Raw genomic sequence first — 450,801 nt, 5'->3', positions numbered from 1 at the left:
GGCAACGCAAACGCGCCTTTGCCGGAACCCGCCTTTTTCTTGCTCAGAGCGACGATATCCTGCGCGTCGCCGCGCTTGATGGCGTCGATTTCCGCCATATGCGGGTATTCGGCATAAAGCCGCCCGCGCAACTGGCTGAGCGAATCAAAGGCCAGCTTGTGGCCGAGCACGTCTGACAGCGCGCGGAGAATCGCCCAATCCTCCTTCGCCTCGCCCGGCGCGAAGCCGGCGCGATTGGTCATTTGCACACGGCCTTCCGTGTTGAGATAGGTCGCCGACTTCTCGGTATAGGCTGCGCCCGGGAGGATGACATCCGCCGCATGCGCGCCGGCATCGCCATGGGTGCCGATATAGACGATGAAGGTGTCGCCCTTTTTCGAAAGGTCGAGCTCGTCCGCGCCGAGCAGGAACAGGATGTCGAGACCGCCGACCATCTCGGCCGCGATCTTGCCCCCCTCCCCCGGCACGAAGCCGATGTCGAGCCCGCCGACGCGTGCTGCGGCGGTGTGCAGCACGGCAAAGCCGTTCCACTCGTCGGTGACCGCACCGACATTGGCAGCGAGCTTGGCGGCGAGCGCCAGCGCGTCCTTGCCGTTGCCGCCCTGCAGCGCGCCCTGGCCGATGAGGATCAGCGGACGCTTGGCGTTTTCGAGCACCGAATAGAACTCACCCTTGCCATCGGCCAGATCGCGCAGCGTGTCGAGGCCGGAGCCGAGATAGGCATAATCATAGCGCAGATCGACCTGCGTGCCGATGAGGCCGATGGGGAAATGGCCCTGACGCTGGCGCTTGCGGATGCGGGCGTTGAGCACCGCCGCTTCATGGCGCGGGTCAGAGCCGATGATGACAAGCGCGTCGGCGTCTTCGATGCCCTCGATGGTCGGATTGAAGATGTAGGACGCGCGCCCTAGAGACGGGTCTAGCACCACGCCGTCCTGGCGGCAGTCGATATTCTTCGACCCCAGCGAGGACAGCAGGCTCTTCAGCGCATACATCTCCTCGACGCTGGCGAGGTCGCCGGCAATCGCGCCGATCCGGTCGCCCGACGTCGCGGAGACCTTGGCGGCGATGGCGGCGAAGGCTTCCGGCCAGGTGGCGGCAACGAGCCGGCCATTGCGGCGGATATAGGGGCGGTCGAGGCGCTGGGTCCTGAGGCCGTCCCAGATGAAGCGGGTCTTGTCGGAGATCCACTCCTCGTTCACCGCTTCGTTGGTGCGCGGCAGGATGCGCATCACCTCGCGGCCACGGGTATCGACGCGGATGTTGGAGCCGACGGCATCCATCACGTCGATGGACTCGGTCTTGGAGAGCTCCCACGGACGGGCCTGGAAAGCATAGGGCTTCGAGGTCAGCGCACCGACCGGGCAGAGGTCGATCACATTGCCCTGCAATTCGGACGACATGGCGCGTTCGAGATAGGTGGTGATCTCCGCATCCTCGCCGCGACCGATGAGGCCGAGCTCGGAAATGCCGGCGACTTCCGTGGTGAAGCGGACGCAACGCGTGCAGTGGATGCAGCGTGTCATGATCGTCTTCACCAGCGGACCGATATATTTGTTCTCCACGGCGCGCTTGTTCTCGCGATAGCGCGAGTGTTCGGCACCATAGGCCATGGCCTGGTCCTGCAAATCGCACTCACCGCCCTGATCGCAGATCGGGCAGTCGAGCGGATGGTTGATGAGCAGGAACTCCATCACGCCTTCGCGGGCCTTCTTGACCATCGGCGTGTTGGTAAAAATCTCCGGCGCTTCGCCATTGGGGCCTGGACGCAGGTCGCGCACGCCCATGGCGCAGGACGCCGCAGGCTTGGGGGGACCGCCCTTCACCTCGACCAGACACATGCGGCAATTGCCGGCAATGGAAAGACGCTCATGGAAGCAGAAGCGCGGCACTTCCGCGCCCGCCTCTTCGGCTGCCTGAAGGAGCGTGTAGTGATCGGGAACCTCGATCTCTTTGCCGTCAACCTTTATCTTCGCCATCTTTTCGCCCCTTATTCTGCCGCTTCCAGCGCGATAAATTTGCTGTTCACGGCATTGCGGCTGTATTCGTCGATCCGCTTTTCGATTTCCGGGCGGAAATTGCGGATGAGGCCCTGGATCGGCCATGCCGCAGCGTCGCCCAGCGCGCAGATCGTGTGGCCTTCCACCTGCTTGGTGATGTCGAGTAGCATGTCGATCTCGCGGCGCTGCGCATTGCCTGTCACCATGCGCTCCATGACGCGCCACATCCAGCCGGTGCCTTCGCGGCAGGGCGTGCACTGGCCGCAGCTTTCATGCTTGAAGAACTGCGACAGGCGCGCAATCGCCTTAATGATGTCGGTGGACTTGTCCATCACGATGACAGCGGCGGTGCCGAAGGAAGACTTCACCTCGCGCAGACCGTCGAAATCCATCGGGCAGTCGATAATGTCCTCGGCCTTGACCACCGGGCAGGACGCGCCGCCGGGAATGACCGCGAGCAGATTGTCCCAGCCACCGCGAATGCCGCCCGCATGCTCTTCGATCAGCTGGCGGAAGGTGATGCCCATCGCCTCTTCGACCGTGCAGGGCGTGTTGACATGACCGGAGATCATGAACAGCTTGGTGCCGACATTGTTCGGACGACCGATGGACGAGAACCAGGCAGCGCCACGCCGAAGGATCGTCGGGGCAACGGCGATGGATTCAACGTTGTTGACAGTCGTCGGGCAGCCATAGAGGCCCATATTGGCCGGGAATGGCGGCTTCAGGCGCGGCTGGCCCTTCTTGCCCTCGAGGCTTTCCAGAAGCGCGGTTTCCTCGCCGCAAATATAGGCGCCGGCGCCGTGGTGGACATAGATATCCATGTCCCAGCCGGTCTTGTTGTCCTTGCCGAGCAGGCCATATTCATAGGCTTCATCGACCGCGCGCTGCAGCGCCTCGCGCTCACGGATATATTCGCCGCGGATATAGATATAGGCCGTATGCGCGCCCATGGCGCAGCCCGCGATGACGCAGCCTTCCAGCAGCGTGTGCGGGTCGTTGCGCATGATGTCGCGGTCCTTGCAGGTGCCGGGCTCCGACTCGTCCGCGTTCACGACAAGGTAATGGGGGCGTCCGTCGCTCTCCTTCGGCATGAAGGACCATTTCAGACCGGTCGGGAAGCCCGCGCCGCCACGGCCGCGCAGGCCCGACGCCTTCATCTCATTGATGATCCAGTCGCGGCCCTTCTCGATCAGGGCTTTGGTATTGTCCCAACGGCCCAGCGCCATCGCCGCCTTCAGCGAATGACCATGCTGGCCGTAGATGTTGGTGAATATGCGATCCTTGTCAGCCAGCATGTCTCACCTCTTATCCCGATCAATCCGTTTCATCATCGCATTCCGCCTGGTCATGCCGGGTTCTTGGGGCCGGGCCTAGACTTCTTCGTCTTCGGGGCAGGCTCTGTCGAAGCATTGTTTTCCGCGGCCTCGCTCACCTTTTCCGGCGACGGGCTTTTCAGCGCGGCATTGGTCTCTTCCGCATGGGTCTTGGGCCGCCCCGCCTGCGAGGGCGGAACCTCGGTCTCCGCCGCAGCGCCCTGAGGCGCCGCCTGCTGCGTGGCGGTAACCTCTTCCTTCAGCGAGGTGAAGCCACCCACCGGGGCCGACAACATGCGGTCGATCTGCGGGCCGGGCTTGATCTCATCGCCCCTGCCCGCTTCGAACGCATCGATGATCTCTTCCAACCGCTCCGGCGTCAGGTCCTCATAAGTGTCCTTGAAGATCAAGACCATGGGCGCGTTGACGCAAGCCCCCAGGCATTCGACCTCTTCCCAGGACAGCGTGCCGGATTCGTTGGTCACGAACGGCTCGGGATTGATCTTGTGCTGGCAGACCTTTTTCAGCTCTTCCGCGCCGCGCAGCATGCAGGGCGTCGTACCGCAGACCTGAATGTGGGCGCGGGTGCCGACGGGAGCGAGCTGGAACTGCGTATAGAAGGTCGCCACTTCCAGCACGCGGATCAGCGGCATATCGAGCATCTTGGCGATGTACTCGATGGCCGCGCGCGTGACCCAGCCATCCTGTTCCTGCGCGCGCATCAAGAGCGGGATAACCGCCGATTGCTGACGGCCTTCCGGATATTTCTGGATCTGCTGTTCAGCCCAGACCTGGTTCGCACGATTGAACGAGAAGGCGAGCGGCTGAACGGAATCATCTGCGAGACGGCGTACGGACATCAGCGGTCAACCTCACCAAACACGATATCGAGCGAGCCGAGGATTGCGGAGACGTCGGCAAGCATGTGGCCACGGCACAGGAAGTCCATGGCCTGGAGATGGGCAAAGCCCGGTGCGCGCAGCTTCACGCGATAGGGCTTGTTGGTGCCATCGGAGACGAGATAGACGCCGAACTCGCCCTTGGGCGCTTCCACGGCAGCGTAAACCTCACCCGTCGGCACGTGGTAGCCCTCGGTATAGAGCTTGAAGTGCTGAATCAGCGCTTCCATCGAGCGCTTCATCTCGCCGCGCTTCGGCGGGACGATCTTGCGGTCGGAACTGGAGACCGGGCCGGAGGAATCCTTGCCGAGCAGGAGATCGACGCACTGGCGCATGATGCGCACGGACTGGCGCATTTCTTCCATGCGGATCAGATAGCGGTCGTAGCAGTCGCCATTCTTGCCGACGGGAATATCGAAATCCAGCTCGGGATAAATCTCATAGGGCTGGCTTTTACGCAGATCCCACGCCGCGCCGGAACCGCGCACCATGACGCCGGAAAAGCCCCAGGCCCAGGCATCTTCCAGCGAAACGACGCCAATATCGACATTGCGCTGCTTGAAGATGCGGTTCGGGGTGATGAGATCGTCAAGATTCTGCAAGGTCTTGAGGAACGGATCGATCCACTTGCCGATATCCTCAACCAGCTTCTGCGGGATGTCCTGATGGACGCCGCCCGGACGGAAATAAGCGGCGTGCATGCGCGCGCCCGAAGCGCGCTCGTAGAAGACCATCAGCTTCTCGCGTTCCTCGAAGCCCCAGAGCGGCGGGGTGAGCGCGCCGACGTCCATGGCCTGCGTGGTGACGTTGAGGAGATGGTTCAGGATGCGGCCGATCTCGGAGAACAGCACACGGATGACCTGCCCGCGACGGGGCACCTCGATGCCCAGCAGCCGCTCGACGGCAAGCGCATAGGCATGCTCCTGATTCATCGGCGCGACATAGTCGAGGCGGTCGAGATAAGGCACCGCCTGCAGATAGGTCTTCGCCTCCATCAGCTTCTCGGTGCCGCGATGGAGCAGACCAATATGCGGATCGACGCGCTCGACGACTTCGCCGTCCAGCTCCAGCACAAGGCGAAGAACGCCGTGCGCCGCCGGATGCTGCGGGCCGAAGTTGATATTGAAATTGCGAACCTGTGTTTCAGCCATTCTTTATCGCCTCAGTTCGCCTTGGCCTTTTCGTCGCCGGGCAGGACGTAATCCGTACCTTCCCATGGCGAGAGGAAATCGAAGTTGCGGAATTCCTGACGAAGCTCGACCGGCTGATAGATCACGCGCTTCAGCTCGTCGTCGTAACGCACTTCGACATAGCCGGTGAGGGGGAAGTCCTTGCGCAGCGGGTATCCGTCGAAGCCGTAGTCGGTAAGGATGCGGCGCAGGTCCGGGTGGCCGGAGAAGAGGATGCCGTACATGTCGTAGGCTTCGCGCTCGTACCACTCCGCGCCCGGATAGACCGCAGTTGCGGACGGAACGAGCGTCGTCTCGTCGGCCTGTACCTTGACGCGGATGCGAAGGTTCCGGCGCGGCGACAGGAGCTGATAGACCACATCGAACCGCTTGGCGCGCTCGGGATAATCGACGCCGCTGAGATCGGTGAACGACACGAACTGGCAGAGATCGTCGTCACGCAGGAAAGTCAGTGTCGGGACGATCTTTTCCGCGGGAACGACGAGATTGAGCTCGCCATATTCGATGGCGATATCGTCGATCACATCGCCGAGGCGCTCTGATAGATAGAGTTTGAAATCTTCAAGAGTGCTCATGCCGCCCCTCTCCTATCGCTCGATGGTGCCGGTGCGGCGGATCTTCTTCTGCAGAAGAAGAATGCCGTAGAGCAGCGCTTCCGCGGTGGGCGGACAGCCCGGCACATAGATATCGACGGGCACGACGCGGTCGCAGCCGCGCACCACCGAATAGGAATAATGGTAATAGCCGCCGCCATTGGCACAGGAGCCCATGGAGATGACGTAGCGCGGCTCCGGCATCTGGTCATAGACCTTGCGCAGCGCGGGAGCCATCTTGTTGGTCAGCGTGCCCGCCACGATCATCACGTCGGACTGGCGCGGAGACGCGCGGGGGGCAATGCCGAAGCGCTCGGCGTCATAGCGCGGCATGGAGATGTGCATCATCTCCACCGCGCAGCAGGCGAGGCCGAAGGTCATCCACATCAGCGAGCCGGTGCGCGCCCAGGTGATGAGCGCGTCGGTGGAGGTGACGAGAAAGCCCTTATCGGACAGTTCCGCATTGATCTCGTTGAAGAACGCATCGTCCGCACCCACGGGCTTACCCGTGTTCGGATCGATGATTCCCTTGGGCTGGGGCGCGACGAGCGTGGTGTTGCTATCGGTCAATCCCATTCCAGCGCTCCCTTTTTCCATTCATAGATGAAGCCGATGGTCAGCACGGCGAGGAAAACCATCATCGACCAGAAGCCGAACCAGCCGATGGACCCGAAGGAAACCGCCCACGGAAACAGGAAGGCGACCTCCAGGTCGAAGATGATGAAGAGAATCGACACCAGATAGAACCGGATGTCGAATTTCATGCGCGCATCGTCGAAGGCGTTGAAGCCGCATTCATACGCGGACAACTTCTCAGGGTCCGGCTGCCGGTAAGCGACAAGGAACGGCGCGACGAGAAGCGCCAGACCGATCACCAGCGCCACGCCAATGAAGATGACGATGGGCAGGTAGGAACTCAAAAGCTCGTTCATGATCCTGTTTCCGCCTTTTGACACGAGGCTGTTCTCGCACCGGGGTCTATAGCCCTTTTACCGGCTACGGCCATGCGACACATTGCATCTCGCTGGCATGTCTTCACCCAAAACCGGTGTCCACTTTTGGGAGACATGCATTCGCCAGCATGTCTTTATCCCAAAACCGGTTCCCACTTTTGGGAGACATGCCTTGTGCAAAGAGACCCCTCGCCCAAGCAGCTTCAAAAGGCATACCGTGCGATTTCGCGGCGAGGGTTAGCGCAGAGAGGCTAAAGGTGCAAGGCAAAAGACCGCCAAACAGCCGCCCACCTTTTGCCATATGCTTAATAATGTGCCGCTCATGGCCGCATATAAGGCGGAAGACCCCATAAAACCAGACGCGGACGGTTATTGGCGGTGCAGCGTGAAGCCGGAAAAAGCGAGGGAAGCCAGCAATTTAGGCGGAAGTGGGCCGGGGGCGCGTGCCGGGATCCAGGGCGGCGTCTCAAATGTTTGTGAAACGGGATTCGGAGCAAAAGGACCGAAGCAGCAGGCTTGGTTGATTTGCGAGAATCAGCGCCAGACGATTTCGTCGTTGTTCATGAAGGGATCGTCACGCAGCGCACCCTCAAACGTCAACCGCACACCTGAAGAAAAATGAGGAGCGACTGACTGGGCGGCTAAGCACCGAGCTCGATGAAGAAACAGCAGCTCGGAATAAAGCACGAGCATTAGCCGCAATCGCATTTGACCAGGCAATGGAGAATGGAATGAGAGAGGAAAGTTAAACCGCATGGCGGGGCGCCACTCTTCATCAAACCAATCAAAGCCTTGATTTTGCTTGAAGAAAAGTGGCGCGAGTGACGGGGCTCGAACCCGCGACCTCCGGCGTGACAGGCCGGCACTCTAACCAACTGAGCTACACCCGCGTACTTTCTTCTTCGTTCCGCCGGGGCGTTTCCGTCCGGCGATGAGCGGGCTTCTAAGGGGTTCGCCGTCCCCTGTCAACGACCTCATTCGAAAATTTTTGAGAATATTTTCTGTTGCGAAAATGCTCCCCGGAGAACCTCACCGCAGCACGTCCTCCGCCGCATTGCCTCTTGCGCTTACAAGCCGAATTGCCTAAAGGCTTGACCACAGCCGCTTCACGCGAGCGGGCGATTAGCTCAGTTGGTAGAGCGCTTCGTTTACACCGAAGATGTCGGGAGTTCGAGTCTCTCATCGCCCACCATATTTCCGGCAAATCTGCCTGAAACGCTTTTTATTCCCCCACCGAATGACCGCCTCGGCGGTGCGGCAGAACGCCTGCAAGATTTAGAATCACTACAAACTAGCGACAAACCGTCGCTGGAGGGCGCCTGCTGATCTGACGCAAAACATCGCCCTCCCCGCCTTTCTATCGTGGCTTGCGTGGCATAACCACAATGGAGAGGATGATGAAATCCAAGCTAGCATTGGCGTTTGCAGCCGCGGTCCTGCTCGGCGGACCGGCTGGGGCGCAGGGTGATCCCCAATCTATTGACGACGAGGCGCTGCGTACGGACGCAACGGCCCTCTTCAAGCCGATCCCGACCGTCCAGCCCGCGCCTCCCAACAACGCCATCACGCGGGAAAAGGTGGAACTGGGCAAGATGCTGTTCTTCGAGCCGCGCCTGTCGTCCAGCCATCTGCTCAGCTGCAACACCTGCCATAATCTTGGGCTGGGCGGCGTCGACGGCTTGCCGACCTCGGTCGGCCATGGCTGGCAGAGCGGCCCGCGCAACGCGCCGACGGTGCTGAACGCCTTCTTCAACGTCGCGCAGTTCTGGGACGGACGCGCGCAGGATCTACGCGAACAGGCCAAGGGGCCGATCCAGGCCGCGGTGGAGATGAACGCCACGCCGGACCGTGTGCTGGCCGTGCTCGAAAGCATGCCCGAGTACCGCAAGCGATTCGATCTTGCCTTCCCGGGCGAGACGCAGGCGCTCACCTTCGACAATGTCGCGAAGGCCATCGAGGCGTTCGAGACGACGCTGATCACGCCGGGCGCGCGATTCGACCAATATCTGGAAGGTAATGTCGCGGCGCTCAACGACAAGGAGAAGAAGGGCCTGCGCCTCTTCATCGATCGCGGCTGCGCCTCATGCCATAACGGCATCAATGTTGGCGGCGGGGATTATTATGCCTTCGGCGTGGTGGAAAAGCCGGGCTCGGAAATCTTGCCGCCCGACGACAAAGGCCGCTTCGCCGTTACCGAAACGGCGAGCGACGAATATGTCTTCCGCGCGCCCTCCTTGCGCAACGTGGCGCTCACCGCGCCCTATTTCCACAGCGGACGGGTGTGGGATCTGAAGCAGGCGGTGGAGATCATGTCGTCCTCACAGCTCGGCACGGAGCTCAAGGGCGATGAAGTGGAAGCCATCGTCGCCTTCCTCGACACGCTGACCGGCGAACAGCCCGACGTGACCTACCCCCTCTTGCCCGTCAGCAGCCCCGACACACCACAGCCGGTGCTGATGAAGCCGGACGCGGCGAAATAGGGGACGGGAGTATGTGAAGATGAAGGCGGGGGCTTGGGCCTCCGCCTTTTTCGCTTCGTCGATGTATCATAATATGATACGATCACGTGATGGCCGGAAAGGATAAAGCCATGAGCCACGGCCTGTCGTCTGTCGTATCAATTGGGCTGACGGTCGCCACCGTCGCCGTGTGGTTCAAACCCTGATCACATATTCCTTCCGGGTCGTCTCGATCACCTCCCACGTCCCCTTGAAACCGGGGCGGAGGATGAAGCTGTCGCCGGGGCGCAGCGTGATTGGGTCGCCGCCCTCCTCGGTGATGACGGAGACGCCGGAGAGGATGTGGCAGAATTCCCATTCGTCATATTCGACGCGCCATTTGCCTGGTGTCGCCTCCCATATGCCGACGTAGAGGCCGCCTTCGGCTTCCTCGATATTCCAGGTGCGGAATTTCGGGGCGCCGGAGAGGATGCGATGGGCGGGCGGCGCGCCCTCCTCCACTGTTGTCTGATCGATATCCATGGGGAGGAAGAGCGCGCGCAACGTCACAGGAATCAGCCCGCCTTTGCCAAGGCCTGGTCAAGATCGGCGATGATGTCCTCCGCATTTTCGATGCCGATGGAGAGGCGCACCACATCCGGCCCCGCCCCGGCGGCGATCTTCTGCTCGTCGGAGAGCTGGCGGTGCGTTGTCGAGGCGGGGTGGATGACGAGGGAGCGCGTGTCGCCGATATTGGCGAGATGGGAGAAGAGCTCGAGGCTGTCGACCAGCTTGACGCCCGCCTCGTAGCCGCCCTTCAGCCCAAAAGTCAGCACCGCGCCGCCGCCCTTGGGCGAATATTTCTGCTGCAGCGCGTGATATTTGTCCGAGGGGAGTGCCGAATAGGAGACCCAGGCGATCTTGTCGTGCTTTTGCAGCCATTCGGCGACCTTCAGCGCGTTGTCTGAGTGCCGCTGCATGCGCAGCGGCAGTGTCTCCACGCCGGTCAAGAGCTGGAAGGCGTTGAAGGGCGAAATGGCGGGGCCGAGGTCGCGCATGCCCAGCACGCGGGCAGCGATGGCGAAGGCAATGTTGCCGAAGGTCTGGTGCAGGACCATACCGGCATATTCCGGGCGCGGCTCCGACAGCAGCGGATAGTTGCCGGATTTCGACCAGTCGAACGTGCCGCCATCGACAATGATGCCGCCCATGGAATTACCGTGACCGCCGATGAATTTCGTCAGCGAGTGGAGGACGATATCCGCGCCATGCTCGATGGGGCGGATGAGATAGGGCGAGGCGAGCGTGTTGTCGACGATGAGCGGCAGGCCGTGCTTTTGCGCAACCTCCGCCAGTTTCTCCAGATCGACGATGATGCCGCCGGGATTGGCGATGCTTTCGACAAAGATAGCGCGGGTGCGCCCGTCGATGAGGCTTTCGAAGGAGGCGGGATCATCCGTATTGGCCCAGCGCACCTCCCAGCCAAAGGATTTGAAGGCATGGCCGAACTGGTTCATCGAGCCGCCATAGAGCTTGTTGGCGGCGATGAAATTATCGCCCGGCTGCAGCAGTGTATGGAAGGTGAGAAGCTGCGCCGCATGGCCGGACGCCGTCGCCAGTGCGGCCGTGCCGCCTTCAAGCGCGGCGATGCGCTCCTCCAGCACCGCCTGGGTCGGGTTGGTGATGCGGGTATAGATATTGCCGAAAGCCTGCAGTCCGAAAAGCGCGGCGGCATGGTCCGCGTCCTCGAAGACGAAGGATGTCGTCTGGTAGATCGGCGTTGCGCGCGCGCCCGTCGCCGGGTCGGGCTTCGCGCCGGCATGAACAGCAAGAGTTTCGATACCGGGGGTGCGGTGAGCCATGATTCCTCCACTCGATGGTCTCTGTTTCGTTATCGCTATCTATGACCAGCCGCGCGGCGGAATCAAAGCAAATTCATTCGGAAAAGATGCGGGTGTTAGGTTATTCGACCGCCCTCTCCTCCTCTCCGCCGCATTCTCGGGCTTGTCCCGAGAATCTGCCATAAGACAGCGGAATAGCGATTACCGTCCAGACAGATTCGACCTCTGTAGATTCTCGGGACAAGCCCGAGAATGACGACCGGAAGGGCGCGGAGGGTTCATTTTTAATGCGGTATTATAATACCAATATTATAAACCATTGTTTTAATTGCTATTTTCCGAACACTCTTCGAAATCACCGCTTGACGCGCCGCCAATTCCCCTGTATTGGGCCGCGCAAGGTGTGAAATACCAGATATGAGATACTGGATATCTTGCATCTATTGTTGTCCGGATGGCTACGCCTTCCGAAACAACGCAAGCAACAAAAAATGCCTTGCCATGCCAAGGATTTTTCAAGGAACCTGACCATGACAACCTTCTCCCAGAAGCCGGCAGAAGTGGTGAAGAAGTGGGTGCTGATCGACGCCGAGGGTCTCGTCGTCGGTCGTCTCGCCACCATCGTCGCCAACCGCCTGCGCGGCAAGCACAAAGCCACCTTCACCCCGCATGTGGACGATGGCGACAATGTCATCATCATCAATGCCGACAAGGTGGTCCTGACCGGCAAAAAGGTCCAGGACAAGAAATATTACTGGCACACCGGCTATCCCGGCGGCATCAAGGAGCGCACCGCGCGCCAAATCCTCGAGGGCCGTTTCCCCGAGCGCATCGTCGAGAAGGCCGTGGAACGCATGATTCCGCGCGGGCCTCTCGGCCGCCGCCAGATGAAGAATCTGCGCGTCTATGCCGGTGCCAGCCATCCGCATGAAGCCCAGCAGCCCGAGGTGCTCGATGTCGGCGCGCTGAACCGCAAGAACAAGAGGACTGCATAATCATGGCTGAGCAGATCAACTCGCTCCAGGAACTCGGCACTGTCGCAGCCGCGGCACAGGCGGAAGCCGCGCCGGTTCACGTCCAGAAGCTCGACGCCCATGGCCGCGCCTATGCGACCGGCAAGCGCAAGGACGCGGTTGCCCGCGTCTGGGTCAAGCCGGGCTCCGGCAAGATCGTCGTGAACGACAAGGAATTCGACAAATATTTCGCGCGCCCCGTGCTGCAGATGATCCTGCAGCAGCCGATCGTCGCGACCAACCGCGCCGGCCAGTTCGACATCATCGCCACCGTCACCGGCGGCGGTCTCTCCGGCCAGGCGGGTGCGGTGCGTCACGGCATCTCCAAGGCGCTGACCTATTATGAGCCGGGCCTGCGTGCGGTTCTGAAAAAGGGCGGCTTCCTCACCCGCGACAGCCGCGTGGTCGAGCGAAAGAAGTACGGCAAGGCCAAGGCCCGCCGTTCGTTCCAGTTCTCCAAGCGTTAAGTTTTGGCGTTCGGGCGGAACCCACGGAAAAGCGGGCCTTCGGGTCCGCTTTTTTGTTATTGATGACGAGAATCGATCTTTAGGGGTTAATGCAATGTCCTCCAACCGCTTCGCTCTCACGCCGGAGCCGCCTTATTTCGTCGTTGCGTTTTCGTCGCAGCGCGTGCCGGGCGATGAAGGCTATGGTGACATGGCCGTTCGCATGGCGGAACTTGCCGCGAAACAGCCCGGTTATCTGGGTGTCGAGAGCGCGAGGGACGCCGAAGGTTTCGGCATCACCAACTCGTTCTGGGCGGATGAAGAGAGCATTCGCGCATGGAAGCGCGACGTCGACCATCTCATGGCGCAGAAGATGGGCCGCCAGCAATGGTATCAAGCCTATCGCGTCCGCATCGCCCGCGTGGAACGCGCTTATGGGTTCGATGCAAGAACGGTGGAAGCTTAACCTAGCATAACGGGCTTCGGGAACATGCGCTACACGATCAGGCAATTGGAGCTGGACGATATGGACGTGGCGGCTGGGGTGCACCGTATCGCCTTCGACCAAGCTTTGCCCTGGCTCACGGGCCTGCATACGCCTGAAGAAGATAGAGCCTTTTTCCGAGACCATCTGTTTTCTAAATGCACCCTATGGGGGGCCTGGACGGACACGCTGGCCGGTTTCATCGCTTTCAGGCCGGGCTGGATCGATCAGCTCTATGTGCTGCCGGACTTTCAAGCGGCCGGCATCGGGAGCGCTCTTCTAGAGAAAGCGCAAGAGAGTTTCGACCTGCTCCAGCTCTGGACGTTCCAGCGCAACGATGCCGCGCGGCGCTTTTATGAAAAGCGCGGCTTCGTCGCGGTCGACGTTACCGATGGCCGCGAAAATGAGGAAAAAGAACCGGACGTGCTTTACCGATGGCAGCGATGATTCCACCCCTCGCCGAAGCAGCAAATTTGCGGATATCGAAACACCATGCCTTCTAAAACCATCGATCATGCTTTTACCGCACGCAGTCTGACCGGCGCGGCAACGGACCCGACCTATGCGGGCGCGCTGTCTTTCATGCGGCGGCGCTATAGCAAGAACCTGAATGGTGCGGATGCGGTGGTGTGGGGCATTCCGTTCGATGCGGCGGTTTCCAACCGGCCCGGCGCACGGTTCGGGCCGCAGGCGATCCGGCGCGCTTCGGTGATTTTCGACAACGACCCGCAATATCCCTTCAGCCGCGATCTTTTCGAAGCGCTGGCGGTGATCGATTATGGCGATTGCCTGCTCGACTATGGCAACCACCAGAAGACGCCTGCCACGATCGAGCGGGAAGCGGCAAAGATTCTGAAATCCGGTGCGTTCCTGCTCTCGCTCGGCGGCGATCATTTCGTCACCTGGCCACTCTTGAGGGCGCATGCGGCGAAATATGGCCCGCTGGCGCTGGTGCAGTTCGACGCGCATCAGGACACATGGTTCGACGATGGCAGGCGCATCGATCACGGTTCTTTCGTCGGGCGCGCTGTGCGGGACGGCGTCATCGATCCAGATCATTCGATCCAGATCGGCATTCGCACCCATGCGCCGGAGGATTGCGGCATCAAGCTCATCCATGGATATGAGGTAGAAGAAATGTCCGCGGCGGCCATTGCCGGGGCCATCGTCGAGCGGACCGCAGGCCGAAAGGTCTATCTGACCTTCGACATCGACTGCCTCGATCCGGCCCATGCGCCCGGCACGGGAACCCCGGTGGCGGGAGGCCCGTCCTCGGCGAAAATGCTCTCAGTTCTACGCCAGCTTGGCGGGCTCGATATCGTTGGGGCCGATGTGGTGGAAATTGCGCCCGCCTATGACCATGCCGATATAACCGCCATCGCCGGAGCGACGATTGCCATGTATTATCTGGGCTTGCTGGCGGAGAAGAAGACGCGACGATGAACTTCGGACTTTGATTCAACTCCCTCTAAAACAGATTCTGCAAATATCCGTATCGCTTTGAAACTATGGGCAAAAGCCAATGAAACCGAAAATCTTCATCGATGGCGAGCATGGCACCACCGGGCTGCAGATCAGGACGCGGCTTGCCGGTCGCGACGATCTGGACGTGATCTCTATCCCTGAGGTCGAGCGGCGCAACAAGGATCTGCGCGCGGATTATCTGCGCGCCGCCGATATCGCCATCCTCTGCCTGCCCGACGATGCCTCGCGCGAGGCGGTGGCGCTTCTCGACGGGCATAATTCGACGCGCGTCATCGACACCTCGACGGCGCACCGCGTTCATCCGGACTGGGCCTATGGCTTTGCGGAACTCGCCAAGGGCCAGCGCGAGCGGATCGCCGAGGCGCGGCTCGTCGCCAATCCCGGCTGCTACCCGACCGGCGCCATCGCCCTCATCCGCCCGTTGCGCGATGCCGGGCTGCTGCCTGCCGATTACCCGGTCACGGTCAATGCCGTCTCGGGCTATACGGGTGGCGGCAAGCAGTTGATCGCTCAGATGGAAGATGAGAATCACCCTGAGCATCTGACCGCGAACAGTTTCCTCTACGGTCTGCCGCTGCGGCACAAGCATGTCGCGGAGCTGCAATTGCATGGAAGGCTCGACCGGCGGCCCATCTTCAGCCCCAGCGTCGGGCGTTTCCCGCAGGGCATGATCGTGCAGGTGCCGCTGTACACGAGCGATCTGGCCGGTACGCCCTCGCTGGAAAATATCCATGCGGTGCTAGTGGAGCACTATGCCGGGCAGGATGTCGTAGAGGTGGTGCCGCTGGAGACGAGCGCCAAGCTGCCCCGCGTCGATGCCGAGGAACTGGCCGGCACCGACCGCATGAAGCTCTTCGTCTTTGGCACAGAAGGCGACGGGCAGGTCAATCTCGTCGCGCTGCTCGACAATCTCGGCAAGGGCGCGTCCGGGGCGGCGGTGCAGAACATGGATCTGATGCTCGGTAAAGCGTGATGGATGCAAAACCGGTCTTTCCGCCCGAGTGGAATATCCTCTCGTCCGAGCCGCTGGCCGACACGCATTCGAGCCATGTGTGGAAGGTGGAGAGCCGGGACCATCCGGGCGAGCCCTTGGTGGTCAAGAAACTGAAGCCTGCAGGAATGGAGGAGTTGCGCGGCGCGCATTATCTTCGCTGGCGGGACGGCCATGGCGCGGCCCGGCTTCATGATCTGAGGGGCACGTCGATGCTGCTCGAATATGCGGGCAACTATCATCTCGAAGAGCATCTGAAGGCGGGCAAGGATGCGGAGTGCATCGAAATTTTCGGCCAAGTCCTCGCCGCGCTGCACACGCCCTCCCCTTCGTCTATCCCCGCCGATCTGCAACCGCTGGAAAAACATTTTGCCGGGCTGTTCGCCGTGACGGGTAAAAGGCCGATCTATGCGGAAGCTGCCGAGCTCGCCAAGCGCCTGCTGGCAGTGCCGCATAAGGCCATCCCGCTGCATGGCGACATTCACCACGAGAATATCATCGAAAGCCCGCGCGGCTGGCTGGCGATCGATCCGCACGGGCTCGTTGGGGACGCGGCATTCGATGCGGCTAATATCTTCTACAATCCACTCGACCGGGACGATCTCTGCCTCGATCTTGAGCGCGCCCGGCATATGGCAGAACATTTCGCGCCGATCATCGACCGGCACCCGGCCTTTATTCTCGACTACGCCTTCGCCTATGGCTGCCTTTCCGCCGCATGGCACCGGGAGGATGGCAATGAGAAGGATGAGGCGCGGGAGCTGAAAATCGCTGCCGCGCTGCGCGATTTGCGGCTGTCTGCCTACTAGCCGCTTGGGCAATAGGGTGTTTTGTGGTAACGGTAGCAACATTGAACCAGCAGCAAAGCGGAGGTTCCTTATGGCCATTACCACATTATCCAGCCGCGAGCTTAATATGGATATTGGCCGCGCCAAGCGTGCGGCCAATGATGGCCCGGTCATTATCACGGATCGCGGTAAGCCCGCTCACGTCCTGTTGTCCTTTGAAGAATACCAGCGCATCCTGGGCAAGCAGCGAAGCATCGTCGATGAACTCGGCCTGCCGCCGGGCATCGAGGACATTGAGATTGAATTCCCTCGCTCGCGCGAAACGCCGGGCCAGGTGGATTTGTCCTGATGTATCTCCTCGACACCAATGTCATCTCTGAGTTCCGCAAAGTCCGTACTGGAAAAGCGGACCTGAACGTTGCTCGATGGAGCCGCGAGGTGCCCGGTGCGAGCCTCTATCTTTCGGCCGTTGTCGTACAAGAACTCGCAATCGGCACGCTTCAGATGGAGCGCAAAGACCCTGTTCAGGGCGCGGTTCTACGGAACTGGCTGGACGAACACGTCATACCTATGTTCCACAACCGGATTCTTCCGGTCGATACGGCGGTCGCAAGAAGGAGCGCGATGCTGCATGTCCCGAATCCGCGGCCCTATGCGGACAGCTTCATCGCAGCCACCGCCCTCGTCTTTGGTATGACGCTCGTTACGCGCAATGTCACCGATTTCGAGAAAACCGGTGTAACCCTGCTCAATCCATGGGAAGGCTGAGCTGCGAACTCAGTCCCCGTAAGCCCCCTTGCACGCCCGCCAGTGGGCTACGGCGAAGGCAAGCACCACCAGCGCGAAGGCCTGATGCGTCAGGCCCCAGTGGATGGGAACACTGGTGAGAAGCGTTACGATGCCGATTGCCGCCTGTATCATGATCAGCCCGACCAGCATCAAAGTGCGGCGCGCATGGGTCGTGCCAGGCGCGATCCGCCAAGCCTGAACAGCATTGAGGACGGCCAGGACCAGCACCGTATAGGCGAACATGCGGTGGGCGAACTGCACCGTTTTCGGGTTCTCGAAAAGGTTGCGCCACCAGGGAACCTGCGTGAAAAGATCGGACGGGATGATCGAGCCGTCCATCAGCGGCCATGTGTTGTAGGTAAGGCCGGCATGGAGACCGGCGACGAGGCCGCCGAGATAGATCTGCACCAAGACGGCCACCACCATCCAGCCGGCGAAGCGCTGGATGGAGCGGGCGGCGGGGCGCTCGGTATAAGTGGCTAGGCCGCGCGCGACATAAAAGACGGCGACGATGATGATGCAGGCGAGCGTCAGATGCGTCGCGAGCCGGTACTGGCTGACGCTCGTGCGCTCGACAAGGCCGGAGGAGACCATCCACCAGCCGATCGCGCCCTGAAGGCCGCCCAGCGCCAATATTCCAAGCAGGCGCGGTTTCAACCCCCGCTGCAGCCTGCCGGTGATCCAGAAGAAGGCGAGCGGGATCGCGACAAGAAAGCCGACGCCCCGCGCCAGCAGGCGGTGCGCCCATTCCCACCAGAAGATGTCCTTGAACTGATCGAGCGTCATTCCTTTGTTGATTTGCTCATACTGGGGAATCTGCTGGTATTTCTCGAATTCTTCCTGCCATTCGGCGTGATTGAGGGGCGGAATTACACCATGGATCGGCTTCCATTCAGTGATGGAAAGGCCGGAGCCGGTCATCCGCGTCGCGCCGCCGACCATGACGATGGCGATGAGCACGGCGAAAACCACATAGAGCCAGATGCGCACGGCGCGGCGGTTGCGCTTCTCCTGCTCTCCCAGCGAAACAAGTTTGCCGCCCATCGCTGTTACCGACATGCCATTCACTCCGCGTTAAAATCCGCACAAGTACCTGCCGCATCCCTGCCCGCAAGACAAGCAAAACCCGCGCGACACGCCGTCGCCCTTCTTTCCCCTTTTCCTAGCGCGCCAGAAACAGTAGTTAAACCGGCAGGACAAGTGGGGTGCGGCCGATGCGGGTGAGGCTCAAGAAACTGATCGGAACCTTTTTGCTGGTGGCGCTGGTGATGATCTATGCGGTGCTAGCGACGATCATCGCGGTCGGCCATCTGGCGGAGTCGAGCGGCTGGGTGCATCTGGCCTATTTCTTCTTCACGGGTATCCTCTGGGTGCTTCCGGCGATGTGGATCATTTCCTGGATGGAAAAGCCGCCGCGCCGGAAAGACGGCTAAGTCTCCGATGAGCATCCGCTTTTCGCCCCGTATCATCGACGATGTGGACGCCGCGTTTCGTCTTTTGCCTTCGAGCCTTGATGGATATGCCGCCGGACTCCCGCAATCGGCTTCCTTTGTGCGCAACTGGCAGGAACACGCCAATCAAGATTGCTTCATCGCGGCGCTCCACGATGGCGATACGCCGGTGCTGATGCTGCCGCTTGAGGTGGTGACATCCCGCTCCGTCCGGCTGGCGCGGTTTCCCGGGGGCAGCCATGCCAACGGCAATTTTCCCATCTTGAGGCGTGGGGTTGCGAAGCTGATCGGCAAGGATGATATCCGCTCGCTTCTACGCACCATTCGCGCGGCGCGACCCGATATCGACGTACTCCTGCTTTCGCGGCAGCTCGGTTCTCTTGCACAGACGGGCAATCCCCTCCTCTGCCTGCGTCATGCGCGCAATCCCAATCCGGTTTTGTCCGCCTCGCTCGGCTGCGGATTTGACAGTGTGCTCGAGCGCAGCAATTCCAAGCGTAAGCGCAAGAAGCATCGCCAGCATACCCGCCGCTATGAAGAAGCGGGCGGTTACCGCATCGTCACGGCGGCGACCGCCGACGAGGCACGCGCGCTGCTTGACCGGTTCTTCTCCATCAAGGCGGAGCGCTTTGCGAAAAGCGGCATCGAGAATGTGTTCGGCGAGCCCGGCGTGCAGCAGTTCTTTCATGCGCTCTTTAGAGAAGGCGTGGGGAAGACGCCTAGAACCTTCGAGATCAAGGGATTGGAAGTCGGCGGCGTCATCCGTGCGGTGATGGGCAAATCCTTTTGGACGGATGGGCTGACGGTCGATTTCGCCGGCATCGCCGATGACGATATGGTCTCGGCAAGCCCCGGCGAGTACCTGTTCTTCGAAGACATCGCGCAGAGCTGCGCGGAAGGCATCGCCGTGTACAGCTTCGGCATTGGCGATGAGCCCTACAAACGCGATTGGTGCGATATCGAAGAAGCGCTTTACGACGGCGTGTTGGGCTTTACGGTGAAAGGCCACGCCTATGCTTCCGCCTGGCGGGCACGCAATGCCGTCACGGCGGTAGTGAAGGGGAACCCCAAACTCTGGGAATTGGCGAAGAAGCTGCGGGCGCGGATGTCTTGAAACAGGCGAACGGAGGCAGTATATTTCCAAAGTGCCCCTCGCAGCGGCTAACTGCGAGAGGCGTTTCGACTAGGGTAATATCTGAACCCGCACGATGACTGTCCAGCCCGTGCGGGTTTTTCTTACCTCAATCGTGATGATTACAGGCGGATAAAAATAGCCCATAATTTCACTTCGGGTTCGAGAGCGAGGCACTCGCCAATGCCGATGTAGCCCATCTTCATCGGCACGCCGGCTGGACAGGGCGTATACTGCGATTTCCCCCTCGACCCGTTATTCATAACAAACGCATAGGTCGTGTCCAGCGCCACATGCCGGCTTATCTTACAACGCCAGCCGCGAGCCTTTTTTCCCTTTGCCCGAGGGTGGAATGGGTGCTTCCGGTTCCGTACCCATCAGGATGAGCACGTCCTCGAAGCCGTTATCCTCCAGATCGAGGGCAGTGAGCGCCACGGCGTTATCCTCGATATCGACGATGCTGAGAACGATCTGCGTCGCCGCGCCATAAAGTCGCTTGATGGCCTCGGCGTTGGATGGCCCGCATTCGACCACGACGATGTCATAGGCCGCTTCCAGAGCGTCGAGAATGATCGGTAGCCGGTCGATGGCGCGCATGGCGCGTTCGGGGTCGGCGAGCCCCAAGGGCATCACATGCGCATCCGAATAATGGTCGCTATGGATGACGTCTGTGAACTGCTTTTCCGAGGCGAGCAGGTCGGTGATACCAGAGACTGTTCTTCCGTCGAGCATCGCCCGGCTGATCGCGCCCGTGCCGGTCATATCGATGAGGATGACGCGCAAATGCCGGTCGGCCATTTCGCGCGTGAGGCGCACCGAGGCGGCGGAGCCGTCATCGCCTTCCGGCGAGACGATCAGGGCGCGTGTGGCGCCAAGCTCGACGAGGCGCTTGGCGATGGTCGGCACGCTGTGCGGATTTTCCGGCAGGTCGTCGCCGATGGCGGTGTAGCTGTCGTAAATCTCCTGCACGGTTTCAGCCGCTGGCAGCGGACGGTCTGGCCGGGCGCGGCGGGGCGTCTTTTCCTCGTTATCATCCGGCACGGCTGCGGCAGCAACAGGCGCTGCGGCAGCGGCGGCTACAGGCATACGGATTTCATCGGCAGGCGGCTGCGCAGCGCCATCGACAGGACGCATGGCGCGGCCGCTGAAAAGCTCACGCAAGAGAACGAAGATCGAAAGCAAGAGAAGCCCCGCAAAGAATGTCGCGCCCACGATGGGGAGCGTTTTGGGAAAATAGGGTTGCGCCGGGATGTCCGCCGGAGAAAAAACGCGCGCATCCACCGGTAGATAGTTGCGGTCGGTTCGGGAAGCAGCCTCGCGATACCGGGTGAGATAGGTCTGGAGCAACTCACGCTGCGCCGCCGCCTCGCGCTCCAGCGCCCGCAGCTCCACCGCCTGGCCACCGGCCTGCGCAGCCTGCGCCTTCACCCGGTTCAACTCCCGATTGAGCTCCGTCTCACGCAGCTTCGCGGTTGACGCCTCATTCTCAAAGCTTTCGAGGATCTTGCGTCCTTCCGCACGGATCTGCTGGTTCAGGTCGGCAAGCTGCGAGCGCAAGGCGCGAATGCGCGGGTGGCCAGGAAGAAGCGAGGTGGAGAGGTCGGCGATCTGCGAGTTCAACTGGATCTGCCGCTCGCGCAGGCGCTGCATCAGCCCCGAGGCGACGATATCCGGCAGCGTATCGAGCGGAGCGCCGGTCGCCAGCGCGTTGCGGATGCTCTCCGCCTTCGCCTCGCTCGCGGCCCGGCTGGCGCGAACCCGCGAAAGCTCGGATGACACTTCCGACAATTGCTGCGAGGCAATCGGCTCCTCCCCCTGTCCCTGCAGAAGATCGGTGGACGCGCGGTAGTTAGCGACTTTGGCCTCGGATTCCTTGAGACGCTTGCTGAGATCGGCGATTTCCGGCTGAAGCCAGGCGGTTGCGTCGTCAGTGGATTGCAGCTTGGCTTCGCGCTGAAGGGCGATATATTCATCCGCAATCGCATTCGAGACGCTGGCCGCGAGCGCCGGGTCCTTTGACGAGAACTGCACGACGATCACGCGCGACTCCGGAATGCTGTAAACCTGCAGATGCTCGCGCATCTCCTGCAGCATATAATCCTGCGGCGAAACCTGCGTTGGATCCTGCTTCAGGCCCAGGGAAATCAGCAGTCGCGACAGCGGCGACGGCCTCCCGAATTCGTCGGTCTCTGCAAGCTTCAGCTTGTCGCCCACCTTCTTCAGAAGATTGGAGGAAGAGATCACCTCCACCTGGCTCTTGACGGTCTCCTGGTCGATGGCCGGACGGTCGGCCGCAGTTTCGGCATTGGGACGGGTGAAGACGGATTCGCGCGTTTCGATCAATATCCGGCTTTCGGCCCGGTATTGCGGCGTCGCAAGCATGCAGAAGAGGAGAGCGAGGGCGGCAAGCGTCAGCGCGCCTAAGAAAATAAAGAGCGCGTGGCGCCGGAGGCTGCTGAACAGAGCGCCCAAATCAATATCGACATCATTACCCGCCGAAGCCGCACTGGACATGAACTCATACTCCACACCGCCCCCACGCTTGGGGCTGGCAAGTATGGTAAATACGTATGGTAACCATCAGGTTAAACAGCGGGTTCCCAAAAATGTCGGTATTGCAGGGTTAGCTTTTACCAGCCATTAACCCTAACCGTTCGATAACAGCATGACGATTGTGGGATACCTGCCGGCGGCGGAAGACGTGACGGCGGAAACTGAGGTTGCAAGCGGTGCGAGAAACAAGGCGTATTTCTGGGCGCATCTTCATGGCGGCATTCGGCTCGGCCATCATGGCCGTCAGCGGATGCGCGAGCTATGTTCCTGCCCCTCCCGCCTTCCACGAGGCGCTGAACCGGCCCTATATACTGGACGCCGGGGATCGCCTGCGCATCACGGTGTTCGAGCAGCCCGATCTCACCAATACCTACAATGTCGACCCGTCCGGCTATATCTCCTTCCCGCTCATCGGCAAGGTGCCGGCGCGGGGCCGCACCCTGCAGCAGCTGGAAAGCGACATCGCCACGAAGCTGCGCGGCGGCTATCTGCGCGACCCGGACGTCTCGGTCGAGATGGACCGTTACCGGCCCGTTTTCATCATGGGCGAAGTGGGCGCTGCCGGGCAATATTCCTACGTGCCGGGGATGACCGCACAGAAGGCGATTGCCGCCGCCGGTGGCTTCACGCCCCGCGCGGAACAGGCCAATGTGGACATTACCCGGCAACTGAACGGCAAGATCATCACCGGGCGGGTTCTCATCACCGACCCGCTTCTGCCGGGCGACACCATCTATGTCCGCGAGCGTTTGTTCTAATTTCCAAATGTGATCGATGATCCATGTCGCGAGTGCCCGGCCATTGCGTATCGTCCATTGCTTCCGTTCGCCGGTCGGCGGCATTTTCCGGCATGTGCGCGACCTTTCCCGCGCGCAATCGGCGGCGGGACACGATGTCGGCATCATCTGCGACTCGTCGACGGGCGGCGCCTATGAGGACCATCTGTTCGACGGCATTCGCGATCATCTCGCATTGGGTGTGCATCGCATCGCGATGCAGCGCCATGTCGGGCCGGGCGATTTCCTCGCCGGCGCCAGGGCATATGGCATTATCAAGAAATTGCAGCCGGATGTTCTGCACGGGCACGGCGCCAAGGGCGGCGTCCACTCGCGCATATTCGGCTCAGCCTTACGGGTTTTCAGGTCTCGCGTAGCCCGTTTCTATTCACCGCATGGCGGCAGCCTGCATTTCATGCGTGACGAGTGGCCCGGAAAGCTCGTCTTCGCCGCCGAAAGGATGATGGAGCCGTTGACCGACGCCATCATCTTCGTCTCGCAATATGAGCAGGATTCCTACATCAGGAAAATCGGACAGCCGAAATGCCCCGGCACTATCATCCATAATGGATTGAGCGACACGGATTTCGAAAGGATCGAGGCGGCCCCGCAAGCCGCCGATTTCCTTTATGTCGGCATGATGCGCGATCTGAAAGGGCCGGACATGCTGATCCGTGCCCTCGCGGAAGCGGAGCGATTGGCCGGGCGCAAGCTTTCGGCGGCGATGGTTGGCGACGGAGCCGAAAAGCCGCGCTACATCCGGATGGTAGAGGAATTGGGGCTAGCAGGCCGGGTGATTTTTCGCGATCCCATGCCGATCCGCGAGGCGTTCACTCTAGGACGAACGGTGGTGGTTCCCTCCCGTGCTGAAGCGCTGCCCTATATCGTGCTGGAGGCCCTCGCGGCCGGACGGCCGGTCCTCGCTACCCATGTCGGCGGCATACCGGAGATTCTCGGCTCCGAGCCTTCTACCATGGTAACGCCTGATATCGAGGCGCTGGCAGTAAAAATGGCGGAAATTGCTGCCGATCCTTCTAGATATCACGAAAAAATGCCCGCTCATGAGCAGATTCGTCAAAGATTTGGCGTTACTGCCATGGCAAAAGCTATAGAAGACCTTTATCGGGCGGCGCTTCAGGCGGATTGAGCCTTCCTTCCGGGAGCGACCGATAATATATAGGCGACCGGCTTAGTATTCTGAGCGACCTGTTTTTGCGATCCTCGGGGCGAGACGCGACCATGAACCACATAGAACCGAACGGGCCTTTCAGCAGAGAGGCAGTCACCCGCATGGAGGGGGCAGGCAGCGGCGGGGGCGTGACGGCGGAGCCGGTCACGCTCAACCCGACGGCCAGCCAGGTTGCCCATCAATATCGCCGCGACACCATTTCACCCGTCATGGTCAGCGGGCTGATGCGCATTGCCGAGTTCGGGATCGTGTTCCTTTCCGGCCTCGCCATCTTTCTGGGTTATGTCGGCCTCCAGCATAATCTGGCCTATATCTATCCCCTCGTTATCCTGTGCGGTGCGATTCTCTACGTGCTTCTGATCGAGATGGCCGATGGCTATCAGATCATGGCCTTGCGCAATCCCATCAATTATCTGGGGCGGCTGGTTCTTTCTTGGATCGGTGTCTTCGCCTTACTGGCGCTGACAGGATTTTTCCTGAAAATCTCGGAAGAGTTTTCACGGCTCTGGCTGATCACGTGGTTCTTCACGGGTCTTGTGCTGCTCGTCGGACTTCGCCTCGTCATCGCCCGCAAAATCCGCGGCTGGGCGCGCAACGGTACGATGGAGCGGCGGGCGGTCATCGTCGGCGGCGGCAAGAATGCGGAAGATCTCATCCGCTCGCTGGAACAACAGCCCGACAACGATATCCGCATCTGCGGCATATTCGACGACCGCGACAATCGCCGCTCGCCGCCCATCGTGGCAGGCTATCCGAAGCTCGGCAATGTGTCGGAACTGATCGAGTTCGCCCGCATCGCCCATATCGACATGCTGATCGTCTCCCTGCCCCTGACGGCTGAGGCGCGGGTGCTGTCGATGCTGAAAAAGCTCTGGGTGCTTCCAGTCGATATCCGCCTGTCGGCGCACACCAATCATCTGCGTTTCCGCCCCCGCGCCTATTCCTATATCGGCTCCGTGCCGATGCTCGATGTCTTCGATAAGCCGATCAACGATTGGGATTATGTCGCCAAGCGCGCCTTCGATATCGTCTTCAGCCTCATCGGCATCGCCCTCTTCTCGCCCTTCATGCTTTTGACGGCACTCGCCATCAAGTTGGAGAGCAAGGGGCCTGTCATCTTCAAGCAAAAGCGCCACGGCTTCAATAACGAGGTCATCGAGGTGTGGAAGTTCCGCTCCATGTATATCGAGCAGTGCGACCCGACCGCGCGCCAGGCCGTGACCAAGAACGACCCGCGCGTGACGAAGGTCGGTCGCTTCATCCGCAAGACCTCGATCGACGAGCTGCCGCAATTCTTCAACGCACTGATGGGCACGCTGTCGCTCGTCGGGCCTCGTCCCCACGCCATCGCGGCGCACTCGCACAATGTCCTTTATAACGAGGTGGTGGACGGCTATTTCGCACGGCACAAGGTGAAGCCTGGTGTCACCGGCTGGGCGCAAATCAATGGCTGGCGCGGCGAGATCGACAATGAGGAGAAGATCAAGATGCGGACGGAGTTCGACCTCCACTACATTGAGAACTGGTCGCTCTGGTTCGATCTGAAAATCCTGCTCCTCACCCCGATCCGCCTCCTCAATACGGAGAACGCCTATTGAGCGCGGTCGCTGAAAGCGCCTCTCCGACCAGGGCGGCGGTCAACCGGGCGCTTGTCCGGCTGATTTCGAAGGGCGCAGTCGGCTTCGGCGTTTTTCTCTCCGGCTTCGTCATCGATGAGCCCGCGCCTTATGAGCTCTACATGGTGGGGCTCATTGCGGTTTGGGCGCTGTTCGGCCTTAGGATTTCGCGTGTGACGGCGGTGCTTCTGGGCCTGCTGGTGCTCTTCAATTTCGGCGGGGTGATTTCGGCCAGCCAGATGCCGGACCTGAAAAGCGCGCCGCTCTATATCGGCGTATCGCTTTTCCTGGCCCTCACCGCCGTCTTCTTCGCGGCGATCATCGAGGCGGATTATCGGCGGTTGGCGACGATCTTCCATGGCTATTACCTGGCCGCTCTCATGACCGCGGCCTTGGGCATTTTAGGCTATTTCAACGCCTTTCCCGGCGCAGATGTCTTCACGCTTTACGGCCGCGCGAAGGGCGCGTTCCAGGACCCGAACGTCTTCGGGCCATTCCTGATCCTGCCCGCGGCATGGAGCATTCACCAGATCCTGACGGGCAAGCCGCGCGCGCTGCTTATGCATATCCCTCCCCTGCTCGTTCTGGTTCTGGGGCTTTTCCTTTCGTTTTCCCGCGCCGCCTGGGGGATGATGCTGGTGGCGATGGTGCTCGTTCCGTTCATCCTTGCTCTCAAGAATCCCAGCAACAGATTCCGGGTGAAGCTCATCGTGCTGGCGGGGCTGGCGCTTCTCATCATCGGGCTCGCCATCATCGCCGCCCTGCAAATCCCGCAGGTGGCGGAGCTTTTCTCGCAGCGCGCGCAACTGGTGCAATCCTACGACACCGATCGCATCGGGCGCTTCGCACGGCATTGGTATGGGCTCGTGCTTTCGGCGCAGCATCCGCTCGGCATCGGCCCGCTGGAGTTCGGCCCGATTTACGGTGAAGACACCCACAATATGTGGCTGAAAGCCCTGCTCGACTATGGCTGGCTCGGCTTCGCGGCCTTCCTGACGATGACCATGCTGACCCTCGGCATGGGGCTGCGCCTCCTACTGCGCAACCGGCCTTGGCAACCCTATCTCATCTGCGCCTATGTAACCTACCTGACCCATGTGATGGTCGGCAATGTCATCGACACCGACCATTGGCGGCATTTCTATCTTCTGATCGGGATCATCTGGGGATGCGTTGCGCTGGAGGTACGGCACAAGGCAAAAATGCCCCAACCTGCTTTCGAAAAATAGCCCGTTAAATTTTTCGAATCGGCCGCCCCAGCCGGGCTTCAAATTTCTTTGAAAGTATAATTATGATCTGACCGCTGAGTTTTTATCGATCCAGCGAAACTGAAAGGAGGTGAGACGTTTGAAACACCGGCTTACTCTGATAGTCAGGTTCAGGACTTGGCGGTTCACCCTGACGATCAGTAAAGAGTAAGAAATGGGAATCGGGCTTCGGCCCGGTCCTCAACCGGTAAAAGATCCGTCTCACCTCCTTCTGCAAAATATATTACCACGACGCCCCATCATTTCAAGACAGCCAATCCCTCTGCCAGGCTCAACCGAGCGGAGGAAACTGAATTTGGCCGTTTCCATTCATGGATCGAAGCTCCAGCTGCAGCGTTTGAAGAGGAACGCCGAAATCAGAGGAAGCTAGCCATGAATGTCGCCAACCTGCAAATCGAGGGATTGTGCCTTGCCATCGCGGCCCTCAACCAGAAACTCGTCGAGAAGGGTATTCTTTCCCGGTCCGAAATCGACGAGGCCTTGCGGGAGGCGGAAGCGACCGCCCGCGGGGACGATCGTTTTGTCGAGGATCTCAACCCGTCCAATCGGGATGCGATCTGCTTTCCGATCCGCGTCCTTCAGATCGCAAACAGCACTGAGCCCGAGCGACCCTGGACATTCTCCGATCTCGCACGTCTGGTAGGAAGCACCAAAGAGCCCTACAATGATATGCTCTGACCGTCATGGCCATCCCATATGGGCTCGGCCACGGCCTGCCCCGTTGAGCCGCGAAGCTCATGGGGGTGGGCTTTTAGGCGCGGTGTGCTGTACCCCGATGTGCATTTTCTGCCGGTTTCTGATTTTTAGGGCTTGCGGAAAAACCCTCATCATTCTAAGGCTTTCACCGGTTCGGAGCGTAGCGCAGCCTGGTAGCGCACTTGACTGGGGGTCAAGGGGTCGCTGGTTCGAGTCCAGTCGCTCCGACCATTAAATCAAACAATTCGCCGCCACTCACATTCCGTCTTTTGAAGACGAGCAACAGTCCGCCCCATTGGAACGGACCGTGATTCCCATTCTGTAGTTAGGGGAACATCTTTCTCGCTTTTGCCGTCGCCAGCACCTTGCCTTTGGCATCAAGCGCCTTGACAGTCCATGAATAGGTGTGACTTCCGGATGGCGGGCATGGTCCTTGATAACGGAATGCCCCGTAAGGAACTGCCGCTTGCCCATTGTATGGAAGCTTCCCGCCTCCATGGTTGTAGGCGAGTGCGTTCATATCTACCATCCGGAATTCAAGCGTCTTTGTTTCTGCCGGAACGCTGGCGAGCTTGAATGGCGGCGATTTAGGATCGAAGCATTTCTTCGTCGGCCCCCATTCGAATGAAACGCTCATATCAGCAGCATGAGCGCTGCCGCCCAGAAGTACAAAAGATATCCCCAAAGCCAATATGGCTCGCATTTTCAACCCTCTTCCTTAGGCTCGGCAACCTCACCGAGCCGATAGCGCCGGGAACCTATCATAGAGTTTAACTTGCGCAACTCTCCTGAGAAACTTACGCTGACCCATGTGCAGAGACCCAGTCGCCCCTGGCCATTTCCTCAATAGGATAGAGAGATCCCACGGACGGTTGGAGGGAGGTACAAGAAAAGAGAGCTCAATTGCGCAAGAGAGGTTTGCCTCTCACCGCACCTGATCCAGCAGTCTTTTGCACTCCAGTAGATCGAACAGCGCTTCCTGCAATAGCGTGCGATTGTCCTTGGAGAGGCGTTTATCGTCGGCACCAACCGGGCCATCGTCCTCGCCCTTCAGGAGGCCAAAGAGCTTGCGGCTGGGCTGCGGGCGAGCGATGCCGGCGGGCAGGACGGCGTCCGCCTCGTCTTCCTCGGCATCCTTCGCCGCTGCCTGCTTCTGCCGCGCGATCGCTTCCACCGCCGCCAGATCGCCATTGCCCAGCGCTATGACGAATTGCGGGCCGTTCTCGCGCAGCAGGCGCTGGACGCCCTTGATCGTATAGCCCTGATCGTAGAGAAGATGGCGGATGCCTTTCAGGAGCTCGACATCGACCGGGCGGTAATAGCGCCGCCCGCCGCCACGCTTCATCGGCTTGATCTGGGTAAACCGCGTTTCCCAGAAGCGCAGCACATGCTGAGGCAGGTTCAGCTCTTCGGCAACCTCGCTGATGGTCCTGAAGGCATCCGGGCTCTTGTCCATGGGCTTCCTTATTGCGGCGCCTGCTCAGCCGGTCTTACCTTGGCCTTGCGTGCCTGGTGTGCTTCCAGAATGCGCTGCTTCAGCACATTGGAGGCCTTGAAGGTCATGACGCGGCGCGGCAGGATCGGCACTTCCTCGCCCGTTTTCGGATTGCGGCCGATACGCTCGTTCTTGTCGCGGACGTGAAAGGTGGCGAAGGAGGAAAGCTTGACCGTCTCGCCATTGACGATTGCGTCGCAAACCTCGTCAAGGATCATCTCGACCAGCGCAGCGGACTCGGTTCGCGAGAGGCCGACCCGGCGGTAAACCGCCTCGGCCAGATCAGCGCGGGTGACAGTCTTTCCCCCCATGACGGAACCTGCTTGGTTAGCTTTTCACAATAAGATAACAGGGTCAGGACGTTACACAATCATTTCCGGCTGGGTCAAGCCGCCTTATGTAGGCCGAAAGGTGGAAAAGGCCCGCTTTACCAGCGAACCAGCACCGCGCCCCAGGTAAATCCGCCGCCCATCGCCTCTAGAAGCACGAGATCGCCCTCCTTGATGCGGCCATCGGCAACCGCCGTGGCAAGGGCCAGCGGAACCGACGCGGCGGAAGTATTGCCGTGACGATCGACGGTGATGACCACCTTCTCCTCGGCGAGGTTGAGCTTTTTGGCGGAGGCGTCGATGATGCGCTTATTGGCCTGATGCGGCACGAACCAGTCGATATCTTCAGCCGTAACGCCAGTTTCAGCGAAGGAAGCCTCGATCACATCCGTTATCATGCCGACAGCATGTTTGAACACCTCGCGGCCCTCCATGCGCAGGTGGCCGACCGTCTGGGTGGTCGAAGGGCCGCCGTCGACATAGAGCTTTTCGGTGTGCGAGCCGTCGGAGCGCAGATTGGCCGCCAGCACGCCCCGGTCGGACGTAAGACCCTTACCCTCCCCGGCTTCCAGCACCAGCGCCCCCGCGCCGTCCCCGAAAAGCACACAGGTCGTGCGGTCGTTCCAGTCGAGAATGCGCGAGAAGGTTTCGGAGCCGATCACCAGCACCCGCCTTGCCAGCCCGCCCTTGATGTAAAGATCGGCAGTGGTGAGCGCATAGATGAAGCCGCTGCACACAGCCTGCACGTCGAAGGCGAAGCCATGGGTTATACCGAGCTCACGCTGGATCTCCACGGCGCTCGCCGGGAAGGTATGATTGGGCGTGGAGGTCGCAAGGACGATCACGTCGATATCGGCGGGCTCAAGACCGGCATTGGCCAGGGCAGCCCGCGCCGCGGCGGCGCCGAGCGAAACGGTCGTCTCCCCCTCGCCCGCGATATGGCGCTGGCGGATGCCGGTGCGCTGGACGATCCACTCGTCCGATGTTTCGACGATTCCCTCGAAATCGGCGTTCTTCATGATGCGGGCCGGAGTTGCCGAGCCGACGCCCCTGACGATGGATCTGATCATGCTTTGTTGTCCCTGTCCTGCGGAGCCTTAAGCTCGCCGCGGCAATTATTGCTATTCCCTAGCTTCGGCCTCGCCTGCAACCGTGGCGGCAAGAGGGCGGCTGTCATGAAACTGGCTGAGATCGGCGGAAATCTTTTTCAAAAGCTCATTGCGCACCATGTCGTAGCCGACTTCCAGCGCGGCGGCGAAGCCTTCCGAGTCCGTCCCGCCATGGCTCTTTATGACCACGCCGTTGAGCCCTAGGAAGACGCCGCCATTCACCTTGCGCGGGTCCATCTTCTCGCGCACCATCTCGAATGCGCCCTTGGCGAAGAGATAGCCGATCTTGGCCATCAGCGTCCGGCTCATCGCGGCGCGTAAGTATTGCGCCATCTGCCTGGCCGTGCCTTCGGCTGCCTTCAACGCGATATTGCCGGAGAAGCCTTCGGTCACCACGACATCGACCGTGCCCTTGCCGATATCGTCGCCTTCGACGAAGCCGGCATATTCGAGGCCGTCCAGTTGCGTCTCGCGCAGCATCTGCCCCGCCTCGCGGATTTCATCGAGGCCCTTTACTTCCTCGACGCCAACATTGAGGAGACCGATGGTCGGGCGCTTGATCTCGAACAGCGCGCGCGCCATGCCGGCACCCATCACGGCGTAGTCGACAAGCTGCACTGCATCGGCGCCGATGCTGGCGCCGATATCGAGGACGATGCTTTCGCCGCGCAAGGTTGGCCAGATGCCCGCGATGGCCGGGCGCTCGACATTGGCCATCATGCGCAGGCAGAATTTCGACATGGCCATCAGCGCGCCGGTATTGCCCGCGGAGACGCAGACATCCGCCTCGCCTTCCTTCACCGCCTCGATTGCCTGCCACATAGAGGATTTGCCGCGCCCGTTGCGCAGCGCCTGGCTCGGCTTCTCATCCATGCGGATGGCCATTTCGCTGGCGTGAAAGGTGGATGCAGCCTGCAGCTTGGGGTAACGCGCCAAAACGGGCTCGACCCGATCCGCCAAGCCATAGATGACAAACCGGATGTCCGGATGGCGCTCAAGCGCAATGGCCGCGCCGGGGATGACAACTTCTGGGCCGAAATCGCCTCCCATCGCGTCGATCGAGATTCTGATCACACTTTTGTCCTGTCCCGGTCCCGCGGCTTTCCGGCCGCTTGATTATGCTTATTGAATGCCGGAGTGTTCCCGGCCCTTTTGCTTTAACGTAAGTCCGGCGCCAGCCGCTCCGCCTGCACCGATCCCCGCAATCGCGGGGAAAATAGCGTTTTTGCAATCGCAGACAACAGGAATTTCGTTTCAGCCGATTGAAGCGGAACCGGATGTCACTACTTTTTCTTCCAATCCGCCAGCTTTGCAAAAGGCGAAACCGGCTTTTCCGGCTCGGCATTGCCCACTTCTATGATCGTTTCCTCCGGCAGGCCGGGCTTGCGAGGGTAAGGATCGAGAGCAAGCTCGAAGAATTCCTCGGCAATGGCGCCAGCGTCAATATGGTCGCCGGAAAAGGTTTCGGGCATGTCGGGGCCTTCGGCATCGATCAGCATTTCGCCGCTCTCATCAAGCCGAATGCGGGCGAGGCTCGAATCCTCGGGGACGAGAATCGTCTCGACCTTTTCGGCAATCCTGGCTTCGATGGGTTCCAGCGTAACGACGCAGGACTGGACGACGTCGGCATCGATCCGGCCATGCACCTTAAGGCCCCGCTTCTTCCAGGGCATGATCTGGAACTCCGCCTCGAAGGATTTCACCTCCTCCAGGCCGTGGTCCCTGGCGAGGGCGACGCGTTCCCGGTCGTCGGCCTTGATCGTGACGGTCAGGCCTTTTTGCGGCACATGCTGCACGGACACAGGAAATTTCAGTGCGGGCGTTTCGTTCATCTTCGTCTTCTTTCTTTTTACTCAGGCCGGTATGGCGGGCCGCTCCGCATCGGGAAACAGGATATGCCCCCGCACCAGTTCCTCGTCCGGCTGCCTGTGCAATTGATCCTTCGCTTCGAAGGCGTAGGCCGCCAGCGGCGCAGCGCCCGGCCAGAATTCCAGATCGGGCCGGACATTGCGCGTCAGGGCCGCGGCGAAGGCCTCCCGGTCTCCAATTGCAAAGGCCGACTCATAGGATTCGATGCGGCCATAGAACATGCGCGCCAGCTTCTTCATCCGTTTCGGCACGCCCTGGTCGCCGATTCCGAGCTCGCGTAGCGAATGGTCTACATCCCTAAAGAACTCATCGGCAATCTCCTGGGCGATGGCGCGGAGCGCTTCATTTTCGCCTTTCAGCCGGTGCAGGGCAAGAAACATGTGGAGCGAGAGCATTTCATAGCGCCCGATGGGGGTATCGGGCACAGAAAGCAGTGCATAAAAATGCGGCTGCCGCGCCGCTGCCACGATCGCTTCATAAACGGCAAGAGTAATTGCCTCGTTTACCTTTGCCTTGCGGCTGAATAATTTAAGAATCATCCGGGTGGGACCCGCGCTTGTTGCATCCAGAAGCAAGGTGGTTTACCGAAGTTCACCCGATGGCGGAAGTGCCGGATTACAGATGAAGATGGAGATGTCGTTGTCGCAGCGGATTTTCAAGAGTGTCCAGACGAGAGAGGCATTCCTCATCGCGAGCACCATCCTGCTTTCGGCCGGCCTAGCGGGGTGCAACACAGCCGCCTCGCTCAACCCCGCCGAAACGCTGACGCAGGGCTATGTGCTTGATCAGCAGGCGCTCGATACGGTGCCGGTGGGCTCGAGCCGCGAACAGGTTCTGCTCGCACTGGGCTCGCCCTCGACCACGGCGACCTTTGACAATGAGGTGTTCTATTACATCTCCGAGAAACGCTATCGCCCGGCCCAGTTCCTGACGCCCCGGACCATCGACCGGCGCATCCTCGCCGTCTATTTCAACAAGGACGGCAAGGTCGAGCGGATCGCCCATTACGGCCTGCAGGACGGCAAGGTGTTCGACTTCATCTCGCGGACAACGCCGACCGGCGGCAAGGACCAGACCTTCCTCGGCCAGATCCTCGCCGGCGCCGGCAAGATGCCGATGGGTGTACCCACGACGGGGCGGTGATCGGCCCCGCAGGCTTTGCCGGTTCGTGTAAAAATACGAGGTTTGGCCTATATAAGAAGTGACCTGCAGCGCAGGAACGCTGCAGGTCGGACGCTTAGATTTCGATATAGACCCGCACGGTGATTATCCAGGCCGTGCGGGTTTTCTTTATCTCAAGCGTGATAATCAGCGGTATACACCACATCATATCGTCTCCTTCGCAGACAAGGCTGTGTCCTGCCTCAGCCCGGACGCCAATTCGCCGGATGCGTGCGCCTGGTTCAATCACCGCACAGCTGCTTCTGCCTACGATTTTTTGAGCAGGATGCCCGGTAAGTTTAGCGCGACACCCTGCTCAAGCTCGCTGTTTCAATGCGCCAACACTGCCAGCAGCAGCAGCGCGACAATGTTGGTGATCTTGATCGCAGGGTTGACCGCCGGGCCGGCGGTATCCTTGTAGGGATCGCCAACCGTATCGCCGGTGACGGAAGCCTTGTGCGCCTCGGAGCCCTTGAGATGCTTGATCCCCTGGCTATCGACAAAACCGTCCTCGAAGCTTTTCTTGGCATTGTCCCATGCGCCGCCGCCTGAGGTCATCGAAATCGCCACGAACAGGCCGTTGACGATGACGCCGAGGAGCGATGCGCCGAGCGCGGCGAAGGCGGAGGCTTTCGAGCCCGAGATCAGCAAAACACCGAAATAGACGACGATGGGCGCCAGCACCGGCAGCAATGACGGGATGATCATCTCCCGGATCGCCGCCTTGGTCAGAAGATCGACGGCGCGGGCATAGTCTGGTCGGTCGGTTCCGGTCATGATGCCCGGCTTCTCCCGGAACTGCCGGCGCACCTCCTGCACCACCGCGCCCCCTGCCCTGCCCACGGCGGTCATGGCGATGCCGCCGAAGAGATAGGGGATGAGGCCGCCAAAGATCAGCCCCGCCACCACATAGGGGTTGGAGAGGTCGAAGGAGACGTGGCCTATGTCCGCAAAATAGGGAAAGGTCGCCCCGTTGGACGCGAAATAAGCAAGGTCATTCGAATAGGCTGCGAAGAGCACCAGCGCGCCCAGGCCCGCAGAGCCGATGGCATAGCCCTTGGTGACGGCCTTGGTGGTGTTGCCGACCGCGTCGAGCGCGTCGGTGGATTTGCGCACATCGGGATCGAGCCCCGCCATTTCGGCGATTCCGCCTGCATTGTCCGTCACCGGGCCGAAGGCGTCGAGCGCGACGATCATCCCGGCGATACCGAGCATGGCGGTGACGGCGATGGCCGTGCCGAACAGGCCTGCGATCTGGTAGGTGGAGATGATGCCGCCGATGATGACGAGCGCGGGCAGCGCCGTCGATTCGAGCGAAACCGCCAGCCCCTGGATGACATTGGTGCCGTGGCCGGTCACCGAGGCCTGCGCGATGGAATTGACCGGGCGCTTGCCGGTTCCGGTGTAGTACTCGGTGATGAGGACGATCAGCCCCGTCACGGCAAGGCCGATCAGCCCGCAGATGAAGAGGTTGCTTCCCGTTATCGCCTTGCCCGCGACAGAGCCGATCTCGCCCCAGCCTATGGTCATCGACGTCGCGACGGCGAGGCCGACGATGGAGAGAAGGCCCGTGGCGATGAGGCCCTTATAGAGCGCGCCCATGATGGAATTGTTGGCGCCGAGCTTGACGAAGAAGGTGCCCGCGATGGAGGTCAGGATGCAGGCCGCAGCGATGGCGAGCGGATAGACCATGATCATCTCGAACATGGGGACCGCGCCGAAGAAGATCGCGGCGAGCACCATGGTGGCGACGACCGTCACCGCATAGGTCTCGAACAGATCCGCCGCCATGCCCGCGCAATCCCCGACATTGTCGCCGACATTGTCGGCGATGGTGGCTGGATTGCGCGGATCGTCCTCGGGAATGCCCGCCTCGACCTTGCCGACAAGATCGCCGCCCACATCCGCGCCCTTGGTGAAGATGCCGCCGCCGAGGCGTGCGAAGATGGAAATGAGCGACGCGCCGAAGCCGAGCGAGACGAGCGGATCGATCACCTCGCGCCCCGATGACGGATAGCCCAGCCATTGGGTGAGCACGAGATAATAGACGGCGACGCCTAGCAGCGCGAGGCCTGCCACCAGAAGTCCGGTGATGGCCCCTGCCCTGAACGCGATTTCCAGCCCGCCGGCAAGGCTGCGCGAGGCGGCCTGCGCGGTGCGCACATTGGCGCGGACCGAGACATGCATGCCGATGAAACCGGCAAGGCCCGACAGCACCGCGCCGATGAGGAAGCCGACCGCCGACGAGGCAGACAGAAGATACCAGACGAGGGCGAAAACGATGATGCCGACGATGGCGATGGTCGTATATTGCCGGGCGAGATAGGCCTGCGCACCCTCACGGATGGCCGCCGCGATTTCCTGCATCCGCGCGTTGCCCTGATCGGCCGATAGCACCGATCTGGTGGCCCATACGGCATAAATGACTGCCGCCGCGCCGCAGGCGATGACGAAAAGAAGAACTGTCATGCCAACTCCCATTATTTTTCAATTATTTACCGACCCAAAGCTCCTCCCGGGCCTGTATTTAAGCGGCATAAAATATTCATTCCGCCGCCTTCAATAAACATGAGGAACGGCGGGACAATCGTCAAGAAATAAAGCGATGTATATTGGACATGGGCGCACGCACACCTTCCCCATGCGGGGAAGGTGTTCGCGTTAGCGGGCGGATGGGGGTGGGGACGTTTGCGTTTTCCCAGCCATAGGCCGTCAGCGTCGTGCCGGACATGAGCGAGGCGATGGCGAGGTGCCGAACAAAAGGAAATCATGCAGGCCCTCGATCTTGCCTTTTTCCGAGCGGCGATAGGTTTCCGTCACCATGGTCGTGGCGCCGCTCACATCCTTTTCAGGCGAAAGGGAAACCGGCCATTTGGCCGGTTTCCTAGAGATCAGAGACCCAGCCAATCCGACGGGAAGGTTACCGTAGCTCCGTCTCCGGTAGTTATTGTTTTTCCGTTTACCACTAGCGTACCGCCGTTTTTGACTGTGGTCGTGCCGGCTGAAGCGATCCCATTCAGGCCGAGGGTGAGAACACCTGCTAAGAGTGTAGCCAAAAGTTTGTGATTCATGATGACATTCTCCTTCTGAGGTCCCGCCCTAATATTCGCCCCCTGACTGTCGCCTGTATTTATGTAACGTCAGGTGCGATATCTAGATTTTTAATAAAAATGTGATTTAATTATGCTTAAATATAGGCATATTCGTCATTATTTTATATGTATTATTCTAATATCTTTTAACTTCAAAACTTACTTGATCTATCGCACATGAAGAACGGACGAGATTGTTGACGAGGCTGAGTCTTTCTATCGTTCTTTATGTTTTATTCTTCCGCCTTCCATAAACACGCGAAACGGCGGGACAATCACCAAGAAATAAAGCTATGTATATTGGGATGGAAAGGCTGGCAGAAGCGCAACCGCGGCCTGCTCGCACTTTTCACTCCGCCGGGGCCCGCACACGCCGCCGCTCAAGCATCACCAGCCCGGCGAGCGCGAAGAGGCAAGCGATGCTAACCGGAACGACGATCCAGTTCAGCACATCCCAGCCATAGACCGTCAGCGTCGTGCCGGACATGAGCGAGGCGATGGCGACGGTGCCGAACAGGAGGAAATCGTGCAAGCCCTCGATCTTGCCCTTTTCCGAGCGGCGGTAGGTTTCCGTTACCATGGTCGTGGCGCCGATGAAGCCGAAATTCCAGCCGATGCCGAGCAGGATCAGGGCGAGCCAGAAGTTCCAGAGCGCGATGCCGGCGAGCGCAACGCCCGCGCAGGCGAGCAGCAAGACAAGCCCGGCAGCGACCACCGTCTCCTTGCCGAAGCGGCCGATCAGGCGTCCGGTGAAGAAGCTGGGCCCGAACATGGCCAGCACGTGCCACTGGATGCCGAGCGTGGCCTCGTCGGTCGAAAGGCCGCAGCCGACCATGGCGAGCGGCGCGCCGGTCATGACGAAGCTCATCAGCGCATAGGTGACGATGGCGCAGAGAAGCGCCACGAAAAAGCGCGGCTGGGAAATGATGGTCTTGAGCGGACGGGCCGGTAGAGTATCCTCCTCCATTACCGCCGCGACATGGCTTTTCAAGCGCAGCAGCGACAGAATGCCGATGCCCGCCACGCCGATGACGCCGACCGTCAGGAAGGCACCGGCGAACATGATCGGCTCGAAGAGGTCCCGTGTGTAGATCACGGCCATGGGACCAAGGACGGCGGCGAAGACGCCACCCGTCATCACCCAGGACACAGCCTTGGGCTTGAAGGCCGAGGGTGCATCGTCGGTGGCCGCGAAGCGATATTGCTGGACGAAGGCGGTGCCGAGGCCGATGCCAAGCAGCCCCGCGACGAACAGCCAGAAATCCCCCCGGAACAGGGCAAGCGCCGCAAGGATGCCGCCCAGCGACGTCACCGCCGCCCCGGCCATGAAGCCATAGCGCCGCCCGACCCGCCGCATCAGCGCGGCGGCGGGGAGCATTCCCAATGCGGTGCCGAGGCTGAAGCCGGTCACGGGCGCGGTGGCGAGGGATTTGTCCAGTTCCAGCAGGTAATAACCCGCCAGCCCGCCCATGGAGATGGCGATGGGCGAGGCGCTGCCGACAACCGCCTGCGCCACTGCCAGAATGAAGGCGGTTCGTTTTGCTTCGGTTTCGGCGGCGGTCACTTGCGGTAAAGACAATGCGGCCCCCTGAAATATTTTGCTTATTGTGGCTTTAGAAAATTGCACGGCAGCCTTTCAGGCTCGCGACCTTAGAAGATCGGCATATGCGCCATCTATCAAGTCCGCTTCCCTGATGCCGAGCTTGTTCATGATGGCATAAGCTTCCTCGATACCAGCGGCGATCTGGTCCTCGCCCTTAAGCACGACTTCCAGTTCAAGGAAGTCTCCCAGATTATCCACCCTATCGAGATGAACGCGCGTTCGCCCTAGCATGAAGAGCGTTCTCACCTTCCGTACGACAATGTCCTCGCCATATGCCGCGGACAGGACGGCGCGTAAAGTGAAAGGCTCATTTGTCGCACTGATTGAATATGTGCTCGTCTTTGGCCCGGTTTGGTCAGGACGTTGATAAAAAATAAGCTCGCCGCGAGCGAGCGAAAGGATCCTGAGTTTCAATCGCCCTTCCCGCGTTGGAAAGAACACATCCGTTTGTTCGATCGTCTGAGGCAAATCAGCGGACAGAGCTTTGACCGCAGCGGCAATTGCGGTCAGGTCGGAGACGCGAGCCTTAATTTCAACATTTCTCGCCATGAACGCCTCATGGTCCCGGCTGCCCGGCGGATCTTAATTAACTCGGACCGCACCGTGGCGGCCATCCGTCAATTCCAGAGGGCTCACGCGCCCTTCACGCCACGGCTCTCTCCCCGTATCCGGAAGGCCAGCCTATCGAGAACCGCGTTGACCAGCTTGGGCTCGTCATCGGTGAAGAACGCCTTGGCGATATCGACATATTCCGAGACGATGACGGCGGTGGGCACGTCCTTGCGGTCCTTCAGCTCCCAGCAGCCGGCGCGCAGGATGGCGCGCAGGGTCGAATCGAGGCGCGAGAGCGGCCAATCCTCGGTCAGCGCATCGCGGATCATCGGATCGAGCTTCAACTGGTCGGTAACGACGCCCGAAACGATGGCGCGGAACCATTGCGGATCGGCTTCCAGATATTGCGCGCCATCCACTTCCTTGCCGAGCCGGTGGGCCTCATATTCCGCGACGACCTCAAGCACGCCGGTACCGGCGACATCCATCTGATAGAGCGCCTGCACGGCGGCGAGCCGGGCGGCGCCGCGCTTGTTGGCCGGTCGATGAGCGGGCCGGCCTTCGGGGGCAGAAGCCATTTCGTCAGGCTCCCAGTTTTTCGCGCAGTTTGATCATGGTCAGCGCGGCGCGGGCGGCGAAGCCACCCTTGTCCCCCTCCTCGCGGCGGGCGCGAACCCAGGCCTGCTCCTCATTCTCCACCGTCAGGATGCCGTTGCCGAGGGCAATGCCTTCCTCGACGGAGAGATCCATCAGAGCGCGGGCCGATTCGTTGGCGACAATGTCGAAATGATAGGTCTCGCCCCTGATAACGCAGCCGAGCGCGACGAAACCGTCATAATCGGTTTCGCCATCGAGGGCGAAGGAAATGACCGCCGGGACTTCCAGCGCGCCCGGAACGGTCACCACATCATAGGTCGCACCCGCTTCATCGAGGGCCGCCTTCGCGCCGATCAGCAGGGCGTCGGCCAGATCATCGTAAAACCGGGCTTCGACAATAAGCAAATGCGGCGCGCGCGCCTTGTTCTCGGACATGAGTGGCTCCATGACGGGTTTCGCGCGGCCAGCGACAGGGCCGCAAAATTGGGGGCGGAAATCAGGTCCGCATATTGGCAACCGCTCTAGAGCAGGATGCGATGAATTTCAATGAGGCATGTTGTTTGGGGCGCGATTCCTGTAGGGACGGATACGCACAGCCCTCGCCCGCCTTCAGCATTCTGCGTCAGCGGCGAGGCCTATTGCGCCTCTTTCGAATATTGCGCGAGCCGCGCAGCGTAGCGCGCGAGCTGGTCGATCTCGATGTTGACCTTGTCGCCCAGCTTACGCTCGCCCCAGGTAGTGACTTCAAGCGAGTGGCGGATCAGGAGCACGTCGAACACATTGCCGTCGACACCGTTGACCGTCAAGGAGGTGCCGTCGAGCGCCACCGAGCCTTTCTGCGCAATAAAGGGCGCCAACGCCTCCGGCGCGCGGATGCGGAAGCGGACGGCGTCGCCCTCCTCTTTCCGCTCGATGATTTCGGCCTGCCCGTCGACATGGCCGGAAACCAGATGCCCGCCCATCTCGTCGCCCAGCTTCAGCGAGCGCTCGAGATTGATGCGCGTTCCGGATTTCCATGTCCCAAGCGTCGTCAGGCGCAGCGCCTCCTCCCACGCCTCTACCTCGAACCAGCGGGCATTCGAGCCTTTTTCCGGTAGGGCGACGACGGTCAGGCATACGCCAGCGCAGGCGATGGATGCGCCGAGCGCGATCGTCTCGGGGTCATAATTCATCTCGATACGCAGCTGGACGCCCTCGTTCAGCCGCTTGATGCGATCAACCTTGCCGATATCAGTCACGATACCTGTAAACATCAGGGCTTCCTCTTGAACTCGGTGAAGCAATCGGCGCCGAAACGCGCCTCACGGCTTATCACAAAACTACTGTCGATATGGGAACGCAGGCCAGGCACCGCCACCCCGCTTTCGCCGTCAATGGCTTCAGGCCCTTCCAGAAGCGCGATGCGGTCGACCAGCCCTTCGCTCAGGAACTGGCCCGCGATCTCGGCACCGCCCTCCACCATAACGGTGGAGATGCCTTGCGCGGCCAGATCCTCCAGCAGTTCCGGCAGGGCGATACGGCCATCGGCGCTCTCCGTCGCCAGAATGCGGCAGCCGGCATCGACCAGCGCCTGCTTCCTGCGGGGATCGGCATTGGCGTCGCATGCGATCCAGACGGGGACGGCGGAAGCGGAGACCACCAGCGCGGACGACAGCGGCAGACGCAGATCGCTGTCAAGCACGATACGGACCGGCGAGCGTCTTTCCAGGCCCGGCAGGCGGCAGGTCAGCATGGGATCGTCGGCAAGCGCCGTGCCGATGCCGATGAGGATTGCATCGCTTTCAGCGCGCATCATATGGGTCTGCCCCCATGAGACAGGTCCGGTAATTCTCACCTGCCCCTCGCCTCGGCGCCCGATCATGTCATCGGCGGAAATGGCGAGCTTCAGCGTCACCTCGGGGCGTTTTTTGCGCGAGCGTATGAGATATCCGCCCATGACATCAGCGGCATCGTCCGCAAGAACGCCTCCAACCACTTCGAGGCCGCCGGCGCGCAAGATAGCATATCCCTTGCCGGAAACGCGGTCATCAGGGTCGGTCGCGGCGGCGACTACGCGTGTCACGCCCGCGGCAACGAGAGCCTCGGCGCAGGGCGGCGTACGGCCATGATGGGCGCAGGGCTCGAGGGTCACATAGGCCGTGGCTCCCCTCGCCTTCTCGCCGGCCTCGGCGATGGCCTCCGTCTCGGCGTGGGGTCTCCCGCCTATCGCCGTGACGCCGCGCCCGACAATGACCGGCCCGTTGCCATCATCACGGACAATGAGGGTGGCGACCGAGGGATTGGTCCCGGTCAGTCCCAGATGACGGCGGGAATAGCGGATGGCAGCAGCCATGAACCGCAGATCGTCTTTGCTGATGTGTGTATCGGCCCCCGCCATATGGTTTACTCCTCGACGAAATCGCCGTCCGGCAGCTTATCCTGGGCGGTCAGTTCATCGATGACGCTATGGAAATCGCGCGCCTGGCGGAAATTGCGGTAGACGGACGCGAAGCGGATATAAGCGATGTCGTCGATGCCCTTGAGTGCGTCCATGACAAGACGGCCGATCTCCTCGGATTCCACCTCCGCCTCGCCGGAACTCTCCAACTGACGGACAATGCCTGATATGGCGCGCTCGACGCGGTCGGGATCCACCTGCCGCTTGCGCAGCGCCACCTCGACCGAGCGCATCAGCTTGTCGCGGTCGAAAGGAACGCGTCGCCCGCTCTTCTTGATAACCAGAAGCTCGCGCAGCTGCACGCGCTCGAATGTGGTGAAGCGCCCGCCGCAGACCGAGCATACCCTACGCCTGCGGATCACCGACCCATCTTCAGCGGGGCGGGAATCTTTCACCTGTGTGTCTTCCGACTGGCAATAGGGACAACGCATGGAGTTCTTTCACCGTGATCGATTCTCTGAGACGTGATTTCACCCGAAAACCGCTTCACACTTTTCGGAATCACGCCCAGCCAGACTATGGCATAAGAACTTCATAATGAAACACACAGTTGTCCTATACACCGATGCGTGATCAGCCGAGATACGGATAGAGTGGGAAGCGGTCGGTGAGCGCGATGACCTTCTGCTTCACGGCCTCTTCCACTGCGGCGTTGCCCTCATCGGAATTGGCGGCTTTGAGACCGTCGAGCACTTCCGAGATCAGATTGCCTATCTCGCGGAACTCGGCCACGCCGAAGCCGCGCGTCGTGCCGGCGGGAGTGCCGAGACGGACGCCCGAGGTGACGAAGGGCTTTTCCGGGTCGAAGGGGATGCCGTTCTTGTTGCAGGTGATGTTGGCGCGGCCAAGAGCGGCTTCCGCACGCTTGCCAGTGGCGTTCTTCGGGCGAAGATCGACCAGCATCAGGTGATTGTCGGTGCCACCGGAGACGATGTTAAGCCCGTTTTCCTTCAGAACATCCGCCAGCGCGCGGGCATTGTCCACGACATTGCGGGCGTAGGTCTTGAACTCGGGCTTGAGTGCCTCGCCGAAGGCCACGGCCTTGGCGGCAATAACATGCATCAGCGGACCGCCCTGCAGACCAGGGAACACAGCCGAATTGATCTTCTTGGCGATTTCCGCGTCGTTGGTGAGAATCATGCCGCCGCGCGGACCGCGGAGCGACTTGTGAGTCGTGGTGGTGATGACATGAGCGTGCGGAACCGGCGACGGATGCACGCCGCCTGCGACGAGGCCGGCGATATGGGCCATATCGACCATGAGATAGGCGCCGATGGAATCGGCAATGGCGCGGAAGCGCTGCCAGTCCCAGAAGCGCGAATAGGCGGTGCCGCCGGCGATGATGAGCTTCGGCTTATGCTCCTGCGCCAGACGCTCGATCTCGTCCATGTCGAGGAGGTTATCGTCCTGTCGCACGCCGTAGGAGACGACGTTGAACCATTTGCCCGACATATTGACCGGGGAGCCATGCGTCAGATGACCGCCAGAATTGAGGTCGAGGCCCATGAAAGTGTCGCCGGGGTTGAGCAGCGCCAGGAACACGGCCTGATTCATCTGGCTGCCGGAATTGGGCTGCACATTGACGAACTCGGCGCCGAACAGTTTCTTGGCGCGCTCGATAGCCAGTTCCTCGGCCACATCCACGAACTGGCAGCCGCCATAATAGCGCTTGCCCGGATAGCCCTCGGCATATTTGTTCGTCATGATCGAGCCCTGCGCCTCAAGGACGGCGCGGGAGACGATGTTTTCCGAGGCGATCAGCTCGATCTCATGGCGCTGGCGGCCAAGCTCGTTGCGGATCGCACCGAAAAGCTCGGGATCTGTCTCCTCAAGGGGAGCGTTGAAAAAGACTTCCGAGGCAGCGTTGGCCTGCGACATGATAGCTATCCCTCCGGGTTGCCGGGCATTCATCAATGGATGACGGCGCATTATCATATTCACACGCCCAAGGCCAATGGCGCAGCCGCGAAAAGCAGTGGCTGGAAAGCGGCATGGGGGGCAGGACTGTGTCTAATGTCTTGGGCTTATTGCGGAGGAGGAACAGGTTGTTCCTTTTTCAGAGCCTGGAGCGTGGTCAGAATCTCGCCCACCTGCTTTTCGAGATTGCCAAGTCTGGTTTCCATATTGTCCAGTCTTGGCTGGACCTGCTGCACGGCATTTTTGCCGGCCTGCTCGGCGATGGTCTGGGCATCCAGACCGACACCGAACATGGATGTCCCCCAACTCAATATCGCGATGACCAGACCGACGGTGGTGGCGGAAGCGAGCCAGATGTTCAGCCGCAGGCTGGAAAAGACGAGTTCATGATGATCCAGCCGCTGTTCGACCTTTCCCAAGCGCTGGTCGAAATGGTCGAAGCGTTGGTTGAGAAGCCGGAACTCGCCCATCACCTGGGCGAACTTGGTATCCGTCCGGGCTTCAGAAGCAGCGATTTTGGCGTCAACCTCACTCATGGTTGAAGATATGACATCTGTGCCATCGTCCGGCAAGGTGCCCGGCTTCACCGATTGCGTAAAATGCTCCCGCTTGACCACCATTCCCCGCGCCCCCACGCTTGCCCATAGACAATTTCTATAATCGCGGGGCGCGATGCAATTAAAAATAGCGAACAGGGATGACCCTGTTCGCTATCAATTTCAGCTATCCGTTTTGGCTCAGATATCCGTGCCGAGCGCCAATTCCATCGCACCGTCGCGCTGATAAATGTCGTCACGGAACTGGACGACGCCGTCGCCGGTGGACCAGGCGGTGACATAGATGAAATGCACCGGCACCGGATCGGCAAGCTGGATCGGCGTGTTGACGCCCGACTTGATCGTCGCCTCGATGGTCTGACGGTCCCAACCGGGCGTGTTCTTCAGCAGCCAGACGTCGAGGTCGCGCACATTTTGCACGCGCACGCAGCCCGACGAATCGAAGCGCATCAGATTGTTGAACAGGCTCTTCTGCGGCGTATCATGCATATAAACCGCATGGGCGTTGTGGAAATTGATCTTCGTGGACGCCATCGCGTTGATCTTGCCCGGGTCCTGCCGGAACATCAGCTTGACCGCGTCATTGGTGTTCCAGTCCACGCTTTCCGGCGGCACTTCCTGCCCCTGGGCATCAAAGAGCCGGATGCTGTTGCGCGTCAGATAGGTCGGGTCCTTCCGCATCAGCGGAATGATGTCCTTCTCGATGATCGACTTCGGCGCGGTCCAGTAGGGATTGAGGATGACCTCATGGATCTTGGACACGAGCAGCGGGGTCTGGCGGTCGATCTTGCCGACGATGGCGGTATGACGCTGGGCGACGCGGCCATTTTCCACCGCCTCGATCTGCGCGGCCGGGATGTTGACCATGACGAAGCGCGGATCGGTGATGTTGGCGATCTCGCTCAAGCGCTGGAGATTGGTGTTGAGCTGTCCCAGCCGGACATCGGCGCTCACATTCATGGCGGCATAGGTGAACTGCCCCATCACGCCATCGGCAGGCAGGCCATGGCGGGCTTGGAAGCGCTTGACCGCCGCGTCGACATAGGTGTCGTAGGCGTTGGAAAGGCCCGAGCTTTCCGGCAAATCGCCGGCGATCATCAAGCGGCGGCGGAGGATGGATACTGCGGGATCGACCGCGCCGAGGCGCAGCTTGGCATTGCCCGGCACCTGCGGCCAGCCGCCCTGGGCAACGATGTTGCTGTACTGGCCGATTGCCGTCTGCACATAGGACAGGGTCGCCGGGCTCATGATGGGCTGGTTCGTCGCCACCTTCTGCGCGCCGGAAACGCGGGCATCGAACTGGTCGTTCCAGTTGCCGCGGCGCGGGGCGGCGAGAACTTCATTGATGACGGGCTGGGCAAACGCCCCCGTCGCGAATGCCGAGAGTCCGGCGGTCGCCGCGCCGCGCAGGAACAGGCGGCGATCCATCATGGAAGCTGCGAGATTCTTCCGAGGATTGTTCATCGGTGCATTCCCTGAATTGCTCATCTTTAGCTCAAGTTCTCCGGCCGTTTATCGACGCAAACTGATTCAAACTTTATCCAGAACAGCGTTAACAAACGGCAACTTTCTCCTACCGCGCATCCCCTAGGACACGCGGGGAGACTGGCACCCAAACCCCTTGTTTAAAGCTGATCGCGGAGTTTCCCTGCCCATGCATCAGGCCCGCGTTTATGGCTTAATCATGTCGCATCGGGCTGCAGCAAGCGCGCCAACGGCAAAAAGCCCGGCTGGTCAGCCGGACTTTTTGTCGATGTGACGTTTGTGCAACAATTATATGCCAGGAGTATTACATGCGGTAGGCGATCGTGTCGTTCCAGAAGCGGTCGAGGCGCTGCAGCGACTTGTTCATATTCTGGAACTCTTCGGCGCGGATACCGCCGACCTGCTCGATCGAAGCGACGTGGCGCTCATAGAGCTTGGCCACCAGATCGGCCACTTCCTGGCCCTTCGGGGTCAGGCTGATGCGCACCGAGCGGCGGTCGACGCGGGAGCGCTGGTGATGAATGAAGCCCATCTCGACGAGCTTCTTCAGATTGTAGGACACGTTGGAGCCGAGGTAATAGCCGCGGCTGCGCAGCTCGCCCGCCGTCAGCTCGGCATTGCCGATGTTGAAGAGCAGCAGTGCCTGAACCGCATTGATATCGCTGCGGCCGTTACGCTCGAACTCGTCCTTGACGACATCGAGCAGGCGGCGATGCAGGCGCTCTACAAGCTGCAACGCTTCCAGATAGAGCGTCCGCAAAGCCGTCTGTTCATTCTGCGAACGCGTATCCGCGCCCGACTTGCGCTGGGTATTGATCATCGTCTTATGCCTCTCTGTTGCGTCGGTGTATTTTTTCTCACCGTTGAGACAGACAATAATCGACACGCATAAAATTCGAATTAAAACACAGACTTAACAGGAGCTTACCGAAGAAGAAGCAAATTCAGGCTTAATGAATTGCTTATGTAGCCTGTACTCATGGCTTACGGCGCTCGCGCTCCTGAAGAACCAGCATTACACGAAACGCGATATAGACGGCCAGGATCAGGCCATTGGTGACGCCGACCATGGGCTTGGCGGCGTAGACGCGCTCGAAGACGGTGTACATCGCCGTTTCCAAAATTGCCGCCGCGAACCAGACGACCGGGCCCCAGGGCGCGCGCATCCAGAGGCCGCTTGCCGCCACCGGGAACAACACCGCCAGCGAGACGGACGCGGCCTGCCATTGCCAGGGCATCAGGTCGAAGCGCCAGAGCAGTCCCGGATGGAGGCCGATGAGCCTAATCCAGTAAGCGACCCCCAGCGCCAGCGAATAGATCGACAAAAGCCGCATGAACCAGACGAAGCCGGTTTCGGCGAGCGTGGGCTCGGCGCGCTGGCGCAGTTGCTCCTCCATCATGGCAGCGTCAGTTCCCTCGTTCCAAGCGGCGCAAAATAGGCATCGATATCACCGGGCAAGACATCCGCCAGCCGTGAAGGCTGCCAGCGGGGCTTGCCGTCCTTTTCGATCAGCGCCGCGCGCACGCCTTCATAGAAATCATGCCCTGCGAGCATCCGGGTGACGATGCGATATTCCATCCGCATGCAATCGTCCATGGAAAGCGCCCTGCCCTCCGCCATTTGCCTTGATGTGACGCAAAGGCTCGTCGGCGAGCGGCTTTCCATGGTTTTCAGGATGGCGGCAGTTGCATCGCTGCCTGCGTCAGCACTGCCTTGCAATGCCGCGATGCAGTCCTCCAGCGTCGCTTCGGCGAAACATTCGGCGATCAGTTGCCGGGTTTCGCCGCCTGTTTCGAAATCGGGGCTTGCCGTATCGGCCAGAGCCGCCGCGACATCACCTGTCTCGATGAGCATATTCCGCACGCGCCCTGTGGCCTCCGAAGCGATTGCATGGGTAGCGATGCCGGTTCCAAGGCAATCGCCCCAGCGAATCCGGTTGCCGGTGAGCGCCAGATAGAGCCCGAAATGACCGGGCAGATGCGGCAGGAAGGCGCTGGCGCCCACATCCGGGAAGAAGCCGATTCCGACCTCCGGCATGGCAAAAAGCGTATTCTCCGTCACGATACGATGGGAGCCATGCACGGAAATGCCTGCGCCGCCGCCCATGACGATGCCGTCGAGAAAGGAGATATATGGCTTGGTGTAGCGCTTGATCTTTGCGTTGAGGCGGTATTCGTCGGCGAAGAAATCATGGGCGGGAGTGCCTGCGAGGCGGGCCCTGTAGGCCGCGGCCACATCGCCGCCGGCGCAGAAGGCACGCCCCTCGCCCTCCACGATGATCAACGCGACATCCAGATCAGCCTCCCAGGCGGTGAGCGCGCGCCGCATCGCCTTGACCATGCCGTGGGTCAGCGCATTCAACGCGGCGGGCCGCATCAGGCGGATGAGGCCCGCGCAACCGCGGCGCTCGAAAACGACATCATTTTCACCGCCAAAATCGACTTCCACCATCCGGCTCCATTCCCTGCCCGCAACAGGGGTAGAAAGGGAAAGCCGCCGCGTCAATGGCGCGCGGGTCAATGAACTTGGTTTCGCCATCCTTACCGTGATAAACCTTGCCCATTATCTTCGCGGGGAGACCCAAATGAACAAGCCATTTTCCGAAACCATCCGTGCACGCAGCGTCGATGAGATCACGCAAGGCCGCCGGCTGCGCCGCATGCGCAAGGCCGACTGGTCGCGCAGGCTCGTGCAGGAGAACCGCCTGACGGTGGACGATCTGATTCTGCCGATTTTCCTCTGCGAGGGCGAGAATTACAGCGAGTCGATCGACGCTATGCCTGATGTGCGGCGCTTCTCGGTGGATATGGCGGTGCGGCAGGCGGAAAAGGCGGCGAAGCTTGGCATTCCCGCCATCGCGCCCTTCCCGCGCGAGAGCATGGAGATCAAGGACGAGACCGGCTCGCACATCGCCAGCCCCAACAATCTCATCAACCGCTTCGTGCGCGCGGTCAAAAAGGAAGTGCCCGAGATCGGCATCATCACCGATGCGGCGCTCGACCCCTTCACCACCCACGGGCATGACGGCATCTTGCGCGACGGCATCATCGTCAATGACGAATCGGTGGATATGGTGGTGCGCGGCGCCCTGGCGCAGGCGGCAGCGGGCGCTGATATCATCGCTCCCTCCGACATGATGGATGGGCGCATCGGCGCGATCCGCGAGGCGCTCGACCGCAACGGCTTCAGCGATGTAGCGATCATGTCCTACGCGACGAAATTCGCCTCCGCCTTTTACGGCCCCTATCGCGAAGCCATCGGCACGTCGGGCCTGCTCAAGGGCGACAAGAAGACCTATTACATCGACCCCGCCAATAGCGACGAGGCGCTGCGCGAGACGGAGCAGGATCTGGCTGAGGGCGCGGACATGATTATGGTCAAGCCGGGCCTGCCCTATCTCGATATCGCCCGGCGGCTCAAGGACGCCTTTGCCATGCCCACCTATGTGTATCAAGTGTCGGGCGAATATTCGATGATCAAGGCGGCAGCGGCCAATGGCTGGATCGACGGGGACAAGGTAATGATGGAAAGCCTGCTCGCCTTCAAGCGCGCCGGCTGCGACGGAATCCTGACCTATTTCGCAATTGAGGTCGCCGAAAAGCTGCGGGCTTGATAAGGTTATTCTTGAAAAAGCTGGCTCGCTATCCCATTTCCTCCAACAATGGAGTGTTTTTTTGGGCGCAAGCCCTGACGGAAAACCGGGGTCCACTTTTCCCGGGCTTGCCTGGACGGGAATACCGAGATGACCGATAATATCCTTCACGGCGATATCATCCCCACGCAACGGGATGACTGGCGTCTTTACCAGGGAGTGAGGACGCGCCGCGTCTTTGCCTTCCTGATCGACTACATCTTTGTCCTTCTGCTCTGCATCCCCGTGGCGTTCATCATCGCCATCCTCGGGATCGTCACGCTGGGGCTTGGCTGGCTGCTTTACAGCATCATGATACCGCTCATTGCCCTGCCTTATGTGGCTTTGACGCTCGGCGGCCCCCGCCAGGCGACGCTGGGTATGCGGGTGATGGATATCAAGCTGGAGCGGCTCGACGGCAAGCCGGTCGACGGCATGCTCGCCATCGTGCATACGGTGCTGTTCTGGGCTGGCAATGTGATCTTGACGCCGCTCATCCTCCTCGCAACCCTGTTCCTCGACCGCAAGCGCACCGTGCATGATATGCTGCTGGGCACGGTTGTGGTGCGGACGGACAGATAATGCGCGGCGGCTATTAAGCCGTCTCCTTAAATCCCTGCCATGCCTGGTAAATCTCCCCTTTACTTTACCACTCAAAAAGCATGGCAGGTTGATTTCAATTCCTGAGGGCCTGATTTCTATTGACGTTTCCCCTGCCTCAAGTTCATCTTCGAGATCGACAGGCATGGACCAGATGTGAATGAAGCATCAACCGCAACAATCGCCGCAGTTCTTCCTGACCGCTCCCTCGGCCTGCCCCTATCTCGACGGCCAATATGAGCGCAAGGTTTTCACGCATCTGGTCGGCGAGAAGGCCAATGAGCTCAACGATCTTCTGACGCAAGGCGGCTTCCGCCGGTCGCAGAACATTGCCTACCGCCCCGCCTGCGAGACCTGCCGCGCCTGCGTCTCCGTGCGCATCCTCGCCAATGGATTCGAAATGAACCGCTCGATGAAGCGGGTGTGGAAGCGCAATGCCGATCTCGTAGGCCAAAGCCACAAGGCCGAGCCTTCGACCGAACAATATTCGCTCTTTCGCACCTATCTCGACGCCCGCCACCGCAAGGGCGGCATGTCCGATATGAGCGTCCTCGACTATGCGATGATGGTGGAGGATACCCATGTCGATACGCGCATCATCGAATATCGTCGCCGCTTGCCGGCGGACGGACCGGAGGGTTCGGCGGGTAAGGCTGAAGGTGAGCTTATCGCAGTCGCTTTGACTGACGTGATGTCGGATGGTCTGTCGATGGTCTATTCCTTCTACGATCCGACCATGCCCGACCGCTCGCTCGGCACCTTTATGATTCTCGACCATATCCAGCGCGCGGTGAAACAGGGCCTACCGCATGTGTATCTCGGTTATTGGGTCGAGGGATCACGTAAGATGCAGTACAAAATCCGCTTCACGCCGCAGGAGCATCTGGGGCCGAAGGGATGGGAACGTTTTAAAGATTAAGCTCTTTCCGCATCGGGTAGCTGAACTTTCCGCCTCGCCAGGGCTGCGGCTCGCTGGCTACATACCCCAGCGATTTATAGAACTCCCTTGCGGTCTCGGTGCTGGCAAGGCTTGCTGCGGTAACGCCGTGCTCAATAAGATAGGCTTCCAAATAGCGCATCATGCCTTTGCTTACGCCACGAAACCGGAAATCCGGCGAGACATAGTTGAGCTGAATCTCGCCTTTTGCCGTAACCAACCCGACACCCGCCAGTTTGCCGCCGATCAAGGCCACCGCGAGCAATTGGCCAGGCGCTTCAATCCATTTGCGCACATTTTCAGGCGTCTTATTGGCGAGCCACGGCAGCAGAAGCTCGTCATTATTTTCGTGGTCCAACCCGCATAACGCTGAGATCGAGCGCCTCAGAACATCGCAGATATTTTCTGCTTCATCTGATCTCGCGGGCCGGAATTCCAATATTGTCCTCCTCAGAACTTCCCTGACCGCGGAAACCCCTTCGGTACCATCCGTCCGGCTCCGGCCCGATCGGCCAGCCACTCGGCGAGTTCTTCTTTCTTGCGTGTAAATGTCCGGTCCGCCGCGTCCTGCCAGGTCAGCCCTTGTTCGAGAGTGAAGGTGCGCACGTCCGAGACACCGCCGTCCTTATATCTCTGTAGCCGCACGCCCTTGCCGCGAGTCATCTCCGGAATCTGGGCGAGCGGGAAGACGAGCAGCTTGCGGTTTTCGCCGACGATGGCGACGTGGTCCCCCGCGACGCGGATGCAGAGCTTGGCCTCGTCGGGCGCCTTCACATTCATCACCTGCTTGCCCTTGCGGGTGTTGGCGACCGTCTCGGTTTCCGGGACGATGAAGCCGTTGCCCTCATGCGAGACGAGCAGCAGCTTGGCGGCGGGGTCATGTGCCAAGGCCGTCACGATGTCCTGGTCGTTTTCCATATCGACCATGATGCGGACGGGCTCGCCATGGCCGCGGCCGCCCGGCAGGGTGTTGGCGCCGATGGTGTAGAACTTGCCGCCTGTCGTGAAGATCAGGATCTTGTCGGTGGTCTCGGCGTGGAAGGCGAGCTTCAGCTTGTCGCCTTCCTTGAAGGAGAGCGTCGAGAAATCGGCCAGATGGCCCTTCAAGGCGCGCAGCCAGCCCTTTTCCGAGACGACGACCGTCACCGGCTCCTTCTCGATCATCGCCTGCTGGATGTCTTCGTGGTCGTGATTGGGCGCTTCGGCGAAGGTCGTGCGGCGCTTGCCCAGCGGCGTGTCGGGGCCGTATTTCTTGCGGACATTGGCGACTTCCCAGCCGATGGTCTGCCATTGCTTGGCGTCGGAGGCGAGAAGCTCCTCGATCTGCGTCTTTTCCTCATTAAGCGCGTCGAACTCCTTGCGGATTTCGAATTCCTCGAGCTTGCGCAGAGAGCGCAGGCGCATGTTGAGGATCGCTTCGGCCTGATTGTCGGTGAGGTCGAAGGCCGCCATCAAGGCCGGCTTCGGGTGCTCCTCCTCGCGGATGATACGGATCACCTCATCGAGGTTCAGATAGGCGATGAGATAGCCGCCCAGCACCTCCAGCCGCTTCTCGATCTCGGCATGCCGGTAGCGCGAGCGGCGGATCAGCACTTCCTTGCGGTGCTCGAGCCATTCCCTCAGCACGTCGCGCAGGGAGAGCACATTCGGCACCTTGCCCTGCGACAAAACGTTCATGTTGAGCGGGAAGCGCGTCTCCAGATCCGTCAGCTTGAACAGCGATTCCATCAGCAGTTCCGGATCGACGGAGCGGTTCTTCGGCTCCAGCACGATGCGGATGTCTTCCGCCGATTCGTCGCGCACATCGTCGAGCAGCGGCAGCTTCTTGGCCACCAGCAGTTCGGCGATCTTCTCGACGAGGCGGGATTTCTGCACCTGATAGGGGATTTCGGTGACAACCAGCACCCAGGTGCCGCGTCCGCCATCCTCCTTGTGCCAGCGCGCGCGCAGGCGGAATGCGCCCCTGCCCGTGCGATAGGCTTCCAATATCTGCGCCGCCGGCTCGACCAGAATGCCGCCGGTGGGGAAATCGGGTCCCGGGACATGGGCCACCAGATCGTCGACGGTGGCGTTTGGATGCTTGATGAGATGCAGCGCCGCATCGCAGAGTTCGGCGACATTGTGCGGCGGGATGGAGGTGGCCATGCCCACGGCGATGCCGGAGGAGCCGTTCGCCAAGAGGTTCGGGAACGCGCCGGGCAGCACGACCGGCTCCTCGTCCTCCTCATTATAGGTCGGGCGGAAGTCGATGGCGTCCTCGGTGATACCATCGAGGAGCAGCGTTGCCACATCGGTCATCCGCGCTTCGGTGTAGCGCATGGCGGCGGCGTTATCGCCGTCGATATTGCCGAAATTGCCCTGCCCGTCGACCAGCGGATAACGCACCGCGAAATCCTGCGCGAGGCGCACCAAGGCGTCATAGATCGCCTGGTCGCCATGCGGGTGGAACTTACCCATGACATCGCCAACGATGCGGGCGCATTTGGCATAGGCCTGGTTAGGGTCGAGCCGCAGCAGCCGCATGGCATGCATGATGCGGCGATGCACCGGCTTCAGCCCGTCACGCACATCAGGCAGCGCCCGGTGCATGATGGTGGAGAGCGCATAGGCCAGATAGCGCTCTTCCAGCGCCGATTTCAGATCGATCGGCTCAATGTGATTGTCTTTGCCGCCCCCAGGCGGAATCAGGCTTTTTCCCATGGGCCATGGGTTAGCAAGCGGGTGATTCCACGGCAAGTCAACATTGGCGGAAAGGCGGAATGCTCCCTATATTTTCCAGTTGAAGCGAAGCTTTATGAACGCGATTTAGACGCAATCCGCCGGTTTATCTCTTGGCTAAAGAGAATCACGTCGAAAAACGAGGAAACAACATGCCCGTCACTTTGAAATCCACGGCACGCAGCCTGATGGTTGCATCGGCCCTGTCGCTCCTGATGGCGAGTTCCGCTTTCGCCTTCGAAGGCAATGCCGTGGCGGAACGCATGAAGGAGCTTTATGCCGAGCAGGGGGGCCAGCTCAGCTACGGGCAGGTCACCACCAGCGGCGCGACTGTCGTACTCAAGGACGCTACGCTGAAGATGCCGGGCTCTCCGGCGGAACAGAAGCCCTTCGACCTCGGCGACATCACGCTTGACGGCGTCGCGGATGCGCCCGATGGCGGCTACGATATCGCCAAGGCGACCATGCCTGACGTGATCTTCCCCGTGGGTGAGTTGACCATCGCCGCCAAGGGCATCGAGATGGACAAGATGCATCTGGCGCCCAAGGGCTCGTCGGACCCGCTCGCCAGCTATGTCTATTACCAGACGGCGAAAATCGCAGAGGCCACCCTCACCCAGGACGGAAAGGAATTCGCCCTGCTGAAGGATATTACAACCACCGTCTCGCCCTATAAGGAGGGCAGCCCCATCGACACCGGTTGGGACATCAAGAATGTGACCGTGGATGTCGCCAAGACCAAGCCTTCGGAGCTGACCAAGGCGCTGGAGGCGATGGGCTACAAGAAGATTACCGGCAATATCGTCTCCAAGGCGAGCTGGACGCCATCGGACGGGCATTTCAAGCTGGACCAGTTCAACTTTACCATGAATGAGGGCGGCAAGCTCAGCGCGACCTTCGACATGGGCGGCTATACGCTCGACTTCGTCAAGGAAATGCAGCAGGCGCAGACCGAACTCGCCGCCACCAAGGACAAGAACACGGCGGGAATGGCGACGCTCGGCCTCATGCAGCAATTGACGGTCAACGGCGCGTCGATCCGGTTCGAAGATGCCTCGCTGACCGGCAAAATCCTCGATTATTACGCCAAGAAGCAGAACACGGACCGCTCGACGATCGTCAACCTGACGAAAGCGGCGCTGCCGCTCTTCGCCGGACAACTGAAGAACGCCGCCTTCGCTGCCCAGGTGACGCAGGCCGTCGGTGCCTATCTCGACAACCCGAAATCGATCGAAATCCGCGCCGCCCCGCCCTCACCCGTCCCGGTCGCCGTGCTGACCGCCACAGGCTCGGCCCAGCCGGAGAGGCTGCCGGATGTGCTGGGGGTGACGGTGACGGCGGATAAGTAAGCATTGGTGGGTAGAGGGAGGCCCTACGGGGCATCCCTCTATAATATTCAGAGCGACCAATCTTCCAGGCGAAGGTTTTCGACGCGACTAAATTCTCGAGTATTATTGGTAACCAGCGACAAGCCCCGCGCTTTCGCTTGCCCAGCAATCAGCAAATCATAAGGGCCGATGGGCCTACCCTTGGCGGCAAGGGCAGCGCGAATTTCTCCCGCGACAAAGGCATCGTTTTGATCGAAGTCGAGAACCGGAAAATCCGCCATTATCAATCGCACGGTTTCGAGATTGTATTCAATCCGCGCGCTTTTCAGAGGTCCAAAATACAACTCAAACGCCACGACCGATGAAAGGCCAATACTGCCTTTAGGTTTACTGACGACCCGCCGGATCATGGCATCGGATTTACGCCCTGTCAGTGAGATGACCGCGTTGGTGTCGAGGAGATGCGAGATCACCGGAAGAGCTCGTCGAGCTCTGGCCGCTCCTGCTGTTCCGGCTGCTCACGCCCGTTCGCCATGAAATCTTCGCTAAAGCCACGGGCCATTGCCGCTTTCAGGTTCGCCCAAGGCTCGGCTGGCTTCACATGGGGACGCAGAACAAGCGCGTCGCCTTCACGCGTGATCTCCACGCAATCAACATCAAAGCGAAGTTCCTTTGGCAGGCGGACGGCCTGCGAATTGCCGGATTGGAATACGCGCGCGAGATGGGACATATACGCCTCCGTTCGTATCTACGAAGGCGTATATACTATTTTTCGCCACTCGGTTCAAGCATCCGGCAATCCGGATGGCTGGGCTATGCGTCCTTCTTCCCCGGATTCAGCCGGATGTGCAGATCCCGTAACTGCGCCGGGGTTACCTCGGAGGGTGCGCCCATCAGCAGATCGAGCGCCTGCTGGTTCATCGGGAAGAGCGAAATCTCGCGCAAATTCTTCGCGCCGACGAGCAGCATGATGATGCGGTCGATGCCGAAGGCACAGCCGCCATGGGGCGGGGCGCCATATTGGAATGCGCGGTAGAGGCCGCCGAAGCGCTCTTCGACGTCCGCTTGTGTCAAACCGACCTTCTCGAATGCCTTTATCATCAGTTCCGGCGATTGATTGCGGATCGAGCCGGATGCGATTTCGAAGCCATTGCACACCGCGTCATACTGATACGCTTTGAGTTCCAGCGGATCCTTGCTGTCGAAGGCTTCGGCTCCACCATGCGGCATGGAAAAAGGATTATGGCTAAACTCGAGCTTCTTGTTGTCCTCATCCCATTCGTAGAACGGGAAGTCGATGATCCAGGCCAGCTCGAAGCGGTCGCGGTCAACTAGGTTGAGTTCCTCGCCGGCACGGGTCCGGGCCTCGCCCGCGAATTTATAGAACTTCGATGGCTGGCCGGCGACGAAGAAGCAGGCGTCGCCATCGTCGAGGCCGAGCTGCGTGCGGATCGCCTCGGTGCGCTCCTCGCCGATGTTCTTGGCGATAGGTCCCGCGCCTTCGAGCTTGTCGCCTTCCTTGCGCCAGAAGATATAGCCGAGGCCCGGCTGGCCTTGGCTTTGCGCCCAGGAATTCATGCGGTCGCAGAAGGCACGGGAGCCGCCCGTCTTAGCCGGGATAGCCCAGACCTCGACCTTTGGGTCGCCCGCGATCATGTTGGCGAAGACCTTGAAGCCGGAACCGGCGAAATGCTCGGTCACCGCTTCCATGACGATGGGGTTGCGGAGGTCCGGTTTGTCGGAGCCGTATTTGCGGATTGCCACGTCATACGGAATGCGCGGCCAGTTCTTCGTCACCGGCTTGCCTTCGGCGAACTCTTCGAAAATCGCCGTCATTACCGGTTCCATCGTCTCCCAGACTTCCTCCTGGGTGACGAAGCTCATCTCGACATCGAGTTGATAGAACTCGCCCGGCAGACGGTCGGCGCGCGGGTCTTCGTCGCGGAAACAGGGCGCGATCTGGAAATAGCGGTCGAAGCCGGCAACCATCAGCAATTGCTTATATTGCTGCGGTGCCTGCGGCAGGGCATAGAACTTGCCCGGATGGATGCGGCTCGGCACGAGGAAATCGCGCGCGCCTTCCGGCGACGAGGCGGTAAGAATCGGCGTCGTATATTCGGCGAAACCGGCCTCACCCATGCGCTGACGCATGGCGGAGATGATCTGCGTGCGCTTGACGATGTTCCTGTGCAGCGTCTCGCGGCGCAGGTCGAGGAAGCGGTATTTGAGGCGGATGTCCTCGGGATAGTCCGGCTCGCCGAAGACCGGCAGCGGCAGTTCCTTGGCGGCGGACAGCACTTCGATCTCGGTCGCGAAAATCTCCACCTCGCCCGTCGGCAGGTTGGGATTGACCGTTTCGCTGGTGCGGGCCTTCACCTCGCCATCGACGCGGATCACCCATTCGCCACGCACCGTTTCGGCCACCTTGAAGGCGGGCGAATCGGGGTCAGCGACGATCTGGGTCAGGCCGTAATGGTCGCGCAGGTCGATGAAAAGAATGCCGCCATGGTCGCGAACGCGATGGACCCAGCCGGACAGGCGGACAGTCGAGCCGACGTCCGATTTACGAAGGGCCGCGCAGGTGTGGCTGCGGTAACGGTGCATGATGTCTGCCTCTGAAATCTAATGGAAAAAACGATGGTCGTTTTCTCATGAAATTTGGGCGGACAAGCGCATTTTGACCGGGATTTGTCAAGGCGTAAGGGTGACTGGTGAATAGTGAATGGTAAGAGCGGTGGGGAGCCTTCTATTCACTATTCACTATCCATCAATCACTGCTATACAAATCCCATGAAGCTGATTACGACCACACAGGCCCTCGAAGAGGCCGTTTCCGCCCTCTCGAAATCCGATTTTATCACCATCGATACCGAGTTCATTCGGGAGACGACGTTCTGGCCGGAACTGTGCCTGATTCAGATGGCGTCGCCCGACGAGACGGCGCTGGTGGATGCGCTTTCGCCGGATATCGACCTTGCCCCCTTCTTCAAGCTGATGGGCGACGAGCGGGTGATGAAGGTGTTCCATGCCGCGCGGCAGGATATCGAAATCATCTTCCATCGCGGCAATCTCATTCCCCATCCGGTCTTCGATACGCAGGTGGCGGCGATGGTCTGCGGGTTCGGCGATGCCATTTCCTATGACCAGCTCGTCAACCGCGTAACCGGCGCGCATCTCGACAAATCCTCCCGCTTCACCGATTGGCGGCAGCGGCCCTTGTCACAGAAGCAGCTCGAATATGCCCTGGCCGACGTGACGCATTTGCGCGATGTCTATCTGCACCTGAAGGCGCTGCTTGAAAAGGAGGGCCGCGCCGACTGGGTCAACGAGGAAATGGGCATTCTCACCGCGCGGGAAACTTATGACCTCCACCCCGACGATGCCTGGAAGCGTCTGAAGGCTCGCCTTAAGAAGCCGCAGGAGCTGGCGGTGCTGCGCTCCGTTGCCGCCTGGCGGGAACGCGAGGCGCGCGAGCGCAACGTGCCGCGCGGACGCATCATCAAGGACGACACCATCTATGAAATCGCCCAGCAACAGCCGGTGGACGCCGAGGCACTGGGCAAGCTTCGCTCCATCCCGAAGGGCTGGGAGCGTTCGAGCCAGGCGGCCGGCCTCATCGCCGCCGTGAATGCGGCGCTGGCTATCCCAAGGGATCAGATGCCGCGCCTGCCCAAGCAAGCGCACTCGCCCGAAGGTGCGGGCGCCGCGGCGGATCTGCTCAAGGTGCTGCTGAAGCTCGTGACCGAGGAATATGGCGTCGCCGCCAAGATCGTCGCGACATCGGATGATATCGACAAAATCGCCATCGATGGCGAGAAAGCCGATGTCCCCGCGCTTCACGGCTGGCGCCGCGATGTTTTTGGCGAGAAGGCGCTCAAGCTCATTGACGGCAAGATCGGGATCAAGTTCGAAAAACGGAAGATCGTGGCGGTGGAGCTCGATTGAGCGAGAAAGCTATGGGCGAGAAGATCGCAGGCGTTCCCTTCACCCGCTATATTCGGCTTCTGATCGAGCAGGATGTGTCGAGATAACAAGCGGGGACCACTCCCTCACTGGCGCGAATTGTCCCCTAGAGGTCCGGAACCGGCATTTTTCCGGCTATAGTACTTGTTTATTCTCCATTTCGGATCAACCATCTGGAGATGACAAGAATGTCCGCTGATACCGCCTTGATCGTGATCGATGCTCAGGAATCCTTTCGCCATCGGCCTTATTTCCGCGAGGAAAGCGTCGCGGCCTATATCGAGCGCCAGCAGGCGTTGATCGATGGGGCGAAGGCTGCCGGGATTCCGGTGGTGCAGGTCTTCCATGTCGAGGAAAGCGGCCCGTTTTCCGAGGCATCAGGTTTTGTGACAACGCTCAAGGGCCTTCGTATCGTCCCGGATGCGGTGTTCAGGAAAACGCGGCACAGCGCGCTCGTCGGCTCCGGCCTCGATGTCTGGCTGACGAAGAACGGCATAAGCCGCGTGATCATCTCCGGCATTCGCACCGAGCAATGCTGCGAGACCACAACGCGCCATGCTTCCGATCTCGGCTACAAGGTCGATTATGCCGGCGAGGCGACGCTGACTTTTCCCATGACCGATGCGACGGGCCGGATCTGGAGCGCCGATGAAATCCGTGCACGCACGGAACTGGTGCTCGCGGACCGTTTCGCACGCATCGTCACGGTGGACGAGGCGCTGGCTGGTCCGCCACAGGCGGCGGCATGATGATGAGTGGGCGGAGGATCATCCCGGTTTTCGTGGTGGTGCCTCCGCGCGCGCTGCTGCTCGATATCGCCGGGCCGATGGAGGTGCTGCGCAAGGCCAATCTCGATCAGCATGCCGTCGCCTTCGACGCTGCCTATATCGGCCCCTCCCCCGTCATCGGCAGTTCGATCGGGCTGCAACTAGCGGGCATCTCGCCATTGCCCGAAGCGCTGCCTGACGGTGCGCTGGTTCTCATTTCCGGGTCCGCCGACGAGCCGATGGGTCGTATTGAACGCGACGCGGAGGAGGAACGGCGGCAGGAAGCGGAAATCGTCGCGTGGTTGAAGCGCACCATCCGGCCCGGCATCAGGCTGGTAACCATATGTTCCGGCGCGCTGCTTGCCGCCCACGCTGGTCTTCTGGACGGCTATGAATGCACCACGCATCACGCATCGATGTTGGATCTGAAGCGGATTACCCCCTTGGCGACGGTGCGCGAAAACCGGCTCTATGTGGAGGATCGCGAGCGGCTGACCAGCGCTGGAATCACCGCAGGCATCGATTTGATGCTTCATCTCGTGGCGCGAGAGGCGGGCCATGCCACAGCGCTCGCCGTTGCCCGCTATCTGGTCGTCTATCTCAGGCGCAGCGGCAGCGACCCGCAGCTCTCGCCCTGGCTCGAAGGCCGCAACCACATCCATCCGGCCATCCACCGCGCGCAGGACGCCATCGCCGCCGACCCGGCGCGGGATTGGTCCGTTGAACGATTGGCCGACATCGCGGCCACCAGCCCGCGCAACTTATCGCGCCTGTTCAACGAGCATACCGGCATGAGCGTTACCGACTATGTGAACCGGCTGCGGATCGCCCTCGCCCGCGAGCTGGTCGCCGGCTCACGGCTCGATATGGAAAGCGTCGCCGAAAAGGCCGGCTTCGCCTCCACCCGGCAATTCCGCCGTGCCTGGAACCGGATCCATGGGGCACCGCCGTCGCGGAGTCGGGGTATGACCTAGGCCGCCTGCGCAGTAACTTTTCTATTTGAAATGCCGGCGAACAGCGCCCTCCTGTCCCGTCGGCGTTAAAATCGCATTTGGTAACAAAGCCCGATTGCAGCCTTTACCCCTATTCTTCCCCCACCACCAGATGCAGTTCCTTCCCCACCAGCTTCGCCAGATGCTGCAAGCGCCCTTCGGGCCGCTCGGCCACCAGATCGGCGTGCTCCTTTGGCACGACGAGTTCAAGGCCGCCATTCTCCAGCTTGCGCCATTCGAGGCGGGGAATGATGGCGGGCATGGAGGCGGAGAGGAGATAGACGACGCGCAGGAGGGCACCCAGAAGCTTGGCGCGTTCGCGCAGGCGCGGGGTGGCGAGCTTGACGATCTCAGGGGCGACGGCGTCGTCCACCACGCCCTCATGGCGGAAATAATTGGCGAGCGCCATATAGGAGCGGCCTGCATGATCGATGCCGCCGAAGGAGCCGTGGGCGATGAGGTTCAATGCCTGCGAGCCTCGATAGTCCGGATGCGCGCGCCAGCTGATGTCCGCGAGCAGGCAGGCGGCACGGCGATAGCGGGCCTCGTCCTCCGTCTCGTCATAGCCCAGCGCGGCGAAGGCTTTTTCCGTCCAGTCCGCCAGTTCATGCGCATGGCGCGGCGAACGGGCGCGCAGGATGGCCGTTTCCTCCGCCGCCGCCAGCAGCGGATCGGAACGTTGTTCCTTTTTCGACAGGAGCGAATAAAGATAACCCTCGCGCACGCCCAGCGCCGAGAAGACGATCTTCGAAGGCTTCATGCGGCGGATGGTTTCGAGCAGAACGATCGCGCCATAGGAGAGCAATTGGCGGCGGTTCTTCGACACCGCGTCGATGCCGCGCATATGATCGACATCGCCCTTGGCGACGCGAATCAGGAAGCTCTGCGCCTCCTTCGGGTCTATCTCATAAGCATGCATGATGTGGAGGGGGTAGTGCTTTACATTCATGTGCAGCTTGGCGAGGTTTCGCCAAGTGCCGCCCACCGCATAGAAGATGCGACCCTCCCCTTCCTTCAATAGGGTCGCCCGGTCAAGCTCCGTTCGGGCGATCTGTACCGCATCCGTGAGCTTGCCGTTTGAGAGATCCTGAAGGCGCAGGCCGCCCAGCGGCAGCGTGATGCCGTCGCCGATGGCATGGCCGCGCACGTCAACCAGCTCGAGGCTGCCGCCGCCGAGATCACCGGCGATGCCATCGGGATCGTGGAAGCCGGAGATGACGCCGAGCGCCGAATAATAGGCTTCTTCCTTGCCCGAGAGCACCTGGATGGGCGCGCGCAGCACGGCTTCTGCCTCCGCGATGAAGGCGGAACCGTTTTCCGCCTCGCGCGCGGCGGCGGTGGCGAGGGCGTGAATAGACGTCGCGCCGGCCTGCTCGGCCAATGCGCGGAAGCGGCGCAGGGCGCTCAAGGCGCTCTCCACGGATTTTTCATTGAGGCGACCGGTCTTTGCCAGCCCCTTGCCAAGCCCGCACAGAATTTTCTCGTTGAAAAGCACCGTCGGGGAGCGGACGATGCCTTCATAAACGACGAGGCGGACCGAGTTCGATCCGATATCGATGACCGCGACCGGCTGGCGCCCTTTCAGGCGCCCCTGCGCCACCGTCCCCTGACCCTGGGGCAAACTCATGCGCTGCGGTTTCTCTCGGCGCGGGCGCGCTTGCGATGGGCAATAAGGCGCGGCGCCGAGGATTTCAGCGATTTGCCACGCCCTGACAGGCTGGGATTGGTCATGAAGTATTCCTGCGCGTTGAAGGCTTCTTCTCCCTCGGCGGGTTTTATCCGGCGAGAGGTACCATCGGCAAGTAGTTCGTAGCTCTGCTGATTGTCAATGATGTTGGCAAGCATGATCTGCGAAAGCACCTGCTGATGCACTGTGGCGTTGGTGATCGGCACCAGCGTTTCCACGCGGCGGTCGAGATTGCGCGGCATCATGTCAGCGGAACCGATATAGACCAGCGCCTTTTCCGAGGGCAGGCCATGGCCGTTGCCGAAGCAGAAGATACGGCTGTGCTCCAGGAACCGCCCGACGATGGACTTGGCACGGATATTCTCGGAAAGGCCCGGCACGTTGGGCCGCAGGCAGCATATACCGCGCACCACCAGGTCGATCTCCACCCCGCCCATGCTGGCACGGTAGAGCGCGTCGATGATCTGCGGATCGACCAGCGAATTCATCTTCATCCAGATGGCGGCGGGACGCCCGGCCTTGGCATGAGCGATTTCGTCGTCGATATGCTTCAGGATGCGGTCGCGCAGCGTCAGCGGCGAAACGGCAAGGCTCATCTCCTCTGCCGGCTGGGCATAGCCGGTGATGAAATTGAAGATATGCGATACATCGCGAGCGATGACCGGGTCCGACGTGAAGAAGGACAGGTCGGTATAGATGCGCGCGGTGATGGGATGATAATTGCCGGTGCCGAGATGGACATAGGTTCGCAGGCGCGCATCCTCGCGGCGGACCACCAGCGACATCTTGGCGTGGGTCTTCAGCTCGATGAAGCCGAAGACGACCTGCACGCCGGCGCGCTCCAGGTCGCGTGCCCAGCGGATATTGGCTTCCTCGTCGAAGCGGGCCTTCAATTCCACCAGCGCCGTCACGGATTTCCCCGCTTCCGCCGCGTCCACCAACGCCCGGACGATGGGGCTGTCGTTGGAGGTTCGGTAGAGCGTCTGCTTGATCGCCAGCACATCCGGGTCCTGAGCTGCCTGACGCAGGAACTGAACCACGACGTCGAACGATTCGTAGGGGTGGTGGACGACGATGTCCTTTTCCCGGATAGCCGCGAAGCAATCGCCGCCATGCTCGCGAATACGTTCGGGAAATCGCGGGTTATAGGGCACGAATTTCAGATCCGCGCGTGGGATGGCAACGATCTCGGAGATCATGTTGAGCGCCAGAAGGCCGTTGAGCACGCTGATGCGGTTATCAGGCACGCCAAGCTCGGTGGCGACGAAGAGGCGCAGTCCCTCCGGCATCTCCTTATCGAACTCGATGCGGATGACCTGGCCGCGGCGGCGGCGCTTCAGGGCGCTCTCGAACAGGCGCACAAGGTCTTCCGCCTCTTCCTCCACTTCGATATCGCTGTCCCTGATGATGCGGAAGGTACCGGCGCCCTTCACCTCATAGCCGGGGAAAAGCTTGCCGATGAACAGGCTGACCGCATTTTCGAGTGAGATGAAGCGGAAATTGCCGTTGTCAGCGGGAAGCTGGATGAAGCGCTTGAGCGCCGTGGGCAGACGCAGGAGCGCGGTCATGGGATGATTATCGGCGCGGCGCGCAAGCTGCAGCGCGATGGAGAAGCCGAGATTCGGGATGAACGGGAACGGGTGCGCCGGGTCGATGGAAAGCGGCGTCAGCACGGGGAAGATGGTTTCGAGGAAATGGCCCTCCAGCCAGCTCTTCTCGCTGTCAGTCAGCGCGTCCGGCTTGACAATCTCGATCTTTTCCTTGGCAAGCTCGCCGAGGAGCACATGGAGGTCCTCCTGCTGGGCCGCCTGCAGCTTGCCCACTTCCTCGAGGACGAAATCAAGCTGCTCCTGCGGCGTGCGGCCATCGGCGCTGCGCGTGGCGATGCCAGCGCGCACCTGCCCGGCAAGGCCGGCAATGCGCACCATGAAGAACTCGTCGAGATTGGTCGCGGAAATGGAGAGAAAGCGCACGCGCTCCAGGAGCGGCTGCTTCTCATTGCGGGCTTCCTCCAGCACACGGCGATTGAACTGCAGCCAGGAGAATTCGCGATTGACGAAGCGGTCCGGGCTTTCCAGGAGCGACAATTCGCCCGGCGCAGCTGCCGCCTCCGCTTCGATCCGCGTCGCGGCTTCTTCAACGATGGTCGTGTTCACTTCGTTCATCTCACCCACTCTCCGTTGCCGTCCGGAACAGCCCGCACAAGCACGAAACCTATGAAACTATTATGACAGTATGATAGCATGGGAGGGCGAATGCCCGGTAAACGCGCGCCTGTCTCTTCGGCGGCATCCTCATCGTCGGCATCACCCAGCCGCTGCGCACGCCGCCCCTCCGCCATGTGCTCGACTGGAATTCGGCTTGAAATATCCGCCGATTTGATCCAAACCGCTTTCGAAAACAGATCGTCCACGGTAACAGGTGGCGCGATTGTCCCGTGATCCCGAAAGCTCAGGGCTTGGCGGGATCGTCCTCGGTTAATGCCGGAGCCTGCCCATGTCCGATCATGCCATTCCTCATTTCCAAAACGATGCCGGCCATCGCGCCATCGAAATCGGTGTGCACGAGTTCATGTGCGTCGGCGCCAATCCGCCCTTCGACCACCCTCATGTCTATCTCGACATGGGCGATAGCGACGAAACCGTGTGCCCCTATTGCTCGACGCATTATAAATATAACGCGGCCCTCCACGCCACGGAGACGAGGCCTGAGGGCTGTCTCTACGTTCTGACGAACGTTTGAGCCATTTCCCGTTGAGATGGAGACGCTAGCGCCAGCCACCGCCGCTCCATGAGCATGACACCCGCCGCCAAACACATCATTATTTCCGGTGCAGGCATTGCGGGGCTGACCGCGGCGCTGGCGCTGGCGGCGAGGGGGTTCAGCGTCAGCATTTTCGACAGGACGCCCAAGCTCTCCGAGGTCGGCGCGGGATTGCAGCTTGCCCCTAACGCCACGCGGCTGCTCGACCGGCTCGGGGTCATGGACCGGCTCTTACCGCAGGCGGTGGCGCCGGATGCGCTTTATCTCAAGAATGGTGCGAACGGCAAAACCCTGACCCGCATGGGGCTGGGGCCGGTAGCGGAAGCGCGCTGGAACGCGCCCTATATCGTCTGCCACCGCGCCGATCTGCAGGCGGCGCTGGTCCGGGCGGCGGAAAAGCACCCCGCCATCACCCTCAAGCTGGGCGCCAATGTCATTTCCCATAGCGTGAACGAAAGCGGCGTGACGGCACAGATCGATGCCGGAGACCGAATCGAGGAGCACCAAGGCGCGCTGCTCATAGGCTGCGACGGGGTGTGGTCGATGCGCCGCGCCGTCTCCGCTCAAGATGGCGCGCAGTTCACCGGACACATCGCCTGGCGTGCGAGCCTCGCCGCCGGGTCTGTACCCGACATCTTCATGACAACGCTTGGCGAGCGGAACAGCGTGTCGGCATGGCTCGGCCGGGGCGTGCATTTCATCGCCTATCCGGTCAAGGCCGGGAAAGCGTTCAATTTCGTCGCCATCACCAGGGGACGCGATCCTGGGCGGGAATGGTCGTCGAAGGGCGACAGCATCGCGCTGCAAGCGGCCTTTTCCGGCTGGCATCCGGCGATCCACGCTGTCATCCGCGCGGCGGCGGAGCAATGGACCTTCTGGCCGCTGTTCCAGATGCCCTCCCCCCGCTTCATCCTGAGCGCACGCACGGTCCTTCTCGGCGACGCCGCCCATGCGATGACGCCCTTTGCAGCGCAAGGCGCGGCGATGGCGATCGAAGATGCCTGCGCGCTCGCGGCGGCCTTGTCCGGTGAGGAAGCCGAATGGCCCGCGGCGCTCGCCCGGTTCAACGAAGAGCGCACGGCCCGCATCGCAAAGGTGGCGCGGCGCGGGTCACTGAACCGTTTCGCCTATCACGCGGCCGGGCCCTTGGCGCTGGGGCGGAATATGCTGTTTCGCGCACGGCCGCCGGAGCGGTTTCTGGACGATCTGGACTGGCTTTATGGGTATGACGGGACGGGGTTTGGGCTATAGAGCAGCGCTGCCGATTTAAGATGAAAACGCCGGCGGGACACCTCCACTGTCCCGCCGGCATTTTCTATTTGTACGCAATCCTCAATGCAAAATCTGGCTCAGGAACAGCTTCGTCCGCTCGTGCTGCGGGTTGTCGAAGAATTCCTTCGGTGAGTTCTGCTCGACGATCTGGCCCTGATCCATGAAGATGACGCGGTTGGCGACCTGGCGGGCGAAGCCCATTTCGTGGGTGACGCAGACCATGGTCATGCCTTCCTCAGCGAGCGAGACCATGGTGTCGAGCACTTCCTTGATCATTTCAGGGTCGAGCGCCGAGGTCGGCTCGTCGAATAGCATGATGCGAGGGTTCATGCAGAGCGAGCGGGCGATGGCCACGCGCTGCTGCTGGCCGCCGGAGAGCTGGCCGGGATATTTGTTCGCCTGCTCGGGGATTTTCACCCGCTCCAGATAGTGCATGGCGATCTCTTCCGCCTTCTTTTTCGGCATCTTGCGCACCCAGATCGGCGCGAGCGTGCAATTCTCCAGGATCGTCAGATGCGGGAAGAGGTTGAAGTGCTGGAAGACCATGCCGACCTCGCGGCGCACCTCGTCGATCTTCTTCAAATCGTTGGTCAGCTCCTTGCCGTCGACGATGATCTTGCCCTTCTGGTGCTCTTCCAGCCGGTTGATGCAGCGGATCATGGTGGACTTGCCCGATCCGGACGGCCCGGCGACCACGATACGCTCGCCGCGCATGACCTTCAAATTGATGTCGCGCAGCACATGGAAATCGCCATACCATTTGTGCATGTTGACGATCTCGACGGCCACGTCGGTGGAAGAAACCGTCATCTTGGAGCGATCCGCCTGGATCTCGGCCGGATCGACGATGCTGTGTTGTGTGCTCATGGGTGAGTTCCCTTATCTCATTTTGTTAGCTGCATGATCTTGCCCGAGTCTGAGATCATGCTCTGTGACCTGTGTTCAGCCGACGCTCCATAAAGATGGAATAGCGCGACATCGCGAAACAGAAAATCCAGAAGACGAAGGCGGCGAAGATCAGCCCCGTTGCCGGCGTCTGCGGCGATGACCAGTTCGTATCGGCGAAGTTCTGCCGGACGATGCCGAGCAGGTCGAACATGCCGATGATATAGACGAGGCTGGTATCCTTGAAGAGGCTGATGAAGGTGTTGACGATGCCGGGGATGACCAGCTTCAGCGCCTGCGGCAGGATGATCAGCCGCATCTTCTGCCAGTAACTCAAGCCCAGCGAATCCGCACCTTCGAACTGCCCTTTCGGGATGGCCTGCAGGCCGCCGCGCACCACCTCCGCCAGATAGGCGGCCTCGAACAGCGCGACGCCGATGAGCGCGCGCAGCAACTTGTCGAAGGTGACGCCGGGCGGCAGGAAGAGCGGCAGCATGACGCTGGCCATGAACAGCACGGTCACCAGCGGTACGCCGCGCACCGTCTCGATGAAGATGATGGAAAGCAGCCGGATGACGGGCAGTTTCGACCGCCGGCCCAATGCCAGGATGACGCCGAGCGGCAGCGAAACGATGATGCCGACAAAGGCCAGCACCAGCGTCACCAGGAGGCCGCCCCAAAGCGGGGTTTCGACATGGCTCAAGCCGAACGAGCCGCCGACCAGGAGGAAAAAGGCGACAATCGGGAAGGCGATGAAGAACAGCAGCGCGTTCGCCTTCTTATAGGGCGCGCGCGGGATGATGAGCGGCACCAGCAGCGCCACGAAGAGCGCCGCCACGATATCGACCCGCCAGCGCTGGTCGATCGGATAGCGCCCGTAGATGAACTGCTCGAATTTGGCGTTGACGAAGGCCCAGCAGGCGCCGGACCAGCCTTCCGGATGCGCGCCGCCCTGCGCCACGGTCAAGCAGGCGGTGCGGTCCGTGCCGGTCCAGACGGCGCTGAAGAACAGCCAGTTGAAGACGGGCGGCAGGAACCAGACGAGCGCCAGGATCGCGAGGACGGACATGGCGGCATCGACAGGCGTGGCGAACAGATTGACGCGCAGCCAATGGACGAGGCCGCGCTCGCCCCGTGGAGGCGGCTCAACCGCCGCCATTTCCTTGCGCACGAAGCCGAGATCGGAATTTGTCATCTTATCTCTCCACCAGCGCCATCTTGCCGTTGAACCAGTTCATGAAGGCCGATGTCGCAAGGCTCAGGCCCAGATAGATCACCATCCAGATCGCCACCACTTCAACGGCCTGGCCGGTCTGGTTCAGGATCGTTCCGCCCACCGCGACCAGGTCGGGATAAGCGATGGCGATGGCGAGCGACGAGTTCTTGAGCAGGTTCAAATATTGGTTGGTCAGCGGCGGGATGATGATGCGCAGTGCCTGCGGAACCACCACCTGACGCATCGTCGGACCGGGACGCAAGCCGAGCGCATAGGCTGCCTCGGTCTGCCCTTTGCTGACGCCGAGAATGCCGGCACGAACGACCTCCGCGATGAAGGAAGCCGTGTAGAAGGACAGCGCCAGCAGCAGCGCCAGAAACTCCGGGTTCATGTGCGAACCGCCGGACAGGTTGAAATTGCCGAGCTTCGGATATTCGAAAGTGAGCGGAAAGCCCGTTAACACGAAGGCCAGCAGCGGCAGGCCGATAATGAGGGCCGCGGCTGTGCGGTAGACAGGAAAGATCTGCCCGGTCGCCATCTGCCGCGCGCGCGCCCAGCGGGCGACGAAGAAGGACAGCACCAGCGCAAGAAGGAATGCGACGCCGACGAGCCATGCGCCGTCGCCCCATATGGCGGAGGGATAGAACAGGCCGCGATTGTTGACATAGGCCCCCAGCGGCAGAGAATAGCTCTCGCGCACCACGGGCATGACCATCAGGACGCCGAAATACCAGAAGAAGATGACCAACAGCGTCGGGATGTTGCGGAAGATTTCCACATAGACGAGGCAGATCTTGGCGATCAGCCAGTTGCGCGAAAGCCGTCCGATACCGACGAGAAAGCCGACGATCGTGGCCAGGATGATGCCGAAAACCGCGACATAGAGCGTATTCAGCAAGCCCACCAGCAGCGCGCGGGCATAGGTCGCATCATTGGTATAGGCAATGAGCGACTGGCTGATATCGAACCCGGCACGGCCTTTCAAGAAGCCGAACCCCGAGGCGATATGGGCGCGCTGCAGATTGGTGACCGTATTGTTGGCGATCCAATAGATCAGCGCGATGATGCCGATGAAAACGACGGCCTGATAGATCAGTCCGCGGATTTTCGGGTCGTATAAAAAAGATACGCCCGGGCTTTCACGGCCGGATTGTGCAATATCCTGCGTAGCCATGCACCCCTCACTTCAAGTTTCTCTGTTGTTCCCAATTTATTATTTTTTTGGGTCGTTTATTCGGGAAGACGGCGTTTCGCCGCCTCGTTGCCTTAGCTTATGCCTTTATCGCATTTGGCGCAAATTTTGCTTTGTGGGTTAGCGGGGCGGTTCCGGGGCTCTCGATTGAGACGGCGGCGGGATAGGCCTCTAGCGCTTCGCTTTCCACTGTCAACCACGGGTCAAGCTAAAGGAGGGCAACAGAAAAGAGATTTGCGCCCCTTCAACTTTAGCAGGCCACGCTCAAATCCGCGTTTCCGCCTAGCCCCTGCACCTACACGCAATAGCCATCAGGTCAGGACCGGCGGACCGGTCCCGACCCGGGCAAGGCTATTCGACTTGCGACTACACCGAGATCAGCGGATCGGCATGCCGTATTGCAGGCCGCCCTTCGTCCACTGGGCGTTGAGGCCGCGGGAGATCTTCAGCGGGCTGGTGGCGCCGAGATTGCGCTCGAAGATTTCGCCGTAATTGCCGACGCCCTTGACGATCTTCACCACCCAGTCATTGGTCAGGCCAAGATCGGTGCCGATCTTGGTGTCGGCCTCGGTGCCGAGCAGACGCTTGATCTCCGGGTTGGCCGAGTTCTTCATCTCGTCGACATTCGCCTTGGTGATGCCGAATTCCTCGGCGTTCAGCAGCGCGTAATGGGTCCAGCGCACCACGTCGGCCCACTGCGAATCGCCCTGGCGGACGCCGAGACCGAACGGTTCCTTGGAGATAATTTCCGGCAGGACCACATGATCGTCCGGGCTGCCGAGGTTGAGGCGCACGGAATAGAGCTGCGACTGGTCGGAGGTGTAGGCATCGCAACGGCCGGCGTCATAGGCGGCGTTGACCTCTTCCAGCTTCTCGAACACGACGGGGTTGTATTCCATCTTGTTGGCGCGGAAATAGTCGGCGAGGTTCAGCTCGGTCGTGGTGCCGGCCTGCACGCAGATCGACGCGCCTGACAGTTGCAGGGCGGAGTTGATGCCCGATAGCTTCTTCGCATTGATCATGAAGCCCTGGCCGTCATAGTAATTGATGCCCGCGAAATCGAGGCCAAGCGCGGTGTCGCGGCTGATGGTCTCGGTCGTGTTGCGGACCAGCACGTCGATCTCGCCCGACTGCAGCGCGGTGAAGCGCTCCTTGGCGTTGAGCGGCGTGAACTTGACCTTGGTGGGGTCGCCAAAAATAGCGGAAGCGATGGCGCGGCAGTAATCAACGTCGAAGCCGGACCACTCTCCCTTGTCGTTCGGCGCCGAGAAGCCGGCGAGCGAGGTATTGACGCCGCACTGAAGGAAACCCTTGGCTTTTACGTCGTCCAGCGTGCCGGCGCTCGCCGACGCGGCGGTCCAGGCAAGCGCGGCGATGCCAAAGGCACCTTTGAGAACTGACTTTTTCATATTGGCTACTACCCCTTTTTGTGTTGCCTTCGTGTTCCCGTTTGAAGGGCTTCCAAGCAGAATGCCCCGGCGTCACGCGCCAGGCGCGAACCGGGTCGATGGACACGTCTGCCGTGCTCCCATTCACGATTTCTATCGAATGCGATAATTCGCCTCTGGTCAAGGCTTTTAACGCTTATTCAACCAAAGCAGCAACGCGCCGGGCAAGAGCGCAGTCGTGCGCTCATGCCAGAGGGAAGCGACGGCGTTCCGGCAAAAGCCTTCCCGGAACGATGGTAAAACCCAACTTCCTGTTGGCGAGGAAGCGCGCCAGAAAAAGCGTGACGAGGAAGCCTATCGAAAAGCCGGCCACCACATCGGTCGGATAATGGGCGGCGACGGCAACGCGGCTGAAGGCGAGCACGATGGCGGCAATGAGACCGGCCAGACGCCAGCGCGGAAACCAAAGCGCCAGAATGACGGCGATTGCACCGACCGTCGCCGAATGCCCCGAGGGGAAGCTCGCATGGAGATAGCCGCCGTGGAAGGGCTGGATGATATCAGGGCCGAGCGTATCGATCAGCGCCGGGCGCGGGCGTCCGACGAGATATTTGAGGATTTCCACGACGAGCCCGCTCAGCCCAATCGCGGCGAAGGCGAACGCCGCCTGGCTCTCAAGCGTCTGGATACGCGCATGCTGCCGGGCTTCCAGCCCTTGCCGATTCCGGCCCGTGGTCCAGATGAGGACGCAAAAGAGGATGGCCAGATAAAGCAGCGTCCGGCCCAGATCGGTCAATTGCCGCAGGAGCGAAAGGCCGGGCATATCGCTGGCGGAAACGGCGCGCAGGATCACGCCGTCAAAGGGCTGCAGAAACCATAGGACCAGCATCGCCACGACGGCGCCCGCCGTCATGGACCGCGTCCAGGAAGACGGCGCATCGGCGGGCGCCTGCAGGCGAAGGCCGGCTGCGAGCGCGCGAAAGGCAAGACGGAGATTGGCTTTGACGGTGTCGAACATCCGCTCTAAGCGTTGCATCGAATTTTGTCACGAATAGGCTGGCCTGATCATAGCGGGAGAAATAGCGATGGGAAAATCCACGGACAAGCAGACGTCGCTCGGGGTCAACACGCGCCTCGTCAAGGGCGGCAACGACCCGCATGATTTTTACGGTTTCCTGAACCCACCGGTCGTCCATGCTTCCACGGTGCTTTTTCCCGACGCGCAAACCCAGGTGACGCACAAGCAGAAATATACCTATGGCACACGCGGCACGCCGACAAGCGATGCGCTGGCGAAGGCCATCGACGAGCTGGAAGGTTCCGCCGGGACGGTTCTGGTACCATCAGGGCTTGCGGCGGTGACCGTCCCTCTGCTCGCCTTCCTCTCCGCCGGGGATCACGCGCTTCTTGTCGACACGATCTACAACCCCACCCGGCATTTTGCCGATACCATGCTGACGCGACTGGGCGTGACGGTCGAATATTACGACCCGGCCATCGGCGCCGGCATTTCCGCGCTGATGCGCCCGAACACGAAGGTCGTGTTCACGGAATCGCCGGGCTCGAACACGTTCGAGATGCAGGATATCCCAGCCATCGCCGCCAAGGCGCATGAGGCGGGTGCGGTCGTGATGATCGACAACACCTGGGCGACGCCGCTCTATTTCCGCCCGCTCGACCATGGGGTGGACATTTCGATTCATGCGGCGACGAAATATCCGGCAGGCCATTCCGACGTGCTGCTCGGCACCGTCTCCGCCAATGAGCGCTGCTGGCCGCAGCTTCTGGAAGGCCATGGCACGCTCGGCATGTGCGCCGCGCCCGACGATGTTTATCAGGTGCTGCGGGGACTCAGGACCATGGGCGTGCGGCTCGAAGCGCATCAGAAGAGCGCGCTTGAGATTGCCCGCTGGCTGGAGACGCGGCCGGAGGTAGCGGAGGTGCTGCATCCCGCTCTTGAAAGCCATCCGGGCCACGCGATCTGGAAACGCGACTTTTCCGGCGCGTCCGGCGTCTTCTCCTTCGTGCTCAAGGGTGGCAGCAGGAAGACGGCGCATGCCTTCCTCGACGCGCTCGAGCTCTTCGGCATCGGCTATTCCTGGGGCGGATATAGCAGCCTCGCCTTGCAGGTGAGCCTCTCCGACCGCACGGTCAGCCGAAGGGACTATCCGGGCCCGGTCATCCGGCTCCAGATCGGCCTTGAGGACACGGCGGATCTGATCGCGGATATCGAAAAGGGCTTCGCGGCGGCAAGGAATGCAGAATAGATGTTTTTCCCTCTTGCGCGGGAAGGACGAAATCTCTACGGAAATCAGTATTGGCGGAGCGTAGCGCAGCCTGGTAGCGCACCTGATTTGGGATCAGGGGGTCGCGTGTTCGAATCACGCCGCTCCGACCAGCTTTTTAGAGGCATCTGGTACTGAGCTGCCGGATGCTGCGGAAGCGGACTTAAAGGTGTAGAATGGTTGCGCGCATATATCGTCCCGCCAAGACCGCGATGCAGTCGGGCAAGGCCAAAATGACCTCCTGGCTGCTGGAATTCGAACCGGAAAGCCCACGCAAGGTCGAGCCGCTGATGGGCTATACATCGTCCGGTGATATGAAGAGCCAGATCAAGCTCTTCTTCGACACCAAGGAAGAAGCCATCGCTTATGCCGAGAAGCACGGCATCCCCTACCGCCTCTTCGAGCCGAAAGAGGCGAAGCGGCGCAAGGTTTCCTATTCCGACAATTTCCGCTTCGACCGCCAGCAGCCCTGGACGCATTGAGCGGTTTTTCGTCCCGCTCAGGCTGATAAGCCACGCCTTTTTGCTTGGCTGGGCGAAACTCTGCGTATAATGCTTGTCCCCGTCGGTCCCGTAGCTCAGCTGGATAGAGCACCGGCCTTCTAAGCCGATGGTCGCAGGTTCGAATCCTGCCGGGATCGCCATTATTTTTGTCCGGACACCGAAGCTTGGGGGCTTGAGGGATGCAGGACGGGGACACAAGCGCGAGTGATGTTGCTGTTCGCAATGCACAGACGAAATTAACTGCGACGTGGCTCAATGGCATTTCCATTGCCTTGTTTGCGATTGGCGCACTGACGCCGTTCTTTTCCAGCATCTATAGCTCCGGAACCCTCGGACTCCTTGTTTCGATGGGGATCGCCGTTTGTTTTTCAGCGGCAACTGGACTACATTTACTGGCAAGGCAAACCTTGAGAGGGCTGAAGCCGTGACCATAGAGCAATTCGCACTTTTCATGATGGTGCCAATTGGTGCTCTCATTATGGGCTTCGGGGTGTATTATTTCACCCGGGATCCCGATGAGAAACATCGCTCGCGTTGATTTGCAGGGCGGCAGGCCTTGAGTTCGGCCCCGTTTTCTTCTGATCGTCCTGCCCTCCTCCTTGCTCCAGCGGGACGGGAATTGCGTTGCTGAAGGACTGGAACGAGCGTCGTCATGATCGCTCATATTCGGAAGAATAACTTATGACTTTCGGAACAATTCGCGCTTTTTGGTCAGGCCGATTGGCAGCCTTATTATGACTTTGGCGGTTTATCATTTCGTCCATCACCGCAATTAGAAGCACCACACTTCCGCTGAAAGGCCATTGTGCATACATCTCACACTGGTAACCAAATCCGAACACACCGCTGATAGCTTCCCGCCGCATGGGCCTTCGTGCGGGAATCAGCGGGTAGAGTTTCATGGCCAGGAAGAGACGTTCATCCAAGAGCTCGTCCGGAATCGGCTCGGGCGGCGCGCTTCTTGTTATCGTGGCGCTGGGCGCGGCGGGGTGGTGGACGGCCTATGACGGAAAACATCCGGAGTTATCCCGTCTTCTGAGCCAGTTTCCGAGTTTAAAGAAGACGGAAGAAGCGAAGGCGAGACTTAAGGCGCCCGTCGCTCCGGCCAAGCCGCAGGAAAACGGTGCGAAGACAAGCGTAGCGCTCGCGGCCAAGGCCGATGCGCCGCGACCGCCGCTTCCCATTCGTCCGGTTGCGATTCCCTCACGCGATGCCGACCCGCAGATAATGCCGCCGAGGCCCCCTGCCCCGATCAATGCAACCGAGACGAAATCGGTGGTGAATATTCCTGTCGGGAAGCCCGATCCGGCGACGACGCCCTCCGCCTTCTATGCGAGGGAGCGTGTCGTCATTCGCGAACATGCCTGGGACAAATCCGCCGCCATCGGTACGGTCGAGCGCGGACGCGAGATGCGCTCCTATGGCAAGACCGGCAAATGGCACCGCGTCGTCGTGCCTTCCACCAGCATGATCGGCTGGGTGCATGAGAACCAGCTCGCATCCTCGCCGCCGTTCTTCACGGGATCGATATTTAAGAAGTGAGGTAGTGAATAGTGCCAATTCCTACCCACTATTCGCTATTCCTTTTCTCCATCTCCGCCAAAACACTCGCCGCCAGCGTCCGCGTGATGCGGCATTTCTGTTCCAGCGCCGCATGGTCGAGCCGGTCGACGACGCGGTTGGCGGTGGAGAGCGAGCGCTCGATGCGGCTGACCAGATAAGCGACGAGCGGCGGCTCGACCGCCACCTGCCGGTCGGCGAAAAGCTTGTAGATGACAGCCGAGAGAAGCTCGTCGTCCGGCTCGGATATTTCCACCACCGTCACCGCCTTCATGCGCGAGGCGAGGTCCGGCAGCGTCAGCGGCCAGTTTGCTGGGCGGCTGCGGGACGTCATCAGCAGCGAGGTCCCCGCCTGCCGCACCGCGTTGATCAGGTGGAAAAGCCCGGTCTCGTTGAAGGGGGCCGTGCCGATATCGTCGATCAGCACGGGGCCGGCGTTGGCTTTTTCGATGGCGTCGGGTCCGAGATCTGCGATGTCGAGGATCGCGGCATCTGAGGCGGCCTTCCAGATTGCGGCGAGATGGGTCTTGCCCGAGCCTGCCGGGCCGGCGAGCACCACCACGGGCGAAAGCCAGTTGGGCCAGCGGTCGATGATATCCACCGCCGCGCGGTTCGACGCCGCAACGATCAGATCCTCGCGGCCATAGCCCGGCTCATGTCCGAGCGCCAGCGGTAATTGGCGGGGCATCGCGATCGTCATAGAGCGTCGTCTCCGCTGCGATCCTTAAGCCGCGCGGGCTCCTTCTCGCGGCTGCGGTAGAGCGGCGATTGCAGATAGCGGCCAAGGGCGAAGCGCACGAGAACGCCGACCGCCGCCGCGGCGGGCACCGCGATCAGCATGCCGGTGAAGCCGAGCAGCGAGCCGAAGGCAAAAAGCGCGAACATCAGCCAGACCGGATGGAGCCCCACCGACGAGCCGACGAGCTTCGGCTGCAATATATTGCCCTCGATGAACTGGCCGACGAAAAAGACCGCGGCGACGGCCAGCACCATCCAGCTGAGGCCGAACTGAACCAGCGCAACGCCCAAGGCCAGCACCAGCCCCACCAGCGAGCCGATATAGGGAATGAAGCTGATAAGCCCGGCGAAGAGGCCGATCAGCAAGCCGAAATTAAGCCCGACGATGGTGAGGCCCACCGCATAGATGGTGCCGAGGATGATGCAGAGCGTGCCCTGCCCGCGGATGAAGCCCGCGATGGCCGCATCCATGGCGCGCGCCAAGGCGCGCACGGTCTGAAGATGCTCACGCGGTATCCAGGAATCGATCTGGTTGATCATGCGGTCCCAGTCGAGCAGCATATAGAAGGCGACGACAGGCGTGACGATGACGAGCGCCGCAATGTCGATGATCGCCTTGCCCGAATTCCACAGCGACTGGATCAGGGTCGTCAGGAAGCTGGTCCCCTGCTGCAGGAGCGTGCTCAGATTGTCCTGAATGACGGAATTGGAGTTGTCGCCGCCGATGAGCTTTCTGAGCCAGGGCGAGTCGCGCTCGGCAATAAAGGCCTGGAGCTGCCGCACATAATCAGGCAACCGTGCGCCCAGATCGGTCGCCTGCGTCACCAGCATCGGCACTATAATCATGATCGCGAGTATTAGGACGATCAGAAAGGTGAGCAAGATGAAGACGGTCGCAGCCAGACGCGACAAGCCGAGCCGCTCCAGCCGGTCGGCGACAGGATCGAGAAAATAGGCCAGCGCCATGCCGGCGACGAAAGGCAGGAGGATCGGGCTGAAAATCCAGAGGAACAGCCCGAACAGCGCCACCGCGCCCAGCCAGAATAGAGCCTGGCGGCGCACATTGGCGGCAAGGGTATTGACCTGCACATCGACGTGAACGTCCGCTTCAGGCTTTGTCTTCACCATTGTCTTGGCCATAAATGTGATACCGTCGGTTCGAGCCCTGTGATTGAGATAGGCTGCTGTTTCAGTCACGGTCAAGTGAAGTGTCTGCAGGTCCCGCCATTGACTGTGCAAACCCGTGGATTCCCGGCTTTTCTGGCTATACCGAGCCTTTCGGCCTTGCGGGGCAGGCGAACTCGTGCCATTTCCCGCGCCTGAGTATATGACAGTGTAACAGGCGCGTCGGGAGCAAACGATGACTGGCCAGAGCCATGAAGGCAAGAACGGATTGACCTATGCTGAGGCAGGCGTGGACATCGACGCCGGGAATCTCATGGTCGAGAAGATCAAGCCGCTCGTCCGTTCAACGCGGCGTCCGGGCGCGGATGGCGAAATCGGCGGCTTTGGCGGCCTGTTCGACCTGAAGGCGGCGGGCTTCAGCGATCCGGTGCTGGTGGCTGCCAATGACGGCGTCGGCACCAAGCTGAAAATCGCCATCGACGCGGGGAAGCACGACACGGTCGGCATCGACCTCGTCGCCATGTGCGTCAACGATCTCGTGGTGCAGGGCGCGGAGCCGCTGTTCTTCCTCGATTATTTCGCCACCGGCAAGCTCGACCCGGACCAGGGCGCGGCCATTGTCGCCGGCATTGCCGAGGGCTGCCGTCAGGCGGGCGCAGCGCTCATCGGCGGCGAGACGGCGGAAATGCCGGGCATGTATCGCGATGGCGACTATGACCTCGCCGGTTTCGCAGTCGGCGCGGCCGAGCGCAATCGTCTGCTGCCGAAGGGGGACATCGCGTCCGGCGATATCATCCTCGGCCTTGCCTCCTCGGGCGTCCATTCCAACGGCTTTTCGCTGGTGCGCCGCATCGTCGAGCTCTCCGGTCTCGGCTGGGACGCGGATGCGCCTTTCGCCCCTGGAAAGACGCTGGGCGAGGCGCTGCTGACGCCGACACGCATCTATGTGAAGCCGCTGCTTGCCGCTATTCGCGCTAGCGACGGCATCAAGGCGCTGGCGCACATTACCGGCGGCGGCTTCCCGGACAATATCCCGCGTGTGCTGCCATCCGGCCTTGCCGCCGAAATCGACCTTTCGGCCATCGCCGTGCCGCCCGTCTTCTCCTGGCTTGCCAGGACCGGCGGCGTCGAGCGTGACGAGATGCTGCGTACCTTCAATTGCGGCATCGGCATGATTGCGGTGGTTGCACCAGAGCAGGCGGCGGAAGTGGCGGCGCTGCTGGCAGCCGAAGGCGAGAAGGCGGTGATGCTGGGACAGATGATACCGCGCTCCGGCGCGGGCGTTGTCTATCGCGGCACGCTGGCGCTGTGATGCAGAAGAAACGCGTCGCAGTGCTGATTTCCGGGCGCGGATCGAACATGTCCGCGCTGATCGAGGCCTGCAAGGACCCCGCCTACCCCGCCGAAATCGTCGCCGTACTCTCGAACAAGCCCGACGCGGCAGGGCTGGATGTGGCGCGCAGCCATGGCATCGAGGCCATCGCCGTGCCGCAGAAGGAGTATGCCTCGCGCGCCGCACATGAGGAAGCGATCTATGCCGAGCTTGCGCGCGTTGCGCCCGATATCATCTGCCTCGCCGGCTATATGCGGCTGATGTCGGCGGATTTCGTTGCCCGCTGGGAGGGCCGGATGATCAATATCCACCCTTCCTTGCTCCCGCTCTTCAAAGGTCTCGACAGCCACGCCCGCGCGCTCGAATCCGGCATGCGCGTCCATGGCTGCACGGTGCATTTCGTCACCGCCGAAATGGATGGCGGCCCCATCATCGCGCAAGCCGTGGTGCCGGTGGAAGCCGGCGATACGGAAGACACCCTCTCCGCGCGCGTGCTGACGGTGGAGCACAAGCTCTATCCGCTGGCGCTGAAGTTGGTGGCGGAGGGGAAGGTGGCGATGGTCGATGGCGGCATTGTGTATACGGAGCTTACCAAGGCCGACAGGCTGGCTATCGGCGCGTTCTGAACGCAATGCACCAATAATTTTCTATTCGCTATTTTTATCCTTCTATTTTATTAGCTGTTTGCTATTATGCTTTTCCATGAAGCAGGTCACGTATCACAAGGAAGCGCTAAAAACGCTTCGCAGAATACCGATGAACGAGGCTAGGCGTATCCGCGCCAAGATTGAACAATATGCAGCTGACCCGGCATCGCAGGTTCAAAATATAATCAAGCTGCAAGGCCGGGAGGGTTTCCGGCTCCGAGTGGGCGACTGGCGCGTTATCTTCGATGAAAACGGATCTGTCATTGATGTGCTGGCAATCGGTCCTCGGGGCAGAATTTACGAATAGGAGCATGGCATGAGCGTCACCTTCACCACCCCCAGCGGCGACGAAATGGTCATCCTGCCCCGTGCCGAATATGAGCAACTCCTCGCCGATGCCGAAATGGCGCAGGATATCGCTGCCTATGACCGGGCGAAGGCCCGCATCGCGAGTGGCGAGGAAGAGCGCATCCCGGCAGAAATCGTCAACCGGATTCTGGATGGCGAAAATCCCGTTCGGGTCTGGCGTGATCACAGGGGAATGTCCGCCAAGGTGCTTGCAGGCGCGGCCGATATCGCGCCCGCCTATCTCTCCCAGATCGAGACGGGCAAGCGAGAGGGCACACTCGACACGATGCGGAAGATCGCGCAGGCGCTGAATATTACGCTGGACGATCTGGTGGTATAGAGCTACCCCGCCTTCCGCACCCACACCTTCGTGTCATGGAACGCCGCCCCGCCATAAGGTGCCGCAGCGTCGGCACCGGTGAGGGTGTTGATGCCCTCGCCGCGCTCGAAGGCGGAATTGGGGAATATGCCTTCCGAAATCACCACGCCCGGGCGCTGGCCATCGCGCAGCTTCGCGTGCAGGACCAATTCACCGCGCTGGTTGCCGATCTCGACGCGGTCGCCGTCTAGGATGCCCAGCGCCGCCGCATCATCCGGATGGATCAGCAATTGCGGGCGGATTTCCTTGGCGAGCGAGGTCGCAGTCATGGAGAAGCTGGAATTCAGGAAATTATGCGCCGGCGACGTGGCAAGGCGGAAGGGGTGCTCAGCGTCCGCCACCTCAATTGCCTGCCAGTGATCGGGGAATTCCGGCAGATCCTGATAGGGTCCCTGCGGTCCCATCGAGCGCGGCGGCTTGTCGGGCGACGGGCTGCCGGTCCAGTCCGGCTTGAAGCGGAATTTGCGGTCCGGCCAGTTGAAACCCCTCAAATAATGGGCGCGCTCGAAATCCGGCTGCATGTCGAGCCAGCGCAGTTCTTTCAGCTCGTTGAAGCCGGGCAGTCCGGCCTTGCGCAGCATGTTGTCGATGAGCGTGCGTTCATCGACATTGAAGCCGGGCATATGGCCGACGCCGAGACGGTTCGCCAGTTCGTTGAGAACATAGAGATTGGGCTTGGCCTCGCCGGGTGCGTCGACCAGCTTCGGCCCCAGCACGATATGCTGCTGGCCGCCGCCGCGATAGATGTCGTCATGCTCCAGGAACATGGTCGCGGGCAGCACGACATCGGCGAGCTTCGCCGTATCGGTCATGAACTGCTCGTGGACGACCATGAACAGGTCCTTGCGCAGCATGCCCTGCCGGATGAGGCGCTGTTCCGGCGCGACATTGGCGGGGTTGGTGTTCTGGATCAGCAGCCCCATGACGGGCGGGCCGCCATTGAGGGACTCCCTGTCGCCGGTCAGGATGCGGCCGATTTTCGACTGGTCGAGATAGCGGATATCGGGATCCTTGAAGGCTTTGCCCTCGATTTCCGACTTGTCCAGCCGGAAAATGCCGGAATTGGAGTGAAACGCCCCGCCGCCCTCATGCAGCCATGCGCCTGTCACGGCGGGGATGCAGGATGCGGCATGCATATTGACCGCGCCATTGCGCTGGCGGGTGAAACCATAGCCGAGGCGGAAGAAGGTGCGCTTGGTGGTGCCGACGAGGCGGGCGAAGGCTTCGATCTCTTCCACCGGCAGGCCCGTAATGGCGGAGGCCCATTCCGGGGTGCGGGTCTGGAGATGGCGCTCAAGGCCCTTGGGATCGTCGGTATAAGCGTTGAGATAGTCCCAGTCTGTCAGTCCATCGCGGAAGAGAACGTGCATGACGGCGCAGGCGAAGGCGCCATCGGTGCCGGGCTTCAGCACGATGCCCATATCCGCCTGACGAACCGTAGCGTTGGCATAGACATCGATGGCGATGATCTTCGCGCCGCGCTCCTTGCGCGCCTTCACCGCATGGGTCATGACATTGACCTGTGTCGCGGCGGCATTGGTGCCCCAGATGACGATGCAATCGGCCTTTGCCATCTCGCGCGGGTCGACACCCGTGAGGCTGCCCGTGCCGGCGTAGAAGCCGGTCCAGGCCAGATTGGTGCAGAAACTGTCGAACTGGTTGGAATATTTCTTGGCGTGGCGCAGGCGATGGATCGAATCGCGTTGCACCAGACCCATCGTTCCGGCGTAAAAATTGGGCCAGATGCTTTCGGAACCATGTTCCGCTTCCGCCTTCAGGAAGCGCTCGGCGACGAGATCGAGCGCCGCTTCCCACGAAGCCTCCTTCCAAACACCCTCCCCCTTGCCGCCGGCGCGGATCAAAGGCTTCAGTAGGCGGTCGGGATGGTGGATGCGCTCGGCATAGCGGGCCACCTTGGCGCAGATGACGCCATCGGTATAGCTGTTTTCCTTCGCGCCGCGCACACGCCCGATGGTGTGGGCGTCCAGCACCTCTACATCAAGGGCGCAGGTGGAGGGGCAATCGTGCGGGCAGGCGGAATGCCCGATATGGAGAACATGCTTGTTCATGGCTTGATCCAAATCAGCGGGGCGTCGCCGATGCATATCAGCTTAGGCGGATGATGACGACTCCGATGACGATCAACACCGCCGCGACGATGCGCTGCCAGCCGATGCGCTCGTTCAAGAAAAGCGCCGAGAGGAGAATGGCGAACAGGATGGAGGTTTCGCGCAAGGCCGAAACGACGGCGATGGGCGCCATGGTCATTGCCCAGAGCGCGAGGCCATAGGAGCCGAGTGTCCCCACCCCGCCGACGATTGCCAGCGACCAGCGCCCTTGCAGATGCGGCCAGATGCGCTCCCGGTGCCGCAAAAGCGTCCAAAGAACGAGCGGTGCCGCGTTCAGCACGAAGACCCACATGGTATAGGCGACGGGCGCGCCGGATTTGCGCACGCCCATGCCATCGACCAGCGTGTAACCGGCGATAAAGACGGCGTTGACGAGCGCAATCGCGGTGGTGCACCCATTGCCATGGGTTGCTCGGCGCCGCGCCTCGAAAGCCAGCGCCAGCACGCCGCCCGAGATGAAGCCGATGCCGACCCAGCGGGCGAAAGGCAGCACCTCGCCAATGAGCGGCCCGCTGACGAGTGCCACCAGAAGCGGCGGCGTGCCGCGCATGATCGGGTAAGCCTGGCTCATGTCCCCGCTCTCATAGGCAGCGGCGACGAGGCAGAGATAGATCACCTGCAACACCATCGACATACCGAGAAACGGCCAGCTCGCCCGGTCCGGCCCAGGCAGGAAAGGCAAAAGGAGCGCCGCAATCAATCCCGCCGCTCCCACCACGATGACAGCGTTCAGGAACTTGTCGCCACTCGATTTGACGACCGCATTCCAGCTGGCATGAAGAAAAGCGCCGAACAGAACGACGAGAACAACCGTGCCGGACATGGCGGGATCACCGGAATCAGAGGCTAAATGGGGATGTCATTTTATCAGTAGCGGCGGGGTGGAGGAATGGGCGTTCGCTCGCTTGCAAAAATAGGAACGTTACTACATATTTGGAGCCAGGAGATATCGCCATGTCAATCACGACCATATCGAGCCGCGAACTGAACCAGGATGTGACCCGCGCAAAAAAGGCTGCGAAGCAAGGCCCCGTCTTCATCACGGACCGGGGCAAGCCTTCGCATGTCCTTCTCAGCATCGAGGAATATCAGGAATTGACCAAGCAACGCCGCAGCATCGTCGATGCTCTGGCAATGCCTGGACTTGCGGACATCGAGCTTGACATTCCTCGCTTTGGAGACCTGCCACGCCCGGCGGATTTTGATTGATGTATCTGCTCGATACAAATGTTCTTTCCGAACTTCGCAAGGCAGGTATGGGAAAAGCGAATCCCAATGTTGTTGCCTGGCTGTCGAGCAAGGATATCGGAAGTTTTTATATTTCCGCGGTCACGCTGATGGAACTGGACGTAGGAATTTTACGGAAGGAAAGACGCGATCCCACACAAGGCGCTTTGCTACGCATTTGGATGAACGATCATGTCATTCCCGAGTTCTCGAAGCGCACCCTGCCGGTCGATATGGCCGTCGCGTTTCGTTGCGCGCGGCTCCATGTGCCTGATCCCCGACCGGAACGAGATGCTTACATCGCGGCAACGGCGCTCGTGCATGGCATGACGATTGTTACCCGCAACGTCGCCGACTTTAAGCCTACTGGCGTGGCCCTGGTCAATCCTTGGAATGAGCAACCGCACTGAATCCCCTTGCAGTTCCCGTTGAGGCGTGGAATTGGCAAGGCCATGAACTATCGCCATGCCTATCATGCCGGGAATTTCGCCGATGTCTTTAAGCACGTCGTGCTTACCCGGATCATCGAATATCTAAAGCGCAAGGAGCAGGCGTTCCGGGTGGTCGACACTCATGCCGGCATCGGGCGTTATGATCTGACCGGAACGGAAGCGGGCAAGACCGCCGAGTGGCGGGATGGCATCCTTCGCCTTCTCGACGGCGCGTCTTCCGGATCGATCCCGCCCGCCGTAGCGGAGCTTCTCGCGCCTTATCTCGATATCATCCGGGCGGAGAATGCGGGCGATAGCCTCACCACCTATCCCGGCTCGCCGCTTCTGGCGCGGCGGCTGATGCGCAAGCAGGACCGGCTTTCGGCGCTGGAACTTCATCCGGAAGATGTCAAGACGCTCGCTACTCTCTTCGCCGGGGATCATCAGGCACGCATCATCCATCTCGACGGCTGGCTGGCGCTGGGCGCACATCTGCCGCCGAAGGAAAAGCGAGGCCTCGTGCTAGTCGATCCGCCTTTCGAGATTGCGGGGGAGTTCGACCGGCTGGTGGATGGGCTCATCAAGGCGCATAAGCGCTTTCCAGGCGGGACCTATGCGCTCTGGTATCCGGTGAAGGACCGGCAGGAGGTGAAGCGCTTCGCCGCAAGGCTGCGTGAAACGGGCATTGCGAAAATATTGCGGCTGGAGCTGGCGATCCGTCCGCCCTCGCCCGAGCCACGGCTCGACGGCACCGGCATGATCGTTGTCAATCCGCCCTATACGCTGGAAAGCGAGATGAAACTGTTGCTTCCCTGCCTCACCGGCCTGCTTGGCGAAGCAAAAGGCGGATCGTTTGCAATAGAGTGGATACGAGGCGAGCAGGTTACCGCTTGACCGAAGCCCGGCGGTAGCCGAAGGTAAATCATATGCTCCACTACCGATACAGGAATTGGTCAATGAAGCGCTTCGGACAATTCAGCCATATGCTTGCCTCTGCGGCACTCGCCCTTGCCACCGTCCTTTCCGCAGGCGGCCTTTCCTCTAATCCCGTCGCAGCAGCCGATCTTCTGGCGGCGCGCGCAGACTATACCGATACCGGCGGTGTCTGCAGCGACCAGCGGGTGCTGAAATCCATCGTCTCGCGCTTTAGCTATCAGGTGACGCATGTGCCCAATCTGCCGCAGGTCGGCATTTCGGCTTTCAGCAACATCTCCCAGAACCGTTTCGAGCCCGGCGGGACGCCTCCGCTGATCACCCGCCATTATTGCCGCGGCACTGCCGTCCTTTCCGACGGCGATCAACGCGCGGTCTGGTACATGGTTGAGGAAGGCCAAGGCTTCGCCTCCATCGGCGACAATGTCGAGTTCTGCGTCGCCGGCTTCGACCGCTGGAATGCGTATGACGGCGCCTGCCGCGTTCTTCGCTGAGCGGTAGACAGAGAATGCAGGAAAGAAGCTTCCTGATCCTGGCGGTTCTGGCCGCCATCGCCTGGTTTCTTTTCTCGCTTCTCAATGACGAGGCGCCCAATCCGCTCTCGCGGGTTGCGCGGGATAGCGGTTCGCCGACGTCCGTTTTCAATGGAAACAAGCCGTATCCCCAATCGCCGGAGGGCAGCGGCGATCCTGCCTCCTCCGGCCAGAGCGGCGACGCTTCACTGGGCGGCCACGGGTTCGATTTTTATGTGCTGTCGCTTTCCTGGTCGCCCAGCTACTGCGCCACGGAAGGCCGGCGCGCGGATCGGCAGCAATGTTCGTCGAGCCGGCCTTATGCCTTCGTCGCGCATGGGCTGTGGCCGCAAAATGAGAGCGGCTATCCGCAGGACTGCCCGACCGACAATCCCTATGTGCCGCGCGGCCTCGTCTCGCAGATGCGCGACATCATGCCCTCGGCCGGCTTGATGGGTCACGAATGGCGCAAGCATGGAAGCTGCAGCGGGCTCTCACAAACAGACTATTTCTCTGCCGTGCGCCGCGCCTATGAGGCGATAACCATCCCGGCGAGCTTCCGCAACGCCACTGCCAACCGCGATGTCGACCCGATGCTGGTGGAGAAAGCCTTCATCGCCGCCAATCCCGGCATTCCCGCAGGCGGCATAGCAGTCACCTGCAAGGACGGGCATCTGGAGGACGTGCGCATATGCATGACCAAGGACCTCGAATTCCGCAGTTGCGGAGAGGTCGATGCCAATGCCTGCCGCCGTCGCTCCGTCGCCATGCCGCCGGTGCGTTAAACGAGTAAAAAATCACTGGGAGTCTTCAACGGAAATGACAAAACTTCTTTATGCCGCCGCCTCGCCCTACAGCGTCAAGGTGCGGATGGCTGCGCATTATGCGGGCATTCCAGTCGAGGTGGTGACGGTCAACGCCAATGACGAGCCGGAAGAGTTGGTTTCCGTGAACCCCCTTGGCAAGATACCGACCCTTCTCATCGATGACGGCAAGACCATCTTCGACAGCCGCGTTATCACGCAATATCTGAACCGCGTTTCCGGCAACAAGCTCTTCCCGCGCAATGCTGACAAGCGGCTCGAGGCTGAAAAACTCGAGGCGTTGGCGGACGGCCTATGCGACGCGCTTCTCGCCCATGTCTATGAGCGCCGCTTTCATCCGGCGGAAAAAATCCATGAGCCCTGGCTGGAACGGCAATGGCGCAAGGCCACGCGGGCGCTCGATCTCCTTGAAGCCGCCCCGCCGCGCCTGACTGCCAAGCTCAATGCTGGGCATCTCGCGCTTGCGGCGACGCTCGGTTATCTCAGCCTTCGTTTCGAAGGACAATGGGAAAAGGGCCGTCCGAAGCTGAAGCGCTGGCTCAAGCGGTTCGGGGAATTGCATCCGGAACTGGCGGGGATGCTGCCGAAGTAAACATTCTGCCAGCAGATCTATCCAACAAAAAAGCCGGGCTTTCGCCCGGCTTTTCCGTGTTCAAATCTTGGAAGGATTAGAACTTGTAGCCGACGCCGAGACGGACGTCGTGGGTCTTCAGGTCGGACTCGACCGAAGCGGCGCCCAGATCGTAGTCCTTCTTGCCGAAGTCGCTGTAGCGATATTCGACGCGGCCGACGATGTTCTGGGTGATGAAGGCTTCGGCGCCAGCACCGACGGTCCAGCCGGCGCGGAACTTCTTCTCATTGTCGAGGCCGTTATCCAGCTCGACATTCGAGCCGGCGACACCGCCCGTCACGTAGAGAAGAGCCGGATCCATGGCGTAACCGAGGCGGCCACGCAGCGAGCCTTCAAAGCCCTGCTTGGCTTCGAGGCCGGCCTTTTCTTCCTTCAGCCAGGAGTAACCGGCATCGCCTTCAACACCGTAGACGATATTGCCGTTCTGCCAGTTCCAACCGGCATAGGCGCCAGCCTTGCCGTTGTTGTCCTTGATGTCGCCAACGGAATCGGTACCGAACTTGCCCCAGCCGTAGCCGCCATAGAGACCGGTGTAACCGCCGGCCCAGGTGTACTGCGGAGCAGCTTCGACGGGAGCTGCGGGTTCCGGCGGCTGGTCAACGATCGCGTCAGCGGCCATGGCGGAGATGGTAAGCGGCAGCAGCGCAGCCGTAGCGAGGGCGAGGGTCTTAAGAGTGCGCATGCGCATTCTCCTTACTTACATATTTTTACAATCGGACGCGTTTCAAGCTTGGGAGAGAGGTGGGGGCCTCGCAGAAACCGCGTTGTGACAGGACAATAGATCGTGCTGAAATGCGGCGCGACCAGTGCCGATCCGTGAAAAAAAACTGTCCGCAATATGGCTAAAATATGATGTTGCAATATGGCCACATGGCCGAAGGTGGTCCATATTATGGCGCAGCGGGCTGCGACTGCAGGCCGATACCCCGGAGCATTTGCGCCAAATTGTCAGCATTCCCGGGGGTCGATGCGTATCTTCAGAGGAATTCCGCCTCCCATTCTGCTATCGCTGACGGCACCAAATCGGACGGCATAGACAGATAAGGATTCGTTTACCGTGAACTCCAAATTTCCAGCCGCATTTTCCGCCCCCATCGGGGTGCTGGTCACCGGCGGGGCAAAACGAATCGGAAAAGCGATCGTCGAGGACCTCGCGGCGCATGGATTCGCCATAGCGATTCATTGCAACGGTTCGATGACGCAGGGCGAGGCGCTGGCGGAAAAAATCAGGGCTGGCGGCGGCCGTGCGGTGACGGTTCAGGCCGACCTCCGCGACATGGATGCCGCGCGCGCGCTTTTCGGCAGGGCGCAATCCGCGCTGGCGCTTCCCATCCGGCTTCTCGTCAACAATGCTTCGGTCTTCGTGGAGGACCATGTCGGCGCGCTTGGCGACGATATATGGGACAGGCACTTCGCCCTGCACCTGAAGGCGCCGGTGCTCTTGGCCGAGAACATGGCGGCGGCGCTTGCGGAGGGAGAGGACGGGCTCGTCGTCAATATGATCGACCAGCGGGTCTGGAAGCCCAATCCGCTGTTCTTCTCCTATACGCTGTCGAAGGCGGGGCTCTGGACTGCCACGCGCACGCTGGCGCAGGCGCTTGCGCCTCGCATTCGGGTCAACGCCATCGGCCCGGGCCCGACGCTGCCGAGCGAGCGGCAGGAAGAAGGAGATTTTCAGCGGCAGGTGGAGGCGATTCCGTTGAGGAAAGGCCCTGCCCTGTCTGATTTCGGCCTCACGATTCGCTATCTATGGGAGATGAAATCAGTGACCGGCCAGATGATCGCGCTCGACGGCGGGCAGCATCTGGCATGGGAGACACCGGATATCCTGGGAATTTCGGAATGAGCGGCGGAATGAAACCGGGCGGCGGGCAGGATGATATTGCCGGCTTCCTCATCGACGAGGCGGAGACGCAGGAGGATGCGCTCGACACGGAGGAGTCGGGCGAGCCCGCGCGGGCTGGCCTCGCCGACTCCATCGAATGGGCGTCGGCGCTGGAGGAAAACAGCGAGGCGATGGCCGGACTCTCCGGCGCGGAGGTGATCGACGCCTTCGTCAAGCGCCTGCCCAACAAGCCCGGCGTATACCGCATGTTCAATGCGGCAGGCGACGTGCTCTATGTCGGTAAGGCGCGCAGCCTCAAGAAGCGTGTCTCCAATTATGCGCGTGGCCACGGCCACACCAACCGCATCGCGCGGATGGTGCGCGAGACGGCAACGATGGAATTCGTCGTTACACGTACCGAGACTGAGGCGCTGCTGCTGGAAGCAAACCTCATTAAGCGCCTGCGCCCGCGCTTCAATGTGCTGATGCGCGACGACAAGTCGTTCCCCTATATCCTGATGACGGGGGACCAACGCGCGCCCGGCATTTTCAAGCATCGCGGCGCGCGCTCGCGCAAGGGCGATTATTTCGGCCCCTTCGCCTCTGCCGGGGCGGTGGACCGCACCATCAACGCGCTGCAACGCGCCTTCCTATTGCGCACCTGCACGGATTCGGTGTTCGAGATCCGCACCCGCCCCTGCCTGCTCTATCAGATCAAGCGCTGCTCCGGCCCCTGCACCGGCGAAATCAGCGATGCGGATTATGCGGGGCTCGTCAGCGAGGCGAAGGCTTTCCTCTCCGGCAAGAGCCAGAGCGTGAAGGAGCATCTTTCCCAGGCGATGCGCGAGGCGTCGGCTGAGCTCGATTTCGAGCGCGCCGCCATCTATCGCGACCGCCTTTCCGCCCTGTCGCATGTGCAGAGCCATCAGGGCATCAACCCGCAGACGGTGGAGGAGGCCGACGTTTTCGCCATTCATCAGGAAGGCGGGATGACCTGCATTCAGGTGTTCTTCTTCCGCACCGGGCAGAACTGGGGCAATCGCGCCTATTTCCCCAAGGCCGACGCCTCGCTCGGCAATGCGGAGGTGCTGGGCGCTTTCCTGTCGCAATTCTATGACGACAAGCCATGCCCGCGACTGGTGCTGCTTTCCGAAACGGTGGAGGATCAGGAACTGCTCGCCGAGGCGCTTTCGACACGGGCGGGACATCGCGTGCAGGTCACCGTGCCGCAGCGGGGCGAGAAGAAGAGCCTCGTCGAGCACGCGCATACCAACGCACGCGAGGCGCTGGGGCGGCGGCTCGCCGAAACCTCATCGCAGGCGCGGCTCCTGAAGGGGCTCGCGGAGACCTTCGGCCTGCCGCGCGTGCCGCGGCGCATCGAGGTTTACGACAACTCGCACATCATGGGCACCAATGCGGTCGGCGGCATGATCGTCGCCGGGCCGGAGGGCTTCGTCAAGAACCAGTACCGCAAGTTTAACATCCGCTCGCAAGACATCACCCCCGGCGACGATTTCGGCATGATGCGCGAGGTGATCCAGCGCCGCTTCGCACGGCTGGTGAAAGAGCACGGTTTACCGACACAGGTGAATCCAACCGAACCGGAGGGTACGGAAGACATCGATCTGGCGGGGGAAGGCTTCCCCGCCTGGCCGGACCTGATCCTCATAGACGGCGGACAGGGACAGGTCGGCGCGGTTCGCAGCATTCTGGCGGAGCTTGGCATCGGCCATCTCGTCACCTCCATCGGCATCGCCAAGGGCGTCGACCGCGATGCGGGGCGCGAGCGCTTCTTCGTCGAAGGCAAGCCCGCCTTCACCCTGCCGCCGCGCGACCCGGTGCTCTATTTCATCCAGCGCCTGCGCGACGAAGCCCACCGCTTCGCCATCGGCACCCACCGCGCACGGCGCAAGAAGGAGATGGTCAAGAACCCGCTCGACGAAATCGCCGGGATCGGCCCGGCGCGCAAAAGGGCGCTGCTGCATGAATTCGGCACGGCCAAAGCGGTTTCACGCGCGGCAGTGGAGGATCTGATGCGGGTCGAGGGGATTTCAGAAGCGATGGCGCGGGCGATACGGGATCATTTTCATGAAGGGGGATGAGGAAAGTCATGCTAGTTTTGTTCTTGACAGTTTTTCGTTTATAAACGAAAAACCACTATGTTCGAGATACGCCATTACCTCACTGCGGACGATAAGGATTTGGTAGCCGAATGGCTGGGCCGGCTTCGCGACATGCAGGCCAAAATCGCCATCATCCGGCGGCTGAACCGGTTGGAATTGGGCAATTTCGGCGACTTCAAGCCGCTGCGTGAAGGCGTCTATGAGCTGCGCATCGACATCGGACCGGGCTATCGCATTTACTACGCGCGATCAGGCAAAACGGTAGTGCCACTGCTGTGCGGCGGCACCAAGAGGACGCAGGCATCCGACATTGAGCGGGCAATTGCATATGGGCGAGATTGGCAAAACCGCAAGGAGCAATGACGATGAAAGACCGGCACCACGACGACGCAATGGCGGAACTATACCGGGATGATCCGAAGCTTGCAGCCGCCACCCTTGACGCAATCCTCGCCGATGGCGATCAGGATGAACTGCTGGTGACGTTGCGTCAGATGGCCAAGGCATTCGGCGGCGTCCCGAAGGTCGCCAAGGAAGCGCATCTCAACGCGACACAGCTCTACCGTACGCTATCAGAAAAAGGAAACCCGGAAGTGCGCAGCCTGAGCGCCATCCTGCGTGTCATGGGTCTGCGACTGGCTGTCCAGCCAATCAAACCGGACCATACGCATTAAAGCGCGGCAGGGAGCGTGGCCGGGCAAATTACGACTCGCCGCGTCGGAGCTAAGTGTTGATTTTTTACCCACATCGCTGTTGATGTGTCGATACATTCATAAATTGCCGCGTGACGCTCCTCCAACGGCCTCATGCGGCGGGAGACCTGCCGAATATGCGGAAAAACGCCCTGTCCCTGCCCAATATTCTCACCTATGGGCGCATTCTCGCTGTGCCATTGGTGGTTTTGTGCTTTTTCGTCGAAGGCAGCCTCAAATCGAGCGACACCGCGCGCTGGTCGGCGCTCGCCATATTCGCCGCCGCCAGCATAACGGATTTCTTCGACGGCTATCTTGCGCGCATCTGGAAGCAGACCTCGACCATCGGGCGAATGCTGGACCCGATCGCCGACAAGCTGCTCGTTTCCGCCTGCCTGCTGCTGCTCGCCGCCGACCGCACCATCGCGGGATGGACGCTGTGGGCGGCGATCATCATCCTGTGCCGCGAGATCCTCGTCTCGGGCCTGCGCGAATATCTGGCCGAGCTGAAAGTGAGCGTACCCGTCAGTACGCTTGCCAAATGGAAGACGACCATCCAGATGGTGGCCATCGGCTTCCTACTCGCCGGCCATGCGGGTGACCAGTTCTTCCCCTACACGACCGCGACCGGCATCGGGCTTCTGTGGATTTCGGCGCTCGTCACTCTCTATACCGGCTGGGATTATTTTCGCGCCGGGCTCAAGCATGTGATGGACTAAAGCATGTGCGCCAAGCTGCCTGCTCTGGAGAAGACCGTGCGATTGGAGGTAGGATGACGAAGCTCGTCTATTTCGCCTGGGTGCGCGAGCGCATCGGCAAAGAGGAAGAGGACATCACTCTGCCTGCCGAGGTGGGGACGGTGGCGGAGCTTCTGGAATATCTGAGGACGCGCGGCGAGGAATATGAAGCCGCGCTGCAAAACCCCAAAGTGATCCGCGTCGCCATTAACCAGGAGCACGCAGCGCATCACGAGCCGATTACCGGCGCGCGGGAGATCGCGCTCTTCCCGCCGATGACCGGGGGTTGAGATGGGTACCGCTCCCCTCCCCTATATCAGCGTCCAGCGCGAGGATTTCGACCTTGCGCATGAGGTTTCGGCACTGACTGCAGGGCGCAGCGATATCGGCGCGGTGGTGAGCTTCACCGGCCTTTGCCGCGACGAGGGCGGAACGCTGGCGGCGCTGGAGCTCGAACATTATCCCGGCATGGCGGAAGCGGAAATCGGGCGGATCGCGGAAGAAGCGATAAAACGCTGGCCGCTGACGGGGCTGCGGATCATTCATCGCCACGGCAAAATCCAGCCCGGCGAGAACATCGTCCTCGTCGTCACTGCCTCAGCGCACCGGCAGGCGGCATTCGAGGCGGCCTCGTTCCTTATGGATTTTCTCAAAACCCGCGCGCCTTTCTGGAAGAAGGAACATCGCCGCGACGGCCCTTCGACAGGATCGGGAGGCTGGGTGGAAGCGAAGGTGCAGGACGACGAGGCGGAATCACGCTGGACGGCACGCAGCACCGAAGCGCGATGAAAAAACCCTAGGGGATCATTACCAAAAACTTGCAATGTCACAATTTCCACACGAAGATTTTCCATCCATGGGAGCGGAGAATCAACCTCGACATCACGGGGTCGAGGGATTTTCTAAAACAAAATAATCCGGGTAACGAATATGCGGCGCTCTCGCGCGGGTAGGATTTCGATAATGGGCGTTGTGGCGGCGGGGGTAGCCGTCCTTGGCGGTTTCATCCTTTTCGTCACCGCCTCGCTTCCGACATCGGGCGTGGCAGCGGAGAAAACCATTCGCGGCGCGGTCGCCTATAAGGAAAAGGTCGATCTGCCGCCCGAAGCCGATCTCCATGTGCAGCTTGCCGATGTTTCGCCTGCCGACGCAGGGACAAAAATCCTCGCGGAGACACGGGTTTCCCCTGTCGAGAGCGGCGTGACACCCTTTTCGCTGGATTTCGACAGCGATGACATGGAGCCCGGCCATACCTATGTGCTGCAGGCGCGCATCGCGGCGGGCGACACGCTATGGTTCGTCAACGACCAGCAATACCGCGTCGACCTGCAGACATTGCAGGAGCCGGTGAAAATCAAGCTGGTCGGGGTGCGGAAGGATGCCGACACCGCTGTTGACAGTCCGATCGAGGGCTCGACCTGGCTTGTCGAGGACATCTACGGCACGGGCGTCGTGGACGATGCCCGCACCACGCTGACCATCGGCGATGACGGCCAGGTAAACGGGTCGAGCGGTTGCAACCGCTATTTCACCAAGGCCTCATTCTCCGCCGACACGCTTTCCTTCGCCGAAGTCGGCTCCACCTATCTGCAATGCCCGCCCGCACTGATGAACCAGGAAAGCAAGTTCTTCGACGCGCTCGGCAAGACAAGGGCTTTCAGGGTCGATATGGGCAAGCTGCTGCTGCTCGACGACAAAGGGCAGGAGATTTTACGGCTGACGCAGAATGGGTAGCGCCTCTGGCGTTAAGCTGAAATCGCGCGCAGATGCTGGATCAGCGGCGGGAGTTCTTCCTGAACCGTCGCCCAGACGATATGAAAATCAATATTGAAATAGTCGGACGATCTGGTTTCGCATGCCGCGGATGCTGCGCCATGGTATCTCTGCATGGACTTGAGCGAAGTCTGGGTATTCGGCAACAATCCGACTGGCCGCTTCGCCAACGATTATGAGGCTCATGGCCACTGCGCGCCGCGTTCGAATATCCGCAAAGAACTCGTCTTCATTCATCCTCCCGATAAACTCAACGGCATCGGCAGAAACATCGATCATGCGCCGGATATAGAGTGGAAGCCGGTTCCCGGCTGTCACACTGGCACCGCCTTGCGGAGCACATCAGCCCGGATATCGGCAGGAAGTCCGAGCGGCGTCCTCACATTGACACGAACTCCAAGAGCCTCTTCCAAATCTTCCTGCAACCCACCGAGGTCAAAGAGGGTCCGTTTCAGGCAGCGGCTCGACAAGAAGATTAAGATCGCTCTTGTCCGTGTCCCAGCCGGTGAGAACCATGTCGAACACACGCGGATTCTTCGTGCGGTGCTGCTTGGCCAAGGCACGGATGAGTGCTCGGCCATGCTCCAATGCCTGCGAAGGTGTCTGATGCTGCATGACGGCCTCCTTGGCCTATGGGAGCGAATGGGCCTGCTGAACAACAACCATAGGGGGATTATAGCCGATATCCCGGGCTCATCCAGGCCCGCTCATCGCTTCAATGCCCACGAAAAAGCCCGCCGTTTCCGGCGGGCTTGGCATTTACGGCGGGTTTAAAAAATCAGCCGACGATTTCGGTGCCGGAGAACCAGTAGGCGATTTCCTCGGCGGCAGTTTCCGGAGCGTCCGAGCCGTGGACCGAGTTTTCGCCGATGGAGAGGGCGAAGGTCTTGCGGATGGTGCCTTCGTCAGCATTGGCCGGGTTGGTAGCGCCCATCACTTCGCGGTTCTTGGCGATGGCATTCTCGCCTTCCAGCACCTGCACGACCGTCGGGCCGGAAGACATAAACTCGACCAGCTCACCAAAGAAGGGGCGGTCCTTGTGGACGGCGTAGAAGCCCTCGGCCTCGCGGCGGCTCATCCAGACGCGCTTGGACGCGACGACGCGCAGGCCGGCATCCTCGAGCATCTTGGTAATCGCGCCGGTCAGGTTACGCCGCGTCGCGTCGGGCTTGATCATTGAGAAAGTGCGTTCAATCGCCATATCGGAAACCTTTGTACTGGCAGTTGGAAGAAGGTGCGGCTCCTATAGCGGCGCAATGCGGCGTTGCCAAGGGCGGAAAGGCGCGATGGGCTATTGACATGTTAGGACAGTTGACCTAATCCTGTTTAGGACATTTGACCTAGACACATTGGAGCAATGCCATGCCACACCGCGCGACGCGTGAGGAGATCATCAGCGTTGCGGACGATCTCTTTTATCGCCGGGGGTACGAGCACACTTCGTTTGCGGATATTGCCGATGTCGTGAAGATTTCGCGCGGCAATTTTTATCATCACTTCAAGACCAAGGACGACATTCTGGATGCGGTGATCGAGAAGCGCTTGACTGATCGGCGGGAAATGCTCGACCGGTGGGAGATAGAGGGCAAGACACCGGAAGAGCGGATCAGCCGGTTCATCGACATCCTCATCGTCAATAGAGAGAAGATCAAGCACTATGGCTGCCCGGTTGGCACGCTCACAAGCGAGCTGGCGAAGCTGAACCATGTGGCGCAGGCGGATGCCAACGGGCTCTTCACAATTTTTCGCACGTGGCTTCGTGCGCAGTTCATCGCCCTTGGGCGGGAAGCTGATGCGGATGCGCTTGCCATGCATCTGCTCGTGCGAAGCCAGGGCGTCGCGACGCTGTTCAATGCCTTCCACGATCAGGATTTCGTCGAGCGCGAGGTTGCCCAGATGAAGGACTGGCTGCGCGAGCTTGCGGCTAGACGTTCCGGCGGAACCGCGCGAATCCGGACGGTCTGAAATCCCAATCCTCACAGTTCAAAACGGAGCGCAAATGTTCATTATATTCCTGAGATTTTCGAACAACCGCGCACAGGCCGCCCAGTTCATGGAGGGCCACAATGCGTGGCTCAAGAGCGGCTTCGAGAGCGGGATTTTTCTTCTTGCCGGCAGCCTGCAGCCGAATGCGGGCGGAGCGATCCTCGTGCATAATATCGATCGGGAGAGCCTTGATGTTTTCGTGCAGAAAGACCCGTTCGTGGCCGAGGGCGTGGTGAACGCCGAGATTCATGAGGTGACGCCGGGACGCGTCGACGAGCGCCTTGTCTTCCTGAAAAGATGATTGCCAGGGCCACTTTGCGCGAAGTGGCGTTGCCTCTCTTGCGAAACGGGCGCTTCCCGTGCAAAAGCCCTTGTCATGCTTATCCTGAACGATATTTCCGTGCGCGTCGCCGGACGCCTGCTTATCGACCACGCCAGCGTGACGCTGCCCGCCGGGTCCAAGACCGGTTTTGTCGGGCGCAACGGCACCGGCAAATCGACGCTGTTCCGCGTCATCACTGGCGAACTTGCGCCGGAGACCGGCGATTTCTCGATGCCGAAGAACACGCGCATCGGCCAGGTCGCGCAGGAGGCGCCGGGCACGGAAGAACCGCTGATCGAAATCGTGCTCAAGGCCGACAAGGAGCGGCTGGCGCTGCTGGAAGAAGCGGAGACGGCCACCGACCCCAACCATATCGCCGAAATCCATACACGGCTTGCCGATATCGACGCGCATTCGGCGGAGGCCCGAGCGGGCGCGATCCTCTCGGGCCTCGGCTTCGACGCGGAGGCGCAGCGCCGTCCGGCCTCGTCCTTCTCGGGCGGCTGGCGCATGCGCGTGGCGCTCGCGGCGGTGTTGTTCGCGCAGCCGGACCTCTTGCTTCTCGACGAGCCGACCAATTATCTCGACCTCGAAGGCACGCTCTGGCTTGAAGATTATGTGCGGCGTTATCCGTACACCGTCATCCTCATCAGCCACGATCGCGACCTGCTCAACTCCGCCGTCAACTCGATCATGCATCTCGACCAGAAGAAATTGACCTTCTGGCGCGGCGGCTATGACCAGTTCGAGCGCCAGCGCGCCGAGAAGATCGAATTGCAGCAGAAGCAGCGCGTGAAGCAGGAAGCGCAGCGCAAGCATATGGAAGCCTTCGTCGAGCGCTTCCGCGCCAAGGCCTCCAAGGCACGGCAGGCGCAATCGCGGCTGAAGGCCTTGCAGAAGCTGAAGCCCATCGCCGTGCATTATGATGAGCATGTCCAGCCCTTCACCTTCCCCGACGCGGAGAAGAAGGCCGCTTCGCCGATCATCGCGCTCGAAAATGCCGATGTCGGCTATACCCCCGGCAAGCCGGTGCTGCGCGGGTTGAATCTGCGTATCGACAATGACGACCGCATCGCGCTGCTCGGCTCGAACGGCAACGGCAAATCGACGCTTGCGAAGCTGCTTGGCGGCAGGCTCGCGCCGGAGAACGGGCGGGTGACAGTATCGCCCAATCTGAAAGTCGCCTTCTTCGCGCAGCATCAGTTGGACGATCTGGTGCCCGACGACAACGCCATCGAGCATGTGCGCAAGCTGATGCCAACAGAGCCAGAGGCGAAGGTGCGCTCGCGCGTGGCGCAGATGGGGCTTTCGACCGAGAAGATGATGACGCCTGCGCGCGACCTCTCGGGCGGCGAAAAGGCGCGGCTCCTGATGGGCCTCGCCACCTTCCATGGGCCGAACCTGCTCATCCTCGACGAGCCGACCAACCATCTCGACATCGACAGCCGCGAGGAACTCGTCCACGCGCTCAACGGTTTCAACGGCGCGGTCATTCTCATCGCCCACGATCGCCATCTGATCGAGGCGACGATGGACCGGCTGTGGCTGGTGCGCGGCGGCGAAGTAAAGCCCTATGACGGCGACCTGGAAGAATACCGTTCGCTGGTGCTGGCTGACAGCCGCGCCGGCAATGGCGGCGATAAGCCCGCTGATCAGGGGCCGAAAGTCTCCAAGGCCGATCAGCGCCGCCTCGCCGCCCAGAAGCGCGAGGCGCTCAAGCCTTTGCAGAAAAAGATCAATGAAGCCGAAGCGCTGGTGGAGAAGCTGACGAAAAAGATCGAAGGCTTGCAGGCGCAGCTCGACGATCCGGAACTTTATACGCAGGAAGCCTCGAAGGTGACTTCCGTCACCCGTGACCTCGCCAAGGCAAAGGCCGAACTGGCGGAAGCGGAGGAAAAATGGATGGTGCTTTCGACGGAGTATGAAGAGGCGATGGCGGAGTGAAGTGGAAGCAAAACTTCAGTGAGTACGGAGCTGTGTTCCGTGCTTTTTGGGCTTTCCCGCGCATTATTCAAATTTCCTTTTAAACAATCTTCAATTTAAAAAGTTGATTCCTTAGCGGAACGGTGCTTAATCTTCTGCCTTGAGGGGAATGACAATCATCGCAAGAGGCTTGGATGTCATATCTTCTGGAGCACCCCCTCGCCGGCGCCACATATTTCCTGCTGGCGCTTGCAGCCATCACCCTCGTGGCACGGCAGCGACACCTCTCGATCGGCTGCGCATGCTTTTCGCTCGTTGCCGCTTTTGCCAGCGGCGTCGTGTCGATTGAAGGCGTCATCGCCCTTGCGGTATTTCTCTGTCTGTGTCTTTGGCACTTCAGCCTGCGCCGGGGCGGAACAATTCTCGCTTTTCCCGGCGCGACCGTATTGTCCGGGCTTCTGGTCGTGGCGGCAGCACTCGTCATTGCAGCGCACACCATCATTCCCGGCTTTCACAATGTGAAAATCATCGACAAGATGGTGATGTCGGAGGGCGGCATACCGTTCTCGATGTATTTCAACTTCGACAAGGTAGCGTCGGCCTGGATATTGGCCGTATGCGGCGGCTTTTTCCCTACCGCTGCCAGCGTGCGCGGCACGGCGAAGGAGCAGGCCGGTGCGGGGCGGAGCCTTACCATCGGCGCTGCGTGCCTTGCCGGCTGCATTATCGTCATGATTCCGGTTTCGATGGCGCTCGGCTATATCGCCTTCGATCCAAAGATCATGCCCTTCTTCTGGATCTGGGCGCTGAACAACCTCGTCTTTGTCGCGTTCTCGGAAGAGATTTTGTTTCGCGGGATGATACAGGAAAGCCTCAGCGCCGGATTTACCCGCCTCGGCTGGTCTTGGGCCCCCTATGCGGCGTTGGTGATAAGCGCCCTCTTGTTCGGGCTGCCCCATGTTTATGGCGGTTGGACCTATGTGTGGCTCGCCACCATCGCAGGGCTGTTCTACGGCACGGCCTTTATGAAAACGCGGCGGGTGGAAGCGTCCATTGCGGTGCATTTTCTGCTGAACTTCGTTCACGCGCTTTTCTTCACCTACCCTGCCCTTTTTAAATAAGCAGGGTCAGGCTTTGCGCTCCCAGCGGCGGTCCGGCGTCTGCTGCCAATAGGTCAGCTGATGCCCCTCCTCCTTCAGCGCCTTCCACTGCGCGCGGGCGCGTTCAAGCTGGTCCTGGTCATGGCCGTCGAACATGACGACGAGGCGTTCATAATTGCCCGCACCGGAGATTTCCGCCCCTTCGACGATGAAACGCACCGTCGCGCCGTTGGGATTGGCATCTGTCGTCGTCAGAATGACGGGTTGCTCCGCTGGATGCGGCTCGCGGTCCGTTCCATGCGCCAGAAAGGACTCCTCGGACCACACCCACAGATGGTTATCCAGCGCATCGCGGCGCTCCTCCGTGGCGGTCTGGATCGCTACCCGCCACCCGCGCGACAGCGAACGCTCCACGAGACCGGGGAGTGCGTCTTCGAGAGTCGATTCGGTCAGATGGTAGAAGAGGATTTCAGCCATGGAACCCGGTTAGAGCCTTTTATTGGAGATTACGGCGGGACAGCGCGTCCCGCCGACTTGCCCGATTATTTCCCCTTATCCTCAAAATTATCCCGCACCAGCCTATCCAGCAGCCTCACCCCGAAGCCCGAGGCCCAGGACTGGCTGTATTCGTTGGTGGGCGCGCCGATGGCCGTGCCGGCCACGTCGAGATGGGCCCAGGGCGTTTCTCCGACGAAGCGCTTCAGGAACTGCGCGGCGGTGATCGCGCCGCCATTGCGGCCGCCGATGTTCTTCATGTCGGCGACCTTGGAATCGATCAGCTTGTCATATTCGCTGCCGAGCGGCATCCGCCAGACCTTCTCGCCCGTCGCCTGGCCCGCCTCATAAAGCTGGTCCGCAAGCGCGTCATCATTGGAGAAGAGGCCGGCATGGTGCAGGCCGAGCGCCACCATGATCGCGCCGGTCAGGGTCGCGAGGTCGATCATGAGACGAGGCTTGAAGCGCTCATTGGCATACCAGAGCGCATCGGCGAGAACCAGCCGCCCCTCAGCGTCGGTGTTCAGCACCTCGATGGTCTGGCCCGACATGGAGGTGACGATATCGCCCGGGCGCTGCGCATTGCCGTCAGGCATGTTTTCCACAAGGCCGATGATGCCGACGGCATTCACCTTCGCCTTGCGGGCGGCGAGCGCGTGGAGAAGGCCGGTGACGGCAGCGGCGCCGCCCATGTCGCCCTTCATCTCCTCCATGCCCGAGGCCTGCTTGATGGAGATGCCGCCGGTATCGAAGACCACGCCCTTGCCGATGAAGGCGACGGGGGCCTCGCCTTTCTTGCCGCCGTTCCATTCCATGATGGCGAGGCGGGGCGGGCGAACCGAGCCTTGCGCAACGCCGAGCAGCGCGCCCATGCCAAGCTTTTTCAATTCCTTCTCGGTCAGAATCTCGACCTTGACGCCAAGCTTCCCCAGCTTTTGCGCTTCCTCGGCGAATTCCACCGGACCCAGCACATTGGCAGGCTCGTTGACGAGGTCGCGGGCGAGCCGGACGCCTTCGGCCACCGCCTCGGCATCAGCAAAGGCCTTGCCCGCGCCCTCAGGGTCCGCGGTCTGCACAGTGACGTTCACGCTGTGCTTGGGCTCGTCGCCATTATCGTCGCCCTTCTTCGTCTTGTATTTATCGAAGCGGTAGGCGCGCAGGAGCATGCCGAGTGCAAAATCGGCGGCATTCTGCGGCGAAACGACGGTATCAGGCAGCACAAGCACGGCGGAAGCCGCCTTCGCCTTGCCGATTTTGGAAAATGCCGCGCCGCCGATCTTCACCCAGTCGTCAGCCTTCAGCTTCGCCGGGTCGCCTGCGCCGACCAGAACCAGCCGGTCAGCGCCCTTCTCGCCTGATAGCATCGTCTCAACGGTTGCGCCGAGCTTGCCCTTGAAGCCGGTTATCTCTACGAGACGGGAAATGAGCTGACCGCCACCGGTGGTTTCGGCCTCCGGGGCAAATTTGCCATCCTGCGTGACGAGGACGATGACAGCCCCCTTTTCCGGGGTCGCGAACGCGGAAAAGCCGATTGCGGGGTATTTGGACATGAGAGCTCCGGAATTTGGCATTGATGGCATGGAATAAAGAGTCGCGGATGTTTACTTCATGTGAAAGAAGCCAGGCAAAACGGCAAGGATTTTCGTCGCATGATCTCATCCGAAAAGTCTGCAACTTTTCGGGATCCTGCTGGTGGTGACAGCGATCACGCTTTAGTAATCCGTTTACCGCGTTTCTTCGTCCATTTTTAGCCAAAGGCCGGGTAGGTATGATAACAGGGACTGGACTGTATCCGCTGAAAAACGCGGCGGATACGCAAACAGGGACAGGATGTAACTCTTAAAAACACATGCGATTGATCGAGTTATACATCCTGCGCCGCGTCGCGCTCATGTTTTTTGCCGTCCTGGGGGCGGCGGTGGGCATCACCTGGACCGTCCAGGTGCTGCAACGCATCAACTTTCTCACGACCAGCGGCCAGACCCTCAATACGATCCTGCAGTTCAGCTCGCTGCTGCTGCCCTCGGCCATCCCGCTGGTGATGCCGTTCGCGCTGGTCATCGCCATCGCGCAGACGCTCTCGACCATGAACCAGGATTCGGAGCTGGTGGTAATCAACGCGGCCGGCAGCCCGCGCTCGGCCGTGATGCGACCGATCCTGCTCTTTGCCGTCGCCATATCCATCACCTCGTTCATGATCGCCAATTTCGTCGACCCCTACGCACGCATGAACATGCGCGAGATGATTGCGAACGCAGGCGCGGACGTGATCAATGTGGTGCTGCAGGACGGCGCGTTCCGGCAGATCGGCGACAAACTTTATGTGCAGATCGCCGAGCGCAAGGAGAATGGCGATATTGGCGGCCTGTTCATCGCCGATTCGCGCGAGCCCACGGTCGATCTCATCTATTATGCGGCGGATGGCCGGGTGGCCGAGACCAAAAGCGGCGATGTGCTGCTGATGGAAAATGGCGAGGTGCAGCGGCGCGACGTGAAGAGCGGAAATGTCTCGATCATCAAGTTCAACTCCTATGCCTTCGATCTGAGCCAGTTCGCCTCGAAAGCAGATGAGAAGACCATCTACGCCAAGGACCGCCCGCTCGACTATCTGCTTCATCCGGACCCGAACGATCCGCAATTTCAGCGCAAGCCGCTGCGTTTCACGGCGGAGTTGCATCGCCGGCTGACCGAATGGCTCTATCCGATGGTATTTGCGCTCATCGCGCTGGCGGTGGCGGGCGATTCGCGCTCGCATCGCGAGGCGCGGGTTTCGGCATCCTTCACCGCCATCACCACGTCGCTTCTGGTCTATTGGGCGGGGTACTTCGCCTCGGAGCGCGCGGATAAGAGCTTCGACTATGTATATCTCATGTACGCGGTGCCGTTCGGGGTCAGCGCGGTGGCCATCTATCTGCTCGCGACGGGACGGCGTCTCGGCCTTCCGACCCGGTGGTCGGACCGGCTCCAGGACCGTTTCGACGCCTGGGGCGCTGCGGTGACCGGGCTGTTCGGGCCGCGGCATAAGCGGGCTGGAGGCGGCCAATGATCGGCTGGACGCTCGGGCGTTATTTTTTCATGCGCTATGTGAAGATGACGCTCTATTTTCTGCTGGGCATCTTCGCGCTGTCGCTGCTGCTCGACTTCACCGAGAATGCCGGCCAGCTTTCGGCCCTGCCCGACTACTCCACACTGGGCGCGCTCGCCATCTCGGCCATGCGCATCCCCTTCATCATGCAGCAGATGATTCCCTTCGTGGCGCTGTTCTCCGCGATGGCGACACTGATCTCGCTCAACCGCAAATATGAGCTGGTGGTGGCGCGCTCGGTCGGCGTATCGGCCTGGCAATTCCTGCTGCCGGCCTGCCTTGGCGCATTCCTCTTTGGCATTGCATCAATCGCGGTGCTCAATCCGCTGGCGGCCTACGGTTTCACCAAGGCAGAGGAAATACAGGCTTCCTGGACAGGATCCCGGACCGCCGATTCCTCCGCATCGCGCGTCCCCTGGCTGCGGCAGAAGACCGACGAAGGCGAAACGATCATCGGCGCCAAGAACATTCTCAACCGGGGGACAAGGCTGGGCAATGCCACCTTCATCGTGCTCAACAAGGATGAGACGATCAAGGAGCGCTTCGACGCCAAATCCGCGCAGTTGGAGAATGGATACTGGCAGCTCACCGGCGTGACGCGATTCGCTGTGGCGCAGGAGCCACAGAAGATCGCGCAGATGCGCATCCCCACCGATCTGCGCCCGGAATTCGTGGAAGAGCGGCTCGCGGCGCCGGAAGCGATACCCTTTTTCGAGTTGCCCGCGAAGATCCGGGCGGCCCGCTCGTTCGGGTATTCGGCGAACGCGTTTGACATGCAATTTCAATCGCTTCTGGCCTTACCCGCACTTCTTATGGCGATGACGCTGATTGCCGCTACCGTGTCTTTAAAATTTGTGCGATTTGGGCAATCTGGAACAATGATTCTGGGTGGCGTGATTGCTGGCTTCGTGCTTTATGTTGTGACTGTTCTGGTCAAAGCATTCGGGACCGCTGGCTTCGTTCCACCTTTCGTGGCAGCTTGGGTTCCCGTCGTGATCGCAATGTTCTTCGGGGTCTCCTTTTTACTGCACAAGGAGGATGGTTAGTTGGGATTGAGTAAAGCCCGCACGGTGTTGCCGGCGCGGCTCGCGTGGTTGTTACGCGGGACGGCCTTGGCATGCGCCCTCACGGCCCCTGCCCTATCCGACTCGTATGCGCAGTCGCAGAGCGAGCTCGGCAGCTCGTTTCAAACCGACCCCAACGCCAAGATGGTGTTGCAGGCGAACGAACTCGTCTATGACAACGACAACCAGACCGTCACGGCCCAGGGCGCGGTAAGGATTGAATATGACGGCAACCGCCTCGTTGCCGATCGGGTGACCTATAACCAGCGCACCAACCGGATGATGGCGGAAGGGAATGTGGAGATCGTCGAGAAGGACGGCAACCGCATCTATTCCGACAAGATCGACGTAACCGACGATTTCCGCGACGGCTTCGTCAATAGCCTGCGCGTCGAGACGACTGATAACACGCGGTTCATCGCCGAAAGCGCCGAGCGCAGCAATGGCGAAATCACCACCTTCAACAACGGCATCTACACCGCCTGCGAGGCCTGCAAGAAAGACCCCACCAGGCCGATGCTTTGGCAGATCAAGGCGCGCAAGATCATCTGGAACGGCACGACGAAGACCGTGCGCTTCGAGCGCGGGCGCTTCGAAATGTTCGGCATGCCGCTCGCCTATTTTCCAGCCTTCGAGATGGCGGACCCGACAGTGAAGCGCAAAAGCGGCTTCCTGTTCCCCGGCTTCAGTTACAATGAGGATTTGGGTTTCGGCGTGCGCGGCTCCTATTTCTGGAATCTCGCGCCCAATTACGATCTGACCTTCTCCACCACCGCCTATACGCAGCAGGGCTTCCTGGGCGAGGTCGAGTGGCGTCATCGGCTGGAGAATGGCAGCTATAATCTGCGCATAGCCGGCATTCACCAGAACAAGCAGGATGAGTTCGATCTAAATACAGTCGACCGGGATAGGACCGACCGGGGCATGATTGCCTCCGAAGGCGAATTCCAGATCAACTCGCGCTGGACCTTCGGCTGGGACGTTATCGCCCAGTCGGACAAGAATTTCGCCCGCACCTACGGTCTGGCCGGCTATTCCGACCAGGTCATCAAGAACGAGGTTTACCTAGAGGGCCTCGACGGCAGAAATTATTTCGACCTGCATTTCTACAAGTTCAATGTGCAGGAAAGCGTGCTGCCGGATAACCCTTACGAGATCAACTCCAAGCAGCCTTGGGTGCTGCCGAGCATAGACTATTCCTATACCGCGCCAGAGCCGGTCTATGGCGGTGAACTGAACTTCGACATGAACGTCCAGGGAATCTATCGCAAAAGCGCCGATTACAACGATCCTCTGGACTCTGATAATCCTTACAGCAGCCCTTATGAACGTATAGCCGGTGTCAATGGCTCAAGCGGCAGAATCACCGGTGAGGCGGAGTGGAAACGCACCTTCATCACGCAGGGCGGTCTCGTCATCACGCCGCTTCTGGCGCTGCGTGGCGATGGCATCGGTGTCGACAGCAGCTTCGATCCTGTAGGCACGGATGTCGTCATGCGTTCCGAGGCGTTCCGCGCCATGGCGACGGCGGGCCTCGAAATGCGCTGGCCGATCCTGTTCTCGACAACGAGCGCCACGCATATCATCGAGCCGGTTGCGCAGGTTTTCTTGCGTAATAATGAGCGTTATGCCGGGCACTTGCCGAATGAGGACGCGCAGAGCTTCGTCTTCGACGCGACGACATTGTTCCAGCGCGACAAGTTTTCGGGTTATGACCGTGTCGAAGGCGGCCATCGCGCCAATCTCGGCATCCGCTATTCCGGAAATATCGGCAATGATTGGGCGCTCTATGCGCTTGCCGGACAGTCATTCCAACTGGGCGGCGTCAATTCCTTTGCCGAAAGCGACTTTGTCAATGTGGGAGCCGAATCCGGTTTGGAGACGGCCCGCTCGGATTATGTCGGCATGATCGGAGCTTCGAACGCGCACGGCTTGACGCTTGCGGCGCGCGGGCGGTTCGACGAAGAAACGTTCGAATTGCGGCGCGGAGAATTGGAGGCAGCGCAGAACTGGTCGCGGTTGTCCGTTTCAACGCGCTATGCCTATATTGATGCTCAGCCCCAATATGGCTATACGCAGATCCGTCAGGAAGTCGGCGGCACCGCGTCGCTGAGAGTGGCCGAGCATTGGAGGGTTTTCGGCGGCACCACCTATGACCTCGTTTCGGAAACGCTGACCAATGCGTCCGCGGGTTTTGCCTATGACGACGAATGCTTCACCTATTCGATGACTGTCACCCAGACCCGCAATCCTCGCACCAACAATTCCGTAGATGAGGATCCCAAAACCACCATCGGCTTCAACATCTCGTTCCGGACGCTGGGCGATTTCGGCTCGAGCACGGCGATGCTCCCGCAGGATGATAAATGACGGCGGGGTCCGGACGGGCGGAAGCCATCGTTTCGCCGCACTACGCGACTTATAAATGGTTGGAAAATGCGTATCTTGCGGCCATAATCCGGGGATCGAGAGTTAAGATGATGAAACGAAGCAAGCGACTTTTCGCCGCCCTGCTGGCAACCGGCATGGGTGTTGCGGTTATCGATGATGCTTTCGTGCAGCCGGCCGAAGCGAACGAAATCCGTGTGACGGTCGATGCCAATCCGATCACCAGCTATGACATCCAACGTCGCGCCGCCTTCCTGAAGCTGCAGCGCAAGACGGGCAATCTCAACGAGATGGCCAAGGAAGAGCTGATCAACGACATGCTGAAGCGCATGGAGATGAAGCGTCGCGGCATCGACATTTCCCAGAAAGAAATCGACGAGGCCTTTGCCGGATTTGCGTCGCGCAACAAGATGACCCCGGCGCAGCTTTCGCAGGTGCTGAACCAGGCCGGCGTCACGCCCGAGCATTTCAAAACCTTCATCATGGTGCAGATGGGCTGGGGCCGTGTGCTCTCCGCGAAGGCGCGCTCCAACGGCATGATCAGCGAGCAGGACGCCGTCCAGCGCATGCTGCAGCAGGGCGGAGCCAAGCCAAGCGCGACCGAATATCTGCTGCAGCAGGTGATCTTCGTGATCCCCGCCGACAAGCGCAAGGAAATGACGCCGCGGCGCCGGCAGGAAGCCAACGCCTTCCGCGCCCGCTTCCAGAGCTGCGATACCACGCGGCAGTTGACCAAGGGCCTGCTTGACGTGACGGTGCGCGATCTCGGGCGTGTTCTGGAGCCGCGCCTGCCCGGAGATTGGGCCGAGGACGTCAAGAAGACTGCGGCCGGACACACCACCCCCGTTCACGACACCGACAAGGGCGTCGAATTCCTCGCCGTCTGCTCGACGCGCCAGGTTTCGGACGACCGCGTCGCGCAGCTCGTATTCTCCATTGAGGATGCGCAGAAGAAAGTCGGTGGTGGCGACAATGCGGGCGAGAAGCTCAGCGAGGATTATTTGAAGGAACTGCGGGCGAAGGCTCGCATTGTTAACCGCTAAATGCTGCCCCTAGCCGTCAGCGGCGGCGACCCGTCCGGCGTCGGGCCGGAGATTGCCATCGCCGCATGGAAACGGCGTGAGGCTGAGGCAATTCCGCCGTTTTTCCTCATCGCCGACCCAGACCTTGTCGCGGCACGGGCACAAAGCCTCGGCGAATCCGTTCCGATTAAAATCTGCGAGCCGGAAGAAGCGGCGGCGCTGTTTGCCGATGCGCTGCCTATCGTGCCGCTGAAAAACCGTCAGATCGACAGCCCCGGCAAGCCACTAGCCCAAAACGCGGCAGGTACGATCGAGGCGATTGAGTGGGCGGTGACATATACCTTAGAAGGGCGCGCGGCGGCGGTCGTCACCTGCCCTATTGCCAAGAAGCCGCTCTATGAGGCAGGCTTTGTGCATCCCGGCCATACGGAATTCCTCGCCGCGCTTGCCGGGGAGCGGACCGGTACCCCATGCAAGCCGGTGATGATGCTGGCGGGGCCGCAATTGCGCGCGGTGCCGGTGACGATCCATATTCCGCTGGCCGATGTGCCGAAGCAATTGACCACCCAGGACATCATCGCCGTATCGCGCATCACCGCGCGGGACTTGCGCGAGAAGTTCGGGATCGCCCATCCGCGCCTCGCAATATCGGGGCTCAACCCGCATGCAGGCGAAGGCGGGGCGATGGGCGCAGAGGACGAAGCCATCATCCGCCCGGCCATCGAGGCGCTGGCGGCTGAGGGCATCGCCGTGCGCGGTCCCCTCCCCGCCGATACGATGTTCCATCCTGCCGCCCGCGCCACCTATGACGCGGCGGTGTGCATGTATCATGATCAGGCGCTCATCCCCGCCAAAGCGCTCGCCTTTGACGAGACGGTCAATGTCACGCTCGGGCTGCCCTTCATCCGGACATCTCCCGATCACGGCACGGCTTTCGACATCGCCGGAAAAGGCATCGCCAAGCCCGATAGCCTGATTGCGGCGCTGCGGCTTGCCCGTACCCTCGCGGACAATACGCGTAACGCCGGATGAGCATCGACAGCCTGCCCCCCTTGCGTGATGTGATCGAGCGCCATGGCCTGATGGCGAAGAAATCGCTCGGCCAGAACTTCCTGCTCGACCTCAATCTCACGGCCAAGATCGCCCGCACTGCAGGGGATCTCACGGACCAGCCGGTGATCGAAGTCGGTCCTGGTCCCGGGGGGCTGACGCGCGCACTGCTGGCCCAGGGCGCGCTGGTGACGGCAATCGAGCGCGACGAGCGCTGCCTGCCAGCGCTGGAGGAGATCGCGGCGCATTATCCGGGACGGCTCAATGTCATCTCGGGCGATGCGCTGGAGCAGGATTTCGCCAACTTGACAGCCCACGGCAAAAAGCCACGCATCATCGCCAACCTGCCCTATAATGTCGGCACGCAATTGCTGCTGAACTGGCTGCTCACCGAGCCATGGCCGCCCTTCTATGCCTCGATGACGCTGATGTTCCAGCGCGAGGTGGCGGAACGCATCGTCGCCAAGCCTGGCAGCGATGCCTATGGCAGGCTGGGCGTGCTGGCGGGATGGCGAACCGAGGCAAAGATCGCCTTCGACGTGCCGCCGCAAGCCTTCACTCCGCCGCCAAAGGTGACGTCTTCGGTCGCGCATCTCATCCCGCGCGAGACGCCGCTTGCCTGCGACGCCACAAGGCTGGGCCGGGTAACGCAGGCGGCATTCGGCCAGCGGCGCAAGATGCTGCGGCAGAGCCTCAAATCGCTGGGCGGCGAGGCGCTGCTGGAAAAGACCGGGATCGACGGCACGCGGCGAGCGGAAACGCTGAGCGTGGAAGAATTTGTGGCGCTCGCCAACGTTTGAGAGTGCTTCTCCTTCCCGCTGTTTCCAGATGAGCTCTTCCGTAAAAAGCGGAAGACATCGCGCTATAAAAGGCATATTGCGCTATAGTCTTCTACGGCTTCCTTCGGAATCATCCCATCGTGGCGCTTTCTCCAAATATTCGCAGCTCGGTTTACATGATGCTGGCCATGGCCACGTTCACGGTCAACGATTCCATCACCAAATATCTCTCCGAGAGCATGAACACCGGGCAGATTATGTTCCTGCGCGGCATTCTCGCCACCACGGTCGTGCTGCTCCTCGCCAAGCAGCAAAAGGCGCTGGCCGCGCCGCGCAATATCGTGCATCCGATGGTGCTGCTGCGCGCGCTGGGAGAGCTCGGCGCCACCATCACCTATCTTGTCGCGCTGGCGCATCTGTCGCTGGGCTTCACTTCGGCAGTGTTCCAGTCCGTTCCGCTTGCCGTCACGCTGCTTGCCGCGCTTTTCCTGAAAGAGCAGGTCGGCTGGCGGCGCTGGCTTGCCATCACCATCGGTTTTGCCGGTGTGCTCATCATCATCCGCCCCGGCACCGAGGGGATCAATCCTTACGCGGGGGTGCTGCTGGTCGGCGTGCTCTTCACCGCCTGCCGTGACCTCGCCACACGGCGAGTGCCTCAGACGATGCCGACGCTGATGATCTCGGCGCTGACCTCGTTCATCGTCACGCTGACCGGCGCCTGCCTCATCCACCCCATGGGCGGCTGGGTCGAGCCCAGCTGGGAGGAAATTGGCTTCCTCATGGTCGCCTCGATCCTACTTCTCATCGGCTACCACTTCGTCATCCTGGCGATGCGTGCGGGGGAGATCTCTTTTGTCGCGCCCTTCCGCTATACGAGCCTGCTCTGGGCGATTCTGCTCGGCTTCGTCATTTTCGGCGACGTCCCGGACCTGCCGATGGTGATCGGCTCCGTCATCGTCGTCCTGAGCGGCATCTATATGCTCTATCGTGAAAGCGTCGCCAGCAGGCGGCCGCGACTTGCCGATAAAGGGCCGGAAGCGGCGGCGGTCAAGGAAGCGGCGTAAGATGGCGGCGCCGTCAAGGCTCATCGGCGTGACCCTCGCGGGGGGGCGCTCGACGCGCATGGGCGGCGGCGACAAGGGGCTCCTGCCTCTGGGTGACAAGCCTGTCATCGCCCATGTCATTGAGCGGCTTGGCTCGCAACTGCCTGATCTCATCATCAACGCCAATGGCGATCCCGCCCGCTTCCAGTCATTCGGGCTGCCGGTGGTGGAAGATCGGATTTCCGGCTTCAAAGGCCCTCTCGCCGGGCTTCACGCGGCGATGCGATATGCCGCTGAAACCGGCGCGAGCCATGTGGTGACAGCCCCCGCCGATACGCCGTTTCTTCCTCTTGATCTTGTGAATCGCCTCATGGTGGCGCGGGAGGAAACCGGAGCGGACATCGCGCTGGCGGCGGCAGGCGGCAACGTCTACCCCGTCATCGGCCTCTGGCCCGTTGCGCTGGAGCCTGACCTTGCCGCTTTTCTCACCTGCGGCGAGAAAGCGGCAGTGCGTGTTTGGGCGAGCCGATACCGTGTGACGGAAGCCGTTTTTCCTGATGACTCCGCCTTCTTCAACATCAACACGCCCGAGGATCTTGCGCAGGCGGAAGAATTGCTGGCAAAACGCGAGGCCATGAGCGAACAACGCATTTTCGGCATCACCGGCTGGAAGAATTCGGGCAAGACCACCCTCACCGTCCGCCTCGTCGAGGAATTGACGCGGCGCGGCTGGCGCATCGCGACGGTCAAGCACGCGCATCATGATTTCGACATCGACCATGAAGGCACCGACTCCTTTCGCCACCGCAAGGCCGGCGCGGGTGAAGTGGCCATCGTGTCCGCCCGCCGCTGGGCGCTGGTGCATGAGCTTGATCACGAGGACGAGCCGCCGCTCGACGCCATCGTGGCGCGGATGAGCCCGTGCGATCTCATCCTTGTGGAGGGCTACAAGCGTGATTCGCACAAGAAGATCGAAGTCCGCCGCCTTGAAGGCCGCAAGGGAGAGCCGCTCTCGGCGAGCGATCCCAATATCGTCGCCGTCGCCGCCGATCACCCAGTGTCTAGCGAGACCGTGCCGGTGTTTGACCTCAACGACATTAACCGGATCGCCGATTTCGTCGAGGTTCAAAGCGGACTGCGCTGAAATTGCGGCGATAGACACGCGGACACCGCCTCCCACGGTCGGGGAAAAGCCGACGAATAGCTGTTGCTTTTGATCTTAAAATAATGGGATTATTGCACGCTAGGCGCGGCAACCGCGCCAGCCGCCCGAAGGCTGAACCAAAAAGAAGACGGGGAACAGCCGGGCATGAACAAAAGGGGTCTAGACAAAATGCGTATCATGAAGCGCTTCGCTCTTGCAGCGACCGCGGCTGCCGTTGCCTTGACGATGGGCGCGATTGCAATGAATACCGCCCAGGCGGAAGACAAGCTGAAGCTCACCATCGCCTCCGAAGGCGCCTACCCGCCCTTCAACACGCTGACGCCCGATGGCAAGCTGGAAGGCTTCGACATCGACATCGCCAAGGCACTCTGCGATCAGATGAAGGCGGAATGCACCTTCGTTACCCAGGATTGGGACGGCGCTATCCCCGCCCTGCAGGCCGGCAAGTTCGATGCCTTCATCGCATCCATGTCGATCACCGACGAGCGGAAGAAGCAGGTCGACTTCTCCAACAAATATTACAACACACCGCCGGCCGTCATCGCGCCGAAGGATTCCGACATTACGGGCGCGACCAAGGAAGCCCTCGCCGGCAAGACCATCGGCGCTCAGGGTTCCACTACCCACCTGACCTATGCGGAAAAGACCTTCACCGACAGCACGGTCAAGTCCTATCCGACCGCCGAGGAATATTTCCTCGACCTGACCAATGGCCGTATCGACGCGGCAACCGACGATATCGTCGTGCTCAAGAAGTTCCTGAACACGCCGGAAGGCGAATGCTGCAAGGTTGTCGGCACCATCAAGCCGGTTGACGAAATCCACGGCCCCGGCGCCGGCGTCGCCATCAAGAAGGGCCGTCCAGAACTGGTCGCCAAGTTCAACGAAGCCATCGCCGCCATCCGCGCCAATGGCGAGTACAAGAAGATCAACGACAAGTACTTCGATTTCGACGCCTATGGCGAGTGAGAATAATCGAAGAGCTTAAGTTCAAGGCAAAAGCGGCGGAGAAATCCGCCGCTTTTTTCGCATCGATACCTTCAAGCGATTTTCACAATACTGCGATTTTGCCGCTTATTGCCTGATAAAATTTCTCGAAAGGCTTGAAAACGAAGCGTTTTTGCCCGCTTGGGTTCGCCTGCTGAAATCTATTGCTTTTGCGTCGAAAATAATGGGACCCTTCGCTTTCACGCGCGGATTGCCGCGTTTTATGCCCTAAAGGCTGAATGAGGAGGAACAGCCTGGGCTCGCAACAGGAGATGCAGACAATGCATATCATGAAGCGTTTTGCTCTGGCAGCATCGGCAGCCGCCCTCGCCCTGACGATGGAGGCGGCCGCAATGAACACCGCCAATGCGCAGGAAAAGCTGAAGCTCGTCATCGGCTCCGAAGGCGCTTATCCGCCCTTCAACACGCTTTCGCCCGATGGCAAGCTGGAAGGCTTCGACATCGACATCGCCAAGGCCCTCTGCGACCAGATGAAGGCGGAGTGCACCTTCGTCACACAGGATTGGGACGGCGCGATTCCAGCTTTGCAAGCGGGTAAATTCGATGCCTTCATCTCATCCATGCAGATCACGCCCGCCCGCGAAAAGCAGGTGGACTTCACGAACAAATATGCAGACACGCCGCCGGCGATGATCGCGCCGAAGGATACCACCATCAAGGGCGTGACCAAGGAAGACCTCGCCGGCAAGACGATCGGCGTGCAGGGTTCCACCTCTCACGAGATTTATTCGGAGACGACCTATACCGACAGCACGGTCAAGTCGTATCCGACGGAAGAGGATTACGAGCTCGATCTCGTTGATGGTCGTCTCGATGCGGCTGTTGACGATATCGTCGCGCTTCAGCAATTCCTGAAGACGCCGGAAGGCGAATGCTGCAAGCTTGTCGGCACCATCACGCCGGTCGAAGCAATTCACGGCCCAGGCGAAGGCATCGCCATCAAGAAAGGCCGGCCGGAATTGGTCGCAAAGTTCAACGATGCGATCAAGGCCATCCGCGCAAACGGCGAGTACAAGAAAATCAACGACAAGTATTTCGATTTCGATGCCTATGGTGCAGGGAATTAATCAGAGAGCTTGAGGAGATGCGGCGGAGAAATTCCGCCGCTTATTGCCTCGGATATCCCCGAGCGATTTTCACAATACTGCGATGTACAGACTTTTAACGCAATAAAATTTCTCGACAGGCTTGAAAACAAACCGCTTTTGCCCGCTTGGGTTCGCCTGCTGAAATCTATTGCTTTTCCCTTGAAAATAATGGGATTATTCGCCTTCACACGCGGATTGCCGCGTTTTGTGCCCCAAGGCTGAATGAAAAAGACGGGGAACAGCCTGGGCTCGCAACAGGAGGTGCAGACAATGCATATCATGAAGCGTTTTGCTCTGGCAGCATCCGCAGCCGTCCTTGCCCTGACGATGGGTGCGGTTGCCATGAACCCTGCCCAGGCAGCGGACAAGCTGAAGCTGACAATCGCCTCGGAGGGCGCCTATCCCCCCTTCAACACCCTTTCACCCGACGGCAAGCTGGAAGGCTTCGATATCGATATCGCCAAGGCGCTCTGTCACGAGATGAAGGCGGAATGCACATTCGTGGCGCAGGACTGGGAGGGCGCTATTCCCGCGCTTCAGGCCGGAAAGTTCGACGCCTATATCGCGGTCATGTCGATTACGCCCGAGCGGGAGAAGCAGGTCGATTTCACCCATAAATATATGAGCACGCCGCCGGCCGTGGTCGCGCCCAAGGATACCGATATCAAAGGCATCACCAAGGAAGACCTAGCCGGCAAGACGATCGGCGTGCAGGGATCGACCACCTTTTCCGTTTTTTCGGAAAAGACCTATACGGACTCGACGATCAAATCCTACCCGACCGCCGAGGAATATCAGCTCGATCTCGCCAATGGCCGTCTCGATGCGGCTGTCGACGATCGCGTCGTCATCGATAACTGGCTGAAGACGCCCGACGGCGCCTGCTGCAAGATTATCGGCTCCGCCAAGGCGGACCCGGCGATTTTCGGCCCCGGCATGGGCATCGCCATCAAGAAGGGACGGCCCGAACTCGTCAAGAAGTTCAACGAGGCCCTCGCCGCCATCCGCGCCAACGGCACGTACAAGAAGATCAACGACAAATATTTCGACTTCGATGTGTATGGCGATTGAACTGAAACCGACGTTTTGATGGAAGCGCTGGCCACTCCGCTTTGTCCTGCCGGACGTCTCTCCCTCAAGGGACGAGATTGGCTGGTAGGGTTTGAACTGCGGGAAGGCGTCTGAATGGACGAAAAGCGGCGGAAGCGATTCCGCCGCTTTTTTCGGAAAAATCGGTTCATTTCGGTGGCGCCTTCGGGTAAACGCCAAACCGGCTAAAATTATAGCCCGCATGATCCCAAAGCCTTCCGCGTTTTGGGATCATGCTCCAGGGGGCCTGAAAGGGAACAGGTGGATGGAATATTATGCGTCGCTCTTAAGCTTCGGCGACGGGGGCTGGGGAAGAAGCATAGCCAGCGGCGTGCTCGTCACGGTGGCGCTGGCGCTGGCGACCTTGCCCCTAGGCCTGCTCATCGGCTTCTTCATCGCCATGGGCAAGCAGTCCAAGGAGCCCTCCATAAGGCTCGCCGCCAATATCTACACCACCATCTTTCGCGGCTTGCCGGAACTCTTGACGATGTTCCTCGTCTATTTCGGCGCGCAGATCGGGCTGCAGAAGCTCATCACATTGCTCGGCATAGACGCCACCATCGAGATCAATTCCTTCGTTGCCGGCATGGTGGCGCTCGGCGTCGTCTTTTCCTCCTATGCGAGCGAAGTGTTCCTGTCGGCCTTTCGCGCCATTCCTGCCGGGCAATATGAGGCGGGCTATGCCATCGGCCTTTCGAACGGGCTGACGATGCGCAAGATCATCTTGCCGCAGCTGGTCCGTATCGCGCTGCCGGGTCTCGCCAATCTTTGGATGGTGCTGTTCAAGGATACCTCGCTCATTTCCGTCATCGGCCTTGCCGACATCATGCGCCAGACCGGCGTTGCCGCCCGCGTCACCAAGGAAGCCTTCCTGTTCTACGGTGTCGCCTGCATGCTTTATCTGGTCCTCGCCCTCATCTCGTCCTATTTCATCAACCGGATCGAGAACTGGGCCTATCAGAGCCAGAACGTGAAGGGGCGCGCGTGATGTCGACCGATACCGTCATGTCCTCGACCGCAACGGCGCTGCGCCCGCCCGCCCTGCCTCGTCCTTGGACGGGCAAACGCGTCGCGGGCTACATCCTTGTCGGCATCTGGCTTGCCTTCTTCGCGGGCCTCGCTCTTTATCTCTACGATGTCTGGAGCATTGATCTCGTAAACCGGTATGCGCCCAAATACTGGTCCGGTCTTCAGATCACGCTTGCGCTTGTCGGCCTTTCCTTTCTGCTCGGCATGATCGTTTCGGTTCCTATTGCGATGGGCGGCCTGTCGAAGAACCGCTGGCTGCGCCGGCTTTCGAGCGGATATGTCTATTTCTTCCGCGGCACACCGCTGCTCGCACAAACCTTCCTCATCTATTACGGCTTCGGCCAGTTCCGCCCGGTTCTGCAAGATCTGGGACTTTGGGTGTTCTTCCGCGATGCCTGGAATTGCGGCGTGCTGGCCTTCACGCTCAACACCGCCGCCTATCAGGCGGAAATCCTGCGCGGCGCGATCAAGAGCGTACCGACCGGCCAGTGGGAAGGCGCGGCGTCACTCGGCATCTCCAAACGGGTGACTTTCTGGAAAGTGATCCTGCCCCAGGCGCTCATCGTCGCGCTGCGCCCCTATGGCAACGAGCTGATTCTGCTGCTCAAGGGCTCGGCCATCGTCGCCATCATTACCGTCTATGATTTGATGGGCGAGACGCGCCGCGCCTATGCGCAGACGTTCGATTTCCAGACCTATCTCTGGGCTGCGCTCATCTATTTCGCCATCGTCGAACTAATCCGCAACATCTGGGATTTTTTCGAGGGGCGCCTGACGCGGCATCTCGTCCGCTAACCTCCTAAGGATAATGCCATGCTGAAAATCTGGGGCAGACCCAATTCGACCAATGTGAAGAAGGCGCTCTGGACGGCGTCGGAGCTCGGCCTCGACTATGAGAATGTCCCCGCCGGCGGCCCTTATGGCATTGTCGATACGCCCGAATACCGCGCGCTCAACCCCAACGGCCTGGTGCCCGTCATCGAGGATGACGGCTTCATCCTGTGGGAATCGAACACGATCGTCCGCTATCTCGCCGCGAAATACGGGGCGGGAACGCTCTGGATCGACGATGTTGCCCGCCGGGCCGATGCAGAAAAATGGATGGATTGGGCGAGCACGACCCTCAGCAGCTCCTTCCGCGATCTGATCTGGCACACCATCCGCCTGCCCGAAGATCAGCGCGATCCGGCCATTGTCTCCGCCGCCGTCGCCTCCTTCGCCAAGGCGCTAGAAGTGCCCGAGAAGACGCTTGCCAGCCAGCCCTGGCTTTCCGGCGACGAATTCGGCATTGGGGATATTCCGCTCGGCGTTTACATCTACCCGTGGGCGGAATTGCCACTGCCGGGGCGGCCGGATTTTCCGAATCTGATGGCATGGTATGAGAGGCTGAAGGCGCGGCCGGCGTTTGCCAAGATAGTGATGGTGCCGCTGACTTAAGGATAATTGTTTAGCGCCGGCGGGACAGCGCCCCCGCTGTCTCGTCGACATCTCCTCAATTATCCTCTCTGATCGCTCACCTCGGCTCCAGCCGCCATGTGCCCAGCGCGCCGTCCTGGTATGCATCCTCCGCAACGGGAATGGTGATCGCCTCGATATTGCCCCAGCGCGCGGCGAAATCCCGATAGTGCGGCGATAGCGCATTGCCCGACTGGCCGGTGGTCTGGATATAGGTGGAATGATCGAGGTCGGCCAGGTCGAAAATGCCACGATAGCTGGTGCCGTGGGTCGCGCGGTAGGGATTGGCGTCGTCGTTCCAGTTCGAAGTGCCGCGGTCAAGCGTATAGGAGCCGCCAGACATCGGCTCGTTCACATCAAAAATCCGGTTGAGCGGGCTCACCCGCGCGAAGGGCCGGTGCGCGCCATAGGCATAATGCAGGGCGCCCCAATTCCATTTGCTGCGGTCGGCGCCGAGGCGCGTTTCGAGATCGCTCAGCGCGTCCTTGAGGGCGAGCACCAGTTCGTCGGCGCAGCTTTCCTTTTCCGGGGTTCGGCGGTCGTCGCACCAGTCGCGCGCCGGGTCGGGACCAAGCCAGCGCGGCATGGCAGTTGCCCGTGCCTTCCAGTAATCGGGGAAGGCCTCGCCCAAATCATCGGCGACAATGCGCCTTGTGGCGGCGCGAAGCCATGCCTCGAAGATGAGCGGCTCGCTGCGTGTCCTGTCCTGCCGGTAATCCCAGCGCTGGAGCGCCGTGACGGCTTCCAGGTCCACATCGCTGCGCCCCTCGATCAGCCCGAGCATGACTGGCCCGAGCGCCGCATAGGCGGGGGAATAATCGTCGCCCTGCGCTTCGCGGCTGGTTTCGAGCGTCTGCCTGGCATTGCTGTCGAGCAGCAGCGTGTCGATGCGCTCCTTCCGCCATGGCTCGTCCCAGTCGAACGTGAGGAAGGGCTTGTAATTGGAATCCACAATCTTGGTGTTGGCCGTGCTGATGCCGCCGCGCGGGGGATTATACTGGCGCGGCAATTCATTGTAGGGGATATAGCCCTTCCAGTCATAGGTGGCGTCCCAGCCGGGCACCGGCGCACGGCCCATGACCAGGTTCGCGGGATCGCGCACCGGCACACGGCCCGGCGCGATAAGCCCGATATTGCCGTCGACATCCGCCACGACCATCGACTGCATCGGCGTCACGAAATTCTGCACGACATCGAAATATTCCGTCACCGATCCGGCATGCCACAGGTCGAATCCCGTCGACATCGTCGTGTCGTCGGTGGCGAAGGCCGTCCATTGCAGCGCGGCCACGGTTCCCTCGGGGAGGTAGCGTTGAAGGCCGCGATAGCTGCCGGGAAGCACCGGCCCATGCCGCGTAGCGCGGCGTTCGAACCTCCTGTCGGCGCCGCCCTTGACCTTGATCGTTTCCGTCCGTTTGTCGAAGGGCCGGTATCCGTCCGGCGTCAAATACTCATCCGGATTTTGCGGATTGATCCGCTCTATGAAGAGGTCCTGCACATCAGGGTCCGTATTGGTGAAACCCCAGGCCACGCGGTCGTTGCGCCCGAGAAAGACCAGCGGCGCGCCGGGCAAGGTGACGCCAACGACATTGCGCGTCTCGCCGCCAGGCGTCTTCACCTGCAGATGCGCCAGATACCAAAGCGACGGGGCGGAGAATTCCAGATGCGGATCGTTGGCGAGTATCGGTTTGCCCGTCTCGGTCTTTTCGCCCGACAGCACCCAATTATTCGATGCGCCCTTGCCCATCATGGCGTCGATGGAGGCAAAACGCTGCTCTTCGGCCGCAGATGCGGCATTGATCGGCCCGCTGCCGAGGCCGAGCAGATTCCTGAGATCCGGCAAGGGCGGCGGATTGTCTGCCTTGAGCGGCGGCAAGAGGTCATCTATTTCGGCATCCGTCATCCCGAGGCGGGCGAATTTGAGCCGCTCGATCTCATGCGCCATGTTGCCGCCGAGCGAGAGCGACATCATCTTGACTGCGGCGACCACGTCTGCGGGCTGCCATGGCTCCGGCTTATGATCGAGGATGACGAATTCCGGCGGGTATTTCGAAGCGAACGGCCTGCCTGGTCCATCGATGAAGGCGTTGATGCCGTCAGCGTAAGCCTGGATCACCTCACGGTCGCTCTGCCTCAGTGCGTTCAGCGACTGGGCGGCTGCGCCATGGAGATCGAGCGTGCGCAGGAAGATATCGGTGCCAACAGTCGTTTCGCCGAATAGCTCGGAGAGCCGTCCTTGCGCCGCCATGCGCGCGACCTCCATCTGCCACAGACGCTCCTGCGCATGGACGAAGCCCAGCGCCATCGCCACATCCGGGAGCGACGCGCCCGATATATGCGGCACATCGTTGCGGTCCCGCACGATGGTCACAGGCGCGGTAAGGCCGGCCAGTTGCGCCTCGCCATCCGGCGGCGTGACGGACCTGTCGATCCAGAGAAAGAACGCTGCCGCTGCCAGTAATGCGAGGGGAAGAAGGGAGAACAGAAGCCACAAAAGAACTTTGATGATGCGACGCATTCGCCTAGTTTCCCCTTTGAGATCGTAGACTCAGGAACGATGCGAAGCATCCCACACTATTGGTTGAAGAGGAATATGGACCGTGACGACAGTTGCATTCATCGGTTTGGGAGTGATGGGATACCCGATGGCCGGCCATTTGAAGACCCGCGGCGGACATGACGTTACGGTCTATAACCGCACGGCGGCCAGGGCCGAAAAATGGGCGCAGGAATTTGGCGGCACATATGCCCCTACCCCGGCGGAAGCGGCAAAGGACAAGGATTTCGTCTTCTCATGCGTCGGCAATGATGACGATCTGCGGCAGGTGACGACAGGCGAAAACGGCGCCTTTTCCACCATGAAGCCGGGCGCTATCTTCATCGACAACACCACCGCATCGGCGGAAGTGGCTCGCGAGCTTGCGGCGAAGGCTGAGGAGCGCGGTTTCCATTTCCTCGATGCGCCCGTATCCGGCGGACAGGCGGGCGCGGAAAACGGCGCGCTGACGGTGATGGCGGGCGGCGATGAGGCGGTCTTCGAGCGCGCAAAGCCTGTTATCGGCGCTTTCTCGCGCTCCGTCGGGCTGATGGGACCGTCAGGCGCGGGGCAATTGACCAAGATGGTCAACCAGATCTGCATTGCCGGAATCGTCCAGGGACTGGCCGAAGGCATCCATTTCGGAAAGCAGGCGGGCCTCGACATCGAAAAAGTGGTGGAAATCATTTCCAAGGGGGCGGCTGGCTCCTGGCAGATGGAGAACCGGTCCCGGACGATGAATGAAGGGAAATATGATTTCGGCTTCGCCGTGGACTGGATGCGCAAGGATCTCGGCATCTGCCTCGCCGAAGCCGACCGCAACGGCGCGGCGCTCCCCCTCACCGCGCTCGTCGACCAGTTCTACAAGGACGTCCAGAAAATGGGCGGCGGTCGCTGGGACACGTCTTCCCTGCTGGCACGGCTTGAAAGATAAGCCAAGCACATCAGAAATAAGTGGACTGATATCCATGAATAAGACAAGTTTTCCACAGACTGTTACTTATGGGGAAAACTGTCTTGCTTAGATTACTATGCATCATCGCCATCTTCATGGCCCCTTCCATGGCTTTTGCGGCGAAAGACCAGAAACTCTTCAGTCTCATAGACGAGCGGCTGGCCTATATGAAGGATGTGGCTTCCTATAAGGCCGCGAGCCACCAACCGGTCGAGGATATCGCGCAGGAACAAAAGGTCATCGCGGCCTCCAAAGCCGAGGCGGACAGGATCGGCCTTGCGCCGGACTCCCTCGTTCCGCTTCTGCGCGCGCAAATCGACGCCGCCAAGGCTATCCAGTACCGCTATCGCGCCGATTGGCTATCCGTTCCGCAAGAGAATACGAAACCCATTCCGCTTCCCGCGCTGCGCGCCAGCATCGCTGAAACGGGAGACGCGATATTGACGCAGTTGCGCGCGGTGCTGATTTCACAAGGTCAAATCAAGCCGGCCCAACGTGCGCTTTTCGACAAGATAGTCAACGAGCCAATGCTTTCGGCTGCGGACAAAAAGAAGCTGTTTGAAGCGCTGCGGAAGGTTTCACTGAAAGGGCGTTGAAGCAGCCGCACCGCCGGAACGTACCGTTTCCATTTAAAAGGATACTCTAAGCAGCAGCCCGAGACCCCTTCGCCGCCCTCTTGGCCGGTCGTGTCTTCGGCTTGATCGCGGGCATCGCTTCCATGACGCGGGCGGCGGGGAAGATGGCTATGCCTTCCGTCCCCTCGCGCAGTTTCGAGTAAAGCCGGAACTCGCCGCCATGCATGGCCATGAGCGCCTGTACGATCGGCAGGCCCAGGCCCGTTCCCTGCTCCGCGCTCTTGATGGCAATGCTGCCCTGCCCGAAGGCCGACAGCACGATGGGGATTTCCTCCTTTGGGATGCCGGGGCCGTTGTCGCGGACCGAAATATATTGGCCCCCGCCCGCCGTCCATCCGACCTTGATCTGGATTTCCCCGTTCGCCGGGGTGAACTTCACAGCATTCGACAGAAGGTTGAGGACAATCTGGCGGACGGAACGAATGTCGGCCCAGAGCAGCGGCAACTCCTGCTCGAAATGCTCCGTCAGCCTGATGTTCTTCTTCTGCAGCTTGATCTGCATCAAGTGAATGCTTTCGTTCACCGCATCCACCAGACGCACGGGTTCCTCATTGAGCGTGTAGCGTCCTGCCTCGACGCGGCTCAGGTCGAGAATCTCGTTGATCAGGTTGAGCAGGTGCTGGCCGGAGGTGTGAATGTCGCGGGCATAGTCGCGATAGGTCTCGTTGCCCATCTTGCCGAGGATTTCCTTGGACATGACCTCGGAGAAGCCCAGGATGGCGTTCAGCGGCGTGCGCAGCTCATGGCTCATCGAAGCGAGAAAGCGCGACTTGGCGAGATTGGCTTCCTCCGCGCGGCGACGAGCCTCGTCGGACATGGCGTTGGCGGTCTCCAACTCCGCGATGAGCGCATCCTTTTCGCTCTGGAAGGCGAGCGTCATTCGCGCCGAGCGATTGAAATGAGTGGCGATGTAGGTGAAGAAGATCAGCGCCATGACCAGCATCACCACCATGGTGGCATGGAAAGTGGGCGGCAGGTCCCGGCCGGTGGCCAGGCTGTAGGTCACGATGGGCAAGGCGAAGGCGGCAACGGTCGCGCCGCGCAGCGCCGAGCAGATGATCGCGGTCGCGGCCATCGCAACCAGCAAAACCAGCGCCTGCGCGAAAGGGAAAAAATCGATGCCGCATGTGTTGCAGCGGATCGAGGCGAAATAGGCCCAGCCGATGCCCGTCAGCGCATGGCCGGCGAAGAAGATGTTCTTCCAATGCTCGATATTGAGCGCTTCCTGCGACGCATGGATGAATTTATACGTTGCGAGAACAAGGAAAGCGGAACAGCCGATGGTGAGAGCCAGCCAGATCACCATCTGTCTTTCCAGGCCAACCAGAAAGCCCGCAGCGGCCACCATGGCCACGAGCAGGCCGATGGGCACGGCGCTTGCCGCTACCGCCCGGGCGTATATCCGCAGGATTTCATATTCGTAATTGGCCTGTCCGGCCTTTTGGAGCAGGCGGTCGCGGGTTTTCCGCATGGCCTTCGCAAGCTCGGGGTTGCGCGGGACGCGACGGCGGTCGACGACATTCTTGTCGATAAGCGGGGATGACAGTGTCATTTCCGCAGTTTCCGCCTCATGTTCCACAGCCCAGAATCGATCACAGGCGGACAGAATATGGAGAAATGATTAAAAGAACCTCAAGCTTTACGTTAGATAAATATTCAAATACCGCAATCCAGCAGTGTAGGAACCATGTATCGGCGCATTTACCGGCGCGGCAGATGGTATTACGACCGCGAGCCTCCCAGGCGGCGGCCGTTGCGGCGTCTGCTGGACTGGTTCCTGGCAATCGCCTTCTTCGCCCTCGGCGCGCTGGTGGTGGCGCGTCTCGAAACCTCACCGCCCACGGGCGAGCCGGTTACGGGACCGGCGCGGATCATTGATGGCGATACGCTCATCATCAATGGCCAGCATATCCGCCTTGCTGGAATCGATGCGCCCGAAATGGGCCAGAGTTGCCGCCGCGGCGCCCAGGATTATGCCTGCGGCATGGAAGCACGCAACGCGCTGAAAAGCCTGATCGACGGGCGAAGCGTGCGCTGCACCGGGCGCGGCATCGACAAATATCAGCGGCTGCTCAGCGATTGCCGGATAGGGCCAGCGGACCTCAATCGCCAGATGGTCGAGGAAGGATGGGCCGTCGCTTATGGGCGCTATGCCGGAGAAGAGGAGATGGCCCGGACCATGCGGCGGGGCCTATGGGCCGGAACTTTCGAGCGTCCCCAGGACTGGCGAAAGGCGCGGCAAACGCCGGAAGCGCTTGCCGATGCGCCTTCCCCCCTCGAAACCTTCCTGCGGAAGCTCTATCTTTGGGTTAAAGGCCTTATCAAAACCACTCTGGAGCCAATGTGACCTATCAAAGCCGCTTGCGGGACGAAATCTCGCAGTGCCGCGTGTGCTTCGACGCGCCGCGCCATGGCAAGCCGCTGCCGCATGAGCCGCGCCCGGTATGCGTGATGTCGCGGACGGCGCGCATTGCGATATGCGGACAGGCGCCGGGCATCCGCGTTCACAACACCGGCGTGCCCTTCAACGATCCCTCCGGCGACCGCCTCCGGCAATGGCTGGGCGTGACGCGGGAGGAATTCTATGATCCGGCCCGCTTCGCCGTCATCCCCATGGGCTTCTGCTTTCCCGGCTATGACGCCAATGGCGGCGACCTGCCGCCACGCAGGGAATGCCGCGAGATCTGGCATGACCGCGTCTTCGCCGGCATGCCGCAGCTGAAGCTGATCATCGCCATCGGCCAATATGCGCAGGCTTATCACATGCCCGACCGGCTCCAAAAGAGCCTGACGCAAACGGTCGAGAACTGGCGCGCCTTTATCGAGACGCCCGATGAGGCCGGACGGATCGTGCTGCCCCTGCCCCATCCCTCATGGCGCAATAGCGGCTGGCTGAAACGCAATCCCTGGTTTGACCGCGAGCTCGTGCCCGAATTGCAGCGGCTTATTCGGGAATTGCCCGATAACGGAAAATAAATTCGCCTAAGCACGATATAAGTAGAAAGCCTTTCTTGGATACTCTAGCATTCATGCTGCATAAGGTATTCCATTCTTAAGCGCACGGGCTTTCGGGATCGTGCATTATGGAGAGGCGACGCCATGGACAGACTGGACCGGAAAATTCTGCGGCTTCTGCAGGAAGATGCAACACTGGCAGTTGCCGACGTCGCCAAGAAGGTCGGGCTTTCGACCACGCCCTGCTGGCGGCGCATCCAGAAGCTGGAGGAGGACGGCGTCATTAAGCGGCGCGTGGCGATCCTCGATCCGGTGCGGGTCAATGCGCGCGTGACGGTTTTCGTGGCCATCCGCACGAGCTCACATAATCATGAATGGCTGAAGCGCTTTTCGGAAGTGGTGCAGGAATTTCCTGAGGTCGTGGAATTCTATCGCATGAGCGGGGATATCGACTATCTCCTGCGCGTGGTCGTTCCCGACATCGCCGCCTACGATTCCTTTTACAAGCGCCTCATCGCCAAGATCGACATTCGCGACGTGTCGTCTTCCTTCGCGATGGAGCAGATCAAATACACGACCGAGCTGCCGCTCGACTATATGACGCTGGACAAGGAGCCCGCCTGAGGAGTTAATCGCCGCCCCGGCTTGCCGCTTCCGCCGCCATACGCTTGCGCCAGGCGGCGACGCTGAAAGGCAGGAAGGCGAGATAGGCGAGCGCCGTCAGCGCCAGCGTTTGCCATGTATAGCTCATCAGGAAGGCGACATAGAGCACGACGCCGAGAATGAGCGGCATGACAGCGTCGCGGCGGACAAGGCCCGCTGCCTTGCCATTATAAACCGGCAGGCGGCTGACCAGCAGGAAGGCGATGGCGACGGTGTAGATCGAGGCGAAATAGGCGATGGTCCGCGAGGGATCGAGCCCGAGAAAGCCGAGATAGACCGGCAGCAGCACCAGCATGGCTCCCGCCGGAGCGGGCACGCCGATGAAATAATTGCCGAGCCAGGGCGGCTGGCGCGGGTTCTCGATCATGACGTTGAACCGCGCGAGCCTGAGGCAGCAGGCGATGCAATAAAGCAGCGCCGCGATCCAGCCGAAGGCGCGCGCCTGGTCGAGCATGAAGAAATAGAGCACCAGCGCCGGGGCAACGCCGAAATTGACGATGTCGGCGAGCGAATCCATCTGGGCGCCGAATTTCGACGAGCCCTTCATCATGCGCGCAACGCGCCCGTCTATGCCGTCGAGGAAGGCTGCGACGAGCACCATAGACACCGCCATTTCGAACCGATTCTCGAAGGCGAGGCGCACGCCCGTCAGTCCCGCGCAAATGGCGAGGACGGTGATGACATTGGGGATCACCATCCGCATCGGTATCTGCGAAAGGCGCGGTCCCCTGCCCTCTTCGGCGGGACCGTTCGGCTCGAAAGGCGGAAACGGCGTTTCCATGGGCGTCAGATCGTCCGCACAAGTGCAACTGGCCGGTCGCTACCGAATTCGGCGAGAACGGTCTCGCCCGCAACCGCCGTCTGGCCGACCGCGACGCGCGGGCTCGCACCCTCAGGCAGATAGACATCGACGCGTGAGCCGAAGCGGATGAGTCCGAAACGCTCGCCTGTCGCCAGCGGCTCGTCCTCCTTGACCCAGCAGACAATGCGCCGCGCGACGAGGCCCGCAATCTGCACCGCGCCGACCTTGCCGTGTACGCTGTCAATGACTACGCCGTTGCGCTCGTTCTCCGCGCTTGCCTTGTCGAGCTCGGCATTGAGAAACTTGCCCGGGCGATAGGTGATCCGCTCGATGCGGCCTGTCACCGGCGCGCGGTTTACATGGCAGGAGAACACATTCATGAACACCGAAATGCGCAGCATCGGCTCGCTGCCAAGATCCAGTTCGCGCGGCGGAATGGCCGGGCCGACGGACGACACCTTGCCATCGGCGGGGCTGATCACCAGCCGGTCGTCCTGCGGCGTGACGCGCTCGGGGTCGCGATAGAAATAAATGCACCAGATGGTCAGCACCAGGCCGACCCAGAACAGCGGGTCCCAGAACCAGCCAAGCACGAGCGACGCCAGGAAAAACGCCGCAATGAAGGGATAGCCCTCGCGGTGAATGGGCACGAACGTGTTGCGGATGGTATCGAATAGGCTCATGGTCAATCCTCTATTTGCCCACTCCATAGTGGAGAATAGAGCGATGAGCAAACGTGATTGTGCGGGCTTGGCGCATTGGGGGGCCGAGCTATTATATGTGTTTTGCCATAAGGCGCAGATAATAACAGCTAAACGAGATGCCAGGCGATATCATTCCAGTGAGGATTTGTTCGCTCGATCAGATTGATTTTCCACTGCCGCGGCCAGCCCTTGACCGTCTTTTCACGAGAGATGGCATCGACTATCAGTTCGAACTCATCGAACCATACCAGCCGCATAACACCATAACGAGCGACAAATTTGGACCCCTGCCCTGAGCGATGCTGCAACAGACGGCCCGGCAGGTCGCTTGTCACGCCGACGTAAAGCGTCCCGTTTTTCTTCGCCAAAATATAGACATATCCCCGCCGTGCCATAAAGCGGATGTTACGCGCATATATATTCTGCGCAAGTATTTCGTACCGTAGTCGAGGCGGAGGCGCCGAGGAATGGATCCCAGTGACAAGCACTGGGATGACGGGTTGCTTGGCTGTTGGGGGGGGGCAAACTCCATCCTCGCCGCTTGGCAGAAACATACCCGATACGGGCAAAACATCTCCACCCCGTCATCCCAGTGCTTGTCACTGGGATCCATCCCTCAACGCCTCCATGACAACAACTGGCCCAAACATGGAGGACGGGACGGAGGTGTTTGCCCTCACTCCCCCGCCGGCACGCCCCTATCCAGCACTCCCAGTTCATCCTCCTGCCGCATCTGGCGCAGACGTTCTTCCGCTTCGGTGGCTTCGCGCTGGCGGTCCCACATGGAGGCGTAGAGGCCTTTTTTGTTGAGCAGCGTGCGGTGGGTGCCGCGTTCGGCGATGAGGCCGTCTTTCAGCACGATGATCTCGTCCGCGCCGATGACCGTGGAGAGGCGGTGGGCGATGACGAGCGTGGTGCGGCCCCGGCTGACGATATCGAGCGCCGACTGGATTTCCTGCTCGGTTGCCGTGTCGAGCGCCGAGGTCGCCTCGTCGAGGATCAGGATCGGCGGGGCTTTCAGGATGGTGCGGGCGATGGCGACGCGCTGTTTTTCGCCGCCGGAAAGTTTCAGCCCGCGCTCGCCGACCATGGACTGGTAACCGTCGGGCAGAAGCTTGATGAAATTGGAGATCTGCGCCAGCTCCGCAGCCCGCTCGACCTCTTCCTCGCTCGCCGTCATGCGGCCATAGCGGATATTGTAGGCGATGGTATCGTTGAAAAGCACCGTATCCTGCGGCACCATGCCGATCACTTTACGCAAGCTCTCCTGCGTTACGTCGCGGACATCCTGCCCGTCGATGGTGATCGCGCCCTCCTGAATGTCGTAGAACCGGAACAGCAGGCGCGAGATGGTGGACTTGCCTGCGCCGGAGGGGCCGACAATCGCTACTGTCTTACCCGCCGGCACTTCGAAGCTGATGCCTTTCAGGATTGGGCGGGCCGGATCGTAGGCAAAATGCACGTCGTCGAAGCGGATATTGCCCTCGGTGACTATGAGAGACTTCGCATCGGGCTTGTCCTTCACCTCCTGCTCCACATCCAGAAGGTCGAACATCTGCTCGATATCGGTCAGGCCCTGCCGCACCTCGCGATAGATGAAGCCGATGAAGTTGAGCGGCACGGACAATTGCATCAGCAGCGCGTTGATGAAAACGAAATCGCCCAGCGACTGCGTGCCGGCCATCACTTCCCGCGCCGACATAATCATGAGGATGGCCATGCCTGCGCCGAAGATCACCGCCTGGCCGAAATTGAGCCAGCCGAGCGAGGTCCATGTCCTGGTCGCGGCCTTCTCGTAGCGCGCCATGGAAGCGTCGAAGCGCTTGGCTTCCATCGCCTCATTGCCGAAATATTTGACGGTCTCGAAATTGAGAAGCGAGTCGATGGCCTTGGTGTTGGCGTCGGTGTCGGAATCGTTCATCTCGCGGCGGATGTCGATGCGCCAGTCGCTCGCCTTGATGGTGAACCAGGTGTAGAGCCAGACCGTGACGGCGACGACGAGAAGGTACCAGAAGCCATAGGCGAAGGCGAAGATGAGTGCCGTCAGCGCGAATTCCAGCACCGTGGGCAGCGTATTGAGGATCGTGAAGCGGACGATGGCCTCAATGCCCTTGGTGCCGCGCTCGATCACCCGCGACAGGCCGCCGGTGCGCCGCTCCAGATGGAAGCGCAGCGACAGTTCATGCATGTGGACGAAGGTGCGGAAGGCAAGCTGGCGGACCGCATATTGGCCGACGCTGGCAAAGAGCGCGTCACGCAGCTGGTTCAGACCCGCCTGCACGATGCGGGCGACATTATAGGCCACGACCAGCATGGTCGCGCCGATGAACAGCGTTGGGATATAGTCCGGAGCCTGGAACTTGCCGTTCAGCGCATTCGTCGCCCATTTGAAGAAATAGGGCACGAGGATCAGGATGATCTTGGCGATAACAAGATAGAATGTCGCCCAGACCACGCGCATTTTCAGGTCCGGGCGGCTATCCGGCCACATATAGGGCCAGAGATTGCGGATCGTCTGCAGCGTGTGGCCGGAATCGGCGGAAACGGTTTTCTGATTTTTCTTATTAGACATGATTTTGTGGTTTTTTCCGCTGATCAAGCATTGTTTTGACGCAAGTCCGCTGGGAAAACAGTCCCTGTTTTTCCCGGGAAAACCGCGTCACACTTTTCCTGGACTTGCTTGTAATCTGCCAGTTCGCGCAAATGAGATCGGATGGCGGCCAAGGCTTGAGGGTTCACGCTATAGCGAGATGACTGGCGCTCGGGCCGGTAATCGACAAGCCCCGCTTCGACCAGCACCTTCAGATGCTGCGACACGGTGGATTGGGCAAGATCGACGGTGGAGACGATGTCCTTGCAGCAGCAGGCATCGCGAGTAATGAGCTGGCGCAGAATGCGCAGGCGCACCCCATGGGCCAGCGCATTATAAATACGCACAGCCCGCGCATCCTCGCATTCACCGGCGGGGGATGGTTCCAGATCGTGGCGAGAGCATTCTTTCATCGTTCATCGGCGATATACGATAAAATATGCTACGGCAAGGGGTGGGAAGTAGCAAAATGTTGAATGTCGGCGGGATAGTACCTCCTACCGGGCTGGCGCGCGCGCCCTCCCTCCCCCTTGCGGGGAGGGTGGCCCGAAGGGTCGGGTGGGGGTGGTGACGTTACACCATGTTCTCCAGCAAAAGCGCAAACGTCACCACCCCCATCCGCCCGCTAACGCGGGCACCTTCCCCGCAAGGGGGAAGGAGGGTGCGAGCCCTCATCGCTTCGCCTTCAACAACCGCTCCGCCTCGTCATCCGGCAGCGGTTCGTTCGGCATGGAGAACACCTGCCCCGGCCATATCAGGTTGGGGTTTTTGATCTGGTCGGCATTGGCGAGGTAAATGGTCGTGTAGCGGATGCCGCGGCCGTAGGTGCGCTTGGAAATGGTCCAGAGGTTGTCGCCCTTGCGGATGATGACCGAACCGGCGACGCTTTCAAGCGGCTGGGCGGCTTGCGCCTGCGTTGCGGCAGCGGGCTGGTTGTCGGCGGCAGGCTGCGCGGTGCCCATCTGCGGCGCGACGGCGGAAACTTTCTCGCCCGCCTCGCGGCGGAAGGGCACGCGGGCGCTGGCGATCACGGTACCGTCCTTTTCCAGAAGGTCGGCGCGGATGATGTAATCACCCACGGCGAGCGGGTGATGCCGTTCCACCAGATAGCGCCCTGTCGGCTCGACCGGCGTCTTGCCCAGCAGCGCCTCATTTGCATAGACCGCCACCTGCTTGCCCGGCACGCCCTTGCCCGCGACGAAGACCGTGTCGCCCTCGATTTCCACCGCCTCGACGGTGATCGGGGCGGGCTTGGGCTGCTCCTGCGGCATTGCGGGAGCGGCAATGGCAGCACCCGGAGCGGGCACGGCTTCAGGCGCCTTCGCCTGCGGCGTGGTGATCATGCGGCTTGCCTGACCCGGCTCCTCGACCAGCGCCAGCACCTCGCCGTCGCTCTTTTCCGGCACGGAGACAATCGCCGTCTGCGCCGAGGTCGCGGCCTTGTTGTCGGCGCCGGTGGCACGCAGCACCAGCTGGTGGTCGCCCGGCTTCAGCGGCTTGTCGATCGCGACGGCAAAATCGCCGTTCCCGGCGGCCTTTGCCGTTCCCACCACCGTCGATCCCGCGACGATATCGACATTCGACTCCGGCGCGGCCTTGCCGGCGACGACGACCGAACCATCCGGCTCGACGCGCAGAACATCGAAGGAGGGAACCGTGACCTCCGTCTTGTTCTCTGCGGGCGGGGTGGCTTGCGGATTGGAAGCCGGCGTTTCAGGCGCGGCGGCGGGCGGGACGGATGCGGCCACCGGCTCCTGCGGCGCGGTGCCCGGCAGCATACCCCGATAACCGGCTATCCCCGCTGCAATAATTACCGCGAGGAAGCCTAACAGCGCATAAGTGGTTCTTTTCTGCATGTCCCCTGTCCCTTTTTCACTTATGATTTATCGCTTTTTCATCGGGCCGACAAGAAAATGCAGGGAATTGCACTGGTTAAATCGTAGTTGCCTTAATTTATGGGAGTAGGGGAATAAGGGAATAGGGGAGTAGGGAAAGACGCCTTACTCCCTTACTCCCCTATTCCCGTACTCCCTTAATCCCGCTTGACGCCTCCCGCTTGACCTGCCCTATTCCGCCTCATGAGCAAGATTCGATCCATATGCGTTTATTGCGGCTCGTCCACGGGCCTGAACCCACTCTATAAACAGTCCGGCCTCGCGCTGGGACGGGCGATTGCCGAGCATGGACTTTCGCTGGTCTATGGCGGGGGCACGCGCGGCATCATGGGCGCTGTCGCCGAGGGCGTCATGGCGGCGGGCGGCAAGGTGACGGGCATCATCCCGAAATTCCTGATGCGCAAGGAAGCCACGGAAGAGGCGCTCGAGCACCTCTCCGAACTCATCGTCACCGAGGATATGCACCAGCGCAAGCAGCTGATGTTCCAGCGCGCGGATGCGTTCGTCACCCTGCCCGGCGGCATCGGCACTGTAGAGGAAATCGTGGAGATGATGACCTGGGCGCAGCTTGGTCATCACAGGAAGCCGATGGTGCTCGCCAATATCGGCGGCTTCTGGCAGCCGATGATCGCCATGCTCGACCATATGCGCGCCGAGGGCTTCATCCATACCGGCCATCTCGTCAGGCCGCTGATCGTGGACAACGCGGAAGACATCATCCCCGCCATTCTCGATGCCGCGTCGCGAGGCGAGGCGGACGGTGACAAGAGCGTCATCGAAAGGATGTAAACGGTGAATAGGGAATGGTGAAATAGCGAATAGAACGCCCTATTCACCATTCACTATTTCACCATTCACCAAGGAGGCGGCATGGCGGATCAATCTCCCATTCATCAACCCGCCGCCTTCTTCCGCGAGGCCGGCATTATCTCCTTCTATGCCTTCGATGCTTCCGGCGAGCGCGTGGCTCCTAACGATGCGCGCTGGACATGGTTTCATTACGCGCTGGCCGACACGCGCGGACGCAAGGCCATCGAGGCGGAAACGGTGCCTGCGCTCGTCAAGGAGAGCCTGCTTTCGGGCTCGGACCGCTATTACATTGAATATGAGGATGGCTGGCTCTTCGGCGAAATCCCTGACATGCAGCACGAGCATTATGGTGATGGGCGTGAGCCCGGCTATTTCCGCTTCTCGTTCAGCGAGGACCGCTTCATCAGCGGGCGCAAGCATCCGCTGCAATCGGTTGACGATATCAGGCAGGCGCTCGATCAGGGTCTTCTGAAACCGCCCTCCCCGGCCCGCCTGTTCGAGCGCATTATGCGCCGCTTTCTGGAGCGGCTGCGGCTGCAGCTTTCGGAACTCGGCCAGAAGCTCGATTCCATCGAGGACCATATCGTCGACGATTCCTGGCAGGACGAAAGCGAGCGGCTGGTGCCGGTGCGCCGCCAGATCGTCGCCTCGCACCGCTATCTCTCCATTACCGCCAATCTGCTCAGGCATCTGGAACAGGCCCACCGCAAGGAATTTCCCGAGGCGCTGGCGGATATCGTGGAAAACCTCTCGCAGCGTGCGGGTGCGCTCCATCAGGAGAGCGAGCAATTGCAATTGCGGGCGCGGCTGTTGCAGGAAGAGTTGATGGCCAAGCTCGCCCACCGCTCCAACCGGCTGCTTTATGTGCTCTCGGTGATGACGGCGGTGCTGCTGCCCTCCACCGTCATTTCCGGCTTCTTCGGCATGAACACCGCCGGCGCGCCCTTCGCCGACCAGCCGCACGGTTTCTGGACGGTGGTGATCGTCGCGCTGGCGATCTCCGCGGGGGTGTTTTTAATTGTCAGGAGGATTGGGGGCGCGGGGCGGTAGCGCTCACGCCTTCCTTCCCCCTTGCGGGGAAGGTGTCTGCGGAGCAGACGGATGGGGGCGGTGACGTCCGCGCTTTTGCTGGAGAAAGTGGCGCAAGCGTCACCACCCCCATCCGCCCGCTAACGCGGGCACCTTCCCCGCAAGGGGGAAGGAGGCGCTAATCCTTCTTCCTCGCCTCCGCCAGGCTCGACCAGGTATAAATCCCCAGCCCCGCCCAGATCAGCAGGAAGGCGATGAACTGGACGGTCGAGAACGGCTCCCTGAACCAAAACACGGCGATCAGGAAAATGATCGTCGGGCCGATATATTGCATGATGCCGATGGTGGTGTAGCGCAGGAGCTTGGCTCCGAAGGCATAGCAGATGAGGGGCGCGGCGGTGACCGGGCCTGCCATCATTAGCAGGAACACGTTCCACGACGGCCCGGCGACGAAATGATCCTGGCCATGGGCGAGCAGCCAGATGAGATAGCCGAGCGCCGGGATGGAGAGGATCAGCACCTCCAGCATGAAGCCTTGCGACGGGCCGATGGGCAGCGTCTTGCGGAAGAAGCCGTAGAAGCCGAAGCTCAGCGCCAGCGCGAGCGAGACCCATGGCAGGCCGCCCGCCTTGACGGTGAGCAGCACCACGGCGGCAACCGCCAGCCCGACCGCCACCATCTGGGCGCGGTTGAGCTTCTCATGCAGGAGCACCGCGCCGAGGAGCACGTTGAGAATAGGGTTGATGTAATAGCCGAGGGCCGTCTCCAGCGTCCGCCCATCGGCGATCGCCCAGACATAAATGCCCCAGTTGATCGTGATGAGCCCGGCGGTCAGGCATGCCATCATGAGCGTGCGCGGATTGCGCAGCGCAGTCATGATGTCCCTGAGGTTGCCCATCAGGAAAAGCACGATGGCAGCGGCGGGAATCGACCAGAGAACGCGGTGCGCCACCACTTCGGCCGGAGGAATATGCGAGACCTGCTTCATATAGAGAGGCAGGAAGCCCCACATCAGAAAGGCGGAAAATGCAAAGCCGAAACCGCGAACGCCGTCCGACATCCGGCCCCGGTCAAGGGTTGTGTCTGTCATGATTTATCTCCCTGACCTCGATATTTGGCACTGTTGCGCGTGCCTGGATATCCGGCTCTTGCTCTCAAGCTGGCATGAAATCCATTGAATTATTGTGATGAATGATGAATTTTGGTGATTGGTTGGCCGGCACCTCACTCAGCCGCCACCAACCCCGCCATTTCGCGGTTCTTCATCAGCTTGTATACCACCGAATCCATCAGCGCCTGGAACGACGCATCGATCACATTGTCGGAGACGCCGACGGTTCTCCACCGCGCGCCGGTGCCGTCCTGCGATTCTATAAGCACGCGGGTGACGGCGTCGGTGCCGCCGTTGAGGATGCGCACCTTGAAGTCGGCCAGTTCCATGTCCTCTATCTCGACCTGATAGCGGCCCAGATCCTTGCGCAGGGCGATATCGAGCGCATTTATGGGGCCGCGGCCTTCGGCGACGGACATGCGCACCTCGCCGTCGATCTCGACCTTCACCACCGCCTCCGAGACGGTCTTCAGATTGCCGATGGCGTCGAAACGGCGTTCCACGATGCAGCGGAAGGAATCGACTGTGAAGAAATGCGGAATCGCGCCGAGAACGCCCCGCGCCAGGAGCTCGAAGCTGGCATCGGCGCTTTCATAGGCGTAGCCCGCCGCCTCGCGTTCCTTGACCAGAGCGATCAGCGTATCGAGGCGCGGATCGTCCTTGGCTACCTTGATGCCGCGCCGCTCGAGCTCTGCAATGAAATTGGACTTGCCGCCCTGGTCCGAAACCATGACCCGGCGGCGGTTGCCGACCGCTTCCGGTGGGACATGCTCATAGGTCGCGGGGTCCTTGAGCAACGCCGAGGCATGGATGCCGGCCTTGGTGGCGAAGGCCGAAGTGCCGGCATAGGCGGCCTGCTCGTCCGGCGCGCGGTTCAATATATCGTCGAAAGTGTGGGAGAGGCGGGTGATGTTCGCCAGCGCCTCCGGCGTGATGCCCGTCTCGAACCGATCCGCCCAATAGGGCTTCAGCATCAGGGTCGGGATCAGTGCCACCAGATTGGCGTTGCCGCAGCGCTCGCCGATACCGTTGAGCGTTCCCTGCACCTGACGGACGCCCGCATCGATGGCGGCGAGGGAGACGGCCACCGCCTGCTCCGTATCGTTATGCGCGTGGATGCCGAGCCGCTCGCCGGGCACGACCTTTCTCACCGCATGGACGATTTCCGCCACCTCGCCCGGCTGCGTGCCGCCATTGGTGTCGCACAGCACCACCCAGCGCGCGCCCGCCTCATAGGCGGCGGCGGCGCAGGCGAGCGCGTAATCGGGGTTCGCCTTGTAGCCGTCGAAGAAATGCTCGCAATCGACCATCGCCTCCTTGCCGGCCATGCGGGCGGCGGTGACTGACGTGGTGATCCCCTCCAGGTTTTCCTCATTCGTACAGCCGAGCGCCACCTTCACATGATAATCCCAACTTTTGGCGACGAAGCAGACCGCGTCGCAGACCGTTTGCAGCAGCGCCGACAGGCCGGGATCGTTGGATACGGATATTCCGGCCCGCTTGGTCATGCCGAAGGCGACGAATTTCGCCCGCGCGGTCTGCCTGCGCTTGAAGAAGGCCGTGTCGGTGGGGTTTGCACCGGGATAACCACCCTCGACATAATCGATGCCGAACTCGTCCAGCATGGCGGCAATCGCCTTCTTGGCCTCGAGCGAAAAATCGATGCCCGGTGTCTGCTGGCCATCCCGCAGGGTCGTGTCGTAGAGATAGATGCGCTCTTTTTTCACTGATTTTGATCCTTTTCGACCCTGTGGGCTGGCGCTCGGCTGCGGCCCCCGATCATGCGGGCCATTGGTCGGTATCATGGTCGGGATGCTGATAGGAGACGAGCCCTTTCAGGAAGTTGATGGCGTGCGGGTCTTCCATCGTCGTATGTCCCGGCAGCTGCGAAAGCGTATCGGTTTGCGGCAGCTTGCCCTCCAGGCCCCATTGCACCGCCATTTCGATCTTTTCCGGATGATCGAAGGCGCCGATGGCGAGCGCGATACCGTCAGGCGCTTCATAGGTCAGCGGCGTGCCGCAATTCTCGCAGAAGCCTCGCCTGACATGGTTCGACGACTGAAAACGCTTCGGTGTGCTGCGCGTCCAGGTCAACCCTTCCTCGGGGACGGAAACGAGCGACGCAAAGACGTTTCCAAATGCTTTCTGGCACATGCGGCAATGACAGATCGAGCCGTCTGTCAGTTTGCCCTCCACGCGGAAGCGAACAGCGCCGCACTGGCAACCGCCGGTGTAGAGTTCGTTCTGGGTCATTGCAGTATCTCCTCCGTTGGCGAACCGGCGATGGCAACGATATGCCGGCATACGCCATCAATGTCGCGCAGGATGTCATCGTTCCAGAAACGGAGGATGCGCCAGCCAAGCGCTTCAAGCTTGCGGGTGCGTGCGTGGTCCGCCCTGATGTTTTCCTCTTCGCCGTGCTGCGAGCCATCAATCTCGATAATCAGCTTTTTTGCAGGGCAGGCGAAATCGACGATATAGCCAGCAATAGGAAGCTGCCGGCGGAAGCTTAGCCCCATTAGACGATGAGCGCGCAGTTCATTCCAGAGCTTCAGCTCGGCATCGGTCATCGCCTTGCGCATCTTGCGCGCATTCTGGCGGTTGATGGCGGGAACAGCACGATGAGAGGGCATCGCTAGACACCCCCCTCTGCCCCGCCGGGCATCTCCCCCTCAAGGGGGGAGATTGGCTGACACGGCCATTCCCGCTTAACCTTCAACGCCCACGATTGATGCCGACTTCGATGAAGGCCCAATCTCCCCCCTTGAGGGGGAGATGCCCGGCAGGGCAGAGGGGGGTGAATCGCACGCACCGCGTTGCCGAGTGTCACCTCTTCACCTCCCACGTCGTCACGCGCTCACCCGTCGCCGGGTCCTTGCCGTCCTTCAACTGCACGCCCTTTTCCAGCAGCGCATTGCGGATGCGGTCAGCCTCGGGGAAGTTCTTCTCCTTTAAAAACACCAGCCGCTCCGCGATGCTCGCCTCAATGGCTGCTTCGTCGATGGCGATGTTTCGCGCCTTGCTCGCCAGCCATTCGCTTTCCGTAACAGTGAGCAATCCCAGAAGGCTGGCGCTCTTCTTCAGGCTGCGTTTCGCCTCGTCCGACCCCTTGAACGCCTCACCGCGAAGTTCGTGCAACACGGCAATGGCCTTCGAAGTGTTCAAATCATCGGCCAGCGCGTCAAAAAGATCGGCGCTGACATCATCGTCCGCATCGATGTCGCCCACGGCGCGGTACCAGGCGTCGAGCGTCTTCTCCGCCTCGGCAAGCGCGTTGGCCGTGAAATCGATCGGCTGCCGGTAATGCGTCATCAGCATCGCCAGCCGCAGCACTTCGCCCGGCCATTGGCGCCCGCCCAGCTTCTCGGTCGCAAGCAACTCATGGATCGTCACGAAATTGCCCAGGCTCTTCGACATTTTCTGGCCTTCGACCTGCAGGAAGCCGTTGTGCATCCAGACATTGGCCATGCGCTCCGTCCCGAAGGCGCAGCAGGATTGGGCGATTTCGTTTTCGTGGTGCGGGAAGACCAGATCGATGCCGCCGGCGTGGATGTCGAAGACGTTCTTCTGGGGATCGTCGCATTCGAGCCCGCCGCCGAAGGGCGTCAGCAGCTTGGCCATGGACATGGCCGAGCACTCTATATGCCAGCCGGGACGACCCGGAACCGGGATGCCCGCGGGCGACGGCCAGCCCGGCTCGCCTTCTTTCGACGGCTTCCACAGCACGAAATCCATCTCGTCGCGCTTGTAGGAGGCGACATCGACGCGGGCGCCGGCGATCATCTCGTCGAGCGAGCGGCGGGCAAGCGCGCCATAGCGCGGCAGGCCCTTCGCCCCGTCCATCGAGGCGACGGAAAAGAGCACGTGGTCGTCGGCGACATAGGCGAAGCCGCGCTGAACCAGCCGGTCGATGAGCGCGCGCATTTCCTCCAAATATTCGGTCGCGCGCGGCTGCGTGGTGGGAGGCAGGCAGCCCAGGGTCGCCACATCCGCCTGGAACTGGGCATTGGTCGCCTCCGTCACCTTGCGGATCGCCTCATTCAGCGGCAGGTCGGGATAATCCCTGGCGGCGCGGGCGTTAATTTTGTCGTCCACATCGGTGATATTGCGGGCATAGGTGACGTGGCTCTCGCCATAGACATGCCGCAAAAGCCGGAACAGCACGTCAAAGACGATCACAGGCCTTGCATTGCCGATATGGGCATAATCATAGACCGTGGGACCGCAGACATACATGCGCACATTCTCCGGATCGATCGGCGCGAAGTCCTCCTTCCGGTGCGTCAGCGTGTTATAGAGGCGCAGTTGCGCGGCCTTCGTCATATATGTCTCCCTGCCCGGTCATCGGGCGAAATTGACCCATTCCGGCTGGCCGGGGCGTTGTCATCTTTTCAAGGGATAAGGAGACGAAAACGGCCGGGCCAGCAGATTGCTAGCCGATAATGATCACACAAATGCAAATCGGTGCGGATGGCGTTTTCATGAGGCGCACTATTCCCGCCGGAGCGGACGGCGTCAAGCCACAACTCACCCACTGAATACGTGGCCTTCCGGCAACACATTTCATGGTTAATCCAAATTAACCTGAATTCCCCAAATCCGGCGGCAAGCAGCCTTTTTTCAGTCCGAATCCACCGAAGAATATGTGGCTCCAGAACACGAGAAGGAGCCCTGCCATGACCAAGAAAGCCCTGACGCCGCGACGGGATAGGTTGACCGAGCATTATCGCGAGATCGGGCCGGCCGCGCTGGTCGCCGCCCTGCTTGCCGCGCCGCGCGGCCGCTCGGATGCGCGCAACGACAATCGCCGCTCGATCCTGACCCGCAAAAAGCCGGCTTAGAGCGTGATGCGCCCGTGCGGGCATCACGCTCTCTTTGTTTTGCCGCATGATCTACCCGAAAAGTCTGCAACTTTTCGGATCATGCTCTAACCGAACCCGCCCGCAAATTGCCGGAGGAGGCTGATGCCGATTCCGGCCATGACGAAGCCGATCACGCAATCGAGGATGCGCCAGGCGGCAGGCCTGGCGAAGACCGGCTGGAGCAGGCGCGCGCCATAGCCGAGGCCGAAGAACCAGACGAAGGATGCGACAGCCGCTCCGGCGCCATAGGCGATGCGGTCCGCCCCTTCGAAGCGGGCCGAAAGGCTGCCCAGGAGCAGCACCGTATCGAGATAGACATGCGGGTTCAGGAAGGTGAGCGCCAGGCATGTCGCCACCGCCGCCTTGAGACTGGCCGCGCCCTTGCCGCGGGCTTCCATCGCCTCGGGCTTGAAGGAGCGGCGGAAAGCCACGAACGCATAGGAAAACAGGAAAGCCGCGCCGCCCAGCGTCACCGCCGCGATGAGCATGGGCGAATGCGCGAGCAGCGTTCCCAGCCCCGCCACCCCGGCGGTGATCAATAGCGCATCGGAAAGCGCGCAGATCAGGCAAAGCACGAAGACATGCTGGCGCAGCAGGCCCTGGCGCAGGATATAGGCATTCTGCGCGCCGATGGCGATGATGAGCGAGGCGCCCAGAAGGAAGCCGGAAAGAGCGGCGGAGAACATGAAGGAAATTCCTGACGGTCAGAACATCGAGAGCTGGATATTTTCCGGCTCTTCTTTTGGCGGTCCAGCCTCCCCCGTCAAGCCCTCTTGCGCGGGGTCCTGAATATCGGGCGAGACATTGCTCACGCGGTTGACCTTGTCGGATACGGGGATCGCTTCGAAGAAATCCGGCTCGGCGGGGCGCAGCAGGCGGGCGACATCGGGGGGAGGATTATGCCGGCAATCGAGCCAGGGCTCGAAATCGATGGGGTCGATCACAACAGGCATCCGCTCATGGATGGGCTTGAGCGTTGCATTGGCTGATGTCGTCAGGATGGCGCCGGTGTCGATCTGCGAGCCGTCGGCGCCGAGCCAGCTTTCCATGAGCCCGGCGAAGGCGATGAGGCCGCCATGGCGGGGCCGCACCCAATAGGCCTGCGCCCGTTTCTTCCCCTCGCGCCGCCATTCGTAAAAGCCGGAGGCCGGCACCAGCGCGCGGCGATAGGTGAGCGCGGCGCGGAAGGAGTTCTTCTCCATCGCCGTCTCGCTGCGGATGTTGAAGATGAGGGAGACGTCGCGCGGGTTCTTCACCCAGGCCGGTATGAAGCCCCAGCGCACCAGATGCCCCATGCGGGACGGTAGACTGCCGCCCGGAGCCAGCGCATCGCCGGAGAGAATTGTCAGGATGGGCTGGGTGGGCGCAATGTTGTAGCGCGGCGGAAAATCATCCACCATCGCTTCGAAAAGCGCCTCCACCTCCTGCCGCGTCGCCGTCAATGAAAACCGTCCACACATGGGGAGCGATGTTCCGCTTTTTGCCGTGTCCGTCAAGGTCTTGCGAATCTGCCGGACGCGGCATACCCATTATCCATGGTTACCTCTCCTCCCATCATTCATGGTGTTTCGGTCATCTGCCGGGAGCATGGCCGCTTCCTGCTGGTGGAGCGCGGGCGGGAGCCGTGGAAGGGATGGCTCGCCTTTCCGGGGGGCGGGCGCGATGCGGGCGAGACGCCGCAGCAGGCGGCGCGCCGGGAGCTGATGGAGGAGACCGGCCTTACCGCCGAAACCCTGAAGCATTTCGCCACCGTCGACCTCTCCAAGGATAATGGCGGCACGTATGACACGAGCTATTATCTCGCGGTTTTCCGCGCCCATGGCGTCACCGGCGAGGCGCGGGCCGCCGACGATGCCGCCGCCATCGTATGGCTCGATCTCGATGAAATGGCCGCTTTACAGGTCACGCACAGCACGCTCATCGTCGCCCGCGAAGTCGCACGCTTCGAGGATGGCGGAGCGCGTTAAGCTTGTTCCATAATCGTGTCTTGAAGCCGGAATTGTTTCGCGTCACAAGAGCGAGAGAGAATTGAGGGTCTCATTGAAACAGACATGGATAGCGATGCTGGCAGCCGCTTTGATGGCTTTACCGGCGGCGGCCAAGGCGGCGGACGAGGCCCCTTACGAGGCGAAGCTGACCCGGCTGGCGGAGATTCTCGGCTCGCTTCATTATCTGCGCAATCTCTGCGGCGAGGAAGGAAGCGAATGGCGAGACCGCATGAATGCCATAATTGCCGCGGAAAAGCCCGAGGAGGCGCGGCGGGCGCAGTTGACGGCGAGCTTCAATCGCGGCTACCGGGCGTTCAGCGAGACCTATACGAGCTGTACCGATTCAGCGGTTGCGGCGATTGACCGCTACATGAAAGAAGGGGAAAGCTTGTCTAACGAGATCGCCTCGCGCTATGGCAATTGAGCGCATGACAAAAAGTGACAGACTTTTCGGATAGTTTCATGCGATTAAGATTGCGTTAACTGCTGGAATCATCTGCGCTGCCGGATGATTAAAATTGGTGGTAACCTGTTAACGGGACTTTAAATCAGTCCGGACTGTCCCGTAAGTACGAACGAAATGGCGTAAAGCCCAGGGTGATAAGATGGCACAAGCTCCAACCGATCTCGATGAACTCATCGCACGCGAGAAAAAGCTTGCCGCGATCGAATATCAGAACGAAGCCTGGGCTGACGGGATTTCCGAAGGCATCGAGCCCGAAATCCTCGCCGAGGCAGCCTTCGCGACCGCGCTGACCGAACTCATCCGTGAGGCGGGAGACGATTCTGCGCTGGCGCTGATCGAGAAGATGCGCGAGCAAATCATTGCCGGCGAGTTCGTCACGGATCGGGTGCTGCAGTAATTTATGGGAGTAAGGGAATAGGGGAGTAAGGGAGTATGTTTTCGTATATTCCCGGGCTTTGATTTCCTTATTCCCTTATTCCCCTACTGCCTTATTCCCCTACTCCCTTTTCTGTGCCACCATGGCTTCCGTCATCTGCCTCCCTTTTTCAGATTCGTTGCCATGTCCCCCAGAAATCTCCGCTCGATCCTCACCATCCTCCTCGTCAGCGCGGCGGCGCAGGCTTATGCGCGCGCGCCCGGCGAAACGGAGCGGCTGGCCTTGAGCGACATCCAGACGCAGGCTCAGACGACGCAGCAGGCGGCGCCTGCGGATGCCAACCCGGCGGCGCAGGTGCCCGCGCCGGAGCCCGTCCAGCAGACTCCGGCCGAAGAGAGCCAGCCCGCGCCATCGCAGGCCGAGCCGTCGCAAGCGGAACCCGAGCAGGCCGAGCCGGAGGAAAACCTGCATGATCCCGCCCGTCCGCAGGTAAAGGAAAACGGCACGCCGCCGGTGGTGGAATATGATTACAGCAAATTGCCCGCACCGGTCCGGGAAATGCGCGAGCGCATCCTGACTGCCGCCAAGTCGGGCGATATCGAGGCGCTGCGCCCGCTTATCGGCACCGGCGACAACATGACCACGCTCTCGCTCAGCGGCTATGAGGGCGACCCGATCGAATATCTGAAGAGCCTCTCCGGCGACAGCGACGGCCGCGAGGTGCTCGCCATTCTCGTCGATCTCCTCGACACCGGCTATGTGCATCTCGACGCGGGCGGGCAGAACGAGCTCTATGTCTGGCCCTATTTCTTCGCCTATCCGATCGACAAGCTGACGCCGCAGCAGATGGTGGAGCTCTACCAGATCCTCACCGCCGGAGATTTCGAGGAGATGAAGACTTTCGGCGCCTATGTCTTCTACCGCATCGGCATCAGACCGGATGGGAAGTGGGATTTCTTCGTGGCGGGGGATTGATCGTCCCACCGGTATGACTCCGCGGCTGCCTGTTGCCCCGGACCGGACCTCTCCGGCGGGGCTTGCCCACTATATCAGCGGCCGGACGCTCCAGAGCGCCGATGGCCCTGCCTGGCAGGACGTCTTTATCCAGATCTTCTCCCGCAACGCCATGCAGCAGCCGTTTCTCGTGCCTGCGGTGGCCGAGCCGCTCGTGGTATGGATCATGTCCGGGCGCGCCACCGTCGAGGAGCGCGACCTTGGCGGCGGATGGACCGCCAACCGGGTGAGCGTCGGCGACTTCTTCCTGACCCGCTCACCGGTTCCCTATGAATTGCGCTGGCGGGCCGAGGGAGACGAACCATTCCAGGTGATGCATCTTTATCTCTCGGTCCCGCTTTTTGAAAAGGTGGCGCGGGAGACGGCCGGCCAGGCGAACGTCACGCTGCGGGATGTCTCGGGCGAACGCGACGCGATGCTGTCGCACATGCTGGCGCTGCTGCATGAAGAACTGAAAACCGGCACCGAAGCCAGCCCGCTCTTCGTCCAAGGGCTGGCCCAGAGCCTCGCCGCGCATCTGGTGCGCCGGTATGCGGCGAGCGATGCGAAGACGTCCCCACGCAGCGCCCTGCCCGGCGCGAAGCTGCGGCGGGCGGTCGCGCATATGGAAGCGCATCTCGATCAGCCATTCGACCTCAAACAATTGGCCCAGGCGGCGGGATTGAGCGCCTTCCACTTCACCCGGCTTTTCAGGCAGGCGACCGGCCTCTCGCCCTCGCGCTACTTCATTCAGCAGCGTATCCTGAAAGCCCAGCAACTCCTGCAGGAGACCGACGCCAGCATCATCGAAATCGGCATGGCGGTCGGCTATTCTAGCCCGAGCCACTTCGCCCAGATCTTCCGGCGGGAAACCGGCATTTCGCCCAGCGCCTATCGCCGCGATTGACGATTGTAGCAAGATCGCGACAGCTTCCGCAAAAGCACGAGAGATTGGAACCTCTCTTCTCCTTAAGTCCTCTGCGAATGCCTGATTTCACGGGCATCCCAGCATCGACAAGGAGAGTCAATCATGACAGATATCAATGGAAAAGTTGCCCTCATCACCGGCGCGTCGAGCGGCATTGGCGCGGCCACGGCGCGCAAGCTCGCCGAAGCCGGCGTCAAGGTCGGCCTCGCCGCGCGGCGCACGGACCGTCTGCAAGCGTTGAAGGACGAGATCGCGGCGAAAGGCGGCGAAGCCCTGCCGATCGAAATGGATGTGACGGACGCGGCATCGGTCGAAGCCGGCGTCGCCAAGCTGATCGACGCCTATGGCTCCATCGACATCCTCTTCAACAATGCGGGTCTCATGCCCGCATCCGACATCGACCAGTTCAAAACCGATGAGTGGCATCGGATGGTCGACGTCAATATCAAGGGGCTGCTCAATACCACCGCCGCCGTCCTGCCGCAGATGATCAAGCAGCATTCGGGGCATATTTTCAGCACGTCATCCATTGCCGGGCGCAAGGTGTTCAAGGGCCTCTCGGTCTATTGCGCGACCAAGCACGCTGTCGCGGCCTTCTCCGACGGCCTGCGCATGGAAGTGGGCCAGAAGCACAATATCCGCGTCACCTGCATTCAGCCGGGCGCGGTCTCAACCGAGCTGTTCGAGCATATCAGCGACGGCAATTACCGGGAGCAGATGGAAGGCCTGCGCGATCAGCTGAGCTTCCTCAGCGGCGCGGATATTGCCGATACCATCCTCTTCGCCGCGCAAGCGCCCGCGCATGTCAATGTCGCGGAGCTGTTCGTGCTGCCGGTCGATCAGGCCTGGTAATCCACGCCAAGCAATCTCCTTCCCGCGACAGCGGGGAGGAACCCTATCCCAGCGTCTCCACCAGTTCCACCACGCCCGATATCCGCTCCAGCCGCCGGAAGCGCGGAGCGTCCGCCGGTTCTTCGGCATGTTCGAAAGCCCAGGTGAGGTCGTGCGGAATGTAGACGCCCCAGCTTCCCGCCGCGATGGCGGGAATGATGTCGGATTTCAATGAATTGCCGACCATCATGGCATGGGCGGGACCATCGCCATGGCGGCTGAAGGCGCGGGCGTAGGTTTGCGCATCCTTGTTGCTGACGATCTCCACCGCGTCGAACAATTCCCCCAGCCCCGATTGCGCCAGCTTGCGCTCCTGGTCGAACAGATCGCCCTTGGTGATCATGACGAGCCGGTAGTTGCCCGCCAGCCGCTCCAGCGTCTCGCGCACGTCAGGCAGCGTCTCGACCGGATGCGCCAGCATCTCACGCCCGGCATCGAGTATCGCCTGGATGACATGGGCCGGCGCCCTGCCCTCCGTCACCTCCAGCGCCGTCTCGATCATGGACAGCGTGAAGCCCTTGATGCCGAAGCCGTAAATCTGCAAATTGCGGCGCTCCGCCTCCAGCAGCCGCTCCGTCAGATGGTCTTTTTCAGCATAGTCCGCGAGGAATGAAGCGAAGCGCTCCTCCGTCAGCCGGAAGAACTGCTCGTTCTGCCAGAGCGTGTCATCGGCATCGAAGCCGATGGTGGTGATGGTCGACATTAATGATCGCCCTTTTGTTGGAAATGTTGGTGAGACAGCCCTGCGGAGCCGGCTCGCGCCCTCCGCCTTGCTTGGCTCCCCCCTTCCCCCTTGCGGGGAAGGTGCCCGCGTTAGCGGGCGGATGGGGGTGGTGACGTCGTACTTTTGCTGGAAGCCGTGGCGCACACGTCACCACCCCCCAGACCCCTACGGGGCCACCCTCCCCGCAAGGGGGAGGGAGGGCGCGAACCCGCGCGCCAGGGCAGCGAGGCGCTATACCGCCCACTCTCCCCAAAAATCACCGCCTCGGCAGCGCCTCGACGAATTCCACCGGCTCGCCCTGCGCGGGCGTGACCATCTCGCCTTCCCACATTACCTTCAGCCCGCGGACAAAGGTGCCGATGGGCCAGCCTGTGACGGTCCGGCCGTGATAGGGCGTCCAGCCGGCGCGGGAGCCTGCTTGCGCATTCGTGATCGTCTCGCGCCGCTTCAGATCGACAATGGTGAGGTCGGCATCGTAGCCCACCGCGACGCGGCCCTTGCGCGCCATGCCGAAGATGCGGTTGGGGCCGTGGGAAGTCAAATCCACGAAGCGCTCGATGGAGAGCCGCCCGGCATTGACGTGATCGAGCATGATCGGCACCAGCGTCTGCACGCCGGTCATGCCCGAGGGCGAAGCCGGATAAGGCTTCTCTTTTTCCTCCAGCGTGTGCGGCGCGTGGTCGGAGCCAAGCACATCGACGACGCCCTGATCGATGCCATGCCAGATACCGTCGCGATGATGCGCGGCGCGTACCGGCGGGTTCATCTGGATGAGGGTTCCGAGCGTCTTGTAAGCTTCCGCATCCAGCGTCAGATGATGCGGCGTCGCCTCGCAGGTGGCGACATCCTTGTGGCCCTTGAGAAACTCGATCTCCTCCGCGGTCGAGATGTGCAGCACATGGATGCGCGCGCCGGTTTCGCGGGCGATGCGCACGAGGCGCTCGGTGCAGGAAAGCGCGGCGATCTCATCGCGCCAGACCGGATGGCTCGAAGGGTCGCCGGGAACGCGCAGACGCTCCCGCTCGCGCAGGCGGAACTCGTCCTCCGAATGGAAAGCCGCACGGCGGCGCGTGTTGCGCAGGATCGAGCGCACGCCCTCATCGTCCTCCACCAGCAGATCGCCTGTTGAGGAGCCCATGAACACCTTGATGCCCGCCGCGCCCGGCAGGCGCTCCAGCTCGGCCACGTCATCAGCATTGTCGCGCGTGCCGCCGACCCAGAAGGCGAAGTCGCAATGCATGCGGTGGCGGGCGCGCTTTATCTTGTCGGCGAGCGTCTCGGCGGAGGTGGTCAGCGGCTTGGTGTTCGGCATTTCAAAGACGGCGGTGACGCCGCCCAGCACGGCGGCGCGGGAGCCAGTCTCCAGATCTTCCTTATGCTCCAGCCCCGGCTCGCGGAAATGGACCTGGCTGTCGACAACGCCGGGCAGGATATGAAGGCCGGTGCAGTCGATGATTTCGCCGGCGTCATGGCCGGAGAGATCGCCGATGGCGGCGATGCGGCCATCGCGAATGCCGACATCCCGCAAGCCTTTCCCATCCTGATTGACCAGCGTTCCGCCCTTCAGGATCGTGTCGAAAGTCTCTGCCATCTCAGTTTCTCCGTCTTGCCGGCTTTCACGTTCCGGCTTACCTATCACGGGACCAAAAGGGGTAAAAGGCATGATTGAACCTATCCGTTTGAGCGACCGCGCGCTCGTCCTTGTCACCGGCGAGGAGGCGGAGAAATTTTTGCAAGCGATCATCACCACCGATTTGAGCGACCTGAGCGAGGGCGAGTTGAAGCCCGGCGCGCTGCTGACGCCGCAAGGCAAGATCCTGTTCGATTTCCTCGTCTCGCGCGTCGAGGGCGGCTTGCGCTTCGACTTGCCTGCTAGCAAGGCGGCAGATTTCGCCAAGCGGCTAACGCTCTACAGGCTCAGGTCCAAGGCGGAAATTTCCCTGCAAAATGAAGCGTATATTAGCGTTTCCTGGAAGAACGATTCCGATTCCTCATATAATGATTCAATCCTATACGACCGGCGTTTTCAGAGCGAATTGAAGGTGCTGCGGCATTACGGCGTACCCGGCAGTACGGTTGATGAGACGCAATGGATGGCCTTGCGCATCGCCCACGGCGTGGCTGAATCCGGCGATGATTTCGCGCTCGGCGATGCCTTTCCGCATGACGTCAATCTCGACCAGACCGGCGGCGTCTCGTTCCGCAAGGGCTGCTTCATCGGGCAGGAGGTGGTGTCACGCATGCAGCATCGCGGCACGGCGCGCCGCCGGGTGCTTGTCGCCACGGGCGAAGCCGCCCTGCCCGCCCCCGGCACGCCCTTGAGCGCAGGCGGGCGCGAGATCGGCACGCTCGGCAGCGTCGCTAATGACAAGGCGCTGGCGCTTGTGCGCATCGACCGGGTGAAGGAGGCGATGGATGCAGGCATGCCCATCTTCGCAGGTGAAGTGGCGGTGACGCTCGCCATTCCGCCCGCCGCCAGGTTCGGCTTCCCAGAGACGCAAGAGACCGCCTGATGGCCGCAGGCGAAAAAACGCGGGCGTGGCAGCGTATGCTGTCGGGACGCAGGCTCGATCTCCTCGACCCATCGCCGCTCGATGTGGAAATCACCGATATCGCGCACGGCCTCGCGCGCGTGGCGCGGTGGAACGGCCAGACATCAGGGGACCATGCCTTTTCGGTGGCGCAACATTCGCTGCTGGTCGAGCAGATTTTTACGCGAATAGCGCCCGAGGCCTCGGTGCGGGACCGGCTCACCGCCCTTCTTCATGACGCGCCGGAATATGTCATCGGCGACATGATCTCGCCGTTCAAGACCGCCGTGGGCGGCGATTACAAGGCGGTGGAAACGCGGCTGCAAACCGCCATCCATCTGCGTTTCTCGCTGCCACCAGCGACATCAGGCCCGCTCAAGACGCTGATCAAGCGGGCCGACACCATTGCCGCCTTCTTCGAGGCGACGCGACTGGCGGGCTTTTCGGAGGCGGAGGCGGTCAAATATTTCGGGCGTCCGCGCGGGATCGACCCGCAAGGGCTGGACTTGACGCCGAGGGCGACGCAAAACGTGCAGGAGGATTTTCTCGCGCGTTTCCATGCGCTCGAAGCGGCGCGGAAGAATGAGGCTCCCTGATGCCGCATATTGTCGTCTCACCGCTCTCGCGCCTCACTGAGACCGCCCTTGCGCATGGCCCGCGCGACATGGTGACCCTGCTCAACACCGGCACGCCAGTCGCGCGGCCGGACTGCATCGTGGCGGAGCGGCATCTGGTGCTCGGCTTTAACGATATCGTCGAGGAACTGCCCGGCATGACCGCCCCGGCGGCGGAGCATGTAGAGAGCCTTATCGGTTTCGCCCGGGGCTGGGACCGGCAAACGCCCCTGCTCATCCATTGCTTCGCCGGCATTTCCCGCTCCACGGCTGCAGCCTATATCGTGGCCTGTGCGCTCAATCCTGATGTTGATGCAGTCAAGCTCGCCACGCTGCTGCGCGAGCGCGCGCCATCAGCCACGCCCAATATCCGCCTGGTGCGGCTGGCGGACGATTTTCTGGGACGCGGCGGGCGCATGGTCGATGCGGTGACCGCCATCGGACGCGGCGCGGAGGCGTTCGAAGGCGTGCCGTTCGTGTTGCCGCTGGAAGTGTGATGGAGAGTCATCCCACCGCCGTCGAAATCGGCCTCTCCGCCGCCATCGTCGCGGTGGCGGAAAACGAGCCGCTCATTCTCTGCACACCGGCCAGCGCTGTACCCGAATCTTCCAGCCGCATGATCTTATCCGAAAAGTCTGCAACTTTGCGGGATCATGCTTTAGACGAACTCCCCTTCGGTCCGTTCGATCCCCTCGCCCATCGCACGTTCGAAACGGGCCTGCGCGGCTGGGTGAGCGCGCAGACGCGGCTGAAGCTCGGCTATGTGGAACAGCTCTATACATTCGGCGACCGGGGCCGCCATAAAACCGCAGCCGAGGACGGCGCGCATGTCGTGTCGGTGGGCTATCTGGCACTCACCCGCGCGGCGGTGAATGCCGAGGAAAGACCGACCGCCGAAACCGGGCGCTGGCGGGAATGGTATGCCTTTCTGCCGTGGGAGGATTGGCGCGGCGGCAAGCCCGCGCTCATCGAGGAGACTATCCTCCCTGCCCTCGAGCGCTGGGCTCAGGAGAAGCCGAAACCGCAAGCGTCGCGCCTTCCCCGCCCCACCCGGCTGCGGCTGGCATTCGGCCTCGATGGCGTACCATGGGATGAGGAACGGGTGCTCGAACGCTATGAGCTTCTCTACGAAGCGGGGCTAGTCGAGGAAGCCTTCAATGACGGGAATGCGCCGCACCCGCCGCCCGTCTCCCTCGGACGGCCCATGGCCTTCGACCATCGGCGTATCCTCGCGACAGCCATTGCCCGCCTTCGTGGTAAGCTGAAATATCGCCCGGTTGTCTTCGAACTGATGCCGCCGGATTTCACGCTGACCGCTTTGCAGGAGATGGTCGAAGCCATATCGGGTCGTCACGTCCACAAGCAGAATTTCCGCCGGCTGGTGGAAAGCGCCAATCTGGTGGAGCCCACCGGCACAACCATCACCCAAACCCGCGGCCGCCCCGCCGCCCTCTACCGCTTCCGCCATGAGGTGCTGGAGGAGCGGCCTGCGCCGGGGTTGAGGGTGAGGTAGGAGAGATCACCCCCGTTCGCTCACAACCCCACCTTCCCGAACAATTCCGCCGCCCAGTCCACAAACGCGCGGACCTTGCTGCTCAAATGCCGGTTGGGCGGGAAGACGACGAAGACGGGCAGCGGCTCGCGGTTCCATTCGGTGAGGATCGGTTGCAGCGTGCCGTCGCGGAAGGGTGTTTCGGTCATCAGGCGGGGGATCTGGACGATGCCCATGCCGGCCTCGGCGGCGGCGAGGTAGGTGATGGCTTCGTTGGTGGCGATGAGGTAGCGACCGAAGACCTCCATGTCCTCCTCGCCCTCGCGTGTGAATTCGAGCGGAAGCTGCTGGCCGGTCTGGGCGCGGAAATAGCCGACGACGTAGTGATCCGGCTCGATCTCGCGCGGGTGCTGCGGCTCGCCAAATTTCTTGAGATAGGACGGGGCGACGCAGGTGATAAAGTGGAGCTGCGCGATGCGCCTTGCGATGAGCGACTGGTCGGTGATCTCGCCGATGCGGATGGCGCAATCGACATTTTCCGCCAGAATATCCACCGGACGGTCGGAGACGCCGAGATCGAGGCGGATGCCGGGATGGCGGGTCTTGAAATCCCAGAGGTTCGGGATGAGAACGAGATTGGCCAGCGCGCCCGACATCTCCACCCGCACCCGCCCTTGCGGCGTCCCTTGCGCGTCGGCCATGCTCGAATCGAGCTCTTCCAGATCGGCGAGGAGCCTGAGCGCGCGGTCGTAATAGAGCGCGCCGTCATGCGTCACCAGCACCCGGCGGGTCGTGCGGTTCAACAGCTTGGTGCGTAAGTGCGATTCCAGGCTCTGGATGAGCTTCGTCACGGTCGCCTTCGGCATCCCCAGCGATTCCGACGCGCGCGAGAAATTGCCCGCCTCCACCACCCGGATAAAGGCGCGCATGGCTGCTAGCTGGTCCATCCCCTCATCCCCATCATGCGATTATTGTTCACCCACAGAAACAGTGTTGTGGCGTAGTTGGGATTTTTTACGGCCCAAAACAATACCATCTTAGGGCCACATTGTGCTTTGCAGCAATCCTGCTGACAAAAGGGTGTCAGGAGGGCTGTGCAATAGGATAAACCAAAGCCTTTGCAACCCGACAGATGAATGGCGCGCGGAGGCGGAGTTTAGGAATCATGGGAGCGGTCTGGACAGAGGAGACACTCAACAGCAATGCGGGCCCGGTGAGGGTGCGCCTTTATCGGGGAGACTCCGGCGCGAAGTCGCCGCCGCTGGTGCTGCATTTGCATGGCGGCGCGTTTCTGGAGGGCTCGGCGAAATGCGGGCATCTGGTTTCGACGCTGCTCGCCGATGCGGGCGCGGTGGTGGTGTCGCCGGATTATTGCGATGCCGCCAAGGAGCCTTTCCCCTCGGCGCTCAAATTCACCTACGAGCTGCTGGGGTGCCTGTGCAAAGGCCGCGGGGCGCTCGCGAGCAAGAAATCCGCGCTCTACGTCGCGGGCGAGGAAGCGGGCGGCAATCTCGCCGCCGGGCTGGCGCTGAAGGCGCGGGACGTGGCGCTGGGCGGCCTGCAGGGGCAGATCCTGCTTTCGCCGATGCTGGACCCCAGCGTGGCGACGGGCTCGTTTCGCGAGACGCAGGGCGGCGCGACGGAATGCAAATGGGCGGAAGGCTGGAAGCACTATCTCGGCTTCGGCGCCTGCCATCCATACGCCGCGCCCGGCTATTCGCTGCGGCTCGGCGGGGTCGCGCCTGCGCTGGTGGTGACGGCGGAGGACGACCCGATGCGCGACGAAAGCCTGAACTATGCAAGGCGCCTGCGGGAGGCGGGCGTTCTGGTTCAGGACCATGTTCTGGCCGGAAAGACGGGATGGCCCACCGCTTATTGCGAGTGCCCGAGCGTCCGTCCGCCATGGGGGGAGACGATCTGCGACTATTTCAAGGCGTTTTTCCAGGAGACGGGAGCCCCTCCCCACTAATCACTTCTAACCTGTACCGGCCCTAGCGCCGATCACGGAGATCACACATGACTGAGACTGCCCCTCGCCGGCTCCTATGGAGCGCCGGCCTGATCCTTCTTGCGTCCGTTTCCGGCGTGGCGCTCTATACCAACCTCCCCGGCGGCGGTGCGCAGGCCGAAACCAGCGCGGCTGCCCCCGAAGCCACCCCGGCCATTCCCGTATCGGTCGCCGCCGTCGAGGCGCGCGACGTCACCCTCTGGCAGGAATTCTCCGGCCGGCTCGAAGCCGTCGACCGCGTGCAGCTTCGCTCGCGCGTCGCCGGGGCGATCCAGGCGGTGCATTTCCGCGAGGGCGCGCTGGTGAAAGAGGGCGACCTGCTCGTCAGCATCGACCCTGCTCCGTTCCAGGCCGCGGTGGCGCAGGCCGAAGCCCAGGTCGAGGCGGCCAAGGCGCGGGTGGAGCTGGCGCGGCTCGAACTGGAACGCGGGCGCAAGCTCGTCGCCTCGCGCACCGTCTCGCAGAGCGACCTCGACCAGCGCATGACCACGGCGCATGAGGCGGAAGCCTCGCTGCGGTCGGCGGAAGCCGCGCTGCAATCGGCGAAGCTGGACCTCGGCTACACCGAAATCCGCGCTCCCATTTCGGGTCGCGCCGGCAAGTTCGAGATCACACCCGGCAATCTGGTGGCGGCAGGCTCCGCTTCGCCTGTCCTGACCACGCTCGTCTCGGTCGACCCGATCTATGCCAGCTTCGACGTCAGCGAGGAACTGGTGGCGAAGGCGCTGGCCGAATTGCCCGCCAGCAAAAACGGCGCGCCGGCCGTCGAGCAGATCCCGGTGCGGATCGCGACGTCAGGCAAGACCGGCACGGCGACCGAAGGCCGTCTGCAGCTCATCAACAATGAGGTGGACACGGCCAGCGGCACGGTGCGCGTCCGCGCGGTGCTCGACAACAAGGATGGCAGGCTGATCCCCGGCCAGTTCGTCCGCATCGAGATGGGCGAGCCGAAGCCGGAGCGCCAACTGCTCATCAGCGAGCGGGCCATCGGCACCGACCAGGACAAGAAATTCGTCCTTGTCGTCGGTGCGGACAATAAGATTGCCTATCGCGAGGTGAAGCTGGGCGAGGCGGCCGAGGGCCTGCGGATCGTCGAGAGTGGCCTCGAGCCGGGCGAGCGCGTCGTCGTCAACGGCCTGCAGCGGGTGCGCCCCGGCGCGCTGATCGAGCCGCAGATGGTGGCGATGAAGGCGAGCGAGGAGCCGGTGGCGACGGCGGCGAGGTAGCAGGAGGCTTCCCTCCCCCTTGCAGGGAGGGTGGCCCAAGGGCCGGGTGGGGGTGGTGACGGTTGTCCTAAACAGGCAATCGAAGCGCGCTGCCTTTACCACCCCCATCCGCCCGCTAACGCGGGTTTCGTCGCTGGAAAAGCCAAATCGTTGGCTTTTCCTCGGCCTTCGGCCGAACGCTCCTTCAATCCCCGCAAGGGGGAAGGACGGGTGCGAAATTTCAAAAAAATCACACTCCCAGAGGGAAGTGACATGAACCTATCCAAATTCTTTGTGGACCGTCCCGTCTTCGCGGGCGTGCTATCGGTCCTGATCGTGGTGGCGGGGCTGCTTGGCCTGCGCGCACTGCCGATCTCCGAATATCCGGAAGTGGTGCCGCCATCCGTGGTGGTGCGCGCGCAATATCCGGGTGCGAGCCCGCGCGTCATCGCCGAGACGGTGGCGACGCCGATCGAGGAAGCCATCAACGGCGTCGAAGACATGCTCTATATGTCGAGCCAGGGCACGGCGGACGGCGTGATGACGCTGACCGTGACCTTCAAGCTCGGCACCGACCCGGACAAGGCGCAGCAGCTGGTGCAGAACCGCGTCAGCCAGGCAGAGCCGCGGCTTCCGGCGGAAGTGCGCAGCCTTGGCGTGACCACGGTGAAAAGCTCGCCGAACCTGACCATGGTCGTGCATCTGCTTTCGCCGAACGACCGCTATGACATCACCTATTTGCGCAACTACGCCGTCCTGAACGTCAAGGACCGGCTGGCCCGCATCAACGGTGTCGGCCAGGTGCAGATCTTCGGCGGCGGCGATTATTCCATGCGCATCTGGCTCGACCCGCAGAAGGTGGCGGAGCGCGGCCTTTCGGCCAGCGACGTCGTTCAGGCGGTGCGCGAGCAGAACGTCCAGGCGGCGGCAGGCACCGTGGGTGCCTCGCCCGGCCTTCCGGGCGTCGATCTCCAGCTCTCCGTCAACGCGCAAGGGCGTCTTCGCACCGTCGAGGATTTCGGCGATATCATCATCAAGACCGGGGCGAATGGCGAGATCACGCGGCTGAAGGATGTCGCGCGCATCGAGCTCGGCGCGTCCGAATATGCGCTGCGCTCGCTGCTCGACAATAAGGCGGCGGTGGGCATGGGTATCTTCCAGGCGCCGAACTCCAACGCCATCCAGATATCGGACGATATCCGCAAGGTGATGGAGGAAGTGCAGAAGACCATGCCGGAAGGCGTGAAATACGAGATCGCGTATGACACGACGCAGTTCGTCCGCGCCTCTATCGACGCAGTGATTCATACGCTGCTCGAGGCCGTCGCGCTGGTGGTGCTGGTGGTGATCCTGTTCCTGCAGACATGGCGCGCCTCGATCATCCCGCTGGTCGCCGTGCCCGTGTCGATCATCGGCACCTTCGCGGTGATGTATGTCTTCGGCTTCTCCATCAATGCGCTCAGCCTTTTCGGCCTCGTGCTCGCCATCGGTATCGTCGTCGACGACGCCATCGTGGTGGTGGAGAATGTGGAACGCAACATCGAGGAAGGCCTATCCCCGCGCGAGGCGACCTATCGCGCCATGCGCGAGGTTTCCGGCCCGATCATCGCGATTGCGCTGGTGCTGGTCGCGGTGTTCGTGCCGCTCGCCTTCACATCGGGCCTGACCGGCCAGTTCTACCGCCAGTTCGCGCTCACCATCGCGATCTCGACGGTCATTTCGGCCTTCAACTCGCTGACGCTTTCCCCGGCGCTGGCGGCGATGCTGCTGCGCGGCCACGACGCGCCGAAGGATTGGCTCACCCGCGTCATGGACGGGGTGTTCGGCTGGTTCTTCCGCGGCTTCAACCGCGCCTTCGGAGCCGGCTCCAACGGCTATAGCCGTGGCGTGCGGGGCATCCTGTCACGCAAGACCATCATCATGGGGCTCTATCTCGTGCTGGTCGGCCTTACCTTCGTGATGTTCAACAAGGTGCCGGGCGGTTTCGTGCCGGGGCAGGACAAGCAGTATCTCGTCGGCTTCGCGCAATTGCCCGACGGGGCGACGCTGGACCGTACCGATGCCGTCATCCGGAAGATGAGCGACATTGCCGCCAAGCAGCCGGGCGTGGAGACGACCCTCGGCTTCCCGGGCCTGTCGATCAACGGCTTCACCAACTCCTCGAATGCGGGCATCGTATTCGTGATGCTGAAGCCTTTCGAGGAGCGGAAAGGCGCGGAGCTTTCGGGCAACGCCATCGCGATGCAGTTGAACCAGCAGTTCGCCGGCATCCAGGACGCATTCATCGCCATGTTCCCGCCCCCGCCCGTGATGGGTCTCGGCACGATCGGCGGCTTCAAGCTGCAGATCGAGGACCGCAACGGTCTTGGCTATGAAGCGCTCGACCAGGCGACCAAGGCGTTCCTCGGCAAGGCCTATCAGACGCCTGAGCTGGCCGGGCTGTTCTCCAGCTATCAGATCAACGTGCCGCAGCTCTATGCCGATATCGACCGCGCCAAGGCGCATCAGCTCGGCGTGGCGGTGACGGATGTGTTCGAAACGCTGCAGATTTATCTGGGCTCGCTCTATGTTAACGACTTCAACCAGTTCGGCCGGACCTATTCCGTCCGGATGCAGGCCGACGCGCCTTATCGCGCCCGGGCCGAGGATATCGGCAAGCTGAAGGTTCGCTCCAGCTCGGGCGAGATGATCCCGCTCGCGGTGCTGCTCGATGTCGAGCAAAGCGCCGGGTCCGAACGCACGATCCGCTATAACGGCTTCCTCTCCGCCGATATCAATGGCGGGCCCGCGCCGGGCTATTCGTCCGGACAGGCGCAGGATGCGATCGAGAGGATCGCGCAGGAGACGCTGCCGCCGGGCATCGGCTTCGAGTGGACGGACCTGACCTATCAGCAGATCCTTGCCGGCAACTCGAACCTGATCATCTTCCCGCTGGCGATCCTGCTCGTGTTCCTGGTGCTGGCGGCGCAATATGAAAGCCTCGCCCTGCCCTTCGCCATCATCATGATCGTGCCGATGGGGCTTCTGGCGGCGATGACCGGGGTTTGGCTCAGCCATGGCGACAACAACATCTTCACCCAGATCGGGTTGATCGTGCTGGTGGGCCTATCGGCGAAGAACGCCATCCTGATCGTCGAGTTCGCCCGAGAGCTCGAATTCGCCGGGATGACACCGAGGGAAGCCGCGGTGGAAGCAAGCCGCCTGCGTCTGCGTCCGATCCTGATGACCTCGATGGCCTTCATCATGGGCGTGGTGCCGCTGGTTCTCTCAACCGGTGCGGGCGCGGAAATGCGCCAGGCCATGGGCATCGCCGTCTTCGCCGGCATGATCGGCGTGACGGCCTTCGGCATCTTCCTGACGCCGGTGTTCTACGTGCTGCTGCGCGCACTCAGCGGAAACAAGCCGCTGAAGCATACGGGGGAAGGGACGATCCCCGTTCCACCGGAAGGCGCAGGCCATGCGCCGGCGGCGCAGAGCCACTGAAAACGAAACCCCGCGGATGGGAACATCCGCGGGGTTTTTTGTTTTGCCTATCGGAGGCTTTCCGTGTATCTTACTGACTATCTGACTAGGTGAAGCGATGAGCAAGCGAATAGAAGTAACAAAAACGAAGCGAGCGGTGACAGGCCGATGGAAGCTTGAAGACGCGAAAGCGCGCTTCAGCGAGGTGGTGCGAACCGCCCGCGAAGAGGGGCCGCAGCGCGTAAGCGTACGTGGCCGCGATGCAGTCGTGGTGATGAGCGTTGAGGAGTTCGAACGCCTCGTGCCGGAGGTACCCCGTGTGCCATTTGTTCAGTTCATGGAAAGCCTTCACCTTGATGGCCTTGACCTCGAACGTGAAATAGATCGCGGAAGGGACGTCGAGCTGTGAGGGGTTGGCTGCTTGACACCAATGTCGTAGCCGCTCTGATCAATCCGAATGGCGCTCCATCGGTGAAGCGCTGGGCCGAGGCTCAGGATGAAGAAAGCCTCTTCATCAGTGTGCTTACGCTAGGCGAATACGACAAAGGTATTCACAATCTACCCGCCAATCATCCAGACCGCCCACGCTATATGGCGACACGCGATGCGCTGGCGGATCGCTTCGGCGACCGTGTTCTCTCCCTTAGCGATGCAATCGTTTGGCGCTGGGGACGGATATCAGGCGAGATCAAACGTGGGAGCGGACATGCGCCGCCTGTAATCGATACGATGCTCGCCGCGACCGCGCTTGAATATAAGCTCTATCTGGTTACACGAGACGTGAAGGATACGAGATCGTCCGGTGCGGTCGTATTCGATCCATGGAATGACGACATGCAAATGTTCCACTAGCAAGTTGAGATAGCCCATCCCCTACTTCATCTTATAAACCTGCTCATCCCCCGGAAACGCCCGCGCCTTCACATCCTCCGCATAGGCCTTCACAGCCTCCTCTATGGCCGCCCCCACGGCACCATATTGCTTGACGAATTTCGGCGGGCGGGGGTTGAGGCCCAGCATATCCTCCAGCACCAGGATCTGCCCGTCGCACTCCTTCGAGGCACCGATGCCGATGGTGGGGATGGCGGTTTCACGGGTGATCTCGGCGGCGAGCGGCTCGACGATGCCTTCCAGCACGACGGCGAAGGCGCCGGCTTCCGCGACTGCCTGGGCATCCGCCTTGATCGCCGGCCAATGGGCGGGGTCGCGGCCTTGCGTCTTGAAGCCGCCGAGGATGTTGACCGACTGGGGCGTCAGGCCGATATGCGCCATGACGGGAATGCCGCGCTCGGTGAGAAAACGGATCGTCTCGGCCATGCGCGCGCCACCCTCCAGCTTCACCGCGCCGCAAGCGGTTTCCTTCATGATGCGGGCGGCGTTGCGGAAGGCTTCCGAGGGACTTTCCTCATAGGTGCCGAAGGGCATGTCCACGACGATGAGGGCCTTATTCGAGCCACGGACCACGGCGCGGCCATGCACGATCATCATGTCGAGCGTGACGCCGATAGTAGAATCCATCCCGTGCATGACCATGCCGAGGCTGTCGCCCACCAGCATGAAATCCGCGTAGCGGTCGACAATCGCCGCAGTATGGGCGTGATAGGCGGTGAGCGACACAATGGGCCGTCCGCCCTTCATCGCGCGGATTTCCGGGGCGGTAACGCGGCGGGTGGTGATTTCTCGGCTCATGGGCACCTCTTGGCGAATAGTGAATGGTGAAAGCGGCTATTCACCCTATCACTCTTTGATCGATCAACCGCACCTTACCGAAGCGGACGGTTAAGAGCACCACGACGGGTTTCTCGAATTTCCCGGTAAGCTTCGATAAATCCGCCGCATCGCGTATATCCACCGCCTCGATGGATCCACGCGGTTCGGCTTCAAGGACGTTCATCACCGCCTTGCGGATGGCTGTCACGGAGCGCTCGCCTTGTGCGGCCAGGCTTTGCGCTGCGTTCAGCGCCTTCGACAGCACCACGGCGGCCCTGCGGTCTTCGGCCGTCAGCAGCGCGTTGCGCGAGGAGCAGGCGAGGCCGTCCTCTTCGCGCACGGTCGGCACGCCGATGATTTCCACCGGCATATCCAGATCCGTCACCATGCGGCGGATAATGGCGAGTTGCTGGTAGTCCTTCTCGCCGAAGAAGGCGCGATCCGGCTGGACGATGTTGAAAAGCTTGGTGACAACGGTCGTCACGCCGCGAAAGTGGCCGGGGCGGAGTTTTCCCATCAGAACGCGGGAGAGGTTCGTCACTTCCACGATGGTTTCAGCGCCGGGGCGATAAATCTCAGCCACCTCAGGGGTGAAGACATAATCGACACCCTCCGCTTCCAGCAATTCCAGATCGCGCTTCAGGTCGCGGGGATAGGTGGAAAGGTCCTCGTTCGGACCGAATTGCGTCGGGTTGAGGAAGATCGACACGACGGTGATATCGCAAGCCTTGCGGGCCTCCCGCGCCAGCGTCAGATGGCCGATATGGAGATAGCCCATGGTCGGCACGAGGCCGATGGTATTACCGGAACGGCGTTCCGTTTTTAAGGCCGCGCGGAGGTCCGCGATGGTCGAAATGACGTTCATGGGTTGACCCCTATATCCAGCCCCACATCCAGCGTCGGCGCGGCCATGGTGATCTTCGAGGTCGAGATATAATCGACACCCGTTTCCGCAATAACCCGGATCGTATCGAAGGAAATGTTGCCGGAAGCCTCCAATTTGGCGCGATTTGCGGTCATTTTTACGGCTTTTTCAAGGACCGGCGGGGACATGTTGTCGAGGAGGATCACGTCCGCGCCTGCCCCCAGCGCCTGTTCCAATTGCTCGAGCGTATCCACCTCGATCTCGATCTTCACCAGATGCCCGGCATAGGCGCGCGCCCCTTCGATGGCTTCCGTGACGCCGCCAGCAACGGCGATGTGGTTGTCCTTGATGAGGATGGCGTCATCAAGGCCGAAGCGGTGGTTGGCGCCGCCGCCGCAGCGCACCGCATATTTGGCGAAGGCGCGCATGCCGGGCACGGTCTTGCGCGTGTCGCAGACCTTGGCGTTCGTATGGGCGATGAGATCCGCGAATTTCGCGGTGTAGGTGGCGATGCCGCTCAAATACATCAGGAAATTCAATGCCACCCGCTCGGCGGAAAGAATGGCGCGGGCATGTCCGGCGACCCGGGCGAGCGGCTGGCCGGGCGTGACTTTATCGCCATCCCTAGCCAATGCGATGAAGGAAAGGGTGGGGTCGAGCAGGGTGAATGCGGCTTCGGCCAGCGGCAGGCCGGCGATGATCCCCGCCTCGCGGGTGGTGAGCACCGCCTCCGCCTGCGCGCCTTCGGCGATGGTGGCTTGCGTGGTGATGTCGCCCGCGCGGCCCAGATCCTCGGCCAGCGCGGCGCGCACCGCATCCTCTATGAGTAATCGCGGCAGGACGGGCGGGTTGGGTCTGGGGGTCATCAGGCAAATTCCCTGTGGTTCTGGATAAAGCCGTCGGCTTCGGCAAGGGTAAGGCGGGAGCGGTGTTGCCATTCAGGCTTGGCGTCGGGGAAATCGGTGCGGAAATGCGCGCCGCGGCTTTCCTGGCGTTTTAAGGCGCTGACGGCGACGAGTTTGGCGGCAGTGAGCGCGTTGGTGAAGGCGGGGTTACGGTTGGTGCGTTCGAGGGCGAGGATGGTGTGGAGGCCCTCCTCCATGCCCGTGCGGTCGCGGATAACGCCGAAATGGGTGCTCATGGTTTTGCGGAGGAGGGTGATGGCTACGGCATTATCATGATCGACTGTCGAGCTAAAATGGACGCCCCCCTCTGTCCTGCCGGACATCTCCCCCTCAAGGGGGGAGATTGACTGGGAGGCCCGATTTCGCCAATCGTCAATGTTGCCGAAGGAAGAACCGTCACCGATGAAGGCCAATCTCCCCCCTTGAGGGGGAGATGTCCGGCAGGACAGAGGGGGGTGATCCTTGCGCGATGTTTTAACCGAAAAACACGCCTCAACATCCCCCGCCACCCGCGCGGCGAACACCACCGCCTCAAGAAGCGAATTCGACGCCAGCCGGTTGGCGCCATGCACTCCCGTCGAGGCCACTTCGCCGCAGGCCCATAACCCTTCGAGCGAGGTTCGGCCCTGGGTATCGGTCAAAACACCGCCCATGAAATAATGCGCTGCCGGGACGATGGGGATCGGCTGCGTCACCGGATCGATGCCGACTTCCCGGGCATAGCCATAAACGGTAGGGAATTCCTCAGGGAAGCTTGCGCCGACGGCCTTTGTGCAGTCGAGCCATGCGCCCCTCCCCGCCATGACTTCCGCGAAAATGCCGCGCGCCACCACGTCGCGCGGGGCCATCTCGGCCGCCGGATGGAGCGCCTGCATGAAGCGTTCGCCGCGGTCGTTGACGAGCATCGCGCCATGGCCGCGCAAGGCTTCCGTCGCGAGCGGTGCGGGGTCCTTGCCAACGTCGAGCGCGGTGGGGTGAAACTGCACGAACTCCATGTCCGCCACGATTGCCCCGGCCCGCGCGGCCATCCCGACGCCTATGCCCAGGGCTTCGGGCGGATTGGTGGTCACCGCATAGAGATGGCCGATGCCGCCGGAGGCGAGCACCACGGCACGGGCGGGGAGATGGAAGCGCTCACCTTCGCCACGGGCGAGAATGCCGGTCACCCGGCCCCCCTCCTTAAGAATGTCTTCGGCGATACAGTTTTCCAGCACCTCGATGGAGGGCGTGCGGCGCACCGCCTCCACCAGCGCCTGCATGATGGCGCGGCCCGCCATGTCGCCGCGCACCCGGACCACCCGGCTTTGCGAATGCGCCGCCTCGCGGGAGACCTGCAAACGCCCCTGAAGATCACGGTCGAACGGGACGCCGTAGGAAAGGAGATCATGGACACGCGCGGCGGCCTCAGTGACCATGCCTTTCGCGATTTCCTCGTCCACGATGCCGTCGCCTGCGGCGAGCGTATCGGCCAGATGCTGCTCGATGGTATCGCCGTCCGCCACGGCGGCCGCAATGCCAGCTTGCGCCCACGCCGACGACGCGCCATGGCCGATGGGCGCGGCGGCGAGAACAGTGACCGGACGCGGCGCGAGTTTGAGCGCGCAGAAGAGGCCTGCGAGACCACCGCCGACGATGATGATGTCGTTAGTGGGCATGGGGGGCCTCGTTGGAAAAGCGTTGCGCTTGACGAACACCCCCCTCTGTCCTGCCGGACATCTCCCCCTCAAGGGGGGAGATTACACTGTCATGGCCGGTCGGCACCAATCGTAAACGTTGCAGAAGGAAAGCGGAGCGTCGTGCCAGCCAATCTCCCCCCTTGAGGGGGAGATGCCCGGCAGGGCAGAGGGGGGTAAACAGCATCGACGTTCCCTCAATTCCGCAAATTTACCATGCGTTCCACCGCGCGGCGGGCGCGCTCGGCTATTGTGGGATCGACGTGGATTTCCTCGCGCATGAAGAGGAGGCTGTCCAGAATCTTCGGCAAGGTGATGCGCTTCATGTGGGGGCAGAGGTTGCAGGGCTTGACGAATTCGACGCCGGGCAAGTCCGCCTCGATGTTCGACGCCATGGAGCATTCGGTGACGAGCAGCACCTTGGCGGGACGGTTCTTCCGGACGTAATCGATCATGCCGCTGGTCGAGCCGGCGAAGTCCGAGACGGCCACCACTTCCGGCGGGCATTCGGGATGGGCGATGATCTGGATGGAAGGGTCGGTTTCCTTGTAGGCGAGCAATTCCTCAGGCGTGAAGCGCTCATGCACCTCGCAATGGCCCTTCCACGTCAGCACCTTGACCTTTGTCTGCGCGGCGACATTCTGCGCCAGGAACTCGTCGGGGATGCAGAGGACGCGGTCGGTGCCGAAGCTTTCCACCACCTCCACCGCATTGGCTGACGTGCAGCAGATGTCGCTCTCGGCCTTCACCTCGGCCGATGTGTTGACATAGGTGACGATGGGTACGCCCGGATAGGTCTCGCGCAGCAGCCGCACATCGGCGCCGGTGATGGATTCCGCCAGCGAGCAGCCGGCGGCCATGTCGGGCATCAGCACGGTCTTTTCCGGGTTCAACAGCTTCGACGTTTCGGCCATGAAATGCACGCCGCACTGGACGATGATTTCGGCATCCACCCTTGTCGCCTCGCGGGCGAGCTGCAGCGAGTCGCCTACGATATCGGCCACGCAGTGGAAGATTTCCGGCGTCTGGTAATTATGGGCGAGGATGACGGCCCCGCGCTCCTTCTTCAGCCGGTTGATCGCGGCGATATAGGGCGCATGGACCGGCCATTCGATGCGCGGGATATGGTGCGCCACGCGCTCGTAAAGATGCTCGGTCTCCCGCGCCACCTCGGGCGTGAATTCCAGCGCGGGCATTTCCTTTATCCCGAACCGCTCCGCCGCGGTCGCCTTCGCCGTGATTGCTGCTGCCGCATTCGCCGTCATGCCATGCCCTCCCGCTATTTATGCTCACTTTGAGCATAATCATGCGCAAAAGAAAAACGGCCAATGCCGTCGCGCAGGACAGTATGACCATAATGGCCGCGCTGCAAGCGGGGTTGTCATAAAAAGTTCGCACCCTCCTTCCCCTTGCGGGGATTGAGGAGCGGTCGGCCAAAGGCCGAGGAAAAGCCAACGATTTGGCTTTTCCAGCGACGAACGCCGCGTTAGCGGGCGGATGGGGGTGGTGACGTTTGCGCGTTTGCCGACGAACGTAGCGCAAACGTCACCACCCCCACCCGACCCTTCGGGCCACCCTCCCCGCAAGGGGAGGAGGGAGGGAAAGGCGGAAGATCAAATTCCCTGATCAAAGGTTCAAACCAATTCGTTTGAATGATCGATGTCCGTGGTTACATTCACATCTTCCGATTGACGCAGGAATCATCCCATGACCTCCTCCGCGAAGCAAAACCATTTGCCCTGGCTCATCATCGCCTCGGGCTGCCTGATTGCGCTGATGACCTTCGGGCCGCGTTCGGCCATGGGCATATTCCAACTGCCGATGCTGAGCGAGAAGGGCTGGGACCGCACGACATTCGGCCTCGCCATGGCGCTGCAGAATTTGTTCTGGGGCGCGGGGCAACCCTTTTTCGGCGCGATTGCGGATAAATATGGCACATGGCGGGTGCTGGTCATGTCGGCGCTGCTCTATGCGAGCGGGCTTCTGATGATGGCCCATGCGAGCGCGCCGCTGTGGCTGCATATGGGTGGCGGCATTCTCATCGGTCTCGGCGTTGCAGCGGGCTCGTTCGGCATCGTGCTCTCCGCCTTCGCGCGCAATGTGCCGGCGGAGAAGCGCACCTTCGTCTTCGGGCTCGGCACGGCGGCGGGGTCGGCGGGCATGTTCGTCTTCGCGCCGATCAGCCTGGGCCTTATCGAGCGCTTCGGCTGGTCGGACGCGCTGGTCTATATGGGTATCGCCATGCTAGTCATCCCCGTGCTGGCGGTGCCGCTCAGGGGCAATTCGTCGAGCGGGCGAATTGCGCAGGATGCCTACAAGCAATCCATCGGCGCGGCATTGCGCGAGGCGCTGGGGCATAAGAGCTATCTGTTGCTGACTGCCGGGTTCTTCGTCTGCGGTTTCCAGGTGGCCTTCATCACCGCGCATTTCCCGGCCTATATCGCGGATATCGGCATCGAGCCGCATTATGCCGTGTGGGGGCTGGCGCTGATCGGCTTCTTCAATATCATCGGCTCGCTGGCGTCGGGCGTCATCAGCCAGAGGACGTCGAAGCCGATTTTCCTGTCGCTGCTTTATCTGGCGCGCTCGGTGCTCGTCGCCGCCTTCCTGCTGCTGCCGCAGTCGGGCATGTCGGTGCTGATCTTCTCGGGGCTGATGGGGCTTCTTTGGCTGTCCACCGTGCCGCCGACGAATGCCCTCGTCGCCATCATGTTCGGCACGCGCTATCTAGGAATGCTGGGCGGCCTCGTCTTCTTCTCGCACCAGATCGGCTCGTTCCTCGGCGTCTGGCTCGGCGGTTATCTCTATGACCGCTTCGGCTCCTACGATCCGGTGTGGTGGTTCGGCGTGGTGCTGGGTCTCTTCGCGGCGCTGGTGCATTGGCCGATCCGCGAGAGCCCGGTGGAGAGGCCAGCGCTGCAGGCGGCGGAGTGAGGGCTACTCGCCGAAAAAGGCGTAGAGTTCGAAGAGAGTCATGACGAGAGCCTCCTTAGCTCAAGCCATGCCTACTGCTGCAGCTTAATTCGATTGCCGCGGTTTGCTATCATTTTTGGCCCGGTCCTTGCGGGTTATGAAAAGCATAAGTGCTGCGATCAGTAATGCGCACCTCGCCACCATCAAATTATCTGCATGGCGCGGAAGAAGAATCAATCGGGAAAAGGCGCGTTTACCACCTTCCCCAACGCCGCCATGAACCCCGCCCGCGCTTCCGGCGGGGTCAAGGCTCGTGGTTCCCAGACGTGGCGCATCAGGAAATAGCCGGTCATGCGGAAGGCGGCGTCGATTTCGGCGAGGGAATCGGCGCGGACGCGGGTGTCGGAGACGAATTCCGGCAGGGGCAGCAGCTTGTCGGCGTAGGGCGCTCCTGCGTCACGCGAAACGGCGCGGCCTGATTTCGGCGAGACATAGGCGAGGTGCTCGCGGCTGCCCGTCGCCGCGCAGGCGGTCAGGTCCAGGCCGAAGCCCAGTTCCTCCAGCATCATCACCTCGAAGCGCAAGAGCAATTCGCCTGCCGCCATCGGATCGCCGAAATGCTCGATCATCAGGCCGAGCGTTTCGTACAAAGCCGGATGCGGGTCGCGCTCGGGCAGGAGACGCAAGTGCGCAGCGGCGAGCTGGATGCCGTAGAGCGCCACCGGCATTTCAATGAGGCGCGCGGCGGCGAAGCTCAGGGGCTCGATCTGGAATGTGCCCATATGCTCGTCGAGCCGGGCATACCACAGCGCATCGACGCGGTTGCCGGGCTGCAGCAGAGGCTGCTGCTTGCGCGAACGCCCCCCCCGCACCAGCCCCAGATGCCGCCCATGGGCGCGGGTCATCAATTCGACAATGACGCTCGTCTCGCCATGCCGCCTCGTGCCGAGGATGATGCCTTCATCGCGCCATTCCATGGGATAGGTTCCATTCAAACGTTGGCGTGGAAGCCCCCTACCCCGGAAACTCCAGCCCCATCTCGCGATACCGCTCGGGGTCGTTGCCCCAATTGTCGCGCACCTTGACGAAAAGGAACAGATGCACCGGCTGTTCCAGCATTTCTGCGATTTCCTTGCGCGCGGCCTGGCCGATGGCCTTGACCGTTTCGCCCTTGTGGCCGAGGACGATCTTCTTCTGGCTCTCGCGCTCGACATAGATCACCTGCTCGATGCGCACCGAGCCGTCCTTGCGCTCTTCCCAGCGCTCCGTCTCAACCGTCGAGGCGTAGGGCAGTTCCTCGTGGAGGCGAAGGTACAGCTTCTCGCGCGTGACTTCCGCGGCGAGCTGGCGCATCGGCATGTCGGAGATCTGGTCTTCCGGATAATACCAGGGGCCGACCGGCAACGCCTTGGCGAGATAGTCGCGCAGATCCTTGCAGCCGGAGCCGGTCAGCGCGGAGATCATGAAAGTGCGCTCGAAGTGGATTTTTTCGTTCGCCTTTGCGGCAAGATCGAGGAGAGAGGGCGGATCGACGCGGTCAACTTTGTTTAAAACAAGGATTTTCGGCTGGCGCACATCCTTGAGACTGTCAAGAATGGCTTCCGCCTCCTCGTTGAGCCGGCCCTGCGCGTCGATGATGACGAGCACCAGATCGGCATCGCGCGCGCCGCCCCAGGCGGTCGTCACCATGGCGCGGTCGAGCCGGCGCTTGGGGCGGAAGATGCCCGGCGTGTCGATGAGCACGATCTGGGTGCGGTCGTGGATCAGGATGCCGCGCACCAGCGCGCGGGTCGTCTGGACCTTGTGCGTGACGATGGAAACCTTGGTGCCGACGAGCTGGTTCACCAGCGTGGATTTGCCCGCATTCGGCGCGCCGATGAGCGCGACGAAGCCGGAGCGCGTCGGGCCATCGTTCTCGCCTTGCGGGATGGATGGTTCGGTCATTGCACTCCTTCTTCCGCTTCCGGACGCTGCCACACGCCCTCACGGTATAATATCTCGGCGGCGGCGTTCTGCTCGGCGATTCTCTTGGACCGGCCGATTCCGACAGCCGCATCGAAGCCCGCCACTGTCACCTCCACGGTGAATTGGGGGTCGTGATCCGGCCCGACGCGGCTCTTGATGACATAGCGGGGCTGTGCGCCCTTCTGCTGGTGCGCCCATTCCTGCAATTCGGTCTTCGCATCGCGGCGGCCCGCTTCGGTTTCGCGCGAACGCGGCTCCCAGTAGCGGCGGATGAAGGGGCGGACCGCATCGAGCCCCCCTTCCAGATAGATGCTGGCGATCAGCGCCTCGATGACATCGGCGCGCACATTCATCAGCCGCTTTTCGGTCATCAGCGCCTTGATGTCGGCCCCGGTGCGAATGAGCGCATGAAGGCCGATCTCGTCGGCGATGGCGGCGCAGGTCTCGGCATTGACGAGCGCGTTGAGCCGCACCGACAATTCGCCCTCGGCGGCCTTCGGAAAGGCGGCGAACAGCATTTCCGCAACGACCAGGCCCAGAACGCGGTCGCCCAGGAATTCCAGCCGCTCATAATTCGCGCCGGCCTGCTGCCGCGCGCTCGCATGGGTCAATGCCCGTTCGAGCCGCGCGGGGTCGCTGAATGTGTGCCCCGTCTTTTCCTCAAGAAATCGCGCAATATCGATCTTGCCCGTCATGCCTACTCGGTTTCCAGCTTCTTGAGCGGCGGCTCGGAATTGACCGAAGTGAACAGACGGCTCAGGCGCAGATCCGCCGGCCAGCGCCAGATCTCCAGCGGGCTTGCGCCCCTGGCGATGGAGAAGAAGATGACATTGGCGCGCCCGACCAGATTTTCGAACGGCACGTAGCCGACCGTGAAACGGCTATCGAGCGAATTGTCTCTGTTATCGCCCATCATGAAATAATGGCCGGCAGGCACTTCGAAGACGCGCGTGTCGTCGCCGATGGAGTTGGGCGCGAGCTCGAGCGTGTCGTAGCTGACGCCGTTGGGCAGCGTCTCGCGATAGACCTCGACCGGGCGATTCTGCTCGGTGATGTCAGGGTTGTTGATCTCGCCGATCTTCTCGCGCTTGACCGGCACGTCGTTGATGTAAAGCACGCCCTGGCGCATCTGGATACGGTCGCCCGGAAGGCCGACGACGCGCTTGATATAATCGACGGAGGGGTCGCTCGGCAGCTTGAAGACGACAATGTCGCCGCGCTTCGGCTCGCTCGCCCAGATGCGCCCGGAGAACAGATCCGGCGAGAAAGGCAGCGAGAAATGCGAATAGCCATAGGAGAATTTGGAGACGAAGAGATAATCACCCTCCAGCAGCGTCGGCCGCATCGAGCCCGAGGGGATGCTGAAAGGCTGGAACAGAAATGTCCTTATGATCAGCGCGAGGATCAGGGCCTGCACGACGACGCTCAAGGTTTCCCCGAAGCCGCCGGATTTTTTCGCTTCGCTCTTGTCGGACACGCTCATCAGTTCTCCGATTACACTCTCGGCGTTTTATTAGCCGTTACAATTGCGTGAAGCAATCCAGCCCATGCGAATGCCTGAGGATTGGTAAATGTCAGGACGAAGGCAGCGCCTCAATGATTACAAATGCCTGCGCCAGAGGGAAATCATCGGTAATGGTCAAATGTATGGCAGCGGTGTGACCGGGCGGCACAATTCGGGCAAGCCGCGCCGCCGCGCCATTCGTCAGCTTCATGGTCGGCTTGCCCGACGGCAGATTGACCACACCCATGTCGCGCCAGAACACGCCGTCCGACATGCCGGTGCCGAGCGCCTTGGCGCAGGCCTCCTTGGCGGCGAAGCGCTTGGCATAGGAGGCGGCGCGCTGGGCGCGGGCATCGGACTTTGCCCGCTCGATGTCGGTGAAAACCCGGTGGGTGAAGCGCTCGCCATGGCGCTCCAGCGTCTTTTCGACCCGGCGGATATCGATGAGATCGCTGCCGATGCCGATGATCATGCCGCGCAGGCCCTCGCTCTCAGCCGTTCCAGCCGCTTGCGACGGAAGGCGGCGGTGGCCCAGCGCGCGGCCACATAGACGGCCAGCGCGAAGACAAGCCCGAGCACCGTCGAGCCGAACAGCATCGGCTTCAGCACGGGCCCCCATATATCGGCGAGGTTGAAATGCTGAAGGAACCGGCCGAGATGGTCCGGCATGTCCGCCGACGAGAGATTCCCGGTCAGCAGGAACCGGCCGAACTCGAAGGTCGCGCCCCAGATGACGGGGATGGTCAGTGGATTGGCGACCGTCGTGCCCAGCGCCGCCGCCGCCACATTGCCCGCGCATAGCCAGGCAAGAATAATGGCGATGATAATGTGGAAGCCGAAAAACGGCGTGAAAGCCGAAAACACACCGACCGCCAGCCCCGCCGCGACCGCATGGGGCGAAGCGGTGATCCGCATCAGGCGCTTCCCCATATAGCGGAACGAACGGGAAAATGACCGCCGCGGCCAAAGCCAGGTGCGCAGCCGTTCTCTGAAACCTGCTGGTTTGCGGCGTTGAAAAAGCATGAGAGTTTCATAGCGGGAATAAGGGACTAAGGGAATAGGCGAAGCATAGTAAGCAGGCACGTCTCAGCCCGGCACCCATTTGCTGCCTATGGCTGCGGGTTCATCAATGCCTTCCGGAAGGTCGGTGAAGGCGCGCGAGTCGGAAGGGCGCCGGCCCGGCTTGGTCGGATGCGTCATTTCATGAATGATCTCATCCGCCGATGCGACCACGCCGACGCGTTCCAGCCCGCGCAGCATTCCAACGGTCGAGAGAAGATGCAGATGCGGCGGCTTGTTGAAAACACGGATGGCTGCATCCTCGAACAGGATCGCCACCGGGTCGCCGGGGCGCAGAAATTTGCGCAAGCCCTCGTCCGAGGACATGAAATCGACAATGGCCAATTCTCCGGCATTCTTCTTCAACCGCTCGCCGCGCTGCCGTTTCCGGCGCTGCTCCTGTCCGATATCGGTGGCCTCGATCATAAAGGGCGGCCGGTTGCCGTCGATGAATGTCTTGACTTCCCTATCCTTGAGATAGGCGGGGTCGCTTGTCAGTTCGTCATAGACCGCATCGACAACCACGAGCGGCATTTCAAGCGCCAGCAGGAGGTGCAATTGATCCGCCACCCACAGGCTGTTGAACGGCCCGGAATCCGGAATAATGAGCGTGCAGCGCTTCATGATTGTTTCCAAAGCCGGGCCAAGGTGACGGCCTGATTTTCGATTTCGTGAGCGGGGGGAAGCGGCATCGGCAGGTCGGCATCGCCAAGCGCGACCAGCAGTTCCTCGTAATCACGTAAGCCGAGCCGTCGGATCGCTTCGTCGCGGGCGATTTGCCCCTTCGAATAGGCCAGCAAAGGGTCATCCTCCCCAATATTGGAGATATCCGAAGTAATCGCCTCCAGATGCTCACGGACAATCGCGGTCATCGTCGTCCCATGGCTGGCGGCATAAGCCTTGGCCCGGGCTACGAGCTTGTCAGGCAGATTGAATGTGGTGTTTTTCAGCATCAGTGAAATCTCCAATCACATATATATGTGATGACCGATGGAAAAACAATAAATGGTCGGAAATCGGGGCAGTAGGGCATTCGTTTCTACTACTCCCTTACTTCCCTCCCCCATAATACCTTGGCGGCACACCCAGCATCCGCTTGAACATGGTCGTAAAAGCGGGGACGCTGTCGTATCCCAGATCGAGCGCCACGCTCGTCACCGGCTCGCCATCGGCGAGGCGCGGCAGGGCGGCGAAGAGGCAGGCTTGCTGGCGCCAGAGCGAGAAGCTGAGGCCCGTTTCGCGCTGGAAGGTTCGGGTGAAGGAGCGGCGGCTCATGGCGAGTTTTTCGGCCCATTCATCGATCGTGGCGCGGGGAGACGGCTTTTCGATGAAACGACGGCAGAGCGCGGCGAGCCTGGCATCGGTGGGGAAAGGCAAGCCCAGCGGCTTTTCCGGCAGGGTATGCAGATCGCGCAGGATCAATTCGATCACCAGCGCGTCGCGGCTGCCGGGTTCGGGTATGCTGTCGGAGGAGGTGGCGTCGTCGATGAGGCTGCGCATCAGGTCGGTCAGCCCCACCACATGGAGATGGTCGGGCACACCGGCGACCGCATCGACGGCGACATAGATGGAGCGCATCAGGACCTCGCCTAATATTTCCACCGAATGCTCCACGCCCGCCGGTATCCAGATCGCGTGGTCGCCCGGCACCATCCAGCGTCCGGCATCCGTCGTCACCAAAACCACCCCTTGCGAAGCGCATAGAAGCTGGGCGCGGCTATGGCTGTGACGCGGCACGAAATAGCCGTCGGGATATCTCGTCGGAAGCGCAATCAGCGGTCCCTGCATATTTTCGAGCATGAAAAGACGCTGCTGATGCAGTTTTTGCAGTTCTTCCCTCTCCATCGAGAGAAATTCGGGGAATAGCTGCCGTCTCATCAGTTTGGCCCAATCGCGAAAGAAATGGACCAAACCACGAAAGCAGGTTGCTTGCAACTTCTGTAGAACCGGCCCCTGCAACGATCCCGTGGCCGGGGCTTACGGCCACGCAAGCAATTTTCCGGAGTCTATCGTGACCGATACCACCGCCGCGGCCGACCGGCCCATCAGCTCAGCCGTCGAGACGACGACGATGAGCATCATCCTCGCGGTCAGTTTCAGCCATCTGCTCAATGACATGATGCAGTCGCTGCTGCCCGCGATGTATCCGATGCTGAAGGACAATTATCAGCTCGATTACTGGCAGATCGGGCTTTTGACCTTTACCTTCCAGGTCACGGCCTCGATTCTGCAGCCGATCATCGGGCTTTATACGGACAAGCGGCCGATGCCCTATTCCCTGTCGGTTGGCATGGGCTTCACCCTCATCGGGCTGGTCATGCTTGCCTTCGCGCGGCATTATCCGCTGCTTCTGGCGGGCGCGGCCTCCGTCGGCATCGGCTCGTCGATCTTCCATCCGGAATCCTCGCGCGTGGCGCGGCTTGCCTCGGGCGGAAAGCACGGGCTGGCGCAATCGCTGTTCCAGGTCGGCGGCAATTTCGGCACGGCAATCGGCCCGCTGCTGGCGGCCTTCATCGTGATGCCGCGCGGCCAGGGCAGCGTGGCGTGGTTCTCCGTCGCCGCGCTGCTGGGCATGTTCATCCTGTGGCGGGTGGGCAACTGGTATGCGCACTACCGTTCGACCAATGCCAACCGCCCGACGCCGAACCGGACGCTGCCCCTGCCCCGCCAGAAGGTGATCGTCGCGCTCGTGGTGCTGGCGATCCTGACCTTCACCAAGAACATCTACCTCGCAAGCATATCGAGCTATTACACCTTCTACACCATGCAGACCTTCGGCGTTTCGGTACAGGCCTCGCAGCTGCTGCTGTTCCTGTTCCTCGGCGCGGTCGCGCTCGGCACGATCCTTGGCGGCCCCATCGGCGACAAGATCGGTTCGCGCGCCGTCATCTGGTTCTCGATCCTCGGCGTTCTGCCCTTCACGCTGGCGCTGCCTTACGCCAGCCTGCCGGTGACGGCGGTGCTGACCGTGATCATCGGCTTCATCCTCGCCTCGGCCTTCCCCGCCATCGTCGTCTTCGCACAGGAGCTGGTGCCGGGCCGGGTCGGCATGATCGCCGGGCTGTTCTTCGGCTTCGCCTTCGGCATGGCCGGCATCGCCGCCGCCGTGCTCGGTCTTGTCGCGGACGCCAAGGGCATATCGTATGTTTATACGATCTGCTCCTATCTGCCGCTGCTCGGGCTGCTGACGGTGTTCCTGCCGAATATGCGGAAGGGTTAAGGGAGTAGGGGAATAGGGGAGTAAGGGAATATGTTAGCAGCGTATTTCCTACTCCCTTACTCCCTTATTCCCTTATTCACCTACTCCCTTAAACCGCCGCACTGAACGCATGTGCATGATCCTCCCGGAAGGCGTCGAACACCGCCGCCGCGAGGCGAACGAAGGGTCTTCCGCGCTCGGTCATGGTGACCCTGTTTCCCTCCAGGCGAAGGATTCCCTCGACGGCCAGGCGCTGCAAGGCCATTTTCTCCCCGGAGAGGTCGAGAGAGGGCGCGGCGCCTGCGAGATCGACGGCGAAATCGCACATCAGGCACTCGATGATGCCGGAGCGGATATGGTCTTCTTCGGTGAAGACATGACCGCGCGTCGTGGCGAGCCTGCCCTCCGCAATCGCTCTGCCATATTGCCCGATATCGGCCCTCGTTTGAGCGAATCCCTCGCCGAAGCGCGAGATGGAGGATGGGCCGAAGCCGATCAGCGTCTCGCAATTATCGTCCGTATAGCCCTGGAAATTGCGGTGGAGACGCCCCTCGCCCGCCGCAATTGCCAGCGCGTCGCCGGGCCTGGCAAAATGGTCGATGCCGATGGGGGCATAGCCATGGGCCGCGAAGCTTGCCGCCACCGCCCTCGCCTGCTCGAAACGCTCGACGCTGCCCGGCAGCGCCCGCTCGTCGATCAGGCGCTGGTTGGCGCGGCGCCGCGGCAGATGCGCATAGCCGTAACAGGCGACACGGTCGGGCGACAGGCCCGCCACCGCCTCGCAGGTGGCGCGCAATGAAGCAACGGTCTGGTATGGGAGGCCGTAGATAAGATCGAAGTTGAGGTTTTCGATGCCTGCATCGCGCAGGCTGGTCACCGCCCTGGCGATGGTCTCAAAAGGCTGGATGCGGCCGATGGCACGCTGCACCGTGGGGTCCACGTCCTGCACGCCGAGGCTCGCGCGGTTGACGCCGAGCGCGGCCAACTCTCTTGCCATGTCAGGCGTCACATAGCGCGGGTCAAGCTCGATGGCATGCTCCATCGATGGCGAGAAATGGAAATAGCGCTCCAGCGTCTCGACGATATGGCGAAGACCATCGGCGCCCAGAATGGTAGGCGTGCCGCCGCCCCAATGCAGTCGCGTCACGCCCGGCCGTGTGCGCATCAGGCCGCCGACGAGGTTTATCTCGTCGATGATGGTCTCTTCCGAGGTGCGGATGACATCGTTGCGGATCGCGGATTTGGTGAAGCAGCCGCAGTAGTAGCAGATCTGGCGGCAATAGGGGACGTGGATATAGAGCGATACCGCATCCTCCGCCCGCACATTGGCAAGCCAGCTTGCATGCTGCTCCGGCGTGACCGGCGAAAAATCGGCGGCGGTGGGATAAGAGGTATAACGCGGCACGGCCAGTGCCGCATAGCGTTTGATGTAGGTATGATCGATCGCGGTAACTGACATTCGCCCCGTCCGCTTCCATTTCCGATTACCCGTTGTATGGCATTCGGCGATAGCGGCCTTGATGGGGATCAAATGTGGAAATGCGGGCGCTCTACGTCGCCCCTCTGTCCTGCCGGGCGGGCTCGCGCCCTTCCCTCCCCCTTGCGGGGAGGGTGGCCCGAAGGGTCGGGTGGGGGTGGTGACGCGCGCGCCACGTTCTTCAGCAAAAGCACAAACGTCACCACCCCCATCCGCCCGCTCCGCGGGCACCTTCCCCGCAAGGGGGAAGGAGGGCGCCAGTCCTTCAAATATTCCTGCTCCCCGGCTTCACCGCCGGTATCGCCGCCAGTTCCGGCGGCAGATTGTCGGGCGCATAAGCAGGCACTTCATATTCCGCCAGCGCGATCAGCCGTGTGCCGACATCGGCCTTGCCCGCCGAGCGGTCGACGATACAGGCGGCGGCGAGTACCTCTGCGCCGATTCCCTTGAGGCAGTCGATGGTTTCGCGGATTGAGAGGCCTGTCGTGACGATGTCCTCGACGATCACCACGCGCGCACCTTCGGGAATCTCGAAGCGGCGCAGCCGGAAGACGCCGTTCTCACGCTCCACCCAGATCGAGGGAACGCCGAGATGGCGGGAGGTCTCATAAGATGGAATGAGCCCGCCGATGGCCGGACCCACGACATAATCGATCCGGCCCAGCCCGGCTCCCTCGATCTTCTCGGCCAGTGCCTTGCAGAGTTTCTCGGTCTTGTCCGCATGCATGAAGACACGCGCCTTCTGAAGAAAGACGGGGCTGCGCAAGCCTGATGTCAGAATGAAATGGCCTTCCAGGATGGCTCCCGCCTCGCGGAAGACGGCAAGGACGTCGTCGGTGTTCATGGGTATTCCTAGTTTTATCCGTTAACCCGCCGCACGTCGCTGACGCAGGCGCTTTCCTTCAGTTGGGAGATGATGCGGTTCAGATGCTTCAGGTCCCACACCTCGATATCCATGATCATTTCGGTGAAGTCAGGGGCCGTGCGGACCATCGAGAGATTGTGGATATTGGCGTCGTTGCTGGAAGTGACCTGCGCGATTTCAGCAAGCGAGCCCGGCGAATTGATCGCGGTGACGCTGATGCGGGCGGGGAAGCGCTCCTTCATCTGCTCGTCTATATCCCAGCGCACGTCGATCCATCGCTCCGGCTGGTCGTCATAGGCGGTCAGGGCCGGCGACTGGATGGGATAGATGGTGATGCCTGCCCCCGGCTGTAAAATGCCGACGATGCGGTCGCCCGGCACCGCGCCCTCCGGCGAGAAGCGCACCGGCAGATCAGCATTGGCGCCGCGGATCGGCAAAGCGCGCTTGCCGCCGGCCTCGGGGGTCCTGGCGACAGCCGCCGCTTTCGCCTCCGCCTCGCCGCCCTCCGGCACCTTGAAGATCATGCCGGCGGCATTCTGAATGTTGAACCAGCCCTTTTCGCCGCCCTTGGCGGGGCTGTGCAGCGTGGCGCGCGTATCTTGGTAATCCGGATGGACCGCCCGCACCACATCCGTGGATGGCAGTTCGCCGCGCCCGACAGCGGCCAGCACGTCCTCCACATCCTTGCGCGCCAGACGCGGCAGGCCCTGCTTCAGGCTGTCCTTGGAAAAGGTCTTGCCCGCGCGCTCGAAGGCGCGTTCCAGAATGCGCATGCCGAGGCCCGAATATTGCTTGCGCACCGCCACGCGAGTGGCGCGGCGGATGGCGGCGCGGGCCTTGCCTGTCACGACGACCGATTCCCAGGCGGCGGGCGGCACCTGCGCCTTGGAGCGAATGATCTCCACCTCGTCGCCATTCTGGAGTTCCGTCATCAGCGGCATGATGCGGCCATTGACCTTGGCGCCGACGCAGCTATCGCCCACATCGGTATGGACAGCATAGGCGAAGTCGATAGGCGTCGCGCCGCGCGGCAGGGCGATGAGCCGGCCCTTGGGCGTGAAGCAGAAGACCTGATCCTGAAAGAGTTCGAGCTTGGTGTGCTCCAGAAACTCTTCCGGGTTGTCGCCCTCGGCCAGCGCCTCGATGGTCTGGCGCAGCCAGGCATAGGCATTGGTCTCGGTGGAGATGGTGTGCGGATTTTCAGCGCTGCCGCGATCCTTGTAAATAGAATGGGCGGCGACGCCATATTCGGCGATCTCGTCCATCTCGCGGGTGCGTATCTGCAATTCCACGCGCTGGCGCGACGGGCCGATGATGGTGGTGTGGATGGAGCGGTAATCGTTCTGTTTGGGCGTCGAGATATAATCCTTGAAGCGGCCCGGCACCATCGACCAGCTGGTGTGGATGATGCCCAGCGCCCGATAGCATTCCTCCACCGTATCGACGATGACGCGGAAGCCGAAAATGTCGGACAATTGCTCGAAGGAGAGCGCCTTGGTCTCCATTTTGCGGAAGACCGACCAGGGCTGCTTCTGGCGGCTCTTGACGGTGGCCTTGATGCCGTTCTTCTTGAAAAGCTCGGAGAGGTCGCGCTCAATCTTCTGCAGGAGGCCGCGGTTCTTTTCCAGGAGCTCGGCGAGCCGGTCAGTGATCGCCTTCCACGCTTCGGGGTTGATATAGCGGAAGGCCAGTTCCTCCAGCTCCTCGCGCATATCCTGCATGCCCATGCGCCCGGCAAGCGGCGCATAGATATCCATCGTCTCCTCGGCGATGCGCAGGCGTTTGTCCTCGCGCATGACGCCAAGGGTGCGCATGTTGTGGAGACGGTCGGCAAGCTTGACGAGCAGGACGCGCACGTCCTCGGAGATGGCGAGCAAGAGCTTGCGCAGGTTTTCCGCCTGCACCGCCTTCTTGGAGACGAGGTCGAGCTTCTTGAGCTTGGTCAGCCCCTCCACCAGCTTGCCGATATCCGGGCCGAAGAGCTGGTCGATCTCCTGCCTTGTGGCGGTCGTATCCTCGATCGTGTCATGCAGGAGCGCGATGGCGATGGTCGCCTCATCCAGATGCATGTCGGTGAGGATGGCGGCGACTTCGAGCGGGTGGGAGAAATAAGGATCGCCGGAAGCCCGCTTCTGGCTGCCATGCTTCTGCATGGCGTAGACATAGGCCTTGTTGAGAAGCGCCTCGTTGACGTCCGGCTTGTAACGCTGGACGCGTTCGACAAGCTCGTACTGGCGCATCATCGGCCTTGTTCTCCTTGTAAATACCCGTACACATTACACAAACATGCGCCGCGGCTTGAGAGCAACGGCGCATGTCGAAAATGGTGCAAGAAAGTAAACAGGCCCTGAGGATATCGCCAGGGCCTGTTTCGCTTTATCAATAGTCGTCGTTCTTTTCCGGAGCGACGAGACCTTCGATACCGGCAAGCAGCTCCTCTTCCGACATGCGGTCAAAGGAAACGATATCGTCTTCCGCCGCATCGGCGATTTCGGCGGCGACTTCCTCGGCATTGCCGGTCAGCTGCGGCTGGGCGACGGCCTCCGGCTCGTCCACTTCCACATGCTTCTGCAGCGAGTGGATCAAGTCTTCCTTCAGGTCGCCGGGCGACAGCGTCTCATCCGCGATTTCGCGAAGAGCCACGACGGGGTTCTTGTCATTGTCGCGATCGACGGTGATGCCGGCTCCTTGCGAAATCTGGCGCGCGCGATGGCTTGCCAGCAGTACCAGCTCGAACCGGTTTTCAACCTTATCGACGCAATCCTCTACGGTGACGCGGGCCATTGCTGCCCCTTTCATTCTTCTGGTCGTTCAACGGGATTTCTTGCCACATAGCGCTTGTGGGGGGAAAAGACAAGCGGAACGGAAATAAGGGAGTGGGGGAATAAGGGAAACGACCCCATGGTTTATTTTCCGCCTATAAACATGTGCCCCTCTTCCTTTACGCTCACACTCCCTTTATGGTTGCATATTCTGCCAACTTATAATTGCTTGGATTTTGCGTTGGAGCGGCGTACAAGGGCGGGAAGGCATGGCGAAGAGCCATTTGCCTGCCACCACCCATATTTTCAAACCAGGCCCGCCATTTCCCATGCAGGCCAAGATGGATATTTGAGGCATGTTCGACTCCCGCGAGAAGCTCGCGCTCTTTATTGACGGTGCCAACCTCTACGCCGCTTCCAAAACCCTGGGCTTCGATATCGATTATCGCAAGCTGCTCAAGGCCTTCCAGAAGCGTGGCTATCTGCTTCGCGCCTATTACTATACGGCGCTGGTGGAAGATCAGGAATATTCCTCGATCCGCCCGCTGATCGACTGGCTCGATTATAATGGCTATCGCGTGGTGACGAAGGCAGCCAAGGAATTCACCGACTCGACCGGACGCCGCAAGGTCAAGGGCAATATGGATATCGAGTTGACCGTCGATGCCATGCAGCTGACGGATACGATCGACCATTTCGTCATTTTCTCCGGCGATGGCGACTTCCGTTCACTGGTGGAAGCGCTCCAGCGCCGGGGACGCAAGGTCAGCGTCGTCTCGACCCTTTCCACGCAGCCGCCGATGATCTCGGACGATCTGCGCCGTCAGGCCGACCATTTCATCGATTTAGCCTCGCTGAAAGCCGAGATCGGGCGCGATCCTTCCGAGCGGCCTGAACGGGTCGTGCGGCGCCAGGAAGAAATCGAGGATGAAGATTATTGATGATGGGAGCATCCTGTCATCGATAAAATGTCCTGCGAGCCTTCGCCCGATTGCGCGATCTGCCCCCGTCTGCATGCTTTCCTCGCCGAATGGCGTGAGAAGGAGCCGGGCTGGCATAACGCGCCCGTTCCGCCCTTTCTGCCCGCAGGCGGGGACGATCACGTTCGTCTGCTGATCGTCGGACTGGCGCCGGGCCTTCGCGGGGCGAACCGGACCGGGCGCCCCTTCACCGGCGATTATGCGGGCGAGTTGCTCTATCGCACCCTCGGCGACTTCGGCTTTGCGCGCGGCACATTCGAGGCACGGCCGGACGACAGCCTCGAACTCACGGATGCGGCCATCGTCAATGCGGTGCGCTGCGTGCCGCCCGAGAACAAGCCGACTGCCGCCGAAATCAACCATTGCCGGCAGTTCCTGACACCCGTCATCCGCCGCTTCCCCAAGCTCAGCGCTATAGTCACACTCGGCAAGATCGCGCATGATTCCACCATCCGCGCCCTGGGGCAGCCCGTCGCGAAGCATCCCTTCGGCCATGGGCGGGTGAGCACTATTTCAAATCTTGAGGTTTTCTCGAGCTATCATTGCTCGCGCTACAACACCAACACTGGTGTACTGACGGAAGATATGTTCCGCAGTGTATTTGAGAATGTGCGAAAATACTTGGATAGCCTGCGCTGACGCTCCGCTTAAACCTGCTTTTCTTGATTAAAATCTCTGCTACAAAGTACAGGTTCGAGACGGAACGCAGAAAGCGTTGGGACCAGCCAACGCACCGGCGCTGGCTGCGCCGGCACAGGCGAGTGCCTCGCTCTCGAACTACGGAGGTGAGAAATGATGTGGTATCCTATACCACCTATCAGGATCACGCTGCAGATACGAAAAACCCGGACGGGCTGGATAATTACCGTCCGGGTTGAGTTCTAAACAGTAAATCGGCTCTGGGAGTTTCAGGCTCCTAGAGCCACTCCGGAAATATATGTGAAACACCCCAAGAATTCAAGTTCCGACGAATTTATCCCCGATCCCGCAGCAGGCGAGACTTCTCGCGGTTCCAATCGCGCTGCTTTTCCGTTTCGCGCTTGTCGTGCAGCTTCTTGCCGCGCGCCAATGCCAGTTCCAGCTTGGCGCGGCCGCGCTCGTTGAAATAGAGCTTGAGCGGCACGACAGTCATGCCTTCTCGGTCGACCGAGTTGGCCAGCCGCGCCATCTCGCGGCGACTCAGGAGCAGTTTGCGCAGGCGGCGCGGGTCGTGGTTGAAGCGGTTCCCTTGCGTGTATTCCGGGATATAGGAATTGATCAGCCAGAACTCGCCATTCTCGAAACTCGCATAGCTCTCGGCGATGTTGGCCTGATTGGAGCGCAGCGATTTCACCTCCGTGCCCTGCAGCACGAGGCCAGCCTCGAGCGTATCGAGGATTTCGTAATTGAAGCGCGCCTTGCGGTTATCCGCGACGATCTTGCGCGCCGGAGCGTTGTTGGGCTTGTTCATGACGGTTTTGTATAAGGGAATAGGGCAGTAAGGGAATAAGGGAGTAGGCAGAAAGTGCAGAATCGGGAAGAATTCGGCTTATTCCCTTACTCACCTGCCCCCTTAATTGATCAGCCCCGCATATTTCATCGCCTGATCGATGCGCTCTGCCGTGGCGGCTTCAACCGGCACCATGGGCGAACGCAGGCTATTCTCCAGCCGCCCGACGACGCTCAGGGCATATTTGATGCCAGACGGGTTTGGCTCGATGAACAGCGCCTTGTGCAGCGGCATCAAACGGTCCTGGATGCCGAGCGCCTTGGCAAAATCACCGGCGAGGCAGGCCTCCTGGAACTCGGAACAGAGGCGCGGAGCGACATTGGCCGTCACCGAGATGCACCCTACCCCGCCATGGGCGTTGAAGCCCAGCGCCGTGGCATCCTCGCCCGAGAGCTGGATAAACTCATGCCCGCAGGCGAGACGCTGCTCGGAAACGCGCTCGATCTTGCCGGTCGCATCTTTCACGCCGACGATGTTCTTGTGGTCGCGAGAGAGCTGCCCCATCGTTTCTGGCGTCATGTCGATGACCGAACGGCCGGGAATGTTGTAGATGACGATCGGCAGCGAGACGGCCTTCGCCACCTGGGAATAATGCGCATAGAGCCCGCGCTGGTTCGGCTTGTTGTAATAGGGCGTAACAACGAGTACGGCATCTGCGCCCGCCTTTTCTGCATGCTGGGCAAGCTCGATTGCCTCGCGCGTATTGTTGGAGCCGGCGCCGGCGATGACAGGCACGCGGCCCCTCGCCTCCTCGATGCAGACTTCCACGACGCGCTTGTGCTCCGCATGGGTGAGCGTGGGGGTCTCGCCCGTGGTGCCGACGGGCACCAGGCCATGCGAGCCTTCCTCGATCTGCCAGTTCACCAGGGCGCGGAAGGATTTCTCGTCAAAGGCGCCATCGGGTGTAAATGGCGTGACAAGTGCCGTAATGGACCCCTTCAGCATCGGTGAATTCTCCAGAATCATGCTTGAATAATGAGTGGCGGGCGCCCCCAGGCCAGGCGGACAGCCATGGCCTAAAGCGCTGCACCATAGTCTTGCCACAGGGCTGGGGCAAGAGCATTCGACCGAAGTCAACTGGGATAAATCGAGCGAATACGCTAACCTTTCGTTAATCATCTCTTCACCGGGCGGGAATACCATCCGTGCAGTGACGAAACCGTGGAAAGAAGGGCGCAGTCATCCATGCGTTCAGCAGCTTTGGTGAAAAATCTCTGGCGCAAGGCCCTCTTCGCCGGCTCTGTAATGGCGGGGATAGGCCCGGCGGGCGCGGACCCCGTGCTGCCGGAGAGCGTGCCCACCCCTTACGCGCGCCCCTTCGCGGCCACCGCGGCGCGGTCCTTCCCCGCCGCAATCAAGCCCGACCCACTCACGACAGCAGGCATCGCCCAGCCGGACAAGCCTATCCTCAACGATAATCTCAAGCTGGGGCTGGACGCGCTCTATGGCAAGGATGCCGCGAAAGCTCTTGCCGTCCGCAACGCCATGCCGCCCAAATCGCTCGACCGCCACATATTGACATGGGCGATCGGCCTTTCAGGCGCGAACGGGCTGTCGAGCGCCGATATCGCCGCTGCGGCCCGGGAACTGCCGGGCTGGCCGGGCGTCGCGGCGCTGCGCCGCAATTTCGAATATGCGCTCGCCAAGGAAAATCCATCGCCGGATGCGGTGATCGCGGCCTTCGGAACAGCCCGTCCGAAGACAACTGATGGAATGATCCTTCTCGCTCGTGCGCATATGGCCAAGGGCGACAGCGCCAAGGCGCGGCAGATCCTGGCGCATAGCTGGCGCGAGGAAAAACTCGATTTTAGGGATGAGCAGATCATCCTGCGCGAATTCGGCAATGTGCTGACGCGGGAGGACCATCAGCGCCGCATGGTGCGGATGCTCTATGACAACCGCATCCAATCGGCGAGCCGCGTGGCGAAGCTGGCGAACGCGCAATCGCTCTACGAGGCCTTCGCCGCCGTCTCGCGCAAGGCGCCCGACGCTGCGAAGAAGCTCGCCGCCGTCGATGCCGCCTGGCACACGAACCCGGTCTACACCTTCGCACAGATAAAGCACCTGCGCAGCCGGGAGCGCTATAGCGAAGCGGCGGAGCTGATGCTGCGCGCGCCGCGCGAGGCGAGCAAGCTGGTAGACCCCGATGCATGGTGGGTGGAGCGGCGCATTCTTTCGCGCGAGCTGCTTGATCTCGGCAAGCCGCAGATCGCCTATCGCCTCGCCGCGGTGCATGCTGCTGAAACCCCGGCCATGGCTGCCGAGGCGGAGTTCCATGCCGGGTGGTATGCGCTGCGCGCGCTGAACGAGCCGAAGACGGCGATGAAGCATTTCACGCGGATCGCGGAAATCTCTTCCAAGCCGATTTCGGCCTCCCGCGCCCATTACTGGATGGGGCGCGCAGCGGAAGCGGGCGCGGGCGGCGATGCCAAGGCGCACTACGCCAAGGCCGCGCATTACGGCACAACCTTCTACGGCCAGCTCGCGGCCGCAAAGCTCGGCGAGGCGCGGTTGCAACTGCCCTACCCCAAGCCGACCGCCGCCGACCGCACGCGATTCGACGAGCGCCAGGCGGTGCAGGCGATCCGGCGGCTCGAGGCCATCGGCTATGGCGCGCGGGCGGAAATGCTCTACCGCGACCTGGCGGAGGAACTGAACAGCCCGGGCGAACTGGCGCTGCTGGCGGCGATGGCTGAGCGCAACGACAAGCATTATATGGCGCTGCGGGTCGGCAAGATAGCCGCGGGGCGCGGGCTCGATATCGGCGCGCTGTCGCATCCCATCGGCGCGATCCCGGAAAACGCCGATATCAATGGATCGGGCAAGGCGCTCGCCTATGCGATTGCCCGGCAGGAAAGCGAGTTCAACGTTTCCGCCGTGTCGGGCGCAGGGGCACGCGGCTTGCTGCAATTGCTGCCCGCGACCGCCAAGGAAGTGGCCGAGCGCGCCGGGATGCCCTATTCCAAGCCGCGCCTGACCACCGACGCCGCCTATAACGCCACGCTCGGCGCGCATTTCCTCGGCGAGCAGATCGACCGTTTCGACGGCTCCTATATTCTCACCTTCGCGGGCTATAATGCGGGCCCCCGCCGCGCCCAGGAATGGGTTGCCAAATATGGCGACCCGCGCGGCAAGCCGATCGACGAAGTGGTCGACTGGATCGAGCGCATCCCCTACACCGAAACGCGCAATTATGTGCAGCGGGTGATGGAAAATTACGAGGTCTACAAGACCCGGCTCTACGGCAAGATGGATATCGAGGAGGATCTGGTCCAGGGGAGGAAGTAGGGGCGTTTTTTCTTTGATGCAATCGCCAAGTACCCCCCTCACCGTCCGCTTCGCGTCCACCTCTCCCCCGTAAAGCGGGGCGAGGAGCGCCAAGCTATCCAGCCTTGCGCTCCTCTCCCCTACGTAAGTGGGGGAGAGGTGGCCGCGGAGCGGACGGTGAGGAGGGTACTTGGCGCAGCGCGCAATCTATTTCTTTCCCGACGGCTTGCGCGTCGTGGATCTGGCCGCCGATTTCACCGCCGTTTCAGCCTTCTTCACCGCCGTCTCGGCTTTCACGACCGCTGCCGTCACCGTGGAGGCGGCGGCTTTTATGGCGGGTGCGGCTGTATTGACCGCTGCCGGGGCGGAGGCGCCGGTGACCAATTTGGCGGCGGTGGTGGAGGCTTTGGCCGCGCCCGCCTTGACGGCCGAGGCAGGGGTGGTGGCAGCGGATTTGGCGGCGGAGGCAACGGTCTTCGCTGCGCCAACTACGCTCTTTTCGGCTGACGCCGCAGCGGCGGAGACCGCCTGGCCTGCCGAGGTTGCGGCGCGGCTCACATCCGACGCGACGGCGCGCGTGACGCTGGAGGGCGATGCCGGGCGCGAGGACGAGGAAGGGCTCGCGGATGTCGAGGGCGTATTGGACGACAGGGCCCGAGCAGCGGTCTTCGCGGCGCCGCCTCGGCTGCGATGGCTGGTCTTGACCTTGCCCGCCTCCACGCGCTTGGAGAAAGTGGTGCGCACGCCCGATGCCAGGAGCGCCGCCTTCCCGGCCCAGTTTTCCCGTTCGACGCGGCCAGGAAAGCCGATCTTGCGATTGACCCAGGCAATTTCCGCCGGTGTCCAGGCAGCGACCTGGGAGAAATGGAAGATGCCGAGGCTGTTCAGATCCTTCTCGAGCTTGTCGCCCACACCGTCGATCAGCGTCAGATTATCGGCCTTGCCGCCGCGCGGCGCTTTAAGCAGCGGAGGTGATACCGGCGTGACCGCGCCAGATGGCAAGGCCTGCCTGGCCGCGGACGACGCAGCCTGCTTTGCCTTTGCACCCGGGGCGGGCGCAGCCGATGGGGCGGGTGCCGCGGGCTTGGCAGCGGTTTTCGCCAAGGGGATCACCGATGCGCTGACGGAGGCCACGGCCGAGGCGGCGGCTTTGGCGGCGTCGGCCACCGTCCTTCCAGCCGGGGCGCGCAATGGCGCAACCTTTGCCGCCGGTGCGGGCCTTGTTGGCGCCTTTGCGCTCGCGGTTCGGGACCTGCCGGGTTTTTGGGAGGCGGTCGGGGCAGCGGATTTGACAGCCCGCGCGGCGCCGGCTGTCCTTGGAGAATATGGAAGGGCCAGGGCGGGCGACGCCGCGGTGCGGCCGCTCTGCGTGGCCTTGTAGCGCCTATACAATGATCCGATGATGCAACCCACTACAAATGCAACAGCAATCAGTATGGCCAATTGAACGATGAGCAACAACATGCGGACATCTCCTTCAGGCGGAAGGCCTTATTCGGCACCGACAACTTTTTGACTGACGATTTCTTTCCTCATCATGACCCTGTCGGTAAGCCTGCTTTGCCGCATCAGCCTCCGGTCATAGATCATGCCCGGCACATATCCGCGCAGCCAACCGACGCGCAGGAAACGCACCTCACGAACGCAATGATTCACTGGGCCCCTTACACAAGATCTCCGTCCGGCGTCTTCAATCCGACGTAAAGGCCTATACAAAACGCAACAAGCAGAACGAGCCAGAATGTATTTATAAGATACTCCATCTCAATCCCTCGCGATTCGTCAAAAGTAAAATAACACAGAAACTCCGTTTCGAAATATTTTTACTTATTCATCCACGTTTCTTAACTATAGAAATTAAGTATTATGGATGAATTAATTCGAAGGCGGTGCGATGCGGGCGGAAGCGAGCCGACCCTGTCCCGGCAGCACGCCGGCGACGGCTGCGGTCAGCCGTTCATAGGCATCGCGCCCGGCGGCGCTGCCCCTGACCGAGTAATCGACTCCGCTGACCGCCACCTCGCCCTCCTTCAGATCGGCAAGCTGAGCGAGCGCGAAGCCTACGAGGGCTGGGAAGCCCTCCGGAGCGCCCCGCGCGACCGACATATCATCGACGACTCGGATGCCCGGCACGGCGCGCTCGGTGAGAGCCACGATCTCCATGCGCGCAGGCCCGGGCGGCACATCGCCGGTCAGGGTAACGCCGTCGCCGGTCTTGATGGCGCGGAAGGTGAAAGGCTGCGATAGCGGGGGAAGAACGGTTTGATTGTCCACGGCGCGAACGCCGGGCACCGCCGAAACGACCTGGGCGGCGGCGGCCTGCGCCGGTTCGTCCGGCGCGGTGCCCCGCAAGGTCAGGTCCCGGCCATCGGCATCGACCGTCGCCCAGGGCTGATTGTTTCCGACAAGCGCCGCCGAGGCGCGGGATACGAGATCGTGTTGGACCGGCCCCGCGCCGAACCATGTGGCAAGCGCCGTCAATACGGTCGTCGTCGCAACGCCGGGCCAAAGCCAGCTTTTCATGAGCCCTCTCCTGTCTCTCGTCAAATAACGCCCGTGAATACGCATACCGATACAAGCACGAGAACGCCTCCCGCAGATTCCGAAGTGGATTCGAAATGTATTGCGAAGCAGGAGAGCCGAACCTTTGCCGAAAAACCTGAGGATATCAAGATTAGATAGAGAGGTTTTTACTTATTAAAGCTGTGGAAAGCCACCATGTGTTGCGTTTTATACAATAATTATAAACTTAAATAACGAGACAAAAAGATATTCCTGACTAAAACTCAAATAAAAACCCGGCAACTTTCGTTGCCGGGCTTCTTTGAACCAATCCGGACTGGATTAGAACGAGCGCTGGAAGCGGACCATGCCACCCCAGTAATCGTCGTCGTTGCCGGCGAAGTCTTCGGAGTTCTTCGTGTAGAGAAGTTCCGGAGTGATCGTGAAGCCGGGAACGAGCTGGTAAGCAACGTTGGCGGCAACAGCGAGTTCCTCGGCTTCGTCATACGAAACCTGCAGGTTGGCGGTCGCCTTGTCGTTGAACTTGTAGCTCGCGCCGACCCAGCCGATCCAGTCGCCGCCCCAAGAAGCGTAGAAGTTGTTGCCGCGGTTTTCGACTTCGCCGTCCGAACGCCACGCACCCATCACGAAGAAGGAGAAGGCATCGTTGACATTGATGTCAGCGCGAGCCTTGACCGCCCACTCTTCGTAGTTGGCGTCATAGCCACCGACGATACCGACCGAGCCCCAGCCCTGAGCGTACTTCAGACCGGCGACGACATGCGGGGTGTAGCTGTCGATGGTGTAGTCATCACCACCCTGTTCGAGCGAGACAACAGCCGAGAAGCCATTGCCAGCCGTGAAGGTATAGCTGATGAGGTTGGTGTCGTAGCCTTCCGACTCCAGCGTATCGTCGTTGATGACGTTACCGGCATAGCCGAGGAAGGTACGGAACGCGGTTTCGTCCTTACCGAGGCGCAGGCCGCCCAGTTCGATGTAAGCGAAGTTGATCGTCGGCGACTCGAACTCAGCCTGAGTACCGTCAAAAACGTCAACCGTGTCTATGCTGCCATCAGGAAGCAGAACATATTCAGTACGGGTCTTGGCGTTGGTGTCGTACTGGAAACGGGTCTCGGTGAAGGTACGCAGCGTGCCGAGTTCGGTCTCGGAAGCCGTATGCGTACGCAGCGTAAAGCGCGTGCGGATGTTCCAGGTGTCGTTCAGATCACCGTCCTGACGATCAATGTTGACCGCGCCGAGGTTGTCGCCGCCACCAACGTCAAAACGGACATAGCCCGAGATGCGCAGGCAGGTTTCGGTGCCCGGAATGTAGAAGTAACCAGCGCCGTAAGCGTCGCAAACGCGAACGTATTCAACGGGTTCCGGCTCGGCGGCGACGACGGCGTCGGCGGCCTGAGCGCCGGAGACTGCGGTGAGCGCCGCAGCGGAGCCGAGAAGAAGGCTCTTGATGTTCATTTTCTGACCTCCAGTCAAAGTTAAAAATGGGTCTGGGCATTCTGATTTGGCTGAAGGACAACCTGTCCCCATCCCCTCGAAAAAGTCGCCCCGAAGCGCTCCTTCTTCTTGGGTGACCATACTCGCCGGGTTTCGCGTTTCAACACCCAATAGCGTTCGCTTAAGTTATACCCCGCTCTATGCCCACCCATTGTTGCAGAAAAGACACGAAATTGCCGTGGGGAAGGCGAGATGTTTAGAGGTTATTAATATGCGAGGGCCGGAATCGGGGCGTTTTCCAGGCGACTCATCCCTTAAAAGAGGGGAATCGAGGGGGAACGGAGTCCCTGTACCGTTGTGATGGCGGGGAGGCTGAGGCATGGATTCCCGTGACGAGCACGGGAATGACGGAAGTGGACCGATGATTCCGCCTTTCCATTAGAGCTGCAGCGGCGGAGAGTCCGCAGACGCCCATGGGACATTAGACCTGCCATCATCCCTCGGGCTTGTTCTAATCCTACGCTCTCGCTTGCCCGTATCGGCACCCCAGCTCCTCGCTTCACCCTTGGCAGGTTCTCGGGACGAGCCCGAGAATGACGCCATCGCGTGACGCTTCACTGTATATGTAGAAGAAGATGATGATTTGGTGGCCTGCCACCCGAAGCCCGAAGGGCGTAGGGTGGCGGAGAGGATGGGATTCGAACCCACGAGACCCTTTTGAGGTCTACTCCCTTAGCAGGGGAGCGCCTTCGACCACTCGGCCACCTCTCCGGTAAGGGCGAGATAGCCGGTAAAGCACGGCAGTTCAAGCGATTTGCGGCTGATAGGACGGAATTTCATCCACAGGGCGCAGCGGCGCGTGACCGGAACCGGCGGGGCGGAAAGATGGCCGCATTAGGGCATAAATTGTTAATTGATTGATTTGTCTTATGTTTTTCGCCTGCCTCCGATTCTAGACTGGAGGTCAGAAAATGAACATCAAGAGCCTTCTTCTCGGCTCCGCTGCGGCTCTTGCCGCGGTCTCCGGCGCTCAGGCCGCCGACGCTGTCGTCGCCGCCGAGGCTGAGCCCGTCGAATTTGTCCGGGTCTGCGACGCCTATGGCGCCGGCTATTTCTATATTCCGGGCACCCAGACCTGCTTTCGTATCTCCGGCTATCTGCGTTACGACATCGGCGTCGGCGATGCGCTGGGAGTGACCGCAATCGACCGCAGGGACAACCGTCCGCTTGATCCCAGCAATCCGGGCCCCCTCCCTGAAGACGCGGTGCGTGACTATCACGACACCTGGAACAAGCGCCTGCGTTTCGCGCTACGCACGCACACCGCCTCCGAGACCGAGCTGGGCACGCTGCGCACTTATACCGAGACCCGCTTCCAGTGGGACACAAACTACAACGACTCGGATTTCATGGAGGAAGTCTATCAGCGCGACAGAGGCTGGGGCGCCTGGGCGGAGAACGATCCGGTGACGCTTAACTTCGCCTATATCGAGCTGGGCGGCCTGCGCATCGGTAAGGACGAAACCGCGTTCCGCACCTTCCTCGGCTATGCCGGCGCCGTCATCAACGACGATACGCTGGAGAATCAGGGCTACGACACCACCCTCATCAGCTACACCTTTACCGCCGGCAACGGCATCTCGGCCATCGTCTCGCTCGAACAGGGCGAAGGCTGGTACACGATCGATAGCTATACGCCGCATGTCGTGGTCGGCGCCAAATGGGCGCAGGGCTGGGGTTCGTTCGGCGTCGCCGGCGCCTACGACGCCAATATGGAAGAGTACGCGATCAAGGCCCGCGCGGACATCAACGTCACCGACGCCATCTCGCTGTGGCTCATGGGCGGCTGGCAGTCCGAAGGCAGCCTCGCGCACTATCGTGAGAATTTCTACGCCTCCTGGGGCGGGGATTGGATCGTCTGGGTCGGCGGCAGCTACCAGTTCAACCAGCAGACCTCCTTCAACGCCCAGTTCTCCTATGACGATTTCGAGGAGATGGCCGTGGCGGCCAACGTGGCCTACGAGCTCGTGCCCGGCCTGACCATCACGCCTGAGGTCCTCTACGTCAAGGAATCCAAGGAGCTTACCGGCGGCAAGGATGATTATTGGGGCGGTATCCTCCGCTTCCAGCGCTCGTTCTAAGAATCATGCAAGGGAACGCCGGAGAATCTCCCCGGCGTTTCTTTCCTGATCATGCGTTCACGAAAGTGAAAGCGAATGTCGAAGCCAAGATGTGAGGTGATGAATAGACAACTGAAGCTTTGAAAGAATTTGGGGGAAGTACCAACGAGAGGTGGGTTATTTCGTTGGATGCGGGAAAATGGATGATGCCAATACAAAGCATAAGTAAACTCGACTTGTTTTTCGTTAATACATCCGTTAACCATTCCTCCAATACTTTGTATTTTGGGAGGCAATGATGGTTGTTATGAAAAGCAATTCCATCGGGAACGGTGAGATATACAATCCTATATTAGGATATAATCTCAACTATACGTCTTCCCAAGGTTCCACCCACAGACTGGTCAATCAGCATTCGCTCGCCGAGCTGACACGAAGGTATATCAACATTCTCTGGGACGACGGTTCCCACAAATATAATGTGAAATCCTTCCTCGGCGAGATCGATGAGATTCTAAAAGGCGAGCGGTTCAGCGGCTTCAGCCAGGAAATGCTCGACCGGGTCATCGGTACGCTTCGCGAACGCGGCAATAGCAATGCCACCATCAACAGAAAGATGGCGGCGCTGAGCAAGCTGCTGCGAAAGGCGTATAAGATGGGCGAAATCTTCAGCCTGCCGGAGTTCATCCGCCAGAAAGAGCGGGCGGGACGCATCCGCTTTCTCGAATATGAGGAAGAGCAGCGCCTGTTTGCGGCCATCCGAAGCCGGTGCGAGGACAGCTACCGCCTCTCCATCTTCCTGGTCGATACGGGCTGCCGCCTGGGCGAGGCTATCGGCCTCACCTGGAACGACATTCAGGATCATCGCGTCACCTTCTGGTTCACCAAGTCCAACCGCAGCCGCACCGTGCCTTTGACCCGGCGGGTGCGCAAGGTGCTCGACATCCCCCACGAAAAGCTGAAAGGCCCGTTCTCGATGCTCAACCAGATCCGCTACCGGGCGATCTGGAACGAGGCGAAGCTGGAGGTGGGCCTCGGCCGGGACGACCAGGTGGTGCCGCACATCCTGCGCCACACCTGCGCCTCGCGGCTGGTGCGCGGCGGGATCGACATCCGCCGCGTGCAGATGTGGCTCGGCCACCAGACCCTGCAGATGACCATGCGCTACGCCCATCTGGCGACCAACGATCTCGACTCGTGCGTGAAGGTGCTGGAGGTGCGGTAGAGGCGCGCGCTCCGCGACGCTTTCTGGCGGCGCCATTGATACCCCCCTCTGCCCTGCCGGGCATCTCCCCCACAAGGGGGGAGATTACGCCTTCATCGATGGGCGGCACCAATCGCAAACATCGCAGAATGGGCAGCGGAGGGTAATGTCAGCCAATCTCCCCCTTGAGGGGGAGATGCCCGGCGGGGCAGAGGGGGGTCTCGCGATTCCGTCAAACGCAATTGGGAAGCCGGCTCAGGACGCACGCGCCTGCGCGTCAACCCCGCCATCCAATCGTCATCGATCATCGCTAAGCACCCTGTCGGAATTCCGCCATCATCCGCGTCGCAAACTCTTGCGTGGCAGGGCGATTTTTCCTTTATTCTCCGTGCCTTGTCTTGATCGAGGTCTTCCATGGCTGGCCAACTCCTGCCGATTGCCGCGCTGCTCTTCAGCACGTTCCTTATGCTGACGGGCGGTGGGCTTGCGGGCATTCTTCTGCCGCTACGCGCGGGGCTCGATGGCTGGTCGCCGACAGCCATCGGCTGGATGGGAACATCCTATGCGCTCGCCTTCACGCTCGGCTGCCTCATCGTTCCCCGGCTGGTGCGCCGCGTCGGCCATGTGCGGGTGTTCTCCGTGCTCCTGACGCTGCTCAGCATGTCGCTGCTGCTTCATGCGCTGATCATCGATCCCATCGCCTGGATGGTGTTTCGCGGCATCGCCGGGTTCTCGCTGGCGGGCGGCTATATGATTGTCGAAAGCTGGCTCAACGAGCGCGTCGTCAACGAAACGCGCGGCATGGTCTTTTCCGTTTATATGATCGTCTCGATGGTGGGGCTGCTCGCCGGGCAATATATCCTGCCCTTCGGCGACCCGGCAACGCAGACGCTCTTCATCGTCTGCGCGCTGATCTATGCGAGCGCGCTCATCCCGACGGCGCTTTCCAACGCGCAGTCACCGAGGCCGCTGACACGAGTTTCGCTCGATCTTCCGGGCCTTTACCGCCGCTCGCCCGCTGCCGTGGTGGGCTCGCTCCTCGCCGGAATCATCGCGGGGGCGTGGGGGTTTCTCGCGCCGGTCTATGGCAAACAGATCGGGCTTTCCACCTTCGGCATCGCTACCATGCTCGCCACCGCGATGATCGGCAGCGCGATCTTTCAATATCCGCTCGGGCGCGCCTCGGATTTCGTGGACAGGCGCTACGTCATGGTGGTGGCCGGCATTATCGGCCTCGTGCTTTCCGCCGCGATGGTGTTGCTTCACCCCGGGCCGGGATGGCTCATCTATGCGATGATGTTTCTGTTCGGCTCGGTGCTCTATTCGATCTACAGCCTCAACACGGCGCATGCGAACGATTCCGCCGATGCCAGCGAGTTTGTGAAGATATCGAGCGGCTTACTGATCGTTTACGGCGCGGGCAGCATGATGGGGCCGCAAATCGCGGGCCGGCTGATGGATGCCACCGGCCCTCAGGGCCTTTTCATCACCATGGCGCTCGCCTACACATTCTATGGCGGTCACGCCTTATGGCGGATCATGCGGCGCAGCGCCACGACACCCGCCGATCAGAAGACGGATTTCAAGTTCCAGGCAGCGGAAATACAGCCGACTCCCGAGACGTCGCAGCTCGATCCGCGCAGCGAGACTTAAGTCAGGATATCCTCCCCGCCGCCTGCGCTCTCTTGTTGCGCTCCGCCACCACGAGCCGGTGCTCGCGATAGATGATGAAGATGCCCGCGCCGATGACGATGGTACTGCCTACGATCATCTGCATGGTCGGGACCTCGCCGAAGATCAGATAGCCGATGGCGAGGCCGAGCAGCATCGAGGTGTATTCGAAGGGCGCGATGGTGGACATTTCCGCATAGCGATAGCATTGGGTGAGGAAGATCTGCGCCACGCCGCCGGCGAACCCCGCCCCCACCAGCATCGCCGCCTGGGCGGGCGTCGGCATCACCCAGCCGAAAGGCAGGCTGAACAGCGCCATGATGGTCGAGGTCAGCGAGAAATAGATGACGATGGTGGGCGTGCGCTCCGTCTGGACGAGGCGGCGCACCAGCAGCATAGCAATGGCGCTGAGGCCCGCGCCGGTCAGGGCCGCGAGCGCGCCCAGCGTCTCGTCGACGCCGATCTCCCCGCTCGTCAGCACGGTCATGCGGGGCCACAGGATGACCAGCACGCCCAGAAGGCCGATCACCACCGCGCTCCAGCGGTAGATGCGCACCGCCTCGTGCAGGAGAATCGCGCTGAACACGACGACGAAGAGCGGCGCGGCGTAATTGAGCGCGATGGCCTCGGGCAAAGGTAGCTTGGTCAGCGCAAAGAAGCTGAAGCTCATGGAGGAAACACCGACCAGCCCGCGCCAGACATGGCTGAAACGCTCATTGGTGCGGAACACGCCCTTCAGCTGATGGGTGAAGGCCAGATAGGCGACGATGGGGAAGATGGCGAAGAAGGACCGGAAGAAGACAAGCTGCCCGACCGGAATGCCATCCGCCCCCTTCAGCAGGCTCGACATGGCGACGAAAATACAGACGGAGGCGACCTTGAAGCCGATGCCCACCATGACGTTCGGTTCGGCACGGGTTTCGACAGGCTCCGGGCGCGAGGAAGCGTTCAAGGCATTAGTCCTCAAGGAGCATATGACGCGGGCGGGTTTGATTCTCCATAGGCCGCATTCATTAGGAATGCCAGTGGGAATTCGCACCTTCCCTCCCCTTGCGGGGAGGGAGGACCCGAGCGGCCGCGCCAGCGTTTCCATTTCTACACAAATGCTTTAGGAACACCGCAGGGAACATGACATAAGGAAATGACGATGCGCACGGATACCGGCCAGACCTTCCGTCTCGAGGATTACCGTCCGACGGATTATCTGATTCCCGAGACAGCGCTCGTCTTCGAACTCGATCCGGAGCGAACCATCGTCCGCGCAACCCTCACGATCGAAAGGCGCGAGGGCGTAGCTGTGGGTGCGCCGTTGGTGCTCGACGGCGACGAATTGACGCTGGTCAGCCTCACCGTCAACGGTGCGCCTGGCGAGAACGGCTATCAAGCGACGCCGGAGCGGCTGGAAATCACCGCGCTGCCTGAGGAAAAGCGCTTTACCGTCGAAATCGTCACTGAAATCAACCCGACCACCAACCGCCAGCTCATGGGCCTTTACCGGTCTAGCGGCGTCTATTGCACACAATGCGAGGCGGAAGGGTTTCGGCGCATCACCTATTATCTCGACCGGCCGGATGTGCTCTCCGTCTATACGGTGCGTGTCGAAGCCCGGAAGACGGAAGCGCCCGTGCTGCTTTCGAACGGCAATCCGGTGGACAGCGGCGACCTCGACGGCGGCAGGCATTTCGCCGTGTGGCACGACCCGCATCCGAAGCCGTCCTACCTCTTCGCGCTGGTTGCAGGCGATCTTGACTTCATAACCGACCGCTTCACCACCCGCTCGGGCCGCGCGGTCGATCTTGCGATCTATGTCGAGCACGGCAAGGAATCGCGCGCGCTCTATGCCATGGACGCGCTCAAGCGCTCAATGAAATGGGACGAGGAGGTGTTTGGGCGCGAATATGATCTCGATGTCTTCAATGTCGTTGCCGTGTCGGACTTCAACATGGGCGCGATGGAGAACAAGGGCCTCAACGTTTTCAACGACAAATATGTGCTGGCCGACGCCGAGACCGCGACCGATACGGACTATGCCGGCATCGAGGCCGTCATCGCGCATGAATATTTCCACAACTGGACCGGCAACCGCATCACCTGCCGCGACTGGTTTCAGCTTTGCCTCAAGGAAGGGCTGACCGTCTTCCGCGACCATGAGTTCTCCGCCGACATGCGTTCGCGCGCGGTCAAGCGCATCGCCGAGGTGAAGACGCTGAAGGCACATCAATTCCCTGAAGATGCAGGCCCCCTCGCCCATCCGGTGCGCCCGCGGCAATATCGCGAGATCAACAATTTCTACACAGCGACGGTCTACGAAAAGGGCTCGGAGGTGGTGCGCATGATCCGCACCATCCTGGGGCCTGACCTCTTCCGCAAGGGGATGGACCTTTATTTCGAGCGCCATGATGGCGAGGCGGCGACGATCGAGGATTTCCTCAAGGCGTTCGCCGACGCCTCGGGCCGGGATTTGAGCCAGTTCGCGCTCTGGTACGAGCAGGCGGGCACGCCGAACCTCTCGGTGAGCTATGATTTCGATCCGGCGGCGAAAACGTTCACCATCGAATTCGAGCAGTCGCTGAAGGCCACGCCCGGCCAGAGCCGCAAGAAGCCGATGCACATCCCCATCGAATTCGGCCTCATCGGGCCTGACGGGAGAGAGATCACGCCGGCTTCCGCTGAAGGCATGGAGGTGACCGGGAATGTCATCCATCTGCGCCAGCGGAAGGAGATGGTGCGCTTCACCGGCATTTCCGAGCGGCCCGTTCCGTCGCTCCTGCGCGGCTTTTCCGCTCCTGTGACGCTCACAAGCGAATTGCCGCATGAGGACCTCACCTTCCTGGCGCTCCATGACGGCGACCCGGTCGGGCGCTGGCAGGCGCTGACCGAGCTCCTGACCGGCGCGCTGATGGTCGGGGTCAAGCAGGCGCGGGGCGGCAAAGCGCCTTCGGTCAACGGCGAAATCGTCGCGCTCATGGGCAGTATCGCGGCGGACGAGACGCTCGACCCTGCCTTCCGCGCCCTTTGCCTGACGCTTCCCGGCGAGAGCGACATTGCCCGCGAGATCGGCAGCGACATCGATCCGGACGCGATATTGGCAAGCCGAGAGACGCTCGTTAAGGCGATTGCGCAAGCACATGCCGCGCCGTTCGCCGCGCTTTATGAAAAGCTAGCGGGTACAGGTCCCTTCTCGCCCGATGCGGAAAGCGCGGGACGCCGGGCCCTACGCAACACGCTGCTCAATTATTTGAGCGTCGCGGAAGACGATCCGGCGCGGGCGGCGGCTCAGTTCCATGCGGCGGACAACATGACCGACCGGGCGATGGCCTTGGGCATCGTCGTTCATCATTTCGGCGAGAGCGACGGTGCCCGGCAGGCGCTTGCCGCTTTCGAGGCGCGATTCGGCTGCGACCCGCTGGTGATGGACAAATGGTTCGGCATTCAGGCGACGCGGCCCGGAGCGGCTACGCTCGATACGGTGCAGGCGCTGATGAACCATCCACTCTTTTCGCTCGACAACCCCAACCGCACCCGCGCACTCATCGGCGCCTTCGCCAGCGCCAACCAGACCGGCTTCAACCGGGCCGATGGCGCGGCCTATCGCTTCTTCGCCGAAACGATCCTTAAGATCGACCCGCAGAACCCGCAGCTCGCCGCGCGGTTGCTGACCGCCTTGCGCTCCTGGCGCTCGCTGGAGCCCGTAAGGCGCGAACACGCCCGCGCCGCGCTGGCGGAAATCGCGGGGACGCAGAAGCTGTCTACCGACGTGCGGGATATTGTGGAGCGGACGCTGGGGTGAAAGGTGGGACGCGGTTCCTGTTTAGACGGAAGCGCCAGACACCCCCTCTGCCCTGCCGGGCATCTCCCCCTCAAGGGGGGAGATTGGCTGTGAGATCCGCTTTCGTCAATCGCAAACGTTGCAGAATGAGGCGTTGTCATAAATGAAGGCCAATCTCCCCTCTTGAGGGGGAGATGTCCGGCAGGACAGAGGGGGGTGTTGCAGCGCGCCGACCGTTCCGTTTAGAAATGTCGGCTGTAACGAAACGGCACAAACACGCCCGACACCCAATTCCCTTTTTACGAGAATTACATTAAAAGCACAACCATCCTGCCCGAATCACCCTCGGCTCTGATTAAAATTTTATTAAAAGACTGGACAGGCCGAATCGGTTTTGATTCATTGGCCTTGGTTCGGATGTGCGGCGTCCCGAATCGCTTTCAAGGGAAAGTTCCAGCTTAGAGGGGCCAGGGGATGGCAAATGCGGACGCGTATGACGCGCCGACAGGGAGGTATTACGCCTCCGGCAAGAGACGATCGCGCGCCGGGCTTTCCGGCCATGCGGGTCTGCTCGCCGGCCCTGCCTATCAAAAAATCGTAAGGCTCGAGCCGTGGCTGCGGCGGTCGATCCCGACGCTGATCATCCTGTTCCTGATCGTGCTGGCCGTGGCTCGCGTGCTGTCGCTCATGGCCTGGCGCGAGGATATCGAGCGCAATGCGCGCTCCGCGCTGGCGCTCGCCACCACGCATGTTTCCGCCGCCATCGACCGCCTGGCCGCCGCGCGCGCCAAGGCGGGCAGCACCGAGGGACTTTCGGCGGCTGATATCGAGAACATTATCGCCGATTTCCGCTCGCGCGGTCTTATTTCGCAATCGGTGCGGATCGCCGTGGCAGACGGCGCTTCGGCCATCCTCGCCACATCGGGCATGGACAGCGTGAAGGCGCGCAACATCGAGAACGTGGTCATGGACGCACAGCCGCTGTTCCTTTTCGGCGAGCGGGCCGGCGTGATGCGGATCAAATTTGCGGGCGAGGAAGCACTCGCCGCGCTCAACCGCACCGCCAACGGCAATCTCGCCGTGCTGGCGGCGGAGCCGAACAGCTCGATCTATGCCGAATGGCGGCGGATTGTCTCGCTCAACATCACGCTTTTCGCGGGAACGGCGGGGGTGATGATGGCCATCCTCTACGCCTATTTCAGCCAGGCGGCGCGGGCGCGCGACGCGGACCATATTTCCGAGCAGATTCAGTGGCGCATTAATCTGGCGCTGGCGCGCGGGCGCTGCGGCCTGTGGGATTGGGACATGGCGCGCGGGCGCATGTACTGGTCGCGCTCCATGTATGAGATGCTGGGTTATGAGGCCCATGACGCCATTCTCTCCTTCGGCGACGTGGCGGCGATCATCAATCCGGAAGACGGCGACCTCTATGAGATTGCCACGCAGGCGGCGGCGGGCGACATCCGCCAGCTCGACAAGGTGTTCCGCATGCGCCATGCGGACGGCTATTGGGTGTGGATGCGCGTGCGCGCCGAAATCGCGGAGGATACCGACATGCATCTGGTCGGCATTGCCTTCGACGTCAGCGAGCAGCACCGCTTCGCGCAGGCGACCGCGGAGGCCGATATGCGCATCCGCGAGGCGATTGAGAACATCTCGGAAGCCTTCGTGCTGTGGGATGCCAACAACCGTCTGGTCATGTCCAATAGCAAGTTCAACGAATATGCAGGGCTTCCCGCCAAAGCGCTGAAGCCGGGCGTGACGCGCAACGAAATCCAGGCGATGATGCGGCCCTTCTCGTTCGAGCGGCGGATGGCCAATGAGAACGACCGCAGCGGCGCGCAGACCTATGAGCGGCAGTTGGCCGACGGGCGCTGGCTGCAGGTCAACGAGCGGCGCACGCAGGATGGCGGTCTCGTTTCCATCGGCACCGACATCACCCAGTTGAAGCTGCATCAGGAGCGGCTGGTGGACAGCGAGCGGCGCCTGATGGCAACCATCCACGATCTGAGCCTCGCCCGCAAAGGCGAGAAGGACCGGGTGCGCGAACTCTCCGAACTCGCCAGCAAATATGCCGTCGAAAAGGAACGCGCCGAAAGCGCCAACCGCGCCAAGTCAGAATTCCTCGCCAACATGTCGCACGAGCTGCGCACGCCGCTCAACGCCATCATCGGCTTTTCGGAAATCATGAGCCAGGCCACCTTCGGCCCGCTCGGTTCCGACCGCTATGAGGAATATGTGCGCGACATCCACACCAGCGGCACCTATCTCCTCAACGTCATCAACGACATTCTCGACATGTCGAAGATCGAGGCGGGGCATTTCTCGCTCGACCGCAGCGAAATCGACCTATGCCCGCTGATCCGCGAGACCGTGCGGGTGATTTCCCTGCAGGCGCAGGAAAAGAAAATCGCGGTGCAGACCAATATCGCCGAGACGATGACGCTGAAGGCCGACCGCCGCGCAATCAAGCAGGTGCTGATCAATCTCTTGTCCAATGCGGTGAAGTTCACCACCGAAGGCGGACGCATCTCCGTGCGCGCCCGCAAGACCGCCACCGCCCTGGTGCTCGCCATCGAGGATACGGGCTGCGGCATTCCCAAGGCGGCGCTGAAGAAGCTCGGTCAGCCCTTCGAGCAGGTGGAAAACCAGTTCACCAAATCCCATGCCGGCTCGGGGCTCGGCCTTGCGATTTCCCGCTCCCTGGTGCGATTGCACGGCGGCACGCTGAAAATCCGCTCGACCGAGGGGGTCGGGACCATCGTGTCGATACGGATTCCTGTGGAGGATGTACAGCAGCCCGAAAGCGTGGCAGCATAGAGCGCCCGGCATTCATAAACAGCGCCAAACGATCCCTTCACCCTCGTGGTTCGAGGCTCCGCTTTGCTCCGCACCTCACCATGAGGATGAAGGGCGCAGCGGGAACTGCCTCGAACCACGAAGGCGCTTGGCACTGACAGCATCAAAATATGACGAACCTTAATCGTCCCAGGAAGGAACGTCTTCGCTATCCTGTGGAGCGACCAGACCGATCTCCTCTTTTTCTTCAATGTCCGTGACGGTTTTCATCGACGCCCCCAATGGAATACCCGCATCATGAACGCGACGCGGGCGGCTGTGGAGCGATTATGCAACCTTTCCCACCGTCCTCTCAAAACACCCCCGCACCCCCCGTCCCACCTCATCTAGATGCGCCTCGACGCTTTTGATATCCGGCAGATTGGCGGCGCGGCAGAGGAGATCAGCTAACCCCGGCGGGAGGTCATCGCGCTCGACTTCGCCGGTCAGACAAAGGCGGATCGTCTGGCTCAGATTGGTGTAAAACCGATGCGCGTCGGTGAGATTGTCCACCATTGAGGGCCCGGCGAGCGACGGCGCGAGGTGGCGCAGAACGTTTTCGGTGGCGGTAGAGTGTTCCGCGCCGGTCATATTCCCCGTCAGCACGGCGAACTGCGCGATGAATTCCAGATCTATGATGCCGCCGGGCTTCAGCTTCAAATCCCAGATATCACGCGGCGGCTTTTCCTCCTCGATCAGCGCGCGCATTTCGGCGACATCCTTGGCGATTTTCGCCGGGTCGCGCGGTAGGGCGAGGATGGCGTCGATTTCCCCTGCGATGCAATTGAGAAACGCCTTGTCACCGGCGATGGCGCGGGCGCGGGTCAGAGCCATGTGCTCCCAGGTCCATGCTTCAGTGCGCTGGTATTTGCTGAAAGAGGCGATGTGGGTGGCGACGGGGCCCTTATTGCCTGACGGACGCAGGCGCATGTCCACTTCGTAGAGCACGCCTTCGCTCGTTGGCGCGGAAAGGGCCGCGATCAGCCGCTGCGTCATGCGGATATAATATTGCGAGGGCGCAAGCGGCTTTTCGCCGTCGGATTCCTCGGCATCTTCGTCATGGTCGTAGAGCAGGATCAGGTCGATGTCCGAGCCTGCGGTCAGCTCGCGGCTGCCGAGCTTGCCCATGCCGAGAATGCCGACCTTTCCGCCCGCAATTTTGCCGTGGCGGCGGCTGAACTCTTCCAGCACGGCGTCGAGCGTCTTGCCGATCATCAGATCGGCAAGATCGGAGAACGCCCGCCCCGCACGCGGACCGTCGATGGCGCCGGTCAGCAGGCGTATGCCGATGAGGAAACGGTGCTCGGCGGCGAAGATGCGCAGGCGGTCGAGCGTTTCCTCATAGGTTCTGCCCTGCCCCAAAAAGCTCTCCAGCCGCTCCTCCAGATAGGCGCGGGTCGGCATTTCGGCAAAGATTGCCGGGTCGAGCAGCCCGTCGAACACATGCGGCTTGCGGGTGATGATGTCGGCGAGGCGCGGTGCAGCGCTCATGATGAGCACGAGCAGGCCGAGCAAGGGCGGGTTCGATTGCAGCAGGCTGAACAGCTGGATGCCGGCGGGCAGGCCCTTCAGCAATTCATCGAAGCGCAGGAGCGCCTCATCCGCCCGCTTGGTCTCGCCGAAGGCTTTGAGGAGCGCCGGGGTCAGCTCGGTCAGGCGCTCGCGCGCTTCCGCCGAGCGCGTTGCGCGGTAGCGTCCGAAATGCCAGGTGCGGATGACACGGCAGATATCGCTGGGGCGCTGGAAGCCCATTCTGGAAAGCGTTTCGAGTGTGCCGGGGTCGTCGACATCACCGGTGAAAACCAGATTGCCGCCCTCCCCGCCCAGTTCCTGCGCCTGCTCGAACAAGGCGGCGTAATGGCTTTCCACGACGCCGAGCGCGGCGAGGAAATCCTTCGCAAAATCCTCCGGCCTCGCATAGCCCATCATGCGGGCGACGCGGGAGAAGCCTTCCTCGTCCTCCGGCAACACATGGGTCTGCTCGTCGGCGATCATCTGGATGCGGTGCTCGACATCGCGCAGGAAGGTGTATTTTGCCGCAAGCGCGTCACGCGCCTCCGGCGTGATCCAGCCGCGCTCGGCAAGCTTCTCCAGCATGGGCAATGTCTGGCTCCCGCGCAATTCGGGAAACCGGCCGCCCGCGATCAATTGCTGGGTCTGGACGAAGAACTCGATCTCGCGAATGCCGCCCCGGCCCAGCTTAACGTTGTGGCCGCGCACGGCGATGTCGCCCAGCCCCTTATGGGCGTGGATCTGGCGCTTGATGGAGTGGATGTCGGCAATCGCCGCATAATCGAGATATTTGCGCCAGACATAGGGAGCGAGTTCCGCCAGAACCCTGCGTCCCGCCGCGATATCGCCCGCCACCGGACGGGCCTTGATCATCGCCGCCCGTTCCCAGTTCTGGCCGCGCCCTTCGTAATAATGCAGCGCCGATTCCACCGGCAGCGCCAGCGGGGTCGACCCCGGATCGGGCCGCAGCCGCAGATCGACGCGGAAGACATAGCCATCCGCCGTGCGGTCCTGCAGGATGCGGACGAGCCGCCGTGTCAGCCTCGAGAAGGTCTCGACGCATTCGAGCGGGTCGCCGATGGCGTCAGAGGTTTCGTCGATGAAGACGATGAGGTCGACATCGGAGGAATAGTTAAGCTCATGCGCGCCGAGCTTGCCCATGCCAAGCACGATCCAGCCGCAGCCTTGTTCGGGATTGTCGCGGTCGGGCAGATTGATCTTGCCCGCGCTATCGGCCTCGCGCAGCAGGAAGGAGACACCGGCGCGGATGGAGCTTTCGGCCAGCCGCGTCAGCCAGAGGGTGGTTTCGGCGGTGGTGAACAGTCCGGCAAGGTCGGCCAGTGCGATCAGCACATGGGCTTCCTGCTTCAACTGGCGGAGGGACGCCATGAGCGTGGTTTCGGTGATGCCGTCCTCTTTCCATGCGGCGGAGACCTCGGCGAGAAGCTGTTCCAGCCGAGCTTCGGGCGGCGTTGTGGTGAGCGCTTCCAAAAGGGCTGGACGGCGCAGGAGAATTTCGCGGATGAAGGGGGAGAGGTCGAGGACAGCCGAGAGGAAGGCTGCGGATGCGGGATTGCCGAGTTGCTTCAAGAGTCCCCGGCAATCGGCCTCGATCGCTTTTTCGCGCATATCGGCAAGCAGCGCCGCAGCCTTTTCGGCGTCCGTGGCGATGAGCGGTTTTGAATTTTGTTTGAAAAATGGTTGTCCCCGTTCGGCCAAGATGTTCTTTCCCCTTTTTTATATCATTGAAATATCGGCGCTTTACGTTGCCTCTATCCTGGCGGGCCGAGCTCGCACCCTCCTTCCCCCTTGCGGGGAAGGTGCCCGCGTTAGCGGGCGGATGGGGGTGGTGACGTGTACGCTTGCTTCGAAGACCGTCGCGCAAACGTCACCACCCCCACCCGACCCTTTGGGCCACCCTCCCCGCAAGGGGGAGGGAGAGCGCGAGCCGGCATCATGCGACGCTTCCATTTACCTCACCCACCATTCTCCGGCACCGGAAACACCAGCACCGCCCTCAAGCCCGGTTTGTTGTCCTCCAGCCTCAGACTCCCACCGTGCAATTTCATCACTGCCTTGGCAAGGCTGAGACCTAATCCCAGGCCCGGCTGGGTGCGGCTTTCCTCGAGGCGGACGAAGCGCTCGGTTACGCGGTCGTGCTGTTCCTCGGGGATGCCGGGGCCATTATCCGCGACGACGATCAGCAGATTCTTATCCTGCTGCTCCATGGAGAGCGTGACCGCTGCACCCTCTCCGGCGGCGTATTTGATGGCGTTGTCGACGAGGTTCGAGACGGTCTGGCCGACGAGTTCTCTATTGATGCGCAAGGGCGTTTCATCGAGATCGCCCAAGGACAGCGCCACGCCCGCATCTTCCGCCACCGGCTCGTAGAGATCGGCCACGTCGCGCAGAATGGGCGCGGCGGGCATGATCTGCATGTTCTCGCTGGAATAGCCCGCTTCCAGCCGCGAAATCATCAGGATGGCATTGAAGGTGCGGATCATCTGGTCCGACTCGGCGATGATATCCTCCAGCGCGGCGCGATAATCCTTCGTGTCGCTGCCGCCTGCCAGCGTCGCCTCGGCACGGTTGCGCAGGCGCGTCAGCGGCGTTTTCAGATCGTGGGCGATGTTGTCGGAAACCTGCCGCAGCCCGTCATTCAGTTCCTGGATGCGGCCCAGCATGGCGTTAAGACTGCCCGACAGGCGGTCGAACTCGTCGCCCGATCCGGAAACCGGCAGACGCCCCGTCAAGTCGCCCTCCATGATGCGATGCGAGGCAGATGACAGCTGGTCGATGCGGATGAGCGCGCGGCGGCCTACGAAATACCAGATCAGGAACGCGCCGACGCCCATCAGCCCCAGCGCCAGCATGAGCGCACGGCGCACAATGCCAAGAAAGTGCTCCGGCTCGCTCAGATCGCGCCCGACCAGCACCCGCATGCCGTTGGGCAGAGCAATGACGATGGCGATGGCCTTGTGGACGCTGGTGGCATTGCGCTCGCCATAGCGTTGATAGGTAAAGGCGCGCTCGACCATGCCGTTCGTATCGAGCACGCCGGGTTCTAGGCTCTCGACATTGCCGGCGAGGATCTGCCCCACGGAATCGGTGACGAGATAGAGATAGGCGCCCGGCTGGCGGGCACGGCGGTCGATGGTGCGCACCAGCGCCGAAATGCCGCCCCTGTTATAGGCCGCGCCGATGCTGGCAACCTCCTCGCTCAGCGCCTGCTCGGTCTGGCCGGTCAGGAGCGAGACCGAGAGCTTGCTCATATAGATGACGAGCGCGATGGCCCCCAGCATGAAAAGCAGGAGATAGAGCGCGGACAATCGCGCCGCCGTCGTGCGCATCAGGGCGGCGACGCGGCCCATCAGGCGTCCTCGACGGTGGAGCCGGACGCGGCTTTCAGCACATAGCCCGCGCCGCGCACGGTATGGAGCAGCGGCGTCTTGAAGCCCTTCTCGATCTTGCCGCGCAGGCGGGAGATATGGACGTCGATGACGTTGGTCTGGGGGTCGAAATGATAGTCCCAGACATTTTCGAGAAGCATAGTGCGGGTCACCACCTGCCCCGCATGGCGCATCAGATATTCGAGCAAGCGAAACTCGCGCGGCTGGAGGACGATATCGGTCCCGCCCCGTCGCGCCGTATGGGCCAGACGGTCGAGCTCGAGATCGCCGACGCGGTAGATCGTGTCCGCCTCCCGCGGGCTGGAGCGGCGCTGCAGCACCTCGACGCGCGCCAGAAGCTCGGAGAAGGCATAAGGCTTTGTCAGATAATCATCGCCACCGGCGCGCAGGCCCGTCACGCGGTCATCCACCTGGCCGAGCGCGGAAAGGATCAGCGCCGGCGTCTCGTCGCCCCTGGCACGCAGGCCGGCAATGACGGCAAGCCCGTCGCGGCGCGGGAGCATCCGATCGATGATCAGTACATCATATTTGCCGCTCTCGGCCAGCGCATAGCCCGTCTCGCCATCGCCAGCGATATCGGCGGCATGGCCCGCCTCGGCGAAAGCCTTTTCCAGATACCGGGCCGCTTCACGGTCGTCTTCGATGATGAGGATCTTCATGGAGGCCGATCATAATTGGAATGTCATGTCCGGACAGGCGTAGAATAAGGGAGTATGTCGGTGAAGCACTTACTCCCCTATTCCCTTACTCACCTACTCCCTTATCAAGCGGGCAGCGGGCAGCGGGCCGCTTGTAGCCCGCTGCCCTGCGCTTATCCGATACGCCTGCCCAACCGTGGGGGATGCCAGGGACGGAAGACTGGAAACAAGTCCCCGGCACCTCGCCTAGCCCTCGGCGATCGGAAGCGCTACGAAGCGGCTCTGGTCGTTGGTCACGATCTGGAGCAGGATGGCCTTGCGCCCAGCCTTTTTTGCCTCCTTGATCGCAGCATTGATATCGCTAACGTCCTTCACCGGTTTGTTGTTGACGCTGACGATGACATCGCCGGAGCTGATGCCCTTGTCCGCCGCGTCGCTGTCCGGATCGACATCCGTGACCACAACGCCCTTGCCGTCTTCCGAGGGAACGACGGTGAGCCCATAAGAATTCAGCGATTCGGAATCCTGAGGCAGGGTCGGCCGCCCGGCGGGGGTCTCCGCCAGTTCCTTCGGCATGGTGCCGACGGTGACGCTGATGGTCTTGGCTGCGTTCTTGCGCCAGATGGTCAGTTCCGCCTTGCTGCCGGGGGCGATGGCCGCAACCTTGCGGGCGAGATCGCGCGAATCCTCAATGGGCTCGCCATTGACGGCGGTGACGACGTCGCCCGCCTCGATGCCCGCCTTGGCGGCCGGGCCGTTAGCCTGCGGCTCGGCGATGAGAGCGCCCTTCGGCTCGGCAAGGCCCAGCGACTCGGCAATCTCCTTGCTGACCGGCTGGATGCTCACGCCGATCCAGCCGCGCTGGACATGGCCGGTCTTGATGATCTGGTCAACCACGGTCTTGGCCGTCGAGGCGGGAATGGCGAAGGCGATGCCGACGCTGCCGCCCGATGGCGAGAAGATGGCGGTGTTGATGCCGATCACCTGGCCCTGCTGGTTGAAGGTCGGGCCGCCGGAATTGCCGCGGTTCACCGACGCATCGATCTGGATGAAATCGTCATAGGGACCGGCGTTGATATCGCGGCCAAGCGCCGACACGATGCCCGCCGTCACGGTGCCGCCAAGGCCGAACGGATTGCCCACGGCGACGACCCAATCGCCGACGCGGACATTCTTGTCATCGCCGAGCGCCACATAGGTGAATTTCCGCTTGGCGTCGTCGACCTTCAGGACCGCGAGGTCGGTGCGCGGATCGGTGCCGATCAGCTTGGCGGGCAGCTCGGTTCCGTCCTGCAGGACCACCGAATAGGCGTTGCCATCGGACACGACATGGTTGTTGGTGACGATATAGCCGTCCTCGGAGATGAAAAAGCCGGAGCCCTGAGCGACCGGACGCTCGCGACGCGGACGCGGCTTGCCGGGACGCTTCGTCTCGCCATCCTGGCCGAACTCGCGGAAGAAGCGCTTCAGGGGATGATTATCGGGAAGCTGATCGAAGCCCGGCGCGGAGAAGAAGCCCGGTATGCTATCACTGGTGTCCGGCTGCTTGTCGCTATCGACGCGAACGCTGACCACGGCGGGACGAACCTTTTCCACCAGATCGGCAAAGCCGGGCTGGGCGGGCGCCGTCACGGTGACGGGCTCGGCATAGGCGCGCATCACGGTGCTGAGCGGCCCATTCGCCAGGACGGCACCGGCAAGCGCCGAGGTCAGCGCGACCGCATACAAGCTTTTGCGGTACACAGACGGAGACTTTTCTTTCGACATCAGAAACTCCTTGGGCAAAAGGATAGGCTGGCACGGAAGGGCATTGCGCCGCATCACGCTCTAGATGGGCATTGTGCGCCATAGATACTAACGGCAACCTTACCGGCAAATTTCCGCAAGATGAAAGTTTCGTAAGGTTGGAGCCGACGTTTCTATTTAAACCTATCGGGGATCCTTATCATCCAGGATCGCGGCCAGTTTGCGGCGCTCCTCATCCGAGAGTGGAACGGCCTCAACAGCGGGCCTTCGCCGCGACGCGGCAAGAAGAAATCCGCCGCCGATGAGCAAAACCACCACCGGGAAGCTCCAGAGCAGAATGGTCCTGGTTTCAAGCCGGGGTTTCAGCAGCACGAACTCGCCATACCGCGCCACGATGAAATCGAGGACCTGCTCGTCACTATCCCCCGCCTTCAGCCGGTCACGCACGAGAACGCGCAGATCCTTGGCGAGCTCGGCATTGGAATCGTCGATGGACTGGTTCTGGCACACCATGCAGCGCAGCTCCGCCGAAATGGCACGCGCGCGGCTCTCCAATGTGGGGTCTGGGAGGATCTCGTCGGGGGTGACAGCGTGAGCGGCGGTGGCTGCGAGGAGGGTTAGGGCAAGGGCGGCGCTGAGGGATTTGGGGGTGAAGCGAAAACGTCGGCGGGACAGCGCCCCTCGCGCCAAGCTTTCCATTCTGCCCTCCTTCATGACACCGCCACCTCCGCATTCCCCGCCCGCGCAGCCTTGCGCCGTGCCGGAGCGCCTACCCGCAGGCGGCGGTCGAGGAGGGAGACGAAGCCGCCGAGCATCATCGCCAGCGCGCCGAGCCAGATCAGCGTCACCAGCGGCTTCCACCAGATGCGGACGACGGTGCCGCCATCGGCGAGGCCATCGCCCAGCGAGAGATAATACTGGTTGAACCCGTGGGTGACGATGCCCGCCTCCGTGGTCGGCATGCGCCGGGCCGGATAGAAGCGCTTGGCGGATATGATCGTGTCGACCGGGCGCGCGGCGCTGTCCATAAGGGTGAAGCGGCCCTGCTCTTCCATGTAATTCGGGCCACTAGCGGCGGCGAGCCCCTCATAGCGCAGCTGATAGCCTGCCACGGGGACGATATCGCCCGGCTTCATCGCCACCACCTGCTCCGTCCCAAAGGTGGTGACGCCGACAATGCCGAGCAGGGTGACGCCGAGGCCGAAATGAGCGAGCGCCGTGCCGAAGACCGAGCGCGGCAGGCCGACCAGCCTCGCGAAGGCGGTGCGGACAGGTACCTTGCCGAGGCCCGCTTTCAGGGCAATATCCGTCAGGCTTCCAAGCATCACCCAGACGGCGAGCCCGATGCCGAAGGCGGCGAGCACTTCTCCCGCCGAGGTGCGATAGAGCACGAACCCGACAGCGAGGAGCGCCAGGGCAAAGGCCGTCATCAGCCGCTGCGCCACTCCCAAGAGATCGCCGCGCTTCCACGCCAGCAGCGGGCCGAACGGCACAGCGGCGAGGAGCGGGATCATCAGCGGGCCGAAGGTCATGTTGAAGAAGGGCGCGCCGACGGAAATCTTATCGCCGGTCAGCGCCTCCAGCAGTAACGGGTAAAGCGTACCGATGAGCACAGTTGCCGCCGCTGTTGTCAGGAACAGATTGTTGAGGACCAGCGAACCCTCACGCGAGACAGGCTGGAACAGGCCGCCGCTTGCGAGACTTTGCGCCCGCAGCGCAAAGAGCGCCAGCGAGCCGCCGATGAAGAGCGTGAGGATGGCGAGGATGAAGAGGCCGCGCCCCGGATCGGTGGCGAAGGAGTGGACCGAGGTCAACACGCCCGAGCGCACCAGGAAGGTGCCAAGCAGCGACAGCGAAAATGTGAGAAGCGCCAGCAGCACCGTCCAGATTTTCAGGGCCGATCGCTTTTCCATCACCAGCGCCGAATGCAGCAGCGCCGTACCGGCGAGCCATGGCATGAAGGAGGCATTCTCCACCGGGTCCCAGAACCACCAGCCGCCCCAGCCGAGCTCGTAATACGCCCAGTAGGAGCCAACCGCGATGCCGCCGGTCAGGAACATCCATGCGGCGAGCGTCCAAGGCCTTACCCAGCGCGCCCAGGCCGCGTCGAGACGGCCCTCGATCAACGCCGCGACGGCAAAGGAGAAGCACACCGAAAAGCCGACATAGCCGAGATAAAGCAGCGGCGGATGCACGGCGAGGCCGATATCCTGCAGGATCGGGTTCAGATCCTGCCCCTCCAGCGGCGCGGGGCTGATGCGGGCGAAGGGATTGGAGGTGGCGACGATGAAGAGAAGAAAGGCCGTCGCGACCCAGCCCTGCACGGCCAGCACGTTGGCCTTGAGCGACGGGGGCAGATTGTTGCCGAAGGCGGCGACCAGCGCGCTGAAAAAGGCAAGGATCATCACCCAGAGCAGCATGGAGCCTTCGTGATTGCCCCAGACGCCGGTGATCTTATAAAGGAGCGGCTTCTGCGAATGTGAGTTCTCGACCACGTTGAGCACGGAGAAATCCGAGACGACATAGGCGTGGACCAGCACGGCGAAAGCCAGCGCGATGAAGGCGAAGACGGCAATGGCGGTCGGCGCGGCGACCCCCATCATCCTGACATCGCGCCGCCGCGCGCCGATGACAGGCAGCACCGACTGCACCAGCGAAAGCGCCAGCGCCAGGGCAAGCGCGAATTGTCCGATTTCGGCGGTCATGCGTGGCGCCCTTTACATTTCGTTGAAGCCGCCCAGTCGCTCCTACCCCCCTCTGTCCTGCCGGACATCTCCCCCACAAGGGGGGAGATTAGATGGGAGTCCCGCTTCCGCCAATCGTCAAGGTCGCACGATAGGGCGCCGTCATCGATGAAAGCCGATCTCCCCCCTTGGGGGGGAGATGCCCGGCAGGGCAGAGGGGGGTGTCCAGACGCCGACATCTCCATCTCACCGTGCCTCTTCCGTATGCTGCCAGAGGCCCTTCTCCTTCAAGCCATCGGCGACTTCCTTGGGCATATACCGCTCGTCATGCTTGGCGAGGACGCTATCGGCGACGAAGACGCCGTCCGGATTGAAACGGCCTTCGGTCACCACGCCCTGCTCCTCGCGGAAAAGATCGGGCAGGATACCGTCATAGACGACTTTCACGCTTCTAATCGTGTCGGTGACGGAAAATTCCACCCGTGTACCGGCACCACGCACAACCGTCCCCTTTTCCACGAGCCCGCCCAGGCGGAACCGCGCGCCGGAGGCCATATCCTCCGCGGTCAAATCGTCGGGCATGCGAAAATAGCGTATATCCTGGCTGAACGCGACGAGCACCAGCGCCACCGCCAGACCCAGAACGGCCAGCGCGCCTGATATCACGGCAAGGCGCTTCTGTTTGCGGCTCATGGTTTTGCCTCCGTCAACTCCAATCCGAGCCTCCTGGCGAAAGCGATGAGGTCGTTGCGCTTTTCCGGCGCCAGCGCCTCGCTGCCCCGCTTCAGGGCGGAGGCAGCGTCGTCGCGGCGATTCAGCACCAGATAGGAGCGGACGAGACGCTTCCAGCCGTCGAGATCGTCAGGGTTCTGCGCCAGCCGTGCGTCAAGCCCAGCGACCATCGCATTTATCTGCGCCGCGGCGCTATCCAATTGTTCCTGCGCTTCTTCCGTGGCCGTGCCGCCGGCGGCGGCCGTCAATGCCTGCCCGAGGCCGAGCGCGCGCTCCGCCGATTCGCCCTGCAGCCTGATAGCGGCGCGGTAGGCGTTGACCGCGTCCTCGAACCGGCCGAGGCGCAGATAGATCGGAGCGAGCACATCCCACCCGCGCCCATCGTCGGGATTCTGCTTCAAATGCGCCTCCGCCCGCGCGATCAGATCGCCGACCGAGCTTTCCACCGGCCTTTGCGCAGCCCGGCTCGCCAGCGGCTCGGACGGAAGATCAGGCGAGCCGGTGAGACCATAGAGGCCCCACGCGACCAGCGGCACGGAGAGAACAGCGGCGAGCACGGTCCAGCGCTCGCCTTGCCCCGCCGCGGGTGCCTGCTCCGCCTCCTGCCCGGCGCGCAACAGGCGGCGGCCGATCTCGGCGCGCGCTTCCTCCGCGCTCTGCGGATCGATCAGGCCACGGGCGGCGTCAGCCTCCACTTCACGCATCTGGTCGCGGTAGACTTCGATGTCATATGGCCCGGCAGCAGAACCCGGCGCCCTCTTGCGCGTCAGCGGCAGGAGAACGGCAAGCGTAGCGGCAAGCGTCAGAAATAGAGCGATCAGCCAAAATCCCATGATGGCGAGACATAGCCGCCCCGCGGGCCGAATCCAATCAGGGATGCTACGAATAGGGCAATTCGCCGCAAATTGCGGTGGGTCAAGGCGAAGCGCCTATCCCTCCCCCTTGCGGGGAGGGTGGCCCGAAGGGCCGGGTGGAGGTGGTGACGCGCGCACCACGTTCTTCAGCAAAAGCGCAAACGTCACCACCCCGTCCGCCCGCTAACGCGGGGTCGTCGCTGGAAAAGCCAAATCGCTGGCTTTTCCTCGGCCTCCGGCCGAACGCTCCTCAATCCCCCAAGGGGAAAGGAGGGCGTTTCCTACGTCAACGGCGTCCAGCTTCCATCCGGGTTCCGGCATGCCGTGCCGCGTGCGGTCTGGGGCGCGCCGTTGACGGTGAAGGTGTGGGTATATTGACGGCAGTTCTGCGAGCCGACCTGATAGGGCTGCGCGGCGACCACCTCACCGGAGGCATCGGAGCCCTTCCAGCTCGTGGCGTCACCGGCCTTCGCATATTCCAGCGCCTTGTACTCGGCTTCCAGCGCGTTCCGGCGGTCGCCGGAGGAAAGCCTGTTCGCGGCGGTGCCGATCAGGCCATTGCCCAGCGCGGCCAGAACGTCGGATCTTGCCGGCTTGGATGACGGTCCGATCGAGATCAGGGACGGTCGCGGGCCGGAGGCCGTGCTGCAGGCGGAAAGGCCGAACAGGGCAAGGACAAGGGCGGCGGAGAGGGCTGTTGGCTTCATCGGGCTCTCAGTTCACGAACATGAATAATCGAATGTTCATAGCGATTTATGTCAAGCGGTCCATTATAGCCGCGCATTCGATTGCGATCAATTTTCAACAAGAGGCAGAACGATTCGTGCAGCGAGGCCGCCCAGCGGCGACTTCTCCAATTTGAGCGTTCCGCCATATTCGCGCACCGTATCCTTGACGATGGAAAGGCCGAGGCCGGTGCCGGGCTTGGTTTCGTCGAGGCGATGGCCACGCATCAGCGCCTCCTTGATCTTTTCCGGGGCCAGTCCCTGCCCGTTGTCCTCGATCGCCACTTCGAAGCCGGCATGAGGCGTCATGTCGCCCTTCCCCTCGAAATGGACCGGGGAAAGGCTCACCTTGATGACCGAACGGCCCCATTTTGCGGCGTTTTCCATCAGGTTTCCGACGATTTCCTCGAAATCCTCGCGCTCGCCCGCGAAGACGGCATTCGGCAGGCGGTTGTCGAAATCGATGCGGTAATTGGGGCTGAGCTTGGCGGTCACGCGGATCATCCGCTCCAGGACCGGCGCGACGGGCGTGCGGAAGACGACGCTGTCGCGCTGGGCCGCAATGCGCGCGCGCTGCAGATAATGCTGCACCTGCACCTGCATCGCCTCGCTCTGCTCTACCACCACCCTGCCCTTCTCGCCCCCGATGCTGCGGCCCTCATTGACGAGCACCGATAGCGGCGTCTTCAGCGAATGGGCGAGATTGCCGACCTGCGTGCGCGAGCGCTCGACGATGCGCCGGTTGTTCTCAATGAGCGCATTCATCTCCTGCGCCAGCGGCGCGATCTCCAGCGGCAGATTGCCGTCAAGCCGGGAGGAGCGGCCTTCGCGGATATCGGCCAGCGAGGCGCGCACCTTGTCGAGAGGACGCAGGCCGAAAAGGATGATGGCGGCGTTGATGAGGATACTGCCAAGGCCGAAGACGCCGAGATAGGTATAGAGCGTGTTGCGGAAATCGCGGATTTCCTTCTTCACCTCGCTCAAATTGCCCATGATGCGAAAGCGCGCCACGCGATTGGCGGCGTCGAGCACCACTTCCGTCTCGACCACGGAAAGTTCTTCGCCTTTCAGGCCCTTTTCCGTATAGCGCCGCGTGTAGGATTGGTCGAAGGGGACTTGGTAAACCGGTACCGGCGGGATGGTGCGCTTGGCGAGCGAGTCGGATTCGAGATTGCCCTTGAGATTGTCGGTGACCGGATCCACCGCCCAGTACCAGCCGGAAAGCGGGCTGGAATAGCGGATGTCGCCCAATTCCGGCTTTCCCTGCAACACGCCATCGGGCGAAACGCTGACCGAGCCGATGAGGCTATAGAGATGCGCCGAAAGCAACCGCTGAAAGCTCTGCTCGCTCGCCTCGCGGTAAAGCGCCGAAATGACCGTCGCGACCACCATCAGCCCGATGATGACCCACACCGTCGACAGCGTGACGACACGCAGCGCCAATGAGCGCGTGGCGGGGATGAAGCGGAGGGCGGTCAGTTTACGGCCTTTCATTTTCAGATTGGGAGAGCGGCGGGACAATACCCCCCTCTGCCCTGCCGGGCATCTCCCCCTCAAGGGGGGAGATTGGCTGACATGACTTTCGCCGTACATACGGCAAGGTTTGCGATTGGTGCCGTCCGTCTATGAAGGCGTAATCTCCCCCCTTGAGGGGGAGATGTCCGGCAGGACAGAGGGGGGTGACCGGCGTTTCCATCGGAACGTGGTCCCTCTATCCATCCCGCCGGATGCGGTAGCCCATGCCGCGCACGGTTTCGATGAGATCTATGCCCATCTTCTTGCGCAAGCGCCCGACGAAGACCTCGATCGTGTTGGAATCGCGGTCGAAATCCTGGTCGTAGAGATGCTCCACCAGCTCGCTGCGGGAGACCACCTCGTCCATGTGATGCATGAGATAGGAAAGCAGGCGGAATTCGTGCGAGGTCAGCTTTAGTGGAACGCCGTCGACGCTGGCCTTGGAGGATTTGGTATCGAGGCGCAGCGGGCCGCAGGTGAGTTCCGAGGAGGCATGCCCGGCGGCCCGGCGGATCAAGGCCCGCAAGCGCGCCAGCACTTCCTCTATGTGAAAGGGTTTGGCGACATAATCGTCCGCGCCCGCGTCGATACCCGCGACCTTGTCGCTCCAGCGGTCGCGCGCGGTCAGCATCAGCACGGGCATGGTGCGCCCGTCGCGCCGCCAGCGCTCCAGAATGCTGATGCCGTCCATCTGCGGCAGGCCGATATCCAGCACCACGGCGTCATAGGGCTCGCTGTCGCCGAGATAATGGCCTTCGATGCCGTCATAGGCGCGGTCGACCACATAGCCGGCCTCGACCAGCGCCTCGGAGACCTGACGGTTCAGATCCTTGTCGTCCTCGACGATGAGGATGCGCATGTGCATGCTTCCATTGTTTCAGCCGCATTCTGCAACGCCAGGCCTCGCCCGGCTGCAAATGCCCTGGCCGCTGGCTTAATTAGCGGGAACCGCGACCTCGACACGGCGCGGGCGCTCGCCATCGCGGCCGGGCACCAGCACCACGACGACGCACATCGCGCGTCCGTTCTGCGTGGAGGGGGTCGCCTTGGTCAGCGTTCCGCCCTGCTCGGCGGCAACCTTCTGCCCGACGGCGACGCAATCGCCCGCCACCTTGGCGACCAGTGTCGCCTTCGCGGGGAACGTCACCGGCAAGCTGCCGGCCTCAGCGGCGGTGACACCGGCCAGAACGGTCAGGGCAGCGATCAGTTTCGGAGCGAACAAGTGTTTCATCATGGCGCCTTCCATAGCGCTTTTTAGCTGAACAATGAATGAACGGTAAAGGCCCCGACTCCCTTTGCCGAGGCCTTCCCTCACATATTGTTACATATCGTTAATCCGCAATGTTAAGGAATCATTACGGAAGATTACGAAAGGCGGGAATTTGCATGGAAGCGGCCGACAATGGCGATAAGGCCCGCCACGGCGGTGATGAGCTGCATGATCGTCTCGACCAGCGTCGATTGATCCACCGTGTCGGTGGCAAAGCCGAACAACCCGGCCGCGGAAACGCCGAGCGTGACGGCGGAGGCCCAGATGGTCTTGGAGAGATACCAGGGTTTGATGGTGTTCATGTGGGGTTCCTTTGTTTGGGGTTCGATAGGGAGCGTCGGCGGCGTTTCTCATTTCACTTCAACCCGCCCGAACCGCCCCGCTCCCATCCTCGCGCTGACCATCGCCACGGCCAGTTCGAAGGGCTGCGCCAAGCCGCCGAGGTCAGCGGCACGATCCGCCGCGCCATAGGTCCAGCGCGGCTCGCGGACTTCCACCGTGCGGACCACCGCTCCACCCCGTCGCACCTCGACGCGGTAGAGTTCCTGCTCCTCGCCGAGCGGGATATCCGTGCCTAGCCAGCTATCGGCGTCGATGCGCCCGCGCCGGACCCAGTTTGCGGCAATGTCGCCATTCGCCATTACGTGAGCTTTGAGGTGGACCGGGCTCAGGGGCTCAAGCGCGCGGACGCCGCCGGCCATCGACATCGTGTCGAAATAGGCGTCCGAAAAATCGCGGCCTGCCGTGCCGATGCGCCAGTTGAGTGCCAGACCGATTTCCGAAGCCTGCAGACCGGCGGGCGCGACGGCTTCACTGAGCAGGATGAAGGGCGTTCCGGCGGGCTTGGTGACGGAGGCTTCTTCTTCCGTGCCCAGTTGCCCGCGCAGGAGCGCCGTCAGCCGCCATTGGCTGTCAGCTATTTCCTCGGCATCGCGGAACTGGAACATTTCCCAGCCGCCTTCAGGCGTCTGCAAGAGGCCGGTGTTCGCGCCGTTGCAAAGCTGCTCCATGGGCTGGGAACTCAATTCACCGGCATAGATGAGCACATCCATGGCATGGGCGCGGACCAGCCGTCCGCTCCCCGGCAAAGGCGGCAGCGGCGAGACGAGTTCCCCTACGATCGCCCGCTTGCCAAGGAGCGTCCGGGCGGCATAGCCTTCCGCATGGGGCGAGGCATAGGCGCTGACGCCACGCCATGGCTTGGCATAAGCGGCAAGGCGCAATTGCGCCGCCGCGTCCTCCGCGCCCGGCCAGGCGGGCAGGTCGAGGAGGAAGCTCAGCGGCTTGCCTTCGCTGACGGGGCTTGCGGGCGGCTGCGGCGGCAAGGCGCCCGTGTCGGGCGTGCGCACATGCGACGCGACCGCGACGGCCTGCAATTGCCGCGCGGCACCATCCTCCAGCGAGGTGATGACGAATTCCCCCTCCTCACCGGCGAGGCGCACCCGGTCGCCCACCGTCAGGCCCGCATGGTCCCAGGGCACGCCGAGGCTTTTGGTCCGCCGCGAGGCCCAGCGGCGCTTCAGCCAGCTCTCCGCCAGCGCCTTGGCTTGGCCCCCCTCCATCGCGCCCGCCAGCGTCAGCGTTTCGGTGCCCTGCCCGCGCGCCTCGTGTCGCAGGGCGGTGGCGCTGGCGGTCTGGTAATCGCGCAGGGGATCGCCGAAGAAGACCTCCACGCTGCCGGGAAGATCGTTGCGGTCCTCCAACACCGAGGTTTCCGCCGCACCTTCATCGCTGAGCACCATGTCCTCGATCAGGCTTGGCTGCGACAGGCGCGCGTCGCTGCGGAAGACAAAACGGCCTTCCGCCTCGAACGCCTCGACGCCGAATAGGTCCAACAAGGGCTCCAGCACCGAGCGGGCCGATGACGGCTCACCGATGGCGAAGCCGGAGAGAGCACCATCGGCGGCTGATGTGTCCGGCGCGTCCAGCCCAAAATCCGCGAAGATCGCCGCGATGAGGTCGCCAAGCGCCACCCCGCTGAGGCGACCGTTCAGCCAATGGCCGAGACGCCAATTGTCGGCGTCGCCCCAGACATCGCGCTTCAGCGGAAATTCCGGGAAGGGCCGCGTGTCCCACGCCCAGAGATAGATACGTGCCGCATCCAGCATCCGCCCGCCATAGACCGGGGAGACCGGATTGCCTGTGTTGGCCGTCCGGTTCCAGTAGTCGAGATGAGCGGAGAGGAAGCGGCTTTGCGCGAGATCGGAGCGCGAACCGTCCGAAAAATATGGAATGGCATTTTCCGAGGATTTCGGGTCGGGAAAGACATTGGGCTGGTTCGGCCCCTTGTCCGCCGCGGGACAGCCAAGCTCGGTGAACCAGAACGGCTTGGACCTTGGCTGCCAGGCGGTCGGCACCGTGCTCTCCTTGCCGCCGGTGCGGTTATAATGCAGGTTCTCCCACCAGCCTTTCAAATCCTTGTAGCGGAACACCCAGGGCTTGCCCGCCATGCCATCCGATATGGGCGAGCGCACGCGGTTGCGGCGGTCGGCCTCGCTGGCGTAATACCAGTCGTAGCCCTCGCCGCCCGCGATATTGGCGGTGAGGCCATCCTTGTCGTAGGCGGCGGGAATGCCGTCCGGCCCGAAATGCCGGTCGTCCTCGTCGCGCCAGTCGGAAAGCGGCATGTAATTGTCGATGCCGATGGCGTCGACGGCGGGATGGGCCCAGAGCGGGTCGAGGTGAAAGAACACGTCGCCGCTGCCGTCCTGCGGATGATGGCCGAAATATTCCGACCAGTCCGCCGCATAGGTCAGCTTGCAGCCGCTCCCAAGGCGCGAGCGCAGCTCAGCGGCGAGGTCGCAAAGGCCCGACACGAAGGGGAAGCCGTTGGCCCCGTCGCGAAGGGTCGTCAGCCCGCGCAGTTCCGACCCGAGCAGGAAAGCATCGACGCCGCCTGCCGAAACCGCCAGATCGGCGCAATGGCGGATGAAGCGGTTATAGCCCCATGTTCCCGTCAGAAAAGCTGAAATCTGCGCCGTCACCGCCGCCGTGCGGTCGGCGCCGAGCGGATAACAGGTGATGCGCCCGCGCCAGGGATAGGCCGGCTGGGTACCGCCATAGGGCGATGGCAGGCTGTTGCCGGGCGCGATGTCCATCATGATGAAGGGATAGAGCGTCACGTTCAGCCCGCGCCCCCTCGCATCGCGGATTGCGGCGATGACGCTGTCGTCGGAGGGCGTGCCGCCATAGGCCGCCTGCCCCAGCGTATTACGGCTGATCCGATACGCCGCGGCGCGGGTGACGCCGTCCACTTTCCATGTCCGGCTCGGCTTCCTCGCCGTCTGCTCTACAACGCCCGGGCGGATGGTGCAGGACCCGGCGCGCAGATCGTCGCCGAACCAGGGCACCACCAGCGCCACATGCTTCAGATTTGGGCAGAGCGCCTGCAGCTCGTCCATCGCGGCGGTCCAGTCGCTGACGGCGCGCAGCGTGTTGCGGTTGAGCGCCCGCGTCTCGCCCGGCCTCGGCTCATCCGTCACCGCCACGGGCGACAGGCCGAACTCGGTCGAGCCCGGAATGAGCGCGACGGCGGTGATGCTATTGGCGAGCGCGCCCACGGGCCGCATCACCTCGAACTGAATCTGCGGCAGGCGACGACCGTAATCGTCGATGGGCATGCGCTCGAAGACCACATAGGCCGTGCCGCGATAGGCGGGCGCGTTGCCGTCCCCCTGCTTCGCCTCGATCAGCGGGTCGGGAAGCTGGTCCTCGGTGCCGCGATAGATCCGCATCTCCACCTTGGTCTGGTCCAGCTCCTTGCCGTCAACCCATATGCGGCGGATGCCGGCAATCGGCCCTTCCGCCACCGCATAGGCGGCATTGGCGTAATAGCTATATTCCGTGGTCTTCGCCCCGCCGCCCTTGCCGCCCTGGCGGGTGGTCTTCGACTGTTCCTCGAAACGGGTGGCCCAGATGAGCGAGCCGGAAAGGCGCACCGTGCCATAGACGAAGGGGAGCGAGGCCCCCTCCTCCGCCGTTGTCGGCTTCGCCCCGGCCAATCGCGGGCCTTCCGCATGGCGGGTGGAATTGATGAGCGCGGTGTCGATGAGATATCCGCCCAGCGCGCCCGCCGCCGCACCGATCGTGCCGCCAATCGCGCCGAACAGACTGCCGCCCAGCGCAGCGCCTGCGGCCTGGAGGAGGAGTGTGGCCATGGGAGGGAGCCTTTGGTTGGAGAGCGTCTTCCCTCCCCCTTGCGGGGAGGGTGGCCCGAAGGGTCGGGTGGGGGTGGTGACGCGTGCGCCACTGTTTCCAGCAAAAGCGCACCCGTCACCACCCCCATCCGCCCGCTGACGCGGGCACCTTCCCCGCAAGGGGGAAGGAGGGCGTTGGAAAAACAAACACCCCCGCAATCTTCCGCCGCCATTGCGGCACCAGCGCCGAGGCCATCACACGATGTCCTTCATAAGCGTGGATGAAGCGATCACCCGGCGCGAGGATGCCCAGATGCTTGGCGGCGACGCGGGGGCGCCAGCGGAACACCAGCAAATCGCCCGGCTCCATCGCCTCGACGGGCCTCTCCAGCATATGCCGCCGCGCGGCGTCGAGCATCGGGTCGGTATCGCCCGCCGCCTCGGCCCAATCAGGCGCGTAGGTGGCGGGGGTTTCCGGCTCCGTGCCATAGAGCGCGCGCCAGACGCCCCTGATAAGCCCCAGACAATCGCAGCCGACGCCTTTCATTGAGCCGCCATGGCGATAGGGCGTGCCGATCCAGCTTTCGGCTTCGTGCAAGACTTTCAAGGCGATCATGGCACCAGCGGGCCTCCGTCAAACTCGTCGTCGCCGCTGACATAGGCGTAGGCGGCATCATTGCCGGGCAGATGCGGGAAGCCGCGATAGTTGACGGCGTTTGCGAATTTCGCCCTGCATGTCGCGAAGCTCTTGTCGCAGCCGGCGATGACGCGGAACGTATCGCCGGCTTTTATCGCGGCGCCCGGAATGTCGCGCAGCGCGAGCCGGACCGCGCCGCCGGACGAGACATGGCTCACCACCACCGCCTCGCGCCCGGTATTCGCGCCGCTCGACCAGCGCAGAATGCCATTGGCGAACCAGCCGGGCTGGAAGCCGCCAAGGCCCGATGCGGTGAAGGCGGCGTCACCGGCCTCCGTCACCGTGCCCGTCCCACTAAAGCGGCCATCGCTGGCGTTGACGCGGCAGCGCCCGTCGCCCACCTCCGCATCGCAGGCGCGCATGATGCGGCGGCCGCGGATCATGTCGAGGGCGGCGGCGCTGCTTTTGACTTCCGCGACGAACCTGCCATCCGCTTGCGTGATCTTGCCGATGCTCGAGCGGCGCAGCAGAACGCGCTCATCCGGCGCAGACCAGTTGACGAGCCAGGTCTCCACCGCCGCGCCGTCATAAAGCCCGCGCTCGATGTCAGCCTTGTCGATGGCAGCCGAGGACAGCGCGCCCTCGATTTCCGCGCTATCAACCGACAGGCCCAGCGCCGCACTCGCCTCGCTGCCGCTCATTCCCGTTTGCGGCTCGCAGGCTACGCCGGAGACTTCAAGCGTCCTGTCATGGTCGGTGAAACCAAGCGCCACGCCATCCTCACGCCGGATAATCCAGACGAAACAATGGGTTGTGACGTTTCCTCGCAAATGGGATTCAAGGGGTTGAGGGATGGGGATCATGGCCAGATCTTTCGTTCAAACGCAGGGAGCAACGGGCTCGCGCCCTCCCTCCCCCTTGCGGGGAGGGTGGCCCGAAGGGTCGGGTGGGGGTGGTGACGTTTGCGCGAATTCGTCAGCAAAAGCGCCAAGCGTCACCACCCCCATCCGTCCGCTAACGCGGCCACCTTCCCCGCAAGGGGGAAGGAGGGCGCGAGCCTGTCAGGCGCTTCGGCTCAGCTTTTCACTTCAACAATCGGAATCGACGGAATCTCCCCCGCCTTGAACGTCGCGATGCTGGCGGTGAGGCGGTCGGTGTCGAAGCGCGCGGCGACGTCGAAGGTGAAATCCGCCGTGATCGGCGCGCCGGCAAGCGGAATGGCATCGGGCGCGAAGGTGACAATCCCGGTGAAGCTGTCGATGGTGAAGGCCTCGCCCTCGATCATCTCCACGCCATGCACCTGCACCTTTACCGACCCGGCCACCGGCTTGCCGATGGGGCGCAGATAGGCATACGCGCCCTCGCCATAGCGCTTGACGAGCTGGAACCTCGCGGTCACGCCATCGCCCGTGCCGATCAGTTCCCCCTTCGCCATATGGTCGAACGGGTCGCGGAAGCGGAAGGCGTGGAGCGAGCCGCGCCTAGCCTCGAAGAAGGCGAGCACCTCGGTCAGATCCTCCAGGGAGCGCAAGCCCGTTCCCGCGTCGAAATGGCGGCGCGACTGCGCCCAGCGCGCATTGCGCTTTTCATGGCCTGATGTCAGCGTGACGATCTCGTTGCGCCATTCCGGCCCGCCCGTCGCGCCGAAGGAGACGCCGAGCGGAAAGCGGACATCGTGGAAGGAGGCGATCTGGGGCATGGTTTATAAGCTCCTCGATCCGCGCCGGGCCGCCCGCGCCAGCATGCTCGATACCTGCGCTTCCGATTTGCGGAAGGAGGCGGCGTCTGGGGTCGAGACGTTGAAGACGACCTGCATAGGCTTGCGCCCCCCGCCCCCAGCCGCCACGCCCAGACGCCCATCCGCGCCGCGCGCCAGCGGCAGGATGGCTTCCGCCCCCGCCTCGCCGGTCAGGCCCAGCCCGCCATTGCCCATCCCGAAATAGGTGGGGCTCGAGACGACGCCGCCCTTGGCGAAGGGCGTCACGCCGCCGAGACCGCCGAGCAAGCCGGAGAAGAGCGAGGACATCAGGCCCTGCAACGGCTTCATCCCCGCATCCAGCGCGAGCCCGGCGAGATTGGTGGCAAGCCCGCGCAGCACATCGTCGAGCCCACGCCCGCTCACCGCCGCGCTTTTCAGCGCCGCCGTCAGGCTTGAGCCGAAGCGGTCGGATTTCTTTTGCAGATCATCGAGCGCGCGGTCGAAGGCGCTGGTGTCGGCGTCAACGGCGACGGTGACGTTTTCGTTGTCGGGCATGGAGTGCTTCCTGTTCTGTCGGAATTCCCCCTCACCGTCCGCTTCGCGGCCACCTCTCCCCCGCAAGCGGGGGCGAGGAGCGCCAAGACTTGAAGCGCTCGCGCTCCTCTCCCCTACGTAAGTGGGGGAGAGGGGACCGCGAAGCGGACGGTGAGGGGGATTGCGCTGTCATATGCGATTGTCGGCCAACGGCGCTCTGTCTCACCCATCGGGGAAATTCCGCATCAAGGCTTCCAGCGCCTCGCGCGAGGGTGCATTCGCCTCGCGCTCGCCAAGGCCCAGCGCGGCCGCCAGCTCGCGCGGCGTCATGGACCAGAAGTGTTTGGGAGAAAGCCGCAGATGTCCCAGTCCCGCCCGCATGGCTGCCGCCCACGGAAATGCAGGCGCTGAATCAACTGCGGCCCTCAAGGGTTTGGCGGAGAATCGCTTTCCGGTTTCGGGGCGGTGCCGAAGGTCGCCGTCAGCAGCTCGCTGACGATGCGGGCGTAACCCGCCGCGCCGCCCTCGGCCCGCATCTCGGCCACGTCTTCCTCGGTGAGGGTGTGGCCGCCGCCGCGCAAGCCCGCCGTGATGATACGGATCATGTCGCGGGCCGACAGCCGGGCGGAGGAAAAGCGGGCGATCAAGGCCGTCAGGTCCTCGGCCTCGAAGGCGGCTTCGAGTTCCGCCAGCGCGCCCAGGGTCAGGCATAGCACCCATTCGCGCCCGTCGAGGTGAGCGGCCACCTCGCCGCGATGCCGGTTCACCATCATGCGATTTCTCCGAAGGTAATGACGCCTGCCGATTCCAGCGCGATCTCGAAGGTCACTTCGGCATCGTGATTGCCGCCATATTCGAGGGCGGTGATCTGGAACAGGCCGCTCAACGTGCCGAAATCCGGAAGGATGATCTGCCAGTTCAGGATATCACCGTTGAAGAAGGCGGCGCGGATGAGCGCGTCGGAGGCGGCGTCCTTGAAGATGCCGGAGCCGGTGACCGACGCGCGCTGCACGCCGCTGCCGCCCAGCAACTGCCGCCACCGCCCGGCGGCGTCGGCATCGGTGACGTCAACCGTCTCGGCATTGAAGGCGATGCGCTTGGCGCGAAGCCCCGCGCAGGTCTCATATCCCCCGCCCGATCGGGCGAGCTTCAGCAATATGTCCTTGCCACGCTGGGCGGCCATGGGGGTGTTCTCCTGATTTTGTGGAAGGGTTAAAGGCTCGCGCCTTCCCTCCCCCTTGCGGAGAGGGTGGCCCGAAGGGTCGGGTGGGGGTGGTGACGTTTGCGCCACGGTCGTCAGCAAAGCGCCAAGCGTCACCACCCCCATCCGCCCGCTCACGCGGGCACCTTCCCCGCAAGGGGGAAGGAAGGGCGCTAAACCACCTCCGTCACCGCCCGGTAGCGCAGCAGCCCATGATAGCCGTCCTGCTCGTCCTCATTGCGCGCCTGCTGGTATTGCAGGGCGAGGCTGACGAGCCGGTGGCCGTTCAGCGTCGGGGCGGAATCGCGCAGGCGCGCGGCGATCATCTCCATGATCTCAAGCACCTGCTTGCGCCCGCCGGCGCGGGACCAGACATGAATGGTGAAGAGATGCTCGTCGCCGCGCTCCGTATCCGTGCTCCAGTCATAGACGGCGGTCTGGCCGAAGGTGACATAGGGAAAGGAAGCGGACGCGGCGATGTGGTCATAAATCTTCGGGCCGCCGAGCTTCGCCCGCAGCGCAAAATCGTCCAGAAGGGCGAGGTAGATCGCCTTCTGCAGTTCCAGGCTGGCGCTCGTCATGGCGTTTCTCCTTCTCAACGGTGGTTATCCCGCGCCAGCGCAAGGCCCGGATCAGGCCATCCGTTGTGAGGCGCATGGAGAGTTTCATCGCCCCTCCTCCCGGACCCGGCAGAGGCAATAGCGCCCGCTCTCGTTTGGATCGTGGACGGTGAGGATGGTGAACACCCGCTGCCCCTTGCGCAGCCGCATGCCGCTGGCGATATCGTCGCGGAAGCGCAGCGTGATGCGGTGGGTGATTTCCTCCAGCGGCTGCTGGCCGAAAGTGCGGGCGGTGTCCGAGACGGGCTCGATGCGGCCCCAGAGGGTGGCGATTTCCTGCCAGTCCTCGGTATAGCCGCCAATGCCATCGGGGACGGGCGCCAGCCGTTCCAGCGCCAGCTCGCTCGAGAAGCGCCCTGCATCGATGAAGATCGTGTTCATAGCGACACCCTGCGCCAGACCTGTACCAGCCGGTCGAAGGCGGGCGGGAAGGAGACCGGCTGCGCCTCGCCGTCAAACGCGCCGCGGAACTCGTAGAGATGCGCGGTCAGCGTCAGGATCGCATGCTTCAGGCCGTCAGGCACATCCGCGCCCGTATCGCCGAAGCCGGCGGTGAAGTCGATCTCCAGCCCGCCCAGGGAGGAGGAATCGGTGCGCTGGCTTAAGTAAAGCCGCTGCGGCCGCGAGCCCTGATGGAGATGCCGCTCGCCGGGGACGATGATGACAGGCGTGCCATCGGGCCTGTAGGCGCGGACCTCCGTCACCTCGCGTATGGGATAGCGATAGAGCGCGATGCGCCCCGAGCGCGGCCAGCGGTCGAGGTGGAGCCGCCAGGTCTGGGTGATGAGCGCCAGCCCGGCCTGCGTTTCCACGGTCTCCCGCGCGGTGCGCAGAAGCTGGGTGATAACAGCGTCCTCGCTGGCGGCGGAGGTTTTCAGGAATGCGCGCGCCTCGGCGAGCGTCACCGGCTCCACCGCCGGCGGCGTGATGATGTGCATGGTCATGGGGAGGTCCTTGAGGGAATGAAAACCGCAGATGGCAGCGCTCTACGTCGCCCCCCTCTGCCCTGCCGGGCATCTCCCCCGCATGGGGGGAGATTGGCCTTCATCAACGATGGCGCTTAATTCTGCGACGGTTACGATTGGCGAAGGCGGAACTGACAGCCGATCTCCCCCTTGCGGGGGAGATGTCCGGCAGGACAGAAGGGGCGCTGTCCCGCCGACGTCTCTTTATTATTCACCCGCCTCAAGCCCCACCTTCAACAGCTTGATCGCGTCGAAATCCTGGACGCCGCCGCCGACGCGCTTGGTGGTGTAGAACAGCACATAGGGCTTGTGGGAATAGGGATCGCGCAGCACACGCACGCCGGTGCGGTCGACGACCAGATAGCCGCGGGCGAAGTCGCCGAAGGCGATGGGGGTCGCATTCGCCGCGATGTCGGGCATGTCCTCCGCCTCGACCAGGCGGAAGCCCATCAGCGAGGCGTTGGCGCCAACCGCCGCCGGGGGCTGCCAGAGATAATTGCCGTCGCGGTCCTTGAGTTTCCTGAGCGCGCTCTGCGTCTTGCGGTTCATCACCCAGCTGGCGTTCTGACGGTAGCCGGATTTCAGCGCATAGACGAGATCGATCAGCACGTCCGAAGCGTCGTCAGCCGGCAGTCCGCCGGCAACGCCGGTGATGATATGGCCGAGCCTGCCCCATTGCCACTGCGCTTCGGCAATGGTCGGATAATCAAGAAGCCCGCGCGGCTTGCTGTTACCGTTGCCCGAGATGAAGGCCGCCCCCTCCTGCTCGGCGAAGGCGGTTTCCACCTCCGACGAAATCCATTGCTCCACATCAACAGCCGCGTCGTCGAGCAGCGAGGCGGTGGCGGCGGGCATGGCGTAGAGCTCCATGGTCGGGAATTGCAGCTCGGCGAGCATGGCCGTGGTCGTTTCCGGACGGGGATCGGTTTCACCGACCCAGCCGACCGCGGGGCCGCTGACCGAGAACGGCTTTTTCAGCACCGCGCCCGAGACCTGCCGGACGCTGGCGATGGAGCGGATCGGCGAGAGTTTGGCCAGCCGCCTGCCGATTTCGGCCTCCAGCTCCGCCGGCACCAGATAGCCACCATCGGCGTCGGAGTGGTAGGAGTGGGCCTTGGCTTCGATCCCGCGCAGGGCCTGCTCGTCGCCGCGGCGGACATAGCTGTCGAAGGCGTTCTTGTGCTCCAGCGAAGCGGCCGGGCTGACGCCGCCGCCCAGCGCCGGGCGGCTCTGTTTCAGCAGCATCTGGTCGAGCGCCTGCTTCTGCTCCTCCAGGCTGCGGTTGATGCGCTCGACCTTCTCGACCGTCAGCACATCGGGGCTCATGCGCTTTTCGATCGCGCCGAGCCGCTCGTCATTGGCTTTTTTGAACTCGTCGAAGGCCGACATGAATTCGTCGAAGGCGTCGGCCACGTCATGGCCGCTGCCCAGCGCCTTGACCTCGACACTCTTCGTCTCGGGGGCGGTGCTCATTTCTTCCTGCATCGGTGTTTCCTTCTGGTTAGAACTTCTTCGCGGCGGCGCGGATGCGCCGGGCTAGGCTTGGGAGGTCGGGGAGCCTCCACCGCTTGACGCTGGCGATGCGCGCGGCGGGGAGCATGGGGAAGGTGACGACGGAGATTTCCCAGAGGTCGGCCTCATGAATACGGCGGATACCGCTGCGGGCGTCCTTGCGGGCCCTGACGGCGCGGAAGCCGATGGATAGCCCGTCGATGGCGCCGGAGCGCATCAGCTCCAGCGCGTCACGCGCTTTTGGCACGCCCTTGGCGAGACGCCCCTCGACATAGAGGCCGCGCGCGTCCTCGCGAATGACGGTCCACACGCCGATGGGCTCGCCCGCATCGTGCTGCCACAGCATGCGGATGCCGGACACGCCGCGCGCGTTGAGCGATTTGGCGAATGCGCCACGCTCGATGATATCCTGTCCCAGATCCACCTCGCCGAACAGGCTGGCATATCCCGAGAAGCTGCCGTCGGTGTCGATCTGCTCCAACGCTATTCCGGCCCGTTTGGTCTCAGTCACGTTCATTGAGTTTCCTTTCGGCAAACCGGGTGAAGATGCCGAGCGCCGACCATGCGGCGAGGCTGGCGGCGGCGGAGCCCATCAGCATCAGCTCGGTGTTGCCGAGCATGCCTGATATTGCGAGCTGTTCGGCAAGCTTCACGCCTGCCGCGCCGCCGAAGACGAGACCGCAGATAATGCCGACCGCAAAGCGGATCGCCGCCTCGCGCTTGCCCTTGGGCAACACATAGGCCAGCGACACGGCGGACCCGGCGACAGCGCCCGCCGCCTTGGCCAGCCATAGCCATGCGGTGTCGCCCATTTCCTGGAAGGCGGTCATGGGTGTCTCCATTGATGCGTTGGATGGGCGAGCGCTGGCCGGCTCGCGCCCTCCCTCCCCCTTGCGGGGAGGGTGGCCCGTTAGGGTCGGGTGGGGGTGGCGACGTTTGCGCTACAGTCTCCAGCATAGGTACAACGTCACCACCCCCATCCGCCCGCTAACGCGGGCACCTTCCCCGCAAGGGGGAAGGAGGGCGCTCAATACCCCACCGCCTGCCGCTTCTCCTCGTCCGTCAGAAACGCCGCGCCGGATATGCGGGCCCACAGGGCGTCGCGTTCTGCCGACAGGCCCTCGATCCGGTCGAGGTCATGCTCTAGCCTGAGGTCGCCGCCATAGAGCGGGCCGAGCCAATTGCCGAGGGCTTTCGCGGTGCGGGCAATCAACGGCAGCACCGTCAGGCGGTAGAAGGCGCGGTTGGCTTCGGCGTAGTTGGCGTAGGTGTTGTCGCCAGGGATGCCCAGGAGCATCGGCGGAATGCCGAAGGCGAGCGCGATGTCGCGGCTGGCGGCGTTCTTGGCCTCGATGAAATCCATGTCGCGCGGGGAAAGGCCCATCGCCTTCCAGTCGAGCCCGCCTTCCAGCAGCAGGGGCCGCCCTGCCCCGGCCGCTCCGGTATAGCCTTCCTCCAGTTCCGCCTTCAGCCGGGCATACTGGTCATCGCTGAGATTGCCGCCGTCCTTGGGCGCATAGACCAGCGCGCCTGACGGACGGGCGGAATTGTCGAGCAGCGCCTTGTTCCACGCGCCCGCCGCATTGTGAATATCGAGCGCCATCAACGCCGCTTCCAGTGGCGCGAAGCCGTAGTGATCGTCGAGCGGGTGGAACAGCCGCAGATGCAGTGCCCGCCCTCCATCAGGCCCATCGAGCGGCACGGTGCGTTTGACCGCGCCGCAGCGATAGGTGAGCGCCTGCGGCCAGCCATCGGCGTCGGTCTCGACGGTAACGCGCTCGGGCCGCAGCAGATGCAGCTCCCGCGCGCCGCCCGGCGTTTCGACGCGCTCCACATAGGCGTCGCCGGAGAGGAGCAGATGGCCGTAGAGCATCTCGAAGAAATCCGCGCCGCCGCTGCTCCTGTTAGGTCTGGCCAGGAGGTCGAGCAGCGGATGCGCCTCGTGCTCGCGGGCATTCTCGTAGAGGAGCCACGGCACCGCGCTCGCCGCCTCCGCAATCATGCGCACCGCGCGATGGGCGACGGGGTTGCGCATGAAGCCCTCGCGGGCGAGCGTGGTGTAATCACGGGCAATCCACGAGGCACGGCTTTCCATGTGCAGGGCGACGAAGCCGGTGGCGGATTTGGTTTCGGTGCGCGTGAAGGCGTTCGCAGCGCGGCGGCGCCACGGCCAAGGGATGGGCATGGGGGTGGTTTCCTTTGTTTGGGACGTTGGCGGGCTTGCGCCCTCCTTCCCCCCTGCGGGGAAGGTGCCCGCGTTAGCGGGCGGATGGGGGTGGTGACGTTTGCGCCAAGGTTTTCAGCAGAAGTGCAAGCGTCACCACCCCCATCCGTCTGCTCCGCAGCCAGCGCTTCGCTATGGCTTCGCGCGTTCGTCGCTGGGAAAGCCAAATCGTTGGCTTTCCCCCGGCCTTCGGCCGATCGCTCTTCACTCCCCGCAAGGGGGAAGGAGGGCGTCGCGCATTTCACTCCACCCGCCTGATCCGCGGCACCTTCTCCCGCCCCAGCATCAGCTCGTTCAGCGCCCAGACCAGCGCGTCGAGCCGATCCGGCGAGCGGCCATTCGACAGGCCGCCCGGCGCGAAGTCGCACATCTCATCTTCCAGCGCGGGAAACCTTGCCGCATGGCGAATGCGGCCCTGTTCGTAGAGCGCGGCAACGGGTTCGGCGCGCAGCCATTTGCCGCGCATGGCGCGCACGGCGCGGACCGGGACCGTGTGGTCTTCGGCTGATATCACCGCCTTCACCATGTCGCCGCCCTGGTTGACCTCTGCGATGATCACATCCGCCTCCAGCCGGTGGTATAGCGCTATGGCGGCGCGGGCCCATTGATAGGGCTTGGCTTGGGCAAGGCTGCCGTCCGCCAGCACCCAGCCGAAGCCGTCATGGTCGATCCCTGCCGCAACGATGCCGCAGGCGTCGGAGCTCTTGCCGGAGCTCGCCGGCGGGTCGATGGCGACGACGATGCGTTTCAGCGGCGGGACCTGGCTCATAACGGTTCCCTCGATCAGCCCGCGCGACCAGAGCGCGTCGGCGCGATCCTCGATCATCTCGCCGTCCAGCTCCTGCCGCCCGAGCCGCGAGCCGCCATAACGGCCCTCGATCATCGCCATGAAGCCGGGCGCGAGATGCGCGGCGTTCTCCGCCGTGCGCATGCGGGTCACCGGCACGGATTTGTCATCGATGAGCGCGCGCAAGAGGGCGACGGGGCGCGGCGTGGTGGTGACGACGGCGCGGGGCGCCTGCCCCAGCCTGAGGCCGAATTGCAGCATGTCCCAGGTTTCCTGCGGGTGCTTCCACTTGGCCAGCTCGTCGCACCAGGCGGCGTCGAATTGCGGCCCGCGCAGGCTGTCCGGGTCCTCGGAGGAAAAGAACGAGGCCACCGCGCCCGAGTCCCAAACGAGCCGCCGCCGCGTGGCCTCCAGCCGGGGGCGCTCGGCGCGCGAGACGGCGAGGATGCCCGAAGGCCCCTCCACCATCACCTCGCGCACATCCGCCAGCGTTTCGCCCACCAGCGCGATATGGCCGCTTTTCCTATGCGAGAAAGGCGCAAGGCCCATCGCCATGCCGGCGGCCCATTCGGCTCCGGCGCGGGTCTTGCCCGAGCCGCGCCCGCCCATGATCAGCCATGTGCGCCATGGCTGGCGCGGCGGCTGCTGGGCGTCACGGCCTTGGATGAGCCATTCCCTCGCCAGCGCGATCCGCGTCCCCTTGGTCAATCCCGCGGTGAATAATCTCAGCTGCGCGGAGCGTGGCAAGTTCGTCGATCCTCCTGTCGATGAGCGCGAGCGCCTCGCGCAGTTCCGCCGGCTTGATCTCCGCCGGAGCGGCTTCCGCAGGCCGCATGTCGCTCTCGCGCTCGAGATCGACGATGGTTTTCAGCGCCTTGGCGAGCGAAACCAGCGCATCCACCGCCCCCTTGTCCGGCACCTTGCCGCCCTCGGTCAGGCGCATGAGCTCCGTGCGGATGCGAGCGAGGATTTCCTCCATGTCGGGAAGGCGGTCGGCGCGTTCGCCCGGATCGTGATCCAGTCCCAACCGCCGCAGGCCGCGCAGATAGGTGGATTCCTTGATGTTGAGCAGCGCGGCGATCTCGACATGCGGCACGCCGTATTTTAGCACAACGCGATGACCCGCATGGATGCGGGCAATGGGAGTGAGGGGCATGGAGATGTCCGGTTGGCCGCCCTCCTTCCCTCTTGCGGGGGATGAGGCGCGTTCGGTCGCAGGCCGAGGAAAAGCCAACGATTTGGCTTTTCCAGCAACGAACGACCGCGTTAGCGGGCGGATGGGGGTGGTGACGAATGCGCTTGCTTTGAAGATCGTAGTGCAAGCGTAGCCACCCCCATCCGTCTGCTCCGCAGACACCTTCCCCGCAAGGGGGAAGGAGGGGCGTTGGCGCTATCAGCTACACTTTTCCGACGATAGCAAAAACCTACCAAACCACCGTCACGCTGTCAAGGACTTTTTTCCTACCTCGAATATTTTTTCATATGTCACACGTAAGGAATTTAGTTACCCTGTGTCCGTCCCGCTGCTTGCCTTTTTATTCAAATGCGACACACTCCATGGCGGCGGCGCGATGATTGAAGAATCTGCGCTCGGTCCAAGGCGGAGATCATGCGCAATTCCCCTAGAAAACCGCGTAAAGCGGCGCAAAGACCGTTCCGCAGCCCGCGGCTGATCGGGCTCGACGCATGGGTCGACAGCGCGCTCTACAACACGCGCTTTGCGCTGGCCGAGTTCTGGGAGAACACCACCATCTTCTTCCGCCGCTTCCGCGTGCGCGGCTTCAGGCGTTTTGTGGTGGAAGTGCTTGACGAAGGCTTCACGCTGGGCGTCGGCGGGGCGGTGCTGATGCTGGCGCTGGCACTGCCGGCATTCGAGGAGACCAGGAAGGACTGGCGCGCACAGGACGATTTCGCCATCACCTTCCTCGACCGCTATGGCAATGAGATCGGGCGGCGCGGCATCCTGCACCGCGATTCGGTGCCGATCGACGAATTGCCCGACCATGTGGTGAAGGCGGTGCTGGCGACCGAGGACCGGCGTTTCTTCGACCATTTCGGCATCGATTTCGTCGGCCTTGCCCGCGCCATGTCGCAGAATGCGCGCGCCAATGGCGTGGTGCAGGGCGGCTCGACCATCACCCAGCAGCTTGCAAAGAATCTGTTCCTCTCCAATGAGCGCACGCTGGAGCGCAAGATCAAGGAAGCGTTCCTGGCGGTCTGGCTCGAAATGAACATGAGCAAGAAGGAAATTCTCCGGCTCTATCTCGACCGCGCCTATATGGGCGGCGGCACGTTCGGCATCGCGGCGGCGTCGGAGTTTTATTTCGGCAAGAATATCAAGGACGTGTCGCTGGCGGAGGCCGCGATGCTGGCGGGGCTGTTCAAGTCGCCCACCAAATATGCGCCGCATGTCAACCTGCCGGCGGCGCGCGCGCGCGCCAATGTGGTGCTCACCAACATGGTGCAGGGCGGCTTCATGACCGAGGGCCAGGTGGTCGCCGCGCGGCGCAATCCGGCCAGCGTCGTCGACCGCGGCGAGAATGAAAGCCCCGATTATTTCCTCGACTGGGCGTTCGAGGAGGTGAAGAAGATCGCCGGCGACCTGCCGACGCAATCGCTGATCGCGCGCACCACGCTCGACCGCAACGTCCAGCGCGCCGCCGAGGAGGCGATCGAATTCCATCTGCGCCAGTACGGCAAGGAATATCACGTGACGCAGGCAGCGACGGTGGTGCTGGCCAATGATGGCGGGGTGCGCGCCATGGTGGGCGGGCGCGACTATGGCGAAAGCCAGTTCAACCGCGCCACCAAGGCGTTGCGGCAGGCGGGCTCCTCCTTCAAGCCCTATGTCTATGCCGCCGCCATGGAAGCCGGCATGACGCCGATGACCATGATATCGGACGCGCCGATCAGCTGGGGCGCGTGGTCGCCGCGCAATTACGGGCGCTCCTATGCGGGCCGGGTGAACCTGACGACGGCGCTGGTCAAATCGCTCAACACCGTGCCGGTGCGGCTCGCCAAGGATCATTTGACGACCGCTCCCATCGTCGCGCTGACCAAGGCGATGGGGATCGAATCGCCGATCTCCTCGCACAAGACCATGGTGCTCGGTACCTCAGGCATGACCGTGATGGACCAGGCAACGGGCTTCAACGTCTTCGCCAGCGGCGGCATCGCCGGGACGCGCCATGCCTTCACGCAGATCCTGAATCACAAGGGCGACGTCCTCTGGGACTGGAGCCGCGACGGGCCGGAGCCGAAACGTGTGCTCTCGGAAAAGGCGGCGTCCGAGATGAATTCCATGCTGGTGCAGGTGCCCGAATGGGGCACGGGACGGCGCGCGGCGCTGCCGATGACGCGGGTGGCGGGCAAGACCGGCACGACGCAAAGCTATCGGGACGCCTGGTTCGTCGGCTTCACCGGCAATTACACGGCGGCGGTGTGGTACGGAAACGACAATTTCACCCCGACCAAGGAGATGACCGGCGGCATCCTGCCCGCCATGACATGGCAGCGCATGATGAACTACGCGCATCAGAACATCGAGCTGAAACCGATCCCCGGCATCGACAAGCCCTTCCCCGATCCGAAGCTCGTCGCCAAGGCGGAGGGCGAGGAGGGCGATGGCGCGCAGCACGACAGTCTCGCGGAACGCCCCCGCGTGCTCTCCAGCGCCACCACCCGCGCCCTGCGCGAGCTGAACCAGCATTTCCGAAACGCGCCGCTGCTGACAGCGCCTGCCGGGCGGACGAGGGTTTCGGCGTTGTGAGATGATAGCATTGCAGACACCCCCCTCTGCCCTGCCGGGCATCTCCCCCTCAAGGGGGGAGATTACGCTCCCATCGACGCCCGGTATCAATCCCCAACGTCGCAAGGCAGGTGATGAAGCCTATGTCAGCCAATCTCCCCCCTTGAGGGGGAGATGCCCGGCAGGGCAGAGGGGGGTTCTTCGCGCCATCGTCATGGATCCTCGGGTCAAGCCCGAGGATGACGAGTGAGGGGGAGCATGCTCCGCACCCTCCTCCCCACGGCCCTGACTCTCCTCGTCGCCATCGGCGGCGGGGTGGGGAGCGTTTATTATGCGCTGAACCGCGAGCAGGGTTTCGGCGCGCTTCATGCGGGTCAATGGACCGCCTATCCGGAAGCGGGCACGCGGGAGGCCGATCCCTATACCAAGGCGCGGGAAGCGCGCAGCGGCGCGCTGGAGCTGGGCGCGGCGGAGGGCGTGACCTTCCATGCCGTCCGCGACGCGCAGGGGCACCCCTTGCGGGCCAATTGCACCTACAGCATCACCGGCGATACGCCGCCCGCCCGTTTCTGGACGCTCTATGCCGCCGACCGCTCGCTCTCGCCCCTCCCCCCGCCGCCGGGCATGCAGCCGGCGCTCCATTCGCGCGAGCTGCTGCGCCATCAGGACGGCAGCTTCATCATCACCGTCTCGCCGCAGGCCCAGCCCGGCAACTGGCTGCCCGTATCCGGCTCGGGGCCGTTCGTGCTGGTCATGACGTTCTACGACACGCCCATCGCCAGCTCCACCGGGCTTTCCGATCTCACCCTGCCCTCCGCAAGCCTCGTGGCGGGCGAAGGAGGCTGCCATGGGTAGGCTCGCCTACGCCCTCGGCCTCGGCCTCATCGGAGCGGGGATCGTCCATATCGCCGTGCTGCTGCTCGTGCCCGTCTATTCCGACCGCAATGCCTGGAGCCGGATTACGGCTGAGGGCGAAGCCTACCGGTTCCATGTGCTCGATGCGGGCAAGGATGGCGGCTTCCACGACCCGCTCTTCCAGCTCGCCGCGTGCCGCTTCGATCTCGCCGATGGGCCCGTGCAGGTCACCGCCACCGGCAATGTGCCGTTCTGGTCGGTCTCGGTGCATGGCCGCAATGGCGAGACGCTCTACAGCGTCAACGACCGCGCCTCGACCGACGGCAAGCTCGACCTCGTCGTCGCCAACCGGCTGCAGATGGTGAATTTGAAGAAAGACCTGCCGGAAGAAGCCGCCGATTCCATCCTCGCCGAGGAGGACATGCGCGAAGGCTTCGTGCTGATCCGCGCCTTCTCGCCGGACCCGACCTGGATTCCATCGGTGCGGGGGTTCCTGAACGAGGCAGGGTGCGAGACGCTGCCGGTGTGATGCCGCGCCCTCCTTCCCCCTTGCGGGGAAGGGAGGGGCGGCACCATGGTTAACAACTTTCTAAGTCTTCCGCGCTAATTTGAGGGAAAGGAGCGCATTGCGCTCCATTAAGATTGCCGTGTTGTTCGGAGTATCTGCGTGACAAACGATGAGTTCCGCGCCCTGGAAACCCTTCAGGCAAGCGGCTGGGTGGATGGCGGAAAGGCCGACGATCTTCTTTCCGCAGCCGTCACCGCGTTCACCGCCATCACGCGCCCGGCCAGAAGCGATATACAGCAGCTCGAAGATTTGGCCCTGCCGCTTCTCGAAAACGCCACCGCGCGGGGCAAACGCCATGCGGCGGCGGTGCTGGCGCAACTGGACAGCGCGCCGCGAAAGCTGGTGCTGGCGCTTTGCGCCGAGGCCGTGGAAATCGCCGCGCCGCTCTTGCTGCGCTCAAGCGTGCTGACGTCAAACGATCTGGTTGACATCATCGGAAAACACGGCCTCGCCCACGCCCGCGCCATCGCGCGGCGACCGGAGGTGGACGGCATCGTCGGGAGCGTGCTGGAGAGCTTTGCCGACCCGGCGATTGACAGGTCGCTGGCGGTGCGGCGGGAGCTCGCAGACTCGGAGCCGGATAGCACCCCCCTCTGGCCTGCCGGCCATCTCCCCCACAAGGGGGGAGATTACGCCCTCGTAGACACCCGACGCCAATCATCGCCGCCGCAGAATATGCACCTAGAGCAGTCCCAGCTAATCTCCCCCCTTGTGGGGGAGATGTCCGGCAGGACAGAGGGGGGTACTGTCCCGCCAACCTATCCAATGGAAATCGACAAGCGCGAAGAGCAAGCCCCCTCGCCCGCCGATTCCATGATCGACACCGCGCTTCTCATCGACCCCCTATTCTTCCGCAACATGCTGGCGGACAGGCTGGGTGTCAGCTTCGAGCAGGCGCAGGCGATCATCGGGAAATGGCCGGATTCGCGGCTGCCCATCGCGCTGAAGGCGCTGGGGCTTTCGGCGCAGGATTGCTATCTTGTCATGACTGCTGTGCTCGGCCCGATCAGCAGCGATCGGCACAGCCTGCGGGATTTCGTTTATTTCTACCGCTCCATCGACCGGGAAACGGCGCTGCAGCTCGTGCGGCGCGGCAAGGCTGGCGAGATGACCGCCCTCTTGCGGCAGAAGCTGCGCGAGATGGCGGCAGAGGACGACGAGCCCGTGCTCGACGCCGCCAACAGCGACGGAATCACACCGTTGAAGGCGGCGCGGTAGTTTATTGTGGCGGCGCTTCGGCCAGCTTGGCGCGCTGCGCCGGGAAAAGGCCGAGCACCAGCATGCAGCCGAGAATGATCACCCCTGCGCCGACGAATTGCAGCGGCGACAGCGGCTCTTTCAAAAGCAGCGCCCCGACCAGCACGGCGACGATAGTGACGGCGAATTCGACGCTGATCGCCTTGGTCGCGCCGATGGAGCCGACGAGGCGGAAATAGAGCACATAGGTGGTGGCGCTCATCACGCAGGCCGAGATGAGCAGGTACAGAATATCGAGCGGAGCCGGAATGCCCGGTACCGGCACGAGGGCGAGAAAGGGTGCGGCGATGAGCCCGCCGAACAGGAACGAGCCGATGGTAACCTCCCACGGCCCCGCATGTCTCAGCTTATGGCTGGCATAGTTGCTGCCGAAGGCCGCCGAGAAGCAGGCGGCGAGCGTGGCGGCGCAACCGAAGATGAACTCGCCCGTCATCGGCACCGCCGGAAAGCCGACGAGCAGCACGATGCCCGCCACGCCAAGAATGAGGCCAACCAGGCCGCTCAGCCGCATCCGCTCCAGCCCCCAGATCTGGCTGATGACCATGGAAAAGAGCGGGATGGAGGCAACGAGAATGGCCGCCATGGCCGTTCCGATCAGCGGCGTGGCATAGGAAAGCCCGAGCAGCTGGCCTGCGACCGTGGTGGCGCCGACGACGAAGAACGGCACCCAGCCCGCGGAGAAATCCAGCCGCCGCCCCATGGCCCGCGCGATCACGAACAGCGTCGCGCTGGCAATGAGCGCGCGGATCGCCACCGCGGCGACGAAGCCGAAGGCGGCGACGACCTTGAGCACCACGAGAAAAGACATGCCCCAGGCAAGGGACAGAAAGACGTAAATTGCGAGATCGCGGGGCTTCATGGCGGGAATCACATGGCTTCGGTACAGCCGCTTTCCATACAGGATCGGCAGCGCCCCGGCATGCGGGAAAACGACGCTGGCCCCACGTGCTGTTATTCCGGTTTGTCCAACGGAATCAAGCCTAGAATTGTTTCAGACGGAATCACTCGAAACCGTCCTAAACCGTTGTCGCCATGGACATGTTGAGGCATGGATTCCTGTGACAAGCACAGGAATGACGGAAGTGGGGATGGCTGTTCCTCAACGAGAAGCGTTGTGCATGCTGCGGGGTTGAGGATTACCAGCGAAATCAAAACAATCCGTCATTCCTGTGCTTGTCACAGGAATCCATGCCTCAACGTTGCCACCGACACGAGGGTGAAGACATGCGTATTGCTTCCGTCTCAAAACGGACTGTTCTAGAGAACCACGACCGGAAACAGCTGTTTCACCGCAACGACGCCCTCGATCTCGACCAGCCATAAATCCGGGTCGAAGCGTGTTTCGCTCCGCAATTTCTCGTCCGCTTCCCATTCGGGCAGCCCCTCTGCGATGCGTGTGAACACGCGCTCATCGGGCTTCGCCGCGTCATAGGCGATTTGCGGCGCTGGACCGTAAAGATCATATGCGCCATCCGGCCTGCGCAGCTTGATGAAGATCGCCCCCGCCTCCGCCGAACCGCGCCGCGCCAGATGCGCAAAGCCACCCTCGCCGTTCACGCGGCGGATGAGGGCGGAAACCCAGAAGTCGGAGGTCAGGCGCAAGAACAGTCCTTTCAGTAGGCCGGCCACGATTGCCCCCTTACCCTTACCCTCTCCCCGCAGGCGGGGCGAGGGGGGACATCAGCGTTGCCATCTCTTTTTCTTCCCCTGCACCTGGCAACAAGAACAAGATGAAACGGTCGTGTCCCCCTCTCCCCGTTCTTTACGGGGAGAGGGTAAGGGTGAGGGCAGCCTCGCAATTATTCAAGAATGGAATTATTGGTCGAATGGCCGATGACCTCTACGATCAGCATCTGGCCGAATTGGAAAAGGAGAAACACAATGGCCGGTAGACATTCTTTCGCGGAGCTTCGCGCTCGCATGTCTCCCCAGATGCAAGCCGAAGCAGCAGCCGAGGCCGAGAGACTTGGCGACGAGATGAACCTCGCCGAACTGCGCCGCGCATTGAAGCTATCTCAGGCAGAGATCGCGCAGATGCTACAGCTTACACAGGGCTCGGTCGCGAAGATCGAGAAGCGCGCGGATATGTATGTCGGAACCCTGCGCCGTTTTATCGAAGCGATGGGTGGCGAGTTGGAGATTGTCGCGCGCTTCGCGGACCATACGGTGAAGATGAGGAATTTCTCGGATTTGTCGGAGAATTCCTGAATTTCTGAGGCACCCTATCGGACAGCCTCGACCGGCCCAGCAGGGCCACGCGCCGAAATTTCCGACAGGACGAGCGAGACAACACCTGCCAGACAGAAACCGGAAGCCAGATTGAGAGGGGTGCCATTATAGAAGTGGCCCATGCCGACCGCAAATAGGGCAGCGACGAGGCTCGAACCGGAGGCGATCAGCGATGCCCCCAGTCCGGCGACTTGGCCAAGCGACCGCATTGCCATGGCGTTGAGGTTTCCGAACAGCACGCCGGTTGCGAAGAAGGCGGCAAATCCCGATACCATGAGGACAGCAAGCGGCAGGCGCCTGTCCCAGGATAATACCGCGAGCAGCATCACCAATCCCGCCATGCTTAATCCGATGAAGGCCGCGCGGGCCATGGCGTCCATGCCGAACCGCTGCACGAGCCTGGCATTGAGGAAGGAGGCTAGCCCTATGCTTGCGGCGAGGACGGCGAAATAGAACGGGAAGGTCTCTTCGATACCGTAGGCGTCGAGGAACAGATCGGCAGCCGTGCTCAGGTAAAGCAGCTGCGCGCCGAAAACGAAGCCCGTCGCCGCAATCAACAGTACCACGCGCCGATTGCCGAGGATGCGAAGTCCATTCAGGATCAGGAGCCTCGGGCGGAACGGAATGCGGCGCTCTGGTGGCAATGTTTCGGCTTGGCGCAGCACCAGCCACAGGCCGGCCAGGCATGCCGTTGCAAGGTAGAGGCAGAAAATGCTGCGCCATCCGCCGATGGCGATCATGGCTTGCCCCAAGACCGGCGCGAGCATCGGCACCAGAATGAACAATGTGAACATGAACGACATCACGCGCGCCATGGCATCGCCTTCAAACTGGTCGCGAATCATGGCGCGGGTTGCGATTTTCGGACCGGAAACCCCGACACCCTGAAGGAAGCGCCCGAGGATCACCATTTCCAGCGATCCTGCCAGCATCGCAATCATCGTTCCGGCGCAGTAGACCGCGAGGCCGAGGAGGAGAGCCCGCTTTCTTCCCATGGCATCGGAGAGCGGACCGAGCAGCAATTCCCCGAACACCATGCCAAAGATAAAGAGGGAAATGACGTGCTGGGTGGAAAGCGGCGAAGAGATGCCGACCTCCGCGCCGATTACACGCAGTCCCGGCAGCAAAGCGTCGATGCTGATAGAAGTAAGAGAGGTCAGCAGGGCATAGAGAACGATACGTTCGCGGAAGCTGGTCGAGATGGTCATGGTGTCCCCCCGATCATTATTCTCGTCCTCGGGTTAAACCCGGAGGATGTCCCGAGAATCTACCGTGGGCCTGGAGTGCTGCTGTTTTGATGAATCGCCAAGCGTCCTCATTCTGGCGGTTCCATTGAAAAAGAAGCACCCTAACTTATCAACCCGATCTCCCGCATCTTCGCAATCAGCTCCGCATCCACCTGCCCCGTCACCTTCAGCCGGAACAGCTTCTGGAACTCGCGGATGGCGTCTTCGGTGGCTTTGCCGGGGACGCCGTCTACGGTGATGAGGTCGTTGCCGAAGGCTTTCAGCCCGGCCTGGACCTTGATGATATCCTCCGAGGACACCGAGAACGAAGCCGGCATTGCCGGCTGCGGCTGGGGTTTCAACGGGGCCTGCGGGCGCTGCGTGGCGGTGGCGGTGGTGGTGGTGCGGTCGATCTCCTGCTCGGCGCGCTTCGGCCTCGTGCCGGGGATGACGATGGGCGATTCCGCCTGTCCTTCCACCGGGGAAGGCGCGGGCGCGATGCCTGCCCTCGCCTGCACGTCGCGCCAGGTCTCCAGCGCCTTGCGGGTCTGCGGTCCGGGCACGCCATCGACCGGGCCTTCATAGAAACCGAGCGCGGCGAGCTTCTGCTGCAGCTTTGCCACTTCCGGGTCGCCGCCCGGGCCGAGCGTGATTGCGGGGGCGGGCATTTCCGCCGGGACCGGCGTGGGCGCGGGGGCAGCGGCCTGGTTTTGCTCAACGGCGGGAGCAGCCGGGGCGGCGGACGCAGGCGCTGCCGCCGCTCTCTCGCCGATCAGCGTATGGACACGCGGCGAAGGCTTGTAGACCAGATCGGGCCGGGTCTTGAAGAACACGCCCTGATGCGCCTCCGGCTGGTACCAGAGCGCATTGGCGGAAACGAAGCCGAGGGTGACGAGAAAGGCAATCGCGCCGCCGGTGGCCACCGGATTGCGCGCAATGAAGTCGCCCGCCACGATGGCCATGGCGGAGACGGTCGCGAACAGCGCATCGACGATGCGGCGGCCGAGGCTACGCCGTTTTGCGGGTTTGCGCATAGACCTCCCCCTGGCTGTCGTTTTCGCTTGCTTCATGACGCCTTTCCGCCTGGATGCGGTGGATGTCGATCACCGTTCCGGCTTGTTCCTTCTGGTTTTGGGTTCGATGCGCCAGCGGTCCGTCGAGCGGCAGCCGGACCGTGACGATGGTGCCCTCGCCCTGGCGGCTGGCGATTTCCAGCGCGCCTTCGTGGAGGTCGACCAGCCCCTTGACCAGCGACAGGCCAAGGCCGGTGCCCTCATGGGCGCGGGTATAGGCATTGTCGAGCTGGGTGAACGGGCGGCAGAGGCGGGCAAGATCGTCAGCCGCCATGCCGATGCCGGTATCGGAGACCGAGAAGACCAGCATGCGCTGGCCGCGCATATCCTGCACCCCGGCGTCTATAGTGACGCAGCCCCCCTTGTCCGTGAACTTCACGGCATTGGAGACGAGGTTGAACAGGATCTGCTGCACCGCGCGCCGGTCGGCGACGAGATCGCCGATATTGGCGTTGATGCGCTCGCCGAGAATCACGCCCTTCTGCGCCGCCTGACGGCCCATCACGCCGCAGCACAGATCGACCGCCTCGCGGAACGGGAAGGCCTCGGGGAAAATGCGATAGGCGCCGGATTCCAGCTTCGACATTTCCAGTATGGCATTGACCACGTCGAGCAGATGCGTGCCCGCCTGATGAATGAGGCCGACATATTCGCGCTGCGTCTCGTTCTGGAAGCGGCACGGCATTTCATGCAGCAGCGCGTCGGAGAAGCCGATGATGGAGTTCAGCGGCGTGCGCAGCTCATGGCTCGTCGCGGCAAGGAAGCGGTTACGCGCGAGTTCCAGGGCTTCGGCCTCTTCCCTGGCCCGGGCGAGTTCTTCGCGGGCAGCCTCTTCCTGCGAAATATCGCGGGCGACAAGGGTGAAGCCGGCAATCGCCCCCTCCTCCCGCGCGGCGACGGCGTTGATCAGGAAAGGACGGAACGCGACCGAGCGGACGCCGGTTTCCGGATCGACATCGACACGGCGCAGCCGCACCGGGACATGGGCGGCGCGCCCCTCTTCGCGCAGGTCGGCGAGAAGGCCCATATAGTGCACGCGGTCGGAAACATGGACGCGGTCGAGAAGCTGGGTGCCCTGCATGACCTGCCGCGGCACGCCGAAGAATTCCGGCGCCTGCGGCGAAAGCGATTGCACCACGCCATCGGGTGAAAGGCGGATCACCACGCCATCGATGGCGTTCTCGATATCGCTGCCGGAGGCGGGCGTAGCCTTCTCAGCCTTCGCGCCGAGGATGGCCGTCGCGCGAATGAGGAGCGAAGCGGCGTAGGCGAAGATGAGACCCGCGGCCATCGCCATGGATGCAGGTGCGGAATTGGGAGCGTGAGCGAGAAACAAGGCCAACACCAATGCGCTGGCCGCGAAGCCGGCATTCATGCCGCGCGCGGTGCGGGCGATGAACCAGCATTCGAACGGGATCGCCGATGCCATGACCCAGAGCGCGGGGTTGGCGCCGGTATTGAAACCGGCAAGGCCGAGTCCCCCGCCATAGACGGCAAGCCCCGCGACGGCGACGAGCCAGGAACGGGACGAAAGCGCGGCGAGTGCGCAGAGGATCATCGCAACGCCGGCGAAGATGGCGAAGGCCAGCCCCGCTTCCAGCGGTCCCTTGACCGCGCCGCTGACGACAAAGGCGGCCAGCAGCGCGAAAGGCATGGCCCAGAACGCGGCGATCAGGCGCCGCAGCGCGGCATCGCCCGCGGGCGCCCAGCGGCGGCAAAGACTATCGGACATGCGTGCACAGCCACGCGCGAAAGCGCCTGCGAATTCATGGGATTTCAGAAGGATGGCGTGCACTCTGCCGTACTCACTACAATGCGTTTTGTGCTCGCCGGTCTCCCCGCCAGCACCCTGAACAGATGCTTGAGACGATTCCGGCTCTATGCCGGAGATTGGCGCGGAGGCTTTAAGGAAAGGATAAAGTACGAGGCGGTGCCTGGCCTTAAGGGCGAATTCGACCGGCGGGACGAGCGCTTTTTAGCCTATGGTAAACAGAGGGTTGTCCAGAAGGGGCCGAATGCGGCGAGATCACGGCGCCCCGCCTTCCGCCGACCATAATTTCATTCAAATTTGAATCAAAATTATGCGGCATTTTCAATCCGATCTTCTTATCCCTCTGGCATTGTACCGGCGTCATGAGCACAAAGGCAGGCATATGCGCTTTCTTATAAAGACGGTCTTCTGGCTGACGCTGGCATTCGTGGTGCTGCCGCACACGCCGCTCGCCGATCTCAAGGCCGAGATGGATCATTGGGCGAATGCCCAGCCGGCAGGCAATCCGGCCACCGAGCCCGACAAGACCGCCGAGAAGGCGCTCCAGACCTTGTCCAATGCCAAGGAAAAGCTCACAGGCCTCACTACGTTCTGTGAGAAGAACCCCCTGCTTTGCGAAACCGGCAAGTCCGCGATTTCGAATGCGGTGCAGAACCTGGGGAACGAGGTACAGAAGACTGATGGCGGCATTCCGGTGCCTGCGCTGCGGCAGGCGGCGGAGAAGACCGATCCTCGCCCGTGATTTTTATTTTTACTGCATGATCTTGTCCGAAAAGCCTGCAACTTTTCCGACGATGCTCTATATGAAGCCCATGACTCAGACCATTGACGACATCATTGCCGATTTCGACGTTCTCGATGATTGGGAAGACCGCTACCGCTATGTGATCGACCTCGGGCGCGGGCTGAAACCTTATCCCGACGACGCCCGCGATCAAGCGCATAAGGTGCAGGGCTGCGTCAGCCAAGTCTGGCTCAAGACCGAGATCGGCGAGGGAGCCGATCCTGTCATCAGCTTCCTCGGCGATTCCGACGCCCATATCGTGCGCGGGCTCGTCGCCATCGTGCTGGCGCTTTATTCGGGGCGCAAGGCTTCGGAAATCCTCGCCGTCGATCCCGACGGCATTCTTAGGACGCTCGGGCTCGACGAACATCTGACGCCGCAGCGCTCCAACGGCCTGCGCGCCATGATCGCCCGCATCCGCACCGAAGCGCAGGGGGCGCTGGCGGTATCTACCTGATCGCCGGCCTATAATCCACCGTGCCCCATTGCAGAATGCGCGGACGGCCGCGTTTTGGGGCGGCAAGCGGGTGGTAATGCCGGTCGAGCGCGCCGAGCGCGGCTTTCAGCAGCAGCTTTGCCGAACGTGCCGGCCAGTGGCGCTCGCGCTCCACGGTCTCCAGGCCCTTCAGGAAACAGCAGACATCGACGAGCACGCCCGACAGCTCCGGCCCGACGCTTTCCAGCGCCTTCTCGACGCGCAATCGTGCGGCAAGCGCGGCGTCGGTCAGGTCCGCCGTGCCGTTGGCGCTGGTGCGGGTCCGCCCGGCCACGCTCGTTTCCCAATTTGCGCTGACGCGCGGCATCAGATGGCCGCGGGTGAAATCGGCGCGCAGGCGCTCACCGGCGACGAACTCCCCCGCCGTCAGGAATGGTTTTCCGTCCATACCCTTGCGCCGGTAGAGCTGGCTCAGCGGCGACTCCGCGAGATTGACCGCGACCGATTGCTTCTCCCCGTCGATCTCGATGGTGAAGACGCTCACATCCTGCTTCATCAGCCGTTCCTCCCCTCATTGAGGAAGGTGGCGGCGGCCAGGCGCTCGAAGGCCGCCAGGACCAGTTCGAATTCCTTGTCCTCCCGTGCGTCCTCGATCAGATGGCAGGCGTGCATGACGGTCGAGCGGTCGCGCCCGAAGCCGTGCGCCACCTCAGTCATCGACATGCCGAATTGCGTATGGGCGACATACATGCCGATCTGCCGCACCCGCGCCACCTCGCGGCGGCAGCGCTCGCCGGAGCGCAGCTCATGGCCGGGAACGCCGAAAAAGGCGGCCAGTATGTCGATGAACGCGTCGCAAACCTCCATCATCCGGCCCCGGGGAACGCGCCGGCGGCGCCTCTCCCCCATCATTTGAGGCCGCTCGATGGCCAGCGAGCGCCCATGCCTGACAGCCAGTGTCACGAGCGCGTCGATCGCCTCGGATTGCGTATGGATCACACCGGAAACCCCCAAAGACATTCTCATTTCCCCCTGCTGAAACTAGGAATATCTTCTTATACAACCGATAGGCATTGCGGGGATAAATTTTTTATTAACTCTCGCGCGAATTCTAATTAAGCTTTTGTGCGGCAAAGGTTATTTCTTTGGGATAAGAAACAGAAGCAGGTATTAATCCTCCACATTGCCTGACGGCGCGAAACTGTTTGTCCAACACTTCTCTTTCGCAAGTCCAAACGGAAAGCTGCTTCGCCTTTTTCCCGGACTTGCTCAAATGGACGGACGCAATGACCACCCATAATCTTGTCAGGCAAGCGAAGGAATTTCTCGCGGGAAAGGAAAAGCTGCGGGGGGAAGCCATGCAGCGCGCGGCGCTGCAAATCCTCTGCGGCATCGATCTGGACCGCATTCTCGCCGCATCGCATGAGGAAAAGCGCAAAGCTATCCGCCGGCTGGAACGGCTCATCGAGCGCGAACGGCTCAAGGGCACGTCAGGCCATTGGAGCTATGACCTGAACCGGCATATTGCGCTGAAGCAGGCGAGGGAGAGGATCGAGGGGAGTAAGGGAGTAAGGGAGTAAGGGAGTAAGGGAGTAAGGGAAATTCCAAAATTCATCGAGGGTGTCCACTCTATTCCTCTATTCCCCTATTCCCTTACTCCCCTACAAAAAAACGGCGTCGAAGCGCCGTTTTTTCAAATCATAGCCATGGGGCTGTTCGTCTCAGGCGCGCTTGCGCTTGCGGCCGAGGCCCATGTTCTTGGCAAGCTGCGAACGGGCGGCTGCGTAGTTCGGGGCCACCATCGGATAGTTCGGATCCAGGTCCCACTTCTCGCGGTACTGTTCCGGCGTCATGCCGTAATGCGTCATCAGGTGGCGCTTCAGCGACTTGAACTTCTTACCGTCCTCAAGGCAGATGATATAGTCATCGAAAATGGACCGCTTCGGGTTGACGGCCGGTTTCGGCTTTTCAACCACCGCCATCGCTTCTTCGCGGGTACCGACACGACCAAACGCGGCATGAACTTCCGCGATCAGTCCAGGCAATTCTCCGGCTCTCACCGAGTTGTTGCTGACATAGGCTGCAACAACTTCTGCGGTTAGCCCGAGCAGTACGTCCTCAGCAGCTTCATTAATTTCAAGATGTTCCATCTATCTTCCCTCATTATACACCCGTTGGAAATATCCGAAGACATTTCCGCCGAGGGCATCCACTCTTTGAATGCTGGCAGCAGATCAATTCGTTTGGCTGTGCCTAGCCCATCCCGCGCGAGGCGACCATATCGCCAAGGAAAACCCGTCTGTCAATTATTTTGTACTACAACTTTGCGTTTCTTTCCAATATTTAATAAAGTAAAATTATATATCCTTAATTTCATAACTATTCATGTATCCATGAGAGATCGCTGGAATAAAACATAGAAGTTTTCCCAATATTTGATCCGAAATCTATTTAATATATTTTCAAGTGAATCGGTGGAATCGGTTAAGCGCAGCCTCCAACATTCGATGTAGCTTCCATGAAAAAGCGGATCATTACGTCAAATTTCTGGCGGCGCGAAAATAATTCGCCTTAAGGCGCAGCCCGAAAGATTGTGGGCGGGCGTAGAGCGGATAGATGCGACAATAAGAAACAGCTCTCCGCATGCTTGCCGTTGCCGAAGCTGCCTCCGGCACATAAATATGGGAGCGCTCCCATCTTGGAAAGGAACAGCCATGAGCGCGACCGAGACCCGGCGAAAGCCGCTGAAAATCGTCAGGACCGATGAGGAATGGCGCGAGCAGCTGACCCCGATCCAGTACCAGATCACCCGGCAGCATGGCACCGAGCGCGCCTTTTCCAGCCCCAATTTCGACAGCAGCCTGAAGGGCACCTATAAATGCGTCTGCTGCGGACGTCCGCTTTATCGCTCCGAGGCGAAGTATGAATCGGGCACCGGCTGGCCCAGCTTCTACCAGCCGATCGAGCCGGAGGCGGTGGAGGCCTTCGAGGACCTCTCCTACGGCATGGTGCGCACCGAAATCCGCTGCGCCGATTGCGACGCGCATCTGGGCCATGTGTTTCCCGATGGGCCGCCGCCGACGGGGCTGCGCTATTGCATGAATGGGCACGCGCTGGTGTTCGATGAGGATTGAGGTTTAGCACCCGCCCTCCCCCTTGCGGGGAGGGTGGCCCGATAGGGTCGGGTGGGGGGGGTGACGCTCACGCCACTTTCTCCAGCAAAAGCGCAAACGTAGCCACCCCCATCCGCCCGCTAACGCGGGCACCTTCCCCGCAAGGGGGAAGGAGGGCGCGAACCCATGCCCCTTCACTATAGATAACTCCATCCCCAGAGACCCCCATGACCAAACCCTCCTTCCCCACCCTCCCCGCCCCCATCGCCGCCAAGCACCCCGTCAGCGACGTCAGACACGGGATCACCCGCACCGACGACTACGCCTGGCTCAGGGCGAACAACTGGCAGGAGGTGTTCAAGGACCCGTCCGCGCTCGCCCCCGATATCCGCGCGCATCTCGACGCCGAGAACAGCTATTATGCCGGCATGATGGGCGATATGCAGGGACTGCGCGAGGCGCTGTTCGCGGAGATGAAAGGACGGATCAAGGAGGACGATTCCTCGGTTCCCTACAAGGACGGCCCCTATGCCTATGGCTCGTCCTACCGGACCGGCGGCGAGCAGCCGCGCCTTTTCCGCCGGCCGCGCGAGGGCGGCGAGGAGACGGTGCTGCTCGACGGCGACAAGGAAGCGGAGGGCAAGGCCTATTTTCGCCTCTCTTCCGCCGACCATTCCCCCGACCATCGGCGGCTTGCCTGGGGCTTCGACGACAAGGGGTCGGAGTTCTACACGCTGAAAGTCCGCGACCTCGATACGCTCGAGGATCTCGACGACGCTATCCGCGACACCAGCGGCGGCAGCGTCTGGGATGCGGCGAGCGAGGGCTTCTTCTATACGAAGGTGGATGAGAACCATCGCCCTTCAAAACTTTATTACCACAAGGTCGGCACGCCGCAGGCGGATGACCGGCTGGTGTTCGAGGAGCCGGACCCCGGCTTCTTTATGAGCGTCAGCGGCTCCAGCCTCGATGATTTCATCTTCATTTCCATCGCCGACCATGAGACGTCGGAAGAGTGGATCATTCCGGCGAAGGCGCCGCTGACCGAGCCGCGCCTGGTGGCGAAGCGCGAAACCGGGGTGGAATACAGCCTGACCGAAGGCGGCGATGTCTTCTACATCCTGACGAATGCGGACGGCGCCAAGGATTTCAAGATCATGAGCGCGCCCGTCACCGCGCCGGAGCGTGAAAACTGGAGCGAGGTGGTGCCGGAAAAGCCGGGCACGATCATCCTCTCCCACTCGGCCTATCGCGATTTCCTCGTCTGGCTGGAGCGCGCCGAAGGCCTGCCGCGCATTGTCATCCGCGACAGGAAAACCGGCGAGGAGCATGCCATCGCCTTCGAGGAAGAGGCCTATTCGCTGGGCCTCGTCGGCAGCGCGGAATATGATACCGACGTCATCCGCTTCACCTATTCCTCGATGACGACCCCGGCGCAGGAATTCGACTATGACATGCGCACGCGCTCGCGCTCGCTCCTGAAGACGCAGGAGGTGCCGTCAGGGCATAACCCTGCCGATTACGTGACGCGGCGGCTGCTCGCGCCCGCGCCCGATGGCGAGCTGGTGCCCGTCTCGATCCTCTACCGCAAGGATACGCCGCTCGACGGCTCGGCCCCCTGCCTCCTCTATGGCTACGGCTCCTATGGCCTGACCATTCCGGCGAGCTTCAACACCAATTGCCTGTCGCTGGTCGACCGCGGCTTCGTCTATGCCATCGCGCATATCCGCGGCGGCAAGGACAAGGGCTTCGCCTGGTATGAGAACGGCAAGCGCGATAAAAAGAAGAACACCTTCACCGATTTCATCGCCGCGGCGAAGCATCTGGTGGCGGAAGGCTTCACCAGGCATGACCGCATCGTTGCGCAGGGCGGCTCGGCGGGCGGACTCCTGATGGGCGCGGTCGCCAACATGGCCCCCGGCGCCTTCGGCGGCATCATCGCCGAAGTGCCGTTCGTGGATGTGCTCAACACCATCCTCGACGAGACCCTGCCGCTGACGCCGCTCGAATGGCCGGAATGGGGCAACCCGGTCGCCTCGGAAGCGGATTACCGCACCATCGCCTCCTATTGCCCCTATTCCAACGTCTCCTCCCAGGCCTATCCGCCCATCCTCGCCGTCGCCGGCCTCACCGACCCGCGCGTCACCTATTGGGAGCCGGCGAAATGGGTGGCCAAGCTTCGCGAGCTAAAAACGGACGACAACCCGGTCCTCTTCCGCATCAACATGGACGCAGGCCATGCGGGCGCGTCGGGGCGTTTCTCACGGCTGGAGGAAATCGCGCATAATTACGCGTTCGCGCTGAAGGTGACGGGGATGGTGGGGGTCAAGGCCGCGGAGGTGGCTTAAGCGCCCTCCCTCCCCCTTGCGGGGAGGGTGGCCCGAAGGGTCGGGTGGGGGTGGTGGAGTTTGTGCCATTGTCTCCAGCAAAAGCGCAAACGTCACCACCCCCATCCGTCTGCTCCGCAGACACCTTCCCCGCAAGGGGGAAGGAGGGGCGGGAACCGCCTCGCACATTGCAAAGAAACCATCCTCAAACCATATTCAGAGGAACCACCATCCCAGAAGGCGTAAAGACATGAAACAGATCGTTCTTGCCTTTCTTCTCGGCGCGGCGGCGGTGCTGTTCGCGGCTTCGGTTGCGGCGGAGGCTGCCGTTCTCAAGAATGTGCCCGAGAATGCCGGGCAGCGCTGCAACACGCCCCCTGCCGGCAGCGGCGTGATCGTCGGCATTTTCAGCGGCGAGAAGGAATCGCCCTTCATCAGCGACGACGACGCCCGCGTGCCCGTGGATCGCTACCGCTGCTTCAGCTCGATGGACGAATGCCGGGGCTGGCTCTACACGATGCAGAGCAAATATGGAGATTTCGGCGCGCCGCGGGCGGCGTTTTGCAGGGTGCGGTAAGTTCTTTTGAATTGGAACGCGGCGCGGGACGGCTCGCACCCTCCTTCCCCCTTGCGGGGAAGGTGCTCGCGTTAGCAGGCGGATGGGGGTGGCTACGCTTGCACTACGGTCTTCGAGGCAAGCGCAAACATCACCACCCCCACCCGACCCTTCGGGCCACCCTCCCCGCAAGGGGGAGGGAGGGTTCTACTGATACCCATCCCCATGCCCCGGAATCGCCTTCAAATACGCCGCGATGGCCTCGCGGTCGCTGGCGGGGAGCTGGCTCATATTCGCCACCACATCGGCCATGGAGCCGCCGAGCGAATCGAAATCGGGCGTGAAGCCGCTTTCCAGCGAATAGGCGATATCGCCCTCGCTCCAGCTTGAAATGCCGCCCTCCCCGCTCGTGATGTTGGGGACGATGCCCTGCTTGCCGTCCTCGCCAATTTCGGGCGAAACGGCTCCGGCAAGCCAGCGCGATTTTTCCAGGCCGCCGAACATGTCGCGCGGCGTATGACATTCTCCACAATGGCCGGGTCCCTCTACCAGATATTGGCCGCGCTTGACGGCATCGGAGGGGTCATCGAGCACGACCACCGGATCGGGCGAGAGATAGCGAAGCTTCCACAGACCGATGCCGCGCCTGATATTATAGGGGAAAGCCAGCCGGTGCGGGGCGGCGACATTATCGGATTGCGGCAAGGTCTTGAGATAGGCGAAGAGGTCGGCCACGTCCTGCGGTTTCATGCGGATATAGGACGTATAGGGAAAGGACGGGTAGAGATGGCGTCCATCTGGCCCGACGCCGCGCAGCATGGCGTTGGCGAAGTCCTCGAATTCCCAAGCGCCGATGCCCTGCGGCGAGGGCGAGATGTTGGGAGCGACGAAGGTGCCGAAAGGCGAGACGATTTCGCCGCCTCCCGTGAGCACGCGCCTGGCATCTCCCTCCGCCCCGGGAGCGGCATGGCAGGAAGCGCAGCCGCCCGCCCAGAACATCCGCTCGCCATTGGCGGTATCGCCGGGCGCGAGATCGGCCAGCAGTTGACTGTCGACCCGGTTTGGGGCGGTGAGGAACCAGAAGCCCGCGGCGGCGAGGAGGATCAGGAAAAGTGCAAGGGCGAGCAGCCTTCGGAGCATGACGGTTTAGCGCCTTCCGTTTTCAGCGCTCTCCTTCCCCCTTGCGGGGAAGGTGCCGGCGTCAGCGGGCGGATGGGGGTGGAGACGTTTGCGCCAAGGTTTTCAGCAGAAGTGCAAGCGTCACCACCCCCATCCGTCTGCTCCGCAGACACCTTCCCCGCAAGGGGGAAGGAGGGCGCAAGCATCAATTCTTCTTCACCCGGAATTGCTGGTGGCAGCTGCCGCAATTGGCTGAGATCGTCTGGAACTGCGTCTTGAGGCTATCCAGATCCTGCGGCTTGGCCGCGACGGCGGCGGCGACATCGGCCTTGAATTTCTCGTTCCGGGCTTTGAAATCCTCGATATTTTCCCAGATCTTCGGCGAAGCTTCCGTCTCGCCGGTATCGGAACCCTTCGGGAAGAGCGCATCGACGTCGAGCTTCTGGGCGTAGTCGTTGAGCTGGGTGAGCGCGTCGGACGCGGCGGCGGCGTCGAAGGGTTTCGCGCCCTTCACCATCGGCGCGAGCTGGCCCACGGACTTGGCCAGTCCCTTCATGATGGCTTCGCGGTCGGCGACGACATCGGCATGGGCAAGACCAGCGGAGGCGATGAAAAGAGCGGCGGCAGCGACCAGTTTACGCATGATTTCCCCTGTGAAGATTGGCACATTGGGTAGAATATGACCCAAGGCCGCGGGGAGGCATAGCGCGAAGGCCCGGCGGAAACCTGACCTCACATAGTTGTGATAAAACTGAATTAAAGTCTCATATTAAAGGAAAAGCCCCGGAAAGGGGCTTTTCGCAAGTATCGTGCTCAAGAAGCGATCAGCCGGCGGCCTTCTCGTAGAGCTCCTCGACATATTCCCAGTTGACGAGATTATCGACGAAGGCTTCGAGATATTTCGGGCGGGCGTTGCGGTAGTCGATGTAGTAGGAGTGCTCCCACACATCGACGCCGAGCAGCGGCGTGCCGCCATGGACGAGCGGATTTTCGCCGTTCGGGGTCTTGGTGATCTCGAGCTTGCCGTCCTTGAAGGCCAGCCAGGCCCAGCCGGAGCCGAACTGCGCCACGCCGGCGGCGATGAAATCGGCGCGGAACTTGTCGTAGCCGCCGAGGTCGGAATCGATGGCCGCCTGCAGCTTGCCCGGCAGCTTATTGCCGCCGCCGCCTTTCTTCATCCAGTTCCAGAAAAGGTTGTGGTTGTAGTTCTGGCCGGCATTGTTGAAGACGCCGGGGTTCTTGCCATAGCTTTCCTTGACGATCTCCTCCAGGCTCTTGCCTTCGAGGGGGGTGCCCTCGATCAGCTTGTTCAGGTTGGTCACATAGGCCTGATGGTGCTTGTCGTGGTGGTATTCCAGCGTCTCGGCCGACATATAGGGCGCAAGCGCGTCATAGGCGTATGGCAGCGGAGCCAATTCGAAAGCCATGGGAACTCTCCTCTGATGAGGCTGGATAGGCCAGCCCGAAAACGATCACGGTGGTTTACATAGGCTGACCGGCGTCGGCGGGCAATGCTTAAGCGAGGAATAGGAACCTAATTTAATCCCGGTGCGTTTCACCGGTTTGTGAACAGCCGGTTTTGCTGGTTGTACTTTATACTGTTGCAGGGGGATCACAGCGCCGTGAAGCCATGTTTACGCCCGATTGTTAACCAGTCGCAGCCACATTCCTCATGCGTTAAGAGCCCCGTTCGCAGCTCATTGGAGTTCCTTAACCAAAAGAAGCTTATAAAAGCCTCCCCCCAAGAAAAGTCTGGTTCAAGAATGGATAACAAGCTTTCCCGCCGTTCGTTTCTGGCCTTGGGCGCCGTGGCCGCCGTCGGCCTTTCCGGCTGCACCACCGTCGCCAGAAATGTCCCGATCATCGATGTCGGCCCCGACGGGTTACCGATCGCGCCAAGGCCACCGGCTGCCCCGGTACAGCCCTCGCCCGAGACCGCTTCAGCACTCGGCTCCTATGCGGCGATGTACGGGCCGATGCAGGATGGCGGCTTCGATCTTCCGGCCATTCCGATCCAGAAGATGGACCCGAAATATCTGCGCCAGATCGTGCCCGATCCCACGGGCGAGCAGCCCGGCACCATTGTGGTCGATACGGCCAACCGTTTCCTCTATCTCGTGCGCGAAGGCGGCCAGGCCATCCGCTACGGCGTCGGCATCGGGCGGCAGGGCTTTGCCTGGTCGGGCCGCGCCGTCATCCAGTACAAGCGCAAATGGCCGCGCTGGACGCCGCCGGACGACATGATCGCCCGCCAGCCGGAACTGGTCCAATACAGCGCCGCCAATGGCGGCATGGCCCCCGGCCTCAAAAACCCGCTCGGCGCGCGCGCGCTCTACCTCTTCCAGAACGGCGAGGACACGCTCTATCGCCTCCACGGCAATCCGGAATGGTGGTCCATCGGCAAGGCCATGTCCTCCGGCTGCGTGCGCCTGATCAACCAGGACATCATCGATCTCTACGACCGGGTTCCGGCGAAGACGCCGGTGCTGGTTATTTAAGGGAATAGGGCAGTAAGGGAGTAGGGGAGTAGGTTTACAAAAACATACTCCCCTATTCCCCTACTCCCTACCGTCTCAAACTCCCCAGCACGCCCCGCACCAATGCCCGCCCAAGCGACGAGGCGGCGGAGCGGACGGCTGATTTCATCGCGGCTTCCACGACCGACTGGCGTCCCGAGCGGCGGTTGCCGCCGCCGGTGCCGAGCACGTCGCCCAGCATCCCGCCCCAGCCATTGCCACCTTCTGCCTCCTCGGTCTCCTCAACCTTGGCGCTCTCTTCAGCCTTGCGCTGCAGGATTTCATAGGCGGATTCGGGATCGACCGCCTCGTCATAGACCCCGGCGACGGGGCTCGAAGCCATGATGTCAGCCCGTTCCTGCGGCTCCAGCGGGCCGATGCGCGAGGCGGGCGGGCGGATGAGCGTGCGCTGGACCATGGAGGGCACGCCCTTTTCCTGCAGAGTGGAAACCAAGGCCTCACCGGTGCCGAGGCTGGTGATCGCCTGGAAGGTGTCGAAATCCGGGTTGGGGCGGAAGGTCTCCGCCGCCGTCCGCACCGCATTGGTCTCGCGCGGCGTATAGGCGCGCAGGGCGTGCTGCACGCGGTTGCCGAGCTGGGCAAGCACCGTCTCGGGCACGTCGAGCGGGTTCTGCGAAACGAAATAGATGCCGACGCCCTTCGAGCGGATGAGCCGCACCACCTGCTCCACGCGCTCGAGCAGCGCCTTCGGGGCTTCGTTGAAGAGCAGATGCGCTTCGTCGAAGAAGAAGACGAGGCGCGGCTTTTCCGGGTCGCCCACCTCAGGCAGTTCCTCGAAAAGCTCGGACAGGAGCCAGAGCAGGAAGGTCGAATAAAGCCGCGGATTCATCATCAGCTTGTCGGCGGCGAGCACATTGACGACGCCCCGCCCGTCGGTCGTCGTGCGCATCAGGTCCGAGACCTTCAGCGCCGGCTCGCCGAAGAATTTGTCACCGCCCTGCTGCTCCAGCACCAGAAGCGAGCGCTGGATAGCGCCGACCGAGGCCTTGGTCACATTGCCATATTGCCCTGAGAGTTCGGAGGAGCGCTCCGCCATATGGGCGAGCAGCGCCTGCAGATCCTTCATGTCGAGGAGGAGAAGCCCCTCCTCGTCGGCAAGGCGGAAGGCGATGTTGAGCACGCCCTCCTGCGCCTCCGTCAGGTTCATGAGACGCGAGAGGAGCAGCGGCCCCATTTCGGTGACGGTGGCGCGGATCGGATGACCCTTCTCGCCGAAAATATCCCAGAAAATGACGGGCATCGGCAGGAGATCATATTCGGTGAGCCGGACATCGTCCGCCCGCTGCATGAGCCCTTCCTTGACCTCGCCTTCCGCCGCGATGCCGGAGAGATCGCCCTTGATGTCGGCACAGAAGACGGGAACGCCGGCAGCGGAAAAGCCTTCCGCCAGCACCTGCAGGGTCACCGTCTTGCCGGTGCCCGTTGCGCCGGTCACGAGGCCATGGCGGTTGCCATATTTCAGCAGCAGATGCTCCGGCTGCTGGTAGCTGTCGTCAGGCTTGCGGCTTGCGCCAAGAAAAATGCTATCGGCGGGCATGGGCGTCCTCATTTCGTCATCGCAGGGGCATGCCGAACGTATAGTGGGCGGCGGGGATGCGGACAATGAGGAATATGGCTCTATTGGGCTGTTGCCCTCCTACCCGTTGCTTCCGTGGCCGTTTGTAGCTACATTAGACTGAGACTTTATTCAGGAGCCGGACCATGAAAACCGATTCCGTCGTGCGCGCACGTATCGACGCCGAAACGAAGGACAGCGCCGCCAAGGCGCTCGCGGAGATGGGGCTTTCCGTCTCCGATTATATTCGCATGGCGCTGGTCCGCGTCGCCCGCGACAAGGCCATTCCTTTTCCGGTTAAAGTGCCGAATGCGGCAACCGTGGAGACCATGGAGAAAACCGCGCGTGGAGAGGAGGTCCACAAGGCCAAGGATGCGAACGATTTGTTCAAGCAATTGCGCATCTAGATGTTTGTTTCGCCGCACGATCTTATCCGGAAAGTCTGCAACTTTTCGGGATCATGCTTAAAGTGCGCGAGCCGTCCTATTCCAGCCATTTCCGCCGCGATGTCAAAAGGATGGAGAAGCGCGGGCATGACATGACGAAGCTGCGCCAAGTTCTGCAATTGTTGATCGAGGTCGCGCCCTTGCCCGCGCGGTTGCGTGACCATTCGCTCAAATCAAACTGGGCGGGCTATCGCGATCTGCACATAGAGCCGGACTGGCTTCTGATTTATAAGCTGGATGGCGAGAACGTCCATTTCGAACGCACCGGCACGCATTCCGATTTGTTCCGTTGAGAGATACCAGCCGAGTTAAATGTCGCCGGAACTGTCGGTCGCGGCACAGGCTCCTGGCATCAGCCACCTTGAAGAACCTATCGTGATAGGTTATCTAAATTCATGGTCACCATTCATCGTGCGCAGGGGCTGCGCTCATCATCTTTACAGACGATCATGAACCTGCCCATGTCCACGTGTTCGGTGACGGGCAAGCCAAGATCAATCTGATCGGGCCTGATGATGCTCCAGTTCTCGTGTCGGCGGAGGGCATGAAGCGAAGCGATGTGCGCCGTGCCTTGCAGATCGCAGGTGACCAGCAGGAGCAATTCCTGGCCAGATGGAGGGAAATCCATGGTTGAACTGACCGATGCCGAATATGAGGCCGCGGTGGAGCGGGGCCGGATAGCGCAGCAAACCGAGCCGCGCGCGTCATCCGCCCGCTATGACAAGCGCAACGGGCGTATGGTTGTCGAGCTCACGAATGGCTGCACCTTCGCCTTTCCCCCGCATATGGCGCGAGGGCTGGAAGCCGCTACGGATGAAGAGCTCGCCACAGTCGAGATTCTCGGAGCCGGATACGGCCTGCATTGGGAAAGCCTCGATGTGGACCTGTCCGTGCCCGGCCTGCTGGCGGGAATATTCGGCACCAAGGCTTATATGGCCCGCCGCGCCGGACGGGCCACGTCCCCGGCTAAAGCCGCAGCCTCCCGGCAAAATGGCCGCAAGGGAGGCAGACCGCGCAAGGTCGCGAATAACTGAAAAGCTCCGCCTTAGAGTTGTTCATGCTTTAATGGAGTCACCTGGATACCATTGGGCACCGTTGCAGTAACGGAGCTGCTGAGGCATGGATTCCTGTGACAAGCACAGGAATGACGGGGTAGTGATTTTTCCACGTCACCGAAAACCATTCTTGCCAAACGGGAGGTTGGAAACTGGGCGTCAATAGCAAAGCAGCCGTCATTCCTGTGCTTGTCACAGGAATCCATGCCTCAACAGTTACGCTGCCTCAACGAGCAAGAATACGCAATCATTTCCATCAAAAAGTGAAACGCTCACACCCGCTTGCATTCCCTCGCCTCAAATGCATATTACGTAAACGTCAAACTTCCGGAGGATTCCCCCATGGACGAACTCATCGCGCGCATCAGCTCGAATGTCGGCATCGACCCGGCCACGGCCACGAAGGCGGTCGGGCTTATTCTTGCTTTCCTTGAGAAGGAAGGCCCGGCGGACAAGGTTTCCGCGCTCATCGACGCCATTCCGGGCGCGCGCGAGGCGGTTGCCGCCGCGCAGGCTGAAGGCGGCGGCGGGTTCCTCTCAAGCATGATGGGCGGCGTCATGGGCCTCGGCTCGCAGCTGATGGGCATGGGCCTCGGCATGGGCGAAATCTCCGGCGTCTCCAAGCAGACCATCGCCTATGCCCGCGAAAAGGCCGGCGCAGGCCCGGTCGACGATGTCGTCAATTCGATCCCGGGCCTCGGTCAGTTCGTCTGACCGTCCCGAAAAATATCGTGAGATTTGGAAGGCAGCTCTCGGGCTGCCTTTTTCATTGCCCGCGCCTCTGATATTCGAAGCTTTCAAAATGCGCTTGCCTCGCGCGGCGGAAACCATGTCGCGGCCCGAGGCGACCTCAATACCCTCGAACAGGAAAAGTCCCACAGGAGGACGGCGTTGAAAATTCTAGTGACTGGTGCCGCCGGCTTCATCGGCTTTCATACCGCCCGCCTGTTGCTGGAGCGCGGCGACGAGGTCATGGGCATCGACAATCTCAGCGACTATTATGATGTCACCCTGAAGCAAGCGCGTCTTGAACGCCTGACGCCTTATGAGAAATTCCGCTTCGAGAAGATCGACATTGCCGACCGGAATGCGGTCGAGGCGGTTTTTCAGAATTTCCGCCCGGAGCGGGTCGTCCATCTGGCGGCGCAGGCCGGGGTGCGCTATGCCATCGAAAACCCGCACAGCTATGCCAGCTCTAATCTGGTCGGCTTCCTCAATATTCTGGAAGGCTGCAGGCACAACGCGGTCGAGCATCTGGTCTACGCCTCATCGAGCTCGGTTTACGGCGCCAATACCAGAATGCCCTTCAGCGTCCACGACAATGTCGATCATCCGCTCAGCCTGTATGCGGCAAGCAAGAAGGCGAATGAACTGATGGCGCATTCCTATTCGCATTTATACAACATCCCGGTGACCGGGCTTCGCTTTTTCACGGTCTATGGGCCGTGGGGGCGGCCCGATATGTCGCTGTTCCTTTTTACCAAGAAGATCATGGCCGGCGAGCCCATCGACGTCTTCAATTACGGCCGGCACGCCCGGGATTTCACCTATATTGACGATATCGCGGAAGGGGTCGTGCGGACGCTCGACCGCATCGCTGAGCCGAACAGCCAATGGGACGGGATGGACCCCGATCCCGGCACGTCCAGGGCGCCCTACCGGCTTTACAATATCGGCAATAACAAGCCTGTCGAACTCGATTATTTCATAGCCTGCATCGAGGATGCGGTCGGTAAAAAGGCCGTCAGGAACCTCCTGCCCCTGCAGCCGGGCGACGTGCCCGCGACCTATGCCGACATCGACGCGCTGGCGGCCGATATCGGCTTCCGGCCTCGCACCTCCATCGAAGAGGGCATCCGCCGCTTTGTCGACTGGTACAAGGAATTCTACGGGAGGGCGTAAGGTGGTCCGCCGCACGATGACAAACGAGTGTACGCTATTCCTTTCTGAAAATAATGCTCTAAAGTCTCCATGCAAGCATCGCATGGTCGGGAGAAGGCATGGACGCGAGCATATTGAAGGAAGGTCTCTTTCCTCCTGAGGATTACGACCGCTGGGTCAGGCTCGCTGAAAAAGCGCTGAAGGGCGAGAGTTTCGAGGAGGCGCTGACCTCGCAAACCGATGACGGCATCGTCATCGAGCCGCTTTATGAGCGGGACAGGCACGCGAAGCCAGTGTTCCGCGCGACGCCGGACCGGCCATGGCGTATCGTTCAGCGCGCGGACGACCCCGATCCAGCCCGCGCCAACCGCCAGCTCAGGGACGATATCGAAAACGGCGCCAATGGCGTGGCGCTGGTGTTCGAGGGCGCGCAGAATGCGTTCGGCTTCGGTCTTCCCATCGGAGCCGACACGATCGAACGGCTCTTCGAGGATATCGATCTCGACGGCCTCACTCTGCGGATGGACGCGCATCCCAACAGCCGCGCCTGCGCCGAATGGCTGGCGGATTATCTGCGCTTCCGGCGCATCGATCCGGCCCGTACGTGTTTTTCCCTGGGGATCGACCCGACCGCGACACTCGCCTCATGCGGGTGGCTGCGCATGAGCGTCGAGGCGCTGAAAGCGTCGCTGCCGCAGGCGCTCGGCAATTTCTTCGCCACCGGCCTGCCCGGCATCGTGCTGGAGGCCGATGGGCGCCCCTATCACAATGCGGGTGCGACCGAGGCGCAGGAATTGGGCGCGATGCTGTCAGTCGCGCTCGGTTATCTCCGCATGTTCGAGGACGCACGTCAGCCTGTCGTCTACGCCACGCCGCATATCGGCTTTGCCGTCTCGGCCGACCAGAACCAGTTCGTCACCATCGCCAAGCTGCGCGCCTTGCGCCAGCTCTGGGCGCGGCTGCAGGAAGCATGCGGCATCACGCCCTCGCCCGCCGCGATCCATGCAGAAACCTCGATGCGGATGATGACCGCGCGCGACGTGGAGACCAACATCCTGCGCACCACCATCGCCGGCTTTGCCGCGGCGGCGGGCGGGGCGGACGGCATTTCCATCCTGCCGCACACCATCACCCATGGCCTGCCCGACGCGGCCGCGCGGCGGCTCGCCCGCAACACGCAGCTGATCCTTGCCAGGGAGGCTCATCTCGGTTTCGTCAGCGATCCCGCCGCCGGGTCCGGCGGGATCGAAATGCTGACCGAATGCCTTTGCGAGGCGGCATGGAATGCGTTCCAGGCGCTCGAACGCGAGGGCGGCATTTTGCAAAGCCTCGTCGACGGGCATTTTCAGGCTAGGATCGCCGAATGCCGGGAAAAGCGGGCAGAAAGCTATCGCAGCGGCGAGCGGGGGATTGTCGGGACAACGATTCATCCGGCTGCAGAGGACGGCCCCGTCGCGGTGCTCGATAGGGAGCGCAGGACTTTGCCCCATGACGGGGCGGTGCATTGCGAGCCGCTGGTGTTTACGCGGCTGGATGAGATGGTGGGAGACGTTTGATGAAGGCGCTCTTCGATTTCACCCCCCTCTGCCCTGCCGGGCATCTCCCCCTCAAGGGGGGAGATTGGCTGTCACAACGCTCCTCTCTCATCCTCCAACGTTGGCGATTGGTGCCGGGCATCGATGAAAGCGTAATCTCCCCCCTTGAGGGGGAGATGTCCGGCAGGACAGAGGGGGGTGTCGCGGCGCCGGCCTTTCCACATGGAGCCTCCCCGCGATGATCCCCGACTTCACCCAAATCCCCTGGAGCGAACCGAAAACCAAAACGCCGAAGCCCGGAGCGGACAGGTGGAAAACGCCTGAGGGGATCAGGGTCAAGCGCGCCTATACGCAAGCCGATCTCAAATCCCTGCCCCATCTCGATACCTATCCGGGCATGCCGCCTTTCATCCGGGGGCCCTACCCCACCATGTATGTGCGGCAGCCCTGGACGATCCGGCAATATGCCGGCTTCTCGACCGCCGAGGAATCGAATGCCTTCTACCGGCGCAATCTTGCGAGCGGTCAGAAAGGCCTGTCCGTCGCCTTCGACCTTGCCACCCATCGCGGCTATGACAGCGACCATCCGCGCGTGGCGGGCGATGTCGGCATGGCGGGGGTGGCGATCGATTCCATTCTCGACATGCGCCAGCTTTTCGACGGCATTCCGCTCAGTGAGATGACCGTATCCATGACCATGAACGGCGCGGTGCTGCCGGTCATGGCGCTTTTCATCGTGGCGGCGGAGGAACAGGGCGTCGCGCAGAAGGATCTCGCCGGGACCATCCAGAACGACATTCTCAAGGAGTTCATGGTCCGCAACACCTATATTTATCCGCCCGCGCCCTCGATGCGGATCGTCTCCGATATTTTCGCCTATACGGCGAAGCATATGCCGAAATTCAATTCGATCTCGATTTCCGGCTATCACATGCAGGAGGCGGGGGCGACCGCCGATCTGGAGCTCGCCTACACCATTGCCGACGGCATCGAATATGCGCGGGCGGGGCTGGCGGCGGGGCTCGATATCGACACATTCGCGCCGCGCCTGTCCTTCTTCTGGGCGACAGGCATGAATTTCTTCATGGAGGTGGCGAAGCTTCGGGCGGCGCGGCTCATCTGGGCCTTGCTGATGAAGAAAAACTTCGAGCCCAAGGACGAGCGCTCGCTGGCGCTACGCGCCCATTGCCAGACCTCGGGCTGGTCGCTCACCGCGCAGGACCCGCACAACAACATCATCCGCACCATGGTGGAGGCCATGGCGGCAACGGGCGGCGGCACGCAGTCGCTGCACACCAACGCCTTCGACGAAGCACTGGCGCTGCCATCGGAGCATTCGGCGCGGATCGCCCGTAACACGCAGGTTCTTCTGCAGAAAGAATCCGGCACGACCGAGATCATCGATCCCTGGGGCGGCTCGGCCTATGTGGAGCGGCTGACGCATGAGCTGGCCGTCCGTGCGCTCCAGCATATCGAGGAGGTGGAGGCGCTCGGCGGCATGGCCAAGGCCATCGAGCGCGGCATTCCGAAAATGCGCATCGAGGAGGCGGCGGCGCGCACCCAAGCGCGGATCGATAGCGGCGAGCAGCCCGTCATCGGCGTCAATATGTTCCGCCCGGCTGAAGACGTCGCGGTGGAGGTGCTCAAGATCGACAATGCCGAGGTGCGCGCCCGGCAGCTTGCCAAATTGCAGGCGCTGAAGGGCACGCGCGACGTGGGTGCGGTGGAGGCGGCGCTCGACCGGCTGACGGCGGCGGCGCAATCGGGCGAAGGCAATCTCCTCGAATTCGCTATTGAGGCCGCGCGCGCCAAGGCGACGGTGGGCGAAATCAGCCTCGCGCTCGAGAAGGTGTTTGGCCGCCATGTGGCGGAGGTGCGCACCATCTCCGGCGTCTACCGGAGGGCGTTGGGGCCGAACAGGATAGCGGAGCGGGTGGCCGAGAAGGTGGCGGCGTTCGAGAAGCGCACCGGCGAGCGCCCTCGCCTCCTCATCGCCAAGATGGGGCAGGATGGACACGACCGCGGGCAGAAGGCGATCGCCACGGCGTTCGGCGATCTGGGTTTCGAGGTGATTGTGGGCGCGATGTTCCAGACGCCGGAGGAAGTTGCCGATCTCGCCGTCAAGTCCCGCGCGCATATTCTCGGCGTCTCCTCCCTCGCGGCGGGCCATCTGACACTGGTGCCGGAGCTGAAGGCGGCGCTTCGACTGCGGGGCGGCGATGATATTCTTCTCGTCGTCGGCGGCGTTATCCCGCCGCAGGATCATGAGGCTGTGAGGCAAGCCGGCGCGACGGCAATCTTCCCGCCCGGCACCGTCATCTGCGAGGCGGCGGAAAGGCTGATCGATGCGCTGCTGGAGGCGGCTGAGAGACGGTCTGAATGAGCGGCGAGACCATCGACCGGGAACGGCTTTTGGCCATTCTCGACTATTGGCACAGGATAGAGTTCTTCATTCCTTCGATTTATCCGCCTGCGCCGAGCCGCGCGAGGGCTATGCGCCTTTCTGGATGCATGCCGAGACGCTTGAAGAGGATAGCGCCTCCCTGCGCCGGCCTGTCATCCCCGAGGGCAAGGAAATTGCCAAGATAAGGCTCTTCTTCGGCGTGTTCGACAAGTCGGAGATGGCGGATGCCATCCTGCGCTTTTGTGCGCCGGCCAATGAACTCGGCGCGTTCGAGGACATGGAGCGCGGCGACCTCGAAGGCGATACGTGCTTTGCCAGCCTGGAACTCGACGCCAACGGCGTTCCGCTTTTTGACCGGTTTGCGATTTCGACCCTGCCATGGGCGCTGGGGCGCATCGCCAAGGACGGGCTGACGGCGCTTTCCCTCAGCGCCTTTGCCGAAAGCATGAAGAAGCTGAAGGAGCTCCTGGAAAATTTCAGAGCGCAGCGGCATCTTGGCCGATCCGCGGAGGCGGACGGCGCAGAGCCGCTCACCCCGGCTGAAATCCTCGCCCTCAATCGCCTTCTGCAGGACTGGGCGGGTTTCAGCCCGAAGCCCGGCCGTCCGGTTGCGCTCGCCGAAATCCGGTTTCGCGAGAAGCGGGAGACATCCGTCAAGCAATTGGAGCCGCCGCAGATTATCGACATGGTCCCAGCCGGCGGCGATGAGGACGAGGAGGATGACGCGCCGGAGGTTGAGCAGGAGATCGGCCAGGGCAAGGAGGAAGACATCGTCTTCATGGTGCTGGGAACCGATGCCGAGCACCGCGACGCCGCCATCTGGGCCGCATCCAGGCCGAACCTGCTGAATGTTGCGGCGACACGGGGGCGCTACCGGCTGTTCATCGTGGGCGACCGCGATCTCTGGAGCGGCCTGCCCTATTGCAGCGACGCCGCCGACATGCTGCCGGTTGTGCGAGAGGGGGATTTTTTGGGGCGGTTCATGGTTTGATGGAATCGCCCGAATCCCGTTTTGGGCCGTTGTAGCAATGGATATGGAGAGGAATGGATCCCCAGTGACAAGCACTGGGATGACGGATGGGTTGACTGTTCTCGATAATCTCCAACCGTTCCGCATGCCACAATAGTTGCCGAGGTGGGCGAATACCTTTCCGCCCCGTCATCCCAGTGCTTGTCACTGGGATCCATTCCTCTACAGTGAATTTTCACCAACGACGAAGATCAAGCTTCGTTGCCAGGTTCCCTTGGCGCGGCGCGCAACTCGATGAAAGAGTTGCTTGGCGGCTCCATCAAAACAAGCACCACTCAGATCTCAACCGTGAAATCGCGGAAAAACGCTGCCGCGCCGTCCTCGTCGATTTCACCGGCGGCGACCATGGTGACGAGGTGGATCACATCCTCATTGGTCGCTTCCAGGCTCAGCCCGTTGAAATGGAGAAAAAGATCGGCGGCAGCGAAGCCGGTTCGCTTGTTGCCATCGACGAAGGAATGGTTCTTGACGATCCCGTAAAGATAAGCCGCGGCGAGTTCATAAAGGTCCGGCGCGCCGTAACCATGCTTCTTGCACGGCCTGCCGAGCACGGATTCCAGCGCACCTTCGTCCCGCAAGCCAGCCGCGCCTCCATGAAGGCGCAGCTGCTCGTTATGCATGGCCTCGATGAATTCCCGCGAATGGAACTCGATCATTTGGCGAGAACGCGATAGGCGGTCTCGTATTTTTTCATGCGCTCGCGCGCTATCTGCATCTTCTTTTCGAACTCTTCCGGATTTTCCGTGAGCGGGCGCAGCTTCAGCCCGTCACTCTCCTCGATCAGAAGAACGGTGTCGCCCGCATGGATATTATGCCGGTCAAGCACTTCCTTCGGCAGGATAACGCCTTCCGAATTGCCGATTTTCCGAACAGTCAGGTTCATTTGCGATGTCCTATGTTATAACTTATGGTATAACATAGGAAGCGACGGCTTTCAATCATCCATGTCTTTCCCCGGCAGCCCCTCAAACGCCTCCGCCGCCCACGGCGTCGCCGAGTGGCACCAGATCTGCCGCTTCGGCGACAGCTCCCGGCGCTGGTCGATGCTGCCCCAGCGGATGCCCCAGGGCGCGTTCTGGGTATCCTCGCCGCTGGTGAAGAGGGGCGAGCCGCATTCGGGACAGAAATATTGCAAGCGCTTGCGCCCGCTCGTTCCCGTCTTCACATAAACCTTGGGCGCGTTGCCGGTGAGCGTGAGAGCGCCGGGAGCGGCCCTCACCGTCACGCGGTAAGGCGAGCCGGTCAGCCGCTGGCAATCAGTGCAGTGGCAGATCGTGACCCGCTCCGGGTCAATCTCCGCCTCATAGGTGACATGTCCGCAATGGCACTGGCCGCTGATTTGCATGATCGTTTCCTCCGAACGAGGCAAAACCTGCCATGGCTCGAATGGTTCCGGTTTCAGCTTAGAGCGGTTTAGCTTTTTTGACGGAAGCGTTGGTCAATTGCGGCTATAGCCACCCCTTCCGGCGGAAGTAGATCAGCGGCAGGATGGCGGACACCACCATCAGGATCAGGGCCAGCGGATAGCCCCATGGCTCCTTCAACTCCGGCATGAAGTGGAAGTTCATCCCGTAGATCGAGGCGATCAGCGTCGGCGGCATGAAGCCGACCGCGGCGACCGAGAAGATCTTGATGATGGCGTTCTGCTCGACCGAGATGAGGCCCACCACCGTGTCGAGCAGGAAATTGATCTTGTTCGAGAGGAAATCGACATAGTTTTCCAGCGATTGCGCGTCCCGCTCCAGCGATTTGATCCAGGCTCGCTTGTCCTTGTCTGCGCCGCTCGCCTGCAAATTGGTGGTGACGTAGACGAGCAGGCGGCTGATGCCTGCCAGGCTCTCGCGCACCTTGGAGAGAAACGCGCCCTGGCCGCCAATATGCGTCAGCAGCAGGCGGAAATCCCTGTTCGTCATCGGGCGGTCATGAGCCCGCAAGTGGAAGATCGACTGGGATTCCTCCTCGATCTTCTCCGAGACGGCTTCCAATATATCGGCCAGCCGGTCCGTCGCCGCTTCCAGAAGGCCGAGAAGGATGGCGAGGCCGGAACATTTGGCATCGATAAGGCCATTGCCCGGCTTCATGGCCCGCTCGATATAGAGCGCGAAGGCCCTGGGCTCGGTATAGCGGGCCGTGACCAGCAGCCTGCCTGAAAGCACGAAGGAAATCGGCGCGGTCTTACGATGATCCTTGCCGACGGTATAAAGAATGGGCGCGGTCAGATATTGCGCGCCGTTTTCCATGTAGAACCGGCTCGATTCCGCGATATCGACCATATCCGCATGGGTCGGGATATCGGCGCCGATCCATGTTTCGACGGTCTTTTCCTCGTCCGGCGTCGGGTTGAGGAGGTCGATCCATACCGCATTTGCGGGCAGCGTGCTTCCCGCTTCCTCCTCGACCAGTATCAGATGGTCGCTATCGAGACAGTAAATGCGGATCATGCGAACGCCCTACTTGCGAAAAACGAGGCCCGCCAGCCTAGCGATGAGGCTTTAAAATAGACATAATGCGGCCATTCGGGGGCTAAAGGTCGTGAACTTGCCTATCCGATCCTCGCGGCTGTCAGTTCCTCGGCGGGAGCGACGGCACCAAGCGGAATGCCGTTCCAGTTCTTCAACTCGCGGGTGGCATAGCGGTCGAACTTTGCGCTCAACTCCGGCTCGGCGGCGAAGATGCGGGAGAGGACGCTGGCGACCATGGCTTCGGAAGCCCGTGTCGCGCCGTCGTCGCATTTGAGTGCGAAGGCGAGGCCGAGCTCGGGCACGGCGCCGGTGAAGACGCCTTCCGCGCCCGTTTTCACGAAGACGCGGCCGGGGGCCATGGTCATCAGGGCCGTGCAGGCGCGCTTCGAGCCGGCGACATAGAAAGGCTCGGCCATGCAGGCTTCCACCAGCCGCCGTGCCGCCTTCGCCCGCTCCGGGGCAAGGCCGTTTCCGGTCGCCATACGAGCAAAGCCCCGCGCCTGCGCGATGAGCGGGATGGCATAGGTCGGGATTGAGCAGCCATCGGTGCCGCAGAGATCGACGGAATGGGGCGCGCCGGTGACGGACTCCATGGTCTCGCGCACCAGTTCCTGAATCTCAGAGCCCAGCGCGACATAGCCCTTCGTCTCGAAACCGCAATGCATGCAGGTGGCGAGGAAGCCCGAATGCTTGCCGGAGCAATTGTTGTGCAGCGGCGTCGGCTCCTGTCCGCTCTTGGCGAGCTTCAAGGTCACCGGCAGCTCGAATGGCCAATGGACGCCGCATTCGAGCGCTGTGCTATCCAAGCCCGCGCGCTCCAGCATGGAGGCCGCGCGCGCGACATGCTCCGGCTCGCCCGAATGCGAGGCGCAGGCCATGGCGAGGTCCTTGTTATCGAAGCCGAAGGCATCCGCCGCGCCGCTCTCGACCAGCGGCAGCGCCTGGATCGCCTTGATCGCCGAACGCGGAAAGACCGGCCGCTCGACATCGCCAAGCGAAAACACCAAGCGCCCGTCGCCATCGACCACCGCGACCGCCCCGCGATGGCGGCTCTCCACGAGGGGGCCACGATAAACCTCGACGAGAACAGGATTGCTCATGATGCGCGCTTTCGTTTTTTCGGAGTTTGTTCGGGGAACTGTATAGCGGCGATGAGGGTGGAGGGGAATAAGGGATGAGGAGCATCACATGGAAGCGCTTCCTTCGTCACTCCGCGCGCGCGCTCCACCCCCCTCTGCCCTGCCGGGCATCTCCCCCTCAAGGGGGGAGATTGGCCTTCATCAATGCCGGCGCTTCATTTTGCAAGGTCGGTGATTAGCGGAACCGGTAGGAACAGCCAATCTCCCCCTTGAGGGGGAGATGCCCGGCAGGGCAGAGGGGGGGGTGAATGGCACGCACCGCGTTTCAGGCTATCACCTCTTCACCTCCCACGTCGTCAGGTGCGCCCGTCCGTTTTTTATTGATTGATCAGTCAATCAAACATACACTACCCCAACCACCACAACCGGAACCCACCCCATGCCCAAGATCGGAATGGAGCCCATGCGGCGGCGGGAGCTGATCGATGCGGCGATACGCACGATCGGGGAGCGCGGCTCGCTGGATGTCACGGTGGCGCAGATTGCGCATGAGGCGGGCGTTTCGCCGGCGCTGGCGCATCATTATTTCGGCGGCAAGGAGCAATTGCTGCTCGCCACCATGCGCCATCTCCTTGCCGAACTCGGGCAGGATTTGCGCGCGGCGCTGCGGGAGGCTTCCGGCCCACGCGAGCGGGTCTCGGCGATCATAGCGGTCAATTTCTCGCCCAAGCAATTCGCGCCGCGCACCGTGGCGGCCTGGCTCACCTTCTATGTCCATGCGCAGCAATCGGCCGAGACACGGCGGTTGCTGCGGGTCTATGCCCGGCGGCTCCATTCCAACCTCGCCGGCGCGCTGGGCCCCCTTTGCGGGCGGGAGAAGGCCACACGGATTGCCGAAGGCGCGGGCGCGATGATCGACGGGCTCTATATCCGCCACGCGCTGGGGGATGGCGCGCCGGATGCGGCGTCGGCGGTGGCGCTCGTCGAAGATTACATTAGCGTTCAGCTGAAGGCATGAGCCGGATGGAAGCGGATTTCGTCATCATCGGTTCGGGATCGGCGGGCTCGGCGCTGGCCTATCGCCTGTCGGAGAATGGCAGGCACTCCGTTATCGTCATAGAATATGGCGGCACAGATATGGGGCCGCTCATCCAGATGCCCGCCGCCCTCTCCTATCCCATGAACATGGCGGCCTATGATTGGGGCTTCGCCTCGGAGCCGGAGCCGCACCTTGGCGGGCGCAGCCTCGTCACGCCGCGCGGCAAGGTGATCGGCGGCTCCTCCTCGATCAACGGCATGGTCTATGTGCGCGGCCATGCCCGGGATTTCGACCATTGGGCGGAAAGCGGGGCGCGCGGCTGGGCTTATGCGGATGTGCTGCCCTATTTCAGGCGGATGGAAAATTCGCATGGCGGCGAAGAAGGCTGGCGCGGCACGGGCGGCCCCCTGCATGTCCAGCGCGGCAGCCGCCGCAACCCGCTGTTCCATGCCTTTGTCGAGGCGGGGCGGCAGGCGGGCTTCGAGGTGACGGAGGATTATAATGGCGCGAAGCAGGAAGGCTTCGGGGCCATGGAGCAGACGATCTACAAGGGACGCCGCTGGTCCGCCGCCAATGCATATTTGAAGCCCGCGCTGAAGCGTCAGAATGTCAGCCTCGTCCGGGGGCTGGCGCGGAAGATCGTGATCGAGAACGGGCGCGCCACCGGCGTCGAGGCCGAGGGCGGCGGGAAAATTCACACCATCAAGGCGCGGCGGGAGGTGATCGTCTCGGCCTCGTCGATCAACTCGCCCAAGCTGCTGATGCTCTCAGGCATCGGCCCCGCCGCGCATTTGCGGCAGCATGGCATCGAGGTGGTGGCCGACCGTCCGGGCGTCGGGCAGAATTTGCAGGACCATCTGGAGGTCTATATCCAGCAGGAATGTCTGGAGCCGATCACGCTCTATTCCCGGCTCAACCTGTTCTCCAAGGCGCTGATCGGGGCGCAGTGGCTGTTTTTCAAGAACGGCCACGGCGCGACCAACCATTTCGAATCCGCCGCCTTTGTGCGGTCGAAGCCGGGTGTCGAATATCCTGATATCCAGTATCATTTCCTGCCCGTCGCGATCCGCTATGACGGCAAGGCGGCGGCGGACGGGCATGGCTTCCAGGCGCATGTCGGGCCGATGCGGTCGAAATCGCGCGGCTCCGTCACCCTGCGCTCCGCCGACCCAAGGGAAAAGCCCGTCATCCGCTTCAATTATATGTCGCATCCGGACGACTGGAGCGATTTCCGCCATTGCGTACGGCTGACGCGGGAGATTTTCGGGCAGGCGGCGTTCGATCCCTATCGCGGGCGGGAGATCCAGCCGGGGGCGCATGTGCAAAGCGACGAGGAGATCGATGATTTCATCCGCGCGCATGTGGAAAGCGCGTTTCATCCATGCGGCACGTGCAAGATGGGGGCGGCGGATGATCCGATGAGCGTGGTCGATCCGGAATGCCGGGTGATCGGCGTGGAGGGCTTGCGCGTCGCGGACTCTTCGATCTTCCCGCGCATCACCAATGGCAATCTGAACGCGCCTTCGATTATGACCGGGGAAAAGGCGGCGGATCATATTCTGGGGGTTGGTCCATTGCCGCGGTCTAATCAGGAGCCATGGGTTAATCCGCGGTGGCGGGTGTCGGATCGGTGAGATGACGATTTATGGAAATGCCGGCGCCAGGACACCCCCTCTGCCCTGCCGGGCATCTCCCCCACAAGGGGGGAGATTGGCCTGCATAGGTGATGGCACTTTATTCTGCAGCGTTCGTGATTAGCGAAGGCAGACCTCACAGCCAATCTCCCCCCTTGTGGGGGAGATGTCCGGCAGGACAGAGGGGGGTGTCGCAGCCGCTATATTTTCAATTTCAGGAGCCCTTTAATGCGCGCACAACCGAAAGCCTCGCATTTCATCAACGGCCAGTTCGTAGAGGACAAATCCGGCAAGGAACTGCCCGTCCTCTACCCCGCGACCGGAGAAACCGTCGCGCGGCTCCACTCCGCCACGCCAGATATCATCGAGCAGGCGGTCAGTGCCGCGGCTAAGGCCCAGCCCGCATGGGCGGCGCTGAAGCCCGCCGAGCGCGGGCGCATCCTGCGGCGCACGGCGGAAATCCTGCGCGCGAAGAACCGGCAGCTTTCCGAGCTCGAGACGCTCGACACCGGCAAGGCCCTGCAGGAGACGCTGGTGGCGGATGCGGCTTCGGCGGCGGATGCGCTGGAGTTCCTGGGCGGCATCGTCGCCGGGTTCAATGGCGAATATGTCGATCTCGGCGGCTCCTTCGCCTATACGCGGCGCGAGGCGCTGGGCGTGTGCGTGGGCATCGGCGCGTGGAATTATCCGATCCAGATCGCGGCGTGGAAATCCGCCCCGGCGCTCGCCATGGGCAATGCCTTCATCTTCAAGCCGTCCGAGAACACGCCGCTCTCGGCGCTGGCGCTGGCGGAAGCCTATAAGGAAGCCGGGCTACCGGACGGGCTATTCAATGTGGCGCAGGGTTTCGGCGATGTCGGCGCGGAGCTTGTCGTCCACCCGCTCGTCGCCAAGGTGTCGCTCACCGGCTCGGTGCCGACGGGCAGGCGCATCATGGCGCAGGCGGGGGCGCATTTGAAGCATGTGACGATGGAGCTCGGCGGCAAGTCGCCGCTCATCGTCTTCGAGGATGCCGACATTGAAAGCGCCATCGGCGGGGCGATGCTGGGCAATTTCTACTCCACCGGGCAGGTGTGCTCGAACGGCACACGCGTCTTCGTGCACAAGAGCATCCGCGAGCGGTTTGTCGAACGGCTTATCGAGCGCACCCGCGCCATCCGCATCGGCGACCCCATGGACGAGGCGACACAGATGGGCCCGCTCATCAGCGCCGCCCAGCGCGAGAAGGTGCTGGGCTATATCGAAAAGGGCAAGGCGCAAGGTGCAACGCTTGCCTGCGGCGGCGGCGTGCCTCATTTGCAGGGGTTCGAGAAGGGCTTCTTCATCGAGCCGACCGTGTTCACCGATGTCACCGACGACATGACCATCGCACGGGAGGAAATCTTCGGGCCCGTGATGAGCATCCTCGATTTTTCCGACGAGGACGAGGTGATCGCGCGGGCCAACGACACGGAATTCGGCCTCGCGGCGGGCGTCTTCACATCAGATCTCGCCCGCGGCCACCGCGTTATCAGCCAGATCAAGGCCGGCACCTGCTGGATCAACGCCTATAACCTCACCCCCGTCGAAGTGCCCTTCGGCGGCTACAAGCAATCCGGCATCGGGCGCGAGAACGGTCTCGCGGCGCTGGAGCATTATAGCCAGATCAAGACGGTGTATGTGGAGATGGGGCGGGTGGAGAGTCCGTATTGATAGGGGAGTAGGGGAATAAGGGAATAAGGGAGTAGGGCCAACATATTCCCCTACTCCCCTACTCCCCTACTCCCTTCTACGAAAACCTTCACACTCGCCGCCCTCCCCGCCGCATCGATGACAGTCAGCGTGGAATAGCCGGCGCCGTCGGGGGTCCAGGCGGTGGTGCGGCGGCGGGAGGGCTCGGGGAGCGGGCGGCCATTGGCGAGCCAGCGGAACGGGGCGCGGCCGCCTTGAAGTTTCAGCATCAGAGGCGCGGGGTCGCCGGATTGACCGGAGAGAAGCTCCACCCGCGCGCCCTCGGGCGGGTAGACGATCTGCGGCGCAGCCTCGCGGGCCCCAGCGGTGACGAGCCCGCCGGGGGAGAAACGGCGCAGGCTGACGGGCAGCTCGTCCCGCGCCATGCGCACAGCCCCCGCGGGCGGGCGGGGGAAGGACACGGGGGCGAGGCCGGATTTGGCGAAGCCCTCGAACAGGATCGGCGCGGCGGTGGCGTAGCCGGTGATATCAGGCGTCGCGGCATTGTCGGCGCGGCCGACCCAAACGCCCAGCACATACCGCCCGTCATAACCCACCGACCACGCATCGCGATAACCATAGCTCGTGCCGGTCTTATAGGCGATGCCGCGCTTCGGACTGCCCTTGGGCGGGAGGACGTGGGAGAGGATGTCGGCGACGGTCCATGCGGCGGCGGGGGGGAGGAGGGGCGGCATATCGTTAATTGGAACTGTCGGCGCGACGATACCCCCCTCTGTCCTGCCGGACATCTCCCCCTCAAGGGGGGAGATTGGCTTGCACGGCCCTTCGCTCTCGTTCTGCAACGATGACGATTGGTGCCGCGCGTCTATGAAGGCGTAATCTCCCCCCTTGAGGGGGAGATGTCCGGCAGGACAGAGGGGGGTATCGTCGCGCCCTTCCTTTTCCGGAAAATACTCCCGCAATCGCACCACCCTCCCCCCATTCGCCAGCCCGGCATATAATTGCACCAGATCCCGCAGCGTCACTCCTACCCCGCCGAGCCCAATCGCCAGTCCCGGCGCTTCGCCCTTCGGCAATTGCGGCTCCACGCCTGCCCGCCTGAAGCGGACCACCAACCGCGTCGGGCCGACGGCGTCGAGTAGGCGGATGGCGGGGACGTTGAGGGATAGTTGCAACGCCTCGCGGATCGTCACGTCACCCTGATAACTCATGTCGAAATTGTGCGGGCGGTAGCCGGAGAAGCTGGCGGGGCGGTCTTCGATGATCGTCTCCTGCCGCACGAGGCCGTCCTCGAAGGCGAGGCCGTAGATGAAGGGTTTCAGCGTCGAGCCGGGGGAGCGCGGGATTTTGGTCATGTCGATCCAGCCCCACCTCTTATCATCGAAATAATCCGCCGAGCCGACATGACCCAGGATTTCGCCCGTGGACGCATCGGCAAGCAGCATAGCGATGGAGAGTTTCGGGCCGAGGCTGGCGGCGGCGTTCTTTGCCACGCTTTCGAGGCCCTCCTGCACCCGGCGGTCGAGCGTGATCTTGTGCACGCGGGCCTTGGGGTCGGCGCGCACCGCGTCGTTTGCCAGGTGGGCGGCGAATGCCGGCAAAGCGTGGCGGGTGGAGGGGACCGCTTCGGCTGACGCGCGCTCGATTTCGCGCGGGTCGATGACGCCGGTTGTTCCCATGCGCTGCAAGACGCGCTCGCGGGCGGCGCGGGCGCCGGGGAGATTGCGGTCGGGACGGCGCTTTTCGGGCAATTGCGGCAGAGCGACCAGCAGCGCCGCCTCGGCGATGGTGAGACGGCGCGGCTCCTTGCCGAACCAGGCGAGGCTCGCCGCCCGCACCCCCTCGAGATTGCCGCCATAGGGCGCGAGGGTAAGGTAGAGTTCGAGGATTTCGCGCTTGGTGAGCCGCCGCTCGATCTGCACCGCCCGCGCCATCTGGCGCAGCTTGGCGGTGAGGCTGCGCTCTGAACGCGGCTCGATGAGGCGGGCGAGCTGCATGGAAAGCGTCGAGCCGCCGGAGACGATGCGGCCATGGGTGACGAGCTGCCCCGCCGCGCGAAGGAGCGCCAGCGGGTCAATGCCGTGATGCGACCAGAAGCGGCGGTCCTCGTAGGCGACGAGCATTTCGACGAGGCGGGGGTCGACATCGTCAAGGGTGGTTTTAAGACGCCAACGGCCGTCCTTGGTGGCAAAGGCGCGCAGGAGATGGCCATTGCGGTCGAGGACTTCGGTGGAGAGGGCAGGCGTGAGAGGGGGCGGATAGAGGCTGTCGAGGGTGTGGGCTGCGAGGAGGAGCGCGGCGAGGGTTAGGAATGTCGCGGCGGTGAGGATGAAGGGTTTGGAGCGGGTCATTTTAAACGTCGGCGGGAGGTTCGCACCTTCCCTCCCCCTTGCGGGGAGGGTGGCCTGAAGGGTCGGGTGGGGGTGGTAACGTTTGCGCCACGGTCTTCAGCAAAAGCGCAAACGTCACCACCCCCATCCGCCCGCTGACGCGGGCACCTTCCCCGCAAGGGGGAAGGAGGGCGCGAGCGTTGGCCCGCCAGCCTATCCAACCCGATGTGAATTGCCCACACCACGTTCTCCTTTATTCACCCCCCCTCACCTCCATCAACCCCGCCGCCGTCCGTGCCGACAACTCCGGCCTATACATATCCTCCACGCTCGCCGCCGGCAGCGCGTAGGTGCCGGGTGTCACCGCCCGCACCACATAGGCCACCGTGAACTCGCGCGGGCTGTAGCTTGTGCGGTCGAAGGCGGCGACGAAGCGGTCGGTGCGGAATTCGCTGTGGGCGGTGTCGGTTTGGCCCAACCATTCGAAATTCTGCAGATCGGCGCTCGACACGAGGCTCGGATTGTCGATCTCGAAGCCGGCCGGAAGGAGGTCGGTGACGAGCACGCGCGAGGTCCAGGCATTGTTCTCCGTCACCTTCAGCACCACGACGAAGCGCTCGTTCTGCTTGGCATCCATCACATCCGCTTCCTTGCCGTCGAGCGTATAATAGCTGCGCGTGATGGAGAAGCCGTTGCCGCCGGCGGGGAGCGGGTCTTTGGGGGCGGCAAGGGTCGTCACCACCGCCTGCACGGGTTTTGTGCCTCTGTTGACGATGGTTTGCGGCGCGTCGAGCACATCCTGTCCGGACAACGTTTCGGCGAAATTACCGGTCTGCTTCTGGCCGTTTATTGCCAGGGAGATCGTTTTGTCGTTGCCTTTCAGCGCGCGGGCGGCAAGCAGCATCCATGCATCGTCCTGCGTGCTCAGCGCCGTTGTCTGGTTGCGCAGCGACTGGACGAGATTGATCATCTGCGGCACCTGATTGGGCACGGGCCGGCTCTCCGCCGCCAGCGCCAGCATCCCGGCGCTGTCACGCAAGGCGGAGCCGTAATCGGCGCGGGCCGGGTCGGAAGGCGTGGAAAGCGCCAGCTGATAGGCTGACGTGAAGGTGCTCTGCGCAAGCGGCGCATCGCCATAAAGCGACAGGGCGGCGGCCAGTTGCGCGCGGGCGAGCGGCGAGCGGAAATTGTCGAGCTGCGTGTCGGCGTAATATCTGAGGTCGCCGACATTGGCGCGGCGGTTGCGCGCCAGCACATAGAGCGCATAGGCAATGCCGCTGCCCTGATCCTTGACATTGGTATCATAGGCGAGCGCGTTCTGGAGGTTGTCGAGCGCCTGCCCCATCGCTTCGTCAGGCACCGTATAGCCCTCCTCCCGCGCGCGGGTGAGGAAATCGGTGATATAGGCGTCGAGCCAGAGATCGCCGGAGCCGGGGCTCCACAGACCGAAGCTGCCGGTGGAGGATTGGTAGGAGAGTACGCTCGCTATCGCGTCATCGATGCGCTTTTTCACGTCAGGCGTCTGGTCCATGCCTGCCAGGGCGGACAATTGGTTGAGGTACAGCAGCGGCATGGCGCGGCTCGTCACCTGCTCGGCGCAGCCATAGGGGTAGCGGTCGAGCGCGGCGAGGAGCGCCGGGATGTTGAAGCCGGGATAGCGCGAGACGCTGACATCAACCGAAGCGCCATCCATGAGGCTCGACGCCAGGAGCTCGCGGTTGATGGTGAGGCTGCCGCCATTGGGCTTCAAGGTCACCTCGCGCCGGGCCGCCACGGGCATGGCGGCGGGACGGACGGGGACGTTCAGCGTTTGCCCGACATGGATGCCATCGGGATGGGTCAAACGCAGGGCGAGGCTGCCCGCGCCCACCGCGCTCGCGGTCAGGGGAATGGTGAGGCTCGCCTTGCCGCCTTGCGCCAATTGCACGCTCTTCGGCGCGTTCGCCATATCCACCGAGACCGGTCCCTCAGCATCCACGCCAAGCGCATAATCGCCCGCCGGGCCGTCCGTGTTGGCTATGTCGAGGCGCAGCTGCGATTTGTCGCCGGGGGCGAGGAATTCGGGCAGGCTGGCGGTGACGACCACGGGGTCGCGGACGATGACATCCTTCACCGCATGGCCGACGCCGCTTTTGGTCCAGGCGGTGGTCATGACGCGGACCGTGCCGTTAAACTCAGGCATGTCGAAGCTGACATTGGCCTTGCCTTGCGCATCGAGCTTGACCGGGCCGGAGAAGAAGGCGATGAGCTTCTGTGTCGGTGGGCTGCCCTCGGCCAGCATGCCGCCGCCATCGCCGCCGGTGCGGATCTTGCCCATGGTGCCGAGCGAGCCGTCGATCAGGCGGCCATAGAGGTCGCGGATTTCCAGCCCCAGCTGGCGCTGGCCGAAATACCATCCGTCAGGGTCGGGGGCCTGATATTTCGTCAGGTTCAGGATGCCGACATCGACGGCGGCGACGGTGACATAGGCGGTGTCGCCTGCTTTCAGGCCGGGCACTTCGATGGGGATTTGCAATGGCTGGCGCGGCTGCGTCTTCTCCGGCGTAGCCAGATTTACCGCGAGCTTGCGCGCGCCCGGATCGATTTTCAGCCATTTGATGCCGATGGCGCGCATCGGCATGCGGGTCGCCTGCGCGTCGCCGGGGCGGAACAGCGTCGCCGTCACATAGGCTCCCGCGCCCCAATCATTGCCGACGGGGATATCGACGGTCGCGCCGGCCTGCGGCACGCTGACGGTCTTCACCATCCGGAGCCGGTCCGCGCCGATTGTTATCAGCGCCTCCCCGGCGAAGCGGGGGGAGATTTGGAGCTTGGCGACGTCGCCGGGGGCATAGCTTTCCTTGTCGAGCGCGATTTCAAGGCCGTCGGGCGTCTCGGTGGAGCGCGCGGCGACATACCAGCCTGCATCGAACTCGACGCTGCTTGCGGGGCCCGCCGCGTCATCGGTGTTGACCTCAAGCCGGTAGCGGCCCCAGGTGACGGGGAAAGAAATGGGCGCGCCATCGCCTTCCGGGTCAAGCGCCAGCGTGCCGTTGGCGACCTGTTTGGTATAGGTCACCGGCTCATATTTCCACTGGTCGCCATTGCGATACCATTGGTAATTCGTCTCCAGCCGGACGAGCGACCATTTCACCCCGGCGAGGCCTTCGCGCTTGCCCGTGGGGTCGATGGCGATGACCTTGAAGGCGGCGGTGGAGTTCTCCGGCACCTGCTGCCCGGCAAATTCCGGGCGGATGCCGATCTGTGGGCCTTCCGGCACGACGGGCAGTTCAAGCGTCCGCTCGACGGCACGGCCGCCCATCTCGCGCATACGCACCACCACATCGGCAATGAGCGGGCGGGTGGTGGAAGGCGCGTCGTCGATGTTGACATCGAAGCCGGCCTTGCCATTGGCGTCCAGCACCGGCAGGCCGGGCAGATCGATGCGGCTTGCCTCCTCCGACTCGTCATCGGCGAGGCCGAAGAGATAGTTCGGGTAGCCCGCGCGCTCGCGGGAGGTTTTCAGCCGCACCTCCCCTTCCAGCGCCAGACCGGCGGCGGGCGCGCCGTAGAGATAGCGGCCATCGACATTGACCTTGGTGGGTTTTCCGATGGCGATTTCCGGCTCGGCGCTCGACAGGTCGAATTCGATGCGATCAGGCACGAAATCCTGCACCAGAAAGGCAATATCGGCGATGGGCGCAGCCTTGGGGTCGGTGTGGATGCGCATGTGCCAGGTGCCGCGCATGGCATTTTTGGTTAGCGGCAAATCCACAACATGGCCGCCCAGCGCCGCGCCGGGGCTCACCATGCGCCGGTCCTCGACGCCATCGGGCCGGGAGAAGATGAAGGTGAGCGGCAAATTCTCCACCGCCATCGCCGCATGGTCGCGGGCGAGCGCCGTGGCATGGACGGTTTCGCCGGGGCGGTAGATGCCGCGCTCGGTCCAGGCCATCACGTCGATCGGCCCCGGCACGGGCCTTCCCGCCACACCACGGTCGGAAAGGTCGAAGCCCGCGCGGGTGAGATCGAGGAACACATAATCGCTCTCGCCGTCCTTGGCGGTGAGCACGGCGGGAGCAAGCCCGGCGCTCCCGCGCGTCAAGCCGGGGGCGAAGGTGACGCGTCCGTCAGCATCTGTTGTGCCTGACCCGAGCACCTCATTGTTGCGGGCAAGCAGGGTCAGCGCCAGCCCCTGCAGCGGCTTGGCGCTCGCCAGCGAGCGGGCGAAGACGGTGAGGCCGTCCTCCCCGGCATAGGTCGCAAGGCCGATATTGGAGACCACGAACCATTGCGTGGCGCGGGCGCCGCCATCGTCGCGCGCACCGTCAGGCAGGGCGGTCAGCACATAGACGCCGGGCTTTCTCTGCGGCAACGCCGTATCGATAGGGATGCTCGTCACCACATCCTTGTTGCGGTCCTGGGTGATGTCGAGCTTGCCCTGCCAGACCGGCTCGCCGAGCTGGTCCTCGATATTCTGAATCTGGTAGCTGCTCAACTGCTTCAAGAATTGCGAGCCGGTCATCAGTTCCGCAAGCGAGCGGTCATTGACGCGGTAGAGCTTCAGATCAGCCGCCGATGTGTTGACCGAGACGAGCGGGATGCCGCGCCGCATGGAGGACGGCAGCACGAAATTCTCGCCGGTGAAATGGACGGAGGGGGCGCGGTCGCGGATGTAGAGATTGAGCGTGACCGGCTTTTCCAGCTTGTCGCCCGCCGCATCCGGCAGGCCGGGGCGGAAGGTGACAGCGTAGCGCTGGCCGTGCTCAAGCCCCTCGATACAGATCTGCCGGTCGCCCGCGTCCACCGCCTTTGGCGCGGCGTTGTCGAGCGTGACGAACTGGGAATAGTCGACGCCGGTTTTCGCCAGCGGCTCGGAAAACTGGACACAGGCGCGGGGTGTGGCACTATCGGAGTCGACGGTGTTGTCGAGCACGCGGAAACCCTGGCGGGCTTTCAGATCGTTATAGGCAGCCTCGACCTGCGGTGCGGGCGACAATGCGAGGCTCGCCTTATAGGCTTCGAGCGCGGGGCGGTAGAGCTCCCGCTTTTGCAGCCCATCGGCCAGAAAGGCGAGCGCCCTCGCCCGGGCCAGCGCTGTGCGGGAGAGCAAATAGGCATTATAGGCGGCGGAGGTGGCGAGCCGCTGGTAGAAGACGGGCGGAGTCCCCGCCGGGGGCTGCGCCGTCAGCGCCTCGCTGGCCAGTTCCAGCCACAGGGCAACGTTGTCCGGAGCTTTCGAGACGGAGTGGATGTAGCCGTCGAGCGGACCGCCCAGGGGAAGACCGGGCAGGCGAGACGCCAGCGGCCCCGGATGCCCTTCGCCCGGCTGGGGCAGAATGCGCGGCTGCGGCAGCACGCGGGGCTGGGTTTCCGGCGGAACAGGGCTTGCGGCGCCCGGACTGTCCAACGCCACTATGCGCTGCCGATCCTGCCGCGCTTCGTCCATCACCATGGCGGGCAGGAAGCTCAAAGCCGGCGGCGCGCCGATGTCAGGCGCCGCCCCTGCCCCCGCTTCGACCACCTTACCGGCAATCGCACCGGGAAAAGGGCTCGGCTTGGAGAAATCGGACTTGAGGAAACACCACCGGACCTTGGTGTTATAGGTGAAGGCGCGGCAGGCCTTTTCGCCAAGGCAAGCCGCCTCGCATTGCTCCAGCGTGACATTCTCGACCGTCCGCAGATCCGCCCCGATATAATCGGAATCCTTTGACGTGATGACCTGCCGCTCCGCCGCAAGCGAGCCGGTGGCGATCATGAACGCAGCCGCGATACTCAGGGCCATCTGACAAGCGACGCGAACCGGCATGCCATTCCTCCTGGGCAATCAGTCTTGAGCTTCCCCACCCGGCGATCCTTGCCGCTCCGATAGGAAACCAGCGGGACATGGATGTCAATCGCGCGTTGTTGTTATAATTGTTTGGAGTATAGCCGGAAAGTGGAGATGATATCGTGAAGAAAAACGAGGAAAAGGACTGGCGCGAGGCCACACGCGCGGCTTCCGGCCTATGGCGGGGCCGGGAGGACGTGGAAGTTCTCTCCAAAGAATTGCGCGAGCGAGCCAAAGCACGCTTCGCCGAGCGTTGTGATCAGGATAAACGACCAGATTGGCTGTCTTTCAAAGACGAACCACTGGCGGACGAAGATTTCCTGCGAGAGCGCCCACCTTTGATTCAAGATAGAAAAGTGCGCATCGAAGACTAGTCGGCTGGTTAGAGACTCATGTCGATTGTATCGCTTGGATATCATTTGGCATCGTTTTTATAGCGGAAATGGAGAGGCATGGATTCCTGTGACAAGCACAGGAATGACGGCTGCTTTGCTATCGGCAGCTGTTTCCCGGCCTCTCCGCTTGGCGACGACGGTCTTCGCAACGCTGGAAATTTCCACTCCGTCATTCCTGTGCTTGTCACAGGAATCCATGCCTCAACAGCCGTGCTGGCTCAACGAGGAAGAATATGTGTTTTTCTATCTAAAGCGCAAATAGTTTAATGTAGCGACCCGCCTCCAGTATTTCACTCCCCTCACCCTCCCCTTCTTTATAGAATTTTTATTTCTTTCCTCCCCGCCCGCTCTCGAACCTTTATGCGAAACGGAGTCAGAATCCTTCGCGAATGGAGGTTTCGAACGATGTTTCCTGATTATTTGCTGGGCGGCGCGGTGGCTGTCTTTGTCGCGCTTTATCTGACCTATGCCCTCATCCATCCCGAGCGCTTTTGAGCGGAAGGCTTTGCGCGCTTCCGGCCTCATCCTCGGCGGAGCGCTCGCGGTCCTCCTCCTCGCATGTCTCAACTGGAGCTTTCCATGAGCCAGTCCAAATCCGCATCCGTCATGGATGCCAATATCCTTCTTCCTGCCATCGGCGGGGCGTTCCGGAAACTCGGCCCGCGCAGCCTGGCGAAGAATCCGGTGATGTTCGTCGTGGCGGTCGTGTCGTTGCTCACCACCGTCCTTTTCGTGCGGGATCTGGCGACGGGCGCTGATGATCTCGGCTTCTCCTTCCAGATCATCCTCTGGCTGTGGTTCACCGTGCTTTTCGCCAATTTCGCCGAAGCCGTGGCGGAAGGGCGCGGCAAGGCGCAGGCGGATTCTTTGCGCCGTTCGCGCAGCGAGACCGAGGCGAAGCTCCTCACCGGAGACGGCAAGTCCGGCTATACGCTGGTGCCCGGCACGAGCCTTAGGGCAGGCGATGTGGTGCTGGTGGAGGCGGGCGACATCATCCCCTCCGACGGCGAGATCATCGATGGCATCGCTTCGGTCAACGAGGCGGCGATAACGGGCGAATCCGCGCCCGTCATCCGCGAATCCGGCGGCGACCGCTCGGCTGTGACAGGCGGCACGCAGGTGCTTTCCGACTGGATCCGCGTGCGCATCACCGCTAGCGCCGGCAATACCTTTCTCGACCGGATGATCGCCCTCGTCGAAGGCGCGGAGCGGCAGAAGACGCCGAACGAAATCGCGCTCAACATCCTCTTGGCGGCGATGACGCTGATCTTCGTCATGGCGGTGGCAACCATCCCCAGCTTCGCCGCCTATGCGGGCGGGGCCATTCCGGTCATCGTCCTCGTGGCACTGTTCGTCACCCTCATTCCCACCACCATCGGCGCGCTGCTCTCGGCCATCGGCATTGCCGGCATGGACCGGCTGGTCCGCTTCAACGTGCTTGCCATGTCGGGCCGCGCGGTGGAGGCGGCGGGCGATGTGGACACGCTGCTGCTGGACAAGACCGGCACGATCACGCTCGGCAACCGCCAGGCGACCGGGTTCCGCCCCGTCAGCGGCGTCACCGAGCATGAACTGGCGGATGCGGCGCAGCTTGCCTCGCTCGCCGACGAGACGCCCGAGGGACGCTCCATCGTCGTGCTCGCCAAGGAAAAATACGGCATAAGGGGCCGCGACATGGCGAACCTGCACGCCACTTTCGTGCCCTTCACGGCGCAGAGCCGGATGAGCGGCGTCGATTTCGAGGGCTCATCCATCCGCAAGGGCGCGGTGGATGCGGTGCTGAAATATCTAGACCAGAGCGAGCCCAAGGCGGGTCACAGCCGCACGGCGCGGGAATTGCAGGCCATTGCCGACGACATCGCGAGGGCGGGCGGCACGCCGCTCGCCGTCATCCGCGACGGGCGGCTGCTCGGCGTCATCCAGTTGAAAGACATCGTCAAGGGCGGCATTCGCGAGCGCTTCGCGGAACTGCGCCGCATGGGCATCCGCACCGTGATGATTACCGGCGACAATCCGATGACGGCCGCGGCGATTGCGGCGGAGGCGGGTGTGGATGACTTCCTCGCCCAGGCGACGCCGGAGGACAAGCTGCGGCTCATCCGCGAGGAGCAGGCGCGCGGCAAGCTCGTCGCCATGTGCGGCGACGGCACCAATGACGCTCCTGCCCTCGCCCAGTCCGATGTCGGCGTGGCGATGAACACCGGCACGGTCGCCGCCCGCGAGGCGGGCAATATGATCGACCTCGATTCCGACCCGACCAAGCTCATCGAGATCGTGGAGATCGGCAAGCAATTGCTGATGACGCGCGGCGCGCTGACCACCTTCTCCATCGCCAACGACGTCGCGAAATATTTCGCCATCATCCCCGCGATGTTCGTCACGCTCTATCCGCAGCTTGGCGCGCTCAACATCATGGGGCTGGCAACGCCGCAAAGCGCCATTCTCTCGGCCATCATCTTCAACGCGCTCATCATCATCGCGCTCATTCCGCTGGCGCTGAAGGGCGTTGCCTACCGCCCCATCGGCGCGGGACCGCTCTTGCGGCGCAACTTGCTGATCTACGGCCTCGGCGGGCTGATCGTGCCGTTCGCGGGCATCAAGCTCATCGACATGATCGTCGTCGCGCTGCACCTCGCGTGAGCGGCGCATGATCCCGAAAAGTTGCAGACTTTTCGGACAAGATCATGCGGGCAAAAAGACAAGGACAGAACCAATGACCATTCTCTATCTCGCTCTCGGACTGGCAGCATTCGGGCTTCTCTTTGCCCTGCTCGCTGCCGTCGACAGGGCATGACCGGAGTACTTTCGATGCTACACGCCATTCCCTTTGTCGCGCTCATTCTCGGCGGCACGGCGCTTCTCTCCTGGCCGCTCGGCCGCTACATGGCCTGGGCCATGGACCCGCAGGACATCCGCCCGAACGGCTTCACGCGGGCATTCCGGTCCGTCGGCGGCGCGGCGACGCGCAATTCACAGAACTGGAAGCAATATCTGGCTGCGCTCCTCGCCTTCAATATCGTCATGTTCATCGCCTGCTTCGGCATATTGGCGCTGCAGCAATATCTGCCGCTCAATCCGGATGGGAAAGGCGCGCTGGAAGGCAGCCTCATCTTCAACACCGCCATCTCATTCACCACCAACACCAATCTCCAGCACTATTCCGGCGAAGTCTCGATGAGCTATCTCTCGCAGCTCGCTGCGCTGATGTGGCTGCAATTCGTCTCGGCGGCGGTGGGCATTGCCGCGCTTGCCGCGCTGGCGCGAGGGCTGGCTGGGCGGGAGCTCGGCAATTTCTTCGTGGATGTGCAGCGGGCGACGTTCCTCGTGCTCCTGCCCGTTGCGCTCATTGTCGCCTGCCTCCTGGTGCTGGGCGGCACGCCGATGACCTTCAAGGGCGCGGCCATCGCCACCACGCTCGAGGGCGTGCAGCAGACCATCGCGCGCGGGCCGGTGGCGGCCTTCGTGGCCATCAAGCAGCTCGGCACCAATGGCGGCGGCTTCTTCGGGCCGAACTCGACGCATCCTTTTGAAAATCCGGGCTTCTGGACGAATGTCGTCTCCACTATCAGCATCGTCATCATCCCGATGGGCTGCGTATGGATGTTCGGGCGCATTGTCGGGCGGATGAAGCACGCCGCCGTGCTCTTCTGCGTCATGCTGGCGCTGGTGCTGACCCGCACCGCCTTCGCCGTCACTTTCGAAGCGGCCCCGACCGCCGCCTTCGCCGGCCTGCCCATCGAGCAGACTTCGGGCAATCTCGAAGGCAAGGAATTGCGCTTCGGCGCTTCGGCAAGCCCGCTCTGGGCGGTGGTGACCACCTCCACCAGCAATGGCTCGGTCAACTCCATGCATGACAGCCTCAACCCGCTCACCGGCCTGATGCCGATGATCGGCATGTGGCTCAACGAGGATTTCGGCGGTGTCGGGGTCGGCATGATCAACATGTTTCTCTATATCGTCGTCGGCGTGTTCATCGCGGGCATGATGATCGGCCGCACGCCGGAATATCTCGGCTGGCGCGTCGAGGCGCGCGAGGTGAAGCTCGCCATGCTGGCGCTCTTGAGCCATGGCTTCTTCATCCTCGTCGGCACGGCGATTTTCGCCTCGACTTCGTGGGGGGGCGATACGCTCAATAATGCCGGCCCGCACGGCTTCAGCGAAATGCTCTATGAGTTCACCTCCTCGGCGGCCAATAATGGCTCGGGCTTCGAAGGCCTTGGTGACAACACCGTGCCGTGGAACTTGGCTACGGGGCTCGTCATGTTCTTCGCCCGCTTCATCCCGATCATCCTGCCGCTGGCGATCATCGGCTCTCTTGCCGCCAAGCGGCGCAGCGCGGAATCGAGCGGCACTTTAAGCGTCGAAGACGGCACCTTTGCCGGAATGCTGCTTGCCACGATCATCATCATGGGCGCGCTCACCTTCTTCCCGGCGGCGACGCTCGGCCCCATCGCCGAACATCTCATCTATATGAAATAAAGGAGACCAACTATGGAATCCATTCTTGCCAGCATCCGCATCAGCCTCGCCACCATGGCGATCTGCGTTGCCGGATATTCCACCGCTGTCTGGGGTTTCGCCCAAACTGTAACGCCCGGTACGGCAAACGGATCACTCATCACGGCACCCGATGGCACTGTTATCGGCAGCAGCCAGATCGCCCAGGCGTTTACCAAGCCGCAATATTTCTGGCCGCGACCTTCGGCGGTGGACTACAATGGCGGCGGCGCGGGCGGCAGCAACAAATCGCCGACGAGCAGCGACCTGACCGCGCGGGCGGCGGAAACCGTGGCCCGCTATGGCGCAACGAAGGAGAACCCGCTTCCCGCGGAACTCGCGGCGGCATCGGGCTCAGGCCTCGATCCCAATATCTCGGAACGGGCCGCGCTTTATCAGGCGCCCCGGGTGGCGACCGCACGCGGGGTGCCGGTGGCGGAAGTGGAGGCGCTGGTGAGGAAGCAGGCCTTCCAGCCGGGAGGTTTTCTCGCCGGCGACCGGCTGGTCAATGTGCTGGCGCTTAATCTGGCGCTGGATGGGAAGTGAAATTGCTATGCGTTGGCGCTAACCCCCTCTGGGCTGCTGGATCGGCTAGCGCCCTCCTTCCCCCTTGCGGGGAAGGTGCCCGCGTTAGCGGGCGGATGGGGGTGGTGACGCTCGCGCTTTTGCTGAAGAAAATAGCGCAAACGTCACCACCCCCACCCGACCCTTCGGGCCGTTCGTCGCTGGAAAAGCCAAATCGTTGGCTTTTCCTCGGCTGCGGCCGACCGCTCCTCACCCCCGCAAGGGGGAGGGAGGGTGCGAACCTGCCGCCCGCAGTCCGCTTATGGTGAAATACTTCGATGCCCAACGACCGACACCACCCCGACAAACGTCCCTCCCCCGACGCGCTGCTGAAAGCGGCGGCGCGGGAGGAGGCGCGGGCGGGCAGGCTTAAGGTTTTCGTCGGCGCCGCGCCGGGCGTCGGCAAGACCTATGCGATGCTGGAAACCGCCCGCGCGCGGCTGAAGGATGGATACGACGTCGTCGCCGGCGTCGTCGAAACCCATGGGCGCAGGGAAACCGAGGCGCTTCTCGAAGGGCTGGAGGCAATTCCGCGCAAGCACAGCACCTATAAGGGCCGCAAGCTCGAGGAGATGGATCTCGACGCCATCCTCGCGCGGCGGCCGCAGATCGTGCTGGTGGATGAGCTGGCCCATACCAATGCGCCGGGAAGCCGCCATCCCAAGCGCTACATGGATGTGGTGGAACTGCTCGACCAGGGCATCGATGTCTACACCACCGTCAACATCCAGCATATCGAGAGCCTCAACGACGTGATTGCGCAGATCACGCGCGTGCGGGTGCGTGAGACGGTGCCGGACGCGATTCTGAGCCGCGCCGATGCGGTGGAGCTCATCGATATCACGCCGGAAGACCTGATCGCGCGGCTGAAGGAGGGCAAGGTCTATACGCCGAAGCAGGCGGCGCGGGCGCTCAAGCATTTCTTCTCCCCGGCGAACCTGACCGCCCTGCGCGAACTGGCGCTGCGCCGCACCGCCGAGCAGGTGGACGCACAATTGCTGACCCAGATGCAGGCCGGAGCCATCGAGGGGCCGTGGCCAGCGGGCGAGCGCGTCCTCGTCTGCGTCAGCGCCGATCCGCGCTCCGCCGGGCTCGTCCGCTATGCCAAGCGCATCGCCGACCGGCTGCGCGCGCCTTTCACCGCGCTCCATGTCGAAAGCCGGCGCGGGCCGCCGCTGACCGAGGAACAGCGCGACCGCATCGCCGAAGCGCTGCGGCTCGCCCAGAGCCTTGGCGGCGAAACCGCGACGATCCCCGGCAGCGAACGGCGCATCGCCGAGGACATCGTCGCCTATGCGCAAGGCAGCAACATCACCCATATCGTCATCGGCAAGACCAGCCGGCCGCGCTGGTTCGAGATCGTCAACGGCTCGGTGGTGCATGAGCTGGTGCGCCGGGCCGGCAATATCAGCGTGCATGTCATCGCGGGCGAGGCGGAAAGCGCGGCGCAAGGCGCGGTCAAGACCGCCCCCTCCCCTGTTTTCAGCTATCGCCCCTATATCGCGGCGACGCTTGGCGTGGCGGCGAGCGTCGGCGTCGGCATGGCGTTGTGGCCCTGGTCGCGGATCGAGAATATCGACCTCGTCTTCCTCGCGGCCATCGTGGGCATCGCCGTGCGCTTCGGCCTGTGGCCGTCGCTCTATGCCAGTGTGCTGGCCACGCTCGCCTATAATTTCTTCTTCACCGACCCTTATTATACCTTTAGCGTCGCGCGGCCCGCCGATGTCATCGCCGTCATCTTCTTCGCCATCGTGGCGCTCATCGTCTCCAACATCGCCGCGCGGGCGCGGGTGCAGGCCGTGGCGGCCATGGCGCGGGCGCGCACGACGGAACGGCTCTATGCCTTCAGCCGCAAGCTGGCGGGAGCCGGCACGCTGGACGATGTGCTCTGGGCCACCGCGTACCAGACCGCGCTGATGCTGAAAGTGCGCGTCGTGCTGCTCCTGCCGGAGGCGGACGGCACCATCGCCGTCAAGGCCGGTTACCCGCCTGAGGATATGCTGGGCGAAGCGGACCTTGCCGCCGCCAACTGGGCCTGGGAGAATGATTGCCCGGCGGGGCGCGGCGCGGATACGCTGCCCGGGGCCAAGCGCCTGTTCCTACCGATGCGCACGGGACGCGGCGCGGTGGGCATTGTCGGCATCGACGCCGACCGTGCGGGGCCGCTGCTGACGCCCGACGAGCACCGCCTGCTCGACGCGCTCATCGACCAGGCGGCGCTCGCCATCGAACGGGTGCATCTGGTCGAGGACATGGACCGGGTGGAGCGCGCCGCCGAGACAGACCATCTGCGCTCCGCCCTCCTCACCTCCATCTCGCATGATTTGAAGACGCCGCTTGCCGGGATCATCGGCGCGGCGGGTACGCTCAAGGACTATTCCGGCGCGCTCGACGACGAGGCGAAGGGAGAGATGCTCTCCACCATCATCGATGAATCTGAGCGGCTCAACCGCTTCATCGCCAATCTCCTCGATATGACGCGGATCGAATCCGGCGCGGTGCCGGCGCAGCCGCAGCTCGGGCTCCACTATCTCGGTGACATCGCGGGCAGTGCGCTGAAACGGGCGCAGAAGATCACCGCCGGCCACAAGGTGGAAGTGGATATCCCGCCCGGCCTGCCGATGCTGCGGCTCGATCCGGTGCTGTTCGAGCAGGTGCTGTTCAACCTCCTCGACAATGCCGCCAAATATGCCCCGCCCGGCTCAACCATCCGCATCGACGCCTGGGAGGGCGACGGGGCGGCTGTCATCGAAGTGATGGACGAAGGCCCGGGCATTCCGGTAGAAGATCTGGAGCGGGTGTTCGACACCTTCTACCGTGTCGGCAAGGGCGACCAGACGCGCGCCGGAACCGGCCTCGGCCTCTCCATCTGCCGGGGCTTCGTCGCGGCGATGGGCGGGACGATCACGGCGGGCAACCGGGCGGACAGTCACGGCGCGGTGTTCACGATTCTCATGCCGCTGCCGCGTGAAGAGGATTAGAGCAGGATGCAATCAAATTGAATCGGGCATCCTGCTCTAATCCTCTGTTTTCGCCGCATGATCTTACCCGAAAAGTCTGCAACTTTTCGGGATCATGCTCTATCCGGAAGAGCTGCCATGAACGCCGTCAAAATCCTCGCCGTCGATGACGAGCCGCCCATTCGCAAGCTTCTGCGCGTCGGCCTCTCGACGCAGGGCTACACCGTTCTCGAAGCGCCGAACGCGAAAACGGCTATGGAACTCATGGAGACCGCGCGCCCCGATCTCATCCTACTCGATCTCGGCCTCCCCGATATGCCGGGCCACGATCTGCTCCTCCAATGGCGCATGGCAGGGCTGACCGTTCCCGTGGTGATCCTCTCGAGCCGCACCGACGAGGCGGGCATCGTCCGCGCGCTTGAAATGGGCGCCGACGATTATGTGACGAAGCCCTTCGGCATGAACGAGCTCATCGCGCGCATCCGCGTCGCGCTGCGCCACCGGCTGCAGCAACAGGGCGAGAAGCCGGTCTTCCAGACGGGGGATATGACCGTCGATCTCGTCAAACGGATCGTCCGGGTGAACGGGCGGGAGGTGAAGCTTTCGCCCAAGGAATACGACATCCTGCGCACTCTCGTCCAGCACGCCGGCAAGGTGCTGACGCACCGCTTCCTTCTCGAACAGGTCTGGGGCGGCGGCGCAGATGTGCAATATCTGCGCGTCTATGTGCGGCAATTGCGCCAGAAGATCGAAGAGATACCCGACCAGCCCCGCTACATCCTGACCGAAACCGGCGTCGGCTACCGGCTGACAGCGCCGGAGTGAACATGGCTGGGGCGCCTGGATTCGAACCAGGGAATGGCGGTACCAAAAACCGCTGCCTTACCGCTTGGCTACGCCCCAACGGGCCGCTGCCTCATGTCGCATGGCGGCAGCGGTGGGCGGCTTATAGCCGCTCTCGGAGATTCGTGCAATGGAGGTGTTGTGCTGTTTTGCGCGGTCCCGTCAATTTGCTTTTCTGTTCGAAGACTGAAAGAACCCTGCTCGAACTCTTTGTTTCACCGCATGATCTTGGCCTGGAAGTCTGCAATTATTCGGGATCAGCTCTACCGGGATCCGCTTGTCCCACCTCCCCCGCTCAAGACCAGCTGTTAGCGCCGGCAATGACGCCGCTGTCGTCGGGAACCCGGGTCAAGCCGCCCATCAAGGCGGGGCATGCAATCTGCCAGCGGTCACCGGACTTCTGCGCATAAAGGCCAAAAATCATCGGGAGATATCCATATGCGGAGCGCAGTTCCAGACTGTCCTGGATGGTAATCGAAACCCAGCCCTCCGATGGCGCTATGATCACCTGGTTTGGCGTTCGATGTTCAACACCATTCTTGAACACGGTAGCGCTGGGGTTCACCATGACGAGCACGGCGCTATCCACGGCCCGCACATAGGCGTGGAAGGTGTGAGCGGGTGCTCTTATCTGTTGCCTGGTAAAGGCGCTATAATAGTAGGTCGTGCCGTTATAGGATGTCGCGGCGGCGGTGCTGCTGCCCATGGTGATTTCGGCTATCCAGAATTCCACTCCATTACGGCGGTATCCGGGATCGCGTATCTTATCGACCAAATCCTTGGCCGTCGGCACCAGTGCTCCGGCTGCTCCCCCATAATCATTGTTATCGTTGATGAACTTGCCCGCGCCTTTGACCGTGGATCCGTTGTAAAGCGTCATATAGTTCGGAAAGGCGAACGCCCCGACCGTAACCCCCACCGCTCCATTGCCGGCGAAACGTCCGCTATCGGGATAAAGATTGATGGCAAAGCTGGTCAGCATGCTGCTGGAAGGCAAATCCGCCTTGCCGGTGGCGGCATCGATGCGCAATGCCTCGTTCCAGCGCGAACCATCCGGCGAGACCTTGATGACGAAATTATCATCTCCATAAAGGCCGAGCAGTGCCCGGGCCGAATAACCCGTCTGAAAACAGAAGCCGGCATCGCTGGCGGACGCCGCCTTGTTGAGATTGATGCGCATATGGTCGGTACGGCGGTCGAACAGAACATTTGTGCCTTTTACGCCGAGATCATTGTTGGCGTCGGCCGTGTAGCCGGCGAGCCCGACATGGCCATCCTCGGGCCGCAGATTGAGGCCGGTGGTGAAGCTGCTGCCATTCGATGAGACCTTGATGGTGAAGCTGTTATCGCCGGCGAGGCCGAGTTGCGCCCGCGTCGACCAGGCGGTCTGAAACACGAACCCCGCATCGTTGGCGGCCGCCTTCTTGTTGAGCGTGGCGCGTATATCGCCCGTTCCGGGCGTGACGTCGTCATGGCTGAACAGGACGGCATTGCCTTTCACCGCCAGACGATTGGCATTGTCGGACAGCGTATTGACGCCAAGGTTCTTCACCGTACCGTCAGCCAGCCTGGCCTGCGTAACATCGCCCCCGCTCGATACCGCGCTCCATGCGGATCCGTTCCATGCCAGAAGCACATCCTCATCGGCGACCCAGGCGAGCCAGCCTTCCATCGGCGCATAAAAATTCCAGGCTGCATCCACGTAACTGGCGATCTTGCCTGCCTGCCCCGCCCAAGCACCGCTCGCGCCTGAAGCGACGATAAAGCGGGCTCCCTCCAAGGGAGCCGCCGGAGGGGCGGTCAGATGACGATCCAGCACCGAAAGCTGAACGACAGCGTCGAGAAGCTGCAGCGCCTCGTTGTGCGTGACGTGTTTCTGGGCCTGGCTCGGAAGTATATACGGCATTGCCAGATTGGGCGTTTTTTCCAAAGGATGGTTCCTTCCTTCGTTGTGCGCCATGCCGCGCGGGTTCATTCCTTCGTCCTGCCGGAGTCTAGGCCCTCCTCCGGATTGCGAGGATAAATTGGCATAAAAAAAACCGGGCGCGAGGCCCGGTTTTCCGTGGATTTCGATGTGGCTCAGCGACGCTTGAAGAGCGCGCCCAGCGCCGGAATGAGGCAGGCGGCGAGCGCCAGCTTGACGAGGTCGCCGACGATGAACATGCCGAAGCCGTAGGTCAGGCCCTTTTCGAGGCCGAAGAGATAGACCATCCACAGGCTGCCCAAGGCCAGGATCACCGCCTCGCCCGCCAGCATGAAGCCCGAGAGCGCAAAGGGGTTGCGCGAGAAGCCGAGATCAGCGGCGCGGCCGACGATCCAGGCGGCGGCGAGATAGCCGAGGAGGTAACCGCCCGTGGGGCCAACTATATAGGCAAGGCCGATGCCCTTTTCCGGCGTTCCGGTGAAGACCGGCAGGCCGAGCGCACCTTCCAGGAGATAGAGCGCCACGGTGGCGACCGCGAGGCGCGAGCCATAGGCGGCGGCGATGGCGAAGACGGCGAAGGTCTGCATCGTCACGTTGACATAGACGAGATCCACCTTGATCTTGGCCGAAATCGTCAGGAGCGCGGTGCCGATAAGCGCCAGCGAGACGAGCGAGAAGGCGCGGGCAAGCTGGCCCTCGGGAAGAAAGCGTTGCGCCAGGGCGGCGGTTGCGGCAGGGGTGCGGACAGGATTCATGGGCTCGTTCTCCAGAGCGCGGTTAGCAAGAGCATGAAGCCAAAAATGCAGACTTCGGACGAAATCATGCGGCTTCATTTCGGTAAAGGTATATGAGGGAAATGGCCCCGCGGTAAAGAGCACCCATTCCATGACGCTGGTTTTCGACAATTCGTTTATCCCTCAATACGGCCATGCGGTGGAGGTCGCGCCCGGCGTGGCGCGGCTGACGGTCAACAATCCGGGGCCGTTCACCTTCCACGGCACCAACAGCTATATCGTGGGGCGGGACACGCTGGCGGTGATCGATCCGGGGCCGGAAGACGAGGCGCATCTGGCGGCGCTGCTCAAGGCCATCGCCGGACGGCCGGTCAGCCACATCTTCGTCAGCCACACGCATCGCGACCATTCCCCCCTCGCCGCGCGGCTGAAGGAGGCGACCGGCGCTGTGATCGTAGCGGAAGGCCCGCACCGCCCTGCCCGCCCGCTGCATGTCGGCGAGGTCAACGCATTAGACGCCAGCGCGGACACGGATTTTTCGCCTGACATTTGTCTTGCCGATGGCGCGGCCGTCGAGGGCGACGGCTGGACGCTCCGCGCCATCCACACGCCGGGGCATACGACCAACCACATGGCCTTTGCGCTCGAGGGCACCGGCATCGTCTTTTCCGCCGACCATGTGATGGCCTGGGCGACCACCATCGTCGCGCCGCCAGATGGGGCGATGGCGGACTACATGGCCTCGCTCGACCGGCTGCTGACACGCGAGGACGCCATCTATTTCCCTGGCCATGGCGGCCCGGTGACCAACCCGCAAGCCTTCCTGCGCGGCTTGCGCACCCATCGCCGCATGCGCGAGCGCGCCATATTGGAGCGTGTGCGCGCGGGCGACCGGACGATCCCCGACATGGTGAAGGCCATCTACCGCGACACCGACCCGCGCCTGCACGGCGCCGCCGCGCTCTCCGTCCTGGCGCATCTGGAGGATCTGGCGGCGCGCGGGCTGGTGTTGACGGAGGGGGCGGCGGCGATGGATGGGGTGTTCTGGGTGGGGTGATGGAGGGTTGGCACCCCCCTTCCCCCTTGCGGGGAAGGAGGGCGCCCAGCTCGTCCCCTACCCCTCCGCCGGCGCGCCTTGCACCTTCTCATCGAGCGCGTTCATGAAATCCGTCACATAGCGGGCGTTCGCGCCGAGGTCACGTCTTCCGTAACGCGAGACGGAGCGCATATCGACATAGGTCGTATCGCCCTCATCCGTCAGGCGGATGACAACGTCGCTGGTGAGGCCGGGGATGAGGCCGTGCGCCACTGCCTCGACGGTGGTTTCCAGCTGCTCGCCCGGCATACCGAAGCGGCCGGTAACGGTCCAGCCCTTGTCTTTGAGCACCGCCATCACCGCCTCCAGCACACGGTCGGGCGAGCCCTCATAGCGCCGGCCGGTTACCTGCGGATAGGCCGCGGCCTGCAGCGGCGCGCGGGCAGCGGCGTTGTCGTCGATCGGGTTCATGCCGCTTTCGCGCGGATACGCGGCGTGGAACATGGGCGGCGCGTCGAGATCGGTGGAGATGTCGTAGAGCGGCGGGGTGGCATAAGCCTGATAGGCGACCGCGCCGAACGGGGCGAGCACGCAGATCGCAATCAGCGAACCCCAGAGGGAGCGCATGCCGCCCTTGTCGCCATTTCTCCAGAGATTGACGAAGCCCTTCAACGCCAGCGCCAGCGCCAGCAGCGCCAGCGCCGCGACCAGCCCGGCGAGGATGATGAAATCCGGCGTGCGAATGGCCTCGAAATGATGACCCACCGTGGAAAAGGCAAAGAGCACGGCGGAAAACATCGCCAGCCGCAGCGCCCATATGGCGGAGCGCGATTTCCGACGCTCATAGCGTAGTTTTTTCAACCTTAGTCCCCTTCGCTCTCGCCCCTCTGTCCTGCCAGGCTCGCGCCCTTCCCTCCCCCTTGCGGGGAGGGTGGCCCGAAGGGTCGGGTGGGGGTGGTGACGTTTGCACCACGGTCTTCGAAGCAAGCGCAAACGTCACCACCCCCATCCGTCCGCTAACGCGGCCACCTTCTCCGCAAGGGGGAAGGAAGGCGCGAGCCCGGCACGGCAGAAGGGAGGTGGTGCCGGCACCCCGCGACCTTACCCGTCCGCGCTTTCCCGGTCAAAGCCGTCCCCGCCGCTCTCCCCATCGAAACAAACATTCGTGGCTAATTGAAAAGACACATTGCGATGCCATATTTCAACGAGCATATGAAAGGCGGGGGCCTTGTTCGGAGTCGACATCAGAAAAGAGTGGGACATGAACCAACCCCCGATATCAAGCCTCCTGCGGGAGACACCAAAAGACGAAAACCAAACCACGCTGGAAGCGGTCGAGGTCGAGTTTGCGCTGGGCGCACAGGATGTGCTGTCCGATGGATTTGACGGCGCGCTTGCCAAGGCGGCGAAGCTGGTGAATGGCGAGGTGCTGTTCAACATGCCGGCGCTCGACACCAGCGAGGCGCAGCGGATCGGGGCAATCGCCATTCCCGGCACGCCGCACGACCAGATCATCTTCGTCACGCTGCTCAATGACGGTATGACGCTCTCGCTTTCGCCGCTCAAGGGCGGCAACGCGCTGTTCGAAAGCCTCGGGCGGAATTATGCTGACGTGATGAAGAAGGTCGGCGAGATAGGGAATGGCGAAAACAGTGAGGTAGGGAATAGTGAGTCGTGAGATAGTGGGACTACTCCTACTCACTGTTCACTATCTCACGACTTCACCGGATTCATCGTTTCCGACGTCTCGACATCCTCCAGCCGCACGAAGCGGAAGCCTTTGGCTTTCAGCGCCAGAACGCCCTTGACCACGCCCGCGCCCGCCGAATGGGTGGGCTGATTGATGTGGGCAATGATGACATCGCCATCCTTGGCGGCGGCGATGCGTTTTTCCACCGTTGGGGCGAGGAGCGATGCGCCCTGGTCGCCGTTCAATGAATAGCCGGCGATCTTGAAGCCCATGTCCTTGATGAGTTTAACGGCATCGAGCGAATAGCGCGCCGTCGCGCCGCGATACCATTTGGGGCTGATCCCCGTCGCCGTCTTAACTGCATCCGCGCCGCCCTGCACTTCCGCTCGCACCGCCTCGAGACTGCCCGCCGTCTTGATACCGTACATGGTCGGCACGCTGTCGATGGGCGGCACATGGTTGAGGCCGTGGTTCTCCAGCTCGAACAGCTCCGGATGCGCTTTCATGATGCCGAGCGCCTCGGGATTGGTTTTAATCCAGCGCCCGGTAAGGAAGATCGTCGCCGGGATCTTGTTTTCCACAAGCATGTCGAGAATGCGCCGGTCCGTCTGCCCCATGCAGGCATCCAGCGTCAACGCCACCTGCGGACCGTTCGCGCCTCCCTTGGTGATGTGGAGCTGGGGTTCCACGATGTCGGAAGCGCGGGCGGGGGAGAGGGACAGCACGAGGAGGATGAAGGCGGTCGCGAAAATATTAAATCGCATTTTATTCACTTGCCTGCGATGTTACTTCTTGGCACGAGCATACACTTGCGAAATACTTCTAGCAATCACTTTGAATTGATGATGGATATTCTGCTTGATTGCGCGCTTCATCACCCCCCTCTGCCCTGCCGGGGTCAGTTGAGCGCCCTTCCCCTTGCGGGGAAGGAGGGCGCGAGCCCGTCAGACGAGGTAAAGGGGGTTGTGCTAAGTCAACCGTTTTTCCTCGCCGTCACCGCCGCCTGCGCCGCTGCCAGCCTGGCGATCGGCACCCGGAAAGGCGAGCAGGACACGTAATCCAGCCCCGCCTCCTCACAAAAACTGATCGAGGCCGGGTCGCCGCCGTGCTCGCCGCAAATGCCGAGTTTCAAGCCGGACCGCGCAGCGCGGCCGCGTTCGGCGGCCAGCCTGATCAACTCCCCTACCCCGTCGAAATCGAGCGAGACGAAGGGGTCGCGTTCGATGACGCCCTTGCGCTGGTAGGTGGCGATAAAGGAGGCCGCGTCGTCGCGGGAGATGCCGAAGGTGGTTTGCGTCAGATCGTTGGTGCCGAAGGAGAAGAACTCCGCCGTCTCCGCGATGTCTCCGGCGCGCAGGGCGGCGCGGGGCAATTCGATCATGGTGCCGACCATATAATTTATCCGCGCGCCGGTCTCGCTGGCGACTTCCGCCGCCACCGCGCCGATGCGCACCTTGACGAAATCGAGTTCGGCCTTAAGGCCCACCAGCGGCACCATGATTTCGGGCACCACGGGCGCGCCGGTCTTGCGGCCTGCCTCCACGGCGGCTTCAAAAATGGCGCGGGCCTGCATTTCGGCGATCTCGGGATAGGAGATCGCCAGCCGGCAGCCGCGATGGCCGAGCATGGGGTTGAACTCGTGCAGGGCTTCGGTCCGCTCGCGCAGTCTTCCGGCATCCACGCCCATGGCGTCAGCCACTTCCGCAATCTCGGCCTCCGTCTTCGGCAGGAATTCGTGCAGCGGCGGGTCGAGCAGGCGGATGGTGACGGGGAGGCCGTGCATGATCTCGAAAAGTTCGACGAAATCGGAACGCTGCATCGGTAAGAGCTTGCCGAGCGCCGCGCGCCTGCCCTCTTCATTATCGGCCAGGATCATCTCGCGCATGGCGAGGATGCGGGTTCCCTCGAAGAACATGTGCTCGGTACGGCAGAGGCCGATACCTTCCGCGCCGAAGGAGCGGGCGGTGCGGGCATCCGCCGGGGTCTCGGCATTGGCGCGCACCTTCATGCGCCGCGCCGTATCGGCCCATTCCATGATGCGGCTGAAATCGCCCGATAGCTCCGGCTGGAGCATCGGCACCCGGCCTCTCAACACCTGCCCGGTGCCGCCATCGATGGTGACGACATCGCCTTTTTTCAGCGTCACGCCCATCGCCATCATTGTGCCGTTGCGGTGATCGACGCGCAAATTGCCCGCACCCGAGACGCAGGGCTTGCCCATGCCACGGGCGACCACCGCCGCGTGGCTGGTCATGCCGCCGCGCGTGGTGAGAATGCCTTCGGCGGCGTGCATGCCGTGAATATCCTCCGGGCTCGTCTCCACCCGCACGAGGATCACCTTGCGCCCCTCTGCCTTTGCGGCCTCCGCATCCTCGGACGAGAACACGATCTCGCCCGTCGCCGCGCCCGGCGAGGCGGGCAGGCCGCTGCCGATGATCTTCCGCTCCGCCTTGGGATCGATGGTCGGATGCAGAAGCTGGTCGAGCGAGGCGGGGTCGATGCGCAGCACCGCTTCTTCCTTAGAGATCAGCCCTTCCTCAGCCATTTCCACCGCGATCTTCAGCGCCGCCTTGGCGGTGCGCTTGCCGGAGCGGGTCTGGAGCATCCACAATTTGCCGCGCTCGATGGTGAATTCGAGGTCCTGCATGTCGCGGTAATGCTTCTCCAGCGTTTCGGCGACGCGGACGAATTCGGCAAAGGCGTCGGGCATCACTTTTTCGAGCGAGGGCTTGTCGGAGCCGGCCTGGATGCGCGCCGCCTCGGTGATGTTCTGCGGCGTGCGAATGCCCGCCACCACATCCTCGCCCTGCGCATTGACGAGAAACTCGCCATAGAGCTTCTTCTCGCCCGTGGAGGGGTTGCGGGTGAAAGCGACGCCGGTGGCCGATGTCTCCCCCATATTGCCGAACACCATGGCCTGCACATTGACCGCCGTGCCCCAATCGGCGGGAATGTTGTGGAGGCGGCGATAGGTGATGGCGCGGGCGTTCATCCAGCTGGAAAAGACCGCGCCGATCGCCCCCCAAAGCTGCTTCTGGGGCGATTGCGGGAACGGCTCACCCAGCTCTTCCTCGACCTTTTCCTTATAGCGCGCGATTACATTCTTCCAATCATCGGCGGTGAGGTCCGTATCGACATCCGCGCCGAGATTGGCTTTGGCGTCCTCCAGTATTTCCTCGAAATAGGAGTGATCGACGCCGAGGACGACATCGGAATACATCTGGATGAAGCGGCGGTAGCTGTCATAGGCGAAGCGCTCGTCGCCCGACTCGCGCGCGATGGCCTCGACCGTCTCGTCATTGAGGCCGAGATTGAGCACCGTGTCCATCATGCCCGGCATGGAGGCGCGGGCGCCCGAACGCACCGAGACGAGCAGCGGCTTGTCAGCATCGCCAAAGGCGCGGCCGGTCAGAGCGGCGATATGGGCGAGTGCGGTTTCGACCTGTGCTTCCAGTTCGCCGGGATAGGTGCGGTCGTTGTCGTAATAATAGCGGCAGACCTTCGTGGTGATGGTGAAGCCGGGCGGAACCGGCAGGCCAAGGCTCGCCATCTCGGCCAGATTGGCGCCCTTGCCGCCGAGGAGATCACGGTCGCGCGCCGCGCCCTCCGCCTTGCCGTCACCAAATGTGTACACCCACTTCGCCATCGCGCTTTCCTCCAAACCCTCGTCCGCTCAAGCTAAGCGAAGGACGCGACGGGCCACAACCGGAAAAATGCTGCACTGCATAATCAAATCGATTAGCGCGGGCACCAAACCCTACATTTTCATCTGTTGCATTTTTCGCAAACCTTGTCTAGAACATAAAGGGAACAAAATCTGGAGATGATCATGCGCAAAACGGGAAAGCTCGATTATCTGGAATTGCCGGCCGGCGGCGGGACGCTGGATAAGGTCAAGAATTTCTACAGCGCGGCCTTTGCCTGGACCTTCACCGATTACGGCCCCACCTATTCGGCCTTCGACGAAGGGCTGGAAGGCGGCTTTGATGCCACGCCGCTGGAGCCGGCGACCAAGCCGCTGCCGGTGCTCTACTCCGAAAATCTGGAGGAAACGCTCGATGCGGTGGAGAAGGCGGGCGGCAAGATCGTGAAGCCCATTTTCTCTTTCCCGGGCGGACGGCGGTTTCACTTCACAGACCCGGCGGGGAACGAGCTGGCGGTGTGGGGAACCTAGACCACCCGCTCGCCGCCGCGCTTCATCATTCGCCGTCATCATCCACGGAAAGATAATGCGCGGCCCATTGCTCCCTGGGGATGGGATCGCCCACTTGGAACTCGAATGAAGCGACGGTTTTCAAATCGGCGGTCAGGCCGCAGCGGAATTTGATCTGGTACCATCGCCCCTTGCTGCGAAAGGCCGCGCCGTCGGCGATGACAAGCGCGCCGTCGAGTCTCGTGTCGTCCATGGCATAGGCGATGAGACGGTCGGGCTGGAATTCCCGCCTCCAGCGCGCGATCTGCTCCATCGCCTCGGCATCGCATAATTGCTCCATGCGGTCAGGACCGGCGAGCTGCGCCAGCGCCTCCCGCGCCTGCCGGCTGCGCGGGTCGGCCAGCATCCGCGCGGAGTAGAGGTTCGTGGCGCGGATTATGGGGGGTGGTTCGGGTGCTGTTTGTGCTGCGGGCGCGGGCAGTTCGGGGCTTTTGGGAGGTGCGGCCAGTTCCTGTACAGGAGTTGCCGGTTCAGGCGGGACCGGCTGCGGTGGCATGACGATTTCAACCGGGACGGCTTCCTCCGAGGGAAGTTTCGGCAGCAGGGGTTTGGGAATCAGGAGCAGGAGGGCAATGAGGAGAGCGTGGAAGACGAGCGAGGCGGCAAAGCTTGCACCCTCCTTCCCCCTTACGGGGTTGAGGAGCGTTCGGCCATAGGCCGAGGAAAAACCAACGATTTGGCTTTTCCCGCGACGAACGCCCGCGAAGCGGGCGGATGGGGGTGGTAAAGGCAGCGCGCTTCGATTGCCCGTTAGAGCACAACCGTCACCACCCCCACCCGGCCCTTCGGGCCACCCTCCCCGCAAGGGGGAGGGAGGGCGTTCGCGCCGCATCAACTCGCCTCCAGCAACCTCTCCGCCATCTGCAAATCCACCGACACCAGCTGCGAGACGCCCTGCTCGGCCATCGTCACCCCGAAGAGGCGGTTCATGCGGGCCATGGTGATGGGGTTGTGGGTGATGACGACGAAGCGGGTTTCAGTAGAGGCGGCCATCTCGTCCATCAGGTTGCAGAAGCGCTCGACATTGTGGTCGTCGAGCGGCGCGTCGACCTCGTCGAGAACGCAGATCGGCGCCGGGTTGGTCAGGAACACCGCGAAGATCAGCGCCATTGCCGTCAAGGCCTGCTCGCCGCCCGACAGCAGCGTCATGGTCTGCGGCTTCTTGCCCGGCGGGCGGGCGAGGATTTCGAGGCCGGCATCGAGCGGGTCGTCGGATTCGATCAGCTGCAATTCCGCCGTGCCGCCGCCGAAAAGATGGGTGAACAGCCGCTGGAACTGCGCGTTGACCACATCGAAGGCAGCAAGCAGGCGCTCGCGGCCCTCGCGGTTCAGGTTCTGGATCGCCTGGCGCAGCTTCTTGATCGCCTCGATCACATCCTCGCGCTCGCCGACGATGGCTTCGAGCCGCTCGGCCAGTTCCTGGCTCTCCTCGTCGGCGCGCAAATTCACCGCACCAAGCCGTTCGCGCTCGAGCTTGAGCCGTTCGAGCCGCCGGTCCACATCCTCGACATCGGGCAAGGGGTCGCCGGGGTTCAGCCCGGTCAGACGGAAGGCCTCATGGGGGGCGCAGTTGAGCGCCTCGGCGATGCGGCGCTCGGCATCCTTGCGGCGCTCCTCGGCGGCGGTGACGCGCTCCTCGGCGCGGGCGCGGGCCTCGCGCGAGACGGCGAGGTTCTGGATCGCCTCGGTGGCGAGCCTGTCGAGCTCGGCCTGCTTCGATTCGGCCAGCGCCAGCCGGTCGGCGGCCTCGCGGCGGCGCGCTTCCGCCTCGGTCAGCTCGGTCATGAGCGCGCGGCGGCGCGCCTCGATCTCGTCGGGCGCGTCGGCCAGCTCCTCCGCCTCGGCGGCGGTTTCGGCGCGGCGCTCCGAGAGCGCCTCGATCTGCCTGTCGGCATTGGCGGCGCGGGCAATCCAGCTCTTGCGCTCGCGGTCAATGGCCTCAAGCCGCTTCATGCGCGTCTCGGCCTGGCGCCGCAGCCCCTCGTAAGCCGCCCGCGCCTCGGCCAGCGCGGCGCGCCCGGCCATGACCTCGGCGGTCTGCGCGTCAAGCCGCGCATTCACATCCGCGATGTCGGGCATCGCTGCAAGACGATCCTCGGCTTCCGCAAACTGCGCCTCGGCCTCCTCCAGCGTCTCGACAAGGCGCGCCTTTGCCTCGTCCAGCGCGGCGCGGCGGCTCGATAGCTGGCCCGCCGCGCGTTCGGCGGCAGCTAGCGCCTCGCGGGCCTCGTCGAGCGCGCGCTGTGTCGCCCGCCAATGGTCGCGCGCCATGCGCTCGCGCTCCACCGCCTCGCGAACGGCCGCTTCACCGCGCGCGACGGCGTTCTCGATCTCAGCCAAACGCTGCCGTGCCTCGACCGCTTCCAGCTCCAGTTCGGCCAGCCGGTTCTTCTGGGCAAGGCGCTGGGCAGCAGGGGTCGGCGCTTCGGCGCTGGCGGTGTAGCCATCCCAGCGCCAGAGCGCCCCTGCCCGGCTCACCAGCCGCTGGCCGGGTTTCAGCAATTTCTGCAAGATCGGGCCATCGGCCTCGTCCACCACGCCGATCTGCTTGAGCCTGCGCGAGAGCTCGCGCGGCGCGCTCACATGGAAAACGAGGGCATCCACCCCTTCCGGCAAGACCGGGTCGTCTTCCTCGACGCCGGCTCCGGCCCAGAACACCGGGGCGTTCGCATCCGCGGGGGCGTCGAGGTCTTCGCCAAGCGCCGCCCCCAGCGCAGTCTCAAAGCCTTTTTCCACCCGCACCGCCTCGACGATAGCAGGATATTCGCCTGCTGTGTCGGCATTGATGATGCGGGCGAGCGTCTTCGCCTCGGTCTCGATCCGGCTTACCTCACCGCGCGCCTCGTTCAGCGGCTGGCGAAGCGCGGCTTCCTCGGCGCGGCTCTCTTCGACCTGTTCTTCCGCCATGATGGCGGCTTCCTCGGCGGCGGCAACCGCCTCTTCCGCGCGGTCTACGGCAAGGCGCTTTTGCGCGGGGTCGGCAAGGGCGGCAATTTGTGCGGCGAGCGTCGCGATTTCGCGCTCCACATCGCCGATCTGCTTCGCCTGCCGGTCGCGGCGCTCGGCGGCTTCGCGCAAAGATCGCTCGACCTGACCGCGCTCAGCGGCGGCTTCGGCGCGCTCCGCCGTCAGCCGCGCGAGCGCCGCTTCGCTTTCCTTCAGCTTCGCGTCCGCTTCCTCGAAGGCCTCGCGGGTCTCGATCTCGCGGTCCTCGGCATGGTCATTGTCGAGATTGAGCGCGCGCTCCTCCTCGTCGAGGCGCGCCAGAATATCAGCGTTCTCGCGCACCATCTGCTCTTCGCGGACGATATCGCTCGCCAGCTGCTCCAGCCGCTTCATCAACTCCGAGCGCCGGGCGCGGATGCGCTCCGCCTCCTCGTCGAGCTGGCTGCGGGCGATGGTGAGGCGCTGCAATGCGGCGGCGGCTTTGGCTTCCGCCTCGCGCAAATCAGGCAGACGGTGGGCGGCGACGGCCTGCTCCTTCGCCGCCGCCATCTGCGCCTGCGCGCGCTCAGCGACGAGCACGGTGGCCGCCGACAGCGCGCTCTGCGCTTCCGCCTCCTGCGTCTTCGCCAGCGTCCATTTCAGATGCAGCAGGATGGCTTCGGCGCTGCGAATATCGGCGGAGAGCGCCTTGAAGCGATTGGCCTGCCGCGCCTGGCGCTTGAGACTCTCCAGCTGGGCTCCGAGCTCGCCGACGACGTCCTCCAGCCGTTCCAGATTGCCCTCGGCGGCGCGCAGGCGAAGCTCCGCTTCGTGACGACGGGTGTGGAGACCGGAAATGCCCGCCGCCTCTTCCAGAAGGGCGCGGCGCGCCTGGGGCTTGGCCTGGATCAGCTCGCCGATGCGCCCCTGCCCCACCATGGAAGGCGAGCGGGCGCCGGTGGACTGGTCAGCGAACAGAAGCTGCACATCCTTAGCGCGCGCCTCCTTGCCGTTGATGCGGTAGACGGAGCCCGCCTCACGCTCGATGCGGCGGGAGACCTGCAATTCGTCAGCGTCGTTATAGGGCGCGGGGGCGGTACGGTCGTGGTTCTGAAGGAACAGCGTCACCTCGGCGGTGTTGCGCGCGGGGCGCGTACCGGAGCCGGAGAAGATGACATCGTCCATGCCGGACGCGCGCATGTTCTTATAGGAGTTCTCGCCCATCACCCAGCGCAGCGCTTCCACCAGATTGGACTTGCCGCAACCATTAGGGCCGACAATGCCGGTCAGCCCGCTCTCGATGACAAACTCCATCGGCTCGACGAAGGATTTGAAGCCGACGAGGCGGAGCTTGGAGAAGCGCATTAGCGTGCTCCTCCGTGGAGAGGTTGGCGCGAGAGCACCCCCCTCTGCCCTGCCGGGCATCTCCCCCTCAAGGGGGGAGATTGGCTGGCACGAGCCGCCGTTTCTCTATTCTGAATCGTCTGTGATTGGCGCCGAACACCGATGAAGGCCAATCTCCCCCCTTGAGGGGGAGATGTCCGGCAGGACAGAGGGGGGTGAACGGTCAAGCGCCCACGCCTTCTCCAGAAAGGTAACTTAGAGAAGGCCGTCGATGATTGCCGACATCTGCTGAACCGACAGCGCTCCAACGTATTTCTTCCCATTAATGAAAAAGGTCGGGGTCGCGGTGACGCCGAAGTCCTTTTCGCCGCGCTCGCGCGTTGCGTTCAGATCATCGAGAAGCTGCTGGTTCGTCAAGCAAGCCTTGAAGGACTCCTGTGTAAAACCGGCGAGCTTGGCGATTTGCAGCAGCGGCGCCTCGGCGTCCTGCGCAGCGGCCCATTGCATCTGCTGCTTGAACAACACCTCGACCATCGGGTAATAGCGGCCATCAGGCGCGCAGCGGGCCAGCATGAAGGCGGCGGCGGCGCGCGGGTCGAACGGGAACTCGCGCAGGATCAGCCGCACCTTGCCGGTGTCGATATATTTCTTCTGGATTTCCGGCAGCGTGTTGACCGCGAATTCGGCGCAGTGCGGGCAGGTCATCGAGGCATATTCGACGATTGTGACCGGAGCATCGGCCTTGCCCAGCACCTCGTCCTTGAGCTTGCCCGGCTGGTAAAGCTTTGCGGTGTCCACCGTGCCCTGAGGCTCAGGCGCGTCAGCGGTCGTGGCGCCCGTGGTCTCCTTCGACGGCGTCGAAGCCGCGTCAGAGGAGTCGCTGCAGGCGGCGAGCGTCAGGCCGGCGGCAGAAATGGCCGCAAGGGAAAGAATGTCTCTACGGTTCAACTTGGCAGCCATTCGAATCACCCATATGGTTCGTCCAATCTGGCTCTTTTCTATGCGAGCGCGGACGCGAAGTCTTTGGATTTTCGTCAGATTACCGTTTTTTAATCTTCTCGGCAACCACGCTGCGGCCAAGCCGGGCAAGCGCAGCGCGCAGGCCTTCGTCCTCGATATCCTTCGTCACCGCCTCGATGCGCTTTTCGGCGGCGGCGTCGATGACGGGCGGGCGGCGGCGAACCGGCTTGCCAGACGTCACGGGCTTCTGCTCGATCTTGATGCGCCCGATGGCGGCGAAGCCCAGGAAAGCATTGACGCGGCTGATGATTTCGCCCGTCTCATGCTGGATGCGGATGGCGGCGAAACCTTCGCAGGCAATCACCAGCGTGGCGGGCTGAAACGGGTCGTCCTCATGGGCGCGGCGCGGCCAGAGGATCTTGAGCGGGCGGGATTGGGGCCCGAGCGCGGGGCCGATGATGTCCTCCCAGGACTGCACCAGCGCGAGGTTGATGCCTGCGCGCTTCTGCAGCACCGGGTCGATGACGCCCGACGCCATGTCCGCCAGCGGCCTGAAGCCGGTATAGCCCTCGCCCTTGGTCAATCCCTACCTTTCGATTGCGGCTGAAGCAGGCGCCAAACGGCGCCGCTCCGCCAAGATCCGGCGCGAGGCGGCGGCATTGAGCGCGCCGAAAAAGAAGAAGATCGACGCAATCGTCACCTCATGCAGAAGAGGATTGTGCAGCATGCCGTAACTCGTGCACACAAGTATGAAGTAGATAAGGCAGCGCGTCATTGCCGGACTATCCGAATGGCGAAAAAGGTGCGACAGGCCGAACCAGGCGCAGGCAGAAAGCAGGATCAGGCCGATCACGCCGTCATTGAGCAACTCGTCGAGTACCGTGTTGTGGACGTGGCGGAATTTCGTCAGCACGGGCACGTTCTCTCCCGCCCTGGCGCGAACTTCCGCCATTTTCGCGGTCGGCCCCACACCAATAAACGGATGCTCGCTTATAACCTGTTTCGCTCCGTGCCACAGGGCCAAGCGGGTCGCAGCCGACGTCTCAATACGGATTTTGGCGGGCGGCTTGGCGCCCTGCTCGCCTGCATCAACCGGATTTTTGGCTTCACCGCGGCCTGCATCGTCCGGCTTATGGTATTCGACCATTCGAGTGAAGCGGCTCTCTATCTTGTTTATGTGATCGATCGATGCGACGCCATACATCGCCAAGCCTACAAGGACATAGGAAATCACTTTGGTTTTCAGTGGGGCTTTATGAAGATGGATCACCATCTCGATCAACGCGAACACCGGTATGACGACCAGCACCGCCCGCGTCTGGGAAGTAAGCACGGCGCCTGTCCCCAGAATGATCCATAAAGGGCCGTTCGGCAGAAAACGCGGCGGATTAGCCACCGGGATCGTTGCGCCGATTGCGGCAACGGCGGCGACAAAAGCGAAGACCGCAGCGTTGCCGCCGACTCCGATCCGGTCGTTCTCGAAAAGGCTGAGCGTCAGGGCCGCGACGAAGGCTAGAAACGTCCCGATACGCGATCCCAGGACGAAGGCTTTCAATGGATCCCGGACGAGCACCATGCCCGGCGCGGCAAAGGCAAATACCGCGAAAAGCAGGGTATAACCGACCTGCCGGTTCTCCATGATCGGTTCGCCGCGGGCCAGGATCAATCCCAGCGACCACATGGCATAGAGGATCACGCAAATATAAAATCTACCCGCGAAAAGACGCGCAGCCCGGTGTCTCCCGCAGGCCAAGTATATCCCGATACAGGAGAAGATGAAAAGGATGACAGGCCCGAGGCCGATGCGCACCGGCATCGCCGCCGCGCCGGCGCCCAGCACCCAGGAATCGATGCGCCGCCGGACCAGGAAGGTTTTTCGCAGGCGGCTCATTCGTGACCGTCCGTCAATGGATTGGGAGCATAGGCAAAACACAAACGGCGCAGATAGTCGCTTGTCCTGAACATCAATGTTCCGATCCGCTTCCAGGGAGGCAGCTTCGCTTTGGCATAGGCCGAGCGGCCGGCAATGGTGGAAGCCGCCTGACTGGAGAATGCCACCAGCGGCCGGTTCGTGGTGAAAATCGCATAATTACCGCTCCATCCTCGTTCCAGCGCCACATCATAGGGAAGGCGCATAGGCTTCAACGCAGTAAGAATCTTTTTCGCACCCCGACGGGTTACCACATAAGCGGCAGAGCTTCCAAGCGGACCGTGACCGCAACGGCCGATCGAATAATGCGAATCCACCCGCCAAAAACGGCGGAAGAGCGACGTGCGGTGATTGACGAGCTTGACGGCATCCCAACCGGACAGACGCGTGAGCGCTTCCAGGAAAGGCAGAAAATCCGCTGTGAATTCAATATCGTCCTCGATGATGACCGCGTAGGGAGCCTCGCCCCGCGCAATCTCCTCGAGCACATTGAGATGGCTGAAATAGCAGCCGATCTCCGCGGGCATCACGTGCTTGCCGTGACGGCGCCGGAACCCCGCTGCATCCAGATCGCCAAGGGCGGATTGCGGCAAGGCGCTGCCATCCACGGCAGGAACCCGGCGGATCAATATTCCAAACCGCGCCGCGCTGTCCTGGACCGCCTGCAGCCGTTCAGTCGAACGGTCGAGATTGATAACGTAGACAGGTATGGGCAAGGAGTCGCCTTATGACTGGGTTCGTTCCTTCCAGCGGTGGAACGCGCGGGCGCGAAAGTCAACAGGATGCCCGCATTCGGCTGTTGGAATTGCTCTAATATTATGACATTGCCGATCCATCCAAATCAAAAGGCAACAGATGAACCGCAACGCCCGGCAGATACTCCGATGGTATGATCGACATCATCGCCTGTTGCCGTGGCGCGTGACGCCGAGGGAGCGCTTGGAGGGCGAGGTCCCCTCTCCCTATCGCGTGTGGCTTTCCGAAATCATGCTGCAACAGACGACGGTCGAGGCGGTGAAGCGGTACTTCCAGGCCTTTGTGACGCGCTGGCCGACGGTCGAAGCGCTGGCGGCGGCGAGCGACGACGATGTGATGCGGGCCTGGGCGGGCCTCGGCTATTATTCACGGGCGCGCAACCTCAAGAAATGCGCAGAAATCGTTGCAAATCGGATGGACGGCGAATTTCCTTCGTCCGTCGAGGAATTGAAGGCCCTGCCGGGCATTGGCGATTATACGGCGGCGGCCATCGCAGCGATTGCCTTCAACCGCCCCGCGGCTGTTGTGGACGGCAATGTCGAGCGCGTCGTCACCCGCCTTTTTGCCATATCGACGCCTCTGCCCGCCGCGAAGCCTGAAATCCGCGCGGCTATGCAGTCCATGACGCCGGAGGATCGTCCCGGCGATTTCGCACAAGCCATGATGGATCTGGGCGCCACGACCTGCACGCCCAAACGCCCGGCCTGCGCGCTCTGCCCCGTTAACGGCGATTGCAAGGCGCTTCGCACGAGCGACCCGGAACTCTTTCCGGTCAAGGCGTCGAAGAAGGAGAGACCGGTGCGCCTGGGCGCGGCCTTTGTTGCGGTCTCGCCCGGCGGAGCTGTGTATCTGCGTAAACGCGCCGCTTCTGGCCTACTAGGCGGCATGGCGGAAATCCCCTGCTCCGATTGGACGGCGCGGGTCGATGGCGACACCTCCGCCAACGCCGCGCCCTTCGCCGCACGCTGGCTTGCAGCGGGCAATATTACCCACGTTTTTACGCATTTCGAATTGCGGCTGGCGGTTTACCGCGCGGACAATGTCCCCGAAACCGCTCCGGAGGGCGGCTGGTGGTCGCCCCGCCATGAATTGCCGGGCGAAGCCCTTCCCACCGTCATGAAGAAGGCCATAGCAGCAGCCTTGCCGCAAGCATTTGTTAAATCTTGACATTATCCCCTTAAGATTGCAATAATTAGTGTGATACAATTCATGATCGAATGTTTGACGGAAAACATATTATTTTTGAGGAATTTATCATGCAACCGAAATGGAAAATCATGCTGTTGAGCAGCTTGATCGCGACGGCAAGCGTTCAAGCTCATGCCACGGAGCAAAGGCCTGTTCCCAAACCCCAGGCATTAAGCGGGCCAGCCGTCAGCGCAAACAAGGCATCGGACCCTGTTTTCGATGACTGGGCGTGGCAAATGTCACTGAACAGCCCGACTACGCAGGGCTGTTTTACAGCCGATTACCCCTCCCTTAACTGGACCAGTATCTCCTGCGATTCCGGCAGCAAGACCGCTGCGCAAGAGAAAAAGGCAGAGCAAAAAGTTTCGGCGTCGGGGGGGTTTCCACGTGGATGGATGTTGCAGACGCCCACCCCGATCACGCAAGCCATCGGCTATTTTCCGTTTTATCCAGGCATAAGTGAGGGCTTCGCAAGCGGTGACGACGATGAAGATTTCAGCAACCGGTTGACAACCAATTACATGGATTACACATGCAATGGGACTCCCTGTCAAATCTCGTTACAATTCGTCCTGGAAACTGTGGATGATTTTGAAGACGGAACGATTCCCCAATTATATATCAAATACCGCGTAAAGAATTATTGTCCGGCCGGCTGGACCCAAAACGGCGACGAATGTTCCTTTGACAGCCCTAGAATATCCCTGCAAACGATTGTGGAGTGGCCACAGGTCGCCAGTCTCTTCGAAACGAAAATGTATGCCTTTGGCGGCCGGTCCGGCCTCGATGGCGTTGTATTACAAGTAGAAGACAGTACGCTTTACGCTGTGACGTCGAACGTGCCGTGGTTCGACGTTTCGAAGGGATGGACATCCTTCGGATACAACGCCGTGGGCGTCGACGGTTCGTCAAACCTTACCTTTTTAAATGACTGGGTCGGCTTACAAGTTCTTCTCGGAGCGGCGTATGACAATTTTCAGACCGCCAAGGCACGGTGCCTTAATACTGTTCCGCCGGTAGAAGGCACAAATGAATTACAGCTGGGCGCCTGCAGAAACTCGCGCAAGCAACCCCTGACGAACTACCGCTATATACAATATATAGAAAGGAAGGGGACGCCCACTGCTCCTGTCATCACGCAACCCGCGGATTTGTCGACGCTCTCGCCCGGGGATACTATTTCGGGTACCGGGGAACCAGGCGCCCTGATCGTCGTCTATGTGGATGGAGACTATATCGGCGGGAAGGTCGCCCGGGCTTGCGATAATGTCAAGGTTGGCATGTGGGGAGACGAGGAGGGGCAATGGTCCTGTACCGTGGGAGCGCTTCCCGAAGGGAAACATACCCTGAACGCGGTGCAGGGCGTGTTAAGATGGCCGGGAAAGCCTTCAAATACCGTCAATATTACTGTTGCAGGATCAGACACGACGCTGGACGACTGGGCGTGGCAAATGGCACTTAATTCCCCGACTGAACCGGGGTGTTTTTCCGCACAGTATCCTGACACGGTCTGGAGGGATTACGGCTGTTTCCCAGCAGTGAAGTCCGCGCCGAAGACGGACAATTTAAACAAAGCAGGTTCCAAGCAGGTGGGCGGCCAAAGCGACTGGACGCTGGAGGCTCCGGCGTCCATCAAGCAAGCGGTCGGCCATTTTCCATATTCTCCGGGAGTGCCTATAGGCTTTTACAGCCTTTCCAGCGACGGTCAGACGAAAGTGGACGGTGCATTCTCCTATCAACTTACTACCAATACGATAAATACCACATGCAACAGCGCTCCATGCTCGATCTCGCTCCAATTCCTCCTCGAGGGGCCAGCTTATGGTACGCAGATGTATATGCAATATTGGGCGGCGGGCTTCTGCCCCGCCGGTTGGAGCGATACCGGCAACGGCACCTGCTTTTATAACACCCCGACCATCAGATTACTGACAAACGACACCGGCGCATACGATCTCTTGAAGATAAAATTATATGGGTTTGGCGGCCGATCCGCAAACGGACAGCCGCTCGACGGCATCGTCGTGCAACAAACAGATACGTTATGGGCGATTACGTCCAGTGTGCCGGGATTCGATATATCCAATGGATGGACTTCAGCCGAATTCAACATGCTCGGCGGCGGGAAAGAGGGCGACGCACTTGGTGGTGAGGGGTCAGAACTTTACTTTGTGGCGGATTGGGCTGGGCTGGATGTCATTCTTGGCGCGACATATGACAACAATGCTGCACCGAGCTGTGCCCAGAATGGAACATCCTCAGAGAAGAGTGAATTGACTGCCGGGCCTTGCGCAATTGGTTACAGTAAAACCAAGGCACAATATCCCTATATTCAGTTTATTGAGACAAAGGGTCAACCGACCTATGTTCAACCTCCTTATCTCGCCACAATCCTCCAACCGGCAACCCAATCGGTGATACCTTACGGTGATCTCCTTTATGTCGCAGGCACAGGATATACGGGGTCTGAAGTGCGGGTGATGCTCGACGGTAAACCGCTTTGCACCGCTCGGGCTGCGACCACAGCGGAAGGGGATGCTCGACCTGCCCCCTGGTCCTGTGCTTCTTCGGAACCGCCCTCGCAAGGCATGCACATCTTGACCGCGACGCAAGGCGTTGGGGACATGCAAGGCCCGCCTTCAAATTCAGTGCAAATTACGGTTCAATGAACACGGCCAATTGACGGGCCAACGAGGCCGTGGAAACAGCTAAAAAGCGGCTCCGGCGAAACCCGCCGGAGCCGCTTTTTTACACCATTTTTCGGATAAGATAATGCTTCACCGATTCCATCGACGCCAAATACCCCATCCGAGAAGAGCCATACCGCATGAACCAGCCCGTCAAACACATCGTCTTCGACATCGGCAAGGTGTTGATCCATTACGACCCGCATCTGGGCTTTGCCGAGATCATCCCCGACGAAGCCGAACGGCTCTGGTTTCTGGAAAATGTCTGCACCCACGAATGGAACCTGGAACAGGACCGGGGCCGAACATGGGCGGAGGCCGAGGCGCTGCTGATCAGGATGCATCCCGATCGGGCCGAGCATATCCGCGCCTTCCGCAAGAACTGGCACAAGATGGTGCCGCATGCCTATGAAGACAGCGTCGCGATCCTCGAAAAGCTCGTTGCCGATGGCCGCGATGTGACGATGCTGACCAATTTCGCCTCGGATACGCTGCGCGAGGCGCAGGCCCGCTTTCCTTTCCTGACGATCAGCCGTGGCGTGACTGTGTCCGGCGACATCGGCCTCATCAAACCCGATGTGGCGATCTACGAGCATCATGCCAAGGCGTTCGATCTCGAGCCGGCGGCGACGCTGTTCATCGACGACACCCTCGCCAATGTGGAAGGCGCCCGCGCCGCCGGATGGCAGGCAGTGCAGTTCGTTGGATCCGGGCAATTGAAGACGGACCTGCAGCAACTCGGCATCGAGATCTAGCCTTGTTTTGCCGCATGATCTTGACCGAAAAGTCTGCAACTTTTCGGGACCATGCTTAAACACGAAGCGCCCGAGGCGTGAACCCCGAGCGCTTCCTGATCAGACTTTGACTGGAGGTCGTCCGATTGATGAGAGAGTGTGACTCCGAATAGTGTCCAGACTTTGTTTTTAGCGGCCCGGTCTCATGCGAAAGTCCTTCAACTTTTCGCGAGCCGCCAGCTTTTTATGCGCCCGCAGATGCCATGCGCTGGCGGATTTGTCCGCGTAGTTGGTCGATGGGCATGAGCGTGCCGCCATTCTCGAAATGCCAGAAGGTCCAGCCATTGCAGGCGTCGAGCCCCTGCACCTTCGCACCCATGCGGTGGATCGAGCCGGCCTCGCCATTGGCGGCGAGCGTACCATCGGCGCGGACGATGGCGGCGTGGCGGCGGCGGGCGTCGGTCAGCACCGTGCCGGGGCGCAGGAGCCCCGCCTCCACCACACTGACGAAGGCGACGCGCGGCTCGGCGCGCTTGCCGGTCATCACCGTCAGCTCGGCCTTTCCCAGCGGCTCGACCGCCTCGATGCGCGCCAGGGCGGCATCGATATAGGCCTGCTCGCGCTCGACGCCGACGAAATGGCGGCCGAGGCGCTTGGCCACCGCGCCGGTCGTGCCGGAGCCGAAGAACGGGTCGAGCACCACATCGCCCGGCTTTGACGACGCCATCAGCACACGGGCCAGCAGCGCTTCCGGCTTCTGGGTCGGGTGGATCTTGTCGCCATTCTCGTCCTTCAGCCGTTCATTGCCGGTGCAGATCGGGAACAGCCAGTCGGAGCGCATCTGGAGATCATCATTGGCCGCCTTCAGCGCTTCATAATTGAAGGTGTAGCCCTTGGTCTTCTGGTCGCGGGAGGCCCAGATCAGCGTCTCATGCGCATTCTGGAAGCGGCGTCCGCGGAAATTCGGCATTGGATTGGTCTTGCGCCAGACGATGTCGTTCAAAACCCAGAAGCCCAGATCCTGCAGCGAGGTGCCGACGCGGAAGATGTTGTGATAGGAGCCGATGACCCAGATGGTGCCGTTCGGCTTCAGCACACGGCGGCAGGCGAGCAGCCAGGCGCGGGTGAAGGCATCATAGGCCTGAAAGCTCTCGAACTGGTCCCAATGATCGTCAACGGCATCGACCTTGGACTGGTCGGGGCGATGCAGATCGCCATCGAGTTGGAGGTTGTAGGGGGGATCGGCGAAGATCACATCGACGGAATGGTCGGGAAGCCGCTCCAGCGCCGCGACGCAATCGCCCTTGAGGATCGTGTCAAGCCAGGAAGACTGCGGTGCTGCATGAGGCAGCTCATTCACTTTACGGACTAAGGACATCAAGATACTCGGCTACTGGGGTACGATTTTCACCGCACCGGACGCGTTACTGAATTGCCCTTATGGTTACCGGACAGGGTAAATATGGCGTTAAGCGCCGCCCTCCCCTGCCATAAAACTTTGACGCCCGGCCAATTAAGGTGTAGCCCGAGGCCCGTCTTAAAACCCTCCCCGCCATTGAACAGGATACCCGCAACATGGCCGCACCAGAGCTCATCATTTTCGACTGCGACGGCGTTCTGGTCGATTCGGAGATCATTGCGGCACGGGTCGAATCCGAGCTTCTGACCGATGCGGGCTATGCCATCGAGCCGGACGAGATCGCCGAGCGGTTTTCGGGCTTGACCTGGCCGAGCATATTGATGCTGGTGGAGCGGGAAGCCGGAATTCCCATTTCCGCCTCGCTCATCGAGAAATCCGACCGGATCCTGGATGAGCGGCTGGCGAACGAGGTGGAAGCGATCGAGGGCATCGCCAAGGCGGCATCGGCGCTGAAGCTGCCCAAATGCATATGCTCGAACTCGTCGACCAGACGGCTGGAGCTGATGCTGAAGCGGGTCGGGCTATACGACCTCTTCGCGCCCGACATCTTCGCCGCCGGCGAGGTGGGCACCAAGAAGGGCAAGCCGGCACCGGACGTGTTTCTTTACGCGGCGGAGAAATTCGGCGCCGACCCGAAGAATGTCATCGTGATCGAAGATTCGGTGCATGGCATCCATGGCGCACGGGCGGCAGGCATGCGCGTCATCGGCTTCACCGGCGGCGCACACACCTATCCCGGACATGCCGATCGCCTGACGGAAGCCGGCGCGGAGACTGTCATCAACCGGCACCGGGATTTACCGGCGGTGATCGCCGCTATGGCGGAGTGGTCGGAGGCGATTTAGGGCAATTTATTTAGACAGAAGCAACGGCGGCAGGGCAGAGGGGGTTGCCTCGCGATTCCGTTAAAACACGACTTGCTCTAAGGGCGCGCCTGACTCCCATTTAAAGCAGTTCATGTTTTGATAGATTCAGTGGGCATACCCCTTCTTGACGCTTCCGTTTAAAACGAAACTCAGGCTATGCCGCCGACTTTTTCCGGCTCTTCGGCGGCTCGTTGAGCATGGCGAGCGTCTCCTCCGCCTCTTCAAGAGAAAGGCCGATCATCAGCTTGGTGCCTATAATGACGGGAACACCGGTGACCGTGTCGAAAATGGCCCAGGTGTCGGTCGGTTCGAGAATGCATTCATATCGTGGTTTCATGGGCAGCATCCTATATTCGAACCGGTTGATATTCTCCTCACACCCGCGCTCATTTTTTAATCAAATTTCGTTTAAATACTAAGCACAAAACTGATCAGCCGACTTTTACCCCCGGTTTATTTTTCTTGCGCCGTCTTCTCAGCGCGATGATTCCGTCCTGCTGTTCCAGCCGCCGGATCAGCTTAAAGGCCGGAACGGGCCGGCCGAAATACCAGCCCTGCCCCATCACCTGGACGGGCAGATTGCGGAAATAATCGGCCTGCGCTTCAGTCTCGACGCCTTCGGCGACGATATCGAGCTTGTGCTTGACCGCCATGTCGATGATCTGCGGCACGATCGAGACCGTCACCGCGTCTGTGCCGACGGTGCGGGTGAAGGCGCGGTCCATCTTCAGCGCGTCGACATTGAGCTCACCCAGATAGGAAAGGCTCGAATAGCCAGTACCGAAATCGTCGATATAGACCGAATGACCGCGTGCGCGCAGGCGGGCGATGCCCTCGATGGCTGCATGGGAATCGGCGGCGGAGCGCTCGGTCAACTCAATGCCGATCTGCTGCGGCTCGATATCGGCATAATGCAGCCCCTCTTCGATCGCCACCAGGAATTTCGGATCGTTCAGGTCCGAGGCTGTCACATTGATGGTGATGCGGAAATCGCGGTGCAGGCGCAGCGTCTCGCCCATTTCCTTGATGACATGGTCAACCACGTAGCGGGTGATGCGCCCGCCCACGCCTTTTTGCTCGGCGATGGCGACGAAGACATCGGGCGGCACGAAATCGCCATTGCTCTGCCACCGGATCAGCGCCTCGGCGGCGACAATCCTGCCATCGGTGACGTCGACCACCGGCTGGTAGACGAGGGTCAGTTCCTCCCGCGAGAGAGCCCGGTTGAGCCGGGCCATCAGCGATTGGTCGCGGCGGCGGAAATCGACCCAGCCAAGCCCGGCAAGCGCGCCCAGCGCGGCGCCGAGCATGGTGATGGCGTTGACATAGCTGGTGCTGTCGAGCGCACTGATTTCGGCCCAGACGGCGATGCACAGGCCCGATGGGTCACAGCTGTCGCGGCGAAGGACATCGCCCTTCGCTATCCAGGTCGCAGGCCCCGTCGATTGCGGGCCGGTTCCATCCTCGTCGCCGAACATCTGGCCGAAGCTGCGCGTCTCGAGATTGCCGTAAAAAACCGCGAAATGGTAAGGTGGCTGCTTGAAAGTATCGAAGGCCCTGGGGTCGATGACGACATCGGTACCGCCCTTGGCGAGAATAGGCGCCCGGCCGCTCGAGACGGTCAAGGGTGCGTCGGCATAAAAATGCGACCCGTCAGGCAGCACAACGGGCGCTTGGCGGGGCATCCCGACCCTTCTGTTGGGCGTGCCCAATATGGTGGAGCAGACGACGGCGCCATCCCTGACGCGCCCGATATCCTTGGCATTGCGCGTCTCGAAAAGCATGTTGCGCAGCAGCTGAAGCTCGGTTTGCGAGCAAAAGGGATAGGGAGACGTATTGGCGACGTTGATTGCGCCATTGGCCTCGTTGATGACGGCCATGGCGTGGGTCAGCAACTGGTTCGAATAGCTCGTAAGCTCCGCCTGATCATGGGATAAGCGCAGGCGAGTGCCCAGCACATGGCCGAAGACCCCTCCCAGCAATGCCGCCAGCAGCACCACGAGGAAAATGGGCGAAGTCCGGAAAATGGGGCGCAAACGATCAGTCACTGAATTTACTGCCTACCATGGAAAGAAAACTTTGCAGCCCAACATTCATGGGCGATAAAATCTGATAATCATTAGAATTTTAATAAAATCTCTTCGGATATATTTGAAATATACTTTGGTATGAAAGTATTCTTATACCATAAGAATTAAAGAATGTGGCCATAGAGAGGCAACCACGCTTAAAATCATGGATTTTCGTGATTAAATTCGATATTCAAAGGTGAATGGTGCTGTTTAGATGGGGAATGCCGTTCTTTTATTGCTGCGGCTGCTCTCCATGGTGAGGATGGATTCCTGTGACAAGCACAGGAATCCATCCTCTTCCTATCCATGACAACAACGGCAAAATGCTGTGCAGGTGATTACGTCAACCGATTAGTTCGCCTTGGCAGGCCCCTCATCGTAACCGATGAAAACCTGCACATCCCTTTGCGCGGGGGCCGGGAAGGTGATGCCCTTATCGTTGAAGATGAACTGGGTTGCGGTCGAGGGATCGGTGACGCTGACCTGATATTTATGCAGCTTCGAATAAAGCACCGCGTCTCCCTGCATCACGGCGACGCGGATGGGCATGGTGATGGTGCCGGCCTTGAAGCGCGGGCCGGGGACGATCTTGCCGGCGGCGGCCACGTCCATGGTGATCGTGCCGGGTCCGTACTGGCAGGCGCGTGTCACATCGGCGATGGAGGCCTGATAGACGATGCGGGACTTGTCCTGCTCGCCGCCCTTTTCGTAAGTATTGAAGAAGGCGGTGCCTTCGCGCAGCACCACGCCGGGGCACCAGGCGCGCAGTTCGGCCTCTGATATCTTCGGCTCGCTGGGCGTTTCCGATCCACCCTTGGTCGTGCATCCGGCCGCCGCCAGAACCAGCGCCATCGCGAAAACTTGATGAAACGCGGAACGATTGTATGATGCTTTATTCATGACCGGACTTCCCTGCACTGATGAACCTGTTCTATACCACGCCATGGACCACCGCCAAATGGGGCCGCGCGACGGTGTTTTCCTGCTTTTTGCCGGAGAGGGCAAGCCGTCTTCAACTCTGCGCGACCGATCTGCAGGATTTTTTAACAGCATGATCATATTCAAATGTCCCCAACATTTCGGGATGATGCTGTAAGGGCCAGGATGACATGAAATATGTGAGTACCCGCGGCGAAGCGCCGGTTTTGGGATTTTCCGATGCGCTGCTGGCGGGGCTCGCGCGTGATGGCGGGCTCTATTTGCCCGAAGCCTTCCCTACCCTCTCGCCTGACGAAATCCGTTCGCTGCGCGGCAAATCTTACGCCGACATCGCCATCGCCGTGCTTTCGCCCTTCACAGGGGGCGAGATTCCGCAAGCCGATTTCGAGCGGATGATCCGCGAGGCTTACGCCACCTTCCGCCATCACGCGGTGTGCCCGCTTGTGCAGACCGGCGCGAATGAGTTCGTGCTTGAACTGTTCCACGGGCCGACGCTCGCCTTCAAGGATGTGGCGATGCAATTGCTGGCGCGGCTGATGGATCATGCGCTTGCCGAGCGGGGCGAGCGGGCGACCATCGTCGGCGCCACCTCGGGCGATACGGGCGGCGCGGCCATCGAAGCCTTCGCGGGCCGCGACCGCACGGATATCTTCATTCTCTTCCCCCATGGCCGCGTCTCGCCGGTGCAGCAGCGGCAGATGACGAGTTCCACCGCCGCGAATGTCCATGCGCTCTCCATCGAAGGCAATTTCGACGATTGCCAGGCGCTGGTGAAGGGTATGTTCAACGACCTCAAATTCCGCGATGCGCTGTCGTTGTCGGGGGTCAACTCGATCAACTGGGCGCGCATCATGCCGCAGGTGGTGTATTATTTCACCGCCGCGCTGTCGCTTGGCGCGCCGGACCGCCCGGTTTCCTTCACCGTGCCGACGGGCAATTTCGGCGACATCTTCGCCGGTTACGTCGCCAAGCGTATGGGCCTGCCCATCGCCCGTCTGATCGCGGCGACCAATGACAACGACATTCTCTACCGCACGCTTGCCACGGGCGCCTATGAGACGCGCGGCGTCATCCAGACCACCTCGCCCTCGATGGATATCCAGGTTTCCTCCAATTTCGAGCGGCTGCTCTACGAGGCGCATGGGCGCGACGCGGCGGCAGTGCGCCGGCTGATGGACGGGCTCAAGCAGTCCGGCGGCTTCACCATTGGCGAGCCGGCGCTCGACCGCATTCGCGCGGAGTTCGGCGCGGGCCGCTCGACCATGACCGATACCGCCGCGACGATCCGCTCCGTGCTGAAGGCCTCCTCCTACCTGCTCGATCCGCATTCGGCGATCGGCGTCAAGGTCGGGCGAGACCATGCCGGTGACGCGCCGATGGTGGTGCTGGCGACCGCGCATCCGGCCAAATTTCCGCAGGCCGTGGCGGAGGCCAGCGGCGTGACGCCGCAACTTCCGGCCTGGCTCGGGGATCTCATGACGAGAAAAGAGAATTATACAGTGCTTCCCAACGATCTAAAAATCGTGGAAGATCATGTCAGCCGCAATTCCAGGGTTCTGGCGCGGGAGGGAGTCTAGCGAGCATGGGTGTTGAAGTAAGCCGTCTTCCAAACGGACTGACCATCGCCACCGAGGCGATGCCGAACGTCGAGAGTGTGGCGCTCGGAATCTGGGTCAAGGCCGGTTCCCGCAACGAGGCGAACGACCAGCACGGCATCGCCCATCTCCTCGAGCACATGGCCTTCAAGGGCACCGAAAACCGCACCGCCTGGCAGATCGCGACCGACATCGAGAATGTCGGCGGCGAGATCAACGCCGCCACCAGCGTCGAGACTACCTCCTACTATGCCCGCGTATTGCGCAACGACGTGCCGCTGGCGATCGACATCCTCTCCGATATACTGACCTCCTCCAAATTCGACGCGGACGAGCTCGAACGCGAGAAGCATGTCATCATGCAGGAGATCGGCGCGGCGCATGATACGCCCGACGATATCGTCTTCGACCGCTTCACCGAAACCGCCTTCCGCCACCAGCCGGTGGGCCGCGCCATCCTGGGCGAGCCGGAAACGGTGGAGGCCTTCACCTCCGCCGACCTACGCACCTATATGGAACAGCAATACAGCGCCGACCGCATGGTGGTGACGGCGGCTGGCGCGATCAATCACGACGATTTCGTTCGCGAGGTGGAAACGCGCCTCGGCGGCTTCCGCCCGCATTCCACCGGGCCTCTGCCCGATCTGGCGCATTATGTCGGCGGCGATTTCCGCGAGCATCGCGATCTCATGGATGCGCAGGTGCTCATCGGCTTCGAGGGCCGGGCCTATCATGTGCGCGATTTCTACGCCTCGCAGATCCTTGCCATGGCGCTGGGCGGCGGCATGTCCTCGCGGCTGTTCCAGGAAGTGCGGGAGAAGCGCGGCCTGTGCTATTCCGTCTATGCCTTTCACTGGGGCTTTTCCGATACCGGCCTCTTCGGTATCCACGCGGCCACGGGGCGCGACGATCTCACAGAACTAGTGCCCGTCATCCTCAACGAGCTGCATGAGGCTTCGCAGAACATCAGCGAGGAAGAGGTGAACCGCGCCCGGGCCCAGTACCGCGCGAGCCTCCTGATGTCGCAGGAGAGCGTGGCCAGCCGCGCCGGGCAGATCGCCCGGCAGATCCTGCTCTATGGCCGCCCGGTCACCAATGACGAATTGCTGGACCGGCTCTCGCACATCACCGCCGAGCGCCTGACCGACCTTGCCGGCCGACTGTTCCTCGACACCAGGCCCACCGTCGCCGCCGTGGGCCCGGTGGGCAAGCTCATGCATTTCGACGGCGTGCGCGACACGCTGTCGACCCGGGCGCAGACGCGGAAGATGGCGGTGTGAGAGTGGACAGCAATATTGGGGAAAGCTATATTATCGAAAGGTATTACCAAGCAATAAAGGCTCGATATGGCAACCTCCCTCAAGATTGGCGATGACCTGAAGAGCCGCGTCCAGCAGCTTGCCAGCCAGCGCCGGCGTTCCGCGCATTGGATCATGCTGGAAGCAATCCAGCAATATGTGGACCGCGAAGAAGCGCGAGAGAGCTTCAAGCAGGAAGCCTTGGCCTCCTGGGCGGCCTATCAGGAAACCGGGCGGCATTTGACCGGTGAGGAAGTCCGCACATGGCTGAACGGCTGGGGCACCGATGACGAGCAGCAGAGGCCTGAGTGCCACAAATAATCGTCACGGAAGGCGCTGTCGAAGGCTTGGAGCGCTGCCGCCGGTTCCTGGCTGCGAAGTCCCCCGAAGCAGCCAGACGGGCTGGACAAGCTATCGAGCGGCAGTTTCTGCTTTTGGAAAAGACACCGGACATAGGCCGGCCGTTTCCCGATCTGCCGGAGTTGCGCGAACTGGTGATAGCATTCGGCGATTCCGGCTATGTCGCGCTCTATCGCCACGAACCGGCCGACGATGCGGTGTATGTGCTTGCATTCCGACACCAGAAAGAAGCAGGGTATTGAAAAAGGCAATGCGAATACCGTTCACTATGCTCGCCGCGAGCCGATTGGCGTAGAACCATGATCGCCCTGCCCTTCGCCAGGAGCAGCAATCATTTCTCCTTACGCGGGGCGCGTATCTATCTCCGCGCCCCGGCACTGGGCGATTACAAGGCTTGGGCGGCGCTGCGAGCCGAAAGCCGGGAATTCCTCACGCCTTGGGAGCCGCGCTGGAGCGAAGACGATCTGGAGCGCGGCGCTTTCCGCCTGCGCATCCGGCGCTATCAGGAGGAAGCGCAGGCGGGAACGGGCTATCCGTTCTTTCTCTTGCGCAATTCCGATAACCGGCTCATCGGCGGCATCACGCTCGGCAATATCAGACGCGGCGTCGCGCAATGCGGGCAGATCGGCTATTGGTGCGGCGCGCCATTTGCGGGCCAAGGCTATATGAGCGAAGCGCTGGAACTGGTTATCCCCTTCGCATTCGACGAGTTGAGATTGCACCGCCTCGAAGCTGCCTGTATTCCCAATAATATGCGATCCACAAGGCTTCTCGAGAAAGCCGGATTTCAGAGAGAGGGACTTCTACGCTCCTATCTCAAGATCAATGGCTTGTGGCAGGACCATGTCCTCTACTCGCTCATCGAAACCGACAGACGTATGGTTAGAGGCGCCCGATAGTGTCACGTTTCTCTTACAGCCCGCTGAAAATGCTCTCCTGCATTTTTCTGTTCGTGCTGTTTGCCGTCAGCGGCGCTGCACCGTCCTTTGCGTTCGAACCTATCAAAATTTCCAAGGAAGACACCGCGCTCGACCTTTCCCGCGCGGTCGAAATCTTCCGGAATCAGGGCGAGAGCTTTCAGGTTTCGACCGCGCCCGGCCCAGACGGAATCGTGCGGCGCATCGAGGTGCAGGCCAATGACAAGCGCGGCCAGGGCGACTGGGCGGTCTTCGCCATCGCCAACCCGACCGACGAGCAGATCGATCGGCTGATCGTCGCGCCGCATTTCCGCCTCGTCGGCTCGGGCTTCATCTGGCCGGACCTGGGCTCGACCCGCATCAATTCCATTACCCCCAGCGAAGGCTTCGCGCTAGACCGGCAGGCGAGCCCGGACGCTGACGTCTTCCGCATCACGCTCAATCCGAATTCGGTGGTGACACTGGTCGCCGAGCTCGGCTCGCCCAACCTGCCGCAGGTCTATTTATGGGAACCGGAGGCCTATAAGGACACGATCAACGCCTATACGCTCTATCGTGGCATCATCCTCGGCATTTCCGGCCTGCTGGCCCTGTTCCTGACCATCCTCTTCGTCGTCAAGGGCACGTCGCTTTTCCCGGCGACGGCGGCGCTCGCCTGGGCGGTGCTCGCCTATATCTGCGTCGACTTCGGCTTCTGGAACAAGCTCATCGCCATCACGCCTGGCAATGAGCAGATCTGGCGCGCGGGCACGGAGGTAGGGCTCGCGGCGACGCTGGTGATCTTCCTCTTCACCTATCTCAATTTGAACCGCTGGCACGACCATTTCAGCTATGGCGCGCTGACATGGGTGCTGAGCCTGATGGCGCTGATCGGCGTCGCCTTCATCGATCCGCCGATCGCCTCGGGCATTGCGCGCATCTCCTTCGCGCTCACAGGCGTCGCCGGCGTCGCCATCATCGGCTATCTCGCCGTCAAGGGCTATGACCGGGCGATCATGCTGATCCCGACCTGGATTCTGATTCTCGTCTGGATCGGCGGGGCGTGGCTTACCATTTCCGGCCGCCTCGACAATGACATCGTGCAGCCGGCGCTGGGCGGCGGGCTGGTGCTGATCGTGCTTCTCATCGGCTTCACCGTCATGCAGCATGCCTTTGCCGGCGGGGCGCTGCATCACGGCCTCTTCTCCGACATGGAGCGGCAGGCGCTCGCCATCATCGGCTCGGGCGACATTGTCTGGGATTGGGACGTGCCGCGTGACCGCGTGGTGACGACGCCCGACATCGACAATCTGCTCGGCGCAAGCGCGAGCCAGCTGCAGGGACCCGTGCGCAACTGGCTGCCCGCCATGCACACCGACGACCGCGACCGTTTCCGCTCCACCCTCGATGCCATTCTCGAAAACCGGCGCGGGCGCATCGCCCAAACCTTCCGCCTGCGCGCCAGCGACGGGCATTACCATTGGTTCGCGCTGCGGGCGCGGCCCGTGATCGGCTCGGATGGCGAAATCGTCCGCTGCGTCGGCACGCTCATCAACGTGACCGAGCAGAAAAAGGCAGAGGAGCGGCTGCTGCACGACGCTGTGCATGACAATCTGACCGGGCTGCCGAACCGCGAATTGTTCCTCGACCGGCTGAACAATGTCATCCACATGGCCCGCAATGAGAGCAAGTTGCGGCCGACCGTCTTCGTCATCGATATCGACCGCTTCAAGCAGGTCAATGACAGCCTCGGCATGTCGGCGGGCGACACGATCCTGCTGACGATTTCGCGCCGCCTTCACCGGCTGATGAAACCGCAGGACACGCTGTCGCGTCTTGCCTCCGATCAGTTCGGCCTGTTGCTCACCTCCGAAAGCGACCCGGCGCGCATCGCCGCCTTCGCCGAAGCGCTGAAGCAGGCCGTGCGCGCGCCCATCGCCTATGCCAAGCGCGAGATCGTGCTGACCGCGTCCATCGGCCTCATCACCTGGACGAGCGCAGCATCGAACGCGGAAGATCTGGTCAAGGACGCGGAGCTGGCGATGTATCAGGCCAAGCGCTATGGCGGCGACCGGATCGAGCCGTTCCGCCCCGCCTTCCGCGCCATCGGCAGCGACAAGTTGCAGATGGAATCGGATCTGCGCCGCGCCATCGAGCGGCAAGAGATCGCCCTCGTCTACCAGCCCATCGTGCGGCTGGACGATGGCAGCATCGCCGGCTTCGAGGCGCTGTTGCGCTGGGAGCATCCACGGCGCGGCGCGGTGCCGCCTTCGGAGTTCATCCCGGTTGCCGAAAGCTCGGGCCTTATCGTGCAGCTCGGCCTTTTCGCCATGAGCCAGGCGGCGCAGGACGTGTTCAGCTGGCGCGAAAGCTTCCCCGGCATGGATATCTTCGTCTCCGTCAACCTGTCGAGCACACAATTGATCCGGCAGGATCTGATCAGCGATGTGCGCTCCGTGCTCTCGCGCACCCATATCGCGCCGGGAAGCCTCAAGCTGGAACTGACGGAATCCGTCATCATGGAAAACCCGGAACAGTCCGCGCATGTGCTTTCGGCGATCAAGGACATGGGCGTGGGCTTGTCCCTCGACGATTTCGGCACGGGCTATTCCTCGCTCTCCTATCTGACCCGCTTCCCCTTCGACATGATCAAGATCGACCGCTCCTTCGTGCGCAGCGACCAGGCGCAGAAGGCGACGCTGCTGCGCTCCATCGTCTCCATGGCGCACGATCTCGGCCTTACGGCAGTCGCGGAAGGCGTGGACAACGAGAACGACGCCCTCCATCTGCGCCAGCTCGGCTGTGAATATGTGCAGAGCTTCATGTTCGGCCAGCCGATGTCAGCGGATGCGGCAAGCCGGCTGCTGAAGGAGCAGCTGGAGCCGGCGGCGGCGTGATGTAGAGCATGGCCGCGGCACATCAAGGCGCCGAATTTATATGCTCCTTGTCGAACATTAAGAAATTCTGTATATTCTTGATATTCTGACAATTGGAGGCAGTATGCGAAAGTTTGCAGCCGGAGACCTTACGCGTAACACAGGCGATCTGTTCGAAGCTGCGTCCGTCGCTCCCGTCGCTATCACAAAGCACCGGAAGCCCCGTTATGTGGTCATGTCCATGGAACGCTACGAAGCGCTTATGAAAAGCGCAAATTCGCAAATAGCTATCGATGTGGCAGACATGCCGGAAGAGCTGGGCAAGCTCTGGGATAAGGGGGTCGAGGACCATTTCCGTGGCCGCTGATTTTCCCAAGGCCGGACAGATTATCGAATATCATTATCTCTGGAAATGGCAGGCGGATCGGGGCGAAACCGAAGGTCGTAAAAAGAGGCCGAGTTGCGTTGTTCTGGTGGTGAAAGACCATGCCGGAAATCATTTGCTGTTCATTGCGCCGATCACAAGCAAGGAACCTGCAACGGGCCGCGAGGCTGTCCTGATCCCGGAGACAGAAGCGCTCAGGGCCAATCTCGACCGTGATTTGCGCCTCTGGGTCATGGTCGACGAGTTGAATGCCGATATTTTGGAAAAGTCCTATACTTTAGAGGATCGTACGCCTCGCGGACAATTCAGCCAGGCATTCACCGACAAGCTCATCCGTGCAGTGAATGACGTACGAGCGGCGGGAATGTTGAGGCTTTCGAAACGGACGTAGCTAAGCGCCGTCACGCATGCCCCACATCATTGACCAGCCGCGACAAATCAATGCCGAGATGGGCGAGCAAACGCTCATATTTGGTGGAGATGTCGCCGTCGAAAAGCAGATCGCGCGAGGCGGGGCAGGTCAGCCAGCCATTGCCGGCAATTTCGGCTTCCAGTTGTCCCGGCGCCCAGCCGGAATAGCCCAGCGCCATCAGCGCCTGCGACGGGCCGCCATTGCCGGCGATGGCGCGCAGGATATCGACTGTCGCGGTTAGGCAGATATCGTCTGCGACGGGCATGGTGGAATCCACCATGTAATCGTCCGAATGGAGGACGAAGCCGCGGCTCTGGTCCACCGGCCCGCCATTGCGGACATGGATATGGCGCATGGCTTCGGGCAGGCTGATGGCCTCCTCCTCGCCTATCACACCAAGCTGCACCAGCAGGTCGGAGAAGCGCAGCGACTGGACCTGATTGATGATGAAGCCCATGGCGCCTTCGCTGGAATGGGCGCAGATATAGACAACCGTACGCGCGAACCGGTCATCGCCCATGCTGGGCATGGCGATGAGGAACTGTCCGTTTAGAAACCCTCTGTTTCTTGGTGTCGTGTTGAGAATATCCATGGGGACAAAGGTAGCAACGGATCGGAAAATGGCAAAGAGATTTCCGCAAACGCGGTTTATTCTTGTTAGCAAACGGCTTGATAAAGCCATCGTTCCACGGCAATTTTCACCGATGAAAAATAGCTTTATCCTCCTCGCTCTCCTGCTCGCAGTCTTCTTCGCGCCAAGCGCCGGCTTTGCCGCAAGTTCCCCCTTCGCGGAGGCGGCGGGCGGCAAGGTGCGGCTGCTTATCGATGTGCCGGAAAAGCCGGAGAAGCGCTTGCGCGGAGCGATCCAGATCGACCTTGCCGATGGCTGGAAGACCTATTGGCGCGACCCGGGCGATGCAGGCGTGCCGCCGCAGCTCGACCTTTCGGCAAGCAGTAATGTAGCAGGCAGCGAAATCGCCTTTCCCGCGCCGCAGCGTTTGCCCGACGGGACGACGGGTTACAAACATTCCGTGCTGCTGCCCGTGACCTTCGAACTCGACAAGGCGGATGCGCCGACGCGCGTCAAGGGCCATGTGTTTCTCGGTCTGTGCGAGACGATCTGCATTCCCATGCAGGCGGAATTCGATCTGCCGGTGACGCCGGGCGAGAAGGATGCGCTGGCGCATACTTTGGTCAGTGCCGCCTTCGACCGCTTGCCCGAGCCTGCATCCCCGGAATTCGGCATCCTGCAGGCAGCCCGCAAAGATGGGAAGGCGATCTTCGACGTCCGACTGCCCGACCAGAACGGCCCCGCCGAACTATACATCACCAGCGAAACGCTGGGATTCGCGGCGCCAAAGCTTCATGGCGAGCGCTTCTCCAGCAAAATTCTCAGCGCTTCCGACAAATGGGCCAAGCCGGCGAAAGTCGAATATACGCTCGTGCAGGGCGACAAGGCCGTTTCGGGGAAAGTGGAATTGCCTTGACGGAAGCCGGACAGGCTATATCTCTAGCCCATCCGATAGTTTCAAAGGAGGGTTTCATGACGATTACGGTTGGCGACCAAATTCCCGAGGCGACGTTCAAGGTCAAGACCGCCGATGGCATCAAGGATATGACCGGCGAGGAGCTGTTCAAAGGCAAGAAGGTGGTGCTGTTTGCCGTTCCCGGCGCATTCACGCCGACCTGCAGCCTGAACCATCTGCCGGGCTACCTGGAAAATTACGACGCCATCATTGCCAAGGGTGTGGATACGGTCGCCGTGGTGGCTGTCAACGACCCGTTCGTCATGGGCGCATGGGCGGCGAGCACCGGCGGCGAAGGCAAGATCGTCTATCTCTCCGATGGCAATGCCGCTTTCACCAAGGCCATGGGCCTCGATGCCGACATGTCCGGCGCGGGCTTCGGCACGCGGTCCAAGCGCTATTCGGCGCTGGTTGAGGATGGCGTGGTGAAGGCGCTCAATGTCGAGGAAAAGCCGGGCCAGGCGGTGACGTCAGGGGCGGCGGAGATGTTGAAGCTGCTGTAGGTTTGCACATTGGAGACGTCGGCGGGACAGTACCCCCCTCTCTCCTGCCGGACATCTCCCCGTCAAGGGGGGATGACGGCTCTTTATTCTGCGATGTTGACGATTAATTCTGCAACATTGGTGACTGGCGAAAGTGGACCTCCCAGCCAATCTCCCCCCTTGAGGGGGAGATGTCCGGCAGGACAGAGGGGGTGCTTCAAGCGCCATCGCTCGCCCAATAACTGCTTACCCCACCACCGTCGTAGAAACCCGCGCCCCTCCCCGCTTGAACGGCTCCATGCCCGCCCGCGCCAGCGCGTCGGCTCGCTCGTTCTCGGGATGGCCGGCGTGGCCCTTTACCCAATGCCACGTCACCTTATGCCGCCGGTTGGCCTCATCCAGGGCCTGCCATAGCTCGCCATTTTTCACCGGCTTCTTGTCCGCTGTTTTCCAGCCGTTCTTCTTCCAGCCGTGAATCCATTTGGAAATGCCGTCCATGACATATTTCGAGTCGGTGTAAAGCTGCACCTCGCAGGGCTCCTTCAGCGAGGAGAGCGCCGAGATCGCCGCCATCAGCTCCATGCGGTTGTTGGTGGTGTTGGGCTCGCCGCCGGAAAGCTCCTTCTCCTGCCCGTTCCAGCGCAAGACCACGCCCCAGCCGCCCGGCCCCGGATTGCCCGAACACGCGCCATCGGTGAAAGCTTCGATCATTTTCATACATGTTCTCCGGCCAGCCCGTATTCGGCCGGCGAATTGATCTGGCGGTGGAACCGCATGCGACGGACATATTCCATCGGGTCCTTCTTGACGACGAAGCTGCCATCGGGAACCGTCAGCCAGTCGTAAAGCCGCGTCAGCATGAAGCGCAGCGCCGCGCCGCGCGCTAGGATCGGCAGAGCTGCGGCCTCTTGCGGAGAGAGCGGGCGGACGGAATTATAGCCATGAAGCAGCGCCGTGCCCTTGGTCAGGTTGAAGGAGAAATCCTTCTCGAAGCACCAGGCATTGAGGCAGACGGCCACGTCATAGGCGAGCAGATCGGTCGAGGCGAAATAGAAATCGATGAGCCCGGAAAGCCGGTCGCCCAGGAAGAAGACATTATCAGGGAAGAGATCGGCGTGGATGACGCCTGACGGCAGCGTCGAGGGCCAGTTCGCTTCCAGAAAGGCGAGATCGCTTTCTGCTTCCGCCACCAGCCCCGGCTCCACCTCGTCGGCGCGGTCCCTCGCCTTCTCCCAGAGCGGACGCCAGCCGGCAACGGAGAGCGCATTCTCGCGCCGCATGGGAAAATCCTGCCCGGCCAGATGCAGCCGCGCCAGCGCCTCGCCGACCGCGTGGCAATGGGCGACGGTCGGGCGGCGCATCCACATGCCCTCGAGGAACGTGACGATGGCGGCGGGCCGGCCGGCGAGCTCGCCGATCGTCCCGCCATCCTTCCGGCGAACCGGCAAAGGGCAGTCAATACCCTTTGTCGCCAGATGCTGCATCAGCCCGATGAAAAACGGAAGATCGTTCCGGTTCACCCGCTTTTCATACAGCGTCAGGATGAAGGAGCCCTTGTCGGTGTGGAGCAGATAGTTGGAATTCTCCACGCCCTCGGCGATGCCCTTGTAGGACGTGAGGCAGCCGATGTCATAAAGGTCCAGAAAGGCGGCGAGTTCGATCTCGTTGATGTCGGTGTAGACTGCCATGGGAATCCGGTGAGATAGGGAATAGTGAGTAGTGAAATAGTAAAATAGCCCTACCTCACTATCTCACTGTTCACTACTCACTACCTCTCCCCGTTCACAAACGCCATATCCCGCGGCGTCAGTTCCACATCGCGCAGCTCGCGATTGACGAGAAAGTTCTCCGTCTCGATGGCGGTTTCGGCGAGGTCGATGGTGACGTCGTAACGGTCGGAGAAGGCTTCGATGATCTCGTCCACGATGATCTCCGGGGCGGAAGCGCCCGCCGACAGACCCACGGTCGAGATGTCGCCGATGCGGTCCCATTCGATGTCTGCGGCGCGCTGCACCAGCATGGATTGGCGCGCGCCGGCGCGTTCGGCCACTTCGACGAGGCGCTTGGAATTGGAGGAATTGGGTGCGCCGACGATGAGGAACAGGTCGCAGCCGGGCGCCGCCGCCTTCACCGCCTCCTGCCGGTTGGTGGTGGCGTAGCAGATCGATTCGGCTGCGGGGGCCGTCAGTTCCGGGAAGCGGCGCTGCAGCACGGCGACGATGCCTGCCGTATCGTCCACCGAAAGCGTGGTCTGGGTGACGAAGCCGAGCTTCGACGGGTCCTCCGGCTGGTAGGCTTCCGCGTCTTCCATGGTCTCGATGAGGGTCACCGAGCCCTCCGGCAATTGCCCCATGGTGCCGATGACTTCCGGATGGCCGGAATGGCCGATGAGGATGACATGGCGGCCCAGGCGCTGATGGCGCATGGCCTGCTTGTGCACCTTGGAGACGAGCGGGCATGTGGCGTCGAGATAGAAGAGGTTCTTCGCCATCGCGTCTTCGGGCACGGATTTCGGCACGCCATGGGCGGAGAAGACGACCGGCTGGCCGCGATGCGCCTCGGGGATTTCGTCCAGTTCCTCGACAAAGACAGCGCCCCGCGCCTGCAGCCCCTGCACGACATAGCGATTATGCACGATCTCATGGCGCACATAGATCGGCGCGCCATATTTCTTGAGCGCCAGCACCACGATCTGAATCGCCCGGTCCACGCCGGCGCAAAAGCCGCGCGGTCCGCACAGGCGGATTGTGAGGGGGTGTTTTTGGGTCATTCTTGAACCTTCTTCGATGTCTGCCGCGGCGACAGGTTCGCGCCCTTCCCTCCCCCTTGCGGGGAGGGTGGCCCGATAGGGTCGGGTGGGGGTGGTGACGTTTGCGCCACGGTTCTTCGAAGCAAGCGCAAACGTCACCACCCCCATCCGCCCGCTGACGCGGGCACCTTCCCCGCAAGGGGGGAAGGAGGGGCGCGGTGCTTGGCACCACTCTTAACCTCTTACCCGCGCCGCCGCCAGACCCATACGCCAACCACCCCCGCCAAAGCCGCCGCCAGTCCATACCACGTCACCGCATATTGCAGATGGTTGTTGGGCAGGTCGATGATGGTGACGCCGCCGACCGGCAATCCGCCGGGGTTGGGCGCGGTGCCGGCGTCGATGAAGAAGGGCACGGTCCTTGCGGGGTCGAGACCCGCCGTCTTCACCATCGCCGCCCAGTCCTTCCAGTAGAACATGTTCTTGACCGGATCATTGTCCGGCACGAGCGAAGACGGCTTCTCCACCAGGGGATTGCGCGTGAGGCCTGATATCGTCACCTCTCCGGCGATCTGGCCTTCGGCCCGCGTGGCGGCGTCCTTGCGATCATAGGGGACGAAACCGCGATTGACGAGGACGGCCCGGGCATTGGCGATTTCCAGCGGCGTATAGACGTAGAAGCCCGACCGGCCCTGATGGGTGGCGAGGAAATGCCGCTCGCCCTGATGCAGAAACCGGCCCGTCACGGTCACCGGCCAATATTCGACGTCGCCGGTCTTGGCATAGAGCGCTTCGATTTCGGCCAGCGGGCGCGACGCGGATGCGACACGCTCGCGGATCGTCTCAAGCAGCCCTTCCTTCCATTTGAGCCGCTCCACCTGCCATGTGCCGAGCGCGATGAGCACGCAGAAGGCGGCAAGGCTCAACGCGGCCACGACCCAGGGGAAACCGCCGCGCTTCGCAACAGTCCCGGTCATTGGTCGAGACGGCCTTCCGCCGCCTTGTTGCGGTATTGCAGGGTGATGAGGATGCCCTTGATCCAGCGCAGAAGAACGAGGCTGAGGATGATCGCCAGCGGCACCCAGAGGATAAAATGCACCCAGAGCGGGGGTCCAAACGATACCTCCATCCACAGCGCCAGTCCGACCACGATGAAGCCAATGATGAGGATGACGAAGGCGGCAGGGCCATCGCCGGAGTCAGCGAAGGCGTAGTCGAGGCCGCAATGGTTGCATTGTCTGGCGGTCGTCAGATAGCCCTCGAACAGCCGTCCCTCCCCGCAGCGCGGGCAGCGGCCGAGGATGCCGGCGCGGATGGGCTCTACGGATGTGGGTAGTGGTGGGGTGTGGGGCATGGTTTGACCTCATAGGGCAGCTTCGCCGAACGGGCGTGCACCCTCCCTCCCCCTTGCGGGGGTCCGAAGGACGGGCGAGACCCGTGGCTCGCCCCAGCAAGTGGCCCGAAGGGTCGGGTGGGGGTGGTGACGTTTGTGCCAAGGTCTCCAGCAAAAGCGCAAACGTCACCACCCCCATCCGCCCGCTAGCGCGGGCACCTTCCCTGCAAGGGGGAAGGAGGGGTGCTAGTTCTTACCCCTCGAACATCGGAGCGCCCCAGCCGCCCCAGACATAGATGGCGAAGAAAAGGAAGAGCCAGACGACGTCGACGAAGTGCCAATACCAGGCCGCCGCCTCAAAGCCGAAATGGTTCTTCGGGGTGAAGTCGCCGCGGATGGCGCGGATGAGGCAGACGAGGAGGAAAATCGTGCCGACGATGACGTGGAAGCCGTGGAAGCCGGTGGCCATGAAGAAGGTCGCGCCGTAGATCGAGTTCTTGAACTCGAACGGGGCGTGCATGTACTCATAGGCCTGCACGAAGGAGAAGAGCACGCCCAGCGCGACCGTCAGGGCCAGGCCCCAGACGAGGCCCTTGCGGTCGTTCTGCAAGAGCGAATGGTGCGCCCAGGTGACTGTCGTGCCCGACAGCAGCAGGATGACGGTGTTATAGAGCGGCAGGTGCAGCGGGTCGAGCACCTCAACGCCCTTCGGAGGCCAGACGCCGCCGGTGAAAGCAGCACGGGCGACCTGATGCACCTCGTTCGGGAAGAGGCTCGCGTCGAAGAAGGCCCAGAACCAGGCGGCGAAGAACATCACCTCGGAGGCGATGAACATGATCATGCCATAGCGCAGGTGAATCTGGACGACGCGGGTATGGTAGCCCTCGTTGCCTTCCTTGATGACCGCCGCCCACCAGCCATACATGGTGTAGAGCACCAGCACGAGACCGATGACGAACAGCCACGGGCCGACAAAATTGATGCCGAACAGGTGCAGATCGCTCTGGTTCAGCCAGCGCATATAGGCAATGCCGCCCAGCGCCAGCACGAAGGCGCCGACGGAGCTCAAGAATGGCCACGGACTCGGATCAATGATGTGGTAATCGTGATTTTTCTGGTGAACGTCAGCCATTTCAATCCCCAAGGTTCGTCTTCATCCCCGCTTCGCCATGTGGCGAGGCTCTCTTTTACCAATGCAGGCCCGGATGGATAACACCGGACCCCTCTACAAGTTTCCGTTCCCCTCCCCGGCCTTCTGCCCGGCGCTCTGGGCGACGGGCTGCGGCTTGTCGATGGAGAAGAACGTATAGGAAAGCGTGATCGTCCTTATATCCTTCAAGTCCGGATCGTTGACGATGTCGGGGTCGACGAAGAACACCACCGGCATGTCCATGTCCTCGCCGGGCTGCAACGTCGTATCGGTAAAGCAGAAGCACTGCACCTTGTTGAAATAGGCCCCGGCGCGCTCCGGCGTCACGTTGAAGGTGGCGCGGCCGGATGTCGGCTGCCCGGCGACATTGCGGCCCTCATAGCTGATCTGCTTCGTCTCGCCGATCCTGAGCGACACCTGCCGCTGTTTCGGCTTGAAATCCCAGGGCAGCGAGCCGGATGTGTTGGCGTCGAAGCGGACGTTGATGGTACGGTCGAGGATGACGTCGGACATCTGCTCGACCCGCTGCGTCGTGCCGCCATAGCCGGTCACTTGGCAGAAGAGCCGGTAGAGCGGCACGGAGGCGTAAGCAAGCCCGACCATCGACGAAAAGAGCGCGACGCAGGCGATGGCTACCTTGCGGTTGGAGCGGTGGGTGTTTGCTACCGGCTTCGTCACTTCCGTCATGATATTCTACCCCGGAATGGAAACGCCGGCGGGACAGCGCCCCCCTCTGCCCTGCCGGGCATCTCCCCCGCAAGGGGGGAGATTGGCTGGCACGCCTGTCGGCCCTCATCCTTCAGCGCCCGCGATTGGTGACGAACCTCAATGAAGGCGTAATCTCCCTCCTTGCGGGGGAGATGTCCGGCAGGACAGAGGGGGGCGCCTAGCGATGACATCGAAACAGGAATCCCCCTCACATCGGCCTTACGAACACATTCGCGCCAAGCTTGGCAAATGTCCCCACATAGACCAGCACCACGAACAGCGCGAGCGCGATGGCGATGGCGAGCGAGCGGCTGCGCTGGGCTTTTCTCTGCTTGTCGGTGAGGCTGACAGTTTCGAGCTGGTTGGGCATTTGCGTCATCCTCATGCACCCATCCAATGCGCGGCGTTCATTACGATGATCTCTCCGAGGAGAACCGCGAACAGGCCGAAGAGATAAAGAAGCGAAAAGCCGAAAAGTTTCTTGGCCGATTTCAGCGCCAGTTCGGGCAGTGGTGCGCGCCAGAGGCGGAAGGCGTAGGCGACGAAGGTGACGCCCAGCAGCGCCGACACCACGCCATAGACCGGCCCGGCGAAGCCCATGACCCAGGGCAGCACGCCGACCGGGGCGACGAGCAGCGTATAGAGCAGAATCTGCAGCTTGGTGGAGGCCTCGCCGCGTACATTCGGCATCATGGGGATGCGGGCGGCGGCGTAGTCATTGGTGGTGAAGAGCGACAGCGCCCAGAAATGCGGGGGCGTCCACAGGAAGATGATCATGAAGAGCGACAGGCTTTCCCAGCTCACCTGCCCGGTGGCGGCGGCCCAGCCGATCATGGGCGGGAACGCGCCCGCCGCGCCGCCGATGACGATATTCTGCGGCGTGGAGCGCTTCAGCCACATCGTATAGACGACGGCATAGAAGAAGATGGTGAAGGCGAGAAGCGCGGCGGAGAGCCAGTTGACGAAGAGGCCCAGCGTCACCACCGAGAAAGCCGAGAGGACGAGCCCGAAGACCAGCACTTCCTCACGCGAGATGATGCCCGCCGGAATCGGGCGGTTGCGGGTGCGCTTCATGACAGCGTCGATATCGGCGTCATACCACATGTTGAGCGCGCCCGACGCGCCGGCGCCGACCGCGATGCAGAGAATCGCGATGGTGCCCAGCACCGGGTTCACATGCGCAGGCGCAAGCATGAGCCCCACCAGCCCGGTGAAGACGACAAGCGACATGACCCGCGGCTTCAACAGGGCGAGGTAATCCCCCGCCCGCGCCTCGGAAAGGCGGACGCCGTTTTCGTTGTTCTGATCGACCAGGGCCATAATGCTTGCCTTCGTAATGAAGGGAGTAAGTGCGTAGAGGAGTAAGGGAATATGTTTTTCCCTACTCCCTCATTCCCTTACTCCCCTATTCCCTTACCTGATGCGCGGCAGCTGTTCCCACTGGTGGAACGGCGGCGGAGAGGAGAGCTGCCATTCCAGCGTGGTCGCGCCTTCGCCCCACGGATTGGCCCCGGCCTCGCGCTTCTTCGCGAAAGCCTCGAACACACCGTAGAGGAAGATCAGCACCGCGAAGCCGGAAATATAGGAGCCATATGACGAAACCATGTTCCAGCCGGCGAATGCATCGGGATAGTCGATATAGCGGCGCGGCATGCCCGCCAGACCCAGGAAATGCTGCGGGAAGAAGATCAGGTTCACGCCGACGAAGGTGACCCAGAAGTGCAGCTTGCCGATGAACTCATTGTACATGTAGCCGGTCATCTTCGGGAACCAGTAGTACCAGGCTGCGAAGATGGCGAAGACGGCGCCGAGCGACAGCACGTAATGAAAATGCGCGACCACGTAGTAAGTATCGTGCAGGGCGCGGTCGAGACCGGCATTGGCGAGCTGGACGCCAGTCACGCCGCCGATGGTGAAGAGGAAGATGAAGCCGATCGCCCAGACCATCGGGGTGCGGAAGGTGATCGAGCCGCCCCACATCGTGGCGATCCAAGAGAATATCTTGATGCCGGTGGGCACCGCGATCACCATGGTCGCGAAGACGAAATAGCGCTGCGTGTCGAGCGACAAACCGACCGTATACATATGGTGGGCCCAGACGATGAAGCCGACGACGCCGATGGCGACCATGGCATAGGCCATGCCGAGATAGCCGAAGACGGGCTTCTTCGAGAAGGTCGAGACGATGTGACTGACGATGCCGAAGCCCGGCAGGATCAGGATATACACTTCCGGATGGCCGAAGAACCAGAACAGATGCTGGAACAGGATCGGGTCGCCGCCGCCATCGGGCGCGAAGAAGGTCGTGCCGAAATTGCGGTCGGTCAGAAGCATGGTGATGCCGCCCGCCAGAACCGGCAGCGAGAGCAGCAGAAGGAAGGCGGTGATCAGCACGGCCCAGGCGAAGAGCGGCATCTTGTGCAGCGTCATGCCGGGGGCGCGCATGTTGAGGATCGTCGTGATGAAGTTGATCGCGCCCAATATCGACGACGCACCGGCGATATGGAGGCCGAGGATGACGAAGTCCATCGCGGGGCCCGGCTGGCCGGAGGTCGAGAAGGGCGGATAGATCGTCCAGCCGCCGCCGGAGCCCCAGGCGCCGGCGGGGCCGGGAACGAACATGGAGATGATGACGAGCAGCAAGGCCGGCGGGAGCAGCCAGAACGACACATTGTTCATGCGCGGGAACGCCATGTCGGGTGCGCCGATCATCAGCGGGATCATCCAGTTGGCGAAGCCGCCGATGAGCGCGGGCATGACCATGAAGAAGATCATGACCAGCGCGTGCGCCGTGGTGAACACATTGAACATGTGCTTGCCGGCATCCAGCGCCGCGTCGCCCTCGACGCCGTAGACCATGGAGGCGAGGCCGTGGAAGATCTGGATGCCCGGCTCCTGCAATTCGGCGCGCATGGCGATGGACAGCGCGGCGCCGATGATGCCCGAGATGATCGCGAAGATCAGATAGAGCGTGCCGATATCCTTGTGGTTGGTCGAATAGACCCAGCGGACCCAGCCATGCGGCTTGTGGTCGTCATGGGCCGCGTGAGCAGCAGTGCCTGCCATGAAATCGCTCCCGTTTCATTATGTAAGGGAGTAAGTGAGTAGGGAGTAAGGGAGTATGTTTCCTCCCACTTATTCCCCTACTCCCTTATTCCCCTATTCCCTTTCGAAGCTCGGCTCAGTTGCCGACCACCTTAACATTCTTTTCCGCGTCGATGGAGGCCATCAGCGCCTTGTTCGCGCCCTGCAGATCGTTGCGGGCGGCGGCGAGCCAGGTGTCGTATTGCTCCTGGCTGACGACGCGCACGGCGATGGGCATGAAGGCGTGATCCTTGCCGCACAGCTCCGAGCACTGGCCATAGTAAAGGCCCGGCTTGTCGGCCTTGAACCAAGTCTCGTTGATGCGTCCGGGAATGGCGTCCATCTTCACGCCGAAGGCCGGCATGGCCCAGGAGTGGATCACGTCGGCGCCCGTCACCAGAAGACGGACGGTGGTGCTGACCGGGACGACCACTTCATTATCCACCGCCAGAAGGCGCGGATAGACGGCGCGGTCTTCCTTGCCAGCGGCAGCACGGTCGGCGTCCTGCAGCAGCAGCGAATCGAAGCTGACGGGATTGTCGACCTGGTATTCATAGCCCCAGTACCACTGATAGCCCGTGGCCTTGACGGTCAGCTTCGCCTCGTCGGGGGAATATTGCGCCGTGAGCAACTGGAAGGACGGAATGGCGAGAAACAAGAGCACGACGACCGGGGCGACGGTCCAGATGACCTCGATCAGCGTGTTGTGGCTGGTCTTGGACGGCTCGGGATTGGCGCTGGCGCGGAAGCGCAGCATGACCCAGATGAGCAGCACCAGGACGAGAATCGTGATCGGGACGATGAACCAGAGCGTATAAGCCTCGAACCAGTGAATCTGCTCGGCGATGCCGGTGGCCGCGTCCTGAAAGCGCCACTCCCATGGCCGGGGCTGATCCGCATGCGCGGCCGGGCTGGACAAGAGCACCGCGAGAGCGCCCCCCAAAGCACCCATCGTCGTGACAATGTTCTTATTCACGTAAGATTCTCCCGATTGCAGGCCTGCTTCCATATTCTTTGCCCGGGCGTCACAATGCTGCCCGGTTCTCGCCGCTGTTCAAACCACACAATATCCCACACCGCAAGGAAGGCGAAGATGATCCCATGCGGCATTTTTGCGCGTTTGCTTTATATCAAGGCGATGGGGTTGGCGTGCGACTGCGAAGACTGCCTTATCGGTAATGAAAACGGCACTGGATAATTTCCAGCTGCTGGCTGCTCCCAGACCCTGAAACGCAATAAAAGAGGCGATGCTCGCCGGAAATCCGGCGGGACCAGAAGCCTGCGAGGTCGCCCTTCAACGGTTCGGGCTTTCCCAGACCCGCAAAAGGGGTTCGTTTCGCATTTCTGATCAGATCATTGATTTTAACGACCATCTGCTGGTCGTGCTGCTGCCAGTATTCGTATTCTTCCCACGCATGCGGGGTCCAGACCAGCCTCATTAAAGTGTTGGGTCTTTTTCGATTACCGACCCGCTACGCAGTTGCCGGATGCTGTCCCGCAAGCGCTCCGCATTTGCCGGGGTGGAGAGCAGGTGTAACGTTTCCTGCATGCTTTCAAATTCGCCTTCGGCGATCACGACGACAGCTTCCGACCCCTGCCTCGTTACGAGCAAAGGAGCGCGAGAGGTGATGACATCGTCAAAATGAGATGCGATGTTTTGCCGAAATTCGGTCAGGCGGACATGAGCCATGCCGGATACTCCCAAAAATGTACGTAATTATGTACAGACTTGAGGCGGACGAATCAAGAGCCCCAGCTTTTGGCTCCCCATAATCCAGCCATGTTTTCCCGGCACGGAGCAATTAAGCGATCTCTTTTCTTCCCCGGCATAGCGCGTTAACGTTCTGCGTGATTCGACCTGGAGTTTTCATGACCCTTCGTAGCCTTGTCTCGCGTCTTGCTGTTGCCGCCACGCTGGTTTCGGCGCTTGTTCCGGCATCGGCATTCGCCCAGCAGAATCAGCCGGCCCAGGCGGCCTCCCCGCAGCAGAAGGGCACCATGCGCTCGCAGCACGGGGCGTGGTCGATCCTGTGCGACACGCCGGCGGGCGCGAAAACGGAGCAATGCGCGCTGATCCAGAACGTGGTCGCCGCCGACCGTCCGGAAGTGGGCCTCTCGGTGGTGGTGCTGAAGACGGCGGACAACAAGGCGCGCATCCTGCGCGTGCTCGCGCCGCTCGGCGTGCTCTTGCCCAACGGCCTCGGCCTTAACGTGGACGGCAAGGATATCGGCCGGGCCTATTTCGTGCGCTGTTTCGAGGATGGCTGCTACGCGGAAGTGATCCTCGAGGATTCGCTGATCCAGACGCTCCGCACCGGCAAAAACGCCACCTTCATCGTCTTCCAGACGCCGGAGGAAGGCATCGGCATTCCGGTGGAACTGAACGGGTTCGGCGAGGGGTTCGATAAGCTGCCATAGCGCCGACGTCTTCCCGCCCCGTTACGGGGAGGGAAATGGTGGGTTGCCCCCACCGCCTCGACACCTTACATCCGTTGATAACGACAAGAACGGATGTTCCCCATGAAAAGCCTGATCGACAGTTTCGACGTCTCACAGGACGAAATTCGCAAGACGGTGGCCGACGCCCTCAAGCGCAGCGACGATGGCGAGCTGTTCGTCGAATATCGCGAGGCCGAATCGCTCGTCTTCGATAATGGGCGGCTGAAGACCGGCTCCTTCAATCAGGAACGGGGGTTTGGCCTCAGGGCCGTCGCCGGCGAGGCGGTCGGCTATGCGCATTCCGGCGAGCTTTCCCATGCGGCGCTGAAGCGCGCGGCGGATGCGGCCTCGGCGGTGGCGACCGGCTATTCGGGCGTCTATGCCGCCCCTCCCCCCGGTACAAATTTGCACCTCTATGGCGATGAGAATCCGCTCGGCAGCCCCAGCTTCGAGGCGAAGGTGAAGCTTCTGCAGGAGATCGACGCTTATTTGCGCGCAAAGGAGCCGAAAGTCCGGCAGGTGACCGTCTCGGTTGCGGGCTCGTGGCAGCATGTTGAGATATTGCGCGCAGACGGCCATTTCGTCCGCGACATCCGCCCGCTGGTGCGGCTCTCGGTTTCCGTGGTGGCGGGCGCGGGTGACCGGCAGGAATCCGGCTCCTACAGCATGGGCGGGCGCAAGGCCTTCGGCGAATTCATCGCCAGCGACTCATGGCGCTATGCCGCCGACGAGGCGCTCAGGCAGGCACTGGTCAATCTCGAAGCCATCCCCGCCCCTGCCGGCACATTCGATATCGTGCTCGCCAATGGCTGGCCGGGCGTGATGCTGCATGAGGCGGTGGGCCATGGGCTGGAAGGCGATTTCAACCGCAAGAAGACATCAGCCTTCGCCGGGCTGCTCGGCCAGCAGGTCGCGGCCAAGGGCGTGACCGTGGTCGATGACGGCACGCTCGCGGAACGGCGCGGGTCGATCACCGTTGATGACGAGGGCACGCCCTCGAACCGCACCGTCCTCATCGAGGATGGCAAGCTGGTCGGCTATATGCAGGACCGGCAGAACGCACGGCTGATGGGCATGAAACCGACCGGCAACGGGCGGCGCGAATCCCACGCCCATGTGCCGATGCCGCGCATGACCAACACCTATATGCTCTCGGGGGACAAGACGCCGGAAGAAATCATCGCCTCGGTGAAAAAAGGCATCTATGCCGTTTCCTTCGGCGGCGGCCAGGTGGACATCACCTCAGGCAAATTCGTGTTCGGCTGCACCGAGGCCTATATGATTGAAGACGGCAAGATCGGCGCGCCGGTGAAAGGCGCGATGCTGATCGGCAACGGCCCCGACGCCATGCACCGCGTCTCGATGATCGGCAACGACATGAAGCTCGACACCGGCACCGGCAATTGCGGCAAGGGCGGCCAATGGGTGCCCGTGGGCGTCGGCCAGCCGCATCTGCGCATGGACCAGATGACGGTGGGCGGGACGGCGGTTTAAGAGGCTGCGAACGGGTTACAGACAGAAGGCAGGTTTCTGTCTGTAACCATCTGTAAATGTAAAAGCCCCGTTTACATTTACAGCCATGGAAGGCTGGTGTATATGTAATTTCGAGTTTTACATATACAGGCTACTCATGGAACGGCTTTCCCTTGCGGCGCACACATTGTTTGCCGACCTGCTCCAGAAGAGCATGGACGCGACATTCAACATGCAATTTCCTGAAAACGGCTCTTTTTCGCAGGTAAAGCGCAATGGCCGCGCTTACTGGTATTATCTGGGCTATCAAACCGGGGGCGGGGATAATGGGCGGCCCAAGAAATGGACGAAATATGTCGGCCCGGTTGACGATCCGGAAATCACGAAGCGTGTCGAGGATTTCAAGGCGATCCGGGAGAATTTCCGCGAGCGAAGGCAGGTTGTTACCGCTTTGACAGGCATGGGCCTGCCGCGCCCTGACCCGCTTACCGGCGATCTCACGGAACTGCTCTGGAAAGCGGGCATATTCCGTTTAAGGGCCGTTCTTGTAGGAACCGTCGCCTTCCAGACCTATGCGGGTCTTCTGGGCGTCCGGCTGCCGTCCGCCCAAATCATGACCGGCGATTTTGATATCGCGCAGTTTCATTCGATTTGCCTGCTGGTGGAGGATTCAATCCCGCCCATCCTCGAAACCTTGCGCCAATTGGATGCAAGCTTCCGGGAGGTTCCGCATCAAAGTGACTCCCGGTTTTCTTCGGCCTTTGTCAATGCGAGGGGTTACAGGCTGGAATTTCTCACGCCGAACACGAGCAAGGCTGAATATTCGGACAAGCCTGCCATAATGCCCGCGCTCGGCGGCGCTGCGGCGCAACCGTTGCGTTTCATGGACTTCCTCATTCATCAACCGGTCCGCTCCGTCCTGTTGCATAAAGGGGGCATTCCGGTGCTGGTTCCTGCTCCGGAACGCTACGCCATTCATAAGCTCATCGTTTCGGCGGACCGGCGAGAAGACGGCTCGGTAAAAGCGCGCAAGGACGCGGAACAGGCCGGCTTGCTTATCGAGGCGCTCGATCTCAATTCGCAAAGTCTGGATACGGGTTTTGCCTGGATCGAAGCATGGGAACGCGGCAGCGGCTGGCAGCGGCGGTTAATTGCCGGACGGGATCGGCTCGGGAAAGAACAAGCGGCGCTGTTGAGAAAAGCAGTCGAGGCGGCGGCAAGGGAAGAGAACAAGCCACTGGGTGATGTGGGGTTCGGCCGTGTGTAATGTCGGTTCTCTTTTGACGGTCAGCTTGGCCAGCTACCGTTCTGAGCCGTTTGTGATGGTGTCACCGTTGAGGAATGGATCCCAGTGACAAGCACTGGGATGACGGGGTGGAGAGGTTTTCACCCAACTGGACAACCGTTCTGGCAGATGAGACCGTTGGAGATTATCGAGAGCAGCCACCCCATCCGTCATCCCAGTGCTTGTCACTGGGATCCATTCCTCAACGATGACACCAGAGAAACCGTTTCAGTCACTATCGAACGTGGTACGCGGTTATACAACTATGGCGAATTCAGTATAACCTCACCCTACCGCCCCTTCGTCAGCAGCGCCACGGTCTCCACATGCGACGACCAGAGGAACTGATCGATCGGCACCACCCGGTCGATGCGGTAGCCGCCTTGGGTGAGGATGGCGAGGTCGCGGGCGAGAGTTATGGGGTTGCAGGAGACGGCTGCCACCTTGGCAACGTTTGATTTGGCGATTTCCTTTGCCTGCATTTCGGCTCCCGCGCGTGGCGGATCGAAGACGAGGCCGTCGAAGCGGGCGAGTTCCTTTGCCATCAATGGGCGGCGGAAGAGGTCGCGGCGCTCTATTGTCACCGGCTTCAGGCCTTGGGTGTTGCGGGCGGCGCGGTCGAGAGCGGCGAGAGCGGCTGCATCGCTTTCTACAGCGTGAACGGCCATCTTTTCTGCCATGCGGAAGGTGAAAGTGCCCGAGCCGCAGAAGAGATCGGCGGCTCGCTTGGTCTTGGCGAGATGGCCCATGACGAGGGCGGACATGGCGTCTTCCGCCTCCGCCGTCGCCTGAAGGAAGCCGCCGGGCGGTACCTCCACGGCGACCTTGCCGAAATGGACGAGCGGCTTTTTCGGCTCGAGGATGATTTCACCCTCGCAGGTGAGCCGGGCAAAGCCCTTATGCATCATCGCCGCGGTCAATGCCCGGCGTTTCCCTGCTTCGGGTACGCCGCAGCCGGTCGCGGCGATATCGAGGCCGGAGGCGGTGGCTGTCACGCTGAGTTTAAACGGCTTCGTTCCCGAGGAAATTAGCGCTGCCAGTTCGCGCAGGTCGGCGAGGCGGTCCGTAATCGCGGGTACGGTGACCATGCATTCGTTGATGTCGATAATCTCGTGGCTCTGGTGGCGGTTGAAGCCCAGCAGCATGCCTTGCTCGGTCTTGCGCGCGGCGAAGACGGCGCGGCGGCGCGTTTGCGGTGCGCATGAGGCCAGCGGGTCGAGCTCGAAACTCAGCCGCCTTCCCGCCAGCGCTTCGGCGACGAGGCCGCGCTTCCAAGCTTGATAGGCATCAGCTTGCCAATGCTGCAACGCGCAGCCGCCGCAGGCCTCGAAATTCGAACAGGTCGGGGCGATGCGCTCGGGCGAGGCTTCGATAAGCGCCATCAGCGTGCCGCGGTTCTTCTCGCGGGCGATGTTCGCCACTTCGCCGGGCAGCGTGAAGGGTACAAAAACCTGACCGTCAGGCAGGTTGGCAACGCCGTCGCCGCCCGCGCCCATGGAATTGATCGTCACGCGCGTGGTCATTGGTCTTTTATTCCTGCAAGAAGATATTCGCGGTTGCCGTCGCCGCCTTCGATGGGTGACGGACAGAGGCCAAGTGTCCGCCATCCGAATTGCGTTGCCAGCCATGCCGCGAGATCGTCCGCCACGCGTTCGCCATCCGCCGGGTCGCGAAGGATACCGCCCTTGCCGATGCCCTCGCGCCCCACCTCGAATTGCGGCTTGACGAGCAGAACGCAATGGCTCCCCGGTTCGGCCAGCGCCAGCGCGGGCGGTAACGCCAGTTTCAGCGAGATGAAGCTGACGTCCGACACGACGAGATTAACTTTCCGGCCTTCGAGATGGCTTCGGTCGAGGATGCGGGCGTTCAGCCCCTCGTGATTGGTCACGCGGGGGTCGTTGCGCAGGCTCTCATGCAGTTGGTCATGGCCGACATCGATGGTGATGACATGCGCCGCGCCGCGCTCCAATAAAACCTGCGTGAACCCGCCGGTCGAAGCGCCGATATCGAGCGCCGTGCGGCCGTTTGCGTCGATGCCGAAATGGTCGAGCCCGGCGATGAGCTTCAGCGCCGCACGCGAGACATACGCACTTGCAGGATCATCGACTTCGAGTCTGGCATCGGGAGCGACGGGCATTCCGGGCTTCGTGGCCGGTTTGCCATCCACCCGCACCGTGCCGCGCGCAATCGCATCCCGTGCCCGCGAGCGGGTGGGGAAAAGGCCGCGGTCCACGAGAAGCTGGTCGAGGCGGTGCCGGGAGGGGGTGGAGTTATTTTGCATTAAATGGAGCTACTGCAAGCGCGCTTTCGCCGCGCTGTAAACATCGCCTCTTTCCCGTTTTCCAACTGCACTACCAATACGGTGACGGTGCTATCCTCGACCCGATAAACGAGCCGATAGCCGAGCTGCTTCAACTTAACTTTGTAATGGTCCGGCATGCCGTGGAGCGCAGCGCTTGGAACACGAGGATGCTCCAGGCGCTCGCGCAATTTCTTGACAAGCTGCTTACGGATCGTTTCTGCGAGCTTGTTCCATTCCTTCCGGGCCGTGGGCAGGAATTCGAGCTTATAGGTCATCGATATCGACCGGCTCGCCCTTTTCCGCCGCTCGTTCTTTCACAAGTTCAGCGAGATACAGGTCGTCCAGCCGCTCGAGCATGGCCTCGTAGACGTCCGCCGGCACCATATAAGCCATGATACGGTTATGGTTGAGCACCGCCACGGCTTCGCCCTGCGCCTCGTCCAATACCGCCGTCGGGCTTTTCTTCAGGTCGGAGACGCTTACGGCAAGTGAGGCTTCTACGCGTTGCATCGTGCTCTCTCTATATCGATAATGGTACTTATTTCAGTACCATTATCAGAGCTTCCTGCCAAGCGGTTTGTGAGCTACCCCGGGTATCAGCCCTGCGACGGCTTCCAGTCAGCCGATGGAATGACGTTAATCATCCAGGGGATGCCGAATTTGTCGATGAGCGAACCGAAACCGGGTGACCAGAAGGTTTCACCGAACGGCATGGCTACGTTCCCGCCTTCCGATAATTGATCGAACCAGCGCTGAGCCTCGGCCTTGTCCTCCGTATGCAAGGTGACGTCGAAGCCATTCTTGGGCTTGTCAATATTGGGAGCCCATCCGACATCCATGTCGGCGCCCATCAGCGCCTGGTCGCCGACCTCAAGCCAGCAATGCATCAGCCAGTTCTTGTATTTTTCGTCAGTGATCGGCATACCCGGAGGCGCATCGCCATAAGGGAAGGCTGCGGTGATCTTCCCGCCCAGGACCTTGGCATAGAACTCAAACGCCTCGCGGCACTGGCCTTGGAAACTCAAGCTGGTCACGATCTTCATAATCATTTCCTCCGTTTGAATATCACGCCCGTGACGGCGCGGCCATCACATCCTGCCCCAGTGCTGCAAACACCGCCTCAACGATCCCTGCCCTATCCAGCCCGGCGCGTTTATACATCGCCTCGGGCTTGGCGTGGTCGATATAGACATCCGGCAAGGTCAGAGGGCGCACGCGGAGGCCACCGTCGAGGAGGCCGTCATGGGCGAGGAAATGCAGGACATGCGAGGCGAAGCCGCCGATGGCGCCTTCCTCCACGGTGATGAGGACTTGATGCTCGCGGGCGAGGCGGCGGATCAGGTCTTCGTCGAGCGGCTTGGCGAAGCGGGCGTCGGCGACGGTGGTGGAAAGGCCCGCCGCGTCCAGTTCCTCGGCAGCGTAAAGGCATTCCTGCAGCCTTGTGCCGAAGGAGAGAAGCGCGACCTTGGTGCCTTCCTTGACGATGCGGCCCTTGCCGATTTCCAGCACCTGTCCGCGCTCGGGCATTTCGACGCCGACGCCCTCGCCGCGCGGATAGCGGAAGGAGATCGGGCCTTCGTCATATTCCGCCGCGGTGCGCACCATATGGCGCAGTTCCGCCTCGTCGGATGCGGCCATCACCACGAAGCCGGGCAGTGCGGCGAGGAAGCCGGTGTCGAACGAGCCGGCATGGGTGGCTCCATCGGCGCCGACCAGCCCGGCGCGGTCGATGGGGAAACGCACCGGCAATTGCTGCAGCGACACGTCGTGCACCACCTGGTCATAGCCGCGCTGCAGGAAGGTGGAGTAGATCGCGGCGAAGGGCTTCAGCCCTTCGGTCGCCAGCCCCGCCGCGAAGGTGACGGCGTGCTGCTCGGCGATGCCGACATCGAAGGTACGATCAGGGAAAACCTCGCCGAAAAGATCGAGCCCGGTGCCGCCGGGCATGGCCGCGGTGATGGCGACGATGCGCTCGTCATGGCGGGCTTCCTCGATGAGGCTGGTGGCGAACACTTTGGTATAGGACGGCGCATTGGCCGGGGCCTTGGCCTGCGCGCCTGTTATGACGTCGAACTTGTTGACGCCGTGATATTTGTCTGCCGCCGCTTCCGCCGGGGCATAGCCCTTGCCCTTTTGCGTGACGACATGGATCAGCACCGGGCCGTCCATGGTGTCGCGGACATTTTTGAGGACGGGGAGCAGATGCTCGAGATTATGGCCGTCGATGGGGCCGACATAATAGAAGCCCAACTCCTCGAAAAGCGTGCCGCCGGTCCAGAAGCCGCGGGCATATTCCTCTGACAGACGCGCCTTTTCCTGCAGGAATTTCGGCAGGCGGCGGGTCAGCTGCTTGGCCGTATCGCGCAGAGTGCGGTAGGTCGGGCCGGAGACGAGGCGGGCGAGATAGGCGCTCATACCGCCGACCGGCGGGGCGATGGACATGTCGTTGTCGTTGAGGATGACGATCAGCCTTGCATCGAGCGCGCCGGCATTGTTCATCGCCTCATAAGCCATGCCCGCCGACATGGCGCCATCGCCGATGACGGCAATGACATTGCGCTTCTCGCCCGTCAGCCCGCTTGCGACAGCCATGCCGAGCCCGGCGGAAATGGAGGTGGAGGAATGAGCCGCGCCGAAGGGGTCGTATTCGCTTTCCGAACGCTTGGTGAAGCCGGAAAGCCCGCCTTCCTGCCTGAGCGTCCGGATGCGGTCGCGCCGCCCGGTCAGGATCTTGTGCGGATAGGCCTGATGGCCGACATCCCAGATGATGCGGTCATGCGGCGTGTCGAAGACATGATGGAGCGCGACCGTGAGTTCGACGACGCCAAGGCCCGCGCCGAGATGCCCGCCGGTGATCGAGACAGCGTCGATCAGCTCGGCGCGCAGCTCGGTCGCCAGCTGCGGCAGATCGCTCTCGGGCAGCTTGCGTAAATCGGCCGGCGTCGGCGCGCGGTCGAGCAGCGGCGTTGCGGGTCTCGTTGTCACTCTGGTCTCCCTTTAAGGCAGTAGGGAAGTATGTTTAGTCCCTTGTTCGCCCCTGAACAATACATATTCCCCTACTGCCCTCTTCCCTTAATTCGGCAATGGAATGAACTCTTCCTCGTCCCCGGGCACAATGTCGAAACGGCCGGTGCGCCATTCTTCCTTGGCCTGCTCTATGCGCTCCTTGGAGGAGGAAACGAAGTTCCACCAGATATAGCGCTTCGAGGAAAGCGCCGCGCCGCCGAAAAGCATGACATGCGCCGCATGGCCTTCCGCAGCTGATATAAGGATCTCGTCGCCGGTGCGGAAGGCCAGGAGCCGGTCGGATGGGAAAGTTTCTCCTGAGATTTCGACTGCGCCGTCGAGGATATAGATGGCGCGTTCTTCCGCAGCGTTGGCGGGGATGACGAAACGGCCGCCGGGCGCGATACGGATGTCGGCATAGAGCGTGTCGCTATACTGCGTGACCGGCGATTTTTCCCCATGCAAAGCGCCGATGATAAGGCGTGTCTCGGTGTTTTCGTCCCTGATCTCTGGCAGATTCTTGGCAACAGTATGGTCAAAAGCGGGCGCCATCTCCTCCAGCGCATCCGGCAGGGCGAGCCATGTCTGCAGGCCGGAGATGGACATGGGGCCGCCGCGAAGCTCCTCCGGCGAGCGCTCGGAATGGACGATGCCGCGCCCCGCCGTCATCAAATTCACGTCGCCCGGCGCGATGACCATCTCAGTTCCCAGGCTGTCGCGATGGCGGATCTGGCCGTCGAAGAGATAGGTGACGGTGGAGAGCCCGATATGCGGATGCGGGCGCACGTCGATGGCCGTGCCGGGGCGCAGCAAGGCCGGGCCCATGCGGTCGAAGAAGATGAACGGCCCCACCAGCCGCCGCTTGGCGGTCGGCAGCGCACGGCGCACCTCCAGTCCGCCAATGTCGCTGGTGCGCGGGATGATCAGCGTCTCGATGGAGTCCACGGCACAGGCATCGCCTGGCTCGGGGTCGGTGCCCGGGAAAAAGCTCATGAGGGATTGTCCGCCTTGTTGAAGGGACGCTTGTCGCGCCGATATGTGGCGACTTTATAGGCGGATGGGTGGCAGGCAAGTCACCGGAATGGAGACGGAGTGTTTTGCGATGGAGAGCCCCTCTGCCGGCGACAGAGGGGAATGTTTAGTTCTTTTGTTTTTGCCGCATGATCTTGACCGAAAAGTCTGCAACTTTTCGGGATCATGCTCTACAACAGCTTCGCCAAATCCTGTTCGCTCGGGACCTGGCCGTTCGCGGTGAGCTTGTCGATGATGCCGGGCAGGTTTTGGGAGAGCTGGGACAGCACGTCGTCCTCGCTCATGCCCGACTGCTGGGCAAGGTTGCTCACGGTCTGCGGGCCCAGCGCCTGCCCGAGCTGCGCCGGCTCGATCGGCTGGTTCGGGCCGTTGCCGATCCATGAGCTGACCTTGTCGCCATGCCCGGCATTGCTCAGCTTGTTGAGAAGGCCGCTGAGGCCGCCGCCGCTTTGCGACGAGGAATCCTGCGCCGCATCCTGGCTGCCGCCGCCGCTCAGCATCTTGCCGACGAAAAGCGCGCCGAGGGCGAGCATCAAAGGCTTCGCGAGGCCGCCGCCGGGAACCGCCTGGCCAGAGGCATCGTCAAATAATCCCATGGGAATGTCTCCTTAAAATAAATACCCGTCCATTTACTTATATTCATCCAGTAAATATAGTTTGGCAAGCATGTCTAGTTGCAAAACATCTTGTAGTGTGAAAATATATTTAAGGTATACATAGGAGAGGATTCCATGGGTTTCTTTAGCTGGATATTACTTGGTCTCATCGCCGGTTTTATCGGAAGCAAGATCGTCAACAAGAGCGGCCAGGGCATGTTTCTCGACATCGCCCTGGGCATTTTCGGGGCGATCATCGGGGGGCTGGTGTTCAGCCTTTTCGGGGCAACCGGCATTACGGGCTTCAATATCTACAGCCTCATCGTCGCCGTGATCGGCTCCGTGGCGGTTTTGTGGATCTATCATGCCGTCACGGGCCGCAGCAGCCTTGGGTAATCGGTGACCGAGACAGCTTTACAGTCACATGATCTCACCCGAAATCTGACCTTCGGCCCGGATCATGCCTGAGCCCTATGCATCCCCACGGGTGCATAGGGTTTTCTCTGCGGCAAATATCAGAAAAATGAACGGAGGCGGGACCCGTGCATTGGTTCCACACTTACCTCGTGGCCTATGGGGCGGCCGCGCTGTTCGTCATCATCTATCTCGAATCGCTCGGCGCGCCGCTGCCCGGCGAAAGCGCGCTCATCGCTTCGTCGCTGCTGGCGCTGCATGGCGATCTCGACCTCTACCATGTGCTGATCGCGGTCTTCTGCGGCGCGGTGCTGGGCGACAGCACGGGCTATCTCATCGGCCATTTCGGCGGAGTGAAGCTCATCGCCCGCTATGGCTATCTGGTGCGGCTGACGCCGGAGCGGCTGCAGGAATTCGAAAACATCTTCACGAAAAAGGGGCCGTATATCGTCGCCACCGCGCGCTTCGTGCCGGTGCTGCGGCAATTGAACGGGATCGTCGCGGGTTCGATGAAAATGCCCTGGCCGCATTTCCTTGTCGCCAATGCAATAGGCGCCGCCGCCTGGACATTGTTATGGGGCGCGGGGCCGTATTTCTTCAGCGATTTCTTTCATCCGTTTTATGAGAGGATGAAGGGGCAGGAATGGAAATGGTGAATGGTGAATGGTGAATGGTGAATGGTGAAGAATAACAGTGGTTTAACAATTGCAAACCCGCTATTCGCCATTCACTGATCACTACTCGCCGTCCAGCGGCTCGACCCCCACCGGCTGGCCATCGCGCCCGAGCCGTATCTTTTCCACCTTGTCCTCGGCGGCTTTCAACAGCGCGTCGCAATGCTTTTTCAGGGCTTCGCCGCGCTCATAGATGCGGATCGACTGGTCGAGAGGCACGTCGCCGCGCTCAAGATCCTCCACGATGCGTTCCAATTGTTCCAGCGCCTGCTCGAAGCTCATCGCGGCGATATCGGCATTGGCGTTTTCGTCGGCCATGATTCACCCTTTCATCAGGCGCGTAATATGTGCTGCGGCGGATTGAGACAAGCCCAGAAGATCATAGCCGCCTTCGAGCACGCTGACGAGACGGTTGCCGCAAAAACGCTCCGCCCGGTCCATGAGCTTGCCCGTCGCCCAGTCGAAATCGGCTTCGTCCAGATTGATCTCGGCCAAGGGGTCGCGGCGGTGCGCGTCGAAGCCGGCGGAGACGATGATGAGGTCCGGACGGAAATCGTCGAGTGCGGGCAGGACGCGGCTGGTAAACGCCTCGCGGAATTCGCAGCTGCCGTCACCGGCCAGGAGCGGCGCGTTGACGATATTGCCGGCGCCGGTCTCGTGCCTGCCGCCGGTGCCGGGGAAAAGCGGCATCTGGTGCGTCGAGCAATAGAGCACGGTCGGGTCGGCCTTAAAAATATCCTGCGTGCCGTTGCCGTGATGCACGTCCCAATCGACGATGGCGACGCGCTCGGCGCCATGCCTGCGCTGCGCGTGGCGGGCGGCGACGGCGGCCGTGTTGAAGAGGCAGAAGCCCATGGCCCGCTCGCGCTCGGCATGGTGGCCGGGCGGGCGGGCGGCGACGAACGCATTGTCCGCCTGCCCCTCGAACACGGCATCAACGGCGGCATTGGCCGCGCCGATGGCCGTAAGCGCCGCCTCCCAGCTTTTCGTGCTCAGCACCGTATCCTCGTCGATGCGGGCAAGCGGCGGCGGTCCCTCCCCTTCTACCGGCTCGGGAATGGCAGCGCGGATGCGCTCCACGAAGCTTTCCGGGTGGACGGAGAGAATCGCCGCCTCATCCCCCATCGGCGCCTCGACGCGGTCGAGCCGATAGAACTCCTCGCCTTCGAGCACGCTATGCAGCGCGCGCAGACGATCCGGCCGCTCGGGATGGCCGCGCGGGGTCAGATGTTCGAGATAGATGGAATGCCAGTAAAGCCGTGTGGTCATGAAAGTTATGTAGGGCATTTTTCGCTGAAATAGAAATGCCCTATCTACCATCAAAGGTAATCAGCGAAAAAGAAAGGCGGCTCGATTCAGCCGCCTTTGGCATAATTATGGGCGGGACGCGCGAACATTGGATGATCTCCGCGCCTCAACCAGCTCATCACCTGAATCAGGTGCGATATCAGGCGCACGGTCGAGGATTGCAAGCGCTGCATCTACATTGCCGCCTGCCGCCCGCTTTTTCAAATTCATGATAGCGCGTCGATGGCCGATGCCATCAGCGATAAATGTAGAAAACAGCTGGTTGAGTGAGACATTGTCCTCCGCCGCTGCTCGTTTTGCTTCTTCCATGACATGATCTGCTATTCTGAGAGGATAGGTACTCATGTTGGCTGTCTCCTTCTCGCCAGTTCTGCCACAAAATCTCCGGCTCTCATGACAGACAGGCCGAATGCCCTTACGGCTGGATGCCGAAAATGCCTGTCATTGCTCACGATGACCGTCGCGCCGGCCGTTAAAGCACATTCTATGTAGATGTCATCCTTCGGATCGGCCAAGAACGGCTTGAAACGAAACCAAGGGGAAACGAGACGAGCCTTGCTGAAAACCGCATCCAGCACAGTGTCAATCTCGTCCTGACTTACCCAGGGATCACCGCCAAGAACGCCTTTTCGTTTCAGAACGTCCTCGTATTCCAAGGCCACGGCTGGCGACACGGCAAAGGCAATATCGCCAACAAGCATTTCCCGCAAAAGCAGGTGCGACGCCCCTCTTGACGAGCGCAAAGCCGAAAGCACAACATTAGCATCGACGACAATCATGGCGTTATTATGATATCGTATATGATATCACGTCAAGCGCTAGCCGATTGCCTCTTCACCAGCAGCCCCTCCAGCAGCGATCTGAACACCGCGACAACCTTCCGCGACGTCGCTTCCGGGTCATCGGAATTGGCAATTGCTTGCGAGGCCTGGCTGCTGGCGCCGTTGATGAGGCGTGCTACGAGCCATGGGTCGAGGCCGGGCTTCACCACCCCCTCCTCCTGCAAGAGCTTGAGGCTATCTGCCATCGAGGCGGTGCAGGTGTTGGCGTTCGGCCATTGCGAGGGGTCGCCCAGCACGGCGGGCCCGTCGCGGAACATGATGCGCTGGATTTCCGGCTCCAGCGCCATCTCGATATAGCTCGTGCATTCCTCGACGAAGCTCTCCCAGCGCGTCGGTGCATTCTTGGCCATTTCGTGCACCCGCGCCGACATCTCGGTGTCGATTTCGGCGATGACAGCCTGGAGCAGGCCCTTCTTGTCGCCGAAATGATGGTAGAGCGCGCCCCGCGTCAGGCCGGCGGCGGCGGTGAAATCATCCATGGACGCCTCCGCATAGCCGACCGTGCCGAACGCCTCGCGCGCGGCGCCGAGCAGCTTGGCGCGCGTTTCGGCAATCATTTCCCTGCGCGGCTTGTGAGCCATTTCATCTCCCTTTCCATACATCGCGTATATTAATTGACATACGCTGCGTATGCAATTATCTATTCTCATACGCTACGTATGTAAGTGGCGCTTCCCCGATTCTTCAGGAGCTACCGATGTCCAATCCTTATAGCGAAATCTTCCGGGCGCCAGGCGCCAAAGGGTTCGCCGCCGCAGGGTTCTTCGCCCGGCTGCCCATCGCCATGGCGCCCATCGGCATTGTCGCCATGCTGTCGCAGACCCATGGCGAATACTGGCTTGCTGGCGCCGTATCCGCCACTTTTGCGCTGACCAATGCCCTCCTCGCGCCGCAAATTTCCCGGCTGGTGGACCGTGCAGGCCAAGCCAAAGTGCTGGCGCCGGCGACGGCCGTTGCCGTCGCCGCGTTTACCTTGCTGCTCCTTGCCACGCATTTGCGCTGGCCGATATGGACGCTTTTCGTCTCCGCATTCTTCGCCGCCGCCATGCCGAGCATTCCGGCGATGTTGCGGGCGCGATGGACGGAGCTCTTCCGGGACCGGCCCGAGCTCAACACCGCCTTCGCTTTCGAATCGGCGGCAGATGAGCTGGTCTATATTTCCGGCGCGTCGCTTTCGGTGGGGCTGAGCGTCTCGCTCTTTCCCGAGGCGGGCATGCTGGCTAGCACGCTGTTCCTCGCCTTCGGCTCCATTGCCTTCATTCTGCAGCGCTCGACAGAACCCAAGGTGCGGCCCGTCACGCATGATGCGACCGGCTCCGCCATTCGCCTGCGTCCGGTGCAGATCATCACCTTCGCGCTCATCTTCGTCGGCGCGACCTTCGCGACCGCCGAAGTCAGCACGGTCGCGATCACCAAAGCGCTCGGCCATCCCGACGCGGCGAGCCTCGTCATCGGGGTCTATGCCGTGGGCTCCTTTGTCGTTGGCCTTCTCGTCGGAGCGCTGAAACTCACCATGCCGCTGCAAAGGCAGCTCGCCATCGCCATCGGCATCATCGCGCTGACGACGCTGCCGCTGTTGATGGAGCATACGGTGGCAACGCTAGCGCTCGCCGTCTTCGTCAGCGGCATCGCGATCTCCCCCACCTTCATCACCGCCTTCGGCCTTATCGAACGCCGCGTGCCCGAGGCCATGCTGACGGAAGGCGTGACCTGGGTCATGACCGGCATCGGCATCGGCATGGCGCTCGGCTCATTCGTCACCGGCTGGGTGGTCGACGTCTTCGGCGCGCAGAACGGCTTCTGGGTGTCGGTGGCCTCGGGCGTGATTGCGCTCGCGACCGTGCTGCTGGGGCAGAAGACGCTGGCGGGAGAGCGGGGACGGACGGAGGCTGTGGCGGCGGTGGCGGGGTGAGGCGACGCCCTCCTTCCCCCTTGCGGGGATTGAGGAGCGTTCGGCCGCAGGCCGAGGAAAAGCCAACGATTTGGCTTTTCCAGCGACGAACCCCGCGTAGCGGGCGGATGGAGGTGGTGACGTCGCACTTCTGCTTGAGACCTTGGCGGAACGTCACCACCCCCACCCGTCCGCTAACGCGGCCACCCTCCCCGCAAGGGGGAGGGAGGGCGCGAGCCCGCAAAAGTCGGCGCCAAGCTTACAAAATCTCCGTCTTCACGATCTTTATCCCGAACCCCTCCAGCCCGACATAATGCCGCTCACGTGACGCCAGAAGCCGGATGGAGGTAATCCCAAGATCCTTCAATATCTGCGCGCCGAGGCCGATCTGGCGCCATTCTTCCTCGCGGGCGCGGGCTTCGGCGTGGGATTCACGGTCGGCGGGGATGGCGTCGCGGGCGCGGGCGTCGCTGACCGCCTCGCGGACGCCGACAGAGCCCTGCCGCAGATAGACCAGCACGCCGCGCTTCGCCTCGGCCATGCGCTTCAGGATCGCGTCGAGGCTGCAGACGCCGCCGAACACATCCGACAGCACATCCTCGCGCTGGAGGCGCACGGAGACGTCCTCGCCGTCTCTGATATCGCCGAAGACGATGGCGACGTGCTGCATCGGCTCCCAGGGCAATTGATAGGTATAGGCTTTGGCGGGGCCGGCGGAGGTTTCGACCGGCGCCTCGTTCACCCGCTCGACCAGCGTTTCCTTGCGCTGGCGATAGGCGATCAAATCCGCGACCGTGACGGTCTGGAGTTTGTGCTCTTCGGCGAATGCGGCGATCTGCGGCCCGCGCATGACGGAGCCGTCATCATTGACCAATTCGCAGATGACGCCGATGGGCGGCAGGCCCGCGAGCTTGCACAGGTCGACAGCCGCTTCCGTGTGCCCGGAGCGCATCAACACCCCGCCCTCGCGCGCGACGAGCGGGAAGATGTGGCCGGGACGGACGAAATCGGCGGCGCCCGCATTGGGGTTGGCGAGGTTGCGCACCGTCAGCGTGCGGTCGTCGGCGGAGATGCCTGTCGTGGTGCCGTGACGGTAATCGACGGTGACGGTGAAGGCCGTCGTATGGGCGGATTCATTGTCCGCCACCATGGGCGTCAGGTTCAGGCGCTTGGCCTCCTCGCGCGGCATGGGGGTGCAGACGATGCCGGAGGTGTGGCGGACGATGAAGGCCATCTTCTCCGGCGTGCAATGCACCGCCGCGACGATCAAATCGCCCTCATTCTCGCGGCCGTCGTCATCGGTGACGACAACGATCTCCCCACGCTCGAAGGCGCGGATGGCATCGACGGTGCGTTTTTGGTCGAAGGTCATTCAGCAATCCTTACAGTTCAATTGAAATGCTGCCTTGGCGGTAACCCGTCTCGCCGTCATTCTCGGGCTTGTCCCGAGAATCTGCGACGAGGAAAGGAAAAGCGATTACCGTCCTGAAAATCGTACCGTTGTAGATTCTCGGGACAAGCCCGAGAATGACGTCAGGCGAACCATTCACCCCTTCCCCGTCTGCCCCCGATGCCTCAGATAATGGTCCGCAATGGCGCAGGCGACCATGGCCTCGCCGATGGGAACGGCGCGGATGCCGACGCAGGGGTCGTGGCGGCCCTTGGTCATCACGTCCACCTCATGGCCGTCCTTGTCGATGGAGCGGCGCGGGGTGAGGATCGAGGATGTCGGCTTCACCGCGAAACGCGCGACGACGGGCGCGCCGGTGGCGATGCCGCCCAGAATGCCGCCCGCATGGTTGGAGAGGAAGACGGGCTTGCCATCCGGGCCGATGCGCATTTCATCGGCATTTTCCTCGCCGGTCAGCCGCGCGGCCTCGAAGCCATTGCCGATTTCGACGCCTTTGACGGCGTTGATCGACATCAGATAGCTGGCGATGTCCTGATCGAGCTTGGCATAGATCGGCGCGCCCAGACCTGCCGGAACGCCTTCGGCGACGATCTCGATAATGGCGCCCACGGACGAGCCCGCCTTGCGCAGGCCATCGAGATATTCGGCGAAGATTTCCACCGAGCCGGCGTCGGGGGTGAAGAAGGGGTTGTTGTCGACTTGCGCCCAGTCCCAGCGGGTGCGGTCGATGTCATGCACGCCCATCGCCACCAGCGCGCCGCGCACGGTCAGGCCCGGCACGACCTTACGCGCGATGGCGCCTGCGGCGACCCGTGCGGCGGTTTCACGCGCCGAGGAGCGCCCGCCGCCGCGATAGTCGCGGATGCCGTATTTGACGTCATAGGTATAGTCGGCATGGCCGGGGCGGTATTGGCGGGCGATATCGCCATAATCCTTGGAACGCTGGTCGGTGTTCTCCATCATCATCGAGATCGGCGTGCCGGTCGTCACCATGGTCACGCCGTCATCTTCGATGAGCACGCCCGAGAGCACGCGCACCTGATCCGGCTCGCGGCGCTGGGTGGTGTATTTCGACTGGCCGGGCTTGCGCTTGTCCAGATAGGACTGGATCTCTGCTTCGGTGAAGCGGATGCCGGGCGGGCAGCCATCGACGACGCAGCCCAGCGCGGGACCATGGCTCTCACCCCAGGTGGTGACGCGAAACAGATGGCCGAACGTATTGTGAGACATGAATTTCCTCAGGAGCCCCCGAGCCGGGCAATAACAGCGCAGGTTTTATGGGGGATTCGCGCGCCGGTCAAATCGCGCGGGCCAATTTGGCCGCAATTGTGTCGGAACGCGCGATTCAGTGCATTTCCTGCCTAAAAAATTCCTTAATACAAGTTTTTCCGATAATTATTTTGACATAATCCGCCGTCTATTCTTCACTTCGGCTCGTTGGATTCTTATCGGGGAAGACCGCCATGCAGATTTTCATCGCCCTGCTTTTTGTGTTCGTATCGCTTTTTTCGACGATCGCCATGGCGGATGACGCCCAGGGCAAGATCACGCATATCGACGAGGAGAGCAACACGATCACGCTCGATGACGGCAATGTCTACAAGCTGCCGGGCGAGTTCGACTACAGCGCCATCAACGAGGGCATGAAGGTCGCGCTGTCCTACGATGTCGTCGATAAGGACCGGTTCATTACGGATATCGAAGAGACGGAATAGCTAAATCCACGTCAGCTTGCCCTCCTCCAGCCGCAGCAGACGGTCCTGCGGGATGGAGAGGTTGGCGGCTTCGTGGCCGTCCATTTTCTCGATGAGATAAAACAGCGTGCGGATGCAGCCACCATGGGTGACGCAGACGGTGGGCTGCTTCACGCTTTCCAGCCAATCACCGATGCGCCCGGCCAGCACCATGTAGCTTTCAGCACCCTCGCCGGGGGGCACGAAATTCCACTTGTCGCGGGCGCGCGCCTCGACCAGATCGCTCCGCTCGGCGGCGATGTCTTCGAGCATATAGCCCTGCCAGTCGCCGAAATTGACTTCCATCAATTGCGGATCGGTGCGGAAGGCATAAGGGTCCAGCCCCATACGGGCGCGGATGCGCTCCATGGTCTCGCGGGTGCGCCGGAGCGGGCTGGCGACGAAATCGAAACCGGCACCCGTGCCGATCAGCGATTTCAGCATGTCGCCATTGCGGTCGGCCTGCGCGCGGCCATGGGCGTTGATATCGATATCGATCTGCCCCTGGATGCGTTGCGACACGTTCCAGTCCGTCTCGCCGTGACGCGAGAAGTAAATGATGTCCCGTATCACAGCGAATATAATCCCGATTAATCTTTGACGACGGAGATATCAGGCGCGTCAACGGCCTTCATGCCGACGACATGATAGCCCGAATCGGCGTGGTGCACCTCGCCCGTCACCGAGCGTGAGAGGTCGGAGAGGAAATAGAGACCGACATCGCCCACTTCCTCGATGGTGACGGTGCGGCGCAGCGGCGCGTTATACTCGTTCCATTTGAGGATATAGCGGAAATCGCCGATACCCGAAGCGGCGAGCGTCTTGATCGGGCCGGCGGAGATGGCGTTGACGCGGATGTTCTGCGGGCCGAGATCGACGGCGAGATATTTGACGCTCGCCTCCAGCGCGGCCTTGGCGACGCCCATGACGTTGTAGTTGGGCATTACCTTCTCGGCGCCGTAATAGGTCAGCGTCAGGATCGAGCCGCCATCGGTCATCAGCTTCTCGGCGCGCTTGGCGATGGCCGTCAGCGAATAGACCGAGATCAGCATCGTCTTGGAGAAATTGGCTTCGGACGTATCGACATAGCGCCCCGTCAGCTCGTCCTTGTCGGAAAAGCCGATGGCATGGACGACGAAATCGAGCTTGCCCCATTTCTTTTCGAGCGTCTCGAAGACGGCGTCGATGGTGGCGGCGTCGGCGACATCGCAATGGCCGCAGACGAAAGCGCCCAGCTCCTCGGCCAGCGGCTCCACGCGCTTCTTCAGCGCCTCGCCCTGATAGGTGAACGCAAGCTCCGCCCCCGCCTCATGGGCGGCCTTGGCGATGCCCCATGCGATGGAACGGTTGTTCGCGACGCCAAGGATAAGGCCGCGTTTCCCCTGCAACAAACCAGATTTGGCGGTCATTACCCGACCCTCGTCAAAATTGTTCTGAAGCGACACAGAGCAAGCCCAGGAAAAGTGCGAAGCGGTTTTCCGTCCGGACTTGCGCATAAACCTAGCGCCGTATTGCATAGCCGCGCGCGGGCTTCAAGCAAGAGCGGGCGAAAAAGGCGGGATTAATCAGAAACTTGATATATCGGGGTGTAACTTGGGGCTTCCCCTCCCCCTTGCGGGGAGGGTGGCCCGTAGGGCCGGGTGGGGGTGGTGACGTTTACACCATATTCTCCAACAAAAGCGCAAACGTCACCACCCCCATCCGTCTGCTCCGCAGACACCTTCCCCGCAAGGGGGGAAGGAAGGAGCGAGCCGTTAAGCCGCCCGCTGCCTCTCCATCAGCGCCTCCAGCTCCGGGTCGCCGCCGTCAGGCAGCATGATGCGGACGTGGACGAAAAGATCGGCGCGTTCGCCTGCCTTCTGCGGCAGGCCCTTGCCTTTCAGGCGCAGCACGCGATCGGAACTTGACCACGCAGGCACCTTCACCGCCACGCGGCCATCGAGCGTTTCCACCTCGATGCGCGCGCCCAGCACGGCGTCCGCCAGCGACACCGGCAGGTCGAGATGCAGATCGCGGCCTTTCAACTCGAAGCGCGGGTGCTGCCTCAAATGGATCGTCACCAGCGCGTCGCCGGGCGCGCCGCCCGGCATCGGCTCGCCCTGCCCTTTCAGGCGGATGGTCTGGCCCTCCTCGACATATTTCGGCAGCTTGATCGCCAGCCGCTTGCCGTTCGGGAAAACCGCCTCGACCTTCTCCGCGCCCGCGGCCTGTTCCAGCGATATGTCGATGGACGCCGAGAGATCCGCGCCCTTGGCCGGTCTGCCACGCGCCCGCGCACCCGCCGCGCCGCCGCCGAAGAGGTCATTCAATATGTCCTCCGCGCCGCCAAAACCGCCCTGGCCGAAGCCCCCGCCCGGCCCGGTGCGGAACTCGAAATGCGTGTTCTGGCCAGCGCCTGCCCCTGCCCGGCGCGCGAAATCGGCAAAGGGATCGCCGCCGGGATGATAACCCTGGAAGCCCTGGAATGCCGGCTTGCCCTCGGCATCGATCTCGCCACGGTCGAACTGCGCCCGGCGTTCCTTGTCGGAGAGGATGTCATAGGCTTGGCTCGCCTCGGCAAAGCGCTCCTTCGCCTTTGGATCATCCGGGTTCTGGTCGGGATGATATTTCTTGGCGAGCTTGCGGTATGCCGATTTTATCTCTTCGGGCTTCGCCGTTTTGGCGACGCCCAGCACGCTATAGGGATCGCGCATATTGTTCCTCGTTGCGGAAGGAGATCAGAAATTCGAAGTAGATATGCGTATTGACCGGTGAAACTTCCAGATTTCTCCAGAAAATCCGCCGCTTAGCTGATGCAAGCGGAGCCAAGCGCCTCAAATCGGCGCGAAGGATTTCAGCATCCACGCGCCGTCCTTTTCGAGGCAGGTCTCGCCCTTATAGATCGAAACGCCGTCGAACGCCTCGCGCGAGGTCTGAAAGCGGCGGCAGAGGCCGGTCTCGTTCTTCGTCTCCGCCACGGTCGTGATGGTGCCCTGGCTGCCCGTCTCCGGATTGGCCCAGGGAATGGGCGTCTCGCCCCATTTGCGGAAATCGAGCGCCGAGACGACGTTGCGCACCGTGGCCTGGTCGGAGAGCTTGCCCTTGTCGGTCTCGGCCTGTTGCGCAGCAGGGACGGAGCCGGTAATGGTCGCACTATCGGGAACGGCGCTCTCGATGCTGAACCCCTTCATGGCGCAGCCGGCAAGGACGCCAAGCGTCAACACCGCCGAGAGGCGATAAAGACAAGCTGCGGAGACTCGAGTGGGGCGCGCATTCCTTAATGCCAATGCCTTTCCCTTTTGCTGATATCGACGAGGCGAAATTATGGGCGACACGGAGTTAACAAGCGGTGACTTTACTGAGGCGCAAGAGCCGTTTCAACTCTTCGCCCAGTGGCTTTCCGACGCGACGAAATCCGAACCCAACGATGCCAACGCTCTGGCGCTGGCAAGCGTGGACGAAAACGGCATGCCGAACGTCAGAATGGTGCTTTTGAAGGGCTTTGACGAGCAGGGCTTCGTTTTTTACACAAATTATGAAAGCCAGAAAGGGCGCGAGATTCTGGGCCAGCAGAAGGCCGCCATGTGCTTCCACTGGAAATCGCTGCGCCGGCAGGTGCGCGTGCGGGGGCCCGTCGAACCGGTGAGCGATTCGGAGGCCGACGCCTATTACGCCTCGCGCCCGCGCGGCAGCCGCATTGGCGCATGGGCCTCGAAACAGTCGCGTCCGCTCGAAAGCCGTTTCGCCCTGGAAAAGGCCGTCGCCGAGTATACGGCGCGCTATGCCATCGGCGAAATCCCCCGCCCGCCGCACTGGTCCGGCTTCCGGCTCAAGCCCGTTTCCATCGAGTTCTGGCACGACCGCCCCTTCCGCCTTCACGACCGGGTGGTGTTTACGCGCGAAACACCGGAGGGGGGATGGGAGAAGACCCGGCTTTATCCGTAAGTGTATTGCGATTTGCATTACATTCGGGTATGGTATGCGCACCATAGGAGTGTAACATGGCCAACATAGCCCAGAGGAAGGAAACGCCCGTCTCCATGCGGTTTCGCGACGATGATCTGTCTATCATCGATCGCGGCGCGGAACTGCGCGGTCTATCGCGCACTGAATTCGTGCGCCAGGCAGCTTTGCAGGAGGCGCAACTGGCGATCTTGAACGAAACTGTCATCCGGCTTTCCCCGGACGATTACGATGCCTTCCTTAAAATGATTTCGGCTCCAACCACCCCTCCCTCACCAAAAGCAGTCGAGCGGCTCCGCCGTTCAGCACCGTGGGAGCAGTAGATTGCGGGTCACGCTTTCAGGCATTGAACCGCTGGACGACACACACCGGCTTGATGCTTTCGACTGCGGCAAACCAGCACTCAATACGTGGCTTGTCAACTTTGCCAGATCCAACCAGACTCGCGGCTTTACACGTGTTCTTGTCGTTCACGATCGCGGAGAAGTAGTCGGTTATTATGGGCTGGCGCCTACGGCGATCCCATCGAAGGCCGTGCCGCGCGCCATCCGAACCGGGCGCGCACCAGACCCAATCCCTTGCCTTCTGATTGGACAGCTCGCTGTCGACCGGCGATATGCGGGCCAAGGGATCGGTAGTGGATTGGTCAGGGATGCGCTGCGAAGGTGTATCGCCGGAGCAGATATCGTTGGCGGTCGTGCCGTCGTCGTCAGGGCGCTCGACACCGAAGCCGAGCACTATTGGCGGGGCTGGGATTTCATCCCTGCATCTGACACCCCATCGATCCTCATGAGGTCCATTCAGGATATCCGCCTCTTGCTGATGGGTGAGCAAGATGGTGAACGGTGAGATAGCGCCTGGGCTAGGTGTTCGCCCCTAAACCACCGGCTTCACCGCCACCCAAAGCCCGCCCAGAACCAGCCCGAGGAAGATCAGCCAGCCGACCATATTGTTAGACTTGAACAGCCGCAGGCATTGGTCCGGGTTGTCGATGTCGAGCGTGACGATCTGGCGATACATATGCGCGCCCGCGGCGAAGAGGCCGGCGACAGCGGGGAAAGGCACATCGGCGGTGGCGAAGGCGGCGAGGAAGAGGGCCAGCGCGCTGCCATAGAGCGCGAAGAGCGCCTCCTTCGTCCTGGCGCCGAAGAGGCGGGCGGTGGAGCGGACGCCGACCAGCGCGTCGTCCTCCTTGTCCTGATGGGCGTAGATGGTGTCGTAGCCGATGGTCCAGAGGATTGCCCCGGCGTAGAGTAGCAGCGGCGGAAGTGCGAGACTGCCCTGGTCCGCCGCCCAGCCCATCAGCGCGCCCCATGAAAAGGCCAGCCCCAGCACTAATTGCGGCCAGTCGGTGATCCGCTTCATGAAGGGATAGGCCGCGACGATAATGAGGGAGGCGAAGCCGAGGAGGATCGAGAACAGATTGAACTGCAGCACCACGGCGAGGCCGACCAGCGCCTGCAGGACGAGGAAGATCTTTGCCTGCGCACGTGTCACTTGTCCGGAAGGAAGGGGCCGTGAGCGGGTGCGCGCCACCTTGTCGTCGATGTCCTGATCGACGAGATCGTTATAGGTGCAGCCCGCGCCGCGCATGGTGATGGCGCCGATGAGGAAAAGCAGCAAATGCCATGGCGAGGGGATGAGCGCCCATATGTCTTCGCCGGGATGCGCACCCGCCGCCGCAACCAGCGCCACCGACCACCCGCAGGGCCAGAGCAGCAATTGCCAGCCGATGGGCCTGTCCCAGCGGGCCAATTGCGCATAGGGCCAAAGCCATCGTGGCAGCGCCCGGTAGACCCAATGGCCTGATGGCGCGTCCATGACGCGGCCTTGTGCATTGCGCGACTGAATCGTTCCGTGTAGTTCGGGCTGCGCCATGGCCGTTTCCCTTCAATTCCGGTCATGTCCTATTCTTATCGTGTGAATGGAGCAAGGCCCATGAAAGTCCTGTTGATCGGCTCAGGCGGACGCGAACACGCGCTGGCCTGGAAAATTTCCGCCTCGCCAGTGCTCGATCAGCTCTATTGCGCGCCCGGCAATCCCGGCATCGCCGAGGTGGCGACCTGCGTGGCGCTCGATGCGGCCGACCATGCGGCGGTCGCGGCTTTCTGCAAGGAAGAGGGAATCGACCTCGTGGTCGTCGGCCCGGAAGCGCCGCTCGTCGCGGGCCTTGCGGACGATTTGCGCGCCGCCGGGATCAAGGTGTTCGGCCCGTCAAAGGCGGCGGCGCAGCTTGAGGGCTCCAAGGGCTTCACCAAGGATCTCTGCGCCCGCTTCAATATTCCGACCGGCGCTTATGGCCGCTTCAACAATGCGCCGAAGGCCAAGGCCTATATCCGCGAGAAAGGCGCGCCCATCGTCGTCAAGGCGGACGGGCTTGCGGCGGGCAAGGGCGTGGTCGTCGCCATGACGCTTCAGGACGCGCTCGATGCAGTGGATGCCTGTTTCGAGGGCGCGTTCGGCTCAGCGGGCGCGGAAGTGGTGGTAGAGGAATATCTCGACGGCGAGGAGGCGAGCTTCTTCTGCCTTTGCGACGGCAAGACCGCCCTCCCCCTCGGCACCGCGCAGGATCACAAGCGCGTCGGCGACGGCGACACGGGCGTCAACACCGGCGGCATGGGGGCCTATTCCCCCGCCCCTGTCATGACGCCTGACATCATCGAACGCACCATGCGCGAGCTCATCGAGCCGACCATGCGCGGCATGGCCGAGATCGGCGCGCCCTTCTCCGGCATTCTCTTCGCCGGGCTGATGATTACCAAGGATGGCCCTAAACTCATCGAATACAACACCCGCTTCGGCGATCCCGAATGCCAGGTTCTGATGATGCGGCTGAAGGACGATCTGCTCTTGCTTCTCAACGCCGCCGCCGATGGCCTGCTCGATCAGGTCTCGATCCGCTGGAACGACGATCCGGCGCTGACCGTGGTGATGGCCGCGAAAGGCTACCCCACCGCACCGGAAAAGGGCAGCGTGATCAAGGGCATCGAGGAAGCCGCGAAGCTGCCCGATGTGCAGATTTTCCACGCGGGCACGGCGATGAAGGATGGCCAGCTCGTCGCCAATGGCGGGCGGGTGCTCAATGTCACCGCCACGGGCAAGAGCGTGCTCGACGCGCAGGCGAAGGCTTATGCGGCGGTAAAGGCAATTGACTGGCCGGGCGGCTTCCACCGCTCCGACATCGGCTGGCGCGCGGTGGAACGGGAGAGGAAGTGAGGCGTATCGGAGGGCTGGTATGCTCAATCTTCCGAATGCAGGTCCTCAAACAATTCTTCAACAGAATCGAATTGCCTGAGACCGCCACGCTCCACTTCAGCGAGGGCATCCAATGTTTCCGCGTTTGCGCGCTCGGGAATAGCGACCTGCCGCATGATTTCCGCTGTCTGTTCATCTGCAGGAAAGAAGGACTCGATCACCAGCTCCGACAGCGTGATATCGACCGCCGTGCCGAAAACTGTCGTGGTGGAGATAAATGACAGCGTGCCCCTGCCGGTGGCGAGGACGAAGGGAACGGCGATGGCGTTGAGGGCTGTGTCCTCCCTGTAGGGCTTGGCGCCTGCCGGCACCGGGTAGGATTTGATCTCCTCGACAAGCGCCGCCAGCGCGGCATCGGGCAGATGGTCCATCTGCCGCTTGAGCCGTTCGATCACATGGGCGCGCCATTGGCGGTAATTGACGATGCGCGGGCCCAGCCCTTTCGGGTGGAGACTGAGGCGCAGGACATTGGCCGGGGGCAAGAGCAGTGTTTCATCCACGCCTTGGATAAGGAACTCGATGGCGCGGTTGGCGGAGATGAGGTTCCAGTGCCTGTCGACGGCGAGGGCCGGATGCGGCTCATGGCCCCTCAGAATGCGATCGACCGCCTCCCTTGCCGTTTTCAGGTCAGGATCATCGAGCGCCCGCTCGCGATAATGAGGCGCATAACCGGCGGCGAGCAGCAGGGCGTTTCGCTCACGCATGGGGATGGCGAGGTGCTCCGCCAGTAGCAGCACCATGTCCCGGCTCGGCTGCGAGCGGCCGGATTCCACGAAGCTTAGGTGGCGCTGGGAGATGCCGGCCTCGGATGCGAGGTCGAGCTGGCTCAAGCGCCTCTTGCGGCGCCAGGACTGGAGGAGATTTCCTGGTGATGCTGATGTCTGGTCCATGCGCAGACACTATCATGATCGCGCATGAATTCTATTACCTTAGATGTAATCGACTTGCCGCGCACCACCGGCGATATTCGGCTCGTTCAATCAAGCCGAAAGGAACACAATCATGACCGCCTATGCCGCCGCCCTCCTCCATAATGTCACCATGGGCCCCGGAATTATCGGATATCTGGAACAGATCGACGAGACCCTGAAGCCCTTCGGCGGACGCTATATCATCCACGGCGCGAAGAAGACCGTTCTGGAAGGCGAATGGCCCGCCGATCTGATCATGATCGCCTTTCCGGACATGGAGCATGCCCGCGCGTGGTACGCCTCCCCGGCCTATCAGAAGATCATGCACCTACGCACCGACAATTCGGAAGGCAGTGTCGTCCTGCTCGACGGTGTGGGCGAAGATCACAAGGCAACGGACATACTGGCGGGATAGGCCGCCGGGATTATTGACGTTTACGTAATAAGCCGATAGCTCTTCTCCGAGGCAGAAACTCGCCGGGCGCTCGCGTAGCGATCCGCCCGGCACCCCCCGGAGGAGATTTCATGTACCGCGCGCCTATCAAGGATATCGCCCATACGCTGAAACAGGTTGCGGGGCTGGAGGACGCGCTGGCGAGCCAGCGTTTCGGCGATCTCTCGGCCGATCTGGTCGATGCCATCCTGGAGGAAGCCGGGAAATTCGCGGAGGAGCGGATTGCGCCTTTGGCGGAAGCGGGTGACAAGCATGGGACGAAGCTAGAGAACGGCAACGTCACCACCGCGCCGGGCTGGAAAGAGCTCTATACCGACTGGGCGGCGGGCGGCTGGAATGCGCTGACGGGCGATGAGGCCTATGGCGGACAGGGGTTGCCGACCATGCTTTCCGTCGCCGTATCGGAGATGTGGAATTCCGGCTCCCTCGCCTTCGCGCTGGCGCCGACGCTGACCATGGGTGCGGTGGAGGCCTTGGAAAAGCACGCTTCCGATGAATTGAAGACGCTTTACCTGCCAAAGCTCATGTCAGGCGAATGGACCGGCACCATGAACCTGACCGAGCCGCAGGCAGGCTCCGACCTCGGCACACTCAAGGCCCGCGCGGTGCGCAATGGCGACGGCACCTATTCCATCTTCGGTCAGAAGATCTTCATCACCTATGGTGAGCACGACATGACGGACAATATCGTCCATCTGGTGCTGGCACGCCTGCCCGACGCCCCGGCGGGAACCAAGGGCATCTCGCTGTTCCTCGTGCCGAAATACATTCCCGATGCGGATGGCGCGCCGGGCAAGCGCAACGAAGTCTATTGCGCGGGGATCGAGCACAAGCTCGGCATCCACGCCTCCCCCACCTGCACCATGATCTATGGCGACGGCACCTCGGGCGAAGGCGCGAAGGGCTGGCTTATCGGCGAGGAGAATCGTGGCCTCGCCTGCATGTTCACAATGATGAACAATGCCCGCCTGCTCGTCGGCATCCAGGGCGTGGCGGTGGCCGAAGCGGCCTACCAGAAGGCGCTTGTCTTTGCCAGGGAGCGGCGGCAGGGCCGCGCGCCGGGTTTTAACGGCGAAGGCATGAGCCCGATCATTGAGCATCCCGATATCCAGCGCACGCTGCTGACCATGAAAGGCCTGACGCAAGCTGCCCGCGCCATCGCCTATGCCTGCGCCCACGCGCTCGACATGGCGCGCGTATCGGCAGGCGACGAGGCGCGCCATTGGGCCGACCGCGCCAGCCTGCTGACCCCGGTCGCCAAGGCTTTCGGCACGGATATCGGCGTCGAGGCAGCATCCCTCGGCATCCAGGTGCATGGCGGCATGGGCTTCATCGAGGAAACCGGCGCGGCGCGGCTCTTACGCGACGTGCGCATCACGCCGATCTATGAGGGCACGAATGGGATACAGGCCATCGATCTGGTGCAGCGGAAATTGCCACTCGGCAATGGCGAGCATGTGAAGGGCTATATCGCGGAGCTGCGGGCGATTGGGGATCAAGCGGGGTCGTCCAACCGCACGGAACTGGGTGAAACCGCCGCCTGCCTTTCTGCGGCGCTTGCCGATCTGGAAGAGGCGACGGCTTACCTGCAACAGGCGCTCACGCAAGGCCGGGTGACGGAGGCGCTTTGCGGCGCGACGCCTTATCTGCGGCTGTTCGGGCTGGCAGTGGGTGGCGCTTACCTTGCCAAGGGGGCGCTGGCGGGTGACGATGCGGGTCGCGCGGCGCTTTGCCGGTTTTATGCGGAGAATCTGCTGAATGAAACGGCGGCGTTGAAGGATCGCGTCGTCAATGGGGCCGGGAGCCTTATCAACGCAGGCGCGGCGTTGCAGGACTAAGGCCGTCCTTCCCCCTTGCGGGGAAGGTGCCCGCGTTAGCGGGCGGATGGGGGTGGTGACGTGTACGCCACTTTCTCCAGCAAAAGCACAAACGTCACCACCCCCATCCGTCTGCTCCGCAGACACCTTCCCCGCAAAGGGGGAAGGAGGGCGCAATGCCGCAACCGTCGCATTAAAGGAGAGAACTCCAGTGTCCGAACACATCATCATCGAACGGCAGGACGCGGTGCAGATCATCCGCATCACCCGCCCAGAGAAGAAAAACGCCCTCACCCGCGCCATGTATGCAGCCATGGCCGAGGCGCTGCGCAAGGGTGACGCGGACCATGCCATCCGTGTGCATGTGTTTTTCGGCGCTCCCGGCGCGTTTTCCGCCGGCAACGACATGCAGGATTTCATGGCGGCGGCGAGTGGGGGCAGCCTTGGCGCGGAGGTGCTCGATTTCCTGAACGCGCTTTCGACCGCGAAAAAGCCCATCGTCTCGGGCGTGGATGGCCTTGCCATCGGCATCGGCACGACGATCCATCTCCATTGCGACCTGACCTTCGCCACGCCGCAATCGGTTTTCCGCACGCCTTTCGTCGATCTGGGTCTGGTGCCGGAGGCGGGGTCGAGCCTGCTGGCGCCCCGTTTGATGGGCTATCAGAAGGCATTTGCGCTCCTGGCACTGGGCGAAGGATTTTCGGCAGAAGCGGCGAAAGAGGCCGGGATCGTGTATCGCATCGTTGAGGCGGAGGAACTTGAGTCGGCCACGCTCGAAGCCGCCCGCGCGGTTGCTGCCCGGCCTCCACAGGCGATGCAGATCGCCAAGGCGCTGCTGCGCGGGGCGGATGAGCCGGTCGGCGATCGCATCGCGCGGGAGGCGAAGCACTTTGCCGAGCGGCTGACTTCGCAAGAAGCGCGCGAGGCGGTGGCGGCGTTTTTGGCGAAGAAGAGGTGAAAATGAAACGTTGGCGGGACAATACCCCCCTCTGCCCTGCCGGGCATCTCCCCCTCAAGGGGGGAGATTAGCCTTCAACGATGAAGGCGCTTTATCTTGCGACGTTGATGATTGGCGAAAGCGGGTGTCACAGCCAATCTTCCCCCTTGAGGGGGAGATGTCCGGCAGGGCAGAGGGGGTGTGCCCACGCGCCACCTTCAAACGATCCTCAAATCTCTCTTGCAAATCACATAAGTCCATGCTTATCTGTCTTCCATGACAGACACTGACATATTCAGAGCCCTGGCCGACCCCACCCGCCGCGCGATCTTTGAGAAGCTTGCCGGGGGCAGCATGAATGCGAGTGCTTTGCGGGAGGGGATGGAGATCAGCCAGCCGGCGATGTCGCAGCATCTTTCGGTTCTGCGGAGCGCTCGGCTCGTGAAAGAACAGCGGCAGGGGCGTTTCGTGAATTACGAGGTCGACCCGCAAGGGCTGGCGTTCATCGCCGAGTGGCTGGCGAAATATCGCGCCTTCTGGCCGCAGCGCATCGAAGCGCTCAAGGTCTTGCTGAAGGATATGGATCAATGAGCGCAGAACAGGACAAAACAATCGAGATGGAATTCGAGATCGACGAGCCGCCGCAGAAGGTCTGGCGCGCGATCAGCATTCCCGAATTCCGGCAGAACTGGCTGCCCGATGGCGCGCTGGCCGATATGGAGGCGGCGAGCGTGACACAGGGCGAGGAAGTCAGCTACCGGATGCGGGAAACGAAAGCGCCCTTCACCGAAAGCCTCGTCACCTTCCGCATCGTCCCGAACGACGATGGCGGCACCTGCCTCAGGGTCATCCATGAATTGACCGGCATAAAGGGCAAGCGGATGGAACCGGCCGCGGCCAACAGCAACAGCCCGGCCCTCATGCTCGCCGCCTGACGCGGCAGGATATTAGCCGATATTTTCGAGAAAGATTGGAGTTCGCCCATGCGCGAAGCGATGCAACTCGTCCCTATGGTCGTGGAACAATCCTCAAGAGGGGAGCGGTCCTTCGACATCTATTCCCGTCTTCTGCGCGAAAGGATCATCTTCCTGAACGGGGAGGTGAACGACACAATTTCGGCGCTCGTCTGCGCGCAGCTGCTGTTTCTGGAAGCGGAGAATCCGACGAAGCCGATCCACCTCTATATCAATTCGCCCGGTGGCGTGGTGACCAGCGGCCTTGCCATGTACGACACCATGCGTCTCATCCGCGCGCCGGTGCATACGCTCTGCATGGGCACGGCGCGCTCAATGGGATCATTCCTACTGATGGCGGGCGAGCCCGGCCAGCGCGTCGCCCTGCCCAATGCGAGCATCCATATCCACCAGCCATTGGGTGGGTTTCAGGGGCAGGCATCCGACATCATGATCCATGCCGAGGAAGCGCTGAAGACGAAGCAGCGGATGACCCGGCTTTATGCCGAGCATTGCGGGCGTTCCTATGAAGAGTTCGAAAAGGCGATGGACCGGGACTTCTTCATGACGGCAGAAGAGGCTGTGGAATGGGGGCTGGTGGATCGGGTGTTGACGGTTCGGGAGGGATGAGTGGTCTCCCTCCCCTTGCGGGGAGGGTGGCCCGAAGGGCCGGGTGGGGGTGGTAACGTTTGCGCCACAGTCTTCGGAGCAAGCATAAACGTCACCACCCCCATCCGTCTGCGCCGCAGACACCTTCCCCGCAAGGGGGAAGGAGGGCGCTTCACCTCCGCGCGATAATCTCCGTCCCCGACACCACAAGCCGGACGCCGAGATTGCCGGTCTTGCGGCGGGCGAGGAAGCGGGGGCGGCGGCGGCGGGGCTCGTGCCCCTGGCGGCGCGGCTGCGGCTGGGCGACCCCGACCGGGCCCATGCTTTCCTCGAGCGGACGGGCGACGCCGTCTTCTTCCACCAGCATCATCGGCAGATTGAAGGCGGCGGACCAGGCGCGCCAGTCGGCGGCGACGTCATCCAGATCATGCGCCACCAGAAGCGGCACTGACAGTTGCGGGTCCGCGTGCATCAGTTCCAGCGTGACGGTGATCCCGCCGAACTCATCTTCCACCGCGCGGGCCGTGACGCCCTGAAACGCGCGGGCGGGCAGAGCGATGGACATGGGCACCCCGCTTTCCGGCAGAATGCGGCGGATCACCGCGCCGCGCTCGGTAATGGTGAAGGTGACATCACCCCCCTCATCCCGCGCGGTGTAAGTCGCCACCTGCGGAAAATGAAAAGGATCGAGCCGCAATTCGCGGCCTGCCCATACTGGCTTCAGCCCTTGGTTCATCATGTTTCTGTACGCCTCTGTCTCTCCTGAGAGCCGGTGTTCCGGTCTCCCTGTCGTCCCGGGGCCGGTTTTCCGGTCTCCCGTGTGTTGGGCCATTCATGGCCTCGTTGTGTGAGAGAATAGGCGCGGTTTATTACCGGCGCGCTTAATTAGTTCAGTTAAATTTTCCTGATTTCGCAGATGGTTAGCAGAATGAAACCATGAGTAAGGTTCTGGTAAGCATCAGGCGGGCCATTGCATTGAATTTGTTTATAAACTGCTGAAGAAAAACTTCTTCACAATTTTATTACACTTGTTCTAATGTCACAACGTCGAGAGCGGAAGCAGCAGGCGCCGGGAGCCAGCCCCGGCGCGCTGGCGGAGATGGGCTACGCCAGCGCAGGCGAGCGCCTCGCCCTCGAACGGAGTGAAAATGATGAGCATAACCATCAGGATCACGCTGACGATAAAGAAAACCCGCACGGGCTGGCAGGCTATCGTGCGGGTCCAATTCTTTATCTAACGCGAAAGAACAGGGGGAGAAATCTCCCTGTTCACTCCGGTAATCTATTTCACGTGGCGAAAAATTTCAAGACTGCAGGTGGTGAGTGTTCAAATCACCTTCCCAGGATTCATGATCCCCGCCGGATCGAATGCCGCCTTGATTTTCTTCATCAAGGCCAGCGCCACCGGGCTTTTGAAATGCACGAGCTCCTCGCGCTTCAGCTGGCCAATGCCGTGCTCGGCGGAGATGGAGCCACCATAGCGGGCGACGATGGTGTGGATGCGGTGGTTGACCTCGCCCCAGCGGGCGAGGAAGGCCCGCTTATCGGCGCCGACCGGCTGCGAGATGTTATAATGCAAGTTGCCGTCGCCCATATGGCCGAAGCAGACGATGCGCGCGCCTGGTATCATCTCCTCGACAGCCCTGCCCGCTTCCTCGATGAAAGCGGGGATGGAGGCGACGGGCACGGAGATGTCATGCTTGATCGACCCGCCCTCGGGCTTCTGCGCCCAAGACATCTCCTCGCGCATTTTCCAGAACATCTTTTCTTGAGCGACGCTTTCGGCGATCGCCGCGTCCTGAACCAGACCGGCCTCATAGGCTTCCGTCAGGATCGTCTCGAGGATAGCGCGGGCGTCGTCGGACGAGCGCGAGGAGGAAATGTCGATGAGCGCATACCAGTCATGCGGAGTTTCCAGCGGATCGCGCACGCCCTCGACATGGCGCACGGTGAACTCGACGCCGATGCGCGGCATCAGCTCGAAGCCGGTGAGCGCGGGCCCCGCATGTTCGGTCGCAAGGCCCAGCAGCTTCAGCGCATTATCGGGGTTTTTGAGGCCCGCATAGGCGACGCCCTTGCCCTTGGGCTGAGGATAAAGCTTCATGACGGCAGCGGTGATGACGCCGAGCGTGCCTTCCGCGCCTATGAAAAGGTCTTTCAGATCGTAGCCGGTGTTGTCCTTCTTCACATAGCGCAAATCGTTGAGGATCTCGCCCGTCGGCAGCACCACCTCCAGCCCGAGGCAGAGCTCACGCGTATTGCCATAGGCGAGCACCGCCGTGCCGCCCGCATTCGATGAAAGATTGCCGCCGATCTGGCAGGAGCCCTCCGCGCCGAGCGAGAGCGGGAAGAGCAGACCCACTTCCGCCGCCGCATCCTGCAGATTTTTCAGCACCACGCCTGCCTCCACCGTCGCAAGATGGCCTGCGGTGTCGATGGAGCGGATGCGGTTCATGCGCGACAGTGACAGGATGATGGCGCGGCCGCTGCCATCGGGCTGCTGCGCGCCGACAAGGCCGGTATTGCCGCCCTGCGGCACGATGGGCGTACCGGTTTCGGTGGCGAGCTTGAGGATGGCGGAGACTTCCTCCGCCGAGCCAGGGCGCAGCACCATCGCGGCTCGGCCGTGATAGAGGTCGCGCTGCTCGATGAGGTAGGGCGCGATGTCCTCAGGCGCTCGCAGCGCATTCTTTTCGCCGACAATGGCGGCGAAGCGGTCGAGAAGGGCGGAATCCGGGGTGGTGGGCTGGACGGTCATTGATAGTTACCTTCTCTTCGGCGCGTTGCATACCCCCCCTCTGCCCTGCCGGGCATCTCCCGCTTATGGGGGGAGATTGGCCGACAGGAGCGCAATCGCTCATTCTGCGATGTTGGCGATTGGTGCCGAACGTCAATGGAAGCGTAATTTCCACCCTTGAGGGGGAGATGCCCGGCAGGGCAGAGGGGGGTGATCGTATGGGCCTTCATCTAACAACTATTCTCTCGGCGCCGCCGCTCGAGCCAGGCGGTCGTTGATCGCCTCGCCCAGCCCGTCATGCGGGATGGGCTCGACGGCAATGATGCCCGCGCCCGTCGCGTCGAGACGCTTCATATAATCGAAAAGATGCACCGCCGCCTCGCGCAAGTCGCCCGCCTCGCTTAAGTTGAGGCGATGCGAGGCGCGGTCCGCGCCCTTGGCTCGCATGGGGCCGAAGGCGAGCAGCGCCTCGCCGGGTTCGATTTCGGTCACATCGAGGCGCATGACGGCGCGGGGGGCGTAGTGCGAGGCGAGCATGCCGGGGGCTTGGATGGCGGCGCGCTGGTCGAGGCGGTGCAGCGTTTTGCCGGTCAAGGCCTCGATCTCCTCAGCCGCCAGACCGCCGGGGCGGAGCAGCGAAATCACTTCGCCTTCGATCTTGACGATGGTGGATTCCAGCCCGACCGGGCATGGGCCCGCGTCGAGGATCATGTCCACCTTCGCGCCCAGATCGTCGGCGACGGCCTCGGCGCTCGTCGCGCTGATGCGGCCGGAGGTGTTGGCGCTGGGGGCGGCGAGCGGGCGGTCCAGCATGGCGATGATCTCGCCCGCAGCCCCGCGCGGCATGCGCACCGCCAGCGTGGAGAGCCCGGCTGTCACCAGCGGATGGACGGCAGCGTCTTGCTTGAGCGGCAGCACCAGCGTAAGCGGACCCGGCCAGAAGGCGTCGATCAGGCGGCGCGAGAAGGGATCGATTTCGACGAAGCGTTCCGCCATGGCGGCATCGGACACATGGCAGATCAGCGGATTGAAGCGCGGGCGGCCCTTGGCCTCGAAAATCTTCGCGACCCCCAGGCCGTTTGTGGCGTCGGCGGCGAGGCCGTAAACGGTCTCGGTGGGAATAGCGACAAGCCCGCCATCGCCCAAGATCCGCGCCGCGCGGGCGAGCGCCTCGTCATTTATGCTGGCTGTTTCAGGCACATCCATTCTCCTGTCGGCCATTTGCCTACACAAGGGCTTCGAGCAGCGCAAGAAAACAAGCGGGATCGTTAAAATGCTAGGGATCGCGGAGACGGGATCGAAACCGCTGAATGCTAGGAGTCACGGCATCATTCATGCGGGGAATGAACAATGTCATTTCGATTTATCGCACTGTTGGCGCTGACGCCTGCCTTCATCCCACCGGCCCATGCGGGCTCGATAGAGACCCCGACTCCTCCCCGGCAGGTCCGTTCCATCGAATATATCGGCTTTGACGGCGTGGACGCGCTCGGCAACCCGATCTGCCGGGTTTGCGAGGCAGACAAGGCAGCCGGAGAGGCAAGGCGCGCAGCGCTGGAAGCCCGGCGCCAGCGCGCGCGGGAGTATATGGTGCGGATGCAGGGGCAGAAGCCGGGGAGCGCCGTGGCACAGGGAGAGACCGAAAAGAGCGTGGATGCGATGCCGGTCGGCGCGCTGACGGATGAGATGCTGGGGGAGATGAAGCTGCGGACGGGGGCGGAATAGCGCCCCTCCTTCCCCCTTGCGGGGAAGGAGGGCGGGAGCCTTCACCCCGCGATCTTCGAAAAATCCGCCACTTTCCCCGTCGCCTCGCGGATGCGGGCGAGGAGAGCGAGGCGGTTGGCGCGGATTTTTTCGTTCTCGTCGTTCACGAGCACTTTTTCGAAGAAAGCATCGACCGGACCGCGCAGTTTGGCGAGGGCCAGCATGGCGCCCGAGAAATCTTCCGCTTCGATTGCCTGCGCCGCATCCCTTTCCGCCTCGCCGATGGCGGCGAAGAGCGTCCTTTCCTCTTCCTCCCGGAAAAGCGCGGGATCGACGGCTTCCGCCACCCGCGTGCCCTTCTTCTCCTCGGCGGCGAGGATATTGGCGGCGCGCTTGGTGCCGGCCAGCAGGTTCTTGCCGTCCTCGGTGTTGATGAAATAGATCAGCGCCTCGACCCGCCGGGCGATGAGCAAAAGGTTATCCGCGTCAGGCGACAGTACTGCGTCGATGGCGTCATGCCGCGCGCCTTCGTCCTTGAGATAGACCTTCAGACGGTCGTGGAAGAAGGATAAAAGATCGGTCGCTATATTCCACGCTCGGTCGTGACTTTGTTCGGCAAATTCTAAGGCTGACGTCCTGCTTGTCCATTTCTCGATAAGAGTGTTTTGGAAACCGGCGGTTACTGCTCCAACATTTTCTAAATCGCCCGCCTTTTCAACATGTGGTTTCAATTCCTTCAGCTTAAATTCTACGAAAAGCTGCGATACGGCGACAGCAAATAGGTGGAGGAGAGAGACCGTTTTTCCATCTGGAAATTTCCAAATCAGTTTTATCCCATTCTCCAGCACCACCCGGATTACACCCAACGCTGCACGGCGTAGCGCATAGGGGTCTTTCGAGCCAGTTGGCTTTTCATCGATGGCCCAGAAACCCGTGAGGGTGTCGAGCTTGTCCGCCAAGGCCACAGCAATCGATACCGGATCGCGCGGGACGCGGTCGCTGGGGCCGAGGGGCTTGTAATGCTCCTCAATGGCGGCGGCGACGGAGGAGTGCTCGCCCTGCAGGAGGGCATATTTGCGGCCCATGCCGCCCTGCAGTTCGGGGAACTCGCCGACGACTTCGGTCTGCAAATCCGCTTTCGCAAGCAGCGCGGCGCGTTCGGCCAAGTCCGGATCGGCGCCGACGATGGGGGCGATTTCGCGCGCGAGGCGGCGGATGCGTTCGACGCGCGCGCCTTGCGTGCCGAGCTTGGCATGGAAGGTGACATCGAGCGCATCCAGACGCGCCATGCGCTGGTCGAGCGGCTTTGTCAGATCGAGGCCGAGTTTCTCCGCCGAGGCTTTCAGCTTCTCTACATCAGGCAGATCGGCCTGGTCGGTTTTCCAGAAATAGAGCGCGTCGGACAGGCGGGCGCGGACGACCTTGCCATTGCCATAAGCGATTTCCTTGCCGCCATCCTTCGCCTCGATGTTGGAGACGAGGATGAAGCGGTTGGAGAGCACTTCGCTCTCGCCCTGCTTGCGGGTGACGAAGCATTTCTGGTTGGCGCGGATAGTGAGACGGATGACTTCGGGCGGGATCGCGAGGAATTCTTCCTCGAAGGTGCCCATCAGCACGACGGGCCATTCGACGAGGCCGGAGACTTCCTCCAGCAGCCCCTCGTCCTCGACCAGTTCGAGCCCGGAGGCGAAGGCGAGGTTGCGGGCGTCGTCAAGGATCATCTCCTTGCGACGGTCGGCGTCGAGCACGACCTTGGCCTTTTCCAGCTTCGTCACATAGTCATCGAAGCGGCGCACGGTGATCGGCTCGCCGTCGCTCATGAAGCGATGGCCATAGGTGACATTCCCGGAGCGGATGCCGTCAACGGCGAAATCGACCACCACCGGCTCCTCGGTCTCCGGGCCGAAGGTGCAGAGGATCGATTGCAGCGGGCGCACCCAGCGCAATGAGCCGGGCTTGGCGGAGGCCGCGCCCCAGCGCATGGATTTCGGCCAGGGGAAATCGCGGATCACCTGCGGGATCAGTTCGGCGATGATCTCTTCCGCCGCGCGACCCGGTTTGGTGATGTGGGCGACGTAGAAATCGCCCTTCTTCGGGTCGGTGTGGACATGGGCTTGCGAAACATCGGTGAGACCGGCCTTGCGCAGGAAGCCCTGTACCGCCGCTTCCGGAGCCGATACGGACGGGCCCTTGATGTCCTCGTGAACGTCCTTGGAGCGGATGGTGAGGCCCCTGATATCGAGCGCCAGCCGGCGCGGCGTCCAATATTCGCGCGCCGCCTCATAGGTCAGCCCCGCCTCGACAAGGCCGTCGGTGACGAGCTTCTTCAGATCGCCCGCAGCCTTTCTTTGCATGCGCGCGGGGATTTCCTCGGAGCGAAGTTCGAGCAACAAATCGGGCATCACGCAGCCTCGTTCTTATGGTTAAAGCCGCCCGCATCGGTCAGCAGGAACGCCTCGCCGCATTGGCGGGCGAGGTTGCGTACGCGCAGGATATAGTTCTGGCGCTCGGTGACGGAGATGACGCCGCGCGCGTCCATCAGGTTGAAGACGTGGGAGGCCTTGATGCATTGGTCATAGGCCGGGAAGACGCATTTGTGCAGCGACATCTCGCCGGTGAAGCCGGCCTTCAGAATGGCCGCGCATTCCTTTTCGGCGTCGATGAAGTGCTGGTGCAGCACATCCGTATTCGCCATCTCGAAATTGTAGCGGGAATATTCCTGCTCGGCCTGCAGGAAGACGTCGCCATAGGTGACCTTCTCGTCGCCTTCGAGGCCGTTGAAATTAAGGTCGTAGACATTATCGACGCCCTGCACATACATGGCGAGGCGCTCGAGCCCGTAGGTCAGCTCGCCCGAGACCGGCGCGCATTCGATGCCGCAGACCTGCTGAAAATAGGTGAATTGCGACACTTCCATGCCGTCGCACCAGCACTCCCAGCCAAGGCCCCAGGCGCCCAGCGTCGGGCTTTCCCAATCGTCCTCGACGAAGCGGATGTCGTGCAGCAGCGGATCGAGGCCGATGGCCTTGAGCGAGCCGAGATAGAGTTCCTGCAAGTTCGGCGGCGACGGCTTGATGATCACCTGATACTGGTAATAATGCTGGAGCCGATTGGGGTTCTCGCCATAACGGCCATCCTTGGGACGGCGCGAAGGCTGCACATAGGCCGCCTTCCAAGGCTTCGGCCCGAGCGAGCGCAGCGTCGTCGCCGGATGGAACGTGCCCGCGCCGACTTCCATGTCGTATGGCTGCAAAATCGCACAACCTCGCTCCGCCCAGTAGTTGTGAAGCGTCAGAATCAGCCCCTGGAAGGAGCGGGTCGGATGCATGTGATCGGGCAGATGGGTGGACACGGGCGGGCCTCGTGAAAAATCAGGATGCCACGTCCTAGTTTGTCAGACTTGCAGGGTCAAGCGGGAGTGACCGGCTGGTCATCCTCACGCGCTGCCTCTCACCCCCCTCTGCCCTGCCGGGCATCTCCCCCTCAAGGGGGGAGATTGGATGTCAGTTCCGCTTTCGCTAATCGCCAATGTTGCAGAATAAAGCGCCGCCATCAATGACGGCCAATCTCCCCCCTTGAGGGGGAGATGCCCGGCAGGGCAGAGGGGGGTGGGCGACGATTGCGTGCAACGCCGACCATAGCGCGCTGCATTTACTACCCCCACCCGACCCTTCGGGCCACCCTCCCCGCAAGGGGGAGGGAAAGGCGCTGCTTACTGCGGCTTCACCTCCGCCGCCTTGCGACCATCCTCCGCCGGCAGGCCGCTTTTCAGCTTGGCTTCGATCTTGGCGATTTCTTCCGGCTCGGGCTTGGAGGCCAGGGCGTGACGCCATTGGAACGTCGCCTCCAGCTTGCGGCCGGCGCGCCAGTAGGCGTCGCCCAGGTGATCGTTGATCGTCGCGTCCTCGGGGCGAAGCTTCACGGCCTTTTCCAGTTCCGTCACCGCCTCGTTATACCGGCCGAGCTTGTAATAGGCCCAGCCCAGCGAATCGACGATGTAGCCGTCCTGCGGGCGCAGCTCGACTGCCTTGCGGATCATGTCGAGCGCCTCATCGAGGTTCATGTTCATGTCCACCCAGGAATAGCCGAGATAGTTCAGCACCTGCGGCTGGTCGGGATAGAGCTTCAGCGCCTGCCGGAAATTCGGCTCCGCCTTGTCCCATTCCTTCAGGCGCTCATAGGCGATGCCGCGCTGGTAGAAGAGGCCCCAGTCCTCCTGCGTCGGTGTGCCGATCATCTTGACCGCCGCGTCATAGGTTTCGGCGGCCTTGCGGAAATTCTTCTGCTGCGCATAGACCGCGCCCAGCGCCAGATAGGAGCGCATATCGGTCTTGTCCTGGTCGACCAGCACTTTCAGATGCTGGATCGCCTCGTCGGTCTTGTCGGTTTCGGCGAGGTTGAGGCCCAGCTGCATTTCCGCATCGCGCCGGTAGACCGAATCCTTCGGCACCTTGGCGTAATATTCGATAGCCTTTTGCGGCTGCTGCAATTTGGCGGCGATATCGCCGAGCTGGAACAGCGTGGCGTCGTCATTCGGGCGCAGCGGCAGCGACATCTGGAGATAAAGCTTGGCGAAGGCCTCCGCGCCGCCGCGATTGATCGCGGTGCCGAGCGTATAGAGCACTTCTGCAGCCCCCTGCTGCGGCGTGGCGACGAGCGGCTTCAAGCGCTCGCCCCGCTCCAGCTTGGCGCGCAATTCGCTGAGCGCAAGCCGGCCCGAAAGCAGCTCCTGCGCCTGGTCGAGCAGCTCGATCGCGCCCTGCCGGTCGCCGCCGCGCGCCTTGAACGAGGCATAGGCCTCGACGACGCGCTCATAGGTGTCGGGCGCGGCGCCGCCGCCGGTGCGGTCGTCGAAGGCTTCCTGATAGAATTTGGCCGCGGCGGTCTTGTCACCTGCGGCGTCGGCCATCAGGGCGGAATTATAGGTCTTGAAGAGATTATACCATTCCGGCCCTTCCATCTTGTCGATGGCGGCAAGCGCATCCTTCGTCTTGCCGGTGCCGAAGGTGGCCCAGGCCGACATCAGGCCCGTGGAAAGGCGGTCCATATCCGATTGCAGCGAGAGCATCAGCAGCGGGCCGGCCTTGCGGTATTGCTTGCGGGAAATGGCGTCGATGGCGAGCGCCACGCGCGAGAAGCGCTCCACTTCCGGCACGTTCTTCAGCTCCTCGGCCAGCGGCAGCGCATCGCTGAACCGGCCATCGGTGAGAAGCGTTATGAGCAGGTCCTGCTTCATCGACTGGTTGGAGGGGTCGAAAGCCAGCGCCTGGCGGTAATAGGCGACGGCGGCGGAGAGATCATTGTCGCTCTCGGCGACCCGGCCCGCGAGATAGGCCCCGGCGAAGGAGCCGGTGCGGATGGGCGTCAGCGAATTGCCGGTTTTCGCCAGCGCGCCCGGCGCGGGCCATGCCATGCTGACGGTTGCGGCTAGAAGCAATCCATAGAGAGAACCGTAGATCGGGCTTCGCCGCATTCCGTTATTCCTTTTCGTTCGAATGTCTGCGTCCAGAATCCACCCCCTTCTGCCCTGCCGGGCATCTCCCCCGCAAGGGGGGAGATTGGCTGGCACTCCCCGCGGCGTTCATCCTACGACGCGAGCGATTGGCACCGAACGCCAATGAAGGCGAAATCTCCCCCCTTGAGGGGGAGATGCCCGGCAGGGCAGAGGGGGGTATTGTCCCGCTACCATTTCCATCATCAACCATGGCCTTTTTACAGCCACCGCGCAAGAAAGCTCAATTCACCCGGCTGATGCAGAAATCGATCACATCGAGCAGGGCATCCTTTTCCGCTGTCGCAGGAAGAGGCGCCAGCGCGTCGCGGGCGATTTCGCCGAAATGGCGGGCGCGCTGGACGGTATCGGCAATCGCGCCATAGCGCGTCATCAGGCCGATGGCTTTTTCCAGCGCGGCGTCGTCGCTCGCGCCGTCCTCGATGGCGTGTTTCCAGAAGGTGCGCTCCTCCGCCGTGCCCCGGCGATAGGAGAGGAGCAGCGGCATGGTGATCTTGCCCTCGCGGAAATCATCGCCGACATTCTTGCCGAGGTCCCGGGCGCTGCCGCCATAATCGAGCGCATCGTCGACGAGCTGGAAGGCGAGGCCGAGATTGAGGCCGTAGGAGCGCAGGGCCACCCGGTCGGCGCGCGGCGCACCGGCGATGATCGGGCCGACTTCCGCCGCCGCCGAAAACAGCGCCGCCGTCTTCGCCTTGATGACGGCGAGATATTCGTCTTCCGTCGTCTCCATGTTCTTGGCGGCGGCAAGCTGCATCACCTCGCCCTCCGCGATGATGGAAGCGGACGTCGCCAGCACGTCGAGAGCATCGAGCGAGCCGACATCGACCATCATCTTGAACGCCTGACCCAGCAGGAAGTCGCCGACGAGCACGCTTGCCTGGTTGCCCCAGATCATGCGGGCGGTGCTTTTGCCGCGGCGCAGATCGCTTTCGTCCACCACATCGTCATGGAGCAGCGTGGCGGTGTGCATGAACTCGACCGCGGTGGCGAGCTTGACATGCCCCTCGCCCTCATAGCCGCACATGCGGCTGCTTGCGAGCGTCATCATCGGACGCAGCCGCTTGCCGCCCGAGGAGATCAGATGGTTCGCCACTTCAGGGATCATCTCGACGTCCGACCCCGCCTTGGACAGGATCAGTTCGTTGACGCGGGCCATATCGGCCTTCGTCAGATCGATCAGCGGCTGGACCGATCCTTCGTGCTTTTTCTTCTCGTCGAGGCTCAGTACCACACCCAATGCCATACTCCCTGGAACGGCGTCCCGCTCCGGCCTATTAAATTCACATAATCTTATCCGAAAAGTCTGCAACTTTTTGCCGCCGCTGACCTTCGGTTCGGGATCATGCGCCCAAATTCGGCGCCACATTATTGGAGCGGGGCCCTATGCTCAAGCAACAAATGGGTTACATTCCGTCGCGCCCACAGTTGCCAACGCTTGTCCGACCCCTCATGTTATAGCCATGATCGAATTGATGCGAACCAATGATCTCGTCCTGATCTCCTTCGCCGAGGCGCTGCTGGCGGAGGCGGGGATTGCGCATTTCGTTGCCGATTCGAATATGAGCATCATCGAGGGGTCGCTCGGCGTGCTGCCGCGCCGCCTTATGGTGGACAAGGCGGAAGCCGAGCGCGCACGCCAGATTCTGGGCGATGCGGGCATCGGGCATGAATTGCGGCCGCTGGGATTGGCATGAGCGCCCTGCCGGAACAGAACAGCCCGTCCGCCGAGGACGCGGGCGAGACGCTCGACGCGTTTCATCGCGGCGCGTTCCATCTCGTCCAGCCGGCGATGAAGGGTCATCGGGCGGGGGTGGACGCGATGATCCTCGCCAGCGCCGTGCCGGACGGATTTTCCGGCAGGCTCGTTGATCTGGGCGCGGGTGCGGGCGCGGCGGGGCTGGCGGTGGCGGCGCGGTGCCCGGCCGCCCATGTGACGCTGGTGGAACGCTCCGCCTTCATGGCCGGTTTCGCCCTCAAGACGCTGGAGCATCCCCTCAATGCCGGGATTTCAACCCGTGCAACGCTCATCGAAGCCGATGTGACATTGACCGGGCGGGCGCGCAATGCCGCGGGCCTTGCCGACAACGCCTTCGACTTTGCCATCATGAACCCGCCCTTCAACGCCGAAGCCGACCGGCGCACGCCCGATGCGGTGAAGGCGGAGGCGCATGTCATGGGCAAGGACATGTTCGAGCAATGGATTCGGACCGCGGCGGCGATCGTAAAGCCCGGCGGCGGCATCGCCATCATCGCGCGGCCCCAGTCGATTGCGGATATGCTGGCCGCGCTTGCGGGCCGGTTCGGCGGCTTGACGCTGGTGCCGGTGCAGCCGCGCGCGGATGAAGCGGCCATCCGCATCGTCGTGCTGGGTGTCCGTGGCAGCCGCGCAAAGCTGACGCTCGCCCCCGCGCTGGTGCTGCACGGGCCGAGCGGACACGCGTTCACGGAACGCGCGGATGCGATTAATAACGGGCGAAAAGGGCTTTTATAACGGGTCCGATTTTGCGAAAAGCAGCGTACTCTCAAATTCAAGTCCGCTATTTTGCCAAGATTGGAATGCTTGATGATTGAAGCCAGCAACCTCAAACGCCCCGTCTCCGTCCTGCGCCAATTCCTCGACAGCGAAGCCGCCGGCGGCATCGTGCTGATGGGCGCGGCGGCGCTGGCGCTCATCGTCGCCAATTCGCCATGGGCCGAAACCTATTTTCACACGCTTCACGCCTATATCGGCGGTCTCAGCGTTCTGCATTGGGTCAACGACGCGCTGATGGTGATCTTCTTCCTGCTGGTCGGGCTGGAGATCAAGCGCGAGTTTCTGGACGGGCAATTGGCGAGCTGGTCGAACCGTATCCTTCCGGGCATCGCCGCGGCCGGGGGCGTGATCGTCCCGGCGCTGATCTTCGCCGCGCTCAACAGCGGCAATCCCGAGACGATCCGCGGCTGGGCGATCCCCTCGGCGACCGACATCGCCTTCGCGCTCGGCGTCATATCGCTGCTCGGTTCGCGCGTGCCTTCGAGCCTCAAGGTATTCCTGGCGACGCTGGCCATTCTCGATGACCTCGCGGCGGTAGTGATCATCGCGATCTTCTATACGGCCGATCTCTCGCTTGCCTATCTCGGCGCCGCCGCCGTCGCGACGCTTATCCTCATTCTCATGAACCGCATGGGCGTGATGCGGCTCCTGCCCTATCTCGTGGTCGGCTTCGTGCTTTGGTATCTGGTGCTGCGCTCGGGCGTCCACGCCACGATTGCCGGCGTGGTCCTGGCGATGACCATTCCGCTGAAGCCCGCCCCGGCAAAGCCCGACGACATGGACTCGCCGCTGCACAAGCTGGAGCATGCGCTTTCCGGCTGGGTGGCGTTCCTGATCGTGCCCATTTTCGGCTTCGCCAATGCGGGCGTTTCCTTCGCCGGGGTGGATGTGTCCGTCTTCAGGGATACGCTGACCCTCGGCATTGCGCTCGGCCTCTTCCTCGGCAAGCAGGTGGGCGTCTTCGGCGCGGCATGGCTGGCGATCAAGCTGCGCCTTGCCGCAAAGCCGACGGGGGCGAGCTGGATCCAGCTCTATGGCGTGGCGCTGCTCTGCGGCATCGGCTTCACGATGAGCCTGTTCATCGGCCTCCTCTCCTTCGCCGCTTCTGAGCATCTGCAAAACGAGACGAAGATCGGCGTGCTGACCGGATCGGTGCTTTCGGCGATCTGCGGCTATGTGCTGTTGAGGTTCTGCGGTAAAAAGCGAATAGCGAATGGCGAATAGGAAAGATTGGCTGCATTTCATCTCTTCCCTTTACTACCAGCTATTCGCTATTTCGCTATTCGCTCTATCAAAACAACGCTATAGAAGGCTTCTATAGACCGTTAGCCGCCGGGAGTGATGCTCGTGGAATTGAATTTGGAACTGCGCATGCCCCGTATTCTTTCCCGTCTCGTGCCGCGCCGTTTCCGGGGCAGCCGCGTCGAAATCCCCGTCGTGCGCCTGCATGGCACGATCATGGCGGAGGGCGGCGGGCTGTTCCGCCCTGCTCCGCTTTCGCTTGCCTCGGTGGCGGCGGTACTCGACAAGGCGTTCAGTGACAAATCCGCGCCGGCGGTGGCGCTTTCTATCAACTCGCCCGGCGGCTCGCCGGTGCAATCCCGGCTGATCTTCCGGCGCATTCGCGATCTTGCCGAGGAAAAGAACAAGAAGGTCTATGTTTTTGTTGAGGATATAGCGGCATCCGGCGGCTACATGCTCGCGCTGGCGGGCGACGAAATCATCGCCGACCCCTCTTCCATCGTCGGCTCGATCGGCGTCGTCTCCTCGGGCTTCGGCTTTCAGGAACTGATCAGGAAGGTGGGCGTGGAGCGGCGCATCTTCACCTCCGGCCGGAACAAAATGATGCTCGACCCGTTCCTTCCGGAAAAGAGGGAGGATGTGGAGCACCTGAAAGCCTTGCAGGAGGAGGTGCATCAGGTCTTCATCGACATGGTCAAGGAGCGGCGCGGGGCGAAGCTCTCTGACGATCCCGACCTCTTCACCGGCATGTTCTGGACCGGGATCAAGGGACAAGCGCTCGGGCTTGTCGATACGCTGGGCGACATGCGCTCCTACCTGCGCAAGGAATATGGGCCCAAGACCGAACTCAACCTGATCGAAGGATCGCGCGGCATGTTCGGGCTGCGCTCCACTCCCGCCGCCGGGCTTCACAAACCGGACGCATTGGCGCAAGCTGCGTCTGGCGCAGCGGAAGGCCTCATTACGGCGATGGAGCAGAAGGCCCTGTGGTCGCGCTACGGATTATAGAGGTTTCAAGGACTTAAAGGCTATGCCGTCAGTCATCTTTCTCGTCATCATGGGGCTGGCGGCCTGGTATGGCTACCGCGCGTTCAAACGCGAGGCGGCGCGGGTTTCGCGCGAAGTGCGCCAGGCCGAAAAAGAAGCCCAGAACCGCGCCCACGGCACGCTGGTGCAGGACCCCAAGACCGGCGAATACCGCCTGCGCAAGGATTGAGCGGGGTGGAGGTTAGATTGTTTGACCGGCAGTGGGGCAATACCCCCCTCTGCCCTGCCGGGCATCTCCCCCACAAGGGGGGAGATTGGCCTTCATCGATGGCGGCGCTCAATCCTGCAATGTCCGCGATTAGCGAAAGCAGAACTGACAGCCAATCTCCCCCCTTGTGGGGGAGATGCCCGGCAGGGCAGAGGGGGGTAAGCGCGGATGGTATTCCAGTAAAGACCAAGGGTAGCAGCGCGCGAACAGAGGTGAGTGGGCCAAACGCATGAATCACCACGCCGTCCCCCACAACACCATCTCCCTCCTCGCCCCAGCCAAGATCAATCTTGCCCTGCACGTGACCGGGCGGCGCGATGATGGCTATCATCTCCTGGAAAGCCTCGTCGCCTTCGCGGCCTATGGCGATAGGATCGACGTTTCGCCCGCCTTCGCGGACCGTTTCACCGTCAGCGGGCCGTTTGCTCAAGGCATTCCCGTCGATACGGGCAATCTCGTTCTCAAGGCGCGGGATGCGCTTAAAGAGCGGTTTGCCGGGCAGACAAGCCCGGTGGCGATCCATCTCACCAAGAACCTGCCGATTGCATCGGGCATCGGCGGCGGGTCGAGCGATGCCGCGGCGACGCTGGCGGCGCTCAACATGCTCTGGAACCTCGGCCTCGACCTCCCTGCGCTCTGCGGCATTGGCCTTAAGCTGGGCGCGGACCTGCCGATGTGCCTGCATGGGCAGCAGATCGGCTCGCCGCTCATCGCGCGCGGCATCGGCGAGGCGCTGACGTCCCTGCCCCGTTTGCCGAGCCTGCCGATCGTGCTCATCAATGACGGGACGGGGATTTCGACGCCTGATGTCTTCCGGGCGCTCACGTGCCGGGACAACCCGCCGCTCCCCTCGCCAGCCGATTTTCCAGGCATCGAGGCAGTGTGCGCCTATCTCCGCCAAACACGCAATGACCTCTACCCGGCGGCGCTGGCCCTCTCGCCGGCGCTTGGGGGCGTCCTCAGCCTGCTGCGGGAAACCGGAGCCCGCTTCGCACAGATGTCCGGCTCCGGCGCGACCTGCTTCGGGATTTTCCCTGACAATACAGCGGCAGAACGGGCGGCGGTGCATATCAAGGAGCGTCATCCGGACTGGTTCGTGGTGGCGACGCAGACGCGGGCATAGGGTCGGACCTATCTGACCATTACAATCTCCGCCTTCAGCTTTCGCATCGACAGCCCCCGCGCCAGATCCCGCGCACCGTAGCCGGGCTTGAGCAGCGCCGCCGCCTGCTGTCTCGAGATCAGCAGGCCGTCCTTCAGCGGATCGTTGCGGCTGAAAATCCTCGCCAGAAAACGGGGCCGGTGGATAGCCGAGCGGGTGAAGCGGGCTGGGCCGGGCAGGACCTCGATATGGTCGCGCACCGCCTCCGCCCAGCCTTCCAGCAGCCGCGCGCCCGGCTCAAGCAGCAGGAGCCAGTCGCCCCTCGCCTGCCGGACGGCGTCGGCGAAGGACCCGTTCGAAAGAAACACGCAGCCCGCCGCGTCGGCGACGTCGCTTGTGTGATCGCTCGATCCGTGATCGACGATAAGGACGTCGCGCACCAGCCCTTCGACCGCGCCACCCACCAGACCGGCCAGCGTACGAGCAAGCGCTTCCTCGTCATTTTTTGTTTCAATGATCACGGATACCATGCTTCCCGCTTAGCGCATGGCCAGCGAAAACGCCACAATTCCTTCATTTAGCCGCATGATCTTACCTGGAAGTCTGCAACTTTCGGGATCATGCTTGGGCCGCATGATGTTTAGCGCCGTTCTAAAAAAGTTCTTGCTTTGTTCGAAAAGTTCTGGCTTTGTTCCAACTCCTGAGGCAACCTGCCAGCGGAGACGAGGATGGAAGTCATTCACCATGCCGATAGGGCGGCGTTCGGCGAAGGCCGGGCGGACCATGCCAATGCGCTGATCGAGGAAACGGGCCTGCGCATCGATCACGGGCGCCGGCGCGGACGCGGCGCGGGGATCAACCCCTCGGGGCGCTACGAACCGCAGACACGCCATGTCTTCGACGATGGCTGGAGCACGCTGGAGGAATTGCCGCCGTTCAAAACCGACGTGCAGGTGGAGAAGCCGCGCACGATCATCACCCGCAACGATTCCCCCGATATCAATTTCGACCGCTCGATCAATCCCTATCGCGGCTGCGAGCATGGCTGCATCTATTGCTTCGCCCGGCCGACGCATAGCTATATGGGGCTTTCGGCGGGGCTCGATTTCGAATCAAAGCTGTTTGCCAAGCCCGATGCGCCGCGCCTTCTGGAAAAAGAGCTGGCGAAGCCCGGCTACCAGCCCAAGACCATCGCTATCGGCACCAATACCGACCCCTATCAGCCGGTGGAGAAGAAATGGCGCATCATGCGCGAAATCCTCGAAGTGCTCGATGGGGCCAATCACCCCGTTGCCATCGTCACCAAATCCGCCCTGGTGACGCGCGACCAGGACATTCTCGCCCGCATGGCCGAAAAAGGGCTCGCACGGGTGGCGCTGTCGGTGACGACGCTCGACGCCAAGCTCGCCCGCACCATGGAGCCGCGCGCGTCGACGCCGTCACGGCGGCTGCAGGCGATCCGCTCGCTCTCCGAGGCGGGCATTCCGACGGCTGTCATGATGGGACCGGTCATTCCCGGCATCAACGATCATGAGATCGAGCGTATCCTAGACTCGGCCTATGCGATGGGCGCGCGCGGCGCGGGGTATGTGCTGCTGCGCCTGCCGCTGGAAGTCGCGCCGCTGTTCAAAGACTGGCTCTTACGCAACTATCCGGATCGTTACCGGCATGTGATGTCGCTGGTGCGCTCCATGCGCGGCGGCAAGGATTACGACGCCGAATGGGGCAAGCGGATGCGCGGCGACGGTCCCTATGCCTGGGCAATCGGCCGGCGTTTCGAGATCGCGGCTAAACGGCTCGGGATGAACGGGCAACGCGCCCGGCTCAGAACCGATCTTTTTGCGCCGCCGACGAAATACGGCACCCAGCTCTCGCTTTTTTGAGGTGGGCGTGAAGGAACCTTCGCCTCCCTCATGGCTTAATCGCTTGATTTGACAGGATCATCCTGTCCGAAAACATGCCCCGTCTCAGGGGATGAAGCGTAATTAACTGCCTGATCTGTCAGAATGCCTGCAGCTTTCCGTGGATCATGTGCTGATTTTCCTTTCAGGCGCCCGAGCCCCGCGCCTGAATGCCCTCCTGCCGGTCCCCTGCGGGAGGGTCTTGCGGAGAATCGGAAGCAATGCGACTGTTGCCGCACAATGACCCGCGCGCTTACCGATTCTCCGCTTCTCTTCGACATGCCGCTTGTGCCGGATTTTTCCACCGAGCTGCGGCTGATGAAACGAGGCGTGCGTCCCGTCGCCGGAATAGACGAGGCGGGACGCGGCCCCCTCGCTGGGCCTGTCGTGGCGGCGGCGGTGATCCTCGATGCCGGCTCTCTCCCGGAAGGGCTCGACGATTCCAAGCGGCTGACCGCGGCGATGCGCGACAAGCTTTACGACATCATCCTTGCGCGCGCACTGGCGGTTTCGGTGGCGAGCCTCTCGGCGCCAAGCATTGATCGCTCGGACATCCGCAAGGCCTCGCTGGAAGCCATGCGCCGTGCGGCGGCGGGCCTGACGCTCGCGCCCGGCCATGCGCTGATCGACGGCGTCGACGTGCCTTGGGGGCTCTGCTGCGAGGGCAGCGCGCTGGTCAAGGGCGACCAGCGCTCCATTTCCATCGCCGCTGCGTCCATCGTCGCCAAGGTCACCCGCGACCGCATGATGCGGCGTGCCGGGACGCACCACCCCCATTACGGTCTCGAAGCCCATGTGGGGTACGCCACAGAACAGCACCGCGTGGCCATCGAGATCCACGGCCCCGTGCGCGGGCTGCACCGCTTTACGTTTTCGCCGATAAAGGACCGGTTTCGGGTGGGATAGAGTCTGTCAGACACAGGATGAATCTCGAGGCAGACCAAGCCTCTGCCGTCATCCTCGAGCTTGTCCCTGATATCTGCCATAAAAGCAAGCAATAGCGATGACCGTCCTGAAGGCCGTCCCGTTGCAGATTCTCGGGACAAGCCCGAGAATGACGGCCCAAGGCAGCACCGTTTCCGATTATCTCTGACAGACTCTGGTAAGACAACGCCAACCCAGCGGACGGTGGGGAGTCCCCGTAATTGAAGGGCGCCGACTACTCCCTATTCTTGATCGAATCCGTTTTGCCTGAGATCCTTGATTCTGACGATCATGCTGCGCCGGGGATCGTATGGGAGATCTTCAAAGCCGAAACGCCGATAGAACTCCCGCACCCCGTCATCAAGCGGGTGAGTCAGCACTCCGACACATCCAATCGACTTCGCGATATGCACGGATGCCGTCAGGGCATAGAACAACAGGGACCGGGCGATTCCCAGTCCCTGATAGCGGCGGTCCACCGCCAGTTGGCCGAGCAGGAAAATCGGTATGTGCTCCGGTCTGTTGCGCTGCGAGGCTTTCGGCAGATATTCCCGCTCGATGTGGCCGCCGGCCAAGGTAACATATCCTGCGACGGCGTTCTTTTCCGCGTCGCATATGACCGTGGTTCTGGAAATGTCGAGTTGCTGATTGCGCCAGGCATGTCGCCGGAACCATTCGTTCATCGACGCGCGGCCGCAATCGAAACTCTCGCGATCGTCATCCTCGCGAAGCTGACGGGGCGAGGTCAGTCTCGCCATACCGGACGCGTCTTTGCAAGGTCACGCAGAGAGGGGATATCCTTTGGCGGGCTATCCACCCATGCCTCGAACTTCTCCCATTCAGCCGCTGGAATAACCACGTGATTTTGATGAACGAGTTCCAGTTCGGCAGCTTCCACCGCCTTTCGACGGATAAAGTCACTCAGATTGGTGCGTGATTGCTCGGCAGCGGCTTCAAGCAACTCACGTTCCCTCCGCGATACCCGCACGCTCACCGGAGCGAGATTTGCCATGGCAGTATCCTTTCGATCTTCGTATGACAATAGCATACTATTTGACGAATGCGAGTTGTTTCTTGACTGGAGTTTTTCCGTTCATAAACGTCCAAGGCAGAGCCAAACCCTGACCTGAAACAATCCTAAATGCTCGGAATGCGGTGTATGCACCTGGCCGTCCGCACATCACGCAATAAAAAACGCCGCCTAACGGCGGCGTTTTGGTCAAATATCCTTGGAGACGTTCGGCTCAGTTCAGCCGCGCCTTTACCTCATCGACGGATTTCTTGAACAGCTCTCCTGCCGTCTTGACGTCGAGCTTGTCGGCGATGAGCTTTTCCGCCGCGGCGACGGCGATTTCCACTGCCGAGGAGCGCACCGCGTTGACGGCTTCCGTCTCGGCCTGCGCGATCTTTTGCTCGGCCAGCTTGTTGCGGCGGGTGACGTAGTCTTCCATCTTCTCCTTGGCATCCTGAAGAAGAGCGGCAGCCTCGCGCTCGGCGGCGGCTACGATGTCGCTCGCTTCCTTCTCGGCTTCCTTGCGCTTCTGCTGGTACTCGTTGAGGAGCTGCTGCGCTTCCTCGCGCAGGCGGCGCGCCTCGTCGAGTTCATTCCGGATGCGCTCGGCGCGCTCATCGAGCGAGCTGGCGAGGATCTTCGGCACCTTCATATAAACGACGATGCCGAGGAAGATGATCAGAGCGACGAGCGCCCAAAATGTAGCGTCCATTTTCGCCCTCCTTTAGCCGCGCGCGGCCTTCACGGCAGCCGATACGGCGGTCTTGTCCGCCGCGCTGCCAACGAGATGCTCGACGATCCCCGCCGCAGTGTCCTCGGCGATGGCGCCCACATCGTTCATGGCCTTGTCCTTGATCGCGCGGATGCGCGTCTCGGCTTCCGCCAGCTTGGCCTCGAGCGAAGCCTCGATCGCGGCGCGCTCGCTTTCCGCCTTGGCCTTGGCGGCATCGCGGGCTTCCCCGGCGATCTTGCCGGCCTTGAGGCGCGCCTCGGCCAGCGCCTGCTCATAGGCGGCGATGGCATTGTCGGCATCTTCCTTCAGGCGCCCGGCATGGTCGAGATCCTGCGAGATCTTGTTGTGCCGGGCCTCGATCGTTCCGCCCAAGCGCGGGACGACCACGCGGGACAGGAAGAGATAGAAAAGGCCGAAGGTGATGGCCAGCCAGAGGAGCTGCGATGCATAATGGGTGGAATCGAACGGAGGAAAGACGCCGGTATGACCGGCCTCATGCGGCACTCCGGTTTCGGTGTGCACGGCCTCAGCCCCAACAGGGGCGCCATGATCAGCCGCCGGTGCTTCAGCGGGCTGAGAGTGGGTTTCGCTTTGGGCAAACGCCGCGGACACAAACATCCATCATCCCCTTGTAAAAATCCTTGGGGCACGATCTCAACCAAAGTTAAGCAACGTTTGGGATCATGCCCTGACGCCGGTCGCAAGTGCGCGAGGCACTTGTCGCGACCGGCGAATTTGACGCTCGTTGATTAAACGGCGAACAGGAGCAGAAGCGCGATGAGCAGCGAGAAGATGCCCAGAGCTTCCGTCACGGCGAAGCCGAACACCAGACGGCCGAACTGGCTGTCAGCGGCGGACGGATTGCGCAGAGCGCCCGAGAGGTAGCTGCCGAAGATGTTGCCAAGGCCAAGGGCCGTGCCAGCCATACCGAAGCATGCGAGACCGGCGCCGATGTACTTTGCTGCGATGGGATCCATTGTTTAAGCTCCTTTTGAATGGAAATAGCGCAGATTGTTCTGGCGGTCTCCCGCCGGCTAGAACTCAGTGTCCCGGATGTACCGCGTCGTTGATGTACATGCAGGTGAGAACGGTGAAGACGTAGGCCTGAAGGAAGGCCACGAGGAATTCGAGCGCAGTGATCGCCACGGTCATCAGCAGCGGCAGGATCGCGCCGCCAATGCCCCAGACGCTGCCGAGCGCGGCAAGCGACACGACGAAGCCCGCGAAGACTTTCAGCGTGATGTGACCGGCGAGCATATTGGCGAACAAACGGACCGAGAGGCTGACCGGGCGCGACAGGAAGGAGATGATCTCGATCAGCACCACCAGCGGCACGATGATTGCCGGCACGCCTGACGGCACGAAGAGCTTGAGGAAACCAAGCCCATGCTTCCAGAAGCCGTAGAGAATGACCACGCCGATGACGAGAAGCGACAGCGCGAAGGTGACGATGATCTGGCTGGTCACCGTATAGAAATACGGGAAGAGGCCGAGGAAATTGGCCACCAGCACGAACATGAACAGCGAGAAGACGAACGGAAAGAACTTCATCCCCTGCGATCCCGCCGACCCTCGTAACGCCCCCGCCACGAACTCATAGGCCATTTCGGAAACGGACTGGAGCCGTCCCGGCACGAGGCTGCGGCTCGACGTGGTGAAATAGAGGAAAGCGGAAGCGGCCACGACGGTCAGAACCATGAAGGCCGAAACATTGGTGAAGGAGAGATCGACGCCACCGGCGTGGATGGGAATCCATCTGGAGACCTGGAACTGATGGATCGGATCGTTGGCCACCTTAACCTCGTCTGTCGTCCCTGCCCGAAGGCGTTTGCATTACCCGCCCCCAGGGGGAGCCTTTTTATCATCGCCCTGCGCCCGTCCGGGCTGAATGCCGCTGGAAGCGACACGCCCCGTCGTGCGCAGAATATTGAGCACACCGGCAGCGAAGCCGAGGAAGAGGAAGATAATCAACCCCCACGGCGACGTCCCGGCGAAACGGTCGATGAGCCAGCCGAGTGCCGCCCCGACCAGAATGCCGGCGATGAACTCGCTCGACAGCTTCATGGCCTCGGCAACCCCACTAGAAGTCCCCGACCGCTCTCCCGGAGAGTCTGGCTCCTTCAGCACACCCTTTTTGGCCAATTCGGCTTCAAGGCGGCGGCGGCGTTCATCCAGCCCCTCCGAGAGGGGGCCTGTCTTGCCACCGCGCGCAGCGGGTCCGCGATCCGGCCTTTCGGGTTTCCTGCCCGTTGCCATGACGCCTCCTCGAGCGCGTTGTGCAAGGCTTCAGCCCCGCTTCAAAGTCGCGCGCAACATATTGACAGGCCGCGTCCTAGTCAAGGCGCTGCAACCATCCCTTTAAAAGGATTTTTCGCTTTTCAAATCAAATATTTATTGAAAATCCCGCCGCAAATTCTCCACAACCGTCCCCGAACTGCGCCAATCAGGCGCATCAGTCACCGCTTTAAGCCTTCCCTGAGGTATGGGCGGAAATGAGGCCATCCCACGCGGCAAGGGCGGATTCGGCCACCTGCAGAAGGGTTTCGCGGCTGGCTCCGTCGCGAGCCTGAAAGGACATGCCCTGCTGCACGGTAATATAAAAGGTGGCGACGGCGCGGCAATCGAGCCCCTCCGGTAGCTCCCCTTCGCCCACTGCGCGCTCCAGCCTTTCGCAGAGGATTTGAAGATTTCCGGCACGGTGCTCCTGCAGCATCCGCTGCGGGCCATGACCGGAACCATCGCCGTGAAGGACACCCATCAGGATGAGGCAGCCGCGCGGCTTGCCGGGGCGGGTGTAGGAAACGGCACTGCCGCGCAGAAAATGCGCGACCGCCGCCTTTGCCGTCGGCGCTTCGGAAATCCCTTCCCACAGGGGCGCGCCCCTTTTGGCATAAAGGTCCACCGCCTCGCGGAACAGCGCCTCCTTGCAGCCGAAAGCAGCGTAGAGGCTCGGCGAGTTGATGCCCATGGCCTTAGTCAGGTCGGCCATGGAGGCACCGTCATAGCCCTTGATCTCGAACACCTCCATGGCGCGCTCCAGCGCCCTGTCCCGGTCGAAGCTGCGGGGACGGCCCCTTTCGGACATCGGAAAATCCTTTCTGTATTATCTGATACATAAATCGCTTGACGCCGTCCGGCAAGGCTGAAATGATTTCTGTATCGATCAACACAGAAAGGATTCGACATGAGTGGCTTGCAGGGCAAAGTGGCTTTGGTCACGGGCGGAAGCCGGGGTATGGGCGCGGCCATCGCGCGGCGGCTCGCAGCAGACGGGGCCGATGTGGCGCTGACCTATGCGCGCTCGCCCGAAAAGGCGGAGGCCGTGGCAGTGGAGATCCGCAAGACGGGACGGCGCGCCATCGCCATCCAGGCGGACAACAAGGACGCCGCCGCCATCGAGGCCGCCGTGGATGAGACGGTGAAGGCGCTCGGGCGGCTCGACATTCTCGTTAGCAATGCGGGCATTTTCTCGATGGCGCCGATAGAGGAAGCGACGCTGGACGCCTATGACGAGATGATGGCGGTGAATACGCGCGCCGTCTTTGCAGCGATGCGAGCCGCCGTTTCGCATCTGCCTGATGGCGGGCGGATCATCACCATCGGCAGCAATCTGGCGGAATCGGTTCCTTCTCCCGGGATGAGCCTCTATTCGGCGAGCAAGGCAGCGCTCATCGGCCTGACCAAAGGCGTGGCGCGCGATCTGGGGCACCGGCGGATCACCGTCAATCTCGTCCAGCCCGGCTCGACCGACACGGACATGAACCCAGCCGATACGGATCACGCTGACGCCCAGCGCGCACGGATGGCGATAAAGGACTATGCCAAGCCGGAAGACATTGCCGGCCTCGTCGCCTGGCTCGCCAGCGAGGAAGGCCGCTATGTGACGGGTACGGCGATTACGCTGGATAGCGGGACGAATGCGTAGGGCTGACGCGCCCTTCCCCCTTGCGGGCAAGGAAAAAGTTGGCGCTAGCTCCACCCGCCGCCATAGGTCCGGTAAAAAATATGCAGGCCGATTTTCTTGACGCGCTCCATGGCGGAGGCCCAGCGCGGCTTGACGTAAGTGGCGTGGTAATGGGTGGCGGAGCCGACTTCCGGCAGCCAGATCTGGCCTGACGACACCGCCTTCGCCACCTGCTGCGCGGTTTTCCAATGTTCGGGCTCGGTAACCCGATGGCGGCGGCCGTCGCAGGCGAATGAGAACTGGCAACGGTTGCGCCAGTCGTCGTTCTGGTAGACGACGCCGCAAATCGTCTTGGGATAGGCCGGATTGCGGACGCGGTTGAGCACGACCTGCGCCACTGCCGCCTGCCCTTTGACCGGCTCACCGCGCGCCTCGAAATAGACGGCTTCCGCCAGGCATTTCTGCTCCCGGGCGGTGAAGACTTCGGGCGGCAGCGGCGCCTTGGCCCAATCATGATCCTCCGGGCCGACCGGCGGGGTGAAGCGGCCCGCGCTCTTGTCCGTCAGGATGCTCTCGAAGGGCGAGGCCTTCGCATAGTCAAGCCCAGTGGAGGCATAGCCGGTCGCCAGAATATCAGGATTGCTGTTGGTGATGAGCTTTGCCAGCTGCACCGGCATTTCGGGTTTCGGCTTCGGCGGCTCGGCCTTATGGAAGGCGAGCGCGATCTCCACTTCCTTGCCGCGAATCTTCGACGGCGCAAAGGCCATGCGCACTTCCGGCTCCTCGACCGGCACCAGCAGCAGGCTCGAATGTTCGACAAGCGACCCGGCATTGAAGGATCGGGGCGGCGCCTTGGGCAGCACGGAGACGAGGCGGCTTCCCTTTTCGGCGCGGTTCACACGGTTTTCGTCCGGGTTCGGATCGGCGATCCCCAGCTTCTCCCGACGTTCGCTGCCTCCGGTAAAGGCGATGCGCCCTACCCCCGCCACGTCCACGCCTGCGGACCGGATCGAGCCTGTCATCAGCGAGGGATCGACGAAAGGCGTCTCGGCCTTATGCACCGAGCCTGCGGGCGTCTGCACCATATATTCCGCCCAGCGCGGCGCGCCCGCCTCGCTGCCGCGAATGAGGCTCGACATATCCTGAAAGGCAACGACAGTGGGGTTGAAGAAATAAACCGCCAGTCCCAGCGTGGCTGGAGCAGCCATATGGCGGAGGCGCCCTTTTGGGAATAACGGTATCCGGCGGCGGAACAGGCTCCGCGACGTATCGAGACGCACGTGACACTCCAACTCAAAGCACGCTGGTTAACGGCCTTGAGAATGAAGCATTAACCTTGATGGACGGTTAACGGGGTACTGGCAGGAGTGCTGCGATTTGTGCAACATGCCTTGGCAGGGACAGGAAAGGAGAAGGGGAAATGATCGCCTACACAATGGTTGGAACGAACGACCTTACGCGCTCGCTCGCCTTCTACGATCCCATCATGGAAGCGATGGGAATGGAGCAGTGCTGGCGGGATGAACTCTCGGCTTCGTGGGGCAAGGTGGATGACGAGACGATCCCGCGCTTCTTCACGGGTTACCCCTTCGACGGAAGGCCCGCGAACGCAGGCAATGGGGTGATGACCGCGTTTCAGGTGGATAATTCGGCGCTGATCGACCGGCTTTATGAACTGGCAATTCAGAATGGCGGAAGGGATGAGGGCAAGCCCGGCTTCCGCCCGCAATATGGCGAAGGGTTCTATGCCGCCTATGTGCGCGACCCGGACGGCAACAAGCTGGCATTCGTCTGCTTCAACGCATCGGCGGAATGATTAAAGCGCCGGTGACGATCCTTCCCCCGCATCGCATATCCCCCTTAATTTTTTCTCGCTTAACTGATTGTCAAAACATATGCTCATGTGAAAATGATTCGGCTTTATAGCTGCAGGCATGCTTCGTATCTTTAAGTGGGTGGGGATACTATGCTTATCAGGCATTTTTTGTGCGCGTTCATTCCCGTTTCGTTGCTGCTTCCGTCTTCCGCCCTCGCAGGGGATTTATTCGATACAAGCCGTTTCGGGCAGATCGGCAAATATGCCGACAGGCAGGAAGTTCGCCTGGGCGTCATGGCCTATGATCGCGGGCTGTTTTCGACCGATGATTATGACGGGGTGGTCGTCAACGGCGAATTTCTGTTCAAGTCGCCCGACTTCCTCGACGGTATCGGCTCGCCCCGCCCCTATATCGGCTTCGACGCCGCGATTGCCGACGATCCCGTTCATTTCTTCTATACGGGCCTCAACTGGGATTTCCAGCTGACCGAGAAGCTCTATCTCACGACCAGCCTCGGCGGCGCAGTCACCACGGCGAACAATCTGCACGACCCAACCACCTACAAGGCGCTGGGATGCCGTGTGCTCTTTCATCTGGGAGCCGGCCTCGGCTATGACCTGACCGACAACTGGACGGCACAGCTCTATACCGACCATTTTTCCAACGCCAATCTATGCGACGAGAACAACGGCGCCGAGGCGACGGGTATTCGCCTGGGCTACCGGTTCTAATTCGATTCATTAGATAGAAGCGATCGCAATTCTGCGTCGTTGAAGGTAAGACGGCTGTAGAGGCATGGATTCCTGTGACAAGCACAGGAATGACGGGGGAGATGTTTCTGCGCCACAGAAACCATCCTTGCCAGGCGAACGGGGCCAAGGGCTACTGCCAACAGTAAACCTGCCGTCATTCCTGTGCTTGTCACAGGAATCCATGCCTCTACCGTCCCGCTACAGCCACGCTTCCAAATAATATCCGGGCGCTTCCATCAAATATGACCCGCCCTAATGCCGCTTCTTCGCCCGGCCCGCGAACGGGTTGTCCGAGGTCTTCAGCGATAGCCGGATCGGCACGCCGGGCATGTCGAAGGTCTCGCGCAGGCCGTTGATGAGGTAGCGCAGATAGGATTGCGGCATGGCGTCGGGGCGTGAGCAGTCGATGACGAAGCCGGGGGGGCGCGTCTTTACCTGCGTCATGTATTTGATCTTCAACCGGCGGCCCGAAACCGCCGGGGGCGGATGGTGCGTGGTGACGCCTTCGAGCCAGCGGTTCAAACGGCCCGTGGAAATGCGGCGGTTCCATATCTCATGGGTCATGACGACATTCTCCATGAGCTTGTCGATCCCCTGCCCCATCTCGCCCGAGATCGTCACCGCGCGGATGCCGCGAATCTGAGGCAGGAGGCGGGTCGTCTTTTCGCGCAAATCGGCCAGCACTTCCTGGCGGTTCTCGATCAGATCCCATTTGTTGAAGGCGAGCACCGGGGCGCGGCCTTCGCGCACCACGAGATCGACGATCTGCAGATCCTGCTTCTCGAACGGGATCGTCGCGTCGAAGACGATGATGACCACTTCGGCGAAGCGGATGGCGCGCAGCCCGTCGGCGACGGAGAGCTTTTCAAGCTTCTCCTGCACGCGCGACTTGCGGCGCAGGCCCGCCGTGTCGAACAGCTTGATGCGGCGGCCATGCCACTCCCAATCGACCGAGATCGAATCCCGTGTGATGCCCGCTTCCGGGCCAGTGAGAAGACGCTCCTCGCCCAGCATGGTGTTGATGAGGGTCGATTTTCCAGCATTGGGCCGTCCGACAATGGCGATGCGCAGCGGCTTCGACGTGTCGTAGGCGGGGATTTCCTCCGCGTCCGGGTCGTCGATATCCTCGCCGATCAGCGTGGTCTCGGAAGGAGACAAAGCCGCGGCTTCCTCTTCTTCCTCTTCCTTACCGAAGGCGCGCTCTTCGCCGATGGCCTCGACAATCGCGTCGCGCAGATCGGGAATGCCCTGCCCATGCTCGGCGGAAAGCGGGCATGGCTCGCCAAGCCCCAGCCGGTAGGCATCGTAAAAGCCGGCGTCGGAGCCGCGCGATTCCGATTTGTTGGCGACCAGCACCACGGGTTTTCCTGCCTTGCGAACAAGATCGGCGAAAGTGACGTCGGCAGGAGTGATGCCGGCCTTGGCGTCGATCATGAACAGGATCACGTCGGCTTCGGCAATGGCAATCTCGGTCTGGGCGCGCATCCGGCCTTCCAGCGTCTCGCTGCCCGTCTCCTCCAGGCCGGCGGTGTCGACGACCTTGAATTTCAAATCGTAGAGCTTGCCGTCATGCACCCGGCGGTCGCGCGTTACGCCAGGCGTATCATCGACAAGCGCCAGCTTCTGCCCGGCAAGCCGGTTGAACAGCGTGGACTTGCCGACATTCGGACGCCCGACTATGGCGAGGGTAAAGCTCATGATTTTATGACTCTTCTCTTGGGGCCGTAGAGCATTTCGTTTCAGACAGAAGCAGCATGTACCTCTCCACCCTGGCGGCGGAGGCTACGTCGAGGCATGGATTCCTGTGACAAGCACAGGAATGACGGATTGCTGGACCGTCATCGATAATCTTCCAACCTCATAGCATGCACAACAGTTCTCGTTGAAGCGCAGCCATCCCCACCTCCGTCATTCCTGTGCTTGTCACAGGAATCCATGCCTCGACGCTTCCACCGCAATGACGGATAATAAGCGTTAGCTCTTCTTCGCTTCACCGGAACTGTGGATCAGATCGAGCATCATGTTGGCGCGCTGGCCGATATCGGGAGGCGTGCTGGAATCATCGGCGATCTGCTGGAAGATACGCAGCGCATCGGCGAAGCGGCCGGCCTTCCAGGCGGCAAGGCCGAGGGCTTCGCGTGCCGAGAACCGCATCGGATTGCCGTCAGCCGTGATCGGCTCGACGCGCTTGGCGACATCGTCATAGGAGCCGGTGTCGATGAGCAGGAAGCCGGCGCGCAGGCGGGCGATATCCTGAAGGACGGCGGGCACCGCGCTGTCGGCGGCGATCTTGTCATAGGCCGCCACGGCCCCTGCCGCATCGCCCTTGTCGGCGAGCAGGGTCGCCGCGCGCATGCGCGCCAGCGCGGGATAGTCGCCATAACCATCCTTTTCCAGCGCGCTCAAAGCCGCCAGCGCCTCGTCCTTCTTGCCCTGATCGGCCAGATCGAGCGCGGAGAGATATTTATCGCCCGACTGGGCGGCCTGCGAGGCGCTCCAATGCTTATAGGCAACCATGCCGGCGGTGCCGAGCACGATGGCCACGGCGGCGCCGATCAGCAACGGGCCGAACCGCTGCCAGACGGCTTTCGCCCTGTCGGAGCGGATTTCCTCATTTACCTCGCGGAAGAAGCTGTCGTCTGTCATCGCCCTGGCCGTCGTTCGTTCTCTTTTCGCCCATGCGCCCGATTGGCGCACAACCCTTGTTCCACGCGCTTTTAGTCGGATTTCGCCCCATATGTAAGGCCTGATCTCGCAAATCGGAGCGAGATCATAAACTTATCCCGTCCGACCTTCGCCACAATCACTATTTAGCCGGAGAATCATGCCCATATTTTCCCGCTTTGTCGCCACAACCGTCCTGACCCTCTTCCCGCTGCAATCCGCCTTGGCTACGCCGGCGGAGGGCGAGAAGCGGCCGCCGCAATATGTGCTCATCTCGTTCGATGGGGCGCATGACAACAGGCTGTGGCGGCGCAGCATGGAGCTGGGACAGAAAGCGGGCGCGCGCTTTACCTATTTTCTCTCCTGCGTTTTCCTGATCCAGCGGGCCGACCGCGCCCGCTATCACCCGCCGGGCATGGCGGCGGGGCGCTCCAATGTCGGCTTCGCCTTCACCAAGGAGGAGATCGCCGAGCGGCTCGGCAATATCTGGACCGCTCATAGCCAAGGCCATGAGATCGCCAGCCATGGCTGCGGCCATTTCGACGGGACAAAGTGGAGCGCGGCCGACTGGGACAAGGAAGTGAAGGCATTTCGCAGCTTTGTCGCGGACGCCTATTCCGCCAACGGCATTCCCGGCGAGCCGCAGGGCTGGCGGGAGTTGGCCGAGCGCGGCATCACCGGCTTCCGCGCACCCTATCTCGCCACCGGCAAGCAGGTGCAGCAGGCGCTCATCGCCAACGGCTTCCGCTATCAGGCGAGCGGCGTGACGCGAGGGCCGGAATTGCCAGAGCGCAAGGCGGATCTGGCGAGCTTCGGCCTGCCGATGATCCCCGAAGGGCCTTCGCAGCGGCCAGTCATCGCCATGGACTATAATCTCTATGTCCGTCATTCCGGCGGTTTCGAGAAGCCTTCGCAAGCCCAGGCCTTCGAAGACCGGACCTATCAGGCCTTCAAGGCGGCTTTCGAGAAACAATATGATGGAAGCCGCATTCCGCTGCAGCTGGGCTTCCACTTCGTCGAGATGAATGCCGGTGCTTATTGGCGGGCGCTCGAGCGCTTCGCCATGGAGACCTGCACGAAGCCCGGCGTGCAATGCATCACCTACAGCGATTATCTGCAAAAAACCGCTAGGGCGGACCGGCACGCCGAGCAATAAGCCGTCATGTGGCTTCCGCGCCTTGCGGGGCGAGATATTCCTCCTCCACGGCCACCAGCGGTTCCTCCTCCGCGTCGATGGCCGCCTCGAAGGCGCGCAGGCGCTTGAAGATGGACTGGAGCTCGACGATCGTCGACCAGGACGAGACCAGATACTGGAACGAGCTGCTGACCTGGCCGAAGACATTCAATATCTGCTGCATGAGGCCCAAAGTGAGCCGGCCCATCACGATGGCGGGGATGAGGATGAGCGTGCCGAAGATATTGTCCGCCTGCACATAGAGAATGCGGGCGACGTTGAAATACATGTAGTGGAAATAGAGCCGGAAATAATTGCGCCGTACATTGGTGAAGAGTTCGGTGACCGTTGCGGGATGCGCGCGCGCCGGATCGTCCTCGCCATAGACGAGTTCCTTGCGGTAGGCGGCCTCGACGCGCTGGTTCTTGAATTCCAGACCCGGCAGCTTGATGCCCACCGCAGCCAGAAGGACCGTGCCGAAAAGCGACCAGAAAATCGCAGCGACCACGAGGGCGTGCGGGACGGGACCGATGAGGGGCAGCGCCGTCACCTTGTCGGAGAATGTGAGCAGGACGGGCAGAAAGACGATCAGCGTCACGACCGCCGTGAGCAGGCTGCCGCCGAGGCTTTCAAGCGTGGTGGAAAAGCGCATCGTATCCTCCTGCACACGCTGCGAGGCGCCTTCGATGTGCCGTAGCTTTCCCCAATTGGCCATGTAATATTCGTTCATGGCGGTGCGCCAGCGGAAGATATAATGGCTGGTAAAGAAGAGGTTGAGAACGCTGATCGTCACCGCCAGGAACGCGATGCCGGCGAAACTGAGCAGGCTTGCGAAGAGCTGCGCCGCGGCCACCGAGCCGGGTTTCGACAAAGCCTGCTGGATCAGATCATAGAACGGCCCGTACCAGGCATTGATCTCCACGCTTACCATTACCTGAAAACAGGTGGCAAAGAGGATGAGGGACGAGCCGAGGATCGACCATTTCTGCCATTTATGCGGGGCGATCATGCTCCAGAAGGCATAGAAGGCGAACACCGCGACGGCAAAATAAACGTAAAACCACAGATAGGGCGCGGACCAGAAGACGGAAACGCCGATGATCGGCGCACTGCCCGGCGCGGCGGGCGGCAGGCCGAAAACCGCGCCCAGCTCCTTCCCGTCGATGAACCAAGTGAGGGCGGCGAAGACACCCCAGAGGATTGCGGAACTGAAAAACAATTTCGGCTTGGGAAAAAAGGATACGAACACGCTGCATATACCCCGTTCGGCTTGCCCCTCCTGATGGGGCATAGCAGCAAAAATACGGCGCGCAGGATTAAACTCCCGTAATTATCCCATCACAGTTAAGCGAGGGCGCGTGAGCGTCCGCGATAACCGGCGAAGAGCGCGATTGCGCCTGACAGCACGAGCGAGGCAGCGGCAAGCAGGCTTGCGGATTTATACGATCCTGAAAGTCCCGCCATATAGCCCGCCACCAGCGGGCCGATGATCTGGCCGATGCCGAACCAGGCCGTCATCTGCGCAAGCGCGCGTCTTGGCGCTTCCGGCGCCAGCGTCCGGCCCGCCTGAAGCCCGAAGGCGGTGACGGCCATGAAGGTGATGCCGAGCAGTAAGCCGCCCAGGAGAGGCCCGGCGGGCAGCGGCAGCAGGACGCTGGCAGCGACGCCCGCCGCCTCGACAAGGCAGGCGGCGGCGAAACTGCCGAACAGCCCGATGCGGCGCACGATGAAGCCCCAAAGCCAGATCGACGGCGCGGCGGTCAGCCCCGCCACCATCCACACCGCTGCCTCCATCGCCACGCCGCCATTGCCCGAGCGCACGATGGCGATGAGGAAGGTGGCGGTGATGATATAGCCGAAGCCGAAAATGCCATAGGCGAGCGCCAGCGCCACAAAGGCCGGGGAACGCGGCAGCGGCGGCTCGCGCAGCTGCGCGCCGCTCCGCAACGGCCCCTCGCGGATGAGCAGCATGACCGCCAGCAGGCCCGCAAGCGAGAGAAGCCCGGCGCCGATCCAGTCCGCCCGCCAGCCGAGCTGGAACTGCCCGATCACGGCGACGAAAAGCGCCGAAACGGCAATGCCCATGCCCACCCCGCCGAAATGCCAGGCCTGCAGATCGCTCCGCCCCGCGGCGGCCAGATGGCTGAAGACGATGGTGGTGCAGAGGATCATGGTGAAGGCGCTGGCGAGCCCGGCGAGGAAGCGGATCGCGGCGAAAACCCAGACGCCATCGGTGAGGCCCATGGCAAGGCAGAGCACAGCGCTTGCGGCGAGCCCGGCATAGACGATCGCCCGTTCGATCCCGGCCGCCCAGCCATAGCCGGCGATAACAGCGCCGAGGAGATAGCCGATATAATTGGCCGAGGCGATGAACCCTGCGTCGGCGGGCGAGAGCCCGAGGCCGGTCATCATGCCGGGGAGGATCGGCGTGTAGATGAAGCGCCCTATGCCCATGGCAACCGCCATGGTGACGAAGCCGCCGAATGCGAAAGGGAATGTGTTCCGGGAGGTTTGCATGCACCGCACAATAGGGTGGCGCAGCATCAACGCAATTGAATTTATCTGATGGATTTATCGGTTTCGCTGAACCATGAGATCATCGCGCGTCGTGGAAGATGATGCCAACCGTATGGCGCATGCCGGAGCGGACGCGGCTGACGCCATGGCGCAGATTGACGCGGTAATGCCCCCGCGTTCCCTCGACCGGGCGGTTATGGACTGCGAAGATTACCGCATCGCCCTGCCGGAGCGGCACCACTTCGGCCCGGCTTTGCATGCGCGGACGCTGCTCGGTCAGCACGAATTCGCCGCCGGTGAAATCCCTGCCCGGCTCGGAAAGCAGGATCGCCACCTGCAGGGGAAAGGCGAGATCGCCATAGAGATCCTGATGCAGGCAGTTGAAATCATCGGGGACATATTGCAGGAGCAAGGGCGTCGGGCGCGTCTGTCCCGCTTCGTGACAGGCTTTCAGAAAATCGGCATGGCTGGCGGGATAGCGCGTTGCATCGCCCATCCGCTCGTTCCAGCGATTGGCGACCGGCGCGAGACGCGGATAAAGCGCGGTGCGTAAGGCGGCGATAAGCTCAGGCAACGGATATTTGAAGTAACGGTATTCCCCCTTGCCGAAGCCATGCCGCGCCATGTGGATATGGCTGCGGAAATGCTCCTCATGGGGGTAAAGCGCCGCGATGTCCCTGCACTCCTCCGGCGCCAGCAGGTTTTCCATCACCGCCGCGCCATAACGATCCAGCTCCGCCCCGAGCGCCTGCCAGTCATAGGCTTCGACGCGGTTTTCGGCGGGTTGGGACTCGCGAATGGAAGTTGTCATCTCACGCCTCGTTCTGAGAAATTGCAGTTTTTGGGTAACAGAACGATTTTCTGCGGACACTCCGGCGCTTGCTTCTGAATTCAGAACGTTCCGTCCAGCCAATTTTCCACTTTTATGGCGGGGATGCGTAGGAACTCGCGCGTATTGGCTGTTACGAGCACAGCCTTGATGGCACTGGCGTGGGCAGCGATTAGCAGATCGTTTGGACCGATTGGCTTGCCGGAAGCCTCGAGTTCTGCGCGAATTCTCCCATACTCGGCATCGGCAGGCACATCGAGCGGCAGAACGGGCATGCTTTCGAGTATCGCATCGATCTGAGCCGACAGCCTCGCCGACCCCTTCCGGTGACAGCCATAGCGCAACTCAGCCGCCGTAATAATGCTCACGCAGACAGCCCTCTGGCCAACTTCCGCAATGCGCCGGGCAATTTTCCCCTGCGGATTGCGGGCCAGCTCGGACACGATATTGGTATCGAGCATGTAACGCCCGCTCACAGGTCGATTTCCTTCGCAGGCAGCAGCGTATCGTCGATATCTGGAAACTGGTCTTCCGGGCCGAGCGGCTGCAACTCTGCAAGCACTTCCAGCAGGCTCTTGCGATGCACGGGCTCAATAATCAGCCGGTCCCCGTCGCGGTGAATGAGCACACGATCACCCGGAAGTTCAAAATCAGCGGGGATTCGCACTGCCTGACTTTTATTGTTACGGAAAAGCTTGGCTTCCCGGGGAGAACTTGTTCCGCTGTGCCGGGCTTGGATCATGTCGGCCTCCATTGCATATACTCATGTATATACATCGTGCCTGCACTGGTTTCAAGCTGCCGCCCTACGAGCCCTCTGCTCACCCCTCCGGACGGATCATCCCCTCGCCTGTCACCCGCACAGTCGGCGCGTCATCGACTCCGGGTTCGGCCTGGGCGGAGGAAAAGGGCGGGCCTTTGGGCTGTTCCGGTTCGGATGCCGTATCTTCAGCAAAGCGGGCCGTGCCTTCATCCATCGCCATCAAAACCTCGCGCATCAGCGCCCTCGCTTTATCCGCAAGCCCCTGCGGCTGGTCGGTCGGACCGCCGGGACGGTAATCGGCTCCGAACCGTTCGTGCAGGGTCACGGAAACGCATGTTTCGCCCTGCCTGCAGAACTCCACCAGATGGCCGTCGATGCGGGCATCCGGGCCGGTCACGGTTTTAATCTTAATCTGAAAATCCTGCATATCCGCCTCCTCGGGTTGCCCCGTGTCAACTCCTCGAGCGGCAAATTGGTTCCCCTACCCGCTGCAACGAGGCGAGCATGCATAAAAAAACCGGCTCCGATGAAACGAGAGCCGGTTCCGCTCCTTAAACATGACCCCGAAAAGACGCTGGCTTTCCGGATAAGATCATGCGGAGAAAACAGAGGCCGGATCAGGCGGCCTTTGCGGCGTGCTTGTTGGCGTCGCGGTCAGCGAGCTTGGTCAGCAGTTCGTCGGTGGCGATTTCCTCGCTCAGCGTCTGGTCGAGGAGCTTGGCGGCGTCCTTCATGCCGAGCAGTTCGGCCCAGCGCTTCAGCGTGCCATAGCGGCTGATTTCATAATGCTCGACCGCCTGGGCAGAGGCGATCAGGCCGGCGTCGAGCGCGGGCTGGCCCTTGAACTCGTCCATGACTTCCTCGCCTTCCGCGACGATGCCCTCGATGGCGTCGCAGGTCTTGCCGACTGCGCGCTTGTCGAGGATTTCGAACACCTGCTGCAGACGCGCGATATGCTCTTCCGACTCGTCGCGGTGCCGCTCGAAGGCTTCCTTCAGCTCTTTCGATGCCGCGCCGCGCGCCATCTTTGGCAGCGTCTTTACGATCTTCTTCTCCGCGTAATAGATGTCCTTCAGCGTTTCATAGAACAGCTTATCGAGTGCCTTCTCAGCCATAGTATCCTCCTTAGAAATGAAAACCGCATGCGCGGGTTCAACGCCTCGCCCGGCAAAGCGTTCCTTGACGAAGCCAAGAAACCGCAAACCGGGCGAACAAAGCGGGAGGAAGGGGCCGAAAGATCAGAGCGGACGCGGATAGGTGCGATGGATGGCCTCGATTTCGGCCAGCACCTCGGCGGAAAGCGTCAGATCCGCCGCTGCGATATCCGTCTTCAGTTGGTCGAGCGAAGTCGCGCCGATGATGACGGACGTCATAAACGGTCGCGACAGGCTGAAGGCGATGGCGAGCTGGGCCGGGTCGAGCCCATGCTTGCTGGCCAGATCGACATAGGCCCTCACCGCTGGCTCGGAATAATCGTTCCTGCGCCAGAAGCCTTCGCGGAAGAACTGGCTGCGGGCCCCGGCGGGCTCCTTGCCATCAAGATATTTGCCGGTGAGAATGCCCGCGCCGAGAGTGGAATAGGCGAGCAGACCGACACCCTCATGATGGCAGGTTTCGGCCATGTCGAGATCGAAATGGCGCTGGAGCAGGCCATACTCATTTTGCACAGAGGCGACGCGCGGCAGGCCCTTTTCCTCGGAAAGACGCAGCCATTGCATCGTGCCCCAGGCGGTCTCGTTGGAAAGGCCGATATGGCGGATCTTGCCCTCCTTCACCAGCGCGCCCAGGCTTTCCAAGACCTCCTCGATATGCGCGAGCACCTGCGCGCGGTCGGTCCTGGTCGGATCATAGCTCCAGGATTCGCCAAAATGGTAATGCGGGCGGCTGGGCCAGTGGATCTGATAGAGGTCGATATAATCGGTCTGGAGCCGTTTCAGGCTGCCTTCGAGGGCCTCCCGCACCGTCTTTGCGCTCGGCGCGCTGCCCTCTCGGATGAACGACCGGCCCGGACCGGACACCTTGGTGGCGATCACCAGCCTGTCGCGCTTGCCGGATTTCTTCAGCCAATTGCCGATATAGGTCTCGGTCGTGCCATAGCTCTCCGCGGTCATCGGCACGGCATAACCTTCCGCCGTGTCGATGAAGTTGATGCCTGCATCGGTGGCGTAATCGAGCTGGGCGTGCGCCTCGGCCTCGGTGTTCTGGACGCCCCAGGTCATGGTGCCCAGGCAGATTTCCGTGACGTCGATGCCGGTACGGCCAAGCGGTTTCGTTTTCATGCAATATGTCCGTTCGGATGGAATATGGGGGAACAGGATGCTCCCCGGGGGAGGGAAATTCGGTGCGTAATGTAAATGCGCATCGCGAAAGATGCGAGTCAGTTTGTTTTGATGAAATAAATGCCAAGCGCCCTCGTGGTTCGAGGCTTCCCCTTTCCGTCCGTTCGACAAGCTCACGGTCGGAAAGGGCTCGCACCTCACCATGAGGGCTACTTAAGCGCCGGCGTCCATTTACCCTCACGGTGAGGTGCGATTGGAGCGCAGCGGAATGAGCCTCGAACCACGAGGGTAAAGGTGTCAGCAGGCTAAGCCACCAGCCTCCCCGCTGCTTCCACCTGCGCATAAGCCATGCCGAAGCGGTTGGCGAGGAAGGCGTCGAGGGCGATGTCTTCCTGTTTGACGAAGCCCTGCTGCGGCAAGTCGCCATGGGCCAGCATGTCGAGCACGGCGCAAATGGCCGAGGCGGTGGTGATCTGGATGGCGCTGCGGTGTGCGGTTCCAAGGCGGCGGCTATAGACCTTGTTGGCATAGGTTTCCTGGACCAGCCGGCCATTCTTGCGCCCGCTGACGGTGACGAAGATCACCACCACGTCCTGCAGCGTTGCCGGCAGCGCGTTTTCCAGGATGTCCTTCAGCACCTCGCGGCGGTGGCGCAGGCCCAGATCGTTGAGCAGCGCCTTCATGATCGCGGCATGGCCGGGGTAACGGATGGTGCGGTAATTGAGCGTGCGCACCTTGCCCTTCAGCGTCTCGCAAAGCGTGCCAAGGCCACCCGACGTGTTGAACGCCTCATAGGTGACGCCGTCGAGCGAGAATTCCTCGCGCTCTTCGAGCGGCGGCACTTCGGTCAGTTCGCCCTCGACGATCGCCTCGCACGGCTCGCAATATTCATTGATGACGCCGTCCGTGCTCCAGGTCAGGTTATAGTTCAGGGCATTGGAAGGATATTGCGGCAGCGCGCCGACGCGCATTCTCACGCTGTCGAGCGTGTCGAAACGCTTGGCCAGATCGTTGGCGACGATGGAGATGAAGCCCGGCGCGAGGCCACATTGCGGGATGAAGGCCGTCATGGCCGTCGCCGCCAATTCCTTGACGCGGCGCGTGCTCGCCACATCCTCGGTCAAATCAAGATAATGCACGCCTGTCGCGGCGGCGGCCTCGGCAATGCGCGTCGTCAGATGATAGGGAGCGGCGCTCAGCACCGCGAACTTGCCCGTGAGCACCGCCTTCAGCGCGTCTGCGTCCTCGATATCGACGCATTCGGTCCTGACCGCGCCCTCAGCGCCCAGCGCGTCCAGTTGCGCCTGCGAGCGGTCGATGATTGTGACTGCGTACTCTCCGGTACTGCCCAGCAAATCGGCAATGGTGGCTCCGATCTTGCCTGCTCCGACAACGGTGATTTCTTTCATGGTGTTCTCCCTCTTGGGTAGGGGAGTAAGGGAATAGGGGAATAAGGGAATATGTTTGGTCGGCATATTTCCCCTGCTCACCTCCTCCCTTGCTCCCCTATTCCCTCCGTATTGTAAGACACGCAAGATTCGCCGGTTTTCTCGTCGGATAGTAGTCGATGAAATGACGATATGCCCCTATCATATCAACGAAACGACGTATATATCAGGCATTATGACGACAGACGCCGACCACCAGCTTTTGGCCCTCCTGCGCGAAAACGCGCGCGCTGCCACCGCGGAGCTTGCGCGGCGGCTCGGCGTATCTCGCACGACGGTGCAAAGCCGCATCGAGCGGCTGGAGCGGCGCGGCGTGATCGAGGGCTATACGGTGCGGCTGGCGCCGGAGCACGAGCGCAATCTCGTTAAGGCGCATGTGCTGGTGACGGCGGTCCCTAAGCTCGCGCCGAAGGTGGAGACCGCCCTGCGCGGCATGATGGCGGTGCGCACGCTCCACTCCGTCAGCGGTCATTTCGACATGATCGTCATCGTCGAAGCCCCATCGATCCGGGAACTGGACGTGGTGCTTGACGATATCGGCGCGCTTGAAGGCGTCGAGCGCACGATGTCGTCGATTATATTATCGACGCGGATTGAGCGGTAAAGACGCAAGCATTGCCAAGGAAACCATCCTTATTATATGATGCGTGATGTTTGATGCGAGACGAATAATGCGCACGACACTGACGATTGACGACGACGTGCTTGTGGCCGCAAAGGCCATGGCTGACCAGCAGAATAAAAGCGTGGGCGAGGTCATTTCCGATCTCGCGCGCCGTTCGCTGCGCCGCGCGCCGGTGCGTGGTGAACGCAATGGCATACCCCTGTTGACGCCGCGGCCCGACGCACCGCCAGTCACGCTGGAAATTGTCAACGCCTTGCGCGACGAACTGCCGTGACCTTCCTGCTCGACGTCAATGTTCTGATCGCGTTGATCGACCCGGGCCATGTGGCACATGATGATGCGCATCGCTGGTTCGCAAATATTGGTCACGTCTCCTGGGCAACCTGCCCGATAACAGAAAATGGCGTCATCAGGATCGTCGGGAATCCCAAATACCCTAATACGCCCGGAACGCCGGCAGATGTCGCAGCAATCATTGCAAAGCTGCGTACACTTCCGGGGCACGTATTCTGGGCCGACGATCTGAGCCTCGTCGATTCAAACCATGTCGATCCGTCCCGCATTCTGACCCCAGCGCAAATAACAGATACCTACCTGCTTGCGCTGGCCGCGGCACATAACGGACAGCTTGCGACTTTCGATCGCAAACTGTCATCTGGTGCAGTGAAACAGGGAAAAACGGCACTACATCTAATTGGCAGTGCCGGGCGAGCCTAATTCAGCCCCAGCGTCCCGCGCAGCGTCGAGAGGTCTTCGGCCAGGGTCGTGACCGGACCGGCCAGTGCCTTGCGGTCGTCGTCGGTGAGCTTGTCATAGGTCTCGAAGCCGTCGGCGGTCTTGTATTTCGCCAGAATGCCGTCGACGGTGGCGAAGTTGGCTTCTACTTTCTTGACGAGATCGGGGTTTTCCTTCTCGACCAGCGGCTTCACCAGCTTGACGATCTCCTGCGCGCCATCGACATTGGCCTGGAAATCCCAGAGGTCGGTGTGGCTGTAGCGGTCCTCCTCGCCGGAGATCTTGCTGGCCGCCACTTCTTCCATCAGCGCCGCCGCGCCGCCCACGACCTTTTCCGGCGGAACGGTCAAGTCTTTCACCCGCTTCTGCAATTCCAGCACATCGGCATAAAGCTGGTCGGCGATGGGGGCGAGGCCTTCGGTGGAATTCTGGGCGAAGAGGCCGTATTCCAGGCGATGGAAGCCGGTGAATTCGTCTGACTGCTCCCCCGCCTCGTGATCGTCGGCGCGGGAATCGATGGCGGCGTCGAGATCGGAGAACAGCTCGGCAATCGGCTCGATCTTCTCATAGGGTATGCGCGAGGGGGCATAGAGCGCCTTGGCCTTTTCCAGATCGCCCGCCTTGATGGCGTCGGTGAAGGCTTTCGTGTCCTTTACCAGCTGGCCCAGGTTCTGCTGGACGTAGGTTTTATAGTCCGCGATGGGCTGGACGAGATCGAGCGGCGAGATTTCCGCACGGGCGGGGGTGAGAGCGGTGGTGAGGGCCAAAGCTGCAACCGAGGTAAGCAAACGTATTTTCATCAGATATCCTCTCCTTGAGTGTACTTAAAAAAGCTGGCGGATCGGCTCGCGCCCCTCCTTCCCCCTTGCGGGGAAGGTGTCTGCGGAGCAGACGGATGGGGGTGGTGACGTATACGCCACTGTCTCCAGCAACAGCGCCAAGCGTCACCACCCCCATCCGCCCGCTAACGCGGGCACCTTCCCCGCAAGGGGGAAGGAGGGCGCTTACGTTCACGCCGTCGCCTCCAGCAGCGACCGTCCCAGATAATCCTTCTCATCGCGCACACCGGGCAGAGCGAAGAAAAAGCCGCCGCCGATCGGCTTGATGTATTCCTCCAGCGGCTCGCCATCGAGGCGTTTCTGCACTGTGATAAAGCCCTTTTCCAGATCGGCCTGGAAGGCGATGAAGAGGAGGCCCATCTCGAGCTGGCCGGATTTGCTGATGCCGTTGGAATAGTTGAACGGGCGGCGCAGGATCAGGTGCTGCGCCGCATTGGCGTCGCGCGGATTGGCCAGGCGGATGTGTGAGTCGAGCGGCGTCACCTTACCCTCGGGGTCGGCGGCATAGTTGGGCACGTCCGCTTCCGTCTTGCCATCGAAGGGCGCGCCGCTGTTCTTGCGCCGTCCGAAGATCGCCTCCTGCTCCTGAAGAGGCGTGCGGTCCCAGCGCTCGACGAAATTCCTGATGATGCGCACCACCTGATAGGTGCCACCCGCAGCCCATTGCGGCTCGCCGCTGTCTTTCTGCACCCAGACGATCTTGTTCATCAGCGCTTCGTCGCCGGAGTCCGGATTGGCGGAGCCGTCGCGGAAGCCGAGGAAATTGCGCGCGCTCTCGTTCGCCCGCGCCGGCGGCTGCGCCGGCACGCTGCCCTCCTGCTTCCAGCGCAGCACGAGAAGGCTCGGCGTGTTCTTCACGATGTCGCGCAGCGCGTGGATATTGGTATCGGGCGTGTTGGAGCAGAACTGGATCAGCATATCGCCATGGCAAAGGTTCTTGTCCAGCGCATCGTTGGGGAACTTCGTCATGCGGGTCAGATGCTTGGGCTTTGCCGGTTTCAGGCCGAAACGGTCATCGAACATTGACGAGCCCAGCGCGACCGTCACCGTCAGATTGTCGGGCATGATATCCGGCCCGAGAATGCCGGAATCGGGCGGCGGGAATTTCGGGTCGAGCTCGGGCACCTTGCCGCCCTGCATGAGGAAGGAGATGCGCTCCGTCAGCGTGCGCATGAGCTTTTCCAGTTCGCCCCGGTCGCGCGCGAGCACGTCGAAGGCGGCGACCATGCCGGCTGCCGGGCGCGGCGTGACAATGCCGGGCTGATGCGGCCCGAAATAAGGCTGACGCTCGCCAATCTTGTCACTTTCCGGCGCGTTGGTAACGCTGTCATTGGGCAACACTGTGGCGCCTGCCCCTTGCGGCATGAGGCCGGCGATGGCGCCTACGCCCGCGCCGAGGAGAAGCTTGCGCCGCGCCGGAGAGGCGGGCGCGTTCTTTTCGTCTGAATGTATCTCGTCCATCAGTTCAACCCTAAAGCGTCGCGGAGCCTGCCGAGATCGGCGGCCAGTTGCGCGGCCTGCTCTTTCACTTGCACCTTGCCGGCATCGTCAAGCTTGTCGAAGGCGATGAAGCCGTCCCCCTGTCTGAAGGCATCCATCGTCGCACCAAGCTGCGTGAAATCCTTGTCGACCGCATTGACCTGCGTCGCGTCGGCCTTGACAGCCACCGGCCGGAAGAGATCGACGATCTTGCGCACGCCTTCGAGATTGGCGGCGAAGGAGGCAAGGTCGGTATGGGCGTAGCGGTCCTGCTCCTGCCCCGGCGTCTCGCCGGCGAAGCGGTCCAGGAGCGCAGCCGAGCCGCCCAGCATCTTCTGCGGCAGGATGCGCATGGCGTGGACGCGGCCTTGCAGGGTAGCGACATCGGCGACGAGCTTGTCCGTCACCGGGGCGAGCCCTTCGGTGCTTCCTTGCGCGAAAAGGCCGTATTCGATGCGGTGGAGCCCGCCGAAAGCCGGGTCGGCTTCGCGCTTTTCAAAATAATCGGCGCGGGCGTCGATGGCGGTGTCGAGGTCGGCGAAGACCTCCGAAACCGGCGCGATGCGGGCATAGGCCTCGCGCGCAGGCTCGTAAAGCTCTTTCGCCGCGTCGAGATTGCCCGCCTTGACGGCATTGGCCAGATCGCTCACCGCCTTGGCCAGCGCATCGGTTTGCGCGGCCAGATAGAGCTTATATTCGGCCAGAGCGCCGATGAAGGCGGTCAGTTGCGGGCGGGCGCTGTCCGCGGAAGCGCTGGCGGAGGGCGTGACGGTGAGCTTGCCGCGTGGGTTGCTGAGAAGGCCGCAGGTCATCTGATATTCGCCGGGCTCAAGGCGGGCGGTGAGACGCTGGCTGAAGCCGGGCGCGATGTTCTCGCGCTCCTCCACCACCATGACGCCGTCGAGAATTTCCCATTCCACCGCGCGCTGCGAGCGGTTGACGATCTCGAATGTGGCACGGCCCGCCGGCACGGTCAGCTCGTTCGGGTCGCAGGCCTTGTCGGTGATGGTGACGGCTGCCGCCTCGCCCCCGGCGGCCCGCCGCGCCTCGTTCGCCTTCTTCGAGGCATAATAGAAGGCGACGCCGGCGCCGACGAAGAGCACGATGGCAAGCCCCAGCCCGGCGCGGATGACGAGGCGCGGCATGGAGTCGATGGTCTTGTTATCAGGCATTTCCCAACCCGTTTTACGAATGGTGCCCGGCGCTTGCCGCCTTCGGCGCGCCTAACGCAGGCGGGGCCAGGAAAAGCAAAAGCGCGGGGAGGAGGAAGGCGATATAGGCCGCAAGCTCGCTGACGGTCGGCGTGTCGATATAGCCGAACATGCCTGACAACAGCGAGCCCAGCGGGCTGTCGAGGGGCAGCGCGCCGCTCATATCGAAAACCACCTGTTGCAGATGGTTCCAAAGCCCCGCTTCATGCAGCGCCTTGACCGAATTGGCGAGAATGCCGGCGGCGACGAAGAGGATGAAGATTCCGGTCCAGCGGAAGAAACGGCGCAGATTGAGCCTAAGCCCGCCAATATAGATGCCATAGCCGATGGCGATGGCGACGAGGATGCCGAGAAGCGCGCCCAGGGGACCCGACATGCCGTCGCTCTGCTGGAAGGCGGCGAGGAGGAAGAACACCGATTCCAGCCCTTCCCGAGCCACGGCGAAGAACACCATGGCGATAAGCCCCAGCCCCTTGTTGGTGGAGGTCTCAAGCGCCGCGTCGATGGAATGGTGCAGTTCGGCCTTGATGGAGCGCGCGGCCTTGCGCATCCAGAACACCATGGAGGTCAACACGAAAACGGCGATGAAGCCGATCACTGCCTCGAAAAGCTCCTGCGCCTTCTGCGGGAATTCGGCGCTGGCAAATTGCAGCCCCGCGCCCACGGCGAGCGACAGGGCCAGCGCGAGGAGGATACCGATCCAGACCACCGGCATCCACGCGCCCCGTCCTGTCTGCCGGAGATAACTGGCGATGATGCCCACGATCAGCGCCGCCTCCACGCCCTCACGCAGCATGATGAGAAAAGGTACGAGCATATCCGCCACCCGGCAAAAGCCTTCGTATTTTCGTCACCTTTTATCCGGGCTAAGGCAGCAGGGCAATAAGGCAGTAGGTAAGTATGTTTATGTAGGGCATCTTTCACAGACCGCCCTACTGCCCTCATTTTCATCGCGCTGCACAAAATTTTTTGCCTGAGGGCTTGAAGATGACAAAAGCCTTCTCCATATCAGCGTCACTTGCAGGCGCGTCTCCTCCCATTGCGCGCGGCAAGTGTTCCCCTCTGGAGGTTTTGCCCGAATGGGCACCTTCAAAACTTGAAGCCGGGCTTTCGCAAGTCCGGCTCTTTTTTTGGCTGGGGACGTTCATGTTTTGATGGGATCGCTTGGGCTCCATTTGGCACCGTAGCTCCGACGGAGCGGGCGAGGCATGGATTCCTGTGACAAGCACAGGAATGACGGGGTGGAAATGCTTCTGCGCCACCGACAACCGTTCCCAGCAAGCGGAAAGAGCCGAGGTTAGCTGCCAACAGTAAACCTGCCGTCATTCCTGTGCTTGTCACAGGAATCCATGCCTCGCCCTTTCCATTTAGAACAACGGCGCTGGAGGGGACCCTTTACGGTCCCACCAAAACTGTTGCTGATCTCAAATTCCGTGAGAATGACCGAGGCGCGTCCATATTGCGCCGCAATATGCGATGCAAGGGGAGGATGATGACGAAAAAATGTCAGAAATCAAAGGCCTCAGAGCATTTCTTGCAAGGCAGCCATGCAAAATCGCCTCTGCACATTTTTGCGACGCGAGGCTATATGTGGCTCACATAAAAACGAACGAACGAAGTCTAGGTGAGAGAAATGAACCTGATCCGCTCCTACAACAACTGGCGCCGTTACCGCGCGACCGTAAATGAACTGAGCCGCCTTTCGACCCGCGAACTGAACGATCTCGGCATCCTTCCCGCCGAAATCCCCTACGTCGCCCGCAAGGCCGTCGCTCGCTAAGTTTAGCCGCATGGCTCGTCCCATGCGCAGAGAATTATAGAGATATCGCCGGGGTCACCTCCTCCTCCCAGACCCCCGCGATAAAAGGCCGGCACCTCCTCCTCCCAAGCCGGCCTTTACAAATAGCACCCGCCGCACCTCCTCCCGCGGCGGGTGTTGTTTTTTTGGGACACTATCCCCTTGCCAGAGCCGGATCGCCGACGATCGGCGTGAAGCCGCCATAGATCATGCGCCTGGCGTCAAAGGGCGCGCTGCCGTCAGGCATCCTCATGCGCGGGTCTTCCATCACTTTCCGGTTTCCCTCGTCGCGCGCCTCGCGCGAAGGCCAGACGATCCAGGAGAAGCACACCACTTCATCCGGCTCGCACTTCACCGCCATGGGAAACGAGGTAACCTCGCCCTCAGGCACATCGTCGCCCCAGCACTCGACAACGCTCAACGCGCCGTGATCCCTGAAGACCACCGCCGCATCCTCTGCCAGCTTCCGAAACGCTTCGCGGTTGGCCTTCGGCACAGCCAGGACAAAGCCATCGACATAGGACATTAGATTTTCCTCCTCCAGAATGGAAACACGCAATATTGCATCGCGTGTTGGAGACAATCAAGCGAATGGCCCTTTAAATGGCCTCGTGAAGAGGAACGCATAGCGCCGACAACGCCTCCGTCCCCTTTAATTCGATAGCCCGCAAAAGACGCTTATCAGCTGATACGAAACGCAATTTTCGCTGCAAGGCAACCGCCAGATACATGCAGTCATAAGCAGGGTGCCCCAACTCAATGGCCAGCCTTGTGGCAGGCTCCAGAAGATTTCGCGTGGGCACCAGTTCAATTTCCGCCCGCCGGAGGATATCGGCGGAACCAATAGCTTCTTGTGTGCTTATTTCCCGCCGCTGCGCCTTTTTCCATAGGATGTTTGCGCACTCGGCCATCAAAAGATCGGGCGCAATGAATCGTTTTCCTCGCTGCAGAGCTAAAGCGGCGACGGAGTCATCTTCCTCAACAACCCATTTTACCACCACGCTGGCATCAATGACCAACGTTTCCATCAGCGCTCGTCACGCCCTTCGCGTTGAAGAACTTCGGATGGCGTATGCTTGCGCCCGCTCGTCAGCCTCCGCATCTCGGCGGCCAGTTCATCGAATGAAGGCTCCGCTTCTGCTTCCAGTGCCTGACGAAGAATCTCGCGGTGCTCCGCTTCAGCCGACCGGCCATGGCGCGCCGCGCGGAGTTTGAGTTTCATGATCAACTCATCGTCCAGATTTCGAACGTGCAAATTGCCGGCCATGTTTCCACCTATGGAGCGTCGTTCCCAATTCTAGCAAAAAGTTGAATTGGATCAACGGAATTACCACTTGCGATGTATCTGAACCATTCAACATCTGACGCGTTGAATGGCGAACCTAGATAGTTTCGGAGGTATGCCATGCCCGCGAAATCGAAAAGCCAGCAGGAGGCGGCCGGGGCCGCGCTTGCCGCAAAGCGTGATGAAAAGAAGGTAAGCGAGCTCAAAGGCGCTTCGAAATCGATGTATGAATCGATGACCGAAAAGGAACTCGAGGAGTTTGCATCGACCAAGCGCAAGGGCCTGCCGGAGCATGTGAGCAAGGATTAAACCTGCTTACTTCTGCCCTCCATACCCCGCGCGAACAATCCCGTGCCGCTGGAGCTTGTCGTAATAGGTCTTGCGCGGGATGCCCAAAGCCTCGATCGTCGCCTTGACATCTCCGCCATTGGCCGCGAGGGCCTCGCGGATGAGTTCGGCCTCATAGCGCTCGACGCGCTCGGGGAGCGATAGTTTAGCCTCCTCGCCGGAAGGCGTACCGGTGATTGCCGGTTCGGTCAGGCCCAATGCGAAGCGCTCGGTGAAATGGGCGAGTTCGCGCACATTACCGGGCCAATCATGGGCGAGGAGATGGCGGCGGACGTGGTCGGGCACGGGCGGCGGGTCGGTGTGGAAGCGCTGGGCGGCGCGGCCGAGGAAATGCGCGAAGAGCAGCGGGATGTCCTCTTTCCGCTCGCGCAAAGGCGGGATCGAGACCGTCACCACATTCAGGCGATAGAACAGATCCTCGCGAAAATCGCCGCGCGCGGCGGGATCGCCGAGGTCGATCTTCGATGCGGCGACGACGCGCAGGTCCAGCGGGCGCACGTCATTGCTGCCAAGCGGGGTGATCTCGCGCTTTTCCAGGACGCGCAGCAGCTTTACCTGCGCGGCGGGTGGCATGCTTTCGATTTCGTCGAGAAACAGGGTGCCGCCGCTCGAATGCTCGATGCTGCCGACGCGCTTCTTCTGCGCGCCGGTGAACGCGCCCGGCTCGTGGCCGAAAAGCTCGCTCTCGATCATCGTCTCGGGCAGCGCGCCGCAATTCAATGCCACGAACCGGCCCTGGCTGCGGCGGCTCCAGCGGTGAAGAAGCTCGGCGACCACCTCCTTGCCGCTGCCCGTTTCGCCCGCGACCAGCACATCCACATCGGCATCGGCGATCTGACGGAGCGTGCGGCGCAAGCGCTCCATGGACGGCGTCTGGCCGATCAGCGGCAATTCTTCCTGCGCCGTTTCCGCCACGCGGCGTAACGCGCGGTTCTCGAGCACCAGCCGGCGTTTTTCGATGGCGCGGCGCACGCTCTGCACCAGCCGCTCCGCCGGATAGGGCTTGGCGATGAAATCATATGCCCCTTCCTGCATCGCCTCGACAGCCATGGCGATATCGCCGTGGCCGGTGATGAGGATGACGGGCAGATCGGCGTCGCGTCCCTTCAGTTCTCGGAAAAGCTGGAACCCGTCAATGCGCGGCATGCGGATGTCGGTGACGACGATGCCTTCGAAATCCGCATCGATCCCGGCGAGGGCCGCCTTCGCGCCGTCGAAGGACAGCACTTCGAAGCCCGCGAGGTCCAGCGTCTGGGCGTTGGCGCGGCGCACGGTCTCGTCATCATCGACGAAGGCAATTTTCGGACGCATTTCGTGGTTGGTCATAGCACGCTCTTCAGGTGAATGATGAAACGGGTGCCCTGCCCCGGCTCGCTGTCGACTTCGAGGCGACCGCCGAACTCGGTTACGATGTCGTTGCAGATGACATGGCCGAGACCCAGCCCGCCCTTCTTGGTGGTGGCGAAAGGCGTGAACAGGCGCTCCATGATTTCAGGCGGGATGCCGGGGCCATTGTCGGCGACGATGAGGCGCGTCTCGTCGCCCTGCCGCTCCCATGAAAGCTCGACGCGTCCGTCCGCCTGTCCTTCCATGGCTTCCATCGCGTTTTGCATCAGATTGACCAGCACCTGCTCCAGCCGTACGCGGTTGCCCATGACGCGGATGTCTGGCGGGGGGATATCGCAGACGAATTCCACGCCCTGCTGGCGTAAGCGATTATTGAGAAGCAGGAACGCGCCATCCATCGCCTCGGCGACGCTGGTCGGCTGCACCCCGCCCGTGCCCTTGCGCGAGAAGGTCCTGAGGCCGTCGGCGATGGTGCCGATGCGCTCGGTCAGGGCGGCGATGGTGGAGAGGTTGCCGGTGACCGCCGCCGCGTCGTTCCGCGCCAGAAAGGTGCGGGCATTGTCGGCATAGCTGCGAATGGCTGCGACGGGCTGGTTGATCTCATGGGTGATGCCCGCCGCCACCTGCCCCAGAATGGCGAGGCGGTTGGCCTGCGCCAATTCCTCGCGCACTTCCTGCAGGCGCAGCACGGTCTTCTGTCGCTCCTCCACCTCGCGCTCCAGCCGCCTGTTGGCGGCGCTAAGCTCGGATGTGCGCTCGCTGACGCGGGTTTCCAGCTCCTCGCGGGCAAGCCGGGCCTGCGCGGCGCGGCGCTGGATGCGCTGGCGGCGGTGCAGAAGCCAGCCCGTCAGCGCAAGGATCGGGGCGAGGCCCAGAATGGCGAGCGAGCGGGCCTCGCGCATGCTCAAGGCAACCTCCGCACTGGCGGGAGCGAGCATGTGCAGCGTCCAGTTCGTGGTCGGCACCGGCACGCTGACGCGGACGAAGCGCGCCGGGGGCGTATCCGGCAGGGCGGCGCGCACGATGTCCGGCCCCCCACCCGTCGCGAAATGCGGCGTGACGGGGAGGACAGTCAGCGGCGCATCGCCGAATTGCAGCGTATCGCGCAGCGCCGTCTGGTCCTTGGGCGGAATGTCCGTGAGCGTGCGGAAGCGCCAGCGCGGAATGCTCGTCACCAGCACCACACCATGCTCGTCGGTGACATAGGAAGCCTCGGCGCTGCCACGCCAGTCGCTTTCCACCTGGTCGAACACCAGCTTGACGACGATGACGCCCAGCAGGCCATCCGGCCCCTCGACCCGCCGGGAGATATAAAGGCCGGGGCGCAAGCTGGCGGTGCCGAGCGCATAATATTCCGCCCTGCCCGATTTCACCGCCTCGCGGTAATAGGGCCGGAAGGCGTAATCATTGCCGACAAAGCTGGTGGGCGAGCGCCAATTGCTGGCCGCGACGGCGAGGCCGTTCCTGTTCAGGATGTAGATGACCGACGCGCCGGTCTCGTCCACCAGTCCCTCCAGCTTCCGGTCGAGCGCCTGGAACCCAGCCTTGTCATTCGAGGCGAGTGCGGTGCGGATATCCCGATCCTGCGCCAGCACGAAGGGAACCGAGCGCTGCTTTTCCAGCACGGTGCGCAGCACGACGGCATTGAGCGAGGCAGTGCCGCGGGTGCGGCTGTCGAGCGCCAGATAAGCCTGCGTCCGGCCATAATCGCCGGCAAGCCACAGCGTCGCGATTACCGCGGCGGTGGCGAGGAGCGCGAAGATGCTCCATTCGATGGCGGGGCGGCGAACATTCATCTTCGAGCCGCACCGCTGCTCTCACCCCCCTCTGCCCTGCCGGGCATCTCCCCCTCAAGGGGGGAGATTGGCTGATACGACCCTCCACCTACATTCTGCGATGTATGTGATTGATGCCACACGTCGATGAAGGCGTAATCTCCCCCCTTGAGGGGGAGATGTCCGGCAGGACAGAGGGGGGTGACTGGGCGCAAACGGGCGTAATTCATAATCCGTGACAAGTGCAGAATCCCGGACAAAACACAAGAACACTCGTGCGGATTATCGCACAAACTTACGAGACCTCGCTCGCACTCTCGATATTTCCCTCAATGAAATCAGTCATTTACACTTATGGCCAAACTTTGGCACAGCAATTGCATTCATGGGAACCATCCAAGCGGGCGCTTCAACCGAGCGTCCGCCTGTTTCATGACCCTGAGAATAATCGGCGGAGGAGCTGTCGAGGAGACCGGGGTTTGCGCAATGGAGGAACCATGAGCCCCACACATATCGGCGCGGAGAAGCCCCGCGCGAAAACGCCTTTTTACCGCCATCTCTATGTTCAGGTGCTGGTGGCGATTGCCGCCGGCATTGCGCTTGGCCATTATTACCCCGATCTCGGCGCGAGCCTGAAGCCGCTTGGCGATGCGTTCATCAAGCTGGTCAAGATGATCATCGCGCCCGTCATTTTCCTGACCGTCGCCACCGGCATCGCCGGCATGTCTGATCTTGCCAAGGTCGGTCGCGTCGCGGGCAAGGCGATGATCTACTTCCTTACCTTCTCCACGCTGGCGCTGATCGTCGGCCTCGTGGTGGCGAATGTCGTCCATCCCGGCAGCGGCATGCATATCGACCCCGCCTCGCTCGATACCAAGGCGGTGGCGAACTACGCCGAAAAGGCGCATGAGCAGACGATCACCGGCTTCCTCACCAACATCATCCCGACCACCATTGTCGGCGCCTTCGCCTCGGGCGATATTCTGCAGGTGCTGTTCTTCTCGGTCCTGTTCGGCATCGCGCTCGGCATGGCCGGCGAGAAGGGTGCGCCGGTGCTGAACTTCCTGCAGGCGCTTTCGCTGCCGATCTTCAAGCTGGTGGCGATCCTGATGAAGGCGGCCCCCATCGGCGCTTTCGGCGCGATGGCCTTCACCATCGGCAAATATGGCATCGAATCCGTCGCCAACCTGGCGTTTCTGGTGGCGACCTTCTACCTGACCTCGATCCTGTTCGTGCTCGTCGTGCTCGGCGCGGTGGCGCGCTATAATGGCTTCTCCATCCTGGCGCTCATTCGCTACATCAAGGAAGAGTTGCTGCTGGTCCTCGGCACCAGCTCGTCGGAAGCCGCCCTCCCCTCGCTGATGGAGAAGATGGAAAAGGCCGGGTGCAAGAAGTCGGTCGTCGGCCTCGTCGTCCCCACCGGCTATTCATTCAACCTCGACGGCACCAACATCTATATGACGCTGGCGGCGCTTTTCATTGCGCAGGCGATGGATATTCCCCTCTCCCTCGGCGACCAGATTCTGCTGCTGCTGGTGGCGATGCTGAGCTCGAAGGGCGCGGCGGGCATCACCGGCGCGGGCTTCATCACGCTTGCCGCCACGCTCTCGGTCGTCCCCGCCGTTCCGGTCGCAGGCATGGCGCTGATCCTCGGCATCGACCGCTTCATGTCGGAGTGCCGCGCGCTGACCAACCTCGTCGGCAATGCGGTCGCCACCATCGTCGTGGCGCGCTGGGAAAAGGAACTCGACACCGAGAAGCTCGCCGCCGCCATGAGCGGGCAGCCGCTTCCGAGCCCGGCGCTGCAGCCGGCGGAATAACCCGCCTCATCATCACGAAATAAGCCGGGCGCGCCGCGAGGTGCGTCCGGCTTTTTATTTAATCGATGCAAATATACAACAGTATATACCTTGCCTATAGATAATTCATATACCAATATGCTTTAGGTTTAATTTAACAAGAATCAACCCGGATCGAAAAAGACATGGCAATACTAGCCCGCTCTCCACAAGAAAAAATCGTGACTTTCGGATTGACCGTGCTGGCGCTCATGGCCGCGGCCGGAACGGCGCTGGTCCTGACCGGCACCAAGCCCGCGCCCGCGCAGGCCGAGAGCGCCACCCCGACCGCGCTTTCCGAGACGTTCGGCGACTGGATGGTCAATTGCCAGCCGGCCCCTGACGGCAAGACGCGCAGTTGCCAGATGCAACAGCAGCAGGTCGACAGCAAAACCGGGCAGATGGTGCTGATGATCGCGCTGGGTGCGCCCGATGCCAAGACCGGCATCGCCAACTCCACGCTGGTGCTGCCCTTCGGGCTCGATTTCTCCAGAGGCGTGCAGGTGAAGGTCGACGATACGGACCTCGCCCGCGCCGGTATCAGCACCTGCCTGCCGCAAGGCTGCATCGCCCCGCTTTCGCTTGATGGCAAGGCGCTGGCCGCGCTGGCAAAGGGCAAGCAAGCGGTCATCGGCATGACCGCGTTCAACGGCGGCAAGGATGTGACCGGCAATATTTCGCTGAAGGGTTTCTCAGCTGCCTCGTCACGGTTGGCGGCGCTGAATGCTTCGTAGTGAATGGTGAAATGGTGAATGGAAATTCCAACCATTCACCATTCACTATTTTTACTATTCACTTCTTCGCCTGATCGTCCATCAGCTCATACCACATGGCGTTGAGCACGGCGAAAGCCGCCGCCAGGGGCAATCCGAGAAGCCAGGAAAAATACCACATAGTTGGTCTCCTTGATTTGTCATCAAGGGAGTAAGGGAATAGGGGAATAAGGGAGTATGTTTCGCATCGGCATACTCCCCTACTCACTTACTCCCCTACTCCCTTCTCAATAAGAATGGCTCTTCTTGTCCGTCACCGCCGCCTCGTCCACCTTGCCCCAGAGCACGTGATAGACCCAGCTGGTATAGGCGACGATCAGCGGCAGGAAGATGGCGGTTACCACAAGCATGGTGAACAGCGTTCCGTGGCTGGAGGATGAATCCCACACCGTCAGGCTCGATTTGGGATCGATCGACGAGGGCAGGATGAAGGGAAACATCGAGACGCCGACCGACGAGATGATGCCGAAAATGCCGAGCTTGCCGGTCAAGAGCGGCAGGATTTCCGCCTTGCTGCGCAGCGCGAAGAAGGTCAGGAGCGGGCCGAGCACGCCTAGCGCCGGGGCAATCAGCAGCCAGGAATAGGTGGTGTAGTTCGTGAACCATGCGCCGTGCTCCGCCACCACCGTCTTCAACAACGGGTCGGACGGGCCGGCGGGATTGATGGCGCTGGTGATGCGATAGCCGCCGATATGCTGCCAGAGGATCGCGCCCGCCGCGACATAGAGCACGATGGTCAGCAGCGCGGCAATGCCGCCGAGCCGTCTCGCGCGGGCCGAGACGATGCCGTTCGTCTTCAGCGCCAGCCAGGCGCTGCCATGCATGGCGAGCATCATGACCGACAGGAGCCCGCATAGCAGCGCGAACGGATTGAGCAGGCCGAGAAGATTGCCCTCATAGATGATGCGCATTTCCTCGGTGAAGCGGAACGGCACGCCCTGCAGCACATTGCCGACCGCAACGCCGAAGATGAGCGAGGGCACGAAGCCGCCGACGAACAGCGCCCAATCCCAACAGGTGCGCCAGCGCATGCTCTCACGTTTGGAGCGGTACTTGAAGCCCACGGGCCGCAGGATCAGCGCCGCGAGGATCAGGAACATAGCGAGGTAGAAGCCCGAGAAGGACACCGCATAGAGCGGCGGCCAGGCGGCGAAGATGGCGCCGCCGCCGAGAATGAGCCAGACCTGATTGCCCTCCCAAACCGGGCCGACCGTGTTGATGACGACGCGGCGTTCGACATCGGTTTTGCCGACGAAGGGCAGGAGCATGCCGACGCCGAGATCGAAGCCGTCCATGACCGCGAAGCCGATGAGAAGCACGCCCAGAAGCACCCACCAGATGAGGCGCAGGGTTCCATAGTCGATGAGTTCACTTAATATCATGATGTGTTACTCCGCCGCAGCGAGGTGAGGAGAAATGAGGATCGCCTCGGGCTCGTCGTCCGGTTCCGGCCCATGCTTGATGGCCTTCAGCATCAGGCTCATCTCGATGATGAGCAGCACTGTGTAGATGACGACAAAGCCCGCGATGGTGGCCAGCACGCTCGCCGCGCCGAGATCGGAGACCGCCACGGCTGTCGGCAGCACGCCCTCGATGATCCAAGGCTGGCGGCCGAACTCCGCGACGAACCAGCCGCACTCGATGGCGATCCATGGCAGCGGAATGGCGAGAAGCGCAACGCGCAGCAGCCATGGGTGACGGTCGAGCGAGCGGCGCGCCGAAAGGACGAAGAAGGTGCCCGTCAGCAGGATCAGGAACACGCCGATGCCGACCATGATGCGGAACGTCCAGAATAGCGGGAAGACCTGCGGCACGGTGTCATTGGCCGCCTTGGTGATATCGGCGGGGGTGGCGAGGCGCGGGTCGTCGACATAGCGCTTCAGAAGCAGCGCATAGCCGAGCCATTTGCCGTTGTTCTCGAATTGCTCGCGGATTTCAGGCGCGACATTGGCCTTGTCGCCGCCCGCGGCGCGGATCTTCTGGAGCGCGTCATAGGCGGCGATGCCCTTGACGATATGGTCGCGGGCCGTGGCCACCTGCTGGTTGATACCGGGGATCGGCGTGTCGAGCGAGCGCGTGCCGATGAGGCCCATGAGCCATGGGATATGCACGGCATAATGCGTCTCGCGCTTTTCCTGGTCCGGAAAGCCGAAGGCGGTGAAGGCCGCGGGCGCAGGCTCGGTGTTCCACATCGCCTCGATGGCCGCGAGCTTCATCTTCTGATGCTCGCTCGAGAGATAGCCGCTCTCGTCGCCCAGCACGACCACCGATAGCGCGGCGGCAAGGCCGAAGGAGGCCGCAACCGTCATCGAGCGCTTGGCAAGCTCGCTATGCCGCCCTTTCAGAAGATACCAGGCGGAGACGCCGAGCACGAAGACCGATGCGGCGACATAGCCCGCCGAAACGGTGTGGACGAATTTCGCCTGCGCCACCGGGTTCATCACCACATCGAAGAAACTGGTGATTTCCATGCGCATGGTCTGCGGGTTGAAGGCCGCTCCAACCGGGTTCTGCATCCAGCCATTGGCGATGAGAATCCAGAGCGCGGAGAAATTGGAGCCGGCGGCGACGCAATAGGTGGCGACGAGGTGGCCGACCTTGGAAAGGCGGTCCCAGCCGAAGAAGAACAGGCCGACGAAGGTTGCCTCGAGGAAGAAGGCCATCAGCCCCTCGATGGCGAGCGGCGCGCCGAAGATGTCGCCGACATAATGGCTGTAATAGCTCCAGTTCATGCCGAACTGGAATTCCATGACAATGCCGGTGGCGACGCCCATGACGAAATTGATGCCGAAGAGCGTGCCCCAGAACTTGGTCATCTGGCGCCAGATCTTGCGGCCGGTCATGACATAGACCGTCTCCATGATCGCCAGCAGGACCGAGAGGCCCAGCGTCAGCGGCACGAAGATGAAGTGATAGAGCGCTGTGATCGCGAATTGCAGCCGCGACAGCGTGACAATGTCGAATTCCATTCGGGTTTTTCGCCGGCTGGCCGGCGCTCCTTTCTTCTTTATCCGCAAGTCCGGACGGAAAACCGCTTTTGGACTTGCTTCTCCGCCATGCTCATGGGCATCGCGGACATTGCGGTTCACTCCTCCCGCAAACTGGAAATCATGGTTCCGAAAGCCGGGTCGCTTCTGTCGGCGATGGCGACGATCCCTCCCGCCTCGACGAGGGCGATGCGGCCGGCGCATTCCGCCTCGCGTCGCTTGTGCGTGGCGATCAGCAGCGCCCGCCCCTGCGCCTTTGCCTCGAGACGGGTGAGCACATCCTTCGCCGTCGCCGCGTCCAGCCCCTCGGTCGGCTCGTCGAGAAGCCAGAGCGGCGTGTCGCGCAGGAACAGCCGGGCAAGCGCCAGACGGCGCGACTGCCCGCCGGAGAGGCCCATTCCGCCCTCCCCCAGCCTGGAGTCGAGGCCATGGGGCAGAGCCCGGATGGTTTCGGCAAGCCCGGCATCATCGAGCGCCGCCCATAGCGCGGCGTCATCGGCGGCGGGGTTAGCGAGGAGAAGGTTCTCGCGCACACTGTCCTGGAAGAGTTCGGTGCGCTGGGTGACGAGCGTTGCCGGCAGCGCCTCGACCGTGCCCGACAGCGGCGCGGTCTCGCCTGACAATAAGGCCAGAAGCGTGGACTTTCCTGCGCCGCTCGCGCCGATGAGGGCCAGCTTTTCGCCCTGTTGGATCTCGATGGAGACGCCATGGAGCACGGGGGTCTCCGCGCCGTGATGGCAGGCGGTGACGGAGACGAGGCGGGCGGCTATTTGCGCTTCGAGCTGTCCATCATCCGCCTTCGGCACGTAACCAGAATAGCGTTCCGTTTCCGTCAGTCGTGGCCCCAATCTCTGCGCGGCGAGCGCGGTGCGGCCGAGTTCCATCGCGCCGCGCCGTAGGGCGGCGAAGGGCTCCATTGCGGCGAGCGCGACGAGCAGGCCGAGCGCGGCGACCGGTGTGCCGATGGTTCCCTTTTCGGCAAGCATGGCCATGGCGACGAGCGTGCCGGAAAGGAGCAGTGCCCCCGCGAGGCCGAAGCCGAAGGAAACGCGCGTGTCGATGCGGTTGAGGCTGTCGTCGGCTTCGCTCAGGCGGCGGTCCGCATAGGCGATAGCTTCAGCCTTGGCGGCGAGACGCCCGGCCATGACGAGCTCGGTCTGCCCGGCGACGAGGTCGATGGTGCGGGCGCGCAACGCTTCGACGGCTTTGGCGCGGCGGCGCATCGGTTTTTGGGCGGAAATTGCCGCGATGACCGGCAGGCCGAGCCCCACGAGAAGCAGCAGCGCGGCGATGGCGAGGCCCAAAAGCGGCGACATGAGGAAAAACGCGATCCCCGCCGCCAGCGCCGTCGCGAGCGCGGCGCCGGCCGGGACCAGGACCCGCAGATAGAGCGAATCCAGCGCATCGATATCGGCGGTCAAACGGAAGAGAAGCCGCGCGGGACGCATCAGGAGATCATGCGCGGCGCCGGGGGCGGCCCAGGCGCGGAATAGCCTTTCGCGCAGGGCGGCGAGGACGGCGAGCGTGGCGTCATGGGTGACGAGCCGCTCGCCATAGCGCGCGCCGGTGCGGGCGAGCGCGAGAAAACGGATGCCGGCGGCGGGGGCGAAGACATCGAAGGCGAAGGCGGTCGCGGCGGACATTCCGGCAATCGCCGTGGCGGTGATGAACCAGCCGGAAAGCCCTAGCAGCGCGATGCCGGCCAGAATCGTGCTTGTGGCGAAGACCATGCCGGCAAGCATCATGCCGCGCCGCTCGCGCGTAAAAAGAGAGAGAACCGGGCGAAGATGGCGGATCGTGTTCATGGCTCAGGCTCTCCTTCCGGCGTCCAGCCTGATCAGCCGGTCCATGCGCAGGGCAAGGGCCGGATCATGGGTGGCGACGATCAATGTCTTGCCTTTGGCCAGCGCGAGCAGGCTGTCCGTGACCTTCAAGGCTGTCTGGTGATCGAGATGGGCGGTCGGCTCATCGGCGAGGATGATGGCGGCCTCGGTGTTGAAGGCGGCGCGGGCGAGCGACAGGCGCAGCGCCTCGCCGCCGGAAAGGCCGATGCCGCTTTCGCCAAGCGCCGCGCGGTTCCTGACGACATCAGTAAGGTTTGCCACCTCCAGCGCCGCTTCGATGTCAACTTTATCGCCGTCGCGCCCAAGGGTGATGTTGGCCGCAGCGGAACCGGCGAAGATATGCGGCTTCTGCCCCACCCACGCCATGCGGGCACGGATATCCGCCATCGTTTCGGGGAGAAGCGGGACGCCGCACAGGGCGATATGCCCCTCTTCAGGCGTAACCAGCCCTGCCATCAGCGCAAGCAGGGTGGATTTGCCGCAGCCGCTCGGGCCCCAGAGGGCGACGTGTTCGCCGGGAGAAACGGTGAGGTTGAAATTGTCGAACAGGAGGTTGTCGCTCCCGGCGTGGCGGAAGCGGAGGTTGGAAAGTTCGACAGCCGGTGCGGCGTTCCCGTCATCCGCCCACGCGTCGGATGAGGCGTGCGGCGCGACGTCGGCCATCATAGCCACTCCCTCGTCGCCCAATTCCTCCAGCGCCTTCATCGCCGCCTCGCCCGAGGCACGGTCGTGCCAGACGGCGGAGAGGTCGCGCAGGGGCTCAAAGAAGGCGGGGGCGAGGAGCAGGATGAAGACGCTTTCCGGCAGCGTCAGCTTGCCGCCCCAGGCGCCGAAATCGAGCTGGCCGAGAAGGTGAAAGCCGGTATAGACCGCGACCATGGCGACGCCGAGTGCGGAGAAGAGCTCCAGCACCGCCGACGACAGGAAGGCGATGCGCAGCACGGCCATGGTGCGCTGGCGCAGGCTTTCGGCATTGCCGCGCAGGCGGCGGGCGGTGAGGTCCACGGCGTCGAAGGCGCGGATGGTGGAAAGGCCGCGCAGGCGGTCGAGCAGGAAGCCGTTCATGCCGCCAAGCTCCGCCAGTTGCGCCTCGCTCGCCGCCTTGGCGCGCCAGCCGATCAAGGCCATGAAGACCGGGATCAACGGCGCGGCGACAAGAAGAATGAGCGCCGCCACCCAGGAAAACCAGAGGACAACAGCTAAGATGACAAGTGGCACGACGCTCACCCGCTGCCGCACCGGCTGGAAGCGCGAGAGATAGGGAATGACCGCCTCGGCCTGCTCGGCGATGGCGCTGGCGGCGAGGCCCGAGGCGGGACGGCTGTTATCGAGCGGCGAGCGGTGCATGAGGGCCACAACCGCGCGCTCACGCAGCGCGGCAAGCGTCTCCCGAGCGGCTTTGAAAGCGATGCGGCTGCCGGCGGCGTCGAGCGCGGCGCGGACGGTGCCAAGCATAAGCACGGCGGCGGCGATCCAGATGACCTGCGTCAGCGCACCGCCCTTCATGACGAGGCCCAGCGCATAGGCCAGCAACCCCGCCTGCGGCAGCCAGAGCAGGGCGGCGCCGGTTTGCAGCACCGCACCTGCCCTGGCTTTCGTCTTGGGAGACGATTGAGAGATAATTTTTGACTTCACACGGCCTGCGTCAGGCGCGCTGGTTTCGGCGGCAGCCTCGGGGGCAGCCGCGAATTCGTTGGAGACAGCAATGGTCACGCGCTTTCACCGTCTTTCTTGCGGGATTGGCGGCCCTTGCCGAAGGAGACGATGCGATCCTTCGCCTCCAGAAAGCGCGTCACCTTCGCGCCTAGCGCCAGCAGGGTGGCGAGCCGGTCGGTGTCCAGCTGCTTGACATCGTCATACCAGTTGGTGAGCTGCTCGATGAGGCCATACATGTCCTGCATCCGGCTCTGCGCATATTGCTCGGTCTCGCTGGCGGGGCGCTGCATCAGGATTTCTCGCAGCACCGTCATGGTCGGGTCGATCTCGCGCTTCTTGCGCTCCTCGGCGAGGGTGCGCAGGATCTGCCAGACATCGTCGGGCGTGGTGAAGAAATCGCGCCGGTCATTCGGCAGGTGCTTCAGCACCACCAGGTTCCAGCCCTGCAACTCCCGCAGCCCCATGGAAACGTTCGAGCGCGAGACGCCCAGCGCCTCTACGATCTCATCGGCGCAGAGCGGCTCGGGCGAAACATAGAGCAGCGCATAGATCTGCCCGACCGTGCGGTTGATGCCCCAGCGGCTGCCCATTTCGCCGAAATGCAGCACGAAGGACTGAACGATAGGGGGAAGGTCCATGACACTCTCTTCCGAAATTTCAGTAATTTCTGAAATCTCAATAAGCCGCAATTTGCGCGATAGCAAGCAATTTGTAAAAATTTCAGGGCTATCAGAGGCATTTCGCCGCATAAGGGGCGGTTTGCGGCTGGCGCAGGCGCGTTGTGTCCCCCTACCCCGGAGGTTCCTCCCAACTTTGGAAAGGGGATAGCGTTGCCGCCACCTCGTGCCAAATCACGGATGTTCACGAATGGCAGAAATGTGAGATAGCCCAAACAGCTCGGCCGCGCGGCGAGCATGATTAATCTTTGTTCGCTATCTCACCGAATATTTTATGGGGCAATATATTTAAAGAAGCCAGCCATCCCGATGATCACCACCACGAAACCCAATAGCTGGATGGTCGTCGGCAAATTCATGACCCGGCCATCGAGCCGAGCGATATCGGCTTTGAAGTCCGTCAGTTTTTCGTCGTAGCGTTCATATTTCGCATCGACCTTGTCTATCTTATTTGAAAGCTCAGCCTCGACCTTATCGATTCTATTTGAAAGGCTGGCCTCGACCTTGTTTATTCTCTCCGGCAAACCACTGAGGCGGGCGACATCGACCTCGATGCTGCTCACTTTATCCAGCAGCTTGTCGAGCTTCTCATTCGTGCTCTTCGCCAGAGCTTCCAAGGCGGATATACGCGCTTCCATGCCGTCAAATGTACCGTCTCCGCCTCCCCCTTTCAAGGAGGATGCGGGCTGGCTTGGGCTGCTGCCAGCGGAAATATTACCTGCTACCCGTTTCGGCGCCGTGCTCATTTCGGATTGCCCCCTCCCCAGTTGACAAGAGGCAGGTTAGCGCAAGCACCGGAATGCGCAAGAGGGTGGAATCAGCGTCTTTTGCGCGTTTTCGTGAGCTTTTCTTTTGGCGGATGGCGGTGGAGCGCAGCGCGGGTGAGCAGCATCACCGCCACCGGGGTGGTGATCATGATGAAGACGCCGATCAGCACGGGCTGCAGGACCGGGCCACCATCCCGCACCGTGAAAAACAGGATTGAGGCGAGGAGGATGCCGCCCGCGCCGAAGCCCGCGCCCATGGAGGGTGCGTGGATACGGTCGTAGAACGTCCTGAAGCGGAGGAGGCCGATCGCGCCGATCAGCGTGACGGCGGCGCCCATGAGCAGGAGGAACCCGGTCAGCAGGGCCAACCAGAGGGGGAGATCCGCGTGCGTCACTCGATCACCTCCCCGCGCATGAGAAATTTGGCAAGCGCCAGCGTGGAGACGAAGCTCAAAAGGCTAATGATCAGCGCCGCCTCGAAATAAAGCATGTTGCCGTCGCGGATGCCGAGCGTGATGAGCAGAAGCATGGCGGCGATAGAGAAGGCGTCCATGGCGAGGACGCGGTCTGCCGCCCGCGGCCCGATGAAGAGCCGGATGAGCGCGAGCGCCATCGCGGCGACCAGCATCAATTGCGCCGCCAGAAGCGACCAAAAGAGAATGACACCGCTCATCCGTCCGTCTCCTCGAACATTTCCTTAAGCGGACGCTCATAGCGCTCAAGGATAAGATCACGCCAATATCGCTCGTTCTCCATGTGGAGCACATGCACCAGCAGCTCCCCGCTTCGCGCGTTATATCCCACCCATGCCGTGCCCGGCATGGCGCTGAGGATAACGGACAGGATCGCAAGCCCGGAGGGATCGCGCAGGGTAAGCGGAACGCGCATGAAGGCCGATTTCGGCCCTCTCTTCGAGAAAAGGATAAGCCGCGCGGCGGCGATGTTGGAGCTCACGGCATCCATGAAGACGTGAGCGAACAGCACCGGGGCGAGACGCCAGCGTCTGATATGCGGCTTCGACGGCTCCAGCGCCCGCATGGCCTGGGCGGCAAAAACGGCGATGACGGCCCCAAGCAGCGCCTGGCCTGTGGAGATGCCGTTCAACAGCAGCCACATGACGAACAGCGACAACGCCAGAAGCGGATATGGCAGGATGCGCGTCATCGGCTTTTCTCCTCCGGCTGCGGCGGGGAGAGAACGCTGTGGATATAGTCCTGGGGCGCATCCAGCGCATGCGCCGTCGCCTGCAGGTAGTGCATGACCGGCGCCGCCGCCACCACCAGTCCCAGGCAGAGCAGCAGGAGACCGACGACGGGCGCGATCTCCACGATCCTGACGGGCTGTATGTCGCGCTCCAGCGGCGTCCAGAAATTGCGGATGCCGATGCGTGTCAAGGAGATGAGTCCCCCCAGTCCGGCAAAGCCCATCAGCAATCCCAGCGCCCAATACATCGCCGGTATCGGCTCCGGACTGCCGAGGCCGTTCGGGTTCAGGATGGAGGTGATCAGCAGGAATTTGGCGATAAAGCCGGAAAAGGGCGGCAGCCCGATCAGCACGATCGTACAGATGACGAAGCAGGCGCTGAGAATGGCTGATCTCGCCGGAATGGCGGGGCCGACCTGCTCCTCGTCCTCGCCCTGGTCTTCATCCTCATCGTCATATGGGTCCAGCACATCGGCGACCGTATCGCGGCCGCGCTCGATGAGCTCCGCCAGGAGGAAGAGCGCGGCCACCCCGAACGTCGTGGAGAGCATATAGAACAGGAGGGCTCCCATTGTCGGCACACCGCCAACGCCGATGGCGGCAATGAGCGTGCCGGACGAGATGAGCACGCCGGAACCGGCCACCTGCGCGATTCCGCGCGCTCCCAGCACCCCCAGGGCCCCGAAGAGAATTGTCGCCATACCTCCGGCAACCAGCCATTGATCGCCGAAATCCGCCAGCACGCCCGTGCCGAAGAAGAGATTCGACAGCCGCAGGATGATATAGATGCCGACCTTGCTGAGGATGGCGAACATTGCCGCCACCGGCGCGGCGGCGGCGGCATAGGCCGGCGTCAGCCAGAAACCCAGCGGCCATATGCCGGCCTTGATCAGGAAGACGAGCGCGAGGAGCGCCGCGCCCGCCTCGACGAACACCCGGTCGCCCTCGGGAATCAATGGGATGCGCGTTGCCAGGTCCGCCATGTTGAGCGTGCCGGTCACGCCGTAAAGCAGGCTCACGCCGATAAGGAACAGCGCCGACGCAACCAGATTGAGGACGATATAATGCAGGCCCGCCTTGACCCGCCGGACGCCCGAGCCGTGAAGGACAAGGCCGTAGGAGGAGGCCAGCGTCAGCTCAAAAAAGACGAAGAGGTTGAAGAGATCGCCGGTCAGGAATGCGCCGTTCAACCCCATCAGCAGAAGCTGGAAGAGAGTGTGGAAATGCGGCCCTCCCCGCTGCCAGGCCGCCAGGGCGTAGACGAGCGAAGCGATAGCGAGAATGGCTGTCAGCACCAGCATCAACGCTGAAAGCCGATCGAGCACGAGGACGATGCCGAACGGCGCGCGATAATTGCCGATATGATAAACGTCCGCTGCCAGATCCTTTTTCGCCGCCATGGCCATCAACACCACCGCAACGCCCAGCAAAAGCGTCGCGGAGCCAAGGCTGATCGCTGCTTTCAACCCGTGGCGGCGCTCGTTGAAAAGAAGCATCAGCGCGCCGGTCACGAGCGGCAGCACGACCGGCATGACGATGAGATGATGGAGCCAGGGCGCCGTCATTTCTGCTCCCTGCCATCGACATGGTCGGTGCCCGTCAATCCGCGCGAGGCGAGCAGGACGACGAGAAAAAGCGCCGTCATGGCGAAGCCGATGACGATGGCCGTCAGCACGAGGGCCTGCGGCACCGGATCGCTATAAAGTGCGGGATCGCCGGGGCCATCGTTTGGCAGCACGGGCGGAGCGCCCAGCTTGAGCCGCCCCATGGCGAAGATGAAAAGATTGACCGCGTAGGAAATCAGCGACAGGCCGACGATCAGCTGGAAGGTGCGGGGCCGCAGTAGCAGCCAGATGCCCGAGGCGCTCAGGAGTCCTATGGCAAGCGCGATGATCAGTTCCATCGGCGTTTCTCCTTAGGAGGCGCTGCGGAATGCGCGGCCCGATGACTGCGCACCGACTGGTGCGCAAGCGCGACCAGCACCAGCACCGTTGCGCCGACGACGAGCAGAAACACACCGACATCGAACAGAAGCGCACTCGTCGCCGGGATTTCGCCCACCAGTGGCAGGACTGGATGGTACTTATACTCAGTCAGGAACGGATAGCCGAAGACCCAGGAGCCCATGGCCGTGAACGCGGCGATGAGAAGGCCGAGCGCGATCCAGCGCAGCGGCAGGATGCGCAAGCGGCTTTCGGCGCCGCGAATGCCAACCGCCATATATTGCAGGATAAACCCGGTCGCCAGCGCGACACCGGCGGCAAAGCCGCCGCCCGGCAAATCATGCCCGCGCAGGAACAGATAAACCGCGAAGACGATGATGACGGGAAAAAGCCATTGCATGATGACCGAAGGCACGGTGAGATAATCGGTAAGCGTATCGCCCGGCTGACGGTCTGCCCTCATCTGGTCGTCGGCATGCTGGATCTGCTGCTGGCGCGGAGCGCCGATGCTTTCCGGTGCGGGGCGGAAGCGGCGGAGCAGCGCGAAGACGCTCAAGGCCACCACGCCTAGCACCGCGATCTCGCCAAACGTGTCGAAACCGCGGAAATCGACGAGGATGACGTTGACGATGTTCCTCCCACCGCCTTCCGTATAGGCATGTTCGATGAAGTAATCGCCGATATTGCTCGGCAGCGGCCGCGTCATGATCGCATAGGCGAGAAAAGCCAGGCCGCCTCCGCTCACGGCAGCGATAAGAAAATCGCCATGGCGCCGGATGCGGGAACCGGTCTCGACCGGCATCATCTCCTCTCCCGCCGGGCGCTTGGGCAGCCAGCGCAAGCCCAGAAGGATGAGAACCATGGTGACGGTCTCGACCAGGAGCTGGGTCATGGCGAGGTCGGGCGCGGACGCCCAAGCGAAGGTAACGCAGGTGACGAGCCCAGCGCCGCCGAGCATGACCAGCGCCGCCAGCCGATGGAAGGTGGCGTTGGCCGCAGCCCCGACCGCGCAGATGCCGCCCAATATCCAGAGCATGGCGAAAACCGGATCGATGGGGAGCCTCGGCACCAGACCGGCGGCGGCACCTGCATTATAGAAAGGCAAAGCCCCGGCGACGAGTGCCGCCAGAACCAGAATACGCAATTGCGGCTGGAGACGGCGGGTGCCGATCCAATGTCTGGCGACGCGCGGCCAACGCCAGAACAGCGTGTCGAGAACAGGCTCGAAAATGCGCTTCGCCCTGATATGGCGGAACAAGGGAGGGCCATCCTCGCTCGTCGCCAGATATTTCTCCAAGAGGAAATAGAGCGCCACCCCGCCCGCCAGCGCAATCGCGCTCATCAGGAGCGGCAGGTTGAATCCATGCCAGATGGAGAGGCTGAAGCGCGGCGTTTCGGCCCCCAGCACGCCGATGGCGGCGGTACGCAGATAAGGCCCGACCGAGATGCCGGGCATGATGCCGATGACAAGGCAGGCGAGCACCAGGAAGGCGATCGGAATATACATCCAATGCGGCGGCTCGTGCGGCGTCCTCGGTAAATCCTTCGGCGGCGGCCCGAAGAAGACGCAGTGGATGAAGCGAGTCGAATAGGCGACCGTGAAGATGCCGGCAATCACGGCGAAGTAAGGCTCGGCAGCATCAAGCATGTTATCGCGGTGAAGCGCGACGGTTTGGGCGAAAAACATTTCCTTGGAAATGAAGCCGTTGAGAAGCGGCACACCGGCCATCGCCGCGCCCGCAACCATGGCAAGCGTCGCCGTGATGGGCATGAAGCGGAACAGGCCTCGGAGGCGGCGCATGTCGCGTGTGCCGGTCTCATGATCGATAATGCCGGCGGCCATGAACAGCGAGGCCTTGAACGTCGCGTGATTGATGATGTGGAAGACGGCGGCAACGGCGGCAAGCTGGCTCCCGAGGCTCAGGAGCAGCGTTATCAGGCCCAGATGGCTGATCGTCGAAAAGGCGAGCAGGCCTTTCAGATCCTGCTGGAACAGCGCGAACCAGGAGCCGAGGACGAGCGAAGCAAGGCCGGAAAGGCCGAGGACCCAGAACCATTCGGCGGTGCCCGCAAAAACCGGCCACAGCTGCGCCAGCAGGAACACCCCCGCGCCCACCATGGTCGCCGAATGGAGATAAGCCGAGACGGGCGTCGGCGCCGACATGGCGTTGGGCAGCCAGAAATGGAACGGAAACTGCGCGCTTTTGGTGAGCGCGCCGAGCACGATCAGCAGCATGGCCGGCAGGAAAAGCGGGCTTTCGCGGATGATTTCGCCGGCAGCAAGCACCCGGTCGAGATCGTAACTGCCGGCGATATGACCGAGAAGCACAACCCCGAAAAAGAGCGCGGCACCGCCGAAGCCGGTCACCATCAACGCCATGCGCGCGCCTTCCCGCGCCCCGGCGTTCTGGTACCAGTAGCCGATGAGGAGGAAGGAGGTGATGCTGGTCAGTTCCCAGAAGATGACGAGCAGGACCAGATTGCCTGAAAGCACCAGGCCGAGCATGGCGCCCATGAAAGCGAGGAAATAGGAGAAAAAGCGCGGCACGGGATCGGCGGGGGACATGTAATAGCGCGCATAGATGATGACGAGCAGGCCGATGCCCGTCACTAGCACGGCGAACATCCAGGCAAAGCCGTCCATGCGCAGCTGGAAATCCAACCCATAGGCAGGGAGCCAGCTTAGCTCACCGCGCACGACACCGCCGCCGCGGACGACCGGATAAAGCACGAGAGTGATGATCAAACTGGCAAGAGCGACCGCCCCGGCGAAAAAAGCCTCGCCATTATGATCGCTCTGCCGGAAGAAAGCGATGATAATGCTGCCCGCAAAAGGGATGCTTACAAGCAGAAGCAGCAGGACGCTATTACTCATCATCCGCCGCCATACCTTCCCTTAAAGAACAGATCACAAGATCTTTCGAGATAGACTATAGCTTTCAATAGGCTACACCGTCGTAAACAACGACATAAACTATCATTATTTTCGCGTTTTTCACTTTAACCTCTCCAGATTATTATGCAAACGGCACAACTTACTCTATGGCCGCTCGCTATCCGAAGGTCTGAACGCCGCCTTCGGCTAGATGCCAGGCGGGGTCCGTCATTAACCCAAGCGCTCTTGAACGCATGAAGGAGCGAAAGGCTCCCTCGGTTGTTGCTCGCTACGCTGAATTCGTCTCCATACCCGCGCGACCGCACCCCCCTCTGCCCTGCCGGGCAGAGGGGGTATGCTTGGCGATTCCCTCAAAACGGGAACCGCACTGATCCCGGCAAATCCTACTTCCCCGCCACGCCTTCCAGTTCCGCCAGCACATCGGCGTTAAGGTCGAGCTCCGCGGCGGCGAGGTTCTCGTGCAGATGGGCGACGGAAGAGGTGCCGGGGATGAGCAGGATGTTCGGCGCGCGGCGCAGCAGCCAGGCGAGCGCCACCTGCATCGGCGTTGCACCGAGACGCGCCGCAACATCGGACAGGGTGGACGATTGCAGCGGGCTGAAGCCGCCGAGCGGGAAGAACGGCACATAGGCGATGCCGTCACGGGCGAGATCGTCGATGAAAGCATCGTCGCCGCGATTGGCCAGATTATAGAGATTCTGCACGCAGACGATGTCGCAGATGCGGCGGGCTTCCGCGAGCTGCGTAGCGGTGACATTGCTGAGGCCGATATGGCGCACCAGCCCCTGCCGCTGAAGATCGGCGAGCACGGTCAGCGGCGCCTCGATCGACCCTTCGGCGGGACGGAACGGATCGAACATGATGCGCAGATTGACGACTTCGAGCACATCGAGCCCGAGATTGCGCAGATTGTCATGGACGGCCTGCGTCAGCTCCTGGGGCGTATAAGCGGGGAGCCATGACGCATCGTCGCCACGGCGCGCGCCGATCTTGGTCACGATGACAAGATCGTCCTGGTAGGGATGCAACGCCTCACGGATCAGCTGGTTGGTGACGTGGGGGCCGTAGAAATCGCTGGTGTCGATGTGGTTGACGCCGCTCTCCATCGCCTCGCGCAGGACGCTTATCGCCGCGTGGCGGTCCTTGGGCGGGCCGAATACGCCCGGTCCGGCGAGCTGCATGGCGCCGTAGCCGAGGCGCTTCACGGTGCGGTCGCCGAGCTTGAACGTGCCGGCTTTGATGATATCGGTCATGGGTATCTCCTCTTTCTGACAGCTTGGAGATAGACCCTGTTCTGCCCTCTGATAATCCAGTACAATCGGGATGGGCTGTGCGGAGAAATGAACAATGGCTGTCGATCTCGGAGATCTAAATGCCTTCGTGGCGGTGGCGCGGGCGGGCGGCTTTCGCGATGGCGCGCGGGTGAGCGGCGTGAGTCCCTCCGGTCTCTCCGAGGCGATCCGGCGGCTGGAGGCAAAATTGGGCGTGCGGCTCTTCAACCGCACGACGCGCAGCGTGGTGCTGACCGAAGCGGGCAAGGGCCTGATGGAGCGGCTTTCCCCTGCCCTCACCGAGGTGGAGGCGGCGCTCGATGTGGTCAATCGCTATCGCGAGCGTCCCACGGGCGTATTGCGCCTCAACGTGCCGGTGAGCGCGGCGCGGCTGGTGCTGCCCAAAATCGTCCCGTCCTTCCTTACGGCCTATCCGGACATCAGACTGGAAGTCGTGACGGAGGAGAATTTTGTCGATGTGCTCGCCGCCGGATGCGATGCGGGCATTCGCTATGAAGAACAGCTGGAGCAGGATATGATCGCCGTGCCCATCGGGCCGCGCATCCAGCGCTATGCGATGGCCGCCTCCCCTGCCTATCTCGACGCACGGGGAAGGCCCGAACACCCGCGCGACCTCCTCGATCACGCCTGCCTGCGCCACCGTTTTCCCAGCGGCGCGATGCCGCCCTGGGAGTTCGAGCGCGACGGCGAGATCGTGAAGGTCGATCCGCCCGGACCGCTCATCGTGCAGGCAAGCGGCGGCATCGATCTGGCCGTGGATGCGGCCATTGCCGGTCTTGGCATTGTCGGGCTGTTCGAGGATTGGCTCCAGCCTTATTTCGACAAGGGCGCGCTCAAACCGGTCCTGGAGCCCTGGTGGCAGCGCTTCTCCGGGCCGTTCCTTTATTATCCCGGACGGCGCTTCGTGCCCGCTCCGCTCAGGGCTTTCGTCGATTTCATCAAGGCGCAGAATATTCCCCGCTAAAATCGCCTTGCTGTATAAATTCATGATACGAAAGTAATCGTAGTGATTTTTACCCAAGGAGAACGAAAATGCGGAAGATCATCGTCGGTGCGATGACCAGTCTCGACGGGGTGATGCAGGCGCCGGGCGGGCCTGAGGAAGATCCGACGGGGGATTTCAAATTCGGCGGCTGGGTGCCGCATTATTTCGACAAGACGCTGGAGGAGATGGTGGGCGAGATGTTCTCAAAGCCCTTCGACCTGCTCCTCGGCCGCAAGACCTATGACATCTTCGCCGCGCATTGGCCCTACGCGCCCCCGGGCGATCCCATCGGCTCGGTGTTCGACCGCATCAACAAATATGTTGCCACCCGCAATCCGGACCTGAAGCTCGACTGGCAGAACAGCCATGTGCTTCGCCCCGATGCCGTGGCGGGAGTGAAGGCGCTCAAGGACGGAGATGGCCCGGATTTGCTGACGCAAGGCTCGACCGATTTCCTGAAGACGCTTTTTCAATATAATCTGGTCGACGAGATCAATGTCTCGATCTTCCCGCTCATTCTGGGCAAGGGCAAGCGGCTGTTCGGCGACGGCTCCTTCCCCCATGCCTGGAAGCTCGTCAGTTCGAAGACCTCCGACAACGGCGTCACCATCAACAAATATGTTCGCGGCGGCGAGATCGTCACCGACTCGTTCGCGTTCGAAACGCCGAGTGCGGCGGAACTGGAGCGGCGGCGGAATTTGACGTGATGGGCTTCTTATCCCCCATCCGCTTGCGATGCGCGGAGCGTTTGGGGATAATGTTGTCAAACTGACATATGCCTCAGGTAATGATCAAAAACTGACATTTCTATGTCCGTTAACGATCATTATTAGTGGGGCGCAATATGCGGAAAAAAACCAACAGCATGATGACAGCCGCCAAGCTTGGGGTGGCTGTCGGAGCCATCATGGCGGCGATGCCGGCGAAAGCGGCGGACAACACGATAAGAATCATCTCCCTCAACACGTGGGGAGCCAGCAGCCTGAATCCGACGGCTCTCGATCTTTTCACCGGCGGAAAATACGACGTCATCACAATACAGGAATATAATACCAACTACGGCAACGACATCGAGGCGAAGCTGCCGCCCTATGCGAAGTTCGCCAATGGAGACACCGGGCTGGCTTCGGCGCTGCCGGTAACCACCGGACTGGGCGGCGTGCAGAAAACGCCTTACATGAAACTGGGCGCCGAGGGCGGGCGGCCGACAACGATCGTCGCCACGGAACACCTAAACTATTGGGACGACCCGTTCGATCACCGCGTCAGGGAAGCCAAGGAGCTCAATGACTGGGCCAAGAGCGAAATCAACCCGATACTCATTACCGGCGATTTCAATGCCGGCGACGTATCGGAGCGCGGCCTCCTCGAAGTACCCCAGCAGGAATTGCTGCTGACGCGTGCGAGAGAAACCCAGAACGCCGACTATAAGGCATGGGCGCTACAATATGTAGCACGCAACCATCCCATCGGTTCAGAAAAATACAAGGCCGCCGAGGACTATATAAATAAAACTTCCGACAGCCGCCCGACAGACCTGTTTACCGACGAGCTCTATCCCATCAAGGGAAACACGCCCAACACGCTGAACATCCTCAAGAAGGACTATCAGCTTCTCCAGAACCCCGAAGACAGGGAAAAATTCGCTCCGCACGAACTGGCCGATGGTAGCACGACATGGCCCAGCATCGGAGAGGACGACGAGGCGTTCAAATGGCCGTCCTGGGGACGCACCCAGATCGACCATTTCATGGCGTCGCGCCCTTACGCGAAATGGTGGAAGCTGGTCGATCAGCCCGGCGACAAATATGTGGGCGGCGTTCTCGATCCCTCGGTCACCGTCGGCCCTGACGGAAAGCCCCTCTCCGACCATGAGGCAGTGGCGCATGATATCGCCTGGATGGGGCCGCGCGTGATAGAGACGGCCGATGGCAAGGCCGGGCTGATTTTCGACAACGAGGCAAGCGGCTTCGACGGCGCGGGCGAATTCAAGCTTTCGCGCAACAACAACCGCACGGACGTTTATCTGGGACAATTGTCCGACGAAAATGGGGTGCCGATCTACCGGCGTCCGGAGATGGTTCAGCCGATCTCGCAACAGGATTTGGCCCTGCTCGTTTCCTATGCGATCTATGACCGGCATGATACCGCGCCTTATCTGGCGCAGTTGAGAACTTTCGTTCCATCGGACAAGATGGAAATTTTCGACAAGCGCGTGGCGGAATTGCTCGTTGGAGCGGAAACGCGCAACGCAGCCTTCCGCAAGGTCATCGATGATTACTTCCAGGCGCATCGCGACGAATTTCCAGGCGTAAGCGCCTATGACAAGCTCGAATGGGAGGATTGGGGCAACATCCTCATCAAATATTTGAAGGCCGACCTGACCTTCCAGACCGTTCCCACCGATACCGCTACCCCCGCCTGGAACGAACTGCGAGCGGCACTCGGCCTCGACGATCCGGCGGAGCGGGCGCGCTTGAGCAAGCTGACCGGCCTCGATTTCGAGAACGACCCTTATGCACCGCTCAAACTCCAGCTCAGCTGCCTCGACGCCAAGCATCTCTCGCTGCAGGGCGCGAAGGATCTGTGCGTGGACGACCACAGCCGCTTCAAGGATATCGCGATCACCGATGGCAAGACGGTGGCCATCGATGAAAGCGAAGCGCTGGGTTCGGCTGACGGCACGATCATCCTCGCCAATGGCGGCATCCGCACGGCGGGACCGGACGAGAAATGGGCGAGTTGGACGGGCCCGGTGACGAAGATCGACAAGGCCGTCCGGCTGGAGGGGCTGGGCTGGATCGATGTTTCGCATCCGACCGTGCCGGTCGATATGATGAAGGCGATTTCCGGCAAGGGCACGTTCGAGAAGCGGGGCGCGGGCACGCTCAACCTCATGGCCGCCAACAGCTATACCGGCGGCATCATCGTCACCGAAGGCACGTTGCGCGCCGGCGTCAAGGGCGCTTTCGTCGACGATACCGCCTATGCGGTCAATGGCGGCACGCTCGATTTGGGTGGCTTCGACCTCACCATGTCGCTGCTGACCGGCGCGGGATTGGTGAAGACCGGCGGGGCCTCGCTCGACGTCGACACGCTCGCGCCGGGAGGCGATGACATCGGCACGCTGACTGTCGATGGCGATCTGACGCTTGGGGCAGGCTCGACCTATATCGCCAATATCGCGCCTGACGGCAAGGGCGACAAGCTGGCGGTAACGGGGACAGCCATGCTTCAAGGCGGAGATATCTATATCGCCAAGCTCGCGGGCAATTACATGCCAGGGCAGCGCTATACGATCCTGACCGCCGGCGAAGGCGTCACCGGCACGTTCGGCAATTTGAGCCAGAACATGCCCTTCGTCGATCTCGGCCTCACCTACGATCCGCGCAATGTTTATCTCGACATCGCGCGCAACGATGTGGCGTTCCCCACCGTGGGTATCACGCGCAACCAGAAGGCCACTGCCGGTGCCGTCGAGGCGCTCGACGCGGGTAACGATGTCTATGATGCAGTCGTGCTGCAGGACAGCGAGGCGGCGGCGCGTGTGGCCTTCGACCAGCTCTCAGGCGAGATCCACGCCTCGGCCCGCACCGCGCTCATCAATGACAGCCGCTTGATCCGCAGCGCCGTCAACGACCGTCTGCGTGCCGCCTTCAACGATGTGGCGGCGAGCGATGTGCCGGTCATGGGCTTCGGGCCGGATGCCAAGCCGCTGGTGAAAGGCGAGACGCCGCAAATGGCGGCGTGGGGCCAGGCCTTCGGCGCGTGGAGCAAGACGAAAAGCGACGGCAACGCCGCCGATCTCGACCAGTCGACCGGCGGTTTCATCACCGGCTTCGACGCGGCGGTGGCCACCGACTGGCGTCTCGGCGCGTTCGCCGGCTACAGCCGCACAACCTTCGATGCGAAGGGTTCGGGCGAGAGCGACAATTATCATGCCGGCGTCTACGGCGGCGGGCATTTCGGGGCGCTGTCGGTCCGCTCTGGCCTTGGCTATAGCTGGCATTCGGTCGAGACTTCGCGCGTCGTGGCCTTCCCCGGCTTTGAGGATCGTCTCAAGGCCGATTACGACGCCGGTACGTTCCAGGCCTTCGGCGAGCTCGGCTACCGGATCGATATGAAGCAGATCGCTTTCGAGCCCTTCGCCAACCTCGCCCATGTGCGGGTGAAGACGGACAGCTTCACCGAGACGGGCGGCGCTGCGGCGCTGTCGGCGGCGGAAGAGACCACCTCCACGACCTTCACCACGCTCGGCCTTCGGGCTTCCGCGCCGTTCACGCTCGGCACTGTTGAGGCAGAAGCGCGCGGCACGGTGGGATGGCAGCATGCCTATGGCGATACAACACCAGTCTCGACGCTGGCCTTCGACGGCGGCAATGGCTTTACGGTCGCCGGTGTGCCGCTGGCGGAAGACATGGGTCTTGTTGAAGCCGGGTTCGACGTCAAGCTCAGCGAGCGCACCACGCTGGGCATCAGCTACACCGGCCAGTTCGGCTCGGATGTGCAGCAGAACGGCGTCGATGCACGGTTCGCCGTGAAGTTCTGACGGGAGAATGGCTCCGGGCGTCTCGAAAGGGGCGCCCGAGGCTTGTTTTAAGTCTGGCTTAAAGACAGCAGCTCCGTGGGTACGCCAAGGAGTGGACCGGCTTTGGCAAGCCGTTCATCAAATGTGCAGACGGCAGCTCCATGTTCCGAGGCGATAGCCAGATGCAAAGCATCGCCGCTGCGAACACCCAAGCTGTAACGATCCGCAAATCTCGCCGCTGTGCGAAAATGCTCGCTGGTCACCGGCAGCAGCATAAAGCCTGCGACAACAAGCGAATTAAATTCCGCGAGGGATGCTGCTCGCTGTTCGATCGTGAGCGTTCCGGTCCTTACCTTCAAAGCCACCGCGGACGAAAATTCAGTAATCGTCCAATCGCTGATGCATAATCGCGCCGGTTCGTGTTCCCTAAGCCAAGCTTGCGCACGACCACTTGCGATTTCGGCATTTGAGAGTGCAGCGACGATCAACGAGGTGTCGAGATAATACATGCGTTAATAACGCTCATCCTCCCGCATCCGCCGTATAAACTCCCCGGGATCCTCGGTTTCCTTTGGCAGTGTATCGGTGAAAGCCCGCAATCTTTTGAAATCAATTGGCTTGCGAGGAGGTATTGGCTTCGGCTCTGGTTCCACCGGAACAAGCCGAGCCACCGTCTTTCCACCTCGAATGATCTCAATGGAATCCCCAGATTCCACCTGATCGATAAGCTCGTTCAAATGCGCCTTTACATCCGCCAGATTAACCGCGCCCATGTCACGCTCCCGACTATATCACCCAACATATAACACACGGAATGCGCGAATTCCAGTTATATCCCCTCCCCCTGGCTCACCATCGTCGCTTCCTGCGTCAGCGTGGCGATGAAGCGTTTGGTGCGCTCGTGCTCGGGGTTGCTGAAGAGCTGCCGGGCCGGCCCTTTTTCCACAACGACGCCGCCGTCGAGGAACGCGGCTTCCTGCGCAATGGTCGAGGCGAGGCGCAGATCGTGGGTGGCGATGACCATGGTGGTGCCTTCCTTGGCCAGATCGCTCAGCACATCCACCACTTCCTGCGCCAGTTCCGGGTCGAGCGCCGAGGTCGGCTCGTCGCAGAGCAACACCCTTGGCGACATGGCGAGCGCGCGGGCGATGGCGACGCGCTGCTGCTGGCCGCCTGACAGCGTGGCCGGCCAGGCATCGGCCTTGTGTGCCATGCCAACCTTCTCCAGAAGCTCCATTGCGAGGGTCCGAGCGCGCGCCTCCGGCCATTTCAGCACAGTCACCGGACCTTCCATGACGTTTTCGATCGCGGTGCGATGGGGGAACAGCTGGAAATTCTGGAACACCATGCCGGTCTGGCGGCGGATGCGCTGGATTTCGGCGGCGGGAACGCGCTTGCCTTCCTGGAACGCGACGCGCTCATCGCCGATGCGCAGAGCGCCCGAGGTGGGGATTTCGAGCAGGTTGATGCAGCGCAGAAGCGTGCTCTTGCCCCCGCCCGAAGGGCCGATGAGAGCCGTGACGCTGCCCTCTTTCATGGCGAGGCTCACGCCTTTGAGGACGGTCAGATCGCCGAATTTCTTTACGATATTTTCCAAGCCGATCATGACCGCGCCTCGATGAAACCGCCATAGCGCCCCAGCCGCTTTTCAAGCCGGGCCTGGAGATGGGAGAGAACCGAACTCATCACCAGATAGATGAGCGCGGCCTCGATATAAAGGATCAGCGGCTCATAGGTGGTAGCGACGATGCGCTGCGCCGCCATGAACAGCTCCGGCACGGTGATGGCGGCGGCCAGAGACGTATCCTTGACGAGCGAGATGAAGGTGTTCGACAGCGGCGGCACGGCGACGCGCGCGGCCTGCGGCAGCACGGTGCGGCGCATGGCCTGCGACCAGTTCATGCCGATAGAATAGGCGGCCTCCCATTGCCCCTTGGGCACCGAGCTGATGGCGGCGCGGATGATCTCGGAACTGTAGGCGCCGATGTTGAGCGTGAAGCCGATCAGCGCCGCGGGGAAAGCGTCAAGCACAATGCCAGCGCTGGGCAGGCCATAGAAGATCAGGAACAATTGCACCAGCAGCGGCGTGCCTCTGATGATCCAGACATAGAAGCGCACGAGCCAGACTAGGGGGCGCGGACCGAACAGCCGGATAAGCGCGACGATGAGGCCGAGTGTGAGCCCGAACGCAAAGGAAAGAAGCGTGAGAGGAGCGGTGAATTTCACGGCCGCGATCAAAAGCGGTCCGAGCGATTCCAGCATGAGCTGAAGCCAGTTAGGCAAGGAAGCGTCCTCCGGGGAATTGTGAAAGCTGGCACCACCGGCGCTCTACGCCGACGTTTCCATATCGATACAAACCAATCAAACAAAAGACTGGCCGATCCCATGGACCGGCCAGTCCTTCATAACCTCAACTCCGCTTATTTCGAAACGTCCTGGCCGAAATATTTGTCGGAAATCTTCTGGTAGGTGCCGTCGGCCTTGATATCGGCCAGCGCCTTGTTGATGGCGGCGAGGAGGTCGGGCTGGTTCTTGTTGATGATGACGCCGGAATAATCCGCCTTGTCCTGCGTGGCAACGATCTTCACATTGGCGTCGGGCTTGTGCTTCTTGAAGTCGAGGAAGGACAGGCTGTCATTGACGGTGGCGTCGGCGCGGCCATTGAGAACCAGCTGGATCGACTGGTCGAACCCATCGGTTCCGACGAGCTCGGCGCCGTTCGAGGCGGCCAGCTTACCGAAATTGCTGGTCAGCGACTGGGCCGATTTCTTGCCCTTCAAATCGGCGAAGCTCTTGATATCATTGTTGTCGCCGCGCACGATCAGCACGGCCTTGGAGGCGATATACGGCTCGGAGAAGTCGTACTTCTTCTTGCGCTCCTCGGTGATGCCGACCTGATTGATGACGGCATCATAACGGTTGGCGTCGAGCCCAGCGATGAGACCGTCCCAGCGGCCTTCCAGGAACTGCGCCTTCACGCCCAGTTTCTGCGCGATCGCCTCACCGATCTCCACGTCGAAGCCGACGAGCTTGCCCGTGTCGTCGTGATAGGTGAAGGGCGCGTAGGTGCCCTCGGTGCCGATGCGGAACACGCCGGAGGACTTGATCTCCGCCAGATCATTGGCATGGGCGGGAGCGAGCGCGAGAACCTGCAGGGCGCCGGCGACAAGCAGCGAAAGCAAGCGTTTCATGATTTTGCGTTTCCTGAGTTTCGGCCTTGCGGGCCGGAGATTGCATGGAAGCCAGAGAATGGCAAAAACATAACAGGATTGAAACGCGAATGGTTTTCTAAAGAGAAGAAATATTGGAATTTGAATCGCATAAAGCGTTTCGTTTTAGCAAAAAATCATCGATCACCTGTCACGGTGGCGGCAAAGCGCAAAAACCTCCCCTGGCTCGCCAGCCAAAAATGACAGGGAACCCCGCAGCCAGCAATTCGTTCTTTCATCAGACCAAACAGGAAGGAGAAATGGGATGAACTGGGATCAAATCGCAGGTCAGTGGAAGCAGGTTAAGGGCAAGCTCCGCGAACAGTGGGGTGATCTTACCGACGACGACATCGACCGTATCGAGGGCAACCGCGATCAGCTGGTCGGCCGGGTTCAGGAGCGCTATGGCATCGCCAAGGAAGAAGCCCAGCGCCAGGTGGACGACTGGTCGAGGGGCTTGAATTAACGCAGGCTCTCGTAAGTAAGGAGCCCGCCGGTTCTGCATGGAGCCGGCGGGTTTTTCATATCAAGCCGCTAGAAACCCGTCGGGTTCCACCATCTCCAGCCCGAGCGCTTCCGCGACGGGACGATTGGTGAGGCGGCCTTTATGCACATTGAGGCCGTTGCGCAGGTGCGGATTGTCGATCAGTGCCTGAATGCCATGGTCGGCGAGCTGCAAGCCGTATCTTAAAGTCGCGTTGTTGAGCGCGCGAGCGGAGGTGACGGGCACCGCGCCCGGCATGTTGGCGACGCAATAATGGATGACGCCGTCCACCTCATAGACCGGATCGGAATGGGTCGTGGCACGGGAGGTTTCGAAACAGCCGCCCTGATCGATGGCGACATCGACGATGACGGCGCCCTTTTTCATGCCTGAGAGCATGTCGCGGGTGACAAGCTTCGGCGCGGCGGCGCCGGGGACCAGCACCGCGCCGATGACGAGATCGGCCGAGAAAATCTCTTCCTCCAGCGCCTCGATGGTCGAATAGCGCGTGTGAATGCGGCCCCGGAAGAGCTCGTCCAGCTCACGCAAACGGGGAATGGAGCGGTCGAGAATAGTGACGTCGGCACCAAGGCCGGTAGCCATCATGGCGGCGTTGACGCCGACAACACCGCCGCCGATGATGGCGACCTTGCCTGGAGATACGCCCGGCACGCCGCCCAGGAGAATGCCGCGCCCGCCATTGGCCTTCTGCAGTGCCGTCGCCCCGGCCTGCACCGCAAGACGGCCCGCGACTTCGGACATAGGCGCCAGAAGCGGCAGGCCGCCGCGCTCGTCGGTCACGGTTTCGTAGGCGACGGCTGTGACGCCCGAGGCAAGCAGCCCCTTGGCCTGTTCCGGATCGGGCGCCAGATGCAGATATGTGTAGAGGATTTGCCCTTCGCGCAATTGCGCCCATTCGGAAGGCTGCGGCTCCTTCACTTTCACGATCATGTCGGATTTTAGGAAAATCTCCTCCGCCGTCGGCACCACCCGCGCGCCCGCGCGCCGATATGTGTCATCGTCGGCACCGATGCCCGCTCCAGCGCCGGACTGGACGATCACTTCATGGCCATGGGCGACATATTCGCGTACGGCCCCCGGCGTGAGGCCGACGCGATATTCATGGTTTTTGATTTCCTTGGGGCAACCGATGCGCATCACGCCCTCCTCTTCTTCCAACAGGGATATTGAAGAAATAGGAGAGAGAGCGGCAGTTTCCAATCAAGCGCGCTTTAAGTTGTTTCGTCGCATGATCTCATTCTAGATCCCCTGCCCGCCCGAGACTTCGATGCGCTGGGCGTTGATCCAGCGGTTATCCTCGGTGAGCAGGCTTGCGATCATCGGGCCGATATCATCGGGCACGCCGACGCGGCCAAGGGCGGTCATGCCGGCGAAGAGGCTGTTGAATTCCGGCGTATCGCGGACCGCGCCGCCGAAAAAGTCCGTCTCGATCGCCCCCGGCGCAACCGTATTGACCGCGATGCCGCGGCTGCCCAGTTCCTTCGCCAGATAGACGCTTAGGACCTCGACCGCGCCCTTCACCGCCGCGTAAGCGGACCAGCCGGGAGCCGCGACCCGTGTGAGTCCGGAGGAGAGGTTCACAATGCGCCCGCCATCGGCGATCAACGGCAGCAGCGTCTGGGTGAGGAAATAAACGCCCTTGAAATGGACATCAACCAGCCGGTCGAACTGTTCTTCGGTCGTCTCACCGATAAGCGCATAGTCGCCATGACCGGCATTGTTGACGAGATGGTCGAAGCTTTCGCGGCCCCAATTCTCGCGCAGTGCGGCGCGCAGGGTTTCGGCAAAGGGCGCGAAGGCGGCGACATCGCCCGTATCGAGCTGGAAGGCGAGCGCGCGGCGGCCCAGCGCCTCGATTTCGGCCATAACCGCCTCGGCATCGGCGCGACGGCTTTGATAGGTGATGATGACATCGCCGCCGCGGCGGGCAATGCTGATGGCGGTGTTGTGGCCAAGGCCGCGGCTGGCGCCGGTGACAAGAGCAATCTTGGTCATGCTGGAACTCCCTTATGTGCGCGTTTCGATGCCCATTCATATCCACCATGCGAGCCCCGCCTTGTTGCGGGAAACTCGCCGATTTTTGCCTGATCCTCCGAAAGAGATGCAAAGCGCGCGGCGGTGGAGTAGGCTCTTCGCATGAGCACCCTTCTCGATACTGTCCGCTGCTATGCCCAGGCCCAAGCCGACGGGACAGGAATCGCGCGAACGCCGATCCCCGGCCTTACGCTCGTTCGCGCGACTGCGCCGAGCGGCCTTGATTATGCGATTTCCCGCCCCCTCGCCTGCCTGGTGCTGGCCGGAGCCAAGCATGTGGCGATGGGAGCGGAGAGTTTTGCCTTTTCCGCCGGGGATTCCCTGCTGATCGCGGCTGATGTGCCGACCGTTAGCCAGATCACCCGCGCCAGCCTCGCCGCGCCTTATTTCTCATTGGTGCTGGAACTCGACCCTGCTGTCATTGCCGGGCTTGTGGCGGAAATGGATGCGGCGCCCGGTGACGACGCGCGGCCCATACGGGTGGAGCCGACCGAAGCTGAAGTGACCGACGCCGCCTTGCGGCTGATGCGGCTTCTGGACCGCCCGGCTTCGCTGCCAGTGCTGCAGGCGCAGATGGTGCGGGAGATGCATTATTGGCTGCTGGCGGGGCGGCATGGGGCGGCGATAAGGCGGCTTGGCTGGCCGGATGGGCATGTGCAGCGCGTCGCGCGGGCGGTGGCCATGCTGCGCGCCGAATTCGCAAAGCCCCTACGGATCGAGCAGCTCGCGGCGGCGGCGGGCATGAGCCCCTCCTCCTTCCACCAGCATTTCCGCACGGTCACCTCGCTTTCACCCCTGCAGTTCCAGAAGCAATTGCGTCTTATCGAGGCAAGGCGGCTGATGCTGTTCGAGGACATGGCCGCGAGCAATGCCGCCTTCGCGGTGGGCTATGAGAGCGTGCCGCAATTCACCCGCGAATATGCAAGGCTATTCGGCCTGCCGCCCGTCCGCGACCGAAAGGCGGCAAAAGGTATGATTGCCGCGGCGGAGTAGCCGAAGTCACTCCTTGGATTTGGAGGAAATGCGCTCCAGCCAGCCAAGCATGACGGCGGAGATAACGAAGGCGAGGTGGATGATCGTATACCACATCAGCTTGCCGTCGTCGTAATGATCGGCGTTGAGGAATATCTGCAGGAGATGGATGGAGGAGATCGCGACGATCGAGGATGCGACCTTGATCTTGAGGCTGCCGGCATCGAGCTTGCCGAGGAAAGAGACGTCCGCGTCCGTCTCATCGAAGCGGCTGACGAAATTCTCGTAGCCTGATATCATCACCATGACGATGAGGCTTGCCACCAGCGCTGCGTCGATGAGGCCCAGCATGGCCAAAATCATCTCCGCTTCGCCATAGCTGAACACGTTTTGCGCGATCTTCAGGAACTTGCCGGCAAAGGAAACGGCATAGACGGCAAGCGCCGCCACGAGGCCGAGATAGAAGGCGACAAGAATCCAGCGGCTCGACAGAATGATCCGTTCGACCAGCAATTCCAGCGATTTCATGCAGATTCCTCATGGCTCGACGACGAAGCCTTGTTTAATCAGGGAATATGGCAGCCGCAATACGGTTTTGAACAGCAACGTATGAGTTGTCGCCTGGATGCACATCCAGCCACAACCCGCAAAGCCACCCAACACCCTATCTTTCACCCGTCAAGAAAATTTGATGACCTTCGGCGCTTCTCCATCAATGACAAAGCGCCCACAGTTCATGACAGGCAGATGAAGCGGATTCGCTAACCTCAATTCCCGCAATAAAGGAAATGCTTTGTCTGCTTTTCCGCAGGCAGGCGGATTGTTTTTTCCGCCACTTTTTCAGTAAGCATGATGTCCAGCAAAGACTCCCCTCTCCTGCCCTTCCGCTACAAGACCTTCCGTTCCCTCTGGTCCGCGACGCTGGTTTCTAACCTCGGCGGGCTGGTGGAGGGCGTGGGCGCGGCTTGGCTGATGACCAGCATCGCCACCTCGCATGGCATGGTGGCGCTGGTGCAATCTTCCACCACGCTGCCGGTCATGATCTTTTCGCTGGCGGCGGGGGCGCTCGCCGACAATTACGACCGGCGGCGCATCATGCTGACCGCGCAATGCTTCATGCTGTGCGTTTCGGCCGCGCTGGCGGTGCTGACCTATACCGACGCGCTGACGCCGTGGTTTCTCCTGAGCCTCACCTTTTTGATCGGCTGCGGCGGGGCGCTCAACAACCCGTCCTGGCAGGCCTCGATGGGCGATATCGTGCCACGCGAGCACCTGCCCGCCGCCGTGGCACTCAACAGCATGAGCTACAATCTCATGCGCAGCATCGGCCCGGCGATCGGCGGCATCATCGTGGCGACCGCAGGTGCGGCCTTTGCCTTTCTTTTCAATGTTTTCTGCTATTTTGCCCTCATCCTCGCGCTGTTGCGCTGGAAAACCGTGCCCGTCAATACCGGCCTGCCGCGCGAGCCCTTCGGCAGCGCGATGGCGGCGGGTTTCCGCTATGTGCTGATGTCGCCGAACATCCTCAAGGTGATGTGCCGCGCCTTCGTCTTCGGCCTCACCGCCATCGTCTTCCTGGCGCTCTTGCCGCTTGTCGCGCGCGACCGGGTGGAAGGCACGGCGATCACCTATGGCGTGATGCTGGGCTTTTTCGGGCTCGGCGCCATCGGAGGCGCGCTTTTCAGCGTGCGCATCCGCGAGCGCTTCAGCAACGAGACGATCATCCGCGGCTCCTTCTTCATCCTCGCGCTCAGCGTCTGGGGCCTGGCGGCGAGCCGGGAGATCTGGCTGAGCTGCCTCCTGCTGATGCCCGCGGGGCTTGCCTGGGTGCAGGGCTTCTCGCTCTTCAACGTCACTGTCCAGCTTTCCACGCCGCGCTGGGTGGTCGGGCGCGCCATGGCGCTCTACCAGACCGCGACCTATGGCGGCATGGCGGCGGGAAGCTGGCTCTGGGGCGCGCTTGCCGATGGGCAAGGCGTCGCCGGCGCGCTCACGGTCGCAGGCGTCCTTCTGATCCTTGGCGGGCTTTTGGGCCTCGTGCTGCGCCAGCCCGACTTCGAGTCGCTCAACCTTTCCCCGGCGGAAGGGTTCACCGAGCCGCAGCTGCTGCTCGATTTGCGCTCGCGCAGCGGGCCGATCATGGTGATGATCGACTACAAAATCGCGCAGGAGGACGTGCCGGAATTCCTCGCCGCCATGAACAAGCGCCGCAAGATCCGCATTCGCGACGGCGCCAAGCAATGGGCGCTGCTGCGCGATCTGGAAAACCCCGATATCTGGACCGAGACCTATCATGTGCCGACATGGGTGGAATATATCCGCCACAACCAGCGGCGTACGCAGGCCGATGCGGAGGTGGGAGCGCGGCTCCGTGCCCTCCATCGGGGCGACGGGCCGCCAAGGGTCCATCGCATGATCGAACGGCAGACGGTGCCGGTGACGGACGACACGCCGCTGAAAATGGACGTGCCAACGACTGCCTCGGTTACGCCCTGACTACTGCTTGTTCGCGGCTTTCACGAACTCAGCTAGTTCCTTGTTATAGCGCACCGGCTCTTCATAGAACGGGCTATGGCCGCTCTTGTCGAAGAGCGAAAGCCGGCTATTCGGGTGAACGGCCTTGATCCGCTCGGACATGGCGATGCGCACCAGCCGGTCATGGACGCCATGGGTCAGCAGGACCGGGCCGGCATAATCCTTGAAGACGGGCTCGAGATCGGTCGTCCTGGTCTGAACGAAACCTTCATTGGCGGCGCGTGCCGTCATGCCGTTGATGACAAGCATGCGCTTCATCTCCTCTGCCATCGGCTGCTGATGGAAGCAGGCGGCGAGGAAATCGGCCGTCGCCACGGTGCGTTCCGCGAGGTCGTGCGAGGTGGCGGTGCGGGTGAACGTGCCCGCCTCCTCGGTCAGCAGGTCGGGCGATAGCTTTGTGACCGCATCGACCAGGTTGACGCCAGCGATGTCAGCGCCGCCATATTTGCGCAAATAAGCGCCCGCTACGTAGCCGCCGAGTGACCAGCCGACCAGCACGGGCCTCTTCAGCTTCGCCGCCTTTATGACAGCGGCGACATCATCCGCCCATTTGTCCGCATCGGAATAAGCGTCGGGCGCAGCGGGCTTATCCGAATCGCCATGACCGCGCAGGTCGAAGCTGACGATCCGAAAGTCCTTGAATGCGGGATCGTTGAGCTGCTTCTCCCAGCTCAGCCTGCTCTGGCGCAGGCCATGAATGAACAGAATTTCCGGCGCTTGGCTGTCGCCCTGCGCCTCGCCCACCAGCATCGTGCCATCGCTCGAGCGGACGGAAAAGATTTCGTGATGAGCGGCCTTTTCCTGCACGCTCGTCTGGGTCGCTACGACAGGGGCTGCATGGGCCAGAGGGGCGGTGGCGGCAGCGCCGAGCGTCAGGGCGAGAAGACCGGCAACACCGGAAAGGAAGCTACGTCGGCAGGATTTCATCAGGTTTTGCTCCTTGTTGTTTAGTGATCGCTATTCAACCCATCTTGACCCCGATGTCAAGCTGTTGTTTAGTGAGCGTTATGGAACAGGATGCAAAATCACGCGGCGGTCGGCCATGGAGCTTCGACCGCGACAAGGCGGTCGAGATCGCGATGCGGCTCTTCTGGCGGCATGGCTATGAAGGGGTGTCGGTCGGAGACTTAACCAAGGCCATCGGCATCGCACCGCCCAGCCTCTATGCGGCATTCGGCAGCAAGGCGGGGCTCTACCGGGAAGCGCTTGGCCGCTATGAGGAGACGCTGGGCCTGCTCAAGGTCCCCGCGATTGCCGCGGCGAAGACGCTTGGCGAGGCGGTGCGGCTGCTGCTCGAAGCGGCGGTCAGAGCCGTCACCGACCCCGAGCGCGAACCCGGCTGTATGATCTCCAGCGGCATGGTGGAATGCCAACCCGACCACGCCGCGCTGGCCCGCGAGGCGGCGGAACGGCGCGCGGCGATGTGCGAGCGGATCGCACAGGCGCTCC

The 450,801-nt window shown here is 61.9% G+C and carries 447 protein-coding genes, 7 tRNA genes and 7 pseudogenes (2 of these 461 only partly in view); 200 read left to right on the top strand and 261 right to left on the bottom strand.

The genetic code is table 11. The features are described 5' to 3' along the window. The 7 genes in view from nuoG to ACOWVG_RS03615 are tightly spaced (at most 50 nt apart) and all read right to left on the bottom strand, a layout consistent with a single transcriptional unit that may run on beyond the window. Positions 1-1,979 carry the 5' portion of an NADH-quinone oxidoreductase subunit NuoG gene (nuoG, locus tag ACOWVG_RS03645; RefSeq protein WP_420960109.1) on the bottom strand. 103 nt of this gene lie to the left of the window's left edge, so only the first 1,979 of its 2,082 coding nucleotides appear in the window; its start codon is at positions 1,977-1,979; its stop codon lies off the left edge, out of view. A gap of 11 nt (positions 1,980-1,990) precedes the next feature. Beyond that, positions 1,991-3,298, bottom strand: coding sequence for an NADH-quinone oxidoreductase subunit NuoF (gene nuoF, locus ACOWVG_RS03640; RefSeq protein ID WP_420960108.1), 1,308 nt, complete (start codon positions 3,296-3,298; stop codon positions 1,991-1,993). Positions 3,299-3,348: 50 nt separating this feature from the next. After that, positions 3,349-4,176, bottom strand: coding sequence for an NADH-quinone oxidoreductase subunit NuoE (gene nuoE / locus ACOWVG_RS03635; protein WP_420960107.1), 828 nt, complete (start codon positions 4,174-4,176; stop codon positions 3,349-3,351). Next, a complete protein-coding gene (locus ACOWVG_RS03630) occupies positions 4,176-5,366 on the bottom strand; it encodes an NADH-quinone oxidoreductase subunit D (protein WP_420960106.1) in 1,191 nt (396 codons plus the stop codon). The genes nuoE and ACOWVG_RS03630 overlap by 1 nt, the downstream gene beginning before the upstream one ends. 11 nt (positions 5,367-5,377) lie before the next feature. Then, positions 5,378-5,980, bottom strand: a complete 603-nt coding sequence (locus tag ACOWVG_RS03625; protein WP_420960105.1) for an NADH-quinone oxidoreductase subunit C — start codon at positions 5,978-5,980, stop codon at positions 5,378-5,380. 12 nt (positions 5,981-5,992) lie between these two features. Further along, complete coding sequence (locus tag ACOWVG_RS03620) at positions 5,993-6,574, bottom strand: NuoB/complex I 20 kDa subunit family protein (RefSeq protein ID WP_420960104.1); 582 nt, start codon at positions 6,572-6,574, stop codon at positions 5,993-5,995. Beyond that, positions 6,565-6,930 (bottom strand): NADH-quinone oxidoreductase subunit A, encoded by a 366-nt coding sequence (locus ACOWVG_RS03615; RefSeq protein WP_420960103.1) that lies wholly within the window; start codon positions 6,928-6,930, stop codon positions 6,565-6,567. The genes ACOWVG_RS03620 and ACOWVG_RS03615 overlap by 10 nt, the downstream gene beginning before the upstream one ends. A gap of 343 nt (positions 6,931-7,273) precedes the next feature. Between ACOWVG_RS03615 and ACOWVG_RS03610 the strand changes: the two genes are divergently transcribed. Further along, positions 7,274-7,573 carry a hypothetical protein gene (locus ACOWVG_RS03610; protein WP_420960102.1) on the top strand — a complete coding sequence of 100 codons (300 nt, stop codon included), beginning with the start codon at positions 7,274-7,276 and terminating at the stop codon, positions 7,571-7,573. 191 nt (positions 7,574-7,764) lie between these two features. Here the strand turns inward: ACOWVG_RS03610 and ACOWVG_RS03605 are convergent. Then, positions 7,765-7,841, bottom strand: a tRNA-Asp gene (locus ACOWVG_RS03605). A 226-nt stretch (positions 7,842-8,067) separates the two neighbouring features. Here ACOWVG_RS03605 and ACOWVG_RS03600 point away from each other — a divergent pair. Next, positions 8,068-8,143, top strand: a tRNA-Val gene (locus tag ACOWVG_RS03600). 205 nt (positions 8,144-8,348) lie between these two features. Further along, complete coding sequence (locus tag ACOWVG_RS03595) at positions 8,349-9,431, top strand: cytochrome-c peroxidase (RefSeq protein ID WP_420960101.1); 1,083 nt, start codon at positions 8,349-8,351, stop codon at positions 9,429-9,431. 174 nt (positions 9,432-9,605) lie between these two features. On the opposite strand, the gene ACOWVG_RS03590 is transcribed toward ACOWVG_RS03595, so the two are convergent. Both ACOWVG_RS03590 and ACOWVG_RS03585 read right to left on the bottom strand, forming a co-directional pair. Then, positions 9,606-9,932 (bottom strand): cupin domain-containing protein, encoded by a 327-nt coding sequence (locus ACOWVG_RS03590; protein ID WP_420960173.1) that lies wholly within the window; start codon positions 9,930-9,932, stop codon positions 9,606-9,608. 32 nt (positions 9,933-9,964) lie between these two features. Beyond that, positions 9,965-11,251 carry an O-acetylhomoserine aminocarboxypropyltransferase gene (locus tag ACOWVG_RS03585; RefSeq protein WP_420960100.1) on the bottom strand — a complete coding sequence of 429 codons (1,287 nt, stop codon included), beginning with the start codon at positions 11,249-11,251 and terminating at the stop codon, positions 9,965-9,967. 509 nt (positions 11,252-11,760) lie between these two features. On the opposite strand from ACOWVG_RS03585, the gene rplM reads away from it, so the two are divergent. The 9 genes from rplM (at position 11,761) to ACOWVG_RS03540 (ending at position 17,205) form a co-directional block, all read left to right on the top strand. Beyond that, positions 11,761-12,225: a 50S ribosomal protein L13 gene (gene rplM, locus ACOWVG_RS03580; protein WP_420960099.1), complete on the top strand. Its 465-nt coding sequence runs from the start codon at positions 11,761-11,763 to the stop codon at positions 12,223-12,225. A gap of 2 nt (positions 12,226-12,227) precedes the next feature. Further along, positions 12,228-12,710, top strand: coding sequence for a 30S ribosomal protein S9 (gene rpsI, locus ACOWVG_RS03575; RefSeq protein ID WP_420960098.1), 483 nt, complete (start codon positions 12,228-12,230; stop codon positions 12,708-12,710). 94 nt (positions 12,711-12,804) lie between these two features. Next, positions 12,805-13,155: an antibiotic biosynthesis monooxygenase family protein gene (locus tag ACOWVG_RS03570; protein WP_420960097.1), complete on the top strand. Its 351-nt coding sequence runs from the start codon at positions 12,805-12,807 to the stop codon at positions 13,153-13,155. Positions 13,156-13,179: 24 nt separating this feature from the next. Beyond that, the gene (locus ACOWVG_RS03565; RefSeq protein ID WP_420960096.1) at positions 13,180-13,620 is read left to right on the top strand and encodes a GNAT family N-acetyltransferase; all 441 of its coding nucleotides are present in this window, start codon (positions 13,180-13,182) and stop codon (positions 13,618-13,620) included. Between the two features lie 45 nt (positions 13,621-13,665). Then, a complete protein-coding gene (gene speB / locus ACOWVG_RS03560; protein ID WP_420960095.1) occupies positions 13,666-14,616 on the top strand; it encodes an agmatinase in 951 nt (316 codons plus the stop codon). Between the two features lie 79 nt (positions 14,617-14,695). Next, on the top strand, positions 14,696-15,631 hold the full coding sequence (argC, locus tag ACOWVG_RS03555; protein WP_420960094.1) for an N-acetyl-gamma-glutamyl-phosphate reductase: 936 nt from the start codon (positions 14,696-14,698) through the stop codon (positions 15,629-15,631). Then, on the top strand, positions 15,631-16,458 hold the full coding sequence (locus tag ACOWVG_RS03550) for an aminoglycoside phosphotransferase family protein (RefSeq protein ID WP_420960093.1): 828 nt from the start codon (positions 15,631-15,633) through the stop codon (positions 16,456-16,458). Before argC ends, ACOWVG_RS03550 begins: the two co-directional genes overlap by 1 nt. Positions 16,459-16,528: 70 nt before the next feature. After that, on the top strand, positions 16,529-16,786 hold the full coding sequence (locus ACOWVG_RS03545) for a type II toxin-antitoxin system Phd/YefM family antitoxin (RefSeq protein ID WP_420960092.1): 258 nt from the start codon (positions 16,529-16,531) through the stop codon (positions 16,784-16,786). After that, positions 16,786-17,205 (top strand): type II toxin-antitoxin system VapC family toxin, encoded by a 420-nt coding sequence (locus ACOWVG_RS03540; RefSeq protein ID WP_420960091.1) that lies wholly within the window; start codon positions 16,786-16,788, stop codon positions 17,203-17,205. The genes ACOWVG_RS03545 and ACOWVG_RS03540 overlap by 1 nt, the downstream gene beginning before the upstream one ends. A gap of 9 nt (positions 17,206-17,214) precedes the next feature. Here the strand turns inward: ACOWVG_RS03540 and ACOWVG_RS03535 are convergent, their stop codons facing one another. Beyond that, positions 17,215-18,285 carry a COX15/CtaA family protein gene (locus ACOWVG_RS03535; RefSeq protein ID WP_420960090.1) on the bottom strand — a complete coding sequence of 357 codons (1,071 nt, stop codon included), beginning with the start codon at positions 18,283-18,285 and terminating at the stop codon, positions 17,215-17,217. 155 nt (positions 18,286-18,440) lie between these two features. On the opposite strand from ACOWVG_RS03535, the gene ACOWVG_RS03530 reads away from it, so the two are divergent. Further along, entirely contained in the window at positions 18,441-18,659 is a 219-nt protein-coding gene (locus tag ACOWVG_RS03530) for a DUF2842 domain-containing protein (protein WP_420960089.1), read from the top strand. 7 nt (positions 18,660-18,666) lie between these two features. Continuing rightward, entirely contained in the window at positions 18,667-19,791 is a 1,125-nt protein-coding gene (locus ACOWVG_RS03525; RefSeq protein ID WP_420960088.1) for a GNAT family N-acetyltransferase, read from the top strand. 324 nt (positions 19,792-20,115) lie between these two features. Here the strand turns inward: ACOWVG_RS03525 and ACOWVG_RS03520 are convergent, their stop codons facing one another. Beyond that, positions 20,116-22,323 (bottom strand): GumC family protein, encoded by a 2,208-nt coding sequence (locus ACOWVG_RS03520; RefSeq protein ID WP_420960087.1) that lies wholly within the window; start codon positions 22,321-22,323, stop codon positions 20,116-20,118. Between the two features lie 251 nt (positions 22,324-22,574). Between ACOWVG_RS03520 and ACOWVG_RS03515 the strand changes: the two genes are divergently transcribed. The 6 genes from ACOWVG_RS03515 (at position 22,575) to ACOWVG_RS03490 (ending at position 28,138) form a co-directional block, all read left to right on the top strand. Further along, on the top strand, positions 22,575-23,120 hold the full coding sequence (locus ACOWVG_RS03515; RefSeq protein WP_420960086.1) for a polysaccharide biosynthesis/export family protein: 546 nt from the start codon (positions 22,575-22,577) through the stop codon (positions 23,118-23,120). A gap of 16 nt (positions 23,121-23,136) precedes the next feature. Further along, a complete protein-coding gene (locus tag ACOWVG_RS03510) occupies positions 23,137-24,285 on the top strand; it encodes a glycosyltransferase family 4 protein (protein WP_420960085.1) in 1,149 nt (382 codons plus the stop codon). Positions 24,286-24,377: 92 nt separating this feature from the next. After that, positions 24,378-25,925 carry an undecaprenyl-phosphate glucose phosphotransferase gene (locus tag ACOWVG_RS03505; protein ID WP_420960084.1) on the top strand — a complete coding sequence of 516 codons (1,548 nt, stop codon included), beginning with the start codon at positions 24,378-24,380 and terminating at the stop codon, positions 25,923-25,925. Then, on the top strand, positions 25,922-27,172 hold the full coding sequence (locus tag ACOWVG_RS03500; RefSeq protein WP_420960083.1) for an O-antigen ligase family protein: 1,251 nt from the start codon (positions 25,922-25,924) through the stop codon (positions 27,170-27,172). Before ACOWVG_RS03505 ends, ACOWVG_RS03500 begins: the two co-directional genes overlap by 4 nt. A 411-nt stretch (positions 27,173-27,583) precedes the next feature. Next, positions 27,584-27,889 (top strand): hypothetical protein, encoded by a 306-nt coding sequence (locus ACOWVG_RS03495; protein WP_420960082.1) that lies wholly within the window; start codon positions 27,584-27,586, stop codon positions 27,887-27,889. A gap of 172 nt (positions 27,890-28,061) precedes the next feature. After that, positions 28,062-28,138 (top strand) — tRNA-Pro (locus tag ACOWVG_RS03490). A 94-nt stretch (positions 28,139-28,232) separates the two neighbouring features. Here the strand turns inward: ACOWVG_RS03490 and ACOWVG_RS03485 are convergent. The 7 genes from ACOWVG_RS03485 to ACOWVG_RS03455 form a co-directional block, all read right to left on the bottom strand. After that, positions 28,233-28,610: a phospholipid-binding protein gene (locus ACOWVG_RS03485; RefSeq protein WP_420960081.1), complete on the bottom strand. Its 378-nt coding sequence runs from the start codon at positions 28,608-28,610 to the stop codon at positions 28,233-28,235. 222 nt (positions 28,611-28,832) lie between these two features. Further along, positions 28,833-29,363 carry a MerR family transcriptional regulator gene (locus ACOWVG_RS03480; protein WP_420960080.1) on the bottom strand — a complete coding sequence of 177 codons (531 nt, stop codon included), beginning with the start codon at positions 29,361-29,363 and terminating at the stop codon, positions 28,833-28,835. A gap of 8 nt (positions 29,364-29,371) precedes the next feature. Next, positions 29,372-29,713, bottom strand: coding sequence for an integration host factor subunit alpha (locus ACOWVG_RS03475; protein ID WP_420960079.1), 342 nt, complete (start codon positions 29,711-29,713; stop codon positions 29,372-29,374). 116 nt (positions 29,714-29,829) lie between these two features. Then, entirely contained in the window at positions 29,830-30,801 is a 972-nt protein-coding gene (locus tag ACOWVG_RS03470) for a beta-ketoacyl-ACP synthase III (protein WP_420960078.1), read from the bottom strand. Between the two features lie 51 nt (positions 30,802-30,852). After that, entirely contained in the window at positions 30,853-31,914 is a 1,062-nt protein-coding gene (plsX, locus tag ACOWVG_RS03465; RefSeq protein WP_420960077.1) for a phosphate acyltransferase PlsX, read from the bottom strand. 209 nt (positions 31,915-32,123) lie between these two features. Next, on the bottom strand, positions 32,124-32,672 hold the full coding sequence (locus ACOWVG_RS03460) for a YceD family protein (protein ID WP_420960076.1): 549 nt from the start codon (positions 32,670-32,672) through the stop codon (positions 32,124-32,126). A gap of 21 nt (positions 32,673-32,693) precedes the next feature. Beyond that, a complete protein-coding gene (locus ACOWVG_RS03455) occupies positions 32,694-33,248 on the bottom strand; it encodes a ubiquinol-cytochrome C chaperone family protein (protein ID WP_420960075.1) in 555 nt (184 codons plus the stop codon). A gap of 100 nt (positions 33,249-33,348) precedes the next feature. Here ACOWVG_RS03455 and ACOWVG_RS03450 point away from each other — a divergent pair, with 100 nt between their 5' ends. Then, positions 33,349-33,852, top strand: a complete 504-nt coding sequence (locus ACOWVG_RS03450) for an outer membrane protein assembly factor BamE (protein WP_420960074.1) — start codon at positions 33,349-33,351, stop codon at positions 33,850-33,852. A gap of 348 nt (positions 33,853-34,200) precedes the next feature. On the opposite strand, the gene ACOWVG_RS03445 is transcribed toward ACOWVG_RS03450, so the two are convergent. The 15 genes from ACOWVG_RS03445 to ACOWVG_RS03375 form a co-directional block, all read right to left on the bottom strand. Continuing rightward, positions 34,201-36,351 carry a sodium-translocating pyrophosphatase gene (locus ACOWVG_RS03445; protein ID WP_420960073.1) on the bottom strand — a complete coding sequence of 717 codons (2,151 nt, stop codon included), beginning with the start codon at positions 36,349-36,351 and terminating at the stop codon, positions 34,201-34,203. Positions 36,352-36,582: 231 nt separating this feature from the next. After that, entirely contained in the window at positions 36,583-36,711 is a 129-nt protein-coding gene (locus tag ACOWVG_RS03440) for a hypothetical protein (RefSeq protein ID WP_420960072.1), read from the bottom strand. 600 nt (positions 36,712-37,311) lie between these two features. Next, the gene (locus tag ACOWVG_RS03435) at positions 37,312-38,541 is read right to left on the bottom strand and encodes an MFS transporter (protein WP_420960071.1); all 1,230 of its coding nucleotides are present in this window, start codon (positions 38,539-38,541) and stop codon (positions 37,312-37,314) included. A 57-nt stretch (positions 38,542-38,598) separates the two neighbouring features. Continuing rightward, positions 38,599-39,114: a class IV adenylate cyclase gene (locus ACOWVG_RS03430; RefSeq protein WP_420960070.1), complete on the bottom strand. Its 516-nt coding sequence runs from the start codon at positions 39,112-39,114 to the stop codon at positions 38,599-38,601. Between the two features lie 83 nt (positions 39,115-39,197). Then, positions 39,198-39,695 carry a transcription antitermination factor NusB gene (nusB, locus tag ACOWVG_RS03425; protein WP_420960069.1) on the bottom strand — a complete coding sequence of 166 codons (498 nt, stop codon included), beginning with the start codon at positions 39,693-39,695 and terminating at the stop codon, positions 39,198-39,200. 4 nt (positions 39,696-39,699) lie between these two features. After that, the gene (locus ACOWVG_RS03420) at positions 39,700-40,149 is read right to left on the bottom strand and encodes a 6,7-dimethyl-8-ribityllumazine synthase (protein WP_420960068.1); all 450 of its coding nucleotides are present in this window, start codon (positions 40,147-40,149) and stop codon (positions 39,700-39,702) included. A gap of 200 nt (positions 40,150-40,349) precedes the next feature. Continuing rightward, positions 40,350-40,967, bottom strand: coding sequence for a riboflavin synthase (locus ACOWVG_RS03415; RefSeq protein WP_420960067.1), 618 nt, complete (start codon positions 40,965-40,967; stop codon positions 40,350-40,352). After that, positions 40,967-42,091, bottom strand: a complete 1,125-nt coding sequence (gene ribD / locus ACOWVG_RS03410) for a bifunctional diaminohydroxyphosphoribosylaminopyrimidine deaminase/5-amino-6-(5-phosphoribosylamino)uracil reductase RibD (protein WP_420960066.1) — start codon at positions 42,089-42,091, stop codon at positions 40,967-40,969. Before ribD ends, ACOWVG_RS03415 begins: the two co-directional genes overlap by 1 nt. Before the next feature lie 5 nt (positions 42,092-42,096). After that, positions 42,097-42,582, bottom strand: coding sequence for a transcriptional regulator NrdR (nrdR, locus tag ACOWVG_RS03405; RefSeq protein ID WP_420960065.1), 486 nt, complete (start codon positions 42,580-42,582; stop codon positions 42,097-42,099). Between the two features lie 142 nt (positions 42,583-42,724). After that, entirely contained in the window at positions 42,725-44,029 is a 1,305-nt protein-coding gene (glyA, locus tag ACOWVG_RS03400; RefSeq protein ID WP_420960064.1) for a serine hydroxymethyltransferase, read from the bottom strand. Positions 44,030-44,175: 146 nt separating this feature from the next. Beyond that, on the bottom strand, positions 44,176-44,688 hold the full coding sequence (locus ACOWVG_RS03395; protein WP_420960063.1) for a hypothetical protein: 513 nt from the start codon (positions 44,686-44,688) through the stop codon (positions 44,176-44,178). Positions 44,689-44,805: 117 nt separating this feature from the next. Further along, complete coding sequence (locus tag ACOWVG_RS03390; RefSeq protein ID WP_420960062.1) at positions 44,806-46,089, bottom strand: L,D-transpeptidase family protein; 1,284 nt, start codon at positions 46,087-46,089, stop codon at positions 44,806-44,808. A gap of 325 nt (positions 46,090-46,414) precedes the next feature. Further along, complete coding sequence (gene ldtR / locus ACOWVG_RS03385; RefSeq protein ID WP_420960061.1) at positions 46,415-46,930, bottom strand: transcriptional regulator LdtR; 516 nt, start codon at positions 46,928-46,930, stop codon at positions 46,415-46,417. A 157-nt stretch (positions 46,931-47,087) separates the two neighbouring features. Next, positions 47,088-47,510, bottom strand: a complete 423-nt coding sequence (locus ACOWVG_RS03380) for a DUF6163 family protein (RefSeq protein WP_420960060.1) — start codon at positions 47,508-47,510, stop codon at positions 47,088-47,090. Then, positions 47,507-48,559 (bottom strand): enoyl-CoA hydratase/isomerase family protein, encoded by a 1,053-nt coding sequence (locus ACOWVG_RS03375; protein WP_420960172.1) that lies wholly within the window; start codon positions 48,557-48,559, stop codon positions 47,507-47,509. Before ACOWVG_RS03375 ends, ACOWVG_RS03380 begins: the two co-directional genes overlap by 4 nt. 136 nt (positions 48,560-48,695) lie before the next feature. Between ACOWVG_RS03375 and hemB the strand changes: the two genes are divergently transcribed. The 3 genes from hemB to ACOWVG_RS03360 all read left to right on the top strand — a co-directional run bounded on the left by hemB (position 48,696) and on the right by ACOWVG_RS03360 (position 51,261). Further along, the gene (gene hemB / locus ACOWVG_RS03370; protein WP_420960059.1) at positions 48,696-49,724 is read left to right on the top strand and encodes a porphobilinogen synthase; all 1,029 of its coding nucleotides are present in this window, start codon (positions 48,696-48,698) and stop codon (positions 49,722-49,724) included. A gap of 129 nt (positions 49,725-49,853) precedes the next feature. After that, the gene (locus tag ACOWVG_RS03365) at positions 49,854-50,324 is read left to right on the top strand and encodes an RDD family protein (protein WP_420960058.1); all 471 of its coding nucleotides are present in this window, start codon (positions 49,854-49,856) and stop codon (positions 50,322-50,324) included. Positions 50,325-50,502: 178 nt separating this feature from the next. Continuing rightward, complete coding sequence (locus ACOWVG_RS03360; RefSeq protein WP_420960057.1) at positions 50,503-51,261, top strand: arginyltransferase; 759 nt, start codon at positions 50,503-50,505, stop codon at positions 51,259-51,261. On the opposite strand, the gene ACOWVG_RS03355 is transcribed toward ACOWVG_RS03360, so the two are convergent. Together ACOWVG_RS03355 and parC are read right to left on the bottom strand one after the other, a co-directional pair. Next, positions 51,251-51,718, bottom strand: coding sequence for a GNAT family N-acetyltransferase (locus ACOWVG_RS03355; RefSeq protein WP_420960056.1), 468 nt, complete (start codon positions 51,716-51,718; stop codon positions 51,251-51,253). The genes ACOWVG_RS03360 and ACOWVG_RS03355 overlap by 11 nt on opposite strands. An 11-nt stretch (positions 51,719-51,729) precedes the next feature. Then, positions 51,730-53,979 (bottom strand): DNA topoisomerase IV subunit A, encoded by a 2,250-nt coding sequence (parC, locus tag ACOWVG_RS03350; RefSeq protein WP_420960055.1) that lies wholly within the window; start codon positions 53,977-53,979, stop codon positions 51,730-51,732. A 170-nt stretch (positions 53,980-54,149) separates the two neighbouring features. Between parC and ACOWVG_RS03345 the strand changes: the two genes are divergently transcribed. After that, positions 54,150-55,346, top strand: a complete 1,197-nt coding sequence (locus ACOWVG_RS03345) for a hypothetical protein (protein ID WP_420960054.1) — start codon at positions 54,150-54,152, stop codon at positions 55,344-55,346. Positions 55,347-55,393: 47 nt separating this feature from the next. Here ACOWVG_RS03345 and ACOWVG_RS03340 read toward each other — a convergent pair whose 3' ends face one another. The 3 genes from ACOWVG_RS03340 to aspS all read right to left on the bottom strand — a co-directional run bounded on the left by ACOWVG_RS03340 (position 55,394) and on the right by aspS (position 57,929). Continuing rightward, the gene (locus tag ACOWVG_RS03340) at positions 55,394-55,798 is read right to left on the bottom strand and encodes a type II toxin-antitoxin system VapC family toxin (protein WP_420960053.1); all 405 of its coding nucleotides are present in this window, start codon (positions 55,796-55,798) and stop codon (positions 55,394-55,396) included. Then, entirely contained in the window at positions 55,795-56,055 is a 261-nt protein-coding gene (locus tag ACOWVG_RS03335; RefSeq protein WP_420960052.1) for an antitoxin, read from the bottom strand. The genes ACOWVG_RS03340 and ACOWVG_RS03335 overlap by 4 nt, the downstream gene beginning before the upstream one ends. An 83-nt stretch (positions 56,056-56,138) precedes the next feature. Then, positions 56,139-57,929, bottom strand: a complete 1,791-nt coding sequence (gene aspS, locus ACOWVG_RS03330) for an aspartate--tRNA ligase (protein ID WP_420960051.1) — start codon at positions 57,927-57,929, stop codon at positions 56,139-56,141. A gap of 186 nt (positions 57,930-58,115) precedes the next feature. Here aspS and rnd point away from each other — a divergent pair, with 186 nt between their 5' ends. The 3 genes from rnd to ACOWVG_RS03315 all read left to right on the top strand — a co-directional run bounded on the left by rnd (position 58,116) and on the right by ACOWVG_RS03315 (position 61,029). Further along, positions 58,116-59,270 carry a ribonuclease D gene (gene rnd, locus ACOWVG_RS03325; protein ID WP_420960050.1) on the top strand — a complete coding sequence of 385 codons (1,155 nt, stop codon included), beginning with the start codon at positions 58,116-58,118 and terminating at the stop codon, positions 59,268-59,270. A 206-nt stretch (positions 59,271-59,476) separates the two neighbouring features. Beyond that, entirely contained in the window at positions 59,477-60,037 is a 561-nt protein-coding gene (locus ACOWVG_RS03320) for an isochorismatase family protein (RefSeq protein WP_420960049.1), read from the top strand. Next, positions 60,034-61,029 (top strand): GlxA family transcriptional regulator, encoded by a 996-nt coding sequence (locus ACOWVG_RS03315; RefSeq protein ID WP_420960048.1) that lies wholly within the window; start codon positions 60,034-60,036, stop codon positions 61,027-61,029. Before ACOWVG_RS03320 ends, ACOWVG_RS03315 begins: the two co-directional genes overlap by 4 nt. 109 nt (positions 61,030-61,138) lie before the next feature. Here the strand turns inward: ACOWVG_RS03315 and ppx are convergent, their stop codons facing one another. Next, positions 61,139-62,674, bottom strand: a complete 1,536-nt coding sequence (gene ppx, locus ACOWVG_RS03310; RefSeq protein WP_420960047.1) for an exopolyphosphatase — start codon at positions 62,672-62,674, stop codon at positions 61,139-61,141. Beyond that, a complete protein-coding gene (locus ACOWVG_RS03305; RefSeq protein WP_420960171.1) occupies positions 62,671-64,854 on the bottom strand; it encodes an RNA degradosome polyphosphate kinase in 2,184 nt (727 codons plus the stop codon). The genes ppx and ACOWVG_RS03305 overlap by 4 nt, the downstream gene beginning before the upstream one ends. A 376-nt stretch (positions 64,855-65,230) precedes the next feature. Here ACOWVG_RS03305 and ACOWVG_RS03300 point away from each other — a divergent pair, with 376 nt between their 5' ends. Both ACOWVG_RS03300 and ACOWVG_RS03295 read left to right on the top strand, forming a co-directional pair. Continuing rightward, complete coding sequence (locus ACOWVG_RS03300; RefSeq protein WP_420960046.1) at positions 65,231-65,476, top strand: zinc-finger domain-containing protein; 246 nt, start codon at positions 65,231-65,233, stop codon at positions 65,474-65,476. A gap of 48 nt (positions 65,477-65,524) precedes the next feature. Further along, a complete protein-coding gene (locus ACOWVG_RS03295) occupies positions 65,525-66,748 on the top strand; it encodes an FAD-dependent monooxygenase (RefSeq protein WP_420960045.1) in 1,224 nt (407 codons plus the stop codon). 81 nt (positions 66,749-66,829) lie between these two features. Here ACOWVG_RS03295 and ACOWVG_RS03290 read toward each other — a convergent pair whose 3' ends face one another. From ACOWVG_RS03290 to ACOWVG_RS03270, 5 genes are all read right to left on the bottom strand, one after another. Then, entirely contained in the window at positions 66,830-67,636 is an 807-nt protein-coding gene (locus ACOWVG_RS03290; RefSeq protein ID WP_420960044.1) for an amino acid ABC transporter ATP-binding protein, read from the bottom strand. Positions 67,637-67,691: 55 nt separating this feature from the next. Further along, on the bottom strand, positions 67,692-68,849 hold the full coding sequence (locus tag ACOWVG_RS03285) for an amino acid ABC transporter permease (RefSeq protein ID WP_420960043.1): 1,158 nt from the start codon (positions 68,847-68,849) through the stop codon (positions 67,692-67,694). Position 68,850: 1 nt separating this feature from the next. Continuing rightward, complete coding sequence (locus ACOWVG_RS03280; protein WP_420960042.1) at positions 68,851-70,044, bottom strand: amino acid ABC transporter permease; 1,194 nt, start codon at positions 70,042-70,044, stop codon at positions 68,851-68,853. Between the two features lie 395 nt (positions 70,045-70,439). Next, positions 70,440-71,471 carry an amino acid ABC transporter substrate-binding protein gene (locus tag ACOWVG_RS03275; RefSeq protein ID WP_420960041.1) on the bottom strand — a complete coding sequence of 344 codons (1,032 nt, stop codon included), beginning with the start codon at positions 71,469-71,471 and terminating at the stop codon, positions 70,440-70,442. 223 nt (positions 71,472-71,694) lie between these two features. Next, positions 71,695-72,486 (bottom strand): phosphatase PAP2 family protein, encoded by a 792-nt coding sequence (locus tag ACOWVG_RS03270; RefSeq protein WP_420960040.1) that lies wholly within the window; start codon positions 72,484-72,486, stop codon positions 71,695-71,697. Between the two features lie 49 nt (positions 72,487-72,535). Here ACOWVG_RS03270 and ACOWVG_RS03265 point away from each other — a divergent pair, with 49 nt between their 5' ends. The 6 genes from ACOWVG_RS03265 (at position 72,536) to ACOWVG_RS03240 (ending at position 75,780) form a co-directional block, all read left to right on the top strand. Next, positions 72,536-73,717 carry a cystathionine beta-lyase gene (locus tag ACOWVG_RS03265; protein ID WP_420960039.1) on the top strand — a complete coding sequence of 394 codons (1,182 nt, stop codon included), beginning with the start codon at positions 72,536-72,538 and terminating at the stop codon, positions 73,715-73,717. A 54-nt stretch (positions 73,718-73,771) separates the two neighbouring features. Beyond that, positions 73,772-73,848, top strand: a tRNA-Pro gene (locus ACOWVG_RS03260). 63 nt (positions 73,849-73,911) lie between these two features. Further along, positions 73,912-74,217 (top strand): ETC complex I subunit, encoded by a 306-nt coding sequence (locus ACOWVG_RS03255; RefSeq protein ID WP_420960038.1) that lies wholly within the window; start codon positions 73,912-73,914, stop codon positions 74,215-74,217. A gap of 84 nt (positions 74,218-74,301) precedes the next feature. After that, a tRNA-Arg gene (locus ACOWVG_RS03250) sits at positions 74,302-74,378 on the top strand. 39 nt (positions 74,379-74,417) lie between these two features. Next, positions 74,418-74,666, top strand: coding sequence for an amino acid transporter (locus tag ACOWVG_RS03245; protein WP_420960037.1), 249 nt, complete (start codon positions 74,418-74,420; stop codon positions 74,664-74,666). A gap of 472 nt (positions 74,667-75,138) precedes the next feature. Continuing rightward, the gene (locus ACOWVG_RS03240; protein ID WP_420960036.1) at positions 75,139-75,780 is read left to right on the top strand and encodes a hypothetical protein; all 642 of its coding nucleotides are present in this window, start codon (positions 75,139-75,141) and stop codon (positions 75,778-75,780) included. A gap of 28 nt (positions 75,781-75,808) precedes the next feature. Here ACOWVG_RS03240 and hdaA read toward each other — a convergent pair whose 3' ends face one another. Beyond that, positions 75,809-76,498, bottom strand: a complete 690-nt coding sequence (gene hdaA / locus ACOWVG_RS03235; protein WP_420960035.1) for a DnaA regulatory inactivator HdaA — start codon at positions 76,496-76,498, stop codon at positions 75,809-75,811. Beyond that, entirely contained in the window at positions 76,495-77,676 is a 1,182-nt protein-coding gene (locus ACOWVG_RS03230; protein ID WP_420960034.1) for an AI-2E family transporter, read from the bottom strand. The genes hdaA and ACOWVG_RS03230 overlap by 4 nt, the downstream gene beginning before the upstream one ends. Positions 77,677-77,896: 220 nt before the next feature. Between ACOWVG_RS03230 and purM the strand changes: the two genes are divergently transcribed. The 4 genes from purM to ACOWVG_RS03210 all read left to right on the top strand — a co-directional run bounded on the left by purM (position 77,897) and on the right by ACOWVG_RS03210 (position 80,329). Next, positions 77,897-78,973, top strand: coding sequence for a phosphoribosylformylglycinamidine cyclo-ligase (gene purM / locus ACOWVG_RS03225; protein WP_420960033.1), 1,077 nt, complete (start codon positions 77,897-77,899; stop codon positions 78,971-78,973). Then, a complete protein-coding gene (gene purN / locus ACOWVG_RS03220; RefSeq protein ID WP_420960032.1) occupies positions 78,973-79,620 on the top strand; it encodes a phosphoribosylglycinamide formyltransferase in 648 nt (215 codons plus the stop codon). Before purM ends, purN begins: the two co-directional genes overlap by 1 nt. Before the next feature lie 76 nt (positions 79,621-79,696). Beyond that, complete coding sequence (locus tag ACOWVG_RS03215) at positions 79,697-79,948, top strand: type II toxin-antitoxin system RelE family toxin (protein ID WP_420960031.1); 252 nt, start codon at positions 79,697-79,699, stop codon at positions 79,946-79,948. A 9-nt stretch (positions 79,949-79,957) separates the two neighbouring features. Then, entirely contained in the window at positions 79,958-80,329 is a 372-nt protein-coding gene (locus ACOWVG_RS03210; protein WP_420960030.1) for a helix-turn-helix domain-containing protein, read from the top strand. A 2-nt stretch (positions 80,330-80,331) separates the two neighbouring features. Here the strand turns inward: ACOWVG_RS03210 and ACOWVG_RS03205 are convergent, their stop codons facing one another. Further along, a complete protein-coding gene (locus tag ACOWVG_RS03205; protein WP_420960029.1) occupies positions 80,332-82,437 on the bottom strand; it encodes a molybdopterin oxidoreductase family protein in 2,106 nt (701 codons plus the stop codon). Positions 82,438-82,474: 37 nt separating this feature from the next. Then, positions 82,475-83,320, bottom strand: a complete 846-nt coding sequence (locus ACOWVG_RS03200) for an EamA family transporter (protein WP_420960028.1) — start codon at positions 83,318-83,320, stop codon at positions 82,475-82,477. Between the two features lie 131 nt (positions 83,321-83,451). Between ACOWVG_RS03200 and ACOWVG_RS03195 the strand changes: the two genes are divergently transcribed. The 6 genes from ACOWVG_RS03195 to ACOWVG_RS03170 all read left to right on the top strand — a co-directional run bounded on the left by ACOWVG_RS03195 (position 83,452) and on the right by ACOWVG_RS03170 (position 87,016). Beyond that, positions 83,452-83,706 (top strand): type II toxin-antitoxin system Phd/YefM family antitoxin, encoded by a 255-nt coding sequence (locus tag ACOWVG_RS03195; RefSeq protein WP_420960027.1) that lies wholly within the window; start codon positions 83,452-83,454, stop codon positions 83,704-83,706. Continuing rightward, entirely contained in the window at positions 83,703-84,134 is a 432-nt protein-coding gene (locus ACOWVG_RS03190) for a type II toxin-antitoxin system VapC family toxin (RefSeq protein WP_420960026.1), read from the top strand. The genes ACOWVG_RS03195 and ACOWVG_RS03190 overlap by 4 nt, the downstream gene beginning before the upstream one ends. A gap of 42 nt (positions 84,135-84,176) precedes the next feature. Then, positions 84,177-85,049 (top strand): 23S rRNA (adenine(2030)-N(6))-methyltransferase RlmJ, encoded by an 873-nt coding sequence (locus ACOWVG_RS03185; RefSeq protein ID WP_420960025.1) that lies wholly within the window; start codon positions 84,177-84,179, stop codon positions 85,047-85,049. Between the two features lie 62 nt (positions 85,050-85,111). Then, positions 85,112-85,582 carry a phage portal protein gene (locus ACOWVG_RS03180; RefSeq protein ID WP_420960024.1) on the top strand — a complete coding sequence of 157 codons (471 nt, stop codon included), beginning with the start codon at positions 85,112-85,114 and terminating at the stop codon, positions 85,580-85,582. Positions 85,583-85,596: 14 nt separating this feature from the next. Then, positions 85,597-86,385, top strand: coding sequence for a ribonuclease T2 family protein (locus ACOWVG_RS03175; RefSeq protein ID WP_420960023.1), 789 nt, complete (start codon positions 85,597-85,599; stop codon positions 86,383-86,385). Positions 86,386-86,419: 34 nt separating this feature from the next. Next, the gene (locus ACOWVG_RS03170) at positions 86,420-87,016 is read left to right on the top strand and encodes a glutathione S-transferase (protein WP_420960022.1); all 597 of its coding nucleotides are present in this window, start codon (positions 86,420-86,422) and stop codon (positions 87,014-87,016) included. 76 nt (positions 87,017-87,092) lie between these two features. On the opposite strand, the gene ACOWVG_RS03165 is transcribed toward ACOWVG_RS03170, so the two are convergent. Beyond that, positions 87,093-87,737, bottom strand: coding sequence for an outer membrane protein (locus tag ACOWVG_RS03165; protein ID WP_420960021.1), 645 nt, complete (start codon positions 87,735-87,737; stop codon positions 87,093-87,095). A 375-nt stretch (positions 87,738-88,112) separates the two neighbouring features. Between ACOWVG_RS03165 and ACOWVG_RS03160 the strand changes: the two genes are divergently transcribed. From ACOWVG_RS03160 to ACOWVG_RS03125, 8 genes are all read left to right on the top strand, one after another. Beyond that, positions 88,113-88,901 (top strand): SDR family oxidoreductase, encoded by a 789-nt coding sequence (locus tag ACOWVG_RS03160; protein WP_420960020.1) that lies wholly within the window; start codon positions 88,113-88,115, stop codon positions 88,899-88,901. Beyond that, entirely contained in the window at positions 88,898-90,982 is a 2,085-nt protein-coding gene (uvrC, locus tag ACOWVG_RS03155; protein WP_420960019.1) for an excinuclease ABC subunit UvrC, read from the top strand. Before ACOWVG_RS03160 ends, uvrC begins: the two co-directional genes overlap by 4 nt. Positions 90,983-91,039: 57 nt before the next feature. Further along, positions 91,040-91,366 (top strand): type II toxin-antitoxin system RelE/ParE family toxin, encoded by a 327-nt coding sequence (locus ACOWVG_RS03150; RefSeq protein ID WP_420960018.1) that lies wholly within the window; start codon positions 91,040-91,042, stop codon positions 91,364-91,366. A gap of 2 nt (positions 91,367-91,368) precedes the next feature. Beyond that, positions 91,369-91,677, top strand: coding sequence for a DNA-binding protein (locus ACOWVG_RS03145; RefSeq protein WP_420960017.1), 309 nt, complete (start codon positions 91,369-91,371; stop codon positions 91,675-91,677). Positions 91,678-91,832: 155 nt separating this feature from the next. Next, on the top strand, positions 91,833-92,414 hold the full coding sequence (gene pgsA, locus ACOWVG_RS03140; protein WP_420960016.1) for a CDP-diacylglycerol--glycerol-3-phosphate 3-phosphatidyltransferase: 582 nt from the start codon (positions 91,833-91,835) through the stop codon (positions 92,412-92,414). A 53-nt stretch (positions 92,415-92,467) separates the two neighbouring features. Continuing rightward, complete coding sequence (gene moaD / locus ACOWVG_RS03135) at positions 92,468-92,722, top strand: molybdopterin converting factor subunit 1 (RefSeq protein ID WP_420960015.1); 255 nt, start codon at positions 92,468-92,470, stop codon at positions 92,720-92,722. A gap of 1 nt (position 92,723) precedes the next feature. After that, positions 92,724-93,221 carry a molybdenum cofactor biosynthesis protein MoaE gene (locus tag ACOWVG_RS03130; protein ID WP_420960014.1) on the top strand — a complete coding sequence of 166 codons (498 nt, stop codon included), beginning with the start codon at positions 92,724-92,726 and terminating at the stop codon, positions 93,219-93,221. A gap of 141 nt (positions 93,222-93,362) precedes the next feature. Continuing rightward, positions 93,363-94,166 carry an META domain-containing protein gene (locus tag ACOWVG_RS03125; RefSeq protein ID WP_420960013.1) on the top strand — a complete coding sequence of 268 codons (804 nt, stop codon included), beginning with the start codon at positions 93,363-93,365 and terminating at the stop codon, positions 94,164-94,166. 11 nt (positions 94,167-94,177) lie between these two features. Here the strand turns inward: ACOWVG_RS03125 and ACOWVG_RS03120 are convergent. The 3 genes and pseudogenes from ACOWVG_RS03120 to ndk all read right to left on the bottom strand — a co-directional run bounded on the left by ACOWVG_RS03120 (position 94,178) and on the right by ndk (position 95,406). Further along, positions 94,178-94,442: pseudogene (locus ACOWVG_RS03120) on the bottom strand (DUF86 domain-containing protein). A gap of 198 nt (positions 94,443-94,640) precedes the next feature. Continuing rightward, positions 94,641-94,820, bottom strand: coding sequence for a hypothetical protein (locus ACOWVG_RS03115; protein ID WP_420960012.1), 180 nt, complete (start codon positions 94,818-94,820; stop codon positions 94,641-94,643). A gap of 163 nt (positions 94,821-94,983) precedes the next feature. Next, positions 94,984-95,406 (bottom strand): nucleoside-diphosphate kinase, encoded by a 423-nt coding sequence (gene ndk / locus ACOWVG_RS03110; protein WP_420960011.1) that lies wholly within the window; start codon positions 95,404-95,406, stop codon positions 94,984-94,986. Between the two features lie 161 nt (positions 95,407-95,567). Here ndk and ACOWVG_RS03105 point away from each other — a divergent pair, with 161 nt between their 5' ends. From ACOWVG_RS03105 to ACOWVG_RS03090, 4 genes are all read left to right on the top strand, one after another. Beyond that, positions 95,568-96,170 (top strand): TetR/AcrR family transcriptional regulator, encoded by a 603-nt coding sequence (locus ACOWVG_RS03105; RefSeq protein ID WP_420960010.1) that lies wholly within the window; start codon positions 95,568-95,570, stop codon positions 96,168-96,170. 34 nt (positions 96,171-96,204) lie between these two features. Beyond that, positions 96,205-96,492 (top strand): YciI family protein, encoded by a 288-nt coding sequence (locus ACOWVG_RS03100; protein ID WP_420960009.1) that lies wholly within the window; start codon positions 96,205-96,207, stop codon positions 96,490-96,492. Positions 96,493-96,567: 75 nt separating this feature from the next. Next, on the top strand, positions 96,568-98,457 hold the full coding sequence (locus ACOWVG_RS03095) for an ABC-F family ATP-binding cassette domain-containing protein (protein WP_420960008.1): 1,890 nt from the start codon (positions 96,568-96,570) through the stop codon (positions 98,455-98,457). Positions 98,458-98,630: 173 nt separating this feature from the next. Continuing rightward, a complete protein-coding gene (locus ACOWVG_RS03090) occupies positions 98,631-99,557 on the top strand; it encodes a CPBP family intramembrane glutamic endopeptidase (protein WP_420960007.1) in 927 nt (308 codons plus the stop codon). A gap of 6 nt (positions 99,558-99,563) precedes the next feature. Here the strand turns inward: ACOWVG_RS03090 and ACOWVG_RS03085 are convergent, their stop codons facing one another. Together ACOWVG_RS03085 and ACOWVG_RS03080 are read right to left on the bottom strand one after the other, a co-directional pair. Beyond that, the gene (locus ACOWVG_RS03085) at positions 99,564-100,013 is read right to left on the bottom strand and encodes a DNA polymerase III subunit chi (RefSeq protein WP_420960006.1); all 450 of its coding nucleotides are present in this window, start codon (positions 100,011-100,013) and stop codon (positions 99,564-99,566) included. 65 nt (positions 100,014-100,078) lie between these two features. After that, positions 100,079-101,581 (bottom strand): leucyl aminopeptidase, encoded by a 1,503-nt coding sequence (locus ACOWVG_RS03080; RefSeq protein WP_420960005.1) that lies wholly within the window; start codon positions 101,579-101,581, stop codon positions 100,079-100,081. A 299-nt stretch (positions 101,582-101,880) separates the two neighbouring features. Here ACOWVG_RS03080 and lptF point away from each other — a divergent pair, with 299 nt between their 5' ends. The 15 genes and pseudogenes from lptF (at position 101,881) to ACOWVG_RS03005 (ending at position 117,278) form a co-directional block, all read left to right on the top strand. Continuing rightward, positions 101,881-103,077: an LPS export ABC transporter permease LptF gene (lptF, locus tag ACOWVG_RS03075; protein ID WP_420960004.1), complete on the top strand. Its 1,197-nt coding sequence runs from the start codon at positions 101,881-101,883 to the stop codon at positions 103,075-103,077. Next, positions 103,074-104,162, top strand: a complete 1,089-nt coding sequence (gene lptG / locus ACOWVG_RS03070; RefSeq protein ID WP_420960003.1) for an LPS export ABC transporter permease LptG — start codon at positions 103,074-103,076, stop codon at positions 104,160-104,162. The genes lptF and lptG overlap by 4 nt, the downstream gene beginning before the upstream one ends. Beyond that, positions 104,163-106,550 carry an LPS-assembly protein LptD gene (locus ACOWVG_RS03065; protein ID WP_420960002.1) on the top strand — a complete coding sequence of 796 codons (2,388 nt, stop codon included), beginning with the start codon at positions 104,163-104,165 and terminating at the stop codon, positions 106,548-106,550. It abuts the gene before it with no gap. Positions 106,551-106,660: 110 nt separating this feature from the next. Then, complete coding sequence (locus ACOWVG_RS03060; protein WP_420960170.1) at positions 106,661-107,611, top strand: SurA N-terminal domain-containing protein; 951 nt, start codon at positions 106,661-106,663, stop codon at positions 107,609-107,611. Beyond that, positions 107,612-108,622: a 4-hydroxythreonine-4-phosphate dehydrogenase PdxA gene (gene pdxA / locus ACOWVG_RS03055; RefSeq protein WP_420960001.1), complete on the top strand. Its 1,011-nt coding sequence runs from the start codon at positions 107,612-107,614 to the stop codon at positions 108,620-108,622. After that, entirely contained in the window at positions 108,619-109,440 is an 822-nt protein-coding gene (gene rsmA / locus ACOWVG_RS03050; RefSeq protein ID WP_420960000.1) for a 16S rRNA (adenine(1518)-N(6)/adenine(1519)-N(6))-dimethyltransferase RsmA, read from the top strand. The genes pdxA and rsmA overlap by 4 nt, the downstream gene beginning before the upstream one ends. Before the next feature lie 155 nt (positions 109,441-109,595). Continuing rightward, positions 109,596-110,483: a DMT family transporter gene (locus tag ACOWVG_RS03045; protein WP_420960169.1), complete on the top strand. Its 888-nt coding sequence runs from the start codon at positions 109,596-109,598 to the stop codon at positions 110,481-110,483. A 1-nt stretch (position 110,484) separates the two neighbouring features. Continuing rightward, positions 110,485-111,051: pseudogene (gene mobA / locus ACOWVG_RS03040) on the top strand (molybdenum cofactor guanylyltransferase MobA); the annotation flags it as partial. A 45-nt stretch (positions 111,052-111,096) separates the two neighbouring features. Next, a complete protein-coding gene (gene mobB / locus ACOWVG_RS03035; protein WP_420960168.1) occupies positions 111,097-111,606 on the top strand; it encodes a molybdopterin-guanine dinucleotide biosynthesis protein B in 510 nt (169 codons plus the stop codon). A gap of 189 nt (positions 111,607-111,795) precedes the next feature. Then, positions 111,796-112,596, top strand: coding sequence for an ABC transporter substrate-binding protein (locus ACOWVG_RS03030; protein ID WP_420959999.1), 801 nt, complete (start codon positions 111,796-111,798; stop codon positions 112,594-112,596). Positions 112,597-112,895: 299 nt separating this feature from the next. Continuing rightward, on the top strand, positions 112,896-113,702 hold the full coding sequence (locus ACOWVG_RS03025; RefSeq protein ID WP_420959998.1) for a transporter substrate-binding domain-containing protein: 807 nt from the start codon (positions 112,896-112,898) through the stop codon (positions 113,700-113,702). Between the two features lie 291 nt (positions 113,703-113,993). After that, complete coding sequence (locus tag ACOWVG_RS03020) at positions 113,994-114,794, top strand: transporter substrate-binding domain-containing protein (RefSeq protein ID WP_420959997.1); 801 nt, start codon at positions 113,994-113,996, stop codon at positions 114,792-114,794. Positions 114,795-115,077: 283 nt separating this feature from the next. Then, positions 115,078-115,800: an ABC transporter permease gene (locus tag ACOWVG_RS03015; RefSeq protein WP_420959996.1), complete on the top strand. Its 723-nt coding sequence runs from the start codon at positions 115,078-115,080 to the stop codon at positions 115,798-115,800. Further along, a complete protein-coding gene (locus tag ACOWVG_RS03010; RefSeq protein ID WP_420959995.1) occupies positions 115,800-116,636 on the top strand; it encodes an ABC transporter permease in 837 nt (278 codons plus the stop codon). Before ACOWVG_RS03015 ends, ACOWVG_RS03010 begins: the two co-directional genes overlap by 1 nt. 18 nt (positions 116,637-116,654) lie before the next feature. Then, a complete protein-coding gene (locus tag ACOWVG_RS03005; RefSeq protein ID WP_420959994.1) occupies positions 116,655-117,278 on the top strand; it encodes a glutathione S-transferase family protein in 624 nt (207 codons plus the stop codon). Positions 117,279-117,354: 76 nt separating this feature from the next. On the opposite strand, the gene ACOWVG_RS03000 is transcribed toward ACOWVG_RS03005, so the two are convergent. Next, positions 117,355-119,814 (bottom strand): penicillin acylase family protein, encoded by a 2,460-nt coding sequence (locus tag ACOWVG_RS03000; protein ID WP_420959993.1) that lies wholly within the window; start codon positions 119,812-119,814, stop codon positions 117,355-117,357. Between the two features lie 82 nt (positions 119,815-119,896). Between ACOWVG_RS03000 and ACOWVG_RS02995 the strand changes: the two genes are divergently transcribed. Both ACOWVG_RS02995 and ACOWVG_RS02990 read left to right on the top strand, forming a co-directional pair. Then, entirely contained in the window at positions 119,897-120,766 is an 870-nt protein-coding gene (locus ACOWVG_RS02995; RefSeq protein ID WP_420959992.1) for an NAD(P)-dependent oxidoreductase, read from the top strand. A gap of 83 nt (positions 120,767-120,849) precedes the next feature. After that, entirely contained in the window at positions 120,850-121,383 is a 534-nt protein-coding gene (locus ACOWVG_RS02990; RefSeq protein ID WP_420959991.1) for a chorismate mutase, read from the top strand. A 46-nt stretch (positions 121,384-121,429) separates the two neighbouring features. On the opposite strand, the gene ACOWVG_RS02985 is transcribed toward ACOWVG_RS02990, so the two are convergent. Next, a complete protein-coding gene (locus tag ACOWVG_RS02985; RefSeq protein ID WP_420959990.1) occupies positions 121,430-122,974 on the bottom strand; it encodes a sensor histidine kinase in 1,545 nt (514 codons plus the stop codon). 135 nt (positions 122,975-123,109) lie between these two features. Here ACOWVG_RS02985 and ACOWVG_RS02980 point away from each other — a divergent pair, with 135 nt between their 5' ends. The 3 genes from ACOWVG_RS02980 (at position 123,110) to ACOWVG_RS02970 (ending at position 125,001) form a co-directional block, all read left to right on the top strand. Further along, the gene (locus tag ACOWVG_RS02980; protein WP_420959989.1) at positions 123,110-123,769 is read left to right on the top strand and encodes a thermonuclease family protein; all 660 of its coding nucleotides are present in this window, start codon (positions 123,110-123,112) and stop codon (positions 123,767-123,769) included. Beyond that, positions 123,766-124,398 carry a uracil-DNA glycosylase family protein gene (locus ACOWVG_RS02975; protein ID WP_420959988.1) on the top strand — a complete coding sequence of 211 codons (633 nt, stop codon included), beginning with the start codon at positions 123,766-123,768 and terminating at the stop codon, positions 124,396-124,398. Before ACOWVG_RS02980 ends, ACOWVG_RS02975 begins: the two co-directional genes overlap by 4 nt. A gap of 123 nt (positions 124,399-124,521) precedes the next feature. Next, entirely contained in the window at positions 124,522-125,001 is a 480-nt protein-coding gene (locus tag ACOWVG_RS02970) for an Lrp/AsnC family transcriptional regulator (RefSeq protein ID WP_420959987.1), read from the top strand. 4 nt (positions 125,002-125,005) lie between these two features. Here the strand turns inward: ACOWVG_RS02970 and pssA are convergent, their stop codons facing one another. The 6 genes from pssA to ACOWVG_RS02940 all read right to left on the bottom strand — a co-directional run bounded on the left by pssA (position 125,006) and on the right by ACOWVG_RS02940 (position 130,992). Beyond that, the gene (gene pssA / locus ACOWVG_RS02965) at positions 125,006-125,821 is read right to left on the bottom strand and encodes a CDP-diacylglycerol--serine O-phosphatidyltransferase (protein ID WP_420959986.1); all 816 of its coding nucleotides are present in this window, start codon (positions 125,819-125,821) and stop codon (positions 125,006-125,008) included. Positions 125,822-125,826: 5 nt separating this feature from the next. Next, on the bottom strand, positions 125,827-126,525 hold the full coding sequence (locus ACOWVG_RS02960; protein ID WP_420959985.1) for a phosphatidylserine decarboxylase: 699 nt from the start codon (positions 126,523-126,525) through the stop codon (positions 125,827-125,829). 128 nt (positions 126,526-126,653) lie between these two features. Then, positions 126,654-126,941: a GIY-YIG nuclease family protein gene (locus tag ACOWVG_RS02955; RefSeq protein WP_420959984.1), complete on the bottom strand. Its 288-nt coding sequence runs from the start codon at positions 126,939-126,941 to the stop codon at positions 126,654-126,656. A 281-nt stretch (positions 126,942-127,222) separates the two neighbouring features. Then, entirely contained in the window at positions 127,223-129,118 is a 1,896-nt protein-coding gene (locus tag ACOWVG_RS02950) for an ABCB family ABC transporter ATP-binding protein/permease (protein WP_420959983.1), read from the bottom strand. 23 nt (positions 129,119-129,141) lie between these two features. After that, positions 129,142-129,483: an ArsR/SmtB family transcription factor gene (locus ACOWVG_RS02945; RefSeq protein ID WP_420959982.1), complete on the bottom strand. Its 342-nt coding sequence runs from the start codon at positions 129,481-129,483 to the stop codon at positions 129,142-129,144. A 324-nt stretch (positions 129,484-129,807) separates the two neighbouring features. Continuing rightward, a complete protein-coding gene (locus ACOWVG_RS02940; protein WP_420959981.1) occupies positions 129,808-130,992 on the bottom strand; it encodes an Ig-like domain-containing protein in 1,185 nt (394 codons plus the stop codon). 222 nt (positions 130,993-131,214) lie between these two features. Here ACOWVG_RS02940 and ACOWVG_RS02935 point away from each other — a divergent pair, with 222 nt between their 5' ends. Together ACOWVG_RS02935 and ACOWVG_RS02930 are read left to right on the top strand one after the other, a co-directional pair. Continuing rightward, positions 131,215-131,820, top strand: a complete 606-nt coding sequence (locus tag ACOWVG_RS02935) for a TIGR00730 family Rossman fold protein (protein WP_420959980.1) — start codon at positions 131,215-131,217, stop codon at positions 131,818-131,820. Between the two features lie 81 nt (positions 131,821-131,901). Next, a complete protein-coding gene (locus ACOWVG_RS02930) occupies positions 131,902-132,891 on the top strand; it encodes a CorA family divalent cation transporter (protein WP_420959979.1) in 990 nt (329 codons plus the stop codon). Positions 132,892-133,048: 157 nt separating this feature from the next. On the opposite strand, the gene rarD is transcribed toward ACOWVG_RS02930, so the two are convergent. From rarD to cysS, 5 genes are all read right to left on the bottom strand, one after another. Continuing rightward, positions 133,049-133,960 carry an EamA family transporter RarD gene (gene rarD, locus ACOWVG_RS02925; protein WP_420959978.1) on the bottom strand — a complete coding sequence of 304 codons (912 nt, stop codon included), beginning with the start codon at positions 133,958-133,960 and terminating at the stop codon, positions 133,049-133,051. Positions 133,961-134,094: 134 nt separating this feature from the next. Next, complete coding sequence (gene cimA / locus ACOWVG_RS02920) at positions 134,095-135,708, bottom strand: citramalate synthase (protein WP_420959977.1); 1,614 nt, start codon at positions 135,706-135,708, stop codon at positions 134,095-134,097. Between the two features lie 52 nt (positions 135,709-135,760). Beyond that, positions 135,761-136,234: a GFA family protein gene (locus tag ACOWVG_RS02915; RefSeq protein ID WP_420959976.1), complete on the bottom strand. Its 474-nt coding sequence runs from the start codon at positions 136,232-136,234 to the stop codon at positions 135,761-135,763. Continuing rightward, positions 136,231-136,563, bottom strand: coding sequence for an endonuclease domain-containing protein (locus tag ACOWVG_RS02910; RefSeq protein ID WP_420959975.1), 333 nt, complete (start codon positions 136,561-136,563; stop codon positions 136,231-136,233). Before ACOWVG_RS02910 ends, ACOWVG_RS02915 begins: the two co-directional genes overlap by 4 nt. Before the next feature lie 244 nt (positions 136,564-136,807). Further along, positions 136,808-138,304, bottom strand: coding sequence for a cysteine--tRNA ligase (cysS, locus tag ACOWVG_RS02905; RefSeq protein ID WP_420959974.1), 1,497 nt, complete (start codon positions 138,302-138,304; stop codon positions 136,808-136,810). A gap of 353 nt (positions 138,305-138,657) precedes the next feature. On the opposite strand from cysS, the gene ACOWVG_RS02900 reads away from it, so the two are divergent. Next, a complete protein-coding gene (locus ACOWVG_RS02900; RefSeq protein ID WP_188824153.1) occupies positions 138,658-138,822 on the top strand; it encodes a hydrolase in 165 nt (54 codons plus the stop codon). 86 nt (positions 138,823-138,908) lie between these two features. Here the strand turns inward: ACOWVG_RS02900 and ACOWVG_RS02895 are convergent, their stop codons facing one another. Together ACOWVG_RS02895 and ACOWVG_RS02890 are read right to left on the bottom strand one after the other, a co-directional pair. Beyond that, a complete protein-coding gene (locus ACOWVG_RS02895) occupies positions 138,909-139,529 on the bottom strand; it encodes a LysE/ArgO family amino acid transporter (RefSeq protein WP_420959973.1) in 621 nt (206 codons plus the stop codon). 18 nt (positions 139,530-139,547) lie between these two features. After that, positions 139,548-140,303 (bottom strand): SOS response-associated peptidase, encoded by a 756-nt coding sequence (locus ACOWVG_RS02890; RefSeq protein ID WP_420959972.1) that lies wholly within the window; start codon positions 140,301-140,303, stop codon positions 139,548-139,550. Between the two features lie 75 nt (positions 140,304-140,378). On the opposite strand from ACOWVG_RS02890, the gene ACOWVG_RS02885 reads away from it, so the two are divergent. From ACOWVG_RS02885 to ACOWVG_RS02860, 6 genes are all read left to right on the top strand, one after another. Continuing rightward, positions 140,379-140,810, top strand: a complete 432-nt coding sequence (locus ACOWVG_RS02885; protein ID WP_420959971.1) for an NUDIX hydrolase — start codon at positions 140,379-140,381, stop codon at positions 140,808-140,810. Positions 140,811-140,904: 94 nt separating this feature from the next. Next, complete coding sequence (locus tag ACOWVG_RS02880) at positions 140,905-141,255, top strand: TIGR02301 family protein (protein WP_420960166.1); 351 nt, start codon at positions 140,905-140,907, stop codon at positions 141,253-141,255. Between the two features lie 181 nt (positions 141,256-141,436). Next, positions 141,437-141,694 (top strand): hypothetical protein, encoded by a 258-nt coding sequence (locus ACOWVG_RS02875; protein ID WP_420959970.1) that lies wholly within the window; start codon positions 141,437-141,439, stop codon positions 141,692-141,694. A gap of 162 nt (positions 141,695-141,856) precedes the next feature. After that, positions 141,857-142,648: a hypothetical protein gene (locus ACOWVG_RS02870; protein ID WP_420959969.1), complete on the top strand. Its 792-nt coding sequence runs from the start codon at positions 141,857-141,859 to the stop codon at positions 142,646-142,648. A gap of 13 nt (positions 142,649-142,661) precedes the next feature. After that, the gene (locus ACOWVG_RS02865) at positions 142,662-143,573 is read left to right on the top strand and encodes a helix-turn-helix domain-containing protein (RefSeq protein WP_420959968.1); all 912 of its coding nucleotides are present in this window, start codon (positions 142,662-142,664) and stop codon (positions 143,571-143,573) included. A 123-nt stretch (positions 143,574-143,696) separates the two neighbouring features. Further along, positions 143,697-144,446 (top strand): SDR family oxidoreductase, encoded by a 750-nt coding sequence (locus tag ACOWVG_RS02860; RefSeq protein WP_420959967.1) that lies wholly within the window; start codon positions 143,697-143,699, stop codon positions 144,444-144,446. A gap of 43 nt (positions 144,447-144,489) precedes the next feature. Here the strand turns inward: ACOWVG_RS02860 and ACOWVG_RS02855 are convergent, their stop codons facing one another. Together ACOWVG_RS02855 and ACOWVG_RS02850 are read right to left on the bottom strand one after the other, a co-directional pair. Then, on the bottom strand, positions 144,490-145,188 hold the full coding sequence (locus ACOWVG_RS02855) for an HAD family hydrolase (protein ID WP_420959966.1): 699 nt from the start codon (positions 145,186-145,188) through the stop codon (positions 144,490-144,492). Between the two features lie 277 nt (positions 145,189-145,465). Next, positions 145,466-146,800, bottom strand: coding sequence for a dihydroorotase (locus ACOWVG_RS02850; RefSeq protein ID WP_420959965.1), 1,335 nt, complete (start codon positions 146,798-146,800; stop codon positions 145,466-145,468). Between the two features lie 70 nt (positions 146,801-146,870). Between ACOWVG_RS02850 and ACOWVG_RS02845 the strand changes: the two genes are divergently transcribed. The 4 genes from ACOWVG_RS02845 to ACOWVG_RS02830 are packed head-to-tail and all read left to right on the top strand — an operon-like array spanning position 146,871 to position 149,867. Beyond that, complete coding sequence (locus ACOWVG_RS02845; RefSeq protein ID WP_420959964.1) at positions 146,871-147,722, top strand: YgfZ/GcvT domain-containing protein; 852 nt, start codon at positions 146,871-146,873, stop codon at positions 147,720-147,722. After that, positions 147,722-148,336: a hydrolase gene (locus tag ACOWVG_RS02840; RefSeq protein ID WP_420959963.1), complete on the top strand. Its 615-nt coding sequence runs from the start codon at positions 147,722-147,724 to the stop codon at positions 148,334-148,336. Before ACOWVG_RS02845 ends, ACOWVG_RS02840 begins: the two co-directional genes overlap by 1 nt. After that, positions 148,336-148,851, top strand: a complete 516-nt coding sequence (locus ACOWVG_RS02835) for a tyrosine phosphatase family protein (RefSeq protein ID WP_420959962.1) — start codon at positions 148,336-148,338, stop codon at positions 148,849-148,851. The genes ACOWVG_RS02840 and ACOWVG_RS02835 overlap by 1 nt, the downstream gene beginning before the upstream one ends. Further along, on the top strand, positions 148,851-149,867 hold the full coding sequence (locus ACOWVG_RS02830) for an NUDIX hydrolase (RefSeq protein WP_420959961.1): 1,017 nt from the start codon (positions 148,851-148,853) through the stop codon (positions 149,865-149,867). Before ACOWVG_RS02835 ends, ACOWVG_RS02830 begins: the two co-directional genes overlap by 1 nt. 20 nt (positions 149,868-149,887) lie before the next feature. Here ACOWVG_RS02830 and ACOWVG_RS02825 read toward each other — a convergent pair whose 3' ends face one another. Then, positions 149,888-150,793: a LysR family transcriptional regulator gene (locus ACOWVG_RS02825; RefSeq protein WP_420959960.1), complete on the bottom strand. Its 906-nt coding sequence runs from the start codon at positions 150,791-150,793 to the stop codon at positions 149,888-149,890. 218 nt (positions 150,794-151,011) lie between these two features. Between ACOWVG_RS02825 and ACOWVG_RS02820 the strand changes: the two genes are divergently transcribed. The 5 genes from ACOWVG_RS02820 (at position 151,012) to ACOWVG_RS02800 (ending at position 157,373) form a co-directional block, all read left to right on the top strand. Further along, the gene (locus ACOWVG_RS02820) at positions 151,012-151,815 is read left to right on the top strand and encodes an alpha/beta hydrolase fold domain-containing protein (protein WP_420959959.1); all 804 of its coding nucleotides are present in this window, start codon (positions 151,012-151,014) and stop codon (positions 151,813-151,815) included. Positions 151,816-151,862: 47 nt separating this feature from the next. Beyond that, positions 151,863-153,080 carry an efflux RND transporter periplasmic adaptor subunit gene (locus ACOWVG_RS02815; protein WP_420959958.1) on the top strand — a complete coding sequence of 406 codons (1,218 nt, stop codon included), beginning with the start codon at positions 151,863-151,865 and terminating at the stop codon, positions 153,078-153,080. A gap of 252 nt (positions 153,081-153,332) precedes the next feature. Continuing rightward, positions 153,333-156,542, top strand: a complete 3,210-nt coding sequence (locus ACOWVG_RS02810) for an efflux RND transporter permease subunit (protein ID WP_420959957.1) — start codon at positions 153,333-153,335, stop codon at positions 156,540-156,542. A 97-nt stretch (positions 156,543-156,639) separates the two neighbouring features. Further along, positions 156,640-156,930, top strand: a complete 291-nt coding sequence (locus ACOWVG_RS02805) for a type II toxin-antitoxin system Phd/YefM family antitoxin (RefSeq protein WP_420959956.1) — start codon at positions 156,640-156,642, stop codon at positions 156,928-156,930. Beyond that, a complete protein-coding gene (locus ACOWVG_RS02800) occupies positions 156,927-157,373 on the top strand; it encodes a type II toxin-antitoxin system VapC family toxin (RefSeq protein WP_420959955.1) in 447 nt (148 codons plus the stop codon). Before ACOWVG_RS02805 ends, ACOWVG_RS02800 begins: the two co-directional genes overlap by 4 nt. 21 nt (positions 157,374-157,394) lie before the next feature. On the opposite strand, the gene panB is transcribed toward ACOWVG_RS02800, so the two are convergent. From panB to nadA, 5 genes are all read right to left on the bottom strand, one after another. Continuing rightward, positions 157,395-158,210 (bottom strand): 3-methyl-2-oxobutanoate hydroxymethyltransferase, encoded by an 816-nt coding sequence (gene panB, locus ACOWVG_RS02795; protein WP_420959954.1) that lies wholly within the window; start codon positions 158,208-158,210, stop codon positions 157,395-157,397. Positions 158,211-158,250: 40 nt separating this feature from the next. Further along, on the bottom strand, positions 158,251-159,096 hold the full coding sequence (gene panC / locus ACOWVG_RS02790; RefSeq protein ID WP_420959953.1) for a pantoate--beta-alanine ligase: 846 nt from the start codon (positions 159,094-159,096) through the stop codon (positions 158,251-158,253). Then, complete coding sequence (gene nadC / locus ACOWVG_RS02785) at positions 159,093-159,962, bottom strand: carboxylating nicotinate-nucleotide diphosphorylase (protein ID WP_420959952.1); 870 nt, start codon at positions 159,960-159,962, stop codon at positions 159,093-159,095. The genes panC and nadC overlap by 4 nt, the downstream gene beginning before the upstream one ends. Then, entirely contained in the window at positions 159,962-161,656 is a 1,695-nt protein-coding gene (locus ACOWVG_RS02780) for an L-aspartate oxidase (protein ID WP_420959951.1), read from the bottom strand. Before ACOWVG_RS02780 ends, nadC begins: the two co-directional genes overlap by 1 nt. Positions 161,657-161,871: 215 nt before the next feature. Then, positions 161,872-162,939, bottom strand: a complete 1,068-nt coding sequence (nadA, locus tag ACOWVG_RS02775; protein WP_420959950.1) for a quinolinate synthase NadA — start codon at positions 162,937-162,939, stop codon at positions 161,872-161,874. A 442-nt stretch (positions 162,940-163,381) separates the two neighbouring features. On the opposite strand from nadA, the gene ACOWVG_RS02770 reads away from it, so the two are divergent. Beyond that, complete coding sequence (locus ACOWVG_RS02770) at positions 163,382-164,608, top strand: MFS transporter (protein WP_420959949.1); 1,227 nt, start codon at positions 163,382-163,384, stop codon at positions 164,606-164,608. A 212-nt stretch (positions 164,609-164,820) separates the two neighbouring features. On the opposite strand, the gene recO is transcribed toward ACOWVG_RS02770, so the two are convergent. The 9 genes from recO to ACOWVG_RS02725 all read right to left on the bottom strand — a co-directional run bounded on the left by recO (position 164,821) and on the right by ACOWVG_RS02725 (position 170,993). Further along, a complete protein-coding gene (gene recO / locus ACOWVG_RS02765) occupies positions 164,821-165,564 on the bottom strand; it encodes a DNA repair protein RecO (RefSeq protein ID WP_420959948.1) in 744 nt (247 codons plus the stop codon). Between the two features lie 37 nt (positions 165,565-165,601). After that, positions 165,602-166,531: a GTPase Era gene (gene era, locus ACOWVG_RS02760; protein WP_420959947.1), complete on the bottom strand. Its 930-nt coding sequence runs from the start codon at positions 166,529-166,531 to the stop codon at positions 165,602-165,604. Beyond that, positions 166,528-167,247, bottom strand: coding sequence for a ribonuclease III (rnc, locus tag ACOWVG_RS02755; protein WP_420959946.1), 720 nt, complete (start codon positions 167,245-167,247; stop codon positions 166,528-166,530). Before rnc ends, era begins: the two co-directional genes overlap by 4 nt. A 2-nt stretch (positions 167,248-167,249) precedes the next feature. Beyond that, positions 167,250-168,035: a signal peptidase I gene (lepB, locus tag ACOWVG_RS02750; protein WP_420959945.1), complete on the bottom strand. Its 786-nt coding sequence runs from the start codon at positions 168,033-168,035 to the stop codon at positions 167,250-167,252. A 91-nt stretch (positions 168,036-168,126) separates the two neighbouring features. Continuing rightward, on the bottom strand, positions 168,127-168,528 hold the full coding sequence (acpS, locus tag ACOWVG_RS02745; RefSeq protein WP_420959944.1) for a holo-ACP synthase: 402 nt from the start codon (positions 168,526-168,528) through the stop codon (positions 168,127-168,129). After that, complete coding sequence (gene bspA / locus ACOWVG_RS02740; protein ID WP_420959943.1) at positions 168,525-169,079, bottom strand: type IV secretion system effector BspA; 555 nt, start codon at positions 169,077-169,079, stop codon at positions 168,525-168,527. The genes acpS and bspA overlap by 4 nt, the downstream gene beginning before the upstream one ends. A 63-nt stretch (positions 169,080-169,142) precedes the next feature. Next, positions 169,143-169,739, bottom strand: coding sequence for a hypothetical protein (locus ACOWVG_RS02735; protein ID WP_420959942.1), 597 nt, complete (start codon positions 169,737-169,739; stop codon positions 169,143-169,145). Further along, positions 169,736-170,068, bottom strand: a complete 333-nt coding sequence (locus ACOWVG_RS02730) for a DUF6364 family protein (protein WP_420959941.1) — start codon at positions 170,066-170,068, stop codon at positions 169,736-169,738. The genes ACOWVG_RS02735 and ACOWVG_RS02730 overlap by 4 nt, the downstream gene beginning before the upstream one ends. 97 nt (positions 170,069-170,165) lie before the next feature. Further along, positions 170,166-170,993, bottom strand: coding sequence for an AraC family transcriptional regulator (locus ACOWVG_RS02725; RefSeq protein WP_420959940.1), 828 nt, complete (start codon positions 170,991-170,993; stop codon positions 170,166-170,168). Positions 170,994-171,186: 193 nt separating this feature from the next. Here ACOWVG_RS02725 and ACOWVG_RS02720 point away from each other — a divergent pair, with 193 nt between their 5' ends. Beyond that, entirely contained in the window at positions 171,187-172,335 is a 1,149-nt protein-coding gene (locus ACOWVG_RS02720; RefSeq protein WP_420960165.1) for an MFS transporter, read from the top strand. Positions 172,336-172,423: 88 nt separating this feature from the next. Here the strand turns inward: ACOWVG_RS02720 and hemN are convergent, their stop codons facing one another. The 4 genes from hemN to rpoZ form a co-directional block, all read right to left on the bottom strand. After that, a complete protein-coding gene (hemN, locus tag ACOWVG_RS02715) occupies positions 172,424-173,773 on the bottom strand; it encodes an oxygen-independent coproporphyrinogen III oxidase (RefSeq protein WP_420959939.1) in 1,350 nt (449 codons plus the stop codon). 283 nt (positions 173,774-174,056) lie between these two features. Further along, the gene (gene pyrE, locus ACOWVG_RS02710) at positions 174,057-174,635 is read right to left on the bottom strand and encodes an orotate phosphoribosyltransferase (RefSeq protein WP_420959938.1); all 579 of its coding nucleotides are present in this window, start codon (positions 174,633-174,635) and stop codon (positions 174,057-174,059) included. 14 nt (positions 174,636-174,649) lie between these two features. Then, complete coding sequence (locus ACOWVG_RS02705; protein WP_420959937.1) at positions 174,650-176,899, bottom strand: RelA/SpoT family protein; 2,250 nt, start codon at positions 176,897-176,899, stop codon at positions 174,650-174,652. A 136-nt stretch (positions 176,900-177,035) separates the two neighbouring features. Continuing rightward, positions 177,036-177,440, bottom strand: coding sequence for a DNA-directed RNA polymerase subunit omega (gene rpoZ, locus ACOWVG_RS02700; protein WP_420959936.1), 405 nt, complete (start codon positions 177,438-177,440; stop codon positions 177,036-177,038). A gap of 334 nt (positions 177,441-177,774) precedes the next feature. Here rpoZ and ACOWVG_RS02695 point away from each other — a divergent pair, with 334 nt between their 5' ends. Both ACOWVG_RS02695 and ACOWVG_RS02690 read left to right on the top strand, forming a co-directional pair. Beyond that, on the top strand, positions 177,775-178,359 hold the full coding sequence (locus tag ACOWVG_RS02695) for an NYN domain-containing protein (protein WP_420959935.1): 585 nt from the start codon (positions 177,775-177,777) through the stop codon (positions 178,357-178,359). Between the two features lie 27 nt (positions 178,360-178,386). Next, positions 178,387-179,037, top strand: coding sequence for a uracil-DNA glycosylase (locus ACOWVG_RS02690; protein WP_420959934.1), 651 nt, complete (start codon positions 178,387-178,389; stop codon positions 179,035-179,037). Between the two features lie 334 nt (positions 179,038-179,371). Here the strand turns inward: ACOWVG_RS02690 and smpB are convergent, their stop codons facing one another. Together smpB and dapA are read right to left on the bottom strand one after the other, a co-directional pair. Beyond that, positions 179,372-179,848, bottom strand: a complete 477-nt coding sequence (gene smpB, locus ACOWVG_RS02685) for an SsrA-binding protein SmpB (protein WP_420959933.1) — start codon at positions 179,846-179,848, stop codon at positions 179,372-179,374. Between the two features lie 102 nt (positions 179,849-179,950). Further along, on the bottom strand, positions 179,951-180,832 hold the full coding sequence (dapA, locus tag ACOWVG_RS02680; RefSeq protein WP_420959932.1) for a 4-hydroxy-tetrahydrodipicolinate synthase: 882 nt from the start codon (positions 180,830-180,832) through the stop codon (positions 179,951-179,953). 300 nt (positions 180,833-181,132) lie between these two features. Here dapA and ACOWVG_RS02675 point away from each other — a divergent pair, with 300 nt between their 5' ends. After that, entirely contained in the window at positions 181,133-183,175 is a 2,043-nt protein-coding gene (locus ACOWVG_RS02675) for a lytic transglycosylase domain-containing protein (protein ID WP_420960164.1), read from the top strand. Positions 183,176-183,361: 186 nt separating this feature from the next. Here the strand turns inward: ACOWVG_RS02675 and ACOWVG_RS02670 are convergent, their stop codons facing one another. Beyond that, positions 183,362-184,156, bottom strand: coding sequence for a hypothetical protein (locus ACOWVG_RS02670; RefSeq protein WP_420959931.1), 795 nt, complete (start codon positions 184,154-184,156; stop codon positions 183,362-183,364). On the opposite strand from ACOWVG_RS02670, the gene ACOWVG_RS02665 reads away from it, so the two are divergent. Further along, positions 184,137-184,535, top strand: coding sequence for a hypothetical protein (locus ACOWVG_RS02665; protein WP_420959930.1), 399 nt, complete (start codon positions 184,137-184,139; stop codon positions 184,533-184,535). The genes ACOWVG_RS02670 and ACOWVG_RS02665 overlap by 20 nt on opposite strands. 494 nt (positions 184,536-185,029) lie before the next feature. Here ACOWVG_RS02665 and ACOWVG_RS02660 read toward each other — a convergent pair whose 3' ends face one another. The 3 genes from ACOWVG_RS02660 to ACOWVG_RS02650 all read right to left on the bottom strand — a co-directional run bounded on the left by ACOWVG_RS02660 (position 185,030) and on the right by ACOWVG_RS02650 (position 187,882). Beyond that, the gene (locus ACOWVG_RS02660) at positions 185,030-185,677 is read right to left on the bottom strand and encodes a BON domain-containing protein (protein WP_420959929.1); all 648 of its coding nucleotides are present in this window, start codon (positions 185,675-185,677) and stop codon (positions 185,030-185,032) included. A 321-nt stretch (positions 185,678-185,998) separates the two neighbouring features. Then, positions 185,999-187,132, bottom strand: a complete 1,134-nt coding sequence (locus ACOWVG_RS02655) for a porin (protein ID WP_420959928.1) — start codon at positions 187,130-187,132, stop codon at positions 185,999-186,001. Between the two features lie 659 nt (positions 187,133-187,791). Next, positions 187,792-187,882: transfer RNA gene (locus ACOWVG_RS02650), tRNA-Ser, on the bottom strand. Positions 187,883-188,082: 200 nt separating this feature from the next. Between ACOWVG_RS02650 and ACOWVG_RS02645 the strand changes: the two genes are divergently transcribed. From ACOWVG_RS02645 to ACOWVG_RS02635, 3 genes are all read left to right on the top strand, one after another. Continuing rightward, positions 188,083-189,252, top strand: coding sequence for a porin (locus tag ACOWVG_RS02645; protein ID WP_420959927.1), 1,170 nt, complete (start codon positions 188,083-188,085; stop codon positions 189,250-189,252). 286 nt (positions 189,253-189,538) lie between these two features. Further along, positions 189,539-190,456, top strand: a complete 918-nt coding sequence (locus ACOWVG_RS02640; protein WP_420959926.1) for a tyrosine-type recombinase/integrase — start codon at positions 189,539-189,541, stop codon at positions 190,454-190,456. A 393-nt stretch (positions 190,457-190,849) separates the two neighbouring features. Further along, positions 190,850-192,088: an MFS transporter gene (locus ACOWVG_RS02635; RefSeq protein ID WP_420959925.1), complete on the top strand. Its 1,239-nt coding sequence runs from the start codon at positions 190,850-190,852 to the stop codon at positions 192,086-192,088. A 1-nt stretch (position 192,089) separates the two neighbouring features. On the opposite strand, the gene ACOWVG_RS02630 is transcribed toward ACOWVG_RS02635, so the two are convergent. Beyond that, the gene (locus ACOWVG_RS02630; RefSeq protein ID WP_420959924.1) at positions 192,090-193,058 is read right to left on the bottom strand and encodes a DMT family transporter; all 969 of its coding nucleotides are present in this window, start codon (positions 193,056-193,058) and stop codon (positions 192,090-192,092) included. A gap of 195 nt (positions 193,059-193,253) precedes the next feature. Between ACOWVG_RS02630 and pepN the strand changes: the two genes are divergently transcribed. Next, complete coding sequence (gene pepN, locus ACOWVG_RS02625) at positions 193,254-195,896, top strand: aminopeptidase N (RefSeq protein ID WP_420959923.1); 2,643 nt, start codon at positions 193,254-193,256, stop codon at positions 195,894-195,896. A gap of 453 nt (positions 195,897-196,349) precedes the next feature. Next, positions 196,350-198,695, top strand: coding sequence for a PAS domain-containing sensor histidine kinase (locus tag ACOWVG_RS02620; protein WP_420959922.1), 2,346 nt, complete (start codon positions 196,350-196,352; stop codon positions 198,693-198,695). 306 nt (positions 198,696-199,001) lie between these two features. Here ACOWVG_RS02620 and ACOWVG_RS02615 read toward each other — a convergent pair whose 3' ends face one another. The 30 genes from ACOWVG_RS02615 to ACOWVG_RS02470 form a co-directional block, all read right to left on the bottom strand. After that, a complete protein-coding gene (locus tag ACOWVG_RS02615; protein WP_420959921.1) occupies positions 199,002-201,944 on the bottom strand; it encodes a bifunctional [glutamine synthetase] adenylyltransferase/[glutamine synthetase]-adenylyl-L-tyrosine phosphorylase in 2,943 nt (980 codons plus the stop codon). Between the two features lie 257 nt (positions 201,945-202,201). Next, positions 202,202-203,599, bottom strand: a complete 1,398-nt coding sequence (locus tag ACOWVG_RS02610) for an ATP-binding protein (protein WP_420960163.1) — start codon at positions 203,597-203,599, stop codon at positions 202,202-202,204. Then, the gene (locus tag ACOWVG_RS02605; protein WP_420959920.1) at positions 203,596-204,294 is read right to left on the bottom strand and encodes a winged helix-turn-helix domain-containing protein; all 699 of its coding nucleotides are present in this window, start codon (positions 204,292-204,294) and stop codon (positions 203,596-203,598) included. The genes ACOWVG_RS02610 and ACOWVG_RS02605 overlap by 4 nt, the downstream gene beginning before the upstream one ends. 225 nt (positions 204,295-204,519) lie before the next feature. After that, positions 204,520-206,040 carry a DegQ family serine endoprotease gene (locus ACOWVG_RS02600; protein ID WP_420959919.1) on the bottom strand — a complete coding sequence of 507 codons (1,521 nt, stop codon included), beginning with the start codon at positions 206,038-206,040 and terminating at the stop codon, positions 204,520-204,522. A 162-nt stretch (positions 206,041-206,202) separates the two neighbouring features. Continuing rightward, complete coding sequence (locus ACOWVG_RS02595; protein WP_420959918.1) at positions 206,203-206,718, bottom strand: cytochrome c-type biogenesis protein; 516 nt, start codon at positions 206,716-206,718, stop codon at positions 206,203-206,205. 11 nt (positions 206,719-206,729) lie between these two features. Next, positions 206,730-208,724, bottom strand: a complete 1,995-nt coding sequence (locus tag ACOWVG_RS02590; RefSeq protein ID WP_420959917.1) for a heme lyase CcmF/NrfE family subunit — start codon at positions 208,722-208,724, stop codon at positions 206,730-206,732. Between the two features lie 225 nt (positions 208,725-208,949). Continuing rightward, positions 208,950-209,396 (bottom strand): cytochrome c maturation protein CcmE, encoded by a 447-nt coding sequence (gene ccmE / locus ACOWVG_RS02585; RefSeq protein WP_420959916.1) that lies wholly within the window; start codon positions 209,394-209,396, stop codon positions 208,950-208,952. Then, on the bottom strand, positions 209,393-210,268 hold the full coding sequence (gene ccmI, locus ACOWVG_RS02580; protein WP_420959915.1) for a c-type cytochrome biogenesis protein CcmI: 876 nt from the start codon (positions 210,266-210,268) through the stop codon (positions 209,393-209,395). The genes ccmE and ccmI overlap by 4 nt, the downstream gene beginning before the upstream one ends. Before the next feature lie 302 nt (positions 210,269-210,570). Next, positions 210,571-210,996: a hypothetical protein gene (locus ACOWVG_RS02575; RefSeq protein ID WP_420959914.1), complete on the bottom strand. Its 426-nt coding sequence runs from the start codon at positions 210,994-210,996 to the stop codon at positions 210,571-210,573. A gap of 87 nt (positions 210,997-211,083) precedes the next feature. Beyond that, positions 211,084-212,415, bottom strand: a complete 1,332-nt coding sequence (locus ACOWVG_RS02570; protein WP_420960162.1) for an ATP-binding protein — start codon at positions 212,413-212,415, stop codon at positions 211,084-211,086. Positions 212,416-212,725: 310 nt separating this feature from the next. Beyond that, entirely contained in the window at positions 212,726-213,388 is a 663-nt protein-coding gene (locus tag ACOWVG_RS02565) for a response regulator transcription factor (protein ID WP_420959913.1), read from the bottom strand. A gap of 75 nt (positions 213,389-213,463) precedes the next feature. Beyond that, on the bottom strand, positions 213,464-213,760 hold the full coding sequence (locus ACOWVG_RS02560; protein WP_420960161.1) for a hypothetical protein: 297 nt from the start codon (positions 213,758-213,760) through the stop codon (positions 213,464-213,466). Positions 213,761-213,894: 134 nt separating this feature from the next. Then, positions 213,895-214,101 (bottom strand): hypothetical protein, encoded by a 207-nt coding sequence (locus ACOWVG_RS02555; protein ID WP_420959912.1) that lies wholly within the window; start codon positions 214,099-214,101, stop codon positions 213,895-213,897. A gap of 48 nt (positions 214,102-214,149) precedes the next feature. Further along, complete coding sequence (locus ACOWVG_RS02550; RefSeq protein ID WP_420959911.1) at positions 214,150-217,956, bottom strand: baseplate multidomain protein megatron; 3,807 nt, start codon at positions 217,954-217,956, stop codon at positions 214,150-214,152. Between the two features lie 115 nt (positions 217,957-218,071). Further along, entirely contained in the window at positions 218,072-218,551 is a 480-nt protein-coding gene (locus ACOWVG_RS02545) for an NlpC/P60 family protein (RefSeq protein WP_420959910.1), read from the bottom strand. Further along, complete coding sequence (locus ACOWVG_RS02540; protein WP_420959909.1) at positions 218,548-219,435, bottom strand: DUF2163 domain-containing protein; 888 nt, start codon at positions 219,433-219,435, stop codon at positions 218,548-218,550. The genes ACOWVG_RS02545 and ACOWVG_RS02540 overlap by 4 nt, the downstream gene beginning before the upstream one ends. Positions 219,436-219,647: 212 nt before the next feature. Further along, a complete protein-coding gene (locus ACOWVG_RS02535) occupies positions 219,648-220,271 on the bottom strand; it encodes a phage distal tail protein, Rcc01695 family (RefSeq protein ID WP_420959908.1) in 624 nt (207 codons plus the stop codon). Between the two features lie 3 nt (positions 220,272-220,274). Beyond that, entirely contained in the window at positions 220,275-220,826 is a 552-nt protein-coding gene (locus ACOWVG_RS02530; RefSeq protein WP_420959907.1) for a phage tail tape measure protein, read from the bottom strand. A gap of 201 nt (positions 220,827-221,027) precedes the next feature. Next, positions 221,028-221,234 carry a rcc01693 family protein gene (locus ACOWVG_RS02525; RefSeq protein WP_420959906.1) on the bottom strand — a complete coding sequence of 69 codons (207 nt, stop codon included), beginning with the start codon at positions 221,232-221,234 and terminating at the stop codon, positions 221,028-221,030. Beyond that, entirely contained in the window at positions 221,231-221,578 is a 348-nt protein-coding gene (locus tag ACOWVG_RS02520) for a gene transfer agent family protein (protein ID WP_420959905.1), read from the bottom strand. The genes ACOWVG_RS02525 and ACOWVG_RS02520 overlap by 4 nt, the downstream gene beginning before the upstream one ends. After that, positions 221,575-221,988, bottom strand: coding sequence for a phage major tail protein, TP901-1 family (locus tag ACOWVG_RS02515; RefSeq protein ID WP_420959904.1), 414 nt, complete (start codon positions 221,986-221,988; stop codon positions 221,575-221,577). Before ACOWVG_RS02515 ends, ACOWVG_RS02520 begins: the two co-directional genes overlap by 4 nt. Before the next feature lie 191 nt (positions 221,989-222,179). Next, positions 222,180-222,587 carry a DUF3168 domain-containing protein gene (locus ACOWVG_RS02510; protein ID WP_420959903.1) on the bottom strand — a complete coding sequence of 136 codons (408 nt, stop codon included), beginning with the start codon at positions 222,585-222,587 and terminating at the stop codon, positions 222,180-222,182. An 84-nt stretch (positions 222,588-222,671) separates the two neighbouring features. Continuing rightward, complete coding sequence (locus tag ACOWVG_RS02505; RefSeq protein ID WP_420959902.1) at positions 222,672-223,007, bottom strand: phage head closure protein; 336 nt, start codon at positions 223,005-223,007, stop codon at positions 222,672-222,674. Beyond that, on the bottom strand, positions 223,004-223,570 hold the full coding sequence (locus tag ACOWVG_RS02500) for a head-tail connector protein (protein ID WP_420959901.1): 567 nt from the start codon (positions 223,568-223,570) through the stop codon (positions 223,004-223,006). Before ACOWVG_RS02500 ends, ACOWVG_RS02505 begins: the two co-directional genes overlap by 4 nt. A 228-nt stretch (positions 223,571-223,798) precedes the next feature. Continuing rightward, complete coding sequence (locus ACOWVG_RS02495; protein ID WP_420959900.1) at positions 223,799-225,076, bottom strand: phage major capsid protein; 1,278 nt, start codon at positions 225,074-225,076, stop codon at positions 223,799-223,801. A gap of 16 nt (positions 225,077-225,092) precedes the next feature. Further along, positions 225,093-225,620: an HK97 family phage prohead protease gene (locus ACOWVG_RS02490; RefSeq protein WP_420959899.1), complete on the bottom strand. Its 528-nt coding sequence runs from the start codon at positions 225,618-225,620 to the stop codon at positions 225,093-225,095. Further along, complete coding sequence (locus ACOWVG_RS02485; protein WP_420959898.1) at positions 225,607-225,933, bottom strand: DUF6107 family protein; 327 nt, start codon at positions 225,931-225,933, stop codon at positions 225,607-225,609. Before ACOWVG_RS02485 ends, ACOWVG_RS02490 begins: the two co-directional genes overlap by 14 nt. Positions 225,934-226,130: 197 nt before the next feature. After that, positions 226,131-227,288 carry a phage portal protein gene (locus ACOWVG_RS02480; protein ID WP_420959897.1) on the bottom strand — a complete coding sequence of 386 codons (1,158 nt, stop codon included), beginning with the start codon at positions 227,286-227,288 and terminating at the stop codon, positions 226,131-226,133. A 280-nt stretch (positions 227,289-227,568) separates the two neighbouring features. Next, positions 227,569-228,804: a DNA-packaging protein gene (locus tag ACOWVG_RS02475; protein WP_420960160.1), complete on the bottom strand. Its 1,236-nt coding sequence runs from the start codon at positions 228,802-228,804 to the stop codon at positions 227,569-227,571. Next, complete coding sequence (locus ACOWVG_RS02470) at positions 228,767-229,270, bottom strand: hypothetical protein (RefSeq protein WP_420959896.1); 504 nt, start codon at positions 229,268-229,270, stop codon at positions 228,767-228,769. Before ACOWVG_RS02470 ends, ACOWVG_RS02475 begins: the two co-directional genes overlap by 38 nt. 453 nt (positions 229,271-229,723) lie before the next feature. Between ACOWVG_RS02470 and ACOWVG_RS02465 the strand changes: the two genes are divergently transcribed. The 4 genes from ACOWVG_RS02465 (at position 229,724) to ACOWVG_RS02450 (ending at position 234,503) form a co-directional block, all read left to right on the top strand. After that, complete coding sequence (locus tag ACOWVG_RS02465; RefSeq protein WP_420959895.1) at positions 229,724-231,883, top strand: transglycosylase domain-containing protein; 2,160 nt, start codon at positions 229,724-229,726, stop codon at positions 231,881-231,883. A 237-nt stretch (positions 231,884-232,120) separates the two neighbouring features. Then, positions 232,121-232,717 carry a DUF1214 domain-containing protein gene (locus ACOWVG_RS02460; protein ID WP_420959894.1) on the top strand — a complete coding sequence of 199 codons (597 nt, stop codon included), beginning with the start codon at positions 232,121-232,123 and terminating at the stop codon, positions 232,715-232,717. Further along, entirely contained in the window at positions 232,710-233,246 is a 537-nt protein-coding gene (locus ACOWVG_RS02455; protein WP_420959893.1) for a DUF1254 domain-containing protein, read from the top strand. The genes ACOWVG_RS02460 and ACOWVG_RS02455 overlap by 8 nt, the downstream gene beginning before the upstream one ends. Positions 233,247-233,384: 138 nt before the next feature. Continuing rightward, positions 233,385-234,503, top strand: a complete 1,119-nt coding sequence (locus tag ACOWVG_RS02450; protein WP_420959892.1) for a DUF2336 domain-containing protein — start codon at positions 233,385-233,387, stop codon at positions 234,501-234,503. 1 nt (position 234,504) lies between these two features. Here ACOWVG_RS02450 and ACOWVG_RS02445 read toward each other — a convergent pair whose 3' ends face one another. Both ACOWVG_RS02445 and ACOWVG_RS02440 read right to left on the bottom strand, forming a co-directional pair. Continuing rightward, positions 234,505-235,401 (bottom strand): DMT family transporter, encoded by an 897-nt coding sequence (locus ACOWVG_RS02445; RefSeq protein WP_420959891.1) that lies wholly within the window; start codon positions 235,399-235,401, stop codon positions 234,505-234,507. Between the two features lie 398 nt (positions 235,402-235,799). After that, on the bottom strand, positions 235,800-236,144 hold the full coding sequence (locus ACOWVG_RS02440) for a DUF1491 family protein (RefSeq protein ID WP_420960159.1): 345 nt from the start codon (positions 236,142-236,144) through the stop codon (positions 235,800-235,802). Positions 236,145-236,423: 279 nt separating this feature from the next. On the opposite strand from ACOWVG_RS02440, the gene ACOWVG_RS02435 reads away from it, so the two are divergent. After that, positions 236,424-236,750 carry an XRE family transcriptional regulator gene (locus ACOWVG_RS02435; protein WP_420959890.1) on the top strand — a complete coding sequence of 109 codons (327 nt, stop codon included), beginning with the start codon at positions 236,424-236,426 and terminating at the stop codon, positions 236,748-236,750. 14 nt (positions 236,751-236,764) lie between these two features. On the opposite strand, the gene ACOWVG_RS02430 is transcribed toward ACOWVG_RS02435, so the two are convergent. The 3 genes from ACOWVG_RS02430 to ACOWVG_RS02420 form a co-directional block, all read right to left on the bottom strand. Beyond that, positions 236,765-237,979 (bottom strand): multidrug effflux MFS transporter, encoded by a 1,215-nt coding sequence (locus ACOWVG_RS02430; protein WP_420959889.1) that lies wholly within the window; start codon positions 237,977-237,979, stop codon positions 236,765-236,767. 140 nt (positions 237,980-238,119) lie between these two features. Next, positions 238,120-239,031 (bottom strand): peptidoglycan-binding protein, encoded by a 912-nt coding sequence (locus ACOWVG_RS02425; protein WP_420959888.1) that lies wholly within the window; start codon positions 239,029-239,031, stop codon positions 238,120-238,122. Then, positions 239,006-240,802 (bottom strand): ATP-binding protein, encoded by a 1,797-nt coding sequence (locus tag ACOWVG_RS02420; RefSeq protein ID WP_420959887.1) that lies wholly within the window; start codon positions 240,800-240,802, stop codon positions 239,006-239,008. The genes ACOWVG_RS02425 and ACOWVG_RS02420 overlap by 26 nt, the downstream gene beginning before the upstream one ends. 421 nt (positions 240,803-241,223) lie before the next feature. Between ACOWVG_RS02420 and ACOWVG_RS02415 the strand changes: the two genes are divergently transcribed. Both ACOWVG_RS02415 and ACOWVG_RS02410 read left to right on the top strand, forming a co-directional pair. Next, positions 241,224-241,583 (top strand): hypothetical protein, encoded by a 360-nt coding sequence (locus ACOWVG_RS02415; protein ID WP_420959886.1) that lies wholly within the window; start codon positions 241,224-241,226, stop codon positions 241,581-241,583. Between the two features lie 70 nt (positions 241,584-241,653). Beyond that, complete coding sequence (locus ACOWVG_RS02410) at positions 241,654-242,082, top strand: SufE family protein (protein WP_420959885.1); 429 nt, start codon at positions 241,654-241,656, stop codon at positions 242,080-242,082. Here ACOWVG_RS02410 and ACOWVG_RS02405 read toward each other — a convergent pair. Together ACOWVG_RS02405 and ACOWVG_RS02400 are read right to left on the bottom strand one after the other, a co-directional pair. Further along, positions 242,075-242,593: pseudogene (locus ACOWVG_RS02405) on the bottom strand (DUF6456 domain-containing protein); the annotation flags it as partial. The gene ACOWVG_RS02410 and the pseudogene ACOWVG_RS02405 sit on opposite strands and share 8 nt — an antisense overlap. A gap of 23 nt (positions 242,594-242,616) precedes the next feature. Next, positions 242,617-243,075, bottom strand: a complete 459-nt coding sequence (locus ACOWVG_RS02400; RefSeq protein ID WP_420960158.1) for a helix-turn-helix domain-containing protein — start codon at positions 243,073-243,075, stop codon at positions 242,617-242,619. Between the two features lie 272 nt (positions 243,076-243,347). Between ACOWVG_RS02400 and ACOWVG_RS02395 the strand changes: the two genes are divergently transcribed. Continuing rightward, positions 243,348-243,641 carry a cytoplasmic protein gene (locus ACOWVG_RS02395; RefSeq protein ID WP_420959884.1) on the top strand — a complete coding sequence of 98 codons (294 nt, stop codon included), beginning with the start codon at positions 243,348-243,350 and terminating at the stop codon, positions 243,639-243,641. Positions 243,642-243,782: 141 nt separating this feature from the next. Here ACOWVG_RS02395 and ACOWVG_RS02390 read toward each other — a convergent pair whose 3' ends face one another. Next, positions 243,783-244,211: a MucR family transcriptional regulator gene (locus tag ACOWVG_RS02390; protein ID WP_420959883.1), complete on the bottom strand. Its 429-nt coding sequence runs from the start codon at positions 244,209-244,211 to the stop codon at positions 243,783-243,785. 564 nt (positions 244,212-244,775) lie between these two features. Here ACOWVG_RS02390 and msrB point away from each other — a divergent pair. The 3 genes from msrB (at position 244,776) to ACOWVG_RS02375 (ending at position 248,078) form a co-directional block, all read left to right on the top strand. Next, positions 244,776-245,195, top strand: coding sequence for a peptide-methionine (R)-S-oxide reductase MsrB (msrB, locus tag ACOWVG_RS02385; RefSeq protein ID WP_420959882.1), 420 nt, complete (start codon positions 244,776-244,778; stop codon positions 245,193-245,195). A 206-nt stretch (positions 245,196-245,401) separates the two neighbouring features. Continuing rightward, entirely contained in the window at positions 245,402-247,522 is a 2,121-nt protein-coding gene (locus tag ACOWVG_RS02380; protein WP_420959881.1) for a S9 family peptidase, read from the top strand. A 229-nt stretch (positions 247,523-247,751) separates the two neighbouring features. After that, the gene (locus tag ACOWVG_RS02375) at positions 247,752-248,078 is read left to right on the top strand and encodes a metallophosphoesterase (RefSeq protein ID WP_420959880.1); all 327 of its coding nucleotides are present in this window, start codon (positions 247,752-247,754) and stop codon (positions 248,076-248,078) included. Positions 248,079-248,264: 186 nt separating this feature from the next. Here ACOWVG_RS02375 and ACOWVG_RS02370 read toward each other — a convergent pair whose 3' ends face one another. The 3 genes from ACOWVG_RS02370 to ACOWVG_RS02360 all read right to left on the bottom strand — a co-directional run bounded on the left by ACOWVG_RS02370 (position 248,265) and on the right by ACOWVG_RS02360 (position 250,603). Then, positions 248,265-249,197, bottom strand: coding sequence for a c-type cytochrome (locus ACOWVG_RS02370; protein ID WP_420959879.1), 933 nt, complete (start codon positions 249,195-249,197; stop codon positions 248,265-248,267). Positions 249,198-249,381: 184 nt separating this feature from the next. Next, positions 249,382-249,819 (bottom strand): c-type cytochrome, encoded by a 438-nt coding sequence (locus tag ACOWVG_RS02365; protein ID WP_420959878.1) that lies wholly within the window; start codon positions 249,817-249,819, stop codon positions 249,382-249,384. Between the two features lie 181 nt (positions 249,820-250,000). Continuing rightward, complete coding sequence (locus ACOWVG_RS02360; protein WP_420959877.1) at positions 250,001-250,603, bottom strand: superoxide dismutase; 603 nt, start codon at positions 250,601-250,603, stop codon at positions 250,001-250,003. A 336-nt stretch (positions 250,604-250,939) separates the two neighbouring features. Between ACOWVG_RS02360 and ACOWVG_RS02355 the strand changes: the two genes are divergently transcribed. Then, positions 250,940-251,674, top strand: coding sequence for a L,D-transpeptidase (locus ACOWVG_RS02355; protein WP_420959876.1), 735 nt, complete (start codon positions 250,940-250,942; stop codon positions 251,672-251,674). A 67-nt stretch (positions 251,675-251,741) separates the two neighbouring features. Here ACOWVG_RS02355 and ACOWVG_RS02350 read toward each other — a convergent pair whose 3' ends face one another. Further along, positions 251,742-253,250 carry a helicase HerA-like C-terminal domain-containing protein gene (locus ACOWVG_RS02350; RefSeq protein WP_420959875.1) on the bottom strand — a complete coding sequence of 503 codons (1,509 nt, stop codon included), beginning with the start codon at positions 253,248-253,250 and terminating at the stop codon, positions 251,742-251,744. 164 nt (positions 253,251-253,414) lie between these two features. Between ACOWVG_RS02350 and ACOWVG_RS02345 the strand changes: the two genes are divergently transcribed. From ACOWVG_RS02345 to ACOWVG_RS02305, 9 genes are all read left to right on the top strand, one after another. Then, positions 253,415-253,675, top strand: a complete 261-nt coding sequence (locus ACOWVG_RS02345) for a type II toxin-antitoxin system RelB/DinJ family antitoxin (protein ID WP_420959874.1) — start codon at positions 253,415-253,417, stop codon at positions 253,673-253,675. Between the two features lie 53 nt (positions 253,676-253,728). Continuing rightward, positions 253,729-254,007, top strand: coding sequence for a type II toxin-antitoxin system YafQ family toxin (locus tag ACOWVG_RS02340; protein WP_420959873.1), 279 nt, complete (start codon positions 253,729-253,731; stop codon positions 254,005-254,007). A gap of 176 nt (positions 254,008-254,183) precedes the next feature. After that, positions 254,184-254,348 carry a hypothetical protein gene (locus tag ACOWVG_RS02335; protein WP_420959872.1) on the top strand — a complete coding sequence of 55 codons (165 nt, stop codon included), beginning with the start codon at positions 254,184-254,186 and terminating at the stop codon, positions 254,346-254,348. Beyond that, complete coding sequence (locus ACOWVG_RS02330; RefSeq protein ID WP_420959871.1) at positions 254,341-254,748, top strand: DUF2442 domain-containing protein; 408 nt, start codon at positions 254,341-254,343, stop codon at positions 254,746-254,748. The genes ACOWVG_RS02335 and ACOWVG_RS02330 overlap by 8 nt, the downstream gene beginning before the upstream one ends. Positions 254,749-255,111: 363 nt before the next feature. Beyond that, entirely contained in the window at positions 255,112-255,483 is a 372-nt protein-coding gene (locus ACOWVG_RS02325) for a DUF2267 domain-containing protein (protein WP_420959870.1), read from the top strand. 177 nt (positions 255,484-255,660) lie between these two features. Continuing rightward, positions 255,661-256,671: an NAD-dependent epimerase gene (locus ACOWVG_RS02320; protein ID WP_420959869.1), complete on the top strand. Its 1,011-nt coding sequence runs from the start codon at positions 255,661-255,663 to the stop codon at positions 256,669-256,671. A 98-nt stretch (positions 256,672-256,769) separates the two neighbouring features. Beyond that, positions 256,770-258,206 (top strand): methylmalonyl-CoA mutase subunit beta, encoded by a 1,437-nt coding sequence (locus ACOWVG_RS02315; protein WP_420959868.1) that lies wholly within the window; start codon positions 256,770-256,772, stop codon positions 258,204-258,206. A 217-nt stretch (positions 258,207-258,423) separates the two neighbouring features. Then, entirely contained in the window at positions 258,424-260,568 is a 2,145-nt protein-coding gene (gene scpA, locus ACOWVG_RS02310; RefSeq protein ID WP_420959867.1) for a methylmalonyl-CoA mutase, read from the top strand. A 46-nt stretch (positions 260,569-260,614) separates the two neighbouring features. Then, on the top strand, positions 260,615-261,580 hold the full coding sequence (locus ACOWVG_RS02305; protein ID WP_420959866.1) for a hypothetical protein: 966 nt from the start codon (positions 260,615-260,617) through the stop codon (positions 261,578-261,580). Positions 261,581-261,894: 314 nt separating this feature from the next. Here ACOWVG_RS02305 and ACOWVG_RS02300 read toward each other — a convergent pair whose 3' ends face one another. The 5 genes from ACOWVG_RS02300 to ACOWVG_RS02280 all read right to left on the bottom strand — a co-directional run bounded on the left by ACOWVG_RS02300 (position 261,895) and on the right by ACOWVG_RS02280 (position 265,184). After that, positions 261,895-262,275 carry a type II toxin-antitoxin system death-on-curing family toxin gene (locus ACOWVG_RS02300; RefSeq protein WP_420959865.1) on the bottom strand — a complete coding sequence of 127 codons (381 nt, stop codon included), beginning with the start codon at positions 262,273-262,275 and terminating at the stop codon, positions 261,895-261,897. Continuing rightward, a complete protein-coding gene (locus ACOWVG_RS02295; protein ID WP_420959864.1) occupies positions 262,272-262,502 on the bottom strand; it encodes an AbrB/MazE/SpoVT family DNA-binding domain-containing protein in 231 nt (76 codons plus the stop codon). Before ACOWVG_RS02295 ends, ACOWVG_RS02300 begins: the two co-directional genes overlap by 4 nt. A 51-nt stretch (positions 262,503-262,553) precedes the next feature. Next, the gene (locus tag ACOWVG_RS02290; protein WP_420959863.1) at positions 262,554-262,964 is read right to left on the bottom strand and encodes a GFA family protein; all 411 of its coding nucleotides are present in this window, start codon (positions 262,962-262,964) and stop codon (positions 262,554-262,556) included. 103 nt (positions 262,965-263,067) lie between these two features. After that, a complete protein-coding gene (locus ACOWVG_RS02285; RefSeq protein WP_420959862.1) occupies positions 263,068-264,060 on the bottom strand; it encodes a magnesium transporter CorA family protein in 993 nt (330 codons plus the stop codon). A gap of 101 nt (positions 264,061-264,161) precedes the next feature. Continuing rightward, positions 264,162-265,184, bottom strand: coding sequence for an asparaginase (locus ACOWVG_RS02280; RefSeq protein ID WP_420960157.1), 1,023 nt, complete (start codon positions 265,182-265,184; stop codon positions 264,162-264,164). A 415-nt stretch (positions 265,185-265,599) separates the two neighbouring features. On the opposite strand from ACOWVG_RS02280, the gene betI reads away from it, so the two are divergent. From betI to betB, 3 genes are all read left to right on the top strand, one after another. After that, on the top strand, positions 265,600-266,178 hold the full coding sequence (gene betI, locus ACOWVG_RS02275; protein ID WP_420959861.1) for a transcriptional regulator BetI: 579 nt from the start codon (positions 265,600-265,602) through the stop codon (positions 266,176-266,178). A gap of 5 nt (positions 266,179-266,183) precedes the next feature. Further along, positions 266,184-267,833: a choline dehydrogenase gene (gene betA / locus ACOWVG_RS02270; RefSeq protein WP_420959860.1), complete on the top strand. Its 1,650-nt coding sequence runs from the start codon at positions 266,184-266,186 to the stop codon at positions 267,831-267,833. Between the two features lie 228 nt (positions 267,834-268,061). Beyond that, complete coding sequence (gene betB / locus ACOWVG_RS02265; protein WP_420959859.1) at positions 268,062-269,525, top strand: betaine-aldehyde dehydrogenase; 1,464 nt, start codon at positions 268,062-268,064, stop codon at positions 269,523-269,525. 50 nt (positions 269,526-269,575) lie between these two features. On the opposite strand, the gene pbpC is transcribed toward betB, so the two are convergent. Beyond that, a complete protein-coding gene (pbpC, locus tag ACOWVG_RS02260) occupies positions 269,576-271,855 on the bottom strand; it encodes a penicillin-binding protein 1C (protein ID WP_420959858.1) in 2,280 nt (759 codons plus the stop codon). Between the two features lie 232 nt (positions 271,856-272,087). Beyond that, positions 272,088-277,622 carry an alpha-2-macroglobulin family protein gene (locus ACOWVG_RS02255; protein ID WP_420959857.1) on the bottom strand — a complete coding sequence of 1,845 codons (5,535 nt, stop codon included), beginning with the start codon at positions 277,620-277,622 and terminating at the stop codon, positions 272,088-272,090. A gap of 143 nt (positions 277,623-277,765) precedes the next feature. Between ACOWVG_RS02255 and ACOWVG_RS02250 the strand changes: the two genes are divergently transcribed. The 7 genes from ACOWVG_RS02250 (at position 277,766) to ACOWVG_RS02220 (ending at position 286,884) form a co-directional block, all read left to right on the top strand. Then, positions 277,766-278,017, top strand: coding sequence for a hypothetical protein (locus tag ACOWVG_RS02250; protein WP_420959856.1), 252 nt, complete (start codon positions 277,766-277,768; stop codon positions 278,015-278,017). Between the two features lie 426 nt (positions 278,018-278,443). Next, positions 278,444-278,533, top strand: a complete 90-nt coding sequence (gene kdpF, locus ACOWVG_RS02245) for a K(+)-transporting ATPase subunit F (RefSeq protein WP_420959855.1) — start codon at positions 278,444-278,446, stop codon at positions 278,531-278,533. Between the two features lie 84 nt (positions 278,534-278,617). Continuing rightward, positions 278,618-280,678, top strand: coding sequence for a potassium-transporting ATPase subunit KdpB (gene kdpB / locus ACOWVG_RS02240; protein ID WP_420959854.1), 2,061 nt, complete (start codon positions 278,618-278,620; stop codon positions 280,676-280,678). A 168-nt stretch (positions 280,679-280,846) separates the two neighbouring features. Then, on the top strand, positions 280,847-282,517 hold the full coding sequence (gene kdpA, locus ACOWVG_RS02235) for a potassium-transporting ATPase subunit KdpA (RefSeq protein ID WP_420959852.1): 1,671 nt from the start codon (positions 280,847-280,849) through the stop codon (positions 282,515-282,517). Between the two features lie 12 nt (positions 282,518-282,529). Then, positions 282,530-283,081 carry a potassium-transporting ATPase subunit C gene (locus ACOWVG_RS02230; RefSeq protein ID WP_420959851.1) on the top strand — a complete coding sequence of 184 codons (552 nt, stop codon included), beginning with the start codon at positions 282,530-282,532 and terminating at the stop codon, positions 283,079-283,081. Positions 283,082-283,377: 296 nt separating this feature from the next. After that, positions 283,378-286,080, top strand: a complete 2,703-nt coding sequence (locus ACOWVG_RS02225) for an ATP-binding protein (protein ID WP_420959849.1) — start codon at positions 283,378-283,380, stop codon at positions 286,078-286,080. 117 nt (positions 286,081-286,197) lie between these two features. Further along, entirely contained in the window at positions 286,198-286,884 is a 687-nt protein-coding gene (locus ACOWVG_RS02220; protein WP_420959847.1) for a response regulator transcription factor, read from the top strand. Positions 286,885-286,887: 3 nt separating this feature from the next. On the opposite strand, the gene ACOWVG_RS02215 is transcribed toward ACOWVG_RS02220, so the two are convergent. The 3 genes from ACOWVG_RS02215 to ACOWVG_RS02205 all read right to left on the bottom strand — a co-directional run bounded on the left by ACOWVG_RS02215 (position 286,888) and on the right by ACOWVG_RS02205 (position 289,581). After that, positions 286,888-286,962, bottom strand: a tRNA-Gln gene (locus ACOWVG_RS02215). Positions 286,963-287,197: 235 nt separating this feature from the next. Next, positions 287,198-288,832 (bottom strand): DUF2793 domain-containing protein, encoded by a 1,635-nt coding sequence (locus ACOWVG_RS02210; protein WP_420959845.1) that lies wholly within the window; start codon positions 288,830-288,832, stop codon positions 287,198-287,200. 149 nt (positions 288,833-288,981) lie between these two features. Continuing rightward, positions 288,982-289,581, bottom strand: coding sequence for a biotin transporter BioY (locus ACOWVG_RS02205; RefSeq protein WP_420959843.1), 600 nt, complete (start codon positions 289,579-289,581; stop codon positions 288,982-288,984). Positions 289,582-289,711: 130 nt separating this feature from the next. Between ACOWVG_RS02205 and ACOWVG_RS02200 the strand changes: the two genes are divergently transcribed. Continuing rightward, positions 289,712-290,617 carry an MBL fold metallo-hydrolase gene (locus tag ACOWVG_RS02200; RefSeq protein WP_420959841.1) on the top strand — a complete coding sequence of 302 codons (906 nt, stop codon included), beginning with the start codon at positions 289,712-289,714 and terminating at the stop codon, positions 290,615-290,617. A 57-nt stretch (positions 290,618-290,674) separates the two neighbouring features. On the opposite strand, the gene ACOWVG_RS02195 is transcribed toward ACOWVG_RS02200, so the two are convergent. Continuing rightward, positions 290,675-291,457: a DUF1499 domain-containing protein gene (locus tag ACOWVG_RS02195; RefSeq protein ID WP_420959839.1), complete on the bottom strand. Its 783-nt coding sequence runs from the start codon at positions 291,455-291,457 to the stop codon at positions 290,675-290,677. A gap of 400 nt (positions 291,458-291,857) precedes the next feature. On the opposite strand from ACOWVG_RS02195, the gene ACOWVG_RS02190 reads away from it, so the two are divergent. Then, the gene (locus ACOWVG_RS02190) at positions 291,858-292,274 is read left to right on the top strand and encodes a hypothetical protein (RefSeq protein WP_420959838.1); all 417 of its coding nucleotides are present in this window, start codon (positions 291,858-291,860) and stop codon (positions 292,272-292,274) included. A 35-nt stretch (positions 292,275-292,309) separates the two neighbouring features. Here the strand turns inward: ACOWVG_RS02190 and ACOWVG_RS02185 are convergent, their stop codons facing one another. Next, a complete protein-coding gene (locus ACOWVG_RS02185; RefSeq protein WP_420959836.1) occupies positions 292,310-293,050 on the bottom strand; it encodes a polysaccharide deacetylase family protein in 741 nt (246 codons plus the stop codon). Between the two features lie 209 nt (positions 293,051-293,259). Then, positions 293,260-295,932, bottom strand: coding sequence for a pyruvate, phosphate dikinase (ppdK, locus tag ACOWVG_RS02180; protein WP_420959834.1), 2,673 nt, complete (start codon positions 295,930-295,932; stop codon positions 293,260-293,262). 183 nt (positions 295,933-296,115) lie between these two features. On the opposite strand from ppdK, the gene ACOWVG_RS02175 reads away from it, so the two are divergent. Next, positions 296,116-296,460 (top strand): VOC family protein, encoded by a 345-nt coding sequence (locus ACOWVG_RS02175; RefSeq protein ID WP_420959832.1) that lies wholly within the window; start codon positions 296,116-296,118, stop codon positions 296,458-296,460. Between the two features lie 25 nt (positions 296,461-296,485). On the opposite strand, the gene ACOWVG_RS02170 is transcribed toward ACOWVG_RS02175, so the two are convergent. The 6 genes from ACOWVG_RS02170 to ACOWVG_RS02145 all read right to left on the bottom strand — a co-directional run bounded on the left by ACOWVG_RS02170 (position 296,486) and on the right by ACOWVG_RS02145 (position 304,374). Beyond that, positions 296,486-296,995: a DUF930 domain-containing protein gene (locus ACOWVG_RS02170; RefSeq protein WP_420959831.1), complete on the bottom strand. Its 510-nt coding sequence runs from the start codon at positions 296,993-296,995 to the stop codon at positions 296,486-296,488. A 335-nt stretch (positions 296,996-297,330) separates the two neighbouring features. Then, positions 297,331-300,789 carry a chromosome segregation protein SMC gene (gene smc, locus ACOWVG_RS02165; RefSeq protein ID WP_420959830.1) on the bottom strand — a complete coding sequence of 1,153 codons (3,459 nt, stop codon included), beginning with the start codon at positions 300,787-300,789 and terminating at the stop codon, positions 297,331-297,333. A gap of 234 nt (positions 300,790-301,023) precedes the next feature. Beyond that, entirely contained in the window at positions 301,024-301,728 is a 705-nt protein-coding gene (locus ACOWVG_RS02160) for a DsbA family protein (protein ID WP_420959829.1), read from the bottom strand. Between the two features lie 79 nt (positions 301,729-301,807). Further along, positions 301,808-302,266 (bottom strand): DUF721 domain-containing protein, encoded by a 459-nt coding sequence (locus ACOWVG_RS02155; RefSeq protein WP_420960156.1) that lies wholly within the window; start codon positions 302,264-302,266, stop codon positions 301,808-301,810. 48 nt (positions 302,267-302,314) lie between these two features. Beyond that, positions 302,315-303,619, bottom strand: coding sequence for an O-antigen ligase family protein (locus tag ACOWVG_RS02150; RefSeq protein ID WP_420959827.1), 1,305 nt, complete (start codon positions 303,617-303,619; stop codon positions 302,315-302,317). Beyond that, positions 303,616-304,374 carry a glycosyltransferase family 25 protein gene (locus tag ACOWVG_RS02145; RefSeq protein WP_420959825.1) on the bottom strand — a complete coding sequence of 253 codons (759 nt, stop codon included), beginning with the start codon at positions 304,372-304,374 and terminating at the stop codon, positions 303,616-303,618. The genes ACOWVG_RS02150 and ACOWVG_RS02145 overlap by 4 nt, the downstream gene beginning before the upstream one ends. A gap of 139 nt (positions 304,375-304,513) precedes the next feature. Here ACOWVG_RS02145 and mutY point away from each other — a divergent pair, with 139 nt between their 5' ends. The 3 genes from mutY to ACOWVG_RS02130 all read left to right on the top strand — a co-directional run bounded on the left by mutY (position 304,514) and on the right by ACOWVG_RS02130 (position 309,044). Further along, positions 304,514-305,581 (top strand): A/G-specific adenine glycosylase, encoded by a 1,068-nt coding sequence (mutY, locus tag ACOWVG_RS02140; protein WP_420959822.1) that lies wholly within the window; start codon positions 304,514-304,516, stop codon positions 305,579-305,581. A 50-nt stretch (positions 305,582-305,631) separates the two neighbouring features. Further along, positions 305,632-308,271 carry a hypothetical protein gene (locus tag ACOWVG_RS02135; RefSeq protein WP_420959821.1) on the top strand — a complete coding sequence of 880 codons (2,640 nt, stop codon included), beginning with the start codon at positions 305,632-305,634 and terminating at the stop codon, positions 308,269-308,271. A 158-nt stretch (positions 308,272-308,429) separates the two neighbouring features. Next, positions 308,430-309,044, top strand: a complete 615-nt coding sequence (locus ACOWVG_RS02130) for an HAD family hydrolase (RefSeq protein WP_420959820.1) — start codon at positions 308,430-308,432, stop codon at positions 309,042-309,044. A gap of 223 nt (positions 309,045-309,267) precedes the next feature. On the opposite strand, the gene ACOWVG_RS02125 is transcribed toward ACOWVG_RS02130, so the two are convergent. Beyond that, positions 309,268-310,401 carry a site-specific DNA-methyltransferase gene (locus tag ACOWVG_RS02125; RefSeq protein ID WP_420959819.1) on the bottom strand — a complete coding sequence of 378 codons (1,134 nt, stop codon included), beginning with the start codon at positions 310,399-310,401 and terminating at the stop codon, positions 309,268-309,270. Between the two features lie 197 nt (positions 310,402-310,598). On the opposite strand from ACOWVG_RS02125, the gene ACOWVG_RS02120 reads away from it, so the two are divergent. Further along, the gene (locus ACOWVG_RS02120) at positions 310,599-311,288 is read left to right on the top strand and encodes an HAD family hydrolase (protein WP_420959818.1); all 690 of its coding nucleotides are present in this window, start codon (positions 310,599-310,601) and stop codon (positions 311,286-311,288) included. 175 nt (positions 311,289-311,463) lie between these two features. Here the strand turns inward: ACOWVG_RS02120 and ACOWVG_RS02115 are convergent, their stop codons facing one another. The 3 genes from ACOWVG_RS02115 to ACOWVG_RS02105 all read right to left on the bottom strand — a co-directional run bounded on the left by ACOWVG_RS02115 (position 311,464) and on the right by ACOWVG_RS02105 (position 314,281). Continuing rightward, complete coding sequence (locus ACOWVG_RS02115) at positions 311,464-311,646, bottom strand: hypothetical protein (protein WP_420959817.1); 183 nt, start codon at positions 311,644-311,646, stop codon at positions 311,464-311,466. A 94-nt stretch (positions 311,647-311,740) separates the two neighbouring features. After that, on the bottom strand, positions 311,741-313,357 hold the full coding sequence (locus tag ACOWVG_RS02110; RefSeq protein WP_420959815.1) for an EAL domain-containing protein: 1,617 nt from the start codon (positions 313,355-313,357) through the stop codon (positions 311,741-311,743). Between the two features lie 375 nt (positions 313,358-313,732). Further along, complete coding sequence (locus ACOWVG_RS02105) at positions 313,733-314,281, bottom strand: hypothetical protein (RefSeq protein ID WP_420959814.1); 549 nt, start codon at positions 314,279-314,281, stop codon at positions 313,733-313,735. Here ACOWVG_RS02105 and ACOWVG_RS02100 point away from each other — a divergent pair. The 8 genes from ACOWVG_RS02100 (at position 314,280) to ACOWVG_RS02065 (ending at position 322,121) form a co-directional block, all read left to right on the top strand. Further along, positions 314,280-314,477: a hypothetical protein gene (locus ACOWVG_RS02100; RefSeq protein ID WP_420959813.1), complete on the top strand. Its 198-nt coding sequence runs from the start codon at positions 314,280-314,282 to the stop codon at positions 314,475-314,477. The genes ACOWVG_RS02105 and ACOWVG_RS02100 overlap by 2 nt on opposite strands. A 13-nt stretch (positions 314,478-314,490) precedes the next feature. Then, the gene (thrC, locus tag ACOWVG_RS02095; RefSeq protein ID WP_420959812.1) at positions 314,491-315,897 is read left to right on the top strand and encodes a threonine synthase; all 1,407 of its coding nucleotides are present in this window, start codon (positions 314,491-314,493) and stop codon (positions 315,895-315,897) included. Positions 315,898-315,902: 5 nt separating this feature from the next. After that, a complete protein-coding gene (locus tag ACOWVG_RS02090; RefSeq protein ID WP_420959810.1) occupies positions 315,903-317,195 on the top strand; it encodes a M16 family metallopeptidase in 1,293 nt (430 codons plus the stop codon). Between the two features lie 66 nt (positions 317,196-317,261). Next, a complete protein-coding gene (locus ACOWVG_RS02085; RefSeq protein WP_420959808.1) occupies positions 317,262-317,534 on the top strand; it encodes a CopG family ribbon-helix-helix protein in 273 nt (90 codons plus the stop codon). A gap of 26 nt (positions 317,535-317,560) precedes the next feature. Beyond that, a complete protein-coding gene (locus ACOWVG_RS02080) occupies positions 317,561-317,815 on the top strand; it encodes a type II toxin-antitoxin system RelE/ParE family toxin (protein WP_420960155.1) in 255 nt (84 codons plus the stop codon). 57 nt (positions 317,816-317,872) lie between these two features. Further along, positions 317,873-318,472, top strand: a complete 600-nt coding sequence (locus tag ACOWVG_RS02075) for a GNAT family N-acetyltransferase (protein WP_420959807.1) — start codon at positions 317,873-317,875, stop codon at positions 318,470-318,472. 29 nt (positions 318,473-318,501) lie between these two features. Next, entirely contained in the window at positions 318,502-321,366 is a 2,865-nt protein-coding gene (locus ACOWVG_RS02070) for a putative bifunctional diguanylate cyclase/phosphodiesterase (protein ID WP_420960154.1), read from the top strand. 335 nt (positions 321,367-321,701) lie between these two features. Further along, a complete protein-coding gene (locus ACOWVG_RS02065) occupies positions 321,702-322,121 on the top strand; it encodes a hypothetical protein (protein ID WP_420959806.1) in 420 nt (139 codons plus the stop codon). Positions 322,122-322,131: 10 nt separating this feature from the next. Here ACOWVG_RS02065 and ACOWVG_RS02060 read toward each other — a convergent pair whose 3' ends face one another. Next, a complete protein-coding gene (locus tag ACOWVG_RS02060) occupies positions 322,132-322,734 on the bottom strand; it encodes a YqgE/AlgH family protein (protein ID WP_420959805.1) in 603 nt (200 codons plus the stop codon). A gap of 112 nt (positions 322,735-322,846) precedes the next feature. On the opposite strand from ACOWVG_RS02060, the gene ACOWVG_RS02055 reads away from it, so the two are divergent. After that, positions 322,847-323,629, top strand: coding sequence for a protein-disulfide reductase DsbD domain-containing protein (locus tag ACOWVG_RS02055; RefSeq protein WP_420959803.1), 783 nt, complete (start codon positions 322,847-322,849; stop codon positions 323,627-323,629). A gap of 56 nt (positions 323,630-323,685) precedes the next feature. Then, positions 323,686-324,171 (top strand): peroxiredoxin, encoded by a 486-nt coding sequence (locus ACOWVG_RS02050; RefSeq protein WP_420959802.1) that lies wholly within the window; start codon positions 323,686-323,688, stop codon positions 324,169-324,171. A 225-nt stretch (positions 324,172-324,396) separates the two neighbouring features. Here the strand turns inward: ACOWVG_RS02050 and rnhA are convergent, their stop codons facing one another. The 13 genes and pseudogenes from rnhA to ACOWVG_RS01985 form a co-directional block, all read right to left on the bottom strand. Then, positions 324,397-324,867: a ribonuclease HI gene (gene rnhA, locus ACOWVG_RS02045; protein WP_420959801.1), complete on the bottom strand. Its 471-nt coding sequence runs from the start codon at positions 324,865-324,867 to the stop codon at positions 324,397-324,399. After that, positions 324,864-325,838: a homoserine kinase gene (locus ACOWVG_RS02040; protein WP_420959799.1), complete on the bottom strand. Its 975-nt coding sequence runs from the start codon at positions 325,836-325,838 to the stop codon at positions 324,864-324,866. Before ACOWVG_RS02040 ends, rnhA begins: the two co-directional genes overlap by 4 nt. Positions 325,839-325,918: 80 nt before the next feature. Further along, on the bottom strand, positions 325,919-326,920 hold the full coding sequence (gene ispH / locus ACOWVG_RS02035) for a 4-hydroxy-3-methylbut-2-enyl diphosphate reductase (protein WP_420959798.1): 1,002 nt from the start codon (positions 326,918-326,920) through the stop codon (positions 325,919-325,921). A 221-nt stretch (positions 326,921-327,141) separates the two neighbouring features. Next, positions 327,142-327,876, bottom strand: coding sequence for an SURF1 family protein (locus ACOWVG_RS02030; RefSeq protein ID WP_420959796.1), 735 nt, complete (start codon positions 327,874-327,876; stop codon positions 327,142-327,144). Beyond that, positions 327,873-328,273, bottom strand: a pseudogene (locus tag ACOWVG_RS02025) (DUF983 domain-containing protein). The gene ACOWVG_RS02030 and the pseudogene ACOWVG_RS02025 overlap by 4 nt, the downstream one beginning before the upstream one ends. Before the next feature lie 212 nt (positions 328,274-328,485). After that, positions 328,486-329,364 (bottom strand): cytochrome c oxidase subunit 3, encoded by an 879-nt coding sequence (locus tag ACOWVG_RS02020; RefSeq protein WP_420959795.1) that lies wholly within the window; start codon positions 329,362-329,364, stop codon positions 328,486-328,488. 93 nt (positions 329,365-329,457) lie between these two features. Further along, positions 329,458-330,069 carry a cytochrome c oxidase assembly protein gene (locus tag ACOWVG_RS02015; protein ID WP_420959794.1) on the bottom strand — a complete coding sequence of 204 codons (612 nt, stop codon included), beginning with the start codon at positions 330,067-330,069 and terminating at the stop codon, positions 329,458-329,460. 229 nt (positions 330,070-330,298) lie between these two features. After that, entirely contained in the window at positions 330,299-330,460 is a 162-nt protein-coding gene (locus ACOWVG_RS02010; RefSeq protein WP_420959793.1) for a hypothetical protein, read from the bottom strand. Positions 330,461-330,471: 11 nt separating this feature from the next. Continuing rightward, positions 330,472-331,410, bottom strand: coding sequence for a heme o synthase (locus ACOWVG_RS02005; RefSeq protein ID WP_420959792.1), 939 nt, complete (start codon positions 331,408-331,410; stop codon positions 330,472-330,474). A 93-nt stretch (positions 331,411-331,503) separates the two neighbouring features. Beyond that, a complete protein-coding gene (ctaD, locus tag ACOWVG_RS02000) occupies positions 331,504-333,156 on the bottom strand; it encodes a cytochrome c oxidase subunit I (RefSeq protein WP_420959791.1) in 1,653 nt (550 codons plus the stop codon). 115 nt (positions 333,157-333,271) lie between these two features. Further along, positions 333,272-334,117, bottom strand: a complete 846-nt coding sequence (gene coxB, locus ACOWVG_RS01995) for a cytochrome c oxidase subunit II (protein WP_420960153.1) — start codon at positions 334,115-334,117, stop codon at positions 333,272-333,274. A gap of 226 nt (positions 334,118-334,343) precedes the next feature. Continuing rightward, a complete protein-coding gene (locus ACOWVG_RS01990; RefSeq protein ID WP_420959790.1) occupies positions 334,344-334,613 on the bottom strand; it encodes a Txe/YoeB family addiction module toxin in 270 nt (89 codons plus the stop codon). After that, on the bottom strand, positions 334,613-334,864 hold the full coding sequence (locus tag ACOWVG_RS01985; protein WP_420959789.1) for a type II toxin-antitoxin system Phd/YefM family antitoxin: 252 nt from the start codon (positions 334,862-334,864) through the stop codon (positions 334,613-334,615). The genes ACOWVG_RS01990 and ACOWVG_RS01985 overlap by 1 nt, the downstream gene beginning before the upstream one ends. Positions 334,865-335,043: 179 nt before the next feature. On the opposite strand from ACOWVG_RS01985, the gene ACOWVG_RS01980 reads away from it, so the two are divergent. From ACOWVG_RS01980 to ACOWVG_RS01970, 3 genes are all read left to right on the top strand, one after another. Continuing rightward, a complete protein-coding gene (locus tag ACOWVG_RS01980; protein ID WP_420959788.1) occupies positions 335,044-335,592 on the top strand; it encodes an invasion associated locus B family protein in 549 nt (182 codons plus the stop codon). Between the two features lie 102 nt (positions 335,593-335,694). Continuing rightward, a complete protein-coding gene (gene tldD, locus ACOWVG_RS01975; protein ID WP_420959787.1) occupies positions 335,695-337,107 on the top strand; it encodes a metalloprotease TldD in 1,413 nt (470 codons plus the stop codon). 136 nt (positions 337,108-337,243) lie between these two features. After that, positions 337,244-338,353, top strand: coding sequence for a GSU2403 family nucleotidyltransferase fold protein (locus ACOWVG_RS01970; RefSeq protein ID WP_420959785.1), 1,110 nt, complete (start codon positions 337,244-337,246; stop codon positions 338,351-338,353). A 308-nt stretch (positions 338,354-338,661) separates the two neighbouring features. On the opposite strand, the gene ACOWVG_RS01965 is transcribed toward ACOWVG_RS01970, so the two are convergent. The 8 genes and pseudogenes from ACOWVG_RS01965 to ACOWVG_RS01930 all read right to left on the bottom strand — a co-directional run bounded on the left by ACOWVG_RS01965 (position 338,662) and on the right by ACOWVG_RS01930 (position 345,307). Next, positions 338,662-339,894 (bottom strand): class I SAM-dependent RNA methyltransferase, encoded by a 1,233-nt coding sequence (locus ACOWVG_RS01965; protein ID WP_420959784.1) that lies wholly within the window; start codon positions 339,892-339,894, stop codon positions 338,662-338,664. After that, the gene (locus tag ACOWVG_RS01960; protein ID WP_420959782.1) at positions 339,891-340,652 is read right to left on the bottom strand and encodes a TlyA family RNA methyltransferase; all 762 of its coding nucleotides are present in this window, start codon (positions 340,650-340,652) and stop codon (positions 339,891-339,893) included. Before ACOWVG_RS01960 ends, ACOWVG_RS01965 begins: the two co-directional genes overlap by 4 nt. A gap of 9 nt (positions 340,653-340,661) precedes the next feature. After that, positions 340,662-340,948: pseudogene (locus ACOWVG_RS01955) on the bottom strand (type II toxin-antitoxin system RelE family toxin). Then, positions 340,938-341,183 (bottom strand): type II toxin-antitoxin system Phd/YefM family antitoxin, encoded by a 246-nt coding sequence (locus ACOWVG_RS01950; protein WP_420959781.1) that lies wholly within the window; start codon positions 341,181-341,183, stop codon positions 340,938-340,940. Before ACOWVG_RS01950 ends, ACOWVG_RS01955 begins: the two are co-directional and overlap by 11 nt. 86 nt (positions 341,184-341,269) lie before the next feature. Continuing rightward, positions 341,270-341,716, bottom strand: coding sequence for a VOC family protein (locus ACOWVG_RS01945; protein ID WP_420959780.1), 447 nt, complete (start codon positions 341,714-341,716; stop codon positions 341,270-341,272). A 22-nt stretch (positions 341,717-341,738) separates the two neighbouring features. Continuing rightward, complete coding sequence (dxs, locus tag ACOWVG_RS01940; protein ID WP_420959779.1) at positions 341,739-343,658, bottom strand: 1-deoxy-D-xylulose-5-phosphate synthase; 1,920 nt, start codon at positions 343,656-343,658, stop codon at positions 341,739-341,741. Between the two features lie 87 nt (positions 343,659-343,745). After that, positions 343,746-344,672, bottom strand: coding sequence for a pirin family protein (locus tag ACOWVG_RS01935; RefSeq protein ID WP_420959778.1), 927 nt, complete (start codon positions 344,670-344,672; stop codon positions 343,746-343,748). 209 nt (positions 344,673-344,881) lie between these two features. Further along, positions 344,882-345,307, bottom strand: a complete 426-nt coding sequence (locus ACOWVG_RS01930; protein WP_420959776.1) for a YidB family protein — start codon at positions 345,305-345,307, stop codon at positions 344,882-344,884. Between the two features lie 135 nt (positions 345,308-345,442). On the opposite strand from ACOWVG_RS01930, the gene ACOWVG_RS01925 reads away from it, so the two are divergent. Both ACOWVG_RS01925 and ACOWVG_RS01920 read left to right on the top strand, forming a co-directional pair. Continuing rightward, on the top strand, positions 345,443-345,703 hold the full coding sequence (locus tag ACOWVG_RS01925; protein WP_420959775.1) for a GlsB/YeaQ/YmgE family stress response membrane protein: 261 nt from the start codon (positions 345,443-345,445) through the stop codon (positions 345,701-345,703). A 146-nt stretch (positions 345,704-345,849) separates the two neighbouring features. Continuing rightward, positions 345,850-346,377, top strand: a complete 528-nt coding sequence (locus ACOWVG_RS01920) for a DedA family protein (protein WP_420959773.1) — start codon at positions 345,850-345,852, stop codon at positions 346,375-346,377. 81 nt (positions 346,378-346,458) lie between these two features. Here the strand turns inward: ACOWVG_RS01920 and ACOWVG_RS01915 are convergent, their stop codons facing one another. The 5 genes from ACOWVG_RS01915 to ACOWVG_RS01895 form a co-directional block, all read right to left on the bottom strand. After that, the gene (locus tag ACOWVG_RS01915; protein ID WP_420959772.1) at positions 346,459-346,713 is read right to left on the bottom strand and encodes an exodeoxyribonuclease VII small subunit; all 255 of its coding nucleotides are present in this window, start codon (positions 346,711-346,713) and stop codon (positions 346,459-346,461) included. Between the two features lie 3 nt (positions 346,714-346,716). Then, positions 346,717-347,664 (bottom strand): histone deacetylase family protein, encoded by a 948-nt coding sequence (locus ACOWVG_RS01910; RefSeq protein WP_420959771.1) that lies wholly within the window; start codon positions 347,662-347,664, stop codon positions 346,717-346,719. A gap of 105 nt (positions 347,665-347,769) precedes the next feature. After that, complete coding sequence (locus ACOWVG_RS01905; protein ID WP_420959770.1) at positions 347,770-348,048, bottom strand: hypothetical protein; 279 nt, start codon at positions 348,046-348,048, stop codon at positions 347,770-347,772. Continuing rightward, on the bottom strand, positions 348,045-348,482 hold the full coding sequence (locus ACOWVG_RS01900; protein WP_420959769.1) for a PIN domain-containing protein: 438 nt from the start codon (positions 348,480-348,482) through the stop codon (positions 348,045-348,047). The genes ACOWVG_RS01905 and ACOWVG_RS01900 overlap by 4 nt, the downstream gene beginning before the upstream one ends. Positions 348,483-348,514: 32 nt before the next feature. Further along, a complete protein-coding gene (locus ACOWVG_RS01895) occupies positions 348,515-349,126 on the bottom strand; it encodes a TetR/AcrR family transcriptional regulator (protein WP_420959767.1) in 612 nt (203 codons plus the stop codon). A 116-nt stretch (positions 349,127-349,242) separates the two neighbouring features. On the opposite strand from ACOWVG_RS01895, the gene ACOWVG_RS01890 reads away from it, so the two are divergent. Next, on the top strand, positions 349,243-350,457 hold the full coding sequence (locus ACOWVG_RS01890; protein ID WP_420959766.1) for an MFS transporter: 1,215 nt from the start codon (positions 349,243-349,245) through the stop codon (positions 350,455-350,457). Positions 350,458-350,695: 238 nt separating this feature from the next. Here ACOWVG_RS01890 and ribB read toward each other — a convergent pair whose 3' ends face one another. Both ribB and aroC read right to left on the bottom strand, forming a co-directional pair. Beyond that, a complete protein-coding gene (ribB, locus tag ACOWVG_RS01885; RefSeq protein ID WP_420959765.1) occupies positions 350,696-351,808 on the bottom strand; it encodes a 3,4-dihydroxy-2-butanone-4-phosphate synthase in 1,113 nt (370 codons plus the stop codon). A gap of 174 nt (positions 351,809-351,982) precedes the next feature. After that, entirely contained in the window at positions 351,983-353,077 is a 1,095-nt protein-coding gene (aroC, locus tag ACOWVG_RS01880; RefSeq protein WP_420959764.1) for a chorismate synthase, read from the bottom strand. A gap of 233 nt (positions 353,078-353,310) precedes the next feature. Here aroC and ACOWVG_RS01875 point away from each other — a divergent pair, with 233 nt between their 5' ends. After that, positions 353,311-353,562, top strand: a complete 252-nt coding sequence (locus ACOWVG_RS01875; RefSeq protein ID WP_420959763.1) for a DUF1344 domain-containing protein — start codon at positions 353,311-353,313, stop codon at positions 353,560-353,562. On the opposite strand, the gene ACOWVG_RS01870 is transcribed toward ACOWVG_RS01875, so the two are convergent. The 4 genes from ACOWVG_RS01870 to ACOWVG_RS01855 form a co-directional block, all read right to left on the bottom strand. Continuing rightward, positions 353,563-354,153 carry a histidine phosphatase family protein gene (locus ACOWVG_RS01870; protein ID WP_420959762.1) on the bottom strand — a complete coding sequence of 197 codons (591 nt, stop codon included), beginning with the start codon at positions 354,151-354,153 and terminating at the stop codon, positions 353,563-353,565. It lies immediately after the preceding gene. A 17-nt stretch (positions 354,154-354,170) separates the two neighbouring features. Next, entirely contained in the window at positions 354,171-354,989 is an 819-nt protein-coding gene (gene fabI, locus ACOWVG_RS01865; protein ID WP_420959761.1) for an enoyl-ACP reductase FabI, read from the bottom strand. Between the two features lie 345 nt (positions 354,990-355,334). Further along, complete coding sequence (locus tag ACOWVG_RS01860; RefSeq protein WP_420959760.1) at positions 355,335-356,273, bottom strand: DnaJ C-terminal domain-containing protein; 939 nt, start codon at positions 356,271-356,273, stop codon at positions 355,335-355,337. A 120-nt stretch (positions 356,274-356,393) separates the two neighbouring features. Continuing rightward, positions 356,394-356,846, bottom strand: a complete 453-nt coding sequence (locus ACOWVG_RS01855; protein ID WP_420959759.1) for an RT0821/Lpp0805 family surface protein — start codon at positions 356,844-356,846, stop codon at positions 356,394-356,396. 37 nt (positions 356,847-356,883) lie between these two features. Between ACOWVG_RS01855 and pdxH the strand changes: the two genes are divergently transcribed. The 3 genes from pdxH to ACOWVG_RS01840 are packed head-to-tail and all read left to right on the top strand — an operon-like array spanning position 356,884 to position 358,371. Next, positions 356,884-357,504: a pyridoxamine 5'-phosphate oxidase gene (gene pdxH, locus ACOWVG_RS01850; RefSeq protein ID WP_420959758.1), complete on the top strand. Its 621-nt coding sequence runs from the start codon at positions 356,884-356,886 to the stop codon at positions 357,502-357,504. 56 nt (positions 357,505-357,560) lie between these two features. Then, a complete protein-coding gene (locus tag ACOWVG_RS01845; RefSeq protein ID WP_420959757.1) occupies positions 357,561-357,845 on the top strand; it encodes a DUF1778 domain-containing protein in 285 nt (94 codons plus the stop codon). A gap of 1 nt (position 357,846) precedes the next feature. Continuing rightward, positions 357,847-358,371 carry a GNAT family N-acetyltransferase gene (locus ACOWVG_RS01840; protein WP_420959756.1) on the top strand — a complete coding sequence of 175 codons (525 nt, stop codon included), beginning with the start codon at positions 357,847-357,849 and terminating at the stop codon, positions 358,369-358,371. Between the two features lie 27 nt (positions 358,372-358,398). On the opposite strand, the gene ubiA is transcribed toward ACOWVG_RS01840, so the two are convergent. Then, the gene (ubiA, locus tag ACOWVG_RS01835; RefSeq protein ID WP_420959755.1) at positions 358,399-359,400 is read right to left on the bottom strand and encodes a 4-hydroxybenzoate octaprenyltransferase; all 1,002 of its coding nucleotides are present in this window, start codon (positions 359,398-359,400) and stop codon (positions 358,399-358,401) included. Between the two features lie 60 nt (positions 359,401-359,460). On the opposite strand from ubiA, the gene purD reads away from it, so the two are divergent. Then, entirely contained in the window at positions 359,461-360,738 is a 1,278-nt protein-coding gene (gene purD / locus ACOWVG_RS01830) for a phosphoribosylamine--glycine ligase (protein WP_420959754.1), read from the top strand. Between the two features lie 23 nt (positions 360,739-360,761). Here purD and ACOWVG_RS01825 read toward each other — a convergent pair whose 3' ends face one another. Further along, complete coding sequence (locus ACOWVG_RS01825; RefSeq protein ID WP_420959753.1) at positions 360,762-361,667, bottom strand: helix-turn-helix domain-containing protein; 906 nt, start codon at positions 361,665-361,667, stop codon at positions 360,762-360,764. 112 nt (positions 361,668-361,779) lie between these two features. Here ACOWVG_RS01825 and ACOWVG_RS01820 point away from each other — a divergent pair, with 112 nt between their 5' ends. The 6 genes from ACOWVG_RS01820 to ACOWVG_RS01795 all read left to right on the top strand — a co-directional run bounded on the left by ACOWVG_RS01820 (position 361,780) and on the right by ACOWVG_RS01795 (position 366,482). Then, positions 361,780-362,103 (top strand): DUF1330 domain-containing protein, encoded by a 324-nt coding sequence (locus ACOWVG_RS01820; RefSeq protein ID WP_420959752.1) that lies wholly within the window; start codon positions 361,780-361,782, stop codon positions 362,101-362,103. Between the two features lie 110 nt (positions 362,104-362,213). Next, positions 362,214-363,980, top strand: a complete 1,767-nt coding sequence (locus ACOWVG_RS01815) for an acyl-CoA dehydrogenase (RefSeq protein ID WP_420959751.1) — start codon at positions 362,214-362,216, stop codon at positions 363,978-363,980. A 190-nt stretch (positions 363,981-364,170) separates the two neighbouring features. Next, positions 364,171-364,920 (top strand): crotonase/enoyl-CoA hydratase family protein, encoded by a 750-nt coding sequence (locus ACOWVG_RS01810; protein WP_420959750.1) that lies wholly within the window; start codon positions 364,171-364,173, stop codon positions 364,918-364,920. A 255-nt stretch (positions 364,921-365,175) separates the two neighbouring features. Then, a complete protein-coding gene (locus ACOWVG_RS01805; protein ID WP_420959749.1) occupies positions 365,176-365,490 on the top strand; it encodes an ArsR/SmtB family transcription factor in 315 nt (104 codons plus the stop codon). After that, positions 365,487-365,834 (top strand): SRPBCC family protein, encoded by a 348-nt coding sequence (locus tag ACOWVG_RS01800; RefSeq protein WP_420959747.1) that lies wholly within the window; start codon positions 365,487-365,489, stop codon positions 365,832-365,834. Before ACOWVG_RS01805 ends, ACOWVG_RS01800 begins: the two co-directional genes overlap by 4 nt. A 48-nt stretch (positions 365,835-365,882) precedes the next feature. Beyond that, positions 365,883-366,482 (top strand): ATP-dependent Clp protease proteolytic subunit, encoded by a 600-nt coding sequence (locus ACOWVG_RS01795; protein WP_420959746.1) that lies wholly within the window; start codon positions 365,883-365,885, stop codon positions 366,480-366,482. Positions 366,483-366,633: 151 nt separating this feature from the next. Here the strand turns inward: ACOWVG_RS01795 and ACOWVG_RS01790 are convergent, their stop codons facing one another. The 4 genes from ACOWVG_RS01790 to ACOWVG_RS01775 all read right to left on the bottom strand — a co-directional run bounded on the left by ACOWVG_RS01790 (position 366,634) and on the right by ACOWVG_RS01775 (position 370,398). Next, complete coding sequence (locus ACOWVG_RS01790; RefSeq protein WP_420959745.1) at positions 366,634-367,200, bottom strand: DUF6101 family protein; 567 nt, start codon at positions 367,198-367,200, stop codon at positions 366,634-366,636. 300 nt (positions 367,201-367,500) lie between these two features. Continuing rightward, entirely contained in the window at positions 367,501-367,626 is a 126-nt protein-coding gene (locus ACOWVG_RS01785) for a hypothetical protein (protein ID WP_420959743.1), read from the bottom strand. Positions 367,627-367,788: 162 nt separating this feature from the next. Next, the gene (locus ACOWVG_RS01780; protein ID WP_420959742.1) at positions 367,789-369,219 is read right to left on the bottom strand and encodes an FAD-binding oxidoreductase; all 1,431 of its coding nucleotides are present in this window, start codon (positions 369,217-369,219) and stop codon (positions 367,789-367,791) included. 216 nt (positions 369,220-369,435) lie between these two features. Next, a complete protein-coding gene (locus ACOWVG_RS01775) occupies positions 369,436-370,398 on the bottom strand; it encodes an L-threonylcarbamoyladenylate synthase (RefSeq protein ID WP_420959741.1) in 963 nt (320 codons plus the stop codon). A gap of 150 nt (positions 370,399-370,548) precedes the next feature. Here ACOWVG_RS01775 and ACOWVG_RS01770 point away from each other — a divergent pair, with 150 nt between their 5' ends. After that, a complete protein-coding gene (locus tag ACOWVG_RS01770) occupies positions 370,549-370,923 on the top strand; it encodes a hypothetical protein (protein ID WP_420959740.1) in 375 nt (124 codons plus the stop codon). A gap of 41 nt (positions 370,924-370,964) precedes the next feature. Here the strand turns inward: ACOWVG_RS01770 and ACOWVG_RS01765 are convergent. From ACOWVG_RS01765 to ACOWVG_RS01745, 5 genes and pseudogenes are all read right to left on the bottom strand, one after another. After that, a pseudogene (locus ACOWVG_RS01765) lies at positions 370,965-371,483 on the bottom strand (DALR anticodon-binding domain-containing protein); the annotation flags it as partial. Continuing rightward, positions 371,457-373,256: pseudogene (glyS, locus tag ACOWVG_RS01760) on the bottom strand (glycine--tRNA ligase subunit beta); the annotation flags it as partial. The pseudogenes ACOWVG_RS01765 and glyS, both read right to left, overlap by 27 nt. Before the next feature lie 47 nt (positions 373,257-373,303). Next, complete coding sequence (locus ACOWVG_RS01755; protein WP_420960152.1) at positions 373,304-374,230, bottom strand: glycine--tRNA ligase subunit alpha; 927 nt, start codon at positions 374,228-374,230, stop codon at positions 373,304-373,306. Positions 374,231-374,614: 384 nt separating this feature from the next. Next, on the bottom strand, positions 374,615-376,375 hold the full coding sequence (locus tag ACOWVG_RS01750; protein WP_420959739.1) for a tetratricopeptide repeat protein: 1,761 nt from the start codon (positions 376,373-376,375) through the stop codon (positions 374,615-374,617). A 262-nt stretch (positions 376,376-376,637) separates the two neighbouring features. After that, positions 376,638-377,654 (bottom strand): polyprenyl synthetase family protein, encoded by a 1,017-nt coding sequence (locus ACOWVG_RS01745; RefSeq protein WP_420959738.1) that lies wholly within the window; start codon positions 377,652-377,654, stop codon positions 376,638-376,640. Positions 377,655-377,877: 223 nt separating this feature from the next. Between ACOWVG_RS01745 and ACOWVG_RS01740 the strand changes: the two genes are divergently transcribed. The 6 genes from ACOWVG_RS01740 (at position 377,878) to ACOWVG_RS01715 (ending at position 382,570) form a co-directional block, all read left to right on the top strand. Continuing rightward, positions 377,878-378,111 (top strand): DUF2007 domain-containing protein, encoded by a 234-nt coding sequence (locus ACOWVG_RS01740; RefSeq protein WP_420959737.1) that lies wholly within the window; start codon positions 377,878-377,880, stop codon positions 378,109-378,111. Then, a complete protein-coding gene (locus tag ACOWVG_RS01735; protein WP_420959736.1) occupies positions 378,108-378,908 on the top strand; it encodes a tRNA1(Val) (adenine(37)-N6)-methyltransferase in 801 nt (266 codons plus the stop codon). Before ACOWVG_RS01740 ends, ACOWVG_RS01735 begins: the two co-directional genes overlap by 4 nt. 72 nt (positions 378,909-378,980) lie before the next feature. Continuing rightward, positions 378,981-380,174, top strand: coding sequence for a Na+/H+ antiporter NhaA (gene nhaA, locus ACOWVG_RS01730; protein ID WP_420959735.1), 1,194 nt, complete (start codon positions 378,981-378,983; stop codon positions 380,172-380,174). A 147-nt stretch (positions 380,175-380,321) separates the two neighbouring features. Next, entirely contained in the window at positions 380,322-381,200 is an 879-nt protein-coding gene (locus ACOWVG_RS01725) for a S49 family peptidase (protein WP_420959734.1), read from the top strand. 22 nt (positions 381,201-381,222) lie between these two features. After that, positions 381,223-381,408, top strand: coding sequence for a hypothetical protein (locus tag ACOWVG_RS01720; protein ID WP_420959733.1), 186 nt, complete (start codon positions 381,223-381,225; stop codon positions 381,406-381,408). Positions 381,409-381,676: 268 nt separating this feature from the next. After that, positions 381,677-382,570 carry a 4-(cytidine 5'-diphospho)-2-C-methyl-D-erythritol kinase gene (locus ACOWVG_RS01715; protein ID WP_420959732.1) on the top strand — a complete coding sequence of 298 codons (894 nt, stop codon included), beginning with the start codon at positions 381,677-381,679 and terminating at the stop codon, positions 382,568-382,570. A gap of 8 nt (positions 382,571-382,578) precedes the next feature. On the opposite strand, the gene ACOWVG_RS01710 is transcribed toward ACOWVG_RS01715, so the two are convergent. After that, positions 382,579-383,079, bottom strand: coding sequence for a glycosyltransferase (locus tag ACOWVG_RS01710; RefSeq protein WP_420959731.1), 501 nt, complete (start codon positions 383,077-383,079; stop codon positions 382,579-382,581). 198 nt (positions 383,080-383,277) lie between these two features. Here ACOWVG_RS01710 and ACOWVG_RS01705 point away from each other — a divergent pair, with 198 nt between their 5' ends. Next, positions 383,278-384,432 carry a PA0069 family radical SAM protein gene (locus tag ACOWVG_RS01705; RefSeq protein ID WP_420959730.1) on the top strand — a complete coding sequence of 385 codons (1,155 nt, stop codon included), beginning with the start codon at positions 383,278-383,280 and terminating at the stop codon, positions 384,430-384,432. Positions 384,433-384,690: 258 nt separating this feature from the next. Continuing rightward, on the top strand, positions 384,691-385,356 hold the full coding sequence (locus ACOWVG_RS01700) for a ribonuclease HII (protein ID WP_420959729.1): 666 nt from the start codon (positions 384,691-384,693) through the stop codon (positions 385,354-385,356). A gap of 260 nt (positions 385,357-385,616) precedes the next feature. On the opposite strand, the gene ACOWVG_RS01695 is transcribed toward ACOWVG_RS01700, so the two are convergent. From ACOWVG_RS01695 to ACOWVG_RS01660, 8 genes are all read right to left on the bottom strand, one after another. Next, positions 385,617-386,132, bottom strand: a complete 516-nt coding sequence (locus ACOWVG_RS01695; protein ID WP_420959727.1) for a GNAT family N-acetyltransferase — start codon at positions 386,130-386,132, stop codon at positions 385,617-385,619. Continuing rightward, entirely contained in the window at positions 386,120-386,386 is a 267-nt protein-coding gene (locus ACOWVG_RS01690; protein ID WP_420959726.1) for a DUF1778 domain-containing protein, read from the bottom strand. Before ACOWVG_RS01690 ends, ACOWVG_RS01695 begins: the two co-directional genes overlap by 13 nt. Positions 386,387-386,618: 232 nt before the next feature. Beyond that, positions 386,619-387,098, bottom strand: coding sequence for a F0F1 ATP synthase subunit B (locus tag ACOWVG_RS01685; protein ID WP_420959725.1), 480 nt, complete (start codon positions 387,096-387,098; stop codon positions 386,619-386,621). Between the two features lie 12 nt (positions 387,099-387,110). Then, positions 387,111-387,737 (bottom strand): F0F1 ATP synthase subunit B, encoded by a 627-nt coding sequence (locus ACOWVG_RS01680; protein WP_420959724.1) that lies wholly within the window; start codon positions 387,735-387,737, stop codon positions 387,111-387,113. A gap of 131 nt (positions 387,738-387,868) precedes the next feature. Next, positions 387,869-388,096, bottom strand: coding sequence for a F0F1 ATP synthase subunit C (locus tag ACOWVG_RS01675; protein WP_110747887.1), 228 nt, complete (start codon positions 388,094-388,096; stop codon positions 387,869-387,871). A gap of 64 nt (positions 388,097-388,160) precedes the next feature. Continuing rightward, positions 388,161-388,913 (bottom strand): F0F1 ATP synthase subunit A, encoded by a 753-nt coding sequence (locus tag ACOWVG_RS01670; protein ID WP_420959723.1) that lies wholly within the window; start codon positions 388,911-388,913, stop codon positions 388,161-388,163. A 39-nt stretch (positions 388,914-388,952) separates the two neighbouring features. Continuing rightward, positions 388,953-389,375, bottom strand: a complete 423-nt coding sequence (locus ACOWVG_RS01665) for an AtpZ/AtpI family protein (RefSeq protein ID WP_420959722.1) — start codon at positions 389,373-389,375, stop codon at positions 388,953-388,955. A gap of 208 nt (positions 389,376-389,583) precedes the next feature. Beyond that, positions 389,584-390,204, bottom strand: a complete 621-nt coding sequence (locus ACOWVG_RS01660) for a TetR/AcrR family transcriptional regulator (RefSeq protein WP_420959721.1) — start codon at positions 390,202-390,204, stop codon at positions 389,584-389,586. Between the two features lie 99 nt (positions 390,205-390,303). On the opposite strand from ACOWVG_RS01660, the gene ACOWVG_RS01655 reads away from it, so the two are divergent. Beyond that, positions 390,304-391,044: an SDR family NAD(P)-dependent oxidoreductase gene (locus tag ACOWVG_RS01655; protein WP_420959720.1), complete on the top strand. Its 741-nt coding sequence runs from the start codon at positions 390,304-390,306 to the stop codon at positions 391,042-391,044. 44 nt (positions 391,045-391,088) lie between these two features. On the opposite strand, the gene ACOWVG_RS01650 is transcribed toward ACOWVG_RS01655, so the two are convergent. Further along, a complete protein-coding gene (locus ACOWVG_RS01650) occupies positions 391,089-392,231 on the bottom strand; it encodes a cell wall hydrolase (RefSeq protein WP_420959719.1) in 1,143 nt (380 codons plus the stop codon). 212 nt (positions 392,232-392,443) lie between these two features. Between ACOWVG_RS01650 and ACOWVG_RS01645 the strand changes: the two genes are divergently transcribed. After that, complete coding sequence (locus tag ACOWVG_RS01645; protein ID WP_420959718.1) at positions 392,444-392,839, top strand: VOC family protein; 396 nt, start codon at positions 392,444-392,446, stop codon at positions 392,837-392,839. A gap of 150 nt (positions 392,840-392,989) precedes the next feature. Then, positions 392,990-393,571 carry an acyloxyacyl hydrolase gene (locus ACOWVG_RS01640; protein ID WP_420959717.1) on the top strand — a complete coding sequence of 194 codons (582 nt, stop codon included), beginning with the start codon at positions 392,990-392,992 and terminating at the stop codon, positions 393,569-393,571. A 273-nt stretch (positions 393,572-393,844) separates the two neighbouring features. On the opposite strand, the gene der is transcribed toward ACOWVG_RS01640, so the two are convergent. Together der and ACOWVG_RS01630 are read right to left on the bottom strand one after the other, a co-directional pair. Continuing rightward, on the bottom strand, positions 393,845-395,290 hold the full coding sequence (gene der, locus ACOWVG_RS01635; protein ID WP_420959716.1) for a ribosome biogenesis GTPase Der: 1,446 nt from the start codon (positions 395,288-395,290) through the stop codon (positions 393,845-393,847). 276 nt (positions 395,291-395,566) lie between these two features. Then, positions 395,567-396,238 carry a tetratricopeptide repeat protein gene (locus ACOWVG_RS01630; protein ID WP_420959715.1) on the bottom strand — a complete coding sequence of 224 codons (672 nt, stop codon included), beginning with the start codon at positions 396,236-396,238 and terminating at the stop codon, positions 395,567-395,569. A 178-nt stretch (positions 396,239-396,416) separates the two neighbouring features. Between ACOWVG_RS01630 and ACOWVG_RS01625 the strand changes: the two genes are divergently transcribed. Beyond that, positions 396,417-397,412 carry a polysaccharide deacetylase gene (locus tag ACOWVG_RS01625; RefSeq protein ID WP_420959714.1) on the top strand — a complete coding sequence of 332 codons (996 nt, stop codon included), beginning with the start codon at positions 396,417-396,419 and terminating at the stop codon, positions 397,410-397,412. A 4-nt stretch (positions 397,413-397,416) separates the two neighbouring features. Here the strand turns inward: ACOWVG_RS01625 and sbmA are convergent, their stop codons facing one another. The 9 genes from sbmA to ACOWVG_RS01580 all read right to left on the bottom strand — a co-directional run bounded on the left by sbmA (position 397,417) and on the right by ACOWVG_RS01580 (position 405,227). Beyond that, complete coding sequence (gene sbmA, locus ACOWVG_RS01620) at positions 397,417-398,679, bottom strand: peptide antibiotic transporter SbmA (RefSeq protein WP_420959713.1); 1,263 nt, start codon at positions 398,677-398,679, stop codon at positions 397,417-397,419. A gap of 95 nt (positions 398,680-398,774) precedes the next feature. After that, entirely contained in the window at positions 398,775-399,947 is a 1,173-nt protein-coding gene (locus tag ACOWVG_RS01615) for a YbfB/YjiJ family MFS transporter (RefSeq protein ID WP_420959712.1), read from the bottom strand. 79 nt (positions 399,948-400,026) lie between these two features. Further along, positions 400,027-400,758, bottom strand: a complete 732-nt coding sequence (locus tag ACOWVG_RS01610; protein WP_420959711.1) for a 2OG-Fe(II) oxygenase — start codon at positions 400,756-400,758, stop codon at positions 400,027-400,029. Positions 400,759-400,838: 80 nt separating this feature from the next. Further along, positions 400,839-401,252, bottom strand: coding sequence for a type II toxin-antitoxin system VapC family toxin (locus tag ACOWVG_RS01605; protein ID WP_420959710.1), 414 nt, complete (start codon positions 401,250-401,252; stop codon positions 400,839-400,841). Then, positions 401,249-401,518 carry an antitoxin gene (locus ACOWVG_RS01600; RefSeq protein WP_420959709.1) on the bottom strand — a complete coding sequence of 90 codons (270 nt, stop codon included), beginning with the start codon at positions 401,516-401,518 and terminating at the stop codon, positions 401,249-401,251. Before ACOWVG_RS01600 ends, ACOWVG_RS01605 begins: the two co-directional genes overlap by 4 nt. Before the next feature lie 79 nt (positions 401,519-401,597). Further along, a complete protein-coding gene (locus ACOWVG_RS01595; protein WP_420959708.1) occupies positions 401,598-401,966 on the bottom strand; it encodes a hypothetical protein in 369 nt (122 codons plus the stop codon). A gap of 190 nt (positions 401,967-402,156) precedes the next feature. After that, positions 402,157-402,654, bottom strand: a complete 498-nt coding sequence (locus ACOWVG_RS01590) for a ferritin-like domain-containing protein (RefSeq protein ID WP_420959707.1) — start codon at positions 402,652-402,654, stop codon at positions 402,157-402,159. Between the two features lie 123 nt (positions 402,655-402,777). Then, positions 402,778-403,818, bottom strand: coding sequence for an aldo/keto reductase (locus ACOWVG_RS01585; RefSeq protein WP_420959706.1), 1,041 nt, complete (start codon positions 403,816-403,818; stop codon positions 402,778-402,780). Between the two features lie 305 nt (positions 403,819-404,123). After that, positions 404,124-405,227 (bottom strand): saccharopine dehydrogenase family protein, encoded by a 1,104-nt coding sequence (locus ACOWVG_RS01580; protein ID WP_420959705.1) that lies wholly within the window; start codon positions 405,225-405,227, stop codon positions 404,124-404,126. A gap of 214 nt (positions 405,228-405,441) precedes the next feature. Between ACOWVG_RS01580 and ACOWVG_RS01575 the strand changes: the two genes are divergently transcribed. The 3 genes from ACOWVG_RS01575 to ACOWVG_RS01565 all read left to right on the top strand — a co-directional run bounded on the left by ACOWVG_RS01575 (position 405,442) and on the right by ACOWVG_RS01565 (position 406,608). Next, a complete protein-coding gene (locus tag ACOWVG_RS01575; protein ID WP_420960151.1) occupies positions 405,442-405,870 on the top strand; it encodes an Lrp/AsnC family transcriptional regulator in 429 nt (142 codons plus the stop codon). 67 nt (positions 405,871-405,937) lie between these two features. Continuing rightward, complete coding sequence (locus ACOWVG_RS01570) at positions 405,938-406,165, top strand: CopG family transcriptional regulator (protein ID WP_420959704.1); 228 nt, start codon at positions 405,938-405,940, stop codon at positions 406,163-406,165. Beyond that, a complete protein-coding gene (locus tag ACOWVG_RS01565; protein ID WP_420959703.1) occupies positions 406,162-406,608 on the top strand; it encodes a TA system VapC family ribonuclease toxin in 447 nt (148 codons plus the stop codon). The genes ACOWVG_RS01570 and ACOWVG_RS01565 overlap by 4 nt, the downstream gene beginning before the upstream one ends. Here ACOWVG_RS01565 and efeO (ACOWVG_RS01560) read toward each other — a convergent pair. The 4 genes from efeO (ACOWVG_RS01560) to efeU form a co-directional block, all read right to left on the bottom strand. Next, positions 406,605-407,426: an iron uptake system protein EfeO gene (efeO, locus tag ACOWVG_RS01560; RefSeq protein WP_420959702.1), complete on the bottom strand. Its 822-nt coding sequence runs from the start codon at positions 407,424-407,426 to the stop codon at positions 406,605-406,607. The two genes, ACOWVG_RS01565 and efeO (ACOWVG_RS01560), sit on opposite strands and share 4 nt — an antisense overlap. Before the next feature lie 210 nt (positions 407,427-407,636). After that, positions 407,637-408,926 carry an iron uptake transporter deferrochelatase/peroxidase subunit gene (efeB, locus tag ACOWVG_RS01555; RefSeq protein ID WP_420959701.1) on the bottom strand — a complete coding sequence of 430 codons (1,290 nt, stop codon included), beginning with the start codon at positions 408,924-408,926 and terminating at the stop codon, positions 407,637-407,639. Continuing rightward, the gene (gene efeO, locus ACOWVG_RS01550; protein WP_420959700.1) at positions 408,926-410,116 is read right to left on the bottom strand and encodes an iron uptake system protein EfeO; all 1,191 of its coding nucleotides are present in this window, start codon (positions 410,114-410,116) and stop codon (positions 408,926-408,928) included. Before efeO (ACOWVG_RS01550) ends, efeB begins: the two co-directional genes overlap by 1 nt. A 13-nt stretch (positions 410,117-410,129) precedes the next feature. Continuing rightward, positions 410,130-410,972 (bottom strand): iron uptake transporter permease EfeU, encoded by an 843-nt coding sequence (gene efeU, locus ACOWVG_RS01545; RefSeq protein WP_420959699.1) that lies wholly within the window; start codon positions 410,970-410,972, stop codon positions 410,130-410,132. An 816-nt stretch (positions 410,973-411,788) separates the two neighbouring features. On the opposite strand from efeU, the gene ACOWVG_RS01540 reads away from it, so the two are divergent. Beyond that, positions 411,789-411,935, top strand: a complete 147-nt coding sequence (locus ACOWVG_RS01540) for a DUF1127 domain-containing protein (protein ID WP_188820319.1) — start codon at positions 411,789-411,791, stop codon at positions 411,933-411,935. A 172-nt stretch (positions 411,936-412,107) separates the two neighbouring features. On the opposite strand, the gene ACOWVG_RS01535 is transcribed toward ACOWVG_RS01540, so the two are convergent. From ACOWVG_RS01535 to ACOWVG_RS01525, 3 genes are all read right to left on the bottom strand, one after another. Next, on the bottom strand, positions 412,108-412,479 hold the full coding sequence (locus tag ACOWVG_RS01535) for a DUF1428 domain-containing protein (protein WP_420959698.1): 372 nt from the start codon (positions 412,477-412,479) through the stop codon (positions 412,108-412,110). Positions 412,480-412,552: 73 nt separating this feature from the next. Then, a complete protein-coding gene (locus ACOWVG_RS01530; protein WP_420959696.1) occupies positions 412,553-412,981 on the bottom strand; it encodes a type II toxin-antitoxin system VapC family toxin in 429 nt (142 codons plus the stop codon). Further along, positions 412,981-413,220: a FitA-like ribbon-helix-helix domain-containing protein gene (locus tag ACOWVG_RS01525; RefSeq protein WP_420959695.1), complete on the bottom strand. Its 240-nt coding sequence runs from the start codon at positions 413,218-413,220 to the stop codon at positions 412,981-412,983. The genes ACOWVG_RS01530 and ACOWVG_RS01525 overlap by 1 nt, the downstream gene beginning before the upstream one ends. 138 nt (positions 413,221-413,358) lie before the next feature. Between ACOWVG_RS01525 and ACOWVG_RS01520 the strand changes: the two genes are divergently transcribed. After that, complete coding sequence (locus ACOWVG_RS01520; protein ID WP_420959694.1) at positions 413,359-413,547, top strand: DUF3008 family protein; 189 nt, start codon at positions 413,359-413,361, stop codon at positions 413,545-413,547. 6 nt (positions 413,548-413,553) lie between these two features. Here ACOWVG_RS01520 and ACOWVG_RS01515 read toward each other — a convergent pair whose 3' ends face one another. Next, on the bottom strand, positions 413,554-414,912 hold the full coding sequence (locus ACOWVG_RS01515) for a sigma-54-dependent transcriptional regulator (RefSeq protein WP_420959693.1): 1,359 nt from the start codon (positions 414,910-414,912) through the stop codon (positions 413,554-413,556). After that, a complete protein-coding gene (locus tag ACOWVG_RS01510) occupies positions 414,909-416,729 on the bottom strand; it encodes a sensor histidine kinase (RefSeq protein ID WP_420959691.1) in 1,821 nt (606 codons plus the stop codon). The genes ACOWVG_RS01515 and ACOWVG_RS01510 overlap by 4 nt, the downstream gene beginning before the upstream one ends. Positions 416,730-417,205: 476 nt before the next feature. Between ACOWVG_RS01510 and ACOWVG_RS01505 the strand changes: the two genes are divergently transcribed. Further along, positions 417,206-418,528 carry a dicarboxylate/amino acid:cation symporter gene (locus ACOWVG_RS01505; protein ID WP_420959690.1) on the top strand — a complete coding sequence of 441 codons (1,323 nt, stop codon included), beginning with the start codon at positions 417,206-417,208 and terminating at the stop codon, positions 418,526-418,528. A gap of 200 nt (positions 418,529-418,728) precedes the next feature. Next, complete coding sequence (locus tag ACOWVG_RS01500; protein ID WP_420959689.1) at positions 418,729-419,280, top strand: invasion associated locus B family protein; 552 nt, start codon at positions 418,729-418,731, stop codon at positions 419,278-419,280. A 58-nt stretch (positions 419,281-419,338) separates the two neighbouring features. Here ACOWVG_RS01500 and cydX read toward each other — a convergent pair whose 3' ends face one another. The 14 genes from cydX to ACOWVG_RS01430 form a co-directional block, all read right to left on the bottom strand. After that, positions 419,339-419,440: a cytochrome bd-I oxidase subunit CydX gene (gene cydX / locus ACOWVG_RS01495; protein ID WP_420959687.1), complete on the bottom strand. Its 102-nt coding sequence runs from the start codon at positions 419,438-419,440 to the stop codon at positions 419,339-419,341. A 106-nt stretch (positions 419,441-419,546) separates the two neighbouring features. Continuing rightward, positions 419,547-420,701 (bottom strand): cytochrome d ubiquinol oxidase subunit II, encoded by a 1,155-nt coding sequence (gene cydB, locus ACOWVG_RS01490; protein WP_420959686.1) that lies wholly within the window; start codon positions 420,699-420,701, stop codon positions 419,547-419,549. A gap of 6 nt (positions 420,702-420,707) precedes the next feature. After that, positions 420,708-422,288 carry a cytochrome ubiquinol oxidase subunit I gene (locus ACOWVG_RS01485; RefSeq protein WP_420959685.1) on the bottom strand — a complete coding sequence of 527 codons (1,581 nt, stop codon included), beginning with the start codon at positions 422,286-422,288 and terminating at the stop codon, positions 420,708-420,710. Positions 422,289-422,404: 116 nt separating this feature from the next. Beyond that, entirely contained in the window at positions 422,405-424,111 is a 1,707-nt protein-coding gene (gene cydC, locus ACOWVG_RS01480; RefSeq protein ID WP_420959683.1) for a thiol reductant ABC exporter subunit CydC, read from the bottom strand. A 3-nt stretch (positions 424,112-424,114) separates the two neighbouring features. Beyond that, positions 424,115-425,785 (bottom strand): thiol reductant ABC exporter subunit CydD, encoded by a 1,671-nt coding sequence (gene cydD / locus ACOWVG_RS01475; RefSeq protein WP_420960149.1) that lies wholly within the window; start codon positions 425,783-425,785, stop codon positions 424,115-424,117. Positions 425,786-425,859: 74 nt separating this feature from the next. Further along, on the bottom strand, positions 425,860-426,444 hold the full coding sequence (locus tag ACOWVG_RS01470) for a GbsR/MarR family transcriptional regulator (protein WP_420959682.1): 585 nt from the start codon (positions 426,442-426,444) through the stop codon (positions 425,860-425,862). Positions 426,445-426,755: 311 nt separating this feature from the next. Then, complete coding sequence (locus ACOWVG_RS01465) at positions 426,756-427,229, bottom strand: hypothetical protein (RefSeq protein ID WP_420959681.1); 474 nt, start codon at positions 427,227-427,229, stop codon at positions 426,756-426,758. 71 nt (positions 427,230-427,300) lie between these two features. After that, positions 427,301-427,588: a monovalent cation/H(+) antiporter subunit G gene (gene mnhG / locus ACOWVG_RS01460; RefSeq protein WP_420960148.1), complete on the bottom strand. Its 288-nt coding sequence runs from the start codon at positions 427,586-427,588 to the stop codon at positions 427,301-427,303. A 53-nt stretch (positions 427,589-427,641) separates the two neighbouring features. After that, positions 427,642-427,923 carry a K+/H+ antiporter subunit F gene (locus ACOWVG_RS01455; protein WP_420959680.1) on the bottom strand — a complete coding sequence of 94 codons (282 nt, stop codon included), beginning with the start codon at positions 427,921-427,923 and terminating at the stop codon, positions 427,642-427,644. Next, positions 427,920-428,414 (bottom strand): Na+/H+ antiporter subunit E, encoded by a 495-nt coding sequence (locus ACOWVG_RS01450; protein ID WP_420959679.1) that lies wholly within the window; start codon positions 428,412-428,414, stop codon positions 427,920-427,922. The genes ACOWVG_RS01455 and ACOWVG_RS01450 overlap by 4 nt, the downstream gene beginning before the upstream one ends. Beyond that, a complete protein-coding gene (locus ACOWVG_RS01445) occupies positions 428,411-430,018 on the bottom strand; it encodes a monovalent cation/H+ antiporter subunit D (protein ID WP_420959678.1) in 1,608 nt (535 codons plus the stop codon). Before ACOWVG_RS01445 ends, ACOWVG_RS01450 begins: the two co-directional genes overlap by 4 nt. Then, positions 430,015-430,356, bottom strand: coding sequence for a Na+/H+ antiporter subunit C (locus ACOWVG_RS01440; RefSeq protein WP_420959677.1), 342 nt, complete (start codon positions 430,354-430,356; stop codon positions 430,015-430,017). Before ACOWVG_RS01440 ends, ACOWVG_RS01445 begins: the two co-directional genes overlap by 4 nt. Next, positions 430,347-433,274, bottom strand: coding sequence for a monovalent cation/H+ antiporter subunit A (locus ACOWVG_RS01435; RefSeq protein WP_420959676.1), 2,928 nt, complete (start codon positions 433,272-433,274; stop codon positions 430,347-430,349). Before ACOWVG_RS01435 ends, ACOWVG_RS01440 begins: the two co-directional genes overlap by 10 nt. Positions 433,275-433,675: 401 nt before the next feature. After that, positions 433,676-434,545 (bottom strand): aldo/keto reductase family oxidoreductase, encoded by an 870-nt coding sequence (locus tag ACOWVG_RS01430; RefSeq protein WP_420959675.1) that lies wholly within the window; start codon positions 434,543-434,545, stop codon positions 433,676-433,678. A gap of 94 nt (positions 434,546-434,639) precedes the next feature. Here ACOWVG_RS01430 and ACOWVG_RS01425 point away from each other — a divergent pair, with 94 nt between their 5' ends. The 3 genes from ACOWVG_RS01425 (at position 434,640) to ACOWVG_RS01415 (ending at position 440,118) form a co-directional block, all read left to right on the top strand. Continuing rightward, positions 434,640-435,548: a LysR substrate-binding domain-containing protein gene (locus tag ACOWVG_RS01425; protein ID WP_420959674.1), complete on the top strand. Its 909-nt coding sequence runs from the start codon at positions 434,640-434,642 to the stop codon at positions 435,546-435,548. A gap of 68 nt (positions 435,549-435,616) precedes the next feature. Beyond that, on the top strand, positions 435,617-436,276 hold the full coding sequence (locus ACOWVG_RS01420; protein WP_420959673.1) for a dihydrofolate reductase family protein: 660 nt from the start codon (positions 435,617-435,619) through the stop codon (positions 436,274-436,276). A gap of 137 nt (positions 436,277-436,413) precedes the next feature. After that, positions 436,414-440,118 (top strand): autotransporter domain-containing protein, encoded by a 3,705-nt coding sequence (locus ACOWVG_RS01415; protein WP_420959672.1) that lies wholly within the window; start codon positions 436,414-436,416, stop codon positions 440,116-440,118. 47 nt (positions 440,119-440,165) lie between these two features. Here the strand turns inward: ACOWVG_RS01415 and ACOWVG_RS01410 are convergent, their stop codons facing one another. The 5 genes from ACOWVG_RS01410 to ACOWVG_RS01390 form a co-directional block, all read right to left on the bottom strand. Then, positions 440,166-440,606: a type II toxin-antitoxin system VapC family toxin gene (locus ACOWVG_RS01410; RefSeq protein WP_420959670.1), complete on the bottom strand. Its 441-nt coding sequence runs from the start codon at positions 440,604-440,606 to the stop codon at positions 440,166-440,168. A gap of 3 nt (positions 440,607-440,609) precedes the next feature. Next, positions 440,610-440,870, bottom strand: a complete 261-nt coding sequence (locus ACOWVG_RS01405; protein WP_420959669.1) for a type II toxin-antitoxin system Phd/YefM family antitoxin — start codon at positions 440,868-440,870, stop codon at positions 440,610-440,612. A gap of 56 nt (positions 440,871-440,926) precedes the next feature. Beyond that, a complete protein-coding gene (locus ACOWVG_RS01400; protein WP_420959668.1) occupies positions 440,927-441,703 on the bottom strand; it encodes an amino acid ABC transporter ATP-binding protein in 777 nt (258 codons plus the stop codon). Beyond that, on the bottom strand, positions 441,700-442,380 hold the full coding sequence (locus ACOWVG_RS01395; RefSeq protein WP_420959666.1) for an amino acid ABC transporter permease: 681 nt from the start codon (positions 442,378-442,380) through the stop codon (positions 441,700-441,702). The genes ACOWVG_RS01400 and ACOWVG_RS01395 overlap by 4 nt, the downstream gene beginning before the upstream one ends. Before the next feature lie 137 nt (positions 442,381-442,517). Further along, positions 442,518-443,288, bottom strand: coding sequence for an amino acid ABC transporter substrate-binding protein (locus ACOWVG_RS01390; RefSeq protein WP_420959664.1), 771 nt, complete (start codon positions 443,286-443,288; stop codon positions 442,518-442,520). 113 nt (positions 443,289-443,401) lie between these two features. On the opposite strand from ACOWVG_RS01390, the gene ACOWVG_RS01385 reads away from it, so the two are divergent. Then, positions 443,402-443,575, top strand: coding sequence for a hypothetical protein (locus ACOWVG_RS01385; RefSeq protein ID WP_420959663.1), 174 nt, complete (start codon positions 443,402-443,404; stop codon positions 443,573-443,575). Further along, positions 443,572-443,772 carry a CsbD family protein gene (locus tag ACOWVG_RS01380; RefSeq protein WP_420959661.1) on the top strand — a complete coding sequence of 67 codons (201 nt, stop codon included), beginning with the start codon at positions 443,572-443,574 and terminating at the stop codon, positions 443,770-443,772. Before ACOWVG_RS01385 ends, ACOWVG_RS01380 begins: the two co-directional genes overlap by 4 nt. A gap of 60 nt (positions 443,773-443,832) precedes the next feature. Here the strand turns inward: ACOWVG_RS01380 and ald are convergent, their stop codons facing one another. Both ald and ACOWVG_RS01370 read right to left on the bottom strand, forming a co-directional pair. Further along, complete coding sequence (gene ald, locus ACOWVG_RS01375; RefSeq protein WP_420959660.1) at positions 443,833-444,948, bottom strand: alanine dehydrogenase; 1,116 nt, start codon at positions 444,946-444,948, stop codon at positions 443,833-443,835. Positions 444,949-445,050: 102 nt separating this feature from the next. Further along, positions 445,051-445,806: an SDR family oxidoreductase gene (locus ACOWVG_RS01370; protein WP_420959659.1), complete on the bottom strand. Its 756-nt coding sequence runs from the start codon at positions 445,804-445,806 to the stop codon at positions 445,051-445,053. 141 nt (positions 445,807-445,947) lie between these two features. On the opposite strand from ACOWVG_RS01370, the gene ACOWVG_RS01365 reads away from it, so the two are divergent. Beyond that, positions 445,948-446,838, top strand: coding sequence for an AraC family transcriptional regulator N-terminal domain-containing protein (locus ACOWVG_RS01365; protein ID WP_420959658.1), 891 nt, complete (start codon positions 445,948-445,950; stop codon positions 446,836-446,838). A 6-nt stretch (positions 446,839-446,844) separates the two neighbouring features. Here the strand turns inward: ACOWVG_RS01365 and ACOWVG_RS01360 are convergent, their stop codons facing one another. Beyond that, complete coding sequence (locus tag ACOWVG_RS01360; protein WP_188820381.1) at positions 446,845-447,345, bottom strand: TIGR00645 family protein; 501 nt, start codon at positions 447,343-447,345, stop codon at positions 446,845-446,847. Positions 447,346-447,669: 324 nt separating this feature from the next. Here ACOWVG_RS01360 and ACOWVG_RS01355 point away from each other — a divergent pair, with 324 nt between their 5' ends. Then, a complete protein-coding gene (locus ACOWVG_RS01355; RefSeq protein ID WP_420959656.1) occupies positions 447,670-449,313 on the top strand; it encodes an MFS transporter in 1,644 nt (547 codons plus the stop codon). Here the strand turns inward: ACOWVG_RS01355 and ACOWVG_RS01350 are convergent, their stop codons facing one another. Continuing rightward, positions 449,314-450,279: an alpha/beta fold hydrolase gene (locus tag ACOWVG_RS01350; protein ID WP_420959655.1), complete on the bottom strand. Its 966-nt coding sequence runs from the start codon at positions 450,277-450,279 to the stop codon at positions 449,314-449,316. Between the two features lie 80 nt (positions 450,280-450,359). On the opposite strand from ACOWVG_RS01350, the gene ACOWVG_RS01345 reads away from it, so the two are divergent. Further along, on the top strand, positions 450,360-450,801 hold the 5' portion of the coding sequence (locus ACOWVG_RS01345; RefSeq protein ID WP_420959653.1) for a TetR/AcrR family transcriptional regulator. The gene runs 158 nt beyond the window's last position; only the first 442 of its 600 coding nucleotides appear in the window; its start codon is at positions 450,360-450,362; its stop codon lies off the right edge, out of view.

Source organism: Brucella sp. IR073 (assembly GCF_049065735.1).
GTDB lineage: Bacteria > Pseudomonadota > Alphaproteobacteria > Rhizobiales > Rhizobiaceae > Paramesorhizobium.
The sequence above is the reverse complement of the archived record's forward strand: the minus strand, read 5'-3'. Positions and strand labels throughout refer to the sequence as shown.

Bases quoted from the DNA above. Each gene is read 5' to 3' on its own strand.
- ACOWVG_RS01420 (WP_420959673.1), top strand. From the start codon at position 435,617: ATGCGGAAGATCATCGTCGGTGCGATGACCAGTCTCGACGGGGTGATG.
- ACOWVG_RS03315 (WP_420960048.1), top strand. From the start codon at position 60,034: ATGATGATGAGTGGGCGGAGGATCATCCCGGTTTTCGTGGTGGTGCCT.
- msrB (WP_420959882.1), top strand. From the start codon at position 244,776: ATGAGCGCGACCGAGACCCGGCGAAAGCCGCTGAAAATCGTCAGGACC.
- ACOWVG_RS02810 (WP_420959957.1), top strand. From the start codon at position 153,333: ATGAACCTATCCAAATTCTTTGTGGACCGTCCCGTCTTCGCGGGCGTG.
- ACOWVG_RS03165 (WP_420960021.1), bottom strand. From the start codon at position 87,737: ATGCGCACTCTTAAGACCCTCGCCCTCGCTACGGCTGCGCTGCTGCCG.
- ACOWVG_RS01970 (WP_420959785.1), top strand. From the start codon at position 337,244: ATGGAACGGCTTTCCCTTGCGGCGCACACATTGTTTGCCGACCTGCTC.
- ACOWVG_RS02185 (WP_420959836.1), bottom strand. From the start codon at position 293,050: ATGCGATTTAATATTTTCGCGACCGCCTTCATCCTCCTCGTGCTGTCC.
- ACOWVG_RS02295 (WP_420959864.1), bottom strand. From the start codon at position 262,502: ATGAACCTGACTGTTCGGAAAATCGGCAATTCGGAAGGCGTTATCCTG.
- ACOWVG_RS01645 (WP_420959718.1), top strand. From the start codon at position 392,444: ATGATCGCCTACACAATGGTTGGAACGAACGACCTTACGCGCTCGCTC.
- cydB (WP_420959686.1), bottom strand. From the start codon at position 420,701: ATGATATTAAGTGAACTCATCGACTATGGAACCCTGCGCCTCATCTGG.
- nadC (WP_420959952.1), bottom strand. From the start codon at position 159,962: ATGACCCCCAGACCCAACCCGCCCGTCCTGCCGCGATTACTCATAGAG.
- ACOWVG_RS02590 (WP_420959917.1), bottom strand. From the start codon at position 208,724: ATGACCGCCGAAATCGGACAATTCGCGCTTGCCCTGGCGCTGGCGCTT.
- ACOWVG_RS01820 (WP_420959752.1), top strand. From the start codon at position 361,780: ATGACCGCCTATGCCGCCGCCCTCCTCCATAATGTCACCATGGGCCCC.
- ACOWVG_RS01360 (WP_188820381.1), bottom strand. From the start codon at position 447,345: ATGAAATCGCTGGAATTGCTGGTCGAACGGATCATTCTGTCGAGCCGC.
- ACOWVG_RS01985 (WP_420959789.1), bottom strand. From the start codon at position 334,864: ATGGCTCATGTCCGCCTGACCGAATTTCGGCAAAACATCGCATCTCAT.
- ACOWVG_RS01535 (WP_420959698.1), bottom strand. From the start codon at position 412,479: ATGTCCTATGTCGATGGCTTTGTCCTGGCTGTGCCGAAGGCCAACCGC.
- ACOWVG_RS03170 (WP_420960022.1), top strand. From the start codon at position 86,420: ATGACAAAACTTCTTTATGCCGCCGCCTCGCCCTACAGCGTCAAGGTG.
- ACOWVG_RS03480 (WP_420960080.1), bottom strand. From the start codon at position 29,363: ATGGACAAGAGCCCGGATGCCTTCAGGACCATCAGCGAGGTTGCCGAA.
- ACOWVG_RS01815 (WP_420959751.1), top strand. From the start codon at position 362,214: ATGTACCGCGCGCCTATCAAGGATATCGCCCATACGCTGAAACAGGTT.
- ACOWVG_RS02980 (WP_420959989.1), top strand. From the start codon at position 123,110: ATGTATCGGCGCATTTACCGGCGCGGCAGATGGTATTACGACCGCGAG.
- ACOWVG_RS03090 (WP_420960007.1), top strand. From the start codon at position 98,631: ATGTCATATCTTCTGGAGCACCCCCTCGCCGGCGCCACATATTTCCTG.
- ACOWVG_RS01860 (WP_420959760.1), bottom strand. From the start codon at position 356,273: ATGCGCGATCCCTATAGCGTGCTGGGCGTCGCCAAAACGGCGAAGCCC.
- ACOWVG_RS02160 (WP_420959829.1), bottom strand. From the start codon at position 301,728: ATGGCTGCCAAGTTGAACCGTAGAGACATTCTTTCCCTTGCGGCCATT.
- ACOWVG_RS01800 (WP_420959747.1), top strand. From the start codon at position 365,487: ATGAGCGCAGAACAGGACAAAACAATCGAGATGGAATTCGAGATCGAC.
- ACOWVG_RS02395 (WP_420959884.1), top strand. From the start codon at position 243,348: ATGACCACCCATAATCTTGTCAGGCAAGCGAAGGAATTTCTCGCGGGA.
- ACOWVG_RS02705 (WP_420959937.1), bottom strand. From the start codon at position 176,899: ATGATGCGCCAGTACGAGCTTGTCGAACGCGTCCAGCGTTACAAGCCG.
- ACOWVG_RS01675 (WP_110747887.1), bottom strand. From the start codon at position 388,096: ATGGATCCCATCGCAGCAAAGTACATCGGCGCCGGTCTCGCATGCTTC.
- ACOWVG_RS01445 (WP_420959678.1), bottom strand. From the start codon at position 430,018: ATGACGGCGCCCTGGCTCCATCATCTCATCGTCATGCCGGTCGTGCTG.
- ACOWVG_RS02315 (WP_420959868.1), top strand. From the start codon at position 256,770: ATGGACGCGAGCATATTGAAGGAAGGTCTCTTTCCTCCTGAGGATTAC.
- ACOWVG_RS03460 (WP_420960076.1), bottom strand. From the start codon at position 32,672: ATGAACGAAACGCCCGCACTGAAATTTCCTGTGTCCGTGCAGCATGTG.
- ACOWVG_RS03445 (WP_420960073.1), bottom strand. From the start codon at position 36,351: ATGGGAGTTGGCATGACAGTTCTTCTTTTCGTCATCGCCTGCGGCGCG.
- aspS (WP_420960051.1), bottom strand. From the start codon at position 57,929: ATGCACCGTTACCGCAGCCACACCTGCGCGGCCCTTCGTAAATCGGAC.
- ACOWVG_RS03045 (WP_420960169.1), top strand. From the start codon at position 109,596: ATGATGCTGGCCATGGCCACGTTCACGGTCAACGATTCCATCACCAAA.
- ACOWVG_RS01910 (WP_420959771.1), bottom strand. From the start codon at position 347,664: ATGACCACACGGCTTTACTGGCATTCCATCTATCTCGAACATCTGACC.
- ACOWVG_RS03255 (WP_420960038.1), top strand. From the start codon at position 73,912: ATGGTTGCGCGCATATATCGTCCCGCCAAGACCGCGATGCAGTCGGGC.
- bspA (WP_420959943.1), bottom strand. From the start codon at position 169,079: ATGCTTTTTCAACGCCGCAAACCAGCAGGTTTCAGAGAACGGCTGCGC.
- ACOWVG_RS01370 (WP_420959659.1), bottom strand. From the start codon at position 445,806: ATGACCAAGATTGCTCTTGTCACCGGCGCCAGCCGCGGCCTTGGCCAC.
- ACOWVG_RS03470 (WP_420960078.1), bottom strand. From the start codon at position 30,801: ATGATCAGATCCATCGTCAGGGGCGTCGGCTCGGCAACTCCGGCCCGC.
- ACOWVG_RS02170 (WP_420959831.1), bottom strand. From the start codon at position 296,995: ATGCCACCGCAGCCGGTCCCGCCTGAACCGGCAACTCCTGTACAGGAA.
- ACOWVG_RS02420 (WP_420959887.1), bottom strand. From the start codon at position 240,802: ATGTCCGATAGTCTTTGCCGCCGCTGGGCGCCCGCGGGCGATGCCGCG.
- ACOWVG_RS01845 (WP_420959757.1), top strand. From the start codon at position 357,561: ATGGCCAACATAGCCCAGAGGAAGGAAACGCCCGTCTCCATGCGGTTT.
- ACOWVG_RS02075 (WP_420959807.1), top strand. From the start codon at position 317,873: ATGATCGCCCTGCCCTTCGCCAGGAGCAGCAATCATTTCTCCTTACGC.
- ACOWVG_RS02085 (WP_420959808.1), top strand. From the start codon at position 317,262: ATGGCAACCTCCCTCAAGATTGGCGATGACCTGAAGAGCCGCGTCCAG.
- ACOWVG_RS02620 (WP_420959922.1), top strand. From the start codon at position 196,350: ATGGCAAATGCGGACGCGTATGACGCGCCGACAGGGAGGTATTACGCC.
- ACOWVG_RS03415 (WP_420960067.1), bottom strand. From the start codon at position 40,967: ATGTTTACAGGTATCGTGACTGATATCGGCAAGGTTGATCGCATCAAG.
- ACOWVG_RS01365 (WP_420959658.1), top strand. From the start codon at position 445,948: ATGAGCACCCTTCTCGATACTGTCCGCTGCTATGCCCAGGCCCAAGCC.
- ACOWVG_RS02205 (WP_420959843.1), bottom strand. From the start codon at position 289,581: ATGAATCCTGTCCGCACCCCTGCCGCAACCGCCGCCCTGGCGCAACGC.
- ACOWVG_RS03540 (WP_420960091.1), top strand. From the start codon at position 16,786: ATGTATCTCCTCGACACCAATGTCATCTCTGAGTTCCGCAAAGTCCGT.
- ACOWVG_RS02040 (WP_420959799.1), bottom strand. From the start codon at position 325,838: ATGGCAGTCTACACCGACATCAACGAGATCGAACTCGCCGCCTTTCTG.
- ACOWVG_RS01425 (WP_420959674.1), top strand. From the start codon at position 434,640: ATGGCTGTCGATCTCGGAGATCTAAATGCCTTCGTGGCGGTGGCGCGG.
- ACOWVG_RS03300 (WP_420960046.1), top strand. From the start codon at position 65,231: ATGTCCGATCATGCCATTCCTCATTTCCAAAACGATGCCGGCCATCGC.
- ACOWVG_RS02365 (WP_420959878.1), bottom strand. From the start codon at position 249,819: ATGCGTAAACTGGTCGCTGCCGCCGCTCTTTTCATCGCCTCCGCTGGT.
- ACOWVG_RS02360 (WP_420959877.1), bottom strand. From the start codon at position 250,603: ATGGCTTTCGAATTGGCTCCGCTGCCATACGCCTATGACGCGCTTGCG.
- ACOWVG_RS02985 (WP_420959990.1), bottom strand. From the start codon at position 122,974: ATGACACTGTCATCCCCGCTTATCGACAAGAATGTCGTCGACCGCCGT.
- ACOWVG_RS02150 (WP_420959827.1), bottom strand. From the start codon at position 303,619: ATGAGCCGCCTGCGAAAAACCTTCCTGGTCCGGCGGCGCATCGATTCC.
- ACOWVG_RS03530 (WP_420960089.1), top strand. From the start codon at position 18,441: ATGCGGGTGAGGCTCAAGAAACTGATCGGAACCTTTTTGCTGGTGGCG.
- ACOWVG_RS02520 (WP_420959905.1), bottom strand. From the start codon at position 221,578: ATGATGGTGAACCGGCATCGCGGCGAGGTGGCCGCTCACCTCGACGGG.
- ACOWVG_RS03270 (WP_420960040.1), bottom strand. From the start codon at position 72,486: ATGCAACGCTTAGAGCGGATGTTCGACACCGTCAAAGCCAATCTCCGT.
- ACOWVG_RS02655 (WP_420959928.1), bottom strand. From the start codon at position 187,132: ATGAACATCAAGAGCCTTCTTCTCGGCTCCGCTGCGGCGCTCACCGCA.
- ACOWVG_RS02490 (WP_420959899.1), bottom strand. From the start codon at position 225,620: ATGAACGTGACTGAGACCAAACGGGCCGGAATAGCGTTGGAGCAGATC.
- ACOWVG_RS03430 (WP_420960070.1), bottom strand. From the start codon at position 39,114: ATGGCGAGAAATGTTGAAATTAAGGCTCGCGTCTCCGACCTGACCGCA.
- ACOWVG_RS02645 (WP_420959927.1), top strand. From the start codon at position 188,083: ATGAACATCAAGAGCCTTCTTCTCGGCTCCGCTGCGGCTCTTGCCGCG.
- ACOWVG_RS01450 (WP_420959679.1), bottom strand. From the start codon at position 428,414: ATGACGCGCATCCTGCCATATCCGCTTCTGGCGTTGTCGCTGTTCGTC.
- ACOWVG_RS03105 (WP_420960010.1), top strand. From the start codon at position 95,568: ATGCCACACCGCGCGACGCGTGAGGAGATCATCAGCGTTGCGGACGAT.
- ACOWVG_RS02460 (WP_420959894.1), top strand. From the start codon at position 232,121: ATGCTCCGCACCCTCCTCCCCACGGCCCTGACTCTCCTCGTCGCCATC.
- ACOWVG_RS03130 (WP_420960014.1), top strand. From the start codon at position 92,724: ATGGGTACCGCTCCCCTCCCCTATATCAGCGTCCAGCGCGAGGATTTC.
- ACOWVG_RS02010 (WP_420959793.1), bottom strand. From the start codon at position 330,460: ATGCCCAACCAGCTCGAAACTGTCAGCCTCACCGACAAGCAGAGAAAA.
- ACOWVG_RS02055 (WP_420959803.1), top strand. From the start codon at position 322,847: ATGAAAAATAGCTTTATCCTCCTCGCTCTCCTGCTCGCAGTCTTCTTC.
- ACOWVG_RS01950 (WP_420959781.1), bottom strand. From the start codon at position 341,183: ATGCAACGCGTAGAAGCCTCACTTGCCGTAAGCGTCTCCGACCTGAAG.
- cydC (WP_420959683.1), bottom strand. From the start codon at position 424,111: ATGAACACGATCCGCCATCTTCGCCCGGTTCTCTCTCTTTTTACGCGC.
- ACOWVG_RS03565 (WP_420960096.1), top strand. From the start codon at position 13,180: ATGCGCTACACGATCAGGCAATTGGAGCTGGACGATATGGACGTGGCG.
- ACOWVG_RS01530 (WP_420959696.1), bottom strand. From the start codon at position 412,981: ATGGAAACGTTGGTCATTGATGCCAGCGTGGTGGTAAAATGGGTTGTT.
- ACOWVG_RS02290 (WP_420959863.1), bottom strand. From the start codon at position 262,964: ATGCAAATCAGCGGCCAGTGCCATTGCGGACATGTCACCTATGAGGCG.
- rnc (WP_420959946.1), bottom strand. From the start codon at position 167,247: ATGACGGGCAAGATCGATATTGCGCGATTTCTTGAGGAAAAGACGGGG.
- ACOWVG_RS03395 (WP_420960063.1), bottom strand. From the start codon at position 44,688: ATGGTGGTCAAGCGGGAGCATTTTACGCAATCGGTGAAGCCGGGCACC.
- ACOWVG_RS01430 (WP_420959675.1), bottom strand. From the start codon at position 434,545: ATGACCGATATCATCAAAGCCGGCACGTTCAAGCTCGGCGACCGCACC.
- ACOWVG_RS02515 (WP_420959904.1), bottom strand. From the start codon at position 221,988: ATGGCCGCCCAGCGTGGCAAGGACATATTGCTGAAGCTCGCCCGATCG.
- ACOWVG_RS02005 (WP_420959792.1), bottom strand. From the start codon at position 331,410: ATGGCCCTGGTCGATCAGAACAACGAAAACGGCGTCCGCCTTTCCGAG.
- ACOWVG_RS03475 (WP_420960079.1), bottom strand. From the start codon at position 29,713: ATGGGGGGAAAGACTGTCACCCGCGCTGATCTGGCCGAGGCGGTTTAC.
- ACOWVG_RS03510 (WP_420960085.1), top strand. From the start codon at position 23,137: ATGATCCATGTCGCGAGTGCCCGGCCATTGCGTATCGTCCATTGCTTC.
- ACOWVG_RS02565 (WP_420959913.1), bottom strand. From the start codon at position 213,388: ATGCGCATCCTCATCGTCGAGGACGACAAGGATCTGAACCGTCAGGTC.
- ACOWVG_RS02100 (WP_420959813.1), top strand. From the start codon at position 314,280: ATGACCGGACTTCCCTGCACTGATGAACCTGTTCTATACCACGCCATG.
- ACOWVG_RS01825 (WP_420959753.1), bottom strand. From the start codon at position 361,667: ATGGACCAGACATCAGCATCACCAGGAAATCTCCTCCAGTCCTGGCGC.
- ACOWVG_RS03585 (WP_420960100.1), bottom strand. From the start codon at position 11,251: ATGGCTCACCGCACCCCCGGTATCGAAACTCTTGCTGTTCATGCCGGC.
- ACOWVG_RS02955 (WP_420959984.1), bottom strand. From the start codon at position 126,941: ATGGCACGGCGGGGATATGTCTATATTTTGGCGAAGAAAAACGGGACG.
- ACOWVG_RS01705 (WP_420959730.1), top strand. From the start codon at position 383,278: ATGGAAGTCATTCACCATGCCGATAGGGCGGCGTTCGGCGAAGGCCGG.
- ACOWVG_RS02135 (WP_420959821.1), top strand. From the start codon at position 305,632: ATGTTTGACGGAAAACATATTATTTTTGAGGAATTTATCATGCAACCG.
- ACOWVG_RS01400 (WP_420959668.1), bottom strand. From the start codon at position 441,703: ATGATCGGCTTGGAAAATATCGTAAAGAAATTCGGCGATCTGACCGTC.
- ACOWVG_RS02560 (WP_420960161.1), bottom strand. From the start codon at position 213,760: ATGAAACACTTGTTCGCTCCGAAACTGATCGCTGCCCTGACCGTTCTG.
- ACOWVG_RS02410 (WP_420959885.1), top strand. From the start codon at position 241,654: ATGACTCAGACCATTGACGACATCATTGCCGATTTCGACGTTCTCGAT.
- rsmA (WP_420960000.1), top strand. From the start codon at position 108,619: ATGAGCATCGACAGCCTGCCCCCCTTGCGTGATGTGATCGAGCGCCAT.
- ACOWVG_RS01680 (WP_420959724.1), bottom strand. From the start codon at position 387,737: ATGTTTGTGTCCGCGGCGTTTGCCCAAAGCGAAACCCACTCTCAGCCC.
- ACOWVG_RS02435 (WP_420959890.1), top strand. From the start codon at position 236,424: ATGGCCGGTAGACATTCTTTCGCGGAGCTTCGCGCTCGCATGTCTCCC.
- ACOWVG_RS02910 (WP_420959975.1), bottom strand. From the start codon at position 136,563: ATGCGCAAGGCGATGACCGATGCCGAGCTGAAGCTCTGGAATGAACTG.
- ACOWVG_RS01720 (WP_420959733.1), top strand. From the start codon at position 381,223: ATGCCGTCAGTCATCTTTCTCGTCATCATGGGGCTGGCGGCCTGGTAT.
- ACOWVG_RS01615 (WP_420959712.1), bottom strand. From the start codon at position 399,947: ATGCAAACCTCCCGGAACACATTCCCTTTCGCATTCGGCGGCTTCGTC.
- ACOWVG_RS02390 (WP_420959883.1), bottom strand. From the start codon at position 244,211: ATGGAACATCTTGAAATTAATGAAGCTGCTGAGGACGTACTGCTCGGG.
- ACOWVG_RS01915 (WP_420959772.1), bottom strand. From the start codon at position 346,713: ATGGCCGACGAAAACGCCAATGCCGATATCGCCGCGATGAGCTTCGAG.
- pgsA (WP_420960016.1), top strand. From the start codon at position 91,833: ATGCGGAAAAACGCCCTGTCCCTGCCCAATATTCTCACCTATGGGCGC.
- ACOWVG_RS03010 (WP_420959995.1), top strand. From the start codon at position 115,800: ATGTCGACCGATACCGTCATGTCCTCGACCGCAACGGCGCTGCGCCCG.
- ACOWVG_RS03620 (WP_420960104.1), bottom strand. From the start codon at position 6,574: ATGGGATTGACCGATAGCAACACCACGCTCGTCGCGCCCCAGCCCAAG.
- ACOWVG_RS01980 (WP_420959788.1), top strand. From the start codon at position 335,044: ATGACCCTTCGTAGCCTTGTCTCGCGTCTTGCTGTTGCCGCCACGCTG.
- ACOWVG_RS01710 (WP_420959731.1), bottom strand. From the start codon at position 383,079: ATGGTATCCGTGATCATTGAAACAAAAAATGACGAGGAAGCGCTTGCT.
- ACOWVG_RS01660 (WP_420959721.1), bottom strand. From the start codon at position 390,204: ATGTCCGAAAGGGGCCGTCCCCGCAGCTTCGACCGGGACAGGGCGCTG.
- ACOWVG_RS03590 (WP_420960173.1), bottom strand. From the start codon at position 9,932: ATGGATATCGATCAGACAACAGTGGAGGAGGGCGCGCCGCCCGCCCAT.
- ACOWVG_RS02690 (WP_420959934.1), top strand. From the start codon at position 178,387: ATGTCCTGCGAGCCTTCGCCCGATTGCGCGATCTGCCCCCGTCTGCAT.
- purD (WP_420959754.1), top strand. From the start codon at position 359,461: ATGAAAGTCCTGTTGATCGGCTCAGGCGGACGCGAACACGCGCTGGCC.
- ACOWVG_RS02825 (WP_420959960.1), bottom strand. From the start codon at position 150,793: ATGGACCAGCTAGCAGCCATGCGCGCCTTTATCCGGGTGGTGGAGGCG.
- ACOWVG_RS03515 (WP_420960086.1), top strand. From the start codon at position 22,575: ATGGCGGCATTCGGCTCGGCCATCATGGCCGTCAGCGGATGCGCGAGC.
- ACOWVG_RS02725 (WP_420959940.1), bottom strand. From the start codon at position 170,993: ATGAGACGGCAGCTATTCCCCGAATTTCTCTCGATGGAGAGGGAAGAA.
- ACOWVG_RS02835 (WP_420959962.1), top strand. From the start codon at position 148,336: ATGCCGCATATTGTCGTCTCACCGCTCTCGCGCCTCACTGAGACCGCC.
- mobB (WP_420960168.1), top strand. From the start codon at position 111,097: ATGAGCGAACAACGCATTTTCGGCATCACCGGCTGGAAGAATTCGGGC.
- purN (WP_420960032.1), top strand. From the start codon at position 78,973: ATGCAGAAGAAACGCGTCGCAGTGCTGATTTCCGGGCGCGGATCGAAC.
- scpA (WP_420959867.1), top strand. From the start codon at position 258,424: ATGATCCCCGACTTCACCCAAATCCCCTGGAGCGAACCGAAAACCAAA.
- nrdR (WP_420960065.1), bottom strand. From the start codon at position 42,582: ATGCGTTGTCCCTATTGCCAGTCGGAAGACACACAGGTGAAAGATTCC.
- ACOWVG_RS03535 (WP_420960090.1), bottom strand. From the start codon at position 18,285: ATGTCGGTAACAGCGATGGGCGGCAAACTTGTTTCGCTGGGAGAGCAG.
- ACOWVG_RS03595 (WP_420960101.1), top strand. From the start codon at position 8,349: ATGAAATCCAAGCTAGCATTGGCGTTTGCAGCCGCGGTCCTGCTCGGC.
- ACOWVG_RS03030 (WP_420959999.1), top strand. From the start codon at position 111,796: ATGCGTATCATGAAGCGCTTCGCTCTTGCAGCGACCGCGGCTGCCGTT.
- ACOWVG_RS03365 (WP_420960058.1), top strand. From the start codon at position 49,854: ATGACCGATAATATCCTTCACGGCGATATCATCCCCACGCAACGGGAT.
- betA (WP_420959860.1), top strand. From the start codon at position 266,184: ATGGAAGCGGATTTCGTCATCATCGGTTCGGGATCGGCGGGCTCGGCG.
- ACOWVG_RS02345 (WP_420959874.1), top strand. From the start codon at position 253,415: ATGAAAACCGATTCCGTCGTGCGCGCACGTATCGACGCCGAAACGAAG.
- ACOWVG_RS02300 (WP_420959865.1), bottom strand. From the start codon at position 262,275: ATGATCGAGTTCCATTCGCGGGAATTCATCGAGGCCATGCATAACGAG.
- rpsI (WP_420960098.1), top strand. From the start codon at position 12,228: ATGGCTGAGCAGATCAACTCGCTCCAGGAACTCGGCACTGTCGCAGCC.
- ACOWVG_RS02455 (WP_420959893.1), top strand. From the start codon at position 232,710: ATGGGTAGGCTCGCCTACGCCCTCGGCCTCGGCCTCATCGGAGCGGGG.
- ACOWVG_RS01350 (WP_420959655.1), bottom strand. From the start codon at position 450,279: ATGAAATCCTGCCGACGTAGCTTCCTTTCCGGTGTTGCCGGTCTTCTC.
- ACOWVG_RS01655 (WP_420959720.1), top strand. From the start codon at position 390,304: ATGAGTGGCTTGCAGGGCAAAGTGGCTTTGGTCACGGGCGGAAGCCGG.
- era (WP_420959947.1), bottom strand. From the start codon at position 166,531: ATGACCGAACCATCCATCCCGCAAGGCGAGAACGATGGCCCGACGCGC.
- ACOWVG_RS02120 (WP_420959818.1), top strand. From the start codon at position 310,599: ATGGCCGCACCAGAGCTCATCATTTTCGACTGCGACGGCGTTCTGGTC.
- ACOWVG_RS01640 (WP_420959717.1), top strand. From the start codon at position 392,990: ATGCTTATCAGGCATTTTTTGTGCGCGTTCATTCCCGTTTCGTTGCTG.
- der (WP_420959716.1), bottom strand. From the start codon at position 395,290: ATGAGCTTTACCCTCGCCATAGTCGGGCGTCCGAATGTCGGCAAGTCC.
- ACOWVG_RS03610 (WP_420960102.1), top strand. From the start codon at position 7,274: ATGGCCGCATATAAGGCGGAAGACCCCATAAAACCAGACGCGGACGGT.
- ldtR (WP_420960061.1), bottom strand. From the start codon at position 46,930: ATGATCAATACCCAGCGCAAGTCGGGCGCGGATACGCGTTCGCAGAAT.
- ACOWVG_RS02445 (WP_420959891.1), bottom strand. From the start codon at position 235,401: ATGAAGCCCCGCGATCTCGCAATTTACGTCTTTCTGTCCCTTGCCTGG.
- ACOWVG_RS01665 (WP_420959722.1), bottom strand. From the start codon at position 389,375: ATGGCAACGGGCAGGAAACCCGAAAGGCCGGATCGCGGACCCGCTGCG.
- ACOWVG_RS01925 (WP_420959775.1), top strand. From the start codon at position 345,443: ATGGGTTTCTTTAGCTGGATATTACTTGGTCTCATCGCCGGTTTTATC.
- ACOWVG_RS02890 (WP_420959972.1), bottom strand. From the start codon at position 140,303: ATGTGTGGACGGTTTTCATTGACGGCGACGCGGCAGGAGGTGGAGGCG.
- ACOWVG_RS03570 (WP_420960097.1), top strand. From the start codon at position 12,805: ATGTCCTCCAACCGCTTCGCTCTCACGCCGGAGCCGCCTTATTTCGTC.
- ACOWVG_RS03380 (WP_420960060.1), bottom strand. From the start codon at position 47,510: ATGATGGAGGAGCAACTGCGCCAGCGCGCCGAGCCCACGCTCGCCGAA.
- ACOWVG_RS01525 (WP_420959695.1), bottom strand. From the start codon at position 413,220: ATGGCCGGCAATTTGCACGTTCGAAATCTGGACGATGAGTTGATCATG.
- ACOWVG_RS02840 (WP_420959963.1), top strand. From the start codon at position 147,722: ATGGCCGCAGGCGAAAAAACGCGGGCGTGGCAGCGTATGCTGTCGGGA.
- ACOWVG_RS02820 (WP_420959959.1), top strand. From the start codon at position 151,012: ATGGGAGCGGTCTGGACAGAGGAGACACTCAACAGCAATGCGGGCCCG.
- ACOWVG_RS02540 (WP_420959909.1), bottom strand. From the start codon at position 219,435: ATGATCCCCATCCCTCAACCCCTTGAATCCCATTTGCGAGGAAACGTC.
- ACOWVG_RS03015 (WP_420959996.1), top strand. From the start codon at position 115,078: ATGGAATATTATGCGTCGCTCTTAAGCTTCGGCGACGGGGGCTGGGGA.
- ACOWVG_RS01945 (WP_420959780.1), bottom strand. From the start codon at position 341,716: ATGAAGATCGTGACCAGCTTGAGTTTCCAAGGCCAGTGCCGCGAGGCG.
- ACOWVG_RS02355 (WP_420959876.1), top strand. From the start codon at position 250,940: ATGGATAACAAGCTTTCCCGCCGTTCGTTTCTGGCCTTGGGCGCCGTG.
- ACOWVG_RS03295 (WP_420960045.1), top strand. From the start codon at position 65,525: ATGAGCATGACACCCGCCGCCAAACACATCATTATTTCCGGTGCAGGC.
- ACOWVG_RS02600 (WP_420959919.1), bottom strand. From the start codon at position 206,040: ATGTCGAAAGAAAAGTCTCCGTCTGTGTACCGCAAAAGCTTGTATGCG.
- acpS (WP_420959944.1), bottom strand. From the start codon at position 168,528: ATGATCATCGGCATCGGCAGCGATCTCATCGATATCCGCCGGGTCGAA.
- moaD (WP_420960015.1), top strand. From the start codon at position 92,468: ATGACGAAGCTCGTCTATTTCGCCTGGGTGCGCGAGCGCATCGGCAAA.
- ACOWVG_RS02635 (WP_420959925.1), top strand. From the start codon at position 190,850: ATGGCTGGCCAACTCCTGCCGATTGCCGCGCTGCTCTTCAGCACGTTC.
- ACOWVG_RS03420 (WP_420960068.1), bottom strand. From the start codon at position 40,149: ATGTCCGAGAACAAGGCGCGCGCGCCGCATTTGCTTATTGTCGAAGCC.
- ACOWVG_RS01930 (WP_420959776.1), bottom strand. From the start codon at position 345,307: ATGGGATTATTTGACGATGCCTCTGGCCAGGCGGTTCCCGGCGGCGGC.
- ACOWVG_RS03180 (WP_420960024.1), top strand. From the start codon at position 85,112: ATGAAGCGCTTCGGACAATTCAGCCATATGCTTGCCTCTGCGGCACTC.
- nhaA (WP_420959735.1), top strand. From the start codon at position 378,981: ATGATTGAAGCCAGCAACCTCAAACGCCCCGTCTCCGTCCTGCGCCAA.
- ACOWVG_RS03455 (WP_420960075.1), bottom strand. From the start codon at position 33,248: ATGATTCTTAAATTATTCAGCCGCAAGGCAAAGGTAAACGAGGCAATT.
- mnhG (WP_420960148.1), bottom strand. From the start codon at position 427,588: ATGGGCGCCGCCGTCACGCTGATCGGCGCGATCGGCCTCCTCCGCTTC.
- ACOWVG_RS03290 (WP_420960044.1), bottom strand. From the start codon at position 67,636: ATGAGCACACAACACAGCATCGTCGATCCGGCCGAGATCCAGGCGGAT.
- rplM (WP_420960099.1), top strand. From the start codon at position 11,761: ATGACAACCTTCTCCCAGAAGCCGGCAGAAGTGGTGAAGAAGTGGGTG.
- panB (WP_420959954.1), bottom strand. From the start codon at position 158,210: ATGAGCCGAGAAATCACCACCCGCCGCGTTACCGCCCCGGAAATCCGC.
- uvrC (WP_420960019.1), top strand. From the start codon at position 88,898: ATGAGCGGCGGAATGAAACCGGGCGGCGGGCAGGATGATATTGCCGGC.
- ACOWVG_RS01455 (WP_420959680.1), bottom strand. From the start codon at position 427,923: ATGAGCGGTGTCATTCTCTTTTGGTCGCTTCTGGCGGCGCAATTGATG.
- efeO (WP_420959700.1), bottom strand. From the start codon at position 410,116: ATGCCTGATAACAAGACCATCGACTCCATGCCGCGCCTCGTCATCCGC.
- ribD (WP_420960066.1), bottom strand. From the start codon at position 42,091: ATGGCGGGGGCCGATACACACATCAGCAAAGACGATCTGCGGTTCATG.
- ACOWVG_RS02495 (WP_420959900.1), bottom strand. From the start codon at position 225,076: ATGCAGGAAGAAATGAGCACCGCCCCCGAGACGAAGAGTGTCGAGGTC.
- ald (WP_420959660.1), bottom strand. From the start codon at position 444,948: ATGCGCATCGGTTGCCCCAAGGAAATCAAAAACCATGAATATCGCGTC.
- betI (WP_420959861.1), top strand. From the start codon at position 265,600: ATGCCCAAGATCGGAATGGAGCCCATGCGGCGGCGGGAGCTGATCGAT.
- ACOWVG_RS02845 (WP_420959964.1), top strand. From the start codon at position 146,871: ATGATTGAACCTATCCGTTTGAGCGACCGCGCGCTCGTCCTTGTCACC.
- lepB (WP_420959945.1), bottom strand. From the start codon at position 168,035: ATGAGCGTGTCCGACAAGAGCGAAGCGAAAAAATCCGGCGGCTTCGGG.
- ACOWVG_RS02220 (WP_420959847.1), top strand. From the start codon at position 286,198: ATGAACGCCGTCAAAATCCTCGCCGTCGATGACGAGCCGCCCATTCGC.
- ACOWVG_RS02350 (WP_420959875.1), bottom strand. From the start codon at position 253,250: ATGCCCGCCGATAGCATTTTTCTTGGCGCAAGCCGCAAGCCTGACGAC.
- argC (WP_420960094.1), top strand. From the start codon at position 14,696: ATGAAACCGAAAATCTTCATCGATGGCGAGCATGGCACCACCGGGCTG.
- ACOWVG_RS03345 (WP_420960054.1), top strand. From the start codon at position 54,150: ATGCCCGTCACTTTGAAATCCACGGCACGCAGCCTGATGGTTGCATCG.
- ispH (WP_420959798.1), bottom strand. From the start codon at position 326,920: ATGACCCAAAAACACCCCCTCACAATCCGCCTGTGCGGACCGCGCGGC.
- ACOWVG_RS03360 (WP_420960057.1), top strand. From the start codon at position 50,503: ATGAAGCATCAACCGCAACAATCGCCGCAGTTCTTCCTGACCGCTCCC.
- ACOWVG_RS02225 (WP_420959849.1), top strand. From the start codon at position 283,378: ATGCCCAACGACCGACACCACCCCGACAAACGTCCCTCCCCCGACGCG.
- ACOWVG_RS02130 (WP_420959820.1), top strand. From the start codon at position 308,430: ATGAACCAGCCCGTCAAACACATCGTCTTCGACATCGGCAAGGTGTTG.
- ACOWVG_RS02050 (WP_420959802.1), top strand. From the start codon at position 323,686: ATGACGATTACGGTTGGCGACCAAATTCCCGAGGCGACGTTCAAGGTC.
- ACOWVG_RS03195 (WP_420960027.1), top strand. From the start codon at position 83,452: ATGTCAATCACGACCATATCGAGCCGCGAACTGAACCAGGATGTGACC.
- ACOWVG_RS02595 (WP_420959918.1), bottom strand. From the start codon at position 206,718: ATGGAAAGCTTGGCGCGAGGGGCGCTGTCCCGCCGACGTTTTCGCTTC.
- ACOWVG_RS03275 (WP_420960041.1), bottom strand. From the start codon at position 71,471: ATGAAAAAGTCAGTTCTCAAAGGTGCCTTTGGCATCGCCGCGCTTGCC.
- ACOWVG_RS03150 (WP_420960018.1), top strand. From the start codon at position 91,040: ATGTTCGAGATACGCCATTACCTCACTGCGGACGATAAGGATTTGGTA.
- ACOWVG_RS02855 (WP_420959966.1), bottom strand. From the start codon at position 145,188: ATGTCGACCATCACCACCATCGGCTTCGATGCCGATGACACGCTCTGG.
- ACOWVG_RS03230 (WP_420960034.1), bottom strand. From the start codon at position 77,676: ATGGCCAAGACAATGGTGAAGACAAAGCCTGAAGCGGACGTTCACGTC.
- ACOWVG_RS02970 (WP_420959987.1), top strand. From the start codon at position 124,522: ATGGACAGACTGGACCGGAAAATTCTGCGGCTTCTGCAGGAAGATGCA.
- ACOWVG_RS03320 (WP_420960049.1), top strand. From the start codon at position 59,477: ATGTCCGCTGATACCGCCTTGATCGTGATCGATGCTCAGGAATCCTTT.
- ACOWVG_RS01390 (WP_420959664.1), bottom strand. From the start codon at position 443,288: ATGAAACGCTTGCTTTCGCTGCTTGTCGCCGGCGCCCTGCAGGTTCTC.
- ACOWVG_RS01750 (WP_420959739.1), bottom strand. From the start codon at position 376,375: ATGCGGCGAAGCCCGATCTACGGTTCTCTCTATGGATTGCTTCTAGCC.
- ACOWVG_RS02340 (WP_420959873.1), top strand. From the start codon at position 253,729: ATGCTTAAAGTGCGCGAGCCGTCCTATTCCAGCCATTTCCGCCGCGAT.
- ACOWVG_RS02885 (WP_420959971.1), top strand. From the start codon at position 140,379: ATGGTTACCTCTCCTCCCATCATTCATGGTGTTTCGGTCATCTGCCGG.
- efeU (WP_420959699.1), bottom strand. From the start codon at position 410,972: ATGCTCGTACCTTTTCTCATCATGCTGCGTGAGGGCGTGGAGGCGGCG.
- ACOWVG_RS03080 (WP_420960005.1), bottom strand. From the start codon at position 101,581: ATGTCCAAATACCCCGCAATCGGCTTTTCCGCGTTCGCGACCCCGGAA.
- fabI (WP_420959761.1), bottom strand. From the start codon at position 354,989: ATGACCGCCAAATCTGGTTTGTTGCAGGGGAAACGCGGCCTTATCCTT.
- ACOWVG_RS03525 (WP_420960088.1), top strand. From the start codon at position 18,667: ATGAGCATCCGCTTTTCGCCCCGTATCATCGACGATGTGGACGCCGCG.
- smpB (WP_420959933.1), bottom strand. From the start codon at position 179,848: ATGAACAAGCCCAACAACGCTCCGGCGCGCAAGATCGTCGCGGATAAC.
- ACOWVG_RS01505 (WP_420959690.1), top strand. From the start codon at position 417,206: ATGAGCCCCACACATATCGGCGCGGAGAAGCCCCGCGCGAAAACGCCT.
- nusB (WP_420960069.1), bottom strand. From the start codon at position 39,695: ATGGCTTCTGCCCCCGAAGGCCGGCCCGCTCATCGACCGGCCAACAAG.
- ACOWVG_RS03005 (WP_420959994.1), top strand. From the start codon at position 116,655: ATGCTGAAAATCTGGGGCAGACCCAATTCGACCAATGTGAAGAAGGCG.
- kdpF (WP_420959855.1), top strand. From the start codon at position 278,444: ATGTTTCCTGATTATTTGCTGGGCGGCGCGGTGGCTGTCTTTGTCGCG.
- ACOWVG_RS03100 (WP_420960009.1), top strand. From the start codon at position 96,205: ATGTTCATTATATTCCTGAGATTTTCGAACAACCGCGCACAGGCCGCC.
- ACOWVG_RS01630 (WP_420959715.1), bottom strand. From the start codon at position 396,238: ATGACAGACGACAGCTTCTTCCGCGAGGTAAATGAGGAAATCCGCTCC.
- ACOWVG_RS01895 (WP_420959767.1), bottom strand. From the start codon at position 349,126: ATGGCTCACAAGCCGCGCAGGGAAATGATTGCCGAAACGCGCGCCAAG.
- ACOWVG_RS03210 (WP_420960030.1), top strand. From the start codon at position 79,958: ATGAGCGTCACCTTCACCACCCCCAGCGGCGACGAAATGGTCATCCTG.
- thrC (WP_420959812.1), top strand. From the start codon at position 314,491: ATGAAATATGTGAGTACCCGCGGCGAAGCGCCGGTTTTGGGATTTTCC.
- ACOWVG_RS03520 (WP_420960087.1), bottom strand. From the start codon at position 22,323: ATGTCCAGTGCGGCTTCGGCGGGTAATGATGTCGATATTGATTTGGGC.
- ACOWVG_RS01600 (WP_420959709.1), bottom strand. From the start codon at position 401,518: ATGATCCAAGCCCGGCACAGCGGAACAAGTTCTCCCCGGGAAGCCAAG.
- ubiA (WP_420959755.1), bottom strand. From the start codon at position 359,400: ATGGCGCAGCCCGAACTACACGGAACGATTCAGTCGCGCAATGCACAA.
- ACOWVG_RS02425 (WP_420959888.1), bottom strand. From the start codon at position 239,031: ATGCGCAAACCCGCAAAACGGCGTAGCCTCGGCCGCCGCATCGTCGAT.
- ACOWVG_RS02950 (WP_420959983.1), bottom strand. From the start codon at position 129,118: ATGTCTAATAAGAAAAATCAGAAAACCGTTTCCGCCGATTCCGGCCAC.
- rnd (WP_420960050.1), top strand. From the start codon at position 58,116: ATGAAGCTGATTACGACCACACAGGCCCTCGAAGAGGCCGTTTCCGCC.
- hdaA (WP_420960035.1), bottom strand. From the start codon at position 76,498: ATGACGATCGCGATGCCCCGCCAATTACCGCTGGCGCTCGGACATGAG.
- ACOWVG_RS01685 (WP_420959725.1), bottom strand. From the start codon at position 387,098: ATGGACGCTACATTTTGGGCGCTCGTCGCTCTGATCATCTTCCTCGGC.
- ACOWVG_RS01735 (WP_420959736.1), top strand. From the start codon at position 378,108: ATGAGCGCCCTGCCGGAACAGAACAGCCCGTCCGCCGAGGACGCGGGC.
- ACOWVG_RS02915 (WP_420959976.1), bottom strand. From the start codon at position 136,234: ATGACCCAGAACGAACTCTACACCGGCGGTTGCCAGTGCGGCGCTGTT.
- ACOWVG_RS01380 (WP_420959661.1), top strand. From the start codon at position 443,572: ATGAACTGGGATCAAATCGCAGGTCAGTGGAAGCAGGTTAAGGGCAAG.
- ACOWVG_RS02530 (WP_420959907.1), bottom strand. From the start codon at position 220,826: ATGCCCGACAACGAAAACGTCACCGTCGCCGTTGACGCCGACACCAGC.
- ACOWVG_RS03175 (WP_420960023.1), top strand. From the start codon at position 85,597: ATGCAGGAAAGAAGCTTCCTGATCCTGGCGGTTCTGGCCGCCATCGCC.
- ACOWVG_RS03020 (WP_420959997.1), top strand. From the start codon at position 113,994: ATGCATATCATGAAGCGTTTTGCTCTGGCAGCATCCGCAGCCGTCCTT.
- kdpB (WP_420959854.1), top strand. From the start codon at position 278,618: ATGAGCCAGTCCAAATCCGCATCCGTCATGGATGCCAATATCCTTCTT.
- ACOWVG_RS02230 (WP_420959851.1), top strand. From the start codon at position 282,530: ATGGAATCCATTCTTGCCAGCATCCGCATCAGCCTCGCCACCATGGCG.
- ccmI (WP_420959915.1), bottom strand. From the start codon at position 210,268: ATGGGATTTTGGCTGATCGCTCTATTTCTGACGCTTGCCGCTACGCTT.
- glyA (WP_420960064.1), bottom strand. From the start codon at position 44,029: ATGTCGCAGGCCAACGCTGCCTCGGAAGTCTTTTTCAACGCTCCCCTT.
- pepN (WP_420959923.1), top strand. From the start codon at position 193,254: ATGCGCACGGATACCGGCCAGACCTTCCGTCTCGAGGATTACCGTCCG.
- nuoE (WP_420960107.1), bottom strand. From the start codon at position 4,176: ATGTCCGTACGCCGTCTCGCAGATGATTCCGTTCAGCCGCTCGCCTTC.
- ACOWVG_RS03550 (WP_420960093.1), top strand. From the start codon at position 15,631: ATGGATGCAAAACCGGTCTTTCCGCCCGAGTGGAATATCCTCTCGTCC.
- ACOWVG_RS03335 (WP_420960052.1), bottom strand. From the start codon at position 56,055: ATGTCCCATCTCGCGCGCGTATTCCAATCCGGCAATTCGCAGGCCGTC.
- ACOWVG_RS03215 (WP_420960031.1), top strand. From the start codon at position 79,697: ATGAAGCAGGTCACGTATCACAAGGAAGCGCTAAAAACGCTTCGCAGA.
- ACOWVG_RS03115 (WP_420960012.1), bottom strand. From the start codon at position 94,820: ATGCAGCATCAGACACCTTCGCAGGCATTGGAGCATGGCCGAGCACTC.
- ACOWVG_RS03505 (WP_420960084.1), top strand. From the start codon at position 24,378: ATGAACCACATAGAACCGAACGGGCCTTTCAGCAGAGAGGCAGTCACC.
- ACOWVG_RS03025 (WP_420959998.1), top strand. From the start codon at position 112,896: ATGCATATCATGAAGCGTTTTGCTCTGGCAGCATCGGCAGCCGCCCTC.
- ACOWVG_RS02325 (WP_420959870.1), top strand. From the start codon at position 255,112: ATGGACGAACTCATCGCGCGCATCAGCTCGAATGTCGGCATCGACCCG.
- ACOWVG_RS02175 (WP_420959832.1), top strand. From the start codon at position 296,116: ATGCGCAAAACGGGAAAGCTCGATTATCTGGAATTGCCGGCCGGCGGC.
- ACOWVG_RS01465 (WP_420959681.1), bottom strand. From the start codon at position 427,229: ATGAGCACGGCGCCGAAACGGGTAGCAGGTAATATTTCCGCTGGCAGC.
- ACOWVG_RS01715 (WP_420959732.1), top strand. From the start codon at position 381,677: ATGAATCACCACGCCGTCCCCCACAACACCATCTCCCTCCTCGCCCCA.
- ACOWVG_RS02020 (WP_420959795.1), bottom strand. From the start codon at position 329,364: ATGGCTGACGTTCACCAGAAAAATCACGATTACCACATCATTGATCCG.
- ACOWVG_RS02870 (WP_420959969.1), top strand. From the start codon at position 141,857: ATGTCCCCCAGAAATCTCCGCTCGATCCTCACCATCCTCCTCGTCAGC.
- ACOWVG_RS01990 (WP_420959790.1), bottom strand. From the start codon at position 334,613: ATGAGGCTGGTCTGGACCCCGCATGCGTGGGAAGAATACGAATACTGG.
- ACOWVG_RS03085 (WP_420960006.1), bottom strand. From the start codon at position 100,013: ATGGCTGAAATCCTCTTCTACCATCTGACCGAATCGACTCTCGAAGAC.
- ACOWVG_RS02895 (WP_420959973.1), bottom strand. From the start codon at position 139,529: ATGTTCTCCGCCGCTCTTTCCGGCTTCCTTCTGGGCGCCTCGCTCATC.
- ACOWVG_RS02770 (WP_420959949.1), top strand. From the start codon at position 163,382: ATGACCTCCTCCGCGAAGCAAAACCATTTGCCCTGGCTCATCATCGCC.
- ACOWVG_RS01755 (WP_420960152.1), bottom strand. From the start codon at position 374,230: ATGCATCCGACCCGCTCCTTCCAGGGGCTGATTCTGACGCTTCACAAC.
- ACOWVG_RS01625 (WP_420959714.1), top strand. From the start codon at position 396,417: ATGCCCATATTTTCCCGCTTTGTCGCCACAACCGTCCTGACCCTCTTC.
- ACOWVG_RS02640 (WP_420959926.1), top strand. From the start codon at position 189,539: ATGAAAAGCAATTCCATCGGGAACGGTGAGATATACAATCCTATATTA.
- ACOWVG_RS01695 (WP_420959727.1), bottom strand. From the start codon at position 386,132: ATGGCGAGACTGACCTCGCCCCGTCAGCTTCGCGAGGATGACGATCGC.
- ACOWVG_RS01900 (WP_420959769.1), bottom strand. From the start codon at position 348,482: ATGATTGTCGTCGATGCTAATGTTGTGCTTTCGGCTTTGCGCTCGTCA.
- speB (WP_420960095.1), top strand. From the start codon at position 13,666: ATGCCTTCTAAAACCATCGATCATGCTTTTACCGCACGCAGTCTGACC.
- ACOWVG_RS02115 (WP_420959817.1), bottom strand. From the start codon at position 311,646: ATGAAACCACGATATGAATGCATTCTCGAACCGACCGACACCTGGGCC.
- ACOWVG_RS02900 (WP_188824153.1), top strand. From the start codon at position 138,658: ATGACCAAGAAAGCCCTGACGCCGCGACGGGATAGGTTGACCGAGCAT.
- ACOWVG_RS02200 (WP_420959841.1), top strand. From the start codon at position 289,712: ATGACGCTGGTTTTCGACAATTCGTTTATCCCTCAATACGGCCATGCG.
- ACOWVG_RS02470 (WP_420959896.1), bottom strand. From the start codon at position 229,270: ATGCCCCTCACTCCCATTGCCCGCATCCATGCGGGTCATCGCGTTGTG.
- ACOWVG_RS03185 (WP_420960025.1), top strand. From the start codon at position 84,177: ATGAACTATCGCCATGCCTATCATGCCGGGAATTTCGCCGATGTCTTT.
- rnhA (WP_420959801.1), bottom strand. From the start codon at position 324,867: ATGAAAATGATCGAAGCTTTCACCGATGGCGCGTGTTCGGGCAATCCG.
- ACOWVG_RS02545 (WP_420959910.1), bottom strand. From the start codon at position 218,551: ATGATCGCCTTGAAAGTCTTGCACGAAGCCGAAAGCTGGATCGGCACG.
- ACOWVG_RS03125 (WP_420960013.1), top strand. From the start codon at position 93,363: ATGCGGCGCTCTCGCGCGGGTAGGATTTCGATAATGGGCGTTGTGGCG.
- ribB (WP_420959765.1), bottom strand. From the start codon at position 351,808: ATGACCTTCGACCAAAAACGCACCGTCGATGCCATCCGCGCCTTCGAG.
- ACOWVG_RS02380 (WP_420959881.1), top strand. From the start codon at position 245,402: ATGACCAAACCCTCCTTCCCCACCCTCCCCGCCCCCATCGCCGCCAAG.
- ACOWVG_RS03495 (WP_420960082.1), top strand. From the start codon at position 27,584: ATGAATGTCGCCAACCTGCAAATCGAGGGATTGTGCCTTGCCATCGCG.
- kdpA (WP_420959852.1), top strand. From the start codon at position 280,847: ATGCTACACGCCATTCCCTTTGTCGCGCTCATTCTCGGCGGCACGGCG.
- ACOWVG_RS02060 (WP_420959805.1), bottom strand. From the start codon at position 322,734: ATGGATATTCTCAACACGACACCAAGAAACAGAGGGTTTCTAAACGGA.
- ACOWVG_RS01595 (WP_420959708.1), bottom strand. From the start codon at position 401,966: ATGCAGGATTTTCAGATTAAGATTAAAACCGTGACCGGCCCGGATGCC.
- ACOWVG_RS02415 (WP_420959886.1), top strand. From the start codon at position 241,224: ATGCGCTTTCTTATAAAGACGGTCTTCTGGCTGACGCTGGCATTCGTG.
- ccmE (WP_420959916.1), bottom strand. From the start codon at position 209,396: ATGAGCCGCAAACAGAAGCGCCTTGCCGTGATATCAGGCGCGCTGGCC.
- ACOWVG_RS01770 (WP_420959740.1), top strand. From the start codon at position 370,549: ATGTCATTTCGATTTATCGCACTGTTGGCGCTGACGCCTGCCTTCATC.
- ACOWVG_RS01355 (WP_420959656.1), top strand. From the start codon at position 447,670: ATGTCCAGCAAAGACTCCCCTCTCCTGCCCTTCCGCTACAAGACCTTC.
- cydX (WP_420959687.1), bottom strand. From the start codon at position 419,440: ATGTGGTATTTTTCCTGGCTTCTCGGATTGCCCCTGGCGGCGGCTTTC.
- ACOWVG_RS02815 (WP_420959958.1), top strand. From the start codon at position 151,863: ATGACTGAGACTGCCCCTCGCCGGCTCCTATGGAGCGCCGGCCTGATC.
- ACOWVG_RS01610 (WP_420959711.1), bottom strand. From the start codon at position 400,758: ATGACAACTTCCATTCGCGAGTCCCAACCCGCCGAAAACCGCGTCGAA.
- pdxA (WP_420960001.1), top strand. From the start codon at position 107,612: ATGCTGCCCCTAGCCGTCAGCGGCGGCGACCCGTCCGGCGTCGGGCCG.
- ACOWVG_RS01790 (WP_420959745.1), bottom strand. From the start codon at position 367,200: ATGATGAACCAAGGGCTGAAGCCAGTATGGGCAGGCCGCGAATTGCGG.
- ACOWVG_RS01785 (WP_420959743.1), bottom strand. From the start codon at position 367,626: ATGGTTATGCTCATCATTTTCACTCCGTTCGAGGGCGAGGCGCTCGCC.
- pdxH (WP_420959758.1), top strand. From the start codon at position 356,884: ATGGGCGACACGGAGTTAACAAGCGGTGACTTTACTGAGGCGCAAGAG.
- ACOWVG_RS01520 (WP_420959694.1), top strand. From the start codon at position 413,359: ATGCCCGCGAAATCGAAAAGCCAGCAGGAGGCGGCCGGGGCCGCGCTT.
- ACOWVG_RS02930 (WP_420959979.1), top strand. From the start codon at position 131,902: ATGGCGGATCAATCTCCCATTCATCAACCCGCCGCCTTCTTCCGCGAG.
- betB (WP_420959859.1), top strand. From the start codon at position 268,062: ATGCGCGCACAACCGAAAGCCTCGCATTTCATCAACGGCCAGTTCGTA.
- ACOWVG_RS02375 (WP_420959880.1), top strand. From the start codon at position 247,752: ATGAAACAGATCGTTCTTGCCTTTCTTCTCGGCGCGGCGGCGGTGCTG.
- ACOWVG_RS02730 (WP_420959941.1), bottom strand. From the start codon at position 170,068: ATGCTGAAAAACACCACATTCAATCTGCCTGACAAGCTCGTAGCCCGG.
- ACOWVG_RS02935 (WP_420959980.1), top strand. From the start codon at position 131,215: ATGAGCAAGATTCGATCCATATGCGTTTATTGCGGCTCGTCCACGGGC.
- ACOWVG_RS02605 (WP_420959920.1), bottom strand. From the start codon at position 204,294: ATGAAGATCCTCATCATCGAAGACGACCGTGAAGCGGCCCGGTATCTG.
- tldD (WP_420959787.1), top strand. From the start codon at position 335,695: ATGAAAAGCCTGATCGACAGTTTCGACGTCTCACAGGACGAAATTCGC.
- ACOWVG_RS02865 (WP_420959968.1), top strand. From the start codon at position 142,662: ATGACTCCGCGGCTGCCTGTTGCCCCGGACCGGACCTCTCCGGCGGGG.
- ACOWVG_RS03390 (WP_420960062.1), bottom strand. From the start codon at position 46,089: ATGAACAATCCTCGGAAGAATCTCGCAGCTTCCATGATGGATCGCCGC.
- ACOWVG_RS02155 (WP_420960156.1), bottom strand. From the start codon at position 302,266: ATGGCGTCGGGCGTCATCGACCCGGTGCTGCAGAAGCGCGCAGGCATC.
- ACOWVG_RS01510 (WP_420959691.1), bottom strand. From the start codon at position 416,729: ATGAATGTTCGCCGCCCCGCCATCGAATGGAGCATCTTCGCGCTCCTC.
- ACOWVG_RS03240 (WP_420960036.1), top strand. From the start codon at position 75,139: ATGGCCAGGAAGAGACGTTCATCCAAGAGCTCGTCCGGAATCGGCTCG.
- ACOWVG_RS02370 (WP_420959879.1), bottom strand. From the start codon at position 249,197: ATGCTCCGAAGGCTGCTCGCCCTTGCACTTTTCCTGATCCTCCTCGCC.
- ACOWVG_RS02070 (WP_420960154.1), top strand. From the start codon at position 318,502: ATGCTCTCCTGCATTTTTCTGTTCGTGCTGTTTGCCGTCAGCGGCGCT.
- ACOWVG_RS03630 (WP_420960106.1), bottom strand. From the start codon at position 5,366: ATGGCTGAAACACAGGTTCGCAATTTCAATATCAACTTCGGCCCGCAG.
- hemB (WP_420960059.1), top strand. From the start codon at position 48,696: ATGAACAAGCCATTTTCCGAAACCATCCGTGCACGCAGCGTCGATGAG.
- ACOWVG_RS02850 (WP_420959965.1), bottom strand. From the start codon at position 146,800: ATGGCAGAGACTTTCGACACGATCCTGAAGGGCGGAACGCTGGTCAAT.
- ACOWVG_RS01650 (WP_420959719.1), bottom strand. From the start codon at position 392,231: ATGGCTGCTCCAGCCACGCTGGGACTGGCGGTTTATTTCTTCAACCCC.
- ACOWVG_RS01700 (WP_420959729.1), top strand. From the start codon at position 384,691: ATGACCCGCGCGCTTACCGATTCTCCGCTTCTCTTCGACATGCCGCTT.
- ACOWVG_RS02015 (WP_420959794.1), bottom strand. From the start codon at position 330,069: ATGACGGAAGTGACGAAGCCGGTAGCAAACACCCACCGCTCCAACCGC.
- ACOWVG_RS02090 (WP_420959810.1), top strand. From the start codon at position 315,903: ATGGGTGTTGAAGTAAGCCGTCTTCCAAACGGACTGACCATCGCCACC.
- ACOWVG_RS03205 (WP_420960029.1), bottom strand. From the start codon at position 82,437: ATGAACAAGCATGTTCTCCATATCGGGCATTCCGCCTGCCCGCACGAT.
- ACOWVG_RS02735 (WP_420959942.1), bottom strand. From the start codon at position 169,739: ATGAAGCGCTGCACGCTCATTATTCCGGATTCCGGGCCGTTCAACAGC.
- ACOWVG_RS01935 (WP_420959778.1), bottom strand. From the start codon at position 344,672: ATGAGCTTTTTCCCGGGCACCGACCCCGAGCCAGGCGATGCCTGTGCC.
- recO (WP_420959948.1), bottom strand. From the start codon at position 165,564: ATGGAATGGCGCGATGAAGGCATCATCCTCGGCACGAGGCGGCATGGC.
- ctaD (WP_420959791.1), bottom strand. From the start codon at position 333,156: ATGGCAGGCACTGCTGCTCACGCGGCCCATGACGACCACAAGCCGCAT.
- ACOWVG_RS02555 (WP_420959912.1), bottom strand. From the start codon at position 214,101: ATGAACACCATCAAACCCTGGTATCTCTCCAAGACCATCTGGGCCTCC.
- ACOWVG_RS02255 (WP_420959857.1), bottom strand. From the start codon at position 277,622: ATGCCGGTTCGCGTCGCTTGTCAGATGGCCCTGAGTATCGCGGCTGCG.
- ACOWVG_RS02860 (WP_420959967.1), top strand. From the start codon at position 143,697: ATGACAGATATCAATGGAAAAGTTGCCCTCATCACCGGCGCGTCGAGC.
- ACOWVG_RS03615 (WP_420960103.1), bottom strand. From the start codon at position 6,930: ATGAACGAGCTTTTGAGTTCCTACCTGCCCATCGTCATCTTCATTGGC.
- ACOWVG_RS02550 (WP_420959911.1), bottom strand. From the start codon at position 217,956: ATGGCCACACTCCTCCTCCAGGCCGCAGGCGCTGCGCTGGGCGGCAGT.
- ACOWVG_RS03265 (WP_420960039.1), top strand. From the start codon at position 72,536: ATGGGAAAATCCACGGACAAGCAGACGTCGCTCGGGGTCAACACGCGC.
- ACOWVG_RS01890 (WP_420959766.1), top strand. From the start codon at position 349,243: ATGTCCAATCCTTATAGCGAAATCTTCCGGGCGCCAGGCGCCAAAGGG.
- ACOWVG_RS02805 (WP_420959956.1), top strand. From the start codon at position 156,640: ATGAGCAAGCGAATAGAAGTAACAAAAACGAAGCGAGCGGTGACAGGC.
- ACOWVG_RS02940 (WP_420959981.1), bottom strand. From the start codon at position 130,992: ATGCAGAAAAGAACCACTTATGCGCTGTTAGGCTTCCTCGCGGTAATT.
- ACOWVG_RS01725 (WP_420959734.1), top strand. From the start codon at position 380,322: ATGCCCCGTATTCTTTCCCGTCTCGTGCCGCGCCGTTTCCGGGGCAGC.
- ACOWVG_RS02575 (WP_420959914.1), bottom strand. From the start codon at position 210,996: ATGAAGCCAACAGCCCTCTCCGCCGCCCTTGTCCTTGCCCTGTTCGGC.
- ndk (WP_420960011.1), bottom strand. From the start codon at position 95,406: ATGGCGATTGAACGCACTTTCTCAATGATCAAGCCCGACGCGACGCGG.
- ACOWVG_RS03280 (WP_420960042.1), bottom strand. From the start codon at position 70,044: ATGGCTACGCAGGATATTGCACAATCCGGCCGTGAAAGCCCGGGCGTA.
- ACOWVG_RS01780 (WP_420959742.1), bottom strand. From the start codon at position 369,219: ATGACCGTCCAGCCCACCACCCCGGATTCCGCCCTTCTCGACCGCTTC.
- ACOWVG_RS01540 (WP_188820319.1), top strand. From the start codon at position 411,789: ATGAACCTGATCCGCTCCTACAACAACTGGCGCCGTTACCGCGCGACC.
- ACOWVG_RS01440 (WP_420959677.1), bottom strand. From the start codon at position 430,356: ATGGAACTGATCATCGCGCTTGCCATAGGACTCCTGAGCGCCTCGGGC.
- ACOWVG_RS02510 (WP_420959903.1), bottom strand. From the start codon at position 222,587: ATGACGAGCGCCAGCCTGGAACTGCAGAAGGCGATCTACCTCGCCCTT.
- ACOWVG_RS02875 (WP_420959970.1), top strand. From the start codon at position 141,437: ATGGCACAAGCTCCAACCGATCTCGATGAACTCATCGCACGCGAGAAA.
- ACOWVG_RS02880 (WP_420960166.1), top strand. From the start codon at position 140,905: ATGCTGGCAGCCGCTTTGATGGCTTTACCGGCGGCGGCCAAGGCGGCG.
- smc (WP_420959830.1), bottom strand. From the start codon at position 300,789: ATGCGCTTCTCCAAGCTCCGCCTCGTCGGCTTCAAATCCTTCGTCGAG.
- ACOWVG_RS02105 (WP_420959814.1), bottom strand. From the start codon at position 314,281: ATGAATAAAGCATCATACAATCGTTCCGCGTTTCATCAAGTTTTCGCG.
- ACOWVG_RS02695 (WP_420959935.1), top strand. From the start codon at position 177,775: ATGTTCGACTCCCGCGAGAAGCTCGCGCTCTTTATTGACGGTGCCAAC.
- ACOWVG_RS02675 (WP_420960164.1), top strand. From the start codon at position 181,133: ATGGCGGGGATAGGCCCGGCGGGCGCGGACCCCGTGCTGCCGGAGAGC.
- ACOWVG_RS03485 (WP_420960081.1), bottom strand. From the start codon at position 28,610: ATGCGAGCCATATTGGCTTTGGGGATATCTTTTGTACTTCTGGGCGGC.
- ACOWVG_RS01410 (WP_420959670.1), bottom strand. From the start codon at position 440,606: ATGTATTATCTCGACACCTCGTTGATCGTCGCTGCACTCTCAAATGCC.
- pyrE (WP_420959938.1), bottom strand. From the start codon at position 174,635: ATGAACACCGACGACGTCCTTGCCGTCTTCCGCGAGGCGGGAGCCATC.
- ACOWVG_RS02030 (WP_420959796.1), bottom strand. From the start codon at position 327,876: ATGACCGGGACTGTTGCGAAGCGCGGCGGTTTCCCCTGGGTCGTGGCC.
- efeB (WP_420959701.1), bottom strand. From the start codon at position 408,926: ATGGACGAGATACATTCAGACGAAAAGAACGCGCCCGCCTCTCCGGCG.
- ACOWVG_RS03545 (WP_420960092.1), top strand. From the start codon at position 16,529: ATGGCCATTACCACATTATCCAGCCGCGAGCTTAATATGGATATTGGC.
- lptG (WP_420960003.1), top strand. From the start codon at position 103,074: ATGATCGGCTGGACGCTCGGGCGTTATTTTTTCATGCGCTATGTGAAG.
- ACOWVG_RS03245 (WP_420960037.1), top strand. From the start codon at position 74,418: ATGCAGGACGGGGACACAAGCGCGAGTGATGTTGCTGTTCGCAATGCA.
- hemN (WP_420959939.1), bottom strand. From the start codon at position 173,773: ATGTCAGTTACCGCGATCGATCATACCTACATCAAACGCTATGCGGCA.
- ACOWVG_RS03060 (WP_420960170.1), top strand. From the start codon at position 106,661: ATGAAACGAAGCAAGCGACTTTTCGCCGCCCTGCTGGCAACCGGCATG.
- ACOWVG_RS01415 (WP_420959672.1), top strand. From the start codon at position 436,414: ATGCGGAAAAAAACCAACAGCATGATGACAGCCGCCAAGCTTGGGGTG.
- ACOWVG_RS03625 (WP_420960105.1), bottom strand. From the start codon at position 5,980: ATGAGCACTCTTGAAGATTTCAAACTCTATCTATCAGAGCGCCTCGGC.
- mutY (WP_420959822.1), top strand. From the start codon at position 304,514: ATGAACCGCAACGCCCGGCAGATACTCCGATGGTATGATCGACATCAT.
- parC (WP_420960055.1), bottom strand. From the start codon at position 53,979: ATGGGAAAAAGCCTGATTCCGCCTGGGGGCGGCAAAGACAATCACATT.
- ACOWVG_RS03200 (WP_420960028.1), bottom strand. From the start codon at position 83,320: ATGTCCGGCACGGTTGTTCTCGTCGTTCTGTTCGGCGCTTTTCTTCAT.
- ACOWVG_RS01485 (WP_420959685.1), bottom strand. From the start codon at position 422,288: ATGGAATTCGACATTGTCACGCTGTCGCGGCTGCAATTCGCGATCACA.
- ACOWVG_RS01470 (WP_420959682.1), bottom strand. From the start codon at position 426,444: ATGGACCTTCCCCCTATCGTTCAGTCCTTCGTGCTGCATTTCGGCGAA.
- ACOWVG_RS02430 (WP_420959889.1), bottom strand. From the start codon at position 237,979: ATGACCATCTCGACCAGCTTCCGCGAACGTATCGTTCTCTATGCCCTG.
- ACOWVG_RS01905 (WP_420959770.1), bottom strand. From the start codon at position 348,048: ATGAGTACCTATCCTCTCAGAATAGCAGATCATGTCATGGAAGAAGCA.
- cysS (WP_420959974.1), bottom strand. From the start codon at position 138,304: ATGACGAAGGCCGCGCAACTGCGCCTCTATAACACGCTGACGCACCGG.
- ACOWVG_RS02500 (WP_420959901.1), bottom strand. From the start codon at position 223,570: ATGACCATGCACATCATCACGCCGCCGGCGGTGGAGCCGGTGACGCTC.
- ACOWVG_RS02830 (WP_420959961.1), top strand. From the start codon at position 148,851: ATGGAGAGTCATCCCACCGCCGTCGAAATCGGCCTCTCCGCCGCCATC.
- ACOWVG_RS01570 (WP_420959704.1), top strand. From the start codon at position 405,938: ATGCGCACGACACTGACGATTGACGACGACGTGCTTGTGGCCGCAAAG.
- ACOWVG_RS02330 (WP_420959871.1), top strand. From the start codon at position 254,341: ATGGTTGAACTGACCGATGCCGAATATGAGGCCGCGGTGGAGCGGGGC.
- ppdK (WP_420959834.1), bottom strand. From the start codon at position 295,932: ATGGCGAAGTGGGTGTACACATTTGGTGACGGCAAGGCGGAGGGCGCG.
- ACOWVG_RS02660 (WP_420959929.1), bottom strand. From the start codon at position 185,677: ATGAAAAGCTGGCTTTGGCCCGGCGTTGCGACGACGACCGTATTGACG.
- ACOWVG_RS02960 (WP_420959985.1), bottom strand. From the start codon at position 126,525: ATGAGCCTATTCGATACCATCCGCAACACGTTCGTGCCCATTCACCGC.
- lptF (WP_420960004.1), top strand. From the start codon at position 101,881: ATGCGATTGATCGAGTTATACATCCTGCGCCGCGTCGCGCTCATGTTT.
- ACOWVG_RS01965 (WP_420959784.1), bottom strand. From the start codon at position 339,894: ATGACCACGCGCGTGACGATCAATTCCATGGGCGCGGGCGGCGACGGC.
- ACOWVG_RS03285 (WP_420960043.1), bottom strand. From the start codon at position 68,849: ATGACAAATTCCGATCTCGGCTTCGTGCGCAAGGAAATGGCGGCGGTT.
- ACOWVG_RS01740 (WP_420959737.1), top strand. From the start codon at position 377,878: ATGATCGAATTGATGCGAACCAATGATCTCGTCCTGATCTCCTTCGCC.
- dapA (WP_420959932.1), bottom strand. From the start codon at position 180,832: ATGCTGAAGGGGTCCATTACGGCACTTGTCACGCCATTTACACCCGAT.
- efeO (WP_420959702.1), bottom strand. From the start codon at position 407,426: ATGAAAATACGTTTGCTTACCTCGGTTGCAGCTTTGGCCCTCACCACC.
- ACOWVG_RS02285 (WP_420959862.1), bottom strand. From the start codon at position 264,060: ATGATCCGCATTTACTGTCTCGATAGCGACCATCTGATACTGGTCGAG.
- ACOWVG_RS01580 (WP_420959705.1), bottom strand. From the start codon at position 405,227: ATGAAAGAAATCACCGTTGTCGGAGCAGGCAAGATCGGAGCCACCATT.
- purM (WP_420960033.1), top strand. From the start codon at position 77,897: ATGACTGGCCAGAGCCATGAAGGCAAGAACGGATTGACCTATGCTGAG.
- ACOWVG_RS01575 (WP_420960151.1), top strand. From the start codon at position 405,442: ATGACGACAGACGCCGACCACCAGCTTTTGGCCCTCCTGCGCGAAAAC.
- ACOWVG_RS03000 (WP_420959993.1), bottom strand. From the start codon at position 119,814: ATGCGTCGCATCATCAAAGTTCTTTTGTGGCTTCTGTTCTCCCTTCTT.
- ACOWVG_RS02465 (WP_420959895.1), top strand. From the start codon at position 229,724: ATGCGCAATTCCCCTAGAAAACCGCGTAAAGCGGCGCAAAGACCGTTC.
- ACOWVG_RS01515 (WP_420959693.1), bottom strand. From the start codon at position 414,912: ATGACCAACCACGAAATGCGTCCGAAAATTGCCTTCGTCGATGATGAC.
- aroC (WP_420959764.1), bottom strand. From the start codon at position 353,077: ATGTCTCACAATACGTTCGGCCATCTGTTTCGCGTCACCACCTGGGGT.
- nuoF (WP_420960108.1), bottom strand. From the start codon at position 3,298: ATGCTGGCTGACAAGGATCGCATATTCACCAACATCTACGGCCAGCAT.
- ACOWVG_RS02535 (WP_420959908.1), bottom strand. From the start codon at position 220,271: ATGCCCCAGATCGCCTCCTTCCACGATGTCCGCTTTCCGCTCGGCGTC.
- ACOWVG_RS03145 (WP_420960017.1), top strand. From the start codon at position 91,369: ATGAAAGACCGGCACCACGACGACGCAATGGCGGAACTATACCGGGAT.
- ACOWVG_RS02780 (WP_420959951.1), bottom strand. From the start codon at position 161,656: ATGCCCACTAACGACATCATCATCGTCGGCGGTGGTCTCGCAGGCCTC.
- ACOWVG_RS01405 (WP_420959669.1), bottom strand. From the start codon at position 440,870: ATGGGCGCGGTTAATCTGGCGGATGTAAAGGCGCATTTGAACGAGCTT.
- ACOWVG_RS03095 (WP_420960008.1), top strand. From the start codon at position 96,568: ATGCTTATCCTGAACGATATTTCCGTGCGCGTCGCCGGACGCCTGCTT.
- ACOWVG_RS02190 (WP_420959838.1), top strand. From the start codon at position 291,858: ATGAACCAACCCCCGATATCAAGCCTCCTGCGGGAGACACCAAAAGAC.
- ACOWVG_RS02125 (WP_420959819.1), bottom strand. From the start codon at position 310,401: ATGTCCTTAGTCCGTAAAGTGAATGAGCTGCCTCATGCAGCACCGCAG.
- ACOWVG_RS01585 (WP_420959706.1), bottom strand. From the start codon at position 403,818: ATGAAAACGAAACCGCTTGGCCGTACCGGCATCGACGTCACGGAAATC.
- pbpC (WP_420959858.1), bottom strand. From the start codon at position 271,855: ATGACCCGCTCCAAACCCTTCATCCTCACCGCCGCGACATTCCTAACC.
- ACOWVG_RS02720 (WP_420960165.1), top strand. From the start codon at position 171,187: ATGAGCATCATCCTCGCGGTCAGTTTCAGCCATCTGCTCAATGACATG.
- ACOWVG_RS01795 (WP_420959746.1), top strand. From the start codon at position 365,883: ATGCGCGAAGCGATGCAACTCGTCCCTATGGTCGTGGAACAATCCTCA.
- ACOWVG_RS02485 (WP_420959898.1), bottom strand. From the start codon at position 225,933: ATGACCGCCTTCCAGGAAATGGGCGACACCGCATGGCTATGGCTGGCC.
- ppx (WP_420960047.1), bottom strand. From the start codon at position 62,674: ATGAGTTTGCCCCAGGGTCAGGGGACGGTGGCGCAGGGGCGCCTGAAA.
- rpoZ (WP_420959936.1), bottom strand. From the start codon at position 177,440: ATGGCCCGCGTCACCGTAGAGGATTGCGTCGATAAGGTTGAAAACCGG.
- ACOWVG_RS01805 (WP_420959749.1), top strand. From the start codon at position 365,176: ATGACAGACACTGACATATTCAGAGCCCTGGCCGACCCCACCCGCCGC.
- panC (WP_420959953.1), bottom strand. From the start codon at position 159,096: ATGAACGTCATTTCGACCATCGCGGACCTCCGCGCGGCCTTAAAAACG.
- ACOWVG_RS02480 (WP_420959897.1), bottom strand. From the start codon at position 227,288: ATGCCCATCCCTTGGCCGTGGCGCCGCCGCGCTGCGAACGCCTTCACG.
- ACOWVG_RS01690 (WP_420959726.1), bottom strand. From the start codon at position 386,386: ATGGCAAATCTCGCTCCGGTGAGCGTGCGGGTATCGCGGAGGGAACGT.
- pssA (WP_420959986.1), bottom strand. From the start codon at position 125,821: ATGGAAACGCCGTTTCCGCCTTTCGAGCCGAACGGTCCCGCCGAAGAG.
- ACOWVG_RS01590 (WP_420959707.1), bottom strand. From the start codon at position 402,654: ATGGCTGAGAAGGCACTCGATAAGCTGTTCTATGAAACGCTGAAGGAC.
- ACOWVG_RS01875 (WP_420959763.1), top strand. From the start codon at position 353,311: ATGCAGATTTTCATCGCCCTGCTTTTTGTGTTCGTATCGCTTTTTTCG.
- nadA (WP_420959950.1), bottom strand. From the start codon at position 162,939: ATGACGGCGAATGCGGCAGCAGCAATCACGGCGAAGGCGACCGCGGCG.
- ACOWVG_RS02505 (WP_420959902.1), bottom strand. From the start codon at position 223,007: ATGAACACGATCTTCATCGATGCAGGGCGCTTCTCGAGCGAGCTGGCG.
- rarD (WP_420959978.1), bottom strand. From the start codon at position 133,960: ATGACAGACACAACCCTTGACCGGGGCCGGATGTCGGACGGCGTTCGC.
- ACOWVG_RS01435 (WP_420959676.1), bottom strand. From the start codon at position 433,274: ATGATGAGTAATAGCGTCCTGCTGCTTCTGCTTGTAAGCATCCCTTTT.
- ACOWVG_RS01960 (WP_420959782.1), bottom strand. From the start codon at position 340,652: ATGCAAAATAACTCCACCCCCTCCCGGCACCGCCTCGACCAGCTTCTC.